Consider the following 456,356-nt stretch of genomic DNA (forward strand, 5'->3'; position numbering starts at 1 on the left):
AACCATGCGGCGGTCTTGTTTTTGCCAGAACAGATAATCTTCCCATGCATCATCGGAAAAAATTAATCTCATTCGGCCAACTCCCGCGCCTGTCCTCGGCCCGCTTCAAGTTGCTCGATCGACTTGAAAAGCCGCTTGGCGTTGGCGGGGCTGCGCAGCAGATACGCAGTTTCTTCCAGCGCCTGGAAATCTTCCAGCGAGAGAATCACAACCGATTGGTCGCCGTTACGTGTGATGATCACCGGCTCATGATCGTTGCAAACACGATCCATGGTTCCAGCCAGGTTGGCGCGGGCGTGTGTGTAAGTGATAGCGTCCATAACATCCTCCGTACATGTACAGAAAATTGTACAACAAGAGCAACTCGAAGGCGAGGCAAAAAAACGCCCAACCCTTCAATCAAGTCGGGACGGCCAAAAGCAAGCTTTTGGCTCCCCTCGCTGGCGCTCGGCGCCCCTTATTTCAAACGTTAGGCATCACAAAGTACAGCATCGTGACCAACAGCAACGATTCCGTCACACTGCGCCTCATGACTGAGCATGACCTTGCGATGCTCTATGAGTGGCTAAATCGATCTCATATCGTCGAGTGGTGGGGCGGAGAAGAAGCACGCCCGACACTTGCTGACGTACAGGAACAGTACTTGCCAAGCGTTTTAGCGCAAGAGTCCGTCACTCCATACATTGCAATGCTGAATGGAGAGCCGATTGGGTATGCCCAGTCGTACGTTGCTCTTGGAAGCGGGGACGGTTGGTGGGAAGAAGAAACCGATCCAGGAGTACGCGGAATAGACCAGTCACTGGCGAATGCATCACAACTGGGCAAAGGCTTGGGAACCAAGCTGGTTCGAGCTCTGGTTGAGTTGCTGTTCAATGATCCCGAGGTCACCAAGATCCAAACGGACCCGTCGCCGAGCAACTTGCGAGCGATCCGATGCTACGAGAAAGCGGGGTTTGAGAGGCAAGGTACCGTAACCACCCCAGATGGTCCAGCCGTGTACATGGTTCAAACACGCCAGGCATTCGAGCGAACACGCAGTGTTGCCTAACCCTTCCATCGAGGGGGACGTCCAAGGGCTGGCGCCCTTGGCCGCCCCTCATGTCAAACGTTATGCTCTGTGAGCCGGGTTATTGGCGAAGCGAACGTATGACGATTACAGCAATAAACGCAAAGGGTGAAAAAAAATGACATGGAGAACGACCAAAACACTTTTACAGCCTCAAAATCTGGACTTCAATGAGTTTGAGATTCTTACTTCCGTAATTGAGGGCGCCCGAATTGTCGGCATTGGCGAGGGCGCTCATTTTGTCGCGGAGTTTTCACTGGCTAGAGCAAGTCTTATCCGCTATTTGGTCGAAAGGCATGATTTTAATGCGATTGGTTTGGAATGTGGGGCGATTCAGGCATCCCGGTTATCTGAATGGCTCAACTCAACAGCCGGTGCTCATGAACTTGAGCGATTTTCGGATACCCTGACCTTTTCTGTGTATGGCTCAGTGCTGATCTGGCTGAAATCATATCTCCGCGAATCAGGAAGAAAACTGCAGTTAGTCGGAATCGACTTACCCAACACCCTGAACCCAAGGGACGACCTAGCGCAATTGGCCGAAATTATCCAGCTCATCGATCACCTCATGAAACCGCACGTTGATATGCTGACTCACTTGTTGGCGTCCATTGATGGCCAGTCGGCGGTTATTTCATCGGCAAAATGGGGGGAGCTAGAAACGGCTCGGCAGGAGAAAGCTATCTCAGGGGTAACCAGATTGAAGCTCCGCTTGGCGTCGCTTGCCCCTGTCCTGAAAAAACACGTCAACAGCGATTTGTTCCGAAAAGCCTCTGATCGAATAGAGTCGATAGAGTATACGTTGGAAACCTTGCGTATAATGAAAACTTTCTTCGATGGTACCTCTCTTGAGGGAGATACTTCCGTACGTGACTCGTATATGGCGGGCGTAGTAGATGGAATGGTTCGAGCGAATCCGGATGTGAAGATAATTCTGCTGGCGCACAACAATCATTTACAAAAAACCCCAGTCTCCTTTTCAGGCGAGCTTACGGCTGTTCCCATGGGGCAGCACCTCGCAGAGAGGGTGAATTACCGTGCGATTGCATTCACCCATCTTGGACCCACCGTGCCGGAAATGCATTTCCCATCGCCCGACAGTCCTCTTGGATTCTCTGTTGTGACCACGCCTGCCGATGCAATCCGTGAGGATAGTATGGAACAGTATGTCATCGACGCCTGTGGTACGGAGAATTCATGTCTGACATTGACAGATGCCCCCATGGAAGCAAAGCGAATGCGGTCTCAAAGCGCCTCTGTAAAAACGAAATTGAGCGAGGCATTTGATGCCATCGTCTGTGTTCCAAGCGCCGGCAAGGACAGCCTAGTTGCCCTATAGGAAACCGGAAATGAAAATGAGGGAGCATAACCTGCCAATCCACCGGACGGTTTTCAACCGCCGGTGATCAGCGCGATTGGGCGTCAAGGAAAACTTAATGGCAATCCGAATCTTCGCAATACTTTTCTCCACTTTTGTTTTTGGCACGTTCGCGCATGCACAAGAAGGCATGCGCGAACGTTCTGACTGGCGGAAGTTTTTCAGCGAATTTCAAGCCAAAGGCACGATAGTTGTGGCAGACGAACGCCAAACAGATCGTGTCATATTGGTTTTTGATCAGGTGCGGTCAGAGAAACGCTACTCGCCGGCCTCGACATTCAAGATTCCACATACACTTTTTGCACTTGACGCAGGCGCTGCACGTGATGAGTTTCAAGTTTTCCGATGGGACGGCATCAAAAGAAGCTTTGCAGCTCACAACCAAGACCAAGACTTGCGATCAGCAATGCGGAATTCTACTGTCTGGATTTATGAGCTATTTGCAAAAGAGATCGGTGAAGACAAGGCTCGACGCTATTTGAAGCAAATCGACTATGGCAACGCCGATCCTTCGACAAGTAATGGCGATTACTGGATAGATGGCAATCTTGCTATCGCGGCACAAGAACAGATTGCATTTCTCAGGAAGCTCTATCATAACGAGTTGCCCTTTCGGGTAGAACATCAGCGCTTGGTCAAGGACCTCATGATTGTGGAAGCCGGTCGCAACTGGATACTGCGCGCAAAGACGGGCTGGGAAGGCCGCATGGGTTGGTGGGTAGGATGGGTTGAGTGGCCGACTGGCCCCGTATTCTTCGCACTGAATATTGATACGCCAAACAGGATGGATGACCTTTTCAAAAGGGAGGCAATAGTGCGGGCAATCCTTCGCTCTATCGAAGCGTTGCCGCCCAACCCGGCAGTCAACTCGGACGCAGCGCGATAAAGCCGCGCAGCGCCGGTTACTTCTACGTTAACCTCTGAGGAAGAATTGTGAAACTATCACTAATGGTAGCTATATCGAAGAATGGAGTTATCGGGAATGGCCCTGATATTCCATGGAGTGCCAAAGGTGAACAGCTCCTGTTTAAAGCTATTACCTATAACCAATGGCTGTTGGTTGGACGCAAGACTTTTGAATCAATGGGAGCATTACCCAACCGAAAGTATGCGGTCGTAACACGTTCAAGTTTTACATCTGACAATGAGAACGTATTGATCTTTCCATCAATTAAAGATGCTTTAACCAACCTAAAGAAAATAACGGATCATGTCATTGTTTCAGGTGGTGGGGAGATATACAAAAGCCTGATCGATCAAGTAGATACACTACATATATCTACAATAGACATCGAGCCGGAAGGTGATGTTTACTTTCCTGAAATCCCCAGCAATTTTAGGCCAGTTTTTACCCAAGACTTCGCCTCTAACATAAATTATAGTTACCAAATCTGGAAAAAGGGTTAACAAGTGGCAGCAACGGATTCGCAAACCTGTCACGCCTTTTGTACCAAAAGCCGCGCCAGGTTTGCGATCCGCTGTGCCAGGCGTTAGATGCACTAAGCACATAATTGCTCACAGCCAAACTATCAGGTCAAGTCTGCTTTTATTATTTTTAAGCGTGCATAATAAGCCCTACACAAATTGGGAGATATATCATGAAAGGCTGGCTTTTTCTTGTTATCGCAATAGTTGGCGAAGTAATCGCAACATCCGCATTAAAATCTAGCGAGGGCTTTACTAAGCTTGCCCCTTCCGCCGTTGTCATAATCGGTTATGGCATCGCATTTTATTTTCTTTCTCTGGTTCTGAAATCCATCCCTGTCGGTGTTGCTTATGCAGTCTGGTCGGGACTCGGCGTCGTCATAATTACAGCCATTGCCTGGTTGCTTCATGGGCAAAAGCTTGATGCGTGGGGCTTTGTAGGTATGGGGCTCATAATTGCTGCCTTTTTGCTCGCCCGATCCCCATCGTGGAAGTCGCTGCGGAGGCCGACGCCATGGTGACGGTGTTCGGCATTCTGAATCTCACCGAGGACTCCTTCTTCGATGAGAGCCGGCGGCTAGACCCCGCCGGCGCTGTCACCGCGGCGATCGAAATGCTGCGAGTCGGATCAGACGTCGTGGATGTCGGACCGGCCGCCAGCCATCCGGACGCGAGGCCTGTATCGCCGGCCGATGAGATCAGACGTATTGCGCCGCTCTTAGACGCCCTGTCCGATCAGATGCACCGTGTTTCAATCGACAGCTTCCAACCGGAAACCCAGCGCTATGCGCTCAAGCGCGGCGTGGGCTACCTGAACGATATCCAAGGATTTCCTGACCCTGCGCTCTATCCCGATATTGCTGAGGCGGACTGCAGGCTGGTGGTTATGCACTCAGCGCAGCGGGATGGCATCGCCACCCGCACCGGTCACCTTCGACCCGAAGACGCGCTCGACGAGATTGTGCGGTTCTTCGAGGCGCGGGTTTCCGCCTTGCGACGGAGCGGGGTCGCTGCCGACCGGCTCATCCTCGATCCGGGGATGGACCGGCGATTGGTCCATGGCGAGACGGCCGACCTTGCGCCAACCGGCTTCGGGCAACAAGTCCGCGAAGCCATGGACCAGCGCCGCGAGCACCATATCGAACAGGGCGACGCCACCCGCAGCCGGGACAGCCGCGTCTTCTACCGGCGCAACCTTCTCGCCATCCTGCGGGAGCGCGAGGTAGCCGGCGTCGGATCGGATATGGCTTTGAGTAAGGGCCTGCCGTTCCGCGCCGCCACGGACGGCGAGAGCGTCAGCGGCAAGTTTACCGGAACCGTGCATCTATCGAGCGGCAAGTTCGCCGTGGTCGAGAAATCCCATGAGTTCACCCTTGTCCCGTGGCGGCCGATCATCGACCGCCAACTCGGCCGCGAGGTTATGGGCATCGTGCAGGGCGGGTCGGTGTCGTGGCAGTTAGGGCGGCAGAGGGGGCTGGAACGCTGAGTGCGCCCATGCCGCATTGCGAAGCAAAAGATAATCGGATAAAATGTAGCAATTCATATTCGTAAGCGTGGAGTAATCAGATGGGAAATTCCAAGTCAGCAGACAAGTAAGCCGCAACAACCAGTATTGTTGTTGCGGCGCTCTGTAAGGCTAGTCTCATCTGATTGCTGACGAGCAGACGTCGCCCGGTATTCCTTAATCGAGGGTTGATTCGTCATGACCACCACACGCCCCGCGTGGGCCTATACGCTGCCGGCAGCACTGCTGCTGATGGCTCCTTTCGACATCCTCGCTTCACTGGCGATGGATATTTATCTCCCTGTCGTTCCAGCGATGCCCGGCATCCTGAACACGACGCCCGCTATGATCCAACTCACGTTGAGCCTCTATATGGTGATGCTCGGCGTGGGCCAGGTGATTTTTGGTCCGCTCTCAGACAGAATCGGGCGACGGCCAATTCTACTTGCGGGCGCAACGGCTTTCGTCATTGCGTCTCTGGGAGCAGCTTGGTCTTCAACTGCACCGGCCTTTGTCGCTTTCCGTCTACTTCAAGCAGTGGGCGCGTCGGCCATGCTGGTGGCGACGTTCGCGACGGTTCGCGACGTTTATGCCAACCGTCCTGAGGGTGTCGTCATCTACGGCCTTTTCAGTTCGATGCTGGCGTTCGTGCCTGCGCTCGGCCCTATCGCCGGAGCATTGATCGGCGAGTTCTTGGGATGGCAGGCGATATTCATTACTTTGGCTATACTGGCGATGCTCGCACTCCTAAATGCGGGTTTCAGGTGGCACGAAACCCGCCCTCTGGATCAAGTCAAGACGCGCCGATCTGTCTTGCCGATCTTCGCGAGTCCGGCTTTTTGGGTTTACACTGTCGGCTTTAGCGCCGGTATGGGCACCTACTTCGTCTTCTTCTCGACGGCTCCCAGTGTGCTCATAGGCCAAGCGGAATATTCCGAGATCGGATTCAGCTTTGCCTTCGCCACTGTCGCGCTTGTAATGATCGTGACAACCCGTTTCGCGAAGTCCTTTGTCGCCAGATGGGGCATCGCAGGATGCGTGGCGCGTGGGATGGCGTTGCTTGTTTGCGGAGCGGTCCTGTTGGGGATCGGCGAACTTTACGGCTCGCCGTCATTCCTCACCTTCATCCTACCGATGTGGGTTGTCGCGGTCGGCATTGTCTTCACGGTGTCCGTTACCGCCAACGGCGCACTTGCGCAGTTCGACGACATCGCTGGATCAGCGGTTGCGTTCTACTTCTGCATCCAAAGCCTGATAGTCAGTATCGTCGGGACATTGGCGGTGACGCTGTTAAACGGCGATACAGCGTGGCCCGTGATTTGTTACGCCACGGCAATGGCAGTGCTGGTGTCGTTGGGGCTGGCGCTCCTTCGATCCCGTGATGCTGCCACCGAGAAGTCGCCAGTCGTCTAGCCGACGACTGGAAGCAAGCCCGCTCCGATGCGGCGCAATAATCTTCGAAACCTCGTGAATGGCGGTATCCTGTCTGGCAAGATACCGCTCATTTCCCTTGTCCCGTGGCGGCCGGTCATCGACCGCCAGCTCGGGGTCGTTTGCGGGAGGGGGCGGAATCCTACGCTAAGGCTTTGGCCAGCGATATTCTCCGGTGAGATTGATGTGTTCCCATCCGAGCGGCGAAACATGGGCCAAGAGATCGGGCGATAGCAGCTTTCCATCGCGTTTCTGGTTTGCAACGACCTCGCCGAGCTTCATGGTGTTCCAGAAGATGATGATGGCGGCGAGCAGATTCATGCCGGCGATGCGGTAATGCTGGCCTTCGGCGGAACGGTCGCGGATTTCACCGCGGCGGTGGAAGCTGATTGCCCGCTTCAGCGCATGATGAGCTTCGCCTTTGTTGAGCCCGATCTGGGCACGCCGTTGGAGTTCGGCATCCAGAATCCAGTCGATCATGAACAGGGTGCGCTCGACGCGACCGACTTCCCGCAGGGCTGTCGCGAGCTCGTTCTGCCGCGGATAGGAGGCGAGTTTCCGCAGAATCTGGCTTGGCGCGACGGTCCCGGCAGCAATGGTGGCGGCGATGCGCAGGGTGTCGGGCCAATTGCGCTCGATCATGGCTTGGTTGACCTTTCCGCCGATCAACGCTCGCAGGTGCGCCGGGGCGGCCGACGGATTGAACGCGTAGAGCCGTTTGGATGGCAGGTCGCGGATGCGCGGAGCGAACCGGTAGCCGAGAATGGCACATGCGGCAAAGACGTGATCGGTGAAGCCGCCCGTGTCGGTGAACTGCTCGCGGATATGGCGTCCAGCATCGTTCATCAGCAGGCCATCGAGGATGTAAGGCGCTTCGCTTGCCGTTGCAGGAATCACCTGGGTTGCGAACGGCGCATATTGGTCGGAGACGTGGCTATAGGCTTTCAGGCCCGGGGTATTGCCATATTTCGCGTTGACCAGGTTCATGGCCTCACCTTGCTCTGTAGCGACGAAGAACTGTCCGTCGCTCGAAGCCGACGTGCCCATGCCCCAGAACCGGGCCATGGGTAACGCTGCCTGTGCCTCGACCACCATGGCCAGCGCCCGGTCATAGGCTTCGCCCTCGACATGCCACCGTCCAATGCGGATCAATTCCCAGAAGGTGTGGGTGTTTGTCGCATCCGCCATTTTGCGCAAGCCGAGGTTGATCCCTTCCGCCAAGATAACGTTCATTAGCCCGATCCGGTCAGCGCAGGGTGCTCCTGTGCGCAGATGGGTGAACGCTTCGGTGAAGCCGGTCGCCGCATCCACCTCCAGCAGGAGATCGGTGATGCGCGTGGGCGGGATCTGCTTGTAGAGATCGAGCACCAGATCTTCGGCGCCTGTCGGCGCGGCGGCTTCGAGTTTCTCGATATGCAGAACGCCGTTTTCAATCGACCCGCCCGGGATCGTGCCTGCGCGAGCGGCACGGCCAAGCTCGCGCAACCGCATGTCGAGGCGAGTTTGCCGGTCTGCCAGCCATTCCTCCGGCCGCAATGGCACAGCGAGACGACCGCCTTCCGCGATGGCTTGTGCCGGAACGAGTGCGTGTTTCAGATCGCCATAGCGCCGGGACCTAGTAAGCCAGACATCTCCGGAGCGGAACGCATCGCGCAGATGGAACAGCACCGCGATCTCCCATAGGCGAGCGTCGCCAGCCCTCTGGGCCCGAAGGTGGCGATGCCATTTCGAGCTGGGCCGCAAGAAGCTGGTCATCGCGGCATCGTTCAAACCGGTACGAAGGGCCGTCACCGCTTCCAGAAGCGGCAGTGCAACGGGCGCAGCTCGCAGATCGAGCAGGCGCAACATGCGTGGAGCGTATCGGCGGAAGCGGTGATAACCGTCGAGCACATGGTTGAGCGGATCGTCGGCCATGGTGGCGGTGAGCCTGGTTGCCATTGCAACAAGGGTTTTGAAGCCGTCCCACCCTGATCCGCTCGCGATGACGTCGCCCAGCGGCTGGCCATCATCCTGTGCATCGACCAGGGCGCCCCCGATCTCGGCGAAGGATTTCAGGGTGTCACGCACCACCCCCGCTTCGTCTGCGACCTTTGCATGGCAAATACGCTCCGAAGCACGGTAGAGACGGCCGACGATCCGGTCGTGGGTTTCGACCACTGCGTCGGCCAACATCGCCTGCCATTCCGAGACGCAAACAGCCAAGATCGCAAGCCGCCTGTCCTCCGGGAGATCGCGCATGCCGTCGGCATAATACCGTTCACCCTGCCTGCGCAGACGAGTCACCCGATGGGCAGGAACGCCGGCAAGCAGATCCTCGGGGAGATCGACGCGTTGCAGATATTCGAGCCGGTCGAGCAGCCGGTTGGCCGACGAAGAGTTCGAGCCAGGCTCGAACTGGCGCAGCCACACAAAACGGGTCACCCGATCATCAGCCGTCTCCTCGAGCAATGCCAGCAACTGTTCTCGGATCGACATAGGCAGACGAATGGCGATCCTCGTCTCGATGCGTCGCTCGGCATCGACGAGAGCCGCGGCACAAAGCCGCTCGATCGTGGATGTCGCGGGAAGGACAGTGCGGGTGCGTCGGCACTCGGCTACGAAGCGACGGGCGATATCCTCGTTCGACACCGCCATCTCGGCTTCTCGGAACAACCATTCCTTCAGCTCGCTCGCACCACGTCCGGAGAAGGTGCGGAAGCCGTAGAGCCCCCGTAACTCGGCAAGATGCTCGTGCCGTGTTTCCTCGCGGGCAGCATAGTCTACGAGATCGTCGGCACCCAGGCCAAGCTGCGCTCCGATAAATTCGATGACCTCTGCAGGGATCAGTTCGCCTGGAGCCAGCACCCGGCCGGGATAGCGCAGGACACACAATTGCAGGGCGAAGCCGAACCTGTTGTGAGCGCGCCGACGCAGCCTGATATGCCCAAGGTCTTCATCACTCAGCGTATAGTGCTTGAGCAAATCCGTCTGTGAAGTCGGCAAGCGCAACAGCGCGTCTTTCTGCCGATCGGTTAGAGTGACGCGACGCGGCATACATGTTCCTTTTTCAAAATCTGATAGCGTTCAAGACGCTTTGTTTATGAAGCTGGTTGAGATACATTTCCAGAGGTCAATGCAATCGTGGCCGAAGCGCCGCCTCAAACCAACGTTTGTGATACATGCTGATCGGATATGCCCGCGTCTCCAAAGCCGATGGCTCGCAGTCTCTCGACCTGCAGCACGACACCTTGCGCGCCGCAGGTGTCGAACGGGACAATATCTATGATGATCTTGCTTCCGGCGGTCGTGATGATCGCCCTGGCTTGACTGCCTGCCTCAAGTCATTGCGTGACGGCGATGTGCTGGTGGTCTGGAAGCTCGATCGCCTCGGACGATCGCTTGCCCATCTGGTCAACACGGTGAAGGAGCTGTCAGACCGCAAGATCGGCCTGCGGGTTCTGACTGGAAAGGGCGCTCAGATCGACACCACGACTGCGTCCGGTCGCATGGTGTTCGGAATCTTCGCCACCTTGGCCGAGTTCGAGCGGGATCTGATCCGAGAGCGCACCATGGCGGGTCTCGCCTCCGCGAGAGCGCGCGGTCGCAAGGGCGGACGAAAATTCGCGCTCACCAAAGCTCAGGTGCGTCTCGCGCAAGCCGCCATGGCCCAGCGCGATACTTCAGTTTCCGATCTCTGCAAGGAACTCGGCATCGAGCGCGTCACTCTCTACCGATATGTCGGTCCCAAAGGCGAGCTCAGAGACCATGGAAAGCATGTTCTCGGACTTACGTCGCAACTCGTTTCTTTTCGCAAGTTGAGCCACCTCCGCGCTTCATCAGAAAACTGAAGGAACCTCCATTGAATCGAACTAATATTTTTTTTGGTGAATCGCATTCTGACTGGTTGCCTGTCAGAGGCGGAGAATCTGGTGATTTTGTTTTTCGACGTGGTGACGGGCATGCCTTCGCGAAAATCGCACCTGCTTCCCGCCGCGGTGAGCTCGCTGGAGAGCGTGACCGCCTCATTTGGCTCAAAGGTCGAGGTGTGGCTTGCCCCGAGGTCATCAACTGGCAGGAGGAACAGGAGGGTGCATGCTTGGTGATAACGGCAATTCCGGGAGTACCGGCGGCTGATCTGTCTGGAGCGGATTTGCTCAAAGCGTGGCCGTCAATGGGGCAGCAACTTGGCGCTGTTCACAGCCTATCGGTTGATCAATGTCCGTTTGAGCGCAGGCTGTCGCGAATGTTCGGACGCGCCGTTGATGTGGTGTCCCGCAATGCCGTCAATCCCGACTTCTTACCGGACGAGGACAAGAGTACGCCGCAGCTCGATCTTTTGGCTCGTGTCGAACGAGAGCTACCGGTGCGGCTCGACCAAGAGCGCACCGATATGGTTGTTTGCCATGGTGATCCCTGCATGCCGAACTTCATGGTGGACCCTAAAACTCTTCAATGCACGGGTCTGATCGACCTTGGGCGGCTCGGAACAGCAGATCGCTATGCCGATTTGGCACTCATGATTGCTAACGCCGAAGAGAACTGGGCAGCGCCAGATGAAGCAGAGCGCGCCTTCGCTGTCCTATTCAATGTATTGGGGATCGAAGCCCCCGACCGCGAACGCCTTGCCTTCTATCTGCGATTGGACCCTCTGACTTGGGGTTGATGTTCATGCCGCCTGTTTTTCCTGCTCATTGGCACGTTTCGCAACCTGTTCTCATTGCGGACACCTTTTCCAGCCTCGTTTGGAAAGTTTCATTGCCAGACGGGACTCCTGCAATCGTCAAGGGATTGAAACCTATAGAAGACATTGCTGATGAACTGCGCGGGGCCGACTATCTGGTATGGCGCAATGGGAGGGGAGCAGTCCGGTTGCTCGGTCGTGAGAACAATCTGATGTTGCTCGAATATGCCGGGGAGCGAATGCTCTCTCACATCGTTGCCGAGCACGGCGACTACCAGGCGACCGAAATTGCAGCGGAACTAATGGCGAAGCTGTATGCCGCATCTGAGGAACCCCTGCCTTCTGCCCTTCTCCCGATCCGGGATCGCTTTGCAGCTTTGTTTCAGCGGGCGCGCGATGATCAAAACGCAGGTTGTCAAACTGACTACGTCCACGCGGCGATTATAGCCGATCAAATGATGAGCAATGCCTCGGAACTGCGTGGGCTACATGGCGATCTGCATCATGAAAACATCATGTTCTCCAGTCGCGGCTGGCTGGTGATAGATCCCGTCGGTCTGGTCGGTGAAGTGGGCTTTGGCGCCGCCAATATGTTCTACGATCCGGCTGACAGAGACGACCTTTGTCTCGATCCTAGACGCATTGCACAGATGGCGGACGCATTCTCTCGTGCGCTGGACGTCGATCCGCGTCGCCTGCTCGACCAGGCGTACGCTTATGGGTGCCTTTCCGCAGCTTGGAACGCGGATGGAGAAGAGGAGCAACGCGATCTAGCTATCGCGGCCGCGATCAAGCAGGTGCGACAGACGTCATACTAGATATCAAGCGACTTCTCCTATCCCCTGGGAACACATCAATCTCACCGGAGAATATCGCTGGCCAAAGCCTTAGCGTAGGATTCCGCCCCTTCCCGCAAACGACCCCAGCTCGGCCGTGAGGTCATGGGCATCGTGCAAAGCGGATCGGTGTCGTGGCAGTTGGGGCGGCAAAGGGGCATAAGCCTCTAATCTGTTGTAGATGAACGCAGCCGCTCGAAACCAGCGATGAGGCTGTCGAGTCCGAAGTTGAACGCAGCATCCATGCCGTCTGTTTCCAACTCGTGAAACAGATCGTGCAGGAAGGACGACGGTGCTTGCTCGGACACATCTGGCCTGTCCGGAACTCTCTCATCGGCATCAGATGCCTGCTGCTCGAGAACGGAACCGACCACATAGTGACTGACCGCCCGGAGCGCCCAAACGGCGCGCTTCGGACAAAAGCCCTCCGCGCAGAGAAAGCGTATTTGCGTCTCGGCGGTGCCAAAATTCGGTTCTGTCGGTCGAGTGCCGGCATGGATACGCGCGCCGTCCCGATAAGAGAGCAACGCCGTTCTGAAGCTCAGGGCATTCTCTTTCAGGAACACCCGCCAGTCCTCATTCTCTTCGGGTAGCGAGCGGGTATGGCGTTCCGCCAGCATCGCCTCGGCGAGCGCATCAAGCAGCGCTCGCTTGTTCTGGAAATGCCAGTAAAGCGCAGGCTGCTGAACCTTGAGGCGTTCAGCGAGCTTCCGCGTCGTCAGGCTGTCCATGCCAACCTCGTTCAACAGCTCTAGCGCCGCCGCGATCACGGTGCCCTTGTCCAGTTTGGTCATTCACGTTCCTTCGCCAGTGCTTGACAATTTATCACCGATAAGTTATATTTCCATCTCCTTATCGTTGATAAAGTCGCTCCATTGAGCGGCGCTGGAGTTTCAGGTGCGCAGCTCTGCCATCATTGCCCTGCTGATCGTGGGTCTTGACGCCATGGGTCTCGGCCTCATCATGCCCGTCCTTCCGACGCTTCTGCGTGAGCTTGTGCCAGCAGAGCAGGTCGCTGGACACTATGGTGCCTTGCTGTCGCTCTATGCATTGATGCAGGTCGTCTTCGCGCCCATGCTTGGACAGCTTTCGGATTCTTACGGTCGGCGTCCGGTACTTCTGGCTTCTCTTGCAGGAGCCGCAGTCGATTACACGATTATGGCATCAGCGCCGGTCTTATGGGTGCTCTATATCGGCCGACTCGTGTCCGGCGTCACGGGCGCAACCGGAGCTGTAGCAGCCTCAACCATTGCCGATTCGACGGGGGAAGGTTCTCGCGCACGCTGGTTCGGCTACATGGGGGCCTGTTATGGGGCGGGCATGATTGCCGGGCCAGCACTTGGTGGCATGCTCGGTGGTATCTCTGCTCATGCCCCGTTTATCGCCGCCGCCCTTCTCAACGGGTTCGCGTTCCTGCTTGCCTGCATTTTCCTCAAGGAGACTCATCACAGCCATGGCGGGACCGGAAAGCCGGTTCGCATCAAACCATTCGTTCTGTTACGGCTGGATGATGCATTGCGCGGGCTAGGTGCGCTTTTCGCAGTTTTCTTCATTATTCAACTGATCGGCCAAGTGCCTGCAGCCCTATGGGTCATATATGGCGAGGACCGTTTTCAGTGGAACACCGCGACCGTTGGTTTGTCGCTCGCGGCGTTTGGGGCAACACATGCGATCTTCCAAGCGTTTGTTACCGGCCCGCTTTCAAGCCGGCTTGGAGAGCGGCGCACGCTGCTGTTTGGCATGGCTGCGGATGCGACTGGCTTCGTTCTTCTGGCTTTTGCCACGCAGGGATGGATGGTGTTCCCGATTCTGTTGCTGCTTGCCGCCGGGGGTGTTGGCATGCCGGCCTTGCAGGCAATGCTCTCAAACAATGTCAGCAGTAACAAGCAAGGGGCTTTGCAAGGAACGCTAACGAGCCTCACCAATCTAAGCTCTATCGCAGGACCGCTTGGCTTCACAGCACTCTATTCTGCCACCGCTGGGGCATGGAACGGTTGGGTTTGGATTGTCGGCGCGATCCTCTATTTAATATGTCTGCCAATACTACGCAGACCATTCGCAACTTCATTGTGATTTAGTCATGGCGATTTGGCATGCGTAGACTTAGGAGAAATGACGGATTAAATCTGTTGAGCAATCATCTCCTTTCGGGGCGAGTGCCAATGATGACCTTAGTTCACACTCTCGCTGTCGCCGAATATCTCAACTTCCGTCACGCCGCCAACGCGCTCGGCGTTGCACAGTCCAGCGTCAGCGCCCGCGTGAAGGCACTGGAAGAAGACCTCGGCATCCTCTTGTTCGAGCGTCATGCGCGCGGCGTTCGGCTGACCGAGGCCGGACGCCATTTCGTCGAGCGGATAGCCGTAGGTATTGACCAACTCGACCATGCGGTGAAAACCGCCGGCATGGCGGCAGCCGGAGAAAGCGGCCGGCTTCGTATCGGTATCCATGCCCTGATTCCGCATAGCTTCCTCGCAAAGCTGATCGGCCAATACCGCAAGGATTACCCCGATGTTGAAGTCGAGATCGCCGAAGGCCCGGCCCGTGAAGCGGTGGTGCAGCTTCGCGCCGGCAGGTTGGACGTGGCGTTCGTCGCGGGCACGCCCCAACCACCCGACTGCCATTCCCGTCGCACATGGACCGAACCGCTCTTGGCGGTGCTACCGGAACGGCATCCGCTCGCCAAGCGGTCAGCCGTCACATGGCCCGATTTGGCAGGCGAGACGTTCCTTGCGTATAGGAAGTTCAAACGCCCTTTTCGGGCAGTCTGCTGGGTAGGCGGCGGTCGCGCAAGCCCCGTTTTGGGCACGGATCGGACGTCTGTGAGTGGGATTTCGGCATCGCGGGGCCACGCAGCGGCGTTGTCAGCAGCCATGCTTCGCTGATTCCCGACAGCGGGCCGAGCGCCGCCCTGCGGATCGTGGCCGCATCGGCTCGGATTCCGGTTTCGCCGTCGGCTGTGCAGCCGGCAGATCGTCACGCGGCTTGCACTGGCGGCGCGCGCGCTGCGGGCCTGTAGTGCGCTTCTTCCCGCGCGCCGTGCTTCTCGAAGTGGGCGAGGATGGCGCGGATGGCGGTGGGTTCCTCGATGCTGGCGACGATCCGCACGGTGCCACCGCAGTGGACGCAGGCGGTGACGTCGATGGAAAAGACCCGCTTGAGCCGTTGCGCCCAGCTCATCGCACGGCGCTTCTCCTCGGGGCTGCGCGGCGCGTCGTGGGCGCTGACGTCCACTGGCGCCGCATCGCCCGCAGGCCGCTTGCCGCGCCCCGAGGGCGTCAGCTGCGCACGCAGGTTTGCATTCGGGGCGAATACGCCGTGGAAGCGGGTGAGATGCGCGCGAGGTGGCGGGACCAGCGCCGCCAGCTTGGCGATGAAATCCACCGGATCCCATTCCACATGCGTGGTGCCATTGCGCCACGGGGTCTTGAGCTGGTAACGCACCCTGCCCTGGAGCGCTATCGACAGCCGCTTCTCGCTGATCGCCGGGCGCGTGATGTAGCGGCACAGCTTTTCCAGCTTGTGGCTTTCGTGTGCTTCGGCCGCCACGCCGGCATGCAGTGAGAAGCCGCCGACCTTGCCGGCTTCGCCCTCCAGCGAACCGGCGTCACCGGGCAGCGTTTGCAGCGTGACGACCTTGCAGCCAGCGTCGCGGCCGGTGGCGATGCGGTAGGTGATCGAACTCATCCGCAGCCCATCCATGCTGTCGTCGCCTGCAGCGCTGTCTGCCAGGAAGGCCGATTCGCCCTCCCCTTCGAGCCAGCCTTTGCGCGTCAGGTGCCGACACACCCGGTGCGCGATGGTAGCTGCCAGCTGGGTCAACTGCGCGGTGGTGGGCGCACGGGCGCGGTGCAGGCGCAGTTCGCGCCGCGGCAGCTCGGTGGCTTCCACGTACACGCCGTCGAGCCACAGCATGTGGAAGTGGATGTTCAGGTTCAGCGCGCTGCCGAAACGCTGGATCAGCGTCACCGCGCCGCACTGGGCGCTGGCGCGGTCGATGCCGGCTTGATCGGCCAACCAGCCGGCGATCACGCGCTGCACGATGCCCAGCACCGGGCCAATGGCTTCTGGCTTGCTGGCGAACAGGAAACGCAAGGGGTACGGAAAGCTCAGCACCCATTGCCGCACAGGCCGCGGGCCGAACACCTCCTCGACCAGGTGCCGCGCACTCTCGGCCATGCGTCGCGCGCCGCAACTCGGGCAGAACCCGCGCTTCTTGCAGGAGAAGGCCACCAGCCTCTCTGCACGGCAGTGCTCGCACACCACCCGCAGGAAGCCGTGCTCGAGTACGCCGCAACGCAGGTAGGCATCGAACGCCTCGCGGACATACCCGGGCAGCGAGCGGCCCTCCGCTTCGATCCGTGCAATGAAGTCCGGGTAGTGCGCCTCTACCAACGCGTACAGCAGCGTGCGCTCGGGCGCGTGGCGCGCGTACCGCGAACCGGTGTGGGCGGACGGCAGTGGCGCGCATCCCGCGGCTTGCCGCCGGGATGTGGCGAGGCGCGGCACGCAGCGCTCCGGTGCGGGGACGGCTGCTCAGTGTTGCGCCTGTGTTCGCACGTTCGTATCGGTGCGTTCTGATCTTCGCGTCAGACATTGCCGCGGCGCGGGCACAACAAAAAGCCCGGCATCGCTGCCGGGCTCCGGCCCCGTCCTTGGGGCCTTGATGTCGGGTCGTTGCCGGGATCGGACCGCGCTGGCGCGGTCCGGTTCCCTGACGACCGGGCCAACCGGATCAGAAATCCATGCCGCCCATGCCGCCCATACCGCCAGCACCCGGCATGGCCGGCTCTTCCTTCTTCGGCACTTCGGCCACGACCACTTCGGTCGTGATCGCAAGGCCGGCGACGGAAGCGGCGTGCTGCAGGGCCGAGCGGGTCACCTTGGTCGGGTCCAGGATGCCCATGGCGATCATGTCGCCGAACTCGCCGGTGGCGGCGTTGTAGCCGTAGCTGCCTTCGCCGGCCTTGACGTTGGCCACGATCACGCTCGGTTCTTCACCGGCGTTGGCCACGATGGCGCGCAGCGGGGCTTCCAGCGCACGGCGGGTGATGGCGATGCCCAGGTTCTGGTCTTCGTTGATGCCCTGCCAGGGCAGATCCGTGCACAGCACCTTGCCGTAGAAGAACAGCAAGGCCGCCAATGCCTGACGATGCGTGGAGACCGAAACCTTGCGCTCGTTCGCCAGCCAGGACAGAAATGCCTCGACTTCGCTGCTGCCCAAGGTTGCCGGGTGACGCACACCGTGGAAACGGATGAAGGCACGAACCCAGTGGACATAAGCCTGTTCGGTTCGTAAACTGTAATGCAAGTAGCGTATGCGCTCACGCAACTGGTCCAGAACCTTGACCGAACGCAGCGGTGGTAACGGCGCAGTGGCGGTTTTCATGGCTTGTTATGACTGTTTTTTTGTACAGTCTATGCCTCGGGCATCCAAGCAGCAAGCGCGTTACGCCGTGGGTCGATGTTTGATGTTATGGAGCAGCAACGATGTTACGCAGCAGGGTGACGGTGTTCGGCATTCTGAATCTCACCGAGGACTCCTTCTTCGATGAGAGCCGGCGGCTAGACCCCGCCGGCGCTGTCACCGCGGCGATCGAAATGCTGCGAGTCGGATCAGACGTCGTGGATGTCGGACCGGCCGCCAGCCATCCGGACGCGAGGCCTGTATCGCCGGCCGATGAGATCAGACGTATTGCGCCGCTCTTAGACGCCCTGTCCGATCAGATGCACCGTGTTTCAATCGACAGCTTCCAACCGGAAACCCAGCGCTATGCGCTCAAGCGCGGCGTGGGCTACCTGAACGATATCCAAGGATTTCCTGACCCTGCGCTCTATCCCGATATTGCTGAGGCGGACTGCAGGCTGGTGGTTATGCACTCAGCGCAGCGGGATGGCATCGCCACCCGCACCGGTCACCTTCGACCCGAAGACGCGCTCGACGAGATTGTGCGGTTCTTCGAGGCGCGGGTTTCCGCCTTGCGACGGAGCGGGGTCGCTGCCGACCGGCTCATCCTCGATCCGGGGATGGGATTTTTCTTGAGCCCCGCACCGGAAACATCGCTGCACGTGCTGTCGAACCTTCAAAAGCTGAAGTCGGCGTTGGGGCTTCCGCTATTGGTCTCGGTGTCGCGGAAATCCTTCTTGGGCGCCACCGTTGGCCTTCCTGTAAAGGATCTGGGTCCAGCGAGCCTTGCGGCGGAACTTCACGCGATCGGCAATGGCGCTGACTACGTCCGCACCCACGCGCCTGGAGATCTGCGAAGCGCAATCACCATCTCGGAAACCCTCGCGAAATTTCGCAGTCGCGACGCCAGAGACCGAGGGTTAGATCATGCCTAGCATTCACCTTCCGGCCGCCCGCTAGCGGACCCTGGTCAGGTTCCGCGAAGGTGGGCGCAGACATGCTGGGCTCGTCAGGATCAAACTGCACTATGAGGCGGCGGTTCATACCGCGCCAGGGGAGCGAATGGACAGCGAGGAGCCTCCGAACGTTCGGGTCGCCTGCTCGGGTGATATCGACGAGGTTGTGCGGCTGATGCACGACGCTGCGGCGTGGATGTCCGCCAAGGGAACGCCCGCCTGGGACGTCGCGCGGATCGACCGGACATTCGCGGAGACCTTCGTCCTGAGATCCGAGCTCCTAGTCGCGAGTTGCAGCGACGGCATCGTCGGCTGTTGCACCTTGTCGGCCGAGGATCCCGAGTTCTGGCCCGACGCCCTCAAGGGGGAGGCCGCATATCTGCACAAGCTCGCGGTGCGACGGACACATGCGGGCCGGGGTGTCAGCTCCGCGCTGATCGAGGCTTGCCGCCATGCCGCGCGAACGCAGGGGTGCGCCAAGCTGCGGCTCGACTGCCACCCGAACCTGCGTGGCCTATACGAGCGGCTCGGATTCACCCACGTCGACACTTTCAATCCCGGCTGGGATCCAACCTTCATCGCAGAACGCCTAGAACTCGAAATCTAACGTCCGTTCGGGCATCGAGGTCCATGTCGGGGTGGGACGGGCCCGTGGCTTCAAGATCACTTGCAGTCCGACCGCGATGTCTTGGTTGCGCGAGAGGTTGTCGACAATCACCAGCATGCGCACGCCGACCTTGCGCAGCAGTGCCAGAGCCAGTTGCTCCATTTCCGGCAACCGTGGGCGTGGGCGCAGCGGCGCGCCCATCGCGGCGAGCAGCGCGACGTAGAAGCGGATCACGGACGGCTCGGACGGCATCTGCACGACCAACACCGGGATGTGCTCCTGGTCGGCGTCGGAGCTGGCCGGGTGGGTGCGGCGGAACTTCTCGACGATCATCGACTTGCCATTGTTGGTCGGGCCAACCAGCAGCAGGTTGGGCATGCGTTGCTTGTTTGGCCACGCATAAAGGGCTTCCAGCCGGTTCAGCGCCTCGACTGCGCGCGGATAGCCGATCCAGCGGTCGGCGCGAAGGCGCTGGATGCGCTCGTCCGCCGGAAGACGGGCCAAGCCCTGGGCCGCCGGCAGCAGGTGGGACAGGTCGATGATGGGATATTCGTCCACGGCTACCACTCCTCAATCTGGTCGAACGGTTTGGCGGGTGGCAAGTTGTCTGCCTGCGGGTCGGCAATATCCGTATCCGGCGGAACGGGCTTGTCCGGCCGAGCTGATGTCTTGAGGTGCTGGCGGCGATCCGCGTCACGCCGCGCCTTGCGTGTGGCCTTCTGCGCGCTGGTCACAATCTCACGCATCTGGCCGATCATGCGGAACAGCGCCGACTCATCCACCTGTTCGCGCCCTTGCTGCCGCAGTTTCGCCAGCGCCTGCCGTTGTTCCCAGAGGGTGACAGCCGGATGCGACAAGGTACGGTAGGGAATTTCCAGGTAATGCTGTCCCTCCGGTTCCAGGACCCAGATACGGCTGATGTCGCGCGGATCGCGCCGGATCAGAAAGGACGGCCAGCGTTCACGCCGCGCAATCCACGGCTTGAGCGCATCGGCGTAGTAGTGGATGTGGTCGATGACAAAGCCGGTGCGGGTCAGCGTGCGCCGGAGGATCGGCAGAAAATCGACCAGGAACGAAGTAGCGCGTGTGACGACGGCCGGTACGCCGACACGCGCCACGGCCTCGGCCCAGCGCGCGGCCGGCGGTTGGAGCAGGCCGTTGTGCACCGAACCGTGGTAGGTGCCGACCGCCAATGTGAGCCAGCGCTCTAGCTCGCGCAGCGTCAGGGCGGCCTTGTTTTCGGAATCGTAGTCGCCGCGCTGGTCAGGGTTGGAGAAGGTCGTTCCCGGCAGTTCGTCGTGAATCATCTGCATCGCCGTGCCGATGATCCGTTCCACGATGCCGCCATAGTGCGGCTGTCCCAGCGGGCGATAGTCCAGCCGGATGCCATGCTGCTCGCAACCCCGGCGCAGGGCCTCGCTCTTGAACTCGGCCGCGTTGTCTAGGTAGAGCAGCAAGGGCTTGCCGCTCATCTGCCAATCCATTTCCACGTTCAGTCCTTCCAGTGTTGATTTCCATGCAAACCTGACCCACCATTTCCATCCAATCTTGACCCACTCTGATTCGTGAGTTGTTGGCTCACGATGAGGCTAGAGTTCTGCTGGTCCTCTCCTTCTTCACGGTAGTTGGTGGTTGCTGTGCGGAGCTGTTCTTGAAGCGAAAGCTATCATTGCCAGTCTCCAGAATATGACAGTGATGCGTGAGCCGGTCCAGCAAAGCCGTAGTCATCTTTGCATCTCCGAATACGCTGCCCCATTCACTGAAACTCAAGTTGGTGGTGATCACCACGCTAGTGCGTTCGTAGAGTTTGGACAATAGGTGGAACAGCAATGCCCCACCAGATGCGCTAAAGGGTAGATAGCCCAGCTCGTCCAAGATGACCAAGTCTGTATACGACAACCTGGTTGCAAGGTGCCCAGCCTTGCCCTGAGCCTTCTCTTCCTCCAACACATTCACCAGCTCGACCGTCGAGAAAAAGCGTACCCGCCGATGGTGATGCTCAATGGCCTGAACACCGAGCGCTGTGGCAATGTGGGTCTTGCCTGTTCCTGGTCCTCCGACCAGAACCACATTGTTGGCATCCTCCAGAAATTCGCATCGATGCAACTGACGCACCAGCGCTTCATTTACTTCGCTGTGGCGAAACTCAAAGCCAGCCAGATCCCGATACGCAGGGAATCGGGCTGCTTTGAGTTGATATGCTACTGCGCGTACCACTCTCTCTGCTGTCTCTGCTTTAAGCAATTGGGACAGGATAGGTTGAGCGGCTTCAAACGCAGGAGCGCCTTGTTCGGCTAGCTCACTGACGGCCTGGGCCATGCCGTGCATCTTGAGCTCGCGCAGCATGATCACTATGGAGGCGATGGCTGGGTCATGACGCATGGCGTACCTCTCTGAGTTGGTCATAGCGGCGCACGTTGGCCTGGGGCTCTACCGACAACTGAAGTGCTTGTGGAGATGTGACAGGCGCTGGAGCGGTGGTTCCATCGAGCAACCGGTGCAGCACATTCAGTACATGGAGCTTGCTGGGCACACCCGCTTCCAAGGCCAGCTCCACTGCGGCAAGCACCGCTTGTTCATCGTGGTGTAGAACCAAAGCTAGGATCTCCACCATCTCTCGGTCACCGCCAGGGTGCTTAAGCAAAATAGATTGCAGCCGCTTGAAAGCAGCGGGTAGCTCTACGAACGGAGCTCCATTGCGCAATGCGCCTGGCTTGCGCTGCAGCACAGCCAGATAGTGGTGCCAGTCGTAGATGGTTTGGCCAGAGCCATCGTGGCGGCGATCAATGATGCGCTGGTGCTCACAGACTATCTGACCTTCGGCAGCAACTACTAGACGATCTGCATAGACGCGCAGACTCACAGGCCGATTGGCATACGGCGCAGGAACGCTGTAGCGGTTGCGTTCAAAGTGAATCAGGCAGGTGGGCGAGACGCGCTTGGTGTGCTCCACAAATCCATCGAATGGCCGTGGAGCAGGCATCAATGAAGTTTGCTCTTGGGCCCAAACATCGGCAATGCTGCCTGGTAGTTTGCCGTGCTCAATCTCTCGCCATAGCGCAAGGCAGCGCTCTTGAAGCCACGTGTTGAGTGCAGGTAGATTCGCAAGAGGTGGAACAATCTGCCATAGGCGGTGGCGGGCGTCTCGTACGTTCTTCTCCACCTGGCCCTTCTCCCAGCCCGAAGCAGGATTGCAGAACTCAGCCTCAAACAGGAAGTGGCTGACCATTGCAGCAAAGCGTGCGTTAACGTCCCGCTCCTTACCGCGTCCGACACGATCCACTGCGGTGCGCATGTTGTCGTAGATGCCCCTGCGAGGCACTCCGCCCAGAACAGCGAAGGCATGGTTATGCGCATCGAACAGCATCTCGTGCGTTTGCAGAGGATAGGCTCGCACGTAAAACGCACGGCTGTGGCTGAGCTTAAAGTGCGCCACCTGCAGCTTTGTGCGCACGCCGCCAAGCACAGCCCAGTCCTCACTCCAGTCAAACTGGAAGGCCTCACCAGGCCCGAAGACAAGGGGAACGAAGGTGCCTCTACCTGTAGTTTGCTGCGCCAGAACGTGCTGTTTATGCCAAACGCGAGCAAAAGCAGCCACGCGGTTGTAGGAGCCCTGATAGCCCAAAGACTGCAGGTCCAGATGCATTTGCTTGATCGTGCGGCGCTGCTTGCGAGAGCGTGTCGCCTCAGTCTTGAGCCAAGCAGAGAGCTTGGCCGTGAACGGATCAAGCTTGGAAGAGCTGACCCGCTTGGCATAACTGGGCTCAGCTACGTCTGATCGCAGGTACTTGCGGATGGTATTGCGAGACAGGCCGGTTCGGCGAGAGATCTCGCGGATGGACAACTGCTCACGCAATGCCCAGCGGCGGATGACACTTAGGATTGCCACGTCTATCACTCCTGGTCTCCTGCTGCTCAACATAGCTGCAGGCTAGGGTTAGTGCGTGGGTCAGAATTAGATGGAAATCCTGGGGGTTAGTGGGTCACTTCTGTGTGGAAATCAACACTTCCAGCCAAGGGCGCTTGTCGCAGGCGACATGCACGAGGCACAGGCCAACCGAAACGGCAGACGGCGCTTCCAGCGTGACGACCATGCCGAGCACGCAGCGGGTGAACACGTCGATGGCGAGGGTCAGGTACGGGCGGCCAATAGGTTGCCGGTCGCGGTCATCGACCACGATCAGGTCGATGACCGTATGGTCTATCTGCACCTGCTCCAGCGGCGCGGTCACGGCAGGAGGCTCGCCGCCCACACCTTGTAGGTCACGAGCGGCATCCTGGCCTTCCCGCCGGCGGATGACCTTGCGCGGGTCAAGGCTAGCGATCCGTAAGGCCACGGTATTGCGCGCCGGCACTCGCAGTTTTTGAGCCTTGCACACCTGAGTGACTTCGCGGTGAAAGGCCGCTAGGCTGCGCTTCTGCTTGGTCAGGAACCGCTTTTGCAGTAGCTCGTGGATGACGCGCTCGACCGGTTCCGGCAAGCGCCCCTTACCTTTACCTCCACCGGACTGGCCGGGCACCAGATCCGTCACGAGGCCGCTGCCTTGCCGGGCACGCCGGATCAGAACGTATACCTGGCGCCGAGACAAGCCCAGCGCCTGAGCCGCCATATCGGCCGCTTCGTGCCCGACCGTCTCCGACTGCGCCAACGGACTGATGATCTCCGCACGACGGCGCGCACGCTCCCAAGCCTCATCAGGCAGAGTGGCCACGCCTTGTTCTGGAATCCGTGGGGTGTCCGTCGCCATGCTCACCTCGCTTTGGTGCACACGAGTATTGAGCATAGTCGAGATTGGTGCAGATCACTTCTGATATTGAACTGTCAGGAGCTGGCTGCACAACAGCCATTACGCCCAATCAACTGGTGCAGTCGTCTTCTGAAAATGACACTTGCGCCGGCTTCGATTGAAGGCTGGCCTCTCCCTGCGAAGCGTGAGGACAGTCGGCCCAACAGCATCATCGTCAACTACGACGGCAACGACGTGATCGCGCTTGAGCTGGCGACCGGCGAGTTGTACCGCACCCGAGCACCTGCAACGACCTTACGACTACGGAGGTAGCAGCAGAAAAAGCCGGGCATTGCCCGGCTTTCTTTGTGAGTCGTCCTGAACGCCTCCCTGATCGAGGTCGAGGGGGCATCGCCTTAGAAAAGTTCGTCCAGCAGGAGATGAAATTGCAGCTTGCGCCTATCCGGATCGGCAATGCCATATTGCGCAACAAGCCTCTCCTGAAGCGAAGGTTCGAACTCCTCAAGACAGTTCCATAACACGGCAAGGTCTTGGTATCGATCAGCAATACCAGCCCGCCCAACGTCGATGCAGCCGACTACCTTACCTTCGACGATAAGTAGATTATCGAGTGAAAAATCGCCGTGCGTCACGACTGGGTCCGGCGCGAGCGGTAGGAGGCGATGCATCGCCTCCCAAACCTGTTCGGCCGTCCACCCTTCGCGCTCCTTATCGAAGTCATCGACATCAACAACCCCCGCCTCGATACGCTCCCGCGCTCGGGCAAGCCTGCATGCGTGGTCACTGTTGAAGGAGCATTCGCTCACTGGGATCGCATGCAGTCGGCGCATGAACGCCGCCAATGCGTCAACAACAACGAGACGGGCTCCGAAATCCGATTTCAGCACTTGATATGCCGTTTTTCCATGTATTGCTGTTGTCAGGAGCCATGCCTGATTGGGCGTGCGAACGAAGCTTACAACGGAGGGCACAGAAATGTGCCCCGCCAGCCAACGCAATCTCACCATTTCATCAGTCACGTCGTCGGCAAAAGCATCTTTGCCGTGCTTCAGAAACAAGTCGGAGCCGCCTGACTTGCTATGCAGCCGATAGACCGCGCAGCCGGACTGACCAACCTTATCACGCGCCCATTTGTATCCCATCACGTGAGCCGCCATGCTCTCGGGCACGGCAGCGGCTGCGCAGGGCTCTTCTCGATCAATATCGTTCACTCATCCAATCTCACTGACGGTTAGGCGTGCCTGGTACCGCACGTTCTATTAAGTCGTACAGAAGACCTGGCATATGCGTTGTCGGTTCCAACGACGGATCGTCGGCTCGGAGGTCGAGATAGATGGAGGCAGATGCTTTGATGGCATCCCTGACAGACAACGCATCGTGCAGCGCAATGGTGGTGGCTAGTCTGCGCTCTTCATCCAGTCGAAGGGTTTCCAATCGCCTCACTCCGCGCTGGTCCTTTCCAGCGCGACGGTAGAGCAAAGGTCCTAACACTTGCTCACGGAAGAAACCGAGCATGCCGATCGCTTCGTAAAGCTCGCCACGGGCGAGCTTGGTGGCCGCATAGTGTAGCCAGATCCAGGCACGTGCTTCGAACCACTCGGAGGGACGGTTTGGCCATGCCACCGCTGCCGCCTCAATGCGCTTCTCGATCTCTGCCGGATCACGAGCAAACAGAACCGCCCGCCGCTCGATTTGCTGGTCGAGATCGGAAGCAAGAGAAAACTTCAAATCGATGTGTAGCAGTGGCGGACCATATAGGCAGATCAGAAGGCGCGGTTCTCCTACATGTTCGCCGGTGAACGCGTTGAGGAAGCCGGGCAGTGCCTCGGCAAAATCCTTGCGTGTAGACAAGACATCTGCGTAGCAGTTGTCCTCAACAACGATGTCGAAATCCAAATCGGAGTGCTCATCGAGTCCTCCGTGAACGTAAGAGCCGCCGATCAGAAGAGCGCGGAAGCGAACATCGGAAGCGACCGCATCGCGGATGCGGTTCAAGAAAGTTGCATGAGCTTGTGGAAGTGTGCTGAGCATAAATGATTCTCCTAGCTGTTCTTTGGGTAAGTACGCCATCAGGACGTTGTGAGTGGCGCGATTTTTAGCGGCTGAAATCAGCCCTTGAGCCTGTCGGCAAGTCGCGTCATGAGGTCCATGCGCTCATGCAGGATCGCCACGACCAACGCGGGTTCGCCCGCACGCGGCAGGCAAAAAACGTAGTGGTGTTCGCAGCGGGCCATCCGCAGCGCGGGAAAGAGTTCGCTCATGTCCTTAAACGGGCCTTCGCCGGCGGCAAGCCTGGCTATGCCCTGTTCCAGCTTAGCGATATAGCGGCGCACCTGCGCCGCGCCCCACTCCCGGCGCGTGTAGCGGATGATGCCGCGTAGATCGGCTTCGGCCTCAGCCGTGAGGATGTAGGCCGTCAAGCGCGATCCCCGCTGAGTTCTTCATCAAGAATTTCGCCGACGCTCTTGGTGGACACCTTGCCGGCAAGCCCATCGTTGATGCGGTTCCCCAGCATGGTTTTCAGTTCCTGCCATGCCTGATCGGCATCAGCGTCACCGGGGAACAGACGTTCGAGGGCGTATTGCTTAATGGTCTTGCCCTGCAAGGCGGCCAGGGCTTTCAGGCTCTGGTGCTGCTGGTCCGTCATGTCGATTGTCAGGCGGCTCATTGGATAACCTCCATAAAATACACGTAACCACATTAGCACATATGTGGGCGTGAGGCTACAGCGCGAGGCGCATTAAGGTCGGGAAAATGCGCTAGGCGCATTTAAATTGCGTATTGCTGTAATGCGCCATGCCGGCTAGACTAGGCCCAAATGGGTATACCCAAATTAACCGGAGGTGATGTGTTTGAAGGTACAGATTGGTTTGACTATCTGATTGTCGTTTTCAGAAGACGGCTGCACTGAACGTCAGAAGCCGACTGCACTATAGCAGCGGAGGGGTTGGATCCATCAGGCAACGACGGGCTGCTGCCGGCCATCAGCGGACGCAGGGAGGACTTTCCGCAACCGGCCGTTCGATGCGGCACCGATGGCCTTCGCGCAGGGGTAGTGAATCCGCCAGGATTGACTTGCGCTGCCCTACCTCTCACTAGTGAGGGGCGGCAGCGCATCAAGCGGTGAGCGCACTCCGGCACCGCCAACTTTCAGCACATGCGTGTAAATCATCGTCGTAGAGACGTCGGAATGGCCGAGCAGATCCTGCACGGTTCGAATGTCGTAACCGCTGCGGAGCAAGGCCGTCGCGAACGAGTGGCGGAGGGTGTGCGGTGTGGCGGGCTTCGTGATGCCTGCTTGTTCTACGGCACGTTTGAAGGCGCGCTGAAAGGTCTGGTCATACATGTGATGGCGACGCACGACACCGCTCCGTGGATCGGTCGAATGCGTGTGCTGCGCAAAAACCCAGAACCACGGCCAGGAATGCCCGGCGCGCGGATACTTCCGCTCAAGGGCGTCGGGAAGCGCAACGCCGCTGCGGCCCTCGGCCTGGTCCTTCAGCCACCATGCCCGTGCACGCGACAGCTGCTCGCGCAGGCTGGGTGCCAAGCTCTCGGGTAACATCAAGGCCCGATCCTTGGAGCCCTTGCCCTCCCGCACGATGATCGTGCCGTGATCGAAATCCAGATCCTTGACCCGCAGTTGCAAACCCTCACTGATCCGCATGCCCGTTCCATACAGAAGCTGGGCGAACAAACGATGCTCGCCTTCCAGAAAACCGAGGATGCGAACCACTTCATCCGGGGTCAGCACCACCGGCAAGCGCCGCGACGGCCGAGGTCTTCCGATCTCCTGAAGCCAGGGCAGATCCGTGCACAGCACCTTGCCGTAGAAGAACAGCAAGGCCGCCAATGCCTGACGATGCGTGGAGACCGAAACCTTGCGCTCGTTCGCCAGCCAGGACAGAAATGCCTCGACTTCGCTGCTGCCCAAGGTTGCCGGGTGACGCACACCGTGGAAACGGATGAAGGCACGAACCCAGTGGACATAAGCCTGTTCGGTTCGTAAACTGTAATGCAAGTAGCGTATGCGCTCACGCAACTGGTCCAGAACCTTGACCGAACGCAGCGGTGGTAACGGCGCAGTGGCGGTTTTCATGGCTTGTTATGACTGTTTTTTTGTACAGTCTATGCCTCGGGCATCCAAGCAGCAAGCGCGTTACGCCGTGGGTCGATGTTTGATGTTATGGAGCAGCAACGATGTTACGCAGCAGGGCAGTCGCCCTAAAACAAAGTTAGCCGCTATGGTCCTCCAAAAGACGACATTTGATCGCTTGTTTCCTGCCGCACCGAGCGGCACAGGTCTCCTCACCCAGACCAATTTCGGGTTCGAGTCGAATCGGACACGACATTTCGATGTCACGGTTCCCGGAAGTCCAAGAATCGAGCAAGGTATGACTGTGATCGCACTTCTTGAAAAACCAAATGATTGGAGCTCCGACAGTTTCATGGGCTGGGTCAACTGCGCTGATGGCTCTCTGGTTTGCGACAGCCCCGGCAAACTGTTTGGCATCGCCTTATTGAGCGCCTATTTCGCCATCATGTTTCCGGTCAGAGCCTACGATGTCATTGCTACCCCATCGAATGCAAACCTAATCGCATTCCTTATAGCAGTCCTGTTCGCCGGCTTTGCCTTACGGTTCTTATATCTTTCCGCGAAAGCCTTTCTTGTTAAAAGAACACTTGTGACCGTTCGTGATTTCGTCGAGCCTACCGAAAAATACGCAGCTAACACTTCGGTCGAGAGGGACGCTTCGCCGCAAAGCGGCTCGCGCCCCTCACCTTGAACGTTAACCTCTGAGGAAGAATTGTGAAACTATCACTAATGGTAGCTATATCGAAGAATGGAGTTATCGGGAATGGCCCTGATATTCCATGGAGTGCCAAAGGTGAACAGCTCCTGTTTAAAGCTATTACCTATAACCAATGGCTGTTGGTTGGACGCAAGACTTTTGAATCAATGGGAGCATTACCCAACCGAAAGTATGCGGTCGTAACACGTTCAAGTTTTACATCTGACAATGAGAACGTATTGATCTTTCCATCAATTAAAGATGCTTTAACCAACCTAAAGAAAATAACGGATCATGTCATTGTTTCAGGTGGTGGGGAGATATACAAAAGCCTGATCGATCAAGTAGATACACTACATATATCTACAATAGACATCGAGCCGGAAGGTGATGTTTACTTTCCTGAAATCCCCAGCAATTTTAGGCCAGTTTTTACCCAAGACTTCGCCTCTAACATAAATTATAGTTACCAAATCTGGCAAAAGGGTTAACAAGTGGCAGCAACGGATTCGCAAACCTGTCACGCCTTTTGTACCAAAAGCCGCGCCAGGTTTGCGATCCGCTGTGCCAGGCGTTAAACATCATGAGGGAAGCGGTGATCGCCGAAGTATCGACTCAACTATCAGAGGTAGTTGGCGTCATCGAGCGCCATCTCGAACCGACGTTGCTGGCCGTACATTTGTACGGCTCCGCAGTGGATGGCGGCCTGAAGCCACACAGTGATATTGATTTGCTGGTTACGGTGACCGTAAGGCTTGATGAAACAACGCGGCGAGCTTTGATCAACGACCTTTTGGAAACTTCGGCTTCCCCTGGAGAGAGCGAGATTCTCCGCGCTGTAGAAGTCACCATTGTTGTGCACGACGACATCATTCCGTGGCGTTATCCAGCTAAGCGCGAACTGCAATTTGGAGAATGGCAGCGCAATGACATTCTTGCAGGTATCTTCGAGCCAGCCACGATCGACATTGATCTGGCTATCTTGCTGACAAAAGCAAGAGAACATAGCGTTGCCTTGGTAGGTCCAGCGGCGGAGGAACTCTTTGATCCGGTTCCTGAACAGGATCTATTTGAGGCGCTAAATGAAACCTTAACGCTATGGAACTCGCCGCCCGACTGGGCTGGCGATGAGCGAAATGTAGTGCTTACGTTGTCCCGCATTTGGTACAGCGCAGTAACCGGCAAAATCGCGCCGAAGGATGTCGCTGCCGACTGGGCAATGGAGCGCCTGCCGGCCCAGTATCAGCCCGTCATACTTGAAGCTAGACAGGCTTATCTTGGACAAGAAGAAGATCGCTTGGCCTCCCGCGCAGATCAGTTGGAAGAATTTGTTCACTACGTGAAAGGCGAGATCACCAAGGTAGTCGGCAAATAATGTCTAACAATTCGTTCAAGCCGACGCCGCTTCGCGGCGCGGCTTAACTCAAGCGTTAGATGCACTAAGCACATAATTGCTCACAGCCAAACTATCAGGTCAAGTCTGCTTTTATTATTTTTAAGCGTGCATAATAAGCCCTACACAAATTGGGAGATATATCATGAAAGGCTGGCTTTTTCTTGTTATCGCAATAGTTGGCGAAGTAATCGCAACATCCGCATTAAAATCTAGCGAGGGCTTTACTAAGCTTGCCCCTTCCGCCGTTGTCATAATCGGTTATGGCATCGCATTTTATTTTCTTTCTCTGGTTCTGAAATCCATCCCTGTCGGTGTTGCTTATGCAGTCTGGTCGGGACTCGGCGTCGTCATAATTACAGCCATTGCCTGGTTGCTTCATGGGCAAAAGCTTGATGCGTGGGGCTTTGTAGGTATGGGGCTCATAATTGCTGCCTTTTTGCTCGCCCGATCCCCATCGTGGAAGTCGCTGCGGAGGCCGACGCCATGGTGACGGTGTTCGGCATTCTGAATCTCACCGAGGACTCCTTCTTCGATGAGAGCCGGCGGCTAGACCCCGCCGGCGCTGTCACCGCGGCGATCGAAATGCTGCGAGTCGGATCAGACGTCGTGGATGTCGGACCGGCCGCCAGCCATCCGGACGCGAGGCCTGTATCGCCGGCCGATGAGATCAGACGTATTGCGCCGCTCTTAGACGCCCTGTCCGATCAGATGCACCGTGTTTCAATCGACAGCTTCCAACCGGAAACCCAGCGCTATGCGCTCAAGCGCGGCGTGGGCTACCTGAACGATATCCAAGGATTTCCTGACCCTGCGCTCTATCCCGATATTGCTGAGGCGGACTGCAGGCTGGTGGTTATGCACTCAGCGCAGCGGGATGGCATCGCCACCCGCACCGGTCACCTTCGACCCGAAGACGCGCTCGACGAGATTGTGCGGTTCTTCGAGGCGCGGGTTTCCGCCTTGCGACGGAGCGGGGTCGCTGCCGACCGGCTCATCCTCGATCCGGGGATGGGATTTTTCTTGAGCCCCGCACCGGAAACATCGCTGCACGTGCTGTCGAACCTTCAAAAGCTGAAGTCGGCGTTGGGGCTTCCGCTATTGGTCTCGGTGTCGCGGAAATCCTTCTTGGGCGCCACCGTTGGCCTTCCTGTAAAGGATCTGGGTCCAGCGAGCCTTGCGGCGGAACTTCACGCGATCGGCAATGGCGCTGACTACGTCCGCACCCACGCGCCTGGAGATCTGCGAAGCGCAATCACCATCTCGGAAACCCTCGCGAAATTTCGCAGTCGCGACGCCAGAGACCGAGGGTTAGATCATGCCTAGCATTCACCTTCCGGCCGCCCGCTAGCGGACCCTGGTCAGGTTCCGCGAAGGTGGGCGCAGACATGCTGGGCTCGTCAGGATCAAACTGCACTATGAGGCGGCGGTTCATACCGCGCCAGGGGAGCGAATGGACAGCGAGGAGCCTCCGAACGTTCGGGTCGCCTGCTCGGGTGATATCGACGAGGTTGTGCGGCTGATGCACGACGCTGCGGCGTGGATGTCCGCCAAGGGAACGCCCGCCTGGGACGTCGCGCGGATCGACCGGACATTCGCGGAGACCTTCGTCCTGAGATCCGAGCTCCTAGTCGCGAGTTGCAGCGACGGCATCGTCGGCTGTTGCACCTTGTCGGCCGAGGATCCCGAGTTCTGGCCCGACGCCCTCAAGGGGGAGGCCGCATATCTGCACAAGCTCGCGGTGCGACGGACACATGCGGGCCGGGGTGTCAGCTCCGCGCTGATCGAGGCTTGCCGCCATGCCGCGCGAACGCAGGGGTGCGCCAAGCTGCGGCTCGACTGCCACCCGAACCTGCGTGGCCTATACGAGCGGCTCGGATTCACCCACGTCGACACTTTCAATCCCGGCTGGGATCCAACCTTCATCGCAGAACGCCTAGAACTCGAAATCTAACGTCCGTTCGGGCATCGAGGTCCATGTCGGGGTGGGACGGGCCCGTGGCTTCAAGATCACTTGCAGTCCGACCGCGATGTCTTGGTTGCGCGAGAGGTTGTCGATATCCTCCACTTCCATCATCAACCCTGGATAATGCCGCCGCCGTCATCGCCGCCGACGCCCGTGCCGGGCTTTTCGGGCCTGTCAGGCTTGCTCGGCCTTCAGCCTGCCTGGGCGAGATCTCCGGCGGACGGATTAACGGCGGAGCTTCGCCGCCTTTCGTGCGTGTGAAGGCCGAAGATAGTTCTCTCAAAAACATCCGTTTATGAGAGATACCAAATGTCATTTTCAGAAGACGACTGCACCAGTTGATTGGGCGTAATGGCTGTTGTGCAGCCAGCTCCTGACAGTTCAATATCAGAAGTGATCTGCACCAATCTCGACTATGCTCAATACTCGTGTGGGCTCTGTTGCAAAAATCGTGAAGCTTGAGCATGCTTGGCGGAGATTGGACGGACGGAACGATGACGGATTTCAAGTGGCGCCATTTCCAGGGTGATGTGATCCTGTGGGCGGTGCGCTGGTATTGTCGCTATCCGATCAGCTATCGCGACCTTGAGGAAATGCTGGCGGAACGCGGCATTTCGGTCGACCATACGACGATCTATCGCTGGGTCCAGTGCTACGCCCCGGAGATGGAGAAGCGGCTGCGCTGGTTCTGGCGGCGTGGCTTTGATCCGAGCTGGCGCCTGGATGAAACCTACGTCAAGGTGCGGGGCAAGTGGACCTACCTGTACCGGGCAGTCGACAAGCGGGGCGACACGATCGATTTCTACCTGTCGCCGACCCGCAGCGCCAAGGCAGCGAAGCGGTTCCTGGGCAAGGCCCTGCGAGGCCTGAAGCACTGGGAAAAGCCTGCCACGCTCAATACCGACAAAGCGCCGAGCTATGGTGCAGCGATCACCGAATTGAAGCGCGAAGGAAAGCTGGACCGGGAGACGGCCCACCGGCAGGTGAAGTATCTCAATAACGTGATCGAGGCCGATCACGGAAAGCTCAAGATACTGATCAAGCCGGTGCGCGGTTTCAAATCGATCCCCACGGCCTATGCCACGATCAAGGGATTCGAAGTCATGCGAGCCCTGCGCAAAGGACAGGCTCGCCCCTGGTGCCTGCAGCCCGGCATCAGGGGCGAGGTGCGCCTTGTGGAGAGAGCTTTTGGCATTGGGCCCTCGGCGCTGACGGAGGCCATGGGCATGCTCAACCACCATTTCGCAGCAGCCGCCTGATCGGCGCAGAGCGACAGCCTACCTCTGACTGCCGCCAATCTTTGCAACAGAGCCACACAGCGCGACTTGGGCCGCAATGTGGAACAGGTAGTGCGGTCCCTGCACAAACCGATCCTGACCGTGACCGAAGGCTTCAAAGAGCCGCAGCGCGTGATGATCGCCTTCGACGGTAGTACCGTGACCCGGCGTGGCGTCGAAATGGTCGCAGGCAGCCCGCTGTTCCGTGGCTTGCCAATCACCCTGCTGATGTCGGGAAAGGAAAGCCAGGACGCACCCAAGCAGCTTGATTGGGCCAAGACCACCTTGGAGGCCTCTGGCTTCAATGTGACCGCCTCGCTGATCCCCGGCGATGCGGAAAACATCATCGCCAAGACGGTCAAGGAGCAGTCCATCGACATGCTCATCATGGGCGCATTCGGTCACTCGCCGCTGCGCACTTTGATGTTCGGCAGCAAGACCGCTGACCTGCTGCGTTCCTCGACCGTCCCCACGCTTCTACTGCGATAGCGAAGGAGTCGCCTCAATGGACATGGAACAGTTCCGCGCTCGACTGCTGATCGAGCAAAGGGAAACCGTTGAGGCAATCCAGCAGGCTCAACAGTCCGCCGCGCCGGTCGAGCTGGATCAATCCTGTGTCGGTAGGGTGTCGCGTATCGACGCCCTCCAACAGCAGGCTCTCGCCCAAGGATTGCGGGAGCGGCTGACCATTCGCAAGCGCAAGGTCGAAGCTGCGCTGGCCCGCCTCGACTCTGGCACCTATGGGCTGTGCTGCGCCTGTCACAGTGATTTGGAGCCGGAACTGTTGAACGCCGATCCTGCTGTTGTGTTCTGCCAGGAATGCGCGACAGCGCGTCAATGACAAAGCCGTATTGATGCCCAACGGCGGAGCCGTTTTGCCTTAACGTGCTTTATTTTCCGTTTTCTGAGGCGACCCCAACTTCCTTTTCCCCATTGCTTTACGGGCTGCCAAAGCTATGTGGCTAAGTTGTGCACGATCGCTACCGTTGTTCGTGACCTCATGGGCAACAATGAGGTGGTTCTTGGTGTCTACCGCTGTTTGTACGTTGTAACCCACCATGGCCGTGCCTTTGGCGCTGTAGGTTGTCATGGCTCGTGCATCTGGATCTGTCCGGGAGATCTGCCGATCCGGTACAGCCTCTAACTCTGCCTTGATCATCTGCAAACTTTGCAGGCGTTGACGCATCTTTTGAATCTTGCCATGCAGACGTTCAGTTTTGGCCTGCATCTCCTCAGGCTGAGTTCGGTCTGCCGTCTCCAAAGCATCGAGGTAGCGCTGGATGCTCTCTTCCAACTCCCGCTCACGACGTTCAATTTTTCCGGGCGTGTAATTGCGCTCACGGTTGTTCACCGCCTTGAATTTGCTACCGTCGATGGCAACCACGGACTCGGTAAATAATTTGAGCTCCCTGCACAGCAGAACAAAGCGGCGGCAGACATTGCGGATGCCTTTGCCGTTGTTGCGACGGAAGTCTGCGATGGTCTTGAAGTCTGGTGCAAGGCGGCCAAGCAACCACATCAACTCCACATTCCTCTGGCATTCCCGCTCCAACCTACGGCTGGACTGAATACGGTTGAGGTAGCCATAAAGATACAACTTTAGAAGTATCGACGGGTGATACGAAGGTCTACCGGTTGATGCAGGCAGCAAACCCTGAAACTCCAGAGCCGCCAAATCCAACTCGTTGATGAAGGCATCAACGATTCGAACCGTGTTGTCCTCGGCAATAAAGTCGTCCAAGCACTCAGGCAGCAGCGTGACTTGCTCTCGGGTCTGGCCTTCAATGAATCTCTTCATGCATCACCTCGCTTAAACGCATGGTGAATTTTAATTTTTGAAGTTCACCAATCCAAGCGTTTTCACACAGCCTCCAGCGATTGCTGTCGGTCATGCCTCTAACTCTAAATTCCGGTTTCACCCAGTTACCAGTCGTTCCGAGGATCGCGGCTGCGAATCCACAACGGCAGCTTTGGGGTGAGTAGCAGTCAGCGGATACAGAGTAGTCAAGTTGGTACTGACGGTCTGCTATCACGCGGGGGCTAGTGGTGCTCCCGACCCAAAGCAGATACCCACTAACGACTGAGGTAAGCGGCTGGCCACAGGCCAGTCCGCTTGACCGCCGGGTTAGCGCACTTTACATGAGCGAAAAATGGTGCGGAGAGGGGGAATTGAACCCCCTGCGTTCTCTCTTGGTAAGCACACATATTCATACAGCACTAATCTCTCGTTCGGGTTGGAATTTTTTCTCACCAGAGCTCCGCAGGAACGCAATTCCGCACCATACACATGCAAATACCGAAGTAAAGAAAGCGATTGAGTTTTTCATAAATACCTCCATAACAAAGCCAAAGACAAAGACAGAAGCGAAGATTTCCAACCCAAACGAGATCACGATGCTGACTTCAATGTGTACCCATACCTCCAAGCCTTAAAAATTGCTAACTAGATTTACACGACAGCCAAATGATCCGTCGTTCTAATAACAATGAATGTATTCGGATTATTTAGAGTGAGCAATCGCAAGCAAATTTTTTATGCAAACCTAAAAATTTCGAGATTGCTGCTTGTTGTCAGGAGTCAACGTCCATTGTTTGATGAAAGGCTGCTTCTGGCCGGAAGCACGCGATCGCCATGATTCCCCAAAGCTGTCTATCACTTGCAGTAGCAAACCAGTCAGCGGCTGCTTTCGGGGGCTTGGCCGAAATGGCACTCTCGGCCAGAAGCGGACAACTGACATGCACCTCCGAACGACTGCTTCGGTTTGCATGAGCGGTCTGTCGCCAGATGGCAGACATGATCGGGCCTGTACAAACCAAAGGTATCCATCAGCGGTCCTTCGTGTCGGCCAGCAATCGACCCAAAGCGGGCATCTACCCTTCGATATAACTTGTTTATCAAGAGTGAAAAAGCTACTTTTTAGTGGCTTTTTGTGCCCGTTTTGGCCACTACCTTGGGGCAGTCTTTGACCTGATGCGGGCGCTTTTTGTCCTGGCCACTGTGGTTTCCTTCTTGGTCACGGACGATTACAGCCTCTGGTTGTGGCCGTTTGGGCTTTTGATCGCGATTTAATTTATTAAATAATAGTCAATTCCGAATATTTATCGATAATACTCGGAATTGAAATTAATTGATATTATTGGATTACCATCGAGTGTTTAATACTTGATCCACAAAGTATTCAGACTCTCTGCTCATTTTTTTCAAAAAGACGTCAAACCCAGGAGTTATTTTGCCAATAAAGTTTTTTATTTCTGTTTCCGTTAAGCTTAGTTCCTTTATGTATTCATTACGGACTCGACCTTTTATATTTGATCCGTACAATCTAACGATCATATTCATGATCAATTCTTCAGCACTTTCGTCATCATCTAACTCGTATTTTTCAGCTAGTTGTGATATTAATTTTATCGCTGATACATCTTTGTTGAAAAGAACTCTAATTGATTCATTAACTATTCTTTCAACAATTTGACGATTTACTCCGCGATTCATCATTTCCTCTCGGCAATATTGAATCGCTGCTGCACAAAGTTCAAGAGTGGCGACGTCATTAGATAGCTCTGGTATTTGTTGCTTTTCTATGACTTCATTTCGGAAATTTTTCAGCGTTTTACATACATAACTTTGAAAGTTCTTGACTGTTTCTGTGTGGTGACCATTAGATCCACCAAACAAACTGCTAACAAAGTTGCCAACATTATCTATAGTATTTATTTTTTGTATATATTCATAGATGCCATCTTTGTTAATAAATACTAAAGACCTTGCATCTTCATCTTCATCTTCATCTTCATCTTCACCTGCTTGATTATTTATATATGTATTTAACTCGATATATTTAAGGTCGGAGGAAAAGCTGAAAGGCTGGCCGCCTTGGTCATTAACAACAAATCCTCTAATAATTTTTGTGTATTCCTCATTAAAAACTATCAAATATAGCCATATATTTTCACCATTGAGCCCACCTTCTTCAGACCAATCAATAGATCCAGTAAAAATTCTATTTTTCTCATCGAAACTAGTGTTGATGAATTTTTTTCTTTTAGGCAAACCGTGATTACTTAATTTTTCCCAGTTTATAAAAGCGCTGTTTTCAGACTCAAAATGATAGGAGGCGTACCCTATTTCATAACGCGGCGCTTGGACAAAAATTTTATTCCTCATATTTCCCTCAATTAAACTTATACAAATTTTGTTTTTTATTTGTAAATTGCAGATTTACATTCCAAGAATTTAGAACGATTGATGATTTCTGTTTGTCTAAGGCTAATCCCCCGCGAAACGACGTTGTTTCTCAATACAGCTTGAGGTGATTCTAGTCGTGGCGGTAAATCTATTCAATATAACTGCGCAGGAAATGTTCGCGCACGAAGGTGCAGGACATCACATCGTAGTGTCGGCTTCTGGCCGGCTACGGCACTTTAAAGATAATCATCAGCGAACTCTGCAAGCGATGCTGCTTGCACTGTGTTCATTAACCACGGTGATGACGAAAAGCGCAATGCGCTGGCTCAAGCCATCAGCGACCGAAGCACAGCTAAGCTCCAAGGTGACTGTGGCATTTTGAAGGTTGAGGTGCCATCTGCTACATCTCAATGGTTTGATCTAGACTCCTGCAACTGGGTATCGGACGAACCAGAGAGGGGTGAAGACGATACACGGGCGCTTCTATTGCGCATGCTCTTAGAGCGGCTAACACCACCTATCCACGAAGCGTGCACAGATGATTGCAGCAGCCAGCTTTAGTAAAGCCATGTGTATATCCAAGCGCCGCTCGAATCGGATGCGCAGTTTTCCAAAGCCAGCAAACCAGCCATGAGTTCGCTCCACGACCCAGCGGTGCTTGCCTAATCGTTCACTGCTTTCAATGCCTCGCCTGGCAATGCGACTGACGATTCCACGCTTTTTGAGATGCCGCCTGCAGCGTGGGTAGTCGTACCCTTTATCCGCATGAAGTTTGTAGGGCCGCCTGCGAGGGCGGCCTTGCAGTCCTTTGATTGCAGGAATGGCATCTACACATGGCTCAAACAGCATCGAATCGTGCCTGTTGGCTCCACTGACAAGCACCACCAATGGAATGCCACGAGCATCCACAATGATGTGACGTTTGGAGCCTAATTTGCCTCTGTCAGTGGGATTGGGACCCGTTTCCTGACCCCCCGGGGGCTTGGCACCGATGAGCCATCAATGCTGGCTCGGCTCCAATCAATTTGGTCATGCTCACGAAGGCGCACCAGCATTGCATGGTGTAGTTGTTCCCAAATGCCTGCTGCACTCCAGTCACGCAAGCGTCGCCAGCATGTCATACCACTGCCGTAGCCCAAAGCTTGAGGTAAATCTTCCCAAGGGATGCCGGTTTGAAGCACGTACAGGATGCCATTGAGAGCAGCTTCGTTGCTCACGCCCAATTTGCGCGCACCGCCCTTGGAAGAAGGGGTGAATTGGGGAATCAGAGGTTGTAGCTGTTGCCACAACTCTTTACTAACAGGTTGTCTTGCCATGAAGGCACGAAGCATAAATGCTTCGTGCAGGGCTCAAGACGAGGTGGTGTTAGCGGCTCTTAGGCTTCGACATCCTCATCGGTGCCGGTACGAATGGTTTCGCGGTTGCTCTTGTCGCGCATCTTGGCGATGTCGGTGTCCAAAGCACGGTGCAGTTTTTCCAGCGCTGCGTTGAAGGCTTCGGCGACCTTTTCGGCCTCGGCGTTGACAGCCAGGGGTTGGCGCCCGGTAGCCCGTGTTTCCATCACACAGCGCTTGCCTTTGCCGCCGTTTTTCAGGGCGTCCACATCGGTGAGGTAAACCTCCACCCGGGTCACATATTCGCGGAAGCGCGAAAGCTTGTTTTGTACCTCGGTTTGTGCCCATTGGGAGAGGGATTCTCCGCCTTGAACATTGTCACCAGCGTGCACTTGAACTTGCATGGATGTGCTCCTTTCTCGAACATGCTGGGCGGCAGCCCAGCTATAGCAACCGGATGCAGCGAAGGCCATCGCCTTGCGGCACCTTGTTGATCACATCCTAACTCGCAAAACTGCAACAAAGGCTGCGACATGGTCAATATGCGTAAAAGCCCTGAGAAAGATCAAGCGTCCTACAGCCTGCTGGGTGCGCGCTCGGACGGCGGGGCAGGGCGGCGGTTGGCTTGAAACGCGGCGAGCCATCCCCAGCAGCCGGTCATGGCGGCCGCGCAGTGCAAGGTTTAGGTTGCTGCGAATTTTGCAGCGGACAAGCGATACAGCACATGGGCTCGCAATGGGTGGCCCTCAGGCAAGGCAGGGTGCGCAAAATCGCCTGCCAGGTCGCGCTCCATGCCCAGGCGCTCCATCAGTGCTTGCGATGGCAGGTTGCTGGTGGTCGTGAAGGCCACGATGTCAGCCAGCTTTACATGGTCAAATCCGACGGCCAGTGCCGCCCGCGCGGCCTCAGTGGCCAGGCCCTGGTGCCAGGCATGGCGCGCCAGGCGCCACATGATTTCGACGCAGGGAGAAAAAGGCAGCTCGGCCTGGGGCACATGCAGGCCGACGATGCCGATAAATTGCTGGTCCTCCAGCCGCTCCACCGCCCAGACGCCCCAGCCGCGATCGGCCATCAGCGCCTCGCAGCGGTCTGCCATCGCGTCGCTCTGCGCCCGCGTCAGCGGCGCGGGGAAGTAGCGCATTACCTCGGGGTCCGCCGTCATCGCGGCAAAGGCCTCCCTGTCCTGCGGCTGCCATTGGCGCAGCTGCAGGCGGGCGGTTCGGGGCTCGATCAGGGTGGTCATGGGGTCGCTGCTCCAATGAAAAAGCGGCCTGCACGCTAGGCCTTTGCGTGAGCCGCTGGGGTGATCAACAACGCCAAGAGGGCCGTGCACTGCACCGGCCCGCTACGCGGCAGTATCAATGGTGGTGGCCGTGCGCGCCATGCACATGGCGGTGGGCAATCTCTTCTTCGCTGGCTGCGCGCACATCGACGACCTTGCCGCTAAAGCGCAGCGCCAGGCCGGCGAGCGGGTGGTTGCCATCCAGGTGCACTTCCGGGCCCTTGATCTTCTTGACATAGAAGGCCTGGGGCTCGCCGCGGTCATTGGCGCCGCGCAGCTGGCCGCCCACCTTCACGCCCGGTGGGAACTCGCTCTTGGGGATCACGCGCACGAGGCTCTCGTCGCGCACGCCAAAGGCATCTTCCACTGCCAGATCCACGCTAGTGCTAAAGCCCACAGCCTGGCCCTCAAACGCAGCTTCCACCTTGGGGAAGATGTTTTCATAGCCGCCATGCAGGTAGGCGAGGTTGCCGCTGTCCAGCGGTTTGCCTTGCGCATCGGTCACCTTGTATTGGATGGTGACGGCGCAGTCTTTGGTGATGTTCATGGTCTTGTTCGAAGAGTCTGGCAAAAACGCAAGTGTAGGGGCTGCGGCGGGGTGGGCGCAGCGCCTTGCCGGATGGCAGGGGCAGCGCCAAGGGTTTGGTGATTGTCATGCAAACGGCTTGCTCTCCTACGGCAGCATGCTGCAGCGCAGCGCGAGACTGGCTATTTGTGACCGCTTTTCCGGTCGAAAGGATGAAGAAATGGTTCAGCAACTCGCAGGCAAGGTGGCCTATGTGACGGGCGGCGCCAGTGGCATTGGCAAGGCCATCGCCGATCTGTATGCGCAGCAGGGCGCCAAGGTGGTGATCGCCGATCTGAAGCAGGAAGCAGCCGAGGCGGCGGCCCAGGATATTGCCAGCAAGGGCGGCACCGCCATGGGCCTGGCGGTCGATGTGACGCAGGAAGACCAGGTCGACGCCTCTGTCGAAGCCGCAGTGAAAGCCTATGGCGGCATCGATATCCTGGTGAGCAATGCCGGCATCCAGATCGTCAAGCCGGTGCAGGACTTTACGTTGCAGGAGTGGCAGAAGATGCTGGCCATCCAGCTCGATGGCGCCTTCCTCACCACCCGCGCCTGCATCAAGCACATGTATGCGCAGGGCCGTGGCGGCAGCATCATCTATACCGGCTCAGTGCATTCCAAGGAGGCCTCCAAGCTCAAGGCGCCCTATGTGACGGCCAAGCATGGCCTCGAAGGCCTGGCCAAGGTCGTCGCCAAAGAGGGCGGCCCGCAAGGCGTACGCGCCAATGTGATCTGCCCGGGTTATGTGCGCACGCCGCTTGTGGACAAGCAGATCCCCGAGCAGGCCAAGGAGCTGGGCATCAGCGAGGCCGATGTGATCAAGAACGTGATGCTCAAGGACACCGTCGACGGCGAGTTCACCACCGTGGACGATGTGGCACGCGTGGCACTGTTCTTTGCGGCGTTCCCCACCAATGCGCTGACGGGGCAGTCAATGATCGTGAGCCACGGCTGGTTCATGGAGTGATGCTGGCCTGCCCCGCGCTGGCCTGCGGGGGCGGTATTGCTGGGGTGGCAAGACCTGCAGGCAATATTCTTCTGCAACGTGCCGTTTAATGCTGCCAAAACGCTCGAAATTCGGTCTTGTCCCATTTCTATAGCTTTTGCCCGCCCCCTACATTTGTTACATGGTTTGCAGTCTGCTTTGCACAGCCGACAGGTGGGGAAACCGTGCCTGCCCGACAATGGCGCCTTGGCCAAGGCAGCGGTGCGGACAGCGCGCTGCCGGCCCAGGCTTTGCAGACTTCTTCCATGGCGATCCCCCTTCTCTCCGGTTTGATGAACACCTTGCGCCGCGCAGCGGGCGCCTTGCCCGGGCTGGCCCGGCGCCTGCGCCCTTGGCTGGCCGCACGCAGCAAAAAGCAATGGTTGCTGGCGGTGGCAGCCTTGCCGGTGCTGCTGCTGCTCTATGTGCTGCTGCTGATTCCGCTCACCCCGTCGATCGGCGATATCCAGAAAAACAAGGTCGAGGCCCCCACCCAGCTGTTGTCGGCCGATGGCAAGGTGCTGGCCCAGTACAAGCGCGCCAACCGCGAATGGGTGGCGCTGAAGGACATTTCACCGAACGTCATCAATGCGCTGATCGCCACCGAAGACCACCGTTTTTATGAGCATGGCGCGCTCGATTGGCGCCGCACCTTTGGCTCGGTGCTGCACACGGCGATGGGCCGGCCCCAGGGCGGCTCCACCATCACCCAGCAGTTGGCGCGCAATATGTTCCCCGAGGAAATCGGCCGCGCCCGCTCGCTCAACCGCAAGCTCAAGGAGGCCGTGACCGCCTACAAGATCGAATCGGCCTACACCAAGGACGAGATCCTGGAGACCTACCTCAACACCGTGCCCTTTCTCTACAACGCCTTTGGCATCGAGATGGCCGCACGCACCTATTTTGACAAGCCCGCCCAGAAGCTGAGCGTGCTCGAAGCGGCGACCCTGGTGGGCATGCTCAAGGGCACCAGCTACTACAACCCCGTGCAAAACCCGGAGCGGGCCCAGCAGCGCCGCAACACCGTGCTGGCGCAGATGAACAAGCACGGCAAGCTCAGCGACCAGGATTTTGAGACCCTCAAAAAACGCGGCATCAAGCTGGATTTTGAGCGCCAGGACGAGGCCGTGGGCATGGCACCGCATTTTGCGCAGGCGCTGCGCAAGTGGCTGATCGAATGGGCCGACGCCAACGACTACAACATCTATGCCGATGGCCTGGTGGTGCAGACCACCATCGACTCGCGCGTGCAGCAATGGGCCAACCAGGCCGTGGTGCGCCAGGGCCGGCAGTTGCAGGTGACCGCCAATGGCCTGTGGAGCAACCGCAACCAGTGGACCGCCAAGAACCCGCTGGTGCAAAGCTTTGTGCGCGAAAGCGCCGTCTACCGCCAGGCGGTGGCCGATGGCCAGGACAAGGACGAAGCGCTGCAGCGCCTGCTGGCTGATGCCGACTTTATGGCCAACCTGCGCCAGGACAAGGTGCGCGTGCAGGTGGGCTTTATGGCCATGGACCCACGCAACGCCCATGTGCTGGCCTGGGTGGGCAGCCGCGACTTTGCCATCGACCCCTTTGACCATGTCTCGCAAGCGCGCCGCCAGCCCGGCTCCACCTTCAAGCCCTTTGTCTATGGCGCAGCGCTGCAGGATGGCGCGTTGCCCACCGACCAGCTGATGGATGAGGCCGTGCGCATTCCGCTGGGCGGCGGGCAGTTCTGGCGCCCCACCGATGGCGGCCCGCCTTCTGACCAACCGATGACCCTGGCCGACGGCCTGGCCTACTCCAAGAACACCATCACCGCCCAGGTGATGGCCAAGGTGGGGCCCGCCAAGGTGGCCAAGCTGGCGCGGGCGCTGGGTGTGCGCGACAGCAAGCTTGAAGATGTGCTGTCGCTGGCGCTGGGTACCAGCCCGGTCACCTTGCAGGAGATGGTGACCGCCTATTCCACCCTGGCCAACGGCGGCGGCTACCGCGCGCCCGTCATGGTCACCCGCATTACTGACCGCGAGGGCAAGGTGCTGGCCGAGTTTGAGCCACCCGCGCCGGAGGTGGCACTGGACAGCGGCGTGACCTACGCCTTGATCGACATGATGCGCGGCGTCATCACCAAGGGCACGGGCCGGGGTGTGGCGCGCTATGGCGTCAGCGGGGACTGGGTGGGCAAGACCGGCACCACGCAAGACAATGCCGATGGCTGGTTCATGCTGGCGCACCCGGACTGGGTGGGCGGCGCCTGGGTCGGCTTCAACGACAGCCGTGTGCAGCTGAACGACTACTGGGGCCAGGGCGCCCACAGTGCACTGCCTGTGGTGGCCGAGGTGGCCGCCGCATCGCAGCGCGCCAAGCTGGTGCAGGCACAGGCCCGCTTTGAGATGCCGGCCGAGAACAACACCTTTGTGCAGCGCCTGCGCAGCTGGATGCTGGGCTTTGGTGACAACAAGCAACCGGTCGATCCGTTTGAGCAGCCCCCTGCGATGCAGGAGCTGCCCGATCGCGGCAACCCTGGTGATGCGCCCATCATCGACGACCCCGAGGCCCGGCCGATAGGCCAGGGCGGCGCGGGCCCGCGCGGCCCCAGCGGCGAGGGCGACTACCCCGTGTTCCAGAACAACCCATCTCCAGCGCAGCAGCCGCAGATGCCTGCGCAGCGCCTGGCCGATCCGAGCCAGCCGCAACCCGGTGTCGTGGTGCCTGGCGCGTCGTCCAACCCTGCGCCTTCCAACCCGGCACCGGCCAGCGCCTCTCCTGCCCCGGCCTTCCCCGGCAGCGCCAGTGCGCCCCAGGGCCAGCCCGCGGGCAACCCACCGCCGATTGAGCGCGGTGTGGTCGTCTCGCCGGTGTCGTCCGGTACCGTGGGCCAACCCGTACCCACGGCCGATGGCGGCATGGTCTGGCGCCGCGCCACCCCGTCTGGCACGGCGGCGCCGCAGTCCGGCAATGCAGGAATTGCGGCCAGCGAGGTCAATTGATCCCGCTGCCCATTTTTTAAGCACTCATCAGGAGGATGTTCATGGTCTTCAACCACCGCCGCCAGCCCCGCTGGCTATGGATGCGCGCCGCTTGCCTGGGCGCTGCCATATTGGTATCAACAGCCGCGATGGCCGTGGACAACCCCGATGCCCCTGACCGCCTAGCCGCGTTTGAGCAGCGCATACAGCCGCTGGAGGCGGCCATCGGCAACCAGAACACGACGGCAGACATGCTGCGCGCCAGCAGCGCCTATGCCAAGCAACTCGATGTGGAGCTGAACCAGACCTACCGTGCGCTGATGGCCAAGGTGGGCGCCACCGGCGCGCAAAAGCTGCGCGCCGCGCAGCGCAACTGGCTGAGCTTTATGACCACCGAGGCCGCCTTTATCGACGGCACCTGGAACGCCCAGGACTTTGGCAGCTCCTCAGCGCTGTCGCGCAGCGAGTACCGCAACAGCCTGACCAAGGCGCGCATCGTCCAACTGCTGGGCTATCTGCGCGCCTATCCTGAATAATGGATGTGTGCGGTCACTCTTCAATGACTTCATGCACGCCGGAGCTGCCACGCTTCCAGTAGGCCGCTGCCTTGGTCCATTTGGGGTGGGCGCCATGCTCGGCAATCAGCGCTGCACGCAGCGCCTTGGCGGCCGTCGATTCCAGCGCTACCCAGTTGTAGTAATCGCCGGCTGGCGCATCGATCTGGCGCAAAGCCGCTAGCAGCCGCTGCGCATCGCCAGCTGGCTGGCCCTGGCGGTGCACCCAGTGCACCTGCAGGTCGGCAGCACTGTCCAGCTTTTGCTCGTCGGCTGCGTCATTCACCTCCACCACCACCACCGCCTGGGTGCCGGCAGGCAGCTCGCGCAGGCGGCGCGTGATCGCTGGCAGCGCCGCATCATCACCAATCAGCAGGTGCCCATCAAACGCCGTGGGCACGATGAAGGAGCCACGCGGCCCCGCAATACCCAGTGCATGCCCAGCGGCCGCCTGCAGCGCCCAGGCAGTGGCAGGGCCGGCCTCATGCACCGCAAAGTCAATCGCCAAGGTCTGCGCCTGCGCATCGTAAGAGTGGGGCGTGTAGTCCCGCATCGCCTCGCGCATCGCGGGCGGCAGGCCTTCGCTGCCGGGTGGCGGCAGCTGCAGCTCGCCATTGGAATCCGGAAACAGCAGCTTCACATGGTCATCAAAGCCCAGGCTGCTGAAACCCGCCAGGTCGGCACCCTGCAAACGGATGCGCAGCATATGCGGCGTCAGCTGCTCCACCGACTCCACCGTAGTGCGGCGCAGCTTGATCTCATGGCGCGCCCGCTCAGGCGCACGCGCAGCCAGCAGCTCGGGGGAAGGGGAGGTGGGAAGGCTCAGTTGCAAGGGCATGGTGTGTTCAATCCGTGTGTAAGATATATCTTTTATCTTAAATGAGAACCATTTCTGTGACTAGGGCGGGGTGGCAATCCCTGGTTGGGGTGTGGCTTTGGCGGGGGTGGGGTTGTCAAATGGAGGAGGGTGTGCGCAATGCTGGCTGTCTTTCATCCTTGATTGATGAAGAGGTCTCTCACCGCTGCTGCACGGCGCGGAACAGCGTGTCCTGATGGCAGCGCTTCTTACGTTCTCCGCTTGGTCTGTGTTGCATTCCACTGACTCGTCAGCGCAGCGTAAGCATTGCTGAATCAAATGCATAAAGTTATTGATATTAATTTTTTGATAGTTTTTTCTTGTGTGTTTTGTTAGGTTGGCGCTACTTCCATGATTGCGCCGAACCACTGCAAAGCCAAAAACAGGGGCAAGAGGGATCTACATATGCCTAGCGCAAAGCACTGCGGCCTAAGAACGCTACAACCACCAAGGTCGTCCATCACCTGGGCTACCAGCCCATCCATGCGAGGGAGTCTGTTTGCCTACCTGCTGTCGAGCGCATTTTGGGCCTCCGCTCAAGGCATCTCAGGCATAGGCGCTTTCGCACCCAATACCGAGCTGGGCTTTACCCCGGTCGCCAAAGCCGGCGAGCCGCGCATCAACTGGATCAATGGCGAATACCAAGAGAGCAACACCGACCTGAGCGTCAAAGTGCTGGGCGGCAGCTTGGACATCGCCCGCTCCTGGAGCCAGGGGCGCTGGTGGCTCAACCCCGCCTGGGCACCGCTCAGCTTTGAGCTCGATCCGCTGGGCAGCGACGCCAAAGTGATAGAGCGGGTGGGAGTGCTCTACGAACGCAGCGGCCAAAGCGATCTGTACATGGCCAAGAGCAAAGGCAACGCCCCCGTCTATATCAAAAGGCTCAAGGATGCAGCTGGCCAGCACACCGGCTGGCAGTGGTACGACCGCTTTGGCAACACCATCCACTACAGCGCAGACGGCGTCATCCAAAGCTATGCCAACGCCAGCGGCGTCAAAGTCAGCTTCGCCTACGACAGCGCCACCAGCGCCCGCATCCTGGACCACGGGGGCAAAACCATCTACACCGTCACCATGGCAGGGGGCCTGATCACAAGAATAGAAGACCTGGCTGGGCGCAGCGTCAGCTACCAATGGGCAGGCCAGCGCCTGGCCCAGGTCACCGACGTCATGGGCAACGCCTGGAAGTACGGGTACGACGCCAACGGCCAGATCACTAGCCGCACCGACCCGCTGGGTCTCAAGATCAGCGCCCAGTACATCCAAAGCATCCCCGCACCCGAGCCCATGCTGAGCCTGGGCAAGAAGGGCGTCACCATCGACCCCACAGGTACCAGCGGCACCACGCAAAAGCTCGCCAACCTCTGGGGCGGCGGACGCGTAGGCCAGTTTGACGGGCAAAGTGGCTGCGCATCAACGGGCGCCAACAACTACCTGCGCGAGCGCCGGGTGTTTGAAGTCACCTACACCGACTGCCGGGGCAACGCCACCGTCACCCAGTACGACCTGCAAGGCAATGAGCTCAGTCGCACCTTCAACGGTAAAAAGACCGCCTCCAACCAATGGGATGGCGCTTACAGCCAGAAATACACCAATGCCCGGGGCTACAGCACCACCACGACCTACGACAGCAACTACCAACCGCTGCAAATCACCCATCCCGATGGCAGCGTGGAGAAGTACACGTATGAGCCCGTGTTTGGACGGCAGAGCAGCTACACCAACCAGTTGGGGGTTGTGAGTACCTGGCGCTATGACAGCAAAGGCAATGTCATCGAATGGGTGGAGGCCAAAGGCCTACCTGAGCAGCGCACCACCCTCTACACCTACGACCCCTACAGCCAGCTCACCAGCAGCACAAAGGGCGCGGGCGATGCGACCAAGGCGGATGCGATTACCCAAAGCTGGCAGTACGACAGTGCGGGCAACGTGACCGCCCAAACCGATGGGGAGGGGCACACGAGAACGATGGCGTATGACTTGCGCGGGGCCCCCACCAGCAAGACCGATGCACTGAACCGCACAACCAGCCTGGAGGTGGATGCCGCTGGCAATGTGACCAAGGCCTCCAATCCATTGGGCCACGCTACCCAAATCCGCTATGACGCGAGAGGCAGGCGCACCCATGTCATCAGCCCCATGGGCAACACCCAGGTCACCCGCTACGACCAGCGGGGCCGAGTGATTGAAATCCTGGCACCAGGCGAGACCGAAGGCGCGGGCCGCAGAACCGCCTATGACAGCAATGGCTGGCCTATCCAGTCGATCAGCCCAAGCGGCCTGGTCACAGAAACCACCTATGACGCGAGAGGCCGCATTCAGGCCACCAAGGACCCTGCAGGCAACACCACCAGCTACGAATACGGGGCAGATGATACCGAGCAGGCAGGGCTGCTGATAGCCACCCAGTACCCCACCTACAAAGAGACCTACCGGTATGACCAACAGGGTAGGCTAACGGCGACCACCCAGCACCTGGGTGGCGGAGAGAGTCGCACACAAAGCCAAACCTATGATGTGCTGGGCCAGCGTGTAGCGAGCACCGATCCTGCAGGCAAGACCACGCTGGTTGAGTACGATGCACTGGGCAGAAAGATCAAGGGCACGGACCCCGCAGGGCAAGCCACTAAACAAAGCTGGGATGCCTTTGACCAGCTGACCAGCCTCAGGGATGCCAATGGCAACACCCACCGGTTCGAGTACGACAAATCAGGACAGCAGACCAAAGAAATTCGCCCCATGGGCGAAGCCATTGCCTACCGCTACGACGCTGCCCATCAACTGATCTTGCGCACCGATGCAGGAGGCAATACCCGCAGCTACAGCTACGACGCGGCCGGCCGCATGACGCAAGCGCAACACCAGCTTGGCGGCACCACGCTCGATGAGAAAACCAGCTACCGGTACGACAACGATGGGCGCCTTGCTGCCTACGAACAGCAAGATGGCAACGGCCAACTTATCAGCAGCGCCAGCTACAGCCACGATGCCCAAGGGCGTACGGCACAAAGCCAAACAACGTATGGCAAGGTAGAAGGATCAGGGAGCTTCAGCTTCACCACAGGCCAAAGCTTTAACAGCGACGGCCAACTGGCTAGCCACACCTACCCCGACGGCAGCACGCAAACCTATAGCTACACCAAGGGGCAGCTCGCCAACATCACGCTACCCAACAGCAGCGAGATCCGCTACCAAAATTACCAGTGGAATATGCCCACGGTCATTCAAACCCCAGGAGCAACCAAATCCTTGGCGCTGGATGCCCTGCAACGCCCCACCCGCATCCAGGTCAAAAACAGCAGCAACCAGGTACTGGCCAGCAAGGCCTATCAATACGACAAGGCTGGCAATATCACCCAGATCGACAGCGACCTGGGCACCACCCAATATGGCTATGACAACCTGGACCGCCTCACCCAGGCAATCCCAGACCAAAGCCTGCAAGGCCTGGGCCTGCCCAGCGAACACTATGGCTATGACGCCGTAGGCAATCGCACCAGCAGCGCGCACCAGCCGGGCGCCTGGAGCTACAACGCCGACAACCAAATGGTCCGTTACCCCAGCAAAACACCGTTTAGCCCAAGCCCTGCGGTAGACACCCAGGTGAGCTACACCCCGCAGGGCCATACCCAGCAGGAAACGAGTGGGCAGGACAGCAAGACCTACCGCTATAACGCGGCCGAGCGACTGATCACCTACGAGAGCAGTGATGGCACCCTAGCCCATTACCGCTATGACCCGTTCGGCCGCAGAATCAGCAAGAGCGTGACCAAAGACGCGGCCACGCAAGTGACCTACTTTGTCTACAGCGAGCAGGCGCTGATGGGAGAGCTGGATAAGGATGGCAAGCTGCAGCGAGCCTATGGGTTCAATCCGGTTGCGGGTCAAAAAGGGCTGTGGAGCACGGATCCGGTTTGGCAGGCGGAGGCGGTAAATAGTGGGCTAGCGACTTCTCAAACGGGCTATCACTATCTGCATACGGACCATCTGGGTACGCCTGATGTAGCGACAGATAAGGCCGGCACGATTACATGGAAAAAGATCAGTGAAGCGTTTGGAATCACTCAAGCTGTGGAAAGTGTTGCGCAAGTCAATCTCCGATTCCCCGGGCAATATTTTGATGAAGAGAATAAAAGTGTCTACAATTTTAATAGAAATTATCGACAAAATGCGGGCAGATATTTGCAGGGGGATCCTATAAGATTAAAAGGTGGTATTAATTTTTACAAATATAGCAATGCCAATCCTTTAATATATTTTGATGATAAAGGGCTAACAGCCGGGGGGTGGGGGTTGATGCCAGTTCCGCCTGCAGGGGATGTTAATACAATATACTGCAAAGATGGTCGACTGGAATTGTATATTATTCCTGGCGAAAATTATAGCAAATGTCCCGCAATTGAAAAATGTTTAAGAGTTCATGAGGATACTCACAGACGGGATGCAATTAGCTTTGATCCTAAAATATGTGATGGTGTAAATGGCAATGCTGTTGGATACTATGGAGAGGATGGGAAATCATACAAAATAGCTGAATACACTAAAAATGCAGAGATTCGTGCTCTTGACAATCAAATTGCATGTTTAAAAGCATCCGTTTCCGAAGGGTGCGATGCATATTGCCAAGGCTGGATTAGAGATGAAATCATCAGGAACGAAAATTTAAAAATCAAAGTGCGATAAGGAACGTATTGGGGGTAATTATGAAGATAATTTTATTCTTTGCGATAGCTTGTTATGCTGGAGCATCCATGGCAAAAAGCGATTGCCCAGTCGAATTTTTCTTAATTGAAGAAAACAATGGAAGGGTCGAGTTGGGTCTCAGGAATAATATGAGTGAACCCCATAATATTCAATATGATCGGTTGCCTTGGGTGCTTTCGTCTGGCGGTGTGGAATTCCATGTATCTGTTGACGGCAAAAGAATTCAACAGGTGCATGGAGTCGGACGAAATACATTGATTTTAAAATTGGGTCCTAAATCTTCAATATCTAGTGAGGTTGATATAGGTTATTTATCCTCGCTTTACTCTGGAATTTCTATTGATAGAGTTTCAATTGCATGGGAATACGGTATTCCAAATAGTGAGATTTTTGAAAAGCATTGCCGTCGTTTCGAGGGGGTGCTCAAATCTCCTCCCACATAAAACTATCAAATCATAAGTGGGATTTTTAATGCTGCAAATGTGAGAGCTAATGATAAAGGCGATTGATATTAATTTTTATGGGCGCTGGATAGCTTAAGCGCATCGGTTCAGCCGTGCCCTGTGCATGTTAGCGTTGAGTCAAAAAATAACGATGTGTTAGTCGTCTCGATCGATAGCATCTCGTCCCGAGACTTGGACATTCTCTACGATTTTCTTTCTTAGTCCATATTCGTTTTCGGAATAAACTATTCTGCGAAATACAGAGAGGCGAAAACAGAGATTAGACCTATATATGCCTTTGGACACCGCTCGGAGATTTTTGTGCTTAAGGCAAATACTTCTATGCAGCAAGAAGTATCTTTATACAAGCGCTTTAATGATCTGAAATCAGATGCTGGAGTTGTTGATGTAGCTTGGGTCTACAGATTTCCGGAGCCGGGAAAAGGGACAGAGGGCTGCGCTCAGTTCAAAGGCCAATTTTCTATTTTTGACACACCCACCAAACGGACTTCAGAATGAAGTCGTTCGACTAGTAGCATTTGGAGGTGGTGTGTTCACTGCTTTCTGGGATGCGGCGAGAGGCATGTGCAGATGGGATGCCAGCAGCCGTTTTTCCTGCTTCTCTCAGCGCCTGCGCCAACCCGAACCCGAACTTGGCGCAGATTCCCAAGCACCCGTCACCCTTCCCCCACCCCCGCTATACACCCCCCGCGTAAACGCCTCCTCAAACACCGAATACCCCGACCAATCACTGTGCGCAAAATGCAGAGGCCCGGTGCTTGGGGTGGGCAGGGCCTGGAGGCGTTCGCCGTTGATCAGCGCTGGGCGCTTGGCGCTGTTGGTGGGTTGGCCGATGCGGCTCGGCACGGTCTGGGGGCCGGGGCGGGGGATGTCCATCGCGTGGCCTTAGCGCCTGGCCTCGACGTTGCTGGTTTTTTGGTAAATGTCGGCGTGTGCGCGGGTCAAGGGTGGCCGGGGTTTGGTTGCGCGCAGCTTCCCAGCCTTGGGCAAGCATTTGTTGGTGGGCGGTGCTGGCGCCGGGCTGGTTGGCGCCAAGCGGGCTAATCGCAGGTGAGAACGGTGGGAAGGATGGCGATTTCTGGTCGGCGCATGGCTAAGCCGGGGCGTTGCTAAAGGCTGGGGACCGCGAGGAGCAGGGGCGCGGTCAGTGAAGCAACGATTCACAGAGAGGCATGGGCGTGTGACCTGGATGTGCCCATGGAGTCGCCTGGCAAAGCTTGTGTTGCCTGCACTAAAACCTGGTGGCAAGTTGCAATTGGTAGAAATCGTGGAAGACGTCTACCGGTGCGGAAGTGGCCAGTGGTAGTAGCGGAAAGCATTGTGCGGGATTGTCTGCGCTGGCTTGACTGTCGACCCGCTGAAGGAACGCTGCCGCAGCGCTCTTTCGGACGCCGCCGTGGCGGTTCAAAAACTGGCCCCACAGTGGCATGTTGCGAAATCGGTTGCTGGCCACCATTGCGTGCGCGGTGTAAGGCGGAGGAAACAGCCGCTTGTAGGCTGGCAAGTGGTAGAGCCAGGAGACACCCGCTATCTGCCTGGCTGATGGTTGCTCGGCGCGAACATGGGCCACGAGTGCAGCGAGCTCCGATAAGCGCAACCCCATGCGTTCGTCGCTCAAGGGTCCCTGCAAACTGTGGTCGTCGTTGTGGAAGTGAAGCCGGATCTGACCCGGCTCCCCCAAAGCATACGAAAAACAGCCGAATGTTGCGATTACCGAGTCGGGACGGTCAAGGTGCGGACGCTGGGTGTAGACATGGTAGGTCCATGCACCAAGGTCCGGATGGTCTTTCAGTCCCGCAATGTAGGCCGCCCACATGGGATGGTTGGGGTTGAAATCTCGACGGCCCACCAATCTGACATAGAAATTCGTGTAGTCGAGCAGGGCCGTCTCCAGCTTCAGGTTCGCCAGTACCGCGATCTTTCTGGCGAAGTAGATCTGGAGATCAAAAAATTCCTTGGCGTAAGCCATCGCAGTAGCACTCCATGAGATTGCCGTTACGTTCGGATTTTGGGGCCTTGAACCGGGAATCGAGCCAGCCATATCGATGAACCGTTTGCTAGGCCCTCCGTCCTGGCGATGATTCAGACAAATGGAGTCCCACACACTGCGTGCGATCAGCCGTCCACCGGCTCGGTAGCCGCCACGGATGGGCGCTGTTGCATCTTCGCAAACCATGCCGCCAGCTGCGGTGCCTGTTCGCGCCATCCCAGCGTCTCGAAACGGTAATCGATGTAGCCCAGCGCGCAGACGAGGGTCAGATGGCCGATGCCAAAGGCGCGCGCCTCCAGCGCCGGGACCTCGCCCTCTAGCAGATCCAGGCTGGCGCGGGTCTTGTGCTCGAACGCGGCCAATAGGGCCGCCAGCGGCACGGCGCGCTCGCGCTCGTTGCGCCACAGAATCAGCGCATCGAGCAGGCCGTCACCCAGCGCATGCCAGCGCAGCGCCGCCCAGCGGGCGTCGCCTTCCCGAGGGAACAGCGAGCCGCTGGCCAGATCGTCCAGGTATTCGCAGATGACGACCGAGTCAAACAGCGTCCGGCCGTCGTCCAGGATCAGTGTCGGGATCTTGGACAGCGGATTGTCCTGCATCAGGGCTGCATTGGGCTTGAGCATCGCGGCCACGGAGCGGACCAGCTGGAGCTGCTGCGTCAGCTGCAGCTCATGGGCGCAGATCATGACTTTTCGGACATACGGCGATTTGGGGGACCAGTGCAGTTGCATAGAAAACCTGGAAGTGAAGACAGAAGAGCGCACCGGCGCTGGCGCGCATGGCATTGGCCGGTTCAGAGGCTACACCACACCACTGGCCAGCAGCTGGTCGATGCGCTCGGCCGAATAGCCCAGCTCCTCCAGCACCTGGCGCGAATGCTGCCCCAGCAGCGGTGGGGCCATTTGCTCCTGCAATGGTGTCTCGGAGAAGCGCATCGGGCTTACCACCTGCGGCACCTGCACGCCGCTGGGATGCGGCACATAGTGGAGCATGCCGCGGGCTTTGACCTGCGGGTCTTCGAACACGTCGGGCACCGAGTTGATGGCGCCGCAGGGCACGCCCGCGCCGTCGAGCGCCGCTATCAGCTCGGCGCGCGGGCGCTGGGCCAATTCATGGCGCAGCATCGCCGACAGGGCGGTGATGTTGCGCACGCGCTGTGCGTTGGTGGCAAAGCGTTCGTCCTGGGCCCACTCGGCGTGGCCCAGCACATCGCACAACTTGGCAAACTGCCCGTCGTTGCCGACCACCAGGATGGCATCGCCATCAGCGCAGGCGTAGACATCCTGCGGCTGTATATTGGGATGCGCATTGCCGTTGCGCTGAGGCGTCTTGCCTGACACCAGGTAGTTCATGGCCTGGTTGGCCAGCATCGCCACCTGTACATCGAGCATGGCGATGTCGATCGATTCGCCAACGCCGCTTTCATCGCGACGCGCCACGGCCGCGAGCACTGCCACTGCGGTATACATGCCGGTCATCAGGTCGACGATGGGCACACCGACCTTCTGCGGGCCGCCGCCCGGTTGGCCGTCGCGCTCCCCGGTAACGCTCATCAGGCCACCCATGGCCTGGATCAGGAAGTCATAGGCGGGCTGGTCGCGGCGCGGACCGGTCTGTCCAAATCCAGTGACCGAGCAATAGATGAGCCGTGGATTGATCTTGCGCAGGCTGGCTTCGTCCAGACCATAGCGCGCGAGCGTGCCGGCCTTGTAGTTCTCCAGCACGATGTCCGACTGCAGGGCCAGGTCGCGCACGATCTGTTGTCCTTCTGCGGTGTCCAGGCTCACGGTGATTGAGCGCTTGCCGCGGTTCACCGCCAGGTAGTAGCCGGCCTCCTTGGTGTCCTTGCCCTCGGCATCCTTGAGAAAGGGTGGGCCCCAGGAGCGCGTGTCGTCGCCGGCGCCCGGGCGCTCCACCTTGGTGACCGTAGCTCCCAGATCGGCCAGGATCTGCCCAGCCCAGGGCGCCGCAAGAATACGGCTCAGGTCGAGCACCCGCAGGTGCGACAACGGGCCAGAAGCCACTTTGGCATTGGTCATCAGAAAGACTCCAGTCAGCTATGCAATGCCTGGACTTTAGGGCGGCATTGGCAGTGCGCCTAGCCGGTGCGCGCGCAAGGCTGAGATGCTTCAAGGCACATAGCAGGCTTGCGATGCAAGGGTCTTACTTGGGCGCAAGGCTCTGCATAGACTGGTGCAAAAGGAGACAACGACCATGCATAGACGTACTTTTGCCAGCCTCTTGGCGGCTATCGGCCCCTTGCTCGCAAGCGGCCACGCGTGGGCCGACAACTGGCCCACCAAGCCGCTCAAGCTCATCGTTCCCTATGCGGCTGGCGGCCCGACCGACGCCATCGCGCGCATGATCGGAACCAAGATGGCAGCTTCCCTGGGGCAGCCGGTGGTAGTTGATAACCGGGCGGGCGCGGGCGGCACCATTGGCGTCGATGCCACCGCCAAGTCGCCAGCGGACGGCCACCAATTTGCGCTGGTCGCGCCGGGCCCGCTGGCCGGCATGCCCAACCTGACGAAAGTACCTTACTCGCTCGACGACCTGGAGTTTCTCACGCTGGCGGCGCGCATACCCAGCGTGATCGTGGTGAACCGCAAGTCCGGTATCACCTCGCTGGAGCAGTTGATTGCCAAGGCCAAGGCCGCGCCCAATACCCTGAACTACAGCTCCGCAGGTGCGGGCACCACGCCGCATATCGGCTTTGAGCTGTTCAAGCAGGAGACGGGCGCAGCCATCGTGCATGTGCCCTACAAGGGCGCGGCGCCTGCCATCAGCGCGGTACTGTCGGGCGAGGTGCAGATGACCATGGTGGATCTGCTGCCTATCTTGCCTTTTGCCGCCAATGGTAACCTGGTGGTGCTGGCGGTCGCGGGCAAGACGCGCGCACCGCAGCTGCCCGATGTTCCCACCACGGTGGAGCTGGGGCTGCCGAATGTGCTGATGGAGACCACCTATGGTCTGATTGCGCCCAAGGGCCTTCCTGCCGGCGTGCAGACCAAGCTGCGCGAAGCAGCCGTAGCGGCCATCAACTCGCCGGAGATGAAGGAGCGGTTTCTCAAGCAAGGCGCGATCGCTGCCACCTCGACGCCAGCGGAGTACCGCAGCCTGATGCAGGCCGAGTCTGATAAATGGCGCGGTGTGATCACCAGTGCGAAGATCACGCTGGACTGAACGCGATGAAGATTACCCACGCTTTGGTCAAGCCCTGCATCCAGGGGCTGGCTGATCCGCAATGGAAGTTTGCACGCGCGCAGGTGCCGCGCCTTGAAGGGGCGGTGCTGCAGCTGCAGGACGAGGACGGTCACATCGGCCTGGGCTATGTGCATGCGATACCCGCGATCTCCACACATGGCGCCGGCGCGCTGGCGGCGCTGGAGTTCCTCGCGCCACGGCTGATCGGTCGGCGTGCCGACGACATCGCCTCCATCATGGAAGAGGTGGATGCCACACTGGCCTTCAACCCCACCGTGAAGGCCGGCATCGATATGGCCCTGCATGACCTGCTGGCACGCCGCCTGGGCGTGCCGGTGCATGTGCTGCTGGGTGGCAAGATGCGCGATGGCGTCGCGCTGTCGCGCATTCTTCCAATCAAGTCGCCTGACGAAATGGCGGCCATCGCGGCAAGGCTGGCGGGCGAAGGCTATGCCCAGCTCAAGCTCAAGCTGGCGGGCGATACGGTGACCGACATCCAGCGCATTGCCGCCGTGCGCGCGGCAGTGGGGCCGCATGTGGCGCTGACGCTCGACCCCAACCAGTCGTACCACGCCAAGCAGCTGATCAGCGCGTTCTCCAAAATGGAGCGTTATGACATCGCGCTGATCGAGCAGCCCGTGCCTGCGGCCGATATCGCCGGGTTGGCCCTGCTGACGCGGACGCTGCCGGTGGCCATCGAGGCTGACGAGAGCGCGCAGAGCGTGCGCGATGTGTTCAGGCTGGTATCCGAACGCGTGGTGGATGTGATCAACCTCAAGGTCACCAACCTTGGCGGGCTGCGCCACTTCCTCGAAGCCGTGCGTATCTGCGAGGGCGGCCAGGTGGCCTGCCGCATCGGTGCGGCGTTCGGGCCGGCGCTGATGCAGGCCATGGCACTGCAGGCGGCATGCATTCCAAAGGCGCTGCCCTATGCCTGCGAGCTGTCGGAGCATCTGCATCTGCAAGACGACCCGTTCACGCCGCTGCCAGTGCAAGACGGCATCCTGACACTGCCCAAGGGGCAGGGCTGCGGCGTGGGCTGGCGTAGCTGAGACTGCGCGAAAGACCACCCCAGACGGTAGAACCCAGATTGCCCGGTGGCAGGGTTTCAATAACGAGGAGACAGCCGGCATGACATTTCCGCAAAACTTGGCTGCGCCTGCGAGCGCTGCCGCAAGCATAGGCCGACGCCCGTTGCTGCTGGCGCTGGCGGCAGCAGCGCTGTACGCCGCTGTGCCGTCCCTGGCAAGGGCTGAAGGCTTTCCCGACAAGCCACTGCGGCTGGTGGTGCCCTTCCCCGCCGGTGGCGCCGCTGACATGATGGCGCGCGGCATGGCGCAGCGCTTGGGATCCGAGCTGGGACAGCAGGTGGTCGTTGAAAACCGTGGAGGCGCTGGCGGCGTGACTGCTGCGGAGCTGGTAGCTCGTGCGCCTGCCGATGGCTATACGCTGTTTTTTGCCACCATGGGCACACAGGCCATCAACCCGGCGCTGTATGCCAAGCTGCGCTATGACCCGGTCAAGGACTTCGCGCCGGTGGCGTTGACGCACACCACCCCGCGGGTGCTGGTGGTGGGCGCGGCGGTGCCGGCGCGCACGGTCAAGGAGCTGATTGCGCTGGCAAAAAGCAAGCCTGGCGTGCTGACCTACGGCTCGGCAGGCAACGGCAGCTCCAGCCATCTGTCGGGTGCGCTGTTCGATGAGCTTGCTGGGGTGAAGATGGTGCATGTGCCGTACAAGGGCAGTGCGCCGCTGCTCACCGATGTGCTGGCTGGCCGGGTCGACATGACCTTTGACTCCTACACCGTTTACGAAGAGCAGATCCGCAGCGGACGGGCCCGCGCGCTGGCCGTGACATCACGTACCCGGCTCAGTTCGCTGCCGGACATTCCCACGCTGGCCGAGTCGGGGCTGGCCGGTTACGACGTCTCGAACTGGCTGGGCGTCATGGCGCCAGCCGGCACACCCAAAGGCGTGATCGACAGACTGAATGCCGCGTTGGTGCGTGCCATGGCCACGCCCGAGCTGCGCAAACAGCTCACCCAACTGGGTATTGAGCCGACCTCCAGCAGCCCCGAAGAGTTTGCCCAGCTGGTGCGCAGCGAGATTCCCAAGTGGCGCAGCATTGTCAAGCAGTCCGGCGCGACGGTGGATTGATGCCATGAACGCGACGATCCCCCCAGCGGTGCTGCACTGCCGTGAGATGGTCTGCACCGGTGATGGCGAGATCGATGTAGTGATCGATGCTCCGCAGAACGGCGTGGGCCCGGCCATCGTGCTGCTACCGTCGTCGCAGCGCGATTCGCTGGATTTCGACCCCCTGGCGCGGCAGCTGGCGCTGCTCGGTCACCGCGTGCTGCGGCCCCAGCCACGCGGCATGGGGCGCACCACGCTGCCCGTCAGGCAGCTCACACTTCACGCGCTAGCGCAGGACGTGATCGACACCGTGGAGGCGCTGGGCGGCGGCAGCGCAGTACTGGTCGGCCATGCGTTTGGCCATTTCATCGCGCGCGTGGCCGATATGGACCACCCGCAATGCGTGCGCGGCGTGGTCGTAGCGGGGGCCGCAGCGCGGGTGTTTCCGGCAGGCATGGCGGAATCGCTGGACATCGCCTCCGACCCCAGCCAGCCCGATGCCCTGCGCATCGCCCATCTGCAGCGCGCCTTCTTTGCCACAGGCAACGACCCCAGGGCCTGGCTTGAAGGCTGGCACCCCGATTTGCGGGCGATCTACCGCGCGGCCGGCACGGTGCCGGCCAAGGACCGCTGGTGGACGGTGGCCAATGCGCCGCTGCTGGACCTGCAAGGCGCTCAGGATCCCTGGCGCCCGCTTGAAAGCCGCGGCGAGCTGCAGAACCTGCTGGGCGCGCAGCGGGTGACGGTGCAGGTGATCGACCAGGCCAGCCATGCGCTGGTGGTGGAGCAACCCGTCGCGGTGGCTGGCGCAATCGCGCGCTGGATGGCCCTGCTGCCGGAGGGGGGCGCAAGCAGCGCGGGCGCAGCACATGGGGTTTAATCAGCCATTGTCCTGATGCCTCTTTCCGATTCCATGTGCAGCGCTAAAGCCACCACACTCCAGCTCGACATCGCCTCCAACCTGCAAAAATGGCGCACGTTTTTGGCCATTGCCGAGCTTGGCAGCTTGACGCGGGCCGCGCTTTTTCTCGACAGCAATCAATCCCTGCTGAGCCGCCAACTGAATGCGCTGGAGCGCGACTGCGGCGCGCGGCTGTTCAACCGCACCGGGCGCGGCGTGACACTGTCCGATGTGGGCGAGCGCATCTTTCCCCATGTGAAGAACCTGCTGGCGGATGCCGAGCAGCTCGAAGTCGAGATCCGCGGCGAGGCGCGCGAGCCCGCCGGGCGTGTCACGGTGGGCTCCCTGCCCTCCATCTCCGGACCTATCGTCGGGCGGCTGTTCCAGCAGATCAGGGCGCAGTTTCCTGGCATCCACCTGAAGATCCTCGAAGGCTCGAGCGGCCAGGTCGAGGAATGGCTGGCCGATGCGCGCGTGGACATCGCCATTCTCTATCGATACAGCCATGCGGTGCCGGAGCAGGAGCAGGCGCTGGCCAGCGTGGAGAGCTTTCTGATCGGTCCGGCAGGCGATGCGCTGACTTCGGCACCAGAGGTGAACTTTTCTGCGCTGCACGATCTGCCCTTCATCTTGCCCGGTGCTCCCAATGGCCTGCGTACGACCTTGGATGCGCTGGCGCGCCAGGAGCACATGAATCTGGTCCCTGTCATCGAAGCCGATTCGCTGCCGCTGATGCGCTCTCTGGTCGCCCAGGAGGGGCTCTACACCGTGCTACCGATCCATGCCGTCTGGAGCGAGGTGCAAGACGGCAGCCTCAGCGCCGCGCGCATCGTCAATCCTCCCCTGCAGCGCATCGTCTCCATGGTCTTTGCCCGCAACAAGGGCCCGGGCCGCGCGGCGTCAGCCGTGGCGCGGCAGATCGCGCAGATCGTCGATGAACAGGCGCACGCCGGCATGTGGCGATCCACGCTGCAGGCATAACAGCTTTGCCGGCTGCAGGGGGGTGAGACGGCCGGGATGCATGGTGAAATCCATGACCTGCATACGAAGGAGACCCATGCCCCGCATTTCCCTACCCGCCCCAGAGAGCATGTCACCCGCTCAGCGCCAGGTCTACGACAAGGTCGTGTCCGGCCCGCGCGGCAAGATCGAGGGCCCGCTGCGCGCGGCGCTGCACAACGCCGAGTTGGCCGACTGCTGGCAAGCCCTCGGTGCGCTGCTGCGCTACCGCACCAGCCTGACGCAGCGGCAGTCGGAGATCGCCATCTTGGTGACGGGTCGCGCCTGCCAGTCTCCCTTCGAGTGGTATGCGCACCGGCGCGAATCGGAGAAGATCGGCATCGAGGTCGATATCCTCGAAGCCTTGCTGGCCCAGACGCCGCCGCCCTTTCGCGCGCCGGAGGAGCAGCTGGTGTACCAGTTCGCGCTGGAGCTCAACCAGCAGCGCTCGGTTTCGGATGCCACCTACGCGGCGACGCTGGAGGTGTTTGGCGAGCGCGCTGTGGTGGAGCTGACGGCGCTGGTCGGCTACTACACCATGGTGGCGATGACGCTCAATGCCCACGAGATTCCGTTGCCCGAAGGCCAGCAGCCGGCATTCCCCTTGCCCCAACACCAAGGAAATAGGCCATGAGCGATGCGATCACCCGGGGCTGGGACTGCCACGCCCACTTGTTCGGCCCCTACGCGCGCTATCCGCTGAACGAGGACCGCAGCTATACGCCACCCGAAGCCCTGCAGGCCGACTATCTGGCGCTGCTGGGGCGCCTGGACCTGACCCACGGCGTGCTCGTGCAGCCCAGCGCCTATGGGGAAGACCACCGCTTGCTGCTGGACACGCTCGCCGCCTTGCCGCAGCTGCGCGGCGTTGCCGTGCTGCGCCCCCATGCCGCGGAGCGCCTGCGCGGGCTGCGCGCGCGTGGCGTGCGTGCGGCGCGCTTCAGCCAACGCAGCGCCAGCGGCAACTTCGCCGGTAGTGCGTCGTTGCAGGATCTGGAAGACATGGCTGCTACCTTGGCCAGCGAAGGACTGCATGCCGAGCTGTGGACCGACTGCCAAGTGCTGCCCGATATCGCGCCCCGCCTGCGCCAGCTGCCGGTGCCGGTGGTCATCGATCACATGGGCGGTTTCGATGCCACCGCGGGCGTGGATGCGCCCGGCTTTCGCCAACTGCTGTCTTTGCTGGAGGAGGGCACGGTGTGGGTCAAGTTGTGCGCCTACCGCAACGTCTTAGGCGATGCCGACCTGGAGCGTGCCCGGCCGTTTCACGACCTGCTGCTGGAGGCCAACCCCGAGCAGCTGGTATGGGGCAGCGATTGGCCGCACCTGCGTGTGACGCCTGAGCCCGATGCCGGGCAGCTGCTGGAAACCTTCAAGCAATGGTCCGGGAGCGACACAGCGGTGCGCCAGGTGCTCCAGGACAACCCGACGCGACTCTACGACTGACGAGGTGGGGCGCGCCATGCGCTCCGCCTGCGCTCAACGCCCGGTGAAAACCGGGGCGCGCTTTTCCTTGAACGCGAGCTGCGCTTCCTTGGCATCGTCGGTCTTGGCAATCTGCGCTGTCATGTCCTGTTCATAGCGGTAGCCATCGCGCAGGCTCATGTCCTCGACCACATTCATGGTGTGCTTGCCCATGCGTGTCGACACCGGGCTTTTGGAGGCGACGACGGCCGCCAGCTTCATCGCGGTGGGCATCAGCTCTTCGGGAGTGGTGCAGGCCAGAACGATGCCAAGGCGGTACAGCTCGGCGCCGGGCATACGGTAGCCCGTGAGCATCATGTGGCGTAGCTGGGTATGGTTGAACAGCCGCATCGCATGGCGGCTGCCGCCGAGCAAACCCACATCCACCTCGGGCAGCCCCAGCGATGCCTTGTCCGAGCACAGCAGCAGGTCGGACGATGCAGCCATCGCCAGGCCTGAGCCAAGCGCCACGCCATTGATCGCACAGATCACCGGCTTGGCGCATTCGCGGATCGCATGGAAGCACTCGCGCGTGCGCCGCGAGTGCGCCAGCAGGTCCCCGGGGCCTTTGATGACATCGGCCCGGCCCTTGAGATCCGCGCCGGCGCAGAACACTTTGCCAGCCCCCGTGAGCACCACGACGCGGACCTCGTCCATTTCCGAGACCCGATCCAACGCCCAGGTCAGCTCGTCATTGAGCGTGCGCGTCAGGGCGTTCACCGGGGGGCTGTCGAGCGTCATCACGGCAATATGGTCGCTGACCTCCACGCTCAACTGCGTCAATTCTTTCCAGTCGCTCATGTCTCTTCTCTTGGTGATGGCAAAGGATCAGTCTATCCAATGCCCCCCTGTGCCAGCCAGCTCTGCAGCATCACTTCTGCTATGCGCATTGGAGCGATGCAGGCACCGCCGCTATGTCTCGGGATGCATGCCAGCCTTGCCGCAGCTTGGCTGGTATTGGGCTGTGCTGTGCCTACACTCGGAGCAGTGCTGGTCCGCCGTGGCAATACAGCGCATAAGAAATGGAGAGACATCAAATGCAATGCAAGAAATTCATCGCCGGATTCGCTTTGGCCGCTTTGGCCGCTGTGGCAGTGACTGGAGTGCAGGCGGATGAGGGCCCGGGTGGCTACCCGAATAAGCCCATCCGCCTCGTTGTGCCTTTCCTGGCAGGCGGCGCCACCGACCAGATGGCGCGCGGTATGGCGCAGAAGCTGGCAGAGGCGCTGGGGCAGCCGGTGATCGTGGATAACAAGGCTGGCGCAGGCGGGAGTATCGGTGCCGAGGCTGTTGCCAATGCCCCCAAGGATGGCTACACGCTGCTGTACTCGACGATGGGGGTGTTGACCATCAATCCCAGCCTCTATCCCAACCTCAAATACGATCCGGCCACCAGCTTTGCGCCGGTGGGCCTGACGCATGTCACTGCCAACCTGCTGGTGGTGAATCCGCAGGTGCCCGCAAAATCGGTGGCCGAGCTGGTGGCGCTGGCGCGCAAGAAGCCGGGTGGGCTGAGTTTCAGCTCTGCGGGCAACGGCACCAGCAGCCACCTGTCGGGCGAGCTGTTCAAATCGATCGCCGGGGTGGACATGCAGCATGTTCCCTACAAGGGCAGCTCAGCCGGGCTTCCCGACCTGATTGCTGGGCGCATCGACATGACTTTCGATACCGCGTCGCTCTTTGGCGAGTACACCAGGAGCGGCAAGCTGCGCCCGCTGGCGGTGACGTCACGTGAGCGCATGCCGGCCATGCCGGAGGTGCCGCCCATGGCTGAGACTGCAGGCTTCAAAGACTATGACGTCTCGCTGTGGCTGGGCGTTTTGGCGCCGGCCGGGACCTCTCCGGAGATCGTGTCCTACCTCAACCGTCAGTTGGTGAAGGTGATGCGCGAGCCGTCGATGGAAAATTCACTCAAACCCTACGGCATCCAGCCGCTGTACAGCAGCCCGCAGGAGTTTGCCAAGACCATCGCCCAAGACCGCAAGAAATGGGAGGCGGTGGTCAAGTCGGCAAAAGTCCAGGCAGATTGATCGGGACGCCTCGCGTCCGGTAGAAGAACCCCTGCTTTTTTTGTGAGCAAAGGAGCTTACCAGCGCCTGCTGCATCTCAGCCATGCGCTTCACTTGCCGGCGTGAGGCATGGCTCCCAATGTGCATGCGCAGCTGCCTCCATCACCCCCGTACCGCTGCCGCCCCCGCATACAACCCCCGCGTAAACGCCTCCTCAAACACCGAATACCCCGACCAGTCGCTGTGCGCAAAATGCAGGCGGCCGGTGCTCGGGGTGGGCAGGGCTTGGAGGCGTTCGCCGTTGATCCGCGCTGGGCGCTTGGCGCTGGTGGCGGGCTGGCCGATGCGGCTCAGCACGGTCTGGGTGCCGGGGCGGGGGATGGCCATCGCGTGGCCATAGCGCATGACCTCGACGTGGGTGGTTTTTTCGTAGATGTCGGCGTGTGCGCGGGCGAGCGTCGCCAGGGTTTGGTCGCGGGCGGCTTCCCAAGTTTGGGCCAGCAGTTGCTGGCGGGCGCTGCGGGCGCTGGCGCCAGGCGCGTTGCCGCCCAAGGCGCGGTAGCAGGTCAGCACCGTGGGCAGCTGCTGCATGGCATTGAGGCGCTGGTGGCCGGCGTTGACGTAGCCCAGGCCGCCGTGGGCCACATCGTCGTACAGCACATTGTCCCAGGCCAGTTCGGCGCCGGGGCGGTCGCGCAGTGGGGCGCGGATATGCACATTGGTCACCTGCCAGGGTGCCCAATCCAATGCCTGCACGGCGGCGCGCAGAAAGTCGGGCGGGTCCTGCACCACATGGGCCGCGATAAAGGTCGGCAGCGCCACGATGCAGTGCGCAGCCTGCCAGCGCTCCATGCTTTGGCTCGCGTGGTTGAAGCTGTCGATCTCCACGCCCTGGCGCGTCTCGGCGATCCGCATCACCGTGTGGCCGCTGTGCAGCCAGCCGGCGGCCTGCACCGGGGCGCTCAGCTGCTCGCTGAGCCAGCCATTGCCCTGCGGCCAGGTCAGCACGCTGTCATGCGCGTCGTCTGGCATGCCCGGGGCCTGAAAGCCGTGGCGGCTGGCAAAGTAGTGCAGGCCCGCCCAGGCCGATACCTGGGCGCAGCCGGCGCCAAAGTCGTCCTGGCAGGCATAGTCCAGATACCAGCGCAGGAGCGGGTCGTCCAGCTGGTGCTGGGCCAGCCAGGTGTCAAAAGGGATGGCATCCAGCGCCTGGTGGGCCGGGGCCAGGCCGCCTTGGGCCTGCCAGCTGCGCATCACCGGCATGCTGAAGGGCTGCGCGCGCATGGCGTCATCCACCAGCTGGGCAAAGCGCTGGTACTGGGCGATGGTGCTGGCGGCCACGTCCTGCGTGGGCAGCAGGCCTTCCTGCCATTCGCCATGGATAAAAAGGCGCTCCTGCGGGCTAAAGCACAGGTACTCGTCCTTGTACTGCCAGCGGCCGGCCAGGCGCTGGCGCACACCCAGTTCTTCCAGCAGATCCTGCACCTCGGGCGCGCTGTCGCCAGGTACCGGCAGGTAGTGGGCGCCCAAGGGGCAGCGCAGGCCCTGCACCGTGCCGCCACGGCTGTTGCCGCCGGCCTGGTCTTCCAGCTCCAGCAGGGCCACATCGCTGGCGCCAGCCAGCCGCAAGGCGCGGGCGGCCGATAGCGCGGCAATGCCGCCGCCGGTAATCAGCACCTGCACGCGGTGGGTTCGGCTGGGCGCGGGCAGCGGCAGGCCTTGCGCCAGGCGGTCGCGCATCGCATGGCCGCGCTCCCAGGCCTGGCCTACAAAGCCGCCCTGGATATGGGCGGCGCTGGTGCTGGGCGGTGCAGGCTTGCAGCTGGCCAGCGCGCTGCTACTGGCCAGCGCCGCGGCGCCCTTCAAGACGGAACGGCGTTGCATGGCTGTGCGGTCCGCAGTGGGCTGGGGTGGTAGGCCGTCATGTCAGTGCGCCACCTTGCCCCATTCGCGCTCATAGGTGTGTACCAGCACCTGGTTGGACAGGCGGTTCACCTCGGTCGGTACCCGTGCCATGTCGGGCGGGAAGTCAAACAACAGCGGCAGGCTGGGCAGGCTCAAAAAGCGCATGCCTTCGGGCAAGGTGGTCGGCAGGCTCCAAGGGCGGCGGCTGGCAATCACAAAGCCCCATTCGCCAAAGCTGGGCACATGGGCGTGGTAGGGCGTGGCCTGCATGCCCACCGATTCGACGGTGGTCACCACGGTCCAGAAACTCTGGCGCGCAATCAGTGGCGACGTGGTCTGGATCACTGCAAAGCCGCTGGCCGCCAAATGCTGGCTCAGCATTGCGTAGAAGCTGTTGGTGAACAGCTTGCCCACCGCAAAATTGGTCGGATCGGGGAAGTCCACGATGATCACATCGAACACCTCGTCGGCCTTTTGCAGCCACTGGAAGGCATCGGCATTGATGATGTGCACCTTGGGGTCGTTCAAGGCATTGCTGTTGAGCGCCTGCATGCTCGGCACATTCTTGAACAGGTCGGTCATCTGCGGGTCCAGCTCGACCAGGGTCACCGATTCGACCGAGGGGTACTTGAGCACCTCGCGCACGGCCATGCCGTCGCCACCGCCAAACACCGCCACCTTGCGCGGCGCGCCAAAGCGGCTCATCACTGGGTGCACCAGGGCCTCGTGGTAGCGGTATTCATCGCTCTGGGCAAACTGCAGGTTGCCGTTCAGGTACAGGCGCGCGCCGCGCTTGCCCTGGGTCACCACAATGCGCTGGTAGGGCGTCGTGCGGGTCAGCACAATGGGCTCCTGGTAGAAGTGGTCCTCGGTCAGCGACGTCAGCCGCTCGGCGCCCACCAGGCCGCCCAGCAAGGCGACAATCACCAGGCCGCAGGCCAGCACATGGCTGCCAAAGCGGCGCAGCTCTTCTTTGAAGAGAAACAGCGCCCATACTGCTACCAGCGCATTGAGCAGGCCAAACACCAGTCCGGTGCGGATGAGGCCCAGGTGCGGCACCAGCAGAAGCGGGAAGGCCAGCGACACCGCCAGCGCGCCCAGGTAGTCAAAGGTCAGCACTTTCGATACCAGATCGCGCAGCACCACATTGCGCTTGAGGATGCGCATGACCAGCGGTATCTCCAGCCCCACCAGGGTGCCCACCACCAGCACCGTGCCATACAGCATCCAGTGGAAGGCGCTGGGCACATAGGCGTTGATGATGGACAGCACGGCAGGCAAGGCCCCGCCCACCAGCGCCACCATCAGCTCGATGCGCAGAAAATGCGCCGGCAGCTCGCGCACCAGGTAGCGCGACAGCCAGGAGCCGATGCCCATCGCAAACAGATAGGTGCCGATGATGGTGGAGAACTGCAGCACCGAATCACCCAGCAGGTAGGACGCGAGCGCCGCTGCGGCCAGCTCGTACAAGAGGCCACAGGCCGCCACCACAAAGACGCTGAACAGCATCGCCACTTCCAGCGGGCTGGCGCGCCGCACGCCGCTTTCCGGCAGGGCGGCGTGGCCAAACTCCAGCGCGTGATCGCTGCCTAAAGCGCCATCGGGGCGCGGGCTGGGCGATGCTGGGGGGGAAGCGTTGGCAGAGGGGTTGTCAGGGCTGGAGGTCGACACGGGCGAACAGTGCAGGGACGGTGCCAGGCGCGCGGGCACCAGCAGCGTGGGCTAACAGGAAAAAAGGGCCAATCGCCCGCGCAGATGCCAGGCGCTGCAGCAGCGGCCATCCGTGGCCAACAGCGATCATCAACGGGCGACGGCGGTAGTGGCCATGCCAGCCGCAGCAGCTGGCGTGGCACGAACAGGCGCTAGCCGATGGCCGCTGCCACGATGATGCTGATGCCCAGGCTCATCGCCGCCACCACCACGCCCAGCGCGAGGTTCTGCTTTTCCACAATCTCGGCCCACATGTCCACGGGGGTGATCTTGTCGATGATCAGAAAGCACAGCCAGAAGACCACCACGCCCACCATGGCGAACAGGATGGAGCCAAAAAACGCCGCAGGGCGGAACCATTCCAAATCCATCACAACTCTCTCCTTCGTCAAATGCGCGCCCGGGTTGGGCTCTGCGCAGTGCTGTTGCCAGCCATTGTTTATTTGTGGCTGCCGCCGGAGCTGTAGCCACCCCAGGAACCGCTCGACGACCGGCCGCTGCCCGTGCTGGTGCTGCACTTGCTCACATAGGTCGGGTCGGCGGCCAGTTTGCGCCGCTCCAGCGCAGTATCGCAGCCCTTGGGCCACAACCAGATCAGCAAAAAGAACAGCAGGAACAGCCCAATGATGATGGGCATGCAGCCCAGCTTGGGCACCGTAAAGCTGCTGGTCTCGGGCTTGAACAGCGCCAGCTGGTCGCTCATGCCAAAGGCGGCTGCGACCGACTCGGGCGTCATCTTGCGGCCCAGCGACCAGCTCAGCTCGCGCGCGCTTTGCTCCAGGTTCAGCAGCTGCGCGCCATCCTTGCCACGGGCAAAGTCCACATTGTCGGTCTTGTCGCCCCGGGCCACCGGCCAGTAGAACTCGCCCAGCACATAGGTGGTCTCGGCGCGGTAGCGCGATTGCAGCTGGTAGGTCTGCTGCTTCCAGGTCGCCGTGCTGCGCCCTGCGCGGTAGTCGGGCGCGCCGGTCAGCGTCTTGACCAGGCTCCAGCCTTCGCTGCTGTTGACCAGAAACTGGAAGCCCTGCTGGCTGTGGTAGAGCAGGTACTCATCCCAGCCAAAGTACTCGTCGTCATCGGGTTCGATCCCCATGCGGTGCTGAAAGCCCACCAACTGCCATTTGCTGCCGGCCAGCGTCGCTATCTTGCCCAGCGGCACCAGGGGCTTGACCGGGTCTTTCTGCATCGCCGCGCGCAGCTCGCCGCCAATGCCTTGCGAGACATCGATGAGCGAGCCGCAGCTCGGGCAGGTGAGGGCCTGGGTCGTGTCCAGCTTGATGTCGACACGCGCCGCGCAGCGCGGGCAGTTGAAGTGCCGGCCCTGGTCCTTTTTGGTGGACGTGGGCCGCAGCCCTGCAATCTTGAGCGAGCCCAGCAGCACCGGCGCGCCCAGGTAGACGGCAGGGGGCTGCTCGCTGTAGTCGATGGACAGCACCTTGTCGTCTTCGGTGCGCAGCTCCACCACGGTAAAGGGCTTGCCCAGCTCGGGCTGGTGCGGCATCTCGCCCTCGGCCGCCATCAGCTGGGCCAGCACCACGCTGGTCACGCTGTACTGCACGCCGCTGATCGCAATGCGCTGGCCCGGCTGCCAGCGGTCGGCGGGGGGCAGGTTCTTGGTGGGGGCCTGGCTCGCGCGGCTCAGCACAAACTGGCCGTTGTCCTCGCTGATGACGGCGGTCTCGCCGCTGTCGCCCAGTGCCAGCCATTCGTTCCAGCTGCCGGTCTCCCCCTTGTACTGCAGCCGGCCCACCAGGCGAAAGCCCTCCGGCTTGCCCTGGCTGCCCTTGGCAAACTGGCCGGTCTGGTTCAGCTTGAGCGGGCTGTAGTCGTTGAAGACCTCGGCCATCTTGCCGATGCGCTTCAAGATATCGCCATTGCGCACGATGGAGCTGTGGCAATACGGGCAGACGGCGAAGGCGGACTGGGCGCTGGCAAATTCCACAGGCGCACCGCAACCCGGGCAGGGTGCCGTATAGCTGCGTTGCTGGTCCGTCGTCATAGGTCGTCTGGCTTGTTATGGAGGTGTTATTACGTCGCCCGGTCGGCAACCGCACCGCATCATAGCGCAGGCCTTGGCGCGCGGGCCGCCTGCCCGTGACGGCAGGCATTGCGCTGACCTATGCTGTTTTTAGCGAGGATTCATTGGCCTTTGCCATTGCTAATAAATATCATTTACAGCACTGTCATTGATTTAGGGCCGCTAACACGACCCAGCAAACCAAAGGTTTGCGGTTGAGACTAGGCGCCAAGCCGCAGACAGTACAGTAGTACGGCAAGGCTTGGCGCGGCCGGCCAGGCAACGACGTATCAAGGGTTGTGTTAGTGGCCCTCATTGCAAGAAAGAGCCCGCCATGTCCTCCCTCCGCCGCAGCCTGCAGAACAACCGCCAAACCCTCAAAAAGACCGCCAGCTACTACCTGATCCACATCACGGTGGCCGCGATGGTGGCCTATGCTGTCACCGGCAACCTGATTGCCTCGCTCACGTTGAGCTTGCTCGAGCCCACGGTGCAGGCCTTTGCCTTTTTCTTCCATGAAAAGGCCTGGCAGCGCTGGAATGCGCGCTCGGCTGCCGTGCCTGCCGAAGCGCAAGCAGCCTGGCGCACCACCTCCTGACAGGACCGACGGGATGTGAGACAGTAGCGCATTGCCGCTACCTACAGGATGCCTCCATGACCCCCTCCATCTTGCGCAAGTCTTTGCCCCTGGCCGCCTGGCCCGCCCTGTGCGTGGCCGTGCTGGCCTTGCAGGGCTGCGATGTGGTGGCGCCCATTGGCAGCAATGCGGTGCTGTCGGACCAGGTGATCGCCGAGAAAACCGCCAACTACTTCAGCAGCACCGAGGCCCATGTGCAGGTCTTTGGCTTTGACCGCCAGCGCGAATCGACGCGCTACCAGGCGAGCTTTCAGGGCAACAAGTACAACTGCTCGATCTATATGAACCAGGTGCGCTGCGACCCAGCCGCACAGTAATTAGCTGCGCAGCGCCTCATCATCGGCGCGCAGCAGCGGCGCCGGGTTGGGGAAGATGTCTTGCCAGACCGGCGCAAAGGCCTGCTCGCCGACACCGGGCGCGTCGCTGAAGTCGGGCAGGCGCAACAGGCACAGCTGCAAGTGCAGATGGGGCAGCCACCAGCCGTTCTCTGCAAAGTCGCCCAGGCGGGCAAACTCGGTACCTGCGGCAATCTGATCGCCCGGCTGCCAGCGCCGGGCCGATGCATGGCTCAGATGTCCCCAGATGCTGAAAAACTGAGGGTGTGCAGGGCCCTGGTGGCACAGCACCAGCATGCCGCCATAGTCCAGCCGGATATCACGCACCTCCGCAACCACCACCTCTGCGGCCAGCGGCAGCCGCAGCGCGGTGCCTGCGGGCGCAAACAGGTCCAAGCCCAGGTGGCAGTCGCGCATCGCGCCCGCCAGGCGGGTGGATGCGTAGTTGCTGCTTTGGTAGACGCAGCGCTGCTCCATCCAGTGGCCCACACCCATCTCAAACCCCTGGCGCTGCTGCAGGTCCTCATAGGCGCGGATGGCGCTCTCGCGGTCCATGCTGGCGCTGGCGGCGGCCACGGCCGAATCCGGGCTGCGGAAATCGATATGGCCCATGCGCGCCTGTGCCAGGCCGGGCAGCAGCCCACTCCAGCTGCCGCGCTGCTGCGCCACCCAGGCATGGAAGGCGGCGGCCTCCGGCACGGCGCTGAGGCCGCTGTGGTGGCGCGCAATGGCATCGGCGATGGGGTCGGTCTGTTTGTCTGGGGTGGTCATGGTTGTTGGAGTTGGCAGTGCTGCTCTATGGTATCGGCCAGCGCATGCTGGTTCTGCTCGCGCAGGCGCTCGACGGCGCCGCGCATGTCGGCCGGGCGTTCGTCCTGGCCGAGCTTGAACTTGGCTTCACAGCGCACCACCGGCATCTCATAGCCCACAATGCCGGGCAGGCGCCGCTCCATGCCGCCGGGGCCCAGCTCGCTGCTGTCCCAGGGGCAGCGGCGGCCACGCTCCATATGGCCTACCAGGTCCTGCAGGTGGGCGACGAGTTCATCTTCTTCGAGCATGCGCGGCGTGCCATGCAGGTGCACTACCTGAAAGCCCCAGGTCGGCGCGCTGTCGCGCTGCGGGTAGTTGGGGTACCAGGACGGCGAGATATAGCCGCCCGGGTCCATCAGGATGGCGATGCTCGGCAGCCCTTGGCGCAGAAAGCGCACATGGTCGCTGGCCGATGCCACGTGCGAGACCACGGTGCCCAGTGCGCCACGCGTGGTGTCGAGCCGGAACACCGGGTGGGACAGCGCCACGCCTTCGCTGTGCGGCGTGACCAGGGTGCCCAGCACCACGCGGTCGACCAGCTCCTTGATCTGCGCGGGCTGCTGGGGTTGGTAATAGGGTTTGGTGTAGAGCATAGGGGTCTGGAATCAAGCGTGGACGGGGGGCAGGCGCGGGTCCCAGGGCAGGGCCTGCTCCAGCTGCGCGGCCAACTGCAGCAGCCGGCTTTCTGCGCCATAGGGCGCGATGAACTGCATGCCCATGGGCAGGCCGCTGGCGCTTTGCCACAGCGGCACGCTCATCGCGGGCACGCCGGCCGCATTGGCCGGGCGGGTGAACACGGTCGCATCCATGAACTCCTGCATGAAGTGCTGCGCATCGGGCTGGCGCACATCGAGCGCCTGCAGGCCCTGGGGCAGGGTCGGCATTACCGGGCAGAGCAGCAGGTCATAGCGGCCAAACATCTCGCCCAGGCGCCGGGCGATGCTGTTGCAGGTATTGCGCGCGGCCAACAGCTCGACAGCGCCCAGACGCCGCCCTTGCTCGGCCAGGCCCAGGTTCACCGGTTCAAAGAACTCCGCCGTCGCTGGCCTGCCGGTGCTGCGCACCAGGTCATCCACTTCCAGCGCGGTGTAGGCGGCAATGATGCGGCTAAAAGCAGCGGCCAGATCACTGTGCGAGAAGTTCCAGTGCGCCTCTTCGGTCGCATGGCCCAGCTCCTGCAGCAGGCGGCGCGTGTCCTGCAGGCGCTGCAGGATGTCGCCATCCAGCGCCTGGGCCGGGTCCGCATCCTGCAGCACGCCAATGCGCAGCCGCCCGGGCGGGCGCAGCAGCGCCTGGCTAAAGGCTTCGGCCTTGGCGGGCGCGGCATAGAGCGAGCCGGGCTCCAGCGCATCAGTAAGGTCCAGCATCAGGGCCGAGTCGCGCACGCTGCGCGTCAGCACATGGTGGCTCACCAGACCGCCCCAGTTCTCGCTGGAGACGGGGCCGCAGGCCACACGGCCGCGCGAGGGGCGCAGGCCAAACAGCCCCGTGCAGGCTGCCGGAATGCGGATCGAGCCCGCGCCGTCATTGCCATAGGCCAGCGGCACCATGCGCGCGGCCACCGCGGCGGCCGAGCCCCCCGAGGAGCCGCCCACATTGTGTGCCGCGCTCCAGGGGTTCAGGGTGCGGCCATGCAGGCTGGGCGCGGTGGCCACATTGGCCGAGAACTCGGGCAGATTGGTCTTGCCGACGATGACCATGCCCGCCTGCTGGTAGCGCCTTACCAGGGTGTGGTCGGTGGTCGAGACATGGCCCAGCGCCGCGCGCGAGCCATAGGACATCGCCGCGCCGGCATAGCTGGGGCAGTCGTCCTTGAGCAGCACCGGCACGCCGCGCAGCGGCGCGTCGGCCGGCAGCTGGCGCAGTTGCTCCTCGGCCTGCGCGCGCATCGTCAGGATCACGGCATTGAGCTGGGGGTTGCAGCGCTCGATGGCGGCAAAGGCATGGTCCACGGCTGCCTGGGGTGTGAGCGCACCAGCGCGGATGGCCTGGGCCAGTGCCGTGGCGTCGGCCAGGCGGTAGTCGGTTGCAGAAAAAGACATACAGGGTGTGAAACGCAGAGAGCGGAATGCGGGGAAAGAGGCGGGCGCGTGGCAGAACCAGGCAGTTCTGGCCACGCGCAGAGGCGGCTTTAGGGCGCGGCGCGGGTCACGCCCCAGAAGCGATGCGTGCCGGCGGGCCAGCCCTTGTAGCCCTTGATGCTGGGCGCCATCGCGGTGACGACGGGCAGGTTGTACAGGCCGATGATCGGCACCTCCTTGGCCATCAGCGCATGGAGCTGGTTGAACAGGTCCTTGCGGCGGGCCGGGTCGCGCTCCATCGCCACCTGCTTGAGCAAGGCCGAGGCCTGCGCATCGTCCCACTGGCGGGTGGGTTCGGCCTTTTTGTCGCCGATCAGCGATTCATACATCAGCAAGGGATCGAGCCGCGCCGAGTAGGCAAAGATGGCCAGCTCGTACTGGCCCTTGCCGTACAGATCGAGCTGCGAGGCCCAGTCACGCACCTTGATGTCGATGTTGATGCCGGCTGAGCCCAGCAGCGCCTGCAAGATGGTGGCCAGCTGCACGCGCTCCTGGCGGTTGGCCACCAGCAGCGTGATGGGCTGGCCCTTGTAGCCCGCCTGCTTGGCCAGTGCGCTGGCGCCCACCGGGTCATAGCCGGGCCAGGCCTTGCTGCGCTGGTCGTAGTAGGGGCTGAGCGGCGATATCACCGAGGGGTTGGGCGTGAACAGGCCCTTGCCAGCGGCTTCGGCCACATCGGGCAGGCTCAGCGCCTTGGCAATCGCCTGGCGCATGCGCACATCCTTGAGCGCCGGCGCCTCGGTCTGCAGCTGCAGCACCACCCAGCTCGGGGTGGGTTGCACCTCCACCTGCACGCCCTTGTCCTTGAGCACCTTGATGGTGTCGGGGTCCACATCGTCGATGACATCGAGGTCGCGCGAGAGCACGCCGTTGGAGCGGGTGCTGGCGTCCGGCACGGTGACAAAGCGCAAGGTAGCAATGCTGGCCTGCTTGTTGCCGGCATAGCCATCGCGCGCGCCGGGCAGCGCGCTGTAGTCGGCAAAGCGCTTGAGCTCGGTGTAGCGGCCGGTCTGCTTCTCGGCAAAGCTATAGGGGCCGGTGCCGATCACCTGGCTGACGCTGCCGTTGGGAGCTACCGAGTCAGGATGGATGATCCAGGGCGTGCACTGTATGGTGGCCAGGGTCATCAAGAAGTTGGGCGCAGGCGCCGAGAAGCTGAAGCGCACGGTCTGCGCGTCGACCGCCTTCACCTCCTGCAGCGCCGGCCCGATCTTGCCGTTGTAGCGGTTGATGCACTGGAAGTTGGTCTTGGGATCGAGGTAGCGCTTGAAGTTCCACACCACATCGGCGGCCGACAAGGTCTTGCCATTGTGAAAACGCACATTCGGGCGCAGCTTGAAGTCGTAGCTGGTGCTGTCGTCATTGGCCTTCCAGCTGCTGGCCAGCATGGGCTTGATGGTCAGGTCCTCGCCATAGGCCACCAGGCCCTCGACCACATGGGCCATCACCATGTCGGAGTTGGCGTCGCGGTTGACACCGGGGTTGACGCTGGCGATATCGGCATGCAGCGCCACGCGCAGCATATCGGGGGCGCCGGCGGCCTGGCTGTGGGCACTGAGCGCGCAGGCTGCGGCAAGCAGCGCGGGCGACCAAAGAGAGCGGCTGGTGGGCATGGTCTTCCTTGTGGTGGTGGGGACGGTGGCGTGGGGGCTTGGAACAGGTTCTTACACCGAGGCAGCTTGCGGCGTGCGCAGGCACTGCTGCAAGAAGGCCTCGACCGGCTCGATGACCTTGAAGGGCTCGTGCGCAATGCCGGGCATGGTGTCGCGCTGCACGCGGATGCCATGCGCGGCAAAGCTGTCGGCCAGCGCGGTGATGCGCTCGATGCGGTTGTCGCCCTGCAGCTGGGCGCCATCCATCCACAGCGCGCTGTCGCGCGGAATGGTGATCTCCCAGGTGGCGGTGTCGGCCGTGCCGATGATGGTCTGCACGGCTACCTCGCGCATCGCGGCCAGGTTGAGCGTGCGGCCAAAGCGCTGCTCGATATCGCGCACGCCCACCCACCAGTCGTAGTCTGTGTTGAGCAGGGTGACCACGCCCGGCGCGCCAATCGAGACGGCCTGCAGGCGCTCGGGGTGCAGCAGAAAAAAGCGCTGGCAGAACTGGCCGCCGCCCGAGAAGCCATACATCAAAAAGCGCTGGCTGCGCACGCGGTACTTGGCCGCCACCTCATCGACCATGGACAGCAGCACCTGGTCATAGCGGATGCCATGGAAAAGAATGCGCTTGTAGTTGGCCAGATCGCCCGCCACGCCAATGCCGGCGGGGAAAAGCGGCGCCAGCACGATGCAGTCATTGCGGTCGGCAAAGTCGGCAAAGCGGTCGCGGTACTGGCTGGCGGTGCGGCCCGTGCCGTGCACGATCACCGCCAGGTCATAGAGCTTGTCCTCGCTTTCGCTGTAGTTCTTGGGCACGTAGAGGCAGTAGCTGAAGCGCTGGTCGAACTGGCTGGCAAAAAAGGTGGTGGCGCCAAAGTCGTAAAAGCTCAGTTGGATGCCGTGGCCCTGGCGGGCGGGAAGGGATGACATAAAGGACTCCAGGTAAATTGCTGAATTTTTAGGCAGGGTAGGCGGCGCTGTCTGCAGCGGTGGCGGCCCGGCTCTGGGCATTGCGCCAGCGCAGGTGCACGCCGCCATCGGGCGTCGCCTGCAGCATCGGGATGGCATCGAGCAGCTGGCGTGTATAGGGGTTCTGCGGCTCGTCAAACACGGCGTCGCGCGTGCCCTGCTCGGCAATCACCCCGCCTTGCACGACGATGACCCGGTCGGCAATCTGCTCGACCACGCCCAGGTCGTGGCTGATGAACAGGCACGAGAAGCCATAGCGCTGCTGCAGCTCGGCCAGCAGGTCCAGCACCTGGGCGCGCACCGTCACATCGAGCGCAGAGACCGCCTCGTCGGCAATCATCAGCGCGGGGCGCCGCACCAGCACCCGGGCAATGGCCACGCGCTGGCGTTGGCCGCCCGAGAGCTCATGCGGGTAGCGTGTCGCAAAATCGCCGCCCAGCCCCACATCGGCCAGCGCCTGCTGGACGCGCTCGCGCTTGTCGCTGGCGCTCAGGCCCTCGGCCATGCGCAGCGCCTCGGCCACCAGGGCCTGCACCGTCATGCGCGGGTCGAGCGATGAGTAGGGGTCCTGGAAGACCATCTGGCAGTTGTAGCGGTAGTCCTTGAAGCCCGGGCTGCCCGGCAGCAAGGGCTGGCCCTTGTAGCGCAGGCTGCCGCTGGTGGGCTGCAGCAGGCCCGACAGGATCATGCCCAGCGTCGTCTTGCCCGAGCCCGATTCGCCGACCACGGCCACCACCTCGCCGGGGAAGATATCCAGGCTGATGCCCTTGAGCACGCGCGCCGGTGCCCCCTTGCGGAACCAGCGCTGGCGGCCGCCAAACTCCAGCACCAGGTCGCGGGCCGACATCAGCGGGGCCGTGCGGTCGATCTGGCGCGGTGCGCGGCGCTGGGGCAGGGTGCGCAGCAGCTGGCGCGTGTAGTCATGCGCAGGGGCGGCCAGCACCTGGGCGGTGGGGCCGGTCTCCACAATGTCGCCCTGCTTCATCACCACCATGCGGTCCGCGTAGCGGGCCACCATCGGCAGGTCATGGCTGATCAGCAGCACGGCGGTGCCGTTCTCGCGCGTCAGCTCCAGCATCATCTCCATCACCTCGCGCTGCACCACGGCGTCGAGCGCGGTGGTGGGCTCGTCGGCAATCAGCAGCGCCGGGCGCAGCAGCATGGCCGAGGCGATCATGATGCGCTGGCGCATGCCGCCCGAGAACTCATGCGGAAACGCGCTCAGGATGCGCTGGGTATCGCGCAGGCCCACGCGCTCGAGCATCGCGTGGATGCGCGGCATGTGCTCTTCGCGCGCCTGGGGCAGGTGCATGCGCAGGCCTTCGAGCAGCTGCTCGCCAATGCTCAGGGTGGGCGTGAGCGAGGTCATCGGCTCCTGGAACACCATGGCCACGCGCGGGCCGCGCACAGCGCGCAGCTGGCGCTCGTTCATCGCATAGAGCGACTGGCCGTCCAGCAGGATGTCGCCCGCGCTGCGGCTGATGGCATGGGGCGTGAGCCGCATCACGGCGCGGCTGAGCATGGTCTTGCCCGAGCCCGATTCACCGACAATGCCGACAATCTCGCCAGCGGCCAGCTGCAAGGATGCATTGCGCACCACCAGTTTGCCGGCGCCGGCCGAGAGGCTCAGATTCTGGATCTGCAGCAGGGTAGGGGATGGGGTCATACGCGCCTCCGCATGCGTGGGTCGAGCCGGTCGCGCAGGGCGTCGCCGAGCAGGTTGATGCCCAGCAGTGCCAGCGAGATCGCCAGCCCTGGGAAAATCGCCAGCCAGGCCGCCTGGCTGACATAGGAGCGGCTGCCCGCCAGCATGTTGCCCCAGGTGGGTGCCGGTGGCGCCACGCCCAGGCCCAGAAAGCTCAGCGAGCTCTCGGCCAGGATGATCCAGCCGCACATCGAGGTGGCCATGACGATCACCGGTGCAATGCAGTTGGGTAGCACATGGCGCAGCAAGGTGTAGGTCTCGGAGTTGCCCATGACGCGCGAGGCACGCACAAAATCACGCTCGCGCAGGCCCAGCACCGTGCCGCGCACCACCCGCACCACCGATGACGCATAGGCCAGTGCCAGCGCGATGATGATGCCGCTGGTGCTGGCGCCAAACACCGCCAGCAGGCCCAGCGCCATCAACAGGCCGGGGAAGGCCAGCAGCGCATCGTTGATGGCCATCAGGATGCGGTCGGGCCAGCCGCGCAGGTAGCCGCTGAGCGCGCCAATCAGCACACCAAAGAAGGTGGCCAGAAACACGGTGCTGAGGCTGATGCGGATGCTGGTGGCCGTGCCGCGCATCAGGCGGCTGAGCACATCGCGGCCCAGCTCGTCGGTGCCCATCCAGTGCTGCCAGCCGGGCGCTGCCAGGCGGGTCTTGAAGTTGAGCTTGAGCGGGTCATACGGCGTCCAGAACGTGGCCAGCAAGGCCACGACGACCACCACGGAGACCAGGCCAGCGCCCAGCCAGAAGGAGAGGGAGCGGCGGTTCATGATGCGGCCACCCTGGGGTCAAAGATGGGGTAGAGCAGGTCCACAAAGAGATTCACCAGGACATAGATGCTGGCGATGAAGAGCAGGCAGCCCTGGATCAGCGGGTAGTCGCGGGCAAAAATCGCATCGACCAGCAGACGGCCCAGACCGGGAATGGTGAACACGGTCTCGATCACCGCCACCCCGGCGAGCAGGTTGCCCAGAATCAGGCCCAGCAGGGTCCAGGTCGGGCCAAAGGCGCTTTTGAAGGCATGGCGCAGCATCACCGTCATCTCGCTCAGGCCCTTGGCGCGGGCATGGGTGATGTAGTCCAGGTGCAGCACCTCCAGCGTGGAAGCGCGGGTCATGCGCAGGATCACACCGATCTCATGGAGCAGCAAGGTGGTGATGGGCAGCACCAGGTAGAGCAGCGCCTGCTGCGGGTTCTCGCCAAAGGCGACAAAGCCGACCACCGGAAACCAGCCCAGCTTGAGCGCGAAGAACATCAAGAGCAGCAGCCCCATCCAAAAGGCTGGCAGCGACAGCAGCAAGGTGGCGGTGGCGACCAGCGCCAGGTCGGTGAGGCGGCCCTGGCGCCAGGCGGCCAGCATGCCCAGCGGCACGGCGACCAGCGTAGCCAGCAGCACGGCAGGCAGCACGATCTGGGCGCTGACGGCAAAGCGCTCCCAGATCAGCGCGGCAACCGGTTGGCGGTTGGAGATGGACTGGCCCAGGTCGCCCTGCAGCACATGGCCGGACCAGACCAGGAACTGCGTGGGCAGGCTGGCGTTGAGGCCCAGCTGCTCGCGCAGCGCCGCCAGCGATGCGGCATCGGCCGAGTCACCCAGCATCAGCGCTGCCGGGTCACCGGGGATCAGGCGCACCAGAATGAAGACGGCCAGTGCCACGATCACCAAGGTCGGAATCGCCATGCCGATGCGGGTGGCAGCGAATTTCCACATGGCGCTCAGTGCTCCAGCGCCGCAGCGGCGGCGGCAGAAGGTTCAGCCGCGCCATCGCCATGCAGGCGGTAGGTGGTGAACTGGCGGTTGATGGCCGGCAGCGGCGCGATCTCCATGATGCCCAGCGCCGGCTCCATGACGATCATCGCGACGGTGGCGGTCAGGTTGCCCCCATCGGCGGGGCGCGGTGGGCGGCATACCGCATACGGCGAGAGGAAGTCGTCAAACAGCGCCTTCTTCAGCGATTCGCGCGTCAGCAGGCGGCCTTGCTCCTGCAGGATCTTGCGCACCCGCCAGTCGCGGTAAAAGCTCTCGGGCACATGGGGGATGCCGGTGTCCCGCAGCTTGGCCAGCGCCACCGGGCTGACCCAGTGGTTGGCGTGCACGATCATGCCGTCCTCGGGGTAGAGCGGGAAGGCCTCGTCGGGCGCGCATTCAAAGTCAATGCCAAAGCCCGCGGCCGATGCCACCATGATGTTGTTGGAGCAGGACTTGGGCGTGGTGGCCACCGCCTTGGCGGCCAGCGCAAAGTGTTCCTGCTCCAGCACCTTGCGGCGGATCAGGCCCAGCGGAATGCCCAGCTTGGTGTAGTCGCGCTCGCATTCGAGGTAGTTGGCGGTGATCGAGATGCCTGCGGCGTTGAGGCCGCTGCGGGCCAGGCCGCCGGCTTCGACAAAGGTCAGGTAGTCGGGGCCATGGTCCTGGCGCACGCGCAGCACCACGCCGGTCTCGGCGCATTCGGCGCGCCAGTCCCAGTTCTGGCCATGGATCAGGTTGCCCGAGGCGCTGCGCTCGGGCAGCAGCATGGCGCCGGTGCAGCCGTCGTCCAGCTCGTCATCGACGGGCTTGGTGGACTGGGCGCGCGCCAGGGCCACCACCTCGGTGCGGGCATTGATCATCACGATGTCGTCGAGCGCAACGCCCGATCCTTCGGCAATGCCGCGCATTTCTTCGAGGTAGTTCTCGTCAAAGGCGGCGATCTTCTGGGCGTACTCGGCGATCAGCGCGGCCTTGTGTGCGGCACTGATGCCGTACTTCTCCAGCGCGCCGCCGTAGAGGGCTGCGCTGCGGGCAATGCGGTCTTTGAGCGCCGCGCCATACTGGCGCCCACGGGCTTGCGGGGCGCCAGACAGCGTGACGAGTGGAAACGGCGACATCTTTTTCCTTTTGTGTTTTGTGAACTTTTAATACATTAATTTCGTGGTCATTGACTGTCAATTTGTTTTTTATAGAATCAAACAAAACTTAGGGAAACTACGATGAAGGATGCTGCCAAGACGGGAAGCCTGGCGCGTATGCTCGGGGCTGGCCGGCAAAAACAAGATGCTGCGCGCCACCGCCACCGCCACTGCCGCCGCGTTGCGCAGGCGCGGGCCGCAGCAGCACAACCCAGGGGAGAATCGGTTTGAAGCAATCGCTGAGTTCTTTGCAGATCGACGTCGCGCGCCAGCTGACGGCGCTGATGCATGGCGGCCGCTGGCGCGTGGGCGACCGCATCTCCGACCTGCACCTGGCCGATGAGCTCAAGGTCTCGCGCACGCCGGTGCGCCAGGCGCTGATGCTGCTGACGGCCCAGGGCCTGGTGGCCTACCACCCGGGCCGGGGTTTTCGGGTCGAACGCGTTCCCGATGGCGACGATGCGCTGGAACAGCTGGTGCCCCCTTCTGAGGCCGAGGCGCTGTACAGCCAGATCATGAACCACCGCGCCAGCGGCCAGCTGGCCGGCGAAGTCTCCGAGGCGCAGCTGGTGGAGCTGTTTGGCGTGACCCGGGGCGCCGTGCGCCGCGTGCTGATGCGCTTTGCCGCCGAGGGCCTGACCGAGCGCCTGCCCGGCCATGGCTGGCGTTTTACCGAGAGCCTGGACAACCCCCAGGCCGTGCATGAGAGCTATGATTTTCGGCTCATCGTCGAGTGCGGCGCACTCAAGATGGCGGACTTTGCGCCCGATCCCGAGCAGCTGCAGCAGCTGTTCCGCGAGCAGTCAGATATCTTGCAGATGCCCGTTGAGCAGCTGCGCCAGGATGTGTGGTTCAAGGCCAATGCGAATTTCCACGAAACCCTGGTGTCCTGGTCGCGCAACCGCTTTTTGATCGAGTCGGTGCGCCGGCAGAACTCGCTGCGCAAGATCTCGGAGTTTGCGCATTTCAGCCATTTGAGCGAGCAGCACATCCGCCAGGCCTGCACCGACCACCTGGGCATTCTCAAGGCGCTCAAGGAAGGCGATGCCGACTATGCCGCGGCGCTGCTGCGCCGGCATATTTCGCGCTCGGCGGAGATCTAAAAACAGGGTCTAGGTTTTTTCCAGGTCCGCCTTGGGCGCGCGCAGCTCGTTCTCGCTCATACCCCGGCGCCAGTAGGCCACGATCAGCTGCTCCTGCTTGCCCAGCCCCAGGCTGTCCACTGCCCAGGCGCGCAGCGCCTGCGCGGTGGCAAACTCGGCGCCTACCCATAAAAAGCGGCTGGCGCCTTCAATGGCTTGTGCGGCGCTCCAATCCAGTGCTTGCACCGCCCGCTGCAGCTGCTCGCCGGTGCCTGCAGCTGCGCCTGCGCGGTACAGCCAATGCCACTGCATGCCGGGTGGCAGGCGTATGTCGATCGCGTCCTGCGGGTCGGCTATCTCGCAAACCACATGGCCGCGCGTGCTGGCAGGCAGCCGCTCTGCGATGCGGGCCAGTGCGGGCAGCGCGCTGTCGTCACCAGCGAGCACCATCCAGTCGGCAATGCGGGCCGTGCGGCCACCGGGTTTGAGGATCTCGACACAGTCGCCGACCTGCGCCTGCTGGGCCCTGCAGGCGCCCGGGCCGGCATCGGCATGCAGCAAGAAATCGATCTCCAGCCATTGCGCATCGGCATCGAAGGCGCGGACGGTGTAGACGCGTGTGCTGCTGGCGCCGTCGCGTTGCGGCGATGGAAACACCAGGCGGCAGTGGATGTTGTCGTGCTGGCAAAAAGGCGCCAGCTGCGCGCCGGCAAAGCGGATGCGGCGGTAGCCGGCAGAGGGGGAGGCGAGGGAGAGAACCTGGAGAGTCGAAGGCATGCCGCAGTCAGGAGACAAGACGAGAAAGTGGGTGGCCGCTGGCGCCGTGCTGGACACCAGAATGCCGAGCGGCCATTATGCGGGCGCTCCTGCGCTTGGCCCGTCTCCCTCAGCTCAGGCCTGGCTCAGATCAAACCCGCCTGCAGGCTTCTCACCCGCCAGCACCTGCAGTAGGTTGCTGGTCGCCATCTCGGCCATCGCGTGGCGCGTCTCGTGCGTGGCCGATCCGATATGCGGCAGCGCCACCACCTTGGCATGGGTGCGCAGGGGCGATTCGACCGGCAGCGGTTCGGTGGCAAACACATCCAGGCCGGCTGCGCGGATCTGGTCGGTATCGAGCGCATGCAGCAAGGCGGCCTCATCGACGATCGCGCCGCGCGAGCCGTTGATGACGATGGCGCTGGGCTTCATCATCGCAAAGGCGTCAGCCCCCAGCAGGTGCTTGGTCTCGGGGGTCGATGGCACCACGGAGACGACAAAATCTGCCTCGCGCAGCAGCGCATCGCGCGCCACATAATGCACCTGGCCGGCCAGCGTGCCCAATTCGCTCTCGGGCACCACGCTGCGGTTGTTGTAGAGCACGCGCATGCCAAAGCCCAGCGCCGCGCGCCGGGCGAGCGCCATGCCGATGCGGCCCATGCCCAGAATGCCCAGCGTCTTGCCATGCACATCCCAGCCAAACAGCTCTTCGCCAATATTGCGCTGCCATTGGCCCGAGCGCACATACATCGCCAGCTCCGGAATGCGGCGGCTGGTGGCCATCAGCAGCGCAAAGATGGTGTCGGCCGTCGTCTCCGTCAGCACGCCAGGCGTGTGGCACAGCGCAATGCCGCGCTCGCGCAGCGATGCCAGCGGGTAGTTGTCCACCCCCACCGAGATGCTGGAGATCACCCGCAGCTGCGGTGCTTCATCGAGCAGCGCATCGGTGATCGGGTAGCTCGAGCCGATCAGTGCCTGGGCCTGGGGCAGCGCTGCAAAAAACGCATCGCGCTGCGCTGCGATGCGCGGGTTGGCCACGGTCACGTCATGCGCGGCTTGCAGGCGGGCCAGTTGGTCCTCGGGCAGTTCACGAAAAACCAAAATCTGGTGGCGGTTGCTGCTCATTGCTGCTCCTGGATGCGTTGAAATCAATAGCCGGCGGCGGTCAAAGCTTCGCGGGTCGGCAAGCCTTCGGAGTCGCCCAGCACCTGCACCTGCAGCGCGCCAATCCAGCAGCCGCGCTTGACGGCATCGGCCACCGAGCGGCCGTCGAGCAGGCCGCTGATAACGCCCACCGCAAACGCGTCGCCGGCGCCCACGGTGTCCACCACCTTCTCGACCGGGCAGCCGGCCACATAGCCGGTACCGGCCTGGGCGTCATCGTAGTAGGCACCTGCTTCGCCCAGCTTGACGACGACCAGGCTTGCGCCCTGGTCGCGGTAGAACCGGGCCACCGCTTCAGGCGTTTTGTGGCCGGTCAGCAGCTCGCCTTCGGCCAGGCCGGGGAAGACCCAGTCCGCGCCGGCAGCCAGCGCATTGATCTCGCGGCGCATCGTGGCCTCGTCCTGCCACAGGGTGGGGCGCAGGTTGGGGTCAAAGGAGATGGTGCTGCCCGCTGCGCGGGCGATTTGCAGCGTGCGCTGGGCAGTGGCCAGGCTGGTCTGCGAGATCGCGGCAAACACGCCGGTGGCGTGCAGGTGGCGGGCCGAGGCCAACCAGGGCTCATCGATGTCGGCCGGGGTCATCAGGCTGGCGGCCGAGCCCTTGCGGTGGTATTCCACCTGTGGGTCGCTGCCGTCATCGCTGCGGCCCTTGATCTGGAAGCCGGTCTTTTGCGCCGGGTCCAGCACCACATGCTCGCAGTGCACGCCTTCGCTCTTCATCTGGTTGATGAGGTAGCGCGCCATCGAATCGGCACCCAGGCGGCTGGCCCAGTGGGTGTTGAAGCCCAGGCGTGCCATGCCGGTGGCCACATTGATCTCGGCGCCTGCAATGCGCTTGGTAAAGAACTCAGCGTTCTCCAGCGGGCCGGCGCGGTCGGCAATCAGCAGCATCATCGCTTCGCCAAAGGTGGCGACATCAAAGGTCTTGGTGGTCATGGCCGTGTCTCTCTTGGGTGCTGGTAGCTGTTGGTTTGTTGGGAGCTGATCAGGAGGCCTTGGCCTGCAGTGCCGTGGCGTCGCGCAGCACGGCCAGCTCCTGCTGGGTGACGGCGACCAGGTCGTCGCCGATCAGCGGGTACTCGATGGCGCGGGGTGCATCGCTGGGCAGCGCGCGCAAAATGGCGCGCCAGGCCGCTGCCGATTCGGCCAGCGGCACGGCCACCCATTTGGCGGGCAGGCGTTGCACGCCCTTGGCATGCACATAGGCCACGCGGCTGCCAAACAGCTGGGCCGCTTGCAGTGCGCATTCGCCCAGGTAGTGCCAGTTGCCCATGTCAAAGGTCATCGGCAAGCTCAGGCCAGCGGCATCGGCAGCGGCAAAGAAGCGCTGCAGTGCCTGCACGGTGCCGGCGGCCGTGGTCTGGTCGTTCTCGATCAGCAAGGTGAGGCCCGCGCCATCGATGGCGATCTTGAGCGCCGCAAAGCCCTGGGCCGAATGTGCGACCGATTGGCTGGCAAAGCCGCCGATCGACATCTTGAGCCAGGTGGCGCCCAAGGTATGGCTGGCGGCTATCGCGTGTTGCACGGCGGCGGTGTTCAGGCTGCCGTCCATCGCAAACAGCGGCTGGGGGCAGGAGTAGACCAGGTCCAGCTGGTGCGCGCGGCCATAGGCGGCCAGCGCGGGCAGTTCCTGGGCGGCATTCAGCAGCAGCTCTTCGCGCACTTCATAGCCGTTGGCGCCTGCGCGGTGCGAGAGCCGGGCAAAGTAGAGCTGGCCGTGGCGGCGCACTTCGGCATTGCCAAAGGAGGTGAGGGAGATCAGCGCGGGCGAGCCCGCGTTTTGCAAAGACAAGGCCATGGTTGTTATCTGTAGTGGCCGTTGGCGCCCGCCGGCCGGCGGGGCGCTAGCAGCGATCAAGGAAGTCGTGGTGCACAGTGTTCGGTTGCGGCATGGGCGTTGTACGGGCCCAGGGGCGTGGCGCTGGCGCGCCCCCCGCGCCGCCACACCATCAATGGTTGCTGAGAATCTGGCCCAGGAACTGCTGGGTCTTGGGGTGCTGCGGGTTGTCAAAGAACGCGGCCGGTGGGCCTTGCTCGATGATCTTGCCGTCGGCCATGAAGATCACGCGGTCGGCCACGCTGCGGGCAAAGCCCATTTCATGGGTCACGCAGAGCATGGTCATGCCGTCTTCAGCCAGGCCGATCATGGTGTCCAGCACTTCCTTGACCATCTCGGGGTCAAGCGCCGAGGTGGGCTCGTCAAACAGCATGATCTTGGGGGCCATGCACAGCGCGCGGGCAATCGCTACGCGCTGCTGCTGGCCGCCCGACAGCTGGCTGGGGTACTTGTCCGCCTGGTCCGGAATGCGCACCCGCGTCAGGTAGTGCATCGCGCGCTCCTGCGCCTCGGCCTTGCTCAGGCCGCGCGAGCGCATTGGCGCCAGCATGCAGTTCTCGACAATCGTCAGGTGCGGGAACAGGTTGAACTGCTGGAACACCATGCCCACTTCCTTGCGGATGGTGTCGATCGCCTTGCTGTCACCCGTCAGGTCCGTGCCGTCCACGGTGATCTGGCCCTTTTGGATGGCTTCGAGCCGGTTGATGCAGCGGATCATCGTCGACTTGCCCGAGCCCGAAGGCCCGCAGATGACGATACGCTCGCCGGCACGCACGTCGAGGTTGATATCGGTCAGCACCTGGAAGTTGCCATACCATTTCTCGACGCCTTGGAGGCGAATGATGGGTGCTTGCGAAGGGGTCGTCATAAAGCAGTCTTGTCGTGTGTGATGAGCGTTTGCACGAGGCGGGTTGGATGCGCGGGACGGCCAGCTAGGGCCGCCCCGACGCAAAGGCCGTCGTCCCCCTCTTAGGGCGGCTCTGCAAAACTCCCTGCCTTGGTCTGAACGCGGGCTCGGGCGATTCGCTGTGTTGTCTTCCTTGTCAATAGCTCGCTATTGACTGCAAAAGACGCCTTGCGTCTCATCCCGATCCGCGTCCATCCCATGGGGCGAGGGTCTTGCAGAGCCTCCCTGGGGGAAGGCGCGCAGCGCCTCAGGGGGTAGCCCGTTCTAGGGTTAGTCCAGTTTTGGCAGGTCAGCGCCCAACCACTTTTGGTACAGCTTGTTGAGCTCACCATTGGCGGTGTTCTTGGCGATAAAGGCGTTCACGGCTTCGGCCACTTCGTCCTGGCCTGGGCGCAGGGCCACGGCCATGTTCTGCTGCAGCAGCTGGAACTTGTTCTCGAACTGGCCAGCAGGTGCGCGCTTGGCGATCTGGGCAGCCACGGTCACCGAGCAGCCGATGGCATCGACCTGGCCCGACAGCAGCGCTTGCATGGCCGATGCGTCGTCGTCAAAGCGGCGGATCTGCGTGCCTTCTGGCGCAGCCTTGGTGACGGCCACGTCCTGGGTGGAGGCACGTGCCACGCCCACGCGCAGGCCCTTGAGGTTTTCCGGGCCCTTGATGGCGGTCTTGGTCGCGCCAAACAGCACGATCGATGCGGCCGAGTAAGGCTTGGAGAACAGCACCTGCTTGGCGCGCTCAGGCGTGATGGCCAGCGAGGCGATCAGCATGTCGACCTTGTTGGTCAGCAGGAAGGGGATGCGGTTGGGGCCGGTCACGGGCACGATCTCGGCGGTCACGCCCCATTCCTTGGCCAGCAGCTTGGCCACATCGGCGTCGTAGCCGTCAGGCTGGTTGCTGCCGTTCAGGATGCCGTAGGGCGGGAAGTCCACCAGCATGCCGATCGTAATCTTGCCCTTTTTCTTCAGATCGGCCAGCGACTGGGCCGATGCGGTCAGGGGCAACAGGGCGCTGGCAGCCAGGGCGGCAGCAGCGGAGGTGAAAGTGCGGCGGGAAATCTGCATGCTCATGTCTCCTAAGGGTTTAATAACGCAGCAAGAAGGGAAAAGGAATGAATACAGGCCTATCGTCAGAAGCACCCGCGTTGTTGCAGCAGGGCCCATCGGCGGGACGCCGAGCAAGGGCCGCCCCGCAGCAAGGGCGTCGTCCCCCCTGGGGGGAAGGCGCGTAAGCGACTCAGCGGGGTGTTCATCTGGCTTGGCGCTTCTCAAGGCGGCCCGCCCAGAGGGACAGCGGCCAGCACAGGATGAAGTAAACGGCACCGACGACACCGAACACCAGCATCGGCTGGAAGGTGGCGTTGTTGATGATCTGGCCGGCACGCGTGATCTCGGTAAAGCCGATGATGGCCGCCAGCGACGTGCCCTTGATGATCTGCACCAGGTAGCCCACGGTGGGGGCCACGGCAATCTTCATCGCCTGGGGCAGCACGACGGCGCGCATGCGCCAGAAGTAGGACAGCGACAAGGCCTCGGCCGCTTCCCACTGGCCGCGTGGCACCGCCTGGATACAGCCGCGCCAGATTTCGCCCAGGAACGCGCCGCTGTTGAGAATCAGCGCCGCAGCGGCTGCCACCCAGGGGTTGATCTCAAAGCCCAGAATGGGCGCGCCAAAGAACACCAGGAACAGCTGCAGCAGCAGTGGCGTGCCCTGAAAAATCTGGGTAAAGGCGGTGGCAATGCCGCGCGCCAGGCCGTTCTCGGAGGTGCGCGACAGCGCAATCACCAGGCCCACCAGGGCGCCGCCAATAAAGGCGATCAGGGACAGGGCCACGGTCCACTTGGCCGCTTCCACGATGAACCACAACTCGGGCCAACCAAAAGTACGCATATTTCTCTCCGAGGGGGCTTATCGGCGGTCTGGGTAGTTCAAGGCCATCTGGTAGATGAGCTTGAACAGCAGGTTGAAGGCCAGCGACAGCAGCAGGTAGATGGCGGCCACGACGATGTAGACCTCAAAGCTGCGGAAGGTCTCGGACTGGATGTTGGCGGCCACCGAGGTCAGGTCGTCGGCCGAGATCACAGACACCACGGCCGAGCTGAGCATCAGCAGGATGAACTGGCTGGTCAGCGCCGGGTAGATGGTCTTGAGCGCGGGCTTGAGGATCACAAAGCGGAAGATCTCCCAGCGCTTCAGATCCAGTGCCAGGCCCGCTTCTATCTGGCCCTTGGGGATGGACTCGATGCCGGCGCGGATGATCTCGGTCGCATAGGCGCCCAGGTTGACCACCATGGCCACCAGCGCGGCGGTTTGCGGCGACCAGCGCAGGCCGATGGCCGGCAGCGCAAAGAAGAAGAAAAACAACTGCACCAAAAAGGGCGTGTTGCGGATCAGCTCGATATAGGCATTGATGACAAAGCGCAGCGGCGCCGGGCCGGAGGTCTTGCCCCAGGCGCAGACGATAGCGACGGCCAGGCCGATGACCATGGCGAGAAAAGACAGCTGGATGGTCACCCAGGTGCCCTGCAATAGCTGCGGCCAGGCTGCCAGGACCTGGTCGAATTGGAACGTGTAGTTCATGGCGATGCGGCGCTTTTGAAACCGGTTTCAGTAGCGCCTCAGTTTAGCGCAAGGTTACGGAACGATTACTAGGGTTTGCCCTAGTTTGGTGCGTAACGCTGTTTTTAGTGGTTTTGAATCAATGGTTTGGAGATTTTGTCGAGCCGCGCACAATGATGGTGCCTGGTAACTCCACGGTGCGGGCGGGGCTTTGCAGACCCTGGATGCGCTCGATGAGGCAGGTGGCTGCCGCCTGGCCCAGTGCATCGGTGGGCTGGGCCACGGTGCTCAGGCCCGGGCCCACCAGCGCGGCCCAGTCGGTCTCGTCCACGCCGATGATGCCCAGCTCGCGCCCGGGCACCCAGCCCAGCGCGTGCACGGCGGTGGCCACGCGCAGGCTGGCCACGGCATTGCCGGCCAGCACGGCGGGGTGGCGGCCCGTTTGCAGCGCCTGCTGTTGCCACTGCTGCAGGTGCTGCTGCAAGGCGCTGGCGTTGTGCGGTGTGCTCTCCCACACATTGCCCTGCATGGCGGCGGGCTGGCCGCGCCGCGTGCCGGCCTGGCCTTGCAGGTCTTGCAGGTAGCGGGCAAAGGCCTGCTGGCGCGCGGTGCGCGAGCTCACATCGGCAATCGGCTCGGTCACCAGCAGCACTTCGTCAAAGCCTTGCTGCTGCAGGTGGTCCATCGCGATCTGGATCACACCGGGGTTGTCCACGGTCACAAAATCGGCGTCCATCCCTTCCTGGAAGCGATCCACCAGCACGATGGGCTTGCCGTGCAGTTGCGCGTCCTGCCAGAGCTGGGCGCTGGTGTCCACACGGTTGAGGATCATGCCGTCGAGCTGGTAGGCCGACAGCGCATGCATGGCATCGCGCTCGCGCCCGGCCTCATTGCCCAGGTTGAACAGCACCAGCAGGTAGCCAGCGGCCTGGCAGGCCTTTTCTGCGCCCTGCAGCACCGCCACCGAGAAGGGGTTGGTCACATCAGCCACCGCTAGGCCGATGAGGCGCGTGCGGCCATGCTTGAGCGCCTGCGCCATCGGGCTGGGCCGGTACTGCAGGCTGGCAATGGCCTCCTGCACGCGCTTGGCCATGTCGGGGGTGAGGATGTCGGTGCGGCCATTGAGGTAGCGCGACACCGTGGCCTTGGATACCTGGGCCGCCAGCGCCACATCGGCAATCGTGGCCCGGGCCTTGGGGGCGGCAGGCTTGGCTGCGCCCGGTGGGCTGGGGCGCTGGGGAGTGGCAGGGGGCGCAGGCTTGGGCACGGGGCAGTCCAGGGTGGTCGTTACGGTAGCGATGGTAGCGCCGAACCGCACGCCTGCCGCATTGGCCGGCCTGCGGGCGGAGGGAGGCAGTCGCGCAGGTGCGACCCCGGGGGCCCGGTTGGCACCAGGCGTTTGCTGCAGTGCAAAAGCGGCAGTTATCCGATTCTCACCCTGTGGATAATTTTGTGCAATGTTCCCGTTGTTGCGTGAGAAACTCCCTGCAATCTCCCTCTAGAGAAGAAATGCACACCGGGAAGCCGGTTTCTGTGGATAAGTTAATTTCATAGCAACTTAGTCAAGTGCTGTGTGGGCGTTGAGGAGGCAGTCGATGAAGGCTTGCGCCACACGGCTCGGCGCAGGCGATAAGCGCCACATGGCCACGAATTGGCAGCGGTATTGGAAGCGTTCTGGCCGCACAGCCCGCATCAAACCTTGGTTTTCAAAACTGGCGGCATAGTGGTCCGGCAGAAAGCCCAAAAAACACCCGGACAAAATCAAGGTGGCAATCGACTCCTGGTCAAACCCGGTGGCCGCACGCGGCAGGCGCACGCTGTGGCTCAGCTCCATATTGGGCGAGTGGTAACCCAGGCCGGCAAACGGGTAGCTGCGCAGCTGCTCCCAGTCCAGGTCTTCATGCGTCTGCTCCCACAGGTCATGGCCGGCGGCGCAGTACAGCTGCATGTTCTCGGCAAACAGATCGCGGTAGACCAGGCTGGCCGAGCTGCGGTGCGCCGGGATGATGCCCACATGAAAGCGCCCATCCATCAGGCCGCGCTCAATGGCGTTGATCGAGCTGACATGCAGCTGCAGGTTCACATCCGGCGCCTGGCCGTGGAACTGCGCAATCGCGCGGTGGATCTGGGCCTGCGGGTTGCTCACCGTCTTGTCGAAGATGGCGATCTCCAGATTGCCGCCCATGCGGGCGTGGATATCGTCAATGCGGCTGCGGAACAGATCGACGCCGCCCAGCAGTTGCAAGGTGGCCTCGTAGACCTGGTGGCCCTCCGGCGTCAGCGCAAAGCCCGCGCGCCCGCGCCGGCAAAGCACCATGCCCAGGCGGGTCTCCAGGTCCTTCATATGGCGGCTCAGCGTCGACGTGCCGATGTTGAGCTCCAGCTCGGCGGCCGACATGCCCCCGCACTCCACCACGCTCTTGAAGACCTGCAGCAGCCGCAAATCCATATCGCTGAGCTGGCCCAGCACCGCGCGGGCGCGGCGGGCTGCAGCTGGGGGGTGGGGCGGGGAGGCAAACACGGGAGGGCGGGCAGGCATCCGCATAGCTTAGCGGCTTTGGGTGCTGCCTCCCTTAGTGTTTACAGAACGTGTTTAGCGCACGCCTACCGCTGCGCCACGGAAGAGCTTGCTGAACTCACGCGGCTGGCTGCGCCAGTACTGGCGTGGCGCATCCACCTGCGCGCCCAGGCTGGCGGCCGCATGCCAGGGCCAGCGCGGGTCGTACAAGGCCGCGCGGCCAATGGCGACAGCATCGGCCTGGCCCGAGGCCACAATGTGCTCGGCCTGCGCAGGCTCGGTCACCAAACCGACGGCAATCGTGGTCAGGCCCGTGGCCTGCTTGATCGCCTCGGCAAAGCCCACCTGGTAGCCCGGCTGCACAGGGATCTGCTGGGCGGTCGACAGCCCGCCCGAGGACACATGGATGGCGCTGCAACCCAGTGCCTTCAACCCCTGCGCCAGCGCGATCGAACCATCGATATCCCAACCGCCCGGCGCCCAATCCGATGCCGAGATGCGCACCCACACCGGCTTGGCCGCAGGCACTGCCGCGCGCACGGCGGCAAACACCTCCAGCGGGTAGCGCAGGCGGTTCTCCAGGCTGCCGCCATAGGCGTCGCTGCGGGTGTTGGAAAGGGGCGAGAGGAACTCATGCAGCAAATAGCCATGGGCCATGTGGATCTCGATGCCATCAATGCCCAGCGCATCGGCCGCCTTGGCCGCTGCCACAAACGCGTCCTTCACTTCTGCCAGCTCGGCAGGCGTCATCTCGGCCGGCGGCACCTCGCCCGACGCATGGGCAATCGCCGAAGGCGCCTGCGCCACCCAACCCCGGGGCGCATCAGGCGCAATTTGCGCTGCCCCTTCCCAAGGCAGGTGGCTCGATGCCTTGCGGCCCGCATGGGCCAGCTGGATAGCGACAGGAATGGCCGAGAGCTTGCGCAGCGACCCCATCAGCCGCCCCAGCGCCTGCTGGTTGTCGTCCGAGTAAATGCCCAGATCCGCATCGGTAATGCGCCCCACCGCCGACACCGCCGTGGCCTCCAGCACCAGCATGCCCGCGCCCGATACCGCCAGGCTGCCGTAGTGCATCAAATGCCAGTCATTGGCATTGCCGTCCTGCGCCGAGTACTGGCACATCGGGGCGATGACGATGCGGTTGGGGAGCTGGAGTTGGGACAGGGTGAGGGGCTGGAACAGCTGCGAAGGGGTGGCGGTGCTGGTGGGGGTGAGGGACGGGTCTGTGGTTCTTTGCATGGGTGGGTGTCCGGTTGGTTTGCGCTGTTGAGGGTGATGGTCCCGGCGGCAGGCGAGCCGCAGGGTGGCTCCATCGGCAGCTTGCTGGAACGGGGTACAGCGTATTCCTATATTCCGACCTGGGTGCTGTGGGGGATAGCTAAGGGTTGACCCGTTGGGGACATGGGCGCCGGCAAGCCGCGCGACTCCAGCCTGGTCCCCACCGCGCTGGGCAGCAAACGCCGCATGCGCCGCGCCGCTACCAGCTACCTGGGCAAATACCCCGCTCCCCGCGTACTGGGCGACCTGGCGCAGCACCAGTGCATCACCACCACCGAGCTGCGACCCTGGACCTTCCAGACCGGCCAGCAGGAGCGCACTCTGCGCGTAGCCGGCCGCCTCATCTTCAACAGCTTCGAAGGCTCCCACGACGCCTGCATGGCCGGCATCGGCATTGCGCTGCTGTCGAGCTGGTACACGGCGGAATACCTGCAATCAAACCACCTGGTCGCCATCGCGCTGGAGGATGTGCAGCCCAAGGAGCTGGCGGTGAGGGCGGTGTACCCGACGAGGCGGCAGGTGCTGCCTAAGGTGAGAGTGTTTGTGGAGGCTATGCGAGGGGGGTTGGGGTGAGGGGGAGGAGAAGGGCTAATGGGGCTAGGAGTGGCTATGTGGCTGAATGGCTGAAGGTATGGCTGCATTGCAGCGACTGCTGCCCTTCGGTCGCAGCGGTTGGCCGTATCTTGTTGGCCTCCATCCGGTCATTGCACCATCCGCTCAACGACCAGACGAACGCCCGGTCCGAGAGGTGCAGCAGTCATTCGTGGCAACGTGACGCTCTCCGAGGACGGAGCCCACAGATGACCGCTGCCGACAATGGTGGGCTCACGCTACGACCCGTTGTTGTCGTTCGTGTCGACCAGCAAACGACCCTCAGCCGATATTTACGCCGTCAATTAGGCCTCGAGGAAGCAGACATTTGACCCGTCGGTGTTCGGACGACCGCAAACGGTCCAGGGGAATAAACCGATCCGCGGCAACGCATACTCACAACGCAGCAATTTGGCCTAGGGCTAGAGCGTTGATTTCGTCCGACGGATCGGTAGGCCAAACAGGCTTAGACGCTTCGATCGCAAGGACCCCACTGGCGCAAAACCAGTCGGAATCAACCAGGGCGCCGTAACAAGCAGCCTGCCAGCTATTGAGGTAAGCCGCTTGGCGCGAGCCCTGCATATCTCGGCAATGTGCTTTCACCGCGGCTGCCCCACCTGCGAGGTGAAGGTCCTGGAGAGACTGGCGATTGTTAATGAGCTCTTCTGCCGCGTGCGAGGCGTAAAGCGTCGGCAGCTTGAGGGTATCTAAATGAGCTCTGACGCGAGAAGCCCAAAGCGTTGGCCACTCCGAAGGCGGGTCAGCAAAGTACTCGAAAACTGGTTTACAGTCGACATCCAAAACACGGGCCTTTAGCCAGATGTCTTTCGGGACATCATCGTAGTAGGGGTGCAAGATCAGGTCTTTCGCCTCGATCGGCTGGAAATCAAGCTTGATCTTGTTGCACGCGCTGCATGCGGGAACTAGGTTGATCGGAGTGACCGCTACTGGTAACGGTCGCACAGCACAATTAACGCCTTACGCGTCGAGTAGTCAGAAGGCGCTACTATCCATGGAAGAAGCCTCAAATCAAGAGAGTACTGTGTGGAACACGTCCACGAGGTGCTGAAGGGCTGTTTTTTTTGGGTACGCCTGTCTGCGCCAGAATCGGTTTTTGCCTTGGAGGCGGAGTATCTAAAGGTGAAGAACGACAGGTCCACGCGAGACAACCAGAAAGACCTGACTCGATTCTAAAAGGGCAATCACTGGATGAATTCGCAACCGGCTCAGGGAATGACTGCAACAAGCACTGTAACGCAACGAGGTGCGCCTCCTGGACTAACAGGCGGTGAGGGCTTCAGCTATGAAGACACGGTTGCAGCGGTGTACGCGGTCGCCCTCTTGGGTGAGGCGCCAGCGCTCGGGCTCACGGCACGCTCGGTCATCCATGTGGCCGTGCAGCAGGGCCCGCTAGGCCAACCCTTGGATGACCTGGTTGTTCGAGCGCGGGGCGTCGACCAAGCAGTAGCCACCTTCAGCGCACAGGTCAAGGAGAGCCTCCGGATTAGCGCGGCGGACACGAACACGGATTTTCGCGAGACCATTGAGCGAGCGCATCTCACCGTGTCCGCACTTGCATTTCAGGTCGGGCAGGACAGAGTAGGTGTGGTTACCGGCCAGATTGCAGATGCTAGCCGACGGACGTTCGAAACTCTGTGCGAGTGGGCGCGGGATGAGAGCTCCACGGAAATACTTGTGCGCAAGCTCCGTACGCCGGGCGTGGCTGGGGACAAAGCCACACACTTCGATGTGGTTAGGGAGATTCTGACCAACCACGTGGCTTCGGAGCAGCTTGATGCAGCTGTCCACAAGCTCCTCGCGCACTTCGTTCTTATTCGCATGGAGCTCCTGGCCGAAGGCTCAGTGACGGAAAACAACTCGGTCGCTAACCTGGCCAACATGCTCGCACCCGCTGACCGAGGCCGTGCCGACGACCTCTGGCGCAGGCTCCTGTCGCTGGTGCGCCGTGCGGAGGGGCGTGCCGCAGGCTTTGACCGCAAGACGCTGGTCGCAAGGCTGAGTGGCGCGTTTCGCTTAGCTGGCGCGCCGAGCCTTTCAGGCGCGCTGCAGTCTATCGAGCAGGAGACGCGGCTGGCTCTGGGCGAGATTGCGAACGACATCCACGGGCTGAATATCCCGCGTGAGAGCAGCGTCACCCAGGTGGTCCAGGCGATCAGCGCCCCAGGACTGCTTCAACTCACTGGTCTGCCCGGCGTAGGCAAGTCGGTCGTCCTGCGCTTGGCTGTAGAAAGGCTGCTGCAGTCAGGCCCGGTGCTGCTCCTGAAGGCTGACCGCCTCCAAGGCAGTACGTGGGCGCAGTACGCGGCTGCTTCCGGACTACCCAACGTTGACCTTGAGGAGCTTCTGGTCGAACTGGGCGCAACGGGACCAAGGGTTCTTTTCATCGACGGCCTCGACCGAATTGAGGTGGCGCGGCGTGGCGTGCTCAAGGACGTGCTGCTCTCCGTCCTCAACTCCCCGCTGCTCTCAGACTGGCTGGTGGTCGCTACCGTCCGGGACACGGGCGCTGAACCCCTCAGAACCTGGCTGCCTGCAAAGCTGTTCAGCAGTGTGCGGACAGTGGAGGTAAGAGCACTCGATGATGCTGAAGCCACTCTGTTGGCTGACGCGGTTCCTTCTCTTGCCCCACTCCTATTTGGGAGCGAAGCCGTACGCAGCGTCGTGCGCCGGCCGTTCTTTGCAGCAGTTCTCGCCAAGAGCGTAGGCGCAGGCCAAGTCACCGCGAGTTCGGAAGTCGACCTTGCGCAGCTTTGGTGGGGTGGTGGAGGCTACTCGGCCGACGCGGCCCGGGTGCAATATAGGCGTGCTGCACTCGTTGGCTTGGCCAGGGAAGGCGCTGCTCGCTTGGGCAGGCGGATTCCTGTTTGTGGCATCGACCCGCAGGCACTTGTGGAGCTGGAGGCTGACGGAATCATCCGGTCTCAGCGGCTTGGTCACTCGGTGCAGTTTACACACGACATCTTCTTCGAATGGGCGTTCCTGCAGCTCTTAGTCGGGGAGGAGGAGCGATGGCCCGACTTCATGCGACAGGTAGGGGAGCCTCCGGCGCTTGGGCGTGTGGTCGAACTGCTGTCGCAGGCGGAGCTGCTCCTTGGGGAGAGCTGGGTCAGCTACCTACAACTGCTGGAGAGCAGCACCCAACTTCGGTCCCAGTGGCTGCGCGCTTGGCTCGCGGGCCCCTTCGGTCTCGAAACGTTCGAAGAGCACGCTGACGCGTACACGGAGGCGCTGTTCGAGGGTGACGCCAAGCGGGTGCGTCAGCTTGTCGTCTGGTACCAAGCAGCCAAGTCTCAGCCCGACTCCTCCGTGCTGACGAATGCAAACGCCACAGACTTGGACCTGGCGCAGCGAATGCTGTATGCCGACATGCTGAGCTACCCGGCTGACTTGCCGGCTTGGGTGAGGTTTTGCACCTGGCTCTTGGAGCACTCAGTCCGTGTTCCCGTTACGGCCATTCCTGACGTCGTCGCCGCCTTTGAGGTCTGGCAGAACCGGTTTCGGCGCCGCTCCAACCGGATTTCGGACTCCATCGTGCGTACTTGTCTGGCGTGGCTGTATCACATCCAGCATGTTCGCTACCGGGAAGACGGGGAACGAGACTATGAGGTGTGGCGGCAGCTGAGCGAAACGGGCTACAGCGACGAAGAGGTGAAGGAGCTCGAGAAGTCGCTGCGCTCCCTGGTCCTGAGTTCGACCTTCGGGCAACCCGGGCTGGTGGCGCAGTACATCCGCGATTTGCAGCATCTACGGCGCATACCGCCTGGCGTTATGACTGCGGTGTTCAATCACGCGCCACTACTGTCGCAGGTCTGCCCTACGGAACTCATAGAGTTGACACTGAAGTTCTTGTGTCGGCAATTGCCTGTCGATATAGAACGGCAGATGCGAGACCAGGAGCATTACAGTATCTCGAGCGGATTCTCAAGCCTGCACGGGAATGCACCGGGCATCAGAGATGAGGGGATGTTCTCGCCGTCTGCGCCAACGCGGCAGCCATTTGCCGCGCTGTTCGAGCATGCGCCAGACGAGGCGCGGCGGCTCGTTCGAGAATTGTCGAATTACTCCATCCGGGCCTGGCGCCAATATCATCGACTCTCGCGCGATGAGGCGACCCCGATTCCTCTCGTCCTTGAGTTCCCGTGGGGACGGCAGGTCTTCTGGGGGGACTACCAGCGTTACATGGGCGCGCGTGGCAATTGGGCGCCTACTGCGGTGAACTCTGGCCTCATGGCGCTTGAAGTCTGGGCTTTCGCGCAGTTGAAGGCCGATGTCGCAGCAGACGATGTGGTTCGCGAAGTCCTGGAAGGGCAGACCTCTGTCGGGGCATTGGCTGTGGCGGTTGCAGTCAGCCTGCAGGCACAACAATGCTCCGCCACCACCCTTCCGATTGCGACCAGTCAGAGGCTCTGGCACCTAGACGTCAGGCGCAGTGTGGAGGACTTAAGTCAAAGCAACCTGATTGGATTCTTCAGACCGCATGACATGCAGCACGCTCGTGCTGTGAAGGCCGGCAACGACCTCGCGATTCGGCAAACGGACCTGCGCTCGCTTGCGAGTCTCATGCTCGTGCGCGGCGGGGAGCTTGGGGACCGAGCGGCCACGGCCATCCAACAGTTCCCGAATGACCTCCCCTTCGAATTCGTTGAGGAGCGTGCCAGCGACGCGCACAGGAATGACCTGCACCGCACCGCCGAAATCTGGGCGGAGAACGGCAAGCCTGAGAACTACCACGCCAAGTTGGTCGAAGACGATTCGAGGATTGCCATCGTCATAGACAACCCGCAGTCGCGAAGTGCAGACGTCCAAGAGATTGAGACCAAGCATGCTGAGATGGGAAGGCAATTTCAGCTGTTGACATGGGCCGATTTTTACTTTGACAATGGGTCGCTCAAGCCGTCACTGACCATCGATGAAGCTGTGGCAGCGGCCAAGCAACTATACGTCGGGGACTTGTTCAATGAAGGACACCCGAGCGGTGACACGCTGCATCAACTTCAAGCCGCTGTGGCGGGCGTAGCGGCCGTCGTTGTCTCTGAAGGAGCGTCGGAGCACTTTGAGTGGGCGGCCCAAACCTGCGTATACGCATCGAAGACGCCTCACGCGCACGGCAATCTCTTCGTTCGTGGAGCGCATCTCATGTTCCATCCTGTGCTCTACGTGGCTAAAGGATTCGGCGCGCTGCTCAAGACATTGGAAGGTGAAGACATCCCCGCTGTGCAGCAGTTGCTCATTCAGCTCGTCAGCCATCCGTACGAGGAAATCCAGGTCATGGCGCTACAGGGCATGCTCCAGGCGTGGGAAGAACATCCGAACATTGCCTGGGAGGCGCTGCGCGTCGCCACTGAGCTCGCCTTCGTTGAAGTGCGGTATGGCCATGCAGCCGAGGACGCCCGCCAGGAATACCTTGAGGAAGTTTTGACGGGTTCGATGAACAGGGTGATAGACGGCGCTGCTCCGCAAGACGTGTTGCCCTCGCTTCCCGAGCCGTGGGTCCCAATTCCTGCGGAAGACACGCCGAAGGAGGAAACCAGCCGATACGGTCGACAACGGAATGAGCCTTGGAGAACGAATCCTTTGCAGGTGGACACAACCTTCCTAGCGAAGGTGCTCGAGACCATACCGTTAAATAAAGCTGTTGGGGACCGGAGGCACGCAGGCGAATTTCTCGCTTGGTGCGAGCGACTGGCAGCATGGACCATTGAACGCATCGCGCCATTCTGGACAACGAACAGGCGAGGCTTGGAGGAGAACGCGTCATACCTGTACGAATGGAAGCGGAGCCTCTTTCAGTTCCTCGCCAAAGTATCCCTTCTCCTGCCTACTGAGGAAGCCGACCGTCGCTTCCTGCAAAAGGCCGCAGCCGCCGACGACGAAACGTACTGCGAACTGGCGGAGGGATACGTCTGGGAGTTGGCGGCCGCTGTTGCCGACAGTGCAGCCATTCCGGAGAACGCATTGCAACTTTTGGCCGTGGCCCGTGACCGCGCGCTTCAGTCATGGGAAGGGGCTTGGCGCGTCGAGCGGGAACTGGCAGACATCGTAAGGGAGCTTTTTTTCTCCGTGAATCTTAGCGCGAAGACACCTGTGCGCTTCGCGAACAACAACTGGAGCGATGTTGGAGTAGTCATCCTTCTGGTTGACCCAGTACTGCGTGCGCGAGGCAGCTCGCGACTTGTGGCGGAGTACTGGATGCAGCTTTGCGAAAGGAGCCTAGAGCACTATCCTGTCTACCACTTCGTGAGCAGCTTACAGCACGTTCTACCCGACGCGAACCGACGAGCCGAGTGGCGCAGCTCGGAGTTGCCAGCTAGGCTAGCAGGGCTGATTCAAAGGTTCAGCGAGAAGGTCCCCTCGATGCCGCACGCCATGGCACAAACCATCTTGCGAGCGCTCGACCAACTCGTGGACATGGGCGACCGTCGAGCCGCGGCTGTGCAGCAGAGCGAGATTTTTCGTTCGGTACGATTCGAAACAGCGGCGCCATAAAGCATCGTTCTGTCCAATCGAACACTTTCTGGACCGTTCGGAGGCTGTCTCAACCACACTGTAGGTGACAGTAAAAAGTGAGAAAAGTGGCGAATATGCCGAGGTGCTGTTGCGGATAAAACCAAAGGTCGCCTGAGTGATGAACTCGAGGCGACTTCTTTTTTTAATGCACTAGGCCTACACCTTGCGGCATAGCGTGTCCTTGTCCAAGGTCCGCTATCGGCCAAGTGCAGTCATTCGGAGCATGCGCGCCTATGGCCCCCGAAAGCCGACATCCAGATGCATCGAACGATTTAAGAACAGATAGGAATCTGTCATGAAAGAATGTCGGCCACACGTATCAACCAAAGAAGTCACTCCATGCAAGAAAAAATGAGCAAAAGAACTCCCTTTGCGCCGAGCGATCATGGCTACGAGATTCGCGGTGGAACTTTCGAGGGAAAGATATTGACACTGGGCGCTACAAACGTGAGCGACGTAATTGTCGGAGGGGCTACTTTCACAAACTGTGAGTTCCGAATGAAGGGGATCGCAAAGACGGACTTTAACTTTGACGCAGCCTGCCTGAACTGCGACTTCCGCCTTCCTAAACGCGTTTCCAACCGGTATATGGACAGGCCTATTTTGAATGGATGCAGGTTCCATGGCCATTACGTGGGCTTCGACTTTGGACCAAAATTTCGGAAAGATTTCACAGGCAGCCCTAGCGCTGGAAGCTTGAGCAACTGCGATTTTTCGACTGCACGACTCCATCTCTGCGCGTTCTATGAGACTTCACTTTCAGACCACAAGTGGCCTGGTTGGCCACATGTCTTTCTCGACTACACAAACGGTGCAAGCTGGGCGCATGCACTTGCAAGCGCCTCTCTCCCACAGCGATTCAAAACCATTCTTAAGCTCCAGTCCGAATTCACTCCCGAGGACTCTGCAGTGAATTCAAGATGCATTGTTTCAGTCTATTTACCAGAGATTGGAGAAGACCCTGAAGCACTTTGGCCGCTGATACAAGACATCCCTCAGATATGGTTTCCAGAGAAGGAAGGAAAGCCGAGAGTCAATCCTCAAACTGTTCAATCGGCTCTGGAGAAAAATGAAGAGGCAGCGGAGATCTTTGAATGGAAGCAAAACCGACTTACCCCCTTCAACTTGCTAACTCGTTGCTGGTTGACTGAAATTCGGTCGAATTCCGAGAGGAAATCAATTGAGTTGGTATTTAACTCTACATATCTTCAGTCTCGTGTACCCGATGCGCCACCTGAGGTAAGGCTAGTACTTGAGCAAGCACAAGCGTCTTTACGTCTGCCAAACGAGACTAGAAGCTTGACCGGCATGGTTGAGAAATACATGCCAATGAGTGCATTTCTTGAAGAGGATGCCGTTGTTCTGAAACCGCATAGAAAGGAGCGTGGTCAAGTGATTCTTAACTTCGATAGCTGTACGGCCTTCGAAGCAACGGGTGCATCATTGAGCATCACAAAGCTCCGAGACTTTGTGAATCGCTATTGGCATCAGTAGCCTTTCCATTCTTCGGTGAATAGTTATCCAGATTGGCTACGCGGCGAACAGTTGGGTACACACGGAATGATCGGTTCCGAACACCCCGGAAGACGGCTTCGGCCACTAAATCGAAGCGCTCCTCGAATGTCTGCGTTGGCGAGGACTCCACTTCCGCTTCGGGTCGAGCAGCGACAGCCGCCAATCGGCCACAGCTGGACTTTCGATAGCACACCAGGTTCCGTACAGATGGACGTTGTTGGCGCGGTGCTCACTTAGTCCGAAGACGTCAACATGAACATGGAGAAGGTATGCGACTAGAGAAGGATGTTCCCATTGAAGCTCGGTACTTGAGGCTCTACACGCGCGTCTCAAACCGGCGCTTCGGTATTGAACGCGCAAACGCGCTTCGGTGGTGTTCAGAACACCCTGAACGTCTTAAGCAGACTGATAGCGCTGCCCTTGAAGAGTTGAGCGCTCTCGACTCACTTCCGAGCAGCTCCGCCGCTTTCATTCAGCACTCTGCCTACGCGGACATCGCTCCAAATCGGATCTATAGCGCTGCGTTTGATCTGGCCACTCCAAACATTGGAAGCGCATGCACCGCAAGGTTGCGGCTCGCCATCTTTTGGAGAAAGTTTCCCCTGCAGGGGCTAGGGGATGGACATCACCACTTGGTCGTCTTTGATTTTCCGGAAGGTCTACCAGCAGTTCTCGACAGTTTACGCGTCGACGTTTTTGACGGGGGAGTCAGTCGGTGCAGAGCAGCGCTAGCCGACATAGAGACATGGATGGCGTATCGGGCTGCTTTTGCTACTCCGCAGCCCGATGCCAGTAGCTCCCAATCAGCCATATGCAGAGATTGAATAGGATGTTGGAAAAACTTCCACTTAACGAATTGCAAGAGCGTGCCAAAGTGGCAACTTACATCGCCTGGAGTCTCGGCCAAGACTCCCGCCAACGGTGCCAATTACGCTCGGAACAATGTGGGAGGACACCTGTGTAGTTTTCGAGCTTTACGTTGCGCGAGAGCGTCCGCAGGACGCAATTGTTCTCACACGCGCCCGAGTCAACGTCTTTGACGGAAGGATCGAAGCGATGAGTGTGTTCGACGAGGCGATAGGCAAAGTCCTCGCGGAAGCTTCAAAGTAAAGACCGCAATGGGTCGGTCTGCGACAGTCGCGGATCGGCCATTAGCGGTCATTGCTTGATGTAAGCTGCCAAATATGAAAACAGAGGCCTACACCGCCGAAGCCATATGTGTAAGTTTGGGCATACCTTCATTTATAGGTGACCCGGCTTGTCTTCGCGCCAAGTGTGCGCTGCGGCTATTGCTCAAGCCATCTTTCCATCCCGAGATATGCCTGACCTTCGCGGATGAAAAAGTGTTGGTGGTATGCGCTCGCGGAATGGTTTGGCGACAGCTAGAGCCCGCGCCAATGCTCACAGACCGTGCTGAAGGTGTTGTGTCGGCTGAAGCTCGCAGAAGCCTTATAGAGCGAGCTGCTGCCGTTGCGAATTTGGAGAGATTCCCAAGCATGTTCGTCGATGGTATGCCGTCAGAGTTTTTGTTATTTCATGATGGCTCACTCACCCTACGGGGCGAAGGGAATGCTGGTAGGGTAGGTGATTTCTCGAGAATGGTGGAACTCGCAATAGTTAGCGCTTGGAATTGCATTTCCAATGTTCATAGTCGCAATGCTCTAGCAGATGCCTCCGAATATGTCGGGAAGAAGCTCGCTCGCGAATCTGCGCCTGCGCGAAAGCCTGTGATGGAGACCATGATTCTGGGGGTAGAAGAGGACCGCGCGCAGTTAATCGAGGCACTTCGGACTGTCGAAGCGGGCAGGAAGTAGAACCCTTCAAACGTCTGGCGTGGGGTGATTTAATGGACCGCTTTGGGGCGAGCAGCAACAGTCATGCGCAGCCACTTGAAGCTGCTAGTACGATGGCTCAATTCGGCCACGAGCAGCCTGTGGCAGCGCCGGGTCGATCCGGTCAGTACGATTGCATCGAGGACTGGTAACAATCCTGCCTCGATTGTCTGCTCGGGCGCTCTCGAATGCCTCCACCCTTTATGTCACACCATATCCAAAATGAACTTGAGACAAGACTCGTCGCGCTGGTTCGATCTTCCAGCGAGTTGATGGCTGCCCTGGGGGCTGTTCGCGCTCTCGGCTTGTCTTCCTGGTGCATTGGTGCGGGCGCAGTGCGATCGCTCGTGTGGGATTCGCTCCACGGCTATAAGCGACCCTCGGATCTTGCGGACGTTGATGTCGTCTACTTCGACGATTCAGCTAGCGCTAAAGGGCAAGACGCAGAGCTTGAATTGCGACTGGCGAGCATTATTCCTTCAGTGCGCTGGGAAGTGACCAATCAAGCGACTGTTCATCACTGGTTCGCCGAGCAACTGGGAATAAAAGTGCCGGCGATTCGCTCGCTTGAAGAGGGCATATCGACGTGGCCGGAGTTCGCGACATGCGTGGGCGTCAATCTGGACGAAGAGGACGCCATCGGCATCGTTGCACCCCACGGCCTGTATGATCTTTTTGGCCTTGTTGTACGACATAATCCGCTGAGAGTAAGCGTTGCCACCTATCAGCAAAGAATCCAATCCAAGCGATTCGGCGAACGATGGCCACTGCTTTCAATCGAGGGATGCTGACGAGCCTACGCTTTGCACATGTTGCACCTTGTGCTGCGGGCAAACGTACCAAGGATCTGATCCTCTGACGACCGCTTTCGGAGAGTCTGGAAGTCGGCTATGGCTCGGTTTGCGACAATCGTGGATCGGCCAAATACAGTCGGGAACCGGCAATTAGCAATCATCTAGATTTGCCCCAAACCGCAGCGCGAATCAAATTGAGGAGGACGTTGTCCCTCTTGGAACGCACACAAATTTGTCCCAATTAAACCGGAAAAAACCAATATGGATAGCCCTTCCATTGTTTGGAAGAATGTAGTTTTCGTCTCCTCCTGGCGCATGAGCAATTTCCAGGTGATGCCATTGAAGAGTAACTAACGTTCCCCAGCCGTACTTCACGACCTTGACTGCTTGGCTGTTCCTTGCAACGTCCTTGTTGGAGACTTCAGAGATGGCCGTAGTTGCGGCGTAGGTCACCAACTCTGGCACTGAAAAAATAGGGGGATTCATCTCAAAACATAGACTCGACTCCAAATAATTGGCCCAACGAGTCCTGCCCGTAATTAGCACGGAATCCTGTTGCTGGATAAGTTCTACTTGCTGTGGAGCATCGACCCAGTTTTCGCACATCCAGTCCCAGTCAGAACCATCCGCAGGGACAGATATCAATGCATGGTCAAATTCAATCCGGTAGGTTGGCAAGTAGATAGTCGGCATGTGATTTGTAAACTCAACAGCGTATTGATCACTATGACACGTTATGCCTAAGATCCGAAACTGGCTGTTAAATGTCCGCTCAGGGTCGATATGAGTCTGTCGGTGCGCGCAAAAGCCGTCACTCGAGGCGGTGTGCAGAGAACCGAACTGCCGAATGGCCAGTTCCGTACATGAAGCGGACACTCAGAACTGGCGGAGCTCAACGACAGATGTGGGCGATTGCTGCCGTTGAGGCCCTGGATCGTGAATGACTCAGATCAGCCTGAAGCAGGCTATCGAACACTCACTTCGGCTCTGCAGCGGTTGCTGCCGCTCGCATGCGAGGCTCGAGCGGAAGCTATGAGGCTGGCAGCAGACAGCTGGCCTGGCACCTTTGCGCCATATATATGTTTCTACGTGTGTATAAAATGTTAAAAGCAGGGGTACAAGTATCCCCAAGTGTCACGGTCTACTTGAGGGGACAATGTTGAGTACAAAGCTTTCAACGTTCGCGACAGGCGCTTATTTAACCGCAGTGTCTATGGCGTTTAGTCATGCGGCTGTAGCTGCCTGGGTACCAAGCGCCCCCATGTTGACCGAGCGTGCGCAGCATGCAGGCGCGTTGCTCGATGATGGCACCTTTGCGGTGTTCGGAGGAGTTAACCGCACCGGATTCGTTACTACAGCAGAGCGGCTGACAGGCAATACGTGGAGCGCAATCGGCTCCATTGGCATTACTGGCAACGTAATGGAGGCAGTGACACTGGGTACTGGCCAAGTGCTTGTGCGCGCAGACGGTAGCCGGCAGGCTCGTCTGTACTACCCAGAGTCCAATTCTTGGTCAGATGCGGGAGTTCAGAGTGTTACGCGCAGCATGCCCTCCATGACACTGCTGGCCAATGGCAAAGTTCTTTTGGCCGGTGGGGTGAGCAGTGGTGGTGTAAGAGAGACTTCGGCGGAAATATATGATCCTCGAACTCGCACGTGGACAATGACTGGCAGTATGGCAATGGGAAGAAACGCCCACGCCGCCGTGTTGATGTCTGACGGCCGTGTATTGGTGGCGTCGGGTTTCGGAGGAGCTGGAGAAGTCCTGGGTGCAGAAATCTACGATCCTGTTGCAGGCACGTGGTCACTGGCCGCACCGCCCCTGGTGCCGCGCCACTATGCAAGCATGAATCTACTGCCTGACGGGCGCCTGCTACTGGCGGGGGGATTCACATCCGCTGGTGTGACCAATCATGCAGAACTCTATGACCCGGTCGCCAACACTTGGACAGCCACTGGTTCTTTAATTTATCCGCGCAACGGCACGATGGGCTCTCCAATGGCGCATGCAACCGTACTGCCGTCCCGCAAGGTATTGATTGCTGGCGGCTCAGACGGGGCACGCAATGCCCAGGCAGTGGCGGAAGTTTATGACCCTGCAACTGGCACTTGGTCCAACTCAGATGCAGTCACTCAAGCGCGGGAAAATGGAACAGCGAATCTTTTGCCAAGTGGCGAGGTGCTGATTACGGGTGGTTTCAGCTCGAATCCCAGCTTGACTTTTTTTGCGAACACAGATCGCTATCAGCCTCCTGTGCCGGTCAGTACTCCAGCCGTGCTGGATCCCCTGCCGCTTTTGCAACGGCGAGGGGGCGTACTGACTCTTACAGGTACTGGGTTCAAGGGCGCTGGAGGTACCGACGTACCGAGACTTGAGCTACAACGTGTAGAGAATGGATTCATCTACCAGATAGGTTTTACTTCTCATTCAACGACACAGTTCGTGTCGACGCCGTTGCCCGATCTGCCTGCAGGGCTGTATATGGCGCGCCTGATTGTGGCTGGCGAACCCTCTACGGTCGCCCAGTTAGTTCGATTCACCGATCCAGCAGGTGCGCCAACAGGCACTGCGGGTGAACTGCAGATCGCCGTAAGCTGGACTGCACCAGCCGATGATCGAGGCAATCCTCCGGTCGGCTATGAAGTGACTTCCAATCCAGCGAGTGCAGGCTGTACCGCAGTCGCGCCAGAGACACAATGCACCGTTAGCGGGTTGACCGCTGGTACGGACTACACGTTCACCGTGCGTGCCAAGCACGCCAATGGCCTGGGGCCAGAGTCCACATCTTCTCCACCTGTGACGCCCCTTGCGGCACCTGGTCCTCAAACCATCAACTTTGCGCCACCAGCGCCGCATCAATTTGGTACGACCTATCAGCCGCAAGCTACAGCCACTTCGGGGTTGAGCGTGAGCTTTGTGGTCGATTCCGGGCCTTGTGTAGCCCAGCAGCCATCAGGCCCCATCACATTCGCTGGTGTTGGAAGCTGCACGATTCGTGCAACGCAACCAGGCAACGCCGCTTATCAAGCAGCGCCCGACGTGTCGCATGTCTTGGTTGTGGAGCAAGCGATGCAGACGCTTCGCTTTAACCCGCTTCCGCCCTCGACTGTGCAAGTGGGGGCGCGCTACACACCCGTTGTAGAGGGGGGCGCGTCAGCAAATCCTGTTATCGTTACGGCAAGCGGTGTGACCAATCAGCAGCGCCTGATGCAAAAGGCCGCAGGCGACGTGTGCACGCTTGACGCAGGCACGGTGACCTTTGGTGCAGAAGGCACCTGCACGATTACCGCCACACAAAATGGAAACGCCAACTATGCACCCGCACAAGCTCAGTCTTACGACATCACGGTAACGCCCGCTGCGGTTGTGACACAGCCAACACCGGTCCCGTCGCTGAGCCAGTTAGCGCTGATGCTGCTTTCCGCTGCAATGGCGGGACTAGCTGCCATTGGCTTTCGTCGCAAACGGCTAAATTGATGGCTATGTCCCCGTTGAGTGTGGAAAAACGCCAATAGCCGTGAGCTGCAGTGACTGGCGGGATCCTCAGATGCTGTGTATCCACTGGGGCCATTTATAGAGAGCTAAACGTTAGCTTCTTGTTTTGAAAATTTGCACTGAATTTCTTAGTTTGTGAGGCGCGAGCATGGGAGTGCGAGCTGCACAAAAGAGCTTGGCGATGTTATGTATCGGTTCTGACCGGCGAAGACTCCTTCGCAGCGGTTGCTGCCGCCCATGGTCTCATCGCGCGGGTTCGCTCACCACCGCATAGCGGTCATCCGCGCGCGAATGTTCAAGCCGAAGCTGTGACGGCTTTCACGATAGCAGCAGACGCTGGTCATCAGGGCCATCCAAGTGACTGCTAGATGTCCGCTATCGCTGTGCATGAATAGACGCTATCGACCCAGAGCAGTCTTCCGGCTTTGCCCAAAGCTGACTTTGGCATCTACTGAAAGCTGCTCGCCAGCCGAGGATTTCGGGGCAAGCTCAGTCTATAGACCACCACATTTCCAATGCGAAGTAGCGGTTGTCGAAATTGCGGGCCATGTAGATATTGCCGGTCATTTCGGTCCCTCCATCTTCAAAAGCCCACAAAAAATCATCGACCTGAAGGTCATCCTTCAGTGCCCGCAGAAGCTCATTGGCGATGCTGGTTGAGACTGCCGCGACCAGCTCTTGAGGGTTGCTCGCGCCTCCAAGAGCCCCTTGAACCCAAGCCCCGAGTTGCTTCACATCCATTGCACCGGCTTGCGGTTTTCGACGCGAGTCCTTGAATCGAAAATGAGCTTGGTTCGCAGCCTCGACAAAGGTCCAAAGGATGCCACCCTCAGAGTATTGGTCTTTCGACTTTGCGCAAAGCTCATCGAGCAGTTTTAGGGTGTATGTAGATAGCATTTAAGGAATGAGCGAGAGTCTGCTCCTGGCCGAAAGCACCATGTTAGCTCCACCAGCCAGTCATCGGATCATCCTAGGTGGTGGAATTTCTCCAGGTTCAGATCTCCGTCTGTTCAGAGATCTCAAGGGCATCGTCCACTTCGATACCAAGGTATCTGACAGTTGACTCCAGCTTCGAGTGTCCCAGCAGAAGCTGAACAGCTCGTAGGTTTTTCGTACGCCTGTATATCAAGGTCGCCTTTGTGCGTCGAATTGAATGAGTCCCATAGTCCGCTCGGTCCAGCCCCAATTCGTCAACCCAATGACCTAGGATTCGCGCGTACTGCCTCGTCCCGAGATGAGGTGATTCGTGCAATCGACTGGGGAAGAGGTAGTCATCTTGCCTTAGCTTTGCTTGTTTGATCCAAGCCTGCAACGCATCCCTGGCTGGCTGCGTGATTTCGAACTGCACCGGTCGCTGCGTTTTGTGCTGCATGACGATGGCTCGTGTTGCCATCTGGTCTCCGTGGCATACATCTCTTACTCTCAGCGCGACCAGGTCACATCCGCGCAGCTTGCTGTCCACACCTAGATTAAAAAGGGCTAGTTCTCGGACTCTTCCATCCATCTGAAGCCGAATTCTTAGAGTCCAGATGTCTTTGAGCTTAAATGGTGCTTTCTGCCCGACTATCTTGCCCTTGTTCCATGGTTCGCGTCGAGTGACATGACTTACGGCTTCCATGATGGTCTCCCATCGAGTTGAGGGGCATATAGCATGCGCTTAAGTAGTCTCCACGTTGGGATGATGTAATTGACCTGTTCTGAAGAGCGGGCTGCGGAAGCAATCCGGACATGCGCTATTGGGCAGAAGCGGTTTTTTACCAACAACACTCAATCACATGACGACACTGATAATCCGCCCCGAAGTTCCAGAGGATGTTGCGGCCATTGAGACCGTCACAGCCGCAGCATTTCTCTATGCTCCGCACACGGACCACAACGAACAGTTCATCCTCGCTGGGTTGCGCGATGCGGGAGCGCTTACCGTCTCATTGGTTGCCGAAATGGATGGGTCCATCGTTGGAAATGTCGCGATGTCACCTGTTTCCATATCCGACGGCACAGAGGGATGGTTTGGGGTTGGCCCTGTTTCCGTCATTCCGAAGTTGCAGGGGCACGGGATCGGGTCTCAACTGATGCGCGCGGCGCTACAGAGGCTTTCCGAACAAGGTGCGTCTGGTTGCGTTGTCTTGGGTGACCCGTCGTATTACCAGCGATTCGGTTTTACGAACGAAGCGAGTCTTGTGCTGCCAGACGTACCCCCCGAGTACTTCATGGCATTGTCCTTCACACAACAGCGACCAATCGGTACGGTTGCCTATCATCAGGCGTTCAGCTTGACACAGTGACTGACCGCTTTGGATCGAGCAGCAACAGTCATGCGCCGCCACTTGGAGCTGCTGGTACGATGCCGCAATTCGGCCAGCAGCGGTCAGTCAACAAGATAGCCTCATTCAGTCAAAGATTCCATGCTCGATCTATATGTCCCAAAGCCCATTTCACTGCATGCCCGATACATTCTTTTTGACAGTACCCAGCGAGCTACCTGGGCTGGTTGTCAAGATGCTAGAAACCCCTTTCGGTATATCAGATGAGCCATTGGTTTTCTTTAAAGGCACGTTGATCGGGGCCATTCACTCGCAAATTACACCGGGCAGATTGGATATCTCTCTGCTCCCGCGACTTGATTCCCGCCGCATCTATCCATGGCCTACCGAACAAGAGTTCAGGTCTGCCCTGCACTCTTTACTCGAAACCTCATTAGATTTGACGCTACGATGTGAAGCAGATTCGGATCAAAGGATAGTCCAGGAGGTGCATGACATATCGTCGCTCCTGACCAAAGTTGGTGAAGTTCTCGCCTACAGTACAGGTTCGATCTGCTGCTGTCCGTCTTTTAGCTATCGGCCACAACCAGACATTCGGGTACACGCAATGAATAGCCCTTTGGATGCCACCGTGCTCTGCGCTTCGTTGGACGCCCTCGCGGAGGACAATAGATCCCGGGTCCCCCTGATGATTCAACTCTTGGGCCTTGATGGCCACGAGCGTCATGAAGACATCGTTTTTGACCTTGGGATTTTCGGGGACCCTGCTGCTATTCCCGCGATTGCGAAAGCCGCCGAGACAACTTTTCCGTACATGGTTCGATGGCAGAACCTTCATGAGTTCCAGCGCAAGTGCGCGTACGCCCTTGCTCGAATTGGGACGCCGGAATCTCGGGAGGTACTGGAGTACCTAGCCCAGCATTCGGACTCGCATTTGCGCGAATACGGAAGAGAAGGCTTGGACAACTGGCCGATGCCTTTCATACGGCCCTGAGCGTCCGCTACTGCGTGCGGCCAACGACTGCTTGGGGTCGCAATCTGCCATCGAGCAACTTCCGTCCGCAGATCACTCTTGGCTTGGTCTGTAGGATCTTTGCAAGAGTGTGATGTTGATTTCCATGCAAACCTGACCCACCATTTCCATCCAATCTTGACCCACTCTGATTCGTGAGTTGTTGGCTCACGATGAGGCTAGAGTTCTGCTGGTCCTCTCCTTCTTCACGGTAGTTGGTGGTTGCTGTGCGGAGCTGTTCTTGAAGCGAAAGCTATCATTGCCAGTCTCCAGAATATGACAGTGATGCGTGAGCCGGTCCAGCAAAGCCGTAGTCATCTTTGCATCTCCGAATACGCTGCCCCATTCACTGAAACTCAAGTTGGTGGTGATCACCACGCTAGTGCGTTCGTAGAGTTTGGACAATAGGTGGAACAGCAATGCCCCACCAGATGCGCTAAAGGGTAGATAGCCCAGCTCGTCCAAGATGACCAAGTCTGTATACGACAACCTGGTTGCAAGGTGCCCAGCCTTGCCCTGAGCCTTCTCTTCCTCCAACACATTCACCAGCTCGACCGTCGAGAAAAAGCGTACCCGCCGATGGTGATGCTCAATGGCCTGAACACCGAGCGCTGTGGCAATGTGGGTCTTGCCTGTTCCTGGTCCTCCGACCAGAACCACATTGTTGGCATCCTCCAGAAATTCGCATCGATGCAACTGACGCACCAGCGCTTCATTTACTTCGCTGTGGCGAAACTCAAAGCCAGCCAGATCCCGATACGCAGGGAATCGGGCTGCTTTGAGTTGATATGCTACTGCGCGTACCACTCTCTCTGCTGTCTCTGCTTTAAGCAATTGGGACAGGATAGGTTGAGCGGCTTCAAACGCAGGAGCGCCTTGTTCGGCTAGCTCACTGACGGCCTGGGCCATGCCGTGCATCTTGAGCTCGCGCAGCATGATCACTATGGAGGCGATGGCTGGGTCATGACGCATGGCGTACCTCTCTGAGTTGGTCATAGCGGCGCACGTTGGCCTGGGGCTCTACCGACAACTGAAGTGCTTGTGGAGATGTGACAGGCGCTGGAGCGGTGGTTCCATCGAGCAACCGGTGCAGCACATTCAGTACATGGAGCTTGCTGGGCACACCCGCTTCCAAGGCCAGCTCCACTGCGGCAAGCACCGCTTGTTCATCGTGGTGTAGAACCAAAGCTAGGATCTCCACCATCTCTCGGTCACCGCCAGGGTGCTTAAGCAAAATAGATTGCAGCCGCTTGAAAGCAGCGGGTAGCTCTACGAACGGAGCTCCATTGCGCAATGCGCCTGGCTTGCGCTGCAGCACAGCCAGATAGTGGTGCCAGTCGTAGATGGTTTGGCCAGAGCCATCGTGGCGGCGATCAATGATGCGCTGGTGCTCACAGACTATCTGACCTTCGGCAGCAACTACTAGACGATCTGCATAGACGCGCAGACTCACAGGCCGATTGGCATACGGCGCAGGAACGCTGTAGCGGTTGCGTTCAAAGTGAATCAGGCAGGTGGGCGAGACGCGCTTGGTGTGCTCCACAAATCCATCGAATGGCCGTGGAGCAGGCATCAATGAAGTTTGCTCTTGGGCCCAAACATCGGCAATGCTGCCTGGTAGTTTGCCGTGCTCAATCTCTCGCCATAGCGCAAGGCAGCGCTCTTGAAGCCACGTGTTGAGTGCAGGTAGATTCGCAAGAGGTGGAACAATCTGCCATAGGCGGTGGCGGGCGTCTCGTACGTTCTTCTCCACCTGGCCCTTCTCCCAGCCCGAAGCAGGATTGCAGAACTCAGCCTCAAACAGGAAGTGGCTGACCATTGCAGCAAAGCGTGCGTTAACGTCCCGCTCCTTACCGCGTCCGACACGATCCACTGCGGTGCGCATGTTGTCGTAGATGCCCCTGCGAGGCACTCCGCCCAGAACAGCGAAGGCATGGTTATGCGCATCGAACAGCATCTCGTGCGTTTGCAGAGGATAGGCTCGCACGTAAAACGCACGGCTGTGGCTGAGCTTAAAGTGCGCCACCTGCAGCTTTGTGCGCACGCCGCCAAGCACAGCCCAGTCCTCACTCCAGTCAAACTGGAAGGCCTCACCAGGCCCGAAGACAAGGGGAACGAAGGTGCCTCTACCTGTAGTTTGCTGCGCCAGAACGTGCTGTTTATGCCAAACGCGAGCAAAAGCAGCCACGCGGTTGTAGGAGCCCTGATAGCCCAAAGACTGCAGGTCCAGATGCATTTGCTTGATCGTGCGGCGCTGCTTGCGAGAGCGTGTCGCCTCAGTCTTGAGCCAAGCAGAGAGCTTGGCCGTGAACGGATCAAGCTTGGAAGAGCTGACCCGCTTGGCATAACTGGGCTCAGCTACGTCTGATCGCAGGTACTTGCGGATGGTATTGCGAGACAGGCCGGTTCGGCGAGAGATCTCGCGGATGGACAACTGCTCACGCAATGCCCAGCGGCGGATGACACTTAGGATTGCCACGTCTATCACTCCTGGTCTCCTGCTGCTCAACATAGCTGCAGGCTAGGGTTAGTGCGTGGGTCAGAATTAGATGGAAATCCTGGGGGTTAGTGGGTCACTTCTGTGTGGAAATCAACAAGTGTGAGACTGGCTGGATCAACCGTTCTCACTGATTCTGCAAATTTTCTCACTACATGCAAATTGAGAACCGACGCACACACTGTCTACGCGTGTGTGCTTGCCGGTCGACCTGTGCGGGCAACTGGCCGGCTTAGTCGCGTACGAAATTCATTGCGCAAATTTCTGCTTGCATCATATTCTTGGCGTAACCGAGCGTTTTGGAAAGATCAATGAAATCCTAGACCTATCGACTGCAATGTTAGGTATTTACGTCTCCTTTGTTGCCCAGAAGCTGTGCAGAAATCGTATCTGCCTCACCTTCTTCTAGTATCCAGATTCGTTTCACCAATTGCTCGACGAGCAGTTCATGCGTAATTGGCCTGTCGTTCAAGTGGTGCCAAAGGCAGATGAGGACAATGGTACTTATTGCATCGGCATCACCCACCAGAGAAAGCGCAGCCTGACCAAAGATGGAATCCTTTGGATAAATAAATGAATTTCGAATATACAAGCCCAGTGAAAAATGAAATCCTGGGACTTGTTCTTCAGTCAAATTGCGGATGCTTTCAAGATTTTGTGCATCTAGCTTCGACAAAATTTCATCTAGCAATGAACGAATATCTGGTGTCATGGAACAAGCCTAACGTAGTGTAGACCGCACCAAACCGTAGGCCATATCGGGTGTTTGCGATCTATATTGGTACAAATAGATCGCGGAACGGGGCTTGTAATCTGCCTTGAATTCAAGTTTTCTGTATGAAAATACAGTGATAAATTCAGCCATTAAACCCACCTCTCCTCCTGTGTTACGCGGCACACGGTTGCTGGACCAGGCCCGTGAGCGAATCCGTTACAAACAGTGTAGCCTATGTTTAATGGGTGGGCACGTTCGTGAAATGGCTCGGCTTGGGGCATCTTCGAGACGCGGTGCAATTGGAACACGAGCGCTTTCTGGTATGTTTCCCTGGCACTAGTTCCCCGGCTGAATGACGGCTATTGAGCGTTCACCTGTAGGGCTGCTCAGGGTCGATAGCGCCACTTCAGATTCTGACAAAGAGGTCCTTTGGTCCGGATCCAGTTCAGAAGACCGCTTCCGGTTGTAGAGCAGACATTCAAAGCAGATTAACTGCGAAGACAGCTTTGGGTGGCTTAAGTCATTGAGTCTGGTAGTTTGACCGACTGCAGTCAGCCTTTTACGGACCTAGGTATCAAGCACCAAACAAAAGCTGAGCCAACCTGAGTAATGCACGCCCATATCCAACCATAGAATCCTGCACATCCTCCAGCAACAGCACCCCCCATGCCCGCCCTCCTCCTAATAGACATCCAACAATCCCTCTGCACCGGCCCCAACGCCGCATGGGATTGCACCACCCTGATCGCCCACATCAACCAGGTCACCGCCGCCGCACGCCAAGCCAGCACCCCCATCATCTGGGTGCGCCACGCCGAGCCTGGCCTGGAGGCCGGCACCCCAGGATGGCAGCTGGCCGATGGACTGCGGGTGGCCAGCGCCGACCTGACCCTGGACAAAACCACCGGCGATGCGTTCTGGAAAACCGACCTGCTGCCCATGCTGCAAAACCTGGGCGTGCAGGAGCTGGTGATTGGCGGGATGCACACGGAATACTGCGTGGATGTGACCACGCGCGCGGCGCTGCGCCATGGCTACCCGGTGGTGCTGCTGGAGGATGCGCACACCACTTGCGGCAATGCCGCCGTCACGCCGCAGCAGGTGATTGCGCACCACAACATCACCCTCAGCAGCACCAGCAGCTTTGGGCCGCGTGCGCGGCTGCAGACGGCGCAGCAGTGGGCGGACTCGGTCAGCCAGGCTTGAGAAACCCGGCTTGGCTGGGGTTAGCCCAAGGCGCTAGGAAGGCGTTCTAGCTCCCAAAGTCGAAGCAGCCCAGCGCAGTGCACGCTAGCGCTGCACCCTTTTCGTTCATGCCTGGCCCCTGTCAAGCGCGCAGATCACATATGCATCTGCGCATTCCTCAGTTGGAGTAGCTGCTTGCAACCTGCACAGTGCAAGCAGGCCCTGCCGTGATGGCAGCCTTTTCTCCCATGACCTGAAGGACGACACAGCATGACTATCCGCACAGCAGCGCCTTGGCGCGTTTTGATTGCCGGCACCATCGCGGCAACCGTTTGGGGCGCGAGCCCTGCTTTTGCCAACACGCCGCAGGCGGTGCCTGAGGGCGCGCTGGTCAGCACCGAATGGCTGGCGGCCAACCTGCAGCGGCCCGATGTGCGGGTGATCGAGGTCAGCGTGAACCCGGGGCTGTATGAGCGGGCGCATATTCCGGGGGCGGTCAACTTCTCCTGGCACAACGACCTCAATGACAAGGTGCGCCGCGACATTGTCAGCAAGGAGGCGTTTGAGCAATTGCTGTCCAAGGGGGGGGGTGAGCGACAACACCACCGTGGTGCTCTACGGCGACACCAACAACTGGTTTGCGGCCTGGGGCGCCTGGGTGTTTGATGTGTATGGCGTCAAGAACGTGAAGCTGCTCGATGGCGGCCGCAAGAAGTGGGAGGCGGAGAACCGTACGCTGAACAACCGCGCACCGGACTACGCCGCCACCACCTACCGCGTGGGCCAGGTCAACACCGATTTGCGGGCCCGCCTGGGCGATGCGCTGGCGGCGGTGGAGGGCAAGGGCGCTACGCAGCTGGTGGATATCCGCTCGGCCGACGAATACCAGGGCAAGGTGTTTGCACCGGCCGGAGTGCCCGAGCTGGCCGTGCGTGCCGGCCATATCCCTGGCGCGGTGAATGTGCCCTGGGGCAAGGCGGTCAATGAAGACGGCACCTTCAAATCGCGGGCCGATCTGCAAAAGCTCTATGCCGATGCCGGCATCGACGGCAGCAAGCCCATCATCACCTACTGCCGCATTGGCGAGCGCAGCAGCCATACCTGGTTTGCGCTCAGCAAGATCCTGGGCTACCAGGTGAAGAACTATGACGGCTCCTGGACCGAATACGGCAACAGCGTCGGTGTGCCGATCAACAACCCGGCCGGCACGATCTGGGCTGCCAAGTAAGCCGATTCTTTGGTGTATTGAATGTCTCCGCATGGGCTCGGTCCTGTGTTCACTGCCCGCCTAGCGCGGGCATTTTTTTGGATGGAATGCGATGACTGATTCCAGTGGGGGTTTGGGAGGTGCGGGCACTGCTGCCGGGCAGCGCGCGGCCGGGGGCATCAGTGCTTATTGGCAGCCGGTGACGGCGGCGGTATTGCTGCTGGCGCTGTGGCCCTTGCAGCAGGTCTTGCTGCAGCGCGATGGCGGGCGCACCCTGGTGTTTGCGCTGGCCATTGGACTGGCGCTGGGGGTGGTGCTGCAGCGCTCGCGCTTTTGCTTTTACTGCCATGCGCGCGATTGGCTGCAGCGCGATGACCCGCGCGGGATTTTGGCGATCATTCTGGCGCTGGCCGTGGGCGTCGTGGGCATGACCGTGGTGCAAAGCAGCTGGGTGCCCAACCCGCAGGCGGGGCAGCTGCCGCCCGATATGCACATTGGCCCGGTGAGCTGGGTGCTGGTGCTGGCCGGCCTGGCCTTTGGTGCGGGCATGCTGGTGTCGGGCTCCTGCATCAGCGCGCATTGGTACCGGCTGGCAGAGGGGTCGGCCGCATCGCCATTTGCACTGCTGGGCACGGCGCTGGGTTTTGCGCTGGGCTTTCAGACCTGGAACCCGCTCTACAGCCTGGCGGTGGCCGATGCGCCCGTCGTCTGGCTGCCGCAGCACCTGGGCTATGGCGGCGCGCTGCTATTGCAGCTGGGGGTGCTGGCGGCTTGGGCCGCCTGTGTGTGGCAGCGCCATGTGCAGCAGCGCCAGCGCAGTTTGCCGCTGCCTGCAGTACCCGCAACGGCTGCGCCGCGCAGCGTGACTGCGCTGTGGCGCAGCCTGTGGCAAGGGCGCTGGAACTATGCCCTGGGCGGCCTGCTGGTCGGCCTGATCGCTACCGCCGCCATTGTGCGCATGCGGCCTTTAGGCGTGACGGCCTTGTTGGGCAGCCAGGTGCGCGGCGCGCTGCAAGGCCAGGGCTGGGTGCCTGAGCGGCTCAATGGCTTGGATGGCTTTGCCGGCTGCGCCACCTTGCCGGCAGCCACCTGGGCCACGCCCAATGCGCTGGTGCTGCTGGGCCTGCTGGCCGGCGCGTTTATCGCCGCCTTTGCCAGCGGCCAGTTCCGCCCGCGCCTGCCTACCGGGCGTGATGCGGGCCGGGGATTGCTCGGCGGTGTGCTGCTGGGCTGGGGTGCTATGACGGGTATTGGCTGCACCGTGGGCACCTTGTTGTCCGGCGGCATGGCGGGTGCGCTGAGCGGCTGGGTGTTTGGCGTGGCCATGCTGCTGGTGCTGTGGCTGGGGTTCCGGTGGCAGACCTGGTGGGCGAGCCGGGCTTGATGGGGTAGGGTGCTCATGCCGGGTTAAAGCCGGTTGCTTGGCTGTGATCTGGTGGCTTGATGCTAGGGATTTGATAGTGCATTGAGCCCCTGCGCCAGTCGGCTGTCACACCCGAGCTGTGGTTTTGGCGCTATATTTCCACTCGCTTGCCACACCCACGGGATTGACCATGCTTTTAGGCCTTGCCGCCAACCGTTTGCACCACCAGAACGAAGATGCTGCGCTGTTCAGCTTTTTGCGCGCCTGCGAGCAGGGGATCCGGGAGCTGAACATCGGATTCCATGCGGTGGGCCGCACCTATGACGCGATTGCAGCGGCAGAAATGCTCAAAGGCCACAAGGGTATGGTGCGCTACCCCTATGGCCGCGAAGGCGGCCTGATGAAGCTGGTGGCCGAGGTCGTGGGCATGCCCGGTGACAACCGCGTGCTCGATGGCGCCATCTACCTGATCGATCCGGTGGACCCCTCGTCGATCTTCCCCGAGGCGCTGGCCTTGAAGCGCCAGTGCGTGATCCATGGCAAACCCTTTATCTCAACAGCAGCCAGTGCACGCGACTGGGTGGAGATGGAACGCATCCACGCCGGGCTGGCGCCCGACCGCCATGCCGACCGCCTGCACGACTATGGCAACCAAACCCTGGCGCTGATTGCGCATGATGCGATGAAGCCGGCGATGCTGGAGTTTTGCGAGCGCAATTTTGCGCTGCTCTCGCGCTACCGCCGCCGCGTGGGCACCGGCACCACCGGCCAAAAGCTCAACGAGCTGGCCTGGAGCAAGGGCTGGCCGGCTGACAAGCCCTGGGTGGACCGCTTCAACAGCGGCCCGCTGGGGGGTGACGCACAAATTGCCGACCTGGTGCTGGAGCGCCGCTGCCAGCGCGCGATCTTCTTTGAAGACCCGCATGTGGCCCGCCAGCATGAGGCCGATATCCAGCTGCTGGAGCGCGCGGTGACGACCGTCACCCAGGAGGTGGTGTGCATGACCTCGCCAGCGGTGGCTCAGCGCTGGTGCGATGCGGCCGTTAAGCGGGCGTAGGCACTCGCCTATCGGCGGTTAGTCTGCTTTTACCGTGTCAGTCACCTCGTTCGCGACCTCGATCAGGTTCTCATCGGGGTCGTAGAAATACAGCGATTGCAGCGTGGCCTGCGCACCCGTCGCGCGCACCGGCCCCTGCACGATGGCGACCTGCTCGCGCTGCAGGTGGGCGATGACATCGGCCAAGGGCATGCGGGTCAGAAAGCAGACATCGGCAGAGCCAGGGGTTGCATGCTTCACGTTCGGGTCGACGACATTACCGACCTCGTGCAGGTTGATTTTTTGCCGGCCAAAGTGCAGTGCATAACGGCCGGGCTTGAACTCCTGGGCCTCCATGCCCAGCACCCGCTCGTAAAAGGCAATGCTGCGCGGGATGCTGTGCACGGTGAGCACCAGGTGGTCCAGGGCATCGACCAGAGAGGTGGTGGTAGGCATAGGGCTTGCTCCAAAGGTGGATTCCAGGGGGCAGTATGCGCCCAAGCTGGGCGGTGCTCTGTGCTGCGCGTTGCAAGCGGTGCCCATGTCAAAAAGCCGCAGCGCCCCATGGCGTCTGCGGCTGGCCGTTATGGCGCGCGGCCCGTGGCTCAGGCCTGCTGGGGCGCCAGCGTCTTGGTGTAGAGCGCGGCGCCGTTGAGGTCCTTGAGCACCACGGTCAGCGCGCGGCTTTGGTGGTCGATATCGAGCTGGCCAAAGAACTGGTAGCCCTCGCTGGGGGCGGAGTTGGCCTTGGGTGGCGCCTTGTGAAAGACGACATCAAGGCCAAAGGTCTGGTCGGCCTCATTGGGGCCAAAGCCGCCGGCATTGAGGGGGCCGGAGACAAATTCCCAGAACGGTGCGAAATCCTTGAACTGCGCGCGCTCGGGGCTGTAGTGGTGGGCGGCGGTGTAGTGCACATCGGCGGTGAGCCACACCACGTTGTGGATGCCCGCGTCCTTGATGCCCGTCAACAGGCGCGCCATCTCCAGCTCGCGCCCCTTGGGCACGCCGTGCTCGCCATTGGCAATGGCCTCCCACTGGTCGCGGCCTTGGGCGTCCTTGCCGTCGGGCACAAACAGGCCGATGGGCATGTCGGCGGCAATCAGCTTCCAGGTGGCGGTGCTGGCCTTGAGGCCCGCCAGCAGCCAGTCGAGCTGGGGGCGGCCGAGGAAGTCGGTCTCGGCGCTTTCGGCGGCCTGCAGGTTGTGGCTGTTGGGGCCACGGTAGCTGCGCATATCCAGCACAAAGATATCGGCCAGCGGGCCTTGGGGCAGGTGGCGGTAGACGCGCTGCTGCTCGGCCGCGCCAAAGGGGCGCATGGGCGCGTATTCCATAAAGGCGCGGCGGCCCCGGGCCGTGAGCAGCTGCACATTCTTTTCGGTATAGCGCTTGTCGTTGGCCACGCTCTTGCTGTCCGAGTAGTTGTTGGTCACCTCATGGTCGTCCCACTGCCAGATCTGTGCGACTTCGCTGCCCAGCGCGCGCACGTTGCGGTCCATCAGGTTGTAGCGGTAGCGGCCCCGGTACTCGTCCAGCGTCTCGGCCACCTTGGCGACCTGGGGCGTGACCAGGTTCTTCCAGGTGCTGCCATCGGGCAGCGCGACGGTCTTGGCGATGGGGCCATCGGCATAGATGGTGTCGCCGCTGTGCAAAAACACATCGGGGTTGGCTTTGCGCATCTCGTCATAGATGCGCATGCCGCCGATGTCCTCGTTGATGCCAAAGCCCTGGCCGACGGTGTCGCCGCTCCACACCAGGCGAAAAGGGCGGGTGGCAGGGCCCTGGCTGGCCAGCGGGGTGCGAAAGTGCCCCAGCACCGCCGGGCTGCGGGTGTTGCTGCTGGCCAGGTCATCGAGCAGCACGCGGTAGAAGATGTCCTGCCCGGCGGGCAGGCCCTGCAGATCGACGCGGCCGGTGCCATCGGTATCGGGCAGCAGATCGGGCCCGCGCACCAGCGTGCTTTGGGCAAAGTGGCTGGTGGTGGACCATTCCACGCGCATGCGCGCCTCGCGGCTGGCCCGCGCCCAGACGATGGCGCTGTGGGCCAGCACATCACCGCTTTGCAGGCCCGACAGCAGCATCGGCCGCGCGGCATCCTGGGTGATGGCGGCGGGGGCCGTTTGCGCGCGCAGGATGCCGGGCAGCAGGCCCGTGCCGGCAATGGCGCTGGAAGAGAGCAGAAAGCGGCGGCGGGCGGAAGGGTCGTGGGAAGTCATGGTGGCGGTACCGGTGGCAGCAAAAAACGCCACGATAGCCAGGGCCTGTGACACCGGGATGAAGCATGAAACAGCGTGTTAACGCTTTCTTCTTCAACGATGAAAGCTATAGTATTAGTAGCATTTTCTATGCTGGACAGCAGCAGATGGAGCAACGGCTGGCTGCGTTTTGCGGGCTTGTGTGGACGGTATTACTTGCACAATTCAGCAAGTGAGCTTTGATATCTCATTCTTTGAATAAGCATCCGCGCACTCCACAATGGCGTATCAACACCGGTAGCCGCTAGGCGGATTCAAGGAGCAGACATGAGCTTTGTGCAGATTGACGATACGACGGGCAGCACGCAGCTGCGCACCGATGCGGCCTGGCTGGACGCACACTGGATGCCCTTTACCGGCAACCGCAACTTCAAGGCCAAGCCGCGCATGATCGTCAGCGGCCAGGGCGCCTACTACACCGATGCCGATGGCCGCAAGATTTTTGACGGCCTCTCGGGCCTGTGGTGCTCGGGCATTGGCCATGGCCGCAAGGAAGTGGCCGAGGCGATTGGCAAGGCGGCGCTGCAGCTCGATTACGCACCGGCTTTCCAGTTTGGCCACCCCGCCTCGTTTGCGCTGGCCAACAAGATCAAGGAACACACTCCAGCAGGCCTGGACCATGTGTTCTTCACCGGCTCGGGCTCGGAAGCGGCCGACACTTCGCTCAAGATGGTGCGCGCCTACTGGCGCTTGAAGGGCCAGGCCGGCAAGACGGTGCTGGTGGGCCGCGAGAAGGGCTACCACGGCGTGAACTACGGCGGCATCTCGGTGGGCGGCATTGCCGGCAACCGCAAGATGTTTGGCCAGGGCATTGTGGCCGACCACCTGCCCCACACCCAGCCACCGGCCGGCACCTTCCAGAAGGGCATGTCCGATGAAGGCGGCCGCGCGCTGGCCGACAAGCTGCTCGATGTGATCGCGCTGCATGACGCCAGCAATATCGCGGCGGTGATCGTCGAGCCGTTCTCGGGCTCGGCCGGCGTGGTGATCCCGCCCAAGGGCTACCTGGAGCGCATCCGCGAGATCTGCACGCAAAACGGCATTCTGCTGATTTTTGATGAGGTCATCACCGGCTTTGGCCGCTGCGGTGCCTGGACCGGTGCCGAAGCCTTTGGCGTGGTGCCCGACATCATGAACTTTGCCAAGCAGGTGACCAATGGCGCCCAGCCGCTGGGCGGCTGCGTGGTGACCAAGGAAATCTACGACACCTTCATGGCCGCAGGCGGCCCCGAGTACATGCTGGAGTTTGCCCACGGCTACACCTACTCGGCCCACCCGGTGGCCTGCGCGGCCGGTGTGGCTGTTATGGACATACTGGAAAAAGAAGACATGCCCGGCCGCGTCAAGGCGCTGGCGCCGTACTTTGAAAACGCTGTGCACAGCTTGAAGGGCGCCAAGCACATCGCCGACATCCGCAACTATGGCCTGGCTGCTGGCTTTACGATTGCCGCGCTGCCCGGCGAGCCGGCCAAGCGCCCCTATGAGATCGCAATGAAGTGCTGGGAAAAAGGCTTCTACGTGCGCTATGGTGGCGACACCATCCAGCTGGCGCCGCCCTTCATCAGCGAAAAGGCCGAGATCGACCGCCTGATCAACGCGCTGGGCGACGCGCTGGCTGAAACCAACTGATGGCGCGCCCCTGGCTGCTGGCGACGGTGACGCACCGGCCAGCAGCATTTTGCGTTCAGACCCGCGTTATTTCGCCCCCCATTTCGAGACATTTCCAAGAGAGACTTTGATGAACCACGACAAGAATGTGACGGCCACGGTAGGCCATTTGATCGACGGCAAGATCGTGCACGATGGCGGCCGCACGCAGCCGGTGTTCAACCCGGCGACGGGCCAATCGACGGTGAGCGTGGAGCTGGCCAGCAAGGCCACGGTGGAGGCAGCGATTGCCTCTGGCGAAAAGGCCTTCCCCGCCTGGCGCAATACGCCGCCGCTCAAGCGCGCGCGCATCATGGGCCAGCTCAAGGTGCTGCTGGAGCAGAACGCCGACAAGATCGCAGCGATGATCACCGCCGAGCACGGGAAGGTGCTGGCCGATGCGCATGGCGAGCTGCAACGCGGTATCGAGAACGTCGAGTTCGCCAGCTACGCGCCCGAGCTGCTCAAGGGCGAGCACAGCCGCAATGTGGGCCCCAATATCGACAGCTGGAGCGAGTTCCAGGCGCTGGGTGTGACGGCAGGCATCACGCCCTTCAACTTCCCCGCGATGGTGCCTTTGTGGATGTGGCCCATGGCCGTGGCCTGCGGCAATACCTTTGTGCTCAAGCCCTCCGAGCGCGATCCGACCAGCGCACTCTTCATTGCCCAGCTGGCGCAGGAGGCCGGCCTGCCACCGGGCGTGCTCAACGTCGTCAATGGTGACAAGGAAGCGGTCGACACCCTGCTGCATGACCCGCGCGTCAAGGCGGTGAGCTTTGTCGGATCGACCCCGATTGCCGAGTACATCTATGGCGAAGGCTGCAAGAGCGGCAAGCGCGTGCAGGCGCTGGGCGGTGCCAAGAACCATGCGGTGGTGATGCCCGATGCCGACATCAGCAACGCCGTGACCGCGATGATGGGCGCCGCCTACGGCAGCTGCGGCGAGCGCTGCATGGCCGTGCCGCTGGTGGTGGCCGTGGGCGACGAGGTGGCCGAGCAGATGATTGCCGGCCTGAGCGCCGAGATCGCCAAGATGAAGGTGGGCCCGGGCACCGACAACGGCAATGACATGGGTCCGCTGATCACCAAGCCGCATTTCGAGAAGGTCAAGGCCTATGTGGACAGCGGTGTGCAAGAGGGCGCCAAGCTGCTGATCGACGGGCGCAGCCTGCAGGTGGCAGGTCACGAGGAAGGCTACTTCCTGGGCCCCTGCCTGTTCGACAACGTGCGCCCCGGCATGAAGATCTACCAGGAAGAGATCTTTGGCCCGGTGCTGGGCATTGTGCGGGTCAAGACCTTGCAGGAGGCGATGGACCTGATCAACGCGCACGAGTACGGCAACGGCACCTGCATCTTCACCCGCGATGGGGAAGCGGCCCGCTACTTCAGCGACCACATTCTGGTGGGCATGGTCGGCATCAATGTGCCGCTGCCGGTACCTGTGGCCTACCACTCGTTTGGCGGCTGGAAGCGCAGCCTGTTTGGTGACCTGCACGCCTACGGGCCTGACGCCGTGCGCTTCTACACCAAGCGCAAGACCATCACCCAGCGCTGGCCCAGCGCCGGTGTGCGCGACGGCGCGGTGTTCAGCTTCCCCAGCAGCCGCTAATACCTGGATGCAGCCGCCCCGCGAAGGGCCAGGCTGCAAGTTGGTGCGTTTCTTGCGAAGGCTGAGGCATTGCCCCCAGCCTTTGCACCATGCGCACCAGCACCGCCCACCGCCGATCGTCGGACACCGCCGCTTCAGCCGAAGCCGCAGCCCGCAGCACCTCCCCCAGCACGCCACCGGCACACCCATCGGTGGCGGCTTTGTCTGAGCCCGCCTCCGACAGCCTGTTCAACCTCTCGCTGGCCAAGGGCCTGCAGGTGCTGTGTGCCTTCAATGCCGCGCACCGCAGCATGACCCTGGCCGAGATTGCGCAGGCTGCCGGCATGACCAAGGCCTCAGCCCAGCGCTCGGTGCATACCTTGCAGGCGCTGGGCTATATCGGCAAGCACCCGAGCACGCGGCGCTTTGTGCTGCTGCCGCGGGTGGTGGAGCTGGGCTTCAACTACCTGGAGGCGCACCCGATGATCAGCGCCGCCCACACCTATCTGGCGCAGCTGGCGCGGCAAAGCGGCGAGACGGCGACCCTGTCGGAGCCGGCGGGCACGCACATGGTCTACCTGGCCCAGGTGCTGACGACGCAGCACATCCCCGTGCTGACACCGGTGGGCACCCAGGTGCCGCTGTATGCCAGCAGCTGCGGGCGCGCCTACCTGAGCCAGCTGCCTGCGCCAGAGGCGCGCGCACTGCTGCAGCAGGCCCCGATGCCCGCGCGCACCCGCGCCACCTTGACGACGGTGGATGCCGTCATGGAGCGCCTGGCGCTGTGCCAGCAAACGGGCTATGCCACCAACTGCGAAGAGCTGTTTCTGGGCGACATGGGCATTGCCGCGCCGGTCTTCAATGCACGCGGCGTGGTCGTGGGTGCCATCCACCTGGCGCCGCCCACCAGCCGCTGGAACATGGCCGATGCCCAGCAGGCGCTGGCGCCGCTGGTGATTGAATGCGCGCGGGCAGTGTCGCAGCTATTGCCGGCTGACTAAAAAACGCGGAGCCCGAGCGCTCCACGTTCTTCTACCGCTTTGATGGCCTTTCAGCGCCGTATCAGGCTACACCGGCATGCGCCAGCATCGCATGCAGCAGCACATTGCAGCCAGCGGCCAGGTGCTCGGATTTGGCGTCCTCGATCTCGTTGTGGCTAATGCCATCCTTGCAGGGCACAAAGATCATCGCGGTGGGCGCCACGCTGTGTACATAGACGGCGTCATGGCCGGCGCCGCTGACGACCTCCATGTGGTCATAGCCCAAGGTGTCGGCCGCGCCACGCACGCTGGCCACGCAGTCGGGGTGGAAGATGCAGGGCGCAAAGCGCACCACCTGGTCGATGGCCACCTCGCACTGGCACTGGGCAGCGAGGCGCGCAAACTCGGTGCGCATGGCGGCGTCCATCCCATCCAGCCCTGCTTGCGAGAGGTTGCGAAAGTCGACGCTGAACTTGACCTGGCCGGGGATCACATTGCGGGAGTTGGGCAGCACCTGCAGATGGCCGACGGTGCCGCGCCCGTGCGGCGCCTGGTCCAGTGCAATGCGGTTGACGGCATCGACCATGCGGGCGGCGGCGAGCATCGCGTCATGGCGCAGGTTCATTGGCGTGGGGCCGGCATGGGCGTCCATGCCAGTGACGGTCACGTCATACCACTGCTGGCCCAGCGCGCCGCTGACGATGCCAATCGGCTTGTCATAGGCTTCCAGCACCGGGCCTTGCTCGATATGCGCCTCAAAGTAAGCGGCAAACGCGCCACCGGGCACATCACCGCAGGCCACATCGCCCAGGTAGCCGATGCGGGCCAGCTCAGCGCCCACGGTGAGGCCTGCACCATCTTGTTGCGAGCGGATGTGGTCTGCACCAAAAATTCCCGCAAATGCACCAGAGCCCATCATCACCGGCGTGAAGCGCGTGCCCTCCTCGTTCATCCAGAAGGCCACTTCCAGCGGCGCAACGGTCTGGATGCCATGGCTGTTGAGCGTGCGCATCACCTCCAGCCCGGCGAGCACGCCGTAGTTGCCATCGAACTTGCCTCCGGTGGGCTGGGTGTCGATATGGCTGCCGGTGGCCACGGCGCGTGCCTGCGGATCGGTGCCGGGGCGGCGGCCAAACACATTGCCCACTTCGTCCACACGCACCTGCAGGCCTGCGTCGCGGAACCACTGCACCACCTGGTCGCGGCCGGCCTTGTCCTCGTCGGTCAAGGCGATGCGGCAGACACCGCCCTTGGGCGTGGCCCCTATCTGGGCGAGGTCCATCAGCGATTGCCAGAGGCGGTTTTCATCAATGCGCAGGTGGTCTATTGGGGTCATGCGGGTACTCCTGGGTTGAGGCGAACAATGCGCAGAGCGTTCGCATAAAGCATGCCAAAAATATCGATGAATCAAACACTTGTATCGATTATCGATATGTGTGATGTGGCACGCAGCTTGCTTTGGACTTGTCATCCCCCCACTCCTTGGAAAGGTCCTGTGATGCAAGCGTCTTCCGGTTTCTCCGTCTCCCGTCCCGCGCTCAAAAGCCTGGCTCTGGCTGTCACCCTGGCGCTGGGCGCGGGTGCTGCCATGGCCCAGGAAAAGGTGCTGCGCATTGCGATGACTGCGGGCGATATCCCGCGCACCTCGGGCCAGCCCGACCAGGGTTTTGAGGGCAACCGTTTTACCGGCATTCCGATGTATGACGCGCTGACCCAGTGGGACCTGAGCAAGGCCGACAAGCCCAGCGAGCTGGTGCCGGGCCTGGCGCTGTCCTGGGAGGTGGATGCCAAGGACAAGACCAAGTGGCTGTTCAAGCTGCGCCCCGGCGTCAAGTTCCACGATGGCAGCGCCTTCACGGCCGATGCCGTGGTCTGGAACGTGAACAAGGTGCTGGACAAGGAGGCCGAGCAGTTTGACCCGGCCCAGGTGGGCGTGACTGCCTCGCGCATGCCCACGCTCAAGTCCGCCAAGAAGATCGATGACCTGACCGTCGAGCTGACCACCACCGAGCCCGATTCCTTCTTGCCGATCAACCTGAGCAATCTGTTCATGGCCTCGCCCGCGCACTGGGCCAAGAAGCTGGCTGCAGTGCCGGCCTCCGTCAGCGGCAAGGCCGAGCGCAGCAAGGCCGCCTGGACGGCGTTTGCCGCCGACCCCTCGGGCACCGGCCCCTTCAAGGGCGCACGCCTGGTGCCGCGCGAGCGCTTCGAGATGGTCAAGAACAGCAGCTACTGGGACCCCAAGCGTACGCCGACCATCGACAAGGTGGTGCTGCTGCCGCTGCCCGAGGCCAACTCGCGCACTGCCGCGCTGATGAGCGGCCAGGTGGACTGGATCGAGGCGCCGGCGCCCGATGCGCTCGATGCCATCAAGGCACGCGGCTTCAAGGTCTACGCCAACCTGCAACCCCACATCTGGCCTTGGCAGTTTTCGTTTGTCGAGGGCTCGCCCTGGTTGGATAAGCGCGTGCGCCATGCCGCCAACCTCTGCGTGGACCGCGCCAGCATGAAGCAGCTCTTGAATGGCCAGATGGAGCCGGCTACCGGCATCTTTGAGCCCGGCCACCCCTGGCGCGGCAGCCCCAGCTTCCAGATCAAGTACGACGTGAAGGCCGCGCAGGCGCTGATGACGCAGGCCGGTTTCAGCGCCAGCAAGCCGATCAAGGTGAAGATCCAGACCTCCGCGTCGGGCTCGGGCCAGATGCAGCCGCTGCCGATGAACGAGTTCATCCAGCAGAACCTCAAGGAATGCTTCTTTGATGTGGAGTTCGACGTGGTGGAGTGGAACACGCTGTTCTCCGGCTGGCGCCTGGGCGCCAAGGACCCGGGCGCCAACAAGGCCAGTGCGACCAATGTGACGGCCGCCACCATGGACCCCTTCTTTGCGATGGTGCGCTTTGTCAGCACCAAGTCCTTCCCGCCGCTGTCCAACAACTGGGGCTTCTACAGCAACAAGCAGGTCGATGCGGTGGTGGACAAGGCCCGCACCACCTTTGATGCCAAGGAGCGCGACAAGGCCCTGGCCGAGCTGCACACCCTGGTGGTCGATGAGTCGCCCTTCCTGTTTGTGGCCCACGATGTGGGCCCACGCGCCATGTCGGCCAAGGTTGGCCATGTGGTGCAGCCGCAAAGCTGGTTCATCGATATCGCAACGATGACGATGAAGTAAGCCGGGCGTCCCCGGGCATGCAGACCGGTGCTGAGACATCGCTGCATGCCGGGCGCAGGCCGATGGCCCAACCCGCCAGTGCGACCCCGCATGGTCCGCTTCTCCCCCACGAACCTCTGATCCGCCATGCTTGCCTACCTGTTCAGACGCATTGTCTACACCCTGCCCATCATGCTGGGCGTGGCCCTGCTGTGCTTTGCCCTGGTGCATATCGCGCCCGGCGACCCTCTGGTGTCGGTCTTGCCCGCCGATGCATCGGCCGAGCTGCAGGCCCAGATGCGCGAGCTCTATGGCTTTAACCGGCCGCTGCCCGAGCAGTTTCTGCGCTGGGTCTGGCGCGCGCTGCAGGGCGATCTGGGCCAGTCGATTGCCACCAGCCGGCCGGTGACCACCGAGGTGATGGCCGCCGTGGTCAACACCTTGCGCCTGGCCGTGGTGGCGACCTTGATCGGCTTTGTGCTGGGCAGCCTGTTTGGCTTTGTGGCGGGCTATTTCCGCAACTCCTGGGTGGACCGCAGCTGCTCGATGCTGTCGATGCTGGGCGTCAGCGTGCCGCACTACTGGCTGGGCATGGTGATGGTGATCGTCTTCTCATCGCAGCTGATGTGGCTGCCCGCGACGGGCGCGGGGCCGGGTGGCTCGGGCGACTGGGCCTGGGACTGGGCGCATGTGCAGTTCATGATCCTGCCGGCCATCACCATGTCGGTGATCCCCATGGGCATCATTGCGCGCACGGTGCGGGCGCTGGTGGCTGAGCTGCTGGACCAGGAGTTCATCCTCGGCCTCAAGGCCAAGGGCCTGGGCCATCTGGGCATCTTCCGCCATGTGCTCAAAGATGCAGCGCCCACGGCGCTGGCGGTGATGGGCCTGCAGCTGGGCTACCTGCTGGGCGGCTCCATCCTGATCGAGACCGTGTTCTCCTGGCCGGGCACCGGCTTTTTGCTCAACCAGGCCATCTTCCAGCGCGATCTGCCGCTGCTGCAGGGCTCCATCCTGGTGCTGGCCGTTTTCTTTGTGCTGCTCAACCTCATCATCGACGTGGTGCAGACCTTGCTCGATCCCCGCATCGCCCGCTGAGCGCAGATTTCTGGAGGTTCCGTCCCCATGACCAGTCTTTCCCTTCCCGATGCAGCAGCGGCCCAGGTGCAGCCGCTGCCGGCCCAGCGCTCACGCGGCTATTGGTCCTCGGTGCTGCAGCGCCTGCTGCGCGACCCGGTGGCCATGGGCGCGGCCGCCGTCATTGTGCTGCTGATTGTGGTGGCGGCGCTGGCGCCCTGGATCACGCCGTCCGACCCCTACCTGGCCTCCATGCTCAAGCGGCTCAAGCCCATCGGCACCGCGGGCCTGCCACTGGGCAGCGATGAGCTGGGCCGCGACATGCTCTCGCGCCTGATGATGGGCGCACGCCTGTCGCTGTTCATGGGCATCACCCCGGTGCTGTTGGCCTTTGTGATTGGCACGGGTATCGGCATTGTGGCCGGCTACGCGGGGGGGCGCACCAACACGGTGATCATGCGCACCATCGATGTGTTCTATGCCTTCCCCTCGGTGCTGCTGGCCATTGCGCTGTCGGGTGCGCTGGGCGCGGGCATCTTCAACTCGCTGGTGTCGCTGACGATTGTCTTTATCCCGCAGATCGCCCGCGTGGCCGAGAGCGTGACGGCCCAGGCCCGCAACCGCGACTATGTGGAGGCCGCGCGCGCCACCGGGGCCAGCGCCTTCACCATCGTGCGCGTGCATGTGCTGGGCAATGTGCTGGGCCCCATCTTTGTCTACGCCACCAGCCTGATTGCGGTGTCGATGATCCTGGCCTCGGGCCTGTCGTTTCTGGGCCTGGGTGTGAAGCCGCCCGAGCCCGAATGGGGCCTGATGCTCAACACCTTGCGCACGGCGATCTACACCCAGCCCTGGGTGGCGGCCTTGCCGGGGCTGATGATCTTCATCACCTCCATCTCCTTCAATCTGCTCTCCGATGGCCTGCGCACGGCCATGGACAACAAGGGGTAAGCCATGCTCCAGCCTTCTTCTCTGAACCCGGCTGCCACCCTGGCCGCCGATGTGGGTGGCCCGGCCCAGCCGCTGCTGACGGTGCGCGGGTTGACCAAGCATTTCCCGCTCAAGCAAGGCAAGCTGGTGCGCGCGGTCGATGGTGTCGATTTCGAGGTGCTCAAGGGCGAGACCCTGGGCGTGGTGGGCGAGTCCGGTTGCGGCAAGTCGACCACGGCGCGCCTGTTGATGCACCTGATGGACCCGACCGCCGGCGAGCTGGTGTTCGATGGCCGCACGGTGGGCTCGCGGGATTTGAGCCTCAAGGAGTTTCGCCGCCAGGTGCAGATGGTTTTCCAGGACAGCTATGCCTCGCTCAACCCGCGCCTGACCATCGAGGACTCGATCGCCTTTGGCCCGCAGGTGCATGGCGTCTCGCGCAAGGAGGCGGTCGCCCGCGCGCACCATTTGATGGACCGGGTGGGCCTGGCGCCGGCCCGCTTTGCGGAGCGCTACCCGCATGAGCTCTCGGGCGGCCAGCGCCAGCGCATCAACATTGCGCGCGCGCTGGCCTTGCAGCCGCGCATGGTGATCCTGGATGAAGCCGTCTCGGCGCTCGACAAATCGGTCGAGGCCCAGGTGCTGAACCTGCTGGCCGATCTGAAGCGTGAGTTTGGCCTGACCTATGTCTTCATCAGCCATGACCTGGGCGTCGTGCACTACATCAGCGACCGGGTGATGGTGATGTACCTCGGCCAGGTGGCCGAGATCGGCCCGTCGGATGCGCTATTTGCCGCGCCGGCCCACCCCTACACCAAGGCCTTGCTGTCGTCGGTGCCGTCGATGGACCCGAGCCACCGCACCCTGGTGGCCCCGCTGGCGGGTGACCCGCCCAACCCCATCAACCCGCCCACGGGTTGCCGCTTTCACCCGCGCTGCCCCCTGGCGGCGCCGGTCTGCGCCCAGGCCGCGCCGGCCGTCACCCCGGTGCAGCTGCACCATGCCGCGCGCTGCCTGGTGCATGAGCCCGGCAGTGGCCACCCCCTGGCCGCCGCTGCTGCGCTGGCCGCCTGAACCCGGAGCACCACGATGAACACAGCCTCTCCTCCCCTGGTCCAGATCCAGGACCTGAATGTGCAGTTTGCCAGCGGCAAGAAAGTGGTCCAGGCCGTCAGCGGCGTGAGCCTGTCGGTCGCCAAGGGCGAAGCGGTGGCGCTGATTGGCGAATCGGGATCGGGCAAGAGCGTGACCCTGCGCAGCCTGCTGCGCCTCCACCCCGAGCGCAAGACCACGATGAAGGGCCAGATCCGGGTCGCAGGCCAGGATGTGCTGGCGCTGCGCGGCGGCGCGCTCAACGACTTTCGCGGCAAGACCTGCGCGATGATTTTTCAGGATCCCTTGCTGGCGCTGGACCCGGTCTACCCGGTGGGCGCGCAGATTGTCGAAGCGATACGCCGGCACGAGCGCGTGAGCCAGAGCGAGGCGCAGCAGCGCGCGCTGGCGCTGTTCGAGCGGGTGCGCATTCCCAGCCCCGAGCAGCGCCTCAAGGCCTATCCGCATGAGATGTCGGGCGGCATGCGCCAGCGGGCGATGATTGCGCTGGCCCTGGCCTGCAACCCGCAGGTGCTGCTGGCCGACGAGCCCACCACCGCCCTCGATGCCACCGTGCAGATCCAGATCCTGTTGCTGCTGCGCGAGCTGCAGCGTGAGCTGGGCCTGGGCATTGTGTTTGTGACCCACGACATTGGCGCGGCGGTGGAAGTGGCCGACCGCATTGCGGTGATGTACGCGGGCCGCATCGTCGAAGAGGGCACAGCCGAGCAGCTGATCCGCAGCCCGCGCCACCCCTACACCATGGCCTTGCTGCAAAGCCGATCCCATGGCGCGATGGAGCGCGGCCAGCCGCTGCAGACCATTGCTGGCGCGCCGCCCGATCTGACCGCCATCCCGCCGGGCTGCGCCTTTGCACCGCGCTGCAAGCTGGCCACGGCCGCCTGCCTGCAAGCGGTGCCGGAGCCGGTCACGCTGGCGCCTGGCCATATGGTGCGCTGCGTGCACACTGCAACGGCGGCAGCCTTTGCGCCCAACGTGCTGGCCGCTGCTTAGGCCCCTGCATTTCTATTTTTTTGCCCAGGACTGACCCCACCATGCCCTTGCACGACCCTGCCCATGCCTTTGTTCCCTACCCCGATGTGCCGGTGCGCCATGCCGCCACCGGCCCGCTCAGCGGCCTGTACTTTGGGGTGAAGGACCTGTTCGACATTGCCGGCTATCCCACGGGGGGCGGCAACCCGCTGCTGCTGGCCCTGTCCGGCATCAAGACGCAGACGGCGCCCACGGTGCAAAAGCTGCTCGATGCCGGCGCGGCGTTGGCGGGCAAGACGGTGACCGATGAGCTGGCGTTCTCGATGAATGGCAACAACGCCCACTTTGGCGCGCCGATCAATGGCAACGCGCCCGCGCGCATCACCGGCGGTTCGTCATCGGGCTCAGCCTCGGCGGTATCGAGCCGGCTGTGCGACTTTGCGCTGGGCACGGACACGGGCGGCTCGGTGCGTGCGCCGGCCAGCCACTGCGGCCTGTACGGCATACGGCCCACGCATGGCCGGGTGAGCCTGGAGTCAGCCCTGGCGCTGTGCCACAGCCTGGATACCTGCGGCTGGTTGGCCCGCGATGCCCACACCTTTGCCCGCGTGGCCGATGTGCTGCTGGCGCCCGACACGACGCCACTGCCGGCCCGCCCACGCCTGCTGATGCCCAGCGACGTCTGGGGCCTGGTGGACAGCGCCGTGCGCCCGGCCTGGGATGGCGCGCTGCAGCAGATCACACAGCTGCTGGGCAGCGCGCAGGATTGCAATGCGGTGCTCGATTCTTTCGACGCGATGTACTGGAGCTTTCGCTATATCCAGGGGCGCGAAGCCTGGATGACCGATGGCGCCTTTATCAGCCGCTATGCGCCGGTGCTGGGCCCGGGCGTGAAGGAGCGCTTTGACTGGTCGAGCAAGGTGAGCGATGCCCAGGTGCAGGAGGCCGAGCAGTTCCGTGCGCGCTTCCGCCAGCATCTGGCCGATCTGCTGGGTAGCGATGGCCTTCTGGTGATGCCGACCATGCCCGATATTGCGCCACTGCGCAGCGCCGATGAGGTATCGCTGGAGGCCTACCGCAACCAGGCGGTGCAGATGCTGTGCCTGGCGGGCTTGGCGGGTTTTCCGCAGATCTCGCTGCCGCTGGCCAGCCGCGACGGCGCGCCCTTGGGGATCTCGCTGCTGGGCCCTGCAGGCACGGACCGCAGCTTGATCGCGATTGCGCAGCAGCTGGCGGCTGCGGTGTAAGTGATTAAGCGAGATCGGCGGGCAGGCGGACCTGCAGCGGCGCGCTGATCGCTTCGCAGCGGCAGTCCAGCGCATCGGCGCGCCGCTCGATGACGGCGAAATCACCGCCCTCGACGGCGAGCAAGGCATGGTGCCAGGTGCCGGGTGCCAGCACGATGCCCTGACGGCCATCGGTGACAAAGGCCTGCATGTCGTCAGCCTTGGGGGCGGGGCCGGCAGCGGCCACCACCACGACAAAGCGCTGGGTGCCCAGTGGCACAAAGCTCTGGCTGCCCAGTGCATGGCATTCGACCTCGGTCACCGCCAGCGGAAACTGCCGCGCCTGCGCGCGAAACAGCGCCAGCATCGGCCAGCCGCCTTGCGCCGTCAGCTGCAGATCGGGCAGCAGGTCATAGCGCAGCGCATTGCCCTGGTTGATGGACTGGCTGGGCAGGCTGGGGTCGGCCAGGCCAATCACGGTGCCAAAGGCCGAGAAGTTGTGCGCGGTCAGAGGCCGCGCCTCCAGAACCAGCGCAGCGGGGTGGGTGTTGGAGGTCGTCATGGCCAGCTAGCTAGCAAGGACGGTGCCTGATTGGCGATGCGGCACCCGCGCCGCAGACCGGTCAAGGCTTGCCATCGGCTTCGTGCTGCGCGCCCTTGCTGTCAGTGATGACGGCGCCCATGCCGGCCGAGGGGTTCACGCTGCCGCCTTCTGCCGTGGTGCCGCCGTTGGAGGTCTTGGGGTCATCGGCAGAAGCCAGTGGCACCGCAGGGGGGAGCGGATCGTGTTTGTCGGCCTTGGCGGGGGGCAGCACCGAGTGGCTGTCGGTGATGGGCGCGTTGAACAGCGGCTTGTCGGGCAGGGGCTGGCGCGAAGCCGCTACCGTGCCGGAGATAGGCTGCATGGGCCCGGGGCGTTCGTCACAGGCGCTCAGCAGGCTGGCAGTGGCAACGACGGCTGCCAGGGCGGCAAGTCGGGTTGGAATGGCTGGCATGGGCTTTTCCCTGTAGTGGTACTGGTAACACCGACATTGTCGCCGCAGGCCGGGCGCCCAGGTGTCAGCCAATCACGGCAATCAGCGCTCGCCCAGCAGCGCCAGATAGGCATTGCGCGTCTCGGGCGAGACGCTCTGGATAACCTGCTCATAGGTGGTCTGGTTGCGCAGCTGCATGCGCGCCGAGGCCACGGCCTTGGATTTACAGTACCAGTGGCAGGTGTGCTGCATCAGATACATCTCGGCCAGCAGCGTAAAGGCGCGGTCCTTGGGGCTGCGGCCGGCGGTGTTGGCCACTACGCGTGCAATGCCATCGGCATGCAGGCGGATGGCGGTGCGCAGGTCAAAGGACCTGCTGCCGCCCTGGAGCTTGTCGATCAGCTGCGAGAAGGGGAAGTAAAAGCTTTGGGTGCTGATCTTGAACGTGGCACCATTGGCCGGCTCGGGCGCCTTGGCCAAGGTGTCGGCAAAGCTGCTGAACTGGCTGGCCAGGCTGTTTTCCACCGATGCCTGCAGCTCCCAGATTTGCTGCTGGCGGTTGCTGTCTTTCTCGTCCAGCGCCCGCATGTAGCTGCTGACCAGGCGCTCCATCAGCTTTTCGATGTCGTAATTACGCAAATATTGGGCCAGCAAGGCGATGCGCTGCTTTTGGGCCTTGGCGCGCAGCACATAGCTCACGCCCAGGATGAGAACGACCAGCAGCATTAAATCCATGACAAATGAGGCCTTGCAGGGCCTATATAGCGCAAACGTGAGCCATTGTAGACCTTGGCTTCCGCCGAGATGGGCGGGCTTTACGCAATGTATGCTTAAACTGGAAAAAGCTATACATCTTTTTCATAGTTCTAGTCGGCGACTGGAATACTTGATTTTTAGCCTGCGCCTAGAATGGTGAGTGCCTTGTATACGATCCACAGCATTTGGCCGTGGGAAAATCGTTCTGGGCCCTTGGACATACTGTTGAGACATGCATGCAGATGGCAGCATGTTCCAGCTGTTTTTCGTAGTGAATGCTGCGTGATGCCGGAGACCGCCATGACTGAGAAGAATTCAACCCCCACTGCGGTGGACAAGCGTGCGCTGCTGCGCCAGTCCGCACTGGAGTACCACCAGTTTCCCCGCCCCGGCAAGGTGGCGATTGCCGCGACCAAGCCCATGGCCAACCAGCATGACCTGGCGCTGGCCTATTCGCCCGGCGTGGCTGCACCTTGCGAAGAAATCGTCAAGGATCCGGCAGCTGCCTTCAAGTACACCAGCCGTGGCAACCTGGTGGCCGTGATCTCCAACGGCACGGCTGTGCTGGGTCTGGGCGACATCGGCGCGCTGGCCTCCAAGCCGGTGATGGAAGGCAAGGGTGTTCTGTTCAAGAAATTTGCAGGTGTCGATGTTTTTGACATCGAAATCAACGAAAAAGACCCCCAGAAGCTGGTGGAAGTGATCGCCGCGCTGGAGCCCACCTTTGGCGCCGTAAATCTGGAAGACATCAAGGCGCCCGAGTGCTTCTATGTGGAGCGTGAACTGCGCAAGCGCATGAAGATCCCGGTCTTCCACGACGACCAGCACGGCACCGCGATCACTGTGGCAGCGGCCATGGTCAATGCGCTCAAGGTCGCAGGCAAGAAGATTGAAGAAGTGAAGCTGGTGGCCTCGGGGGCGGGCGCTGCAGCGCTTGCCTGCCTGAACCTGCTGCTGGAGATCGGCCTCAAGCGCGAAAACGTGATTGTCACCGACATCGTTGGCGTGGTCTACAAAGGCCGTACCGAGCTGATGGACGAAGATAAGGAGCTTTTCGCGCAAGAAACCGACAAGCGCACGTTGTCGCAGGTGATTGACGGCGCCGATGTGTTCCTGGGCCTGTCGGCGGGCGGCGTGCTCAAGCCCGACATGGTGCAGCGCATGGCTGCGCGCCCCATCATTTTTGCGCTGGCCAACCCCAATCCCGAGATCTCGCCCGAAGACGCCAAGGCGGTGCGCGACGACATCATCATGGCGACCGGCCGTTCGGACTACCCGAACCAGGTCAACAACGTGCTGTGCTTCCCCTATATCTTCCGGGGCGCGCTCGATTGCGGCGCGACGACGATCACCACCGAGATGGAAATCGCCACGGTGCACGCGATTGCCGACCTGGCCCAGGCCGAGCAGACCGAAGAGGTCGCCAATGCCTATGCCGGCCAGGACCTGTCCTTTGGCCCCGAGTACCTGATCCCCAAGCCGTTTGACCCGCGCCTGATGATGAAGATTGCGCCCGCTGTGGCGCAGGCGGCAGCGGAATGCGGCGTGGCCGAGCGTCCGATCCAGGACATGGATGCTTACCGCGAGCACCTGCAGACTTTTGTCTACGCCTCCGGCACCGCGATGAAGCCCATCTTCATGGCGGCCAAGCGCGCTGCGAAAAAGCGCATTGCCTACGCCGAAGGCGAGGAAGAGCGTATCCTGCGTGCGGCCCAGATCGTCGTGGACGAGCGTGTGGCGCGCCCCACCTTGATCGGCCGCCCGGCGATCATTGCCCAGCGCATCGAGAAGTTCGGCCTGCGCCTCAAGGAAGGCACGGACTACGATGTGGTCAACGTCGAGCATGACGACCGCTACCGCGATTTCTGGCAGTCCTACCACCGCATGGCCGAGCGCAAGGGCGTGACGGTGCCGATCGCCAAGATCGAAATGCGCCGCCGCCTGACCCTGATTGGCTGCATGCTGCTGCACAAGGGCGAGGTCGATGGCCTGATCTGCGGCACCTGGAACAACACCGCCATCCACCTGCACTACATCGACCAGGTGATTGGCAAGCGCGCCGGCACGGCGACCTACGCCTGCATGAACGGCCTGCTGCTGCCCGAGCGCCAGGTCTTCCTGGTCGACACCCATGTGAACTACGACCCGACGGCCGAGCAGCTCGCCGAGATCACGATCATGGCGGCCGAGGAGATGATGCGCTTTGGTATCAAGCCCAAGGCCGCGCTGCTGTCGCACTCGAACTTTGGCTCCAGCAACCAGCCCAGCGCCATCAAGATGCGCCAGACGCTGGAGCTGCTGCGCATCCAGGCGCCCTGGCTGGAAGTGGATGGCGAGATGCACGGCGATGTGGCGCTGGACCAGAAGCAACGCGCCAGCATCATGCCCGAGAGCCCGCTGGTAGGTAACGCCAATCTGCTGGTGCTGCCCAACATTGATGCGGCCAATATCAGCTACAACCTGCTCAAAACGGCCGCTGGCGGCAATATCGCCATTGGCCCGATTCTGCTGGGCGCCGCGCAACCGGTGCATATTTTGACCCCCAGCGCCACGGTGCGCCGCATTGTCAACATGACGGCTGTTGCGGTAGCGGACGCGAATTTTGCGCGCTGATAAAGATATTTACAGCGCATTTGGCTTGAGTCTGCCACGCTTGCAGCTGTAAAATACTGAGAAGCCTGCTCAAATTTTGGGCAGGCTTCTTGCATTTTGGGGGGCAATCCGTCACACTGACCGGCTGAACTTTCGGTGCGCCCGCAGTTCTGAAAGGTGTTGTCGATGCTCAAAGCATGGGGTTTTCTGGCCCGCTCGTCTGTGAAGGCTGGTGTGCTCGCTGCGGTCATGGCTGCGCTGCCGCCTGGGGTTCAGGCCCGAGGCAGCGGGCTTTCCGCATTCGATGGGCCGGTCGTGGCTGTGGCCGAATTGCCGCCACAAGGCCGCAAAACCTATGCATTGATCTTCGAGGGCGGCCCTTTTCCTTATGACAAGGACGGCTCGGTATTTGGTAACCGTGAACGCAACCTGCCCAGGCACCCGCGTGGTTACTACCGGGAATACACCGTCAAGACACCCGGCTCCCGTGATCGGGGGGCGCGTCGCATTATTTGTGGCGGTCAGGTCGCCACAATGCCCGATACTTGCTACTACACCCAGGATCACTACAGCAGCTTTCGGCGTATTGTGAATTAGCCAGTCAGATTCCTCCTATGTCGCTTTTCCGCAAGAGATGTCTTGCGCAGAGTGATGTGCTAAGTCAACAATGCCCAATGAGCCCCAGGGATGGGGTGTGGTTTTTAAAAAATGCTAATGGAAAGAGCAACGGAGATGGACACTCCACTTCGTCAGGTACAAGATACATCGCTGCGTTTTGTGCGTCCCAACATCGTGCAGGCCATTCGTGCCTACCGGTTGGAAGACCTGCGCGACGCAGCCCAGAACCTGGGGCAGCACTTTTTGTACGCCAATCTGGCGCACGCCCTGTCCAAGGCCGATGTGCTCGAGTTGATTGGCATGCAGTTTTATTTTCCGTCGCACTACGGCAAGAACTTCGACGCGCTGTTCGACTGCCTGACCGACCCTTTGCACAAGAGTGGCCCCCAGCCCGGCTTTGTCGTGGTGCTGGACCAGATCCCGACTGCGATGAAGTTTGACCGCGAAGCGCGCGAGCAACTGCTCGATGTGTTTCGCGATGCGGCCGAGTACTGGGCCGAGCGCAAGGTGCCTTTTCGCTGCTTTTACTCTTTCCTCTGATCGGCTTGCTGATGACCCAGAAAAAACGCCCGGCTTGCGCCGGGCGTTTTGCTTATGGGCGGGGCCCCAACGCTCAGGCCACCTTGGAAGCTGCTGAGAGGCTGGCAGCGGCCTGTTCGTATTCGGCCACCGGCACCTCTTCGGCGCGGCGCTGCAGGTCGAAGTTGCCGCTGTAGCCCTTTTCCTCCAGCCATTTGCCCAAGGTGTTGCGCAAGATCTTGCGGCGCTGGCTGAAGGCCACGCGCACCAGGTCTTCGAGCAGCTTGGCATCGAGCTGGGCGGGCTCGGCGCGCGGGACCATGCGCACGACGGCGCTGTCCACCTTGGGGGGCGGGTCAAAGCTCTCGGGCGGCACAAAGAGCACGTTCTCCATCGCATAGCGCCACTGCAGCATGACCGTCAGGCGCCCGTAGTCGGAGGTGGCGGGTGCAGCCACCATGCGGTCGATCACCTCTTTTTGCAGCATGAAGTGCTGGTCTTCGACCACATCGACCTGGTCGAGCAGGTGAAACAGGATGGGGCTGGAGATGTTGTAGGGCAGGTTGCCGGCCACGCGCAGCTTGTCCACGCCCAGGCGCTGGGCGAGGGCGCGGAAATCGACCTTCAGCACATCGGACTCGACCACATCGAGCTGCGGGTGCGTGCGCAGGCGCACGGCCAGATCGCGGTCGAGCTCAATGACGCTGAGCTTGCCCAGGCGCTCGACCAGCGGCTGGGTCAGCGCCATCAGGCCCGGGCCGATCTCCACCACCGTCTGGCCGGGCAGCGGGTGGATGGCGTCGACAATCGCGTCGATGACGGCGCGATCGGTCAGAAAGTTCTGGCCAAAGCGCTTGCGGGGAATGTGTTTCATGCAATGACAAAGCGGTGCGAAAGCACCGCTCTTGGAGTGGGCAGACCTGGGCCGATGATGACACCGCCGCAGCGCCACAGCGCCGGGCAGGGTCATCGCGCCCCAGGCCGCTGGATGGGTTACTGGGGCGGCTCGCGGTATTCCACGTAGGCCCGCGCACGGGCTTCCTGCGCCCAGGTGCTGAAGGCCTGCTCGAGCTTGTTCTCGCGCACGATGGAGCGCACCATGTCGCGCTGCTCGCGCTGGTTGAGCTTGGCTTCGCGGCGCTCGAGCAGCTGGATCAGGTGGATACCAAAGCGGCTGGCAATGGGCTGGCTGATCTCGCCGGGCTGCAGTGCGTTGAGCGCTTCTTCGAACTCCGGCACGAACTTGCGTGGGCTGGCCCAGCCCAGGTCGCCGCCTTCCTTGGCGCTGCCGTCTTCCGAGTAGCGCTTGGCCAGGTCTTCGAACGTGTCCTGCTTGGCCAGTACACGGCGGCGGTAGTCTTCGAGGCGCTCCACGGCCTGGGCTTCGCTCAGCTGGGGGCCGGGGCGCAGCAGGATGTGGCGGGCATGGCTTTGGGTGACGATGGCGGGCACCTCACCGCTGGTCTTCTCCAGCACCTTCAGGATGTGGAAGCCCGCAGGCGAGCGCACCGGGCCGGCAATGGCGCCCAGCGGGGTGGACTGTGTGGCCTTGACGAACAGCTCGGGGTAGCGGTCGGCCGGGCGCAGGCCCATGGCGCCGCCGCCCTTGCCGTCGGGCACATCGGAGAACTCGGCCACGGCGGCACCAAAGTCTTCGCCAGCGCGGATCTTGTCGGCCGCCTGCTGGGCCTTGGCCTGCAGCTGCTTGACCTGGTCGTCGCTGGCGTTTTCTGGCACGGTGATCAGGATGTGGCCCAGGTTGAGCTGGGTGGCGGCACTGGCCATGCCGGCCTTGGCCTTTTGCTCACGCAGGTACTGGTCGATGTCGAGGTCGCTCACGCGCACCTTGGAGTCCACCTCGGCCTCGCGCAGCTTCTGGATCACCAGCTGCTTTTTCAGATCGGCGCGGAACTGCGCTTCCGGAATGCCTTCGCTGGCCAGGCGGCGGCGCAGCTCGGGCATGGTCATGCTGTTTTGGCGCGCGACGGACTCTTCGGCCTGTTGCACGGCGAAGTTGTCCACCGTGATGTTGCGCTCGGCAGCCATCTGCAGCTGGATCTTCTGGCCGATCAGCATCTCCAGCGCCTGGCGGCGAGCGGTCTCGGCGGGCATGTTGTTGGCCTCGGCCTGGGCGCGCAGGCGTTCGTACTGCTGCTGCACTTCGACGTTGGTGACCGGCTCGGAATTGACGACCGCGACGATGAAGTCCGCAGAGCGCGGGGCATTGCTGCTGCGCTGGGCAACAGCGGCCGCCGGGATGGCCACCGAAGGAACGGCCGTCGGCGTGGCCAGGCCTGCGCCAGGGGCCCGCATGCGAGCCGATGCGCTGTCGCCGCTGGCCTTCATGCCTTGCGCTGCGCTGGCACCGGCCAGCAAAGCCAGGCTGCAGGCCACGCTCAAAGAGAGAATGCGTTGTTTCATGGTCAGGGAATGCTTCAATCGTAATTGCTGAAACGGCTGGGTACTGCAGCGCCGTTGCCGCTGGGCAGAGACTGGTAGCCGGGCACGTTTTCGCGCATGCTGGCCAGCGGGTCAGCGCCCAGGGTGAGTTTGGTCAGGCCGGTAAATTCCATCTGGAACAGCAGCTTGGTGTTGGACTGCACCAGCGAGTTCTGCAAGCGCTGCAGCACAATGCGGCTGCTCCAGCAGCATCCGGCGTATTCCACACCGACCACAGAGTCCACCAGTTTCTTGTCGCGCATGCTGTAGTTCAGGCGGCCCACAGTGTACCAGCGGCCTTCGCCCTTGGCTTTTTTGCCCCCGGAGCCAAAGATTTCATTGACTGGCCATTGCCAGCCCAGGTCCATCTGCTCGCTGTTCTGCGCCTGGTAGCGGTAGGCCAGTGCCAGCGTCTTGTAGTCGCCGGGCTTGTAGCGCGCCTGCATGGTCGAGCGCACCGAGCGGCCGCTGTCCGGGTTGAACTGCACCGTGGTGTCAAAGCCCCACTTGGGTGTCCAGTTGATGCCCGCGCCCAGCATGATGTCCGACCAGCGCTCTTCGACCGAGCTGGCATTGGGCATGACCACGCGCTGGTCCGAGAAGCGCAGGCGCTGGGCGATGCCAAAGCGCGCGGCCTCGGCGCCGGTCTCGGCATCGAGAAAGCGCGTGGTGGCGCCCACGGTCAGCATATTGTTGTCGGCAATGCGGTCATAGCCGCTGAACGAGTTCGAGCTGAAGATGGTCGCAAAGCTGAAGTCGTACGGCGCCGTGTCGTAGACCGGGATCATGCTCTGGTCGCGGTAGGGCGTGTAGGTGTAGAAGGCGCGCGGCTCCAGCGTCTGGATCAGGTTGCGGCCAAACAGGCGTGTGCTGCGCTCAAAGGTCAGGCCGCTGTCGAGGCTGACGGTGGGCACGGTGATGCTGGCGCTGCTGACGGTGGCCAGGCCCGAGTTGTCAAAGTTGTAGTGCCGGGTGTTGAGCATCAGCTTGGGCGTGATGTAGCCCTGCGGCGCAATGAAGGGGCGGCTCAGCTCGGCCTGGATATAGCCCCGGTCGGCATTGGGCTGGTTGAGCAGGCTGGTGTCGGCACGGAAGCGCGTGGCATCGGCCTCGATCGAGCCTTCCAGGCCCAGCGGCAGGTTCTGCGGCGTGTAGCGGTACTGCAGCTGGGGCATGCGGTCATACGGCGGCACGATCGGCGAGAGCGAGTCCTGCAGGGTCTGCCACTTCTGCGCGCGCAGCAGCAGGCTGTGGTCATCGCGCGACCAGCTGGCCGAGGCTTCGCTGTTGAGCAGGCGCTCGTTGAGCTTGTAGCTGTTGCCCTGGAAGTCGCGCCAGTAGTCCGAGTCGCTCACGCGCTTGGCGTTGATGTTTAGCCCCAGGCCGCCAATGGGCGTATCCAGGCTGCCATTGTGCATCCACAGCCAGGACCAGCGGTCGCGGTCGCGCAGGCGGTCGCCGGGCATGTAGAGGCCCGCCAGGGTGCCGCTGTAGGTCGGCTCCAGGTAGCGGAACTCGCCGCCCAGCGCCAGGCCGCGCTTGACCATGGCCGTCGGCGTGATCGTCGCATCGCGGTTGGGCGCAATGTTCCAGTAATAGGGCTGGGCGTAGGTGAAGCCGCTGTCACTGTCGAGCGACATCGTGGGCGGCAGCAGGCCCGATTTGCGCTTTTCCGACAGCGGAAAGCTCATCTTGGGGATGGGGATGATCGGCACGCCCTTGAATTCGAGCACGCCATTCTCGGCCACACCGACCTCTTCGAGGTTGTCGATGCTGATTTTTTCAGCACGGATGATCCAGTCGGGCTGCCAGCTGGCCTCGTCGTCGCGCTGGCAGGTGGTGTAGGTGCCATCATGCACGACCGAGCGCTCGCGGTCGATGAAATCCACGCGCGAGGCCACGCCATAGCCGTTGTTGGGCAGCAGGCGGTAGTTGGCGTCCTTGAAGAATCCCTCGTTCGAATCGAGCTGCATCTGCAGCTCGGTGCCGTCAAACACGCTGCCGGCGCGGTTGATGTGCACATTGCCATCGGCATAGGCGGTGTTGCTGGGCTCGTAAAAGCGCAGGCGGTCGGCGCGGATCATCGTGTCGGCGCGGCGCAGGCTGGCATTGCCGGTGACGGTGGTCATGTCCGCCGTCTGGCCGGTGAGCTCGTCGCCCTCGAGGTAGACCGGCATCTTGCCGCGCTGCTCGGAGCTCAGGCTCTCTTGCAGGCGGGGGCTGGCGCGCAGCACCAGGCCGGCGTCATCGCTGCCAGCGGGCGCCTGGGCCAGTACCAGCGCGGGCGATGCCCAGAGCATGGCCATGCACAGCCGGGCGATGGTGGTGGGGGAGAAGCTAAGGGGGGTGCGGGACAAGGTGCGGGGCGATGTGTTGGTGTTTGCGCGCGCGCGCAGCCCTGCGGCGGCGCCTGCAGGGCGGGGCGAGGCTGGCGCCACATCGGTTAAAGCGTGAATATCCATGGGAAATAGCCACTGGCCTGTGCATCTGCGGTGCATACATGCACACGGATCTGGATCTGGGGCCCAGCCGGGCGGCAGGGCTTTGTAGAATCTGCATTATCCATGAGCCAATCTATTTCCCCCATGTCTGACCCTATTGCTGCATCTTCTGTAGCACCCCAGCCTGACAGCGCCAAGCAATCTTTACAGGGCGTTACCCCAGTTGTGTGGGCAGATGCCACTCGCGCCGCGCAGTTTGCCCCCTGGCTGGCAGCGGTAGCGGCCCGCCATGGTCTGCGGCCCGAGAGCGTTCGCCTGGCGTCTGCCGATGCGAGCTTTCGCCGCTATTTGCGGGTGGACGACCTGCAGGGCGGCACGCGTATCATCATGGATGCGCCGCCGGACAAGGAAAACAGCGAACCCTTTGTGAAGGTGCAAGCGCTGCTGGCCGAGGCTGGCCTGAATGCCCCCCAGGTGCTGGACTGGGATGCCGCTCACGGCTTCATGCTGCTGTCCGATCTGGGCACGCAGACGGTGATCGAAAAGCTCCAGCCGCCCGATTCCCAGGCCGCCTACCAGTGGTACATGCAGGCGGTCGATATCTTGGTGGACTGGCAAAAGGCATCGCGCGAAGGCGTGCTGCCCGTTTATGACGAGGCCGTGCTGCGCCGCGAGCTGCAGCTGTTCCCTGACTGGTACATCGCCCAGCACCGCCAGGTGCAACTGAGCGACAAACAGCAGGCCGTGCTGCAAAACGCCTTTGACGCCATCGTGGCGCAGAACCTGTCGGTGCCACGCGTGTTTGTGCACCGTGACTTCATGATGCGCAACCTGATGGTGCCCCCCAGCGCCGGTGCGCCGCTGGGCGTGCTGGATTTCCAGGATGCGCTCTACGGCCCGATCACCTATGACATTGCCAGCCTGATGCGCGATGCCTTCATCAGCTGGGAAGAAGACTTTGTCGTGGACATCACCATCCGCTACTGGGAGAAGGCGCGCAAGGCTGGCCTGCTGGGCGCTGACAGCCCCTCGGGCTTTGGTGCCGATTTTGGTGACTTCTACCGCGCAGTCGAATGGATGGGCATCCAGCGCCACCTGAAAGTGGCTGGCATCTTTGCCCGCCTGACCTTGCGCGACGGCAAGCCGCGCTACCTGGCCGATGCACCGCGCTTTTTGCACTACATCCGCGCAACGGCCTCGCGCTACCGCGAGCTGGTACCGCTGATGCGCCTGATCCATGAGGTCGAGGGCATCGAGGAGCAAGGCGGCTGGATGATGGGCCGGGGCTGAACCTCGTTGCTTCAATCTCTGCCCTTTCCTGCCATCCACTTTGACCCAGCACCATGCCCCGTTTTTACTGCCCCGTTGAGTTGCGCGTAGGCGCTGCACTGGATCTGCCGCCCGAGGCTGCACGCCATGTGCAGGTGTTTCGCATGCAGCCGGGCGAACACATCACCTTGTTCAATGGCGTAGCCGGCAGCCCCGCAGGTGAATACGACGCCACCATCGTGCAGATGGGCCGCAGCCATGTGACCGTGCAGATCGAGGGCCACACGGCGATCGAGCGCGAAGCGGCCCGCGCCGTGCACCTGCTGGCCGGCATTACCGCTGGCGAGCGCATGGAATGGCTGGTGGAGAAGGCGACCGAGCTGGGCGTCGCCAGCATCACCCCGCTGGAGGCCGAGCGCTCGGTCACCCGCCTCAAGGGCGACCGCGCCACCAAGCGCCAGGAGCGCTGGCAAGCGATTGCCGCGAGCGCCTGCGAGCAGTGCGGCCGCAACCAGGTGCCACGCATCCATGCGCCGGTGGACCTGGCGCAATGGGTCAAGGCCGGCGGCCTGGCCGATGCACAGCGCTTGGTGCTGTCGCTGGCAGACGGCACGCAGCCGCTGGCCCAGGTGGTACAGCAGGCGGGCGCCCAGCCCCTGGTTTTCCTCTCTGGCCCCGAAGGCGGCCTGTCGCCCGCCGAAGAAGCGCTGGCGCGCGGCAACGGCTTTGCACCGGTGACCTTGGGCCCGCGTGTTTTGCGCGCCGAGACGGCGCCGCTCGCGGCTTTGGGCTATCTGGCAGCACTTTGACCGCAGCCTGTGCGCTGACGAAGCGTTGACTCAACGCTGATGGAGCGGCGCCCCCACCACGGGCCCGCCCAAACACTCCCCTCTCTCTCTCCCGTCCACCCCGCCCTGCACGGGTGCGGCGGCGCTGGCCTGCGCGCCAAGCGCCGCACCACGCCGGTGTTTTTTACATTTCAAATTCCCAATAAGTGGGAATTGAATGGGCCATTCAATTCCGACCTAGGGTTTGCGCTAGGGTGCAATACAGAGAGCAAATCGACAATTCTGGCATTGATCTTGCAAGATCCTTGTTGTCATTAGTCCCGAAGAATGGGAATTGCGAATGGATGCTACAGAGTTGTTGGTCAGCGAGCGCACGGCAGCGGATACCCCGGGTTCCGAGGTGTCGGCGGCCGACCGGGTGCTGCAGGTGCTGGCGGTATTGGCCTGCGCCGGGCGGCCGCTGTCGGCCAGCGAGCTGATGCAGGGCACCGGCTTGCCCCGCAGCAGCCTGTACCGGCAGCTCGCGCGCCTCAAGCGCTTTGGCTTTGTGGCCGACAGTGGCGCGCTGTATGCGCCCGGGCCGCTGGGCCTGCAGCTGGCGCGTGGCTTTGACGATGGCTCCCATTTGGTGCATGTGGCCCGCCCTGTGCTGGTGCAGCTGTCACAGCAGACCCAGGAGAGCGCAGGCCTCTTGGTAGCGGCCAATGGCCAGGCCGTCTGCCTGGACATGGTGGAAAGCCCGCTGTCGCTGCGCTGCTCGTTCGACAAGGGCAGCAGCGTGCCGCTGAAGGTGGGGGCTTCTGCCAAGTGCGTGCTGGCCTACCTGCCCGCCGTGCAACGCGAAGCGCTGCTCAACCAGCACTACGGCGAAGGCACCCCCGCCCGCGCCGAGGCCGCTGCCGAGCTGCAGGAGCTGCGCACACAGGGCTACATCACCACGGTGGGCCAGGTCGACGCCGGTGTCTGGGGTTGCAGCGTGCCGGTGTTTGCCAGCGGCCGCCGCGCGGTCGCTGCGCTCAGCCTGATGGCCCCGCAGCAGCGCGTGCAGCACCAGCAAGCCCAGCTGGTGCAGGCGACCTTGGCAGCAGCGGCCCGCATCTCCCGCAGTCTGGCTGGATGACATTGCGATTTTGCTTGGTACTTGAATTGAAAAAGGACTCTCCCATGAACTTCCGTCGCCTGGTCTTGAAGACCTCTTTGATCGCCCTGGCCTGTGGTGCAGGCGCTGCCTTTGCCCAGAACAATGTGCTGCGCGTGGCCACCGATGCCACTTTCCCGCCGATGGAATTTGTCGAAAACGGCAAGAAGACCGGTTTTGACGTCGAACTCGTCGAGGCCGTCGCGGCCAAGATGGGCAAGAAGGTCGAATGGGTCGATATCGACTTCAAGGGCCTAGTGCCGGGTCTGATCGCCAAGCGCTACGACATGGCCGTCTCTGCCATCTACATCACCGATGAGCGCAAGAAGGTGGTGGACTTCACCCAGCCTTACTACGCCGGTGGCCTGGTGGCCATGGTCAAGGAAGGCAGCCCCATCACCAAGCTGAGCGATCTGGACGGCAAGAAGGTCTCGGTGCAGGTGGGCACCAAGTCGGTGGGTTACCTCACCGAGCACTTCCCCAAGGTGCAGCGCGTTGAGGTCGAAAAGAACCAGGAAATGTTCAACCTGGTCGATATCGGCCGCGCCGATGCCGCCGTGACCGGCAAGCCTGCCGCGTTCCAGTACAACCGCACGCGCGGCGGCATGAAGGTGCTGGCCGAGCAGATCACCACCGAGGAATACGGCATGGCCATCCGCAAGGACACGCCTGAGTTGACCACCGCCGTGAACAAGGCGCTCGAGCAGCTCAAGGCCGACGGTGGCTACAAGGCCATCGTGGACAAGTGGTTCCCCAGCAGCAAGTAATTGGCAAGGGTGCCGCAGCGCGCTGCCCAGGCAGTGCGCTGATCTGAGACGACAGGATTGACTATGGATTTGGATTTTTCGCCCGTCTGGGCAGGGTGGCCCGATCTGCTGCGCGGTGCAGCGGTGACGGTGGAGATCACGGCCGCTGCGCTGGTGCTGGGCTGCGTGATGGGTCTGCTGATCGGCATTGGCCGGCTCAACCCCAAGAACAGGATCATCTACGGCATCTGCACGGCCTATGTGGCCGCCATCCGGGGCACGCCGCTTCTGGTGCAGCTGTTCATTCTGTTCTTCGGGCTGCCGCAGTTTGGCATCATGCTGCCGGCCTTTGCCTGCGGCGTGCTGGGCCTGGGCATCTACTCGGGCGCCTATGTGTCCGAAGTGGTGCGCGGCGCCATCCAGTCCATCGACCGCGGCCAGATGGAGGCGGCGCGCTCCATCGGCATGTCGTCGGGCCAGGCCATGCTCTCGGTGATCCTGCCCCAGGCCATCGTGCGCATGATTCCGCCACTGGGCAATGAGTTCATCGCGCTGATCAAGAACTCGGCGCTGGTCTCGCTGCTGACCATCCATGATGTGATGCACCAGGGCCAGAAGATCATCAGCGTCTCCTACCGCTCGCTGGAAGTGTATTTGGCGATTGCCGTGATTTATTTTGTATTGACCGGCGTGACCACCCTGGCCCTGCGCCATTTTGAAAAGCGCCTGCGCGCTGGAGGCATGGTGCAATGACCGCAGCTCCCCAACTTTCCGAATCCATGATCCGCATCCGTGGCCTGCGCAAGGCCTTTGGCACGCATGTGGTGCTCGATGGCATCGACTTCGATGTGCAGCCCCAGCAGGTGGTGGTCGTCATCGGCCCCAGCGGCTCGGGCAAGAGCACGTTCCTGCGCTGCTGCAATGGGCTCGAAGCCCCGCAGGGCGGCCGCATCGACATCTGTGGCCGCACCCTGGTGCAGGACGGCCAGATGCTGCCCGAAAAAGCCCTCAATGCGCTGCGCGAAGAGGTGGGCATGGTGTTCCAGTCCTTCAACCTGTTTCCGCACCTGTCGGTGCTGGACAACGTGACGCTGGGCCCGCGCAAGCTCCACGGCCTGAGCCGCAAGGATGCCGATGCGCTGGCGCATGACCTGCTGAAAAAAGTGGGCCTGGGCCACAAGGCCGATGCGATGCCCGGCAGCCTCTCGGGCGGGCAGAAGCAGCGCGTGGCGATTGCGCGCGCGCTGGCCATGCGGCCCAAGGTGATGCTGTTTGACGAGCCGACCTCGGCGCTCGACCCCGAGCTGGTGGGCGAGGTGCTGCAGGTGATGAAGATGCTGGCCGCCGAAGGCATGACCATGATGGTGGTCACCCATGAAATGGGCTTTGCCAAGGAAGTGGCCGATGTGGTCGTCGTCATGGATGGCGGCGGCATCATCGAAGCCGGTGACCCGCAGACAATCTTCAGCAACCCGACCAAGGAGCGCACACGCAGCTTTTTGCAGGCCGTGTTGACAAAGCAATAAACGGGCAGGGATGAGCATGCAATTTTTCAGCAGCAGCGCGCTGCCCGCCGCGCCATGGAAGAACGGCGGCGGCACGACGCAAGAGGTGCTGTGCTGGCCGCCTGGCGCCAGCATCGACAGTTTTGCCTGGCGCATCAGCATTGCGCAGATCGCCAGCAGTGGGCCGTTCTCGGCCTTTGCCGGGGTGGACCGCATCATCACCTTGCTGGGTGGTGATGGCGTGCATTTGCAGGCTGCCGATGGCAGCGTGGACCATTTGTTGCAGCACTGCCTGCAGCCCTTTGCGTTCTCGGGCGATGTGGCGCTGGACTGCCAGCTGCTGGGCGGCGCCTCGCAGGATTTGAATGTGATGACCCGGCGCGGCCGCGTGCAGGCGCAGGTGACGATCCACCGGGGTGGCAGCCTGCAGCTGGGCAGTGCCCAGGGCCTGCTGCTGGCGCGGGCTGGCAGCTGGCGCCTGCCTGCGCAAGCCGCTGCGCTGGTGGCCGGTGGCGAAGATGGCCTGTACTGGACCGCTGCGCCCGGCCAGCCGCTGCAGCTGGAAGCGAGCAGCGACGACGCCCTGTTGATCGCTGTCGCGCTGCAGGAGGTAGCAGCCGGTGTCTGATGCGATGAATACCCATAACCAACTGTTTGCCGCCCAGGCCTTGCTGCCCACGGGCTGGGCGCAGAACGTGCTGCTGCGCTGGGATGCGCAAGGCCTCTTCAGCTCCATCGAAACGGGAGTGGATGCGGCCCGCTGCGCGGGTGTGGCGCAGGCCGGCGGACCGGTGCTGCCGGGCATGCCCAACCTGCATTCGCATGCGTTCCAGCGCGGCTTTGCCGGGCTCTCGGAGTTCCGCGGCCAGGCGCAGGACAGCTTTTGGAGCTGGCGCAACCTGATGTACCGCTTTGCCGCGCGCCTGGGGCCCCAGCACCTGGAGGCGATTGCCACCTGGCTCTACATCGAGATGCTCGAAGCGGGCTACACCAGCGTCTGCGAGTTCCACTACCTGCACCACCAGCCCGATGGCCAGGCCTACGCCCCCGATGGCGAGCTGAGCCTGGCGCTGCTGCGTGCCGCGCAGACAGCGGGCATCGGCATCACCTTGCTGCCGGTGCTCTACCAGAACAGCGGCTTTGGCGGCCAGGCACCCCATGACGGGCAAAAGCGTTTTATCCGCAGCACCGACAACATGCTGCGCCTGCTGGAGACCTTGGCCCCCGCCTGCGCCGCCCAGGGCGCGGCGCTGGGCCTGGCGCCGCACTCGCTGCGCGCGGTGGCGCCCGAGGCCTTGCAAGAGGCCCTGCAGGGCCTGCATGCGCTGAGCGCCCAGGCGCCCGTACACATCCACATTGCCGAGCAGATGGCTGAGGTCAACGCCTGCGTCGCCTGGAGCGGCCAGCGCCCGGTGGCCTGGCTGCTGGACCATATGCCGGTGGACGCGCGCTGGTGCCTGGTGCATGCCACGCACATGGATGAGGCCGAATACGCAGCCGCAGCCGCCTCGCAGGCGGTGGCGGGCCTTTGCCCGCTGACGGAAGCCAACCTGGGCGACGGCATCTTTGACCTGCCGCGCTGGCAGGCCGGTGCCGGCCGCTGGGGCATTGGCTCGGACAGCCACATCGGCGTGAACGCCGCCGAAGAGCTGATGATGCTGGAGTACAGCCAGCGCCTGCAATCGCAGCAGCGCAATGTGGCGGCCAGTGCCCAGCAGCCCCATGTGGGCAGCCATATGCTGTTGGCAGCGGTGCAGGGCGGCGCGCAGGCCAGTGGCCGCGCAGTGGCCGGCCTGGCCGTGGGCCAGCAGGCCGATTTTGTGGTGCTCGATGGCCAGCACCTGGCGCTGGCCGGGCTGCCCGCTGCCGAGCAGCTCGATGCCCATGTGTTTGCCAGCAGCCGCAGCAGTGCGGTGGCCAGTGTCTGGGTGGGCGGCCAGTGCCGCGTGGCCGACGGCCGCCACCGGCTGCACCACAGCGCGCAGCGCGGCTTTGTCGCCGCGCGCAGCGAACTTCTTCAGGAGACGTGATCCATGCATTTTGAAACCGACCGCGCAGCGTTTGAATTCCGCCAAGGCACGGCGCCGCTGCTGATCTCCTTCCCCCATGTGGGCACCTATGTGCCGCCCGCGCTGGCCGAGCGCTTTACGCCCGAGGCGCGCGAGGTGCACGACACCGACTGGCACCTGCCGCTGCTCTACGCCTTTGCGCAGGAGATCGGGGCCTCGACCCTGGTGGCCACGCATTCGCGCCTGGTGGTGGACATGAACCGCCCCCCCGATGGCGCCAGCCTCTACCCCGGCCAGAGCGTGACGGGCCTGTGCCCGGTCGACACCTTTGCCGACACCCCCGTCTACCAAAGCGCCGCGCTGCAGCCCGATGACGCCGAGATTGCCCAGCGCCGCGACCAGGTCTGGAAGCCCTACCACGACCAGCTGGCCGCCGAGCTGGCCCGCATCAAGGCCCAGCATGGCGCAGCAGGCCTGTGGGATGCGCATTCGATCCAGTCGGTGCTACCGCGCTTTTTTGACGGCAAGCTGCCCGATCTGAACCTGGGCACCAACAAGGGCGCCAGCTGCGGCGAAGGCCTGGGCGAGGCGCTGCTGGCCGAGGCCCGCAAAGGTGAGGCTGACGGTTTTACCAGCGTGCTCAATGGCCGCTTCCAGGGCGGCTACATCACGCGCCACTATGGCCAGCCGGCGCTGAACGTGCATGCCATCCAGCTGGAGATGACGCAGAGCAGCTATATGCAGGAGCACATGCCCTTTGACTACCTGCCGGCCGTGGCCGCCAAGGTGCAGCCCCATGTGCGCCGCATGGTGGAGACCTTGCTGGCTTACGTGCAGCAATCGGCACGCTGATTCCGACGCCTCCGCAAACGGTATCCAGGGCTTGCACGGCAGGCCTGGGATGCCGTTTTTTGCTGTAGTGGCCCAGCAGGTTTTGCTGCTGGCGGGCCGCGCCTGTCAGGCAAACCGCCCGACAATAGCGGTCTATGACTACCTCTCGCACCGACAACGCGGCAGCCGCTCCTGCGGCGGCTTTCTGGACCGATCTTGAGCAAGCGCTGGGCCCCAACGGCTTTTCGCGCGGCGCGGGCGCCATCCCCGAGAAGTACTGGACCGACTGGAGCGGAACCCCGCCGGTGCCGCCGCGGGCGCTGCTGCGCCCGCGCAGCACCGAAGAGGTCAGCGCCTTGCTGCGCATCTGCCATGCCCACCGGGTGCCCGTGGTGCCCCAGGGCGGGCTGACCGGCCTGGCCGGCGCGGCCGTGCCAGTGGCCCAGGGCGTGGCGGTGGCTTTGGACCGCATGCAGCAGATCGAGGACGTGAATGCACGCACCGGCCTGATGACGGTGCAGGCCGGCGTCACCCTGCAGGCGGTGCAGGAAGCGGCCGTGGCGGCGGGCTGGGTGTTTGGCGTGGACCTGGGCGCGCGCGGCAGCTGCCAGATTGGCGGCAATGTCTCGACCAATGCGGGCGGCAACGGCGTGCTGCAAAACGGCATGATGCGCGAGCAGGTGCTGGGGCTGGAGGTGGTGCTGGCAGATGGCACGGTGCTGCCGATGCTGCGCCCCATGCTGAAGAACAACACCGGCTACGACCTCAAGCAGTTCTTTATCGGTGCCGAAGGCACCTTGGGCATCATCACCCGCGTGCTGCTGCGCCTGCTGCCCGCCCCGCAGGCCAAGGCCACCTGCATGGTGGCGCTGCCGGGCTTTGACGAAGCGCTGGCGGTGCTGGCGCGCATGCAGGCCCGCTTTGGCAACAGCGTGGCCGCGTTCGAGCTGATGTGGAGCGACTTTGTGCAGACCTCCATCCAGTGGCAAAAGCTGCAGCCGGCCTTTGACCAGCAGCACCCGCTGCAGGCGCTGATCGATGTGGATGGCAAGGACGAGGCTGCGCTGCGCGCTGCGGTGGAAGAGGCCTTGGGCGAGGCCATGGAAGCTGGCGAGGTGGTGGATGCAGTGATTGCGCAGTCGAGCGAGCAGGCCAAAAGCCTGTGGAAGCTGCGCGAGGCGCCCGCCGAGATGACGGCGCACATGCACCCGCCGGTGAACTTTGACGTCAGCCTGCCCCAGGTGGATATTGGCCGCTTTGCTGCGGCCTGCCGCGCCGCCTTTGATGCGCGCTGGCCTGGCCACCACAGCCTGTTCTTTGGCCATGTGGGCGACGGCAACCTGCATGTGACCACCGACAGCCAAACCATTGGCGGCGAGGACGAGGCGCTGGAGGCCGTGCTGTACGGCCTGGTGCAGCAGTTCCAGGGCAGCGTCTCGGCCGAGCATGGCATTGGCCTGCACAAGATGCCCTACCTGGGCTTTAGCCGCACGCCGCAGGAGCTGGCCGCCATGCGGGCGATCAAGCAGGCGCTCGATCCGCTGGGGCTGATGAACCCGGGCAAGGTACTGGCGGCGGACTGAATTCCGTTGTAGTCCCCTCAGACAGAACCGGCGCCTGCAGCGATGCATGCGCCGGTTTTCCGTTGGTGGCTGCTCCAAGGCCCATGGCACCGATGTGGTGCGATCGGGCATAGGCCGGCGGCCTGGCCACCCCTGCGCATGCCCGCAGACCGCGTATCCAGGCGCTTTCCCGCTCCATGGCATAGAAACTGCTACCTTTTGAAACAAACCCGCAATGGATGACAACGTAAAAAGGGGATGGCATGCAAATGGTGCAGATGGCTGCGATTGACAAGGCCGATACGGCCTGGCTCTTGGTCTCTACGGTGCTGGTGTTGCTGATGACACTGCCGGGCATTGCGCTCTTCTATGCCGGGTTGGTGCGGCGCAAGAACGTGGTCAACACGGTGGTGGCCGTGTTTGCGGTGGCGGCGGTGGTGTCACTCACCTGGTTTGCGCTGGGCTACTCGCTGGCCTTCAGCAAGTCCACGGCCTGGCTGGGCGGGCTGGACCGGGCCTGGTTCTCATCGATGCGCCTGGATGCGGCAGCGGGCACCGTGTCGGTCAGCCACCTGGCGCCCCATCTGCCCGAGTCGCTCTATGCGCTGTTCCAGATGGCCTTTGCCGTCATCACCACCACCTTGATCATTGGCGCCGTGGTCGAGCGCATGCGCTTTTCGGCGCTGCTGCTGTTCTCGGCGCTGTGGAGCGTGCTGGTCTATGCGCCGGTCGCCCACTGGGTCTGGGAGAGCGATGGCTGGCTCAACAAGCTGGGCGCGCTGGACTTTGCCGGTGGCGCGGTGGTGCACGTCAATGCGGGCGTCTCGGCCCTCGTCTGCGCGGCCATGCTGGGCCGGCGCCAGGGCTATGGCCGCCAGGCCTTTGAGCCGCACAGCCTGGGCTGGACGGCGATGGGTGCCGCGCTGCTGCTGATTGGCTGGTTTGGCTTTAACGCGGGCTCTGCCCTGTCGGCCGATGGCCGTGCGGCGCTGGCGATGCTGGTGACCATGGTGGCCGCTGCTGCCGGCGCGCTGTCCTGGATGCTGGTCGAGTGGTGGGTGCGCGGCGCGCCCACCTTGCTGGGCGTGCTCTCGGGCCTGATTGGCGGTCTGGTGGCCATCACACCGGCGGCCGGTTTTGTACAGGTGGGCGGCGCAGTCGCCATCGGCCTGATGGCTGGCGTAGCCTGCTTTTGGGGCGCCACCTGGCTCAAGCGCCGCCTGGGTGTGGACGACTCGCTCGATGTGTTTGGCGTGCACGGCGTGGGCGGCATTGCCGGCTCGCTGCTCACCGCCTTGTTTGCCGACCGCGCCATTGCCGGCGTGGATGCCACGGTTCTCAACCAGCTGGTGGCCGTGGCGGCCGTGGCTATTTTCAGCGCGGCGGGCACTGCCATTTTGCTGACCGTTATCCGCGTGGTTCTGCCTTTGCGGGTGACGGCGCAGCAGGAGATCGATGGGCTGGATATCAGCCTGCACCAGGAAAGCCAAAACTAGCGTGATAGGCCCGGCGCCACCGGGTGCCGCCGGGCCACCAGGCTGCAGCGCTCTGTGCCTGCCGCCTGCCCCTCAGGTTCTGCCATGGAGGAGCTTGTATGAACGACAGTGAACGCCTGGCCATCGCCGCGCATTTGCATGTGGCGCTGCGCCGCAAGACGGGCCGGGTGACCGATACCGAGTGGATGGCCAGCGATACCGCCTACGGCCAGGCGATGGCGCGCTTTGCGCTGAGCCATGCGCTGGCCAACCAGGATGCGGAGCTGGAGCGCCTGGCGCAGCGCTTTGCGGCCAGCCTGCCGGGCGCACCCGCCCCAGCGGCGCCGGCCCCTGCCAGCGATCCGGCTGCACCGCAGGGGCTGGTGGCCTCGGCCAAGCGCTATGTAGGCGGCTTGCGTTGAACGGATAGCGACAGGGAGGGAAGGGGAAGCCTGGGAACAGAAATAGGTGGAAATGGAGCAAATGATCCATTAATCTATTGAAAAATTACAAATGATCCTTATACTGTGCGTATCGCTGCCGGCGCAGGGCTGGTGACGCATTGTCAAGGAGTGCTCGCATGAGCCATGTCATCCATCGTTCTCTGGCCCAGGTTCCTCTTGTTGCGGTCGGCGGCAAAGGCGTGGAATTGTTTGACCAGGCCGGTAAGGCCTACCTGGATGCCAGTGGCGGGGCAGCCGTGTCGTGCCTGGGCCATGCCCACCCGGATGTGCTGGCAGCGATGCACCGCCAGCTCGACCAGCTGGCCTATGCCCACACCAGCTTTTTCACCACCGAGGTGCAAGAGGCGCTGGCCGACCACCTGGTCGCGCATGCGCCCGCGGGCATGACCGATGTCTACTTTGTCTCCGGCGGCTCCGAGGCGGTGGAGGCAGCGCTGAAAATGGCGCGCCAGTATTTTGTCGAGATCGGCCAGCCCGAGCGCACGCACTTTGTCGCGCGCCGCCAAAGCTACCACGGCAACACCTTGGGTGCCTTGGCCGTGGGCGGCAATGAATGGCGCCGCAAGCAGTTTGCCCCCATCCTGATGGACGTGGGGCGCGTGGCCCCCGCCTATGAATACCGCGACCGCCTGGACGGCGAGAGCCAGCCCGCCTATGTGGCGCGTTTGCTGGCCGAGATCGATGCCAAGTTCCAAGAGCTGGGCCCGGACAAGGTGATCGCCTTTGTCGCCGAGCCCGTGGTGGGCGCGACCCTGGGCGCGGTGGCCGCCCCTGCCGGCTACTGGCAGGGCCTGCGTGCGCTGTGCGACCGCTATGGCATCTTGCTGATTGCCGACGAGGTGATGTGCGGCATGGGCCGCACTGGCAGCTTGCATGCGGTGGAGCAAGAGGGCATCAGCCCCGATCTGATGACCATTGCCAAGGGCCTGGGCGGCGGCTACCAGCCGATTGGCGCGGTGCTGGCGCAGCGCAAGATTGTGGAGGCGATGCGGCGCGGCAGCGGCCTGTTCCAGCATGGCCATACCTACATCGGCCATGCGATGGCGGCGGCCGCCGCGCTGGCGGTGCAGCAGGTGATACAGCGCGACCAGTTGCTGCCCCAGGTACTGGCACGCGGCGCCTATCTGCAAAAGCAGCTGCATGCGCGTTTTGACGAGCACCCGCATGTCGGCGATATCCGGGGCCGGGGCCTGTTCTGGGGCGTGGAGCTGGTGCAGGACCGCAGCAGCAAGGCGACGTTTGACCCGGCGTTCAAGCTGCATGCCAAGGTCAAGGCGCAGGCCATGGCCCATGGCTTGCTGTGCTACCCGATGGGTGGCACGATCGACGGCCTGCATGGCGACCATGTGCTGCTGGCGCCGCCCTTTATCAGCGGCGAGGCCGAGCTGGACCAGGTGGTCGAGCGCCTGGGCGATGCCATCGACAAAGTGCTGGCCCAGCAACCGGTAGCCGCCTGAACACGCCCCCGAAACGATCTGAAAGAACCTGCCCGATGACGCCCTTCCAGGACCGCATGCCGCCCCTGCCCCCCGAGACCTGGAGCGAAGAGCAGCGCCGCTATGCCCAGCCCATCATCGATGGCCCGCGCGGCGCGCTGATATCGCCCTTTGTGCCTTTGCTGCGCAGCCCCGAGCTGATGGACCACACCCAGCGCCTGGGCGAGTACCTGCGCTACCGCAGCGCCATCGGCCTGCGCCTGACCGAGCTAGCCATCCTGGTCACGGCCCGCCAGTGGACGCAGCAGGTGGAATGGGCCATCCATGCGCCCATTGCGCTGCGCGAAGGCCTGAGCCAGGCCACTGTGGACGCCGTGGCCCAAGGCCGCCGCCCCGATGCGATGCCTGAGGATGAGGCCGTTGTGCATGACTTCTGCATCGAGCTGCACCAGCAGCGCCAGGTGAGCGATGCCACCTGGACCCGGGCCCAGCAGCTGTTGGGCGACCAGGGCGTGATGGACCTGATCGGCATCAATGGCTATTACAGCCTGCTGTCGATGGTGATGAACGCGGCGTGCACGGCGGTGCCAGCATCGACCGCCCAGCCACTGGCGCCCTTGGCCTGATGTGATGGCTGCCGCATCGCCGACAATGGGCCGATGCGTTTTCATTCCAACGACCAGCCCCTTTGGTCCCTTGAACCCCTGACCGCGCAGCACCTCGATGGCCTGATGCAGGTGCAGCTGGCCTGCTATGGCGCGGACTTTATGGAGAGTGCCGCGCTGTATGCAGCGCGGCTGGCCAGCCCTGTGCAGTGCTCGCTGGTGGCCGTGCAGCAAGGCCAGGTGCTGGCCTATCTGGCGGCCTACCGCTCCGTGTTGGGCAAGGTAACACCGCTGCATGGCGGCTTTGCCTGTGCATCGGCAGCCGACACGCTGTACCTGCATGACATGGCCGTCGCGCCCGAGCGGGCCGGCGAGGGCCTGGCCTCCGCGCTGCTGCAGGCGATGCTGCAACAAGCGCAGGCCGATGGGCTGCGTTACTCCGCGCTGGTGTCGGTGATGGGCTCGCAGCCGTATTGGCAGCGCAAAGGCTATGCAGCGCTGCTGCCCTGGTCGGCACAGGAGCGTGAGGCCTTGCTGAGCTATGGCGAGGATGCGCAGTACATGGCGCAAGCTTTGGTCTGAGTCCAAACCCCGGACGCAAAAAAGGCCAGCATGGGGCTGGCCTTGGTATCTTGCTTTTAAAGCCGCTTACTGGTGGATATTGCCTTCAACGGCGTTGACGCGCACTTCCACCTCGGTATTGGCCGCGTTGAGGATCTTGACGTCATAGGTCAGCACGCCCAGGTGGTCGTCCAGGTCCACGTCAATGGCCTTGCCGGGGGTGTGCTTCAAGGCGGTGGCAATGGCGTCGTTGATGCCGATCTTGGCGGCAGCCAGGCGGTCGGTGTCCTTTTTCTCGACGGCGCCATCGTCCTTGTTTTCCATGACCTTGGCGGCGTCCAGCGCGCTGAACTTGAGCTTGATCTCACGGCCCTGGGCGTTGATGCCGCTGACTTCGTAGATGGGCTGCTTTTTCTTGGTATCGATCTCGGCCTTGAGCACCTTGAGGCCATGCTGGCTCTGCGCGCTCTGGATGGCTTGGGCCAGGTCGAAGCGGGCCGCTTGCACGGCAGCGATCTTGTCGGCGGTGCTGGCCAGGGCGCTGCCACTCAGCGATGCCAGGGCGAGCGTCAAGGCCAGAGCGGTGGTGGAGAGGGTGCGTTGCATGGTCAATCCTTTCAAGCGGTAGCTGACAAACGATAGTCGGTATAAATAATATTAATAGAATTTTATTGGCGATAGCTTGCGTATTGTCAGTGTTTGCCCAAGCCCTTGGGGTAGGCGGTGGCCCTGCGCCGCCGTAGGCCAAGACTGCCATGCCGGACGCGTGAGACGGCAGCCCGCTAAAATGCGGCCTTTGTCGCTTTTTTCTTCCTCCACTCCCATGGTCAACAATCAGAATATGGCGAATGCGATCCGCGCACTCGCAATGGATGCCGTTCAACAAGCCAATTCCGGCCACCCCGGTGCGCCAATGGGCATGGCCGATATGGCAGTGGCCTTGTGGAGCAAGCACCTCAAGCACAACCCGCTCAATCCCCAGTGGATCAACCGCGACCGTTTCATCCTGTCGAACGGCCACGGCTCGATGCTGATTTACGCGCTGCTGCACCTGACCGGCTACGACCTGCCGGTCAGCGAGCTGAAGAACTTCCGCCAGCTGCACAGCAAGACCCCGGGCCACCCCGAAGTGGACATCACCCCCGGTGTGGAGACGACCACCGGCCCGCTGGGCCAGGGCGTGACCAATGCCGTGGGCTTTGCGCTGGCAGAAAAGCTGCTGGCCGCTGAGTTCAACCGCCCCGGCCACGATGTGGTGGACCACCACACCTATGTGTTCCTGGGCGATGGCTGCCTGATGGAAGGCATCAGCCACGAAGCCTGCGCGCTGGCTGGCGCCTGGAAGCTCAACAAGCTGATCGCGCTGTACGACGACAACGGCATCTCCATCGACGGCAAGGTGCAGCCCTGGTTTGTGGACAACAGCGCCCAGCGTTTTGAAGCCTACGGCTGGAACGTGATCGGCCCGATCGACGGCCACGACCCCAAGGCCGTGAGCGACGCGATTGCCAAGGCCAAGAAGGTGGCAGACAAGCCCACGTTCATCATCTGCAAGACCTCCATCGGCAAGGGCAGCCCCAACCGCCAGGACACCAGCAAGGCCCACGGCGAGCCATTGGGCGCTGAAGAAATCGGCCTGACCCGCGCCGCGCTGGGCTGGACCTCGGCCCCGTTCGAGATCCCGGCCGATGTCTACGAAGCCTGGGACCACAAGACCTTTGGCGCCAAGGCCGAATCCACCTGGGATGCGCAGTTTGCCGAATATGCCAAGGCCTTCCCTGAGCTGGCCGCAGAACTGAAGCGCCGCATGGCCGGCGACCTGCCCAAGCAGTTTGCCCAAGTGGCCGTGGAAGCCGTGGCCCAGGCCCACACCCAGGGCGAGACCGTGGCCAGCCGCAAGGCCAGCCAGCTGGCGCTGGAAGCCTTTACCGCTGCCATGCCTGAGCTGCTGGGCGGCTCGGCCGACCTGACCGGCTCCAACCTGACCAACACCAAGTCGACCCCCGCTTTCCGCGTGGACGACAGCGGCGCCGTGGTCAAGACCGAAGACGGCAAGATCGGCCGCCACATCAACTACGGTGTGCGCGAGTTCGGCATGGCCGCCATCATGAATGGCGTGGCGCTGCATGGCGGCTTCATCCCCTACGGTGGCACCTTCCTGACCTTCAGCGACTACAGCCGCAATGCCATCCGCATGGCAGCGCTGATGAAGCGCCGCGTGGTGCATGTGTTCACCCACGACTCCATCGGTCTGGGCGAAGACGGCCCCACCCACCAGTCGATCGAGCACGCCGCCAGCCTGCGCCTGATCCCCAACCTGGATGTGTGGCGCCCGGCTGATACGGCAGAGACCACCGTGGCCTGGAGCGTGGCACTGACCAACCGCAACAAACCCACCGCGCTGCTGCTGTCGCGCCAGAACCTGCCTTATGCGCCCAAGAATGGCGACGCGATCGGCAACATCAGCCGCGGCGCCTATGTGCTGTCCGAGCCCTCGGATATCGGCCTGAACAAGAAGGCGCAAGCCGTGATCATCGCCACCGGCTCGGAAGTGCAGCTGGCCTTGAAGGCCCAGCGCCTGCTGGCCGAGCGCAAGATTGCTGTGCGCGTGGTCTCGATGCCCAGCACGACCACCTTCGACCGCGAAGACGTGGCCTACAAGCGCAGCGTGTTGCCCGCTGGCCTGCCACGCGTGGCCGTCGAGATGGGTGTGACCGACTTCTGGTGGAAGTACGGCTGCGCGGCCGTAGTGGGTATTGACTCCTATGGCGAATCGGCCCCCGCTGGCGTGCTGTTCGAGCACTTTGGCTTTACCGCCGACAACGTGGCCAACACGGTGCAAGTGGCGCTGCAAAAGCGTTAAACGCGCACCGCCTCAGCAACCAATAACGCAGGGATGCGGGCCGCAGGGCCTGCACCCTGCGTTTTTTATGCCTGTTGCTGGGTGATCGCCGTGGCAGGCAGGGCAGTGCTTATCGGCCCAGGCCTTCGCCGTCGTGGCGGTGCGATTGCGTGGGCTCGGACGCCACATCGAACGCGATAAAGGCCAGCACCAGTTGCACGCCCAGGATGATGGGCAGCGCGCTGACCATGACGGTGCCCGCGGTGGTGGCGACATTGGAGACGATGGACTGGACCCAGTGGAACAGGCCAAACACGGTGCCCCAGGTGATGAGCAGCAGGCCCAGCGGCAGCTCCAGCGAAGCCACGGACATGCCGCGCAGGTAGTAGTTGTAGAAAATGCGCTTGCAGAAGTTGCGCAGATGGCCGCTCATGAACTCGGTCAGCACCTTGTGGATCTTGAGGTTGCTGACCTCGTCCTCGTAGCGCGAATCGATGGGGATGTCCAGAACCACCGCGCGCACCGTGTTCAGCCGGAACAGCATGTCGGTCTCGAAAAAATAGCGCTGGCTGATCTTGTGCAGCGGCAGCTGCGCGGCCGTACTGGCGGCAATGGCGGTAAAGCCATTGGTGGGGTCAAAGCTGCTCCAGTAGCCCGACGAGAACTTGGTCATGAACGACAGCACCGCATTGCCAAAGATGCGGATGCGCGGCATGCGGGCGATCTTCTCCAGGTTGAAAAACCGGTTGCCCTTGGTGTAATCGGCGCGGCCGCTGGCAATGGGGGCTACAAAGCGGGGCACCAGGGTCGGGTCCATCTGCCCGTCGCCATCGATCTTGACCAGCACGCCATAGCCGTCTGCAATCGCTGCGCGGTAGCCCGCCATCACGGCGCCGCCCACGCCCAGGTTGAGCTCGTTGAACAGCACCCGCACGCGCGCGTCGGGGCAGTGTTCCTGCACAAAGCGGCCACTGCCATCGGGGCAGCAGTCGTCGACGATGTAGATGCCATCGACCTCGGGGCCGATCTCGGCAATCACCGCCAGGATATGGCGCGTCACCTTGTAGCAGGGAATGACGACTGCCGTGCGCAGGCTGGAAGGCGAAGAGGGGAGCGACAGACTCATGGCGTTTGTGAGGCGGCCCACCATCTGGGGCAGTGTTGCTGCAGGCTGTTGAAAGGATGCCGGGAGGGCCCCCGTGCTGGCAAGGATTGTTGCACAGCCTGGGGGCCAGGGCCGCCAACGGCCGTTGCGTGCCGGTAGTCACGCCGGCGATAGCTGGCTGGGGGCTGGCAATGGCCCACTATTCCAGGGCCCAGCCAGTGTTCTCTACAATACGCGGCAAAATCAGACCGCCCCTCCTCGCACCTTCCCGGCCCGCTCTCTGTAGCGTGCCCATGGCTGCGGTTTGGCAGGTCTGGCCTATCCGGCAAGTGGCGCCAGCGGCAGCGAGCGTGGCCCAGGCCGGCGGGCATGCGGCATTTCATTACTTGGAGATCACTATGGCAATCAAGGTAGGCATCAACGGCTTTGGCCGTATCGGCCGCAATGTGCTGCGCTCTGCAGTGCAGAATTTTTCCGATATCGAAATCGTTGCGATCAACGACCTGCTCGAGCCTGACTACCTGGCCTACATGCTGCAGTACGACAGCGTGCACGGCCGTTTCCAGGGCACGATTGCCGTCGAAGGCAACACCCTGATCGTCAACGGCAAGAAGATCCGCCTGACGCAAGAGCGCGACCCTGCCAACCTGAAGTGGGACGAAGTCGGCGCCGATGTGGTGATCGAATCGACCGGCCTGTTCCTGACCAAGGAAACGGCACAAAAGCACATCGATGCGGGCGCCAAGAAGGTGATTCTGTCGGCCCCCTCGAAGGACGACACCCCCATGTTCGTGTTTGGCGTGAACTGCAAGACCTATGCCGGTCAAGCCATCATCTCCAACGCATCGTGCACCACCAACTGCCTGGCCCCTGTGGCCAAGGTGCTCAACGACAAGTGGGGCATCAAGCGCGGCCTGATGACCACCGTGCACGCAGCCACTGCCACGCAAAAGACCGTGGACGGCCCCTCGAACAAGGACTGGCGCGGCGGCCGTGGCATTCTGGAAAACATCATCCCATCGAGCACGGGCGCTGCCAAGGCCGTGGGCGTGGTGATTCCTGAGCTGAACAAGAAGCTGACCGGCATGTCCTTCCGCGTGCCTACGTCGGACGTGTCCGTGGTCGACCTGACCGTGGAGCTGAACAGCGAAGCGACCTACGAAGAGATCTGCGCCGAGATGAAGGCCCAGTCGCAAGGCGCGCTCAAGGGCGTGCTGGGCTACACCGAAGACAAGGTCGTGGCCACTGACTTCCGTGGCGAGACCTGCACCTCGGTGTTCGATGCCGAAGCCGGTATTGCCCTGGACAAGACCTTTGTGAAGGTCGTCTCCTGGTACGACAACGAGTGGGGTTACTCGAACAAGTGCCTGGAGATGGTGCGCGTCGTCACCGCCAAGTAAGCGCGGTGGGCGGCCCGGGCGCAGGCCCGGCGCACGGCACACCCTACCCAGAAAACCAGCACCGGCAACCGTGCTGGTTTTTTTGTGCCCGTTTGCAAGCGCCGTCTGGCAGAAACACCTATATTGCCTGATCAATTTGAGGAGATCTACTGATATGGCGCAGCAGGCACAAGCCCAGGCACAGAGCACGACCAGCAACTACCGCGTGGATTTGCACAACCCCCAAGGCCATGCATGGCATGGCGATGAGCCCCAGGCCGTGGGCGGTGGCGATACGGCCCCCAGCCCCATGCAGCTGCTGCTGTCGGCCCTGGGTGCCTGTACGACGATTACGGTGCAGATGTATGCACAGCGCAAGGCCTGGCCACTGACGGGGGTGAAGGTGGATCTGGCGCTGAACCCCGATGGCGGCGCCGCAGCGGGCAACGACATCGTGCGCCGCATTCAGCTCGAAGGCGATCTGAGCGACGAGCAGCGCAGCCGCCTCCAGCAGATTGCAGAAGCCTGCCCGGTGCACAAGTTGTTGGTGGGGGAGGTGCGGGTGGTCACGGCGCTGGCTTGAGAGACGCTAGTACAGCCCTTGATACGTCGTTGCCTGGCCGGCCGCGCCAAGCCTTGTCGTACGTCTGTACTGCCTGCGGCTTGACGCCTAGTCGGGGACGCCTAGTCGGGGACGCCTAGTCTCAACCGCAAACCTTCGGTTTGTTGGGCTGTATTAACGCCTCATGAAGGCTGGCCGGACACCCGGAGAGTCAAAGCAGGCCCTGAAGGCTTGCTTTGGAGCGCGATTGACGGCGCGTTATTGCACAACGATATTGTTGTGGTCGATATGGTAGTCAAAGTCGGGCTTGGCCAGCGACACGGTCACGGGTTGGCCTTCGATGGTCCAGGACAGCACAAAGCTGGCGATGGCCGTTGATACATCGACTTCCATGGGGCTTGGGATGGTTTCGAGCTGACCGTCCCCGATGCGGTGCTGAACAATGCCTACCACGCGAGCCTTGAAGTTCTCGGGGTAGTTGTGGGAGTGTTGAGTCGTCATTGGTTGTCTCCTTTCAATGAGGGGGCACCGAATTCCAGCCTGGCATCATGCGTTGCCAAGCCGGAGTCATGGAAGCCGCCAGCACGACCTGGCAAATCTGAGAGTTGCACCGGCTGCCAGAGCGAATCCCTGGGAGCCTGTCGTCGCGCCAGCTGCTGCCGGGCGCTAACACGTTGGAATATGTGGCAGTGACGCCCTCTCTGGTCATCACTTCCGCACCACTTGTTTGTACCATACCTGCAAGGCAGTGATGTGTAGGTCTGTTTCGGCGGAATGTGCGCGCCTTCGCGCAAGCGCACCCGCCCCCGATGAAGGAGATGGAATATGAGTAACGATAACAAGGCCTTGCGGCATTACCCCGGGCGGGTTGCGGATGTGGGCGGTGTGCCGGTGCTGCGCGCGCTGCCCCAGCGCGGACGGCGCATGGTGGGCGCCTGGTGTTTTCTGGACCATGCGGGTCCTTCGCACTTTGAGAGCGGGCCCGGCATGCAGGTGGGCCCACACCCCCACACCTGTTTGCAGACCTTCACCTGGATGATCGAGGGCGAGATCCTGCACCGCGACAGCCTGGGCAGCGAGCAGCCGATCCGCCCCGGCCAGGTCAACCTGATGACCGCTGGCAAGGGCATTGCGCATTCGGAAGAGAGCCTGGGTAAGCCGGACTTTCATGCGGTGCAGCTGTGGATTGCGCTGCCCAAGGACCAGCGCTTTATGCCCCCGCGTTTTCAGCACTACCCGCAGCTGCCCCGGCTGCAGGATCAGGGCATCCAGATGACGGTGCTGGCGGGAGACTGGCTGGGCCAGCAGGCACCCACCGAGGTGCACAGCCCGCTGGTAGCAGTCGATATGGAAGCGGCGCAGGCCAGCAGCGCCAGCCTCGCGTTGCGGCCCGATTTTGAATACGCGGTGCTCTGCCTCTACGGCGAAGTGCAGGTCAATGGCGAGGCGGCCCCCAGCAATGAACTGGTCTACCTGCCCGATGGCCAAACCAGCCTGGATCTGCAATGCGGCGCCGGCAGCCGCTGCATCTTGCTGGGCGGCACGCCCTATGAAGGCGGCGTGATGATCTGGTGGAACTTTGTTGGCCAGAGCCAGCAAGAGATCGAGGGCTTTTTGCGCGACTGGCAAAACGGTGAAGGCTTTGGGGCGCCGGTGGCCTCGCCGCTGCCGCCGCTGGTGGCTCCTTCGCTCGAAGGCGTGCACCTGCGCAGTCCGGGCGAGGCGCCCACCAAGGACTAAGAGTCGGTAACACAACCCTTGATACGTCGTTACCGAGCCTTGTCGTACTACTGTACTGCCTGCAGCTCGGCGCCTAGTCGGGGACGCCTAGTCTCAACCGCAAACCTTCGGTTTGCTGGGTCGTTTTAGCGACTCTAAGCAGCGCTGGCCGTGCGGCGCTGCAGCGTAAAAGGCGGCAAGCTGGCCAGCAGCCGCTGGCCATAGCCGGTGCGCACCAGGCGCTTGTCGTAGCAGTAGACATGGGCCTGGTCCACCTCGGTGCGGATCGCGCGCCCGACCCACTGGGCCAGGCGAATGGCGGTGGCGGGCACCACAATCTCGCTGAAAGGGTCGCGGCCCGAGTTCTTCAGCCATTCGGCGCGGGCCTCGTCGACCGGGTCATCGGGCGGCGCAAAGGGCAGCTTGGTGATGAACAGCGATTCGCACAGCGCGCCGGGCAGGTCCAGCCCTTCGCCAAAGCTTTGCATGCCAAAGATGATGCTGGGCAGGCCAGCGGCCACGCGCTCGCGGTGCTGGTGCAGCAGCTGGCTGCGTGGCAAGGTGTTTTGCACCAGCACATGCTGGCGCATCGCGGTGGGCAGTGCGTCAACGGCCAGGCGCATCTGCTCGCGCGAGGTGAACAGCACCAGGCCGCCCGATTGCACCTGGGCCAGGTCTTCGAGCAGCGCATCGACCATCTCGTTGGCAAACTGCTGGGGCGTGCGCGGGTCAGCCTGGGTCTCGGTGACGATCAGACTGCCTTGCTCGGCATAGTTGAAGGGGCTGGCGACCTCCAAGGTCGAGACGGCCGCATCGTTGTACAGGCCCGATTCGCGCAAGAAGAAATCGAACTGCCCACCGCTGGTGAGCGTGGCCGAGGTGAGCACTGCGCCGCGCACCTGGCTCCAGAGGTGGTGGCGCAAGGTGGAGCCCGGAATCACCGGGCTCGCATAGGCTTTTATCGCAACAAAATCGCCCACGACATCCAGAGTGAACCACTTGGCGGCCGGCACGCTGCCCTGGGGCGCATCCTGCAGCAGCAGCTGGGTGGTGTCATGCACGGCCTCCAGGCGCGGGGCCAGGCTGCCCACCTGGGCATACAAGGTGGACAGGCGCTTGGCTTCGTCGGGCCGGTCGCGCATCTGCGAGCGCAGGGCCTTGGAGATCGCTTGCAGCACATCCAGAAATGCGCTGGCATGGTGCGCGGCCTGGGCCAGCGGCTCGACCAGCGCGGGCGGCAGCTCGCCCCGGGGCAGGCGCACGCGGGCCGGGCCCCGGCCGCCCGACTGCAGCTGCTGGCGCATGCCCTCGCCGTATTCATCCATCAACAGCCTTGCGCAATCTTGCAGATGCTGGCGCAACTGGCCCGAGTGGCGCGGGATGTCGGCAATCTCGCTGACCTCCACCAAGGCGCCCACGCGCTGGGCGCGGCTGGCGAGCTTGTCGATCCAGGTGAGCTGGCTCAGGTTCATCTCGCAGGCGAACTGCGACAGCGCAGTGGCGGGCAGGTGGTGGGCCTCGTCCAGGATCAGCAGGCAGTTGTCCAGCTCGGGCAGCAGGCGTGCGCCCAGGGTGGACAGCAGCAGATCATGGTTGGCCACCAGCACCTGGGCCTGGACCAGGTCCTTGCGCTTTTCGTAATAGCTGCAGCTGCCAAACACCGGGCAGTGCTTGCCGGTGCAGGAGCTGCCTTCGGCCGCGACCGGGCTCCAGACCTCAGGCTCGGGCGGGGTGTCCAGGCTGTCGCGGTCGCCATCCCAGCCCCGGGTGGTCAGCGCGTCGGCCATGCTGGTGTAGAACTGCAGGCGCGCCGCATTCTCCTGCGGGCTGCGTTGCGATTGGCGCGCCTGCGCGGCTTCTTCGGGAAAGAAATCGTCGTCGATGGGCTCGCCGCCGTCCGCGCCATCGCCCTGGGCCACGCTGGCCAGGCGCTCGAGCTTGAGCTTGCAGACATAGCGGCCCCGGCCCTTGGCCAGCGCGTATTTGAAAGGCTGGTCCATCTGCTGGGCCAGCGCCGGTAAATCCTTGTTCACCAGCTGCTCCTGCAGCGCCACGGTCGCCGTCGAAATCAGCACCCGGGTGCCCCGCTGCAGTGCCATCGCAATTGCCGGCACTGCATAGGCGAGCGACTTGCCCACCCCCGTGCCGGCCTGGATCACCGCGATGGCGCGCTGCGGCTCCTCGTCCTCTTCGAGCTTGCCCAGCTGGGCAGCTGCAAAAGTCTCTGCCACTTTCTCCGCCATCAGCCGCTGGCCGGGGCGCGAGCGAAAGCCACCCTCGACATTGACCATGCGATCGAAGGCGGAAACAGCGCTGCGGGCCCATTCGGAACTAGACATAGGCGGGGAGTGTGGCATGGATTGGCCGCTATCGCGGGTACTGGGGTTTTATGCGGTAGTTGGCCGTGGTCGGCAGTTCAGGAGCAGCGCAACCAGGGCATTCAGAGGACGAACTCCCGCCAGGCAGTGACATTTGGCTGCAATCCCTGGCGTTCCTGCACAGTAGAATCATGCGGCTGTTCAAATAAGCGATTTGAGCAGGGTAAAAGAATTTTCTGTGTCAGGCAGTAAAGACGCCACCATGGGACACGCGCCGCTTGCGCCTCATCCGGGCCGTCGGTATGTCCCTGTGCATCAAGGTTGGAATGGCCAATTATCAAATTACGACCACCGTTCTGGGTGTGCTTTTTGCGGCGGTGATTTTGTTTCTGATCCGCGGCGACCGGCTGTATTTGCGGCTGGGCCTGTTCTGGATGGCTGTTGCCCTGCTGGCCGTATTGCTGGGCGTGTGGCCGCGCCTGCTGGACCACTTTGCCGACGGGCTGGGGATTCGTTACTCCCCCACCTTGCTGCTGGTCTGTGCAGTCGGCGTGCTGTTTATCAAGGCCCTGCATGCGGATATGGTCAATACCCGTATTGAGCGGCAGGTACGGCGCCTGAACCAAAGCCTGGCACTGCTGCAGCTCAAAAACCAGCAAGCGGCCAACGACAAGCGCTAGGACGCCCATCCACTGAGATTATTTGAATGTCAAATCTTACGCCTGTCATCCTCTGCGGTGGCAGTGGAACCCGCCTGTGGCCACTCTCGCGTGAACACCATCCCAAGCAGTTTCTAAGCCTGGGCGGTGATGGCCAGTCCATGTTGCAGAACACAGCTAGGCGTTTGCAAGGCGTCCACTCTGAGATCGTTCAAACCAGCCCGGTGCTGGTGTGCAATGCCGACCACCGCTTTTTGGCTGCACAGCAACTGCAGGAGCAAGGTATTTCCGACGCCAAGCTGGTGCTGGAGCCCACGGGAAAAAATACTGCACCTGCGCTGACATTGGCAGCTTTGGTGTCAGAGGCAGATGCGGTACTTTTGGCCATGCCCGCAGACCATGTGATGACCCGACCAGAGGAGTTGCACCGCGCTGTGGAAGCGGCCTGGCCGCTGGCCAGCGAAGGCGCGATGGTCACCTTTGGCATTGTGGCTGACCGGCCTGAGACGGGCTATGGCTATATCCAAAAAGGCGCTGCCGCTGGCCATGGCGCCTTTGGTATTCAGAGCTTTGCTGAAAAACCATCGTTGGAAGTAGCTGAACAGTACCTGCGAAATGGTCAGTACCTGTGGAACAGCGGGCTGTTCATGGTACGTGCCGACCAGTGGCTCAAGGCCATGGCCGCGCTGCAGCCATCCATGCTGCAAGCCTGTGAGCAGGCCATGGCGCAGAGCAGTCGCGACTTGGACTTTATACGCCCGGATGCCGACATCTTTGCCTCTTGTCCATCGGATTCCATCGACTACGCAGTGATGGAAAAGCTGCCGGTTCGCCCGGGGTTGGGCGTGCCCGCGTGCGTCGTGCCGCTCGATGCAGGTTGGTCCGATTTGGGGGCTTGGGATGCGTTGTGGGATGTTTTGCCGCGCGATGCACAAGGTAATGCTGGGAGCGGTGAAACCTTGGCCATCGACACCCGCAACAGCCTGCTTTTTTCGGAAAGCCGCCTGATCGCTGCAGTGGGCCTGGACAATGTCGTAGTGGTGGAGACCGCCGATGCCGTGCTGGTGGCCGACAAATCGCGTACCCAGGATGTGAAGAAAGTGGTGGCCGCCCTCAAGGCCCAGAACCGCAGCATGGCCTCGGCCCACCGCAAGGTGCACCGCCCCTGGGGCTGGTACGACAGCATCGACAGCGGCAGCCGTTTTCAGGTCAAACGCATCGTCGTCAATCCGGGTGCCCAACTGAGCCTGCAGATGCACCACCACCGTGCCGAGCATTGGATTGTGGTGAAAGGTACTGCACAAGTGACCAAGGGCGAGGAGACATTCCTGCTTGGGGAGAATGAGTCGACATTTATCCCTCTGGGTCATATTCACCGCCTGGCCAATCCAGGGATGCTGCCTCTAGAAATCATTGAGGTGCAGTCGGGCAGTTACTTGGGTGAGGACGATATTGTTCGGTTCGAGGACCCCTATGGACGGGCTTCCCTGGCCCCCGCCTCAGAGCTTCAGAAAAAACGCCCCTGAAACCTGGCCCCGCCACACCGGTGAGGTTGAGTCTTTTTCACGGCGTCGTACCAGCTTCAAAAACAATGACGAAAAATTTTCTATGAACATGCGCCATGACCGAAATTCAATGTCCCCCCTGGCCGTTGGGTGCTCGATCAAGGCCAATGCGGGCCTGATCATCGAGCTGATCAAGCGGGATATTATCGGTCGCTACCGCGGTTCCTTCATGGGCTTGCTGTGGTCGTTCTTTAACCCGGTGTTGATGCTGTTGGTGTACACCTTTGTGTTTGGCATCATCTTTAAATCTCGCTGGCCAGGCGGCACAGGGTCGACTTCGGAGTATGCACTGGTATTGTTTTCTGGTTTGATTATTTTTAATTTTTTCTCCGAATGCATTGCCAAGGCGCCAGGCTTGATTACCGGTAATACGGGTTATGTCAAGAAAATAATTTTCCCTCTGGAAATTTTACCAGTGGTTGCAATCGGTGCTGCATTCTTTCATTTTTGTATCAGTTTTGCCGTTTGGTTGTTGTTTTATATGGTGTTTTTTGGGTGGCCGCCGATGACCTTGCTTTGGTTGCCGATCGTCATTCTGCCATTGCTTTTCATTATTTTGGGCTTGAGCTGGTTTCTTTCATCGCTAGGGGTGTATCTGCGTGATGTGAGCCATGTCATGGGAATTGTTCTGATGGTCATGATGTTTATGACGCCTATTTTTTATTCACTTTCTGCATTACCTGAAAAATACCGCACCATTCTTAAGATAAACCCATTGGCTACCTTGGTGGAGCAGGCGCAGAACGTCATGATTTGGGGTCGTGGTATTGACTGGTCCGCTTGGGGCTTGGTGACGGTGATTTCTGTAGTGATCGCGTATCTGGGATTTGCTTGGTTCCAAAAAACAAGAAGTGGATTTAGTGATGTCCTCTGAAATTGCTATATCTGTCGATGGCGTCTCCAAACGCTACGAGATGTATTCAAAGCCCAGGGACCGTCTGCTGCAGTTCTTTTCCCGTGGCAGCAAGCAGTACTACAAGGAGTTTTGGGCACTGCAAAAAATCTCATTTGATGTCAGAAAAGGTGAGACCCTTGGAATTCTGGGACGCAATGGCAGTGGCAAAAGTACCTTGCTGCAGATCATTGCAGGGACGCTTACGCCAACGACGGGCAGCGTCCAGACCAGCGGTGTGCTGGCTGCATTGCTGGAGCTGGGATCAGGCTTCAATCCCGAGTTCACCGGCAGAGAGAATATCTACCTCAACGGCGTGATTCTTGGGTTCTCCAGGCAAGAAATGGATCTGCGCCTTGAGGAGATCATCAGCTTTGCCGATATAGGCGATCATCTGGATCAGCCGATCAAGACCTATTCCAGTGGCATGACGGTTCGCCTAGCTTTTGCAGTCCAAGCCTGTGTCTCGCCCCAGGTGTTGATCGTGGACGAAGCGTTGTCGGTTGGGGACGAGAAATTCCAACGCAAGTGTTTCGAATACATCGAGAAGCTGCGTAAAGGCGGCTGCTCCATTTTGCTCGTGACGCATTCGACGGCAACGGTAGAGAAATTCTGCCAGCGCGGAGTCTTGTTGCACAAAGGTGAAGTGCAGGGCATTGGGGCCGCGAAAGAAATCGTCGACCAGTACTATGCGCTGCTGTATTCGGATGAGAAGGCCTACCAGCGTTACCAAACGAGCAAAAGCGGATCCGCAGATGTGCCAGTGCCGGAGCTGGCGGACCGCCCGAGCGCCGATGCAGGCACTGTTGCCGCCAAGCCCCACCATGCCGCTACATCAGGGCTGCGTGCCGTTATTGCGGGCTGGGATGTTGTGGATGCGCAAGGGCTTCCCTGTGACAAGTACCACACGGGTGAGACCTTCATCGTCCGCTTCCTGGTCGATATTCGGCAGCCGGTCCAGGAGATTCAGGCGGGGCTGCTGATTCGAACGGTGGAAGGGGTGAGTGCATTTGGAACGAGCACGCTGTACCACGAGAAAAACATGCTGCATCCGAGCGAGGGCAGCCGGTATGCCGTGGAGTTCGAGGTCAAGGCGAGCCTTTGTGCTGGCACGTATTTCATCACCTTGGCCATTGCGGAGGCCATCTCTCACAGCGATATGCGTTACCTGGACCGGAAAACGGACGTCATCGTCATCACCGTGAGCCAACCGCACACACTGGCCAGTGGCATTGCCATGCTCGATGCGAAGGTCAAGGTCAGCGAGATCAAGGGCGGAACATGAAATCTATTCTGATCGTTACCCAACAATTCACGGTGGGCGGTTTGGAGACCCATATTCGTGGCGAGATTGAGCAACTGTCTGCCATGGGGATCGATGTGCATCTGGCGACCGGCTCCCTGCTGGACCCCAGCCTGCTGCCGCCCGTACTGAAGTCACTCACACCGGGCCTTGCGCTGGAGCCTTCGGCTTCGGCACAACAGGCTTTGGCAGCCATCGAGCAGATAAGGCAGCTGATCCGTGCGCACGGCATTGACCGTGTGCATATCCATCCCTTTGTGTCGATCATTGCCGCAGCTGCTGCGGCAGAGTTGGAACAGGTACCTTATGCAGTGACCCTGCATGGGCCCGACTCCCTGGGCAGCCACTACGGCCCCACCTTCGATGTGCTGTTCAAAGATGTAGTTTTGCCCAACTGTGGTGCCGTGATTGCGGTATCTCCCGAGGTGCGAGGGTTGGCCGCAGCCTATGTCCACGATGCTGACCTTCATTACATCCCCAATGCCGTGTCTTTCCAGCATCTGTCGCTAGACGATGCAACACCCAGGGACGGGCATTGGCTGGTTGTCTCTCGGCTGGATGAGGCCAAGGTGCCAGGGATCTTTGACTTCTGCGTCAAAGCCAAAGACAGTGGCGTACCGCAGGTACGCATCGTGGGAGACGGTCCTGCACGCCCCGCGTTGGCGTCCTGGCTGCAGCAACGGGGTCTGAGCGACTTTGTCAGCTTTGTGGGAAACAGTGCGGAGGTGCGCCATCTCATGGCGGATGCGGCAGGTATTGCCGGCATGGGCCGGGTTCTGCTCGAAGGCATCGCAGCGCGCAAGCCGGTGGTTCTGGTGGGGTATGACGGCGTCAAAGGTGTACTCGATCAAGCACTTTTCGACAGCGCATCACATGCTAATTTCTCGGGAAGAGGCCTTGCCACCATTGATACTGAAACATTCCAGGAGCAATTTGCCCGTATGTTGTCTTGCGGCGAAGTAGAAAAGCTGCATTTCTGGGCTCGGAGGGGTTTTGAAGAAAGCGCTGTCTGGACCGCTTTTGCGGAGCGCATTGCTGCTACAAATCCGCCTCAGCGCTCGCTATTAACTGATTTGCATCTGTGCTTACAGGATACACCTGCACATGAGCATGCTCCCTATCTCGATACATTCGGTTTTTTGAGGGAGTTAGAGAATGTGAGACGCCAAAAACAATGCCAGCAGCCAGTAAGTACTATATCGTTACTTGAGCTGCACTTGCAGCAAGCCATGCACAAGCAGTTGGTGGCAGAGCGCGACAATCACATCGTGGAACTCCAACAGCGTCTTTCTGAATTGCAACTGAACATCAATGACGGAGAAATGCAGATCAGCCAACTACAACGGCTGGTCTCAACTTATCAGCGAGAGATACAAAATCTGCACCATTCTGCCTCCTGGCGTCTAACCCATCCGCTCCGTCTTAGCTATGCGGCTGTAAGCCGTTGGGGTACGCCCATATTTATGCGTTTGCCTATGCGCTGGCGCCAAATGGTCCTGAACAAGATCAACCCCTCTGCTCATCCTGTGGCTTCGAGCACGTCATCGCCTTCCAACAATGACCTTTCGTGGAAAACGTTTTCGCAGCTAGTGCTCTCGCAGCGCGATCAATACAAAGGCATATTCGTTCAAGAGCCGGCAATAGGCTGGAATGTGCCTCTTTATCAACGACCGCAGCATATGGCTGCAGCCATGGCACGGCAAGGTTATCTGGTCATCTATCGGATTACGGATGAGATGGAAGATGGTATCCGTGGTTTCCGCGAAGTTGAAAAGAATGTCTGGGTCACCAATAGCGATGAAGTAGACACTATAGACAATGTGATTCGTTCTTTATATTCCACAGCACAGCTCATTTCGGTGAAGGATATTGCAAAGAACGGCGTCCGCGGAAAAATTGTTTATGAGTATATTGACCATATTGATCCAGAGATTTCTGGGGATGACAGCATCCAGGGTTTGATGGCGCTGAAGAACTTTGCTTTCACGGGTGGAGCCGACTATGTGGTCGCCTCTGCACAGAAGCTGTATGACGAAGCTATTGCCGCTGTTGGCGCTGATAAAACCATCATGGTTCAGAACGGTGTAGATGTAGGCCATTACCGTGACCCTCGGCACAAGACGCAGGTGCTTCCTGCCTCATTGACCAACTTCAAGAAGCGATTCAAGCATACTGTGGGCTATTTTGGCGCTTTGGCGCCCTGGCTCTGGTATGAAACCATTGCCCAACTGATCAGCCAGAGAAGCGATATCGGTTTTGTCTTTATTGGTCCAGACTATTATGGCGGGATCGATAAACTGCCCCAAGCCGACAACCTTGTTTATCTCGGGGCGGTGGATTATAAAACGCTGCCTGCCTACGGCATGAGTTTTGATGTGTGCTTCATTCCATTCAAGCCCGGCGATATTGCAAAGACCACGTCTCCATTGAAGCTGTTTGAGTACTTTGCACTGGAGAAACCTGTGGTGGTGACATCCGATATGGCCGAGTGCGTGCGTTATCCGGAAGTTTTTCACGGTGCTTCTGCGCAGGAATTGTCTCTCGCGATCGACAATGCCATCGCCACCAAAGACGACCCAGCATTCAAACAGCGCCTGGCCGACCTGGCCGACCAGAACAGCTGGGACATGCGTGCAGCGAGCTTGATCGCAGGTCTGCAAAATTAAGGTGTAAGTGTGAAAAATATTCTCTGCGTCGTCGGCACGCGTCCCGAAGCCATCAAGATGGCTCCTGTGATCCTCGAGTTGCGCAAGCAGCCGTGGGCTAACGTGCGCGTGTTGGCTACCGCCCAGCATCGTCAGATGCTGGACCAAGTGCTGTCTTTTTTCGATATTCAGCCTGACATCGATCTGAACATCATGCGCCCCAACCAGGCGCTGACTGAACTCACTGCGCGCCTTTTGCTGGAGCTGGACGCGGTACTCAAGGCAGAGAAGCCAGATGTGGTCTTGGTTCAAGGCGACACCACGACGGTCATGACCGTAGCGTTGGCGTGCTTCTATCACCGTATTCCAATCGGGCATGTGGAGGCCGGCCTGCGCACCTGGGATATGCAGAATCCGTTCCCCGAAGAGGCCAATCGCGTTATCGCGGGCAAGTTAGCAAGGTGGCACTTTGCCCCCACAGAGGGCTCGCGCCAGAATTTGCTGAAAGATGGAATCGCTGATTCAGAAATCATCGTCACGGGCAACACCGTGGTGGATGCCTTGCTGGCCACCGCGCAGCGAGATCTGGATCTGGGCATCACATTGCCGGCAGACAAGCGCATGGTGCTGGTGACCTCTCACCGACGAGAGAACTTTGGCTCGCCGTTCCGCAACATCTGCCGCGCATTGCAGACGCTGGCGCAAAACAATCCGGATGTACAGTTTCTCTATCCGGTTCACCCCAATCCGAATGTGAAGGATGTGGCGTATGAGTATCTGGCTCAGATTTCGAACGTCACCTTGTGCGACCCGCTGGACTATGCGCCTTTTGTCGCGGCGATGAAGCGCGCCTATCTGATACTGACTGATTCAGGCGGGGTTCAGGAAGAAGCGCCCGCGCTGGGTAAGCCTGTATTGGTGTTGCGTGAAGAAACGGAACGCCCAGAAGCGGTTCAAGAAGGTGTCGTCAAACTGGTGGGTTCCGACTACGACAGGATCGTCGCCGAGGCCCAACGCTTGCTTGACGATGAAGCAGCCTACAAAGCAATGGCGCGAGGTGTATCACCCTACGGTGATGGCCACGCTTCTGAGCGCATCGCTCGTCTACTTCAAGAGCAGCTTCTGTGAAAGTTCTGCTGATCGCCTATGAGTTTCCTCCAATCTTGGCGGCGCAGTCTTTGCGCTGGCTCCATTTAGCGAACGAATTGGTCGCACAGGGGGTTCAGATAGAGGTGATCTGCCCGGACATTGCGCCCAACCTGGCCTTTCCGTTAGCACTGGATCCGCGCATCGTCACCCACAGAGTCTGGCCCGGTCCCTTCATCGGCTTGGGTGAGTACGCCGCCAAGCGTGCTGCCGCGCAAAGTGCGCCGGCTGGCGATCCACTGCCGACAGCGGCTGCGGCCCCGCTGTCGCTGCTGTCGCGTGGCTATGGCATTGCACGAGATCTGCTCAACCGTGTTGTCTACCCGGATATCCGCAGCGAGTGGTATTTTGGCGCACGCAAAAAGCTCAAGCAGTTGCTGGCCACGAACCACTACGACATCGTGCTCAGCTCCCACGAGCCGGCGGTCGATATCTTTCTGGGCTTCTATGCCAAGAAAGTGAAGCTCCCGTGGGTTGTGGACATGGGCGATCCTTTGCTGACTCCATACTCTCCGCGTTGGCGCCGCACCATCGATCTGCGCGTCGAGCGGCACATCATGCGCCATGCGGATCACCTGGTGGTAACTGATGACAAAGTCAGCGAACTCCTGGTCGAACGGCATGGCACTGCTGTGGGTGCCAAGCTTTCAACGGTCTCTCAAGGTTTTCCTGCCGCTGCATACCCCACACTCAAGCGCGCGAATACGCGGTTCAGCATCTGCTTTACCGGTAACTTCTACAGCGACTTCAGAAATCCCGCGCAGCTGGCGCAAGCGTTACGGGCGCTGCAGGGTATCGATTTTTCGTTTCAAATCATTGGCAACAACGGCCGCTTCAAGCCTGTCTTTGACGGAATTCGTGGTGTTGAATTTTTGGGCCAGAGAAGTCATAGCGACTGCCTGGCGTTGCAGCGTCGTGCGGATCTGTTGATCAACATTGGCAATGTCCAGAATTACCAAATTCCCGGAAAAATCTATGAGTACCTGGGGTCGGGAACCCCGGTCTTGCACATCCAGACTAGCGCATCAACAGACCCAGGTGCTGTGCTCATTAACCAGACCAGAGCCGGTGTGGTCGTCAAGAACGATGCCCAGGACATCGCCAAAGCGCTGGGCAGCCTCCATGCACAATGGATGCATGATCCCCGTGCATTGGTGCTAGGCCGAGATGAAGCACTGGTGCAGAGCCACACCTGGACCAACAAAGCGGCGTTGTACCAGGCCTTGCTCTCCCGGTTGATGAGATAGCTAGCAATTCATACCAATTATTATCTCGGCTGCATACTGATGTGAACTATGCCGGAAATCTCATTTATCCATTTTATGCAAAGCAGCCATGTTTAAGTTTTCAGGTCAAAAAATAATAAAATCATCATTTGGCATGATTAATCATGCTGTGGCCGCAAGCATGACCGTATTTATTGGGGTGTTTTGCTGTCTGCTAACTGTGTTTTGTATTTCCATCTATGGAAATTCAATCATCAACGATATGGCATTGAATGGTATCGATGTCAAATCCTATGCCATATCTGGACTGATCGTTGCAGTGTTCTTGGGTACTTTGTATATTTTTACCAAGAGAAAAAGGCATATAAACCCAAGGCTATTTATTGCTGCATCGGTTTTATTGTCTTTCGGTATTCAGTGCATCTATTACAAGCTGGTACATGCAAGCTGGGTCAGCGATTTCCAACATATGTGGAATCTCTCTGGGGTATTGGCGGCAGAAGGCCGTTTTATTCCCAATGATATCTACGAGCAACGTATACTTCCTATCTTGTTGCCCCTGGTATATATTTTTGGCAACCATCCCATGGTGGTGCCGATCTCTAATGCATTGTTTCTGATCTGCATCATGCTGATGGGTTACAGCATTCTGCAGAAAACACATGGCCATTATTCGGCGCAGATCTTCACAATTTTGTGGCTGGCTTGTGCCGAGCCACTTTTCTCGCTCAAAATACCGACCCATGATTTGTGGGGGTTGTTTATATTTGTATGCATCTCCTTGTGCATTGTTGTGTTCTTCCAGAGAAAGAAAAAGTCCATCACGTTTCTCTTGGGTATGGCTCTGGTCTCTGGGGTGCTGTGCATCATTCTTGATATTCAGCGAGAGTTAGGTGGCATGGTGATCGTAGCTTGGGCGGTGTCACTGTCTATTTATACGGTCAGAAATCAATTAGACCAGCCCCGTTCTGGAGATAACAAATACCTATGGGGCATGTTCGCCGTTGCGGGTGTTGTGTTTCTGGTGGGAGGTTTGGTTCTCAAAAGCAGCCATGTGATCGTCAGTTCTGACGGACTGAATTATTTAAAATATCTGCGCCTGGCATCTTTGTCTCCTGGCTTTTCACCAGGAAGCTACGCTTATGCCAATGAGTTTGGTACCTATCTTCTCAAGGATTTGTCACCTGATGCCCAAAAAGACACCGCGCAGTCCCTCGTGCTTTCTGATTCCATCGTGCAGCCAGAGTTCAGGGTATCCGGAATCATATATAAAACGGCGCAATTGGCGTATCTGGGTGGTCAGCATTATTTCTACCAAAATGGTATGGAGCTAGAGTCACCAATTTTGTTAAAAAATATTGCCAATTACAATAAAATAATATCAATAATAATTTGCGTTTTACTGATGGTAAAATTAAAATCAGCGTTGGATAGAGATCGGGAAATTTCAACCATTTTCTCTTTGTCCGTGCTATGCATCTTGATCGGGGCCTTGACAACTGTTGGGGAAATCCAGCCGAGGTATCTCTTCCCATTTTGGTTTTTCAGCGCTGTGGTGATCGCATCGCAGTTCCGGCTGGCACCGCTGCCGACTCCTGCCGCATTCAGCTGGGGGGCTACAGTGCAAGTGGGATGCGCCATCATATTGGTGGGTGCTGCAACGCTTTGGTTGGGGTTATCTCGGTGGTACACGCCGGAGCATGGCCGGGTGTTATCTCCATTTTCCATCAAGAGGGGTAATGATATTCTTCCTTCTTATTCTCCGCCTTTGCAGTTGGATAAAAATGCCTACAGCGGTCGAAACAATGGGATAGGAAAGCTGGGTTTTACCATGGTGGTCGCCCCATCGGCGGGCAGGCCAACGGATGTAACTGCTTCTAGAGACCTGTGTCTCAAGGATAAGACCTCTCTTCGTTTTGGATATGTGATGCCCCAGATGAAGCCGTCTATGGCAGATGCATTTCAGCTGCGTCTTTATTTCTCTGGCCATGAGGTTTGGAGGCAAAAGCTTCCCGATGATGGCAAGTTGAAGAATGTCTTGGTAGAAAACATTGCGCCAGCCAATACATGTGGCACCCTTGAATTTAAACTGGTGGGCGGAGAGAGAATTTCTGAAGCTTCAGAGGCACAAGCTTCTCGAACAGAAATATATTTTCCCCGTTTGACTAAAAATTAATCACCCTGAGTAGGAGATTCGTATGCTGCAAATAAACAATTTGGCTGAACGTATAAATAAATATAAGCCTGAAATTTCGGATGCGGTTGCACGCGTTATCAACAGTGGCTGGCTGGTTTTAGGCCCTGAAGTCAAACGGTTTGAAAAAGAATTTGCGCAATACAATGGCGCGCGTCATTGCATCTCACTGGCCAACGGCACGGATGCCATCGAGCTTGCCTTGAAGGCCATGGGGGTCGCCGCGGGCGATACGGTGGCAACGGTTGCCAATGCGGGTATGTACACCACCACGGCGTTGCTGGCGATCGGTGCACGTCCATACTTCATGGATGTGGACAGCCGTACGCACAACGTGACATTGCAAGAAGTGGAGAAAGCACTTGCGTCTGGCGTGAAAGCGGTGGTGGCAACCCATCTGTATGGATGGGCCGTAGAAGAGATCGAACGCATTGCTGCACGCTGCAGTGAACAGGGTGTACCACTGCTGGAGGATTGTGCGCAGGCACACGGCGCCCGCGTCAATGGCCGCCGGGTCGGCACCTTTGGTAAAGCGGCGAGCTTTAGCTTCTACCCCACCAAAAATCTTGGTGCGCTGGGGGATGGCGGGGCAGTGATTACCAATGACGATGCCCTTGCGCAGCAGGTCATGGGGTTGCGGCAATATGGCTGGTCTTCCAAATACCAGGTGGAGTTGGCCCATGCGCGCAACAGCCGCCTGGACGAAATGCAGGCCGCCGTCCTGCTTGAATTTTTGCCAAGCCTGGATGCGTGCAACGGCCTGAGAAGAAATATCGCATGCGTCTATGGAGAAAAAATAGACAATCCACATCTGGTAGCGACACAGGTGAACGATGAAAGCTATGTCGCGCATTTGTATGTGGTGCGTGTTGGCCACCGAGATTCCCTGCGTGCGTATCTCAAGAATGCAGGTATTGCTAGCGATGTCCACTATCCGATTCCTGACTATAAGCAGCCGGTCTTCAAGGATGCCTACCAGTCGCTTCATCTGGAGAACACCGAGCTGCTGAGCCAGGAGGTCTTGACCTTGCCTTGTTATCCAGAGATGACCGATGCACAGGTCAACCAAGTCGTGAATGCAGTTAACGCGTGGAAGCCATGATGTTCTCTATTGTGATTCCTGTGTACAAGAACGAGGCATCGTTGCCCCGGCTTATTGCAGCACTTACCGCGCTGAAGGGATCCATACAAAGCGGGTTGGAAGTCGTTTTTGTCGTGGACGGCAGTCCAGACAATTCTTTCGGGTTGTTGAAGGAATCACTTGCATCCCTGCCATTTCCAACCCAGTTGCTGCTGCATTCCAGAAATTTTGGGTCTTTTGCCGCCATTCGTACCGGTTTGAAAGCAGCCCGTGGCGACGGCTTTGGGGTGATGGCGGCAGATCTGCAAGAGCCTCCTGAACTGATGATCTCATTTGCGGAGGCCCTTCAGAAGGGTGAGTGCGATGTGGTGGTGGGAACCAGAAGGGGCCGGGACGACCCCTTCTTCAGCCGCATTGCATCGCAGGCATTTTGGTCTCTTTATCGTAAATATGTTGTCAAAGATATGCCATCAGGTGGCGTAGATGTCTTTGGATGCAATCGGCAATTCCGTGATCAATTGCTGCAATTGCAGGAGTCGCGATCGTCCTTGGTGGCGCTGATTTTCTGGCTCGGCTTTCGTCGCAAGCTGATTGCCTATTCCCGACAGGCGCGCCAGGAAGGGAGTTCTGGTTGGACATTTCGCAAGAAATTGGACTATATGCTGGACAGCATTTTTGCTTTTTCTGACGCCCCTATCCGAGCCCTGCTGCGCCTGGGATTTATGGGCTGCTTCATCTCCATATTGCTAATGGGTATGGTGTTTGTAGCAAAAATGGTTGGTGATATCCAGGTGCCAGGTTACACAGCCACGCTGCTGGTCGTGCTTTTCTTTGGTGCACTCAACATGTTTAGTTTGGGCATTGTGGGAACCTATGCTTGGCGTACCTATGAGAATAGCAAACAGCGACCCCTTGCTGTGACCTCTCTGATATTTAATAACTTTGAAAAACACGATGACTGACACTCCTAAGATTCATGCAACCGCAGAAGTGGCCAGCGCGCACATTGGTTCAGGCACCAGTATCTGGCAGAACGTGGTTGTGTTGGCAGGGGCACAGATAGGTCGCAATTGCAATATCAATGCCCAGTGCTTTTTGGAAAATGATGTCCTCCTCGGGGACCGCGTCACTGTCAAATCAGGGGTTTATTTGTGGGATGGTGTCCATCTGCAAGACGATGTCTTTGTAGGTCCAAACGTCACATTTACCAATGATAAATTTCCCCGCTCCAAGCAATACCCGGAAACGTTTGCAAAGACCGTGGTATGCGAAGGTGCTTCCATCGGTGGAGGTGCGGTCATTCTTCCCGGCATCCGCATAGAGCGTGGCGCCATGGTGGGCGCTGGCGCTGTTGTCACTAAAAGTGTGCCCCCCTTCGCCATTGTGGTCGGCAATCCTGCCCAGATTGTGGGATACGTGTCTGGACCCGTGGTTTCCGCCGCTGCCACAGTAGCCCCAGCACCCTTGCCCCAATTGGGTAGTCCTGTCAGCGTTGGTGTAGGCAACGTCAAATTGCATGCACTCAAGGTGGTTGGAGACATGCGTGGCGATCTTTCTGTCGGTGAGATGCCCGCAGAAATCCCTTTTGATGTCAAACGTTATTTCCTGGTTTTCAATGTTCCGAGTACAAAAACGCGTGGGGAGCATGCGCATTACCAGTGCCACCAGTTTTTAATTTGCGTGAAAGGTAGCTGCTCGGTCGTGGTGGACGATGGCGCGCATCGGGCCGAAGTGGTGTTGGACACGCCTGGTAAAGGCCTGCATCTGCCTCCGCTGACCTGGGGTATTCAGTACAAGTATTCCAAAGACGCAGTGCTATTGGTTTTCGCCTCGCACACCTATGATGCAAAAGACTATATTCGGGATTATTCTGAATTTACCAACGTGGTAAAAAACGCTTCATAGCATGCGTGTTGTGAAAATCACGCCACAAGTTCAACGCTGGCTGCGCTTTGTGGCAGGTGGCGGAATCAACACCGGATTCTCTTACCTGCTGTACTTGTTGCTGGGCTTGGTGCTCAACTACCAGTTCGCCTTTTTTGTTGCTTATATTGCGGGTATATTTTTTTCCTACTGGTTCAATGCCCGATTTGTCTTTCATGTGCCATTGTCATGGAAGGGCCTGCTTTCTTACCCGTTGGTCTATGTGGTTCAATATGTGATCTCCGCACTGCTTTTGGGCAGTGCCGTTGAATGGTTGGGTATAGACAAGCGTATCGCGCCATTGGCCATCACCTCGATCACGCTTCCCATCACCTACCTGATGAGCAAATTTCTGCTGGCTTCGCGCAAGCCTGCATCACCAGACCATTTGCAATGAGGTGGTCTTCTCCAACGACAGCATGAAGCTAGACCTTATTTTGGGCGCGGACGCACTTCGCCCGCCGCTGACGGGCATCGGCCGCTACACCTACGAACTGGCAAAGCGGCTGGACCACCATGAAGCCATGGTGCGGGTGCGCTATTTTTCGATGGGGCAATGGGTCGAGGATCCGCTGGCGGCATTGGCGGTGCCCGCCGAGGCGGGAGCTTCCGCCGCTATCCCAGAGGTGAAGACCCTGCGTGACCGCCTCTCATCCAACCGAGCTGCGGTGCGCGTATTTGCGCTGCTGACCCCTGCGCTTTTTGGTTGGCGGCTGCGTGGCAACCACGCTGCGATTTACCATTCGCCCAACTACATCGTCCCTCCGTTTTCGGGCAAGACGGTCAGCACGGTTCACGACTTGTCCCACCTGCTGCACCCTGAGTTCCACCCCCAGGCCCGTGTGGACTATTTGCGCCTGGCGCTGGATGCCAGTCTGGCCCGTACGGACCAGGTCATCACCGTTTCGGAAACGGTGCGGCAAGAAATGCTGGCCCATGGGCTCATGTCTGCGGATCGCATCCAGGCCATCCATTTGGCAGCCGACAGTGCTTATCGCCCTCACACCCAGGAAATGCTGGCACCTGCGATGCAGGCGCTGGGCCTGCAGGCCCAGCAGTACAGCTTGTTTGTCGGCACCGTAGAGCCGCGTAAAAATGTGGCTCGCCTGATCCAGGCGTACCGGCAGCTTTCACCAGCCCTGCGCCAGGCCTATCCGTTGGTGGTCGCGGGCGGCAAGGGATGGAACTCCGAAGCCATCCATGAGGAGTTGGCCAGTGCCGAGGCAGAGGGTTGGTTGCGCTATCTCTCGTTTATCGACCAGCGCTGGCTGCCTGCGCTATACGCCGGTGCACGGCTGATGGCCTACCCATCGCTCTACGAAGGCTTTGGCCTGCCCATCGTTGAGGCGATGGCCAGTGGTACACCTGTGCTCACCTCCAATACCTCCTGCATGCCCGAAGTCGCTGGCGGTGCAGCCTATTTGGTTAACCCACGCGATGTGGATGACATCCGCCACGGTCTGGAGCACTGCTTGAGCGACGAGGCATGGCAGGCCGATGCGCGGGCCAAAGGGCTCGCACGAGCGGCACAGCTGTCATGGGACCGCTGTGCCAGTGAAACCATCGCGGTATATCAGAAACTGGTGTGAGGGCGCCCACCTAGGTGCCCTTTGGTGGGCTTGAAGCCGACGGAATCTGCAGCGCTTGCAACGGCAGGGGCAAAGGCAGAGGCGCTGCCGGCCCCTCAAGGCCAATCCACAAACGAATGCCGCCACCCCTTCCACACCGCAGGCCCCTGCGCCATCTCCGCATCGGTCAGCAGGCAACTGTCCAGCTGTGCACGCAAGGCGGGCTCATTCATATCGATACCGATCAGCACCAGCTCCTGGCGCGCATCGCCGACGCGCTCGTCCCAGGCTTTGCGGATCAGGGCTAGCGCCTCTGCGTCCTGTGGCCAGCGCTCTTGCGGCACGGCGGCCCACCAGTAGCCGGCCGCGCTGTGGCGGGCAACGGCACCGGCCTGTGACCACTGGCCTGCCAACGTGGGGTGGCTGGCCAGCCAGAAAAAGCCTTTGGAGCGCACGACCCCCGGCCATTCCTGGTTGATCAGCGCAAAAAAGCGCTCGGGATGGAAGGGGCGGCGTGCGCGGTAGACAAAGCTGCCAATGCCATAGGCCTCCGTCTCGGGCTGGTGGCTGCCGCGCAGCTCCTGCAGCCAGCCGGGGGCCTGGGAGGCCTGCTCAAAATCGAACAGACCCGTTTGCAGCACCTTGTGCAGGGGCACCTGGCCAAACGCGGCCAGCTCGATGCGGGCACGGCGGTTCAGGCCACGCAAGATGCCCATCAGCTGCTCGCGCTCGGCGTCAGACACCAGGTCGGCCTTGTTGAGCACGATCACATCGCAGAACTCGATCTGCTCAACCAGCAGGTCCACCACGGTGCGCTGGTCCTCATCGCCCAGCGATTGGCCGCGTGCCCGTAGCTGGTCGCGTGAGCTGTAGTCGCGCAGAAAGTTGAAGGCATCGACTACGGTGACCATGGTGTCCAGCTGCGCCACATCGCCCAGGCTGCGGCCGTCCTCGCCGGCAAAGGTAAAGGTCTCTGCTACGGGCAAGGGTTCGGAGATGCCGGTGGACTCAATCACCAGCTGGTCAAAGCGGCCTTCGCTGGCCAGGCGGCTGACTTCCAGCAGCAAATCCTCGCGCAGGGTGCAGCAGATGCAGCCACTGCTCATCTCCACCAGCTTCTCATCGGTGCGTGAGAGTTCGGCCCCGCCCTGGCGCACCAGGGCTGCGTCGATATTGACCTCGGACATGTCATTGACGATGACCGCCACGCGCCTGCCTTCGCGGTTGTTCAGGATGTAGTTCAGCAGGGTGGTTTTGCCGGCGCCCAGGAATCCGGAGAGCACAGTAACGGGGAGCTTGGCGGGGCGTGTCGTGGCCAGTGGATAGGAGAGGGCGGTGGAAGTCATCGTGGAATGTGGGGTTGGCGCTGGCTGGGGTGGCTTGCTGCATGCCCAGGCCAGCGTTGGGTGGTGTCTGTGTTAGCGATTAGATATGTTATAACATAACAAAATCAAGCTGGCTTTTCTCAAGCGTTCATGGGGAACCGGGGTGGGCAGCTGTTGAGATGTGGAAAGAACACCGATGATTCCCAGAACCTACGCGCAGTGGCGGCACTGCATCACGGTCGAATGCGGCATCCCCTTGAGCGCCGACTTCATCGCGCAACGCCTGGCGGTGTGGCGCAATCCGCAGTTGGAAGAGACGCAGCGCTTCAGGCGCCTCTATGGCGATGCGCATTGGCAGGCGGTGCAGCGCTGGTTGGTGCAGGCGGTGCAGGAGCAAAAGCAGGAGGGCGCTGCTGCGGTGCCCCCGCTGGCGGCGCCCGCACAGCAGACCGGCTAAACTCGGGCCTCTGTCTTTGTTGTCACCATGTCCACAGCCGCCAAAACGCCCCAGCCCGAGTTGACCAAGCACCAAGCCCTGGTGCTGCAAGCGCTTGCGCGTGAGGCCAATCCGGCCAGTGCCTATGCGCTGCTCGACCAGCTGCGTGACGAAGGCCTGCGCGCGCCCCAGCAGGTGTACCGCGCGCTGGACAAGCTGATCGAATACGGTCTGGTGCACCGGGTGGAGAGCCTTAACTCCTTTGTGGTCTGCGCCCATACCCATGCTGAAGGGCATGACCATGGCCTGGTGGTGTTCGCCATCTGCGATACCTGCGGCCAGGTTGATGAGTTTCTGGAGCCTGCGGTAGAGCGGCGCCTCAAGACCTGGTCCAAGGCCAACGGCTTCCGGCCCAGCAGCACCCATGTCGAGATGCATGGCATCTGCAGCCGCTGCGCTGCGGCACCGGCGGCCTAAGAACCTGTTCAAAGTCTCTACGCAGCCGCGTTGGAGTGCAATCGGGATGAGTTCGAAGGGATGGAACGCAGCTTGCACCGGGGTGCAAGCCAGGGCCAGCGCGCAGAAATCGCCCGATTTCACTCCAACCCGTAGGGACAGTGGCTTTGCGCTGCCCGGGAAGGGGCGCCCGGCTAGGGCCGCCCGGGCAGGGGCGGTCTGCGTTGTTGCAAATCCTCGCAATAGCTGGGCTATTGCTGCGGTGTTGCGCGGCTGGGCGCCCCCTAGCATCCCATCCCGCAAAGACACTGTCGCGGCGCGAGGAGACTTTGAACAGGTTCTAAGCGCCTGGGCCAGCTCCCTTCTCTCCTCACAACACACGATTCTTCTGCTTTAGTGCATGGCAGCCAGCGCCAAGCTGGGCTGCGCTTTTTGCGTTGGTATTTTCATTTGATGTTATAACATCACATTTTGAAAATGCTGCAGGTGCATCGCCGATGCTGCCAGTTTGACTGGTCGGCAGGGCGCCTGCGAATGGGCGAGCTATGGGATCAATACAAACAACCAGGCGCCGCAGTGCCTTGCAGGCGTCTGCGCTTTCGCGCTGCCTGCTGGCGCTGGGCCTGAGCGTGCTGCTCTGGGGCGTGGTGCTATGGGCGGTGCAGCAGCCATGATGCAGTCCGTTTCCGGCCTGGCAGCGGCGGCCGTGCATGGCATCGATTTCGAACTCTCCAACCTGTGCCTGGGCTATGGCGGCAAACTGGCGTTGCGCGGGGTCAGTGGGCAGTTTGCGGCCGGCTCGATGACGGCCATCGTCGGCCCCAATGGAGGCGGCAAATCCACCTTGCTCAAGGGCCTGCTGGGGCAGCTTGCGCCGATGCAGGGGTCGCTGCGCTGCCGCTATCCGCGCGCTGCGCTGGGCTACCTGGCGCAGGCCTGCGAGGTAGAGCGCGACTTTCCCATCAGCGTGGAGGACTTTGTCAGCATGGGCCTGTGGGCGCAGACGGGTGCGCTGGGGGCCGTCAGCGATGCGCAACGCGCGCAGATCAGCATGGCATTGGCGACAGTGGGCCTGCAGGGCTGGCAGCCGCGCTGGATTGCCGAACTCTCGGGCGGGCAGTTCCAGCGCATGCGCTTTGCCCGGCTGTGGGTGCAGAACCCGCCGGTGATCCTGCTGGACGAGCCCTTCACTGGCGTCGACGAGCCCTCCATCGATGTGCTGCTGCAGCTGTTGCAGCAGTGGCATACGCGGGGCCGCACCGTGCTGGCCGTGCTGCATGACCGCGAGATGGTGGAGGCATTTTTTCCGCAGGCCTTGGCGCTGGCGGGCACGCAGCTGGCCTGGGGGGCAAGCGCCGATGTGCTGCCGAGCCTGGCTGCGCGCGCGGGTGCCAGGAGGCGCGCATGATCGCCGAGCTGTTGTGGCAGCCCTTTGTGGACTACGGCTTTATGCGCCGCGCGTTTGCGGGTTGCCTGGCTTTGAGCGCTGGCGCCGCGCCCTTGGGCACCATCTTGCTGCTGCGCCGCATGAGCCTGGTGGGGGATGCGATGTCGCATGCCATCTTGCCAGGGGCCGCCCTGGGCTATTTGCTGTTTGGCCTGTCCTTGCCGGCGATGACGATCGGCGGGCTGGCGGCCGGCCTGATCGTGGCCATGCTCTCGGGCGTGGTGACCCGCTACACCGCCTTGCGCGAGGACGCGAGCTTTGCCGGCCTCTACCTGATCTCGCTCGCGCTGGGCGTGCTGCTGATCTCGCTGCGCGGCTCCAATGTGGATCTGCTGCATGTGCTGTTTGGCTCGGTGCTGGCGCTGGATGACCCCACCTTGTACCTGACCGCCACCATCGCCAGCCTGTCGATGCTGGGCCTGGCGCTGGTGTACCGGCCCTTGTTGATGGAATGCCTGGACCCCGGCTTTTTGCGCCTGCAGGGGCCCATGGGCAGCATCAGCCATGCACTGTTCATGCTGCTGCTTGTGCTCAACCTGGTGGGGGGCTTCCATTCGCTGGGCACTTTGATGGCAGTCGCCCTGGTGGTGCTGCCCGCCGCCAGTGCGCGCTTTTGGCTGCGCGGCGTGGGCTTGCAGATGGCGCTGTCCACCGCTATCGCGATGGCCGGCAGCCTGCTGGGCCTGCTGCTGTCCTACCACGCGGGCATTGCGGCGTCGGCCGCCATCACCTTGAGCCTCGGCTGCCTGTACCTGCTGTCGCTCTGCCTGGGGCGGCTGGGCAGCGTGCGGGCGCAACGCCAGCGGCCGGCCAACGATTCTGTGTCTGAACCAATGGGAGTATCCGAATGAGCAATTTCTACTTGAACCGCCGTGCGCTGCTGGGGCTGGCACTGACCAGCGCTTTGCCTGTCGGCTCCGTCTGGGCTGCGGGCCAGCCGCTGTCCGTGGTGGCCAGCTTTTCGATCTTGCAGGACTTGACGCGCCAGGTCGGCGGTGATCGGGTCAGCGTCTCTGCGCTGGTCGGTCCCGACGGCGACGCCCATGTGTTTGAGCCCACCCCGCAGCAGGCGCGCCAGCTGCAGCAGGCCAAGGTGCTGGTGGCCAATGGCCTGGATTTTGAGGGCTGGTTGCCGCGCCTGAAGAAGGCTGCGGGCTTTCAAGGCCAGGAGATCGTCGCATCGCAGGGCATTGCGGTACGCAGCTTGCCCAAAGGCCAAGGCCATGACCACGGGCACGACCACGGCGCTGGCAAGGAAGGGCATGACCACGACCATGACCATGACCATGGGCACGGCCACCACCATGGCCCCAACGACCCCCATGCCTGGCAGGATGTGAAAAACGCCATCGTCTATGTGCGCAATATCGCCAAAGGCCTGGCCAAAGCAGACCCGGCCAACGCGGCGCAGTACGACAAGCAGGCCACGCAGTACATCGCCCGCCTGACGGCGCTGGATGCCAGCCTGCGCCAGCGCTTTGCCGCGCTGCCGGCCGAACGGCGCAGTGTCGTCAGCACCCATGATGCCTTTGGCTATTTTGCCCAGGCCTACGGTCTGCGCTTTGTGCCGGTGCGGGGCCTGTCGACCGAGTCCGAGCCTTCGGCCCGTGATCTGGCGGCCCTCGTCAAACAGGTCCGCGCGGAGCGCATTGGCGCCATCTTCCTGGAGAACATCTCCGACCCGCGCTTGCTGGAGCAACTCGCTCGCGAGACCGGCGCTGCCATAGGTGGGCGCCTCTACTCCGATGCGCTGTCGCCCGACGGCGGCCCTGCCAGCACCTACGTCGACATGGTCGAGACCAACGCGGCTACCTTGCTCAAGGCCTTGCAGGCGCGCTGAACCAGGCCTGTTTTGGCCCATAGCACTGCCTGGCGCTGCGCCATGGCAGATCGCAATGGGTACGGCGGCCTGTGTATGGGGGTGGTCTGGTCATAGCGGCTTAGCCACCATTGCTTGCTGTCGCCTCGATGGCCAGTGCGACGGCGCCTTCGTGGCTTGGCGGCCAATGGCCTGGCCTTGCAGCTGCAAGCTTGATATGCATCAAGCTGCACATTTGCAACAGCATGGGCTGTGTAAACCGATGCCCGGCCATCGGTTGCGCCTGCGCGCTTGCGGGTTGCCAAACGCACGCCGCTCTTTACCGTCACCTGTGGCTCTCCAGCCTTTCAGCCCCCGATAACCAACGTTGTTGCTATCTAGGGTGCTATCAAAATATTTCTATTACGGCGTTGCGGACCGCTCCACGTCCTCTGCGCAGCGCGCATTCACTCGCTCAAAATCTAGGGAGTTATAGATTTATAAAATAACTATTGATGTAAGTTATTGGAAAGTAATTTACTAACAGACACGTATGATGCCCTCCTGATGAAGTTCGTATGAATTTCTAAATTTCAATAAATGAAATCGATGGATGGAAGCCTTCCGACTCCCTGGTGGAGTCTGCGGGGAGGAATCCACCAGGCGGTTTTCTGGAGCATTGCCGCCTCTGGTGCAGCGGCGGTGAGGGGGTGTCGTTATGAAGGTTTCTCAAGCGGTCCGCATACCGCTGACGCGAGTCCACACGGGCTGCAGCGGCCCTGTACGGCGCTGGATGCAGCGCGGCTTTACGTTGATCGAGGTGATGATCGTCGTGGCCATTGTGGCCATCCTGGCGGCGATTGCCTTGCCTAGCTATGACGAGTACGTCAAGCGTGGGCAGATCGTGGCGGGCATCACGCCATTGGCCGATATGGGGGCCAAGATGGAGCAGTTTTACCAGGATCACAGGACCTATGTGGGCGCCTGCCAAAGCAGGATAGCTGCGGAGCCAGCGGAAACTGCCCGCTTCAAATACATCTGTGACGGGCACAAATCTTATTACACGGTGAAGGCGGAGGGCAAAGGATCCATGTCCGGTTTTGTTTTCGTCTTGACCCACGAAGGCGCGCGTAACACCGCAAGCACACCTTCGGGTTGGACCAAGGGCAGCGGCTGCTGGTCTATCCGCAAGGACGGAAGCTGCTGATGCTCAGGCTCCATACCAACCAGGGGTTTACCTTGATCGAGCTGATGGTGGGCTTGGCGCTCACCGTCTTTTTGCTGCTGATGGCCATGCCATCGGCCAGTGTCTATATCTTGGATTCCAAGATCCGCACGGTTGCCCAGGCCTACTATGACGGAGCCCAGCTCGCAAGGGCTGAAGCGCTGCGCCGCAACACCAATGTAGTGCTTGGGCTGACGGACAGCGGCCTGGGCTGGAGGCTGATGGTGGGTGACACACCGATCGCCAGCAAGCCAGCAGAGAGTGCAACGGCCGTGACGGTGGAAACCGAGCAAGAGACGGTCACCTTTGACAGCCTGGGCCGCACATCCGAGGCCATCGCCGTGAACTTCAAATCCAGCAACGCTGCCTGCCTGGAAGACAGTGGTAGCCAGCGCTGTCTGCGCGTGGTCATCTCGCCGGGCGGCCAGGTCCGGCTGTGCGATCCGTCCATCACCGATGAGGGAGACAACCGCCAATGCTGATATCTCGCATGGCCTTGCCCGCCCATTCCCATGCAACTGCAGCAGGTCAGAGGGGCATGATGCTGATCGAATCGCTGGTCGCCATCATGATCATTGTGTTTGGCATTCTGGGCATCGCCGGGCTCACGGCACGATCTGTCAACTGGTCGGGCCAGGCGCATTACCGCACGGAGGCGGGCATGTATGCCTCCCAAATCGTGCAGGCCATCTCACTCAAGGTCGATCGCAGCTCGCCACAGGCGCTTGCTGCGTCACTGCAAAAAATGCAGCACAGGGTGAGTGGCAGTGTTGAGCGATGTAGTTTCAGCGGGGCTGAGGCCGACAACAACGATGTCATTAACCTGCTTTCTGCCGCGCGCGGTGGCCCGCAGCATGTGTTGGGTTTACCCGGTGCGGTACCCACAGGGCAACAGATTTTGGTCGACACCACAGACGGCCTCAATAAAGTGACGGTGACCCTGTGCTGGCAAGCCCCGCACGACGCCGGCTTGCGCAACTACCAGATCCAGGCCTATGTCCATTAGGCCCCCCCGCATGAAAACGACGTCCATGCCCCGTCTGCAGCGCAGCAGGCACACGGGCTGCGGCCAGGTGCAGCGCCGCTCGCAAGCGGGATTTTCGATCATCGAAATCCTCGTTGGCGTGGCCATTGGCATGGCCAGCATGCTGGTGATCTACCAGCTCTATGGCGTGTCTGAAAAGCAGCGCCGCACGGTCTCTGCGGTGACCGACGCCCAAACGGCGGGTGCATTGGCCTTGTTCAGCATTGAGCGCGACATCCGCTCGGCGGGCCTGGGCTTTGCCGCGATGGAGGCGCGGCATTTGGGCTGTTCGGTGCAAGCCAATAACAATGGCCGTGCCTTCACGTTTCCGCTGGTCCCCGTGCGCATTGCCGCCTCCGAAGGTCGTACGCAGCTCTGGGTGCTCAGCGGCTCTACGGCCAATATGGTGAGCGGATCGCGCTACGAGGCCAGTGCCAATGGCGTCCTCAGCATGGAGAAATCCAATGCGGGCCTGCATGCGGGCGATGTGGCGGTGGGCACCTCGGACAGCGATAGCCGAGACTGCCTGATGATGGAAATCACCGCAGGCGCAGGCTCTACGGTGGCGACGGACACGGGCAGCGCATCCTATCCCAGCAACCGGGTGAGCCAGGGCACCGGCAGCTACATCAACTTCTATACCGGCAGTGAAGTGGCGCCTCGCTTCAACCATGGCGGCCGCCGCAACATGCTCGATGGCGGCACCACCAGCCTGGGCGAGGGCGCGCTCTACAACCTGGGGCCCGATCCGCAATTGCATGTCTGGAGCCTCGAAGGCCAGGAGCTGGTCTATTACAACCACCTGAACGAGACCAGCACGGGCAGCGTGGCGGTGGCACACGATGTGCTCAGCTTTCAGGCCGAATATGGCTATGACCTGAACGGTGACGGCCAGATTGACGGCAATGACCAGTGGACGGCGACCTTGAGCAGCGGCTCGACCTGGGACAGGGTGCTAGCGGTGCGCCTGGCGGTGCTGGTGCGCAGCTCCCAGTACGAGCGCGATGAAGTCACGCAGGACCCTCCGCGCTGGGCCAATGGCAGCAAGCAATTTGATATGACTGGCGATGGCTGGAAGCACTACCGCTACCGGGTCTACGAAAGCGTGATCCCGCTGCGCAACACCTTGTGGGGGCAACAAGCACCATGAAACGCCAAAACTGTACACCGCTGTCCGCAACCCGCCCTCAGGCCGCGCGCGGCGTGGTGCTGCTCGTAGCACTCATCGTGCTGCTGGTGATGACGCTCACCAGCCTTGCGCTGGTGCGCACCACCACCACGGGCTCGTCCATTGCCGGCAGCCTGGCTTTCAAGCAGACCGCGACCACCGGGGCCGATCTGGGCCTGGAGCATGGTCTGGCACAGCTCGAACAGCTATCGCAAAACGGCACCGCGCTGGATCGAGATAACCCCAGCGAAGGCTATTACGCGCAGGTCGTTCCCAGCGTCCCCGCCAAGGACCTGCCATGGAACGCCGGTGCCAAACAAGCCAGCGCCGATGACGGCCTGGGCAACGAGGTGCACTACATGATCCACCGCCTGTGCAGCCATGCCGGCGCCTGGAATGCGGATGGCCAGTCCTGTGTCACGCCGCCGAGCACGGGCTGCCCGGGCTCGTCGGACGACGCAGGCAGCGTGCTGCCCTGCAACGACCGGCCGATGTACCGCATCAGCGCCCGGGCCCTGGGCCCGCGCGCGACGGTGAGCTATGTGCAGATGACGGTGTATTGAAGGCGAAGGCGCTCGGTAGAGGGCGGCCCCCGCAAAGGGCCGGGACTGAAAAAACGCAAACAGGGCGGCAGTGCCCGGCGCGCAGACGCCCGCAGCAGCCGCAGGCCCGCAGGGGCCGACCAGCCACGAGGACGAAGGAGAGGGAAATGCTTCAGAAATTAAAACCACCGCTGCGCGGGCGCCGGGCCGCAGGCCTGGGGGCCATGCTCGCTGCCGCCGCCGTGGCAGCGGGCTTGTTTGCCAGCAGTGCGGCAGCCGATTCCGCATCGTCGGATGCGGTGGACATTGCCGATATTCCGCTGGGCATTCTGGCCGACCAGGCCAAGCCCAATGTGATGCTGCTGCTCGACACCTCGGACTCCATGAAATGGAGCCATATGCCCGATGACTGGGAGAAGAACGCCAACTTTTTCCCGGTGGGCTACAAAAGCGCGCTGTGCAATACGCTCTACTACAACCCCGATACCAGCTATCCGCTGCCCAAGCAGGCCGATGGCATCACCGACATGCCGGTGCCCAGTTTCTCGGCGGCCTGGAAGGATGGCTATGACCAGGCGCGCGGCGCCGTCAACCTTGCCAACGCCTTTCGCGCCTATGACGGCGACACACGCCGGCAGAGCCTGAACGACGACCCGCCCCAGCGGGCCTATTATTTCCAATGGCAGCCCAGCAGCGCCACCTACCCCACGATGCCCAGCTGGGAGCGGGAGGCCAGCTGTACCTGGCCCGATGTCCCCAGCCTCCATGTCGATGACGGCAGCGTGCAGGACAGCGGCACCGTGGCCCAGCCGATCGAGGGGGTGCCAGGCGGCCAGATGCGCGGCCGCTGGATCCGCGTCAAGCTGGCCAACGCTGCTGCGCAAGAGCGCAACTTTGCCATCTGGTACAGCTACTACCGCACGCGCATCAACATGGCCAAGTCCTCTGTCAGCCTGGCCTTTGGCGCGCTCAATGACAACTTCCGGGTCGGCTTTTTGACGGTGGCCAAGCCAGGCACGGGCGCGCACAGCCATTTTCTGCCGGTGCAAGATTTTGCCGGCAGCGACAAGCAGGCCTGGTTTCAGGCCATCCAGGGCACCCAAACCGGAGGCACCTCGCCCACGCGTGAGGCGCTGGCGCGGGTCGGCCGCTATTACGCGGGCAAAAGCGACAGCATCAATGACAGCATGCGGCCCTTTGTCGATCCCGTCGTCTCCGCCTGCCAGCGGCACTATGCCATCGTCACCACCGATGGCTACTGGAACGTGGGGCAGGAGACCCAGGGCAAAGGCCCGGTGCAAATCGATGGCACCACCCTGGTCGGCCAGCAGGATGGCCCGCCGCTGTCGCTGACCGGGCCCGATGGCTTGCGTCCCCGCCCGGTCTACGATGGCTCGGTCAGTGGCTACAAGCTGGAGCGGGATGCATCGGTGACCTACGGCTTGGCCGCCTGCACCGTGGGCTGGAAGGTGACCGTGCCCGGTGGCGGCACCAAGACCGAGACGGTCTACAAAAAGATCATCAAAAAGGATGTGCTGCGCCAAAGCTGGCATAACGGCGATCTGTCGTGGATCAAAAGGTACTTCAACCAAACATTGCGGGTGTCCCACAAAGCCCCTGGTCCATGGGACGGCAATTTGTCGGCGATGCAAAGCGAGTACTGGTATGCCCAAGGCACGCATACCGTCACCAAAAACCAGTACCAGCAGCAAATCAACTGGAACTACATCAACAAAAAGCAGTACAAAAACAAGCTTGTTACCACCTGGAGCACGGAAACCCAAACGCCATGGGCCCGGGCGGTAGCCAGCCAGACGCGTGAGAAGCGCTATTTTTACTGGTACAAAAACCCGGCACTGGGCGAGGTGGAGCTCAAGACCACCGACAAGTCCGTGTGCGAGGCCTTTGCCAGCGGCTGCAAGGTCGAACCGCCCGGGGGCGACAGCTGGAAGGTGGTGCAGTCTTGTACACCCGGCAGGGCAGGGGACTACCAGGTGGAGTGCGACGGCCCCACCGAGCGCGATGTCAGTGCCTCGGCCTATTGCAGCCGCAATGGCCAGTATGTGCCCGGCGTGGGCACCATTGCCTGCGAAGGCGTAGCCGTGCCGGCCTACAGCGGCCCCGTGCTGGCCTGCAACAGCCTGCACCCCCAGTTGGCGGCCGATATTGCCGCTGCAGGCGGCAGCACCGCGCTGGTGGAATACAGCAACTGCGACAGCAGCCACCGTGAGGAGCGCTATGTGCCCCAGGACCAGTGTGTTCCGCAGGCGGCCAGCCAGGCCAATGGTTTTCGGCATACCAGCTGCACCCGTGAGGCCGTCAATGGCGACGAAGGCGAAACCGACAACAGCTGCCCGGTCACCAGCGCACCGGTATGGGATGCGGCCAGCAGCACCTATACCGAGTGCCGCCAGCGCGGCGCCTCAGAAAAAGTGGCCGCCTGCGTGCCCGGCGACTTGCCCAACCAACCCGGCCGCATCAATATGCAGTGTGAGGCACGAGGCGCCCCAGTAAGCAGCACGGTGGCGCCCAGCGCTTGCAAGGCCGGGATCGAGGGCAACTACACGGTGGAATGCAACAATACCCAAAGCACCTGGAGCGGCCCGGTGCAGCAAGACTCCGCGAGCTGCCGTACCCTTTTCTCGTCAAACATCGATTTGACATGCGCGCAGCAGCGCAACCCTTGGCGGGCGGTGCCATCGTGCACGCCACGGGCCCCCTCGGCCGACAACGGCTGGGTGGGCATCGAATGCCAGGACAGGCAGGAATGGACGCCCCAACCGGGCCAGTGCACACCCGCTCCGGGTATGGAGGGCGTGCAGCTGCCCCCTCCAACGCCAACCAATCCGGCTACCTGCACCCCCCAAAATGCCACACCAGCCAATGGCTGTATTTACAGCTCGTGCGTGCCGGGGGTCCAGCGCACGGAGAATGTGCAGCATTGCGTGATTGAGGAATCCGGCCCTCCGGATTGGACGCGAACCAGCTGTGAACGGATGCAAGAAAATGGCGTGCGTGTTGCCAGCTGCCAAGGCCTGGTCGATGGTTACAAAGCCATCGGGAACTGCAGAGCACGCAGCAGTGACATTGACTTGGCCTATGGAACCTGTGAAGCGCTGGTCGCGCAGGCGGTGGGCGCAGGGCGACCCATTCAGGAAAATGGCTGGACCACCAGCACCTGCGAGAGTGTCGACGAGAGCACCCCTGAAGGCTTGGTCTACCTGCAATCGGCTGAAGCCTTTGCCGCCTGCGAGGCGGGCACCAATCCCATCAGTGGCGTCGAGACCCAGTGCGTGCAAGAAGGCCCCACCACCATCAACGTGCCCCAAGGCGAGCTGTGCGTGCCCGGCTACAACCCGGCGACCCATGTGGTGACCGACTGCAGCGGTGTGGGCCTGGGCTCGACCACGATTGTGCCCACCAAGCCGGATGACTGCCCGGCAGCCACCTGCCAAGAGTACAAGGGCCAAAAGAAGGTCTACCACGGTGAGTACATGACCTACAACGTGAGCCTGGTGGGCTCCGCAGAAACAGGCCGTACGTTGGTCAGCCCACCGGGCATTGTCCTCTTCAGCGGCGATCTGGAATCCCCCGCGGTCTGCTATCCGCTCGACGCAGCGCCGACGGTGGTCCAGCCTCCCGACCCTCCCAATGGCAAACCCCAGCCTGGCACGGCCCCCTGGTCTGCGCTGCCAGCGGCCCATACCCGCTGCGGCAAGCTGCCCTGCGACGAAGAGCACCTGGGCCCGGCTACGGGCGGCAGCAGCAACTCGCTGGCCGATGTGGCGCAGTACTATTACGCCACCGATCTGCGCCCGGGCAGCAGCAGCGATACGCCGCGCGGCTGGGACAACAAGGTGCGGCCCGTGGGGACGGGCGCCGAAGATGACAAGGCCACCTGGCAGCACATGAGCACCTATGTGATCGGCATGGGCGTCTCGGGTGCCCTGCGCTATGACAAGAACTACAAGAACGGCGCGGGCGATTTTGCCCATTTGCGCAGCGGCCTCAAGACCTGGCCCATCTGGCCCAAGGACGACACCCGCGACTACGAGCGCCCCGAGTCCATCGATGACTTCTGGCACACCGCCGTCAATGGCCGTGGGCTGTACTTCAGCGCCAACGACCCGGTCGCCATCCAGGCTGGCTTGGCGGAGGTGTTTGCCGATATCCGTGCGGCTCTGGGCTCTGGCGCCAGTGTCGGCGTGTCCTCGCCCATCACCGAGGCGGGCAACAACTTTGCCTATGCCGCCACTTACCGCACCGGCCGCTGGTCGGGCGATCTGCAGGCCTTTGAAATCGGGCTGAACTCGGGCCGGCGCACGCCCATCGTCGGCTGGTCGGCCAAAGAGGCGCTGGACAAGCGCGACCTGGCCACCGACAACCGCCGCATTCTGTTTATGAATGCCGGTGCGCTGGCCGAATTCAGCTATGCCAACCTGGGCAGCTTGCGCAGCCATTTCGATGCCCCGGCCATCAGCACCCGCCTGGCCCAGTACGCGCAGATGAGCGATACGCAACAGCAGGCCGCTGCCGGCGCCAACCTGGTGAACTTTCTGCGCGGTGACCGCAGCCTGGAAGGCTTTGCACTGGGCGATGCCCAGCGCCTCTACCGCCCGCGCGAGAGCCGGCTGGGCGACATCATCGGCTCGCAGCCGCTCTTTGTGGGCAAGCCCACCCGCCGCTACCGGGATGAGGGCTACGCCGCCTACCGCCTGAGCCAGCAAAACCGCAAGCCCATGGTGTATGTGGGCGGCAACGACGGCATGCTGCATGCCTTTGATGCCGAGACCGACCTGCGCAAGACCGAAACCGTTGGTGGCCGGGACGTGCCCCAGGCAGCGCGCGAGCGCTGGGCCTTTGTCCCCACCGCCGTGATGCCCGAGATGGCCCGGCTGGCGAGCGTCGACTACGACGGCGGCCACCGCTACTTTGTCGATGGCGCGCCCGTCGTGGCCGATATCCGCGACGCCAACGGCTGGAAAACCATCCTGGTGGGCGGCTTCAACAAGGGTGGCAAAGGCTACTACGCGCTCGACATCAGCGACCCCAGGAACCCCAAGCCCCTGTGGGAAGCGAGCTTGCCGAACATGGGCCTGAGCTTTGGCCGGCCCCTGGTCTCCAAGCACCCCAATGGCACCTGGGCCGTGTTCCTGACCTCGGGCTACAACAATGCCGATGGGCGCAACCATGTGTTTGTGCTCAATGCCAGCACCGGGCAAGTCATGGAACAAATGACCACCCCCACCGGCAGCGGCCTGCGCGAGCTCAACAACTACCTGCGCGACCCTGCTGGCGACAACACCACCCGCTTGCTCTACGGCGGCGATCTGGACGGCAATGTCTGGCGCTTTCAGTGGAATGTGGCGACCAGCCGCTTCGAGGTGAACAAGGTGGTGCAACTGGTCCATGGCGGCAAACCCCAGCCCATCACCACCCGGGTGGAGCTGGTGCAGGGCAGCACCCAGCTGCCGCGCATTCTGGTCGCCACCGGACGGCTGTTTGGGCCTGCGGATTTGGGCAATGAGGACCCGCAGTCCATCTATGGCTTTGATGACAGGGCAGAGGGCTACACGGCCACTGGCCCTTCCTTCCGCGCAGATCTCAAGGAGTCTGTATTGACAGCAACCACCGCGGCCGATGGCACGAAGACGCGCCGCATCAGCTGCGCAAGCAACGAGGCGGCCTGCAAAGACCGCAAAAAAGGCTGGTATGTGGACCTGCCCGATAGGCGTGAGCGGGTGAACGTCAATCTGCGCCTGGCCGGCACGACCTTGGTCGTTGCCAGCAATGTGCCTACGGATGAGCCCTGCGAGGCAGGCGGTTATGGCTGGCTCAACTACCTCAACGTGGAAACCGGGCAGGCGGTGGTCGATGGCCCTGATGGCGGACAGGCGGGCGTGCAGGTGCCCGATACCCTTATCGTTGGCAATGCGCTGACCGCTGACAAAGATGGCACGGTCACCAGCCACGTTCAAACCGGTGTGGTGGGCGATCCGATCGATATCCGTATCCCCGTGGCAGCGCCCAAGCCCCAGGGCAAGCGCATCAGCTGGCGCGAGGCAGTCAAGCACTAAGCGCTGATCTTTGTTGCGGATAAAGACTCAAGGCCACCACAGGCAGCTGTCTGTGGTGGCCTTTTTTGGATGGTGAGCCAGTGGCCTTCTTTACCGCGAGCGGCAGCAAAGCCCGTCACCTCACCCCCTCCCGTTGTCTGTAGCAAGGCAGACCGCGCTCAACGCGCAGCGGCCCCCGGCGCAGCCGCAGGCAAGCCCGCCCCCAGCTGCAGCACCGCCGTCACCATCGTGCCGGCCGGGCTCGATTGCACGCTGAAGCTGGCGCCCAGGCGTTCGGCGCGGGCGGCCATGCTGCGCATGCCCACCGATTGGCCGGCACGCTGCACGGCCTGCACATCAAAGCCCACGCCATCGTCCTCAACCCGCACCAGCAGCTGGTTGGGCCGGGGCTGCGAGTACTCCACCCGCACCTTGCTCGCATGGCTGTGCTTGATGACGTTGGACAGCGCCTCCTCCACCAGCCGGGTCAGCAGCAGGCATTGCAGCGCATTGGGGCGCTTGCCTTCTTCGACGCTGCCCTGCCACTGCGCGGCAATGCTCCAGTGCGTTTGCACACCAATCTCATCCAAGATGCGGGTGATGCGGTGGCGCAGGGGCGCGGCCCATTGCACGGGGGTGTCGGGCACCGATGCGCCGGCGCTGGAACCGTAGTCGATCAGCTGGTTGAGGTCATCGCGCATGCTTTTGAGCAAGGACAGCACGCGCGCGCTGCTGATGGTCTCGTCCGCCTGCTCGACCAGCGCCATGCTGCGTACCAGGGCACCGCCCAGGCCGTCGTGCAGGTCATGGGCCAGGGCCATGCGCTCTTGCAGCTTGGCGTTCTCCAGCGCCTGCACATGCTCGCGCTGCAGCGCCTGGGCCAGCTCGCTGCGGGCCGATTCCACCCCGACCTTGAGCTCGCGGTTAAAGCGCCGTACCTCATGCATCTGCCGCACCAGCTGGCCGCCCAAGAGCAGCATCAGCAGGCCAATCACCAGCACGCCGCTGAGCGCTGCCCAGTCGCGCGCCACCTGCCAGCGGTCCAGCACCGAGTAGAGGTTGTTCAGCGCCACCAGAGTCAACAGCAGCCAGATGCAGGCAAGCAGGATATGTGCCAGATTGCGCGGCCGTTTGCGCGGAAACCAGGCATGGACTTGGAACTGCAGCCCATTGACCAGGAACACCGCCGTCGCGCCCTGCCACACCAGGCTAAAGCCCTGGCGCGCATGCTCGGCCGGCACCAGGCAGGTGACCGCTGCACCGACAAAGGCCAGCAGCCACAAAAAGCGCTCTACCCAGGGCAGCTTTTGCGCGCCAAAGCGGAAGGTGAAGATGCATACGCTCAGCACATAGCCCAGCAGCGCCACCAGGCTGAAGCGGGCGCGGGTGAGTGAATCGGGCCAGGGCCACTGGCTGCCCGCGAGGTAGGTGCTCAAATACAGCATCCAGCACAAGGCCATCAGTGCAAACCAGCCATAGGTGCGGGCTTTGCGCTGCAGCAACCAGATGCTGAAGAACAGCACCCCAGCCATCGCACACAGCACGGCATTGACAAAGTAGACCGTGCGCTGGCGCCATTGTTTGCCCGCCTGCACCTGGGCCACCTCTTGCGGCGATCCCAGGCGCAGCTGGCCCAGGCCCGGGCTCAAGGCGCGGTGGCCTACCGCATATACCCAGATGGTGTTGACCCCGGGCTGCAGCAGCGATTCGGGCAGCAGCCACCAGCGCGGCACATTCCAGCTGCGCGACAGCGGCTCGACCAGGGAAGCATCGCTCCAGAGCAGGTCATGGTTCACATACACCGCGCCGGCCACACTGATGCCATCAATGCCCAGTGCGATGGGCTCGGGGGGCGCTGTGGACTCGGTATCGAGCCCCGGCTGTGGGCTGGCGCAGCTGCGCTGCCAGGCAATGCGGTACCAGACCGCGCCATCGTGCGCAGGCCAGCGCTGGGTCCAGAGATCGGGCAGCGTGACCGGCTCCCAGCCCTCGCTAGGGGCGGGCAGCTGCGGGTTGAGCGCGCTGGCGCGTGCCGCATCCACGTGCAGGATCTGCGCCTTGCAGCTACCAGCCTGGAGAGTGCTGGCTGGCGCGGTTTGGGCCATCGCAGGTCCAGCCAGCAGCACAAACAGCAGTACCAGCAGCAGCGCCAGCAGGTACGCCCCGGCTTGCAACAGGCGGGGCAGGGGGTGAGCGCGCGGGCTCACTCAATCATTCCCCGGGCACGCGCCTCGCGCACCGCCATCATGCGCGAGGAGACGGCCAGCTTGCGGTAAATGCGCTTGACATGGCTCTCCACCGTATGGCGGGACAGATGCACTTCGTTGGCAATCTCACGGTTGCTCATGCCATCGGCCACCAGGCGCAAGATCTCGGCCTCCCGGGGCGTCAGGCCCACATCGGGCTCACCGCCGCTGGCAGCGGGCGCTGCGTGGCCGGCCGGCTTGGGCGCGCGCAGTGGCAGCAGCTGCAAAATGCGCCGGGCAATAAAAGGGTCGATGGGCGCGCCCCCGCGCAGCACGCTGCGGATGGACAGCATCACCTCGAAATCGTCGCGCTGCTTGAGTACATAGCCGGTGGCCCCGGCGCGCAACGCGCTCAGGATCAAGTCTTCGGAACTCCAGGCCGACACCACCAGAATGCCCAGCCCCGGATCCTCGGCCCGCAGCTCTTCGATCAGCGACTGGCCATTGCCATCGGGCAGGCGCAAATCCACCAAGGCCAGGCCCACCGGCCCCTCGGCGAACACGGCCCGCGCCTCTGCCAGCGTGCCGGCAAAGATCAGCGCCTCGTCCTCATAGCCAAGCTGGTGCAGCACCTGGCGCAAGCGTTGCTGCAGAAGCGGCTCGTCCTCCACGACCAGGACGGGGACAGGCAAAAGAGCATCTTCAACAAGCAACGAAGGTTCAAGCATGGATAACCAAAAAACGCGCGGGCGGACCCCGCGATGGTATGCGAGTGGGCGAAAAATGCTATCCCTGAAAGTGGGGAATTTGCGCGGAATCGCTCCGGCTGGAGCCAGGCCTGCGCAGCGAATGGCAGGGGAAGAAGCAGTTAATGCGGGTTTTAAATCTGACGTTTGCGAAAAATACAGCATGCCTGAAAATGGAGTTTTATATTTATAGGCTCGGCCAATAAATTGACAGAAGTCACGTCGTAAGGAATCTCTAAGTTTAGAAACTATGAGTAAATACAGTTCTTTTAAAAAAACAGTGATAGAGAGAAACAAAGGTTTCAAGAGAGAATGGCGCCCATTTCTATAATTGAATGACGGGCGGGGTATGACAGGTCAGAAGGTATCGCAGCCGCAAAGACAAGAGCTGCAACAAAAGATAGTTTGGGTAAGCATATTTTTGATGACTTTATGGCTGTGGTCCGCATCTGCTGCCGCACAGACTGCCAATATGACTTTGGAGCGGGTAAGTCTTTTCTTCAGCGATGGCGTTTCAGCTGAGGAAATACGACAAGTCCCTGCGCAAGCCCAAGCACCGCTTAAAAACGGCTTGACGCTTATCAATGCCGAGAAATCCAGCTTTGGTGCAAGTGGCGTGCAGTGGAAGTGGTTACTTCGCAATAGCACCTTATCGCCGCTTGACGATGTGCGCATCACCGGCTTTGTGGATATTGACCAGGATGCTGCCGATAACACCTTTTTCAACGAGTCGATGTTGGCCCCGACGCTGACCGCACCTGCTGGCCATATTGCTGCGGATCGATGGGAAGCGGGAGAGATGGGCTATTGGACCGGCTCCTTGCTGTCACGCGCTGCGGTCGGTGATCTGCTCAATAGCACCCAGGCACCGGCTGCTGGCGAGGATATGGCGATCGCCCTGTCCGCCATACCCGGGCAATTGGCTCCCGGGCAGGAGCTCAGCGTCTGGTTGGTCGTGGGTGACCAGGACAATGCCGGGGCTACGCAAAATGACCTGGCATCGCTGCGCAAGCATTTTGCGCAGTTCTATCTATTCAAAGGCGCGGCACCGGATAACCGTGCGCAAGTGGATTACGCCGTCACGCAGACGGTCGCCAGTACCCAATACAAGGTGGGTGAGTTGGTGCAATACCGCCTGGTGGTCAGCAATGCCGGCTCGGCTGCAGGCTCGGGCGTGACCTTGAGCAGTATGGTGTCTGCCTCGCTGGCCGATGTGCAGTGGGTGTGCACTGCCCAGGGCCTGGCTGCCTGCGATGCCAGCCCAGGCATGGGCCACCAGCTGCGGGTGGATGCCCAGGTGCCCGCTGGCGCTGGCAACCAGGTAATGGTGACGGTGACCGGTAAAGCGACTGCAGATGGCGTGCTGACGCACCGAGCCTCGGTGGCGCCAACGAACGCCGATACCGTGGATACGAATGCAGCCAACAATGACAGCTTGGTGCAGGTCAGTGTCAGCACTGCAGGGGCTGCGCAGGCCGATTTGGCGGTGTTCAAAACCACCAGCACACCCAAAGTGCTGCCCGGCGGCAAGCTGGCCTTCCAGCTGGTGGCTGTCAACCATGGCCCGGCAGCGGTCAGCGCAGCGCGGCTGCAAGATTTGATGCCCTCGGGCGTGGAGGACATGCGCTGGACCTGCAGTGCGCGCGGTGGTGCCGTATGCGGCACAGCGTCAGGGCAAGGCGGCGATATCCAAGTGCTGGCGGAGATGCCGGTGGGCGCGTCCATCACCATCGATGTGGCGGGCGTCATGGCGCAGGCCGGTGGCCACTTGGTGAATACCGCTTCAGTCGCGTCCGAGCTGCCCGATCCCGTGTTGTCCAACAACAGCGCATCCGCCTCCGTCAATGCACCTGCGGGCGCCCTCAAATCCATTCCCACCATGGGCTGGCTGGCGCTGAGTTTGCTGTCGGGCTGCACCTTGTTGCTGGGCGCACGGTGGCTGCAGCGCAAAGGAGGGCTGGGCAGCCGGCGCAGCTGGATGCTGGCCTTGCTGCTGGTGCTGGGCCTGGGCGCGGGGGGTGATTCGCACGCCATCTTTGTCAATGGCGATTTTGAAAGCCAAACGGTGACGGGCTGGACCAAGCGCTTTGGCCTGAACCCGGGCTTGACCGGCGCGCCGCCTTTTCAAGTTGGCGATGTGCGCTTCAATGGCAGCGGCTTGGAGAAGGTCAGCGTGGTGGATGGCCGCTTTGACCCGCGCGCACCGCAGCTGGTGCTGCCGCGCCAGGGCAATTTCTCGGCCAAGGTCAACGACGACGACAACGGCGCACACATCAACGAGATCAGCCAAAAGGGTGTGATTGCCGAAACCGACCGCGACCCGGGTGACGGCAAGCTGCATGTGCGCTTCAGCTATGCCGCCGTGCTGGAGGACCCCAGCCACAATCCCACAAACCAGCCTTACTTCTTTGTCGAGATCAAGGATTTGACCAAGGGCGAGACGCTGTACTACGACTTTGCCTTTGCCAACCAGCCCGGCCGCGTGTTCTACACCACGGTCTACAAGGGCAGCAAATGGCTATCCACCCCTTTTATCGATGTGGACCTGGAGGTGCCCGACAGCAGCCTGGGCAACGAGTTGCAGATCCGCGTAGTGGGTGCCGATTGCTCCCAAGGCGGCCATGGCGGCTATGTCTATGTCGATGCCTTTGGCTCGGTCAGCATTCCGCCGCAGGGCGCCTGCGTCAATGACCTGCAACTGCGCGCCAAACCTGGCAATGTGCAGCTGACCTGGGCCGATACCGGCGCCGCCAGCTATGCGGTCTACCGCGCAGACAAGCTGGAAGGTCCTTTTGTGCGTTTGGGCACCACGCAGTCGCGCCACTCTACCTGGCTGGACCGCACGGTGCAGGCGCAAAAAACCTACTACTACAGCATCCGGGCGCTGGATGTGGATGGCCATGCGCTGTGCAGCTCTGGCGAGGTAGCGACCTATGTGCCTGCGCACTGGAGTGTGGGCGACCCGGTGAACCGCCCGCCGATCTTTACCAGCCAGCCGGCGCTTGCTGGGGATGTGCGCCAACTGTATGAGTACCAGGCCACGGCCATCGATGCCGATGGCGACCCGCTCAGCTACCAGCTGATGTATGCCCCCGTGGGCATGACCGTGGATGCCGCCACCGGCAAGATCAGCTGGCAGCCAGGCTTGATGGGGGATTTCCGCGTGAACCTGCAGGTGAGCGACGGCAAGGGGCTGCTGGCCAGCCAGGCCTTCTCCATCCATGTGGTGGATGGCAACCTGCCGCCGCAGATCACCAGCCAGTTCCCTGCCAAGGTACCTGCGGGTGTGAGTTTCTCCCACCAGGTCACCGCCACAGATCCCGAGAGAGGGCCGTTGCAGTACACCTTGGGCAGCCAGGCGGCGGGGATCAGCATCAATGCCTCTGGAGGCATTTACTGGACCAACCCCGAGCCCGGCACCTATCCGCTGGTGATCCAGGTCACCGACCAGTTTGGTGCCCGTGATGTGCAGCGCGTGGTGGTGTCCGTGCAGGCGTTCCCGGCATTCACCAGCCTGCCGGTGTTGACGGCCACCGTGGCCCAGCCCTATACCTACCAGGCGCTGGCCAGCGACCGCGATGGTGACGCTATTGTCTACAGCGTGCTCAGTGGCCCTGCAGGCCTGGTGATCAACGCCAGCAGCGGCGCCGTGACCTGGCCATCGCCTGTGGCGGGGACGGCCGCGGTCGTCCTGGCAGCCACTGATCCGGATGGCAACCAGGGCAAGCAAAGCTTCAGCATTCGCACCACGGCAACGCCCAACCGGGCACCGGTGTTTATCGCCACACCGGTCACCTATGTGGCCTACCCCGCCACTTACGGCTACACGGCCTCGGCCAGCGATGCCGATGGTGACAACCTGGTCTGGAAGCTGCTGCAGGCACCTGCTGGCATGACGATCAGTGAGCGCACGGGCGCCATCGCCTGGAAGTTTGCCAGCAACGCCGCTGGCAAGTTTGCTGTGCGCGTGCAGGTGGACGACCAGCGTGGTGGCCAGACCGAGCAGGCGTTTGAAATCCAGCTGCCGGTGTATGGCAATGGCGCCCCCGCCATCACCAGCCGCCCGCCTAGCCAGGTGCGCGCTGGCGCCATCTATAGCTACTCGGTCAGTGCTACTGACCCTGAGGGCGAGACGCTCAGCTACCGCCTCGCCTCCGGGCCTGCCGCAGCCGCTTGGGCTGGCAATCAGCTGAGCTGGGCCACCAGCGTGGCCGATGTGGGCGTGCATGCGCTGCTGATCGAGGTGGCCGATACCGCCGGCAATGTCGCGCAGCAGAACTGGCAGCTCGAAGTGCTGCCCGCCAGCGGCAACCAGCCGCCGGTGATCAGCTCCACCCCCAAGGTGACGGCCGTTGCCGGTGGGGTGTATGAATACCAGGTGGTTGCCACCGACCGCGATGGTGACCCGCTCAGCTACCAGCTGCTGACCGGCCCGGCAGGCATGACGATCTCTGCCACCGGCAAGCTGGAGTGGCCCGTGCCCGCTGGCTTTGCCGGCAGCGAGACGGTGGAGATTAAAGTGTCCGATGGCCGGGATGGCGAAGTGACCCAGGCCTATGCGATAGGCGTGGGCGTTACCGCCAACCGGACGCCGCTGATCAATTCGACCCCGGTCGCCACCGGCACGGCCGGCGCGGCCTATCTGTACCAGATTCTGGCCAGCGATCCCGATGCGGATGTGCTGACCTACAGCGTCTCCACCAGCGAGCCCGGTATCACCGTGGACGCGCAGACGGGCCGGGTCTCCTGGGCCGTGCCGGCAGGCACGAGCGGACAGGCGCAGCTGACCGTGCAGGTGACCGACGGCAAGGGCGGCACCGCATCGCAGACCTATGCCATTGGCGTGGGCCAGCCCGGCAACCGCCCACCCCGGGTGACCACGCAGCCTGGCACCAGCGCTGTCTCGGGCGCCAGCTATACCTATGCGCTCAAGGCCGTGGATGCCGATGGTGATACCTTGGTCTATGCATTGACGGAGTTCCCGCAGGGCATGCTGATTGACAGCAGCACCGGTGCCATCCAGTGGAGCGTTCCTGCCAATGTGGCTGGGCTGGCACCTGTGATGGTGGAGGTGACGGACGGCAAGGGTGGCATCGCCACCCAGGGCTACGCCATCTCGGTCTCGGGCGCCTCCAACCGCGCACCCGCATTCAGCTCCACACCGGTGACTTCGGCCACCGCAGGTTCGGCCTACGCCTACACGGCGCGGGCGACCGATCCGGATGGCGATGCCATCAGCTATACGCTGGTCTCAGCCCCCGCCGGCATGGCGATCCATGCCACATCGGGCGCCATCAGCTGGACGCCCACCTTGGCGCAAGGCGGCACCCATGCAGTAGCCGTGCGCGCCACCGATGCCAAGGGGGCCTATGCCACGCAAAGCTTTGGCGTTTACGTGCAGCTGCCAACCAACAACCCACCCCAGATCAGCAGCAAGCCCGCGCTGCGCTGGGCCCCGGGCGTGCCTTATCAATACCAGGTTACGGCGACCGACCCGGAGAACGACCCGCTGACATATGCGCTGGACAAGGCCCCTGCGGGCATGGCCATATCGGCCAGCGGCCTGCTGACCTGGAACAGCCCGGTGCTGGGCAGCCATGCGGTAGAGATCAAGGTGCAGGACAGCCGTGGCGCCTATGTGGTGCAAAGCTATACCTTGCAGATTGCGGCCAACCGCGAGCCGGTCATCACCAGCGCGCCCGTGCCCACTGCGGCCATTGCTGCGCCTTATGCCTACCAGGTGGTGGCCACAGACTCGGATGGTGACTTCCTCACCTACCGGATGAGCGGCGCACCGGCCAGCTTGACCATGTCGGCCACAGGCCTGATCTCGGGCACGCCGACTTCGCAAGGCACGCATGCGATCATCGTGACGGTGTCGGACGGCCAGGCCTCCGTCACCCAGAGCTGGACCTTGCGCGTGACCGAGCCCGCAGCGGGCGGACCGCTGGAGGCGGGCGTGACGCCATCGCCCAAATACCTGAACCTGGGTGAATCGACCACCCTGCAGGTGTTTGCGCAGGGCGGAACAGCGCCCTACACCGTCAGCAGTCTGACCGTGAACGGCCGTGCCGTGACGGTAAACGCCGCTTACCAGGCCATCTTCACGCCCACGGCGATGGGCAAGCACAACCTGCGCCTCACCTTGCGCGATGCCAAGGGCAGCAGCGTGACCGTGGACGACTGGTTCGGCGTCAAGGACTCCAGCGATGTGCTGGCGCCGTTGGCGGCCATCACCGCGCCGGGCAGCTCGGACGACATCACGGTGACGGACGTGTTCGAGCCCACGGCCATCATGGGCACGGCCTCCGATGCCAACCTGGCTGAGTACCTGCTGATGATCTCGCCAGCGGGCCAGAACCAGTGGAGCAAGATTGGCGGCGGCAGCGCCAGCGTGACGGCCGCCAAGTTGGGCGACCTCAACCCCCAGACCCTGGCCAACGGCTTGTACGACCTGGGCCTGGTCGTGCGCGATATCTCGGGCAATGAGACCAGCGCCAAGGTGACGGTGGCTATCAGCGGAGAGCAAAAGACGGCGCCCCTGCAGCTGACCTTTACCGATATGGCTTTTGAGATCGAAGGCCTGCCGCTCACTGTGCGGCGCAGTTATGACTCGCTCAAACGCGCGCAGCGCATGGACTTTGGCTACGGCTGGTCGGTGGACTACCAGGACGTCTGGTTGCAGACCAATGGCGTACTGGGCCGCTCCTGGGTGATGCAGGAGACGGGCTCGGGCTTCAACCGCAAGATCTGCGTGCGGCCCCAAGGCTCCCGCGTGGCATCGGTGCGTATGCCCGACGGCAGGCTTGAGCAGTTCGACCTGCGGGCCAGTCCGGAGTGCGTGAGCGTGCTGCAGTGGGCGTCCAACCCCAGCGTCAGCCTCGCATTCAGCGCCAAGGCCAGCAACAAGAGCGGCAGCAAGCTCGAAGCGCTGGGCTACAGCGATCTGCGTCTGGCCGGTGGTGATCTGTTCGACATGGGCACGACCGAGACCTTCAACCCCAGCCAGTACAAGCTCACCACTCTGGATGGCATCGAATACATCCTGAACAAGGACTTCGGCATTCAGCAGATCAAGGACCGCAATGGCAACAGCCTGCAGTTCACGCGCAGCGGTATCAGCCACTCTGGCGGCTGGGCGCTGGCCTTTACCCGCGATGCGCAGGGAAAGATTAGCAAGATCAGCGGCCCCGGCGGCCAGGTGTTGAACTATGGCTACGATGCGGCCGACAACCTGATCTCGGTGGTCGACCAGAGCAATGCGGCGTCCGACTTCCGTTACGAGAACCCCAAGGTGGCGCATGGCCTGACCAGCTATACCGATCCACTGGGCCGGCTGGCGCTGAAGACCACGTACGATGACGCCGGGCGCGTGCTGAGCCAGACCGATGCCGCCGGCAAGGCCGTGACGGTGAGCACCGACAACACGGCAAACAAGCAGACCATCAAGGACCGCAACGGCAACACCACCGTGTATGACTTTGATGACCGGGGCAACATCACCCGCGTGCTGGATGCCGCAGGCGGCACCACCCAGTACGCCTATGACGCCAATGACAACGAGATCGAGGTGATCGACGCGTTGGGCCGCAAGACCACGCGCAGCTACGACGCCTTCGGCAATGTCACCAGCGAAACCGATCCCGCCGGCCGTGTGACCAAGACGGCTTTCAATGCGCAAGGCAATGTCACCACCATCACCGATGCGGCAGGCAACGTCACCACCAATGGCTACAACGCCAGCGGTGATCTAACAGCCATCACCGATGCTGCTGGCAAGGCCTTTGGCATGGGCTACAGCCCGACGGGTAGCCTGAGCAGCATGACCGACAAGGTCGGCAATGCCACCCGCTACACCTATGCCAAGATTAATGGCGCCACGCTCAAGCAGACCGAGACGGCTCCGGACGGTACGGTGACCACCTACGCTTACGACAGCGCAGGCAACGTCATCTCCACTACGCGCGCCATCGTCACCCAGCCGGGCCAACCTGCCACCACGGTGGTAGAAAAGAGCAGCTACGACACCAAGGGCAATGTCACCAGCCGCACCAATGCGGTGGGCGACACCAGCACCTACCTCTACGATGCGGCGGACCAGCTGGTGCAAGAGACCGACAGCCAGGGCCGCAAGACAGCGCATGAGTACAGCCTGCGTGGTGAGAAGTCCAAGACCACCTACCCGGATGGCAGGGTAGAGAGCTGGGCCTATGACAACAACGGCAACGAAACCCAGAGCTGCATCGGTAGCCTGTGCACGCGCACAGCCTACGATGCGCTGGACCGCGCCACCAAGGTCACCGACCCAATGGGCTTTGTCGTCGAGAGCGTGTACGACGCAGCAGGCCAGCTCAGCTCCAGCAAGGATGCGCGCGGCAACAGCACGGCGTTTGAATACGACCTGGCTGGCCGTGAAACCAAGCAGACCAATGCCGCTGGCATTGCGGTGACGCGCGAGTACGACCTGGCGGGCAACCTCGTCAAGACCACCGACGGCTTGGGCCGGGCGACAGTCCACGTCTACAACAACACCCAAAAGCGTACCAGCACCACCTTGGCCAATGGCGCGGTGACGCAGTTTGCGTATGACGCCAATGGCGTGCTGCTGAGCGAGACCAACCCGCTGGGCCATGCCTACCAGTTTGGCCACGATCCGCTGGGCGGTCTCAAGACTGTGACCGACCCACTGGGCAAGGCGACCGGCTACACCTGGAATGGCAGCAACCAGCTGCTGACCCAGACCGATGCCAACGGCCACACCACCCGCTATGGCTACGACAGCGCTGGCCGTCGCGTGGCACGCACGCTGCCGGGCGGCAAGAGCGAAGGCCTGGTCTACGACAGCGAAGGCCGCCTGGTGACCCGTACTGACTTTGACGGCAGCCAGACCATCTACAGCTATGACGTGGGCGGCAAGCTCAGCAAAGTCACGCGCAGCGATGGCCGCAGCCTGAGCCAAGGCTATGACAGCTTTGGCCGCATGAACAGCCAGACCGATACCGCCTATGGCAACCTGGGCCTGACCCTGGACGGCAACGACCGCGTCACCCGCGAGGTCTGGAGCCACAGCAGCCTGGGCACCAGCTTCAGTGCGACCTTGGACTACGCCTGGGACGCCAACAGCAACCGCACCCAGGTCAGCACCTCGGGCCAGGCCATCAAGGCCGGCTACAACACGCTCAACCAGCTGGAGACCCTGACCCACCCCGATGGCAGCACCACCCGTTTTGCCTACGACAACGCAGGCAACCGAGTACAGGTGACGCGGGCCGATGGCAGCACCACCGACTACCAGTACAACCTGGCCAACCAGCTGACAGCCGTGCTGCACAAAAAGGCAGACGGTGCAGACATTGCCAGCTTTGTCTACACCCTCAATGCCGCAGGCCAGCGCACCCAGGTGGCCGAGCGCATGGTGGGGGTAGGCAGCCCGGCAGAGACGGTGGAGCGCACCGTGCGCTACCAGTACGACGCCGCCGGCAAGCTGCTGCAGGAGCGCGTGGCACAAACCGCGCCTGCGGTGTTTGACTCGACCATCGACTACGTCTACGACGACGTAGGCAACCGCAGCCGTCGCAGCGTCAGCCACAACGGCCAGGTCACCACCTACCAGTACGACAGCCATGACCGCCTCACGCAAAGTGTGGATAGCCTGAGCGGCACCACCACTTACCAGTGGGACGAGCGCGGCAACCTGGTGCAGAAGGCATCACCCGCCGATACCACCACCTATGCCTGGACGGTGGACAACCGCCTGGCCAAGGTCAGCACCGGCGCTAAAACGGTTGAGTACGGTTATGACAGTAGCGGCCGCCGCATCAAGCGCCTGGTCAAAGAGGGCGCCACCACCACGGAGACCCACTACAAGGTCGACCACCAGCGAAGCTACAGCGAGATCCTGGTCGAGAGCACCAAGGTCAACAGCGGCGCCTGGGTCGATACCGTGCATGTGCACACCCCCGATGGCTTAGGTGAGCTGATCGCCAGCACCTCGGCTGGCGCGCAAACCCAGCTGTTCAGCGATGGCCTGGGCAGCGTGCGTGTGGCCCAAACCGCTGCCACCAGCCATGTCTTCAGCTACGACGCATTCGGCATTGCGCTGGGCGCCACTGAAGGCATGCCCGCCAATGCGGCCGATGCCGCTGCCACCAGCCACCGCTACACCGGCGAATATGCCGACAGCCAGACGGGTCTGCTGCATCTCCGTGCGCGTGATTACGATCCGCAAGTTGGTCGCTTTATCTCGATGGATGAGCACCCCGGCGCGAGTCGCATTCCGCTGACTTTGAACAAGTACCTGTATGGCAATGCGGACCCGGTGAATACGGTGGATCCGAGTGGGAACATTTTTATATCCATGGCGATGCCCAATTTTGGACATTTGATGCGCGTAACTTCCGCAGGTACCAGAGCGCTCGGGATTTTGGACAAGCTAGACCATGCGCTGACCTTGCTGCAGTTGGTACATGCATACCAACAGGTATGGAGTGTTTTTCAAGGCCCAGAGTGGCAAAATTCCATGAAGGATGCAAAAAATCAAAAGGGTTTTGTGAATGCCATGGAAAATTTTGATGTAGCGGTTGCAGAGTTGGCAGGGAAGTCTGCTGGAATATTTGCAAAAAAGGGAGTCGCTAAAGCTATGGGGGAGTTCATTACAGGGACTAAGACTGCATTGCTAATTTACGGGCCCACTCCCAAGGTAGCCAGTGGTATCCAAATTTCACATAAGCAGATAAAAGTGGGCACCTTGTCGCTGAGTAAATCTCATCGCAATATATATCTAGAAGTTGGTGTGAGGAAAAACGAAGGAGGTCGTATGCTTGGTGTTGGTCACCGGTGGAGCGGCACCGGGAACAAACAATGGTTTCGTCAGGACTGGCATGATCCTACAGGCCATAATGCACAAGATTTATGCTTCCCTGTGGGAAGCGGTTCATATCACTATCATTGTACGAAATAAGTCTGTTATGAATAAAAATGCACTTCTTTTTGATCGCTTGACAACAGATGAGATGAATATTTTGTTGTCAGAGCTAAATGGCAAATTTCCTAATCTAGGTGTCGTCACGAAACATCAAAATGATTGGAACGCCTCCTTTCAAGAGGCTATGGAATACCTTGATTCAATCGACGAGGGGTATGATCCTTCTGGTTATTTAAGAAGAAATTGGCCGTCAAGCCCAGCGGATGGTGAACAGATAGATTTCTTTGGGAGAAATAATAATTATTTTGACGTTACCGTGAATTTTAATTCATCATTTTTATGGTTGATTTCATTTTGGTACGAGTGGTCCATTGACTTCATGGCATTCTCAGACATCAACTGCGTCGAGGATGTTGTTGAGAAATTGCATAAATTAGCAGTGGATGTATTAGATGATTCATATGAATTAAAGCGCCCATATGCAAGTAATTCGCTATTTGGCCCTTTTGATGATATGGATGCTATTAGTCGCGAGCTTGATTTTTACTTGGTTGGAAATATGGGTGGCGACGAGCCATTTCATCCTATATTTTTCTGCAAACAGGGTGAATTTGTGGAGCATCTCAAGAGTCATCCCGCATTCGTAGGGAGATGCGACTATTTCAACCTTGAAGAATATATAAAAGATCCGGTTTTGAACCCGCTGCGTCTGCAGTTACCGCCTGGAATGTGATAAATGCTTTCTTTAAGTGACGAGGGATTTTACCAATACGAAGTTTATTGTTTAATGAACTTTGTTTTGATTAAGCCTGAATCACAGCTGGCGCATTTCTACGTTAAGAGGATTATGCCTGTTTGTGCAGAGTCGCACTTTCAAGCCATCGATCTGGATCATGATTTCAATTCGAACATTATAAACCCTTTGTATCAGCTGTTTATATCTTGTTTTCTGAATTCGCTAAAGATAATGCCGCTATTGGAGGGCCTGTTTGGTGGTGGTGATATATATCGCGAGATAAAAAATGAACGAGAAAATCTGTTTGATGATGAGGTGTCAAATAGATTTTTTGAAAATCTTGAATTTAATACATCTTTGAATGGGTTTGAGAATGGAGAACGTTGGCAAGAGCTGAGAGAGAAATCTAGATTATTTTTGACGAAATATAGTCTGTTGGATAATTTTGATTTTCCAAATCCTATGAAATTCTCTGAATTTTTATATCCAGATGATTTTGAAAAGTATGATCCGGCCCCTCGTTGGTCTTGGTGTGGACAGTCCATTTCGTTGGAGGATTGGGCGCAAATGAAAAATATCACGATGGCTGCCTATAAAGACGCGGTAATTTAGTCTCTTGAGAATTGATACGCCAAGGCAGTGACGTATGCAGAAGCTGATGAACGTGCTGCACGGGGCTGATCAGCTCAGCCCCATGTTGAAAACCGGAGAAGCGCAACGCTTCTTCGATGCGGCATGCCAGTTGGAAAGCCGCAGGCCCGCATGCTTACGGTTCCCTCGGCATGCTTTCCTCTGAACACGCCATGCGCCAGTAACCAAGACAAGTTCTTGCTGCCAGCGACGCCAACCCCATCCACATCCAGTCAACCTCAAAACCGCAGGATCCGCGGCGTCTGGACATGCACATGGGCAGGCCATGCCTGATGCAACCCGGACGTGTTCCATGCAAAGCCATTGCGCTTTGATTGCTTCATATTGGTATGACCAATATGGAAAATGGCACACTAGATTGTCAAATTAAGGGTTTACCCTGGCAATAAATTTGCATGATTCCCCAATAATCGCCCAACTTTGCCGCAGATTGGCGATTTCATGGTTTATTGGTAATACCAATTTAGACCAAAGGTCCAACCAACGGCATAGCGAACAAGCCATTCACCAGGCAAGGCCAAGAACAGGGCAGCCCTAGCAGCCCGTCAGCGCCAAGCCTCCAGTGAACAGCCCAAGAACAAGGCGCGCCATGCGCCCGTCCAATAACTTCGAGACATCGCCATGCAAACTCTCTGGCAGCAAAACTACGACCCGGCTGGCAACATCTGGGTGTCGGCCCTGGTGGCATTGATTCCGATCCTGTTTTTCTTTTTGGCATTAACCAAGTTGCGGCTCAAGGGCTACCAGGCGGGCACCGTCACGGTGGTGCTGGCGCTGGCGGTGGCGTTGCTGTTCTACCGCATGCCCGTCAGCGCGGCGCTGGCCTCGGCCGTCTATGGCTTCTTTTATGGTTTGTGGCCCATTGCCTGGATCATTGTGGCTGCGGTGTTTCTGTACAAGATCTCCGTCAAGACGGGGCAGTTCGATGTGATCCGCTCGTCGATCCTGTCGGTCACACCGGACCAGCGCCTGCAGCTCATCCTGGTGGGCTTTTGCTTTGGCGCGTTTCTGGAAGGGGCGGCAGGTTTTGGCGCGCCGGTCGCGATCACGGCGGCCTTGCTGGTGGGCCTGGGCTTCAAGCCGCTGTATGCCGCTGGTCTGTGCCTGATTGCCAATACTGCGCCGGTGGCGTTTGGTGCGATGGGTATTCCGATCATCGTCGCCGGCCAGGTCTCAGGCGTCGATGCCTTTGCGATTGGCCAGATGGCCGGCCGCCAGCTGCCTTTCATGACTGTGCTGGTGCTGTTCTGGCTGATGGCCATCATGGATGGCTGGCGCGGTGTGAAGGAGACCTGGCCTGCGGTGCTGGTCGGTGGCGGCTCGTTTGCGATCGTGCAGTTTCTCACCGCCAACTACATTGGCCCGGAGCTGCCCGATATCACCTCGGCTATCGTGTCCTTGATTGCGCTGACCCTGTTCCTCAAAGTCTGGCAGCCCAAGCGCATCTTCCGCTTCACACCTGAGGCGGGTGAGCCGGCTGCAACGGCCGTGCCCGCAGCGCCTGTGTCGTCGGGCGCGCCGCTGACGGCTGTTGCCGTCATCAAGGCCTGGTCGCCGTTCATCATCCTGACGGCCATGGTCACGGTCTGGAGCATCAAGCCCTTCAAGGCGCTGTTTGCCGCGGGTGGCCCGCTGGCGTCCACCGTCATCAATATTCCGGTGCCGTTTCTGCACAACCTGGTCGAGAAGACACCGCCCGTCGTGGCCGCTGCCGCCCCTTACGGCGCCGTCTACACCTTCAACTGGCTGCTGGCCACCGGTACCGCCATCCTGATTGCGGCGCTGATCACCATTGCCTTCACCCGCCTGTCGCCGTCCAAGGCAGTGGCAACCTTGGCCGAGACCTTCAAGGAACTGGCCGTGCCGATCTACTCCATCGGTATGGTGCTGGCCTTTGCCTTTGTCGCCAACTACTCGGGCCTGTCGGCCACCCTGGCGCTGGCACTGGCGCACACCGGCCAGGCCTTTACCTTCTTCTCGCCCTTCCTGGGCTGGATAGGGGTGTTCCTGACGGGCTCGGACACCTCTGCCAATGCACTGTTTGCCGCGCTGCAGGCCACTACTGCGCAGCAGCTGGGCCTGCCCCAGGTGCTGACCGTGGCCGCCAACACCACCGGCGGTGTGACGGGCAAGATGATCTCGCCCCAGTCCATCGCCATTGCCTGCGCGGCCGTGGGTCTGGCGGGGCGCGAATCGGATCTGTTCCGCTTTACGGTAAAGCACAGCCTGATCTTTGCGGTCATCATCGGTTTGATGACTACGCTGCAGGCCTATGTGTTTCCGTGGATGATTCCGGGTCATTGAGCGTCGCTGCGCCATCGCCCTTGATGGAGCCCGCGACGGCAACACATACCACCTGAAAGCTCTCCCATGCGCCTCGCTGACCATGTTGTCGAAAAACTGCTTGCCCTGGTGCAGGCCCGTGGCTTGCAGCCGGGCCAGCGCCTGCCGGCGGAGCGGCAACTGGCGCTGGAGCTGGGGGTGTCGCGCACATCGGTGCGCGAGGCGCTGCAAAAGCTCATCAGCCAGGGGGTGCTGTCGGCCCGGCGCGGCGATGGCACCTATGTGCAAACGGTGCCATCGGCCGATTGGCTGCAAGAGGCCATGGGGCCGTTGGCCGGACTGATTGAATCGGACCCCAACTACCGCTATGACGTGCTGGAGACCCGCCATGCGCTGGAGAGCAGCACCGCCTGGCTGGCCGCGCAGCGTGCCACCGCGCAAGACAAGGAACGCATCCAGCGCTGCTTTGACGTGATGATCGAGCACCAGCAAAGCGGCCATGCCGAGCTGGCCGCACGCGCCGATGCGCAGTTCCACCTGGCGATTGCCGAGGCATCGCACAACCTGGTGCTGGTGCAGGTGATGCAAAGCCTGTTCACCGTGGTGCTCTCTACCGTGGAGCGCAACCGCCATGACATGTTCCGCTTGAGCGCCCCCGTCACGCTGCAGCAGCTCACCGTGCAGCACCAAAGCCTGATGCAGGCGATTTTGGAGGGCGACCCGCAGCGCGCCCGCGCCTGCATTGGCGAGCACCTGGAGCATGTGCGCCACACCATCTTGCAGATGGACGAAGAGCGCGCGCGGCGCGAGCGATCGATGCGCCTGCCGGCCGAGCTGATGCCCAGCCCGCCCGGGGCGCCCTGATCTGCGCGGACCCTGACAACCAACATACCGAGACAAACCTCCCAGCCCTGAGAGCGCCACCATGATCATCTCTTCCGCATCCGACTACCGCGCCGCCGCGCAAAAGCGCCTGCCGCCCTTTCTGTTCCACTACATCGATGGCGGCGCGTACGCCGAGCAAACGCTCAAGCGCAATGTGGCTGATTACGCCGATGTGGCCCTGCGCCAGCGCGTGCTCAAGGACATGAGCCAGCTCGACACCAGCATCGAGCTGTTTGGCGAGAAGCTCTCTATCCCCGCCATCCTCGCGCCCGTGGGCCTGCTGGGCATGTTTGCACGCCGGGGCGAGGTGCAGGCCTCACGCGCCGCCGCTGCCCATGGCATTCCCTTCACCCTGTCCACCGTTTCGGTCTGCCCGATTGAAGAGGTGGCACCCGGCCTGGGCCGGCCCATGTGGTTCCAGCTCTATGTGCTCAAGGACCGGGGCTTTATGAAGAACGCGCTCGAGCGCGCGCGGGCCGCCGGCTGCTCCACCCTGGTGTTCACCGTTGATATGCCCGTGCCCGGCGCCCGCTACCGCGATGCGCATTCGGGCATGAGCGGCCCCAACGCCGCGATGCGCCGCTACTGGCAGTCCGTCACCCACCCGGCCTGGTCCTGGGATGTGGGCTTGAACGGCCGACCGCACGACCTGGGCAATATCTCCGCCTACCGGGGCAGCCCCACCGGCTTGGCCGACTACATCGGCTGGCTGGGCAGCAATTTTGATCCATCGATCTCCTGGAAGGACCTGGAATGGATCCGCGACTTCTGGAAGGGCCCGATGGTCATCAAGGGCATCCTGGACCCGGAAGACGCCAAGGATGCCGTGCGCTTTGGCGCCGATGGCATTGTGGTCAGCAACCATGGGGGCCGCCAGTTGGATGGCGTGCTGTCCTCGGCCCGCGCGTTGCCGGCCATTGCCGATGCGGTCAAGGGCCAGATCAAGATTCTGGCGGACTCGGGCATCCGCAATGGGCTCGACATTGTGCGCGCCATCGCCTTGGGGGCGGACGCCACCTTGCTCGGCCGCGCCTTTATCTATGCGCTGGCCACCTCCGGCCAGGCCGGCGTCAAGCACCTGCTGGAGCTGATGGAAAAGGAAATGCGCGTGGCGATGACCTTGACCAGCGTGGCCAAGGTCGCCGATATCAACGGCGATCTGCTGGTGCGCCAGTAAACGACGCACCCTACCAAGACCTGCCATGACCGCTGCCACCACCACCTCCGTATCGCGCGAAGCGCTGCTGGCCCAACTGCGCGCCGCCGTCGGCCCCGCCCATGTGCTGACGGGCGACCAGGCCACGCGCCGTTTTCGCAAAGGCCACCGGACTGGCGAAGGCCCGGTGCTGGCGGTGGTGCGCCCGGCCAGCCTATGGGAGCAGTGGCAGGTGCTGGAGGCCGCTGTGGCCGCAGGCCGCATTGTCATCATGCAGGCGGCCAACACCGGGCTCACCGGCGGATCGACGCCCGATGGCAGCGGCTATGACCGCGAGATCGTGCTGATCAACACCTTGCGCATCACCGGAGTGCAGGTGATCGGCGGTGGCGCCCAGGTCATCTGCCTGCCCGGGGCCACGTTGGACAAGTTGGAGCAGGTGCTGGCACCCTTGGGGCGCGAGCCGCATTCGGTCATCGGCTCGTCCTGCATCGGCGCCTCGGTGCTCGGCGGCATCTGCAACAATTCCGGCGGCTCGCTGGTGCGGCGCGGACCGGCCTATACCGAGCTGGCGCTCTACGCCCAGGTGCGGGCCGATGGCTCGCTGGCGCTGGTCAACCACCTGGGCATTGCGCTGGGGGATAGCCCGCAAGAGATTTTGACCCGCCTGCACAACGGCGACTACCGCGAGGCCGACATCACGCACGATGCGCAGCGCGCCGCCTCCGACCCGCGCTACGCCGCCGCCGTGCGCGATGTGGACCAGGATTCGCCCGCGCGCTTCAATGCCGATCCCTCGCGCTTGTTTGAGGCCTCGGGCTCGGCCGGCAAGCTCTGCCTGTTTGCAGTGCGGCTCGATACTTTTCCGAAAGTGCCCAGCACCGTCTTCTATATCGGCAGCAATGCGGCCGACGACCTGACCACCGTGCGCCGCCATCTGCTCACTGCGTTGCCCGAGCTGCCGATTGCCGGTGAGTACATCCACCGCACCGCCTACGACATTGGCGAGCAATACGGCAAGGACACCTTCTTGCTGATTGACCGCTTTGGCACTGCCCGCGTGCCTGCAGCCTTTGCGCTCAAAAGCCGGGTCGATGGTTTCTTTGAGCGCCTGGGCCTGCGCGGCGTCAGCGACCGCATCATCCAGGCGGTCACCAACCTCTTGCCCAGCCATTTGCCGCCGCGCATGCGCCAGTGGCGCGAGCGCTATGAGCTCCACCTGCTGCTGCGCGTATCGAACGACACGGCGGACGCCACACGCGCGTTTCTGAGCACGCATTTTGCTGGCAGCGCCAGTGGCGGCTGGTTTGAGTGTGATGCCGATGAAGGGCGCAAGGCCTTTTTGCACCGCTTTGCGATTGCCGGCGCCGCCATCCGCTACCGCGAAGTGCACCGCGCCCAGGTCGAAGATATCGTCGCGCTCGATGTCGCCCTGCGCCGCAATGACCGCGACTGGGTGGAGCAGTTGCCCGCCGAGGTTGAGGCCGACATGGTGCACAAGCTCTACTATGGCCACTTTTTCTGCCATGTCTTCCACCAGGACTACATCGTGAAAAAGGGCGTCGATCCACTGGCGATGGAGCACCGCATGTGGGCGCTGCTCGATGCGCGCCGGGCCGAGTACCCGGCAGAACATAACGTAGGCCACCTCTATGTGGCCAAGCCTGCATTGGCCGATTTTTACCGCCAGCTGGACCCCAGTAACAGCTTGAACCCCGGCATTGGCCATACGGCGCGGGGCAAGAACTGGGAGGCTTGTTGTGAGCGGCCAAGTGCCTGGCCCAAAGGGTATTCAGACTAGCGCAGGGCGGGGCTGTGGCGCTGGCGATAACGCACTGGCGCCGGGGAAGGAAGGGCAAGCAATGGCATGCCTGCAGCCAATAGGCGGTGGTCTGGACGGGCTCACAGCGTCTCGCACAGCATGTCCCAGAAGGCTTGCACCAGCAACGGGGTGTCGGCCTGCTTGCCGTGCTTCATCAGACAGATTTTTCTGGCCAGCTGTGGCCGGGCGATCGGCAGGTAGCACAGCTGCGGGTCAGTGTGCGCCTGCTTGCTCAGGCTGGATATCAGTCCGACTTTCAGATCACTGTGCACCAGCGCGTACAGCGATTCGATCGACGACAGGTTGTGCGGCACATTGACATGCACGCCCTGCTCGCGCAGCACGGTGGTGATCATGTCATAGGTATTGCCCCGCCGCAGCACCGCCAGCGGCTGGTCTTTGAGATCGTGCCAGTGCAGCTTGGCCTGCTGGGCCAGCGGATGGCGCGGGGAGACCACGACCACGATCTCATCGCTGGTGATCAGGCGCGAATCAATGTGCGCAGGCATATCGAAATGCAGCCCGACCGCAATATCCGCATCCCCTTGCGTGATCGACTCGATCAGCGTGTCGCTGTGCATGTCGTCGAGCACGAAATGCACCTCCGGGTGGCGCTGCTGGAACTGGGCCATGTACGGCGCAATCCACTGCGATGCCGATGGGATGCAGTGGATGCGGATAGAGCGGCTCTGGTGCTGCAGCCGCTGGAGCATCTCCTCCATGCCCTGGTCAAAGGTGGCAATCATCCAGCTGACCTGGGCGCGCACCGATTCGCCCGCTGGTGTCAGCCGCACGCGCCGCATGCTGCGGTCAAACAAGGTGACGCCCAGCGTGATTTCGAGTTCGCGGATGGCGGAGGAAAAGGCCGGCTGGCTCATCGCCAGCGACTGGGCAGCCTGGGTGAAGGTGGGGTGCTCAGCGGCCTGCTTGAAGCAGCTGAGCTGCCGCAATGTGGGGATGGATGCCGATCTCTGCGGCTGGTAAACGTGGGTCATGATGAATTCATTTTTTCAAATCAAAATAATTACTCCAATTGTAAATTGCTATGTAATTAAATTTTTTACAGATGCGTAAAAAAATGGGTGGTAACGGGCGCCGATGGCAACTGGATAGCACCAGGCAGAAGCGTAAAAGTTCCGGAGATTTTTACGAAATTGCCTCTGTTTCATCGGTGTTTTCACCGATGAATGGCGAAGTGATGGCGCCGCGATGGGTAGCGACTGTGCCACACATGGGGTAGATCGTAGGCATACCTAACATTTGTTGAATTTATCGCTATTTATTAACGATAGATATAGTATATTATTTAAGTTGGTTTTTTCGCACAGATCGGCCCGAGGCTGGCGTGCCGCCCACAGGGCGGTTTTGACCGGTGGCGTTCAGCGCCTCCCTGGCCCTGGGCCAGCGCACTGCCTGCCGCAGCCGGCTGCCCATGCTGCCGATGCGCTGTGCATGCCCGCAGCAGCCTGCCCCTTTGCCCGGATGCCATGTCTTGACCGGGCCGGCGCTGCCGCTGCGCAATGGCATCCCCTGGTGCATTTCCGAAACTCCGCTGCTGGTGCGGCAGACCGGGCCCATCGACGGGCCGGACAGCCGGCGCGGGAATGTCTTTTATTTTTTTACAAGCTCAACTATGAATTTTTCAAGCATCGATTGGAGCCAGGCGCCAGAGGATGCGCGCTGGTGGGCCATGGATGGTGATGGCCATGCCTATTGGTACTGCAGGCCGCAGATTGCCGCGGCCACCACCTTCTGGTTTGCTGCGCGCCACCCGGCGCCCAGCTTTGGCTATGCGCGCGATTTCCGGCAGTCCCTGCAGGCGCGGCCGGCACCGGCCGAGGAGAGTGCGCCTGCGCGCGCTGCAGCGAGCCGTCTGCTGCGCCGCTAGCACGGTGCGCCAGCCCTGCCCCGGGGCAGGGCTGGCGCCGTGCCGGTCAGATAATGCCCAGCATCCAGGTCAGCACCAGCAGTGACAGCGACAAGCCCCAGATCCAGAAGAACGAGTAGCGGATATGCTGGCCCATCGACAGCTTGGCCAGGCCCAGGCCCATCCACAGCGCTGGCGAGAACGGCGAGACAAAGGTGCCCACAATGCTGCCGATGATCATCGCGTAGGCTGCCGAGGTCGACGGCACCCCCGCCTGCGAGGTGATCTGCTCGACGACCGGGAACAGCGCGAAGTAGTAGGCATCGGTGCTCAGCACCAGCTCCAGCGGAATGCCGATGGCGCCAATGACCAGGTGCACATAGGGCAGCAGCACGGCCGGCAGCACATCGACCAAGGCCCGCGCAATGCTGTTGAGCATGCCCGACTCCTTGAGGATGCCCAGGAACGTACCGGCCGCCAAGATGATGCTGGCCATCATGATGGCGCCGCCCGCGTGGGCATTGATGCGCTCGATCTGCACCTTGGGTTGGGGGTAGTTGATGACCAGGGCCACGCACAGCGCAATCATGAAGGTATAGCCGGGCGGGAACACGCCCATCACCAGCACCGCCAGGGTGAGCAAAAACACCAGCGCATTGACCCAGCGCAGCCGGGGGCGCAACAGCTGCGCGCGCGCCTCATCGGCGGCCTTGGCTGCAGCCGCCTGCATGGCCAGTTTGGTGGCGGCATGGGGCTGCAGTGCCGCGGCCAGCTCGTCGACATGGCTGGGATGGGCGGATGCGGGCGCCGATGTCGCCACCGACGCAGACGCAGCTGCAGACGCAGAGCCGGACACCGCAGCAGGCATGGCTTGCGCCAGCTCGGCCTTGAGCGCCTGGCGGCGAATGCGGCGCTGCTCACGCAGGCCCAAAAACACCGCCAGCACCAGCAGCAAGGCCAGGCCCAGGCCTTGCACCACTACCAGTTCGCGCCACAGCGCCACGGCATCCATCTCCAGCACCGTGGCTACGCGGCCCACCGGCCCACCCCAGGGCAGCATGTTGACCACGCCGGCGCTGGCAGCCAGCAGCAAAAACAGCAGGTAGGGGCTCATCTTCAGGCGCTGGTACAGCGGCAGCAGCGGCGGCACCACCAGCAAGAAGGTGGAGGCGCCTGCGCCATCGAGTTGTGCGATGGCCGATATCAGCACCGTGCCCACGGCCACGGCAATCACATTGCCGCGCGTGATGCGCACCATGGCGCGAATCAGCGGGTCAAACAAGCCCACATCGTTCATCACGCCAAAAAACAAAATGGCAAAGATGAACATGGTCACCACCTGCACCACGGAGCTGATGCCGTGGCGGTAGAAACCGGTGATCTCGCTGGTACTGAAGCCAGCGATCAGGGCGCCGGCAAGGGGCACCAACACCATGCTGATCACGGGCGAGACCTTCTCGCTCAGCAGCAGGGCGACGATGACAACAACAATGGCTAAGCCAATCAAGGTGAGCATAACTACTTCTTCTAGTGTGTGGGGGAAATGGCGCATACCTTGCGCGGTATGCAGCCGGCGCTAAGTGGCCCACACATGCCCGGTGGCCAGGCCCGGCAGTGCTTGTGGCACCGCCAGCGGCTCGCCTCTCGTCTCCAGGGCAAACACGGGGTGGGTTTGCCGGGGCGGTGTGGGCCGCTCTTATCTGTCGCGGGACCGGGTCGCGTTGAATCTGAAAAGGTCCTTGTCTTTCACATAGCGGGCCGATTGCTTGCGGGCGCGCCGCGCCCGGCTGCGCCGGCGTGTGTAGCCGGACCAGTCGGCCCACAGCTTCCACAGCAGGGCCAGCAACGAGGGCGCCAGCACATGGGGCCATGGCCAGCTATCTATTGGTGGAATTTCATAGATTTTCAGCATCAACAGGCTGACAGCAATGATCAAGAGGTACATGGCAGAAAGAAGGGGCGTGTTGTGCTGCCTGCGAGGGGCGGATTGGTACGACCGCAGGCAGCGGTAGCGCAAGGCGGGCGGTGACCTCACCACCCGGGATGAAACGGGGAATCAGGCCGGCAATGGCTGGGCGGTACCCCACCCTGTGCCTGCAGACCTGAAGAAAGCGTGTCTGGGCCGCCATCTGTAGAGACTGGGCGGCATACAGCGACACATGCGCATAAATTATAGCTTTATGCTAATAAATCAATGAATCAAATCATTAACAGCTATGTTGAATGCGCATTCTGTGCTGGCGCTGCTGCTGGGTGTGGGGGCGGAAAAAGGCCGTCGATACCATGCCTGCAGGTAGCCAAACCCTTGGAGCTACAGGGTTTGATGGCGGGGGCGCGGTTTTTTTACAGCCCATTGGGCGCGTTCAGGTGCAGTGACCTGGCAAGCGTCAAATGCGATTTTTGCTGTGAATTTCTAGGGTTTTAGAGCCCTGTGGTGCCAGTCAGGTACAGCGCTGGGTTGTCAGAAGTTAACAAATCAAAAGTGTATAGATAGAGTCATTGATTGAATAACTAGCCAGTCATAACTGACACTTTAATGATCAGAACTTATGAAAATCGGCAGATGCCTAGAGCATTGCTAATACAGCAAATTTTTCGAGAAGTGGTAGTTTTTGTGCGCGTGCTGATAAACGGTAAATGCTGTGGGTTGGATGCATAAAAAACGAAAGGTTACGAAATAAACCAAAGAGAGCGTTATGCCATTTTGGCGACGAATTGTTAACCGAATGCCTTGGCGGATGGGTTTGCAGCGATGTCGCATGTCAGAGGTAGAACCCTTATCCCATAGGCGTTTGCGAGGTTTTGGTGGCGACAAAATAGGCACCGAACAGCCGACCCGGAGCGCCCGCGTAAACCCTAGGTTGTGGCATATGTAACGTATGAATGTTAATTTTTTCAAACCAAGACGAAAACAGTGGTTTTTGTGCCAGCCCTTGTCCGCGGTGCTAATTTAGGTAACGAGGCCATTAAAATTTGTACATATTAATATTTCCAATGAATGGAGTTGATGTGATAAAAAATTATCTGCATCGCATGCGCTGGGAGGCGCAAGGGCCTGCGACCCGGCCCAACGGAGGCGCCCTGCGTGGCGCGGTGATTGGCAGGGCCCTGTTGGCCCTGGCGGGCCTGTGCGCCTTGGCCAGCCCGGCGCAAGCGGCCATCACCATCACCAGCGCGGTGGTCAGTGCCGACGGCAGCGGCCCATTCGACGCCGACAACAACCCCGGCAATGACAGCGGGCCTGCCAATGGCGTCGTGCGCAGCCAGGACACCGTCCTCTACACCATCGGCTACAACGCTTCGGACACCAGCAACAGCGTGATCACCGCGACCTTGCCTGCGGGCATGCGCTGGGATCCCACTGCCACTGCTGCCTCCGTGTGTAATGGCCCTGGCGGCGGCAGCTTGAATGCTGCCCGAACCGTGCTGACCTGTAACCGCCAGCCCGCCAGTGCGGGCGTAGAGTCGTTCCAGGTGCTCAGCTGGGTGGGCAATGTCGGCAATGGCGCATCGGTGGCATTGACCGCCGCGTCCAGCGGCTCGTCGGTCACATCGGCGCCGGTTACCGTATCCGCCACCCCAAAAACCGATACCCGGGTGCGGGTAGAGGCTGCAAATATCGTGCGTGCGGAAACCACGCCAGGCTCCGGCGTTTGGGAGCGCCGCATGCCGGTGGCCATCAGCCTGGGGGCTTTGCTGCCCGCCAGTGGCAACTTCAAGGGCTATGAGGCGCTACAAAACCCGGTGTCCGTCACCATCAAGGTGCAAACGGGTGCGGTGGTTCGTACCTGCCCCGCTGGCGCTACCTGTAGCCAGCCTGGCGGACCCGGCACCGATATCACCGTACAGATCGCCAACCCCACCACGCATTTCCTCGATGCCGCTGCGGTGGGTGGGCTCGATGCTGCATGGCGAAGCACGGCTTTACTGACGGTGCTGATTGGTGTGCCCGAGATCCCGAACTTCCCGGCAGGCCAGAACAGCCCCATCACGGCGCAGCTGGTCAACTTTGCACCACTGGGCCTGGGCGGCCAGTCCAATGCGGTGCCAGCGCCGGGCTACCAGCCCGGCTATGTCTGCCCGGCTGGCGCGAACGGCACGCAAACCTGTGTCTTTGCAACGGTCAGCCGTACCCAAACCCTGCAGCTGGCCATCAGCGGCGGCGCGGTGTATGACAACGTCAACCTGATCTACGGCGATGGCCATGGCTACACCCAGAACTTTGAGAAGGTGGTGCCCGGCCAGGCCTTTAATGCGCTGATGGGCGTGGGCAACCGCCCGACCTCCGAAGACCCGGCCACCGATGCGCAATCCTGTGTGGCCTGGAACCCGGCCTTGCTGGAGTTGCGCGCGCCCGCCAGCCTGAAGCTGAGCAACCTGGCGGTCTTCTACCAGCCAACCAATCTGCTGTCGCCCGATGTAGCGCCCGCCAATATGGTGATGGAGTATTCGGCCCAGCCCTATGCCGATGATGCGGCGCGCCGCGCGGCCAACTGCGGGGTCGCCGGTGATGGCAATCCGCTGTGGACCAGCAACTACGCATCGCTGCCGCCCAATACCATCACCAGCGTGCGCTATGCCTACAGCCCCAATCTGACACCTGGCCAAACGCTGGGCCTGGTGCTGCCGCTGCAGCGCAGCAGCAGCGCGGCATCGCTGGCGCTGGCCGATGATGCACCGCTGCCCTGGTTCTCCCAGTACTTCACGGCAGCCAGCGGACGCGTGTACTCGACCTTTGACGGCAACAGCAGCACCGTTGGCGCCAACGGTGGCGGCTATGTGCAGGCGGCGTCTGCGCTGGTGCGGCACAGCATTGCGCTGCCCGGCAGCGTCTCGCCTGGCGATATTTTCCCGATCAGCGTCACGCCCACCACCATTGGCGCGACCACGCCCGGGGTCAATGGCGTCTCACGCAATGTGCAGATCACCCTTGACTTTCCCAACACCTATATCCAGCCGCTGGAGAGCTCGATTGCACCGGCCTTGCCGCCCGGGGCAACCTATGTGCTCACGCCCGCCAATCTGGGCCCGGACGGCTTGCCCGGTACGGCTGACGATGGCGCTCCCGCCAAGCTGGTGCTGAACCTGGGCGACCTGGCAGCACCCGGTGGCGCGGTGGGCCCGGCCCCGTACCAGGGCCATGCCACGGCCCACCCGGCCATCACCTTCCAGGCTCAGGCAGCCTATATCTCTCCGGTGGGCACCTACCCGCTGGTGGGCCTGGTGGCAGCCAACAATGACCTGAGCTTTGCCGACTACACCGGTGTGCCCAATATCGTGCCGGCCGCCTTGCTGCAAGACCGCAATGAGCGGGTCAGCACCACGGTGTCGGGCGTTGCCGGCTTCCAGATGAGCAAGGCGCTGGTCAGTGGCGGCACGGTCGACAACAGCGACCCGGCCAATCCGGTCACCCGCATCACCGCCGGACAGCCCTTTACCTATGCGATCTCGTTTGGCAATGCCACCAGCACGGCCAAGGGCCAGTTGCGCATGGTCGATGTGCTGCCCTTTGATGGCGACGACCGCGGCACCACGGGCCTGGGCCCGCTGCAAATGGTCAGCGCCACCGCCGCCATGGGTGGCTCCGGCCAGGGCACGATCGGCATTGAGTACACCACCACGGCAGCGGCCACGGTGCGCGCTGCCGTCCAAACCCCGGGCAATGAAGATGCAGCCACCGGCGTGGCCTGGACGGCCTACGCCGGCGGTGCCTTCCCCGCCGGTGTGACGGCGCTGCGCTTTACCACCAGCTCGACGCTGCAACCGGGCTACAGCGGTATTGCCAACCTGACGATGCGCAGCGCTTCCCCGCTGGCGCCCACCACCGAGCTGTACAACGACGTGTTTGGCCGCGAGCTGAGCCCCGGGGGCCTGGTGCTGACGGCAAGCGGACAGGTGGAGCTGCGTGGCCAGGCGGCTGCCAGCCTGACGGGCCTGGTGTTCAACGACCTGAACATGAACAACACGCTGGACGCTGGTGAAGCGGGAGTAGCGGGCATCACGGCCACGCTGACCTGCGATGCCGGCCCTGCCTGCACGGCAGGCGAAACGCATAGCGCAGTGACCGACGCCTCGGGCGTGTACAGCTTTGCGCCGGGCGCCACGGTCGATGGCCAGGCCAATTTCCCAGGTCTTGCCAGCGGCTCCTGGACCTTGAGCATTGCCCCCGGTGCGCAGTGGCTGGCCGTTGGTGCCACCCCCGGCACCGTCAATGGCGCAGCGTCTGGCACGGCGGTGGACCGCAGCATCAGCGGCATCGTGGTACCCACGGGCGGAACGGCGGTGGACTACCTGTTTGCCGAGCGCCAGCAGGGCAGCCTGACCATCAACAAGGCGCTCGTGCTGCCCGCGGGTGTGACCGGTCCTTTTGATTTTGCGTTTACCGCAACCTGTGACCTGCCCACCGCTGGCTTCACCTACCCTGCGACCCTGACCGGCTACCCGGCCAATACCTCGGTGACGATTGACGAGGTGCCCGCCACTGCCAACTGCACGGTGACCGAAGACACCCCTTTGCCCGCGGCCCCTGCCTCGTACGAATGGGCGGCCCCCTCGGCGCCTGCGCCCGTGGTGATCGCTGCCAACGGCAACGCGGCGGTGACGGTGACCAATACGCTCAATGCGCTGTATGGCAGCATCACGATCACCAAGGATCTGGTGTTGCCAGGTGACGCCCCTGGTCCGTTCACCTTCAGCTACACGGCGACCTGCGATCTGCCAACGGCCGGTTCGGTGTTCCCCGCCAGCCTGACGTACCCGACCGCGACGTCGACCACCATTGCCAATGTGCCCGCTGGTGCGCAGTGCGTCGTGGCGGAAGGCCCCTTGCCTGCAGCCCCTGCGAACTACACCTGGGGCCCTGCGGCAGCGAACGCCAATGTGACGGTGCCGCTGAATGCCTCAGCCCCGGTGACGATGGCCAGCAGCCTGGTGCGCTTGACCGCCGGTATTGAAGTGACCAAGACCCTGGCGCTGCCCAGCGGTGTGACCGGCCCCTTCAGCTTTGGCTTTACCGCCACCTGCAACCTGCCCAGCGCGGGCTCGACCTTCACTGCGACCTTGGCCAACTACCCGACCAACACCCGGGTGACGATCCCTGGCATCCCCTCGGGCGCCAGCTGCGCGGTGACGGAAAACACCCCGCTGCCAACCGCACCGGATGGCTACGAATGGGCAGCGCCTAGCGTGCCTGCTCCGGTCACGGTGCCCAGCAGTGGCGTGGCTTCGGTGGCGGTGACCAATGCGCTGAACCAGCAGTTTGGCAGCATCACCATCAACAAGACGCTGACCCTGCCCAATGGCGTGACCGGTCCGTTCAACTTCACGTACACGGCCACTTGCGACCTGCCCAGTGCCGGCACGGTGTTCCCTGCGAGCTTGAGCTACCCGACCGCGACGTCGGCCACCATCGCCAATGTGCCCGCTGGCGCCCAGTGCGTAGTGGCTGAAGGCCCCCTGCCCACGCCACCTGCCAACTTCAGCTGGGGCCCTGCGGCGGCCAATGTCAACGTCACGGTGCCTGCCAACAGCGCCATTGCCGCCACGATGGCCAGCACCCTGGTGCGCCAGCAAGCGGGCATTGAAGTGACCAAGACCCTGGCACTGCCCAGCGGCGTGACCGGCCCCTTCAGCTTTGGCTTTACCGCCACCTGCGACCTGCCTAGCGCTGGCTCGGTCTACACCGCCACGTTGGCCGACTACCCGACCAACACCAAGGTGACGATCGCCAATGTGCCAGCCGGTGCCAACTGCACGGTGGTGGAAGACCAGCCGCTGCCAACGGCGCCTGCCAACTACGTGTGGGCGGCTCCGTCGGTGCCCGCACCCGTGGTGGTGCCCAGCACCGGTGCGGTGGCAGTCGGTGTGACCAATGCGCTGACCGGGCAGACCGGTGACATCCTGGTGAACCTGAACACCACCCTGCCCGATGGCGTGGCCGGTCCCTTCAGCTTTGTCGTGACTGCCACTTGCAACCTGCCCACAGCGGGAACCACCCACAGCGTGACCATCGTGTCGCCACCAGCGAGCGCGACCGGCACCATCACCGGTGCCCAGGCCGGCGCTGAGTGCACGATTGCGCAAACCTTGCCTGCCGCACCGGCTGGCTACCAGTGGGATGCGCCAACGCTGGAAGGCAGCCCGGTGACCATCGCGGCCAACACCAATGTGCCAGTGACGGTGAGCAACAGCCTGGTCAAGGCACAAGCGGGCACGCCAACGCCCGTGCCAGTGGACAGCCGCGTAGCACTGCTGCTGCTGGCACTGCTGCTGGCTGCCGGCGCCAGCCTGCAACTGCGCAAGCGCTAAATCAGCCATCCAGCAGGGCGGGCCACTCCGCACTGCTGGCTGGGTGAGCACAACCAGCAAAACCGGGGCTTGAGGCCCCGGTTTTTTTATGCCTGTTGGTTGGATGCCCGTGTGCGCAAAGGCAGGCTCATTGCGCGCTGCGAGCGCCTCAACTGCTCTGAAGACGGCAGGCGCTAGTTCAGCAGTCCTGGCAAAAAATCACTGGCCCGGCGAAACCGGAAACGCGCATAGGCACGCAGCCGGTAGGTATGCACTGTCGCCGTGCTGATGGACAGCGCGGTGCCAATGTCCTGGGCGCTGTCCCCCAGCAAGGAGCGCGCAATGACCAGGCGCTCGCGCGCGGTGAGGGACGGAAAGCTGCGCTGCAGGCGCGCCAGCAATAGACCTTGGGCATCGGCATCGGCATCGGCATCGGCTTGCGGCCGGGTGGGGGCGGCTGATTCCCGGACCCGGGCATGCAAGGCCACCATCGCCAACTGCCCCAAGGCGGCCAATTGCGGACTGGGGCTGGCGGACTGCACATGCAGACCCCGGTAAAAGCTCAGAATCAGCAAGCGCTGCGAAGCATCGACCCAGCTGAAGCTGAGCTTGTCGACAAAGCCCGGTTGCTCAAAACACAGTTCGCGGTACTCCCCCGAGGGCAGATGGCAGGCCCGCACCTGCTGCGAAAAACCCCCGCTGCGCTTGCCCCGCAAGGCCTGCGCCTGCAGCACCGGGTCCATCGCATGGAAGCGCCGGGCGTAGGCGCCTGTCCGCTCGGCAATCCCCCGGCGCTCGCCGGCAGCCAGGACCTCGTGCACGCCGCCCGCTGCATCGACCTGGTAGGCGAAGATCTCTTCGACCTGGTCGAGGCCGCGCGAGGCGCCCAGCAGCGTCTGCGCAAAATCGGGCGACAGCGCCGCGTCGAGCAGCGACTGCCCCATCGAGGGATCAAACATCAACGCTTGCATGGTGGCGACTCCTTGCTGCGGCCTGGGCAGCCATTAGGGGCTCTGTGGGTGGCATCGTGGAACGACGCGGGCCATCGCAGTGCGCTGACCCGCTTGTGCACCCGCTACTGCTGCAGATCGACCCCCATGCGCTCGCGCGTGGTGCTGACGGCGACCAGCGACACCAGGGCCAGCCCCATGATATAGATGCCGATATAGAAGGACTGGCCATAGCTGGTGATGAGCCACTGCGCAATGGAGGCGGCAAAGGCCCCGCCCAGGATGGTTCCCAGCGCATAGCCCACGGACACGCCCGAGTAGCGCACATGGGCCGGAAACATCTCTGCATAGAGCGCCGCCTGCGGGCCATAGGTGAGACCCAGCGGAATGCTCAGCAGCGCCAGCGCGACAAAGAACAGAGCCAGGCTGCCCGAATCCACCAGCCACCACATCGGCACCGCCCACAGGGCCAGCAGCACATAGCCGATCTGGAAGGTGCGCACCCGTCCAAAGCGGTCTCCCATCATGCCCCCCACCAGCGTGAACACCATCCAGCTGAGCGAGGCGGCCATGGTCACCACCAGCAGCGGCGTGGCCGACAGGCCCAGCTTGTTGCGGCCATAGGCCACAAAGAACGCAATGAGCAAGTAGCCGGCGGCGTTGTTGCCGACAAAGATCAGCGCCGTGCGCAGCACGGTGCCGCCGTGGTGGCGGAACAGGCTGCGCAGCGGGGCGGATGACGCCGCCTTGCGGGCATGCATCTGCTCAAAGATCGGCGACTCGCCAACGCTGCGGCGAATCAAGGTGCCGACCCCGATCAGCACGATCGACAGCAGGAACGGAATGCGCCAGCCCCAGGCCATGAACTGCTCGCTGGACATCGACGAGGTCAGGATGCTGAGCACCAAGGTGGCCAGCAGCAGGCCAATGGGCACCCCGATCTGCGGAAAGGAGCCGAAAAAGCTGCGCCGGTGGCGCGGGGCGTGTTCCACCGCCATCAGGGCCGCGCCGCCCCATTCACCGCCGGCCGAAAAGCCCTGCACCACGCGCAGCACGACCAGCAAAATGGGCGCCCATACCCCAATCTGGGCATAGGTGGGCAGCAGGCCGATGAGCATCGTTGCGCCCCCCATCAGCACCAGGGTCATCACCAGCACGGCCTTGCGGCCCAGCCGGTCACCCAGCGAGCCGCAGACGACCGCGCCCAGCGGCCGGAACAAGAACGAAATGCCGATGGTGGCGAAGGCAATGATCTGTGCCAGGGCCGGGTTGTGCTGGGCCAAAGGCCCAAAGAACAAGGTGCCCAGCACCAGGCCGGCCATCTGCGCGTAGATGAAGTAGTCATACCATTCGATGGCCGTGCCGACCAAGGTGGCAGTGAGCACCCGGCGTTCATCCGGGGTGGTGGTGCCTGCCGGCGACGCGGGCAGGCTGCTGATCGATGAATTCCCCATGTATTTGTCTCCTTTTATAAAGTGGGTCTATGCCCTATTTGCTGGCTGGCGCTGGCGCTGGCGTTGCGGCTTGCGAACAGGCCACCGAGCCCAGGGGCCAGGGGTCCCCGGGGCGCGGTCAGTCCGCCGCTTTGCCCGCAGCCGATGTGGCCAGTGCGATGGCGCTGAGCACCACGCTGCTGTCGCCAATATGGTTGGCCAGCAGCAAGATCAGCCTGGCACTGGCCTGCAGGCTTTGGGCCTCGTCCAGGCCCTCGTGCATGTGCAACAGTTGCTGGTAAATATCATCGACGCGCTCCAGGTTGGGGTGGCGGATCAGGCAGGTCATGGCCGTGCTCCTGTGGCAGTGGTGAATCGGGTGGGCAACGGGGCGGCACCGGTGCTGGCGCTGTCACAGGCGCAAGCGGTATCCAGTGCTGCTTGCAAGACGCTGGCCGCGACCGGCGCCTGAAAGCGCGCGGCCACATACTGGTCCGGGCGGATCAGGTAGCCGCAGCCCGGCGCCAGCGCATAGCGCGCCTGGAGCAGGGCCGTATCGCCCAGCGCGGCAATATCGAGCAGCTCCACGCCTGCGGGCAGGGCCTCATGCCACTGGTGGGCCAGCAGCACAAAGCGCCCCCCCAGGCGTGGCAGCAGCCAATGCCCGGCCAGTGGTGCGTCCACCGCTGGCGCGCCGGGGCACAGGCCGCCCTCCCATGGCTGGTCATCGGCGGTGTTGAGCGCGCTGTGCGGGCAGGGGATGGCGGTGGACAGCCGCCCTGAGTTGACAAAGGGCCGGGCCCAGGCTTCGCGCGCTGCCAGCTCCAGCACCGCATCGCGCAGGGCCCTGCTGGCAGCGCTCTTGGGCGTGAGGAAGTCGGTGGAGCGGCTCGAATGCAGGATGTTCTCATCGGCCATCGCAATGGCCTCGTCGTTGTAGCTCTCCAGCAGCGCCTGCCCCGATTCCCCGCGCAGCACCCGGTCGAGCTTCCAGCCCAGGTTGTCGGTATCGGCCAGGCCGCCATTGCAGCCGCGCGCGCCAAAGGGCGATACCAGGTGGGCGCTGTCGCCTGCAAACAGCACGCGGCCATGGACAAAGCGGTCCATGCGGCGGCATTGGAAGGTGTAGATACTGTGCCACTCCGTGGTAAACGACACCCCGGGCCCCAGCATTGCGCGCACATAGCGCTCCACGTTCTCGGGCTGGGCGCAGGCCTCGCGGTCAATGCCCCAGCCAAGCTGAAAATCGAGCCGCCACAGCCCATCGGGCTGGCGGTGCATCAGCGCCGACTGGCCGGGGTTGAACGGCGGATCAAACCAGAACCAGCGCTCGGCAGGGCGTTCCTGGGGCATGCGGATGTCGGCGATGAGGAAGTTCTCCTCAAACACCCGGCCGTTGAAATCGAGCCCCATCAGACCGCGCAGCGTCGATTTGCTGCCGTCGCAGGCGATGAGCCAGTCGGCCTCCTGCGTGTAATGCTGCGCGCCCGCCTGCACGCCCAGCCGCACATGGTCCGCCAAGACCTGCAGAGACTCGATGTTCTGGCCCAGGCGCAATTGCACGTTGGGTAGGGCGCGCAGCGCATCGAGCAAGGCCTCTTCGACGTAGTACTGCTGGATATTGATAAAGCCCGGGTACTGCTGGTCCTTGATGGGCAGCATGTCGAACTGGTAAATGGGCTCGGCGCGCGCGCCCCAAAAGACCTTGCCCACGTTCCAGGTCACGCCCTTGTCCAGCAGGGTCTGGCCCACGCCCAGGCGCTCGAAGATATCGAGCGAGCGCTTGGAAAAGCAGATCGCCTTGGAGCCTCCCGGCACAAAGTCCAGCCGGCTGATGACCACGACCGCATGGCCGCGCCGCGCCAGGTCCAGCGCCATGGCCAGCCCCACCGGCCCGGCCCCGGCGATGACCACGCTGGCGCGCGGCTCCTGGCGGCTGGCTGCCGGCGTGGCCCCGATATGGCGCCACACCGGAATGCCCCGGTGCTGCAAGGTGGCGGGCGGCGCGGTGGCACTGCGCGCCTGCGCCAGGGGATGCATCGTGCTCGCTGCCATGGCGCTCACCCTTGCAGCTGGGCCCAGACGTCCCGGTCGCGCTCGGCCGTCCAGATGCGCGGCCAGCTGATGCCATCGAACTCGTCCCACAGGCGCTGCACATTGAACGGCAGGCAGTGCTCAAAAATGGGCCAGCGGCCAAACTGGGGCGCCAACGCCTGGTGGGTGGCCTCAAAAGCCTCCTTGAGCGTGCCGCCGCGCCGGTAGACCGGCCCCACCTGGTCGATCATGCCCTGGAGGAACGCGCGCGTCTGCTCGATGGCCGCGTCGCATGCCGCCTCGCCCCGGGCCACCGCGCCCCGGCCGCCGACCAGGTTCTGCGCGCGGTACTGCTTGAGCTGGTCCAGCGTTGCGCCGGCCCATTCAAAGTGGTGGGCATCGCCCGTGTACAAGGCCGCTTCGGCCTCCACCAGATCGCCCGCAAACAGAGTTTTGCTCTTGTCGTGCCAGACGACGATGTCGCCCGCCGTATGCCCCCGGCCGTTGAACTGCAGCTCCAGCTTGCCCCGCTCGCCTCCCAGCGCGATCTCGTGGCGGGTGGCAAAGGTCTGGGTCGGCCGGGTCAGGCCCGGAATGCCTTCGAACTCCTTGAACAGGCGCGGCATGCGGCCGTACTCGCTGGCCCAGTCCTGCTCGCCGCGCTCCTCGATCAGCTGGCGGGTCACGTCGCTGCTGATGATGTGCTCGGCCTCAAAGGCCGATGCGCCCAGCACGCGCACGGCATGGTAGTGCGTGAGCACCAGGTATTTGATGGGTTTTTGCGTGTGAGCCCGCAGCGTGCGCAGCCAGTCACGCGCTGCCGCTGGTGTGGCGCGCGCCTCGATCGCCACAATAAAGTCCTCGCCCTCGATCGCGCCCACATTGGGGTCGCCTTGCGCGGTCAGCGCATAGACGCCATCGCCCAGGATCTCCAGCGTCTCGGTTTTGGCCGTCATGTCGGCCGATGATGCAAACGGTTTTGCCATCGCTTTGGTGCTCCTTGGTAGTCCATCCATGGTGTTCATCCACACAAACGCGGCTGCCTGCCAAGCCAAGCCCGGCCCTTGCCACAGCGTCTGCGCCCATGCCAACCAGTCTGCTGTGGCTATCCAGCGCTGTCTGTCCATAGGTTGATGGACAAGCAGCACGGATCGGGCAATACGGTGTTGATTCGCCTCAGATTTTTTGCGAGCACACGGGTATATCCCTAGCTTTGTTCACCCCGCCATGGGCACAGCTGCTGCGCTGTGCACTGGCTGCTCTGGACCGTCCGTGCTGCGGCGCCCACGCCGGCCACCCCTGATCGCCCGCCGACTTCCAATGATGCTTTTAATCAATTAACAACACAATTGCAATAGATTGCATTTGATCGTTTGGTAAATTTTCCTAATAGCTTTTGAATATGTATGATCACCTCTCACACGATGTCTCTGCAACGCAAGCCCGCCACCTTCCTGCTTGGTGCGCCACCGGGCTATGCAACCGCAGGCGCTTGCAAGAGCCAGCTGCAACAGCCGCTCGGGAGACGCTCCATCGGTTTGCGTTGCAGATCTGTTTTTTAGATGGACAAGTTCAGAGAGGACGAAATGAAGAATTTCCCCCATTTTTTCAGGCTATGCCTGGCGGCTTTGTTGCTAAGCGCGGGTGCGCAGCCGGCCTGGGCACAAAAGGTGCTGCTGCTGACGACCAATATCACAGGCGCTAATTCGGAGGACGCTTATGTCCGCACGGCCTACGACAACCTGCAAGGTGAATTTGCCTCGCAACTGGCCGATCCCAGTGATCTGACGCGCCTGTCGGTGTTGAGCACTCCTGGATCGATCTCGCAACGCACCTTTAGCGATGCCCCCGGGCCTTATGACATCGTCATTGTTGCCAGTGGATATGCCTCTATTGATACATCGAATTGGGCGGTATTGCAGGACGCCTTGGCCAACCGCTGGGCCAATTCCATCGTGTTCTTTGTCGATGGCTGTTGCGAGGCAGGGAACGGCGGCAATGCGCGCCGCATGGTCGATACGTTGAATGCAGCCACCGGGTCGGCTTTTGCATTGGGACGAAGTGCTGATGACTTAAGGTTCCCGCTCAATACCAATTCTCCATTTGCAGCGAACTTCGCAGGCTTGAACCCGTTTACGGGAGGTGTCATCTCCTATATCAATAACGTGCCGGCCGATAACGCACTTTATTTGGCACATGGAACGCCTTCCTCCAGCTTTCCTGCTCCAGGCACCACGCCCGTCAACGATGTGTATGGCTTGCTGATTCCGACCTTCCAATCCAATAACAGCCGCGGTGCCTGCGTGTTTGCCGTGGTGGATGTTTCCCCCTTTCTGAACATTTTGCATTACCAGTCATGGACAGCTAACCGGGGAAAAGTGGGGCCTGCCTTTATCCATGCCGCGACCTCAGAGACTGGCGCCTGCGGCCTGCCCAAGGTCAGCAAAAGCTTTGACAAAAGCGATATCTACCTGGGCGGTAGCGACAACAGCACCGTGCTGACGATCGATCTGTCCAATGGCACGCGCGACCCTATCATCCATGTCGATATGACCGACAACCTGCCAGCGCCTTTGGTGGTGGGGGCAGGCACCGTCGGCAATACCTGCACGGGCGGCAGCCTCAGTGCCGTCGCTGGCGCCAATGTCATCCGCAGCAGCGGTGTGACCATTCCGCCCGGCGGCTGCAGCATCACGGTGCCGGTGGTCTGGCCCAACACCGATGCTGGCCGCCAGGCTTGCGTGAACACCCCGTTGCTGACCAACACCATCACGCCGGGCACAGACTTTGTCTCGCCGATTGGGCAGGTCAACACGCCAGCGACGGCCACGCTGGCCTGCCAGCCCGCGCAACTCTCCATCGCCAAGCAAGTGGTCTGGCCGGTGAACATCACGCCGGTGGATCTGACCGGCAGCAGCTTCCCCGTCTCGGTAGTCTGCACCGGCAGCGATGGGCAGGCCTTGCCCGCGATCGACACCTCGATCACGCTGGATACGCCCAAGACCGGCAGTGTCACCGTCACGCCGGTGATCGCCAGCGGCAGCTGCGTGGTGACCGAGGGCACACGCCCCGCGCCCCCCGCCAACCATATCTGGGTGGAAAACCCGGCGCCCAGCGTCTCGGTCGCGATGGCCGCGCCGCCAGCGGCCAACCATGCGCTGCTGGTCAACACCTTGGCACGTGCCAATACCGACATCACCATCAGCACCACCGTGACCGGTGGCCCGGCAGCGGGCATCAGCGGCAGCTTTGGCTATACCGCCAACTGCGGCGCCGATGGCAGCTTTAGCGCCACCGTGAACCTGAGCGGCAGCAGCGCTGGAGCCATTGCCATCACCAATGTGCCTGTGGGTGCCAACTGCGCGGTAGAACAAACGCCCACCATGCCAGCGGCCCCCGCAGACTATGTCTGGAGCGAGACGCTGCCGGTATCGGTGGGTCTGGTGACTGGCGCCAGCGGCAACACGGCATCCTTTGTCTACACCCTTGTGCGCACGGTGCCCGCCGTGCCCGCTGCCGTGCCTACGCTGCAGCAATGGGCGCTGGTGGCGCTGTCGCTGATGCTGCTGGGCGCTGCCACGCTGCGCCGGCGCCAGGGCTGAATGCACTAAGCCTCTGCGCGGCAGCAGGGGCTAGGTGGCCCATTCCACCGGGGCCGCTGAGCGCCGATACGCCAAACCGCCGGGGCAGCTGCCCCGGCTTTTTTGTGCCCGCGCCAGGGCGCCGTAGCGGCGACGGCGCTCTGGGCACCAGCGATAAAAATGCCCCGGGCGCAGGCCACGGGGCATTGACTATGACGGAGCAGGGTGGCCGTGCAGCGCACCCTGGGGTCTTGCTAGGCCGCGACGCGCCGCAGACTCAGACCAGTTTTCGGCGGGCAAGGCCGACCAGCAGCAAACCCAGGCCCGCCAGCGCCAGGGGGTGGCCGACCGGCACCGCCTTGGGCACGACCACTACGGGGGCAGTCACCTCCAAGGTGACGGTGGCCGTATCGCATTGCGTGGCCTGCACGGTGCTGCAGATCTGGTAGCTCACCGTGTAGGCGCCCGGCGTGGCGGTCGCGCCAATCAGCACATTGCCATCGGGCGTGACGGTGATGCCGGTGGGCCAGGTGCCCACGGGCGTCAGGGCCACATTGCTGGTGGTGGCGGGTGCCGCATCGACCGTGTCATTGGCCAGCACATTGACAGCGGTGACCGTGCCGCTGGTGGGGCGGGTGATGGCGGGGGCGGCGTCATTGACGGCATCGACACCAATCAGCTGCACACCGCCAATGCCCTTGAAGGCAAAGATAAAGGTGTTGGGCGTGCCATCGGTGTTCGGGGTGCCGGGAGGGTTCTCACTGGGCTTGCCCAGCGAATAGGCCTCGGCGCCAAAGCTGCCCAATGCGGCCAGCGCATCGACCTGGTTGCCCGCAACGCCGTAGCCGATGGTGAATTCGACCTTGGCGCCGGGCGCAATGGTGCCAAAGTTGAAGCGAAAGTGCGCGCCGTGGTCGGTCGGTCCACTGTCCACCACATCCTGGTCGACAAACAGGATGCCTGAATCGCTCTCGAGCGGGTCGGCGGTATGGAAGCCGTTGTCGCTGGAGAAGACCAGCGCCGTGCTGCTGCCGCGCTGGATGGTGGTGTATTCGTTGAACTGGGTGGGGAAAACATCCCAGTCCATCGCGCGGCCATACAGCGCCTCGACCGGTGCGGACGAGATGTTTTCGATTGTGACCTTGACTTCGTAAATATTGCTGGTGGCCGTAGAAGGCGCGAAAGCATGGGTCACGCGGAAGGTGCCAAAGGCATTGGCCACGGCGGTAGCGGTCGTGGCCGTAGAGGTGAACGACTCTGACGTAATCCCTTGGATGCCCACGCTGGCGCCGGTAAATCCCGACGTATTGCTCAGGGCATCGGCAATGCCCCAGGCCTCGCAATAGCACCCTGGTGTCAGACCATCGGCGCCGTTGGCCAAATAGGTGATGCCCGTCAGTGGCGATATTTCTTCGGGCATCAACGAGCCATCGTTGCGCACCCCCACCCGCAAGGTGCCGTTGTCGATATTGGCCTGGGCCAAAACGATGGCTGGCACGCTGACCAGCATTCCCGCCAACAGTTGTCCTAGTTTCATGCTCTCACCTCATTTAGTATTTAAATTTATGATGAGGTTTTTTATCATAGTTATAAGAGATGAGAAAATTACTATACAAAACGCATAGAGCCATCAATAGTCCATAAAAACAAGTACTTATGCATATTTCTAAATTCAATTTTCTAAAAGAATGTGATTATTCACTTTGTTAAAGATTGTCAAAATCTTGCTATCAAATATTCTTGATATAGGTCATGAAAATGGGATTGCAACGCATTGCAATGCCTGCGCATTTGATGCGCAAGGCGAGAGGAGAAGTCGTCGTTTTTGACCTGGAGAGGGGGCGCAATGCTGGCTGCAGCACATTCCGCCCATTGATGGGCGGTATTTATCTGGGTGGCTGGCTGCATATGGCTGCATATGGCTGCATATGGCTGTTGATGGCCGCCTGAGCGCAGCGCTGGCATAGGCCCCTGGGGTGTTGCACCCGCACGCGCCACTTGGGGCGATGGCCGCAAGTGTCAACGGCTGAACCGACTGGCCAGATGGCCGAGGTAGCGTGCGCCTTCAATCGCCATGCTGCCCAGCGCATCGACCAGCGCCTGGTTGGCCTGGCGCGCCTCGGTGCTAAAGCGCGGCACGATGTTGCGAAAATCATCCGGGCTGAAGGCGGTGTCTGCCTGGATCGCTCCGGTCAAAAAGCCCTTGCCCAGCGGGCTGAAGGGTACGAAGCCGATGCCCAGCTCTTCGAGCAGCGGCAAGGTGGCCTGCTCGGGCTCGCGCCACCACAGCGAATATTCGCTTTGCAGCGCTGCCACTGGCTGCACCGCATGGGCGCGGCGGATCGAATCGACGCCGGCTTCGGACAGGCCAAAGTAGCGCACCTTGCCCTCGGCAATCAGGTCTTTGACGGCACCGGCTACCTCTTCCATCGGCACGACAGGATCGACGCGGTGCTGGTAGAGCAGATCGATAGGGTCCGTGCGCAGGCGCTGCAGCGAGGCATGGACCACCGCGCGGATACACTCGGGCCGGCTGTCGAGCCCGGCCTTAGAACCTGTTCAAAGTCTCTACGCAGCCGCGTTGGAGTGCAATCGGGATGAGTTCGAAGGGCTGATCCGCCGCTTGCACCGGGGTGCAAGCAAGGGCCAGCGCGCAGAAATCGCCCGATTTCACTCCAACCCGCAGGGACAGTGGCTTTGCGCTGCCCGGGAAGGGGCGCCCGGCTAGGGCCGCCCGGGCAGGGGCGGTCTGCGTCGTTGCAAATCCTCGCAATAGCTGGGCTATTGCTGCGGTATTGCGCGGCTGGGCGCCCCCCTCGCATCCCATCCCGCAAAGACACTGTCGCGGCGCGAGGAGACTTTGAACAGGTTCTTAGAGTCACCATCCTTGAAGCCAAACTTGGTGGCAATCACCACCTGGTTGCGCACCGGCGCCAGTGCTTCGCCAACCATCTCTTCGTTCAAGGCGCCATAGGCCTCGGCCGTGTCAAAAAAGGTGATGCCCTGCGCGGCGGCATCGCGGATCAGCTGCACGCCTGCGCTGCGGCTAACCCCGGGGCCATAGCCAAAGCTCAAGCCCATGCAGCCCAGGCCGAGGGCGGAGACCTGCAGGCCGCTGCGACTGAGTGGGCGGGCGGGGATGGGGGTGTGGGTAGCAGAGTTCATGCCTATCAATGTAGGTATGTAGCCCCGTGATGACTAGACGGCTGGCATGGCCCGCCATCATGAGCGGGGCTCATCAATGGCGGGCGCCATGCCGGCGGCATCAAGTGGCCGCGCTGGCCACCACGCAAATCTCGATCAGCTTGGCCGGGCTGGCCAGGCGCGCTTCCACCGTCGCGCGGGCCGGTGCATGGCCAGCGGCGACCCACTGGTCCCAGACCACATTCATCTCGGCGAAGTGGCGCATATCGGCCAGGTAGATCTGGCAGCTCAGGATGCGCTCCTTGTGGCTGCCATGCTCGGCCAGCAGGCGGTCAATCTTGGCAAGCACCTCTTGGGTCTGGCCGCTGATGCCGGCATCGACCTGGTCGGCCACCTGGCCGGCCAGGTACAAGGTGTGGTCGTGGCGCACGACCTGGGACATGCGGTGGTTGCCGCCGATGCGGGTGATGGTGTTGGTGGTCATGGGGTGTTCTCCTGAATGGTGGCAAAAGGCGGGTGCTTTATCAGCGCTCAATGCCGGCCTTGTATTTCTGGTACTGGATGGTGCTGACCACGGCGATGCGGCGCAGCGGCTCGGGTGGCAGCCAGCTGGGGCGCTCAAAGCCCAGCGCATCGGCCAGTTGGGGCGACTGCTGGCCGCAGGCCATCTCGCCGAGCAGCTTGCCGAACATGCTGCCCTTGAGCATGCCCGCGCCATTGCAGCCGATGGAAATGTAGAGGCCATCGCCCACCTGGCCAAAGTAGAGCGCGCCGTTGCGGGTGAGGGCGGTGACGCCGCCCCAGACCAGCGGCAGCGCATGCGAGCGCATCTGCGGGTAGCGCATCTGGTAGCAGCCCTGCAGCGCTTGGCGCACTTCGGCGAGCGGCTCTTCGCTGTCGTACGAGTACGAGCTGCGCACCATGAAGCGCCCGCCCGCGACCTTGCGCAACGTGGTGCCCAGGCGGTTGGCGGGGATCACGCCCCATTCCGGCGCGGGGCCCAGTTTTTTCAGCTCGTCCTCGTCCAGCGGCTCGGTCAGGCCCGCGTAGGTGTAGATGGTGAACACGCGGTCACGCGCAAAGCCGAGCTTGCGGGCAAAGCCGTTGTTGGCGATGACGATGCGCGGGGCGCTCAGCTCGGCCGTGGCGGTGCGCACGCGGTGGGGCTTGCCCTCGTGCAGCGACAGCACGGGCTCGCCCTCCCAGAGCTGCACATTGGCGGGCAGGCTGTCGGCCAGGCCGCGCACCAGGGCGGCGGGCTGCACAAAGACGTTGTTGTCCGAGTGGTAGCCGTAGTGGTAGTGCGTGGTGCCCAGCTGCTGCTGCAAGGCATCGCGCTCCAGCTCGGTATAGGCGACGCCCCAGTCCTGGTACTGCTGGAGCGTGCTTTTGAGGCGGGCGGCACCATCGGGCGTGGCGGCTGCGTGGTACTTGCCCACAGGGTTCCAGCCGCAGCCGATCTGGTGCTGGTCGATCAGCGATTTGAGCCAGGCCAGACCGGTGTTGTAGAGCGCCATCTGCTTGCGCGCCACCTCGATGGGGCTGCCGTGGCCGGACATGCCGGTGTTGTGCGGCAGGTTGATCAAAAAGCCCGAGTTGCGGCCCGAGGAGCCGTCGCCCACGGTGCTGGCATCGACCAGCAGCACGCGTGCCTGGGGCTCGAGCTCAGCAATGCGACGGGCAGCGGCCAGGCCGGTGACGCCGGCGCCAATGACGATGGCATCAAAGTGCCGCTCCGTGGGCGCCTGCGTGTGGGCCTGCCTTTTGGGGAGCAAGGTATTCCAGCCCGAGCCCGCTTGGTAGCTCGGGAAAGTAGGTTGCTTGGACATGGGGTGGTGGTGGTTAGTGGCGGGTGGCCTGCAGGCTGCGCATGACCTCGGACTGCACGGTGTCCCAGATCTGGCCCTTGAGTTCGTTGTAGCGCGGCGAGAGCTGCACCTGCGCATTGCGCGGCATGGGCAGGTCGTTACGGATGTCGGTGACCACGCGGCCAGGCCGCGCGCTCATGATCAGCATGCGGGTGGACAGCAGCAGCGCCTCGTCGATGGAGTGGGTGATGAAGATGATGGTCTTCTTGCTCTTTTCGTAGATCTGCAGCAACTCGTCCTGCAGCACTTGGCGCGTCATCGCATCGAGCGCGGCAAAGGGCTCGTCGAGCAGGATCACGTCCGGGTCATTGGCGAGCACCCGGGCGATGGACACGCGCTGGCGCATGCCGCCCGACAATGCATTGGGGTACTTGTCCTCAAAGCCCTGCAGGCCCACCATGTCGATAAAGCGGCGCGCCACCTGCAGGCGCTCGGCCTTGGCAATGCCCTTCATCTTGAGGCCAAAGGCGACGTTGTCGAGCACCGTGAGCCAGGGAAAGAGCGCGTACTGCTGGAACACCATGCCGCAGTGCGGATCGACCTTGTTGACCTCGCGGCCGTTGACGACGATGCGCCCGGCCGTGGGCTTGTCAAAACCGGTGACCAGGTTGAGCAAGGTGGATTTGCCGCAGCCCGAGGCGCCCAGCAGCACGACGAACTCGCCCTTTTCAATCTCCAGATCGACGCGCTCGAGCGCCTTGAAATCCCCGTAGTGCTTGGCGATCCCCTGGATGGAGATCATCGGGCCTTTGTGTTGCGCGTTCATTGTTTCCACCTCAGTACCCAGTTTTCAATCAGTCGGAAGAAAAAGTCGGTGATCAGCACCGTGGTGCTGATGAGCACCATGCCCAGCACGACCACCTCGGTCTGGAAGAACTCCTTGCCATTCATGATGAGAAAGCCCAGGCCTTCGCGCGCGGCGACCAGCTCAGCGGCGATCACGCAGGTCCAGGCCAGGCCCAGGATCACCTTGAAGCCGCTCAGGATCTGCGACAGGCTGCCCGGCAGGATCACCTCCTTCATCACCTGCCAGCGGTTGGCGCCCAGGTTTTGCGCGGCGCGCACCAGGAGCGGATCGACATTGCGCGTGGCCTCTATCACATAGACCATCGCTGGCGCAAAGCAGCCCATGAAGACGATGCTGTACTTCTGCGTCTCGGTGATGCCGAACCACAAGAGGGACAGCGGAATCCAGCTCATCGACGGCAGCGGGCGCAGAAACGACAGGATGGGGTCAAAGGCCGCCCGGGCGTACGACGAGGTGCCCAGAAAAATGCCCAGCGGAATGGCGACGGCGGTGGCCGCCAAAAAGCCGATCATCACCCGGCGCGCAGACGCCAGGATGTGGGGCCAGAAGGTGCCATCGCCCAGCATGGCGGCGGCCTTGCCCAGCGCGGCGCTGGGCGGGGGCAGAAAGATGGGGTCGACCAGGCCTGCGCGGCACACGGCCTCCCAGACGGCGATGAACAGCAGCACGGAGGCTGCACTGGTGGCGGCCAGCGCCATGGAAGAAGGGGGTTTGGCGATCACGGGGTGTGCTCCGGCCTTCAGACAAAGGAGGCATCAATCCAGTCTTTGACGACCGGGGCCTTGTCAATCTGCTTGTGCTTGACCAGCATCTCGGCGAGCTTTTGCAGGCCTTGCACAAACTCGCCCGTCAGCAGCTCCTTTTGCTGGGCCTGTGGGTACCAGTCCGAGCCGGTGACGGCCGACATCTGCTCCTTCATGGTGAGGCCGGTGAACTTGAGCAGCGCCTGCGAGGCCTTCTCGGGCTGCTCGCGCAGCAGATCGCTGGCCTTGAAGTAGGCCGACAGGTAGCGCTTGACCAGCTCACTGTTCTTGGCGGCAAACTCGCGGCGCACCAGCAGTACATCGGGGCCGGGCGTGACCTTGAAGGACTTGTAGAGGCTGAACTGCGAGTCATCGGCCAAGAGTTTGACGCCGGGCTCGCGCAGGATGTTGTCAAAGTGCGGGGTCCAGGCAGCGGCCGCATCGATCTGGCCGGTCTTGATCGCGCCATGCAGCTCCGGGCCGGGGATGTTGAGCACATCGGCCCCGCCCGGTTTGATGCCCGCCTGCTCCAGCACATCGAGCACCAGCAGGTGGGTGCTGGATGCAAAGGTCACGCCGATCTTCTTGCCTTTGAGATCGGCCACGGAGTCGATGCCTTTGCGGGCGACCAGGCCTTCGACGCGGCCAAAGTTTTCCGGAATCGCAATGATCGCGAACTGCTTGGCGCCGCGCGACATCAGCGCCAATGCCGAGACAATGCCGGCGCAGCCGATATCGACGCCGCCGGACATGAAGGCGCTCATGCGGGCCGACGAGGTGGCAAAGGACTGCCAGTCCTGCGTGATGCCCACCTCCTTCAAATAGCCCTCGGCCATCGCCAGGTGGGCGGGGTAGTGGCCCAGCCAGGGTGAGCCCCCGTATTTGACGGTCGCATCGGCCGCCCAGCTGGGCAGCGACAGCGCACTGGCCAATGAGGCGGCGGCGCTTTGTTGGATAAAAGAACGGCGGTTGAGGGTCATATGTGTCTCCTTGGATTTCCTGTTTTTTAAAGAGCTGGCCAATCGCTGGACAAGACACTCCCCTGGCGCGGATGCGGCGGCATCCCAGCCATGGACAGCGGCTTGTGCAAGGGCGGGCTAGCTCAGCGCGATCCCGCTTCTGAGCCAGGGGATCAGTTGGCGTACATCGGGAAAGATGTCGTTTTCCATGACGCTTCTGCTCACTTGGAAGCAGTTCTCGGCCATGTCCACATACTCCCCCTCCCGGGAGAGCTGGTAGATGGTGCGGTGCAGGCTGGCGCCGGGCAGCGGAATGGCAGTGATCTGCCCGCTGTAGGTGCGGCCCTGCAGCAGGCAGATGGGGGTGGTGATGGTCCAGCCCAGGTCGGCGGCGACCATGGCCATCACCACGTCGGAGGTGTCGATCTCCAGATAGGGGCGGGGCGTGAAGCCCTGGCGGCGCAGGTGGCGCTCGATCAGCGCGCCAAAGTGGGAGCGGGCGCTGAAGCGGATCAGCGGCATCTTCTCGATCAAGGTGGTGAGGTCGGCGTTCTTGAACTCTTTCTCGCGCACCTTGGGGATCACCGCGATAAAGGGCTCGGAGAAGATCGAGCGGCGCACGATGTGGTCAATGTCATCGAGCGTGTCGGTGGTGACGATGAGGTCGAGCTGGCGCTTCATCAGCGCCGTCGCATGGCTGTTGGCCAGACCCGACCAGAGCAGCAACTGGCTGGCCGATTCGGTGACCTTCTTGACGATGGCCGGCCCTGCCGTGGCGGCAAAGGAGTCGATCATGCCCACACGCATTGCTGGGCGGCTGGCCAGGTCGGCATCGCGCACATGCACCACCAGCCGCTCCATGTCTTCGACAATCTGCCCGGCCCGGCGGCTGAGCGCAATGCCTGCCGGCGTGAGCTTGAACGGCCGCTGCGAGCGGTCAAACACCTGCGTCTGCAAGATCGCCTCGATCTGCGTGATCGTCTGTGAGACCGCCGATTGCGTGACCCCCAGCGCCGCCGCCCCCTTGGACAGGCTGCCCGAAGACGCCACGGCCTCGAAAATCTTCAAGGCGCGCACATCGAGACCCGAGGTTGTCTTCATGTCGTCTCCGTTGTGGATCCACTGCAGCAGCTGAGGCGTTTTGCGGTGGATTTTTAAGGATCCTCTGCAAAACCCTCGCCAAGCGGGATGGACGCGGATCGGGATGAGGCGCAAGGCGTCTTTTGCAGTCAATAGCGCGCTATTGACAACAAAGACAACACAGCGGATCGCCCGAGCCCGCGATCAGACCACGGCAGGGAGTTTTACAGAGGGTCGTTAAGTATTAGTATTTCTACAAATACTAGCCATTAAGCGGAGATTTTGATAACAACTTAATTAAAACTAATACTTAGGATCAGTTTCGCTTGGGTGGGGCATCTTCAGTCGTCCACAAAAAGCCTCCAAGGCCGCAACATGCTGGCGGCGATGGAGGCTGTGGCCGGGGTGGAGCCGGAGCTTTTAGGCTTGCTGGCGCGTTGCGGCCAGCACGATTTCGCGAATGCAGACGCCGGCCGGCTGCGCATAGGCGTAGTGGATGGCGTTGGCCACATCCTGGGCCGCCAGCACCTTGCCGCCCATGGCAGTTTTCCAGTCCTCATAGCCGGACTTGATGGCCGCATCCGTGGTGTGGCCGAGCAGCTCGGTCTCCACCGCGCCGGGGGCGATGGTGGTCACGCGCACATGGTGGGCAGCGAGTTCTTCGCGCAGGTTCTCCGTCAGGCCATGCACGGCAAACTTGGTGCCGACATAGGCCACATGGTTGGGGAAGGTCTTGCGGCCCGCAACCGAGCTCACATTGATGATACTGCCGCGCTGGCGCTGCACCATGCCGGCGGCAACGGCATGCACGCCGTTGAGCACGCCTTTGACATTCACGTCGAGCATGCGGTCCCACTGGTCCGGGTCCTGGCGCGTGATCTCGCCCAGCAGCATGACGCCGGCGTTGTTGACGATGGCATCGGCCGGGCCAAAGCGCGCTTCGCCTTGCTGCACGGCGGCGGCCAGTGCGGCGCGGTCGGTCACGTCGACGGAGAGCGCCAGCGTGCCAGGCAGGTTCAGCGCCTGCATGGGCTCGAGCCGGCGCGCCAGCAGCAGCAGCGGGTGGCCGAGCGACGAAAACAGCTGCGCGGTGGCCAGGCCAATGCCCGAGCTGGCACCGGTGATAACGATCAGGGGTTGGCGGTTTTGCATGGTGGTGTGGCTTTCTAAAGAAATAGATTTTTCTGATGAATCAGTAGAGAATCTAGTGTAGAGCGAGCGTATGGCGTTTGAAAAATGGTTTATTCTTCTTTCACTCATACGTTTTACTTATGGCTTGAGATGGACTACCGCCAATTCCGCGCCTTTGTGGCCGTCTTTGAAGAGCGCAATATCACCGCCGCCGCACAGCGCCTGCACCTGAGCCAGCCGGCGCTGTCGGGCAGCATCCGCCTGCTGGAAGAGGCCCTGGGCACGGCGCTGTTTGTGCGCAAGGCGCGGGGGGTGGAGGTGACGGACGACGCCCGCGCGCTCTACCCCCAGCTGCGCCGCATGGTGGCCGAGGCCGACGACCTGGCCCAGCGCTTTCGCCAGCGCGGCGCGCGTGCGCGCCTGACCATTGGCGTCGAAGAAGATGTGGCCCGCAGCACCGTGCAGCACTTGGCCGCCACCGCCCGGGCTTGCGTGCCCGGCCTGCAGCTGCACCTGCTGGCGCAATGCGAGGGCGATGCGCGCCTGGCCAGCGAAGAGCTGCGCTGCGAGGACGAGCTGTTTTTACCGCTGCTTAGCGAGCGCTATGTGCTGGCCCTGCCCGCCCAAGCGCTGCCGCCAGACAACGCAGCAGCCACGCCGCAGGACACCGCCACCGACTGGATCGTCTGCCCCAGCCACGCCAGCCACCAGCGCCTGGTGCCCCTCTACGGCAGCCGCGCCGACACCCCCGCCGCGCTGGCCGGCAACTTCTCGCTGGCGCTGGACCTGGTCGCCGCCGGCGTGGGCCGGGCGATCGTGCCCGAATCCCTGGCGCAAGCAATACCGGGCGTGCAGACCCAGCCGCTGGAGGTGGAGCTCAAACGCCGCATTGGGCTGTGCTACAACGTGCAGGCGCTGGGCAATGGCGCGTTGGCGCAGTTGCGGCATGGGGTGTTGGGGGCTTGAGTCGGGCGGTGCCGTCATGGCTATCGCCGCAGCTGAGGATGACGCATGGGCGCCGCGCCATCCGCATGTCTTATGGTGCCATGGCCCCGCATTGCTTACAGAAATATTCCTTGCCGGGCGGGAACGGTGTTGACCACAGCCAGAGCATCAAAAATGTGGCCAATGCGGCGCTCAGAGGGGTTTTGCGCCGGAACTCCGTGCCGTCACAGCGCTTGCATACCCGCACGTCACTGGGATAGTCATGCTCCAAGGCTTGCTCCAGCGTACCGTTGTCGCGCTCGGCCAGCAAAGACTGCGCCTGGTGGAGCAGGTGCGCAGGCACTACAACGCGCACGCCACCAAGTACCCGCGACATGGGCCATTGCAGACCAATGTGGTGTTCGCTGCGCAAATAGGCAGGAATGTTTTCTGATTCCAGCAATGCACGGCATACATGGGCTTGCCAGGCACTGTCGTGGATTTCCACCGTGATAAATCGAACTTCCTGATCCATGCCCCTCCTAGGCCTGAAGTTGCGGCCAATGGAGCGAATCAATGCGCGTTGCGCTTGCAAATGGGGCCTGCCAGCGATGCTACAGGCCCTTGTTCGGCATCGTTGACGGTGAATGCATAAATGCGACACCCGCTTGGTTTGCATTGGTAACGATGGTGCACTGCATTGCCTGGCTGGCGCGATGCAGCGTGTGGCCGCGTATCAGGACAGCACGTCGCGCAGCGACGCATCCTTGGCGAACTGGGCCTTGGCAAAGGGGCACAGTGGCAGCACCTTGGTGTGGGTCTCACGGGCCCAAGCTACCAAGGCATTGAGCAGCTGGCGGCCTGCGCCTTCGCCGCGCAGTGAATCATCCACTTCCGTGTGGTCGATGATGATCATCGTGGCATTGGTGCGGCTGTAGGTCATCTCGGCCACGCGTGTGGCATCGCGGTTGATAAAGAACGCGCCTTTGGAATCGGCTTCTTCGTGTTGGACGGTGTAGGGCATGCGGGCCTTGGGTTGAACAAAACCCCAAGAATAAGGGATGGCGGCAGCCCTGGCGGTGGAGGTGGCTTGGAGCAGGGCGCTGATGCCTGGGGCTTCAATCCGTGCTGTCTGCGTCTTCGTCGTCGTCCTCAGGCGGGTTTTCAAACCGCTCCCAGGTGCCGCCCACTTCCTGGCGCCAGGCGCTCCAACCCAGTGGCAGGTCTGCGATTTGTTCCAGGCTCTGGTCGCGCTCATACATGCAAGCCATGCGGACCAGGAGGGCCTCGCCGGGCTCGTCGGTGCTGGCATCCAGAAACTGCCAAGCCCCATCGGCATCATGCGAGACCATCAACACTGGCAGATGCTCGCGTACCACCTTGGTCGTAGAAAAGCTGGCGGTGTTGTGCGCATCGGCAAAGGGCCAATGGTCAAACTGGTGGCTGTGCATGGCGATGCTCCTCGTTGTCTCAGGCTTCGGTGGCAAACAGCTCGATGGTGTCGTCCGTCCAGTCATGGCCGCTCCAGCCGGAATCTGCATCAGGCGGCGGAAAGGCGGTGCGGCAGTAGCCATGCTTGGCCGCAAAATCAAACACGGCATGCGGGTTGCCATTGATCAGCAGCACGACCTTGCTGCCGTCGGTGGACCAGCCAATCGTCACCTCGGACGGCAGGTGCTTGTCGGAGACATCGGCTACGTTGTAGATGTGCAGCGCGTTCTGGATGGGTTGCTCGGCGTTCGCAAAATCCAGCGCATAGAAGTAGGCGGTGTCGCCATCGTCTTCAAACACGGCCGCATAGCTGCCTTCGGGCGCATTGCCTTGAAGAGGCTCGGCAGCGCCGATCTGGATGGTGCTCTGGGCGGTAACGACGATGGGCATGAACAGTCCTTGTCATGAATGAGAGGGAAGCCGTGGCGGCCAGCAAAGGACCAGCATAAACTGGCTTTATGGCAGCGCTGGGTAGGCCAAGGTAGCCAGCGCTATGGCCCTTGTTATCGCGTGCCCCGGATATGGGCGATCACTTCGCGCAAGGTGGTGGCCTCTGGCACCCACCAGTCTGCCAGCGCACCCAGCGCCACGGCGCAGACCAGGGCGCCGAGCAGCGGCTTCCAGGTCAGTCGCACGGCCGAGGCCAGCCAGCCTGCGCGCTCGACCCGCACCAGGGCGCGGGCGGTCATCATCGAAAAGGCCAGCTCCACCGCGACGGTCAGGAGCACATCCACGCCAAAGTACAGCCACAGCAGCGCGCCAAAGCCAAAGAAGGCCAGCAGCAGGGCGGCAAACACCGCCAGGATGGGCACGATGATGATGCCCTCATCGCTGCCGCCGATATCGGCCACATCTACCGCACCGGTCCAGGAGCTGGAAGCACCTGATGCAGTCGACGACAGGTCCACATCCGCCCAATCCCCCGACGCGCCGCCACCACCAAAATTGCCGCCCCCGCCTGACTGCCAATCGGGCGCGCCTTTGCCTACGTGCAGATCGGGCACCGGGTCGATGCCATCGGCCCAGGAGTCTTCGCGCCTGCGCGCATAGGCATTGCGCACCAGGTAGGCCGCCCACAGCCGCAGCACCAGCAGGTACACGGCATAGCCCACGCCCAGGCTGATGGCATAGCGCAGCGCCATCGATGCCACCCCGGAATGGAGCAGCGCTGCCGTGACCGCCCACATCACCAGCAAGACCAGCAGCCCCATGCACAGGCCATGCAGACGCAGCCAGTGTTTTTTCTGCAGGGTGGATGCCATGTGCTGGGGCATGCGCAGCGATGACCAGCTGGACTTGCGCTTGCGTTGGGCGGCGCGGTTGTGGGGTGCTTGGGCCAAGGCGAAAGGGCGGGGAGTGAGGTCGGGAGCAGTGTAGCTCCAGATTGGACGTCGTCTGCTTGCTGATACCAACGATGCCGGAGAGACCATCCAGCCGAATACTGGAGGCTTTGCGCATGGCTCGGACGGCATGGCCAAGGTCTGACGAAGACTTGATTTCGAGCTTCATAGTTCCTGGTTGACTAGGAATTATGGAAAGGCATTGATAACGTTTGTAAAAATGCCTAGCAAAATAGGATTTATGGCTGGATAGTAGTTCGGGTTTGATGGAAATCCCAGTCTGTCAGTCGCAGGCAGATTGCGAGAGCAGGCATGAATCGCGAGCGCACCAGCACACGCAAAAACAGCCGCTTTCGCGGCTGTTTTATGGAGGTTTCTGACTAGTCCGAAGTATCCGTCAAAAGAGGGAGGCTCTAAAACAGCGCCGCCACCTTTGACCGCTGACACCCATCACACATCAATATTCCCCGCCCGCAATGCATTGGTCTCGATAAAGTCGCGGCGGGGCTCGACCTCGTCGCCCATCAGCATCGTGAAGACGCGGTCGGCTTCGATGGCGTCGCCGACTTTGACCTGCAGCAGGCTGCGGACTTGGGGGTCCATCGTGGTTTCCCACAGCTGCTCGGGGTTCATTTCGCCCAGGCCCTTGTAGCGCTGGCGGGCGGTGGTGCGTTCGGCTTCGCTGATGAGCCACTGCATGGCCTGGCGGAAGTCGGTCACTTTTTCCATCTTGGCTTTTTCGCCTTCGCCACGGGTGACCTTGGCGCCTTCGGCGAGCAGACCGTGGAAGTTCTGGGCTTCGGCGGCCAGCGCCGCGTAGTCCTGGCCTTCGACAAACTCCTGCGTCAGGATGGAGCTCTTGATGTTGCCGTGGTGGTGGCGGCTGATGCGCAGGATCGGCTTTTCGGTGTGCGGGTCCAGCTCGCCCGTGACTTCGGCGGGCACGCCGGTGGTGGTCAGCTCGCGCAGCTTGGCTTCGAGCACCGGGGCGCAGACCATGGCGTCGTCCAACGTGTCGAGACGGATCTGCACGCCGTCGGCGATGGCGCGCAGCGCTTCGGCGTCCAGGTAGGATGAGAGGCGGTCGATGACGGTTTCGGCGGCCAGGTGCATGCCGGCCAGGCGGCCCAGCTCTTCACCATCGATGGTGCGCGGGTTGGCGCCGCCGGTGCTGACGCTGGCGCCTTGCAGGGCCACGCGCAGCAGGAACTGGTTGAGGGCAGGGCCGTCCTTGAGGTACAGCTCTTCCTTGCCGTTCTTGACCTTGTACAGTGGCGGCTGCGCAATGTAGATGTGGCCGGCTTCGACCAGATCGGGCATCTGGCGGTAGAAGAAGGTCAGCAGCAAGGTGCGGATGTGGGCGCCGTCGACGTCCGCATCGGTCATGATGATGATGCGGTGGTAGCGCAGCTTGGCGAGGCTGTAGTCGTCGGTGCTGCTCTTGCCCGAGTCTTCGCTCACCTTGCCGATGCCGGTGCCCAGCGCGGTGATCAAGGTCACGATTTCGCTGCTGGAGAGCAGCTTTTCGTAGCGGGCTTTTTCCACGTTCAGGATCTTGCCGCGCAGCGGCAGGATGGCCTGGAACTTGCGGTCACGCCCTTGCTTGGCCGAGCCGCCTGCGGAGTCACCCTCGACGATGTAGATTTCAGACAGCGCTGGGTCTTTTTCCTGGCAGTCGGCCAGCTTGCCGGGCAGGCCCATGCCGTCGAGCACGCCTTTGCGGCGCGTCATTTCACGGGCCTTGCGGGCCGCTTCACGGGCGCGGGCCGCTTCAACGATCTTGTTGCAGATGATCTTGGCGTCGTTGGGCTTTTCTTCGAGGTACTCGGTCAGCAGCTTGCCGACGATGTCCTCGACGGGCGCGCGCACTTCGCTGGAGACCAGCTTGTCCTTGGTCTGGCTGCTGAACTTGGGCTCGGGCACCTTGACGCTGAGCACCGCGCACAGGCCTTCGCGCATGTCGTCGCCGGTGACTTCGACCTTGGCCTTCTTGGCCAGGTCATGGTCAGCGATGTACTTGCCGATGACGCGGGTCATCGCCGCGCGCAGGCCGGTCAAATGGGTGCCGCCGTCACGCTGGGGGATGTTGTTGGTAAAGCACAGCACCTGCTCGTTGTAGCCGTCGTTCCACTGCATGGCCACTTCGACACCGATCTCGGTGCCGGGGATGCCGCCATAGGTCTCGGCCGGGCGGCTGCCTTCGGCGTGGAACACGGTGGGGTGCAGCACTTTCTTGGTGCCGTTGATGAACTCGACAAAGCCCTGCACGCCGCCGGCGCCGGAGAAGTCGTCCTCCTTGCCATCGCGCTCGTCCTTGAGGCGGATGCGCACGCCGTTGTTCAGGAAGGACAGCTCGCGCAGGCGCTTGGCCAGGATCTCGTAGCGGAACTCGTAGTTTTCCTTGAAGATTTCCTGGTCGGGCAGGAAGTGCACTTCGGTGCCGCGCTTCTCGGTGGCGCCCACAATGCGCATCGGCGAGACTTCCACGCCGTCGACCACTTCGACCAGGCGGTTTTGCACAAAGCCGCGCGAGAAATCGATCTGGTGCACCTGGCCTTCGCGGCGCACGATGAGCTTGAGCTTGATGGACAGCGCGTTCACGCAGGACACGCCCACGCCGTGCAGACCGCCCGAGACCTTGTAGCTGTTCTGGTTGAACTTGCCGCCGGCGTGCAGCTCGGTCAGCGCGATTTCAGCGGCCGAGCGCTTGGGCTCGTGCTTGTCATCCATCTTCACGCCGGTGGGAATGCCCCGGCCGTTGTCCACCACCGACAGCGAGCCGTCGGCGTGGATGGTCACCAGGATGTCGTCGCAATAGCCGGCCAGGGCCTCGTCAATGGAGTTGTCCACCACTTCAAACACCAGGTGGTGCAGGCCGGTGCCGTCCGAGGTATCGCCGATGTACATGCCCGGGCGTTTGCGCACCGCCTCCAGCCCTTCCAGGATCTGGATGGCGCCTTCGCCATAGCCGCTGGCATCGGGGCCTGGCGTGCTGGGGGATTGTTCCGGCTGGTTTTCTGCGGTCATGAAGCTGCCTTGGTACTGCACTGGCGGGCGCGGCGCCCTGCCATGTCTTTGAATCAAATAAATCTCGGTGCTGCGCCGGCCTGCTGCTGCAAACCGGCGCGCGGGTCGCCTGCGTGGCTTACATGCGCATCGGCATGACCACGTACTTGAAGGTGTCGTTTTCCGGGTTGGTGATCAGCGCCGAGTTGTTGTTGTCGGCAAAGTCGATGCGCACCATGTCCTGGCCCATGTTGGAGAGCACATCGATCAGGTAGGTGACGTTGAAGCCGACTTCAACGGCCGGGCCGCCGTAGTCGATATCGAGCTCATCCACCGCCTCTTCCTGCTCGGCGTTGTTGGCTGCAATGCGCAGGGTGCCGGGCTCGATGGTCAGGCGCACGCCCTTGAACTTGTCGCTGGTCATGATGGCCGTGCGCTGCATGCTGGCCAGCAGTGGCGCGCGGCCCAGCGTGATGCTGTTGGGGTGGTTGCGCGGGATGACGCGGTTGTAGTCGGGGAACTTGCCCTCGACCAGCTTGGTGACGAACTCCATGCCGGCAAAGGTAAAGCGCGCCTGGTTGCTGGCGAACTGCATCTCGATGACGGGCTGGTTGTCGCCGCTGGCGTCCGACAGCAGGCGCTGGAGCTCCAGCACGGTCTTGCGCGGCAGAATCACTTCCTGCTTGGGCACTTCCACATCCAGGGTGGCGCTGGCAAAGGCCAGGCGGTGGCCGTCGGTGGCCACCAGGCTCAGCGTGTTGCCCTCGGCCACGAACAGGATGCCGTTCAGGTAGTAACGGATATCCTGCACAGCCATCGCGAACGAGACCTGGCCCATCAGGTCCTTGAGCACCTTTTGCGGCACGCTGAACACGGGGCCGAACGAGGGTGCTTCCTGCACCAGCGGGAAGTCTTCTGCCGGCAGGGTCTGCAAGGTGAAGCGGCTCTTGCCGCCCTTGAGGATCATCTTGGACTGCTGCGTCTCCAGGCTCACGGTCTGGTCGCTGGGCATGGTCTTCAGGATGTCGATCAGCTTGCGCGCGCCCACGGTGGTGGTGAAGTCACCCATGTCACCGCCCAGCTCGGCCGTGGTGCGGATCTGGATTTCCAGGTCGCTGGTGGTCAGCTGCAGCGCATTGCCGGTCTTGCGGATCAGCACGTTGGCCAGAATCGGCAAAGTGTGGCGCCGCTCGACAATACCGGCGACCGACTGCAGTACTGCGATGACTTTGTCTTGTGTGGCCTTCAGAACAATCATTTCAACCTCTTGTCAAATTGCGGTGTTGTTGTGGACGGCAGTTGTGCACGGAGCCCCCTCTGCACCTGTCCCATTTGCCATTGTGCCTGCGGCGCGCAGGCAATTGGCGAAATCAAAAAATTCCATCGGCTAGCCCTTGAGGGTCTGCTCCAGCACGTGCAATTGCTGGTTCAGCTCGGTCAATTGCTGGCGCTCGCCACCGATCTTGCGCACCGCGTGCAGCACGGTGGTGTGGTCGCGGCCGCCAAAAAGCTCGCCGATTTCCGGCAGGCTTTTCTGGGTCAGCTCCTTGGCCAGGTACATGGCAATCTGGCGCGGACGGGCAATGCTGGCCGGGCGCTTTTTGCTGTACATGTCGGCGACCTTGATCTTGTAGTAGTCCGCCACGGTCTTTTGGATGTTTTCCACGCTGATCTGGCGGTTCTGGATCGAGAGCAGATCGCGCAGCGCCTCGCGCGCCAGCTGGATGGAGATTTCCTTCTGGTTGAAGCGCGAGTAGGCGAGGATCTTGCGCAGCGCGCCTTCGAGCTCGCGCACATTGGAGCGCACGTTCTTGGCCACGAAGAAGGCCACTTCCTCGGGCATCTCGGTGCCTTCGACGCGCGACTTGTTGATCAGAATGGCAACGCGCATCTCCAGCTCGGGCGGCTCGATAGCCACCGTCAGGCCCGAGTCAAAGCGCGAGACCAGGCGCTCGTGGATGTTGGCCAGACCCTTGGGATAGGTGTCAGACGTCATCACGATGTGGCTCTTCTTGGCCAGCAGCGCTTCAAAGGCGTTGAAGAACTCTTCCTGCGTGCGGTCCTTGTTGGCGAAAAACTGCACATCGTCGATCAGCAGCAGATCGAGCGAGTGGTAGCGCTCCTTGAACTCGTCAAAGGTGCGGCGCTGGTAGGACTTGACCACATCCGAAACGAACTGCTCGGCATGGATGTAGAGAACTTTGGCGTCCGGGTTGTCGGCCAGCAGCTTGTTGCCCACGGCATGCACCAGGTGGGTCTTACCCAGACCAACGCCGCCGTAGATGAACAAGGGGTTGTACAGATGTCCGGGAGACGCCGCCACATGCATGGCCGCCGAGCGCGCCATGCGGTTGGCAGTACCTTCGACCAGCGTGTCAAACGTGAGCACCGGGTTCAGGCGGTTGCGGAAGTTGCCACTGGCATTGCCGGTATCACCCTCGGCGCTGCTGGCCTGGCCCGTATGGGGCGCGGGGCTGGCGTCGCTGATCTGGATGCTGTTGCGGTACTGCTCGGCCGCGTTGGCGGCAGCCTGGCCGGGGTTGCGGCTAGCTGGCCCGTAGGACGGCCCCAGGCCCATGCCTGACGAGGTGCCACTGCCCTGAGCCGACGCTGCAAGCGCACCACCGCTGCGCACCGGTGGGCGCACAACGGTGCGCACGGCCGCATCTCGCTGGGCAATGGCCAACTCGATGGCCACCGGTTGTCCGTAGGTTTCCTCCAGCATGGCGGCCAGGCGGCCGGTGTATTGGGCGCGAATCCAGTCGAGCTTGAAACGGTTGGCCACATAGAGCGTGACCTTGGACAAGTCGTCCGACACGACAGCGGTCAGCGGCTTGATCCAGGTGTTGAACTGTTGCTCGGGCATTTCTTGGGCGAGTTGCTCTACAACTGCACGCCACAAACCTTGGCCCAGGCTGGCTTCATCCATTGTTATCCCACGGAAAGATTCATCCCCCACGCTGTTGTTGTTGTGGATAAGGGGGAAGGTTGATCGGCTGCCTATTGTAGCTTGTGCAAAAGTTATCCACACAACGGACTGGTCTGCACAAACCCCATGCTCGGGTTTCCTCGATGGGCTGGCCGCAGACTCGGCAAAAGTCTGCGCATATTACAGAAAAAACCGAGGACAAAGCCAAGTAATTGCCAAGGACAGTAAACACTGCGATAATTTGCGGTTTCCCTGCATGTCAGGGCGAATTTTACGCGCGTGTCCCCTCGCGCTGGCAACAGACCTTGTGTCCTTGCCATGGGGGTGGACCGCACTATTTCACCGGTGTTGCGCTTGAGCAGGGCTTGAGCTTGGTTGCTTTTGTGTTCATTTTTGGATGCAAGCGGCCAACAAACCGGAACCAAGCCTCTCTAGGAATTGCATCATGAAACGTACTTACCAACCTTCCAAAGTTCGCCGCGCCCGTACCCACGGTTTCCTCGTCCGTATGAAGACCAAGGGTGGCCGCGCTGTTATCAACGCACGCCGCGCCAAGGGCCGCAAGCGTCTGGGCCTGTAAGGCTGACAGGGTGACGGGCACCTCTCGGGTGCCAGGTAGTGCACCAGTGGGTGACACTTATGCATCGCCTTAAGACTCGCCCTCAATTCCAAGCCGCCATGGCAGGCGGCACCATCGCCCGTACAGCGCACTTTGCGCTGCACAGGCTGGTGTTGTCTGCCGACGCCTCGGGCAGCGCTGCTGCCCCATCAGGGCCTGGTGATCCAGCTGTCAAGGCTGGGTCGCAGGCTCTTTTTGCGTTGGAGGCGACCTGGCTGGGTGCCATGGTGCCCAAGCGCTGGGCGCGCCGCGCGGTCACCCGCAACGCCATCAAGCGGCAGATCTATGCCGTCGCTGCCTTGCATGAGGCGCAGCTGCCAGCCGCCGCCCACGTGGTGCGCTTGCGCAGCACGTTCGACCGCAAGCAGTTCATCAGCCCCAGCTCCGACGTGCTCAAGCAGGCGGTGCGGGCCGAGCTGATGCAGCTGTTTGCCCGGGCGCACAAGAACAGCCAGCCGGCCAAAGCCGAGCGCAGCGAAGGCGCCAAGGTGCTTAGCGTATGATGCAACGCTTGCTCATGGGTTTGGTGCGCGGCTACAGGCTGCTGCTGAGCCCTTGGCTAGGTTCTGCCTGCCGGTTCGAGCCCACGTGCTCTGCCTATTCATTGCAGGCGCTGGAACAGCACGGTGCTGCCATGGGCAGCTATTTGACGGTGCGCCGCCTGGTGCGCTGCCATCCCTGGTGCGAGGGCGGCCACGATCCGGTCCCCGCGCATCCGCGCTGGTTCAGTCGTCTGGTGACTCCCGCCGATTCATCCTCTTCCCCCTCTGAGAAGTCTTCATGAACGATATTCGCCGCACCATCTTGTGGGTGATATTTGGTTTCTCCCTGGTCCTGCTCTGGGACAAGTGGCAAATCCACAATGGTCGCAAACCCACATTCTTCCCCACACCTGAGGTGACGGCCCAGGCGCCTGCAGATGCAGTCAGCACCGACAACGGTCTGCCCGCTGCCAGCGCCAGCCCTGCGGCGCCTGCGAACGCCAGCAACGTGCCCGGCACGGCTGCTGCGGATGCGGCAGCCCCTGCTGCTGCACGCGAGAAGCTGACCGTGGCGTCCGACCTGCTGCGCCTGACCTTTGACAGCGAAGGCGCATCCTTGGTGGGTGCCGAGTTGCTCAAGTACGCCGACCAGGACGACAAGACCAAGCCCGTGAAGCTGCTCGACGAGAGCGCCAACCGCGTCTACGTGGCCCAGACGGGTCTGATCGGTGGCAACTTCCCGACCCACAAGACCGCGATGACCCTCAAGCCCGGCCCGCGCGAGCTGGCCGAGGGCCAGAACGAGTTGAACGTGGTGTTCGAGTCGCCTGACCTGGGCGGCGTCAAGCTGGTCAAGACCTGGACGCTCAAGCGCGGCGACTACGCCATTGGCTTGAAGCAGGAAGTCGTCAACACCGGCTCGGCCGCGGTCAACCCCCAGTTGTACCTGCAGCTGACGCGCGACGGCAACAAGCCCGCTGGCGAATCCTCGTTCTACTCGACCTTTACCGGCCCGGCCGTCTACACCGAGGCCAAGAAGTACCACAAGGTCGACTTCAAGGACATCGAAAACGGCAAGACCGACAGCGTGGACAAGGCAGCGGACAACGGCTATGTGGCCATGGTGCAGCACTACTTTGCCAGCGCCTGGCTGCTGCCCCAGGGCACGCAGCGCGACATCTATGTGCGCAAGGCCGGCACCAACCTGTACTCGGTCGGCGAGATCACCCACCTGGGCGAGATCGCTCCCGGCCAGAGCAAGGCCATCGATGCGCGCCTCTTTGTGGGCCCGCAGATCGAAAAGACGCTCGAAGCCATCGCCCCTGGCCTGGAACTGGTCAAGGACTACGGCTGGGTGACGATTCTGGCCAAGCCGCTGTACTGGCTGCTCGACAAGCTGCACGGCTTCATCGGCAACTGGGGCTGGTCGATTGTGGCGCTGGTGCTGCTGCTCAAGATTGCGTTCTACTGGCTCAATGCCAAGGCTTACGCGTCGATGGCCAAGATGAAGGCGATCAACCCCCGCATCATGGAGATGCGTGAGCGCCTCAAGGACAAGCCCCAGCAGATGCAGCAGGAGATGATGCGCATCTACCGTGAAGAGAAGGTCAACCCCATGGGCGGTTGCTTCCCGATCGTGATCCAGATTCCCGTGTTCATCGCGCTGTACTGGGTGCTGCTGTCGTCGGTGGAAATCCGCAATGCGCCCTGGATCGGCTGGATCCATGACCTGTCGGTGCCCGATCCGTTCTTCATCCTGCCCGTGCTGATGACCCTGTCGTCGCTGCTGCAGACGGCGCTGAACCCCGCACCACCGGATCCGATGCAAGCCAAGATGATGTGGATCATGCCGCTGATGTTCAGCGTGATGTTCTTCTTCTTCCCGGCCGGTCTGGTGCTGTACTGGCTGACCAACAACGTGCTGTCGATTGCCCAGCAGTGGATCATCAATACCCGCATGGGTGTGCCACCGCAGTTCAATCTGCCAAAGTTCAAGTAGCCAGCATTTGTCAATGCAGGGATTGCCTAGGCGGGCATTCCCGGATACACCTCCCAAACGGTCGCATTAGCGACCGTTTTTTCGTTAGCATGAGTTGTTTGAAAATGTGTTCAACAAAATAGGGGTTCAGGTATGGCGAAAGTATCGGTTTTTCGACCTAGCGCGCTGGCGCTGGCGGTGTTGCTCTGTGCGGGCGCGGCCCAGGCAGCCACCTTGCGCTGGGCAGGTGCCAATGACATCCTGACCCTGGACCCCCACGCACAGAACCACCAGACCACCCATGCTTTCCTGCAGCAGGTCTATGAGCCGCTGGTGCGCTACGGCAAGGATTTCCAGCTGGAGCCCGCACTGGCGACCAAGTGGACCGAGGTGAGCCCCACCCAGTGGCGCTTTGAGCTGCGCAAGGGCGTCAAATTCCACGACGGCGCGCCCTTCACCGCCGATGACGTGGTGTTCTCGCTGACCCGCATCATGACCCCGCCATCGAACATGATGAGCGCCACCCAGAGCATCAAGGAAGTCAAGAAGGTCGATGACTTCACCGTCGATCTGATCCTCAAGGGCCCCAACCCCATCTTGCTGCGCGAGCTGACCGAGGCGCGCATCATGAACAAGGCCTGGGCCGAGAAGAACAACGCCGTCAAGACCCAGGACTACGCCGGCAAGGAAGAAAGCTACTCCAGCCGCAACACCAATGGCACCGGCTCCTTTGTGGCCGTCAGCTGGCAGCCCGATGTCAAGCTGACCCTGAAGAAGAACGCCGCCTGGTGGGACAAGCCCACCGGCAACGTCGACGAGATCGTCTTCACCCCCATCAAGTCGGCCGCCACCCGCACCGCTGCACTGATCTCCAACCAGGTCGACTTCATGGTCGACCCGCCGCCCCAGGACCAGGAGCGCATCAAGAAGACCGCTGAGTTGAAGCTGCTCGAGGGCACCGAGAACCGCACCATCTACCTGGGCCTGGACGTGTTCCGCGACGAGCTGCCAGGCGCTGGCACGCCGGGCAAGAACCCGATGAAGGATGTGCGCGTGCGCAAGGCCATGTACATGGCCATCGACACCGACGGCCTGCACAAGCGCACCATGCGCGGCATGTCGATCACCGCCGGCACGATGGTGGCGCCGATGGTGCATGGCTGGAGCAAGGAGCTCGAAGAGCGTGCTGCCAAGTACGACGTCGAAGGCGCCAAGAAGCTGCTGGCCGAAGCGGGTTACCCCAATGGCTTCAACCTCAAGCTCGAATGCCCGAACGACCGCTATGTGAACGACGAGGCGATCTGCCAGGCCGTCACCGCAATGTGGACCCGCATCGGCATCAAGACCAGCCTGCAGGCGACGCCGATGGCGCAGTTCGTGACCCGCGTAATGAACTCCGACCCGAACGCCTACCTGTTCGGCTGGGGCGTGGCGACCTTTGATGCGCTTTACTCGCTTGACGCGCTGATCCACAGCAAGGGCGCCGCGGGTGGCGGCGTCTACAACGGCGGCCGCATTGCCGACAAGGAGCTGGACGCCAAGATCGACGCGATGAAGACCGAGACCGACACGGCCAAGCGCGACGCCTTGATCAACGATGCCTTGAAGATGACCAAGGACAACTTCTACACGATCCCCGTGCACCACCAGATCTTCCCCTGGGCGATGCGCAAGGGCATCGAGACCGTCTACCGCGCCGATGCGCGCCCCATCCCCGCCTGGACTACGGTCAAGTAAGCGTCTCGCTGCACACTCCAACCACCCCAAAAGCCTGCGCCAGCAGGCTTTTTTCATGGGGCGGGGCTAAGTGCGGTGAACGAGGTCAATAGCCTGGAGTACATGGCGCCGGCCCGGTCGCCACGATAATGTGGGGCTTGCCCCACTCGCGCCAAAGACCTGCCCATGCTTGCCCGCCACCACGATCCGATTGTTGCCATTGCCACTGCCCCCGGGCGCGGAGCGGTGGGCATTGTGCGCGTATCGGGCAAGGCGATTGCGCCGCTGGTTGAGCGCCTCTGCGGCAAGGCTTTGAAGCCGCGCGAAGCCACCTACCTGCCCTTTAAAGCAGCAGATGGCCAGGCCATCGACCAGGGGCTGGCGCTGTACTTTCCCGCGCCGCACAGCTACACCGGTGAGGACGTGCTGGAGCTGCAGGCCCACGGCGGCCCGGTGGTGCTGCAGCTGCTGCTGGCGCGCTGCCTGGAAGCCGCGCAGGCGGAGGCTGACAGCGGCCGGCCGCTGCTGCCGGGCCTGCGTCTGGCCGAGCCGGGGGAGTTCACCGAGCGCGCGTTTCTGAACGACAAGATCGACCTGGCCCAGGCCGAGGCGATTGCCGATTTGATCGACGCCAGCACCGAGGCGGCCGCGCGCAGTGCCAGCCGCTCGCTGACCGGCGCCTTCTCGCAAGAGGTGCACCGCCTGCGCGATGCGCTGGTGCACCTGCGCATGCTGGTCGAGGCCACCCTGGATTTCCCCGAGGAGGAGATCGATTTTTTACAAAAAGCCGATGCCTATGGCCAGCTGGACCAGCTGCGCGCCACCGTGCAGGCTGTCATGCAGCGCACCCGCCAGGGCGCCTTGCTGCGCGAGGGCATCCAAGTGGTGATTGCCGGCCAGCCCAATGCCGGCAAAAGCTCCTTGCTCAATGCGCTCGCTGGCGCCGAGCTGGCCATCGTCACCCCCATTGCCGGCACTACGCGCGACAAGGTCACGCAAACCATCCAGATCGAAGGCGTGCCCCTGCATGTGATCGACACCGCCGGCCTGCGCGAGAGCAGTGACGAGGTCGAGCGCATCGGCATTGCCCGCGCATGGGAAGAAATCGCCGCCGCCGACGCGGTACTCTTCTTGCACGACCTGACCCGCATGGCCCAGGCCGACTATGCCCAGGCCGACCGCGAGATTGCCGCCACCTTGCAGCAGCAACTGCCTGCCACGGTGCCCGTGCTGCAGGTCTGGAACAAGGCCGACGCACTGACCCCCGATGAGGCGCACCGCCAAAGCGCCGAGGCCGCCGCCCAGTTCAGCACCCTGGCTGCTGCTGCCGCTGCAGGCGACCAGGCCCCGCTGGTGCTGTCGGCCAAAACCGGCGCGGGCCTGGACACCCTGCGCCAGCAGCTGCTGGCCATGGCCGGCTGGCAGCCCGCCGCCGAAGGCACCTACATCGCCCGCGCCCGCCATGTGCAGGCGCTGCAGCAGGTCGAAGAGCACCTGGACATCGCCCATGCCCAGCTGCATGTCGACAGCCCCGCCCTCGACCTGCTGGCCGAAGAGCTGCGCCTGGCCCAGCAATCACTCAATGCGATCACCGGCGAGTTCACATCGGATGATTTGCTGGGGGTGATTTTTTCGAGTTTTTGTATTGGCAAATAAGCCTTGCCGCGCGTTTAGCTTGCAGCGCTAGCGGCGCTGTCTGCCGCCACCCGAGGCAGCACCAGCACCGCCTCCAACCCACCCCCATCCGCGTCGCGCAGCAACAGCTCACCCCCATGGGCCTGCGCCACCGTCTGCGCGATCGACAGCCCCAGCCCCACGCCGCCGGATGCGGCATTGCGGGAGTGCTCCATGCGGTAGTAGGGCTCCAGCACCCGTTCGCGCTGTGCGGCAAGCTGGTGGTTGTCGACTCAGCGGACCAGCCTGCCGCCCAGGCTTAGCTGGGCATGCGGTAGGCCAGCACCTTGAGCGCCCGGTCGGGCGAGACATCGGCAAAGATGGCTGGGTTGGCCACCTGCTCGATGAACTCCAGCTCCGGCACCAGCGCGGCCATCTGGTCTTGCAAAAAGGCCAGCGGCAGCTCGGGGGCGTTGAGGCAGAGCAGCGCAAAGCCGCCCGGCGCCAGCAGGTCGGGCAGGCGCTTGATCAGGCGCGCGTAATCCTTGGTGGCGACAAAGCTGCCCTTTTGGTAGCTGGGCGGGTCCATGATCACCAGCTGGTAAGGGCCGGTGCGGGTGATCTTGCCCCAGCTGCTGAAAATGTCATGGCCCCAGAACTGGCCACCGGCGAGCTGGTTGAGGCGGTGGTTCTGCTGGCCGCTGGCCAAGGCCGCCTTGCTCATGTCGATATTGACCACCTGGCCGGCGCCGGCCTGCAGCGCCGCCACCGAAAAGGCGCAGGTGTAGGCAAACAGGTTGAGCACGGTGCAGCGCTCGGGATCGGGCTGGCGCGCGATGAACTGGCGCACCCAGCGCCGGCCTTCGGCCATGTCCAGAAACAGGCCATGGTTTTGGCCGCGCAGCACATGCACCAGGTAGCGGGCATCGTCTTCCTGCACCGTATGGGGCTCGGGCAGGCTACCCTGGACCAGGCGGGTTTCGGCCGCGCCCAGCGCCCGGCATTGGTAGACCCAGGTCAGCGGCTCGCCCGGGTAGAGCTGCTGCCAGCGCTGCTGCAGCGCATCGCCCACGCTTTGCAGCGCCTCGTCGGCCAGCGGTGCAAAGCTGGTCAGCACCGCCGCCGGTGGGTACAGGTCCAGCGACAGGTGTTCGCAACCGGGAAACAGGCCGCCTCGCCCGTGGAAGAGGCGTTGGGCCTGCTGGCTCGCGGGCAGGGTGGCGATGGCCTCTAGTAATGCATGCATGGAATCTGAAAAACGTCTAGGAGAGAAGGTGGGAGGCGGCGTGCTTGGTCAGGAATTGTGGACTGGACGATACTTCTTACAAATTTTTGCCCAGCCGCCCAGCCATTGTGCAGCCACTCGGTTAGATTTATTGGATTAGGAATTTCGATAAATCACTGGTGGGCCCACCGCCAGGATTGCGGAGGAGGATTTCATGTTCAGTAGCGCCAATGACATCAAGCCCCTGGTGGCGGCCATCAACAACTGCCAGGACGAGGAAAGCATGATCAACCCGCTGACGGCTGCGCAGTGGGAGATTCTCGCGCCGTACCTGACGCAGACCCAGCTGGCCGCATCGCAGGTGCTGTTTCAGCAAGGCACGCAGGAGCGCACCTTGTTTTTCGTCGAAAGCGGCAGCCTCAGCGTGCATTTCGAGGACGAAAAGCAGCGCATTCGCCTGGCGATCGTCGGCGCGGGCTCCATTGTCGGCGAAGGCGCGTTCTTCTCGCACCAACCGCGCAATGCCACCGTGCAGGCCGTGGCTGGCTGCCGCCTCTGGGGGCTGTCTAGCATCCGCTTTACCGAGCTGTGCAACCGCCAGCCCACGGTGGCCGTCGCGCTGGCCATGGCGGCCGGATCGGTGCTGGCCAAGCGCCTGGGCAACCGCAAACGCCGCGTAGCCGCAACATAAAAGCTTGGCATTGGTCAAATCGCACGCGCTTTTCTGACAAGTGTATGCAATACTCCTTCCTACAATTACAAACGCCTGTTGCGCGATGAAACGGGTGACCATGTGAGCGTCGCGGACACCGCCCAGCACACCGCAGGTATACGGTGGGCACCAAGTCTGGCCGTCAAGGCTTGATGCTGACGGCGGAGCAACCACGTTGCAAGGCTTGTGTCTGGGGCACAAATTCTGATCAGGGTAGGGAGTGGCATGTCTATATTTGCCAAATGGTTCAGTCGACCAGAAAAAAAATCGGCCTTTGCGCCCCTGGGGCCGCAAACCATGTTTGCCGAGCCAATGGGTATGGGCCAGCACGATATGCTGGCCGCCCAGAGCCCCTTGGTGGCCGCCAGGCCCATGGCTGCGGCACCGCAGCACGACAGCGCCGCGCCGCGTCCCGGTGAGCGTTCGGCCCGCCGGGAGATGGTGTATTCGGCCGTGCGCGAATCGATGGTGCGCTCGGGCATTCTGTCGGCAGGTTACAAATTCAAGGTGCTGGCGCTGGACAAGCGCGCCACGCAGTTCATCGTGATGGTGGATCTGGCCCAGCAGTACTGCGCCTCGCCCGACAAGCTCACCCAGATCGAGGCCTTGATCGCCTACTCGGCCAAAACCCGTTTCGAGATTGTGATCACCTCGGTTTACTGGCGTCTCAATGCCCAGCTGGGTGTCGCCAGCACCAAGGCCCCCAGTGCGGTCACCGCGCCCCAGCCGGCCGTGGTGCCGGTGCCGCTGGGCATGGACCCGGTCGATGAAGCGGAGATTGCCGCCTTCAAGAAAGCCTTGCTCGAGGCGGCGCTGAACCCGGTGCCTGCGCTCGACGGCGCATCGCCCGCAAGCCGCGCTGCCACCAGTGCGGCGCCCCGGCCCGCGCCGATTGTTCCGCCCGCGCGCAGCGCCGCGCACAATGCCCAGATCGCTCGGGAGGCCGCGCAACGCGGCGGTGCGCCTGCGCCCACGGCAGACACCAGCTTTGGCGGCCTGAGCAATACCCAGTACGGCGACCTGCACTGAGCGCCTGCACCGCAGCGGCGGTGACTGGGGCTCAGTGCCCTGCGAAATCCACCAGCGTGAACAGCGGCAGACCCGCATCGGTCAGCCGCTTGGAGCCGCCCAGCTCCGGCAGGTCGACAATCGCAGCGCCCTCCATCACCTGGGCGCCCAGCTTCTCCAGCAGCTTCTTGCCGGCCATCATCGTGCCGCCAGTGGCAATCAGGTCATCGACCAGCAGCACCTTGTCGCCGGGCTTGACCGCATCGGCATGCAACTCGACCGTGGCACTGCCGTATTCGAGCTCATAGGTTTCCTCCACCGTGGTGAAGGGCAGCTTGCCCTTTTTGCGGATGGGCACAAAGCCCACCTTGAGCTGGTAGGCGATGACGGCACCGAGGATAAAGCCGCGCGCATCGAGACCGGCCACCACATCGGGGCGCATGTCGCGCGACATGTAGCGGTGCACAAAGGCATCGATCAGCACATGGAAGACCTGCGGGTTCTGCAGCAGCGGGGTGATGTCCCGGAACTGCACGCCCGGCGCTGGCCAATCGGGAACGGTGCGGATGTGGTGACGCAAAAAGGCGTTGACGTCGGGAGCGTGCATGGTGGGCGGGCAGAAAAGGGGAGGAGCCGCCATGGTAGTCCAACTGCGGCAGCTGCAACCGGCACCCGCCGCAGGTTAAGCATGTTTGGCAATGACCCGCACCGGCCGGGGCGCGGGCGCTCCGATAAAATCAGCCTCCATGAGCACCCTACAGCCCAAGCGCCCCGTGGAAGCGGCGCAGATTCTGCGCCTGGCGGCGTCTACCTTTGCGATCGAGGCCGAGGCCATTGCGGCACTGACGCAGCGCCTGGACGACAACTTTGTCCAGGTCGTGCAGCGCATGCTGGACATTCCCGGGCGTGTGGTGGTCACTGGCATGGGCAAGAGCGGCCATGTGGGGCGCAAGATTGCGGCCACCCTGGCATCGACCGGCACGCCGGCATTCTTTGTGCACCCGGGCGAGGCCAGCCATGGCGATCTGGGCATGGTCACGGGCCAGGATCTGGTGCTGGCCATCTCCAACAGCGGCGAGAGTGGCGAGATTTCCGTGCTGCTGCCGGTGCTCAAGCGCCTGGGCGTGCCCGTGGTGGCGATGACGGGCAACCTGCAGTCCTCGATGGCGCGCCATGCCGACTGGGTGCTCAACACCCAGGTCGACAAGGAGGCCTGCCCGCTGAACCTGGCCCCCACGGCCAGCACCACCGCGCAAATGGCGATGGGCGATGCGCTGGCCGTGGCGCTGCTGGATGCGCGCGGCTTCAAGGCCGAGGATTTTGCCCGCTCCCACCCCGGTGGCGCGCTGGGCCGCCGCCTGCTCACCCATGTGTCTGATGTGATGCGCAGCGGCGATGCGCTGCCCACGGTGCTGCCCAGCGCCAGCTTCAGCGACCTGATGCGTGAGATGAGTGCCAAGGGCATGGGCGCGGCTGCCATCGTCGATGCGCATGGCCTGCTGCAGGGCGTGTTTACCGATGGCGATCTGCGCCGCCGTATTGAGGCTGGTGCCGACTTGCGCGGCCTGACCGCTGCCGAGGTGATGCATGCCACGCCGCGCCAGATCTCGGCCGACGCATTGGCGGCCGACGCCGCTGCGTTGATGGAGGCCCACCGCATCACCAGCGTGCTGGTGACCGATGCGGACCAGCGCCTGGTGGGCATCGTGCATGTGGGTGATCTGATGCGGGCCAAGGTGATCTGATGGCCAGCACATTAACCTTGCCCGCCATCACCCCCGCCCAGCAGTGGCCCGCTGAGCTGCTGCTGCGCGCCCAGGGTATCAAGATTGTGTTCTTCGATGTGGATGGCGTGCTCACCGACGGGGGCCTGTACATCAGCGAGCAGGGCGAGACGCTCAAGCGTTTCCACACGCTCGACGGCCATGGTCTCAAGATGCTGCGCGAGGCCGGCATTGTGCCGGCCGTCATCACCGGGCGCGATTCGGCACCGCTGCGCCACCGCCTGGCGGCGCTGGGCATCGAGCAGGTTCGCTACGGCACCGAGGACAAGCTGCCTGCCGCCCAGGCCATGCTCGAGGCGCTGGGCCTGGACTGGCACCAGGCCGCAGCCATTGGCGATGACTGGCCGGATCTGCCGGTGCTGCGCCGCTGCCAGCTGGCCTGCGCGCCCGCCAATGCCCACCCTGAAGTGCTGGGCGTGGCACACTGGGTAACCACCCGCCACGGCGGCGCAGGTGCTGCGCGCGAGCTGTGCGACGCGGTGCTGGCCGCCTGCGGTGCCTATGTCAACCTGCTCGATCGGTACGGACAATGAAATCTCGCCTGCGACGCCTCATGGACCTGTCGTCCATCTACCTGCCGGTGATCCTGATGGGCCTGCTGGCGCTGGGCACCTGGTGGCTGGTGCGCAATGCCCCCAAGCCCCAGAGCGTGCGCGAACAAGCGGTGGCCGGCCACGAAGTGGATTACTACATGAACGATTTTTCGGTGCGCAGCTTTGACGGCACCGGCGTGCTGACCAGCGAGATCCAGGGCAACAAGATGCGCCACTACATGGACACCGACACGCTGGAGATCGACACGGCCACGATGCGTTCCATCCGCCAGGATGGCTCGACGACAGTGGCCACCGCCAACCGCGCCTTGTCCAATGCCGATGGCTCCGAAGTGCAGCTGTTTGGCAATGCCAAGGTGGTGCGCAGCAGCAACAAGCCGGGCGCGCCGCAGATGGAGTTCCGGGGCGAGTTTCTGCACGCCTTTGTCAACGAAGAGCGGGTGAGCTCGAACAAGCCCGTCGAGATCATCCGGGGCCAGGACCGGTTCACGGCCGACTCGATGGTCTTCAACAACATCACCCAGGTCGCAGAGCTCAAGGGCCGGGTCAAGGGCGTGCTGCAACCCGCACGCTGAGCGCCGCATGTCCACCCCCCTGAGCGATGCACCGCTGGTGCTGATCACCGGCGCCTCCAGCGGCATCGGCCAGGCGCTGGCCTGGCGCTACTACCAGGCCGGCTACCGCCTCGCGCTGGTGGCCCGCCGTACCGCGCTGATTGCGGACTGGGCCCAGGCGCAGGCGATGGATGCCAGCCGCTACGCGGTCTATGGCGCCGACGTGGCTGACCAGGACCAGACCATTGCTGCCTGCACGCAATGCCTGCAGCAGCAGGGCCTGCCCGATGTGGTGGTGGCCAATGCCGGGGTGAGCTACGGCATCGACACGGCCGAGCGCGAGGACCTGGAGGTCATGGCCCAGACCTATGCGACCAATGTGATCGGCATGGCCGCGACCTTCCATGCCTTTGTGCGCCCCATGCAGGCGCGCGGCAGCGGCAAGCTGGTGGGCATTGCCAGCGTGGCCGGCATACGCGGCCTGCCCGGCCACGGCGCCTACTGCGCCAGCAAGGCCGCCGTCATCAGCTACTGCGAGAGCCTGCGGGTGGAGCTTAAGCGTAGCGGCGTGCAGGTGGTCACCATCTGCCCGGGCTTTGTGGCCACGCCGCTCACCCGCCACAACCGCTACGGCATGCCCTTCTTGATGCAGCCAGAGGCCTTTGCCGACAAGGCCTTTGCAGTGATTGCCAAGGCGCGCAGCTATGCCGTGATCCCCTGGCAGATGGGCTGGGTGGCGCGGCTGTTGCGCTGCCTGCCCAATGCCCTCTATGACCGCGCGCTGGCCAACCGCCCGCGCAAGCACCGCCACCGCGAGCGGGTGCAAGAGGCGCCACCGGGTCAAGACTGAAAGCAGGTCCTAAGCCAGGCATGAAAAAAGCCCCTGGCGGGGCTTTGTCGTTGCGGTGCGGCACAGCGCTGGGCGGTGCCTGCAGGCATCAATAATCGTCGTTGTTGTCGTAGCCTTGGTTGCCGCCGCGGTTGCGCGAACCATTGCCGTAGGGGCTGCGGAAGCCGCCATCGCGCTCACCGCCACGATCGCCACCACCAAAGCCGCGGTCATTGCCGCCACGGCCGCCATCGCGACCACCGCGGTCGCCATAGCCACCGCCGCCGCCACCACCGTAGCCGCCACGGTCTCCGCCGCCGCCGTATCCACCACCACCACCGCCGCCGTAGCCGCCGCCACCACCGCCGCCGTAGCCACCACCACCGCCGCCGCCAAAGCCGCCACGGTTACCGCCTCCGCCGCCAAAGCCACCACCACGGGGGCCGCCAAAACCACCACCGCCGCTGCGGGGAGGACGGGGCTCCATGGGACGTGCTTCGTTCACGACCAGATTGCGACCGCCCAGGGGCTGACCGTTCAGACCGTTGACCGCAGCTTGGGCTTCTTCATCGCTGCCCATTTCTACAAAACCAAAACCTTTGGAGCGACCGGTGTCGCGTTCCATCATCACCTTGGCGCTGGTTACGCTGCCAAACTGACCAAAGGCCTGTTCCAGATCGTTGTCGCGAACCTGGTATGGCAAATTACCGACGTAAAGCTTGTTGCCCATTTGAGGGACTCCTGATAACTCTTAAATAATGCGATCGCGCCCTGTAGAACACCGGTCATCTATCGCAGTAGCCCAATGGAGGAATGCTCCATCCTTTATTTTCTGGCATAAAAACCGGGAATGGGATAGTTGTGCCCCTCTGTTGTGGCGCAGAAGCTGCAACCAGATGCAAAAAAGGCCTCAAAGAGGCCTTTTTTCCGGGAAAACCCGTCATCTCACTGTCAAAACCTCTAAGAGGTTTTGGATGTGATGTGCTTAGTAGCTGCCGCCACCGTAGCCGCCACGGCCACCGCCGCCGAAGCCACCGCGATCGCCGCCGCCGAAGCCGCCACGGTCACCACCGCCGAAACCACGGCCACCACCACCACCGCCGCCGAAGCCGCCGCTGCGTGGAGGACGGGCTTCCATTGGACGTGCTTCGTTCACGACCAGGTTACGACCGCCAAAGCCTTGGCCGTTCACGCCTTCGATAGCAGCTTGTGCTTCAGCGTCCGAACCCATTTCCACAAAGCCGAAGCCCTTGGAACGGCCGGTGTCACGTTCCATCATGACCTTGGCGCTGGAGACGGTACCGAATTGGCTGAAAGTGCTTTCCAGATCGCTGTCACGGAAAGAGTAAGGCAGGTTGCCCACGTAAAGTTTGTTGCCCATTTGAGGACTCCGAAAAAAGTAAAAAAAGCGATGGAGCCTGATGCAATCAACAAACCTGTGACAACTTCCAAGACGGATCACCGCGCGCTCTAGTGTACCCGGGGGCACATTGAGCTTCACCATTATGGGTGAATCGCCTTACGCTGTGTTGACAGTTGCTGCAACCAGCCCTTGGTATTTTCCCTGGAGGGCGTGGGTGTTGCGGCGCAACATCGCTTTTGGGCGTATGATGCGCCAGTCTTTGGGGAGTAGCCTGCTGGGCGCGCAATGCGCCGCAGAGTGTGCGTCAACAAACTTGGGCCTTCGCGGCCTATGGCGTACACGGCATCTGGTGATGAGGATGCTGGGCGAGACCATTGACCACGTTGCGATCCCATGCCGGAGTCGCGATGCGGTCAATGCTGTCTTGCGATATCCGGCTGCAATAACGATCCCCACTCCATGGAAGCCTTTCTCCTCTCGACCGCCGTCGTCGCCCTTGCCGAAATGGGCGACAAGACGCAGTTGCTGTCCCTCGTCCTCGCTGCCAAATACCGCAAACCCTGGCCCATTGCGCTGGGCATCTTCGTCTCGACCCTGGTCAACCATGCGCTGGCCGGTGCCGTTGGCGCCTGGATCACCACGATGCTGGGCCCCGATGTGCTGCGCTGGATTCTGGGCGTGTCCTTTATCCTGATGGCCGGCTGGATGCTGATCCCCGACAAGATCGACGAGGACGAAGCGGGCAAGAGCAGCGGCCGCTGGGGTGTGTTCGGCACCACCGTGCTGCTGTTCTTCCTGGCCGAGATGGGCGACAAGACCCAGCTGGCCACCGTGGGCCTGGCCGCCAAGTACCCCGCTTCTTATTACTGGGTGGTCGCAGGCACCACGATCGGCATGATGCTGGCCAATGCGCCGGTGGTCTGGTTTGGCGACAAGATCACCAAGAGGCTGCCGATCCGCTGGATCCACCGCGTCTGCGCGGTGATCTTCCTGGTGCTGGGTGTGGCCGCGCTGTTCACGACGATGGACTGATAGCGCTGGCTGCGCTAGCAACACTAGCAACGCACCAACTCAAAGGGCTGGGATCTTGCGATCTCCAGCCCTTTTTCCATGGGGCGGCGCCCCGAGCCTCAGCGTTAGTCCAAGGTCATCAGGCTGGCATTGCCGCCAGCCGCAGCCGTGTTGATGCTGATGGCATGCTCGGCCAGCAGGCGGAACAGCGGCACGCTGCCGTCGGCAGCCTGGGCGGTGATCGGCACGATGGCGCCGGCGCGGCCCGCCAAGGTGCTGGCCGTGGGCAGCCAGCCGCTGGCGGCATCAACGATCAGCGCATCAAAGGCCTCGGACTGCACAAAGGCCTGCTCGCTGTGCGCAGACAGCTGCACCGAGGCACGCACCGAGGCGGGCAGCTTGGCCAGCAGGCTGGCTTGGCTGCTGCCCGCGGGCCACACGGCGGTGGAGCCCGCGGCGAGCACGGCGGCGAGCTGGGCCAGCAGCAGGCTGCTGGTGCTGGCCACGCAGGCCACGCGCTCGCGGCCACTCAGCACATACAGATTGCGCTCACCGGTAGGGCCGGGCAGCTCGGCCGCAAAGCCGTTGCCGGTATGGGCGGCATAGCGCTGGCACAGCGCTGCCAGATCGCCCTGGCCTTGCTGGCTGGCCCAGCTTTGCAGCGCCTCCAGCCCAGCGGCGGGGGCGGCATCGGCCTGTTCCAGGCCATGGGCATTACCGCGCTGGCCGGTGCTGGCGGCCGGGGCCTCGCTACCGGCCATGCGCGGTAGGTGGGCGAGCGCATCCACGGTGGCCGTGGCCGGCATGCGGCTGAGCAGGCGCAGCATGTACAGCGGGCCGCCGGCCTTGGGGCCCGTGCCCGACAGGCCTTCGCCGCCAAAGGGCTGCACACCGACGACGGCGCCGACGATATTGCGGTTCACATAGATATTGCCGGCATGCGCAGCGTTGACCACCTGGGCAATGGTCTCGTCAATGCGGGTGTGCAGGCCCAGGGTGAGCGCATAGCCGGTGGCATTGATGTCGGCCAGCAGCTGGGGCAGGTTCTCGCGGCGGTAGCGCAGCACATGCAGCACCGGGCCGAAGACTTCGCGCTTGAGCTCGGAGAGCTGGCCGATGGCGATCACCGTGGGCGGCACAAAGGTGCCTTGCGCGCTGGCGCCACTGTTTTGCCAGACCTGGTGGCCAGCGGCCTGCATGCGGGCAATGTGCTGGTCGATGACGCCCTTGGCCTCGGCGTCGATGACGGGGCCGACATCGGTCTTGAGCTGGCAGGGGTTGCCCAGCTGGAGCTCCTGCATCGCGCCGCGCAGCATGTGCAGCAGGCGGTCGGCCGCTTCTTCCTGTACGCACAGCACGCGCAGCGCCGAGCAGCGCTGGCCGGCCGAGTCAAAGGCCGAGGACAGCACATCGACCACGACCTGCTCGGCCAGCGCGGACGAGTCCACGATCATCGCGTTCTGGCCGCCGGTCTCGGCCACCAGGGTGACGGGCTGGCCTTGGGCGTCGAGGCGCTGGGCCAGCGTCTTTTGCAGAATGCGCGCCACTTCGGTCGAGCCGGTGAACATGACGGCCTGCACGCGGTGGTCGCCCACCAGGCGGGCGCCCACGGTCTCGCCGGTGCCCGGCAGCAGCTGCAGCACATCGCGCGGCACGCCGGCCTGCCACATCGCCTGCACGGCGGCAGCCGCGATCAGCGGGGTCTGCTCGGCCGGCTTGGCCAGCACGGTGTTGCCGGCAGCCAGCGCGGCGGCAATCTGGCCGCTGAAGATGGCCAGCGGGAAGTTCCAGGGGCTGATGCAGACCACCGGGCCCAGCGCCTGGTAATCCGCCTGGCCCCAGCTGCGCACCTGGGCGGCGTAAAAGCGCAGAAAGTCCACGGCCTCACGCACTTCGGCAATCGCGTTGGAGCAGGTCTTGCCGGCCTCGCGCACCAGCACGCCCATCAAGGTGGGCATATGCGCTTCGAGCAGGTCACCGGCCTGGGCCAGGCAGTCGGCGCGCTGGGCGGGCGGGGTGGCCTTCCAGCGGGCAGCGGCGGCCTGGGCGGCGGCCAGCGCAAATTCCACCTGCTCGGTCGACGCCTGCGTGACGCTGCCGACCTGGTCGCCGTGGTCAGCCGGGTTCAGCACCGGCTCGCTGGCCTGGGTGGATGCGGGCGCGCCATCGGCCAGCATCGGCTGGGCATGCCAGGCCATCTGGGCGCTGGCCTGCAGCTCGTTCTGCAGCGCGCGCAGGCGGTCGTCGTTGGACAGGTCGAGCCCTGCCGAATTGCTGCGGCTTGCGCCATACAGCGCGCGCGGCTGGGCAATGTGCGGGTTGGGCAGGCCCAGCTGGCCTTCGCTCTGCGCCCACTGCTGGGCGGTGGTCACGGGGTTTTCCACCAGCTTGGCCAGGGGGATGTCCTGGTCGGCGATGCGGTTCACAAAGCTGGTGTTGGCGCCGTTCTCCAGCAGGCGGCGCACCAGGTAGGCCAGCAGGGTTTCATGCGTGCCCACGGGTGCATAGATGCGGCAGGGGCGGCCCAGGTTCTCGCTGGCGTTGCGGCCCACGACCTGCTCGTACAGCGGCTCGCCCATGCCGTGCAGGCACTGGAACTCGTACTGCCCGGGCTGGTAGCGGGCCGGGTCGGCCAGGTGGTAGATGGTGGCCAAGGTGTGGGCGTTGTGCGTGGCGAACTGGGGGTAGACCGCATCGGGTGCGGCCAGCAGCTGGCGCGCGCAGGCCAGGTAGGACACATCGGTATAGGCCTTGCGGGTGTAGACCGGGTAGCCTTCCAGGCCGTCGATCTGGGCGCGCTTGATCTCGCTGTCCCAGTAGGCGCCCTTGACCAGGCGCACCATCAGCCGGTGCTGGCTGCGGCGGGCCAGGTCGATGATGAAGTCCAGCACATAGGGGCAGCGCTTTTGGTAGGCCTGCACGACAAAGCCGATGCCGGCAAAGCCGGCCAGCTCGGGCGCAAAGCAGAGCTTTTCCAGCAGGTCCAGCGACAGCTCCAGGCGGTCGGCTTCTTCGGCATCGATATTGAGGCCGATGTTGTAGCCCTTGGCCAGCACGGCCAGCTGCAGCACCACCGGGTAGAGCTCGGTCATCACGCGGTCGTACTGGGCGCGGCTGTAGCGCGGGTGCAGCGCCGACAGCTTGATCGAGATGCCCGGGCCTTCGTAGACGCCCCGGCCATGGCTGGCCTTGCCGATCGCATGGATGGCGTTTTCATAGTCGCGCAGGTAGCGCTTGGCGTCATCGCTGGTCATCGCCGCTTCGCCCAGCATGTCGTAGGAGTAGCGGAAGCCCTTGGCCTCCAGGCGCTCGGCGTTCTTCAGCGCCTCGCCAATCGTCTCGCCGGTGACGAACTGCTCGCCCATCATGCGCATGGCCATGTCCACGCCCTTGCGGATCAGCGGCTCGCCGCCCCGGCCAATGAGGCGGGTGAGCGATTGGCCCAGCGAGCCTTCGCTGTGCGTGGCGACCAGCTTGCCGGTCAGCACCAGGCCCCAGGCGGCGGCGTTGACGAACATCGACGGGCTCTTGCCCACATGGGCCTTCCACTGGCCGTGGGCGATCTTGTCGCGGATCAGCACATCGCGGGTGGCCGTGTCCGGGATGCGCAGCAGCGCCTCGGCCAGGCACATCAGCGCAATGCCTTCTTGCGACGACAGCGCAAACTCCTGCAGCAGGCCTTGCACCAGGCCGGAGCGGCCGCTGTCGGCCTTGCGCTCGCGCAGGCTGCGGGCCAGCTGCAGCGCCAGCGCGTCGCCCGCCTGGGCGATGGCGGCGGGCGGTGTGGCCTGGGGCAGCAGCGCTTGCAGGGCCTCGGGCTCGGGCTTGCGGTAGGCGGCGGTGATGGCCGCGCGCAGCGCCGAGGCGGGCTGCAGTGCCGACACCAGCTCATTAAAAACAGGAGCGCTTGCGCCAGATGGGCTGCTGTCTGCGGCCGAAAGGGACGAGGTGGTGGTGGGCTGGTTGTCAACAACGGCGTTGGCAGTCATGGCGGGCTCGGTTAGCAAGTAGATAGTGAATGCCGCCAGTGTGATCGTTTATGGTTTGAATTTCTCTCCATAATGTGGCCCATTCTTAGTGAAAAATTCAGCCCATGACCGCCATCATCGACCCACCGGAGGACCTGGACCGCATCGATCTGCGTATTCTGGCTGTGCTGCAGCGCGACGGCCGCATCTCCAACCTGAAGCTGGCCGAGGCGGTGTCGCTGTCGGCCACGGCGGTGCTGGCCCGCGTGCAGCGCCTGACCAAGGAAGGCTATATCACCGGCTACGAGGCGCGCTTGAACCCGCAAAAGCTGGGCGCGGCGATGCTGGTCTTCATCGAGGTGCTGCTCGACCGCACGACCCCCAATGTGTTTGACGAGTTCAAGGCGGCGGTGCAGGTGCGGCCCGAGATCATGGAGTGCCATATGGTGGCTGGCGGCTTTGACTACCTGGTCAAGATCCGCGTGGCCGACATGAACCACTACCGCCACTTTGCCGGCGAGGTTTTGTGGCAGCTGCCCGGCGTGCGCGAGACCCGCACCTACGCGGTGATGGAAGAGGTCAAAAGCTCCAACCGGCTCTACCTGGGCGGCAGTTGATGCAGCCCATGCGCGGCCGATTTGCAGTACACTGAGATTTCACGGCGCCGATTTGCTTCAGCTTGCGGGCGCTTTATAAATCCAGCTAAAGACTCGGTAGGCGACTGCATTCCATCGACCCGGCCTCGTTTTTAGCGTTGCCGGGTTTTTTATGTCATTCGTTGCGACACCCCAATCAATGCATTTCCCGGAGGCGCTCCCGCTCCAAAGTGGCGCCTCCATCCGCGACTACCACCTGGCCTACGAGACCTACGGCCAGCTCAATGCCGACCGCTCCAACGCCATCCTGGTGTGCCATGCGCTCAACGCCTCGCACCATGTGGCCGGCTACTACGAGGGCCAGCCCAAGAGCGAGGGCTGGTGGGACAACATGATCGGCCCGGGCAAGCCGGTCGATACCAACCAGTTCTTTGTCATCGGCGTCAACAACCTGGGCTCCTGCTTTGGCTCCACTGGGCCCATGCACCGCAATCCGGATGCAGACAAGGACATGGACCAGGTCTATGGCGCCGATTTCCCGGTGGTGACGGTGGAGGACTGGGTCAATGCCCAGGCGCTGCTTCTCGACCGCCTGGGCATAACGCAACTGGCCGCCGTGCTGGGCGGCAGCCTGGGCGGCATGCAGGCACTGTCCTGGACCTTGCAGTACCCCGACCGCATGCGCCATGCGGTGGTGGTGGCCAGCGCGCCCTGTCTGTCGGCCGAGAACATTGCGTTCAACGAGGTGGCCCGCCGCGCCATCGTGACCGACCCGGACTTCCACGGCGGCCACTTCTACCGCCACGGCGTGATCCCCAAGCGCGGCCTGCGCATTGCCCGCATGATCGGCCACATCACCTACCTGAGTGACGATGTGATGAACCAGAAGTTCGGCCGCCAGCTGCGCGAAGGCATGGATCTCAAATACAGCACCCAGGATGTGGAGTTCCAGATCGAGAGCTATCTGCGCTACCAGGGCGACAAGTTCAGCGACTACTTCGACGCCAATACCTATTTGCTGATCACCCGTGCGCTCGACTACTTTGACCCGGCCAAGCCTTTTGGCGGCGACCTGACCCAGGCGCTGGCCGGCGCCAAGGCCCGCTTCATGCTGGTGAGCTTCAGCACCGATTGGCGCTTTTCGCCGGCGCGCAGCCGCGAGATCGTCAAGGCCTTGCTCGACAACCGCCGCACCGTCAGCTACGCCGAGATTGACGCGCCCCATGGGCATGACGCCTTTTTGCTGGATGACGCGCGCTACATGGGCGTGATGCGCTCCTATTTCGAGAACATGGCCCGCGAACTGAGCGCCGGCCAGCCCAGCGCCCAGGAGGCCGCATGACCGAAGCTTCTTCCACCTTTCAAGCCATTGCCAACCTAGTGCCGCTGGGCGCACGCGTGCTGGACCTGGGCTGCGGCGATGGCAGCTTGCTGGCCTACCTGCAGCGCGAGCGCCAGTGCAGCGGCTATGGCATCGAGTTTGACGACGCCAATGTGCTCGCCTGCGTGCGCCGGGGCGTGAATGTGCTGCAGCTGAACCTGGAAGACGGCCTGGCTATCTTCGAGGACAACAGCTTTGATATGGTGCTGCAAATCGACACCTTGCAGCATCTGCGCAATGCAGAGGTGATGCTGCGCGAGACCGCGCGCATCGGCAAGCAGGGCGTCGTCGCCTTTCCCAACTTTGCGCACTGGCCCAATCGCTTGTCCATCCTGCAAGGCCGCATGCCGGTGACCAAGCGCCTGCCTTACCAGTGGTACGACACGCCCAATATCCGCGTGGGCACCTTCAAGGATTTCGAGGTGCTGGCGCTCAAGAACAAGCTGCGTATTCTTGATAGCTTTGGCCTGCAAAATGGTGAGGTGCGGCGCTGGCTGCCCAATGCCCGCGCGGGCACGGCGGTGTTCCACTTCGAGCACGCCTGAGCTGCACTGCGGGCCTTGCCCGGCCGGGCCCTGCGCTGGATGACGGCAGCAGGGCTTTGCCCGAGGCGATAGCCGAGCGGCGCTGGCGCTGGTACGCTTATGCCTGCGGCTGCCCTTGTCGTGGCAGCACCTCCAGGAGATTCACCCATGAACGCCCGCCTAGACGCCGCCCATCTGCAAGCCGATGCGGCCTTGAGCCACATCAGCCAGCAGTGGGACCGCGATATCCTTCGCCAGCTGACCGACTACATCGCCATCCCCGCCAAGTCGCCGGGCTTTGATGGCAACTGGGAGCAGCATGGTTTCATCGACACGGTGGTGCGCAATGCCGCCACCTGGATCGAGGCGCAGAAGGTCGAGGGGCTGACGCTGGAAGTGGTGCGCGTGCCGGGCCGCACGCCGGTGCTGTTCTTTGAAGTGCCTGCCACCCAGGCCCAGAGCACGCAGACCGTGCTGATGTATGGCCACCTGGACAAGCAGCCCGAGTTCTCCGGCTGGCGCAATGACCTGGGCCCCTGGACCCCCAAATACGAAGACGGCAAGCTCTATGGCCGGGGCGGCGCCGATGACGGCTATGCCACCTACGCCAGCGTGGCCGCCATCCAGGAGCTCAAGCGCCAGAATGTGCCGCACCCGCGCATTGTCGGCCTGATCGAGACCTGCGAGGAAAGTGGCTCGGGCGACCTGCCGGTCTATATCGACATGCTCAAGCCCCGCCTGGGCGATGTGGGCCTGGTCATCTGCCTCGATAGCGGCGCGGGCAACTACGACCAGCTGTGGCTGACCACCAGCCTGCGCGGCATGGTGGCGGGCACCTTGAAGGTGGAGATCCTCACCGAAGGCGTGCACTCGGGCGATGCCTCGGGCGTTGTGCCCTCGTCTTTCCGCATCATGCGCCAGGTGCTCGACCGCCTCGAAGACAGCAAGACCGGCCGCCTGCTGCCCGAGAGCTTTCACTGCGCGGTACCGGCTGAGCGCCTGGCCCAGGCGCAGGCCACGGCCGGCATTCTGGGTGACGAGCTGTACAAGCGTTTCCCCTGGGCGCATTTTGACTGCAATGGCTCGAGCCTGTTTGCGCTGCCCACCACCACCGACCCCACGCAGGCGCTGCTCAAGCGCACCTGGGAGCCGACCTTGTCCGTTACCGGCGCCGAAGGGCTGCCTGCGCTGCAGGATGCCGGCAATGTGCTGCGCCCCTATACCGCGTTCAAGCTGAGCCTGCGCCTGCCCCCGCTGGTCGATGCCACGCAGTGCATGCAAGAGCTCAAGACCTTGCTCGAAGACAATGCACCCTACCAAGCCAAGGTCACCTGGGAAGGGGCCAGCGGTGCCAATGGCTGGAATGCGCCCAACACCAGCGACTGGTTCCTGAACGCGCTCAACCAATCGAGCCGCGCGCACTTTGGCGCCGACTGCGGCTTTATCGGTCAGGGCGGCTCGATCCCGCTGATGGGTATGCTCAGCGCCGGCTTCCCCAAGGCGCAGATGATGGTCTGCGGCGTGCTGGGCCCCAAGAGCAATGCACACGGGCCCAATGAGTTCCTGCATGTGCCTTATGCCAAGAAGCTGACCGCCGCCGTGGCCCAGGTGATTGCCTGCATGCCCACCACGGCTGCCAGCGCATAAATACAGCCAGCCCCCGGGCAGCCGCCGCGTGCCGATGTGCATGGGGCGGCTGCCTTTTGTTTTTGACCATAAAGACTACGCGCCCGCCATGACCGAGCCCACCGCCCCCACGCCCACGATCTTGTTTGACGGCACCGAACCCCTGGGTGCCAGCGCCGACCTGCAGGACAACGGCAAGCCCTTTTTCTTTCAGCTGCCCAACGGCCAGAAGGCCTTTGTGATCCGCTGGCAGGGCCAGCTGCACGGCTGGATCAACGAGTGCCAGCACGCCAGCGTGCCCATGGACTTTGATGGCGACATTCTGGAGAGCGGCCGCCAGTTCATCCTCTGCCCCTACCACGGCGCCATCTACCAGCCCGATACCGGCAAATGCGTGGGCGGCCCCTGCCGGGGCGCCAGCCTGGATGCGGTGGCGGTCGAAGAGCGCGATGGCGCGGTGTGGCTCAAGCACGGTTGAACCTCTGCCCGGCTCGCCAAGCCCCAGTGCGCTCCCACGGCATCCTTTTGGCGCGATACTGGCGCCCTTCAAAATAAGCGGCCACTCCTGTCAGGCCGCTTGCGCAGCGCCCCGCCATGAAATCCCCGATCCGAATTGTTGATGTTGACCGCCTGGAGACCTGGACCAAGTACAAGGCCGGTCTCTGCGACAGCTGCGCGGCCAACTGCTGCACGATGCCGCTGGAGGTGCAACTGCCCGATCTGGTGCGCCTGGGCCTGGTGGACGCCTTTGAAGTGGACAACATCGCGCACAAGCTGATCGCCAAGCGCCTGCTCAAGGCCCGGCTGATCGACCACTACAACCCCAAGCACAATATCTTCACGATGGCGCGCCGCGCCAGTGGCGACTGCCAGTTTCTCGACCCGGTGGCGCGGCGCTGCACCGTGTATGACAAGCGGCCCGAAACCTGCCGCCTGCACCCCAAAAAAGGCCCCAAGCCAGGGTTTTGTGCCTATGGGCACAAAGATTTGCAATAAATCCTGGGCCGATTATCGGGGGCCGCTCCGGCCGACCTGTTGGCTCAGCGCCCCGAGCGCTTTATACAGAGGGTAAATAGTCCTCTAGAATGGCTCGCGCACCTGCTGCAGGTGTTGCGCAGGCCCTGCCAACGCAGGGCGAAGGCATTTTCTCAAGCCAACTAGCCAATGCAAAAATCAAAAATTTTCTGGTCGTTGGGCGTGCTGGCGCTCCTGGCCGCCGTCCTCACGATTTATGGCCTGGGCCTGCACAACGGCCTGGTGTTCGACGATGGCCGGCTGTCGGACGGCACCATTTTTGGCCGTTATGGCAGCGTGCTCGAGCCCAAGGTGCGCATGCTGTCCTATGGCAGCTTTGTCTGGGTGCAGTCGCTCTTTGGCGAGAGTATGGCCGTGCAGCGGGTCGTCAATATCGTGCTGCACCTGGCCACTTGCTATGCAATATGGCTGCTGGTGTCAGCACTGTTCAAACACACCCAGTTTTCGGACGAGGCGCGGGCAGAGCCGGGTTTTGACACCAATATCCGGATGGCGATATTTGCCGCAGTGGCGCTGTTTGCCGTGCACCCGGTGGGCGTATATGCCGTCGGTTATCTGATCCAGCGCAGCATGGTGATGATGACCCTGTTTTCCGCGCTGGCCTGCTGGGCGTATATCCGCGCCTTGGCGGGGGCGGGGCTGCAATGGGCGGCGCTGGCCGTGGTTTTCCTGCTCTGCGCGTTGATGAGCAAAGAGCATGCGGTGGTGCTGCCGGCACTCGCCTTGCCGCTCTATGTGTTTGTCAAACGGCCGTCGTGGAAGAAGCTGCTGGCGATCGCCGTGGCGATTGCCGTGCTGATCGGCCTGTTCACCGCGCTGCTGTGGACGCAGCTGGGCGCCTTTGTCGGCGCTGTCGCCACCGATGACACCTCCTGGGCCTATGTGCGCCAGCTCGAGCAACTGCAGCCAGGCATCACCTCGTCGATCTACCCGCTCAGCCTGCTCAACCAGGGCAAGCTGTTTTTCCAGTACGGCCTGCTGTGGCTGCTGCCCAATGTGCAGTGGATGGCGCTGGACCTGCGCCCGGTCTTCCCGCTGAGCTTTGGCAGCCTGCCCCATCTGCTGGGTGGCCTGGGCTATGTGGCACTGGTGATTGGCAGCGCGGTCCTGCTGCTGCGCAAACGTGATGCCTGGAGCCTGGTGGGCCTGGTGCTGCTGTGCACGGCGCTGCTGTTCAGCACCGAGTTTGTCACCAGCTGGTTGCAAGACCCCTTTGTGCTCTACCGCAGCTATATCTGGGCGATGCTGCTGCCGGCCTTGCTGGCGCTGGTGCTGCTGCTGTTTCCGCGCAAGCTGATGGTGGCGATCGCCTGCGCCGCTGGCCTGGTGCTGACGGCCCTGGCCACGGAGCGCAGCCTGAGCCTCAAGTCTGAGTACAGCGCTTGGAGCGATGCCGCCCAGAAGGTGGACGAGCAGGCCCCCTTCAACGCCTTTGGCCGCTGGCGCCCCTTTATCAACCGGGGTGCGTCGCTGCTGGAAAACCTGATCTACGAGCAGGCGCTGCAGGACTTTGACAAAGCGGTTGCGCTGCAAGAACCCCTGGGCTCGGCACAGTTCAACCGTGGCATGACCCTGGAGCTGCTCAAGCGCTACCCCGAGGCGCTGGCCGCGTTTGACAGCGCCCAAAAGCAAGGCTTTGACAATGCGGCGCTGGCCTACCACCAGGCCACGGCCTACAAGATGACGCAGCAGATGGAACCGGCGTTCCAAAGCTATGCCAAGGCCCTGGCGATGAAGCCCGAAGACGTCCTGCTGCCCAAGATCTTGCTGGAGCAGGCCGAGGTTGCCATCCCCTCGGGCCACTACGACGTGGCCATTGCGAACTACCAGCGCCTGCTGCAGATGTCGCCGGGCAACACCCGCCTGGAGGTGGGCCTGGGCATTGCGTTCATTGGCAAGCGCGATTTTGCGCAGGCCTTGCAGATCTTTGATGCGTCGCTCTCGCGCCAGCCCAACCCCCCCGCCTACTACGGCAAGGCCCTGGCCTACCGCGAGCAGGGCGACCGGGCCCAGGCCATTGCCAACCTGCAACGCGCCAGCGCCATGGACCCGGCCAACCCGGTCTACCAGCGCCTGCTGCAGCAATTGCAGGGCGGCCAATAACATGCTGCGCCATTGGCTGGGCCGGCCCCAGGCTGCGCCCTTGCATGCACAGGCGGGCGATGCGCCGCAGCGCGTGCTGCATGTGGGCAAGTTCTACCCGCCGTACCGGGGCGGCATGGAATCGTTTCTGGCCGATCTGATCGAGCAGCAGCGCGCCAACGGCATCGACGCCCGCGCGGTCGTGCATGGCGATCCGCTACCCGAGGACCCGCCCTGGCTCATCCGCGTGCCGGTGCAGATCACCCTGGTGTTCGCGCCGATTGCGCTGGGCTTTCCGCTGGCGCTGCACCGGGCCATTCGCGGCTTCCAACCCGATGTGCTGCATCTGCACATGCCCAACAATGCGGCGTTCTGGGCGCTCATCATGCCCGCCGCGCGCCGGGTGGCCTGGGTCACGCACTGGCACTCGGATGTGCTGATCTCCAAATGGGATAGCCTGCTGCAGCTGTGCTACCAGGTCTACCGGCCCTTCGAGACCAAGCTGCTGCGGCAAAGCGCGGCCATCCTCGCCACCTCGCCGCCTTACATGGCCGCCAGCGTTCCGCTGCAGCGCTGGCTGTTCAAGACCTTGGCGATCCCGCTGGGCCTGAAGCCGCTGGGCCAGGGGGTGCTGGAGCAGGCGCAGGCCGAGGCCCCACACCTGCAGCTCTGGGGCGATGCCCGGCTGCGCGTGCTGTCGGTCGGCCGGCTGACCTACTACAAGGGCTTTGACACCCTCATCTCGGCCGTGGCCGGCTTTGCCGATGTGCAGCTGATCATTGCCGGTGAAGGTGAGCAGCGCAAGGAACTCGAAGCGCTGATTGCGCGCGAGCGCGCCCAGCAAGGCTGCGCCAACGTCCAGCTGCTCGGCCAGGTCAGTGAGGCGCAAAAGCATGCGCTGTTCAACAGCTGCGATATCTTTGCGCTGGCCTCGCGTGAGCGCACCGAGGCCTTTGGCCTGGTACTGATCGAAGCCATGCAGCATGGCAAGCCCTGCATTGCCTCCGACTTGGATGGCTCGGGCATGTCCTGGGTGGTGGGGCAGTCGGGCAGCGGCCAGTGCTATGCCCCCGACCAGGTGCAGGCCTGGAAAGAGGCCATGCGCCAGGCGCTAGCCGCCAAGGCACAGCTGGCCGGGCGTGGTCTGGCGGCGCAGCAGGCGGCTGACGCCTATTTCACCATTGGCCAGTGCGAGCGGCGAATTGCTGAGGTCTACGACAGCATTCTGCCCGCCAGTGAGCGGGCACCTGCCCAGCCCCAGGCGGCCGCAGCGGCCAGGCCCTTACAGGTTGCGGTGGTGCAGCAGGCCGCGCAATGGCCGCTGCTGCAGCAGTGGCAGGCCGCCCACCCCGAGAGCCTGCTGCTCTGCGTCGATGCCAGCGGCCAGCGCAGTCCCGATCTGCAGGCTCTGGGCGGCTTGGCGCAGGTGTCGCTGGCCGACCTGGGCTGGTCCGAGGTGATCGCGCTGGTCCAGCGGCTCGCCGCTGAGCAGGCGCTTAGCGCCCTGTCCATCCGCTCTGCCGCCGATCTGCTGAGCGAGACGGGTGCCGAGCCACTGCCAGCGCCGCCTGCGGGCTGGTGGCAGCGCTGGCTGGCGCGGCGTGGTGTCCGCCACCTGCAGCTGGGCCGCCATGCCTTGCTCTTGCGCGGCGATGAGATGGCTGCCTGGGCCGGTGCACGCCACGCCCTGGTAGGGGGGCATTTGTTCATGCGTAGCGCCTAGCCAGCATTTGGCCAGCGCTTGTCTAGCGCATAGGTTCTTGCCAGGGCGGCTGGCTCAGCAGCCCAGCAGCATGGGCGGGCGCACCACTGCCAGCACACTGGCGGCCATGCCCGCGCCCAGCAGCAAGCCCCGGCGCCAGCGCGGCCAGTGGCGGGTGACATGCTCCATGCCCAGTGCCGCAGGTGCGGCGGCAAAGAAGATGCCGTAGTTCAGCACGCGCAGCATCCAGTTGGTGTCCAGCAGCCACCACGACGCGGCAACGGCCAGCAGGCCCAGCAGCGCAACGCCCCCCAGCACACAGACCAGAAAACGGGCCATGCCCGGATCGATCCGCTGGTGGTGAAAGCCCCCCAGCCAGCGCCCGGCACCGACCAGCAAAAAACCCGCGAGCAGCAGGTTGCCGGACTGGAACACGACAAACCGGATCCAGGAGCCGCCATAGGGCGCCCATGCCGCCGGTGGCAGCAGATAGGCCTGCATCGTGAGCACCAGCAGCGCTGCGATGCACAGCGACCATCCGGCAGCACGCTGGTGGCGCAGCAAGCCGGCCAGGGCTGCAGCGGGCCAGCGGATGTCGCCATGCCACCAGCGGCGGCTGGCCCAGGCCATGGCGGCCACGGCCACCAGCAGGGCCAAGGAGGCTGGCAGGCTCAGCGGCCAGTGCTGGAAATGGGCCTGGCGCAGGTCGCGCAGCATATCGGTGTAAGGCCCGCCGGGCCAGGCATAGACCGCAAAGCTGGCGATGCACAGCAGCGCAATGGCCAGGTGGCGCAGGCTCCAGCGGCGCTGGGCAATGCCATGGGTGGCCACCAGCACCAGGCACAGAAAGACCAGCACCGCGTGACTCAGGATATGGGTAAAGGCGACGGCAGGCAGCGCGACAAAAAAGGCCAGGCCGCCCCGGTGCTGTAGCCAGCGCCAGGCCGAGATGGTGCCCAGAAATACCGCCAGCTGCCCCCATTGCTGCGGGCGAGCCTCAAGCAAGGGCGCCCAGAAATAGCTCGACAGCGCCAGCGTTGCAAACACCGGCACCAAGGTCTTGAGCCCCAGGCGGTAGTAGCCCCAGCTCAGACCCCCAACAACGATAAACACGCCGCAGACCCCCATCCAGGGCATCACCTCGGCGTGGCTGGAGCCGGTCACCCAGGCCGCCTGGCGCAGCGTGTTGACAAAGGCAGGCCCCGAGACCGGCCAGGCCACGCCCTGGTCGAGCTGCTGGGCGATGCCGATCCAGTTCTTCTCGTCGTTGACGCACAGGGGGTAGTTCAGCAGCATGCGCATGGCGCAGGCCAGCAGCGCAAACAGCGCAGCCCATGCCAACAGCGACACGACCCGCGTGCGCAGCGCCAGGTAGGGCAGCGGCATCGCGGGTGCAGGCGGTGCGAACGGGGGCATCGTAGGCAAGGACATCAGCGCTGGAGTGTAGAGGGCCTCAAGCAATATGGGAGAAATCTGGGCGTTTTTGTTGCATTAATTGGTACAGCGCCTGGGCCGCCACCGACAGCTGCGGCTCGCGCCTGCGCACCAGGTAGATCTGGCGGTCCATGCCGGGCAGATGCAGCGGCCGGGTGACCAGGCCAGGCTGCGCAAAGTGAAACAAGGCCAGGGCCGGCACCACGCTGATGCCCAGACCGGCCTTGACCAGGCCCATCACGGTGGCCAGCTGCTCGACCTCCACCAGGGTCTGCATGGTCTGCGGGAAAAAGGCGGCATCGAGGTACTGGCGCACGCTGCTGTGCCGGGCCAGGTGCACAAAGGGCCAGGCCGTCAGATCGGGCAGCTGCACCTCGTCCAGCGCGGCCAGCGGGTGGTTGGCCGGGCAGACCAGGTGAAAGCGGTCGCTGCAAAAGGGCTCGGCGCGCAGATCGGGCGTGTCGGCGCGGATGGCGGCCAGTGCGAAGTCGGCATCGCCATTGGCCACCGCGGCAATACAGGGCTCGGACAGCACATCGAAGACCTGCAGCTGCACACCGGGGTGCTGGCCGGAAAAGCTGCGCAGCACCGGCGGCAGCCAGCCAGCGGCCAGCGACGGGAGCAGCGCGACGGCGACCCGGCCCTGGACAAGCTGGGCGGTAGCGCGCATCGCTTTTTCACAGGCGGCAAATTCGGCTGCAATGCGCTGGGCCGATAACAGAAACTGCTCGCCCTCGGGCGTCAGCAGCACATGCCGCGTGCTGCGCTCGAACAGGCGCAGGCCCACGGTGGTCTCCAGCGCGCGGATGAGGGCGCTGAAAGCCGGCTGGGACAGGTGGCACAGGCTGGCGGCTCGGGTGAAGTTCTTCTGGCTGGCCAGCGCCAAAAAGGCCTGGATGTCGCGCTGGGATAGATTCATTTGTATTACAGATTAATCGATCTCAATTATCGATTTCACAACATAGAGCCTCTTTTCTATAGTGGGCTGCAGGAGATGCTATGCAGACAGACAAGACACCGCCCGCAGCCATGCTGATTGGCTGCGCGGCTGGCTTTTCAGGCGACCGGGTGGATGCGGCAGCGCCGGTGGTGCAGGCGCTGGTGGCCTTGCAGCAGCCCGCGTTTCTGATTTTTGAAACGCTGGCCGAGCGCACCCTGGCGCTGGCCCAGCTGGCCCGGCGCGACGACCCCGAGGCCGGCTACGAGCCCTTGCTGGTGGAGCTGCTGCGCCCGGTGCTGGCTGATTGCCTGGCGCACCGCATCCGCATCGTCAGCAATTTTGGCGCGGCCAACCCGCAAGGCGCCGGCCGCGCCATTGCCGCGCTGGCGCGCAGCCTGGGCCTGCGCGCGCCCCGTATCGCCGTGGTGCAGGGCGATGACCTGAGCGGCCCGGCCCACCGGCCCATGCTGGCCCAGGCGCTGGGTGCGCAGATGCCCGAGCAGCCGCTGGTCAGCGCCAATGCCTATATCGGCGCGCGGCCGATTGCCGAGGCGCTGCAGGCGGGCGCCGATATCGTGGTCTGCGGCCGGGTGGCTGATCCATCATTGGTGCTGGGCCCGGCGATGGCGCATTTTGGCTGGGCCTGGGATGACTGGGACCGCCTTGCCCGCGCGACGATGGCCGGCCACCTGCTCGAATGCGGCACCCAGGTGAGCGGCGGCTATTTTGCCGACCCGGGCTACAAAGAGGTGCCAGGCATGGACCGGCTGGGCTACCCGATCGCGGAGATCGACGACAGCGGCAACTGCAGCATCTTCAAACCCGAGGGCACGGGCGGCTGCATCACGACCGCCACCGTCAAGGAACAGTTGCTCTACGAGATCCACGACCCCTGCTGCTACCTGACCCCCGATGTGGTGGCCGACATCAGCCAGGCCCAGGTGCGGGCCGAGGGCGAGAACCGCGTGCGCCTGGAGGGCGTCATCGGCCACCCGCGCCCCGAGGCGCTCAAGGTCAACACCTGCTATGCCTCGGGCTGGTTTGCCGAGGCCGAGATTTCCTATGCCGGCCCCCGTGCGGCCGAGCGTGCGCGCTTGGCGGCGCAGACCGTTGCCCAGCGCCTTGAGGGCATTGCGCCACTGCGCAGCGACCTGATCGGTGTCACCAGCGTCTGGGGCAACGATGCCAGCGATTGGCTGGCCGGTGCCGACCTGTCAGCCGCATCGCAGGATGTGCGCCTGCGCATGGCCTGGCAGCATGCCGACAAGGCCACTGCAGCGCGCCTGCCGCGCGAGATCAATGCGCTGTACTGCTGCGGGCCCGCCGGTGGCGGTGGCGTGCGCAGCCATATGCGCCAGCGCCTGGGCATGGTGTCCTGCCTGGTGCCCCAGGCACTGATTACCACGGGCTTTACCTGGGCTGCGCAAGAGGAGGCCGCCGCATGACCGACAGCATCACCACCCCGCTGTACCGCCTGGCCCATGGGCGCACCGGCGACAAGGGCAACCGCTCCAATATCAGCGTGATTGCCTGGCATCCCGCGCTGTGGGAGGTTATCTGTGAGCAGGTCAGCGAAGCGGCCGTGGCCGCGCTGTTTGCCGACCGCCAGCCCAGCCGTGTGCAGCGCTACCTGCTGCCCCAGCTGCAGGCGATGAACCTGGTGCTGGACGAGGTGCTGGACGGCGGCGTCAACGACGCGCTGAACCTCGACAGCCATGGCAAGACCCTGTGCTTTCGCGTGCTGCAGATGCCGATCGCGCTGCCGCTGCATTTGCAGGCCCATCTGGTGGGCCCGGCCGATGCGGAACCCCCATCCACCCCTGAATAAAAAACCAACCGGAGACAAGAGATGACATTTTCCACCCGCCGCCACCTGCTGGCCTGTGCCACGGCGCTGGCCATCAGCCCCCTGGCCTTTGCGCAGGGCGACTACCCGTCCAAGCCCATCACCTTTGTCGTGCCCTTTGCCGCAGGCAGTGCCACCGACCAGCTGGCGCGTGCGCTGGGCCAGGCGGTGACCGAGCAGACGCGCCAGCCGGTGATCGTCGAGAACAAGGCCGGTGCCAGCGGCATGATCGCCGCGCAGGCGGTGGCCAAGGCCCCGGCCGATGGCTACACGGTGCTGATCACTACCAACACCACGCATGCGGCCAATATCCACCTCTACCGCAAGCTGTCCTATGACCCGGTCAAGGACTTCACGCCGATCACCGGTCTGGGCAAGGGCGGCCAGGTGCTGGTGGTGCCGGCCAATGCGCCCCACCAGTCGGTGGGCGATCTGCTCGCCTATGCCAAGGCCAACCCGGGCAAGCTCAGCTTTGGCAGCGGCAGCTCGTCGAGCCGCGTTGCCGGCGAGATGCTCAAGCAGCTGGCCCATGTGGACATCCTGCACGTGCCCTACAAGAGCAACCCCTTGGCCATCACCGACCTGCTGGGCGGCCAGATCAACCTGATGATCACCGACGTCTCCACCGGCGTGCCGCAAATCAAGGCGGGCAAGCTGCGCGCACTGGGCTATTCCACACAAAAGCGCAGCGCCCAGCTGCCCGATGTGCCCACCATTGCCGAGGCCGGTGTGAAGGGCTATGACATGGGCTATTGGTTTGCCGCCTATGCTCCAGCGAATGTGCCCGCTGCCGTCAGCGCCAAGCTCAACCAGCTGCTGGGCCAGGCCGTGGGCAGTGCGGCTGCCAAGTCCTTCTTCGAGATGTCGGGATCCGAGCCCTGGACGACGAGCCAGGCCGAGCTGGCGCAGTTCCAGGCGGCCGAGACCACCAAATGGGGGCAGGTGATCAAGGCAGCGGGCATTACGCCGGAGTGAAGCGCCGCTTTGAACAGGTTCTTATAGGATCCAGCGTTTGGGCAGCATGCGCTTGATCTCTGCCTTAGCCAGGTCGATGAAGGGCTTGAGCACCAGGGTGGAGGCATGGCGGTTGGAGACCACCATCGAGTACTCGCAAGGGACGGCGGGCTCGAACAGCACAAACTTCACATCCGGGCCGTGGTAGCTGCAGGCCGTCAGCGGGTCGATGATCGCCAGGCCGGCGCCGGCCTCGACCAGCTTGATGGCGGCGTACGAGATCTGGGTCTCGATGTTCACGCGGCGCTGCACCCGGTTGACGAGGAACAGGCTGTCGAGCTTGGTGCGGGTCTCCATCATCGTGGGCAGCGACACCAAGGGCTCGTCGACAAAGTCGACCGGTGACAGGCTGGTCTTGCGCGCCAGCTTGTGGCCGGCAGGCACGGCGACGACCAATTTGCCGATCACCAAGGTCTCCAGCCCCTTGAAGCGGGTGTGGTCGGGCGAGAGCATCACAAAACCGATATCGCAGCGCTCGGCCTGCACCATGTCCAGCGCGGCCGGCGAAGCCTGCATGTGCAAGGTGACCAGGGTCTCGGGGAACTGGGCGCTGAACTTGGCAATGGCGCTGGGCAGGAACGAGGTCGCCATCGCCGGCGCGGCCGTCACCTCCAGCCGCTGCAGGCGCCGAAAGCGTACGTTCTCCGAGATGTTGCGGATGCGCTCGATGCCCATCAGCGCCTGGTGCACGTCTTCGAGCAGCAAGGTCGCGGCCGAGGTCGGCTGCAGCCGGCTTTTGACGCGCTCGAACAGCGGCATGCCGATGCGCGCCTCGAATTCAGCGATCAGCCGTGTCACCACGGGCTGGGTCACCTCCAGCGACTGGGCCGCTGCGGTGACCGAGCGGCGCAGCATCAGCGCCCGAAAGGCCTCCAGATGCCGCAGTGTGATTTTCTTATCCATGTTGTAAAGACATGAGTTAATGGCCTAATGCAATCGAATAGTCTACAAAATTACTAATTTTGTAAGTATTTCAATGGCTTATTGATTAAGAAATTTCCATCTCATAAAGGCATTGAAGCAGGAATCCACCGATTCAATTTTGCCTGCAGATGCCTATCATTGGTGACCAGACAGATTGAATTCCACTTGGTTCCACGCTACTTTCTGGAGGTAATTTCGATGACCGCATCCCGTCTGGCTCTCTCCCTGGCTGCTGCCTTTGCTGCCACCACTGGCATCGCCCATGCTGAAGACATCTATGTCGGTGGCTATGGCGGCTCGACCGAGACCGCCTTCAAGCAAAAGATCATTCCCGCCTATGAGAAGCTGACCGGCAACAAGGTCATCTATGTGCCTGGCAACTCCACCGACACCCTGGCCAAGCTGCAGGCCGAAAAGAACAACCCCCAATACGACGTGGCGCTGATGGATGACGGCCCGATGGAGCAGGCGGTGCAGTTCGGTTTCTGCGGCGACATCGAAGCCGCACCGGTCTACAACGACCTCTACCCGATGGCCAAGACCGCGGGCAACAAGTCGCTGAACCTGGGCGTCATCGCCACCGGCCTGTTCTACAACGAAGAGGCCTTCAAGAAGGCCGGCTGGGCCGCACCCACGTCGTGGAACGACCTCAAGGACAAGAAGTTCAAGAGCAAGACCGTGATCCCGCCGATCAACAATGGCTACGGTCTGCAGACCTTGCTGATGTTTGCCGAAATGAACGGCGGCGGCGCGAGCAATATCGACCCTGGCTTCCAGGCGCTGATCAAGGAAGTGGGCCCGAACGTGCTGGCCTGGGAGCCGTCGCCGGGCAAGATGACCGAGCTGTTCCAGAACGGCGATGCCGTCATCGGCGTCTGGGGCAGCGGCCGCGTCAAGGCGCTGGCCGATACCGGCTTTCCCGTGAAGTTCGTCTACCCCAAGGAAGGCGCGTTTGCGCTGTTCACCTCCGTCTGCCCCGTTGCCAAGAAGCAGCCCAAGGCCGGTGCGCAGAAGTTCGTGCAGTTCCTCTACACGCCTGAATCGCAAACGGCGCTCGCCGAGACCCAGGCCTGGGGCCCCATGAACAGCAAGGTCAAGTTGGACGACAAGGTCGCCAAGCAAGTGCCTTATGGCCCCGAGCAGATCGCCCAGCTGAAGACCGTGGACTACAAGATCGTCAACGTCAAGCGTTCCGAATGGACCAATCGCTGGAACCGCACTGTCGAACGCTAAGGGTGCCTCGACATCTTCGCTATGGATAGGTGCTAAGCCGCCAGCCGCCCTACACAGGCCTGCCGCGCCGCCCCACGCGGGCCGCAGGCCACGGAGTTTCACATGAGTTTTCTACGTATCGAGGGCCTTGCCAAGAGGTTCGGGGATTTTGTTGCCGTCAAGGACTTCCACCTGGACGTCGAGCGCGGTGAGTTTGTGTCGCTGCTGGGCCCTTCGGGCTGCGGCAAGACAACCACCTTGCAGATGATCGCCGGCTTTCTGGACCCCAGCCAGGGCCGCATTGTGCTGGACGGCAAGGACATCACCCAGCTGCGACCCGAGCAGCGCGGCATGGGGGTGGTGTTCCAGAGCTATGCGCTCTTTCCCCACATGACGGTCGAGCAGAACATCTCCTTTGGCCTGGAGATGCGCAAGCTCAGCCGCGATGTCGTGCAGCAGCGGATTCAGGATGCGCTGGCGCTGGTGCGCCTGCATGGGCTCGGTGCCCGTTACCCGCGTGAACTCTCCGGTGGCCAGCGCCAGCGCGTGGCCATTGCCCGCGCCTTGGCGATCCAGCCCGAGGTGCTGTTGCTCGATGAACCTATGTCCAACCTGGACGCCAAGCTGCGCCAGGAAATGCACGTCGAGATGCGCGCCATCCAGCGCCAGCTGGGCATCACCACCATCTTGGTGACGCACGACCAGGTCGAGGCGATGACGATGAGCGACCGCATCGCGGTGATGCACAACGGCCAGATCGCCCAGGTCGATTCGCCCCAGCAGATCTATGACAAGCCCAGCTGTGACTTTGCCTCGGTGTTCCTGGGCAAGACCAACCGCTTCGAAGGCCAGGCCCACAGCCGCGAGACCGTGAAGATTGGCGACATGGTGCTGGGCGCGCCCAGCCCGGTGGACAGTGGCCCGGTCGTGGTCTACCTGCGGCCCGAGCGCATCGAGGTGGCCCCGGCCGGCCAGGGCGGCCTGCCCGGCACCATCAAGACCTTGCTGTTTTTGGGCAGCCAGTGGGTGGTCAATGTCGGCACCGCGCTGGGCGACATCCATATCAGCCTGCCCAATGCGCGGCGTGCCGCGCTGCATGAGGGCGACGAGGTCACGCTGAACTGGGCCCCCGACGATGTGCGCGTGCTGACCCAGCAGGAGGCCAGCCGTGGATAGCAAGAACCGCTGGAAACCCTGGGCCATGTCCGGCCCCGGCCTGCTGGTCTTTGTGACCATGCTGTTGGCGCCGCTGGCCTTGACCGCCATCCTGTCGCTCAATGTCTTCAATGGCATGGAAGGCATCCAGAGCGTCTACTCGCTCAAGAACTACCTGGAGATCTTCAGCGACAGCTACTACCTGGAGATCTTTGGCCGCACTGCGCTGATGTCGGCCATCGTTACCGTGCTGTGCGTGGTGCTGGGCGTGCCCGAGACCCTCATCATCTCGCGCATGCGGGGCCGCTGGCGTGGTGTGTTTCTGCTGATCATCCTCGCGCCCCTGCTGATCTCGGTGGTGGTGCGCACCCTGGGCTGGTCCATCCTGATGGGCAACAACGGCCTGATCAACAAGGGCCTGATGCTGTTCAACATCATCGACGAACCACTGCGCCTGGCCTTCACGATGACGGGCGTGACGATTGCCATGGTGCATGTGATGGTGCCGTTCATGGTGATCTCCGTCTGGGCCTCGCTGCAAAAGCTCGACCCCCAGGTCGAGAACGCCGGCCTGTCACTGGGTGCCAGCCAGCGCACCGTGTTCCGCCGTGTCGTGCTGCCCCAGCTGCTGCCCGGCATCCTCTCGGGCAGCATCATCGTCTTCGCGCTGTCGGCATCGGCCTTTGCCACACCTGCACTGCTGGGCGGGCGGCGCCTGAAGGTGGTGGCCACGGCCGCCTATGACGAGTTCCTCAACACCCTGAACTGGCCGCTGGGCGCTGCCATTGCCGTGGTACTGCTGGTCGCCAACATCATCATCATCGTGGGCTGCAATCGCTGGATCGAGCGCCGCTTCAAAGCTGTTTTCGAGGGTTGAGCCATGCAAAAAAACAGTCCTCTGGCGCTGGTCTACCACGCGCTTTTCATCACCTTCATCCTGGCGCCGCTGGCCGTGGTGGTGGCGGTGGCCTTTACCGACAAGGGCTTCATCTCCTTCCCCACCGATGGCCTGTCGCTGCGCTGGTTCCGCGCCATCCTCGATGCCACCGAGATCATGTCGGCCTTCTGGTTCTCGGCCAAGCTGGGCCTGGCTGCCGCCTCAATCGCGATCGCGCTGGCGGTACCGGCGGCGCTGGCCATCACCCGCTACCGCTTTGCCGGCCGCGAGGTGCTGATGGCCTTTTTCATGTCGCCGCTGATGATTCCCCACGTCGTGCTGGGCGCGGCCTTCCTGCGCTTTTTCAACATCGCGGGGCTCTCGGGTTCGTTCTTCTGGCTCATGTTTACCCACGTGATCTGCATCATGCCCTATGCGCTGCGCATGGTGCTGTCGGCTGCCACCGGCATGAACCGCGAGATCGAGCATGCCGGCCTGTCGCTGGGCGCATCGCGCAGCACCGTCTTTCTGCGCATCACCGTGCCGATGCTGATGGCCGGTATCGCCGGCGGCTGGATGCTGTCCTTCATCCAGAGCTTTGACGAGCTGACGATGACGGTGTTCGTGGCCACGCCCGGCACGATGACCCTTCCCGTGGCCATGTACAACCACATCGCCCAGACCATTGATCCGCTGGTGACCTCGGTCTCCACTGTGCTGATCGTCGGCACGCTGGTGCTGATGGTCATCCTGGACAAGCTCGTCGGCCTGGAGAAGGTACTGATTGGCAAAGGTTGAGAGAGCAAAAAATGAACAACAACACACATAGCAGCGATGTCATTGTGATTGGAGGAGGCTTGGTTGGCAGTTCCGTGGCTTACGGGTTGCTGCGCCAGGGCCTGTCGGTCACGATCCTCGATGGTGCGGACGACACGATTCGTCCCTCACGCGGCAACTTCGGCCTGGTCTGGGTGCAGGGCAAGGGCTTCGGCATGGCCGACTACGCCCGCTGGAGCTTTGGCTCGGCCCGCCAGTGGCCTGCGCTGCGCGATGAACTGCAGGCGCAGACCGGCATCGACGTCGAGCTGATGCAGCCCGGAGGCCTGCACATCTGCCTGAGCGAGGAAGAGATGGCCCAGCGCGTGGACAAACTGCGCTGGCTCGAGTCTGAGGTGGGCGACCCCGCCTACCGCAGCACGGTGCTCAGCCGCGACGAGGCGGCCGAGCACCTGCCGGGGCTGGGCCCCGAGGTCGCGGGCGCCACCTATTCGGCGATGGACGGCCACTGCAACCCCTTGAAGCTGCTGCGCGCGCTCTACAGCGCCAATATCGCCAAGGGCGCGCGTATCCACAACCGCATGCAGGTCGATGCGATCCGCAAAGACGGTGGCATCTTCCACGTCAGCGCCGGCGAGCGTGCCTGGCAGGCGCCGCGCATCGTGATTGCCGCCGGCCACGCGACGCAACAGCTGTCGGCCATGGTGGGCATGTTTGTGCCGGTGCGGCCCAACAAGGGCCAGGTCTTCATCACCGAACGCGTGCAGCCCTTCTTGACGCACCCCACCAACTATGTGCGCCAGACCGATGAGGGCACGGTGCAGATTGGCGACTCGATGGAGGAGCTGGGCTTTGACGACATGGTGCGCGTGCCGGTGAACGCCAGGATTGCCGCGCGTGCGGTCAAGTGCTTCCCGGTGCTGGCCAACGCCCGCGTGGTGCGCACCTGGGCGGCGCTGCGGGTGATGTCGCCCGATGGCTTTCCGATGTACCAGGAGTCGGACAGCCACCCTGGCGCCTTTGCGGTGACCTGCCACAGCGGCGTCACGCTGGCGGCCCAGCACGTCTTTTGCATCGCCCCCTGGGTGGCCACGGGCCTGCGGCCGGCCGCCATCGAGGCATTCCCCGCGACACGATTTACGCCGGAAACGGAAGTGAAACCCTATGGCATCTAAAGCCCTTTTCAAATACCTCCCTGGCCACCAGGCCGGGGCCGCTGGCACGGTGTCGGTGCTGGTCAACGGCGCGGTGGTACGCATGTCGCCCGCCAGCAGCCTGGCCGCTGGCCTGCTGGCAGCCGGCATCACCGCGGTGCGCGTCTCGCCCGTGGGCCAGGGCGCCCGCGCGCCTTACTGCATGATGGGCGTGTGCTTTGAGTGCATGGTCGACGTCAACGGCCGGCCCAACCAGCAGGCCTGCCTGATCACCCCCGAAGACGGCATGGAGGTGACCACCATGCAGGCGGCGCCCAGCGTGCTGGATGCGCAGGAGGCCAAGCATGTCTAATCCCGCTATCCCTTTGAACGACGCGCCCAGCCAGGTCCGCGACCTGGTCGTGATTGGCGCCGGCCCGGCCGGCATGGCAGCGGCCCTGGCGGCCCAGCGGCGCGGCCTGGATGTGCTGCTGCTGGACGAACAACCCCAGGTGGGCGGCCAGATCTACCGCAGCATCACCCAGACCGATGCCCAGCGCGAGCGCATCCTCGGCGCGGACTATGTCTACGGCAAATCGCTGGCCGATCAGGTCCGCGCCAGTGGCCTGACCCACTGGGCCGGCGCTTCGGTCTGGCAGATCGACCCTGACAAGACCGTGCATGTGCTGCGCAATGACCGCACCACACGCATCGAGACCAAGTCGCTGGTGATCGCCACTGGCGCGATGGAGCGGCCCTTCCCCGTGCCGGGCTGGACCCTGCCCGGGGTGATGACCGCCGGTGCCGGCCAGATTTTGCTCAAGAACGCCGCCGTCGTGCCCCAGGTACCGGTGGTGCTGGCCGGCTGCGGCCCCTTGCTCTACCTGCTGGCGGCGCAGTACCTGCGCGCGGGCGTCGAGATCCGTGCGGTGCTCGATACGTCTGCGGGCACCGACTGGCGCCTGGCGATCCGCCATGCCTCGTCGCTGCTGGCCGGCTGGGGCTATGTGCGCAAGGGCCTGGGGCTGCTGCGCGAGATCAAGTCGGCCGGCATTCCGTTCTTCAAGGATGTGGGCGGCTTGCGCATCGAGGGCGAAGACGCGGTGCGCCAGGTGCGCTTTACCAGCGCGGGCCACTCCCAGCAGATCGACTGCGAGCTGGTGCTGCTGCACCAGGGCGTGGTGCCCAACACCCAGGTGTCCTGGTCCTTGCGCGCCGAGCACCATTGGGACGATGAGCAGCTGTGCTGGCTGCCGGTGCTCGACAGCTGGGGCCAGACCAGCCTGCCGGGCATCTATATCGCCGGTGACGGCGCCGGCATTGGCGGCGCGCTGGTGGCCGAGATGCAGGGCGCGCTCGCCGGTATCGGCGTGGCCAACAGCCTGGGCTTTGGCACCAGCGAAGACGGTGCCCAGCAGCGCGCCCAGATCGCCCAGCACCTGCGCATCCGCCCCTTCCTGAACCAGCAGTACCGGCCCAAGGACGAGTTCCGCATTCCGGCTGACGAGGTCGTGGTCTGCCGCTGCGAAGAGGTGACCGCAGGCGCGATCCGCGAGCAGGTGCAGCTGGGCTGCGTGGGCCCGAACCAGACCAAGTCCTTCAGCCGCTGTGGCATGGGCCCCTGCCAGGGCCGCCAATGCGGTTTGACGGTGACCGAGATCATCGCCAAGGAAGCCAATTTGCCGCCGCAGGAGGTGGGCTACTACCGCATCCGTCCGCCACTCAAATCGCTGTCGCTGGCCCAGCTGGCCGCAGGCGTGTGACATGGTTGCCCTGGTAAACCCGGCATCGGGCAGCAGCGATGTGCTGGTGATCGGGGGCGGCCTGCAGGGCCTGTCCAGCGCCTTCCAGTTGGCCAAGGCAGGCCTGCGTGTGCGCCTGATCGAGGCCGAGTACTGCGGCCGCCATGCCTCGGGCGTCAATGCCGGCGGCGTGCGCACCTTGGGCCGCCATGTGGCCGAGATCCCGCTGGCGCTGGCGGCACGCGAGCAGCTCTGGCATCGCCTGGCCGACATCATCGGCAGCGATGGCGGCTTTGTGCCCTCGGGCCAGCTGCAGGTCGCCGAGAACGAGGCCGACGAGATCAAGGCCAAGGCGCGCGTGGCCATGCTCAACGGCCTGGGCTTTTTCCATGAGCAATGGGTGGACCAGCAGCAGGTGCGCGAGTTGGTGCCCAGCATCTCGCCCCATGTGGTGGGCGGCATCTGGGCCGACCGCGATGGCTATGCGCTGCCCTACAAGGTGGCGACGGCCTACCGCCTGGCGGCAGAGAAGCTGGGCGTGCAGATCGTCGAGCAGGCCCCAGTGTTGCGGGTGGACCACCAGGCCGGAATGTGGCAGGCCAGCACCGCGCAGGGCGCGTTCCATGCGCCCTGGCTGGTCAACACCGCGGGTGCCTGGGCGGCAGATTTTGCCGCGCAGGTGGGCGACCCGGTGCCCATGGTGGCGGGCGGTCTGATGCTGATGGTGACCCAGCGCGTGGCGCCCTTTGTCAAACCGGTGCTGGGCGCCATGGGCCGGCCGCTGTCGTTCAAGCAGTTCGACAATGGCACGGTGTTGATTGGCGGCGGCCTGCGCTGCGAGGCCGATGCCAGCCAACGCCATGCGATGGTCGACCTCAACCGCATGCCCAAGAGCGCGCAGACGGTCATCGACCTGTTCCCGCATCTGCGCGATGTGAGCATTGCACGGGCCTGGACCGGTATCGAGGGCTTTATGCCCGACGAGATTCCGGTCATCAGCCCCAGTGCCAGTGCTGATAACCTGGTGCATGCCTTTGGCTTCTCTGCCCATGGCTTTGAGCTCAGTCCGATGACCGGCTGCATTGTGGCCGAGCTGGTGACTAAGGGCACCAGCAGCTTGCCGATTTCGGCGTTTCGTGTGGACCGTTTTGCCGCTGCCTAGCAGCGCGGCGGTCGTATTTTTATCTCAGGGAGTAAATGATGAGCAACGACATCCAACGTATCGACAGCAATGAACGCCTCAGCCGCATCGTTGTACACGGCGGCGTGGTCTATGTGGCCGGCGTCACCGCTGGCGACATCTCGGGCGACATTGGCGCCCAGACCCGCGACGTGCTGGCCAAGATCGACGGCTACTTGAAAACAGCCGGCACCAGCAAGTCGCGCCTGCTCACCGTGCAGATCTGGCTCAAGGACATCGACAAGGATTTTGCCGGCATGAACCAGGTCTGGGGCGAATGGGCCGACAAGGCCAATATGCCCACCCGCGCGACCTGCGAAGCCAAGCTGGCGCGCCCAGAGTTGCTGGTCGAAATCATCGTCAGCGCCGCCCTCTAAGCATCGGCCACCCAGCAAAATGCCAGCCCTCGGGCTGGCATTTTTTGCTTAAAGATTCAGCCGATCAGGGGATCAGCAAACCGCGCTGCACGGCCGGGCGCTGCAGCCAGTGGCTGAGCACGCGGCTGACTTCGGGGTACTGGCCCCAGCCGATCAGGGCCTCGGCGTTGTAGCGCACGATCATGTTTCGAATCCAGGGGAAGATGGCGATATCGGCAATCGTGTAGGTGTCACCGGCCACCCATTCCTTGCCGGCCAGGTGCTTGTTCAGCACGGTCAGCAGGCGCTTGGATTCGTCCACATAGCGGGTCAGGGGGCGCTTGTCCTCAAAATCCTTGCCGGCAAAGATGTTGAAGAAACCGACCTGGCCAAACATCGGGCCGATGCCGCCCATCTGGAACATCAGCCACTGCAGGGTCTCGTAGCGCTTGACGGGGTCCTGCGGCAGGAACATGCCAGTCTTCTCGGCCAGGTAGACCATGATGGCGCCGGACTCGAACAGTGCAATCGCCTGGCCGCCGGGACCATTGGGGTCGATGATGGCCGGGATCTTGTTGTTCGGGAAGGTGCCGACAAATTCGGGCGAGGTCTGGTCGTTGCTCTCGAAGCTGATCTTGTGCACTTCATAGGGCATGCCCAGCTCTTCGAGCAGGATGGAGACCTTGACGCCATTGGGCGTGGGCAGCGAATACAGCTGCAGCAGATCAGGCCGGGTGGCCGGCCATTTGCGGGTAATACTGAAATCGGCGAGGGTGCTCATGGGAATCTCCAGACGATATGCAGGCGGCTTGCAGGTATGCGCCTTGCCAGCAGCATAAAGCAGATTGGGCGCGGGCCTGTCGGCCTACTTCGCGTCCTGGGGCTTCACAAATTCGATGCGCAGGCCCTCGGCCGTCACCTGGAAGGTGGCAGGCAGCTCGGCGGCCTTGTCCAGGCGCTCCAGGTCCTCCTGGCGCAAGGTGTGCACCACCACATCCTCCATCGCATGCTCGGCCGCGCGCGGCGCGTAGGCCTGCAGCATCACCTCCATCGCCTCGGGCAGGCCGGTCATCTGCAGCGACTGCACCTGCACCTGGGTGGCACGCAGGCTGTGGTCGGCCGGCGAGTAGCGCAGTGCAAAGTCCAGCACCATGGTGCCGTCCAGGCGGTGGGGCAGCACCTTGCCCGACATCTCGGCGCGCATCGTCGCCTGGATGCGGTTGGTCTCGGGCAGCAGCTGCAGGCTGGGCGCCTGCACATCGAGCTGCAAGAGGCCGAGCAGCGGATAGGAGCGGGGGAAGGACTTGGCCACGATGGTCTGCAGCTCAGCGGCAGACAGGGTGTAGCTGGGTGGGGCAAGCAAGGAGCAGGCGGCCAGCAGGCTGGCGGCAAACAGGCTGGAGGCCAAAAAAAGGCGGCGGCGCATAGGGGTTGGAAAGCGTATTGGCAGGGGGCGGGTGGATGCGCATCGTACCGATCAGAGGGCAGTGCGCGTGCTGGATTTTCCCACCCGCAGGGATCGCATTGTTGCGCAGCTTGCATAACATTGTGTGCTGCACGAACAATGTCAGCAAAAGATCGCCCATCTCCTTGTTTTATTGGGGTAAATGCCCACTTTTCACGGGCTGCGTGAGCGTGAGCAGATGTCATTTCGTGTGAGAATTCGCAGGCTTTCCGGCTGCGGACGATGGCGCGCGCTGGTGCGCGATGGTCTTGCTTCCCGGTTCGAAAGCGCTGCCTGCTGGCAGCGCTAGCCAAGATCCCAAGGACAGACATGAATTTCGCATTGAACAAGCGCGCCCTGGCGCTGGTGGGTGCCTCGCTCATTGGCGCAGCCCACGCCCAACACCTGACCATTGCGCTGGCCTCCGAGCCCACAGCGGCCGATCCCCACTACCACAAGATGACGACGAACGACTCGTTCTCGGCGCATGTCTATGACTCGCTGGTGGGCCGTACCGCCAGCATGGAGCTGGTGCCCTCGCTGGCCACCTCGTGGAAGAACCTGGACGACCTGACCTGGGAGTTCAAGCTGCGCAAGGATGTGAAGTTCTCCAACGGTGCGCCCTTCACCTCGCAGGACGTGCTGTTCACCATCTGCCGCACGTTGAACAACGAGACCAATGTCTCGCAGTCGTACATGGATACGACCAAGCTGATCACCGATGTGCAGACCCCCGATGACCTGACCGTGATCGTCAAGACCGCCGAGCCCGTGCCACTGATTCCGGCCGAGTTTGCGCGCAACCTGCCCATCATCTCCAGCAGCATCATCAAGCACGACAAGCTCAAGTTCGCCCCCAAGGAAGGCTGCGGCTACAAAGGCCCATGGCCCACGGTGGCCGACTTCAACAGCGGCAAGATGGCGATTGGCACGGGCCCCTTCAAGCTCAAGTCCTATGTGAAGGGCAATGCCATCACCTTGGAGCGCAATGACGGCTACTGGGGTCCCAAGCCTGCCTGGCAGACCGTCAAGATGGTGGCCGTGCCCAACGCCGGCCCGCGCCTGACCGGCCTGATGTCCGGTGACTACGACCTGATCGAGAACCCGGCCGCCCGCGACCTGGCCCGCATCAAGGAAGACAAGAAGCTGGCCTTTGTGGCCACGCCGTCCACCCGCCTGGTGTTCTTCCAGCCCGATATCGGCCGCGACAAGTCGCCGTTCGTGACCGCCCCCGACGGCAAGAATCCGCTGCAGGACCTGCGCGTGCGCAAGGCCATCAACATGGCGATCGACCGCAAGGCCATCGTGCAGCGCTTGATGGACGGCATGGCCACCCCCGCCTACCAGTACATGCCCGATGGCATGTTTGGCGGCCTGGCCAAGGCCCCCGAGATCAAGTTCGACCCCGAAGGCGCCAAGAAGCTGCTGGCCGAAGCCGGCTACCCCAACGGCTTCGAGATGACCTTGTCGTCGACGAACGACCGCTACATGAACGATGCGCAGATCTCGCAGGCCGTCGCGCAGTACCTGACCCGCATCGGCATCAAGACCAAGGTCGATGCGATGACCGCCTCGATCTACTTCCCCAAGCGCGCCAAGCGTGAGTTCAGCTTCCCGATGGGTGGCTGGCCGTCGGAAAACGGCGAAGCCTCGGGCCTGTTCCAGCTGTGGGTGACCAGCACCGATTCGCCCAAGGGCCTGGGCACCAGCAACTACGGCGCTTTCAGCAACACCGATTTCGACAAGGTCTACATCCCGGCTGCGAAGACGGTGGACCCGGTCAAGCGCAAGGCCATGCTGGAGCAGGCCACGCAGATCGCGCTGGACAACGTGCCGCTGATCCCGCTGCACTTCGAGAGCAGCATCTGGGCCTTCAAGAAAGAGCTGAGCTACGAAGGCCGCCGCGACCAGTACACGCTGGCCACATCGGTCAAGCCCGCCAAGTAAGCAAAGTGCTTGCGGCAGCCGGGGTCCAGCACCCCGGCGTGGGCGATGAGAAATACGTAGTGGCACGGCACTTGCATTGCCCTACGAGGCTTTTAACCAAGGAGGAACGACCTGTGTCTACCAAGAAGATCTCGCGCCGCACACCCTTGTCGCTGGCCAGTCTGGCTGCGCTCGCTCTGCCTGCGGGCATGGCGGCCGCCCAGTCGCTGACCATCGGCCTCGCCTCCGAGCCCACCGCCGCTGACCCGCATTACCACAAGGTCACCACCAACGACGCGTTCTCGGCCCATATCTTCGAGTCGCTGATCAACCGCAATGCGCAGATGGAGCTGATCCCGGGCCTGGCCCAGTCCTGGCGCGCCGTCGATGACAACACCTGGGAGCTCAAACTGCGCCAGGGCGTGAAGTTCTCCAATGGCGAGCCCTTCACCTCCAAGGACGTGCTGTTCACCCTGTGCCGCGTGCTGAACAACGAGACCAATGTCTCGCGCTCCTACATGGAGCCGGCCCAGAGCTTCAGCGATGTGCAGACGCCCGATGACTACACCGTCATCATCAAGAGCGAGCGGCCCATCCCGACGATGCCCAATGAGCTGGCGCGTTCGCTGCCCATCATCTGGAGCGGCATCGCCAAGTTCGACAAGCTGCGCTTTGCCCCCAAGGAGGGCTGCGGCGTCACTTCGCCCTGGCCCACGGTGGCCGATTTCAACACCGGCAAGCTGTCCATCGGCACGGGCCCGTACAAGCTCAAGTCCTATGTCAAGGGAACCGGTATCGAGATGGAGCGCAACGAAGCCTACTGGGGCAGCAAGCCGCACTGGAAGAGCGTCAAGATGGTGCCGGTGCCCAATGCCGGCCCGCGCCTGACCGGGCTGATGTCCGGGGACTACGATGTCATCGAAAGCCCGGCTGCGCGCGACCTGCCACGCATCAAGGACAACAGCAAGCTCGACTTTGTCGCGACGCCGTCCACCCGTCTGATCTTCTTCCAGCCGGACGCCGGCCGCGCACAAAGCCCGTTTGCCAAGGCCGCCGATGGCAAGAACCCGCTGCAGGATTTGCGCGTGCGCCAGGCCATCAACATGGCCATTGACCGCAAGGCCATCGTGCAGCGGCTGATGGATGGCATGGCCACCGTGGCCAACCAGTACATGCCAACGGGCATGTTCGGCAGCCTCGACAAGCCCGCCGAGATCAAGTTCGATCCCGAAGGCGCCAAGAAGCTGCTGGCCGAGGCCGGTTACCCGCAAGGCTTTGAGCTGACCTTGACCACCACCAACGACCGCTACATCAACGACGGCCAGATCGCGCAGGCGGTGGCCCAGTACCTGACGCGCATTGGCATCAAGACCACGGTGGATGCGCAAGCCGCTGCCATCTATTTCCCCAAGCGGGCCAAGCGCGAGTTCAGCTTTGCGATGGGCGGCTGGCCGTCGGAGAACGGCGAGGCCTCGGGCCTGTTCCAGTACTGGGTGGCCACCACCGACAAGGACAAGGGCCTGGGCACCAGCAACTACGGCGGCTTTAGCCTGCCCGCGTTTGACCAGGTGTTTGTGCCCGCAATGGCGCAGATGGATGCGAGCGCGCGCAAGGCCGCCTACCAGCAGGCCACGCAGATTGCGCTGGCCAACGTACCGCTGATTCCGCTGCACTTCGAGAGCAGCATCTGGGCATTCAAGAAAGGGTTGAGCTACGAAGGCCGACGCGACCAGTACACGCTGGCGATGTCGGTCAAACCGAAATAGACAGCTGGTGCCACACCGGGCGCCAAACAGGCCCGGTCCCTGGCAGGGCCCGCATCCAGCTCCAGTGGTGGGGCCATGCGGGCTTTGTGATTTTGTACGCCCCACGATGAAAAGACTCCACAGAGGGCGGCAACCATGCAGGTGACAGCGCATGGCATTCTAATTTTGAGGACGTAATGTGATCGTCTATATCCTGCGCCGCATGGTGCAAAGTTTTCTGGTGCTGCTGGCGGTCTCGCTGGTGGTGTTCATGGCGGTCTACGCGGTGGGCGACCCCATCGAGCTGCTGGTGAGCGCCGAGGCCAGCGATGCAGACCGCCAGGCGATGATCAAGCGCCTGGGGCTGGACCTGCCGGTCTGGCTGCAGTACTGGAGTTTTCTGACCCGCGCCTTCCAGGGTGACCTGGGCACCTCCTTTGTGCATGGCATCCCCGCGATCGAGCTGATCGTGCAGCGCTTTCCGGCCACCTTCGAGCTGGTCGTGGTCGCCATCGGCCTGACCTGCCTGCTCGGCATTCCGCTGGGCCTGATTGCCGGCCTGTTCAACGACAGGCCGCTGGGCCGGGGCCTGATGGGCGGCTCGGTGCTGGGCTTTTCGCTGCCCAACTTCTGGCAGGGCATGATGCTGATACTGATGTTCGCCGTCTGGCTGCAGTGGCTGCCCTCTTCGGGCCGGGGTGACACGGTCAATGTGCTGGGCGTGCCGCTGTCGCTGTTCACCGCCGATGGCTGGAGCCATGTGATGCTGCCGGCCATCAACCTGGCGCTGGGCAATATCGCGCTGGTGCTGCGGCTCACCGCCACCGGCGTGATGGAGGCCAAGACCCAGGAGTATGTGAAGTTCGCGCGCGCCAAGGGCATCAGCGAGCGCCGCATCCTGACCCGCCACATCCTGCGCAATATCCTGATCCCCGTGGTCACCGTGATCGGCATGGAGTTCGGCACCCTGATCGCCTACTCGACCATCACCGAGACCGTGTTCGCCTGGCCCGGCATGGGCAAGCTTTTGATTGACAGCATCTACAAGCTCGACCGCCCGGTGGTGGTGGCCTATGTGATGCTGGTCACCTTCATCTTCGTGATGATCAACCTCTTGGTGGACCTGGCCTATGCGGTGCTCGATCCGCGCGTACAGCTGCAGGAGGCCCAATGATGCAGCCCGACAAACCCTTGATGACCATCGACCCCAGCAAGCGGGCCCAGCCCCTGCAAGACACGCCCCAGCGGCGTGCCATTTTGAAGAAACTGCGCAGCAAACCGTCCGTCAAAGGGGCTGTGATCGCCCTCGTGCTGCTGCTGGCCGTGGTGCTGCTGGCGCCGTTTCTGTCGCCACAAAACCCCTATGACCTGGGCGCGCTCGACCTCATGGACGGCCGCCTCAAGCCGATGTCCGAAGCTGCTTCGGGCATGACCTACTGGCTGGGCACCGACGACCAGGGCCGTGACATGCTCTCGGCCATCCTGCACGGCCTGCGCATCAGCCTGATGGTGGGCCTGAGCGCCGTGGTGCTCGCCACCATCATCGGCAGTCTCGTCGGCCTGGTCGCGGCCTATTTTGGCGGCTGGGTCGATACCGTGCTGATGCGCATCGTCGACTTCATCCTCGGCTTTCCCACCATCCTGGTGGCGCTGGTGCTGCTAGCCATTCTGGGCCGGGGCGTGGACAAGGTGGTGATCGCCATCGTGATGGTGCAGTGGGCGCATTACGCCCGCATCATGCGCGGCCGTGCCTTGCAGGAGCGCAAGAAGGAATACATCGAGGCGGCCAAGAACCTGGGCTTCCCCGGCTGGCGCATCATGACGCGCCACCTGCTACCCAACTGCATGGGCCCGGTGATGGTGTTCGCCACCATCCAGATTGCCAATGCCATCGTGCTCGAAGCCACCCTGTCCTTCCTGGGAGTGGGGGTGCCGATCACCGAACCCTCGCTGGGCCTGCTGATTGCCAACGGCTTTCAGTACCTGATGTCGGGTGACTACTGGATCAGCATGTTCCCCGGCCTGGCGCTGCTGGCCCTGATCCTGTCGATCAACCTGATCGGCGACCGCCTGCGTGAAGCTCTGGACCCGAGGAAGTAATGACTATCCCTTTGCTTGAAGTACAAGATCTGCAGACGGTGTTCCACACCGAAGAGGGCGCCTGGCCCGCTGTCAGCGACATCGACATCCGCCTGGAGGCGGGTGAAATTCTGGGCCTGGTCGGTGAATCCGGCTCGGGCAAGTCGGTCACCGGTTTCTCCATATTTGGCATGATCGATGCCCCCGGTGAAGTCACCCAAGGCCGGGTGCTGTTCAAGGGTCAGGACCTGCGCGAGTTGTCAGCCGAGTCCATGCGCAAGCTGCGCGGTGACCGCATCGCGATGATCTTCCAGGATCCGCTGATGACGCTCAACCCGGTGCTGCGCATCGAAGAACAGATGCTCGAAGCCATCGACGCGCACCAGAAGTTGCCCAAGGCGCAGGCCTTGCAGCGCTGCGTGGAGGCGCTGGCAATGGTCGGCATCCCCGCGCCCGAGAAGCGCCTGCGCAGCTACCCGCATGAGTTCTCCGGCGGCATGCGCCAGCGCGTGGCGATTGCGATTGCGATGCTCAACCGCCCTGACCTGATCATCTGCGATGAGCCGACGACGGCGCTCGATGTCACCATCCAGGGCCAGATCCTCTACCGCATGCAGCAGATCTGCCAGGCCCAGGGCACGGCGCTGATCTGGATCACGCACGACCTGGGCGTGATCGCCGAGCTGGCCGACCGCGTGGCCGTGATGTATGGCGGCCGCATTGTCGAGACCGGCACCGTCGCCGAGGTGCTCGATGCACCGCGCCACCCCTACACCCAGGGCCTGCTCAATTCGCTGCCTGCCCAGGCCACGCCGGGCGAGCGCCTCACGCAGATCAATGGCATGGCGCCCAGCCTCTCGGGCCGCGTGCCCGGCTGCGCCTTTGCGCCGCGCTGCGGCCGCGCCACCCCGCGCTGCGTCGATGAGCAGCCCCCCGTCACTACCATTCCCGGCCGCGCATTCCGCTGCTTTGTACCGCTGGAGGCACCTGCCGCATGACCGCGATGACTACCCCTGTGATTGAACTGCGCGATGTGCACAAGCGCTTTGTCAGCGCGCCCGATCTGCTGCAGAAAATCGTTGGCGCCGTCGCCCGGCAGCCCGCGCAGACGCGCATTGTGCATGCCGTCAACGGCGTCAACCTACAGATCGCCAAAGGCGAGGTGCTGGGCCTGGTGGGTGAATCGGGTTGCGGCAAATCCACGCTGGGCCGCGTGGTGGCCGGCCTGCACCCCGCCACCGAAGGCCAGCTGCTCTACAAGGGCCAGGATGTGAGCGGCCTGGGCGGCCAGGACAAGCTCGCCTACACCCTGGGCGTGCAAATGGTGTTCCAGGACCCGCAGGCCTCGCTCAACCCGCGCCAGAAGCTGCACCAGATCCTGGGCGAAGCGCTGCATGTGCACAAGCTAGCCCCTGCGGCCGAGGTGCCCGGCCGCGTCGATGCCGCGCTGGCCGAGGTGGGCCTGGCCAGCGAGTACCGCGCGCGCCTGCCGCACCAGATCTCGGGCGGCCAGCGCCAGCGCATCGGCATTGCCCGTGCGCTGATGGTGACGCCGGAGTTCCTGGTCTGCGATGAGCCGGTGGCCGCGCTCGATGTGTCCATCCAGGCCCAGGTAATCAACCTGTTCATGGACCTGCGCGCGCAGCGCGGCCTGACCTACCTCTTCATCAGCCATGACCTGGGCGTGGTGCGCCACATCTCCGACAAGGTGGCCATCATGTACCTGGGCAAGATTGTGGAGATGGCGCCCACGGCCGAGATCTTTGGCCAGGCCCAGCACCCCTACACCCAGGCGCTGCTGGCCGAGGTGCCCGATGTGGGCCGGCGCAAGCGCGTTTTCACGCCGATCAAGGGCGAGATCCCCTCACCGCTGAACCCGCCACCGGGCTGCACCTTTCACCCGCGCTGCCCGCATGCAATGGAGCGCTGCAAGCAGGAGGTGCCCCGCCTGCGCGAGACGGCAGCCGGCCATGTGACCGCCTGCCATTTGTTGGACTGACCCGTTGGACGCGCACAGAGGAAACCACCGCATGGACTGGCAACGCTTTACCCAGCAGCACGGCCGTTTTGCCATCGACTGGCAAGCCGGCGACGGCGCGCTCTACCTGCCGATCACACTGAACTGCTACCGCCCCGAGGGCCTGGCCGCCGATGCACCGGTGGTGCTGGTGCAGCACGGCGTGCTGCGCAATGGCGACGACTACCGCGACTTCTGGATGCCTGCGGCCGACCGCTACGGCCTGCAGATCATTGCGCCGACCTTTGGCAACGAGCACTGGCCCGGCGTGGAGAGCTACAACAACGGCAGCGTCTGGAGCGAAGCGGGCGACCTGCAGCCGCGCGCCTACTGGGCCTACCAGGCGGTGGCGAACCTGGCCCAGCAGCTGCGTGATGCCGGCGTGCTGCGCGGCCAGCCGCTCTACCTGTTTGGCCATTCGGCCGGCGGCCAGTTTGTGCACCGCCTGGTCAGCACCCTGGGCGCGGCCGGCTTTGCCGGCGTGGCAGCGGGCAACCCGGGCTGGTACACCTTGCCCGATGTCCAGCAGGACTTTCCACAAGGCCTGGCCGGCATTGGCCTGGCCGATGGGGCGCTGGCCCAGCTGCTGCGCACCCCACTGGTCATTTTGGCGGGCGACCGCGACACCGATACCCAGGACCCGAACCTGCCGGCCGAGCCCGCCGCGCTGCGCCAGGGCCCGCACCGCTTTGCCCGCGCCCACCACTACTACGCAGCGGGCCAGCAGGCGGCAGACCGGCTGGGGCTGCCGCTGGCCTGGCAACTGCATGAGGTCGCCGGCATCGGCCATGACGGCGAGGCCATGAGCCATGTCTGCGCCCACCTATGGTTTGAAGGGCGCATGCCCGATGCGGACTGGCTGGCCCCCTGGGCCGGCCGGGTCACCGCCTGATCTCCTATCACTTTTCGACAAGACCCAAGGAACAACGATGCAAGCAACAACGCAACAACTGGTGGATGGCATCTCGGAATGGATGCGCTGCGAATCGCCATCGAACAACCCCGCCTCGATCGCCCGCATGGTCGAGATGATGCGTGCCCAGGCCGCCGCCGCTGGCCTGCGCGCCACGGTGATCGAGACCCAGGCCGAAGGCAAGCAAGGGCTGGGCCCGGTGCTGCCCGTGCTGCACATCACCAACCGCGCCGAGGGCGACACCCGTGAAGGCCTGCTGATCCTGGGCCACTCGGACACCGTGCACCCCATCGGCATGCTGGCCGACAACCCGATCCGCATCGAAGGCGACCGCCTCTATGGCCCCGGCGGCTACGACATGAAGGCTGGCATCTACCTGGCACTGACCGCGATGAGCGCCGTGGCCACGCCGGGCAGCACGCCGCTGCCGGTGGACCTGCTGGTCGTGCCCGACGAGGAAACCGGCAGCCACGCATCGCGCAAGCACATCGAGGCCTTTGCCCGCCATGCCCGCTACTGCCTGGTGGCCGAACCTGCCCGCGCCAACGGTGGCCGCTGCGTCACCGCCCGCAAGGGCACCGGCATGCTGCGCCTGGGCGTCAAGGGCCTGGCATCGCATGCGGGTGTGGCCCATGACAAGGGCCGCAGCGCGATCCGCGAGATGGCGCACCAGATCCTGGCGCTCGAAGCGATGACCGACTACCAGAGGGGTGTGACCGTGAGCGTGGGCACCATCGAAGGCGGCACCACCACCAACACCGTGCCGGCCTTCTGCAAGTGCGTGGTCGATTTCCGCCTGCCCGATCTGCAGGCCGCCGATGAGCTGGTGGGCAAGATGCGTGCGCTGCGCCCCGTGGGCGAGGGCCTGACGCTCGATATCGATGTCGAAGTGAACCGCCCTCCGATGGTCAAGGACGCCCGCGCCGAAGCGCTGCTGGCCAAGGCCCAGCAATCAGCCCGCGAAGCCGGCTTTGCGCTGGAAGAAGCGCCCCCTACCGGCGGCGGCAGCGATGCCAACTTCACCTCGGCGATGGGCGTGCCATCACTCGATGGCCTGGGAGCCGATGGCGACGGCGCCCATACGGTGTATGAGCACATTCTGGTGTCCACCCTGGAGATGCGGGCGCGCTTCTGGTTGCATCTGCTGACCCACCTGGACTAAGACCAGGGGCTGGCCCCAGATGCGGGTCAGCCTTGCTCGCGAGGTGATCCCTTGAACTGCACGGGCTGGGTGCGCCCACCCTTGCGGCGCACCACCACGGTGCCGGCGATCTTGTCGTGCCAGCCCTGCTTGCGCGGGTCAAAGGCCACCCAGATGAGGCCGAGGCACAGCGGCACGATGGACACAAAATAGCCGAGGTAGCGGACCACCGATTGGCCCAGGCCCATCGCCTCTCCCGTCTCGGCATCCACTATCTCGGCCCCTATCAGCATCTTGCCCGGCGTGGCCCGCAGCTTGTGCCACAGCCAGATGCAGGCCACTGCGGGCAGCACCCAGCTGATCAGCACATCGGCGGGGCCCTGCACCAGGCCTTCGGCCATGAAGTAGTCCCAGCCGTATATCGCCACCAGGGCCGGTGTGATGATGACGAGCAACACCACCGTGTCGATCAAAGCTGCCCCGACGCGCGCCCAAAAGCCTACATATTCCAGATCGCTGTTATCCATTTTTTGCTCCACTGAGTGGCGCCATCTTAGGCCTGTCCGGTAAAGCCGAGGTGACAAGACCTGGGCGCGCCATGGCAAGATGCAGGCTATCTTCACTGCCCGAGAGCGCACCATGGCACCACCGAATCCCGAGCTCCGCATGGCCCCCGATATGTGGGCCTTTGAAGCGCTGTACGCCCAGCCCGCGATGCTGGATGGCGAAACCCTGCGCGCCGCGCTGGCCGAGCGCCTGGGGGCGGTGGACCTGGTCGCAGATGGCGACACCATCTTGCTGGCGCTGCGCGACTACTGTGTGGACTACAGCGACAAAAAGGGTGTGCCCAGCGAGGTCGCAATCATCCGCGCAGGCGAGCCGATGGCCCCCACCAACTACGCCAGCGCGCTGGAGCAGACCTGGGACTGGCCCGAAAAGGAAAGCGCGCTGGCCCAGTGCCAGCACTGCGTGCTGGTGAGCGAATTCATGGGCCGGGGCCTGTCAGTGCCCGAGCGGCTGGAGATCCTGCAAGCGGTCATGCATGTGCTGATCGAGAACGGGGGCGTCACTGCCATCAGCCAGACCAATGCCGGCTGCCTGCTGAACCCGCAGCGCTACCTGCAGGCCCATGCCGAAGGCTTTGTCTACTACGGCGTCGTCAATGTGCGCTTTTTCAACATCAGCAACCGCCCCGGCGAAATGCTGATGGACAGCCTGGGCGGCGCCACCTTTGGCGTGCCCGATGTGCAGCTGCTGTTCTCCGAGATGGACCCTGCCGAAGTCTCACGCTTTGTGTTCAATACCAGCGTCTACCTGGTCGAGCACGGCAATGTGATTGCCGACGGCCACACGGTGGCCGGCATCGATGGCCACAGCAAATGGGCCTGCAAGCACCTCGATGCGCTGATCGAGCCGGAGCGGCTGGTGGTAGATATCGATCCACGGGCTGCAGAGGGGGCTAAGGCTTAGGGCTGCATTTACACCGGCGCGTAGCTGCCGGTGCCATTCGGCCAGGTCGTCAGCACCTCATGGCCATCGGGCGTCACCGCCACCGTGTGCTCCCACTGCGCCGACAGCGAATGGTCCTGGGTCACGACGGTCCAGCCATCGGCCAAGGTCTTGACCTGGCGCTTGCCGGCATTGAGCATCGGCTCGATCGTGAACAGCATGCCCGCCTCTAGCATCAGCCCCTCGCCCGGGTTGCCGTAGTGCAGCACATTGGGGGCATCGTGGTAGGTTTGGCCTATCCCATGGCCGCAGAACTCGCGCACCACGCCAAAGCCTGCCCCTTTGGCCACCGTCTCGATCGCATGGCCGATATCGCCCAAGGTGGCGCCCGGCCGCACCTGGGCAATCCCCGCGCGTAATGCCTCGTAAGTGGTCTCGACCAGTCGTTTGGCCAGAATGCTGGGCGTGCCGACAAAGTACATGCGGCTGGTGTCGCCAAACCAGCCATCCTGGATGACGGCCACATCGATATTGACGATGTCGCCCTTTTTCAGAATCCGGTCCTCGGACGGAATGCCGTGGCAGACGACATGGTTCACCGAGGTGAGGATGGTCTTGGGATAGCCCTGGTAGCCCAGATTGGCCGGCACCGCCTTTTGCACGTTCACGATGTAGTCGTGGCAAATGGCATCCAGCGCCGCGGTGCTGACCCCCGGCACCACATGGGGCGCAATCATCTCCAGCACCTCGGCCGCCAGCTGCGCCGCCTGACGCGCACGGGCCAGCTCGCTCGCCGTATGCACCGGCGTGATGCTTTGCGTCATGCCGCCATCCTTGCCTTGGCAACCAGCGCATGGATATCTAGGCCGCCGTCCAGCTCCGCCTGCACCAGCACCTGGCAGATCGCGCGGTGGTCCAGATCAGGGTACATCTCGGCAAGCATGCCCACCCGCATCCAGTGCTCGGCCTGCGCATTGATGGAACGGGAGAGCGCCGCGCCCGCGACCCGCAGATTCTCATGCATAGGGTCGGAAATTTTGACGATGCCCATGACTATCCTCTATAAAACATACGCAGATTGTATATGTTTTATACATTATTCGTTTATGCGCGGTGTGTGTGGCGATGTCGGTATCGGCAATAAAGATATATCTTTACAAAAAACCGGCTTGAAATCTTCCATTGAAAGATATATCTTAGATGCATCTTAGTAAAGGAACACAGATGCCACATCCCCATCACCACTTTCAGCACCACCCCCACCTCTGCAGCCCCCGTGGCCGCCATATGGGCGAAGAGGGCGGCCCTGGCCGGGGCCCACGCCACCATGGCAATGGCCCGGGCCACGGCCCGCACGACCATGGCCATGGCCATGGCCACGGGCCAGATGCTGCGCGCCACCTGGCGCACAAGCGTGAGCGCATGTTCGAGGCTGGCGGCCTCAAGCTGCTGGCGCTGCATTTGATTGGCCAGCAACCCAGCCATGGCTACGACGTGATCCGCGCCGTGGGCGAGCTGGTGGGCGGCGACTACCAGCCCAGCCCCGGCACGATCTACCCGACCTTGAGCTACCTGGTGGACATGGGCCATGCAACCGCCAGCGAATCCGAAGGCGGGCGCAAGCGCTACACCATCACCGCCGAAGGCGAGCAGGCCCTCGCCGAGCAGGCCGATGCGCTGCAGCTGCTGCTGACGCGCCTGGCCCGTGGCAAGGACCGCGATGCCCGCCAGCGCCCGCCGCAGCTGGTGCGCGCGATCGAGAACTTCAAGATGGCCCTGCGCCTGAAGATGGCCGGCGACGGCGAGACGGCGCTGTCGGCCGAGCAGATCGACAAGATGGCCGCGCTGCTGGACGAGGCCGCTCTGAAGATCGAAAAGGCCTGAGCGCGTTCCGGGCCTGTTGCCCGGCCGCCGCAAAGCTTGCGCCATATCGTGTCGCCAGGCCCTGGGCCGGGGTATGCTCGGTAGCTATCCATCCTCCGGGATGACAACCTCTACCGAGCAAGACCATGCAACGACGCCACTTTGTAGCCGCCACCCTGGTCATGGGCAGCGGCTCTGTTTTTGGCCTGGCCGGATGCGCATCCCGCCAGTCTGCCCACCCCCGTGCCGACCGTGCGCTGCACAAGGCGCTGACCCTGATTGAAGCCCAGAGCGGTGGCCGCCTGGGCGTTTATGCGTTGGATGCCGAGACCGGCGGCGAGGCCGGCTACCGCAGCGATGAGCGCTTTGCGATGTGCAGCACCTTCAAGACCTTGCTGGCCGCCCATGTGCTGTACCTGGGGCAGACGGGGGCGCTGGACCTGGGCCAGCAGGTGCGGGTGACCTCGGCCGACATGGTGCCCTATGCGCCGGTGACGGAAAAGTACCAGGACCAGCCCGGCGGCATCAGCCTGCTGGAGCTCTGCGAAGCGATCGTGGTGGTCAGCGACAACGTCGCGGCCAACCTGCTGCTGCGCGCCAGCGGCGGGCCCGAAGCCTTGACGGCCTGGCTGCGCACCCTGGGCGACAAGGCCACGCGCCTGGACCGCATCGAGCCCCTGCTCAACACGGCAGAGCCCGGCGACCCGCGCGACACCACCACGCCGCGTGCGATGCAGGCGACCTTGCAGGCGCTGCTGCTGGGCGATGTGCTCAAGGGCTATGGCCGCGCGATGCTGCAGCAGTGGCTGACAGACAGCCGCACCGGCGACAAGCGCGTGCGCGCGGGCCTGCCGTCCGAGTGGCGCGTGGGCGGCAAGACTGGTGCCGGTGCCCACAGCACCGCCAATGACTGTCTGATCGCCTGGCCCAATGCCGCCTCTGAAGGCTTGATCATCACGGCCTTCCTGACTGGCGGCGAGCGCACAACGGCGCAAAGCGATGCGGTGATGGCCAAGGTGGGCGCAGCGATTGCGCAATGGCACGCTGCGCTGTAAGCGACGCTACTCCTACGATTTGGCAGCTTGCTGGCGCGGCCCCGCCAGCAAGCCCTTGCACAGCTGCAGCAGCGCCCAGACCAGTACCAGCGGTATCACCAGCGTCTGCAGCGCAAACACCACCATCAAGGTCACGAGCCGCTCGACCTGCTGATCAAGCTGCTGCTGCAGTTCGCTGAGCTTGTCGCGCAGCGCATCGCCCGGGTTGCGCACAAGATCCTGCACCCCCGATGCCGCCTGGCTGGCCGATTGCTGGGCCTGCTGCCCCCATTGCTTGAAGCGTTCCCAGAGGCCGGATGACGCCGTCACGGCGGGGTTGGCCGGTGGGGTCGGCGTTGCTGCGTCCGCACTTGGCGCCTTGGCCGGGGCGCGCACATCAAACTGCTGCAGCTGGCCGACGGGGCCTTCGGTGGCGATTTGGTTTTCCTGGTAGGTGCCAGCCATAAAGTGCTGGAACAGCGCCTCGCTGCCGATGATGGTGACCGGCATTACCAGCCGGGTAAACAGCAGCACCACCAGCAAGCGGCTGAGCCAGGTGGGCACCGCCTGCTGGCGCCAGCGCAGCAGCAGCCAGGCCAGCGCGATGGCGGTAAGCACGCCGGTCACGCCATAGCTGCCACCCATCGATAGCAGCAGCTTTTGCAGGCCAAAGGCAATGCTGGCCCAGAGCATCCAGTCGGCAAACTGCGCCACCAGGTCGCTGATGGGGGCCAGCACCTGACCCAGCGTCAAGGTCAGGCCCACGCCCATCGGCTGCACGGCCAGCTCGGTGCCCTGCAGCACCGAGACGACGCTGTGCAGCGCGCGGGCGGTGGCAAAGCTGAGCAAGGAGCGTTGCAGGCCGTCATCCACATAGCGGTCGGCCATGGCCTGGAAAGCCGGCAGCCAGCACAGCACAACGGCCAGCACCAGCAGGCTGGCCAGTGCGATCTGGCAGGGCGTCCAACGGGATGCGCCCAGAGGGCTCGGAGAGGGGAGCGGTTGGTTCATCGGCGGGCGGCCAGCGGGGTGGCCGTGGGTCGAAGGAACAACCGATTATTCCAGATACATCTGCGCGAGCTTTTGCTGCGCCTTTGCATCCACGCCCAGCACCTTTTCCACATAGTTGGGGATGCTGCCGTAGTCCTGCAGCACAGGCTCGATGGCGGCGGTCAGGAACGGCTCCTGCACCCGCCACAGCACCTGCAGCACTTCCTCGGGGATGTGGGCGGCAGCGGCCACAGCTTCGGCTGGGCGGTGGTAGTAGTCGTTGGTCAGCAGGTAGTCCTGCAACACGACATCCTGAGGCACGCCCAGGGTGGTCAGCAGCAAGGTGGCGGCCCAGCCGGTGCGGTCCTTGCCGGCGGTGCAGTGGAAGACGATGGGCGCATCACTGTCGAGCAGCATCTCGAAGAACTGTGCAAACGGCGCGGCATTGTCGTGGATAAAGCTGCGGTAGGTGTCCTGCATCAGCACGACGGTGTGGTCGGGCGTCAGGCGCTGGCCTTGCTGCATCAGGCTGAAGGCGCGCTGCACAAGCGTTGGCTCAATGGCCAGCGAATGGTGCTGCAGGCCATCGATCGCATAGTGGTCCACGGTTTGCTCGCGCTGGCCGCGAAAATCGGCCGAGCGGGCCACGCCCAGCTCGCGCAGCAGCTGCAGCTGGGACTCAGGGCTGAGCAAGGCCAGGTGGTCAGAGCGGAACAGCTTGCGCCAGCGCACCGTGCGGCCGTCCAGGCCCTGGTAGCCGCCCAGATCGCGGAAATTGGTGGTGCCCGCCAGTGGCAGGTGGCGGCTATGGGCCTGGGGGGTGGCCTCGGAGGTGATGGGTGCAGATTCGGCTTGGATGGGCATGCTTTGTTTATAGCCCATCTGCAAGTCCGGGGTACGACACCAGGGTGTCATCCCTTTGCAGCGCTTTTGAGTGCCGCAGTGCCGGGCGGGCGACTCTGTCTCAACCGTGACGGCCTGGCACGCCGGGCATGGCACCATTTGCCCATGGGTCCTCGCCTGGGGGCCCGCCACCGCTACCGAAGACCGCACCATGGATTTTTCCCTGTCCCCCCAACTGCTGGCACTGCGCGACAAGACCCGCGCGTTTATTGCCGAGCAGGTGATTCCGCTGGAAAACGATGCCCGGCAAAGCCGCCATGGCCCGGATGAGGCGCTGCGCCGCGAGCTGGTCGAGCGCGCCCGCGCGGCCGGCCTGCTTACGCCCCATGCCTCGCGCGAGTTGGGTGGGTTGGGGCTCACGCATGTCGAAAAGGCGGTGGTGTTTGAGGAGGCCGGCTACTCCTGGCTGGGCCCGACGGCACTCAACATCCATGCGCCCGATGAAGGCAATATCCACCTGATGGAGGCGGTGGCCACCCCGGCCCAGCAGGCGCGCTGGCTGCGCCCGCAGGTAGCGGGCCAGCTGCGCTCCTGCTTTGCGATGACCGAGCCGGCGCCCGGTGCCGGATCCGACCCGGCCGCGCTCGCCACCGTGGCGGTGCGCGATGGCGATGACTACCTGATCAGCGGGCAGAAATGGTTCATCACCGGCGCCGAAGGGGCGGACTACGCCATCATCATGGCCCGCACCGAAGACGGCGGCGCCACGATGTTCCTGAGCGATATGGACCAGCCCGGAATCACGCTGGAGCGATCCATGGATGCGATGGATGCCTGCTTTACCGGCGGCCACGGCGTGCTGCGCTTTGACCAGCTGCGTGTGCCCGCCAGTGCCATCCTGGGCGAGGTCGGCAAGGGATTTCGCTATGCCCAGGTGCGCCTGGCGCCCGCGCGGCTGACGCACTGCATGCGTTGGCTGGGCCAGGCCCGGCGCGCGCAGGATGTGGCGCTGGCCTATGCCCGCCGCCGCACCGCCTTTGGCAAGCCGCTGTCCTCGCACGAGGGCGTGGGCTTTATGCTGGCCGACAACGACATGGACCTGCACACCGCGCGCCTGCACATCTGGCACACCGCCTGGCTGCTGGACCAGGGCGAGCAGGGCAGCTACGAGTCGAGCCGGGCCAAGGTCGTCTGCTCCGAGGCCGAATGGCGCGTGGTGGACCGCTGCGTACAGATTTTGGGCGGGCAGGGCGTGACCATGGAAACCCCGGTGATGCGCATCTTCATGGACATGCGCGCCTTTCGCATCTACGACGGCCCCAGCGAGGTGCACCGCTTCAGCATGGCGCGCAAGCTGGTGCAGGCGGCCGAGAAGGATGCGCAGGCCGAGCGCGGTGTGCCGGCGATCATCCAGGCGGTGCCCGCAGCGCCGCGCCCGCTGTGAACGCCGCCTCCAGCCCGCAGGCGCTGGCGCAGCGGCTGCAGCCTTATTTGCAGGACCTGGGTCTGTCGGGTGGCGAGGCGGTCACGGTGAGCGTGCTGGCGGGCGGCCAGTCCAACCCCACCTACAAGCTGCAGCTGGGCGACCGGCAGATGGTGCTGCGCAAGCAACCCGCTGGCAGCCTGGTGGCCGGCGCGCATGCGATTGACCGTGAGCACCAGGTGATGCAGGCCCTGGCCGGCACGGCGGTGCCCGTGCCGCGCATGCTGGCCTATTGCGACGATGCCGAGCTGCTGGGCACGCCGTTCTACCTGATGGATTTTTTGGACGGCCGGGTGCTGGTGGACCCGGCCTTGCCCGGCATGCAGCCGGCCGAGCGCGGCGCGCTGTATGCCGAGATGAACCGCGTGATCGCCGCGCTGCACCAGCTGGACCCGGCCGCGCTGGGCCTGGGCAGCTATGGCCGCGCCGGCGGCTATGTGGCGCGGCAAACCAAGCGCTGGAGCCAGCAGACCCAGCAGTTGCGGGTGCCCGTAGACCCTGCGATGCAGCAGCTGATGGACTGGCTGCCCCAGCATCTGCCCCAGGCCGAAGAGACCACCCTGGTGCATGGCGACTACCGGCTGGACAACCTCGTTTGGCACCGCAGCGAGCCGCAGATCATTGGCGTGCTGGACTGGGAGCTGTCCACCTTGGGCGATCCGCTCGCCGACCTGGCCTACCACGGCATGGCCTGGCGTGTGCCGCCTGCGCTGTGGCGCGGCATGGGTGGTTGTGATCTGGCGGCCTTGGGCATCCCCGACGAGCGCGCCTACCTGGCAATGTATGCCGAGCGCGCGGGCCGCGACCCGGGCCCGTTGTGGGAGTACTACCTCGCCTTCAACCTGTTTCGCATGGCCGCCATCCTCTACGGTATTGCGCAGCGCGCTGCTGATGGCACCGCCGCTGCTGCCGATGCAGTGGCCACAGGCGCCAAGGCCGGCCCGCTGGCAGCGCTGGGCTGGCAATGCGCGCAGGCTTTTGAGCGCGGTTGATCAGCACGCAGAAAAACCGCCACCCGCTGCGGCAGCGGGGCTGGAGCAGTCCCAAAAAGTCGCAAAAAACCCAGGCTGCCGCTGGGCAGACTGGGTGCTGGGATTCAACGATCAGGCATGGCCCTGGGCGGGGTGGTTCACCGACAGGAAATGCTGGACCACCGGGGGCTCGCTGCCTTGGTGGTACTGCGCCACTTCGCTTTGCACATCGGCATCGCTATGGGTGACCCGCTTGTGCTGGCGCAGGTGCTCGGCCCAGGATTCCACCTGGAACCACTCCATGAAGTGGTCCTCGGAGGCGGTGTCCTGCACGATGCCCCAGGCATAGGCGCCATCGCGGCGGCGGGCGGCAGACAGGCGGGCGAGGGCCTTGAGGAAGGGCGCATGGTTGTCCTTGGCCACGTGGTAGCGGATCTGGATCATCACCGGGCCCCGGTCCTTGTCGACGGCGTGGGCGGTCAGTGGCTCGGGCCAGTGGTTGGATGGGACCAGGTCGGCCTCGCCTTCGGGCAGCTTGATGCGGTGGGCGATCAGGCCCATCACGACCAGGCCGGCAGCGCCCACCAGCAAGGTGCTGGGTACACCCAGCGCCTTGGCGGTAAAGCCCCAGCTCAGGCTGCCGAAGGTCATCGCGCCGTTGAACACGGTGAGGTAGACGGCCAGCGCACGGCCCCGCACCCAGTTGGGCAAGATGGCCTGGGCGACACCGTTGAGCGTGGTGAGCGCGGTGATCCAGGACTGGCCCAGCAGCAGCAGTGCTAGCACGGCAGCCCATTGGGGCGGCGACATCGCCAGGAAGGCCATCACGGCAGCCGACACCAGGGCCGACATCAGCAGCAGGCCATCGGAAGACAGGCGGGCACGCAGCTTGGGCAGCAGGAAGGCACCGCCAATGGCGCCGACACCAACGGCGCCCAGCAGCACACCGTAAAAGCCTGCCCCACCGCCCAGCAGCTGGCGGGCCACCAGGGGCAGCAGCGCCCAGACCGAGCTGGCCAGTGCAAAGAACAGGAAGGCACGCAGCAGCACCACATGCAGCTCGCGGCTGGAGCGGGCATAGCGCAGGCCGGCACGGAAGGCGCCGGCAAAGCGCTCGCTCAGGTCGTCCTGCTCGGCCTTGGGGCGCGGCCACCACAACAGCGCAGCAATCACAAAGGCGTAGCTGATCACATCCACCCCATAGGTGACCGAGGCACCCAGGCCCGCCAGCACCACACCACCCAAAGCCGGGCCAATGGCGCGGGCAATATTGATGCCCAGCGAGTTGAGCGCGACGGCCGACTTGAGATCCCGCTTGGCGACCAGCTCGGGCACTATGGCCTGCCAGGTCGGGCCCATCAGTGCGGCGCCAATGCCACCCAGAAAGGTCAGTGCCACGAGCGAGCCCACCGTCTGCATGCCCATCGCCGACAGGGTCATCAAGGTAATGCTGACGCAGGCGAGCAGCACCTGGATGGCGATCAGAAACTTGCGGCGGTCCAGGATGTCGGACAGCACGCCCGCCGGTATCGCCAGCAAAAAGGCCGGGGCCGAGGCTGCCGCCTGCACCAGGGCGACTGCGGTGGGCGAGGACGAGAGGTCGGTCATCAGCCAGGCGCTGGCCACATCGCGCACAAAGCTGCCGGTGTTGCCGACGACGGTGGCGATCCACAGCACGGCAAACAGTTTTTGCTGCAAGGGGGCAAAGCTGCCGCCGGCGGGCTGGGCCGGGGCCGCGGGCGGCGCCGGGGGATGGTCGGGATGGGGGTGGTTCATGGCAGGTCTCGGATCAGCAGAATTTGAAAAGGGGGGCAGGCTCGCTCAGGACATCCAGCAGGAGCAGCCCAGTGCACCAAAGAAGCCTTGCATGTCGGAGGCCGGTACTTGGGACACCCAGGCATTGGCATGCTGGTGACCGTGCATGCCGCATTGGCTGCCGCAGCCGCAGCCAGCAGCCAGGCTGCGGTAGCGCGCGGGGTTCAGCGAGTTTTTGCCAGCGCCTTCGGGCTCGCCCCAGGCGCCATAGCCACCAAAGCGGCGCACGGGCGACCAGTCGGGCATCGCAGGGGGCAGGGGGTTGTCGTCATGGCGGGCAAAGCTGCCTGCGCCATACACCACCCGGCCACCTACGACGGTCAGGTCGGAGGTGAGGAAGGAGATCTCATCCTCAGGCACCTGGAAATAGTCCTTGCTCGGCACGATCAGGTCGGCAAACTGGCCCACCTGGATGCGGCCACGCGCACCTTCCTCGTTGGAGAACCAGGCCACGTTCTCGGTCCACATGCGCAGGGCGGTTTCGCGGTCCAGCAGGTTGCGCTCGGGGTACATCTGCATGCCGCCGACGGTCTTACCGGTCACCATCCAGGACAGCGACACCCATGGGTTGTACGAGGCCACGCGGGTGGCATCGGTGCCCGCAGAGACCTTGACGCCTTTTTCCAGGATTTTCTTGACCGGCGGCGTGGCTTCCATCGCCTTGTGGCCATAGCGCTCGGCAAAGTACTCGCCCTGGTAGGCCATGCGGTGCTGCACGGCAATGCCGCCGCCCAGCGCAGCGATGCGGTCGATCGAGCGGTCGGAGATGGTTTCGGCGTGGTCAAAGAACCAGTTCAGGCCGTCGATGGGTGTTTCCTGGTGCACCTTTTCGAACACATCGAGCGCGCGGCTGATGGTCTCGTCATAGGTGGCATGCAGGCGCCAGGGCCATTGGTTCTGGACCAGCACGCGCACCACATCTTCCAGCTCGGTCTCCATCTGCGGCGGCATGTCGGGGCGGGGCTGGCGAAAGTCTTCAAAGTCAGCGGCCGAGTACACCAGCATTTCGCCCGCGCCGTTGTGGCGGAAGTAGTCGTTGCCCTGCTTGTACTTGACCGACTGCGTCCACTGCAGAAAGTCGTCCTTCTCTTCCTTGGGCTTTTGCGTGAACAGGTTGTAGGCCAGGCGCACGGTGATCTGGCCTTGCTGGTTCAGTTCTTCGATGACCTGGTAGTCATCGGGGTAGTTCTGCGATCCACCACCGGCGTCGATGACACCGGTCACGCCCAGGCGGTTGAGCTCGCGCATGAAGTGGCGCGTGGAGTTGACCTGGTACTCGAAGGGCAGCTTGGGGCCCTTGGCCAGGGTGGAATAGAGGACGGTGGCATTGGGCTTGGCCAGCAGCAGGCCCTGCGGGTTGCCCTGGCTGTCGCGCACAATCTCGCCGCCCGGTGGCTGGGGCGTGTCGCGGTGGTAGCCCACGGCGCGCAGCGCAGCGGCGTTGAGCAGGGCGCGGTCATACAGGTGCAGCAGGAACACGGGCGTGTCCGGCGCAATCGCATTGATCTCGGCCAGGGTCGGCAGGCGCTTTTCGACAAACTGGTGCTCGCTAAAGCCGCCCACCACGCGCACCCATTGCGGCGCCGGCGTGATCGCCACCTGCTGGCGCAGCATCTCCAGCGCATCGGCGAGCGACCGCACCCCATCCCAGCGCAGCTCCATGTTGAAGTTCAGACCGCCGCGAATCACATGGGTGTGGTTGTCGAACAGGCCGGGCAGCGCGCTGCGGCCTTGCAGGTCGATCTTGCGGGTGCCGCTGGCAGCCAGCGCCAGCACCTCTGCATCACTGCCCACCGCGACAAACTTGCCATCGCGGATGGCCACAGCGCTGGCCGTGGGCTGGGCCTTGTTCAAGGTGGTAAAGCGGCCGTTGTGAAAAATGGTGTCGGGGCTGGAGGTGGTCATGGCAGTGGCGTGCGGGGTGGGTGGTGCGGGGAGGCCAGCGGGGGTGGGGGGCTACCCCACCACAAACAAGGCAATTAAACAGCGGGCTTGGGGCCGATGGTGTTGCCGTGCTGCGCACGCTCTGGGGATTTGTGCACCATCGTGTACGCATAGTCCACGCCCATGCCATAGGCACCGGAGTGTTCGCGCACGATGTCCATCACCGCGTCATAGGTCTCGCGCTTGGCCCAGTCACGTTGCCATTCCAGCAGCACCTGCTGCCAGGTGACGGGCACCACACCAGCCTGCACCATGCGCTGCATCGCCTGGTTGTGCGCTTCGAGCGAGGTGCCGCCCGAGGCATCAGCCACCATGTAGATCTCGTAGCCGGCGTCATGCATGGCGCTAAGTGCAAAGGTGGTGTTGCAGACCTCGGTCCACAGGCCCGAGACGATGATCTTCTTGTGGCCCTTGGCAACGTTGGCGGCCAGCGCATCACGCACATTCTGGTCGTCCCAGGAGTTCATCGACGTGCGCTCCAGGATGGGGTTGCTGGGGAATACGTTCAGCAGCTCTGGGTAGGTGTGGCCCGAGAAGCTGTGGGTCTCGACCGTCGTGATCGTCGTCGGCACGCCAAACACCTGGGCCGCCTTGGCCAGGCCCACCACGTTGTTCTTCAGCGTCTGGCGGTCGATGGACTGCACGCCAAAGGCCATCTGGGGCTGCTGGTCGATGAAGATCATCTGGCTGTTGGCGGGGGTCAGGACTTCGAGGAAAGATTTGTTGGTCATGGTGCGTGCTCTTGAAAGGTTAAAAAACGGGAAGGAAGCTGTCTACAAAGGATCTACAGGTGCTCAGTTCAGGGCCGGTGCATCCACCAGCACGATTTCGGTGTCTTCCGTGGCGGTGATGCGGATCGTGGTCTCGCCATGGATGGCAGCACCATCGCGGCTGGACAGCGCCACACCATTGACCGAGGCACTGCCCTTGGCAAGGACGAGGTAGCCATAGCGGTCGGCATGGTCAAAACCGTAGTCCAGGCTTTCACCGGCCTTGATCGTGGCACCCAGCACCCGGGCATTGGCACGGATGGGCAGCGCGTCGCCATCACCGTCCATGCCGCTGGCCAAGGTCACGAACTTGCCGCTGCGGTCGCCCTTGGGGAAGGGCTTGGCGCCCCAGCTGGGCTTGTCGCCTTGGCGGTCGGGCAGGATCCAGATCTGGAAGATGCGGGTCGTCGTGGACTCGAGGTTGTATTCCGAGTGGCGCACGCCGCTGCCGGCGCTCATCACCTGCACATCACCGGCTTCGGTGCGGCCTCGGTTGCCCAGGCTGTCTTCATGGGTGATCGCACCTTCTCGGACATAGGTGATGATTTCCATGTCGGCATGGCCGTGCGGTGGGAAGCCGGTTTGCGGCGCGATGGTGTCATCGTTCCAGACCCGCAGAGCGCCCCAGTTCACGCGCTGGGCGTCACGGTAGTCGGCAAAAGAGAAGTGGTGCTTGGCATCGAGCCAACCGTGGTTGGCACCGCCCAGGCTGTCAAAGCTGCGTCGTTCAATCATGTCTTTCTCCAGGTGTTTTGTCGTCGATGAAGAAAGTGTAGGTCGCCTTGAATATGATTAAAATAGAAAATATAGAAAAGCATTCATTCCATATTTGATGTGATTGAGAAAGCGATGAAGCCATGAGCAAGCTGCCTGACCTGGAGGCCTGGGCCATTTTTGCCAAGGTCGCCGAGACCGGATCGTTCGCGCGCACCGCTGCCGAGCTGGCGCTGTCGCAGGCAACGGTATCGAAGGCCATCACGCGGCTGGAGGGCCGCATGAAGACCAGCCTGTTCCACCGCACCTCACGCCGCATGGCGCTGACCGATGCCGGCAGCAGCGCGCTGGAGCGGGCCACGCGCATCCTGCAGGAGGGCGAGGCGGTGGAGGCCGACATCACCGACCGCTCCACCAGCCTGCGCGGCCAGATCCGCATTGCCGCGCCGATGTCCTTTGGCATTGCGCGGCTGTCGCCGATCCTGCCCAAGTTCATGGAGATGCACCCGGATGTGGAGCTGAACCTGCACTTTGCTGACGAGCAGGTGGACCTGATCCGCGACCGCTTTGACCTGGCGCTGCGCATTGCCAACCTGAGCGATTCGAGCCTGATTGCGCGCACCCTGTGCAAGGTGCGCATCTTGCTGGTCGGCTCTCCTGCTTATTTCGAGCGCTATGGCCACCCGGTGCACCCGCGCGATCTGGCCCAGCACAAGGGCCTGCAGTACAGCCTGGCGCGCTATGGCACCAGCTGGCGCTTTCGCCATGCGCGCCATGGCGAGTACACGCAGGTGATGCCGATACAGATGCAGGTCAACAATGCCGAGGCGCTGCAGCCCGCACTGCTGGCCGGCATGGGGCTGGCGCTGCAGCCGTCATTTCTGGTGTGGCAGGAGCTGCGCGATGGCAGCCTGCAGACCGCCATGCCGGGCTGGGAGGCCGATGTGCTGTCGCTGAACATCGTCACCCCGCCGGGCCGTACGCGGCCAGCGCGCGTGCAGGCCTTTATGGACTATGCGGCCCAGCAGTTCATGAACGAGCCCTGGGCGGAGCTGCCGCCGCAGCTGGCCGAGAACCCGCTGGCGGTTTAGCGCGCTGCCGCTGCAGCCACCGCAGCACGCGGTGTGCGCCGGCCCCAGTTCATCACCGCGTTGCCCGCTAGCGCCATCGCGCCCCCGGCGAGCATGGGTGCATCGATCTGCTCGCCCAGCCACAGGGCCGAGCAGGCCACGCCAATCACCGGCACCAGGGTGATATAGCCCGATGCCGCACCAGCGCCCAGTGCCTTGACGCCATCAAAGTACCATGCGTAAGCCAGTGCGGTAGAGCCCCAGGCCAGAAACAGCAGCGCGCCCCAGGCGGGCAGGCCCGCATCGAAGGCCTGGGCCATGCCCTGCGGCCCTTCGACCACCAGGCTGGCGGCCAGCAGCATCACGGCGCCGATGGTCGCGGTGACGGCCGTGGTGGACAGCGCATCGACCCCGGCCAGAATCGCCCGGCCCAGCAAGGTGTAGCTGACCCAGCAGGCCACGCAGCCCAGGATCAGCAGTTCGCCCCGGCCCAGGCCACCGGCCAGCAGCTGGGCTGGATCCCCATGCGAGATGACCAGCACCGCACCCAGCGCCGCCAGCGCCATGCCCAAGGCAATCGTGCGGTTGATGCGTTCCCGAAAGATCCAGGCAGCCAGCAGCAAGGTGAGCACCGGGTTGAGCGTGATGACCAGCGCCGCCTTGCTGGCGGGCAGGTACTGCAGGCCACTCAAAAAACAGGCCGCGTAACCAAATACGCCTGTAGCTGCAGCGGCGGCCATGCCCAACCAGCGCTTGGGCGACCAGTGCCTGAGCCCGGCCATGCCGCCTGCCGCATACAGCCAGACCAGCAGCACCACGGCGGCCAGTACAAAACGCAGGCCCGACGCTGCCAGTGGCGGCATGTGCTGGGCCACCATGCGGCCACTGGGCCAGGACGCGCCCCAAAGCAAGGCCATGCCCATCAAACGCAGGTGTGAGGCGGCCTGTGGGCCGAGGATATTTTGTAAATTCATGTGTGGATGGTGCCTGCACCCGGCGCGCGCAACGCACGCCAGCAGGCTCGGGGCGACTATAGCGGCTGTGCGTGTTCGGTGATTGGCAGGCAGGCGACAGGTGACCAGAACCAGGGGCTAAGGACTGGCACTTGCACGGCCAGGCACTGTTGTGTGCTGGCTGCAAACCGGCCCGCGCGATGGTGGATACTGCGCGACAAGCGCCCGTTTTCAGCCGCCCGCCAGCGCCGCTATAGTGGCAGCTGCCCGATCTTTCCCCAACGTCTTACCCATCTGCAAGGAGACACCCATGTTCAGCCACATCATGCTCGGCACCAGCGATCTGGAGAAATCACGCCAGTTCTACGACGCCTTCCTCGCCGAGTTGGGCGTGCCCCCGGGTGCCGCCAACAAGAACCGCTATTTCTGGCGCGCCAATGGCGGCACCTTCAGCGTCAGCACCCCCATCAATGGCGAGGCAGCCACTATCGGCAATGGCAGCACGACTGGCTTTGCCGCCAGCAGCACCGAGCAGGTCGACCAGGCCCATGCGGTGGGCCTGGCCCATGGCGGCGTGGCCTGTGAAGACCCACCGGGCTGGCGCGGCGAAGGCCCTGCGGCCCTGTACCTGGCCTACCTGCGCGACCCGGATGGCAACAAGCTCTGCCTGGCCTACCGCCAGCCCAAGGTTTAAACCTCCAAAAGCAAAAACGCCCCGCAAGCTGCGGGGCGTTGTCGTTAGAGGTCGTTGGCAGGCATCAGACCCGGGCGCCGCGCCGGCCGCCCAAGGTGATCCAGGTCAGCAGCACGCCGCACAGCGCGCCGGTGGCCATGCCCACCACCATCGGCAGCGGTTTGCCGCTGGAGAACAGGCCCACGATCTGCATGGCGACCGCGCCGGTCAGCATCTGCAAGGTGCCCAGCAAGGCCGAGGCTGTGCCGGCAATCTGGCCATGCGCCTCCAGCGCCAGCACCGAAGTCGTGGGGATCACCAGGCCCATCAAGCCGCTGGCGACAAAGTACAGGCCAATCAACACGGCGAGCTGGTCGCCACCCACCAGGTAGTAGGCCAGCAGGCAGCACATCACCACACCGCTGGCGGTAGCGGCCAGCTTGACAACGGGCACCAGGCCAAAGCGCTTGCCCAGCATGCCGGTAAACTGCGCCGCGCCAATAAAGGCAATCGCATTGAATGCAAAGGCCATGCTGTACTGCGTGGTGCTGAGGCCGTAGTGGTTGATCAGCACAAAGGGCGAGCCGGCCAGGTAGACAAAGAAACCGGCCATCGCGCAGGCGCCGATAAACACCAGGCCCAGGTAGTGCCAGTCGCGCAGCAGCAGGCCATAGGCCTGGAGCACACCGCCCAGGCTGCTGTCCACGCCGTTGTTGGATGCGCGCGTCTCGGGCAGGCCGCGCGCCATGGCCACCATGCCGATCAGCGCGGCCACTGCCACCACCCAGAACACCATGCGCCAGCCGCCGATTGCAATCACCCCGCTGCCGGCCAGCGGCGCGAGGATGGGCGAGACGCTGAAGACCAGCATCAGCAGCGACATCATGCGCGCGGCCTCGTGGCCGGTGTGCAGATCACGCACCACCGCGCGCGGAATGGCCATGCCCGCTGCGGCACCCAGGCCCTGGATAAAGCGCAGCACCACCAGCGTGTGGATGTCCTGCGCCAGCGCGCAGCCGACACTGGCCAGCACAAAAATCGCCAGGCCCAGGTAGAGCGGCTTCTTGCGGCCCCACATATCGGCCAGGGTGCCAAACAGCGGCTGGCCCACGCCCAGCGCCAGGAAGAAGGCCGTCAGGCTGGCCTGCACGGCCCCGACGGGCGCTTGCAGGCTGGCGCCAATCTGCGGCAGGGCCGGCAGGTACATGTCGATGGCAAAGGGGCCAATGGCGGATAGCAGGCCCAGGATAAACACCAGGCGCAGAGAAATGGATGAAGGCATACAGGTTGCAGACACGCAGGCGGGTGGCCTGCGCGTCTTCAGGAGGAGGGTCGGTGGCGAGAAGGTGCTGTGGCACGGGCCCTGGGGCTCAGGCGCCGAGGCTGGGGGTCCCAGCCGGAGCGTCTCGATAGCTTTCCATTATCGCACCGTCCGTCCATCGCTGCAGCGCAGGGCTTTCAGCCAGCGGCTGGCTGGCTGAGCCGCGCCAGATGCTGGGCGGCAAAGGCCTCGAACCAGGGCAGGCAGCCGGGGTTGGCCATGGTCTGCGGGTTCAGCACCTTGTCCGCAGGCTGGCCCAGCAGCAGCTTTTTGATCGGCAGCTCCAGCTTTTTGCCGGTCAAGGTGCGCGGCACCTCGGCCACCTGCGCGATGGTGTCGGGGATAAAGCGGGGCGACAGCGCAGTGCGTATCGCCTGCTCGATGCGGCCCTGGATGGCGGCGTCCAGCACCAGGCCCTCGCGCAGCACGACAAACAGCGGCATATAGCTGTTGCGGCCCAGGTACTCCAGGTCGATGACCATCGAATCCTGCACCTCGGGCAACGCCTCGATGGCGTTGTAGATCTCGCTGGTGCCCATGCGCAGGCCCTGGCGGTTGATGGTGGCGTCGCTGCGGCCATAGATCACGCAGCTGCCGTCACTGTTGATCTGGATCCAGTCGCCATGGCGCCAGATGCCGGGCCAGTGGTCGAAATAACTGTCCAGGTAGCGCTGCTTGCCCGGGTCGTTCCAGAAGTACAGCGGCATCGAAGGGATAGGCCGGGTGCAGACCAGCTCGCCGACCTCGTCGCGCACGGCCTGGCCTTGTTCGTTCCATGCCTCCACCGCATGGCCCAGCCAGCGGCATTGCATGCGGCCGGGCGCCTGGGGCAGGCTGCGGTTGCCGCCGATGAAGGCGCCACAAAAATCGGTACCGCCGGAGATATTGCACCAGAACACCTCACCGGCACCGGCTGCCTGCAGCTGGGCGCTGCCCCAGCGCTGCACCTCGGGTGCCAGCGGCGAGCCGGTGCTGCCCAAGGTGCGCACCTGCTGCAGGCCAGCGATGGCACCCACGTCGAGGCCGGCCTTCATGCAGTTGCTGAAATAAGCGGCCCCCGCGCCAAAGATGGTGGTGTGGTGGCGCGCGGCAAAGCGCCACAGCACGCCCCAGTCGGGCTGGCTGCTGCTGCCGGCCGGGTGGCCGTCGAAGATGGTGATCGTGGTGCCAAACAGCAGGCCGCTGACCTGGATGTTCCACATCACCCAGCCGGTGGAGCTGTACCAGAGAAAGCGCTCGCCCGCATGGCTGTCGCTGTAGCTGGCGCCCAGGTCGTTGTGCAACCCCGCCACATGCAAGGCCAGCAGGATGCCGCCAGTGCCATGCACGATGGGCTTGGGCAGGCCGGTGGTGCCGCTGGAGTAGACGATCCAGATCGGGTGGTCAAACGGCAGCCATTCGGGCTCGAACGCCGCGACGGCCTGCGCGTCCTGGCCGGTGGTGGCCCAAGCCCAGCTGTGGCTGCCTACCGGCGCGGCGGCATAGGGGCTTTGCACAATGAGGCAGTGCTGCACGGTGGGCAGCTCGGCCAGCAGTGCCTGCACCACGGCACTGCGGTCCAGCGGCTTGCCGCCGTAGTAGACGCCATCGACGGCGATCAAGGCCTTGGGCTCGATCTGCTTGAAGCGGTCCACCACGGCAGCCACGCCCATGTCGGGGGCGCAGACGCTCCAGACCGCGCCGAGGCTGACGCAGGCCAGCATCGCGACCACCGTCTCGGGGATATTGGGCATATAGGCGGCCACGCGGTCGCCCCGGCCAATGCCCAGGCTGCGCAGCGCCACCGCAACCGAGGCCACCTGGCGCTGCAGCTCGGGCCAGGCCATCTCGCGCACCTGGCCGAGTTCGTTGTCGCTGACGATCGCTGGCACCCCGGCCTGCTGGGCCGCTGCCGTGTGGCGCAGCAGCTGGCGCGCCAGGCTGACCTGGGCGCCGCTGAACCAGCGCGCATCGGGCATGGCATCGTCGCTCAGCACCTCGGTGATCGGCGTAGGAGATTCAAGCTGGTAGTAGTCCCAGATGCTGAGCCAGAAATCGGCCAGATGCGCCACCGACCAGGCATGCATGGCCTCGTAGTCGTCAAAGTGCAGGCCATGCTGCTGGCTGAGCCATTGCGCGTAGTGCTCGATCTGGGGCAGGGGGGAGGGGGCAGAGGTGGTCATGGCAAAAGAAAAAGCGTAGCCCGAGCGTACGCAAAGCGGCGCGCGCTTGCATGGGGGTTAGCACGCAAGCTGTCACCCTGGCAGCAGGTGCGCTGTTTCTGGTCCCAGGGCCTCCGGCATCCTGATTTGCAATGTTATTTTTTGTCAGTTGCATCCCGCTTTTTACGACAGCAGGGCATCGCTAGCTGGCACAATTCGCGCCCGGGTGCTGACGGGTGCCTTTCGTTTTTTCCTACACAGCGCTTGCGGGCCCGCAGGCGATCATCGCCATGCAGGCTTGGCACAGCGTGCGAAGCAGGCAGGGGCCCCGGGCGCAGACCCAGCGGGCCAGGCAAGGCAGAGGGGATGGACGGCGAGGAGCGGGCGTGCTGGGCCACCAGGCGCAGCGCTGCAAGGTGACTGCAAGATGGACGCATTTGCGGTGCATTGGTCACAAAATAAAGCATCCACGCCGGAACTAAATCGATAGGCTCGGGTTCTCAATCGTCGCGCTCTGGCGCATGGTTGGTATTCCCTGCATGCCCTGGAGACCAGCGGCCATGCGGGGACCACAAAGCCCGATGGGTCAGCTTTCGTGCCACTTGGCGCGTTAAGCACTGATGTTTAATTCCCAGCAAGCGCTGGTTGGCCAGCCTCCGGGCCTGCACCAAAACAGCGCAACAAATGACACCAAGTCTGGGAGCGCAACAACGGCTGAGGCCTTGTTGCGGTTAGATGGAGATCTTTGGTTTTGTCTGGATTCCGTATGAAATACAACCCTGCGCTCGATGGTATGCGCGCAGTGGCAATCGTCCTGGTGTTCCTGTCACACGCCCATGCGCCGATGTTTGATGGCGCGTTTTTTGGCGTGGACCTGTTCTTTGTGCTCAGCGGGTTTTTGATCACGTCGCTGCTGCTGAAAGAACACCAGCAATCGGGCCGGCTTGACTTCTGGCGCTTTTACAAGCGCCGCTTTTTGCGCCTGGGCCCGGCCTTGCTGCTGTTTCTGGCCGCCTACTGGCTGTTTGCGCCGCTGATCTGGCCCGGTCTCGATGATGTGAACCAGGACGTGGTGGTCTCTGCGCTGTACCTGGCCGACTACGGCATCGCCTTTTTTGACAGCCCGGACACCTTGCTGCACATGTGGTCGCTGTCGGTGGAAGAGCACTTCTACCTGGTCTGGCCGCCGCTCTTGGTGCTGCTGCTGGCGCATACCGCGCGCAAGCAGCTGTGGCGCCCGGTGCTGCTGCTGGTGGCGCTGATGTTTGTCTGGCGCGCCTACTGGGTGGTCCAGGGCCAGCACTTCTACGAAATCTTCTTCCGCTTTGACACCCGCGCCACCGGCATGCTGCTGGGCAGCGCGCTGGCCGCTGTGGCCGTGCACCGCCCCGAGTGGATGGATGCGCTGCATGCACGCCAAAAATACCTGCTGTGGCTGCTGCCGGTGCTGCCCTTTGCCGTGATTGGCTACGGGTGGGACGACGCCGGTGCGCTGCTCTGGGGCTTTGCGCTGGTGGAACTGGTGGCCGCTGCCATCATCGTTGCCGTGAGCAAGCAAAAGGGTGTGCTGTTCGACATGCTGAGCCTGCCGGCCCTGGTCTGGGTGGGCAAGATGTCCTACGGCATCTACCTCTGGCACTACCCTGTTGTGCGCCTGCTGCGCGCCCACACCGACTGGCAGTGGGTGGTGATCCTGGGCCTGCCGATCTCGGCCGCGTTTGCCGCGCTGTCCTTCTACACCATCGAGCGCTGGGCGCTGGGTCTGCGTGACCGCTCCAGCAGCAAGCCAGTGCAGCAGCCTGCCGGCTCGCGCACCGCATAAGCGGCGGTCACCCAGAACAAAGCCGGGCCTTGCCCGGCTTTGTTGTTTCTGCAGGCTGCTGCTGCATGGTAAAAAACGGTCTTTGATTGATACAGGCTTCGCCATGACCTCAGCTTCCGCACCCGCACCCGCACCCATCGCCTCTGCCGACGAGGTACTGCAATTCTGGTTGGGTAGCGCTCGCCCCAGCAACAGCGAGGCCTTGCAGCACAAGCAGCAATGGTTCAGCAAGTCCGATGCATTCGATGCGCGCATCCGTACGCATTTTGGCGTGACGGTGCAGGCGGCGCTCAAGGGTGATTTGCCTGGCTGGACAGAGGGCGTCTGGGATACGCTGGCCCGCATCATCGTGCTCGACCAGTTCACACGCAATATCTACCGGGGCACGCCCGAATCCTTTGCTGGCGACCCGCTGGCATTGCAGCTGGCGCTCGGCCTGTGCGACAGCGGCCAGGACCAGGCGCTGCCGGCAGTGGTGCGGGTATTTGTCTATCTGCCGCTGGAGCATGCCGAGGATGCGGCCTTGCAGCAGCGCAGTGTGGACCTGTTTGCCCAGCTGCGTGACAGCCACCCCGAGCCCGCCGAGCTGCAGACCTATCTGCAAGGCACCTGGGATTACGCGCTGCGCCACCAGGCCGTCATCACCCGCTTTGGGCGTTTTCCGCACCGCAATGCGATCTTGGGCCGCCGCAGCACCGCCGAAGAGCTGCACTATCTGGCCCAGCCCGGGGCGGGATTCTGAACTTTTAGCGCAAGCACAGTAGCCCTTGTCTCACAGACGCGGGGCTGCGGCGGGTTTACCTTGGAGGGGTACTGTTTACAAAACAACCTCCCACAAAAAAGGAAGCCACGATGCCAGATAAATCCCGCACCCCGCTGGCGCTTGATACCAAGCGTCTCGACGCCGCCAAGAAGAGCCTGGAAGAAGGCGCTGTGCTGCCCGATGACTCTCCATACCGTGAGGACATCATCCGTCTGCTCAACGATTCGCTGGCCACCGAGCTGGTCTGCATCCTGCGCTACAAGCGCCACCATTTCACCGCGACGGGCCTGGAATCGCCGGCCATTGCAGAAGAGTTCTTGGTACATGCGCAAGAAGAGCAGGCCCATGCCGACCGTATTGCGACCCGCATCGTGCAGCTGGGCGGCGAGCCCGACTTCAACCCCGACAGTCTGACGGCCCGCAGCCATGCCGACTACAACGACGACATGGACCTGCACTCGATGATCCGCTCCAACCTGGTGGCCGAGCGCGTCGCCATCGAGGCCTATACGCAGATGGTTGATCTGATCGGTGACAAGGACCACACCACGCGCCGCCTGATCGAGCAGATTCTGGAGCAGGAGCAAGAGCACGCCGATGAGCTGTCCGATTGGATGAAAAAGGCCCAATAAGGGCCACCACACCCGAACCGCAACCGAGTTGCGGTTTTTTTATGCCGATGGAGGAAAAGACGGATGACCGATACAGAAGCAACACGCAAGAATGCCAAGCACCTGCTCTACCTGATGGTCAACGAGGAGCTGCTGCGCGCGGGCGATGGTTTGGATGCGGAATCTTTGAGCCATGTGCTGGAGCGCCATGGCGTCAGCGCCGCAGAGCAGCAACCTGCCATGGACTATGCCTGCGAGCAAGGCTGGTTGCAGAAGGGCGAGAACGGCCAGCTGCAGATCACCGAAACCGGTTTTGCATTGGATTAAGAGCTGTGAGCACAGCCCAGCAAACCGGAGGTTTGCGGTTGAAGCTAGGCGTCCCCGACTAGGCGTCCCCGACTAGGCGTCTCCGACTAGGCGTCCCCGACTAGGCGCCGAGCCGCAGACAGTACGGTAGTACGACAAGGTGAGGAGCAGCCGGCCAGGCAACGACGTATCAAGGGTTGTGGTCGCGGCGCGAGGCGTAAAAAGACCACTGCCGGCGAACCGGCAGTGGCTACCAAGAGCACGGCCCAGACGCAATGGGACAAGGTCTGGCCGGGCTACGCACTAGATGCGTTTTTTTTGTGTGGCGGGCATATCCGCTGTAATTTCTCTCCAGACCCGCCCAATGGCGAAGGCCTGAAATCTGACCGCTCTGCCAGCGTCTGCCTTGCAGAGCGGTTTTCTTCGCTTATTCGCCGAAGGATTCGCCTTCAGGCAGGGTGCCGGCGACTAAGGCTTCATGGGCCTGCTGCTGCACTTGGGCGCGGCTGAGGCTGGAGGTGCTGCTTTCAGCACCGAAGGTGTTGATGCGGTCACCGATCACGGCCATGGCGCCATTGCGCTGGGCTTCGCTCACCTGGGCCTGCACGTCGGCGCGGGTCAGGGTGCTGTGTGCTGCTGGGTAGGCAGGGTAGTCCGAGCCATTGCCCACGGGGGCGGTGGTGGCTGCGCTGGCAGCACCGGCAAACACCAGGCCAGCGGCCATCATCAAAGCGGACATATTGCGTGCAAACATGGTTTCTCTCCACGGACCCGCGCTGCTGGCAAATCGCTGATTTGCGCTGTGAGAGCGGCGGCGTCCAAAAATAGGTTGATTCGAAATTTGGGGGCTGCGAGAGCGGACTGTTGCCCACTCTCAGCGTTCATGCCTGGGCTTATTCGCCGAAGCTTTCGCCTTCAGGCAAGGTGCCGGCAACGCGGGCGTCGTGGGCGGCTTTCACCACATCGGCGCGGGAGAGGTTGCTGCTGCCCTTTTCAAAGGCATTGGCTTGCAGCTGATCGCCCTTGAACAACAGGGTGCCGTTCTTCTGGGCTTCGACAAATTGCGCTTGCACCTCAGCGCGGCTCACGGCGCTGGTGGCAGCCACTGGGGGAGCAATCGACTGGTCGCCTTCAAAGGGATGGGCCTGGGCAACACCGGCACCCAACATCAGAGCAGCTACACCGGCGATCGAGAAAATACGTGCGTTCATTTTTAACTCCTGGAGAACTCCAGCGACTCACCATGAGGGGCTGGTTCGCTCAACGGGTGGTGCAGTGCACCTTGTGTGGTTCTCGTTGATCGATGTAGTTAGTGTATGCAGTGGCGCGCCTCCGATAAATAGCCTAAATCGGAATAGATTGTTCTGAAAAACGATCTAATGTTTTGGCGAATGCGCAATCGTCCCAGAAGGGCTTGCTACACGGTGCTTTCGTTGGAGAAGCCCGTGCGTAGGAGAATTCTGGCAAATCTGGCGTTGTGGTGTGCCCAAGGGTTTCTTGGTAAACCCTGTCAGGGTTGACGCGGGGTAGTGGCTGCCATAGCAACCAGATTAGCTATGTAGACACGACAGTGACAGCGCTGTCACAGAGGGTTTTGCAGCCGCTGGAGCTGCTGGTGCGCGGCGCTGTGCCATTCGGGCGGCAGCTGGTGCTTGGCCTGCAGGTAGTGGTGGGTGTAGATGTCCAGGTAGGTTTCCAGGGTCTGCGCGGCGCGCAGGTCGCCGGCGAGATCGAGGCAGAGGGCAGCGACCTCGGCAGTGCAGAAATGGTCATCGCGGCGCGAGCGCCGCAGCTGGTAGCGCGAGATCTGCTCGGGGTGCAGGCTGAGCACCGGAAATCGGTCCAGGTAAGGGCTCTTGCGGAACATCTTGCGCGCCTCGGGCCAGGTGGCATCGAGCAGGATAAACAGCGGCCTGCGAGCTGCACCGAGTGATGGTGGCGGCAGCTGCTGCACGGCGCGGCCGGGCTCATGCACAAACTCCTGGGGAAAGACCACATAGGGCTGCCATTGGGGATCGGCTAGCAGCGCCTCCAAGCCCGCATCCATCTCCGTGCGCGACCAGCCAAAGGCCCAGGTCTCGGCCACCACATCGGCGATTAGCCAGCCGGTGTTGCTGGGCTTGAGCGGCTCGGCATCGTGCATCAGCAGGCATATGCCCGCCGTGGTGGGCTGCGTGGGGCGCAGCGCGCAAAGGCAGTGGCTGGGGCGCAGCCGGCATCCCTCGCAGCGCTCCCCCTTGGGGCCGCCTCGGGCCAGAAAAGGGCGGGTGCTGCGCTGCAGCCGCTCGGCGCGCAGGCGCGAGACGGCATGGGGGACAAGGGCACCAGCGGTGGTGGACGCGCTCGTCGTGGCGGCCTCGCTGGCAAGGGGGGAAGAGGGCAGGGATGACACGGGCGCTATTGTCCTCGCCCCGCCCAACCGAGCAGCGCAGCGGGTTTAGCGCTGCCCTTGGCGCCGCTCAGTTCTGCAACGCTTCGAGCGCAAACAGCGGCACATCGGCGCGCCGGCTCAGCCACACACCACCGCCCAGCTCGGTAAAACCCTGGGCCAGGCCACGGCGGTAGAGCTCGGCGCGGTGGCGGTAGAGGCGCGGGTCGGTCAGCTCGTCGTCGATGATGTCGCGCTCATAGTCTTCGCGCGCAACGGCTTCGACATAGAGCGCACCTTTGCTCAGCCGGCCCAGATTGGCCAGCGCCAGCTTCAGATCGGCCGGGCTCAGGTAGGGCAGCACGCCTTGGCAGATCACCAGGTCAAACGGCTGGCCATCGGCCGGCGCATAGTCCACGACCGAGCCTTGCTCCCAGCCGTAGCGCTGGCACAGGTACTCGCTGTACTCGACCCCGTGGTAGCTGGCCTGCGGAAAGTGCTGCGCAATCGCATCGCGCCACAGGCCGATGCCGCAGCCCACATCCAGCACACGCTGGACCGGCACGCGCACGTATTGCAGGTAGCTGCAGACAAAGGCACCCAGGCGCGCGGCATGCGCGGTGTCCACCACGCTGGTTTTCTTGTCGAAATAAAAGCGCTGGTAGTACGCCTCGTCAAACCATTGCCTGTCCGCTGATTGCACGCCTGTCCTTGATCGATGCCATGCAGCTCCGGTGTGCATGGCGCAGGCAGTATCGCGCAGATGGTGGCTGTGGGTAGCGCACTGCGGTATTGGCAAGGGGTGCTCAGCGCGCAATGACAGACAGGTTTTCCGGCACGATCTGCTCGAGGCTGCCTGCCGGGCAGGGGCCATCGGTGTAGATGGTCTGGCCGTTCAACTGGCATTTGCGCGGCACGGCAGCGGGCCGCGCCGGGCCGGTGCCCGCCGCAGGATCGGCGCGCCGTGCCTGGCTGCGCTGCTGCTCCTCGGCGCTGGGCGGAGGCGGTGATGAGGCTTTGCGCCACAGCGTGGCGGCGGCCTGCTCGGCATCGCCGCTGAGCGCCGGGCCACGCCATGCATACACGGCGGCAGCGCAGGCCACCACCAGGGCCAGCCAGATCAGCCGGCGGTAGGCAGGGCGCAGGTACATGGTGAGGGGCACAGGCATGGGGACATGGCTGGCACTGTATCAGCCCCCTTGGTAAACGCGCAAATCGAGGTACAGCAGCAAAAACGCCAGCAGGCTGATACCCCCATTAATCCGGCGGGCCAGTGGCAGGTAGGCCGCGCTGAAATACCAGGGCCGGTGCGCGGGCAGGTGGCGCAGGATGTAGAGCAGCCCCATCTCCTGCATATTGCTGAAATGCGGCTGGCTGTCCTTCTTGAGCTTCTGGATGATGGCGGCATCGCTGAGCATCACCACCGACAGCACGGTGGCGATGATGACGGCGCCCAGCAGCCACTGCTGCCAGCGCGGCGTATGCGGTCCGTTCAAGCCCAGGCTGAACCAATGGCTCAGCATCAGCACCGCCAATACCGCAAACAAGCGGTAGAAGATGGCCTGCCAGTGCGCCCGGCTGGGCTCGGTCAGCTGGCCTCGGCGCCGCGCCTCGCGGTCAATGATGCGCGCGAGCAGCCAGGCCATGCCATGAAAGCTGGCCTCCAGCAGCAGATAGATCCCTGCAGCCAGGGCCAGCAGCTGCAGCGGCTCACCCTTGGCCATGCTCAGCGCTGCGGGCAGGCACGGTGGGCTGCGCGGTGGTGCTGCATCCCTGCGCTCAGCTCACATGCTTGCCAACAATGCCGGCGATCTCGAACATGCTGATCTGGTCCTTGCCAAACAGCGGCTGCAGTTTGGCGTCGGCATTGATCGCGCGTTTGTCCTTGGCGTCCTGCAGGCCGTTGGCCTTGATGTAGTCCCAGAGCTTTTTGATGACTTCGGGGCGCGAGGTGGCCTCGCTGCCAATCACGGCGGCGAGCGCCGGGCTCGGGGTCAGCGTGGCGGCAACCTTGCGCGGCGTTTTGGCGGCGGATTTGGTGGCCGTCTTGGAGGCGGTCTTGGTAGCGGTCTTGGTGGCGGTTTTGGCCGCCGTCTTGGTCGCTTTGGCAGCGGTCTTGCTGGCCGTCTTGGTTGCGGTCTTGGCGGCTGCGCCCTTGCGCGGCGGGAACTTGCTGTCGCGCGGCTCGAACTCGAAGTTCACCTTGCCGGCTTCCTTGTCCCAGGCCAGGAAGGCCTTGAAGCTGCGTCGCGTGCGGTTGGAGACGAACTTGTCGAGCAGGTCGGTCTTGCCGGTGGCCAGCAGCTTGGCCATCTGGTCGCGCTCGATGGGCTGCTGCAAGATGATCTGGCCGCTCTTGAAGTCGCAGCTGGGCGTGGGTTGCTGGGCCGTGGGTACGGCCTTGCTGCAGACATAGTTGGCGCCATGCTCGAACACGGGCGCGCCGCACTTGGGGCAGGCGCCCAGGGTGTTCTGGCTGCCAAAGTCCACCAGCTCGCCCGATTCCTCGTCTGACTTGTTGTCCTCGAACAGGAACTCGAACTTGTAGTTGTTGTTGTCCTCGTCGCGCACGATGGCCACTTCGGCGGCAAAGGGCCAGCCGGCCTTGGAGCGGAAGCCATCGAGTGGGCCGATCTTGCGATCGCGCAGCAGCTGGTCGGCCTCGGCGGTCTCGAAGGTGCGGCCGGCAGGCGATTTGGTGAACGAGAAGCCGCAGCCTTCGCCGTTGCCTCCCACGCCCGTGCAGGCATAGCGGCGGTAGTTTTCCTTGACCACGCCACCACAGTTGGGGCAGGGCGCGGACAGGGTGGCGTAGTCGCCGGGGATGGTGTCGCGGTCGTATTCCTTGGCCTTTTTCACCAGGCGCTCGGTCATGGCCTGGATCTCGGCCATGAAGGCTTCGCGCGAGAGCTGGCCTTTTTCCATTTGGGCCAGCTTGTACTCCCACTCACCGGTCAGGTCGGCGCGCGAGAGCTCTTCGACCTGCAGCCCGCGCAGCAAGGTCATCAGCTGGAAGGCCTTGGCCGTGGGGATCAGCTCGCGGCCTTCGCGCAGCATGTATTTTTCGGTCAGCAGGCCTTCGATGATGGCTGCGCGCGTCGCAGGCGTGCCCAGGCCTTTTTCCTGCATGGCTTCGCGCAGCTCGTCGTCGTCGATCTGCTTGCCGGCGCTCTCCATCGCGCCCAGCAGGGTCGCTTCCGAGTAGCGGGCAGGTGGCTTGGTCTTGAGGCCCTTGGGCTCGACCGGGTCGGCCGTGGGCTTCTCGCCGGGCTGCACCGGCACCAGGTTTTGGCCCTTGTCGCCTTCCTTGGCGTCTTCCACTTCGTGGGCCGCTTCCTTGCCGTAGATGGCCAGCCAACCGGGCTTGACCAGCACCTTGCCTTCGGTCTTGAAGTGGTGGTCGTCAATTTGACTGACGCGCGTGGTGACCTGGTGCTCGGCGCTGGGGAAGAACACTGCCATGAAGCGGCGCACCACCAGTGTGTAGAGCTTGTGCTCGGCCTCGCTCAAGGCGCCAGGCGCCTGCGTGGTCGGGATGATGGCAAAGTGGTCCGAGACCTTGCTGTTGTCAAAAATGCGCTTGTTGGCGCGGATGTAGTTGGCGCCAATGGCCTGCTGCGCAAACGGCGCGAGCTGCTGCATATTGCTGTGGGCCAGCATCTCGAAGGTCTGGCGCGCGACGGGCAGGTAGTCCTCGGGCAGCGCGCGCGAATCGGTACGCGGGTAGGTCAGTGCCTTGTGGCGTTCGTACAGCGCCTGGGCCAGCGCCAAGGTGGTCTTGGCCGAGAAGCCGAACTTGCTGTTGGCCTCGCGCTGCAGGCTGGTCAGGTCAAACAGCAGCGGTGAGGCCTGGGTGGTGGGCTTGGACTCTTCGGTCACGGTGGCGGGCTTGCCGCGCACGGCCTCGGCAATCGCCTGCGCCTCCTGCTGGCTCCAGACGCGGTCGGCGCGCGCCTCGGCGTCGTCGCTCTTCTTCCAGGCCGGGTTGAACCACTTGCCCGGGTAGGCGCCCGCCTGGGCGTTGAACTCACCGTGGATTTCCCAGTAGTTGCGGCTGACGAACTTGCGGATCTTTTCCTCGCGCTCGACGACCAGCGACAGGGTGGGGGTCTGCACACGGCCCACGGTGGTCAGGAAGAAACCGCCATCGCGCGAGTTGAACGCGGTCATCGCCCGCGTGCCGTTGATGCCCACCAGCCAGTCGGCTTCGGAGCGGCTGCGGGCGGCATCGGCCAGGCCCAGCATCTGGTTATCGGAGCGCAGCTTGTTAAAGCCGTCACGGATGGCTTGGGGCGTCATCGACTGCAGCCACAGGCGCTGGATCGGCTTGCCCAGGCCGCCCTTGGCGCCACCGGCGTATTGCTCGATCAGGCGGAAGATCAGCTCACCTTCGCGGCCCGCGTCACAGGCGTTGATCAGCGCGGTGACATCCTTGCGCTTGGCCAGCTTGACGACGGCGTTCAGGCGCGTCTTGGTCTTGTCGACCGGCTTCAATTCAAAGTAGGGCGGGATCACCGGCAGATGGGCAAAGCTCCACTTACCGCGTTTGACATCGAATTCTTCGGGGGCCTGGATCTCCACAAGGTGACCCACCGCGCTCGTCACGATGAAGGTCTCGGCTTCAAAGTAGTCGTCGTGTTTGGCAAATTGGCCTGCCACCGGCGTCAGTGCACGAACAATGTCTTGTGCAACGGACGGCTTTTCTGCAATGACCAGGGTCTTGGACATGGGTTCACTCTCATCAAACTGGGGTCTGCCAACACTGTGGGTTGCTGGCTCTCTGAGCACGCTCTTACAATGCACGCTTTACGCGCATGTGCGCGGGCGCCTGCATGTGTACGTGTGCGCACATGCGCATGTGCTTATTTTTAAAGTAGCAGAAAAAATCCCATGCCGAACCATGTTCCCCATTTTTCAACAGGTCGTCGTATCCAGGTACGGCGTTCGGGCGTGCACGGCAGGGGCGTTTTTGCGTTGCAGGATATCGCAGAAGGCGAAGTCATTGTCGAATATGCGGGCAAGGTCATCAGCTACGAAGAAAGCCAGCGCCGCCACCCGCATGACCCCGACCACCCCAACCACACCTTCTTTTTCCAGATCGATGGCGACCGCGTCATCGACGGAGGCGATGGCGGCAACTCGGCTCGCTGGATCAACCACAGCTGCGAGCCCAACTGCTTTGCCGAAGAGGCCGATGACCGCATCTTCATCAGCGCGCTGCGCAACATCAGCGCTGGCGAGGAGCTGGGTTATGACTACGGCCTGATCATCGAAGAGCGCTACACCGCCAAGCTCAAGGCCGACTATGCCTGCCACTGTGGCGCGGCCGAATGCCGGGGCACGATGCTGGCGCCCAAGCGCGGCTGGAAGCCCAAGGTGCCCGCCTCGGATTTGCCCGAGCCGGTGCTGCCCAAGAAGCGCAAGGCCAAGGCAGCATCTGCCGATGCGGCGAAGCTCGCCAAGCCTGCCAAAGTGGAAAAGCACAAGGCCTTGAGCAAGGAAAAGGACAAGGCCAAGGACAAGAAAAAGAGCGACAAGAAGGCCAAGGCTGATAAAAAGACCCAGGGCGCCAAGGCCGCCAAGGCGGGCGCATGAGCGAGGCGCAGAACACGCCGATCCGCTGGCCCGCTGAAGCGATCTGGGAGGCGGTGGAGCCGCAGTTGCCGGGCTTCACGATCGAGGTGCTGCCCAGCATTGACTCGACCAATACCGAGCTGATGCGCCGCGCCCGCGCGGGCCGGCAGGAACCCATCTTGCTGGTGGCCGAGCAGCAGACGGCAGGGCGCGGGCGCATGGGCAAGCCCTGGCGCAGCGAGGCCGGTGATTCGCTGCTGATGTCGCTGGGCCTGCCGCTGGCGCCAGCCGACTGGTCGGGCCTGTCGCTGGCCGTCGGCGTGTCGGTGGCGCAAAGCCTGCAGCCCCAGCTGCCCGAGGCCGGCTCCAGCACCCCCACCATTGGCCTCAAATGGCCCAATGACCTGTGGCTGACCGGCGACCACAAGCTCGCCGGCATTCTGGTCGAGACCGCCAGCTTTGTCTCGGCCCGCACGCATGCGGGTGATGGCCAGCAGCAGACCGAGCGCTATGTGGTGATCGGCATCGGCATCAATGTGCGGGCCCCGCTGGCCGAGGGCCTGTCGACGATTCCCGGCAGCCTGCAGATGCTGGACGGCCGCTGGGATGCACCCCAGGCGCTGCAGGCCGTGGTGCCGCCGCTGGTGGCCGCCATCCAGGCCTTTGCGCAGCAGGGCTTTGCGCCGCTGCAGGCGGCCTATGCGGCGCGCGATGCGCTCGCCGGCCGCGAGGTCGGTCTGAGCGATGGCACCGCTGGCCTGGCGCTGGGCGTGGCCGCCGATGGCGCCTTGCGCGTGCAGACCGCCGCTGGCGTGGTCGATGTGACCAGCTCGGAAGTCAGCGTGCGGCCCCAGGCGGGCGCGGCCTGAGCGCGCCGCAGGATCAGAGAACTATCAGACAGGAGCGGAGATGATTCGTTTTGCCATCGTGCTGCTGCTACTGGCCAATGCCGGCTACTACGCCTTCTCGCAAGGCATGCTGCGCAGCCTGGGCTGGGGCCCGGAAGACCCCTCCGAGCCCGAGCGGGTGCAGCAGCAGGTCAAGCCCGAAGCGCTGCGCATTCTGACGCCGCAGGAAGCCAAGCAGGCCCAGGAGCAGCCCCGCACGGCGCCGGCAGAGACCGCCCCGGCGCCAGCCCCGGTGGCCGCACCCGCACCTGCTTCCGCATCCGATCCCGCTGCCTTTGCGGTGGCTGAGCCGGCCACCGACACCGCAGACAAAACGGCTGCAGAAGCCGACAAGCTCGCAGCCAAGACAACGGACAAGCCCGCCGACAAGCCGGCAGAGAAACCGGAGAAGCCCGAGAAAAAAGAATGCCTGGTGGCCGGCAGCTTTGACGCCAAGCAGGTCGACGCGCTGCGCCTGCAGCTGGCCAAGCTGCCAGAAGGCAGCTGGCGCCTGGACAGCAGCACCAGCGCCGGCCGCTGGATGGTCTATGTCGGCAAGTTCAGCAGCCAGGAGGCGCTGGACACGCGCCGCGACGAGCTGCGCGCGCTCGACATCAGCACCGACCGCGCCCGCATCGCCAGCCTGGAGCCGGGCATCTCGCTGGGGCGCTTCTCCAGCGAAGAGGCGGCCGAGCGCCATCTGGCGTCCATGGGCAAAAAAGGCGTGAGCGGCGCCAAGGTGGTGGTCGAGCGCCCCGAGGCCGTGAGCTACACCGTGCGCTGGCCCAAGATGGATGCGGCCACCAAGAAGCGCGTGCAGAGCTGGCATGTGATGGACGGCAAGGAGCTGCGCAGCTGCTCCTGATGGCAGGGCCGTTCAGCTGGACGGCTGCGGCGCCAGCGTGGTTGGAAAGCACACGCTGAACACCACGCCGCGCTGGGCCTGGCGCGGGTGCGCGTCTTCCAGGCCCACGGTGGCGCCATGCTGGCGGGCGATTTCCTGCACGATGGGCAGGCCCAGACCCGAGCCATCGACCTCGCTGCCCAGCACGCGGTAGAAGGGCTGAAAAATACGCTCGCGCTCTTCTTCGGGAATGCCGGGGCCGGAGTTTTCCACCTGCAGCACGATCACATGGCCAAAGGGGTCGGCCATCAGGCGAACATTGATGACGCCCGGCGCGCTGGCGCTGGAGGGTGTGTAGTTGATCGCGTTGTCCAGCAGGTTGCGCACCAGCTCGCCCAGCAAGGTGGCATTGCCGTTGACCCAGACTTCGCGGTCCTCGACCTGCATGCCGTCATAGCCCATGTCGATATGCTTGGCCAGGGCCCGGTCAATGCCGTCATGCATGGCGTCGAGCACAATCTCGGCCAGGTTGCAGGGCGTGCGCTGCAGCAGCGCGCTGGGCCCTTCGGCGCGCGCCAGCGACAGCAACTGGTTGACGGTGTGCGTGGCGCGAATGCTCGAGCGCCCGATCTGCTGCAAGGACAGCTTGAGGTCGTCTTCCTTGGCATCGGCGCGCTGGGCCATCTCGGCCTGCATGCGCAGGCCCGCCAGCGGGGTTTTGAGCTGGTGCGCAGCATCGGCGAGGAAGCGCTTCTGCGTGGCCAGTGAATCGTTGAGGCGCTCTAGCAAGCCATTGACCGAGTCGACCAGTGGCACCACTTCGAGCGGCACATCCTTGTGCTGGATCGGCGAGAGGTCTTCGGACTTGCGCGCGCGGATGCGCTCTTCGAGCAGGTGCAGGGGCTTGATGCCGCGCGCCAGCGCCAACCAGACCAGCAGCACCGCCAGCGGCAGGATGACGAACTGCGGCAGCATGACGCCCTTGATGATTTCGGTGGCCAGCACGCTGCGCTTCTCGCGCGTCTCGGCAACCTGGATCAGCGCCAGGTTGGGCTCGGGCAGCGACAGCTGCACCCAGATCCAGGCGATGCGCACATCCACGCCGCGCAGCTCGCCATCGCGCAGCTGGACCATGCCGACGCTGCGCTCCAGGTCCTTGGCGGGCATGGGCAGGGCCGATTCGCCCGCGAGAAACATGCCCGACGGGGTGGTCACCTGGTAGTACACCTTGTCGGCATCGTCGGCGCGCAGGATCTCGCTGGCCGGCAGCGGCAGGTTGAAATAGGTTTTGCCGCCTTGCACCCCCACCAGCTGCGCCAGCGCATGGGCGTTGTATTCGAGCGCGCGGTCAAAGGGCTTGTTGGCCAGGTCCTGGGCCACCAGCCAGGTCAATGCCAGCGATACGGGCCACAAAAGCAGCAGCGGCGTGAGCATCCAGTCAAGGATCTCTCCGAACAAAGATCGCTGCTCGCTGCGAAACAGGGCCAAGGCTGTCCTTGCGTGAATGGGGCCGGGGGCGGCCATCGCCCCGCTGTGGCCGGAGGGTGGAGGTCAGTGCGGGGCCGGTGGCTGGATCTTCTCCAGGCAATAACCCAGGCCACGCACGGTGGCAATGCGGATGGGGCCCTTTTCTATCTTCTTGCGCAGGCGGTGGATATAGACCTCGATCGCATTGGTGCTGACCTCCTCGCCCCATTCGCACAGGCGCTCGACCAGCTGGTCCTTGCTGACCAGCCGCCCCGAGCGCTGCAGCAGCACCTCCAGCAGGCCCAGCTCTCGGGCCGAGAGCTCGAGCATGCGGCCGTCGAACGTGGCCACACGCCCGGCCTGGTCGTAGGCCAGCGGCCCATGCTGGATCAGGCTGGTGCTCATGCCCACGCCCCGGCGCGTGAGCGCCCGCACACGGGCTTCGAGCTCGGACAGCGCAAAGGGTTTGGCCATGTAGTCATCGGCGCCCAGGTCAAGGCCTTGGACCCGGTCGTCCACGCTCTCGGCGGCGGTGAGAATCAGCACCGGAATGGCCGAGCCCCGGGCGCGCAGCTTTTTGAGCACTTCGAGCCCATGCATGCGCGGCAGGCCCAGGTCCAGAATCAGCAGATCAAAAGCATTGTTGGCCATCAGGGCGGCATCAGCCTCGGTGCCATTGGAGACATGGTCGACCACGGCGCCGGAGTTGCGGAGACTGCGCAGCAGGCCATCGGCCAGCACCTGGTCGTCTTCGGCAATCAGTATTCGCATGCAGTCTCCTATCGGTGTTGTCGTCGTGATGTGGATGGTGCCAATGATTCTAGGCGAGTCCATGGCCTGGCTGGCTACCTAAGCATAGATCAAAGCGGGTGAGCCGCGAGGCCGTGGTGCGCCGCGCTGGCCTCCTGCTTTTTTGTTGCAAAGACGTAAATCCGGCCGGGCCGTCATCAAACCGGGGCAGGCCTCACGTAGGATAGCGCCTCGTCTTGACCAGAACACGCGGGCACCCGGCCTGTGGCTGGTGGGGGGAGATTGCAGCAGGTGGTGATGAAACCAGGGTCCAAGGTACAGGTCAGATGGCAGGCGTCGCAGCGGCAGCGCCGCTTGGTCGCGGTGACGGCCCTGCTGGTGCTGACCGCCCTGTACCTGCAGTGGCACCACGTCATTGCCATGCCGGGGCAGACCGATGCGCTGCAGTCTGCACCGCGCTCGGCACCGCCTGCCAACCTGCCGCACTACCGGGCCAGCATCGATGCCAAGGTGGTCAGCGGCATTGCCGACAACCTCTCAGGCCTGGCCTTCAACCCCGAGACCCAGACCTTGTTTGCGGTGACCAACCGCCCGCCCCAGATTGCCGAGCTGAGCACCGATGGCCGCTTGCTGCGGCTGGCGCCGCTGCATGGCGCCAGAGATACCGAAGGCATCGCCCATATCCAGGGCGACTGGTTTGCGATTGCCGACGAGCGCAGCAACCGCATCTACTGGGTGCAGTTTGGCAAGGGGGTGACCGAGGTATCGCTCGACCACAGTCCCTATGTGCAGCTCAATGACATCGCCATCAAGAATTTTGCGCTTGAAGGCCTGGGCTGGGATGCCAAGCGCCAGCAGCTGCTGGCCGTGACCGAGAAATGGCCGATGCAGGTGCTGGTGATGGATGCGCCGCTGTCCAAGCTCAAGCCGGGCCTGGTCGATATGAAAGTCTCGACCTGGGAGGTGCCGGCGGTGGACGACATGCCCAGCACCGATCTGGCCGCCATCGAGGTCGATCCGCGCAGCGGCAACCTGCTGCTGCTGGGGGAGGAATCGTCGGTGCTGTACGAATACAGCCGAGCCGGTGACCTGCTCAGCGTGATGCCGCTGTGGGCCGATATGGCGGGGCTGGCCGAGCGGGTGCCGCAGCCCGAAGGCCTGGCGATGGACCACAGCGGCAACATCTACATCGTCTCCGAGCCCAACCTGTTCTACAAATTCGAGCGCAAGCGCCGCTGAACGCGGCAAAGCGCAACCGCTCAGCTGTCGGCCCCATAGACCTCCAGCCCCAGCTGTACCACGGTGGCGACCTGCTCGCCGACCTCGGCGCGGAACTCCGCCTCCGCCTGGGTGACGGCCCGCTCAAACGCCTGCAGCCACAGCAGGCCGGTCTCGGTAAAACGCACGATGCGGGCGCGGGCATCGCGCGGGTCGCGCTCGCGGGTCACCAGGTTCCAGGCTTCGCACTGGTCCACCAGCTGGGCCATGGCCTGCTTGCTCATGCCCGCGCGCGCCGCCAGGTCCACCAGGCGGTCGCCGGCCAGCGACAGGTGGCGGGTGATGTGGACATGGGCGGCGCTCACCTGGTCGCGCTCGGCCAGGTGCGACAGCGCCAGCGGCACGGCCTCGTCCTGGGCCATCAACTGCAGCACACGGGCATCAAAACGGCGCATCGCGTGGCCCAGCAGGCGGCCCATATGGGTCAGGCGCCAGCTGTCATCGGGCAAATGGGGCAGAAGAATGGGCATGGCGAGCAGCCTAAAAAGGCTGAAAAAGGGCGAAGTCGCTATTGTGCATATAGTCAACTAAACTGACTAAAAAAATGCTTCTATAAAATATACCCATCCCATAAACTACTGTTCAAGCATCCAGGCTGTATATGCAAACAGCTGGATCTCCAGATCGACGACATGACCATCAAACGCAAGGAGAAATCCATGAACGCACCCGCCACCAAACCCGAAGCCAACAGCGAAAAAGCCAAGGCCCTGGCCGCCGCCCTGGCCCAGATCGAAAAGCAGTTCGGCAAGGGCACCATCATGAAGCTGGGCGAAGGCGAAGCGGTGTCGGACATCCAGGTGGTGTCGACCGGCTCGCTGGGTCTGGACATTGCGCTGGGCGTTGGCGGCCTGCCACGCGGCCGGGTCATCGAGATCTACGGCCCTGAATCCTCGGGCAAGACCACCTTGACCCTGCAGGTGATTGCCGAGATGCAAAAGCTGGGCGGCACCTGCGCCTTCATCGATGCCGAGCATGCGCTGGACACCAGCTATGCCCAAAAGCTGGGCGTGAACCTGGGCGATATCCTGATCAGCCAGCCCGACACCGGTGAGCAGGCGCTGGAGATTGTGGACAGCCTGGTGCGCTCCGGCGCGGTGGACCTGATCGTTGTCGACTCGGTCGCGGCCCTGACCCCCAAGGCGGAAATCGAAGGCGAAATGGGTGACCAGCTGCCCGGTCTGCAGGCCCGCCTGATGAGCCAGGCACTGCGCAAGCTCACCGCCACGATCAAGAAGACCAACTGCATGGTCATCTTCATCAACCAGATCCGCATGAAGATCGGCGTGATGTTCGGCAGCCCCGAGACCACCACCGGCGGTAATGCACTGAAGTTCTACGCCTCGGTGCGCCTCGATATCCGCCGCACCGGCACCATCAAGCGTGGTGACGAGGCCATCGGCAACGAAACCAAGGTCAAGGTGGTCAAGAACAAGGTATCGCCCCCGTTCAAGACGGCCGAGTTCGACATTCTGTTTGGCGAAGGCATCTCGCGCGAAGGCGAAATTCTGGACATGGGCGTCAATGCCCGCATTATCGAGAAAAGCGGTGCCTGGTACGCCTACAACGGCGAGAAGATCGGCCAGGGCCGTGACAACTCGCGCGAGTTCTTGCGTGAGAACTCCGACCTCGCCATCGAGATCGAGAACAAGGTGCGCGAGAGCCTGAACATCAGCCTGCGCCCCGCCGAAGACGGCGTGGTGGACGGCCCGGTAGCGACCGGCACCGAAGGCTGATAGCCGCCTAGCCACAGCGCTGAGAATAGCTGCTTGTGCACAGAACCTGTGCGCAAGCAGCTATTTGTTTTATAGCAATTTGAACCGATGTCTTTCAGCAAACTCTCCCTCAAGGGCCGGGCGCTGCGCTATCTGGCGCAGCGCGAGCATTCGCGTGCCGAGCTGCTGGCCAAGCTCGGCCCCCATGTGCAAGAGGGCGAGGACCTGGCAGCCATCCTCGACGAGCTCGAAGCCAAGGGCTTCATCAGCGCCCAGCGCGTGGTCGACAGCGTGATCCACACCAAGGCCGCCCGCTATGGCGCCAGCCGCGTGCTGCAGGAGCTGCGCCACAAAGGCGTGGATGCCCTGCTGATCGCCGATGCCCGCGAGCGCCTGCGCAGCACCGAGCTGCAGCGCGCCCGCGAGGTCTGGCAACGCCGTTTTGGCGCGCCGCCCGAGAGCCCGCAGGAGCGGGCCAAGCAGATGCGCTTTCTGGCCAGCCGGGGGTTTGGTGGGGATGTGGTGCGCCAGGTGCTGCGCGGCGGAGATGACGATTAGCGGCTGAAGAGTGCCCCGCCGGGCTGCGCAGATGTGCGGCCCGCAAAGCCCCAGCCACGCGGCCCGTGCCCCGGCTGGGCGACAATGGCGGCCATGAGCACCGCCGAACAGCCCAACAACCCCCTCCATGGCCTGACCCTGGAGCACATCCTGAACGAGCTGGTCGCGTACTTTGGCTGGGAAGAGCTGGGTGAGCGCATCCCGGTGCGTTGTTTTTGCCTGGACCCGAGCATCAACTCCAGCCTGCGCTTTTTGCGCAAGACGCCCTGGGCGCGCGAGAAAGTCGAGGGTCTGTACCTGTTCATGCTGCGCGAGAAAAGGCGCAGCGGCGCCTGAGGCCTCGTCGCCCGCAGTGCGGCGGCGTCCTTGCTGTGCAGCGCTGTCCTACTTGCAGGCGGGCTGCGAGCCGCTAGGCTAGTCGTCTGTGCAAACAGGAGACCGACGATGACCGCAAAAAATACCGTATGCCTCTGGTACCAGGGGGATGCGCTCGATGCCGCGCAGTTCTATGCCCGGACTTTTCCGGACAGCTCTGTGGGCGCCGTGCACCGCGCGCCGGGGGACTACCCCGATGGCCGGCAGGGCGATGTACTGGTGGTGGAGTTCAACGTGGCGGGCATTGCCTGCATTGGGCTCAACGGCGGGCCGCATTTTCAGCACAATGAGTCCTTTTCCTTCCAGATCGCCACGGACGACCAGGCCGAGACCGACCGCCTGTGGAACGCCATCGTTGGCCATGGCGGGCAGGAAAGTGCCTGTGGCTGGTGCAAGGACCACTGGGGCATCTCCTGGCAAATCACGCCCCGCATGCTGACTGCGGCCATGTCCGACCCCGACCGCGCTGCGGCCAAGCGCGTGTTCGAGGCGATGATGGGCATGACCAAGATTGACATTGCCGCGCTGGAAGCGGCGCGCAAAGGCTGAGCAGTCAGCCCTGTGCTGCTTATGTGCTGCGGGTACACCACCAGCAGATCAGCGAGCCGGCGGTCACCAGCATCACCCCCTGCCAAAAGCTCCACGACGGCTGCACCTGCAGCCAGACGGTGCCTACCAGCGCCGACAGCACGGGCGTGAAGTACGAGCCCACGGCCATCACCGTGAGGTTGCCCGCGCGCAGGCCATGGTCCCAGCAGCTGTAGCCCAGCGCGGTGAGGCCGCTGAGCATGCACAGCTGCACGATGGCCGGCAGCGACAGGTGCAGCGCCGGCTCATCGCTGAGCGCGTACTTGACCCAGAGCACCGCGCCCACGCCCCAGAGAAAGGTGGGCAGCGCATTGGCGCCATGCGCATAGCGCTTGGCGATGACCGAGTAGCAGGGCCAGAGCCAGGCGGCCGAGAACGCCAGGCCATAGGCGAGCGGGTTGCTTTGCACATTGGCCCAGAGGCTGGCGATGGACAGCGCGCTGTCGCCCTTGAGCACCAGCACGATGCCGGCCATGGCCAGCAAGACCCCGGGCACCAGGCCTGCGCGAAAGCGCTGCAGCCCAAAAACGGTGGCCAGCACAATGGTCAGGCTCGGCCACAGGTAGTTGATCATGCCCAGCTCCAGCGTCTGGCCCCGGTTGCTGGCAAAGCCCAGCGACAGCGACAGCGCGATCTCGTAGAGCACAAACAGCAGGCCGCAGCCCCAGAGGTAGACCGGGTGCATGGCGCGCAGCTGCGCCAGGCGCGGGCGGCCAAAACGCAGCGTGACTAGCAAGGCCCCCAAGGTAAACACCGCTGCCGCCCCGCCAATGGGCCCCAGGTGCTCGGCCACGCTGCGAAACAGGCCCACTGACGTGGACCAGCACAGCACGGCCGACAGGCCAATCAAGGTGGCGCGTTGCGAAGCGGCCTGGGAAGAGGGCGTCGGGGAGGAAGACATGGGAGCGCGGCTGGGTGCAGGGACAGCTGTGAAAAGCAGCCTTGCATCCTAGCCGGAAAAGCACAGCTCTGCAGGCCTGGTAGCCAGCATCGAGCTGCTACCTGGCTGCCATTCAGTGGCGCCCGGCAGGTTGTCGCAGTGTGGCTTGGGACGATTAGCGCTTAGGCGATATGGCTGCCAAAGACCAGTGCGGCAGCAATGGTGGCCACCACGGTGAGCACGGCAAATGCGATCAGGCCACGCAGCTCCAGGCGCTTGTCGGCCTCTTGCTCGGCGGCAGTGGGGATATGGTTGGGGCGGGAGTAGTCCATGGGCAGCTCGGAAAAAACGCGGGCAACCCGCCCACTATAGTGCGCCGGGCGCGTTTGGCCAGCGGGCGACGACTAGGTGTTTGTATGTGTATACCAAACCGGCATGCATGCGGCAGCCACCCCTTTATCCGGCCAGCTTTTTTCCATCGGCCAAGGTGGGGCTGCGGGTGTACCACCAGCAGACCAACGATCCCAGCGTCACCAGCAGCACCCCTTGCCAAAAGCTCCAGGACGGCTGCACCTGCAGCCAGACGGTACCGACCAGGGCCGACAGCACGGGGGTGAAGTAAGAGCCCACGGCCATCACCGTGAGGTTGCCCGCGCGCAGGCCATGGTCCCAGCAGCTGTAGCCCAGGGCGGTCAAGCCGCTGAGCAGGCCCAGCTGCAGCAGCGCGGGCAGGGTAAAGCGCAGCGGTGGTTCGGGGCTGAGTGCGTACTTGATCCACAGCACGGCGGCCACGGCCCAGAGAAAGGCCGGCAGCGCATTGGCGCCCTGGGTGTAGCGCTTGGACACCACCGAATAGCAGGGCCAGAGGCAGGCCGCGCACAGCGCCAACGCATAGGCCAGCGGGTTGCTTTGCACATTGGCCCAGAGGCTGGCCAGCGACAGCGCGTTGTCGCCCTTGACCACCAGCACAATGCCGGCCATCGACAGCAGCACCCCCGGCACCAGGCCGGCGCGAAAGCGCTGCAGCCCCAGCACCGTGGCCATCACCAAGGTCAGGCTGGGCCAGAGGTAGTTGATCATGCCCAGCTCCAGCGTCTGGCCCCGGTGGCTGGCCCAGCCCAGGGACAGCGAGAAGGCAATTTCATTGAGCACAAACAGCAGGCCGCAGCCCAGCACATAGGCCGGGTGCATGGCCTTGAGCTGCGCGGCGCGCGGTAGGCCAAAGCGCCAGGTCACCAAGAAGGCGCTGAGCGAGAACACGCAGGCGGCCCCGCCTATCGCCCCCAGGTGTTCGGCAACGCTGCGGAACAGGCTCACCAGTGCAGACCAGCAGAGCACGGCAGAAAGCCCAATCAGCGTCGCGCGCTGGCTGGGCACAGGGGAAGGGGTGGACATGGAGAGGAGGGGATGCAGACGAGGGCGGCTCGCATCCTAGCGGCTATTGGGCGGCCCTGATGGGGCCAAGGGCTTGGCATCGCAAAACACTCGGATATGGCGCCAGTAGCGGCCTGGCAGCAGCCCGGCTTTCAGCTGCCTGGCCGGCCCCATTTACCCGGGTTGATCAGTAGCCGCGCACCCGGTCAAAGCAGTTGTCCAGCGCCTGCCCGGCCTGCCACTGCGCCATCGACAAGGCCACCTGGCGCGCCTTGGCGCGGCGGCTGGCGCTGGCGGCGATGTGGGGCGTGAGGATGACGCGCGGGTGCGTCCACAGCGGCGAGTCGGCCGGCAAGGGCTCCGGCTCGGTCACATCCAGCAGCGCACCGCCCAACTGGCCGCTGTCGAGCGCGGCCACCAGGTCGGCGCTGTGGAGCTGCGTGCCCCGGCCGGCATTGACCAGCTGGGCGCCAGCGGGAAGCTGGGCAAACAGCTGGGCATTGAGAATGCCCCGGGTTGCAGGCGTATCGGGCAGCAGGCAGATGAGCACCTGGCTGCTGCGCAAAAAGGCGGCCAGCTCGTCCTGGCCGCAGTAGCTGGTCACGCCCTCGATCTGCTTGCGCGTTTGCGACCAGCCCTGCACCGGGTAGCCCACGGCGCGCAGCATCTGCGCGGCAGCAGCCCCCAAGGTGCCCAGGCCCAGGATGCCCACGCGCAGCTCGCTGGCCACATGGGGCGGGTTGAATTCGATCCACTGCTGCTGGCGGTGCTGGGCCAGCGCGCGCGGCATGTTCTTTTGCAGCATCAAGGTGGCCATCAGGCAGAACTCGGCCATGCGCTGCTGCGACTCGCCCGTGACCATGCGCACGATGGGCAGCGCTGGCGGCAGTTCGCTATCGGCCAGGATATGGTCCACGCCAGCGGCCGAGCTGAAGATGGCCTTGAGCTGCGGATAGCGGGCCAGCGCGCCGGTCTCTGGCTCCCAGACCATCGCAAAATCCACCAGGCTGCGGTCAGCCGGCGGCCTGTTCCAGTCATGCACGACCACATGGGGTGCAAATTCGGCAAACAGGGCCGTCCATTCCGGGATCGCAGCGCTGCCGCCGCTTTTGATGATGAGGTGCAAAGGGGTGCTGGAGGCCATGGCGGGGGTCAGTAGCGCTGAAAGGGTGAGAGGGCGGGAGAAAAGGGGGTAGAGGCTGGCGCCGCTTACATCGAGCGGGTGCGGTCCCCGGTGGAGATCGCATGCATCGGGTGGCGCAAGGTCGGGTCAAAGGGGTTGATCTGGGCGCTCAGCGTTTTGGCTTCGCGCAGCAGCATGTCGCGCACGATGGGCAGGCGCTCGTCGCTCAGGCGCGCGGTGTGGGTGCCGATCGACAGGGCGGCGACCACCTGGCCACCCCGGTCAAACACCGGCACGGCCAGGCCGGCCATGCCTTCGAGCAGGCCGGAGTTCTTGGCGGTATAGCCCTGGCGGTGCGCCTTGTCGATCTCGGTGCGCATGTAGACCTCGTCATAGACGTTGTAGTGCTGCATGCGCGGCAGGTTGAAGCGCAGCACCTCCTCGCGCTCGGCCTCGGGCAGGTTGGCCAGGATGACCAGCGAGCCCTGGCCCACACCCAGCGCCACGCGCCCGCCGATATCGCCGGTGAAGGTGCGGATCGGGAACTGGCCTTCGATGCGGTCCAGGCAGACCGCGTCAAAGCCCGAGCGCACCATCAGGATCACCGTGTCATTGAGGCTGGCGCACAGGCGCAGCAGCACCGGGCGCGCCAGGCTGCGCAGGTCGCTCACCGCGCCGGCCTGGGCGGCCAGCGAGAACAAATCCAGGCTCAGCCGGTAGAGCTTGTGCACCTGGTCCTGCTCCACCATGCCCTCCTGGATCAGGCCCTGCAGCAGCCGGTGCGTGGTGGCCTGGGTCAGGCCGATTTCCTTGGCCAGATGGGTCACGCGCACGCCTTCGGTCTGGTGCGCGGCCAGCGCGCGCATCACCAAAAAGCTGCGGTGCAGGGTGCCGCGCTGGTGGCTGTTGTCCTCAGAGGTGTCGGTGCTCATGGTTTTCCGGAATAAAAATTCGGTGGATCTGATTTTTATTCCATTTATCGGAATAAATCAAATTTATCTTCCATTATCAGTGTTTACACCGTGTATGGATTCAAACCACATTCCGAAAATAGATAAATAGTTGCAAATGTCGTTCATCCGTGCGACATGGCTGACGGGCCCCGCAACCACGTGCCACCGAGGTGATTTCCATGAGTTTTCTGCGTCTCCACAACGTCTCCAAACAGTACGGCCCCAACTGGGTGGTCAGCCAGTTCAACCTGGATGTGCAAAAGGGCGAGTTCGTCTCCTTGCTCGGCCCCTCGGGCTGCGGCAAGACCACGAGCTTGCAGATGATTGCCGGCTTTGTGGATGTGACCGAAGGCCGTATTGAGCTCGACGGCAAGGACATCACGCGCGCCAAGGCCAATGAGCGCGGCCTGGGCATCGTGTTCCAGACCTATGCGCTGTTCCCGCACATGACCGTGCGTGAGAACGTCGAGTTTGGCCTGGAGATGCGCAAGGTGGCGCAGCCCGAGCGCAGCGAGCGCGCCAGCGAAGCGCTGGCCCTGGTGCACCTGGGGCCCTATGCCGACCGCTACCCGCGTGAACTCTCGGGCGGCCAGCGCCAGCGCGTGGCCCTGGCCCGGGCGCTCGTCATCAAGCCACCGGTGCTGCTGCTCGATGAGCCGCTGTCCAACCTCGATGCCAAGTTGCGCGAGGAGATGCAGTTCGAGCTGCGCGAGATTCAGCGCAAGGTGGGCACGACCACCATCATGGTCACGCATGACCAAAGCGAGGCGATGTCGATCAGTGACCGCGTCGTGGTGATGGAGGCCGGCCGCATCACCCAGGTGGACACGCCGCACACGGTGTACGAGCACCCGCACAACGCCTTTATCTCCACCTTTGTCGGCAAGGCCAACCTGCTGCAGGCCACCGTGCATGCCCAGGGCGGCCAGTGGCTGGCGCATGTGGGCGATGTGCAGATGGCGGTGCAGGATGTGCCCGCCGCTGCGGCCAGCCACGGCACGCGTTTGTTGCTGGGCCTGCGCCCCGAGAAAATCCAGCTGTCGGCCTCGTTGCCCGGCCGCACCCAGGGTACCGTGCGCGAGCGCTTCTTCCTGGGCAACCTGTGGCTCTACACCGTGGAATGCCCGCTGGGCAGCATCACCGTGACGGCAGCCAACGATGGCGACGCGCCCCACCAGGTGGGCAGCCAGGTGGGTATCGACTGGTCCGATCGCAATGTGCGCCTGATCGCTGGTGACGGGGTGGCCGCATGAGCGAGCGCCGCACCTGGGCCCCCTGGGCCATGAGCGCTCCGGCGCTGCTGCTGTTTGCGGTGATGCTGGCCGTGCCGCTGCTGCTGACCACCATCCTGTCCTTCAATGCCTACCACGTGGACACCGGCCCGGTCGCGGGCAGCTTCACGTTTGAGCACTATGTGCACATCGTCACCGACAGCTACTACTACGAGATCTTCTGGCGTACCTTGTGGATCTCGGGCCTGGTCACCCTGATCTGCATCGCCATCGGCGCGCCCGAGGCCTACATCCTGAGCAAGATGCGCGCGCCCTGGCGCTCCATCTTCTTGCTGATCATCCTGGCGCCGCTGCTGATTTCGGTGGTGGTGCGGGCCTTTGGCTGGAGCATGCTGCTGGGCCCAGAAGGGCTGATCAATGACATCTTCCGCCTGGTGGGCATCGGCCCGGTCAAGCTGCTCTACAACGAGACGGCCATCGTCATTGCACTGGTGCATGTGATGCTGCCCTTCATGGTGATCCCCGTCTGGACCTCGCTGCAAAAGCTCGATCCTTCGGTCGAGAGCGCCTCGCTGTCGCTGGGTGCCTCGCACTTCACCACCTTGCGCCGCGTGGTGTTTCCGCAGGTGCTGCCCGGCATTCTCTCGGGCAGCCTGATCGTGTTTGGCCTGGCTGCCAGCTCGTTTGCGATTCCGGGCCTGCTGGGCGGGCGCCGGGTCAAGATGGTGGCCACTCTGATCTATGACGAGTACCTGCACGAGCTGAACTGGCCGCTGGGCGCAGCCATCGCCTTTGTGCTGCTGGCCGCCAACCTGGTGATCATGCTGGGCTGGAACCGCATGGTTGAAGGCCGCTACAAGAAGACCCTGGGCTGAGAGGCGAGGTAACTGACATGCAAAAAAACGGACCCATTGCCCTTATCTTCAACGCGCTGGTCATCATCTTCATGCTGGCGCCGCTGGTGATCGTCTGCCTGGTGGCCTTCACCCCGGCCGAGACCCTGACCTTGCCGACCACCAGCTTCTCGCTGCGCTGGTTTGAGCAGGTGCTGCACCATGCCGACTTTGTCCAGTCGTTCTGGAACAGCCTGGGCCTGGCGGTGGCGGCTGCCTCCATCTCGACGGCGCTGGCCGTGCCCGCTGCCATTGCGCTGGTGCGCTATGAGATCCCCGGCCGTGGCGCGCTGCAGGCGCTGTTCCTGTCGCCGCTGATCATTCCTCACCTGGTGCTGGGTGTGGCGATGCTGCGCATGTTCTCGCTGGTGGGTGGCCAGGGCAGCTTTGGCTGGCTGATCTTTGCCCATGCGCTGGTGGTGATGCCCTACACCATGCGCCTGGTGATGGCCGCGCTGATTGGCTTTGACCGCAGCGCCGAGCAGGCCGCCTACTCGCTGGGCGCGAGCAATGCCAAGGTGTTCCAGCGCATCACCTTGCCGATGATTCTGCCCGGCATCACCGGCGGCTGGCTGCTGGCCTTCATCAACAGCTTTGACGAGCTGACCATGTCGATCTTTGTGGTCTCGCCCAGCACGGTGACCTTGCCGGTGCGCATGTACATGTATGCCACCGAGTCGCTGGACCCGATGATGGCAGCAGTGTCGGCGCTGATCGTTTTCATCACGCTGGGGCTGATGCTCTTGCTCGACAAGGTCTATGGCCTGGACCGCATCCTGATCGGCAAGCACTGATGGCACACGCTACTCCCCTTTTGCCGGCCGGCCAGCTGGTGCGCCTCAAGGAGCAGGGCCGCGCGCCGCTGCACTTCGTGCTCAACGGCCAGCCGGCCCGGGCGCTGCAGGGCGACACGGTGCTGACTGCCGTGCTGACCCAGTCGGCCCAGCTGCGCAGCCATGAGTTTGCCCACACCCCGCGCGCGGGCTTTTGCATGATGGGCGCCTGCCAGGACTGCTGGGTCACGCTGGGTGGTGAGCAGGCTGGCCGCAAGCTGCGCGCCTGCTCGACCTTGCTGCAGGCGGGCATGCAGATCTGTACCACGACAGAGGCCGTGGCCCAGGCTACCGCCACGAATGCCAGCCAGGTGCAACCATGATCGGCAGCGATTTCTACCTGGACGATCCCCGGCCCGCCGACGGCCCGCCCGTCATCGTGGGTGCCGGGCCCGCCGGCATCCGCGCCGCGCAAACCCTGCTGGCCCATGGCCTGCGCCCGGTGGTCATTGACGAGGCACCCCAGGCCGGAGGCCAGATCTACCGCCGCCAGCCCGATGGCTTTGGCCGCACGCCCAAGGATCTGTATGGCTTTGAGGCCGGCCGCGCCAGCGACCTGCACCAGACCTTTGACCGCCTGCGCCCGCAGCTGGACTACCGGCCTGACACGCTCGTCTGGAACGCCCAGGGCCACAGCCTGGACCTGCTGCACACGGCGCAGCGCACTGCCAATACCCTGCGCTGGCGCGATCTGATCGTCGCCACCGGCGCCACCGACCGGGTGCTGCCTTTGCCCGGCTGGACCCTGCCGGGTGTCTACACCTTGGGCGGCGCCCAGGTGGCCTTGAAGTACCAGGGCTGTGCGATTGGTGACGCGGTGGTGTTTGCCGGCACCGGCCCCTTGCTGTATCTGGTGGCCTACCAGTACGCCAAGGCCGGTGGTCGGGTGCTGGCAGTGCTGGATACGGCCCCGGCGGTGCAGCGCTACAAGGCGGCACCCGCCATGCTGGCCCAGCCGGCGGTGGCGGCCAAGGGCGTGTATTTTTTGAGCTGGCTGATGTTCCACGATGTGCCGGTGCACCATGGCGTGCAGCTGCTGCGCGCCGAAGGCGCAGACCGCGTGCAGGCCCTCGTGTGGAAGGATGCACAGGGCGCCGAACAGCACACCGCCTGCAGCGCCATCGGCCTGGGCTATGCGCTGCGGCCCGAGACGCAGCTGGCCGATCTGCTGGGCTGCGAGTTCGCCTTTGCCCCCTTGCACCGCTGTTATGTGCCGCAGATCGATGCCGACCGGCGCAGCAGCGTGCCCGGCGTCTATTTGGCGGGCGATGGCGCCGGCATCATGGGGGCTGACGCGGCCGAGATGTCGGGCGAGCTGGCCGCACTGGCTTTGCTGCAGGACCGGGGCATTGCAACCGATGCAGCGCGCCAGGCCAAGCTGCGCCAGCAGCTGGACAAGACGCAGCAGTTCCGCCAGGCGCTGGAGGTGGCGTTTCCCTTTCCCGACGACTGGGCGGCGCGTGCGCCCGATGCGCTGGTGGTCTGCCGCTGCGAAAACATCACGGCGGCTGAGCTGCGCGCTACCGCTGCCACCCAGCCGCAGGGCGATATCAACCGCATCAAGGCGCTGTGCCGGGTTGGCATGGGCCGCTGCCAGGGCCGCATGTGCGGTGTGGCCGCGACCGAGATCCTGGCCGACACCTTGAAGGTGCCGGTGGCGCAGATAGGCCGCATCCGGGGCCAGGCGCCGATCAAGCCCCTGCCGCTGGACATGACCGTGGTCAGCACGGACCAGGAGGCCAGCCATGGTTAAGCAACTGGCCACCGAGGTGGTGGTGATTGGTGGCGGCATCATGGGCGCGAGCACGGCGCTGTTTTTGCGCAAACGCGGCATCCAGGTGGTGGTGGTCGAGCGCGATCTCTGCGGCTCGCGCTCCAGCGGCGTCAACTTTGGTGGTGTGCGCCGCCAGGGGCGGTCGCTGGCGATGCTGCCGCTGTCGCAACGCTCTCATCAGCACTGGGGGCGCCTGACCGAGTTGATTGGCACCGAGGCCGAGTACGAGCGCTCGGGCCACTTCAAGATTGCCCGCTCGCAGGCGGATATGGAATCGTTAGTGCGCTATGCCGAGAAGACGCGCGACTGTGGGCTGGACCTGCAGCTGCTCGATGGCGCGGAGCTGCACAAGCGCTTTCCGGTAGGCGGCGCCAAGGTGGTGGGTGGTTCCTTCTGCCCAGACGATGGCCAGGCCAATCCGCGCCTGCTGTCGCCGGCCTTTGCCACGGCGGCCGCGCGGGCCGGCGCCCAGGTGTTCGAGCACAGCCCCGTGCTGGATGTGGCGCACAATGGCCAGCGCTTTGTGGTGCGCACGCCCGAGATGGAGATCCGCGCGAATGTGGTGGTCAACGCCGCAGGCGCCTGGGCCGGGCAGTTTGCCGAGCAGTGCGGCGAGCCGGTGCCCATGCGCATCCGGCCGCCGGCCATGGGCGTGACCGAGCCCTTGCCCTTCTTTTTGCACTGGAGCCTGGGCGTGGAGGGCGGCAGCATCTACTGCCGCCAGGTGCGCCGGGGCAATGTGGTGTTTGGCGGCGGGCCCGGCCTGGTGCTGGACGACACCCGTGCGCGCAACCGCCACACCACCGTCTGGGCGCAGCTGCCGCAGCTGGTGGAGCTGCTTCCCCAGTTGAAGAACGCCCAGCTGATCCGCACCTGGAGCGGCAACGAAGGCGCCTTGCCCGACCACGAGCCCATCATCAGCGCCAGCAGCCGCCAGGCCGGTCTCTACCATGCCTTTGGCTTTGCCGGCGGGGGCTTCCAGCTCGGACCGGGCGTGGGCGATGTGATGGCCGAGCTGATTGCCCAGGGCCGCAGCAGCACGCCGATCGATGCTTTCCGTATAGACCGATTTACCGACCCCGCATGTTCAACCTGAAAGGAATCCACATGTCTTCTTGGACGACGACCCTCAAAACTCCTGTGCGCGCCATCGCCCTGATGGCCTCTGTGGTGGCTGCGGCCAGCGCGGTGCAGGCACAGACCAAAACCATCTACATCGGCATGAATGGCGGCAACATGGAGCGCACCTACTCGCAGTTCGTGTTCCCCGCGTTCGAGAAGGCCAACAACGTCAAGGTGGTGGTGGTGCCGGGCACCTCGACCGATATCCTGGCCAAGGCCCAGGCCTCCAAGGACAAGGCCCAGATGCAGGTCATGACCCTGGATGACGGCGTGATGTACCGCGCCATCAGCATGGGCCTGTGCGAAAAGCTCAAGCCCGCTGCCGGCTACAGCGAGATCCCGGACATCGCCAAGATCAAGGACAGCGCGATCGGCCTGTCGATGGGCCTGACCGGCCTGGCCTACAACACCAAGATGTTTGCCGAAAAGGGTTGGGCAGCACCCACTTCCTGGAACGACCTGGCCGACCCCAAGCTCAAGGGCAAGGTGGTGGTGCAGTCGATGCCGGCATCGTCGTTTGGCCTGCATGCCTTCCTGATGTTCAACCGCCTCAAGGGCGGCAACGAAAAGAACGTGGACCCGGCCTTCAAGGCCTGGCCGACGACCATTGGCCCGAATGTGGTGGAGTACATCCCCAACTCGTCCAAGGTGGTGGAGATGATGCAGGCCGGTGATGCCGCCATCTTCCCCTACACCCTGACGCAGGCCGAGCTGATGAAGTCCAAGGGCATCCCGATGGAATATGTGGCGCCCAAGGAAGGCGCGGTCGTGCTGATGACCGCCATGTGCGTGCTTAACAACAACCCCGAGTCCGAGCTGGCGCAAAAGCTGGTGGAGTACCTGGTGAGCCCGGAAGCCCAGGCGCTGGCGATGGAAAACGGCAGCTACAACCCCGTGAACCCCAAGACCAAGCTGCAAGGCAAGCCAGCCGAAGAGCAGAACAAGATGAACGCCATCTTGAAGAACGCCGTGGCCGTGGACTGGGATGTGGTCAACGCCGACCGCCCCGAGTGGAACAAGCGCTGGAACCGCACGGTGGAGCGCTGATCACCGGCAGGTGCCTGGTGGCATAGCTCCCGGCACCTGATTGGACCGATAGCAAAGCTGCCAACGCATGCCCTCTACAGGGGCGGCATTGGCAGTTTTTTTATGGGGTGCCCCGGCCCAGTTGCTGGCTGTTGACGGTCTGGCCGTAGAGCGAGAACTCGCTGTCGTGGAAGCGCTTTCGCGTATCTGCAATATTGCCGGTAAAGCGCGGGTCCTGCGGGCGCTCGTGGCTGTTGATGTAGGTCGCCACATCCCAGGCGTCCTGGTCGCTGAGCGTATTGCCTTTGCCCAGCGGCATATTGGCTTTGATAAAGCCGGTGGCCTTGTCCACCTCATGCATGCCGGCGCCCCAGTTGTACGAATGCTTGCCCCAGAGGGGAGGGAAGACCTGCACATCGCCGCTGCGCTGGCCCTGGCCGTCATCGCCATGGCACAGCGCGCACTGGGCGTTGAACACCTTCTGGCCGCGCGCATAGTCGGGCACCTGGGCGGGTTTGGCCACCTTGGGGTAGCCGGCGCCGGGCAGCTTCTCCCCCACTGGCGCGCCCTTGGACATCCAGTAGGCATAGGCCTCCAGTGCTACCAACACCTCATCGCCATGGGGCGGGGCCTTGCCGTTCATGCTGTACATGAAGCAGCCGCGCAGGCGTTCGGAGAAGGTGTCCACGCTCTTGGTCTTGCTGCGGTAGGCCGGGTATTGCGTGTAGGCGCCCCACAGCGGCGCGGAGTGGGCGGCGCGCCCTGCATCCAGGTGGCAGTTGACGCAGTTGAGCGTATTGCCGACAAAGGCCTTGGCCTGTGTGCTGGTGTGCAGAAATATCTGCTCGCCCCGGCGGACCACATCGCCCATCGGGCCTTCGGGAATCGCATCGGCGGCGGGCGGGGCAAAGGCGGTAGTGCTGGCAGCAGCTGGCGCTTTGGCTGCGCTGGCGGTGGCAGCTGCTGGGGCTGGTTGGGCTGCATCCGATGCGGCGGTAGCGGGTGCGGGGCTGGGGGTGGCGGGTGCTGCTGTTTTTTGCGCGGTCTGGGCGGGCGCTGCGGCGGGCCGCTCATGGGCCAGCTCGCCCATGCTCTGGCTCACCTGCACGCCAAAGCTGATGGCGGCCACGAGCACGATGGCGACGACAACCACCACAAAGATCTTGAGGTACTGCCACTCGCTGTGCTGGACGCGGGCCTGCTCCTCAGGCGTTTCCACATGGTTGGGGCGCTGGTAATCCATGGGATTCTCCGCTCAAGGCTTGGCGGCGCCCGAGGCGCCGGCGTAGTACTGGGCGATGGCGTTGACATCATCGCTGCTGAGCTTTTTGGCAATGCCTTCCATCAGGCCCAGCGGCCCGGGCGGGCGGCTGCCTTTTTTCCAGGCATCAATCTGCTCTTGCATATAGCTGGCGCTGAGCTTGGCAATGGCGGGGAAATGCGCACCCACGCCAGCGCCACCAGGCCCATGGCAGCTGCTGCAGGCAGGTATGCCATCTTGCATGCGGCCACGCTCTACCAGCCAGGCGCCCTTGTCTTTGGCATCGGCCTGGCCCGGCGTGGCGGCAATGCCCGATGGCAGACTGGCAAAGTAAGCGGCAACATCGGCGCGCTGTTGCGGCGTCAAACCCTTGGCGATGGGCGCCATGATGGGGTTGCCACGCGCGCCATCGGCAAAGGCATCCAACTGCGAGCGCAGATAGCTGGCGCCCTGGCCGGCCAGTGGCGGGAAGGCAGCCATGCCCTGGCCTTTGGACCCATGGCAGCTGGCGCAGGAGGCCACGCTGGGCGGCAGGCCGTTGTTGGCGATCTGCTCGCCTTGTTGGGGGTTGGCGTTTTGGGCCTGGGCGGCTGCACAAAGCAGCAGCGCCCAAGGCCAGACAGCGCCAAGCTGGCGCAGCGGGCGTGTGGGGCGTTGTCTCATCGTGTTATGGCTGTAGTTTGGACCCATGTTAGGCAGAGAATGCCTGGGGCGGTGTCGGCCAATGTCGATGGTGTTGCACACCCCGCGCGCATGAAAAAAGCCGCTGGCGAGCGGCTTTTCTGGCGGAGGGTGAGGGCTGAATTTACAGGTTCAGCATCAGCTTGAGGTTTTGCACCGCAGCGCCGCTGGCGCCCTTGCCCAGGTTGTCCAGGCGGGCGATGACCACGGCCTGGCGCAGCTGCTCGTTGCCGAACACGCGGATCTCCAGCTTGTTGGTGCCTGCCAAGGTATCGGCGGCCAGCTTGTTGTCGTTGGTGGGCGGCAGCACCTGCACCCATTGTTCGTCTTGGTTGGTCTTGGCGTAGTGGGCGGCCAGGGCGCCATGCAGATCGCTCAAGAGCGGCTTGCCGGGCAACTCATCGAGGTGCAGCGGCAGCTGCACCAGCATGCCCTGGGCAAAGTTGCCGACCGCAGGGATGAACACCGGGCGGCGGGTCAGGCCGGTGTATTTCAGGATTTCGGGGATGTGCTTGTGCGTCAGGCCCAGCGCGTAGGCCTCATACGGTGCGGCACCGCCGGCCTCATAGGCTTCCATCATCTGGCGGCCGCCGCCCGAGTAGCCGGAGACCGAGGGCAGTGCCAGCGCGGCATCGGCAGGGACCAGGCCAGCATCGATCAGCGGGCGCAGGATGGCGATGGCGCCAGTGGCATAGCAGCCGGGGTTGGAGACGCGCTTGGCCGCTTGCACGGCGCTTTTCTGGCCCGCGCTCAGCTCGGGGAAGCCATAGACCCACTGGTCGTTGACGCGGTGGGCGGTGGAGGCATCGATGATGCGGATGCTGCGGCCGGTTTCCTGCTCGATGGCATCGACCATGGCCGTGGTGTCCTTGGCGGCATCGTCGTGCAGGCAGAGGATGACCAGGTCCACGCCAGCGATCAGCGCGCGTTTGGCCTCTGGGTCCTTGCGCAGCTCGGGCGCAATGCTTACCAACTCCACGCCGGGCATATCCACCAGGCGTTCGCGAATCTGCAAACCGGTGGTGCCAGCTTCGCCGTCGATAAACACTTTTGCCATTGCCATCACTCCTGCTGCGGGTTGGCGCCTGCGAGGCTGCGGGCGCTTGGGGTTCGGGAAAGTGCTTATTGTCATACAAAGCGGCGCAACGCGTGCAGGAGGACGGCAAATTTGCAGTCCGGTCTGACCAGGGCTTGTGCGATGCGCCGGACATGCTGTTTTGGTGCCTGTGATGGCCCGGTGCTGGCCCAAAGCGCAGTGCGCACTAGCGCAAAATTGTGTCAGCCCCGGGCGGCTGTGCCAAAAATCCTGCACCGCTCGGGTATTTATCGACAACTTTTGCGCAGGCCTCCGACAGGCATTGACTGCCTTGGCTGACAGACCTGGTGCACGGAGACGACTGCCCAACATGGCTGGTTAGCTATACAAATAATAGCTATATGCATTCCGGCGGCCGACAAACCCCGGAAGCGCATTGGGGCTCCTGCAGGCGCTGCCCCCCATGGCGCAGTGCAGCATGGTAAATTCGCGGACTGCCAGGCCTTCTGCCTTGTTTGCGAATTCTTTGTTCTGCGCGCTCGGCCGCCGGGTTTTTTCCCATTTTGTTTTACTGAGAGACATCATGAAAATTCATGAATACCAAGGCAAGGAAATCTTGCGTCAGTTCGGCGTGCCCGTTCCGCGCGGTATCCCCGCCTTCACTGTGCAAGAAGCAGTGGAAGCAGCACAGAAGCTGGGCGGCCCCGTGTGGGTGGTGAAGGCCCAGATTCACGCAGGTGGCCGCGGTAAGGGCGGTGGCGTGAAGGTTGCCAAGACCATCGACGACGTGAAGGCGCTGTCCGAGCAAATCCTCGGCATGCAGCTGGTGACCCACCAGACCGGCCCTGAAGGCCAGAAGGTGCGTCGCCTGTACATCGAAGACGGTGCCGACATCCAGCAGGAATACTACCTGTCTGCCGTGACCGACCGTGGCACGCAGAAGGTGGCCTTCATCGCTTCGAGCGAAGGCGGCATGGACATCGAGGAAGTGGCGCACAGCACTCCTGAGAAGATCATCACCGTGCTGGTCGACCCCATTGCCGGCTTCACGCAAGCCAATGGTGAAGAGCTGGCCAAGGGCATCGGCATGCCTGCTGATTCGGTGGCCCAGTTCATCGACATCTGCCAAAAGCTGTACAAGTGCTACATGGACACGGACGCATCGCTGGTTGAAATCAACCCGCTCAACCGTGACTCCAAGGGCAACGTGATTGCACTGGACTCCAAGTTCAACTTCGACCCCAACGCGCTGTTCCGTCACCCAGAACTGGTGGCCCTGCGCGATCTGGACGAAGAGGATCCTGCTGAAGTGGAAGCTTCGAAGTTCGACCTGGCCTACATCAGCCTGGACGGCAACATCGGCTGCCTGGTGAACGGCGCTGGCCTGGCCATGGCCACGATGGACACCATCAAGCTGTTTGGCGGCGAGCCTGCCAACTTCCTGGACGTGGGCGGCGGTGCCACCCCCGAGAAGGTCACCGAAGCCTTCAAGATCATGCTCAAGAACCCCAAGGTCAAGGGTATTCTGGTCAACATCTTCGGCGGCATCATGAAGTGCGACACCATCGCGACCGGCGTGATCACCGCTTGCAAGGCGGTGAACCTGAGCGTGCCACTGGTGGTGCGCATGAAGGGTACCAACGAAGAGCTGGGCAAGAAGATGCTGGCCGAATCGGGCCTGCCCATCATCTCGGCCGACACCATGGCCGAAGCCGCCACCAAGATCGTTGCCGCAGTGAAGTAAGCCCTGGAGAACACACATGTCTATCTATATCAATAAAGACACCAAAGTCATTACCCAAGGCATCACGGGCAAGACCGGCCAGTTCCACACTGAAAAGTGCCAGGAATACGCGAACGGCAAGAACTGCTTCGTCGCTGGCGTGAACCCCAAGAAGGCTGGCGAAAAGATTTTCGACATCCCTATCTACGGTTCGGTCAAGGACGCTGCCAAGGACACCGGTGCTACCGTGTCCGTGATCTATGTGCCACCCGCTGGCGCTGCTGCTGCCATCTGGGAAGCGGTGGAAGCCGACCTGGACCTGGCCATCTGCATCACCGAAGGCATCCCCGTGCGCGACATGCTGGAAGTGCGCAACAAGATGAAGGCCAAGGAAGCGGCTGGCGGCAAGAAGACCTTGCTGCTGGGCCCTAACTGCCCAGGCCTGATCACCCCCGGTGAAATCAAGATCGGCATCATGCCCGGTCACATCCACAAGCCAGGCCGCATCGGCGTGGTGAGCCGTTCGGGCACGCTGACCTATGAAGCCGTGGCACAGCTGACCGAGCTGGGCATTGGCCAGTCTTCGGCTGTCGGTATCGGTGGTGACCCCATCAATGGTCTCAAGCACATCGACGTGATGAAGGCGTTCAACGACGACCCGAACACCGACGCTGTGATTATGATCGGCGAAATCGGCGGTCCAGACGAAGCGGAAGCCGCTCTCTGGTGCAAGGCCAACATGAAGAAGCCTGTGGTGGGCTTCATCGCTGGTGTGACCGCCCCTCCCGGCAAGCGCATGGGCCACGCTGGCGCGCTGATCTCCGGCGGCGCCGACACGGCAGATGCCAAGCTGGCCATCATGGAAGAGTGCGGTTTCACCATCACCCGCAACCCATCCGAAATGGGCCGCCTGCTGCAAGGCCTGCTGAAGTAAGCAAAATTACGCATGCCAGGGGCTGCGTGCCCCGCTAAACTGCGTACTCCATAAAAAGAAGACGCCAGATCGTTCAGGTCTGGCGTCTTTATTCATAACTACGGAGCGCAACATGGATTACGTCAATCATCCCGACTTCTGGATCGGGCTGGTCAAGATCATCTGGATCAACATCATTCTCTCGGGCGACAACGCCGTTGTCATCGCGCTCGCAGCGCGCTCCCTGCCCCCTGAACAACAAAGAAAAGCCATCATGTTTGGCTCCGGCGCCGCCGTGGTGCTGCGTATTCTGCTGACCGTAGTTGCGGCCAAGCTGCTGGAGCTGTCCTTCCTGCAGATCGTTGGCGGCTGCCTGCTGCTGTGGATTGGCCTGCAACTGCTGACCAGCCACGACGAAGAAGAGGGCGCGGGCAAGGGCACCGGCACAATGATGGCGGCCATTCGCACCATCCTGATCGCCGACCTGGTGATGAGCCTGGACAACGTGATTGCCGTGGCGGCAGCTGCCGGCGGAAATATGCTGCTGCTGATCCTGGGCTTAGCGATTTCGATCCCGCTGGTGATCTTCGGCTCCACCTTGATGATCAAGCTGATGGAGCGCTTCCCGGTCATCGTGATTCTGGGCGCCGGCCTGATCGGCTGGGTCGGTGGTGAGACCATCATGAACGACAAGCTGCTGCACGGCTTTGTCGAGGCTAACCCTGCGCTGCACTACCTGGCAGCTGCCGCTGGCGCCGCGCTGGTGGTGGGCCTGGGTCTGTGGCTGCAAAAGCGCAATACCGCGCCCGCACACTGAGCGGCTGATCCCCTCACCCCAACACAAAGCGCCTTCGGGCGCTTTTTGCATTTCTACGCCGGGCTGCAGCGATTGTGCATCGTCAAGGGGAAAGAGCGCCTGCAGCAGCCAACGCTTTGATCAGTATCAGCCATCGAGAGGAATCAAGGGTAAACCCGTAACCAAAATCCGGTAGTACCCAACACATCGTGATCCTTTGTCAACCGCGTATCGAAAAAGTCATTTGTATAGCTTATGTGCATATAATCGTGACGAGGTTTATCAATATGCCAAGACTCATAGTTTCATTAGATGGAGTGGTGATCCAGGACTACATGCTGACGGAGTCCAGGGCCACCCTGGGGCGCCGTTCCACCAACGACATCGTGCTGACCGACATGGCGGTCAGCGGCGAGCATGTGGCGTTCACCTATGAGAAGAAGATCGGCATCGTCGTCGTCGAAGACCTGGGCAGCACCAACGGCACCAAGGTCAACGGCTTGAAGGTACGCCGCCAGGTGCTGCAAAGCGGCGACCTGCTGGACATCGGCAAATGCCGTATCCGCTTTTTGATGAACTCGCTCGTGCCCGAAAGCCACTACCTGCATGCCAGCGAAGCCGGCAGCCTGACCGCCAAGCCCGCCCATGCCGACCATGGCGAAGACAGCCCCACGGTCCCCGCAGATTTCCCCCCTGCCGAAGAGCAGCCCTACACCCCCAGCCCCTACCTGCGCGCCGTCAGCGGCGCCAGCGAAGACATCATCCTGTCCAAGGTTGTCACAACGGTGGGCCGCCCTGGGATTGCCGTCGCTGCGCTGACCAAACGTGGCAAGGGCTATATCGCCACCAAGGTCGATGGCTCGGCCGATGTGGTGCTCAATGGCCAGGCGCTCAATGGCGTGGGGCTGTCGATGCACAAGGGGGATCGGATTGAGCTGGCGGGGATGGCTTATGAGTTTTGGGCCTAAGACTCTGAACCTTGGGCTTGTATAGCCAGGGCCTCAACAGACGCAGCGGCACCTTCGGGTGCCGTTTCTGTTTCTGCTGCCCATGCGCATAGCTTGCACAGTCGTTCAGTAGGTGACAAAAATGGCAGAAATCTTGGGCCGCTGACATTTATGAAAGTCTTGCACAATAAGTTAACAAAGCGCCGCATTTTTGTCAGTCGAAGCCGCGAGATAAGTAGACGCTAAAAGTTGGCACAGCAATTGCAATAAGTGATGCACGCCAAGTCGTTCGACGAGGCTACCTAATCACTGGTTACATAGAGAGGATTCAACATGCTGCGTACTATGCAAAAGGGTTTCACCCTGATCGAACTGATGATCGTTGTGGCGATTATCGGTATTTTGGCTGCGGTGGCACTGCCTGCTTATCAGGACTATACGATTCGTGCCAAGGTCGCAGAAGGTTTGACATTGTCTGGTGCACTGAAGACTGCTATTTCGGAGACGCACCAAAGCAAAGGTCCTTCTGATATGAGCTGTACTAATGCAGCTACCTGCGATGCTATTGGCGCATCCGTGATGGATGCTACGGCTTTGGCTGGTAATGCAAATGTAACTTCTGTTACAAGCGATGAGACTGGCATCATTACGATTGCTTACAAGCCTGCAGTGGTTCCTGCTGCCCAAAATACTTTGTTGATCACGCCAGTAAATGCTGCAGGTACCACTGCTGTTGACTTGCAAACCGCAGCTACGGCAGGAACGCAAATTAATTGGAAGTGCGGTTTGAACGGCACCGGTGCTGATGGCGGCACACTGCTCGCTAAGTATCGTCCTGCATCTTGCCGTTAATGCGAATGCCATATGGGAAAATTTAGCTAGTTTGCCTGGTTGGATTAGTTCCAAAAAAGGGGAGTCGATAGGCTCCCCTTTTTTCTGGAGTTTAATTGTGATAAAAATCATAAATAGTGGCTTCACCTTGGTAGAACTGATGATTGTTGTTGCAATCATCGGCATATTAGCTGCGGTTGCACTACCAGCTTATCAAAATTACACGGTTCGTGCCAAAGTGTCTGACGGTCTGGTGCTTGCGCAATCACTTAAAACGGCCCTTACTGAAGCATATGCAACAACAGGGCCGCGTGATATGACTTGTATCAATGCTGCCACTTGTGAGGCATTGGGGGCTACTCCCATGAACCTCACATCAGTAGCATTGGCTGGAAATGCGAATGTGATCGATATTGTCAGCAATGCACCGGGTGTTATTACAGTGGCTTATAAGCCAAGTGTTGTTCCTGCTGGTGTGAATATTATTCTAATAGAGCCAGTAGACAATAGCAGTCCTCCCAATGTCATTGACCTTCAGGCTTGGGTATTCGGTTCCGTTTTTTCTTGGAGATGTTCTGCTGGGACATTGGCGGCACAGTTTCGGCCTGCAAGCTGCCGTTGATTTTCGTATTCTGTAATTTATGCTTTGGCAAAGTGATTGTGTGATTTCGTTTTCGGAACGTATTCGTTTTGCTATGCGCTATGCATTGCGCCATTTAGGTATTTCGGTTGTTGTCGGGTTTGTTTTTGCTTTTTTTGTATTTTGGTTAATTTATCCTGCGCCATATAGATCAATGCTTGGCGTAGATTCCATATTTTTTATTATTCTTCTTGTCGATGTGGCTTGTGGCCCACTCCTAACTTTAATTCTGGTAAGTCCAGCAAAGACACCACGTGAGCGTTGGCTAGACTTTGGCCTTGTCGGCCTGATTCAGATAGCAGCCTTATGCTATGGCATGAGTAGTTTGTGGATGGCACGTCCCGTTGCGCTGATCTTTGAGGTTGACAGGCTTGTAGTTGTTACGGCAAATGAAATTGATACAGCGGAATTAGCTGTGGCACCGGCAAAGATGAATAAGCTGCCACTTTGGGGGGTAATGAAGGGTGGAACGAGAAGTCCTAAGGACTCCGATGAACTCTTTGCAAGTTTGAATAATGAAATCGCGGGTATCTCTCCCGCAATGCGTCCGAGTTGGTGGGTCGCATGGGATCAGCAGATGACGGAAATTCTCGCGCGTGCGAAACCTCTGAGTGAGTTAATCAGTAGACGGCCGGAGCAAGTCGAATTGTTGCTGAACGTAGTAAAAACCTCTGGGTTGGCCGTGAATCAATTATTCTATCTTCCATTGACATCTAGTAAACAAAAAGATTGGGTTGTATTGTTCGATATAAGCCTGAGATTTGTTGGGTATGCACCAGTGGATGGTTTTAATTGACGCAAATAATCAAGGCTTTTGGATTTTTAATCTTTGTGTAGCAGTTTCATGGTTTCTCGGTCGAACTTGCAGTTAATGAAATAGATCAGTTTTTTCATTTTTGAACACGAACTATTAAGTTGTTCTCTCGCCGTTGGCAATAAAACATCCGGATTTTCCGCCATGCTTCTCCAGTAAACTAATCCGCTCCATCACCATCCGCTTATCCACCGCCTTGCACATGTCATAAACAGTCAGCAGTGCGACCTGCACAGCTGTCAAGGCTTCCATCTCCACACCGGTGGGGCCGACGGTTTCTGTCCTTACTTCGCAACGTACAGCGTTCTTTTCGGGTAACAGCTCAAAATCCACCGCCACCTTCGTCAACGCAATCGGGTGGCACAGCGGTATCAGCTCACTGGTCTTCTTCGCCGCCATGATGCCGGCAATACGCGCAATACCCAGCACATCGCCTTTTTTCGCGGTGCCCGCGGCAATGATGTCCAAAGTGGCTGGCTGCATGGTGATAAAGCCCTCCGCGATCGCGATGCGGTGGGTGTTAGGCTTGGCGCCTACATCGACCATATGGGCCTGGCCCTGGGCGTCGAAATGGGTGAGTTCAGTCATGGTGCTTTCCGTGTTCAATACGTCACAAGCGGCAATACAGGATGCAACTTGTGCATTGGTGCTTCATCATACGTGTTGGGCTGAAGGCTTGATGGCAACGAGCCCGCTCTGGCCACCCTCTGGCTTGATTCAGATTCAGCATCTGCTGCCGCACGGAATTTTGAATGAATACATGGTTTTTTAAACGCACAGCATGCGCCCTGTTGGCCGCCCAAATGGCTGCGGTGGCGGCGCTGACCCCCATGCAGGCCCGCGCCGACACCAGCTTGCCGGCGATGGGCGAGGGCGCCGAGATGACCACCAGCGAGGAGCGGCGCCTGGGCGATGACATTGCGCGCGAGATCTACCGCGATCCGCAGTTTCTCGATGACGCGATTCTGTATGAGTACGTCAACGCCATCTGGCAGGAGCTGATGCTGGCGGCGCGCCAGCGCGGCACCTTGACGTCTGAACTGCAGGAGCGCTTTGCCTGGCAAGTGATGCTGATCCAGGATGCCACCGTGAACGCCTTTGCACTGCCAGGCGGCTTTATGGGCGTGCAGACCGGCCTGGTGGGCGTGGTCGGCAGCCGCGATGAGCTGGCCTCGGTGCTGGCCCACGAGATGAGCCACATCACCCAGCGCCATATTGCACGCATGCTGGCCCGCCAGTCGCGCATGACGCCGGTGATGATTGCCGGCATGATTCTGGGCGCGTTGGCTGCGAGCAAGAACCCGGCTGCGGCCCAGGCGCTGATGGTGGGCAGTTCGGCCGCTGCCATCCAGTCGCAGCTGAACTTCTCACGCGATATGGAGCGCGAGGCGGACCGCACCGGCATGAGCCTGATGCCGCCTGCCGGCTACTCGCAGGCGGGTTTTGTCAGCATGTTCGAGAAGCTGCAACAAGCCAACCGCATGAACGACAACGGCAGCTGGCCGTATTTGCGTACCCACCCGCTGACGACCGAGCGCATTGCCGACATGCAGTCGCGCTTGCCCGCTGGCGCTGCACGCAAACCGCAGGACACGGGCATGGTGGCGCAGATGATGTCGGCCCGGGCGCGCATGCTGTCCAAGCCTGAGCCCCAGGTGCTGCACCAATGGGTGCAGCTGACCACGGCGGCCGAATTTGCCAACCGCTCTTTGGACCAGCGGGCAGGTGTCTGGTATCTGGCTGCCATGTCGCACAACCAATTGGGGCGCCATGCGGAGGCCCTGGCTGCGTTGGACCAGCTGGATGCCACCGTGCAGGCCCACCCGGATGCGATGCGCCAGGCACAGTTGCTGCGCGCCGATCTGGCATTGCGCAACCGTCAGCCGCAGGATGCGCTGGCGGCGCTGGCCAAGATCCAACCGCTCAAGCCCCCGCCCAACAAAGTGGGCAGCACCTCGGTGACGGTCAGCAATGCGATGACTGGTCTGGTCAACGAAGCGGTGATTACACAGGGCTCGGACAAGTCGCTGAGCATCCAGGACAGCAGCCGCGATGTGCTGCTGCCGGAGGTCAAGGCGGTGGTGGGGGAAGACGCAGGCCAGGGCAGTGACCGGTCCGAGCTGGTGCTGGCTGCGCAAGCCCTGGCGCAGCTGCCCGCCACGGGTTTGACGGCCTATGAAGGGGTATTGCGCCAGACCAGCAGCCGCCTGCAGACCCTGGTCGTGCAGTGGCCCAAGGATGCGGGGGCCTGGCTTGCGCTGTCGTGGGTGCTGCGCCAGCAGAACCAGCCGCTGCGCTCCATCCGCGCCGAGGCCGAGAGCCGGGCTGCGCAGTATGACTACGCCGCTGCGGTAGACCGCCTGCGCGCCGGGCAGGACATGGCGCGCAACAGCCCGAACCGCAATGACTACTACGAGGCCTCGATTATCGATACCCGCTTGCGCGAGATGCAATCACTTGCCAAGGAGCAGGCGGCCCGTAAGTGATTCGATGACCAGGCTGATGATGGAGTAAAGCACCGAGCCGATCAGCGCAGCCCAAAAGCCATGCACCACAAAGCCGCTGCCTGCAATGCCGGACGCGGCCCAGAACATCAGCGCGTTGATGACAAAGATGAACAGGCCCAAGGTGAGGATGGTGACGGGCAGGGTCAGCACGATCAGCACAGGGCGCACTATCGCATTGCACAGCCCTATCAGCAGCGCTGCAATCAGCGCCGCGCCAAAGCTGCGGATTTCCACACCACTGTAGAGGTAGGCGACACAGAGCAGGGCGACTGCGGAGAGCAGCCATTTGAGGATGAGTTTCATGGCGCCAGCATAGCGGATGGCGGGCGTGCTGTGTATAGGCCGGCATCCAATGATGGAAGGTTTGTTTACCGAGCCCAGCCATGAAAAAAGCGCCCGAAGGCGCTTTGTGTTGGGTGATGAGGCTGATGGCTTACACGCCGTCCAGCACCAAGCTGAAGCAGATACCCAGAATCCCCAGCAGCGAGCCTGCCAGCTTGGCAGGACGTGGCACAAAGTCGGCCGATGGTGGCTCGGAGATGGCCTTGGGGCGGCGCCAGTCCAGCACTTCGGCCTCGGGGTACTCGGCGTGGAGCTGGGCGGTCATTTGCTGCACGCTCACTTCCGAGATATGGGTCGAGACGCGGGCGCGCTGCAGCTGGGTGCTTTGCGGGATCAGGCCTTCAAACAGGTTTTTGGCCCACTTGTTGCGCCACTTTTCGAGGGTGCTGCGATTGCCCCAGCGGCTGGCCCTGCGGGTGATCTTGGGGGCGCAAGCCACCAGCACCCAGTGCTCGTCGTTGATGGTTGCGCACTCGTTCAAGCGCTGCAGGGCAAAGGCGGCATCATCTACAAAGACTATTTTTACGTTCATCCAAGTGGCCTAAGTGGGGCTGGCAGCGTGGGGCTGCCAGCGGTGGTGGTAGAGGGCGGTTATAGGCTTAGTGTACGTTGGCCGCCGGGAGTTCCTTGGCTTTTTTGCTGGCCAGCCATTTGCCCAGCACCAGCACGACCAGTGCGCCCGCCGCAGCAGCTGCATAGTGCAGGGTCTTGCTCTGGTCGATCTTGAACATCCAGGTCCACTTGTCGGGGTTGGCAAACACGGGGTCAGAGACCAGCATGCCGCCCGCAATCCAGCCCAGCAGCATGCCGCCAGCGGTGATGACCATCGGGAAGCGCTCCATCAGCTTGATGACCAACTGGCTGCCCCAGACGATGATCGGGATCGAGATCAGCAGGCCCAGAACGATCAGCAGCATGTGGTGCTCGTCGCCGGCGTTCTGTGCGGCGCCAGCAATGGCGATCACGTTGTCCACGCTCATCACCAGGTCGGCAACGATGATGGTCTTGATGGCGGCAAACAGGCGGTCGCTGCCTTGGATGTTGCCATGGTCTTCGTCTTCAGGCACCAGCAGCTTGACGCCGATCCAGAACAGCAAGATGGCGCCGACAAACTTCAGGAACGGCAGGGCCAGCAGGAACATCGCGAACGCGATCAGGATGACGCGCAAGATGATCGCGCCAGCGGTACCGAAGATGATGCCTTTGCGGCGCAGGTCAGGGGGCAGCTTGCGGCATGCCAGGGCAATCACCACCGCGTTGTCGCCGCCCAGCAGGATGTCGATGATGATGATTTGGCCCAGTGCAATCCAGAAGGGCGCGTGCGTCAGAAAATCCAAGTCCATGTAAGCACCTAATTTTTGAAAAAGCGGCCCATGCACCATGCACAGACCAGCCAGTGGGGTGTCGTTACAAGTCAGGGAGGCGACGTGGTTCAGCGTTGGCGCCGTGATGGCCAACCGCCGGGCAGTAGCTTCGAAGACCTGTGGTGCGGCACCATGGTTTTCAAAGGTCTTGCTCAGATCATGTGGGCCATGAACCTAACGCGCCGGAAGCCGTGAGGCTTCGTACTGACGACGCATTACATGTCTCTGCACTTGCCGCTGGCAAGGCATCAACGGGAGCTACTCCCCTTCGTCAGCGCGTATTGGAACACAAACCAAGCACTTTGGGGTGACAAAGACCGGGCCACTGCACAGAGTATTCCCGCATGTGTGTGTTTGCCCACACCTGTGGATAACAAGCTGTGAACAAGTGGGGGCGCATCGCCGCTTGGCGGTTCGGCCACTTCAGGGCTATCATCGATGGCAGCTATGGAACTCATCCACCTGACCGATCTGGAAGCAGCCATCAACCATTGGCGTCAGCGTGCGCCCAGTGGCCCTGGCGCATCCTTGGCGCCGCAGGTGGCTGCGCTGGCCGAGGTCTACGCGCGGCTGGTCTACCAGCGCCGCGATGGGGTGGATGTGCGCGAGATGGGCGATGCGGCCATGCAGGCCTGGCTGGCCTGGTGGGAGACCACACCGGATACGCCCTGCATCGCCATCTGCTCGACCAGCCAGGGCGATGCGGTCTGCAAGGGCTGCGGCCGCAGCTTTGACGAGGTGCAGCACTGGCTGGCCTACAGCCCCGTGCAAAAGCGGGCGGTGTGGCGGCGCATCAGCCTGCAGGGCACGGCCTGGCGCTTCAACCGCTATGCGGAACGTGCGCGTTCCGCAGGCGGCATCACTTCCAGCGAATAGGTTCTACAAAGACCGTGCCCTTGTCGCTGGACAGGGTCAGCTGGCCTTCCTGGATGGTGGCCTGCAGCTGCATGCTGCGCTCGGCCAGATCGGCCAGCGATTGGGACACCTCGGTCGGCAGGCGGAACACCTCGAGCTTTTCCTGGCGCGCGAGCTTGCCTTCCAGGCCCTTCCACCAGATCTCGGCTGCATGGTTGAAGCAGTACACCAGCATGTGGTCCGACTTGTTGCAGGCCTTGGTGATCGGCTTTTCTTCGGGCTGGCCCACTTCGATCCAGATGCGCTTGGCGCCGGTGAAGTCGGTCAGGTGCACATCAGGGTTGTCCGGGTCGGACAGGCCGGCGCCAAAGCCCAAGGTGCCGTCGCCATTGCACAGGTCCTGCAGCTGGTGGGCGTTCAGGGCCAGCGCCACCAGGCGCACCATCATGCGCTCGTCGGTTTCGCTGGGGTGGCGCGCCAGGGTCAGGTTGTGGTCGGCGTAGTAGTTGTGGTCGATATCGGCAATCGACAGATTGGCCTTGTAGATCGTGGATTTGATAGCCATGGGGCAGGGTCTGGTGACGAAGCCTGGGCTTCGGGGGTGAATCCGGCGCGCCAGGCTGGCGCATTGCGCTTGGCCGGGCGGTGAGAGAAAAAAGGCAAGAGGCCAGGGAGCGCCTGGCCTCCTGGGGAGAGCGTACTTAAACGCGCTGGGCCAGCTCGGTGGCCTTGCCGATGTAGCTGGCCGGGGTCATGGCCAGCAGGCGCTCCTTGTCAGCCTGCGGGATCTCCAGGCTGCGGATCAGCTGGTGCAGGTCTTCGGCGCGCACCGTCTTGCCACGGGTGACTTCCTTGAGCTTTTCATAGGCGCCTTGCACGCCATAGCGGCGCATGACGGTCTGGATCGGCTCGGCCAGCACTTCCCAGGCATTGTCCAGGTCTTCGGCCAGGCGCTCTTCGTTCAGCTCCAGCTTGTTCAGGCCGGTCATCAGCGAGGTGTAGGCCAGTGCGGCATAGCCGGTGGCCACGCCGATGTTGCGCAGCACGGTCGAGTCGGTCAGGTCACGCTGCCAGCGGCTGATCGGCAGCTTCTCCGACAGGTGGCGCAGCAGTGCATTGGCCAGGCCCAGGTTGCCTTCGGCGTTTTCGAAGTCGATCGGGTTGACCTTGTGCGGCATCGTCGACGAGCCGATCTCGCCGGCTTTGAGGCGCTGCTTGAAGTAGCCCACCGAGACATAGCCCCAGATGTCACGCGAGAGGTCGATCAGGATGGTGTTGGCGCGGGCGATGCCGTCGAACAGTTCAGCCATGTAGTCATGCGGCTCGATCTGGATCGAGTAGGGCTGGAAAGTGAGGCCCAGGCCCTGGGGCTCGTGCTTTTCCACGACGTTCTTGCTGAAGCTTTCCCAGTCGAACTCGGGCCAGGCCGACAGGTGGGCGTTGTAGTTGCCCACGGCGCCGTTCATCTTGGCCAGCAGCTTGACATTGGCAATGCCGTCCATCGCCGCTTGCAGGCGCACCACCACGTTGGCCAGTTCCTTGCCCACGGTCGTGGGGCTGGCGGTCTGGCCGTGCGTGCGGCTGAGCATGGGCACAGCCGCATACTGGTGCGCCATCTCGCGCAGCTTGAGCACCACGCGGTCCAGGCCCGGCAGGATCACCTGGTCGCGGCCAGCGCGGATTTGCAGCGCATGGCTGGTGTTGTTGATGTCTTCGCTGGTGCAGGCAAAGTGCACAAACTCGGCCGCCTTGAGCAGCTCTGGGCGTGCCTCGAACTTGCTCTTGATCCAGTACTCCACCGCCTTCACGTCGTGGTTGGTGGTCTTCTCGATGTCCTTGATCGCCTGGGCATCGGCTTCGCTGAAGTTATTGACCAGGCCGTGCAGGTAGCTGCGCGCACCCTCGGACAGCGGCGAGAACTCGGCAAAACCGGCATCGGACAGCGCGATGAACCAGGTGATCTCCACCTGGACACGGCGATGCATGTAGCCAAATTCGCTCATGATCGGGCGCAGGGTGGACAGTTTGGAGGCGTAACGGCCATCCAGCGGAGAAAGGGCGGTAAGGGAAGACAGGCTCATGGGCCGCTATTGTAGAAGCGGGCCGTTTGCCGCGGCTGCAGTCTGGATTTGCCTAATTACAATCGAGAGGTGCAAATGTCCCGTGCGGACCCCCATGCCCATGGCAGCTTGGAGGGCCCTGCGGACCGGATCGACGCCACCTGCCTGAGCCTGAAGCTATGAAATTGCTAGGAAGCCTGACCAGTCCCTATGTGCGCAAGGTGCGCGTGGTGCTGGCCGAGAAAAAACTCGATTACCGCCTGGAGACCCTGGATGTCTGGGGCGACGGGGCTACGATCGCCTCGGTCAACCCCTTGGGCAAGGTGCCTTGCCTGGTGCTGGACGATGGTTCGGTGCTGGTGGACTCGCGGGTGATCGTCGAGTACCTGGACACCTTGTCGCCGGTGGGCCGGCTGATCCCCAGCCTGGGCCGCGAGCGCGCCGAAGTGCGCAGCTGGGAGGCGATGGCCGATGGTGTGCTCGATGCCGCCGTGCTGGCGCGCATGGAATATGCCTTTGCCGGCCGCTCGGCCGAGCAGCGCAGCCCCGCCTGGGTGGAGCGCCAGCTGGGCAAGGTCTGGGCAGGGCTGGAGGCCATGGGCAACGGCCTGGGCCAGAAAACCTATTTTGCCGGCGCGGGTGTGCACATCAGCCTGGCCGATATCGCCGTGGGCTGCGCGCTGGCCTGGCTGCGCTTTCGCTTTCCCGAGCTGGATTGGGCGTCGCGCCACCCCAATCTGGCGCAGCTGCTGGAGCGCCTGGAAGCCCGGCCCAGCTTTGCGGCGACGCAGCCCCAGGGCTGAGGCGCTCCCGAACTGCAGCCCGAAGGCTGAGGCGCTCCCGACCTGCTGGCTCAGGGCTGAGAGGCTCCCGAGCCTACAGCCACGGGCAGGCTGCGCGCGGGCAAAAAAAGGCCCAGTCGTCTGGACTGGGCCTGGGTATAAAAAAAGTTGCGAAGCGTCCCGAAGTGAATGATAGAGAGGGAGGGAGGAGAAGCACTTCAGGTTTGCAGTCATGCCGGATTGGGCCTGAAAGACTTCGCAACATTAAAAAGGGTCGGTAAAAACTGCTTCTGTCGCCTTTACATGGTTCACAGAGTGGAAGGTCGGTTTTAAGTTTCCGCCTGCCACCATAAATGTATTGTAAACAAATAAATAATTTGTTTCATTACGTTATCATTCGTCGAATTAATCAGTGAGCGTTAGGCGATAGTACATCGTTTTGAATGCCGTTGCGCGTAAGTGAATGCTAGCGACGGGTGATGACGCAGTATAAACCCTTATGAATTCCCGAGTTCCATCGGTCTTTCTGCAGGTTTTATGCGGTCTGTAACACCGTTGCCCACAGCGTTCGCACCGTCTGCTGCTCTTCGAGCAAAGCCGTCTCAGGCACCTGGGTGGGCGCCTCGTTCAGCCTGGCCAAATGTTGCACACGGCGCAATGCGCGGTAGGCATTCGCACTCGCCTCGCCCATGCCTTCGGGCAGCAAACCGGCACTTTCGGCACGGCGCAGCAAGGTGATGTTGCCCAGGTTGGGACGCAATTGGGGATTGCAAGCCGAATGCAGCAAAACCAGGTACTGCACGGCAAACTCCACATCCATCATGCCGCCCACGCTGTGCTTGACATCGAACAAGCCAGCGGGCACCGCATGGGCGCTGCGCACGCGCTCGCGCATGGTGGCGATCTCGCTGCGCAGCGCTGGCGCGTCGCGTGGGGCAGTGATCACCGCTTCGCGCACCGCATCAAAGCGGGCCGCCAGCGCAGGGCTCCCCAGCACAAAGCGGGCGCGCGTCATCGCCTGGTGCTCCCAGGTCCAGGCGGTGTTGCTGCCGCGCTGCTGCTGGTAGTTGGCGTAGGAGTCAAAGCTGGTGACCAGCAGGCCGGAGTTGCCGTTGGGGCGCAGCGCCGTGTCGATCTCGAACAGGTCGCCTTCGCCGGTCTTGACGGTGAGCCAGCTGATGAGCTTGCGCACAAAGGCCGAATAGACCTCGGGTGCGCGCTCGTCGTCGTCGTCGAAGACAAAGACGATGTCCAGGTCGCTGCCATAGCCCAGTTCCTTGCCGCCGAGCTTGCCGTAGCCGATGATGCCGAACTGCGGCTCGGCGCGGTGCGCGCTCTTGAGCCGGCCCCAGCACCAGCGCGTGGTCACGCGCAGCACGGCATCGGCCAGTGCCGAGAGGTCATCGGCCACCTGCTCGACCGTGATCTGCTGCTCGATGTCGCGCGCCAAGGTGCGGAAGGTCTCGGCATGGTGGGCGCGGCGCAGCAGGTTCAGCAGGTTCTCGTCATCGTCTTCGGCGGTGGATTGCAGCGCGGCACGGCGCCGCTCCAGATCCGCCTCAAACTCCTGCGGGTTGAAGCGCTCATGCATCAGTGCATCGCTGGCCAGCTCGTCGATGACGCCGGGGTGCTGCAGCATGTAGCGGGCCGGCCATTTGGCCGCGCCCAGCATGTGCATCAGTTTTTCATGCACGGCCGGGCGCTCCTGCAGCATGGCCAGGTAGCTTTCGCGGCGCAGCAGCGATTCCATCCAGTCGGCCAGCCGCACCGCGGCGATCTCGCTGACCTGGCCCTGGCTGAGCCACTGGGCCGTGCGCTGCAGCAGCAAAACCAGGCGCCCCAGGCCCGCATCGCTCAGGTAGCTGTAGCGGGGATTGCGCTGCCACTGCAGCACGCGCTCGCGCACCGCCTCGGGCAGCTTGGGCAGCACGGTCTCCAGTTCGGGCGCGCTGGCAGCGGCCCCCTTGGCGCCGCCGCATTGGCCGCTCTTGCAGGCTTCGTTGCCGCCCAGCAGTTTGTCAAACTCCTGTGCGACCAGCTCGCGGTGCGCATCGAGCTGGTGCAAGAAGCGGCACTCGTCGTCATAGCCCAGCGTCTGGGCCATCCACCGCAGGTCGTCATCGCGCGTGGGCAGCACATGGGTCTGCTGGTCGTCCAGGTACTGGATGCGGTGCTCCACCTTGCGCAGAAAGATATAGGCCTCGGCCAGGGCCTGTGCGGTTTCGGGCGCCATCAGGTTGGCGCGCTCCAGGCGGGGCAGGGCCTCCAAGGTGGCGCGGCAGCGCAGCTCGGGGAACTGGCCGCCTCGCACCACCTGCAGCAGCTGCACGATGAACTCGATCTCGCGGATGCCGCCGCGCGAGAGCTTGACGTCATTGGCGCGCTCGGGGTGGCCCGCGCTGCGCTTGGCCGCATGCTCGCGGATCTGGCGGTGCAGGCTGCGCAGCGAATCGAAGACCGCGTAGTCGAGGTAGCGGCGGAACACAAAGGGCAGCACCGCGCCGCGCAGCGCCTGCACATTGGGGCTGCGGATATCGGCCAGTGGCGCCACGATGCGGCTCTTGAGCCAGGCAAAGCGCTCCCACTCGCGGCCATGGGTCTGCAGGTAGTCTTCCAGCGCCGCGACCGAGATGGCGGCCGGGCCGGAGTTGCCATTGGGCCGCAGCATCAAGTCCACGCGGAACACAAAGCCGTGCTCGGTGGTCTCGCCGATCAGCTGGTAGATCAGCTTGATCGCGCGGATGAAGTACTCATGGTTGCTGAGCTTGCCCCGGCCATCGGGCTGGCCCTGGGTCTCGCCCTCTTGCTCGTAGATATAGATCAGGTCGATGTCGCTGGAGACATTGAGCTCGCGCGCGCCCAGCTTGCCCATGCCGATCACCCACAGCTGCACCGGGTTGCCATCGGCATCACGCGGGGCGCCATGGCGGCTGTCCAGCTCAGCCCGGGCGGCGGTGCAGGCCGCGTCCAAGGCCAGCTCGGCCAGCTCGGTCACGCCCTGGGTGATGGTCTGCAGATCGGCCTGCTCGTCGCAGTCCAGGTGCACCAGGCGCTCCATCACCAGCTGGCGAAGAATGCGCAGCGCAGCGCCCAGTGCATAGCCCTGGGCCTGCAGCGCAGCCAGGGTCGGTGCCATCGTGGCATGCGTGGGGGGGCCGCTGGGCAGCAGGTCGAGCAAACCCTCGTAGCGGCGGTGCAGGCGCTGGACGAAGCGCGAATGCTCAGACAGAGGCAGGCTGGCCTGCGGGGGCGTGATATCCGTGTGTGCCATAGCGCTTTATCGACAATGTCCTGCGGCAGACCTGTTCAAATGCTCACATATGCAACGCGAGCGAGGGACTTGCCGCGGGTCATAATTTCGCTTTCCCCTTACTGATTGGACTCGATTGACTGTGCGCGCGCCCCGATTGCTCAAGCTCGCTGCCAAGCTGGTGCAATGGTCGCTGGGCTTATTGCTGGGCTTGGTGCTGCTGATGGCCATGGCCGTGGCGGCGCTGCATTGGTGGATTGTGCCCCGTATCAATGACTTTCGCCCGCAAGTGGAATCTAGGCTATCGCAGGCGCTGGGGGTGCCGGTGCGCATCGACCGCCTGCAGGCCGATGGCAACAACAGTCTGGTGCCTGCGATTGCGGTGCAGGGCCTGCGCATCGCGCAGCCCGATGGCTCTGCCGGGTTTACCCTGGATACGATCCAGGTCGCCTTGTCGGTGCCGTCACTGTTGCGACTGCGGGCCGAGCAGATCGTCATCAACGCGCCGCAGTTGACGGTGCAGCGCGCCGCTGACGGCAGTGTGCGCGTGGCCGGTGTGCTGGTGGAAACATCGCAGAACCAGGACAGCGGCAGTGCCGCCGACTGGCTGTTTCGCCAGCGCGAAGTCCTGGTCCAGGGCGGCAGCATCACCTGGGATGACCAGCTGCGCGGTCTGCCGCCTGTCACCTTCAGCGACGTGCATCTGCTGCTGCGCAACCCCGGCCTGCGCCATGAATGGCAACTGCGTGTGCGCCCGCCCGAGGACTGGGGCGACGCGCTGGAGCTGCGCGGCCGCATGCACCAGCCCATCTGGGCGCTGCACGATGGCCGCTGGAAGCACTGGAGTGGCCAGCTCTACCTAGAGGCGCTCCAGCTCAATGCCGCAGCGATGGCGCCCTACCTGCCGCCGGCGATGGGCCTGCAGCAAGGCCAGGGCTCGGCGCGCCTCTGGCTCGATGTGACGCGCGGCAAGCTCAGCAACGGCACGGCCGATGTGGCCTTGCGCGATGTGGGCGTGCGCCGCCAAGCTGCGGCGGCCAGCGATGACAAAGCGGCGCAGGGCACGGTGCTGCTGCTGCGCTCGGTGCAGGGACGCATCGGCGGCGCCGCCGATGACAGCGGCTTTCGCGTGCTGACGGAGAACCTGGCGGTGGAGTCGGCCAACGGCGAGCAATGGCCCGGTGGCAGCGCCCGCATCAACCATGTCTATGCCCAGGGCAAGCAGCCCAGCGAGACGGAAGCCAGTGCCAAGTCGCTCGATATTGCCTCGCTGGCTCAGCTGGCGCGGCTGCTGCCCATCCCCGACAACGCCCGCCAGTGGTTGCAGAGCAACCGGCCCGCCGGCCTGATCCGCAGCGCATCGGCCCATTGGCGTGGCGACATGGATACCTTGCAGGACTGGCAGGTCAAGGCCGATGTGGGCCAGCTGGCCTTTGGCATGCCGGCTGCCGCGCCACGCGCCAATGCGGCGCGCGACAGCCATGGCGGCCTGGTGCTGGCGGGCGGGCAGCCGCATGTGGGCCTGCGCGGGCTGGATCTGACGATTGATGCGCGGGCCGGTGGCGGCCAGGCCAAGATGGCCTTTGCCGATGGCGCGCTCTACCTGCCGTCGGTGTTTGAAGACCCGCAGGTCCCCATCACCTCGGCCAGCACCCAGCTGCAGTGGACGGTGCAGGGCGAGCATATCCAGATGCAGTCCGAGCGGCTGGAGTTTGCCAATGCGCATGCGGCCGGCCATGCGCGCTGGTCCTGGCAGACGGCCGACCCGCAGAAGACGGGGTCCCACTCGCGCTTTCCTGGCATCCTGCAGCTCAAGGGCATGCTCGAGCGGGCCGATGGCACCCAGGTGCACCGCTATTTGCCGCTGCACATTCCACCCGATGCACGCCACTATGTGCGCGATGCCGTTCTGGCCGGCCAGGCCAGCAATGTGCAGTTCGAGATCAACGGCGATCTGTGGGAAGTGCCTTTCCCCGATTCGCGCCACGGCCTGTTCCGCATCGTGGCACCCGTGCGCGATGTGCGCTATGCCTATGTGCCCAACTCGCACCTGCACCCCGGCGAAAAGCCCTGGCCGGAGCTCAACCGCCTCTCGGGCGAGCTGGTGTTTGAGGGCAATGGCATGCAGGTCAACAAGGCCAAGGGCATTCTGGACAGCAACCAGCGCATCGTGGTCGACCAGACCAGTGCCCAGATTCCCGACTTCCATGCCACGCGCGTGCTTGTCAATGCACAGGCCAATGGGCCCTTGGCCGATATGCTGGCCACCGTGCGCGGCAGCGCGATTGATGCGCTGACCCAGCAGGCACTGGCGCAGACCCAGGCCGATGGTGATGCCCAACTGCAGCTCAAGCTCGACCTGCCGGTGCATGACATGGCCCAGGCCAAGGTCGATGGCAAGGTGCTGCTGCCGGGCAACCGTATCCAGTTCCATGATGACTCGCCGGTGGTCGACAAGGTTACCGGCGCGGTGCAGTTCTCCGAGCATGGTTTTGCGCTGCAGGAGCTGCAGGGCCAGGCGCTGGGCGGTGCGGTCAAGTTCTCCGGTGGCATGGATGTCAGCGGCCTGCCCGCTGGCGCGGACCATGGCCCCCGCCTTAAGGTGCGCGCCAATGGCGTGGCCACGGCCGACGGCCTGCTGCGCGCCAAGGAACTGGGCCCGGTGGTGCAGCTGGCGCAACTGGCCCAAGGCCAGGCCGCCTACCAGTTGGACATCAGCATGGCCCAGGGCGTGCCGCTGGTGGAGGTGCGCAGCGATCTGGCCGGTATGGCCCTGGCGCTGCCGGTGCCGCTGAAAAAGGCGGCCGATGAGGTCTGGCCGACGCACTTTGCCAGCACCGTGCCGGAGGCGGCGCCGTCAGCGCTGGTGCGGCAGAACATGCAGCTCGATGTGGGTGGGCGCCTGCAGCTGCGCTATGTGCGCGATATCAGCAGCGATGACAAGGTGCCCGACAAGGTGGTCAGTGGCGTGCTGCGCCTGGGCGCCGGCGCGCTGACCTTGCCGGCCAAGGGCGTGATTGCCGAGGTGCAGTTGCCGCAGGTCGATGTGCAGGAGTGGCAGGCGCTGGCCCAGCGCCTCAAGGCCATGGCGCCGGCACAGAAGACGACTGTGGCAGAGGGCGCAGCGGCCGCAGGGGCGGCCCCCCCTGCGTCGCCCGCCGATGGCGACGCCTATGCCGCCTTTTTGCCCGACCACTGGGATATCCGCCTCGATACCGTGCAGGTGCGCGGCATGGATATCCACAACCTGCACCTGAGCGGCTCGCGCACGGGGCCGCGCTGGCGCAGCCAGGTCAGCTCCAGCCTGCTCGACGGCCAGCTGGAGTACGAGCAGGAGGCCAAGGGCCCGGGCACCATCCGCGCGCGGCTGAGCCAGCTGCGTGTGGGCCAGGAGGGCGCCGACAGCAAGGCCGCCGCCAGCCAAGATGACGCGCTGGGCCAGGAGCCCGGGCAGCTGCCGGCGCTCGATGTGGTGGTGGAGGACCTGCGCTGGCGCCAGCATTCGGTGGGCCGGCTGGAGGTTCAGGCCGTCAACCAGCGCCAAGCGGACAAATCCTGGTGGCAGCTGAAAAACATGGTGCTCTCGAACGATGCCGCCAGCCTGCACGCCAGTGGCGACTGGGGTGCCCAGCGCAGCAGCAGCGGCGGGCGCCGTACCGAGCTGGAAATGCGCCTGGACCTGAAGGACACCGGCGCGCTGCTGGGCCGCCTGGGCATGGCCGGTGTGGTGCGCCAGGGCAAGGGCTCGGTGCAGGGGCGCATCGGCTGGACGGGCAGCCCCGTGAGCCCGGACTACACCAGCATGGACGGCAAGCTGCATATCGATGTCGGCCAGGGCCAGTTTCTGAAGGTGGAGCCCGGTGCGGCCAAGCTGCTGGGCGTGCTCAACCTGCAGGCCTTGCCGCGCCGGCTGACCCTGGATTTCAAGGACGTGTTCAGCGCAGGCTTTGGCTTTGACTTTGTGCGTGGCGATGTGCTGGTGAGCGATGGCGTGGCCTCGACCACGAACATGCAGATGAAGGGCGTGACCGCTGCCGTGCTGCTCGAAGGCAGCGCCAACCTGCGCGATGAAACGCAGGACCTGCATGTGGTTGTCATCCCCGAGCTGAACACCACGACGATGGCGCTGGTGACCACCGCCATCAACCCGGTCATCGGCATTGGCACCTTCCTGGCCCAGGCCTTGTTCAAGGGGCCGCTGACGCAGGCGGTGACCCAGGAGTTCGAGGTCAGCGGCTCCTGGTCGGAGCCCGAGGTCAAGCGCGTGGGCCGCAGGCAGGAAGCGGACAGCAACGCGGTGGGCACCCCGCATTGAGCGCCCGGCCGCTGCGCTGAGTCACCTTCGATATCCGCAGGCACCGCGCCCGGTCAGCGGTTACGGATAATAGCTGCCAGTTTCTCTTGCAGGATGCATCGATGAAAGTAACCGCACTCCAAATGGTGACCAGCACAGACTGGGAGCACAACCGCGCGCAGGCCTGGCAGCTGTTGCAGCAGGCGGCAGCCGCTGGTGCGGAGCTGGCGGTGCTGCCCGAGTACTTCTGCCTGATGGGCGAGCGCGATACCGACAAGCTGGCGCTGGCCGAGCCGTTTGGCGAAGGCCCCATGCAGCGGTTCCTGGCCGACAGCGCCCGCAGCCTGGGGCTGTGGATCGTTGGCGGCACCGTGCCGCTGCAGGGGCCGGACGCCGCGCATGTCTACAACAGCAGCTGCGTCTACAACCCGCAGGGCGACTGCGTGGTGCGCTACGACAAGATGCATTTGTTTTGCTATGCCAACGAGCGCGAGTCCTATGACGAACACCGCGTCATCGCGCCTGGCCATGCGCCGGTGCACTTTGACCTGCCCAGCCACGATGGCCACCGCTGGCGCATCGGCCTGAGCATCTGCTACGACCTGCGCTTTCCCGAGCTCTACCGCCTGCATGCGCAGGCGGGCGCCCAGCTGATGCTGGTGCCCAGCGCCTTTACCTACACCACAGGCCAGGCGCACTGGGAGCTGCTGCTGCGCGCGCGTGCCGTCGAGAACCTGGCCTATGTGCTGGCCGCAGCCCAAGGCGGCCAGCATGAAAACGGCCGCCGCACCTGGGGCCACAGCATGGCCATCAACCCCTGGGGCGAGGTGATGGCGCTGCAGGCGAGCGAGCCCGGCATGGTGCTGGCCGACCTGGACTGGGCGCAACTGCAGCGCTGGCGCCAGCAGCTGCCTGCCTTGCAGCACCGCGTATGCTGATGGCGCATTGGGCGCAGTCGCTGGCGCAGCGCTGGCACCAGAGCTGGCGGCGTTGGTCGCTGTGGTCGGCGCTGGTGCTGCTGGTGGCGGGCACCTTGGTTACCCAGGTCTGGCTGGCCGGGCGCTATGAGATCTCTGAAGTGCAGCAGCGCCTGGACCGTGAGGCCCAAGATGCCGTCAGCGATATCCGCAGCCGGTTCAACGACAACGTCAACCGCCTGCGCAGCATGCCGCGCTATGACAGCGATGTGATGGCCTGGCAGTCGGCCGCGGCCACCATCTTGCGCAACCAGCGTGACCTGGCGCATATCGAGTGGCGCAACCCGCAGCTGCAGATCGAGGCCAGCGAGGAGTCGCCTTATTTGAACCTGCAGTGGTCGGCCATTGACCGCACCGGCATGAACACCGAGAGCCATACCGCCTGCCTGCGTGCCCGCAACACGGGAGCAGCCTCGTACGCGGGCAGCTATTTCCTGTCGCAGGGCAATGGCACCGGGCTGGAGCTGCTCGAACTGTGCGTGCCGGTGATTACTGGTGACCAGCTGCACGGCTTTGCGGTGGCCACCTACATCCTGCAGAACGTGCTGTCGGACCTGGTCAACGAGAGCCTGCGCCGCAACCATGAGCTGTCCTTCACCGAGACCGATGGCACGCGGCTGGCGATTGTCAGCACGCCCCGGCGCGGCACGCGCGTGTTCACCTCCAACCAGCTGCTCGATCTGCCCGGCGTGGCGCTGATGCTGCGGGTGGACAGCTGGCATGCGGCGCCCAATGTCTTTCCCAATGTGCTCACCGCCCTGGTCACCGGCATGTCGATCGCGCTGATCACCGTGCTGGTGGTGCTGGTGCGCGACAACCGCCGCCGCCTGAAAGCCGAGCGCGATCTGGGTGATGCGCTGGCCTTTCGCAAGGCGATGGAAGACTCGCTGGTGACAGGGCTGCGCGCGCGCGACCTGCATGGCAAGGTCACCTATGTGAACCCGGCGTTTTGCGAGATGGTGGGCTTTTCGGCCGAGGAGATTCTGGACCCGAGCAAGGCCACGCCTTACTGGCCGCCGGAGATGGCGCCCGAATACGCGCGCCGCCAGCAGATCCGCCTGTCAGGCCATTTGCCGCCGCCGCGCGAGGGCTATGAATCGACCTTCATGCACAAAGAAGGCCGGCGCTTTCCGGTGCTGATTTTCGAGGCCCCGCTGATCAATGCCGCCGGGCTGCATACCGGATGGATGAGCGCCTTTGTCGACATGAGCGAGCAGCGCCGGGTCGAGGAGCTCTCGCGCGCCTCGCAGGAGCGCCTGCAGGCCACCGCGCGCCTGGCGACGGTGGGCGAGATGGCCTCGCTGCTGAGCCACGAACTCAACCAGCCGCTGGCCGCGATCTCCAGCTATGCGACGGGCATCATGAACCTGCTGCCCGATGGCGCCTCGCCCGATGAGGTGCAGGAGCACCTGCCCGATGTGCGCATGGCCGTGCAGCGCATGGCCTTCCAGGCCGAGCGGGCGGGCAAGGTCATCAAGAGCGTGCATGGCTTTGTGCGCCGGCGCGACCAGTCGCGCGAGTTTTTGCAGGCCTCCGAGCTGATGGACGCGGTATTGCCGCTGGTGCGGCTGCAGGCGCGTAAACTCTATGTCGATGTGGCCACCGAGGTCGCGCCGGGCTTGCCCGCCGTTTTCTGTGACCGGACCATGGTCGAGCAGGTGCTGCTCAACCTCAGCCGCAATGGCATGCAGGCCATGGACTATGGCGGCACGCACCCCCGGGTGCTGCAGATGCTGGTGCGGCTGGCGCCCAGCGACGATGGCCGGTCCTGGGTGGAGTTTGTCGTGGCCGATGTGGGCGAGGGCATCACCGAGGAGGTGGCCGCACGCCTCTACACCCCCTTCTTCACCACCAAGGAGGAAGGCATGGGCCTGGGCCTGAGCCTGTGCCGCACTGTGGTCGAGCAGCATGGCAGCCACTTGCGCTATCTGCCCAACCAGCCCCGCGGGACCATCTTCAGTTTTACCCTGCCAACCTGGCGCAACGATTGAAAGTTCAGAGATGCAGCCGCTTGTGAATGCGACCGTGTATATCGTCGATGATGATGCCGAGGTGCGCGATGCCCTGGCCTGGATGCTGCGCTCGCGCCGCTTGCTCAGCGAGAGTTTTGCCTCGGCCGAGGCCTTTGAGGCCATGCTGCGCAGCCGCCCGCCCCAGGTGGACCCGGCCTGTGCGCTCCTGGATGTGCGCATGCCCGGCATGAGTGGCCTGGCGCTGTTTGACCGCTTGGTCGAGATGGATGTGATTGCCGCCTTGCCAGTGATTTTTTTGACCGGCCACGCCGATGTACCCACGGCGGTGGCCACCGTCAAGCGCGGTGCCTTTGATTTTTGCGAAAAGCCGTTTTCCGACAACGTGCTGGTCGACCGTATCGAGCATGCGCTGCAGGCATCGAGCGACTATCTGGAGACGCTGCGCTCGCAGCAAGGCGTGCGCGAGCGCGTGGCCGAGCTGACGGACCGCGAGCAGGCCGTCATGCGCCTGGTGATCGATGGCCTGCCCAACAAGCTGATTGCCGATGAGCTGACCATCAGCGTGCGCACGGTCGAAGTGCACCGGGCCCGGGTGTTTGACAAGATGCAGGTCAAATCAGCGGTGGAGCTGGCCAACCTGCTGCGCGATCTTTCCTGAGTCTGCCGTTAGCGCGGGCCCACAAAAAAGGGCGCCAGTCCTTGAACTGATGCCCTTTGTGTATTCCGCACAGGCAGGTGTTAACGGCCTGGCTGCACTTCACCGACATAAATCTCGACGCGGCGGTTGTGCGCGCGGCCAGCCGGGGTGTCATTGCTGGCCACGGGCTGGCGCGAGCCCATGCCCTGCACCTGGATGCGCGCGCCGTTCACGCCGCGCTGCGTCAGGTAGTTGCGGGCGCTCTCGGCACGGGCGAGCGACAGCGGGTCGTTGATGCCGTCGTTGCCGGTGCTGTCGGTGTGGCCGATGATGCGTACCTGGGCATTGGGGTTGTTGCGCAGGCCTTCGGCAAAGCGGTCCAGGATGGGGGCGAAGTTGCCCTGGATGTCCGAGCGGTTGGTCTGGAACGAGATGTCGCTGGGGATATCGAGCTTGAGCTGGTTGTCCGGCGTCTGCGTCACCACCACGCCGGTGCCCTGGGTGGCCTGCTCCATCTCCTGCTTTTGCTTTTGCATGTGCTGCGACCAGATATAGGTGCCCAGCGCGCCGATACCCGCGCCGATCACCGCGCCCGAGCCTGCATGGCCGCCAGCGATCGCACCCACGGCAGCGCCGCCCAGTGCGCCCACGCCGGCGCCGGTGGCGGTTTGGCGTTGGGTGTCAGACATGTTGGCGCAACCGCTCAGGATGGCCAGACTGGCAACGGCAGAGACTAGAATTTGTTTACGCATGCTTGAACTCCTCTGATGCAAGGGCCGATCCGGAAATGGAGCAGGCCGTGGATGCAAATTGTGGGCAGTAGAACTGCCAAATGCCAGAGACAAAGTTCAAAAATGGTAAAAATGACGGCAATGAGCGGCCATGTCCTACGATTTGCGCAAGCTAGTCGCGAGGAGGCTGCTCATCTTTGCTTACGATTTCCCCTTTTTTGCGACCGGCAAACATCGTCCACCAGACGATCGCCACCAGTATGACCAACGCCAATAGCGCTTCCAGCAATATCAGTCCCATCGGTACCCGCTCCTTACGTACGCTGTCGATGGCTGCGATTGTAGGAATTCTGGCCGCCTGCTCCAGCCAAGTCCCTTTGGACCAGCCGTCTTCGCCGACCACCCGCCCGCCGGTATCGGGCAGCATCGAGGTGCTGCCACCCGATGCCAATGAGCCGCTGCCCCCGGCGATCCAGCAGGCCAAGAGCCGCTGGGTGCCGGTGCACTGGTCGTCGGTGCCCGGCCTGGAGCAGGACAACCTGGCCGATGCCTGGAACGCCTGGATCAAAAGCTGCAGCCGCCCGCCCGCGCCGTTTGCGCAGTTTTGCTCCGAGGTGCGGCGCATGAGCCTGGCCTCGACCGAAGAGCAGCGCGCCTGGATGGTGTCGCGCTTTCAGCCCTACCGCGTCGAATCGCTCGATGGCAACCCCGATGGCATGCTGACAAGCTATTTCGAGCCCATGCTCGATGGCACGCGCCAGCCGGGCAATGGCTATTCGATCCCGCTGTACCGGTCGCCAGCCACGCTGGGTACGCGCAAGCCCTGGTTCAGCCGCCAGCAGATCGAGACCCTGCCGCAGGTGCAGGCCGAGCTGCAGGACAAGGTGATTGCCTGGGTCAACGACCCGGTCGATGCGATGGTGCTGCACATCCAGGGCTCGGGCCGGGTGCGCATCCAGGAGGCCGATGGCTCGGTGCGCCTGATCCGTGTGGCCTATGCCGCCACCAATGACCATCCCTACAAGAGCATTGGCAAATGGCTGCTCGACCAGGGCCTGGTGCGCGATGCGACCTGGCCGGGCATCAAGGCCTGGATTGCCGCGAACCCGACCCGCGTCAACGAGCTGCTCTGGAGCAACCCGCGCTATGTGTTCTTCAAGGAAGAGCCGCTGTCGCCGCTCGATGCCGAGTTTGGCCCCAACGGTGCGCAGGGCGTTCCGCTGACCCCTGGCCGCTCGATTGCGGTGGACCGGGGCAGCATTCCCTACGGCACCCCTGTGTGGCTGTCGTCCACCGGCCCTACCGTGCAGCTCAACCGCCTGGTGATGGCGCAGGACACGGGCAGTGCCATCCTGGGCGCCGTGCGCGCCGACTACTTTGCCGGCTGGGGCCATGAGGCGGGTGATTTCGCCGGCCGGGTCAAGCAGCCGCTGCGCCTGTGGGTGCTGTGGCCCCGGGGCGTGGCCAAGCGCTGAGGCGCAGGGTTGGAGCCACCAAGGCCAGCTGCGAGGCTGGCCTTTTGCATGGCGCTGTTGCGGTGCCCGCTGCGGTCAACGCGAAGGCGCGCCCTTGGGGTTGGCCGTCATCGGCAGCGGCAAGGCGCTGCTGGATTTGACCTCGCCGAGCGAAAAGGTGGTGTGCACATCTTTCACATTGGGCAGGTGCAGCAGCACATTGCGGATAAAGCTGGAAAAACTCTCCAGGTCCTTGGCGACCACCTGCAGCTCAAACGTACCCGCGCCACTGATGTAGTGGCACGACGTGACCTCGGGCAGCAGGCGGATCGATTCCTCCATGCGCAAGGTGATATCGGCGGTGTTCTGCGCGGCATCGACGCGCACAAAGGCCAGCACGCCCAGGCCGAGCTTGTGGCGGTCCAAGGTCGCGTGGTAGCCGGTGATGTAGCCGGCCTCTTCGAGCGCACGCACCCGGCGCCAGCAGGGCGCGGCCGACAGGCCCACGCGCTGGGCCAGTTCGGCATTCGTCAAACGGGCGTTTTTTTGCAGCTCGTAGAGGATGGCCCAGTCGAATTTGTCAATTTGGTTCATTTATTGCCATTATTGAGCAAGATTCTTTCAAATACTAGGTAAACCCCGGCAAGGAAAAGAATACTTTATTCTTGCTGCCCGTCATACACTGCAGCGATGAAGGGCCTGGTGTTTTGCCGTGCCCGCTGGCCCCCGGATGCATTGCTGGTATCTGCGGGTGCCAGATTCTTATAACGCCCCACAATCCCGGACCTGCCACAAGCGGCCACCGGGTGCTCTCCCCAGGAGACAAGACGATGAATGCCTCACTCCCCGAGTCCGTCCGCAAAGCGCTGGAGACGGTCACGCTTGATGACAACCTGCAGTGCAGGTTGCAACACAAATATGCAGCGGGCGGCGCAGCCGCACGTGGCGTATTTGGCGTCGAGCCTGCTTGCCAAGGAGGTGTGTGATGAACGCTTCACTGCCCGAGTCCGTTCGCAAGGCGCTGGAAACCGTCACGCTCGACGACAAATACGCATTGGCCCATGGCCGTGCCTTCATGAGCGGGGTGCAAGCCCTCGTTCGCCTGCCGATGCTGCAGCGCCAGCGCGATGCCTTGCAGGGCCTCAATACCGCAGGCTTTATCAGCGGCTACCGGGGTTCGCCCCTGGGCGGCTACGACCAGGCGCTGTGGGCGGCCAAAAAGCACCTCAAGGAAAACCACATCGAGTTCCAGCCCGGCGTCAACGAAGAGCTGGGTGCCACGGCCGTCTGGGGCACGCAGCAGCTCGACCTGTACCCGCAGAGCAAGAAGTTCGACGGTGTCTTTGGCATCTGGTACGGCAAGGGCCCGGGCGTGGACCGCAGCGTGGACGTGTTCAAGCACGCCAACATGGCCGGCACGGCCAAGCACGGCGGCGTGATTGCGCTGGCGGGCGATGACCACATCAGCAAATCCTCGACGGCGGCGCACCAGAGCGACCACATCTTCAAGGCGGTGGGCTCGCCGGTGTTCTTTCCCTCCAGCGTGCAGGACATCCTGGACATGGGCCTGCACGCGTTTGCGCTGAGCCGTTTCTCCGGCGTCTGGTCGGGCATGAAGACGATCCAGGAGATCGTGGAGTCGTCGGCCAGCGTCTCGGTGGACCCGGACCGCGTCAACATCATCACCCCCGATGACTTTGTGATGCCGCCCGGCGGCCTGCACATCCGCTGGCCCGATGCGCCGCTGGAGCAGGAAGCGCGCCTGATGGACTACAAGTGGTATGCGGCGCTGGCCTATATCCGCGCCAACAAGCTCAACTACAACGTCATCTCCACCCCCAACGATCGCTTTGGCATCATCGCCAGCGGCAAGGCCTTCAATGACACGCGCCAGGCGCTGATCGACCTGGGTCTCGACGACGACACCTGCCGCCAGCTGGGCATCCGCCTGCACAAGGTCAACGTGGTCTGGCCGCTCGAGGCCTCGATCACACGCGACTTTGCGATGGGCCTGCAGGAGATTTTGGTGGTCGAGGAAAAGCGCCAGATGATCGAGTACCAGCTCAAGGAAGAGCTGTACAACTGGCGCTCGGATGTGCGCCCCCACGTGCTGGGCAAGTTTGATGAGACCGATGGCGACCACTCGGGCGGCGAGTGGTCGGTGCCCAACCCCAGCGAGCACTGGCTGCTGCGCCCCAAGGCCGACCTGACCCCGGCGCTGATTGCGCAGGCGCTGGCCAAGCGCCTGAAAAAGCTGGGCGTGCCCGATGACATCGTGCGCCGCATGGATGCGCGGCTGCAGGTGATTGCCGCGCGCGAGCAGGGCCTGAAGGACAGCGGGCAAGAGTCGGTCGACCGCCTGCCCTGGTTTTGCAGCGGCTGCCCGCACAACACCAGCACCCGCGTGCCCGAAGGCAGCCGCGCCGTAGCCGGCATTGGCTGCCATTACATGGTCAACTGGATGCCCGACCGCAACACCAGCACCTTCACGCAGATGGGCGGCGAAGGTGTGACCTGGGTCGGCCAGGCGCCGTTCACCACCGACCAGCATATCTTCTCGAACCTGGGTGACGGCACCTACTTCCACAGCGGACTGCTGGCCATCCGCCAGAGCATTGCCTCGGGTGTGAACATCACCTACAAGGTGCTCTACAACGATGCCGTGGCGATGACCGGTGGCCAGCGCGTGGGCGAACGGCCCGAGGGCCACTCGGTGCTGCAGATCATGACCAGCCTGTTGTCCGAAGGGGTCAAGAAGCTGGTCATCGTGACCGACGAGCCGGAAAAATACCAAGGCGTGCAGCTGGGTGCTGGCGTGACCGTGCACCACCGCGACGAGCTCGACCGCATCCAGCGCGAGTTCCGCGAGCTCAAGGGCACGACGGCCATCATCTATGACCAGACCTGCGCAACCGAAAAGCGCCGCCGCCGCAAACGCGGCACGCTGGCCACGCCGGCCAAGACCGTCATCATCAACGAGGCGGTGTGTGAGGGCTGCGGTGACTGCTCGGTGCAGTCCAACTGCCTGTCGGTCGAACCGGTCGAGACCGATTTTGGCCGCAAGCGCAAGATTAACCAAAGCACCTGCAACAAGGATTTCTCCTGCGTCAAAGGCTTTTGCCCGAGCTTTGTCACCATCGAAGGCGGCCAGCTCAAAAAAGCCAAGAAGGAGAAAAAGGGCGATATGGCCAAGCTGCCCGCCTTGCCCGATCCGGTGCTGCCTGTGGCCACGCAGGCCTGGGGCATTGTGGTGGCCGGTGTCGGCGGCACCGGCGTGATCACGATCGGCTCGCTGCTGGGCATGGCTGCGCACCTGGAAGGCAAGGGCGTGGTCACGCAGGATGCGGCAGGTCTGGCGCAAAAGGGCGGCTCGACCTGGAGCCATATCCAGATCGCCAATTCACCCGATGCCATCTACACCACCAAGGTGGACACGGCCAAGGCCGACCTCATCATTGGCTGCGACCCCATTGTCGCGGCCAACAAGACCACCTTGGCGGCTATGCAGCAGGGCCGCACCTTTGTGGCGCTCAACACCCATGGCGCGCCCACGGCAGCCTTTGTGCACAACCCCAACTGGCAGTTCCCCGAGGCCGGTTGCGAATCGGCGATCCTGGCCGCAGTCGGCCAAGAGGGTGTGGGCATGTTCGATGCCGAGCACATTGCCACCCAGGCGCTGGGCGACAGCATCTACACCAACCCACTGATCCTGGGTTACGCCTGGCAAAAGGGCCGGGTGCCGCTGTCCCATGCGGCACTGATGCGGGCGATGGAACTGAACGGTGTGCAGGTGGACAACAACAAGGCCGCGTTTGAGTGGGGCCGCCAATGCGCCGCCAACCTGACCCAGGTGCAGGCCATGTTTGCCGCCCAGCAGGTCATCCAGCTGGTGAAAAAGCCCTCCTTGCAAGAGCTGGTGGCCAAGCGCGTGGCCTTCCTCACCGACTACCAGGACAGCGCCTACGCGGCCGACTACCAGGCCTTTGTGAACCAGGTGCATGCGGCCGAGGCGACATTGGGCAGCAGCACGCGCCTGTCGCAGGCGGTGGCGCGCTATCTGTTCAAACTGATGGCCTACAAGGACGAGTACGAGGTGGCGCGTCTGCACACCACGGCTGAGTTCAGCGAGAAGATTGCCAGCATGTTCGAGGGTGATTACAAGATCGTGCACCACCTGGCGCCGCCCACCACGGCCAAGCGCAACGACAAGGGCGAGCTGGTCAAGAAGGCCTATGGCGGCTGGATGCGCAAGGCTTTTGGCGTGCTGGCAGGGCTCAAGGGCCTGCGCGGTGGCGCACTCGACATCTTTGGCCGCACCGAAGAGCGCCGCACCGAGCGCGCGCTGATCCAGGAGTACCGTGCCTGCATCGAGGAGCTGCTGCAGGGACTGAGCGCCGAGCGCCTGGCGCTGGCCGTCGAGATCGCCAGCATTCCTGAAGACATCCGTGGTTATGGCCATGTCAAGGAACGCCACCTGGCTGCGGCCCGTGCCAAATGGCAGCAGCTGATGGCGCGCTGGCGTGCCCCAGCGGATGCTGGCAATGCGCCGGTGGCCGCCAAGCCAGAACCGGCTCGGGTGTAAAGCTATTGGCCATCAGCCTCTGCATGCCATGCCGACCAAGCCGCCAGGACTCCGTGCCTGGCGGCTTTTTTGTCAGCCTGCCGGGATGGGTAGCGTGACAAATTTGTCATATCGGGCGGAGCTCCCACAGGGTGGGCCAGGCATTTGGGCGCTTAAATACCATCGGATCTGCTGTGTTAACCATAGTGACTTCTACCAATGCGCTGGCATGAAAGCTGCTTAATTCCATGAAAACAACCGGAAAAACCAGAGGCATCCAAGGTATTGCCTGGGTGTTCGCAGAGGGGCACGCATACAATGCTTCTCTTTGGGCCTTGGTTTTGGTCATCCAGGCAAGGCCTGCATCCACGTTGGGAGCTTCATTTGTTTATCTCTTCTGCTTTTGCCCAGACCGCACCGGCTGCTGCTGCCTCCGGCGGCATGACCTCCACCCTCACCAGCATGCTGCCTTTGGTGCTGATGTTTGTGGTGCTGTATTTCCTGATGATCCGTCCTCAGATGAAGCGCCAAAAGGAAGCCCGTGCGATGATCGACGCGCTGGTCAAGGGCGACGAAGTGGCGACCAACGGTGGCCTGGTGGGCCGCGTGGTGGGCCTGGACGAACAGTTCCTGCAAGTAGAGTTGGCCCAGGGCGTCGTCGTGCAACTGCAGCGTGGTGCTGTGGTGCAGGTGCTGCCCAAGGGTACGCTGAAGTAATCCACTGTTGAAACAGCAATTGGCGCAGCATGGCTGCGCCTTCTATTTTGCGTAAGGTAAGAGCGCGATCATGAACCGTTATCCGGTCTGGAAGTACGCGATCATTGTGATCGCGCTTCTGGTAGGGGTTGTTTACACCCTGCCCAACTTTTTTGGTGAGGCGCCTGCTGTCCAGGTCGCCTCGGTCAAGGCGACTGTCACGGTCGATTCTGCATTGCAGCAGCGCGTGGAGACGGCGCTGGCCGATGCCGACGTCAAGCCGCTGAGCATCGCGCTGGAAAACGGCTCGATCCGCGCCCGCTTCGACAAGGAAGACGAGCAGCTCAAGGCCAAGGGCGTGCTCGAGCGCGTGCTGATCCCCGACACCAGCGACCCCTCCTATGTGGTGGCGCTGAATCTGATCTCCCGCTCGCCCGCCTGGCTCACCGCCTTGCATGCCAAGCCCATGTACCTGGGTCTGGACTTGCGCGGTGGTGTGCACTTCACCTTGCAGGTGGACATGCAGGCGGCGCTGACCAAGCGCACCGAAGCGCTGACCAGCGATGTGCGTCTGGCGCTGCGCGACAAGAAGATTCGCCACGGCGGTGTGAACCGCGAAGGCCAGTCGCTCGAAGTGCGCCTGCAAGACGAGGCCACCGCCACGACGGTGCGCAACCTGATTGTGGACACCATGCCCGACCTGCAGGCCAACGTGGTCAGCACGGGCGGCGCCTATGTGGTGCGCGCCAACATCAAGCCTGAATCGCTGCGCAGCGTGCAAGAGCAAGCGCTCAAGCAGAACATCACGACCTTGCACAACCGGATCAATGAGCTGGGCGTGGCCGAGCCGGTGATCCAGCAGCAAGGCTCCGACCGCATCGTCGTGCAGTTGCCTGGTGTGCAGGATCCCGCACAGGCCAAGGACATCCTGGGCCGTACTGCGACCCTGGAAGTGCGCATGGTCGACGACAGCTCGGACGCACGCGCTGCCGAAATGGGCACCGGCCCCGTGCCTTTTGGCTCTGAAAAGTACAGCGACCCGCATGGCCAGTCGATTGTCGTGAAAAAGCAGGTCATCCTGACCGGCGAGAACCTGAACGACGCCCAGCCCGGCTTTGACAGCCAGACCCATGAAGCGACCGTGAACCTGACGCTGGACGGCAAGGGCGCGAACATCTTCAAGGACGTCACGCGCGAGAACATTGGCAAGCGCATGGCCATCTTGCTGTTTGAAAAGGGCAAGGGCCAAGTGGTGACTGCCCCTGTGATCCGCTCCGAAATCGGTGGCGGCCGCGTGCAGATCTCGGGCAGCATGAGCACCAAGGAAGCCAGCGATACCTCGCTGCTGCTGCGCGCCGGCTCGCTGGCCGCGCCGATGGAAATCATCGAGGAATACACGATCGGCCCCAGCATGGGCAAAGAGAACGTGGAAGCCGGTATCAAGAGCATTGTGGGCGGCTTCATCGCGATCGCCGTTTTCATGTGCATCTACTACATGATCTTTGGCGTGGTCTCGACCATTGCGCTGGGCGTGAACGTCTTGCTGCTGCTGGCCATCCTGTCGATGCTGCAGGCCACCCTGACCCTGCCGGGCATTGCCGCCATGGCGCTGGCCATTGGTGTGGCCATTGATTCGAACGTGCTGATCAACGAGCGGGTGCGCGAGGAATTGCGCGCCGGAGCGTCGCCGCAGGCGGCGATCCATGCCGGTTATGAACATGCCTGGCACACCATCTTGGACTCCAACGTCACCACCTTGATCGTGGGCCTGGCGCTGCTGGCCTTTGGCTCGGGCCCGGTGCGCGGTTTTGCCGTGGTGCACTGCATCGGCATTCTGACCAGCATGTTCTCGGCCGTGTTCTTCTCGCGTGGCCTGGTCAACCTCTGGTATGGCCGCCGCAAGAAACTCAAGAGCGTGTCGATCGGTCAGGTCTGGAAGCCCGAGGGCGAAGACCACCGCTCCGTGGCATCTGCTAAACGTTAAGGAGGAAGACCATGGAATTCTTCCGTATCAAAAAAGACATCCCTTTCATGAAATACGCGTTGGTGCTCAACGCGATTTCGGTGATCACCTTTGTGCTGGCGGTGTTCTTCCTGACCACCCGTGGCCTGCACCTGTCGGTGGAGTTCACCGGCGGTACTGTCATGCAGGTGGCCTACGAGCAGCCTGCCGACGTGGGCAAGATCCGCGAACAGGTCGCCTCGCTCGGCTACCAGGATATCCTGGTGCAGAACGTGGGCAGCGCCGACCGCGTGATGATCCGCCTGCCGATCGAGAAAGGCGTGACCACCGCCCAGCAAGGCGAGAAGGTCATGGGCGCGCTCAAGGCCGCAGACCCAGGGGTGACCTTGCTGCGCAGCGAGTTCGTCGGCCCCTCGGTCGGTGAGGAGCTGGTGCACGGCGGCCTGATGGCGCTGGGCGCCGTGGTGCTGGGTATCGTGATCTACCTGGCGATGCGCTTTGAGTGGAAGTTCGGTGTGGCCGCAGCCATCGCCAACTTGCATGACGTGGTGATCATCCTGGGCTTTTTCGCTTTCTTCCAGTGGGAGTTCTCACTGGCCGTGCTCGCCGGTGTGCTGGCGGTGCTGGGCTACTCGGTCAATGAGTCGGTGGTGATCTTTGACCGGATCCGCGAGGCATTCCGCAAGTTCCGCAAGCTCAGCACGCCCGAAGTGATCGACCACGCCATCACCTCGACGATGAGCCGGACCATCATCACCCACGCTTCCACCGAAGCGATGGTGCTGTCGATGTTTCTTTTTGGCGGTGCCAGCTTGCATTACTTTGCGTTGGCGCTGACCATTGGTATTCTTTTTGGTATCTACTCGTCGGTGTTCGTTGCTGCGGCCATCGCCATGTGGCTGGGCGTCAAGCGCGAAGACCTGGTCAAGGTCAGCCAAAAGGACCTGGACCCGAACGACCCCAATGCCGGGGCTACGGTATAAAGCAGACCGATAAGGGATGGGATTTCTGTGGCTGTTGCACCCTCGCACCATCGCACCTGGCAAAAAAAGCTCGCCCGTGAAGCGCGGCTGAGATTTGTCGGGGGCTTGTGCGCGGGTCTGCCCGGGGTGGCAGCGCGCCTGCGCGCCGAGCTGCTCCAGATCATGGCGCGGCCCAGTACCGATCCCGCCCGCTCGCATGTCGCGCTGTCGGCCGCCATTGCCGAGTTTGACAGCCGCCAGCAAGCCTGGCTGGACAGCGCCAACAAGCTGCTGCGCCAAAGCCTGCTGGCGGGCGAGCCGGCCCCCGAGCCGGTGGCAGCGCCTCCCACCATCACCAGCTTCGAGCTGGTCAGCAACGAGGCCATCGAAGGCCGCATCATCGCATCGCGCCTGGCAGCCCAGCTGCTGGAGCTGGTCGCAATGGAGCTGGACAGCGTGCGCCGCGTGACCCAGTTTCTGGAAGACCAGGAGCTGGGCCCGGCCGATGCGCTGCGCCCCGAGACCTGGTGCCTGCGGCTGATCGAAGCCTGGGAAGCGGCTGGCCTCAGCCGCAAGACGCTGGACCTGCTCTGGACGCCGATGCTCGAAGCGCTGGCGCCGCTGGGCATCAGCGGCTACACGGCCGTGCGGCGCTTTTTTGACGAGCAAGGCGCGGCCACCGAAGATGAACTGCGCAGCTACCGCATCAAACGCACTGAAAGCGAGCGCCATGCGCCGGCCGCCACCGCCTCTGCAGCAGCCGCTGCTGTGGCTGCTGCCACCCACCAGGCGGGCGGCATGGCCGCAGCGCAAGGGACCGCAGGCGCGGCCAGCATGCCTTCGGGCCTGATGCCTGCTGGCGGCGCCGCTGCCCCCGGATGGGTGGCGATGGGCGCAGCCCGCCAGAAGAGCCAGGGTGTGCTGGCGCAGCTGCGGGGCTTTTTGCACAACGTCGCCGGTGGCCGCTCCAATGGCGGGCCGACCTCGGTGCGCGCCTCGCTGGGAGACGCGGGCGGCTATGTGATCTCGCCGGCGCTGCAGCATGCGCTGGTCTCGCCGCCCACGGCGATCCAGTCGGCCTGGTTCCATACCGCGCCGGCTGATGACGATTTTGACCCCGGACAGGTGGTGGCGCCGGTGGCGCTGGCGGTGCGCCAGCAATCCTCGGCGCTCAAGAGCGTGGCCTCGTCCGACGAGGAAAAGGCGATCATCGAGATCATCGCCTTGATGTTCCAGAGCATCCTGAACGAAGACCGCATTCCGGCCGGTATCCGCATCTGGTTTGCGCGGCTGCAGGTGCCGGTGCTGCGCGTGGCGCTGGCCGAGCCGGCCTTCTTCAATGACACCGAGCACCCCGCGCGCCAGCTGATCGACCGCATGGGGGCCTGCGTGCTGGGCTTTGAGGCCGCTGCGCTCAATGGCACCAGCTTGGAAGCCGAGGTCAAGCGGGTGGTGCAGGTCATTGAGCAGTACCCCGACACCGGCAGCCGCGTGTTCCAGCTGGTGCTCAAGGAATTCCAGAAATTCCTCGAAAAGAACCTGACCGGCCAGACCGCCACCGCGCGCGAGCTGGTGAGCCTGGCCCAGCAGATCGAGCAAAAGGAAACGCTGGCCATCCAGTACACGATCCAGCTGCGCGACATGCTGCTGGAGATGCCGGTGGACAGCGATGTGCGCGAGTTCCTGTTCAAGCAGTGGTCCGATGTGCTGGCCATGTCGGCCATCCGCTTCGGCGCCGAGCACGAGAACACGCAAAAATTCAAGAAGGCCGCGCTGGACCTGGTCTGGTCGGCGTCAGCCAAGCCCAGCAAGGAAGAGCGTGCCAAGGTGATCCGCCAGCTGCCGCTGTTGCAAACCGTGCTGCGCCAGGGTTTGACGCTGTCCAATATCGTTGGCGAGCGCCAGGACGAGATGATCAAGAGCCTGATGGACATCGTGGCCGAGGCCTTTCTGGCCAAGACCAATGAGATCCCGCAGGAGCGCATCATTGCGCTGGCAGAGCGCCTGGCGCATCTGGAAGATGCCCTCGACGAGGTGGTGACCGAGGAGTACCCGCTCAGCGCCGAGAGCATCGAGCTGATGCTGGGCATCGACACCAGCAGCATCCAGGTGATTGCCGATGATGGTGCGCTGGTGCAGCCCGAGGTGCTGGAGTGGGCGAAGAACCTGTCGCTGGGCAACTGGTTCCTGCTGGACCACAATGCCAGCCCGCTGCAGGTGCAGTATGTTTGGCATAGCCAGCACAAGCAGCTGCATCTATTTGCGGCGCTGAGTGGCTCGTGCTTTCTCTTTCAGATGCGGCGCATGGGCCACTACCTGCAGGCGGGCCTGCTGCTGCCGCGCGATGCCGAAGGCATCACGGCGCGCGCCGCGCGCGATGCGCTGGCCAAGATTGAGGCCAACCCCGAGCGGCTGCTGCAGTAAGGCTGCTGGATCTAGCCTGCCGCCAGGCGCTGGAACAAGCCGCCGGGCAGGCGCGCCACCTGGCCTTGGAGTTCGAGCTCCAGCAGCTGGATCTGCAGGCTGGCGATGTCGATGCCGGTGCGGCTGCACAGACTGTCCAGATCGACCGGGTCAAAGCCCAGCGCCTGCAGCAAACCCTGGTCTTCATGCTGATCGTTGCTGGCCGCTGCGCCAGGCGCAGCCGCTGGAGCGGGCTCTGCAGCTGGCGCCCGCGCGGCTGCACCGCCCAGCGCCGGCAGCTCTTCCAGAATATCTTCCACCGATTCCACCAGCTTGGCGCCCTGGCGGATCAGCGCATGGCAGCCTTTGCTTTGCGGCGCATGGATGGAGCCGGGGATGGCGAAGACCTCGCGCCCCTGCTCGCTGGCCAGCCGGGCGGTGACCAGGGAGCCGGAGGCGGTCGCCGCCTCGACCACCAAGGTGCCACTGGCCAGGCCGGCGATCAGCCGGTTGCGTTTGGGAAAGTTCTGCGCCAGCGGGGGCGTGCCCAGGTGGTATTCGCTGACGATCCAGCCCTGCTCGGCAATCTGCGCGGCCAATTGGTGGTTGGCCCGGGGGTAGACCCGGTCGATGCCGGTGCCGATCACGGCGATGGTGGCGGGCTGCGTATCTGTTGCGGCCTCCAGCGCGCCGGCATGGGCGGCGGCATCGATGCCCAGCGCCAGGCCGGAGACGACGGTCACGCCCTGGCGCGCGAGGGTCTGCGCAAAAGCGCGGGCATGGAGCGCACCCTGGGGCGTGGGATTGCGGCTGCCGACCACGGCCAGCGCCCGGTGCGGCCAGGCCAGGCCTTGGGCGCCAAACCAGCGGGCATGGCCGGTGATGTAGAGCAGCACTGGCGGGTCTGCGGTTTCGAGCAAGGACGCCGGGTAATCGGCGTCGCCCAGGGTCAGTACATGGCGCTGCAAAGGGGCGGGCGCGCTGGTCAGCCAGGCCCAGGTGGCCGCCTGCAGCGCTTGCAGCTCGGGGCTGGGGTGGTGCAGCGCCCAGGCTTGCGCGGGCGTGATGCAACTCTCCAACGCGGCGCTGGTCTGGGCCAGCACGTCAGCGGGCAGCCCAAAGCGCGCCAGCAGCCGCCGGATGGTGGTATTGCCCAGGCCGGGCGTGGCGCTCAAGCGCAACCAGTCATGCAGCTCTTGTTCGGTCATGGGCAAGAGCCACTTTCCCCGTTTCCCGTATCAGGGGCGGTAGTCGGGCGAGATCAGCGAGTCGCCTACCTTCACGCCTTCCTTCGCTTCCAGAATCAGCGCGTAGGACACCTTGTCGAACGTGCGGAACACCATGGCCAGGCCATTGGCCTCGTTGGGCAGCTTGATGACGGTCTGGTCGCTGTCGGTCTTGTCCTTGATGCGCGCGCCGCGCGTCATCAGGCGGAAGACATGGCCGAGCTCGACACCGTCGGCCTGGCCCCGGTTGATGGCGATCACGTTGTTGCGCGATGCATAGGCCACGCTGTTGCTGCCGTAGATGGACACGACGCTGCCTTGCAGGTGCTCATCGGGCGCATGCGGCACATAGCTGGTGACGGTGGCGCGCGGCATCGGCAGCAGCTTGTCGCCGATGCGGATTTCTTCCTTCACCGACGTGATGTCCAGCGATGCTGGCACCGGATCGGTGTGGGCATGGCCCTTGGCATCGAGCGTCGTCTCCTTGCGCTCACCGGCCATCACCTGCACCTTGCCCAGGTACTGGGCTTCGTAGCCCAGCACGGCGTTGGTTTCGGGGTCGACCATCGGCACGGCATTGCGGAACACACGGTAGTACTGGCGCTCCTGGCCTGTTTCCAGCGACTGGTCGGCCGAGCGGCCATAGACGCGGTCGCCGGGCGACAGCAGGGCGCGCTCTTGTGCGGCACCGACCAGGCGCGGGGCTTTTTCGCTCTCGCCAGCGGCCAGCACTTCGGGCTCGACCAGGAAAGCCTCGATGAGGCGCTGGTTGACGGCGGGCAGTGCGGTGCCCGAGAGGCTCTCGCTGCGCACGCGCGGCGAGATGCGGATGACCTCGTCCTCACCCGAGCGCGAGGTGACCAGGCGCGCCATGCCATTGCGGCGCTCCAGGTACAGGGTCTGGCCGGGGTAGATCAGGTGCGGGTTGGCGATGGACTGCAGGTTCATGCCCCACAGCGCCGGCCAGCGCCAGGGCTGCTGCAGGTAGATGCGCGAGATATCCCAGAGCGTATCGCCCCGCTTGACCACGTAGCTCTCGGGTGCATTGGCGACCAGGTCGGCCTCGGGGATGCCCTGCGCCGCCACTTGCTGGGCGGTGCTGCGTTGCTGCGCGGTCACCGGCAACTGCGCGGCCGGGGTGGCGGCCCAGGCACTCATGCCGGCGCAGGCCATGCAGGCGACTGCAACGGCGCTGCTGCGCAGCTGGTGGAACAGGGGCGTGGTGGATGCTCGCATGGCCGGGTGACTCCCTCTCAGTCGCTGGCAGGCCACAGTGGGCCTGCTGTCAATGTTTGTAATTGCCTCTGATTCTCGGGCCAAGCCCTTGATCGATCAATGATTATTGCAAGCCATCTGGGCATTGAAGCGCAAAAGTGGCGAAAATAACGACATTCAAGAGCGAAAACTATGTCTATCCTCCCGATTCTCTGCTACCCCGATCCCCGTCTGCACAAGGTCGCCAAGCCCGTGGCCGTGGTCGATGACCGCATCCGTACCTTGGTCCAGGACATGCTGGCCACCATGTACGACGCCAGCGGTATCGGCCTGGCAGCCACGCAGATCGACGTGCACGAGCGCGTGGTGGTGATCGACGTCTCTGAAGAGCGCAATGAGCCCATGGCCATCATCAACCCGGAAATCCTCTGGGCCAGCGATGAAAAGCAGGTGGGTGACGAAGGCTGCCTGTCTGTGCCCGGCATTTACGACGGTGTCGAGCGCTCGGTGGCGGTCAAGATCCGGGCACTCGACGAGAACGGCAACAGCCGCGAGATCGACGCCGAAGGCCTGCTGGCCATCTGCATCCAGCATGAGATGGACCACCTGCTGGGCAAGGTGTTTGTCGAGTACCTCTCGCCCCTCAAGCGCAACCGCATCAAGTCCAAGCTGGTCAAGCAGCAAAAGCGCGAACTGGCCGACGCCAAGGGCTGATATGGGCACGGCGCGATCTTCACGGAGCTGGCTGCCTGGCAGCGCGTGGGGCGCGATGGCGCTGCTCATCCTGTGCGCCGCCCTGGCGGGCTGCGCCTATCCCACCCAGTTCAAGCCCGGCACCCCGCAGCAGGAAGTGCTGAGCAAGCTCGGCCCTGCTACGACCGTCAAAAAGCTCGAGGGCGGAGCGGAGCGCTGGCTCTACACCACCCAGCCGATGGGGCGCGAGGCCTACCAGCTGCGCTTTGGCGCCGATGGCCAATTGCAGACCACCACCCAGGTGCTGACGGCCGAGAACTTCGGCGCCATCCCGCTGGGTCAGTTCAGCGAGCAGCAGCTGATGCAGGATTTTGGCCCGCCGATGGAAATCACCCGGGTCTGGAGCTTCAAGGGACAGGTCTGGACCTACCGATTCTGGGACAATGGCATCAAGCGATTCGCGCATGTGCACATCGATCCGCAAGGTGTGGTGCAAAAGCTGATGTTCATGGATGAGCCTTTGCCCGAGCCCCGCCAGCGCGATTGACGGCCGGTCTGCGTGGCCCGATCGCAACTGGCCTCTTACCTAAAAAAAGACATGAAAGTAGTTTTTGCCGGCACGCCGGAATTTGCCCGTGTGGCTCTCGAGCAGTTGCTGGCCGCCGGTCACGAAGTGCCGCTGGTGCTGACCCAGCCGGACCGGCCCGCCGGCCGGGGCATGAAGCTGCAGGCCTCTCCGGTCAAGCAATGCGCGCTGGCGCACGGCATTGCAGTCAGCCAGCCGCTCAGCCTTCGGCTCGATGGCAAATACCCGCAAGAAGCGGCTGCCGCACGCGCGGCGCTGCTGGCGGCCCAGCCCGATGTGATGGTCGTCGCCGCCTACGGTTTGATCCTGCCGCAATGGGTGCTGGACTTGCCTGCCAAGGGCTGCCTCAACATCCACGCCAGCCTGCTGCCGCGCTGGCGCGGCGCCGCGCCCATCCACCGCGCGATCGAGGCGGGCGATGCCCAGACCGGCGTGACCATCATGCAGATGGACGCGGGCCTCGATACCGGTGATATGTGCCTGGTCGAAGCGCTGGACATTGCCGCCGATGACACCACCGCCAGCCTGCACGACAAGCTGGCCGAGATGGGCGGGCGCATGCTGGTGCAGGCGCTGGCCTTGAGCGCCGAGGGCCGTTTGCAGCGCGCGCCGCAGCCGGCAGAAGGCATCACCTACGCGCACAAGATCGAGAAGGCCGAAAGCACCATCGACTGGGCGCAGAGCGCTGTGCAGATCGATCGGCGCGTGCGCGCCTTCAATCCCTTCCCGGCCGCCTCGACCCGCATGGGCGAGGAGGTGGTCAAGATTTGGGCAGCGCAGCCCGAGCGGCATTCGCCCGCCGGTGCCGTTCCCGGCCAGGTGCTGGCGGCCGACGGCCAGGGCATTGTGGTGGCCTGCGGCGAGGGTGCCTTGCGCATCAGCGCGCTGCAGCGGCCCGGTGGCAAGCGGCTGCAGGCGGCCGATTTTCTGCGCGGCCATGCGCTGCAGCCCGGCCAGGTGCTGGGTGACGACAGGCTCTCCGTGGCGGCTCCATGAGCCTGCACCACCGGCGCCGCGCCATCGACCACCCCAGTTTCCGTGCCGGCGTGGTCGACATGTCGGGCACGGCCGTGGGCATTGCCGCCTGGGCGCTGGTCACCGGTGTGGCCATGGTCAAGGCGGGAATCTCCGCCCCCATGGCCATCTTCATGTCGCTGGTGGTCTATGCCGGCAGCGCCCAACTGGCGGTGCTGCCGCTGATGGCGATGGGCTCGCCGATGTGGGTGGTCTGGTTCACCGCCGCCTGCGTGAACCTGCGCTTTGTCATTCTGTCGAGCATGTGGCGCAGCTATTTTGCGCACCTGCCGCTGTGGCACCGGCTCTGCATTGGTTACTTCAGCGGTGATGTGATCTTTGTGGCCTTCATGCGCCGCTACACCGCGCCGGTGGCCAAGCCCCAGCAGGTCTACTACTTCTGGGGCGCCTCGTCGCTGAACTTTGTGACCTGGCAGGGCTTCTCGATTGCCGGCATCTTGCTGGCCAACGTGGTACCGCTGGAATGGGGCCTGGGCTTTGCCGGCGTGCTGGCGCTGCTGGGTGTGCTCTATTCGATGCTGATCGACCGCGCCACCAAGGTCGCGGCGCTGGTGGCGGCCACGGCGGCGATTGCGGCTTATGGCATTCCGCTCAAGCTCAATATCCTGGTGGCGATTGCCTGCGCGGTCACCATCGGCCTCCTGGTCGAGGCGGTGGACCAGCGCGGGCGCAAGCCCAAGATCGTGGTGGTGGCCAAGAACAAACCGCTGCCATCGCCCGGGCCCGAGCAGCCCGACGATGGCACCACGGCGGTGCCCGTGCGTGAGGAGCATGTGCGATGAGCCAGGACGACTGGGATCTGCTCTACCAGCTCACCGCCATCGTGGGCCTGACCGTCATCACCGTGGTCACCCGCGCGTTCTTCATGATCCCGAAGAACGAACTGCCCTTGCCCGACTGGCTCAAGCGCGGCCTCAAATACGCGCCGCTGGCCGCGTTGATGGCCGTCATTGCCCCCGAGCTGTTGATGGTCAAGGGCGAGCTGACCGACACCTTGCTCGATGCCCGCATTCCGGCGGTGATCTGCGCGACCATCTATTACTTCAAAAAGCGCGGCATCCTGGGCACGATTGTGGTGGGCATGGCGGTCTACCTGCCGCTGCATATCGCCCTGGGCTGGTAAGCCGGGGCGGAGAGACGCGAGCGCGACCCGCTGCTTGGGGCGGGCTGGGCAGGCCTCTACAATGGCGGCCATGCGCAGGCCCTTGCATGGCGCGCGCCCCAGTTTCTAGACTCTTTGGTAGCCATTCCCATGAACATCCTTCGTTTCTCCGACCTGTGTGCCCAAGGCAAGGTGCAAGGCCAACGCGTTTTTATCCGCTCCGATCTGAATGTGCCGCTCAACGATGCCGGCGAGATCACCGAAGACACGCGCGTGCGTGCGTCGGTGCCTGCGATCGAGATGGCGCTCAAGGCTGGCGCCGCCGTGATGGTGACCAGCCACCTGGGCCGCCCCACCGAGGGCGCGTTCCAGCCCGAGGACTCGCTCGCCCCGGTGGCGCAACGTCTGGCGCAGCTGCTGGGCCGCGAGGTGCCGCTGATCGCGGACTGGGTTGACGGTGTCACCGTGGCCCCCGGCCAGGTCGTGATGCTGGAGAACTGCCGCAGCAATGTCGGCGAGAAGAAGAACCTGCCGGCGCTGGCGCAAAAGCTCGCCCAGCTGTGCGACATCTATGTGAACGACGCCTTTGGCACGGCCCACCGCGCCGAATGCACGACCTACGGCATTGCCGAGTACGCCAAGATCGCCTGCGCCGGCCCGCTGCTGTCGGCCGAGATCGATGCCATCACCAAGGCACTGGCCGCGCCGGCGCGTCCGCTGGTCGCCATCGTCGCGGGCTCCAAGGTCTCGACCAAGCTGACCATCCTGCAGGCGCTGTCCAGCAAGGTAGACCAGCTGATCGTCGGCGGCGGCATTGCCAACACCTTCATGCTGGCGGCAGGCCTGAACATCGGCAAGTCGCTGGCCGAGGCCGACCTGGTGGGTGACGCCAAGGCCGTGATCGATGCCATGGCCGCACGCGGCGCCGATGTGCCGATTCCGACCGATGTGGTGGTGGCCAAGACCTTTGCGGCCGACGCAGAGGCGACCATCAAGCGCGCCACCGACGTGGCCGATGACGACCTGATCCTCGATATCGGCCCCGAGACGGCCGCCCGCCTGGCCGAGCAGCTCAAGAAGGCCGGCACCATCGTCTGGAACGGCCCGGTGGGCGTGTTCGAGTTCGATGCGTTTGCGCATGGCACCGAAACCCTGGCCCAGGCCATTGCCCAGTCGCCCGCCTTCAGCATTGCCGGTGGCGGTGATACCTTGGCCGCCATTGCCAAGTACGGCATCGAGGACAAGATTGGTTATATCTCCACTGGCGGCGGTGCCTTTTTGGAAGTATTGGAAGGCAAGACCTTGCCAGCTTTCGAGATTCTGCAAAAACGCGCGGCAGGCTGAGCTTATTCAGTGGACAAATGGCGTTTCTAAAGTGTGAGCAAAAACAACAAAATGCGTGGCTCTGCTCGCACTTTGGATCGTTTCACTTGTCTTGGTAGCACCACATCTACAACAATGGATGCAAGCCTGGGCGGGTGTTGGCCCGTCGGCTATCTAATTCCGAGGAGGGAAACATGGCTTTGAAAAAGACCATCGGAGCGGCGGCGCTGGCAAGCGCCGTGCTTGCGTTGACGGGTTGCGCGGTAGAGGCGCCCGTTCCATACGGCGCCAACTATGCGCAACCAACCCAGATGAAGGTCCGCGCAGCGGGCCACTGGGACCTGATGGCCAGCGAAGTGGTGGCCGACACGCTGGCGACGCTGGAGCGCAATGGTCTGAACGCCAAGACGCCTTTGTATGTGGCCCTGCCACAGAACGCCAGCGCCTTTGACAGCGTGTTCCACGACCTGGTCGTGACCAAGCTGGTGCAGCATGGCGCATCGGTCTACACCACCCCCGGCCAGCAGCTCGAAGTGAGCTACGACGCCAAGGTCGTGCACCACAACCTGCAGCAAGCGGGCAACTGGGCCTATGAAGGCGACAACGGCCAGGTCGTCGCTGGCGTGAGCCCGACCATCGGCACCGACTACCAGGCCGCCACCATCGCAGGCGCCCCGGCATACTCCGAAGTGCTGCTGACCACCACGGTGCTGCGCCAGGGCCAGTATGTCGCGCGCAAGTCCAATGTCTACTATGTTGACAATGCCACCGTCGGCCAGTTCGCCAAGACCGAAGCCTACCGCGCCGTCAACATGAAGGTGGTGAACAAATGATGCGGCGTCTGACCACCCTGGCCGCTGTGGCCTCTGCCGCTGTGCTGGCCGGTTGCGCCAGCTGGAGCGATCCTGCCCAGCCCGTGAGCACGGTGCGCAGCGAGCCGACCTACCAGGCTGCGGACGCCAGCGTCTTCCTGGCCAACAGCCAGGATGCGATCAACAAGCTGACCGCCTCGGTCGCGCCCCAGTCGACCGGTACCGGCCCCGTGCTGGTGGCCACCGTGGTCAATGTGAACAACATGGGCGCCTCGTCGCCACTGGGCCGCACCTTGTCCGAGATCTACGCCAACCAGATGGCCGCCCGTGGCTTCCACGTCAAGGAAGTCAAGCTGCGCACCGATCTGTATGTGCGCGAAGGCACCGGCGAGCTGCTGCTGTCGCGCGAGATGCGCGACATTGCCCGCAGCCAGAACGCCTCGATGGTGCTGGTCGGCACCTTCTCGCCCGCTGCCAACTTCACCTACGTCAGCCTCAAGCTGGTGCGTACCGAAGACAGCCGCATCCTGTCGGGCTATGACTATGCCTTGCCCAATGACCGCGATGTGACCCGTTTGCTGAACGCGCCTCGCTGATCCACCACCGGGCCGCCGCCCGGTTGGAACAAAGAACGCACTCCCCTTGGGGCAGTGCGTTTTTTTATGGCCGGATCGGCCAGCGTTGACAGCCTCCACAGCGGGCTGGCAGAATCCAGCCTCCCTCCTGGCGCGACATTCGATCCGGTTGGCCTGCGTGTTTCCCAGACCCGCTGCCGGCTTCAGGTTTTCCAGTCCCGATCTGCGCGCCTGCGTGCTTTTTGCACACCTCCCCGCCAACTCCGCGTTGGCACACTTTTGATGGATCAGGTGCCGAGCCTTGCTGTTCGGCGCCACGGCATCCGTCTGCCCTTTCCTATCCCTCTCTCACACTCTCACGTCTGGAGCTTCGAATGATGATTCGTCTGTCCAAGTCCGCCCTGGTGCTGGCCATGGCTTTCTTCGCCACCTTGGTGGCTTTTGGCAATATCACCGACTACGCCACCAACTTTGCCTTTGTGCACCATGTGTTCCTGATGGACACCACCTTCCCCGGTAACAGCATCCTCTACCGCGCCATCGATGCGGAATGGATCCACCACCTGGGCTATGCCGGCATCATTGCGCTGGAGACACTGACAGCGCTGCTGTGCTGGGTTGGCGGCAGCCAGCTCTTGCGCGCCCGCCATGCCGATGCGGCCGGTTTTCGCGCTGCCAAAAAATGGGCGATTGCCGGGCTGACCCTGGGCTTTCTCACCTGGCAGGTGGGCTTTATGTCGGTGGGCGGTGAGTGGTTTGGCATGTGGATGTCCAAAGAGTGGAATGGCGTGCCCGATGCCTTCCGCTTCTTTATCACCTTGCTGCTGGTGCTGGTCTACCTGACGATGGACAACGACAGCCTGGCCCCGCCTGCGCAGTCCGCAGGCCGCTGATTCAGCGACGTAGGATCGCTTTGTGCTGGCTCAGCGGCGCGCCCGGCTGGGCCAGAGCACCGAGGCGATGGCCAGCACCATCAAGGCCACCGCCGTCCAGTCCTGCCAGTGCAGGATCTCGCCCAGCCACCAGGCGCCGCTGAAGACGCCCAGCACGGGGATCAGCATCACACTCAAAGTGGACGCCAGCGGCGGCAGGGTGCGCACCAGAAAGAACCAGGCCACCTGGGCAAAGCCGATCACCAGCACCGCATTGAACAGGATGGTGCCCCAGGCGATGGGGTCAGGCGCATGCCAGCGCGGGCGCTCCAGCAGCGTGGCCAGCAGGCACAGGCAGCCGGTGGTCATCACGGTCATCCAGAAGGCCAGGGTCAAGGTGGGCGCGGGGATGCGGGTGCGGCGCAGCAGCTGGGTGCCCAACGCCCAGCTGGCCGCTGCCAGCAGCATCAGCGCCACGCCCGTGGGCTTGCCGCCCAGCTTGTCCATCTCGTTCCACAGCAGCAGCAACACGCCGCCGGCGGCAGCGGCTACGCCCAGCCAGGCGCGCGGCGGCAGCCGGTCACTGAAGAACAGTGCGCCCAGCGCTGCTGAAAAAATAGGCATGGTGTAGCCCAGGATCGCCGCCCGGCCGCTGGGCAGCAGCGGAATCGCCACAATGATCAGCGTGTGCCACATCACCATGTTGAAAAAGCCCAGCACCACGAGCGGCCCCCAGTAGCGCCGCTCCAGCCGGAAGGGCACCTTGAGCACCAGCAGGCCCAACGCCAGCAGCGGCAGGCCGATCAGCATTGACAGCGCGCGAAAGCTCAGTGGCGGGAAGTGCTGCACCCCCGTCTTCATCACCGGCCAATTCAGCCCCCAGACCAGGGTCAGCAGGCACAGGATCACCAGTTGTTGTCGCGACAGGGTAGGCATGGGGCGCGATTGTGCCTGCAATCCCCGTGCGACGCAGTCAGCTCTGCGAAGGCCCTGGCACGGCCAGCTTTTACAATAGCGCCCATGCCTTTTATCGACCAGCTGCGCGCCGCAGCCACCCAAAACAACTCCATGCTGTGCGTGGGCCTGGATCCGGAGCCCAGCCGTTTTCCCGCCGCGATGCGCGGCGATGCCAGCAAGATCTATGATTTTTGCGCAGCCATCGTCGATGCCACCCATGACCTGGTCAACAGCTTCAAGCCGCAGATCGCCTACTTTGCAGCGCACCGCGCCGAGGACCAGCTGGAAAAGCTGATGGCCCATATGCGCCGCGTGGCTCCCCAGGTGCCGGTGATTCTCGATGCCAAGCGCGGCGACATCGGCTCGACCGCCGAGCAGTACGCCAAGGAAGCCTTTGAGCGCTATGGGGCGGACGCGGTGACCTTGTCGCCCTTCATGGGCTTTGACTCCATCACGCCCTACCTGAAGTACGAGGGCAAGGGCGCCTTCTTGCTGTGCCGCACCTCCAACCCCGGTGGGGACGACCTGCAGGCCCAGACCCTGGCCGATGTGCCCGGCCAGCCGCAGATGTTCGAGCATGTGGCGCGCCTGGCCCAGGGCCCCTGGAACACCAATGGCCAGCTCGGCCTGGTCGTCGGTGCCACCCGCCCGCAAGAGATCGAGCGTGTGCGCGCCGTCGCCCCCCACCTGCCGCTGCTGATTCCCGGCGTCGGTGCGCAGGGTGGTGATGCGGTGGCCACCGTCAAGGCGGCCCGCATTGGCGGCGGCCCGATCATCATCAACTCTTCGCGCGCCATTTTGTATGCGAGCAGCGGCGACGACTTTGCCAGCGCGGCGCGCGCCGCTGCGATCCAGACCCGCGACCTGCTCAACGCGGTCGATTGAGCGGCTCCAGCGCCAGAACGACAGGGTCCGTGCTGCACGCTGGCACGGGCCCTGCTTCTTTTTCCGGAATAGTGTGGAGGCTTCTTGGGCCAAGACACAATGCGCCTGCCGCTTTTCTTCTGACGCCTTTTCCACCGCCACAAGGACTTCCGATGCTCCCTATGCTTTTTTCTCGCCCGCGCCGAAAGGCCTGCCTGGGTCTGCTGGCGCTGGCGGCCAGCATGGCGGCAGGCGCACAGGCGGCTGCGCACTACCCCACCAAGGCCATCTCCTTGGTGATTGCCTACCCGCCTGGCGGCAGCACCGATGCGGTGGGCCGCATGGTCGGCACCGAACTGGCGCAGCGGCTCAAGCAGCCGGTGGTCATCGAGAACCTGGGCGGTGCCGGTGGCGCCATCGGTGCGCAAAAGGTGGCCCGGGCGCCGGCCGATGGATATACCTTGCTGCTGTCGGCCAACAACGAGATGGCGATTGCGCCGCTGATCAACAAGGCCATCAAGTACCGGGTGTTCAAGGATTTCACGCCGATCAGCCTGGTGGCGACCCAGCCCATGGTGCTGGTTGCCTCGCAGTCCAGCGGCGTCAAGAACACGCAGGAGTTCCTCAGCCTGCTGCGCCAGAACCCCGGCAAGTACAGCTATGGCAGCTCGGGCGTGGGCACGGCGCTGCACATTGCTGGCGAGATGGTGCAGCAGGCCGGCAATGTGGCGATGACCCATGTGCCCTACAAGGGCGTGGCACCGCTGACCAATGACCTGCTGGGCGGCAGCCTGGATTTTGGCGTGTTTGTGCTGTCCTCGGGCCTGCCGCATATCCGCGCCGGCAAGGTGGTGGCGCTGGGCACGACCGAGGCCAAGCGCTCCAGCGTCACACCCGATATCCCGGCCTTGGCCGAGACCTCGGCGTTTGCGAGGGTCGATATCAACAGCTGGTTTGCGCTGATGGGCCCAGCCAAGTTGCCCCCGCAGGTGCAAAAGGCCTTGCGTGCGGCCATTGATGACATGCTGCAGTCCCCCAGCTTTCGCGCCAAGCTCGAAGCCAGTGGCAATGTGGTGGCTGCGCCCGGCCAGGACATGGGCGCCTTCTTGAAGGCCCAGGTGTCCAAGTACCAGCAGATCGTCGAGACCGCGAAGATCGAAGACCGCTGAGCGCGGTCTCCTTCGGCGCAGCTTAGCGCCGCGCCGCCTGCAGCCAGCGGCCGCCCCAGACCACGACCACCAGCGCCAGCACGACAAACACCGCGCCAGCCCATTGCCAGGCCGTCACCGTCTCGCCCAGCACCAGCATGCCGGTGGTCAGGCCAATGACCGGCACGCAGAGGCTGAAGGGCGCCACCCGGTTGGCCGAGTAGCGCTGGATCAGCTTGGTCCACAGCCCGTAGCCGACGATGGTGGCCACCCAGCCCAGGTAGGCGATCGACATCCAGGCCAGCCCGGGAATCTGCTGCCAGGTCTCTGCCTGCAGCCACTTGCCCACGCTGCCCTCGTCCAGTGCGGCGCTCAGCCCGATAAAGGGCAGAATCGGCATCAGGCTGCTCCAGGCGATAAAGCCCACCGGGTCGTAGCGGGCGTTTTCCTTTTGCGCCAGGCGCACCACCACGTTGGAGCAGGCCCAGGATGTGGCCGCGCACAGCACCAGCAGCAGGCCTGCCAAGGTGGTGCCACCAGCGCCATTGCTGCGCAGCTCATTGATCAGCAGGCAGGCCAGGCCGAGCGCGGCAATGCCCATGCCGGCCACCAGTGGGCGGCCGGGGCGCTCGCGCAGCAGCACCCAGGTCCACACGGCGGTGAGAAACACCTGGGTCTGCAGCACCACGCTGGCGAGCGACGCCGTCATGCCCACCTTGAGCGCGGTGAACAAGAAGCCAAACTGGCCCACGCCCTGCAGCAGGCCAAACAGCACCACCCAGCGCCAGTGCACGCGCGGCGGCTTGATGAACAGCACCAGCGGAAAGGCCGCGCAGAGGTAGCGCAGGGCGCCCAGCTCGAACGGGGTCAGGCTCTGCAGGCCCCATTTCATGATGACAAAGTTGATGCCCCAGACCACCACCACGACCAGCGCCAAGGCGAGGTCCGTAGGGCGAAAGGGGACAGGGGAGCTGGAAGCGGACATGGCTGGAGGCACTGGTGTGCGCAGCGCCGGATGTTATTCAAGGTTTTCCAGCAGTGTGCCAGCAAGCGCAGCTGCGTGCTGGCGCTGCGCTATTCAGCGCCGCTAGCACGGCCCAGCAAACCGCAGGTTTGCGGTTGAGACGAGGCACCCTGCCGCAGGCAGTACAACGTACGACAAGGCAGGGTGCGTCCGGCCAGGTAACGACGTATCAAGGGTTGTGTTGGTGGCTCTCAGCGCAAATGGCGCGTGGGCGACAGAGCCTCAGGCTGCACACCCTGGCTCACCAGCGCCGGGTCCAGCGGCTCCTGCAAGGCCAGGTTGCGCGCCAGCAGGCCGTAGCCATAGGCGCTCTGGATGCCATACCCGCCCTGCGCGGCCACCCACAGAAACTGCGGCACCTGGCCATCCCAGCCAATCACCATCTCGCCATCGGCGACAAAGGAGCGCAGGCCTGCCCAGCTGTGGCTGGGGCGGCGAATGTCGAAATGGCTGGCCTGCATGATGCGGTCAATGCCCTCGGCAATGTCCATCATCTCGGGCTGCACATCATGCGGGTGGGTGGCATCGGCGTTGGCGGGCGAGCCCAGCAGCTGGCCGGCATCGGGCTTGAAGTACCACTGCTCGCCGATATCGATGACGGCCGGCCAGTGCTGGCCGTCCATGCCGGCGGGCATCGCAAAGGTAAAGGCACTGCGGCGCTTGGGCGTGAGGCCAATGGCAGCCGCTCCAGCCATCTGGCCCAGCTCATCGGCCCAGGCGCCGGCGGCGTTGACGACATGGCGGGCCTGCAGCTGGCGGCCATCGGCCAGGCTGATCTGCCAGTGGCCGGCGCTGGCATCCCAGTGTAGGCTGTGCACCCGGGCATCGTTCCACAGCTGGCCGCCGCGCCGGCGCATGCCCTTCAAAAAGCCCTGGTGCAGCGCATGCACATCGATATCGCGGGCGCCATCGTCGCTAAAGCCGGCTTCCAGCACCTCGGTGTTGAGCGCCGGCAAAAAGGCTTTCAGCGCGGCCTTGTCCAGCCAGCGCGCGCCGGGCGAATGCTGGCGTGCCTCGTCGTAGGCGGCTTGCAGCGCGGGCAACTGCGCGGGCGTTGCCACATACAGCACGCCGCGGGGGCTGACCAGCGCATGCTCGGCAAAGTCGGCCGGCGGCTGCTCGTAAAACTGGCGGCTGGCTCGGGTGAGCGCTTGCACCTGGGGTGGGCCATAGTGCTCTTCAAACAGCGCGGCCGAGCGGCCGGTGGTGTGGTAGCCGGGCTGGGATTCCTGCTCCAGCACCAGCACCTGGGCGCTGGTAGCCAGGTGCCAGGCGGTGGCGCTGCCGGCCATGCCGGCGCCGATGACGACAAAATCCCAGACTGCCGGGCTGGCGGTGGCAGAAGCGGATGCGCTAGGGGAGGCCGAAGGGGAACTGTTGGGGGTTTCCATGGTCAGCATGGTAAGGTCAGAGGCACTTCGCAAAGGGCAAACATGAGACAGAAACAAGCACGCAAGGGTTTTTATTCATGGGCGCTGGGCGCCAGCGGGCTGCTGGCCATCTGCGCCGCCAGCACTGTGCAAGCGCAGACGGCGGCACCCGCGCTGCCTAAGCCCACGGTTGTGGGCAGCGGCTACCTCAACCCCTGGGCCATTGCGCCCTTGCCGGACAAACGCTTTTTGCTGACCGAGCGCGGCGGCAAGCTCTGGCTGCTCGATGCCGATGGGCGTAAACAGTCCGAGCTGCAAGGCGTGCCCAAGGTGGTCGATGCCGGCCAGGGCGGCCTGCTCGATGTCGTGGCCGACAGCCAGTTCGCCAGCAACCGGCGCATCTATTTTTGCTTCAGCGAAGCGGGCCCCCAGGCGGGCACCAACAGCACGGCATTGGCTTCGGCGCGCATTGCGGCCAATGAGCGCCAGCTCGAAGACGTCAAGCTGCTGTTCAGCCAGCGCCCCAAGGCCAGGAGCAATGCCCATTTTGGCTGCCGCATTGCCGAAACGCCCGATGGCAACCTGTTCCTCAGCCTGGGTGACCGCTACTCGCAGCGCGACGATGCGCAGACCCTGAACAACCACCACGGCAAGCTGGTGCGCATTGCCAAGGATGGCAGCGTGCCCAAGGACAACCCTTATGCGGGCCGCCAGGATGCGCTGCCGGAGATCTACAGCTACGGCCACCGCAACAGCCAGGGCTTGGCCGTCGCCGCCGATGGCAGCCTGTGGCAGCACGAGCATGGCCCGCAGGGCGGCGACGAGATCAACCGGCCCCAGCCTGGCAAGAACTATGGCTGGCCGGTGATCACCTATGGCGAGGAATACGGCGGCGGCAAGATCGGCGAAGGCACGCAAAAGGCCGGCATGGAGCAGCCCTTGCACTACTGGGTGCCCAGCATTGCGCCCTCGGGCATGGCCTTTGTCACGAGTGACCGCTATGGGCCAGCCTGGAAGGGCAGCCTGTTGGTGGGCGGCCTCAAGTCGCGCAGCGTCGCCCAGCTGACGGTCAAGGACGGCAAGGTGACCGGCGAGAAGCGCCTCTATGAATCGCTGGGCGAGCGCATCCGTGACGTGCGCCAGGGCGCCGATGGCCTGGTCTACCTGCTGACCGATGGGCCCGATGGCAAGCTGATTCGGCTGGTGCCCTCGGGCAGTTAAAGCTTGCGCTTGAAACCCAGATGGCTGGACACAAAGCCCAGCTTTTCGTAAAAGCGGTGGGCATCGGCCCGGCTTTTGTCGGTGGTCAGCTGCACCACCGTGCAGCCCCGCTCCCGACACTGCGCCACCGCCCATTCCAGCATCTGCTGGCCCGCGCCGGCGCCGCGCAGCTGCGCTGCAATGCGCACCGATTCGATCTGGCCGCGCCAGGCCCCCGTGTGTGACAGGCCGGGCACAAAGGACAGCTGCAGCGTGCCCACCACCTGCCCGTCCAGCTCGGCCACCACCAGGCGCTGGTTGGCATCGGCGCAGATCGCGTCAAAGGCCGCGATATAGCGCGCATCGGGCGGGTCGGCCAGCACCTCGCGCTCACGGCCCAGCGCATCATCGGCGAGCAGCGCGATGATCGCGGGCAGGTCGGCCAGGGTTGCGGTGCGGAAAATCAGGTTTGCTGGCATAGGCGCAGTGGGATGGACTGGTTCGTTGACGCGCGGCAAGCTGCCTCAGCGCTTGAGGTAAGGCGCCAAGTAGCGCCCGGTATGGCTGGCCGGGTTGGCCGCGACCTGCTCGGGCGTGCCCTGGGCCACCAGCTGCCCGCCGCCGGCGCCGCCTTCGGGGCCCATGTCGATGACCCAGTCGGCCGTCTTGATGACGTCCAGGTTGTGCTCGATGACGACAATCGTGTTGCCCGCATCGCGCAGCTGGTGCAGCACCTTGAGCAGCAGGTCGATATCGGCAAAGTGCAGGCCGGTGGTCGGCTCATCGAGGATGTAGAGCGTGCGGCCCGTGTCGCGCTTGGACAGCTCCTGCGCCAGCTTGACGCGCTGGGCCTCGCCGCCCGATAGGGTGGTGGCGCTCTGGCCCAGGCGGATATAGCTCAGGCCCACATCCAGCAGCGTTTGCAGCTTGCGGGCAATGGTGGGCACATCGCGGAAGAAGTCGTGCGCGTCTTCCACCGTCATCTCCAGGATCTGCGCAATATTGCGGCCCTTCCACTGCACCTGCAGGGTTTCGCGGTTGTAGCGCTGGCCCTGGCAGATGTCGCAGGGTACATAGACGTCAGGCAGAAAATGCATCTCCACCTTGACCATGCCATCGCCCTGGCAGGCTTCGCAGCGGCCGCCGGCCACATTGAAGCTGAAACGGCCCGGGCCATAGCCGCGCTCCTTGGCGGTGTTGGTCTCGGCCATCAGCTCGCGAATGGGCGTGAACAGGCCGGTGTAGGTGGCCGGGTTGCTACGCGGCGTGCGGCCAATCGGGCTTTGGTCCACATTGATGACCTTGTCGAAATAGTCCAGGCCTTCGATCTCCTGGTAGGGCGCAACATCGCCCTGGGCGCGGTTGATCTTGTGGGCCGCGGCCGCATACAAGGTGTCGTTGACCAGGGTCGATTTGCCCGAGCCCGAGACGCCGGTCACGCAGGTGAACAGGCCGACCGGGAAATCCACCGTCACATCGCGCAGGTTGTGGCCGCTGGCGCCGATGAGACGCAGGCTTTGCACCGCATGCGGGTCCACTGCGGCGGAGGCGGCCGCTTCCTGCACGCTGCGGCCCTTGGTACTGCTGGTGCTGCTGGTACTGCTGGGCTTTTTCTCCAGCGAGGTGCGCACGGTAGGGAACTGCGAGCCGCTCTTGTCCGCGGCGGCCTTGCCCACCGGCGCGCCCACGGTGCTGGCCAGCACCGGCAGCCAGGGCGTGCGGCGCGCGGGCACGGCAATCGATTTCTGGCCGCTCAGGTACTGGCCGGTGAGCGACTGCGGGTGGGCGCAGATGTCGGCGTAGCGGCCCTGGGCCATGATCTGGCCGCCGTGCACACCGGCGCCCGGGCCCATGTCGATGATCTGGTCGGCCGCGCGCATCATGTCCTCGTCATGCTCGACGACGATCACGCTGTTGCCGATGTCACGCAGGTGCTGCAAGGTGGCGATCAGGCGGTCGTTGTCGCGCTGGTGCAGCCCGATCGAGGGCTCGTCGAGCACATACATCACGCCCGTCAGGCCCGAGCCGATCTGCGAGGCCAGGCGAATGCGCTGCGCCTCACCGCCCGAGAGCGTCTCGGCGCTGCGCGCCAGGCTCAGGTAGGTCAGGCCCACATCGTTGAGGAACTGCAGCCGCGTGCTGATTTCCTGGATCACCCGCGCGGCAATATCGGCCTTGGCGCCCGTCAGCTGCACGGTGCTGAACCAGGCGTGGGCCTCGCTCAGGGTGACCTGGCTGATGTCCTGGATCGCACGGGCCTGGTCACCATCGCCCACGCGCACAAAGCGCGCCTCGCGGCGCAGGCGCGCGCCGTGGCAGTCGGGGCAGGGCTGCACGCTTTGGTAGCGGGCCAGCTCATCGCGCACGATGCTCGAATCGGTCTCGCGGTAGCGCCGCGTCATGTTCGGCAGGATGCCTTCGAAGGGGTGCTTCTTGGTGACCATCTTGCCGGCGTTCTCGCCGCTGGCCAGCTCGTACTTGAAGGCGATCTCTTCGTCGCCCGAGCCATACAGCACCACCTGGCGCACGGCTTCGGGCAGGCTCTCGAAAGGCTGCTCGATATCGAACTTGTAGTGGCGGCCCAGGCTCTCGAGCATCGCAAAGTAGTAGCCATTGCGCCGGTCCCAGCCCTTGATGGCGCCACTGGCCAGGCTGAGCGTGGGGAAAGCCACCACGCGCTCGACGTCGAACACCTCGTGCAGGCCCAGGCCATCGCAGGACGGGCAGGCGCCCTGGGGCGAGTTGAAGGAGAACAGGCGCGGCTCCAGCTCGGCCAGCGCATAGCTGCAGACCGGGCAGGAGAACTTGCTGCTGAACAGATGCTCTTCGCCGGTGTCCATCTCCAGCGCCAGCACGCGGCCATTGCCTTCGTTGCCGCCCACGCGCAGTGCCGCCTCAATGCTTTCGGCCAGGCGCTGCTGCAGCCCGGCGCGTACCTTGACCCGGTCGATGACCACATCGACATCGTGCTTCTCGTTCTTGGCCAGCGCGGGCAGGGTCTCGTGCTCGTACATCTGGCCATCGACCCGAAAGCGCACATAGCCCAGCGCCTGCATCTGCGCAAACAGCTCGACGAACTCGCCCTTCTTGCCGCGCGCCACCGGCGCCAGGATCATCAGCTTGGTGTCCTCGGGCAGGGCCAGCACGGCGTCCACCATCTGGCTGACGGTCTGGGCCGCCAGTGGCAGGTTGTGGTCGGGGCAGAACGGCGTGCCTGCGCGGGCATACAACAGGCGCAGGTAGTCATGGATTTCGGTGACCGTGCCCACGGTCGAGCGCGGGTTGTGGCTGGTCGCCTTCTGCTCGATCGAGATGGCCGGTGACAGGCCCTCGATCAGGTCGACATCGGGTTTGTCGAGACGGCCCAGAAACTGGCGCGCATAGGCCGAGAGGCTCTCGACATAACGGCGCTGGCCTTCGGCATACAAGGTGTCAAAGGCCAGGCTGGATTTGCCCGAGCCCGACAGGCCGGTGATCACCACCAGCTGGTGGCGCGGAATGTCCAGATCGATGTTCTTGAGGTTGTGCGTGCGCGCGCCACGGATGGCGATGCGACTGTGTGCCAGCCGCGCGCCCAGGTAGCGGCTGTCGTCCTGCTGCGCCTCGGACAGGCCGAGTTCATGGTGCAAGTCGATGGCAGCGGAAGGGTCGGTGGGGGTGCGTGGTGGCATGTGGGCTTCAAGATCCAAAACCCCTCATGATAGCCAGCCTGCCCGTTCGTTGTGCAATCTGCCGGGTATCGCTGCACATGCGTTGCGGATAAACCCAGGGGCGTGGCCCGCTGTCTGGCGCCAAAACCGAGGTGAGGGCTTGCGGCAGCTTTGCGCCTAGCTATTGTTTCTGATGCGCTGCTGGGCGCAGAGATTCCGTCTGCCAGCAGGGCTTGCGGCTGCGCTCTACACTTGCCGCTGGCGATCGTCGCCATCCGTCCCTTGTTTGCCTGCGTATCGCCCTTGTCTCTCACCTCTGTTTCTTCTTCCACGGCCATGCTGCCGGCCGAGCGGCGCGCCAGTTTCAGCCTGGCGCTGATCTTTGCATTGCGCATGCTGGGCCTGTTTCTGGTGCTGCCGGTGTTTGCGCTGGAAGCCCACAAATACCCCGGCGGTGATGACCCGGCGCTGGTCGGGCTGGCCATGGGCGTCTATGGCCTGACACAGGCCGTCTGCCAGCTGCCGCTGGGCATGGCGTCGGACCGCTTCGGGCGCAAAAAGGTCATTGTGCTGGGCCTCTTGGTGTTTGCCGCCGGCAGCCTGATCGCCGGCATGGCGGGCAACCTGCATACCCTGCTGCTGGGTCGGGCGCTGCAAGGCGCAGGCGCGGTGTCCGCCGCCGTCACGGCGCTCTTGGCCGACCAGACCCGCGACGAAGTGCGCACCAAGGCCATGGCCCTGGTGGGCGCCAGCATCGGCCTGATGTTTGCGCTGGCGCTGGTGCTCAGCCCGCTGCTGGTGGTGCACATCGGCCTGAGCGGCCTGTTTTTGATGACCTGCGGCCTGGCGCTGGGCGGTATTGCGGTAGTGCTGTGGGTCGTGCCGCCTGAGCCGCTGGAGCACCGGGGCGGCGCACGCGGCGGCCTGCGCGAGGTGTTCCGCCATGCCGACCTGGTGCGCCTCAACGCCGGTGTGTTTGTGCTGCACACGGTGCAGATGTCGATGTGGGTAGCCGTGCCCGCGATGCTGGTGGCCGCAGGCCTGCCCAAGGCCGAGCACTGGCAGGTCTACCTGCCGGCCGTGCTGCTGTCCTTTGTGCTGATGGGCGGGCTGTTTGCGCTGGAGCGGCGCGGTTACCTGCGCGGCGCTTTGCTGGGCTCGATCGCGCTGGTGGCCCTGGTGCAGATGGCCCTGGGCCTGGTGGCGACCTCGGGCCATGCGCCTGCGCTGTGGCTGATGGGCGTGCTGCTGTTCGTGTTTTTCTGCGGCTTCAACGCGTTGGAGGCCACGCAGCCCAGCCTGGTCTCGCGCATGGCGCCGGCATCGCTGCGCGGCGCGGCGCTGGGCAGTTACAACACCTTGCAATCTCTGGGCCTGTTTGCCGGCGGTGCGCTGGGTGGGGCGCTGACCCGCTGGGGCAGCGTGACGGATCTGTTCATTGCCACCAGCGCGCTGGCGCTGCTGTGGCTGGTGCTGACCTGGCCGCTGCAGCCGCTGGGCCGCGCCGTGGCTGGTGCTGGCGCTGCACAAAAGTAAGCACTGGCTGGGAATGGGGCAGGCCTGGCAGGCCCTGTTGCAGGATCTGCGGCCACCCGCAGAGAAGGACCGGCCGCTTTGGGGTAGGATACGCCCCTGAATCTCAGTGATGGGCGCTTTGAAGGCTGCAATGCCTGCAACACTGCCAACGCATAGTAGGCGCCCATTTTTCAAAGGAACTACCTCTACCATGGCATCCGTCAACAAAGTCATCATCGTCGGCAACCTCGGCCGCGACCCTGAAATCCGCACCTTCCCCTCGGGCGACCAGGTGGCCAACGTCACTATCGCCACCACCGACCGCTGGCGCGACAAGAACAGCGGTGAGAACAAGGAAGCCACCGAGTGGCACCGTGTGGTGTTCAATGGCCGTCTGGCTGAAATCGTCGGCCAGTACCTGCGCAAGGGCAGCCAAGTCTATGTGGAAGGCAGCCTGCGCACCCGCAAGTGGACCGACCAAGCCACCGGCCAGGAGCGCTATGCGACGGAAATCCGCGCTGACTCGATGCAGATGCTGGGCAGCCGCCAAGGCCAGGGCAGCCCAGGCGGCCAAGGCGGTGGCGATGACTACGGCTATGGCGACAGCGGCTACGGCGACCAGGGCGGTGGCGGCGGCGCCCCCGCTGGCAACTACCAGCGCCGTGCACCGGCACCGGCAATGGCTCCGGCCGCTGCGCCCCGCCAGGCGCCGCCTCCCCGTCCAGCACCGGCACCTATGCCTGCGCCAGCCCCACGCGCCGCTTCGGGCTTTGACGATATGGACGACGATATTCCGTTCTAATTCGCCATCAACGCATTTTTTGTATTGCGAAAGCCCCTGGCTCCCGAGAGCCAGGGGCTTTTTTTAATGGCCGCGCAAGGCTGGCACGGCTGGCGGCGCACCGCCTTTGAACCGGTTCCTAGAACCTGTTCAAAGTCTCTACGCAGCCGCGTTGGAGTGCAATCGGGATGAGTTCGAAGGGATGGAGCGCAGCTTGCACCGGGGTGCAAGCCAGGGCCAGCGCGCAGAAATCGCCCGATTTCACTCCAACCCGTAGGGACAGTGGCTTTGCGCTGCCCGGGAAGGGGCGCCCGGCTAGGGCCGCCCGGGCAGGGGCGGTCTGCGTTGTTGCAAATCCTCGCAATAGATGGGCTATTGCTGCGGTGTTGCGCGGCTGGGCGCCCCCCTCGCGTCCCATCCCGCAAAGACACTGTCGCGGCGCGAGGAGACATTGAACAGGTTCTCAGCGGACCGTCGCCATCGGTGCAGCGCTGCCGTTTGCGCTCGCTTCTGGCGTGTTCAGCTGGCGCCGCAGATCGAACTTGAGCAGCACAACGCCGGCGCCAATCAGCAGCACGTCCTTGACGATGAAACCGTCCAGCGTGGACAGCTGGGGCAGCAGGCTCAAGGTGGTGATGCCGGTGACGATGACGATCAGGGCGCCCACGACACCCAAAGCAGGTTTTTTGAAGCCGACCACCAGTGCCAGAAACGCCAAGGTCTCCACCACGCCCAGAAAGTAGCTGCCCCCGTGCACACCGAAGAGCGTGTAGAGAAAGCTGAGCCAGGTGCTCGAGATCAGGGGCTCCAACTCGGCGACCTCAAAATCAAACCATTTGAAGGTGCCGAACAGCGCAAAAATAAAGATCACCGAGACGCGCAGCACAGCGATATCGGTATCGGAGTGAATAAAGCGATGGATGGTATTTTTCATGGGGGTCTCCTGGTTAAAAAAATGGCTGGGATGCGGATGTCATGGGGCGGTGCTCAGCCAGTCGACAATGGCTTTGGCGGCACGGTCATAGGCCCCATGGGGCGGGATGCGGTTGAGCAGTAGCGCGCCCTTGATCGCAGAGCTCACCACCATGGCCAGCTCTGCCGGGGGCTGTGCAAAATGCAGGGCTGCCTGGTGCTGGCCCGCGACCAGAATGTCTTGCAGCAGCTGTTGCTCGGTCTGTGCCAGCTGGTAGACCGCCGTTTGCAGTGCGGGCGAAAACAGGTGGCTGTCCGACAGCATCGCGTAGACACCGCACATTTGCCCCTGCGCCGCGCAATCTGCAAAGGCATTCAGATAGGCCTGGAGTTGCGGCACACCGGCGGGCAGCTTTTGCAGCGCTGCCTCCAGGGCTTTGAAATCGGCCCGTTTGTAGTCACAGTAGGCAATGCCCAGGTCTGTTTTGCTAGGGAAATGATGGTGAATACTGGCTTTGCGAATGCCAATACCCGCCTCCAGATCGGCATAGCTGAAGCCCTGGAAGCCACGCTGCTGGATCAAGTGGTTGCTGAGAAGGATGATTTTTTCGCGGGTAGACATCGTCAATGATTCTGTATTGGGTGATGGTTTTTGACTATACCTACTAGAAGGTAGGTTGCCAAGTTGCCATATGATTCAAAGCGTAAATCCAGCAGCCGGCATGACCCGCGGCATGCGTGCCGGGTGCGCTGCAGGATCGGCGGGGCCAGCGGTTTTGGCGCAAAAGGCCAGTGCCCACTGCGGCTTTGCCGCCGGTAGAGAATGCGGCATGGGCGCAGAACGCGCCGCGCACAATGCCGGCCCGGCAGACCTGTGATGGTTCCCGTGCCGCCCTGGATAAGGGCGCAGCTGACGGCATGCCCTTTGTACCACCTTGCATGAAAGCGGCCATGACTCCGAGCACCGATACTGCCAATACCTTGGATAGCTCCAAGATCGCATCCCTCATCGCGCCCAGCGGCCGCCTGCGTGCCGCCATCAATGTCGGCAACCCGGTGCTGGCGCACAAAAGGGCCGATGGCTCGGCCGCAGGCGTCTCCGTCGATCTGGCAGCGCGCATGGCGGCCCAACTGGGTCTGCCGCTGGACCTGCAGCTGTTTGAGGCGGCCGCCCATTCGGTCGATGCTGTCACCCAGGGCCAGGCCGATGTCGGCTTTTTCGCCGTGGACCCGGTGCGGGGCGCGGGCATCGGTTTTTCCGCCCCCTATGTGCTGATCGAAGGCGCCTACATGGTGCGCAGCGATTCGGCGCTGAGCGACAACGCGCAGGTGGATGTGGCCGAGCACGAAGTGGTGGTGGGCCAGGGCAGCGCCTATGACCTCTACCTGAGCCGGGCGCTGAAACACGCGCGCATCCTGCGGGCGCCCACCTCGCCGGCGGTCATCGATGTCTATCTGCAACCCCAGGGAGACGTGGCCGCAGGCGTCAAGGTGCAGCTGGAGGCGGCGGTGGCCAGCCATGCCGGTCTGCGCCTGCTGCCCGGGCATTTCATGCTGATCCAGCAGGCCATGGGCCTGCCCAAGAGCCGGGGCGAGGCCGCTATCCAGTGGCTGGCCGCCTTTGTGGAAGACGCCAAGGCCAGCGGTTTTGTGGCCCAGGCGCTGGCGCAGCACCAGGTGCCAGGCGCGGTGGTCGCGCCCGGAGTGCAGCCATGAGCGTGTTTGACCATCTGCAGCAGCTGCTGGACGGCGAGGGTGCCCGCTTTCGGGTGCTGGAGCACCCGGCCGAGGGTAAATCCGACGAGGTGGCGCGCATCCGGGGCACGACGCCGGGCCAGGGTGCCAAGGCCATGCTGTGCAAGACCCGCAATGCCGGGCACTGGGTGCTGGCCGTGCTGCCGGGTGATCAGAAGCTGGACTTTCGCCTGCTGGCTACCGCGCTCGGCCTGCCCAAGATGACGATGGCCAGCGCGGAAGAGGCGACGGAGCGGACCGGTTGCGTGATTGGCGCCATTCCACCCTTCAGCCCGGGCCCGCAGGTGGCCTTGGTGGTGGACCCGGACCTGGTGGAGCGCCATGCCGAGATTGCCTTCAATGCCGGGCGGCTGGACCGCTCGATGGTGCTCAACGCGCAGGACTATGTGCGTATTGCCCAACCGGCGCTGCACCGCATCTGCGCCCCTGCTGGCTAAGGCAAAAATCCAACACCGCGCAGGCATGGCGACTGCACAATAGTCGCCATGTTTATCGCCATCCCTCTGGAAAACAAGCCCTCCTGGCAGTCACCGCCGTGGATGACGGTGCTGCTGATCGCGATCAATTGCCTGGTGTTCTGGGTCTGGCAAGGGGGTGAGGAGCGGGCGGCAGAGCGCGCATCCAAAACCTATGCGCATACGGCACTACCGGCGATTGAGGTGCCGGCCTTTGTGAAGTACCTCGACGCACAAAGCCGCAAGCCGGACAGCCGCATCCAGCCCCAGATGGTGCGCATGGTGCAGGGCCTGCAAAAAAACCAGGACTACGGCCAAATCTATATGCTGATGCAGCAGGAGGGGCGTTTTCGCCGCCAGCTGCTGGCCGGTGAGGTGATCACGGCGGCCGATCCGCTGTATGCCGACTGGCAGGCCGCCCGCGCCCGCTTTGCGCCGCTGGAGCCCAAGCCTTTTACGTCGCGCTGGGCGATGAGCTATGAGGCCGGCGCCGGGCTGCAGCCGCTGCAGGCGCTGACCTCCACCTTCTTGCACGGCAGCACCGGCCACCTGCTGGGCAATATGGTGTTCCTGTTTCTCTTCGGGTTCACGCTGGAGATGGCGCTGGGCGCCGGGCTCTACCTGTGCTTTTATCTCGTCGCCGGTGTCAGCGCCTCGCTGTTTGCGGGCCTGTTCTATGCGGGCTCGGGCAGCTATGGGCTGGGCGCGTCGGGCGCGATTGCCGGGCTGATGGCCATGTATGTGGTGCTCTACCGCATGCGGCGCATCCGCTTTTTCTACATGCTGGCCTTCTACTTCAACTATGCCACCTGGCCGGCGCTGGTGGTGCTGCCGGTGTGGATGGGTTTTGAACTGGCACAGCACTTTTTAGGGCAGCAGGGCGTGGCCTATATGGCGCACTTTGGCGGCTTGCTGGCCGGCGGCCTGCTGATGGCTCTCTACCTGCAGCTGCGGCGCAAGGAGTCGGTGGTGGAGGTGGCGGCCCGAGACAAGCAGCAGGCCCAGGCCCAGAGCGCCGCGCTGGCCGCCGCCGTGCAGCGCGCGCAAAAGCACACCGATGCGCTGGCCTTTGAGCTGGCCGCACCCGCTTGGCGCCAGGCCGCCAAGCTGGCACCGACCGATGCCGCCATCTTGCGCGCCTGGTTCGAGAGTGCCCGCCATGCGCCGGCGAGTGAGGATTTCCACCGCGCCGCTCGCGCCATCTTCAAGCTGCCGGCCAACACAGAAGCGCTGCGCCAACTGCAGCACCACAGCTGGCAAACCTATATGGACCGCGCCCGGCCCGCCCCGCGCATCAGCGACAACAGCCTGCACGCACTGGCGCGCAGCTTTGTGCGGCTGGGTGCATGGGACGACGCCCAAACCATCTGCCAGCAGCTGGAAAGCGCTGCCGACCACCCGCACTGGCCTGCCACCTTGGCGCTGGTGGCCAATGGTCTGGCCAAGGCCGGCCGGCTGGACGAGGCCCGGCGCTGGCTGCCGGCGCTGCAGCGCGCCGCACCGCAAGAGCCGGTCACGCGCTGGCTGAGCCAGGCCAGCACCTGAACGCGGGTCGAGTGCCTGGGCGGCAGTGGCCAACACCCTGGCGCGTCAGCTCCATGTAAAGTTTTCGTGAAGCCATGCCTTATGATCGCTGCCAAGCTGCGCCAGTGAGGGCGGCAGACAGAAAGGCTGGCCATGGGCCCACTGCGTTCACCACAGCAAGACGACGTTGACAGAGCCCAATGGGTGATCGAGCCTTTCTGGCGCAAGCTCAACAGCTTTTTCCTGTTTCCGCTGCAGCGCAAGCCGCTGCTGTATGCGCTGGTGCTGTCGCTGTGCGCCTATATGCTGATGTGGGGCCTATTGATCGGTCTGGTCGTTGCGGTGGGCCTGCTGCTGGCGATCAGCCGGCATGCGTTCAAGATAGCGGCCTATGCCTCGCACGGCGTGCTCGACAGCAATGACTACGATGACTACCCTTGCGATGCCGACCTCAAGGTGCTGCCCTGGAAGTTCTTTGGCGTGCTGCTGGTGCATGGCTTTCTGATCGGCATGCTCGCCCGGGTCAGCCCGGGACTGGCGGCGCTGGGCGATCTGCTCTCGTCCTTTCTGATCCCCGCCACCTTGATGGTGCTGATCACCAGCGGCAGCCTGCGCGCTGCCATCAACCCCTTCATGCTGCTGGGCACCATGGGTGCCATCGGTCTGCCCTATGGCCTGCTGTGCCTGTTTCTGTTTTTGCTGATGCAGGGGGTGCCGATGGCCTTTGCGCTCCTGGTCACGGTGATGCCCCAGGCGCTGCTCGCGCCTTTGCTGGCCTTTGTCGTGATCTATTTCAACGGCGTGATCGCCGCGATGATCGGCTATGTGATGTACCAGAACCATGCGGCGCTGGGCATCACGCCGGACAAGGCGCCGCAGGCCGAAGCGGGCGCGCCCGTGGTTGACCCGCAGACCGCGCTGGCCCAGCGCCGCGATGCCCAGGTGGCCCAGCTGGTGCAGAACGGCGACATGAACGCCGCCCTGGCCGAAGCGCGCGAGTGGCAGCGCAGCGAGCCCGATAGCCTGGCCGACCAGCGCCGCTACCACCGCGTGCTCAAGCTCAGCGACAAGGCGGGTGAGCTGGCGCGCCATGCGCAAAGCTATATCGCACTGCTGCTGCAAAAGCAGCGCAGCAGCGATGCGCTGGAGGTCTGGGGCAGTTGCTACAAGCGCGACAAGGGCTTTCGGCTGAAGGAGGCCCGCCACACGCTGGCGCTGGCGCAGACGGCCTGGAAGCGCATGCAGCTGCCCCATACGCTGGCCCTGCTCCATGGTTTTGAGAAAGCCTATGCCGGCAGCGATCTGGTGCCCCAGGCGCTGGAGCTGACGGTGCGCGTGCTCAAGCAAGGCGCCAACAAGCCGGACCAGGCGGTGCGCGTGTTCATGCGCATGAAGATCCGCTACCCCGCGCATGCCTGCACGCAGGAGGCGGCCTGGATCTTGCGCGATGAGTTGCCGGGGGCAGCGCAGGCGCCTGGCGCACCTGCTTGACTATTTAAGCGGCCGCCGAGGGCGCCACTCTGGCGATGATGCCGCCGCCCAGGCAGACCTCGCCGTCATACAGCACGGCCGATTGGCCTGGCGTCACCGCCCATTGCGCCTCGGGAAAATCGAGGTGGAAATGCGCGGGCGTCGCATCGGCGCCGATGATCGCGGGCGAGTCGGGCTGGCGGTAGCGGGTTTTGGAGCCATAGGTGCCAGCAGCGGGCGGGTGGCCAGCCACCCAGCTCGTGTTGTCGGCGTCCAGCGCCTGCGACAGCAGCCAGGGGTGGTCATGGCCTTGCACCACGCGCAGGATGTTCTTGTCCAGCTCCTTGCGCGCCACAAACCACGGCGCATGCTCGCCGGCGCCCCGCGCTGCGCCTTTTTCCTTCACGCCGCCAATGCCCAGGCCCGAGCGCTGGCCCAAGGTGTAGAACGACAGGCCCACATGCTTGCCCAGCTTGCGGTTGCGGTCGTCCAGGATCAGGCCCGGTTCCTTGCTGATGTAGCGGTTGAGAAAATCGCGGAAAGGGCGCTCGCCGATAAAGCAGATACCGGTCGAGTCCTTTTTCTTGGCATTGGGCAGGCCGATCTCTTCGGCAATGCGGCGCACCTCGGTCTTTTTCAGCTCACCGACCGGGAACAGCGCCTTGGACAGCTGCGCCTGGTTCAGACGGTGCAGAAAATAGCTCTGGTCCTTGGCCGGGTCCAGGCCCTTGAGCAGCTCGAACAGCTGGGTATCGGGGTTCTGGCGCACGCGGGCGTAGTGGCCGGTGGCGATCTTTTCGGCACCCAGGCGCATGGCATGGTCCAAAAAGGCCTTGAACTTGATCTCGGCATTGCACAGCACATCGGGGTTGGGCGTGCGGCCGGCCTGGTATTCGCGCAGAAACTCGGCAAACACCCGGTCCTTGTAGTCGGCGGCAAAGTTGACGTGTTCGATCTCGATGCCCACCACGTCGGCCACGGCTGCGGCATCGACAAAGTCGATGTTCGACGAGCAATACTCGCTGTCGTCGTCATCTTCCCAGTTCTTCATGAAGATGCCGACGACCTCGTGCCCCTGTTTTTTGAGCAAATACGCGGTGACGGCCGAATCCACGCCGCCACTCAGCCCCACTACGATGCGCTGTTTAACCATGGGCGCAATTATCCGCCTGGCGGCAGGCGCCTGCTTCGCTAGGGCTATGTGGCGTTTTGTCGCCCAACGGCGACCAACAGCGCCGATAAGCGCCCAAGGTCCCCAGCAGGCGCTGCCCGCCGGGCTTATTGAGGCGTCAGCGCAATGCGCTCGCGGGTGGCTTTCTCCACCGCGCTGCGCGAGTAGGTCAGCGGAAAGTACTGGCCTGCCGCCCAGGTGTTGGCCAGGTCGCGGTAGTGGGGGCTGGCCGGGTTGCCCGATTGGCCGGGCGTGTTGACCACGCGCGAGGCATCCCAGTTGCCCACATCGACCACCATGCGGAAGGACGCGCCCGAGGTCAGCTGGTAGGTGTCCACGTTGTAGCTGGTGGCCATGGGCGTGGCCCAGGAGCCGCCGATGCCGCCCACGCCGACATTGAGCTTTTGCTTGGTCGCGCTGTCCACCACACCGGCGAGCGGGTGCACAAAGATCGCCTGGTGCAGGCTGCCCCAGGTCCAGCTCTTGGCATCGGCCCCCAGCTTGGCCTGCAGCCATTGCATCGCCGGGGCGATGGACGAGAGCAGCACCTGGTCGCGCTCGGTCTCGCTCATCCAGCCTTGGGGCTGCTCCAGCACCGCGATCATGCGGGTGGCACTGGTCTCCTTGGCAAAGCTGCGCTCGTTGGCGGCCAGCACCTGGTCGGTCAGCGCTTTTTTCAAGCTGGCATTGCTCCACACCTCATAGAGCGCAGCGGCGGCGCTGTCCTTGGCCATGGTGCCGTCCCAGCCCTGCAGCAGTGCCAGTCCCTGGGCGGTCTGGGCATCGTTGCTTTGCAGCGGTGCCAGCAGCTTGAGCAGGCGCTGGGCCGGTACGGCCACGATGTCGGTCTGCCAGGCTTCGGAGTCGGCGACGCTGAGCTTCTTGCCGTCCTTGGCAGCCTTTTGAAACAGGCCATGCAGGCGCTGCGCGCGGGCCGAGTCGGACCATTCGTAGCCAATGCCTTTTTGGTAGAGCGGGTGCGTGGGTGGCACATTGTTTTCGTTGGCGGTCACCACATAGCCGCGCTGGGGGTTGAACTCCCAGGGCAGCTCGTCGCCATTGCGGTAGCCGGTCCATTCAAAGCGGCCATCGCCGGGCACCGGCATCAGCCCGTCCCAGTTGGGGCGGATGGGGGTGAGCCCGCCCGGGATCCAGCCGATATTGCCGCTGCTGTCGGCATAGACCTGGTTCTCGCCCGGTGCACCCCAGCGGTTCATCGCTGCGCGGAACTGGTCAAAGTCCTGCGCGCGCATGTAGTCCATCGAGCCGAAATAGGGCGCCATGCCCAGGTCCAGCCAGGCGGCGCGCAGCGCATAGGCCTTGTTGCCTTCGGCGGCCAGCACCGGGCCGTGGCGGGTGTACCAGTTCTCGACGATGACCGGCTGGGCCGCGCCCTTGACGGCAATGCTCTCCGTGACGCGGGTCATCGGCTCCCAGCGGCCCTGGTACTTGTACTCCTTGCTGTTTTGCGGGTTGGTTTCGTACACATACAGGTCTTCCTGGTCCATGTAAAAGCGCGTCAGGCCAAAGGCGATGCGGCCGTTGTGGCCGATGGAGATGCCGGGCAGAAACGGCTCACCGGCGCCGATCACATCCATGCCAGGGGCCGAGATGTGCGAGATATAGCGCAGGCTGGGCGCGCCATGGGCGCGGTGCGGGTCATTGGCCAGAATCGGCCGGCCGGTGGTGGTCATGCCCGGCGCAATCGTCCAGTTGTTGCTGCCGTAGCTGGCCAAGGTGTTGGCATCGGGCTGGTTCAGTGTCGATTCGGACAGCGCCAGCAGCTGCTCGGGTGCCATGTCCTGCACCGACACCTTGACGTTCTCCTTGGTAAAGCGTGGGCTGGCGGTGGCCAGCGCATAGGCGCGCTTGAGCTCCTTGCCAGGTAGGCCACAGACCTCCAGCCCTGGCGGGACCTGCGGCTTCACATCGGGCACCAGCTCGCGGCGCAGCCAGTCCACGCGGGCGCCGTTGTGCTTGCCTTCGCAAAAGGCCTGGGCGCGGTCCACCTCGCCAGTAAAGTTCAGGGTCAGGCCATGGTGGCGGATGCGCACCGTGTCTTCTGCGGCCCACTGCGCGGGCTGGTAGCCCAGCAGCTTGAACTCTTCGGGCAGCAGGCCGGGGTCGGCCTTCGTCTGGGCAACAAAGGCATTCACCCCGGCCACAAAGGCCTCGGCCACGCGCTTGGAGTCCGAGCCATAAGCCAGCCATTCGCGGTACATGTCGCCACGAAACAGCACCGCGCGCGCCGCCTTGTCGCTCTCGACCCAGGCCGGGCCAAAGTCCTGGGCCATCTGGCCCAGGCCGCGCTTGCGCCACAGGTCCATCTGCCAGAGCCGGTCGCGTGCGGCCATATAGCCTTGCACCACAAAGGCGTCATAGGTGGTGCCCGCGTAGATATGCGGCACGCCCCACTGGTCGACCAGCACCTCGGCGGGCTTTTCCAGCCCGGCAATCCTGGCGCTGTGCTGGCGGGTGGGCGGCGTGCCCAGCGAGCTGCAGCCGGCTGCAAGCAGCGCAGCGGCCAGCGGCAAGGCCAGACGGTTGGCAAAACGACAGGCGTCGCGGTGTGGCATGGTGTGTCTCCTCGTTATGGTGTGGATGCACATTGCCATGCTTGCCCGCTGCGCGCAATCGCGTTAGCGCCAAGCGGTGCCCAGGGAGACTGCGCGCCGCCCAAAAACAAAGCCCATGGTGGTGAGCCATGGGCTTGTCGTGGATGCGCGCCTATTCGAGCGGTCTCACACCGTCTGGCTGCACCAGCACGGAAACATCGGTGTAGATCAGGTTCAGCGCAAAGCGCTGGCCGGCCAGGTAGTCGTCCAGCGACTGCAGCACCAGCGGGCTGCGCATCTGGTGGGCCTCGGCGCGCATTTCTTCGGCGGTCATCCAGACGGTGCGGCGTATGCCTTCGTCGAGCGGCTGGTTTTCGTAGAACGCGCCGACGGTGCCGGTAAAGGCAAAACGCATATAGGTGGTGTCCGCGCCGCTTTTGCTGCGCACAAAGCGGTTCATGTAGATGCCCAGCAGGGCCGAGGGCTTGAAGTCAAAGGCCGTCTCTTCGAGCACTTCGCGCACACAGGCCTGGATGGGGGATTCGCCAGGGTCCAGATGGCCCGCCGGGTTGTTCAGGCGGATGCCGTCCGAGGTGTCTTCCTCTACCAGCAAAAATCGGCCATCGCGCTCAATGACGGCGGCCACGGTGACGTTGGGTTTCCAGCGGTGGGGCATGCGGCATTATGTGCCAAGTCGCTGAAATCATAAAAAGAGCGTCAAGGGCTTGTCATGCTGTTGCAATCACCACCACAGGCAAAGCTCTGCAGTACGATAGCAGCATGCAAGCACCCGCCCCCACCCCAGCCATTCCCGCACAGTCCGTCTATGCCGAGCGCCGCGCCCAGGTCGCGCGCCAGCTGGGCGAGGGCGGGATCGCCATCATCCCCACCGCGCCCGAGCGCGCGCGCAACCGCGACAGTGACTTTCTGTACCGCCACGACAGCTATTTCTACTACCTGACCGGTTTCAGCGAGCCCAACGCCAGCCTGGTGATCACCGCTGATGGCAAGACCACCTTGTTTTGCGCACCCAAGGACCTGGCGCGCGAGATCTGGGACGGCTACCGGCTGGGGCCCGAGGCCGCAGTCGCGGCGCTGGGCGTGAGCGAGGCCTATTCGGTGGCCGAGCAGGCGGCCCGCATGCCCAAGATGCTGGAAAACCGCAGCGTGGTCTGGTACCCGTTTGCGATCCACCAGGGGCTCGAGAGCACGGTGGCCCAATGGCTCAACGGCGTGCGCGCCCGCACCCGCTATGGCGCGCTGGTGCCCGAGCAGCAGCGCGACCTGTGCACCGTGCTCGATGAGATGCGTTTGTTCAAGGATGCGCACGAGGTGCCGATTCTGCGCCGCGCAGGAGACATCAGCGCCCGCGCCCATATCCTGGCGATGCAGCGCTCAGCGCGCATGGTTCGCGCCGGGCAGGACGTGCGCGAATACCACCTCGATGCCGAGCTGCTGCAGGCCTTCCGCGAATACGGCTCGCAGTGCCCGGCCTATGGCTCGATCGTGGCCGCCGGCGCCAATGCCTGTGTGCTGCACTACCGCGCCGATGCCGCGCCCATCCGCAGCGGCGAGCTGGTGCTGATCGATGCCGGTTGCGAGCTCGATGGCTATGCCAGCGACATCACCCGCACCTTCCCGGCCAACGGCCAGTTCACCGGCCCGCAGCGCGATCTGTACGACCTGGTGCTCGCCAGCCAGGATGCCGCCATTGCGCTGGCCCGGCCCGGCAAGCGCTTCAACGACATGCATGACGCCACCGTCGCCGTGCTGGCCCAGGGCATGCTCGATCTGGGCCTGCTCGACAAGAACAAGGTCGGCAGCGTGCAGGATGTCATCGACAACCGCAGCTACTTCCAGTTCTACATGCACCGCACCGGCCACTGGATGGGCATGGACGTGCATGACTGCGGCAGCTACATCGAGCCCAGCGAGCTCGGCCACACCAGTGAGCGGCGCGATCCGCTCTCGGGCGAGCTGATCCTCAACCGCCCCAGCCGCATCCTGCGCCCCGGCATGCTGACCACGATCGAGCCGGGCATCTATGTGCGCCCGGCCGACGGCGTTCCCGAAGCCTTCCACAACATCGGCATCCGCATCGAAGACGACGCGCTGATCACCGACGACGGCTGCGAGCTGCTCACGCGCGGTGTGCCGGTGAAGGCCGACGAGATCGAGGCGCTGATGCGCGAGGGCGCGCCCCGGCCCGCTGATCTGGCCTGATCCGACCTGTGCTCATCCAACACCTGCCCGGCCAAGCGCCTTGCAGGTGTTTTTTATGGGCCGCGCGATTGTGCAAGCGCACATCGAATGAAACCGCGATGTAACTCCCTGTGCACGTTTCTCATGTCAGAATGGAACTGAATTACATCGGGTCGGCATCTGGTGACGGAGCCGGCCCCACTTTTGAGACAAAGACACAGGGGACCTGCCCATGATTTCGCCCAAGATCCGCCGCGCCACCAAGATTGTTGCCACGCTGGGGCCAGCCTCCAGCGAGCCGGCCCTGCTCGAAGAGATGATCCGCGCGGGGGTCAACGTGGTGCGGCTGAACTTCAGCCATGGCAAGGCGCAGGACCATGTGGACCGCGCCCGCATGGTGCGTGAGGCCGCGCAGCGCGCCGGCCGCGAGGTGGCGATCATGGCCGACCTGCAAGGCCCCAAGATCCGCGTTGGCAAGTTTGCCGAAGGCAAGGTGATGCTCGAGCCCGGTGCCCGGTTTGTGCTTGATGCCTCGCGCCAGGAGCCCGGTGACCTGCAGGGCGTGGGCCTGGACTACAAGGAGCTGCCGCGCGATGTGAAGCCCGGCGATGTGCTGCTGCTCAACGACGGCCTGATCGTGCTGACGGTGGACGCGGTTCGGGGCGATGCCGTGCACACCACCGTCAAGCTGGGCGGCGAGCTGTCCAACAACAAGGGCATCAACAAAAAGGGCGGCGGCCTCACCGCGCCGGCGCTGACGGCCAAGGATATGGATGACATCAAGACCGCGATGAGCTTCCAGGCCGACTATGTGGCCGTCAGCTTTCCCAAGACCGCCACCGACATGGAAATGGCGCGCCAGCTGTGCATGGTGGCGGCGGCCGAGTACCGCCACCGCCCCGGCCTGATTGCCAAGATCGAGCGCGCCGAAGCCATTCCGCACCTCGAAGACATCCTGCGCGTGTCTGACGGCATCATGGTCGCGCGTGGCGACCTGGCCGTCGAAGTGGGCCATGCGGCCGTGCCGGCACTGCAAAAGAAGATGATCCGCATGGCGCGCGAGATGGACAAGGTCGTCATTACTGCCACGCAGATGATGGAGAGCATGATCACCAACCCGGTGCCCACCCGCGCCGAGGTGAGCGACGTGGCCAATGCGGTGCTCGACGGCACCGATGCGGTGATGCTGAGCGCCGAGACCGCCGCTGGCAAGTTCCCGCTCGAGACCGTGCTGGAGATGGTCGACATCTGCGCGCAGGCCGAGGCTTCGGCCGACTGGGATGTGGACACCGACTTTGTCGGCAAGACCTTCCAGCGCATCGACCAGAGCATTGCGCTGGGCGCGCTGTTCACCGCCACCCACCTGGGCGCCAAGGCCCTGGTGGCGATGACGGACAGCGGCTCGACGGCGCTGTGGATGAGCCGCCACCGCACCCAGATCCCCATCTACGCGCTGACGCCCAAGGTGGCCACGCAGCGCAAGATGGCGCTGTACCGCAATGTGCGCCCCTTGCTGATGGACACCAGCGCCGACCGCGACACCGCGCTGGCCCAGGCTGAGGTGCACCTGAAGGCGCGCGACATTGTGCAAAGCGGCGATATCTATGCGATCACCTGCGGCGAGCCGATGGGCTCGCCCGGCGGCACCAATATGATGAAGATCAGCCGCGTGGTGTAACGCACAACGCTCTTGCACCGACACACCAGGGGCGCTCGCGAGCGCCCCTTTTTTGCAGCTGTAGATCCGTCCAATTTTGTGCGGATTTTAGACTGCAGCGATACTATGGCGCTCAGCGAGCCTGCCTGCACGTCCGTGCGGATCAAAGGACTGCGCTGAATCCATTCGAAGCCAGGCGGTTTTGCTCCCGAGACAGGGGCATACCGGCATTTACAATCCTGGCCTTCGATCACCTAGCCAAGCTGCTGCGATAAGAATTCACAACACGCACGCACCGAGCAGCCCAGCCAAGCCCTTGTTGTTGAGCAGCACAGCGCCGCTGTGCCTGCCTGTTTTTTTGGAAGAGGGAATCTATGTCGCAACGACTAGTACGCCGTTCGGTGTTGGGGATGGCCTTGGGCCTGGGTTTGGGCGCAGTCGCGGGTGTGGCTGCACCGGCATTTGCACAGACGGCGGCCGCCAAGGCCAGCAAGCTGGACGCCCGTGCGGTGGCGGTGGGCTACAGCGAATTGGTCTACGCCAACTACAGCGACAGCCTCGCATCGGCACGCGACATGCAAAAGGCCATCGCCGCCTTGCTCGCGGCCCCCTCCAAGGAGACGCTGGAAGCCGCGCGCAAAAGCTGGCTCGACGCGCGTGAGTTCTACGGCCAGACGGAAGCCTTCCGCTTCTACGGCGGCCCGATCGACGACGAGAACGGCCCCGAAGGCCAGATCAATGCCTGGCCGATGGACGAGTCCTATGTGGACTATGTCGAGGGCAAGTCCAATTCCGGCTTTATCAACGACCCCAAGTTCAAGATCACCAAGGCCAACCTGGCCAAGCAAAACGAGCGCGGTGGCGAGGAAAACATTGCCACTGGCTGGCATGCGATCGAGTTCCTGCTCTGGGGCCAGGACCTGTCCGACACCGGCCCTGGCGAGCGCTCGTTTGAAGACTATGTGGATGGCAAGCGCGCCAACGCCGACCGCCGCCGGCTCTACCTGAAGGTCGTGACCGAGCTGCTGATCGACGACCTGGCAGGCGTCACCAAGGCCTGGGCACCGGGCCAGAAGAACTACCGCGCCCAGTTCGACAAGGGTGGTGTGGAATCGGTGCGCAAGATCATCATCGGCCTGGGTTCGCTCTCGCGCGGCGAGCTGGCCGGCGAGCGCATGGAAGTGCCGCTGAACTCGCAGGACCAGGAAGACGAGCATTCCTGCTTCTCCGACAACACCCACCGCGACATGGTCGCCAATGCCACTGGCATCCAGAACGTCTGGCTGGGCCAGTACAAGCGCCGCGATGGCACGACCTTGAAGGTGGCCTCGCTGGCCGAGCTGGTGGCGGCCAAGAACGCTGAGCTCTCGGGCAAGACCAGTGCGCAGATTGCCAGCACGGTCAAGGCGACCGAAGGCATCCAGGCACCGTTTGACCGCGAAATCATTGGCGGCGCCGACGCCCCTGGCCGCAAGCGCATCCAGGCGGCGGTGGACAGCGCCACCGAGCAGTCCAAGCTGCTGGTGCAGGCGGCCAATGCCATCGGCATTACCAAGCTGACCCTGGTCCAGCCCTGACGAAGGACCGTTGCTGCACTATGTCTGTGAAGATGAATGACAAGAAGCCCGGTGGCCGCGTGCAGCGGCTGGCATGGGCAGCAGCGGGTCTGTGCGCGGCCACCGCCTTGGCGGTGGCCCTGCGGCCGGAGGCCAGCGCGGCGCAGACCAGCGCGGCTGCAAAGCCCGCCGCAGCGGCGCCCGCGCAAGACCCCAGTGAGATGACCGGCGGCGACACCACGGTGTTTGCCACCGGCAAGAACGCGTTCTCGTTTCCTTTTGCCTCTCTCGCCGATGAAGAGCGCACGCGCTTTGTCATCGGCAATTCCTTTTTCAAGCGCAACTGGGTGGAGGCACCGGCCTCGACCCGGCTGCGCGATGGCCTGGGCCCGCATTTCATTGCACGCAGCTGCGGTGGTTGCCACATCATGGACGGGCGCGGTGAGCCGCCAGAGTTCCACCGCACCTTGGGCCCCGATCCCGATCCCACGGTGGCGCTGCTGATCCGCCTGTCGGTGCCCGGCAAGGCCGATCCGCATGCCGGCGTGGTGCCCGAGCCGACCTATGGTGACTAGTTCAACAATGCGGCGGTGCAGGGCGTCAAGCCCGAGGGCATCGTGCGCATCCATGGCACGCCCATCCAGGGCCGCTTTGCCGATGGCACGCCCTACGAATTGATCCAACCCCGCTACGAGCTGACCGACCTGGGCTATGGGCCCATGGCCAAGGATGTGATGATCGGCCCGCGCATTGCGCCCCAGGTGGTGGGTGTGGGCCTGATTGAGGCGATTGCCGAGGCCGACATCCTCGCCAATGTGCGGGAGCAGGCGGCGCTGGCCGGCCCCATCAAGGGCCAGGCCAACCGCGTCTGGGATGCCTATGGCCAGCGCGAGGCGATTGGCCGCTTTGGCTGGAAGGCCAACTCGCCCAGCGTGGCGCACCAGACGGCCAACGCATTCTCGGGCGACATGGGCATCACCTCGCGCATCTTCCCGAACGAGAACTGCACCCCGGCGCAAAAAGACTGCCTGGCCGCGCCGCATGGCGGCGGTCTGGACAAGTCCACCGCCGGCCGCACGGCGGCCCAGGCGCGCGCCGATGCGCCCGAGATCGATGACAAGACGCTCGACGACGTGATCTTCTACCAGGCCACCTTGGCGCCTGCGGCCCGCCGCAATATCAATGATTCGGCCGTCAAGCTGGGCCAGCGCCTGTTTGCCCAGGCGCAGTGCGCCGTCTGCCACAAGCCCAGCTATGTGACCGGCCCCGGCCCCTTCCCACGGCTGACGGCCAAGAACATTGCCGGCCAGAAGATCTGGCCCTATACCGATCTGCTGCTGCATGACATGGGCCCGGCGCTGGCCGATGGCCGGCCAGACTTTCTGGCCAGTGGCCAGCAGTGGCGCACACCGCCGCTGTGGGGCATTGGCCTGATTCAGGATGTGAACGGCCACCAGCGCCTGCTGCACGACGGCCGTGCGCGCGGCGTGCTCGAAGCGATCCTCTGGCATGGCGGCGAGGCCGAGCAGGCCAAGCAGCAGGTGCTGAACATGGATGCCGCCGAGCGTGAAGCCCTGGTCAAGTTTGTGGAGTCGCTATGACGCAAGTTGGTTTGAAAACGGGGCCCGTCCAGGCCGCACAATCCTGGGGCAGGGCTTGCGCTCTGGTTGCCCTGGCCGCCATGGGCAGTTCTGCCCCGTTGGCGCAGGCGGCCGACACCCCCATGCCGTACTACACGGCTGCCCAGGCGCTGCAAAGCCTGTATGGCCAGCACCTGCCTGCCCGTGCGGCGGCGTTTACCCAGGCCGCCAATGCGCAGGACCAGGCGCTCGCCAGCTTCTGCGCCGGGCCGGCGGCGGCTGCCAAAACCGCAGCGGCGGAGTTGCGCGGCCAGTGGCAGCGCAGCCATACCGCCTGGCTGCAGTTGTCCACGCCCAGCGTGGGGCCCCTGGTGGAGCGCCGCTCGCTGCGGCAGATTGATTTCACGCCGATCCGCACGGCGCTGATCACCCGCGCCGTCAAAAAAGGCCCGCAAAGCGCTGCCGACATGGAGCTGGTGGGCACGCCCGCCAAGGGCTTTGGTGCGCTGGACTGGCTGCTGAGCCAGGGCCTGCAGCCAGCCAGCCCGGAATGCGCCTTTGCGCTGCAGGTGGCCAAAGCGATCAGCGCCGAGGCCCAAAGCCTGCAGGCCGCGTTCGAGCCCCTGCGCAGCAAGACCTGGAGCGTCGAAGGCTCGGAGAGCGAGCCCGACGATGCAGCCAGCCCCGGGGCCAAGGAGACGGGCGCGGCGATCGAGGAATGGGTCAACCAGTGGCTGGGCGGGCTGGAGCGCCTGCGCTGGGCGCAGATGGAAAAGCCGGTCAAGGTGGTCGAGGGCAGCAACAAGGCGCCCGCCTTTGCCCGCATCGCGATGGCCGACAACTGGCGCGAGTGGCAGACCCAGTGGCAGGCGCTGCATGCCCAGGCCTTGCTCACCCCCGCGCAGCGCCAGCAGCCCCCGGTGCCCGGCAAGGATCTGATCTCCATCGAAGCGCTGCTGCTCAGCAAGGGCCATATCGCCCTGGCCCAGCGCTGGCGCGACGCGATTGGCGTGGTCGATGCTGCGATGCCGGCCCCTGGCAAGACGCCTGCCAAGGAAGGGCCACAGGCCAACACCGAGATCCTCGCGCTCGCCACCAAGCTCAAGGGCATCACGGCGCTCTACCAGGCCGAGGTGGCGCCGGCGCTCGATATTCCGCTGGGCTTTAGCGACAGCGATGGCGACTGAGCGACCAGCCATGACCGACGCTGCGCTGTTGTCCACATCCCTGCCCCGGCGAGCGCTGCTGCGCGGGCTGGGTGCCTCGGCGATGGGCGCGCTGGGCCTGGCCGAACTGTCTTTTGCCAAAGACGCGGGCAGCACGCCGGGCGTCACCCGGCTGGCGGCAGTCTGGCGCGATGGCGCCAGTGCGATGGCGCAGGACTGGGCCGGTGTGCTCGAAGTGCTGCCGCAAAGCGGCGGCGGCCATGCCTGGCGCATTGCTGCGCGCACCGAGCTGCCCACCCGTGGCCATGGCGTGCAAACACTGCCCGGTGGTCAGCTGGTCTTTGCCGCCCGCCGGCCCGGGGATTGGCTGCTGCGCTGGCAGCCCAAAACAGGAGCGCTGCAATGGGCCTGGATGCAGGAGGACCGCTGCTTTAACGGCCATGTGGCACTGGCGGGCCCCGCGACGGCGCAGGCCTGGCAGGCCCAAGCGGGCGCCGGCGGTAGCGGGATGCTGTTCACCACCGAAACCGATCTGGAAGACAGCCAGGGCTGCATAGGCCTGCGCGATGCCACGAGCCTGGAGAAGCTGGCCGAATGGCGCAGCCATGGCATGGACCCGCATGAGCTGCTGGTGCTGCCCGCCGCGCTGGGCAAGCTGCCGGCCGGGACCCTGGTCGTTGCCAATGGCGGCATCCCCACGCAAAGCGAGACGGGCCGCAGCAAGAAATGGCTGGACAGCATGGACCCGTCGCTGGTCGCGCTGCACCCCTTTGACGGCCGCCTGCTGGGCCAGTGGAAGCTGCCCGACCCGCGCCTGTCGATCCGCCACCTGGCCTGGGATGCCGCGCGCCAGCGTCTGGGCATTGCGCTGCAGGCCGAGCATGAGGATGCACGGCGCCAAAGCGCCCCCATCTTCGCCGTCTGGGATGGCCAGCGCCTGCAGCTGGCGCAAGACCAGCCGCCGCTGGCCGGCTACGGCGGCAGCGTGGAATGCGCGCCGCTGGCGCAAGGCGGCTTTGTGGTGAGCTGCCCCAAGTCCGATTGCATGGCCTGGTTTGATGCCCAGGCGCGCTACCTGGGCAGCAGCCCTCAGGGCGATGTCTGCCCTGTGGCACTCGATGGCGCGCGGCTATGGGCCGGCGGCGGCCATGGGGTGACCGAGCGCAGCAGCCGCAGCCGCGAGCAAGCGGTGGCTGCGCTGGATACGGTGACCGGACTGATGTTTGACAACCACTGGCGCTTGGTGGGCTAAGGGACTGAGCCCAGCTGCGGTTTAGGCGCTGCGCTGCCGGCGCGCCATGCCCATGTCGATGGCCAGGCCGGCCGTCCAGCACAGCCAGGCGGTCCACAAGGTGTGGCTCATATAGTGGGCGCCGCGCATCTGCTGGCCCAGGCCCAGCAGCAGGCCCATCACCAGCGCCACCGCCAGCCACCAGCGCGCGGCGCGCGGTGTGTCGCGCGCCAGCGCAAAATAGCCGCCGACAAAGGAAAAACCGGCCGCCGCATGGCCGGCCGGAAAGCAGCGACCAGCGCCGCCATCATGTACCCCCCAGCGCCAGTGCGACACATACTCGGCCACGCCGCCAAAGACCGACAGGTCCCAGGGGCAGCTGGTGGCGCTGCTGCGCTTGAGGATGGCCACTACCGCAAGAGCCGCCAGAATGCTGACGAGCAGCTGCACCCGCCTGGCGGTAGGCAGCTTGCGCAGCAGGCCAAAGGGCATCCAGACGCCCAGGCTCAAGGCCAGCACGACCACCCAGCCCAGGTTGCGCATGCCCTGGTGCATATAGGTGACCAGAAAATGGTCGTCGCGCAGCGCAAAGCCCTGGGCCGTGCCCCAGAGGTGGGCCAGCGCCAGGTCCTGGCCTCCGGCATCCCACAGGGCGATCAGCACAAAACTGAGTACCGTGGCCAGCAGCCAGCGGCGGTTGTACAAGGGGGCGCGTGTATCGGCTAACGAGGCAGGGAGGCAGGAAGGCATCTGGCGATGCTGCGGCGGCTGGCTTAAGGGCTTCTTAATGTCCCGGGTGCAGGGCGCAGGCCATAGGCGCAACGACCCAAGTCATGCACAATGCCAGCCATGCGCATACTGATGGTGGAAGACGATGCCGGCATTGCAGAGGGCCTCAAAGCCAATCTGCAGCAGCGCGGCCATGCGGTGGACTGGTGCCCCAGCCTGGCCGAGGCCTGGCGCGCGCTGACGGCCGAGGGCTTTGATGTGGTGCTGCTGGACCTGGGCCTGCCCGATGGCGATGGCTCGCGCTTGTTGCAGCAGCTGCGCAATGCCCCGCCCCCCACCGGCCTGCGCAAGACCCTGCCCGATCCGGCCACGCCGGTCATCGTGCTGACCGCCCGCGACGGCGTGCATGACCGCATTGAAAACCTGGACCTGGGCGCCGACGACTACCTCTCCAAGCCCTTTGATGCCGAAGAGCTGCAGGCCCGGCTGCGTGCGCTGCTGCGCCGCGCGGCGGGCCGCGCCAATCCGCTGATCCACTACCGCGACCTGGTGCTGGACCCGGCCTTGCACCAGGTGCGCCTGGGGGGCGAAGGGGTCGAGCTCTCACCCCGGGCCTACACCATCTTGCTGATCCTGCTGCAGGCCCATGGCCGGGTGCTGTCGCGTCAGCAGTTGGAGGAAAAGCTCTACAGCTTTGATGCCTCGGTCGAGAGCAATGCGGTGGAGGTGCATATCCACCACCTGCGCAAAAAGCTCGGCGCCGACTACATCCTGACCATGCGCGGCGTGGGCTACTTCATGCCCCAGGACCAGGCATCGTGAACCTGGCGGCCAAGCCCCAGCGCCTGCCCCAGCTGCGCACCCGGCTGCTGGTCTGGATTCTGGCGGCGCTGGTCGTCGTCTGGGCCAGTTTTGTCTACTGGGCCTACCAGACCGGTATTGAAGAGGCCGATGAGCTGACCGACGGGCACCTGGCCGGCGTTGCTGCGCTGGTGCTCAATATCCCCTCCAACGCGCAGACCCCGCCGGGCCTGCCGACCGAGCGCGTGCCGCTGCCGGGGCTGCATGCGCATGACTACCAGCAGTCGATGAGCCTGCAGGTCTGGAGCGCCGAGGGCGACCTGGTGCTCAATGTCGGCAGTGCGCCGCACCTGCATTTTGCCGATGGGCGCAGTGGCTTTTTTGATGCGCAGCTAGGCCCCAAACACGAGGTCTGGCGCACCTTCACGCAGTGGAACACCGAGCACACGCGCAAGGTCGCTGTGCTGGTCAACCTGCAAGAGCGCGATGACCTGGCCGATGACATTGCCGGGCAGATGATTCTGCCCGGGCTGTGGCTGCTGCCGGTGGTCACCCTGGTGCTGGGGCTGACGATCCGCGCCGGCCTCAAACCCCTGACCCAGCTCTCGCGCGATGTCGAGCAGCTCGAGCCCGAGCAGGGCCAGCGCCTGTCTACCGGCCACAACTGGCAGGAGTTCCGGGCGGTGACCCTGGCGTTCAACCGCCTGCTGGACCGCAATGATGAGGCGATGGAGCGCGAGCGCACCTTGGCCAACCAGGTGGCGCATGAGCTGCGCACGCCGCTGGCCTCGATCAGCTTGCATGCGCAGTCGCTGCAAGGCGGGCTCGACCCCGCCCAGCAGGCCCAGGCGGTGCAGCGCCTGCATGCCGACGCGCTGCGCGCTGGCCATGTGCTCAACCAGATTCTGGCCTTGGCCCGCAGCAGCCGTGTGGCGCTGACCCAGCAGGCCGCGCCGGTGGACCTGGCGCAGCTGGCGCGCACGGTGGGGGCCGAATACGCCCAGGCGGCCTGGCGGCGCGGGGGCAGTGTGGCGGTGGAGCTGCCCGAGCAACTGTGGGTGAAAGGCCACGCCGTGCTGCTGGAGGTGGCCGTGCGCAATTTGGTCGAGAACGCGCTGCGCCACACCCCCGAGGGCACGCAGATCGAGGTGCAGGGCGGCAGCGATGGTGGGCAGTGCTGGCTGCAGGTCTGTGATGATGGCGGCCGCCTGCAGGAGAAGGCCGTGCCCGAGCCAGTGGACAGCCTGCAGCTGGGCCACCAGATTGTGCAGCGCATCATGGCTTTGCACGGGGGCACTTTCGAGCAGCTAGAGGCGCTGGCACCCTATACCACTTGCTACCGCCTCAGTATGCCTCTCGCCCAGATGGCCTGAGCTTGCTAAAATAGGCAGTTACCAAGCGGTTACCATGCCGCAGACATGAATCCAGGGTGTTGCAGCAGCGGTTGCAGCACTCTTTCTTTGCATTAGAACGGACCCGACCACCATGCCTTTGATCTCGATGCGCGAAATGCTCGACCATGCTGCCGAAAATGGCTACGGCATCCCTGCCTTTAACGTCAACAACCTGGAACAAGTCCAGGCCGTGATGTCGGCGGCAGACGAAGTCGGCGCGCCCGTGATCCTGCAGGCCAGCGCCGGCGCGCGCAAGTACGCCGGTGAGCCCTTCATCAAGCACCTGATCCAGGCCGCCGCCGAGATGTACCCGCACATCCCGCTGGTGATGCACCAGGACCACGGCACCACGCCCGAGATCTGCCAGGGCGCGCTGAACCTGGGCTTTGGCTCGGTGATGATGGACGGCTCGCTGATGAGCGACGGCAAGACCCCCTCGTCCTTTGACTACAACGTCGATGTGACCCAGAAGGTCGTTGCGATGGCCCACCAGATCGGTGCCACCGTCGAAGGCGAACTGGGCTGCCTGGGCAACCTGGAAACCGGTGAAGCTGGAGAAGAAGACGGCATTGGCGCCGAAGGCAAGCTGGACCACAGTCAGATGCTGACCGACCCCGAAGAAGCAGCCCTGTTCGTCAAGGCCACGCAACTGGACGCGCTGGCGATCGCCATCGGCACCAGCCATGGCGCCTACAAGTTCAGCCGCAAGCCCACGGGCGACATCCTGGCGATCTCTCGTGTCAAGGAAATCCATGCCCGCATCCCCAACACCCACCTGGTGATGCATGGCTCCTCGTCCGTGCCCCAGGAACTGCTGGCCATCATCAACCAGTACGGCGGCAAGATGAAGGAAACCTACGGCGTGCCCGTCGAAGAGATCCAGGAAGCCATCAAGTACGGCGTGCGCAAGATCAATATCGACACCGACATCCGCCTGGCGATGACCGGCGCGGTGCGCAAGTTCCTAGCCGAGAACCCCGACAAGTTCGACGCCCGCGAATGGCTCAAGCCCGCCCGTGAAGCCGCCAAGCAAGTGTGCAAGGCCCGCTACATCGAGTTTGGCTGCGAAGGCCAGGGCGGCAAGATCAAGGGCTACAGCCTGGAGCAAATGGCCAAGAAGTACAGCGCTGGCGACCTGGCCCAACTGGTCAAGTAAATCTGCCTGCCCTGCCAGTGCCTTGGGCGCTGGATGGCCCCAAAGCCTGCAATCGCTTGCGCGTTGCAGGCTTTTGCTTTTTGCCTAAGCGATGCGGCGATAACCGCACACGCGCACTGCGCCCGGTGTTTTTTGCACAATGCTTTGCATAGCAAACAAAGGAGCGCAAAGCATGCAGACAAGCCATTCCTGGGATCTGGATCTGGTGGTGATTGGCGGCGGATCGGGGGGGGTGCGGGCAGCCCGCATGGCGGCAGCACGGGGCGCCAAGGTGGCGGTGGTGGAGTCCAAGGCCATGGGTGGCACTTGCGTCAACGTCGGCTGCATCCCCAAAAAACTCTACAGCTATGCCGCTGGCTATGCCGAGGCCTTTGCAGAGGCGCGCGGTTACGGCTGGCAAATGCCCCAGGCGATTGCGCTGGACTGGCAGGCGCTCAAAGCAGCGCGCGCGCAGGAGATCTCCCGGCTCAATGGCATCTACGAGGGCCTGATGCGCAACGCGAATGTGGAGCGCATTGCCGGCCAGGGGCGGCTCGCCGATGCCCACACCGTGGTGGTCTCTGCCGATGGCGCCGATGTGCGCACCTTGACCGCGGCCCATATCCTGATCGCCACCGGCGGCACGCCGGTGCGCCCCGATCTGCCGGGCAGCGCGCATGTGATCGTCTCGGACGAGATGTTTGACCTGGCCGAGCTGCCGCGCCGGCTGGTGGTCGTGGGCGGCGGCTATATCGGCTGCGAGATGGCCAGCATCTTCCATGGCCTGGGCGTGCAGGTGAGCCTGCTGCACCGGGGTGACCAGATCCTGCGCGGCTTTGACGACGAGGTGCGCAGCTTTGTCGCCGAAGAGCTTCGCAAGAGCGGCGTGGACCTGCGCCTGAAGACCGAAGTGAAAGAGATCACCTGCGATGCAGCCAGCGGCGAGCGCACATTGACCCTGGCCGATGGGTCGGAGCTGAAGGCCGATCAGGTGCTGTATGCCACGGGCCGCAAGGCCAACGTCAGCGGCCTGGGGCTGGAGGCGCTGGGCATTGCGCTGGACAAAAGCGGCGCCATCGTCGTCGATGCGCAGCTGGCCACTGCCCAGCCCAGCGTGCATGCGCTGGGCGATGTAGTGGGGCGCATGGAGCTGACGCCAGTGGCCCTGGCCGAAGCGATGGCCTGGGTAGACCACCTCTGGGGCCCCGAGGCCGGCAAGGCCGCGCGCGTGATGGACTACGACAACATCCCCACGGCGGTGTTCACCCATCCACAGATCGGCACCGTGGGCCTGACCGAGGCCCAGGCCCGTGAGCGCCATGGGGCGGTGCGCATCTACCGCAGTGATTTCAAACCGCTGCGCCACACCTTGTCGGGCCGCAGCGAGCGCTGCCTGGTCAAGCTGGTCGTGGATGACGCCAGCGACAAGGTGCTGGGCCTGCATGTCGTGGGCGCCGATGCGGCCGAGATCACCCAGGGCTTTGCGGTGGCGATCAAAGCTGGTGCCACCAAGGCGCTGTTTGACCAGACGATTGGCATCCATCCGACGATGGCCGAAGAGCTGGTCACCTTGCGCGAAGTAAGCCGCATGTAAGCATCAGAACGCGGTAGTTGCTGCTTTGCAACATCTTATAAATTCTCTCTATAAAGGCCGCGTGTCTCGGGCATGATACGCGCTCTTTACAGAGGAGATACATATGAAGGAGTGGGTGTATCCGCGGGAGCGGACCCTGGGCGCCATCACGCTGGTTTTGGGCTTGCTGGCATGGTTGGCCATCTTGCTGATGACCGTGGGCACGGTACTGATCTACCTGCTCATCGCTTTCATTTTTTATCTCTTTGCCCAGTCTGCCTTGATTGCCTGGCTGCGCGGCACTGCCGTGCGGCTGTCGGACGAGCAGTTTCCCGAGCTCTACCTGCAGTACCTGCAGTGCTGCAAAAAGCTCGAGCTGGTCGACCCGCCCGAGGCCTATCTGCTGCAAGGCGACGGCCTGATGAATGCCTTTGCCACCCGCTTTCTGGGCCGCAACTTTGTCATTGTGCTGAGCGACACGGTGGATGCGATGCGTGCGCTGCCCGATGGCATCAACTTCTACTTTGGCCATGAGCTGGGCCATATCAAGCAAGGCCATTTGACCGGCCATTTCTGGCGCATGCCGGTGCTGTGGCTGCCGCTGATTGGTGCGGCCTATGCGCGCGCTCAGGAGTACACCTGCGACCTGCATGGCCGCGCCTGCTGCGAAGGCTCGGAATCGGCCGGCCGCGCGCTGTCGGTGCTGGCCGCTGGCGCGCAGAAGTGGAAGACCATCAACCTGGTGCAGTATGCGCGTCAGACCATGACGAACCGGGGCTTCTTCCCCGATCTGCATGAGCTGCTGGGCGGCTACCCCTGGCTGACCAAGCGCGTGGCGCGCATGATCAGCCCCGGCATCAAGATGCCGGGCCGCAATCCCTTCTCTTACCTGTTTGCGCTGTTTGTGCCCTATGGCGGCCGGGCAGGCGGCGGGGCCGTGGGCTTGTTGATGGTGATCGCGATCATCGGTATCGCGGCCGCCGTCGCGATCCCGGCGCTCAAGGGTGGAGCCGGGGGCGGTGCCTTCAGCCAGATGCTGATGCAAGGCATGCAGTCGCAAAAGGGTAAGGAAGCCTTCGAGAAGGAATGGAGCCAGGCCGAGCCGGTACGCCAGGCGCTGTCGCGCTACTACCAGACCTATGAAGAAGTGCCGGATTCGCTGGCCGATGCAGGTGTGTCGCCGCAGCAGGAAGGCCGGCTGATGTATGACAGCGACGATATGTCGCTGACTGCGCTGACCCTCCATGGCCAGTTGCAGATGCAGCCCATGCAGGGCGAGGGCGGCAAGGTGATCTGGCATTGCAGCGCCGATGGTGCGGCGCAACAGTATCTGCCGGCCAGTTGCCAGAGCAAGTGATGCATTTGGATACATTCACTACCAAAGTCTCCTGATTCAGCCCGGCGGCCTCAGACAGAATCCGCAACGGCCTTGCTATGATGCAGGGCTTGGCGGTGTGGCACAGGCCACGCACTGTCTGTTGGCCGCCGCTACTGTTTTCAGGATCCGTCTATGTCTTTTTCCGCTGCCCGTTCTCTGTCCTGGCTGGGGTGCGCTGCCGCAGCCGTGGTGCTGAGCGCCTGCGCGCCGCTGCCGTCGAGTGTGGAGCCGGTGGGCCGCACCTTGGTGTCCATGGACCAAAACACCGACCTGCGATGGACGTACTGGGGCACGGACAGCGAGGTGCTCGATGTACTGCCCGAAGACCTGGCCAAGGACAAGCCCCTACAGGCTAGGCTCTGGCAGATGCGCACCAAGCTGGGCGAGCTGGTGGGCGTGATGTCGCTGCGCTCCAGCGTCGATGACCTGAACAACCAAAACACCGTCTGGACCCAGGACTGCCCCAAGCAAAAGGGCGTGCTGGTCGAGCGCACCCAGGGCCTGAACATTGGCCGGGTGGACTGCCTGCGCATCAAGCGCACCGCCAACAGCAGCGACTGGCTGGCCCAGAACGATGCGGCCATGGCGGGCCGGCTGGAGGCGGCCGGTGTCTACTTTGCGCGCCCGGTGGCCTATGTGTCCTACCAGTTCACCACCAGCAATGGCGGCTATGTCGAAGCGCAGGTGCTAGTGGACCAGCGCCTGGTGCGCCCGCCGATCCGCAGCAGTGTCGACTTTCTGGCCGCCGGCCGTTCGCTGGACCACTGGGCCCAGGACCTGGCGCGTTCCATGCGTGAGAGCACCGGCTACTTCAACGGCGTGCTGACCGTGCCACCGTTCCCCTACGAGATCGACCAGCAGCCGTACTACGAGACCAAGCAGGACGACTCCGATGTGCTGTTTGGCAAGGAAAAGCCCAACCCCCAGGCCGCCGAAGAGAAAGCAGCTTCGGTGGTCGCTCCGGCAGGGGCAGCACCTGCAGGGGCCGCAGCCCTCAAGCGCTGATCGCGTCCCTCACTCAGCAACCGCCATGACCCCGGTCATGGTTTTTTTTTTGCTTTTTTACGGGTATATCCAGACTTGGAATGGACGCAGAATTTGCACAATAGGGCGAGATCGAACAACATGGCTCAGCAGCGGGCCGTGCGCACAGGGCGCCGGCACCCCGCTGTATGACCGACAGGAGACTTGTGCATGACCGAACGCCCATGGCTGGCCGCTTACCCACCCGAGATCCCCGAGGACATTGACCCTGAGCGCATTCCGACCTTGGTGCAGCTGCTCAACCAGGCCTTTATCCAGTATGCCGACCGCACGGCGCTGCACTTCATGGGCGCGCGCTTCAGCTACCGCCAGCTCGACGACTACAGCGTGGCGCTGGCCGCCTACCTGCAGACCTTGCCGCTCACCAAGGGCGACCGTGTGGCGCTGATGATGCCCAATGTGCCGCAATACGCGGTGGCCGTCGCAGCCGTGCTGCGCGCCGGGCTGGTCGTGGTCAACGTCAACCCGCTCTACACCGCCTCCGAGCTGGACCACCAGCTCAAGGACAGCGGCGCCAAGGTGATGATCGTGCTGGAGAACTTTGGTGCCACCGTGCAGAACTGCGCAGCGCACCGCCAGCTCGACCAGATCATCGTCTGCAGCATGGGCGATTGCCTGGGCCTGATCAAGGGCAGCATCGTCAACTATGTGGTGCGCCACAGCAAGAAGCTGGTCGCGCCGTTCACCCTGGAGCGCAGCATCCGCTACCCCGATGCGATCAGCCAGGGCGAGCGCCACACGTTCTCGCCGGTGGACATTGGGCCTGACGACATGGCCGCGCTGCAGTACACCGGCGGTACCACCGGCGTGGCCAAGGGCGCCGTGCTGCTGCACCGCAACCTAGGCGCCAATGTGATGCAGGTGCAGGCCTGGTATGGGCCGGCGCTCAAGACCATTCCGCAAGGCGAGCAGCCGCTGTGCGTCTGCGCGCTGCCGCTCTACCATATCTTCGCGTTCACGGTCTGTTTTCTGCTGTCCATGCGCCTGGGCCACCAGGTGCTGCTGATCCCCAACCCGCGCGACATGAAGGCGGTGCTGGGCGAGCTGGGCAAGTACGAGTTCCACACCTTGCCAGCGGTCAACACCTTGTTCAACGGCCTGATGAGCCACCCCGATTTCGACAAGGTGAACTGGAAGAACCTGCGCGTGGTGGTGGGCGGCGGCGCGGCCGTGCAGTCCTCGGTGGCTGAGCGCTGGCTGCAGCGCACCGGCCAGCCCATCGTCGAGGGCTATGGCCTGTCCGAG

391 protein-coding genes, 15 pseudogenes and 1 riboswitch (2 of these 407 cut by a window edge) are annotated in these 456,356 nt (G+C 62.9%); of the genes and pseudogenes, 241 read left to right on the forward strand and 165 right to left on the reverse strand.

The window, feature by feature from the left end; genetic code table 11:
* Positions 1 to 72: the 5' portion of a Txe/YoeB family addiction module toxin gene (locus tag F0Q04_RS02645; protein WP_032492620.1), read on the reverse strand. It extends 183 nt beyond the left edge of the window; the window shows 72 of its 255 coding nt (coding positions 1-72); it begins with the start codon at positions 70 to 72; the stop codon falls past the left edge of the window.
* Positions 69 to 320, reverse strand: a complete 252-nt coding sequence (locus F0Q04_RS02650) for a type II toxin-antitoxin system Phd/YefM family antitoxin (protein ID WP_032492621.1) — start codon at positions 318 to 320, stop codon at positions 69 to 71. The genes F0Q04_RS02645 and F0Q04_RS02650 overlap by 4 nt, the downstream gene beginning before the upstream one ends.
* Before the next feature lie 173 nt (positions 321 to 493).
* On the opposite strand from F0Q04_RS02650, the gene F0Q04_RS02655 reads away from it, so the two are divergent.
* The 7 genes and pseudogenes from F0Q04_RS02655 (at position 494) to floR (ending at position 6,786) form a co-directional block, all read left to right on the forward strand.
* Positions 494 to 1,048, forward strand: coding sequence for an aminoglycoside N-acetyltransferase AAC(6')-Ib' (locus F0Q04_RS02655; RefSeq protein ID WP_014454105.1), 555 nt, complete (start codon positions 494 to 496; stop codon positions 1,046 to 1,048).
* A gap of 104 nt (positions 1,049 to 1,152) precedes the next feature.
* Positions 1,153 to 2,405 (forward strand): annotated as a pseudogene (gene ere(A) / locus F0Q04_RS02660) (EreA family erythromycin esterase).
* A 97-nt stretch (positions 2,406 to 2,502) separates the two neighbouring features.
* Complete coding sequence (locus F0Q04_RS02665; protein ID WP_014386432.1) at positions 2,503 to 3,330, forward strand: OXA-2 family oxacillin-hydrolyzing class D beta-lactamase OXA-21; 828 nt, start codon at positions 2,503 to 2,505, stop codon at positions 3,328 to 3,330.
* 47 nt (positions 3,331 to 3,377) lie between these two features.
* A complete protein-coding gene (dfrA1, locus tag F0Q04_RS02670) occupies positions 3,378 to 3,851 on the forward strand; it encodes a trimethoprim-resistant dihydrofolate reductase DfrA1 (RefSeq protein ID WP_071846295.1) in 474 nt (157 codons plus the stop codon).
* A 191-nt stretch (positions 3,852 to 4,042) separates the two neighbouring features.
* The gene (locus F0Q04_RS02675) at positions 4,043 to 4,390 is read left to right on the forward strand and encodes a quaternary ammonium compound efflux SMR transporter QacE delta 1 (RefSeq protein ID WP_000679427.1); all 348 of its coding nucleotides are present in this window, start codon (positions 4,043 to 4,045) and stop codon (positions 4,388 to 4,390) included.
* A complete protein-coding gene (folP, locus tag F0Q04_RS02680; protein WP_054065446.1) occupies positions 4,384 to 5,355 on the forward strand; it encodes a dihydropteroate synthase in 972 nt (323 codons plus the stop codon). The genes F0Q04_RS02675 and folP overlap by 7 nt, the downstream gene beginning before the upstream one ends.
* Positions 5,356 to 5,571: 216 nt before the next feature.
* Positions 5,572 to 6,786, forward strand: coding sequence for a chloramphenicol/florfenicol efflux MFS transporter FloR (gene floR / locus F0Q04_RS02685; RefSeq protein ID WP_182344330.1), 1,215 nt, complete (start codon positions 5,572 to 5,574; stop codon positions 6,784 to 6,786).
* Positions 6,787 to 6,951: 165 nt separating this feature from the next.
* Here floR and F0Q04_RS02690 read toward each other — a convergent pair whose 3' ends face one another.
* Positions 6,952 to 9,837 carry a Tn3 family transposase gene (locus F0Q04_RS02690; protein WP_182344332.1) on the reverse strand — a complete coding sequence of 962 codons (2,886 nt, stop codon included), beginning with the start codon at positions 9,835 to 9,837 and terminating at the stop codon, positions 6,952 to 6,954.
* Between the two features lie 125 nt (positions 9,838 to 9,962).
* Here F0Q04_RS02690 and F0Q04_RS02695 point away from each other — a divergent pair, with 125 nt between their 5' ends.
* The 4 genes and pseudogenes from F0Q04_RS02695 to F0Q04_RS24290 form a co-directional block, all read left to right on the forward strand.
* On the forward strand, positions 9,963 to 10,631 hold the full coding sequence (locus F0Q04_RS02695) for a recombinase family protein (protein ID WP_023434504.1): 669 nt from the start codon (positions 9,963 to 9,965) through the stop codon (positions 10,629 to 10,631).
* Between the two features lie 11 nt (positions 10,632 to 10,642).
* On the forward strand, positions 10,643 to 11,446 hold the full coding sequence (gene aph(3'')-Ib / locus F0Q04_RS02700; RefSeq protein ID WP_001082319.1) for an aminoglycoside O-phosphotransferase APH(3'')-Ib: 804 nt from the start codon (positions 10,643 to 10,645) through the stop codon (positions 11,444 to 11,446).
* The gene (locus tag F0Q04_RS02705) at positions 11,446 to 12,282 is read left to right on the forward strand and encodes an aminoglycoside O-phosphotransferase APH(6)-Id (RefSeq protein WP_000480968.1); all 837 of its coding nucleotides are present in this window, start codon (positions 11,446 to 11,448) and stop codon (positions 12,280 to 12,282) included. The genes aph(3'')-Ib and F0Q04_RS02705 overlap by 1 nt, the downstream gene beginning before the upstream one ends.
* 105 nt (positions 12,283 to 12,387) lie before the next feature.
* Positions 12,388 to 12,471 (forward strand): annotated as a pseudogene (locus tag F0Q04_RS24290) (DUF3363 domain-containing protein); the annotation flags it as partial.
* Here F0Q04_RS24290 and tetR(G) read toward each other — a convergent pair.
* Positions 12,468 to 13,094 carry a tetracycline resistance transcriptional repressor TetR(G) gene (gene tetR(G), locus F0Q04_RS02715; protein ID WP_000163574.1) on the reverse strand — a complete coding sequence of 209 codons (627 nt, stop codon included), beginning with the start codon at positions 13,092 to 13,094 and terminating at the stop codon, positions 12,468 to 12,470. The pseudogene F0Q04_RS24290 and the gene tetR(G) sit on opposite strands and share 4 nt — an antisense overlap.
* A gap of 103 nt (positions 13,095 to 13,197) precedes the next feature.
* Between tetR(G) and tet(G) the strand changes: the two genes are divergently transcribed.
* Positions 13,198 to 14,373, forward strand: coding sequence for a tetracycline efflux MFS transporter Tet(G) (gene tet(G), locus F0Q04_RS02720; protein WP_001257840.1), 1,176 nt, complete (start codon positions 13,198 to 13,200; stop codon positions 14,371 to 14,373).
* A gap of 92 nt (positions 14,374 to 14,465) precedes the next feature.
* Positions 14,466 to 15,185 carry a LysR family transcriptional regulator gene (locus F0Q04_RS02725; RefSeq protein WP_023139374.1) on the forward strand — a complete coding sequence of 240 codons (720 nt, stop codon included), beginning with the start codon at positions 14,466 to 14,468 and terminating at the stop codon, positions 15,183 to 15,185.
* A gap of 91 nt (positions 15,186 to 15,276) precedes the next feature.
* Here F0Q04_RS02725 and F0Q04_RS02730 read toward each other — a convergent pair whose 3' ends face one another.
* From F0Q04_RS02730 to intI1 (F0Q04_RS23920), 3 genes and pseudogenes are all read right to left on the reverse strand, one after another.
* Positions 15,277 to 16,761 carry an IS91 family transposase gene (locus tag F0Q04_RS02730; protein WP_022742855.1) on the reverse strand — a complete coding sequence of 495 codons (1,485 nt, stop codon included), beginning with the start codon at positions 16,759 to 16,761 and terminating at the stop codon, positions 15,277 to 15,279.
* Between the two features lie 274 nt (positions 16,762 to 17,035).
* Positions 17,036 to 17,386 (reverse strand): annotated as a pseudogene (locus F0Q04_RS02735) (TCP-1/cpn60 chaperonin family protein); the annotation flags it as partial.
* 3 nt (positions 17,387 to 17,389) lie between these two features.
* Positions 17,390 to 17,689 (reverse strand): annotated as a pseudogene (gene intI1, locus F0Q04_RS23920) (class 1 integron integrase IntI1); the annotation flags it as partial.
* A gap of 101 nt (positions 17,690 to 17,790) precedes the next feature.
* On the opposite strand from intI1 (F0Q04_RS23920), the gene sul1 (F0Q04_RS02745) reads away from it, so the two are divergent.
* Both sul1 (F0Q04_RS02745) and F0Q04_RS02750 read left to right on the forward strand, forming a co-directional pair.
* Positions 17,791 to 18,642, forward strand: a complete 852-nt coding sequence (gene sul1 / locus F0Q04_RS02745) for a sulfonamide-resistant dihydropteroate synthase Sul1 (protein ID WP_031966051.1) — start codon at positions 17,791 to 17,793, stop codon at positions 18,640 to 18,642.
* A gap of 127 nt (positions 18,643 to 18,769) precedes the next feature.
* Positions 18,770 to 19,270 carry a GNAT family N-acetyltransferase gene (locus tag F0Q04_RS02750; RefSeq protein ID WP_000376623.1) on the forward strand — a complete coding sequence of 167 codons (501 nt, stop codon included), beginning with the start codon at positions 18,770 to 18,772 and terminating at the stop codon, positions 19,268 to 19,270.
* A gap of 105 nt (positions 19,271 to 19,375) precedes the next feature.
* On the opposite strand, the pseudogene F0Q04_RS02755 reads toward F0Q04_RS02750, so the two are convergent.
* The 5 genes and pseudogenes from F0Q04_RS02755 to F0Q04_RS02775 form a co-directional block, all read right to left on the reverse strand.
* Positions 19,376 to 19,828 (reverse strand): annotated as a pseudogene (locus F0Q04_RS02755) (TniB family NTP-binding protein); the annotation flags it as partial.
* 2 nt (positions 19,829 to 19,830) lie between these two features.
* Positions 19,831 to 20,775 (reverse strand): annotated as a pseudogene (locus F0Q04_RS02760) (Mu transposase C-terminal domain-containing protein); the annotation flags it as partial.
* Positions 20,776 to 20,848: 73 nt separating this feature from the next.
* Positions 20,849 to 21,652 carry an IS21-like element helper ATPase IstB gene (gene istB, locus F0Q04_RS02765; protein ID WP_182343973.1) on the reverse strand — a complete coding sequence of 268 codons (804 nt, stop codon included), beginning with the start codon at positions 21,650 to 21,652 and terminating at the stop codon, positions 20,849 to 20,851.
* On the reverse strand, positions 21,642 to 23,168 hold the full coding sequence (istA, locus tag F0Q04_RS02770) for an IS21 family transposase (protein WP_182343975.1): 1,527 nt from the start codon (positions 23,166 to 23,168) through the stop codon (positions 21,642 to 21,644). The genes istB (F0Q04_RS02765) and istA (F0Q04_RS02770) overlap by 11 nt, the downstream gene beginning before the upstream one ends.
* 103 nt (positions 23,169 to 23,271) lie before the next feature.
* Positions 23,272 to 24,018, reverse strand: a pseudogene (locus tag F0Q04_RS02775) (DNA-binding domain-containing protein); the annotation flags it as partial.
* A gap of 135 nt (positions 24,019 to 24,153) precedes the next feature.
* Here F0Q04_RS02775 and F0Q04_RS24295 point away from each other — a divergent pair.
* On the forward strand, positions 24,154 to 24,330 hold the full coding sequence (locus F0Q04_RS24295; protein WP_182344334.1) for a DUF5440 family protein: 177 nt from the start codon (positions 24,154 to 24,156) through the stop codon (positions 24,328 to 24,330).
* Positions 24,331 to 24,413: 83 nt separating this feature from the next.
* Here F0Q04_RS24295 and F0Q04_RS02790 read toward each other — a convergent pair whose 3' ends face one another.
* From F0Q04_RS02790 to intI1 (F0Q04_RS02810), 5 genes are all read right to left on the reverse strand, one after another.
* Positions 24,414 to 25,229 (reverse strand): aminoglycoside O-phosphotransferase APH(3')-Ib, encoded by an 816-nt coding sequence (locus tag F0Q04_RS02790; protein WP_011205810.1) that lies wholly within the window; start codon positions 25,227 to 25,229, stop codon positions 24,414 to 24,416.
* A gap of 10 nt (positions 25,230 to 25,239) precedes the next feature.
* Positions 25,240 to 26,049: a hypothetical protein gene (locus F0Q04_RS02795; RefSeq protein ID WP_011205809.1), complete on the reverse strand. Its 810-nt coding sequence runs from the start codon at positions 26,047 to 26,049 to the stop codon at positions 25,240 to 25,242.
* Positions 26,050 to 26,126: 77 nt separating this feature from the next.
* On the reverse strand, positions 26,127 to 26,438 hold the full coding sequence (locus tag F0Q04_RS02800; RefSeq protein WP_011205808.1) for a type II toxin-antitoxin system RelE/ParE family toxin: 312 nt from the start codon (positions 26,436 to 26,438) through the stop codon (positions 26,127 to 26,129).
* Positions 26,435 to 26,686, reverse strand: a complete 252-nt coding sequence (locus F0Q04_RS02805) for an antitoxin ParD (RefSeq protein WP_011205807.1) — start codon at positions 26,684 to 26,686, stop codon at positions 26,435 to 26,437. Before F0Q04_RS02805 ends, F0Q04_RS02800 begins: the two co-directional genes overlap by 4 nt.
* A gap of 417 nt (positions 26,687 to 27,103) precedes the next feature.
* Positions 27,104 to 28,117 carry a class 1 integron integrase IntI1 gene (gene intI1, locus F0Q04_RS02810; protein WP_000845048.1) on the reverse strand — a complete coding sequence of 338 codons (1,014 nt, stop codon included), beginning with the start codon at positions 28,115 to 28,117 and terminating at the stop codon, positions 27,104 to 27,106.
* Positions 28,118 to 28,412: 295 nt separating this feature from the next.
* On the opposite strand from intI1 (F0Q04_RS02810), the gene F0Q04_RS02815 reads away from it, so the two are divergent.
* The 9 genes and pseudogenes from F0Q04_RS02815 (at position 28,413) to F0Q04_RS02860 (ending at position 34,288) form a co-directional block, all read left to right on the forward strand.
* A complete protein-coding gene (locus F0Q04_RS02815) occupies positions 28,413 to 28,805 on the forward strand; it encodes a hypothetical protein (RefSeq protein ID WP_182344336.1) in 393 nt (130 codons plus the stop codon).
* A gap of 23 nt (positions 28,806 to 28,828) precedes the next feature.
* Positions 28,829 to 29,302 carry a trimethoprim-resistant dihydrofolate reductase DfrA1 gene (dfrA1, locus tag F0Q04_RS02820; protein ID WP_000777554.1) on the forward strand — a complete coding sequence of 158 codons (474 nt, stop codon included), beginning with the start codon at positions 28,829 to 28,831 and terminating at the stop codon, positions 29,300 to 29,302.
* Between the two features lie 92 nt (positions 29,303 to 29,394).
* Positions 29,395 to 30,233: pseudogene (aadA1, locus tag F0Q04_RS02825) on the forward strand (ANT(3'')-Ia family aminoglycoside nucleotidyltransferase AadA1).
* 116 nt (positions 30,234 to 30,349) lie between these two features.
* On the forward strand, positions 30,350 to 30,697 hold the full coding sequence (locus F0Q04_RS02830; protein ID WP_000679427.1) for a quaternary ammonium compound efflux SMR transporter QacE delta 1: 348 nt from the start codon (positions 30,350 to 30,352) through the stop codon (positions 30,695 to 30,697).
* Positions 30,691 to 31,530 carry a sulfonamide-resistant dihydropteroate synthase Sul1 gene (sul1, locus tag F0Q04_RS02835; RefSeq protein WP_000259032.1) on the forward strand — a complete coding sequence of 280 codons (840 nt, stop codon included), beginning with the start codon at positions 30,691 to 30,693 and terminating at the stop codon, positions 31,528 to 31,530. Before F0Q04_RS02830 ends, sul1 (F0Q04_RS02835) begins: the two co-directional genes overlap by 7 nt.
* A 127-nt stretch (positions 31,531 to 31,657) precedes the next feature.
* Entirely contained in the window at positions 31,658 to 32,158 is a 501-nt protein-coding gene (locus tag F0Q04_RS02840) for a GNAT family N-acetyltransferase (RefSeq protein WP_000376623.1), read from the forward strand.
* A gap of 506 nt (positions 32,159 to 32,664) precedes the next feature.
* Positions 32,665 to 33,429, forward strand: coding sequence for an IS6-like element IS6100 family transposase (locus tag F0Q04_RS02850; RefSeq protein ID WP_001389365.1), 765 nt, complete (start codon positions 32,665 to 32,667; stop codon positions 33,427 to 33,429).
* 120 nt (positions 33,430 to 33,549) lie between these two features.
* Positions 33,550 to 33,936 (forward strand): universal stress protein, encoded by a 387-nt coding sequence (locus F0Q04_RS02855; protein WP_232539488.1) that lies wholly within the window; start codon positions 33,550 to 33,552, stop codon positions 33,934 to 33,936.
* Positions 33,937 to 33,952: 16 nt separating this feature from the next.
* Entirely contained in the window at positions 33,953 to 34,288 is a 336-nt protein-coding gene (locus F0Q04_RS02860; protein ID WP_011518936.1) for a TraR/DksA family transcriptional regulator, read from the forward strand.
* Between the two features lie 75 nt (positions 34,289 to 34,363).
* On the opposite strand, the pseudogene F0Q04_RS02865 reads toward F0Q04_RS02860, so the two are convergent.
* The 6 genes and pseudogenes from F0Q04_RS02865 to F0Q04_RS02890 form a co-directional block, all read right to left on the reverse strand.
* Positions 34,364 to 35,245 (reverse strand): annotated as a pseudogene (locus tag F0Q04_RS02865) (IS1182 family transposase); the annotation flags it as partial.
* 1,344 nt (positions 35,246 to 36,589) lie between these two features.
* On the reverse strand, positions 36,590 to 37,612 hold the full coding sequence (locus F0Q04_RS02870; protein WP_182344338.1) for a hypothetical protein: 1,023 nt from the start codon (positions 37,610 to 37,612) through the stop codon (positions 36,590 to 36,592).
* A gap of 528 nt (positions 37,613 to 38,140) precedes the next feature.
* A protein-coding gene (locus F0Q04_RS02875; RefSeq protein ID WP_182345530.1) for an IS5 family transposase occupies positions 38,141 to 38,949 on the reverse strand; the annotation gives its coding sequence in 2 pieces (ribosomal slippage) (positions 38,141 to 38,622 and positions 38,622 to 38,949; 810 coding nt in all).
* A gap of 59 nt (positions 38,950 to 39,008) precedes the next feature.
* Entirely contained in the window at positions 39,009 to 39,371 is a 363-nt protein-coding gene (locus F0Q04_RS02880) for an HPF/RaiA family ribosome-associated protein (RefSeq protein WP_021027174.1), read from the reverse strand.
* A 278-nt stretch (positions 39,372 to 39,649) separates the two neighbouring features.
* Positions 39,650 to 40,210: a GNAT family N-acetyltransferase gene (locus F0Q04_RS02885; RefSeq protein WP_182344340.1), complete on the reverse strand. Its 561-nt coding sequence runs from the start codon at positions 40,208 to 40,210 to the stop codon at positions 39,650 to 39,652.
* A 115-nt stretch (positions 40,211 to 40,325) separates the two neighbouring features.
* Positions 40,326 to 40,796 carry an FKBP-type peptidyl-prolyl cis-trans isomerase gene (locus F0Q04_RS02890; RefSeq protein ID WP_021027176.1) on the reverse strand — a complete coding sequence of 157 codons (471 nt, stop codon included), beginning with the start codon at positions 40,794 to 40,796 and terminating at the stop codon, positions 40,326 to 40,328.
* Between the two features lie 199 nt (positions 40,797 to 40,995).
* Here F0Q04_RS02890 and F0Q04_RS02895 point away from each other — a divergent pair, with 199 nt between their 5' ends.
* The 3 genes from F0Q04_RS02895 (at position 40,996) to F0Q04_RS02905 (ending at position 45,286) form a co-directional block, all read left to right on the forward strand.
* Complete coding sequence (locus F0Q04_RS02895) at positions 40,996 to 41,784, forward strand: 3-hydroxybutyrate dehydrogenase (protein WP_182344342.1); 789 nt, start codon at positions 40,996 to 40,998, stop codon at positions 41,782 to 41,784.
* Between the two features lie 284 nt (positions 41,785 to 42,068).
* A complete protein-coding gene (locus tag F0Q04_RS02900) occupies positions 42,069 to 44,771 on the forward strand; it encodes a penicillin-binding protein 1A (protein ID WP_232539489.1) in 2,703 nt (900 codons plus the stop codon).
* Between the two features lie 41 nt (positions 44,772 to 44,812).
* The gene (locus F0Q04_RS02905; RefSeq protein WP_182344344.1) at positions 44,813 to 45,286 is read left to right on the forward strand and encodes a lysozyme inhibitor LprI family protein; all 474 of its coding nucleotides are present in this window, start codon (positions 44,813 to 44,815) and stop codon (positions 45,284 to 45,286) included.
* A gap of 13 nt (positions 45,287 to 45,299) precedes the next feature.
* Here F0Q04_RS02905 and F0Q04_RS02910 read toward each other — a convergent pair whose 3' ends face one another.
* A complete protein-coding gene (locus F0Q04_RS02910) occupies positions 45,300 to 46,142 on the reverse strand; it encodes a siderophore-interacting protein (protein ID WP_182344346.1) in 843 nt (280 codons plus the stop codon).
* Between the two features lie 501 nt (positions 46,143 to 46,643).
* On the opposite strand from F0Q04_RS02910, the gene F0Q04_RS02915 reads away from it, so the two are divergent.
* The 3 genes from F0Q04_RS02915 (at position 46,644) to F0Q04_RS02925 (ending at position 51,826) form a co-directional block, all read left to right on the forward strand.
* Entirely contained in the window at positions 46,644 to 50,843 is a 4,200-nt protein-coding gene (locus F0Q04_RS02915) for an RHS repeat domain-containing protein (protein ID WP_182344348.1), read from the forward strand.
* 68 nt (positions 50,844 to 50,911) lie between these two features.
* Positions 50,912 to 51,307 carry a hypothetical protein gene (locus F0Q04_RS02920; protein ID WP_182344350.1) on the forward strand — a complete coding sequence of 132 codons (396 nt, stop codon included), beginning with the start codon at positions 50,912 to 50,914 and terminating at the stop codon, positions 51,305 to 51,307.
* 342 nt (positions 51,308 to 51,649) lie between these two features.
* Positions 51,650 to 51,826 carry a hypothetical protein gene (locus F0Q04_RS02925; protein ID WP_182344352.1) on the forward strand — a complete coding sequence of 59 codons (177 nt, stop codon included), beginning with the start codon at positions 51,650 to 51,652 and terminating at the stop codon, positions 51,824 to 51,826.
* A gap of 733 nt (positions 51,827 to 52,559) precedes the next feature.
* On the opposite strand, the gene F0Q04_RS02930 is transcribed toward F0Q04_RS02925, so the two are convergent.
* The 3 genes from F0Q04_RS02930 to F0Q04_RS02940 all read right to left on the reverse strand — a co-directional run bounded on the left by F0Q04_RS02930 (position 52,560) and on the right by F0Q04_RS02940 (position 55,357).
* On the reverse strand, positions 52,560 to 53,297 hold the full coding sequence (locus F0Q04_RS02930) for a hypothetical protein (RefSeq protein WP_182344354.1): 738 nt from the start codon (positions 53,295 to 53,297) through the stop codon (positions 52,560 to 52,562).
* Positions 53,298 to 53,443: 146 nt separating this feature from the next.
* A complete protein-coding gene (locus F0Q04_RS02935) occupies positions 53,444 to 54,049 on the reverse strand; it encodes a glutathione S-transferase family protein (protein WP_182344356.1) in 606 nt (201 codons plus the stop codon).
* A gap of 69 nt (positions 54,050 to 54,118) precedes the next feature.
* Positions 54,119 to 55,357: a CaiB/BaiF CoA transferase family protein gene (locus tag F0Q04_RS02940; RefSeq protein ID WP_116925351.1), complete on the reverse strand. Its 1,239-nt coding sequence runs from the start codon at positions 55,355 to 55,357 to the stop codon at positions 54,119 to 54,121.
* A 175-nt stretch (positions 55,358 to 55,532) separates the two neighbouring features.
* Here F0Q04_RS02940 and F0Q04_RS02945 point away from each other — a divergent pair, with 175 nt between their 5' ends.
* The 7 genes from F0Q04_RS02945 to F0Q04_RS02975 all read left to right on the forward strand — a co-directional run bounded on the left by F0Q04_RS02945 (position 55,533) and on the right by F0Q04_RS02975 (position 62,004).
* On the forward strand, positions 55,533 to 56,501 hold the full coding sequence (locus F0Q04_RS02945) for a Bug family tripartite tricarboxylate transporter substrate binding protein (RefSeq protein ID WP_116925352.1): 969 nt from the start codon (positions 55,533 to 55,535) through the stop codon (positions 56,499 to 56,501).
* Positions 56,502 to 56,506: 5 nt separating this feature from the next.
* A complete protein-coding gene (locus tag F0Q04_RS02950) occupies positions 56,507 to 57,574 on the forward strand; it encodes a mandelate racemase/muconate lactonizing enzyme family protein (protein ID WP_182344358.1) in 1,068 nt (355 codons plus the stop codon).
* A 79-nt stretch (positions 57,575 to 57,653) separates the two neighbouring features.
* Positions 57,654 to 58,679, forward strand: a complete 1,026-nt coding sequence (locus F0Q04_RS02955) for a Bug family tripartite tricarboxylate transporter substrate binding protein (RefSeq protein WP_182344360.1) — start codon at positions 57,654 to 57,656, stop codon at positions 58,677 to 58,679.
* A 4-nt stretch (positions 58,680 to 58,683) separates the two neighbouring features.
* On the forward strand, positions 58,684 to 59,538 hold the full coding sequence (locus F0Q04_RS02960; RefSeq protein ID WP_198424342.1) for an alpha/beta fold hydrolase: 855 nt from the start codon (positions 58,684 to 58,686) through the stop codon (positions 59,536 to 59,538).
* A gap of 33 nt (positions 59,539 to 59,571) precedes the next feature.
* Positions 59,572 to 60,540, forward strand: coding sequence for a LysR family transcriptional regulator (locus tag F0Q04_RS02965; protein ID WP_116925355.1), 969 nt, complete (start codon positions 59,572 to 59,574; stop codon positions 60,538 to 60,540).
* Positions 60,541 to 60,616: 76 nt separating this feature from the next.
* Complete coding sequence (locus tag F0Q04_RS02970; protein WP_182344362.1) at positions 60,617 to 61,192, forward strand: carboxymuconolactone decarboxylase family protein; 576 nt, start codon at positions 60,617 to 60,619, stop codon at positions 61,190 to 61,192.
* Positions 61,189 to 62,004 carry an amidohydrolase family protein gene (locus tag F0Q04_RS02975; RefSeq protein ID WP_116925357.1) on the forward strand — a complete coding sequence of 272 codons (816 nt, stop codon included), beginning with the start codon at positions 61,189 to 61,191 and terminating at the stop codon, positions 62,002 to 62,004. The genes F0Q04_RS02970 and F0Q04_RS02975 overlap by 4 nt, the downstream gene beginning before the upstream one ends.
* Before the next feature lie 33 nt (positions 62,005 to 62,037).
* Here the strand turns inward: F0Q04_RS02975 and F0Q04_RS02980 are convergent, their stop codons facing one another.
* Entirely contained in the window at positions 62,038 to 62,823 is a 786-nt protein-coding gene (locus F0Q04_RS02980; protein WP_116925358.1) for an enoyl-CoA hydratase/isomerase family protein, read from the reverse strand.
* A 236-nt stretch (positions 62,824 to 63,059) separates the two neighbouring features.
* Here F0Q04_RS02980 and F0Q04_RS02985 point away from each other — a divergent pair, with 236 nt between their 5' ends.
* The gene (locus tag F0Q04_RS02985; protein WP_116925359.1) at positions 63,060 to 64,052 is read left to right on the forward strand and encodes a Bug family tripartite tricarboxylate transporter substrate binding protein; all 993 of its coding nucleotides are present in this window, start codon (positions 63,060 to 63,062) and stop codon (positions 64,050 to 64,052) included.
* Between the two features lie 141 nt (positions 64,053 to 64,193).
* Here the strand turns inward: F0Q04_RS02985 and F0Q04_RS02990 are convergent, their stop codons facing one another.
* The 4 genes from F0Q04_RS02990 to F0Q04_RS03005 all read right to left on the reverse strand — a co-directional run bounded on the left by F0Q04_RS02990 (position 64,194) and on the right by F0Q04_RS03005 (position 69,645).
* Complete coding sequence (locus tag F0Q04_RS02990; protein WP_182344364.1) at positions 64,194 to 65,915, reverse strand: FAD-dependent oxidoreductase; 1,722 nt, start codon at positions 65,913 to 65,915, stop codon at positions 64,194 to 64,196.
* A gap of 42 nt (positions 65,916 to 65,957) precedes the next feature.
* Positions 65,958 to 67,445 carry a polyamine aminopropyltransferase gene (locus tag F0Q04_RS02995; RefSeq protein ID WP_182345533.1) on the reverse strand — a complete coding sequence of 496 codons (1,488 nt, stop codon included), beginning with the start codon at positions 67,443 to 67,445 and terminating at the stop codon, positions 65,958 to 65,960.
* Positions 67,446 to 67,798: 353 nt separating this feature from the next.
* Entirely contained in the window at positions 67,799 to 68,017 is a 219-nt protein-coding gene (locus tag F0Q04_RS03000) for a DUF350 domain-containing protein (RefSeq protein WP_021027983.1), read from the reverse strand.
* 68 nt (positions 68,018 to 68,085) lie between these two features.
* On the reverse strand, positions 68,086 to 69,645 hold the full coding sequence (locus tag F0Q04_RS03005) for a DUF4178 domain-containing protein (RefSeq protein WP_182344366.1): 1,560 nt from the start codon (positions 69,643 to 69,645) through the stop codon (positions 68,086 to 68,088).
* A 352-nt stretch (positions 69,646 to 69,997) separates the two neighbouring features.
* On the opposite strand from F0Q04_RS03005, the gene F0Q04_RS03010 reads away from it, so the two are divergent.
* Both F0Q04_RS03010 and F0Q04_RS03015 read left to right on the forward strand, forming a co-directional pair.
* Positions 69,998 to 70,261 (forward strand): DUF2061 domain-containing protein, encoded by a 264-nt coding sequence (locus tag F0Q04_RS03010; protein WP_182344368.1) that lies wholly within the window; start codon positions 69,998 to 70,000, stop codon positions 70,259 to 70,261.
* Between the two features lie 56 nt (positions 70,262 to 70,317).
* Positions 70,318 to 70,617: a hypothetical protein gene (locus F0Q04_RS03015; RefSeq protein ID WP_116925363.1), complete on the forward strand. Its 300-nt coding sequence runs from the start codon at positions 70,318 to 70,320 to the stop codon at positions 70,615 to 70,617.
* Here the strand turns inward: F0Q04_RS03015 and F0Q04_RS03020 are convergent, their stop codons facing one another.
* From F0Q04_RS03020 to F0Q04_RS03060, 9 genes are all read right to left on the reverse strand, one after another.
* Positions 70,618 to 71,406, reverse strand: coding sequence for a peptidoglycan DD-metalloendopeptidase family protein (locus F0Q04_RS03020; RefSeq protein WP_182344370.1), 789 nt, complete (start codon positions 71,404 to 71,406; stop codon positions 70,618 to 70,620).
* Positions 71,403 to 72,038: an FMN-binding negative transcriptional regulator gene (locus F0Q04_RS03025; RefSeq protein WP_116925365.1), complete on the reverse strand. Its 636-nt coding sequence runs from the start codon at positions 72,036 to 72,038 to the stop codon at positions 71,403 to 71,405. The genes F0Q04_RS03020 and F0Q04_RS03025 overlap by 4 nt, the downstream gene beginning before the upstream one ends.
* A 12-nt stretch (positions 72,039 to 72,050) precedes the next feature.
* Positions 72,051 to 73,487 (reverse strand): amidase, encoded by a 1,437-nt coding sequence (locus F0Q04_RS03030; RefSeq protein WP_182344372.1) that lies wholly within the window; start codon positions 73,485 to 73,487, stop codon positions 72,051 to 72,053.
* A gap of 89 nt (positions 73,488 to 73,576) precedes the next feature.
* Entirely contained in the window at positions 73,577 to 75,139 is a 1,563-nt protein-coding gene (locus F0Q04_RS03035) for an ABC transporter substrate-binding protein (RefSeq protein WP_182344375.1), read from the reverse strand.
* Between the two features lie 51 nt (positions 75,140 to 75,190).
* Positions 75,191 to 76,054 (reverse strand): alpha/beta hydrolase, encoded by an 864-nt coding sequence (locus tag F0Q04_RS03040; RefSeq protein ID WP_182344377.1) that lies wholly within the window; start codon positions 76,052 to 76,054, stop codon positions 75,191 to 75,193.
* 28 nt (positions 76,055 to 76,082) lie between these two features.
* Entirely contained in the window at positions 76,083 to 77,759 is a 1,677-nt protein-coding gene (locus F0Q04_RS03045; protein WP_182344379.1) for a dipeptide ABC transporter ATP-binding protein, read from the reverse strand.
* Complete coding sequence (locus F0Q04_RS03050; RefSeq protein ID WP_182344381.1) at positions 77,756 to 78,574, reverse strand: ABC transporter permease; 819 nt, start codon at positions 78,572 to 78,574, stop codon at positions 77,756 to 77,758. The genes F0Q04_RS03045 and F0Q04_RS03050 overlap by 4 nt, the downstream gene beginning before the upstream one ends.
* A complete protein-coding gene (locus tag F0Q04_RS03055) occupies positions 78,571 to 79,515 on the reverse strand; it encodes an ABC transporter permease (RefSeq protein WP_116925371.1) in 945 nt (314 codons plus the stop codon). The genes F0Q04_RS03050 and F0Q04_RS03055 overlap by 4 nt, the downstream gene beginning before the upstream one ends.
* Before the next feature lie 5 nt (positions 79,516 to 79,520).
* Entirely contained in the window at positions 79,521 to 80,672 is a 1,152-nt protein-coding gene (locus F0Q04_RS03060; protein WP_116925372.1) for a C45 family autoproteolytic acyltransferase/hydolase, read from the reverse strand.
* Positions 80,673 to 80,920: 248 nt separating this feature from the next.
* Between F0Q04_RS03060 and F0Q04_RS03065 the strand changes: the two genes are divergently transcribed.
* The gene (locus tag F0Q04_RS03065) at positions 80,921 to 81,796 is read left to right on the forward strand and encodes a GntR family transcriptional regulator (RefSeq protein WP_232539490.1); all 876 of its coding nucleotides are present in this window, start codon (positions 80,921 to 80,923) and stop codon (positions 81,794 to 81,796) included.
* A 9-nt stretch (positions 81,797 to 81,805) separates the two neighbouring features.
* Here F0Q04_RS03065 and F0Q04_RS03070 read toward each other — a convergent pair whose 3' ends face one another.
* From F0Q04_RS03070 to F0Q04_RS03120, 11 genes are all read right to left on the reverse strand, one after another.
* Positions 81,806 to 82,552 (reverse strand): siderophore-interacting protein, encoded by a 747-nt coding sequence (locus F0Q04_RS03070; RefSeq protein ID WP_182344383.1) that lies wholly within the window; start codon positions 82,550 to 82,552, stop codon positions 81,806 to 81,808.
* Positions 82,553 to 82,666: 114 nt separating this feature from the next.
* Positions 82,667 to 83,656, reverse strand: a complete 990-nt coding sequence (locus F0Q04_RS03075) for a 2-hydroxyacid dehydrogenase (protein WP_182344385.1) — start codon at positions 83,654 to 83,656, stop codon at positions 82,667 to 82,669.
* A gap of 23 nt (positions 83,657 to 83,679) precedes the next feature.
* Positions 83,680 to 84,630, reverse strand: a complete 951-nt coding sequence (locus tag F0Q04_RS03080) for a sugar kinase (protein WP_182344387.1) — start codon at positions 84,628 to 84,630, stop codon at positions 83,680 to 83,682.
* Positions 84,631 to 84,679: 49 nt separating this feature from the next.
* A complete protein-coding gene (locus F0Q04_RS03085; RefSeq protein WP_182344389.1) occupies positions 84,680 to 85,492 on the reverse strand; it encodes a sugar phosphate isomerase/epimerase family protein in 813 nt (270 codons plus the stop codon).
* Positions 85,493 to 85,643: 151 nt separating this feature from the next.
* Positions 85,644 to 86,399 (reverse strand): amino acid ABC transporter ATP-binding protein, encoded by a 756-nt coding sequence (locus tag F0Q04_RS03090; protein WP_021027999.1) that lies wholly within the window; start codon positions 86,397 to 86,399, stop codon positions 85,644 to 85,646.
* A 309-nt stretch (positions 86,400 to 86,708) separates the two neighbouring features.
* A complete protein-coding gene (locus F0Q04_RS03095) occupies positions 86,709 to 87,500 on the reverse strand; it encodes a transporter substrate-binding domain-containing protein (RefSeq protein WP_409935120.1) in 792 nt (263 codons plus the stop codon).
* A gap of 184 nt (positions 87,501 to 87,684) precedes the next feature.
* The gene (locus F0Q04_RS03100) at positions 87,685 to 88,326 is read right to left on the reverse strand and encodes an amino acid ABC transporter permease (protein ID WP_116925378.1); all 642 of its coding nucleotides are present in this window, start codon (positions 88,324 to 88,326) and stop codon (positions 87,685 to 87,687) included.
* A gap of 18 nt (positions 88,327 to 88,344) precedes the next feature.
* On the reverse strand, positions 88,345 to 89,016 hold the full coding sequence (locus F0Q04_RS03105) for an amino acid ABC transporter permease (RefSeq protein ID WP_116925379.1): 672 nt from the start codon (positions 89,014 to 89,016) through the stop codon (positions 88,345 to 88,347).
* Between the two features lie 118 nt (positions 89,017 to 89,134).
* Entirely contained in the window at positions 89,135 to 90,262 is a 1,128-nt protein-coding gene (locus F0Q04_RS03110; protein WP_182344391.1) for a LacI family DNA-binding transcriptional regulator, read from the reverse strand.
* Between the two features lie 291 nt (positions 90,263 to 90,553).
* Positions 90,554 to 91,540 carry a LysR family transcriptional regulator gene (locus tag F0Q04_RS03115; protein ID WP_182344393.1) on the reverse strand — a complete coding sequence of 329 codons (987 nt, stop codon included), beginning with the start codon at positions 91,538 to 91,540 and terminating at the stop codon, positions 90,554 to 90,556.
* Between the two features lie 48 nt (positions 91,541 to 91,588).
* A complete protein-coding gene (locus F0Q04_RS03120) occupies positions 91,589 to 92,752 on the reverse strand; it encodes an NADH:flavin oxidoreductase/NADH oxidase (protein WP_182344395.1) in 1,164 nt (387 codons plus the stop codon).
* Between the two features lie 162 nt (positions 92,753 to 92,914).
* On the opposite strand from F0Q04_RS03120, the gene F0Q04_RS03125 reads away from it, so the two are divergent.
* Entirely contained in the window at positions 92,915 to 93,364 is a 450-nt protein-coding gene (locus tag F0Q04_RS03125; RefSeq protein ID WP_182344397.1) for a substrate binding domain-containing protein, read from the forward strand.
* 414 nt (positions 93,365 to 93,778) lie between these two features.
* Here F0Q04_RS03125 and F0Q04_RS03130 read toward each other — a convergent pair whose 3' ends face one another.
* The gene (locus tag F0Q04_RS03130; protein ID WP_182344399.1) at positions 93,779 to 94,345 is read right to left on the reverse strand and encodes a hypothetical protein; all 567 of its coding nucleotides are present in this window, start codon (positions 94,343 to 94,345) and stop codon (positions 93,779 to 93,781) included.
* A gap of 270 nt (positions 94,346 to 94,615) precedes the next feature.
* Between F0Q04_RS03130 and F0Q04_RS03135 the strand changes: the two genes are divergently transcribed.
* The 3 genes from F0Q04_RS03135 (at position 94,616) to F0Q04_RS03145 (ending at position 104,048) form a co-directional block, all read left to right on the forward strand.
* Complete coding sequence (locus F0Q04_RS03135) at positions 94,616 to 99,889, forward strand: ATP-binding protein (RefSeq protein ID WP_182344401.1); 5,274 nt, start codon at positions 94,616 to 94,618, stop codon at positions 99,887 to 99,889.
* 360 nt (positions 99,890 to 100,249) lie between these two features.
* On the forward strand, positions 100,250 to 101,404 hold the full coding sequence (locus F0Q04_RS03140) for a pentapeptide repeat-containing protein (protein WP_182344403.1): 1,155 nt from the start codon (positions 100,250 to 100,252) through the stop codon (positions 101,402 to 101,404).
* A gap of 2,056 nt (positions 101,405 to 103,460) precedes the next feature.
* Complete coding sequence (locus tag F0Q04_RS03145; RefSeq protein WP_182344405.1) at positions 103,461 to 104,048, forward strand: nucleotidyltransferase family protein; 588 nt, start codon at positions 103,461 to 103,463, stop codon at positions 104,046 to 104,048.
* Between the two features lie 192 nt (positions 104,049 to 104,240).
* Here F0Q04_RS03145 and F0Q04_RS03150 read toward each other — a convergent pair whose 3' ends face one another.
* Positions 104,241 to 104,744 carry a hypothetical protein gene (locus F0Q04_RS03150; RefSeq protein ID WP_182344407.1) on the reverse strand — a complete coding sequence of 168 codons (504 nt, stop codon included), beginning with the start codon at positions 104,742 to 104,744 and terminating at the stop codon, positions 104,241 to 104,243.
* 568 nt (positions 104,745 to 105,312) lie between these two features.
* Here F0Q04_RS03150 and F0Q04_RS03155 point away from each other — a divergent pair.
* Complete coding sequence (locus F0Q04_RS03155; RefSeq protein WP_232539491.1) at positions 105,313 to 107,529, forward strand: IPTL-CTERM sorting domain-containing protein; 2,217 nt, start codon at positions 105,313 to 105,315, stop codon at positions 107,527 to 107,529.
* 507 nt (positions 107,530 to 108,036) lie between these two features.
* On the opposite strand, the gene F0Q04_RS03160 is transcribed toward F0Q04_RS03155, so the two are convergent.
* Together F0Q04_RS03160 and F0Q04_RS03165 are read right to left on the reverse strand one after the other, a co-directional pair.
* Entirely contained in the window at positions 108,037 to 108,288 is a 252-nt protein-coding gene (locus F0Q04_RS03160) for a hypothetical protein (protein WP_182344410.1), read from the reverse strand.
* A 253-nt stretch (positions 108,289 to 108,541) separates the two neighbouring features.
* The gene (locus F0Q04_RS03165) at positions 108,542 to 109,165 is read right to left on the reverse strand and encodes a tyrosine-type recombinase/integrase (protein ID WP_182344412.1); all 624 of its coding nucleotides are present in this window, start codon (positions 109,163 to 109,165) and stop codon (positions 108,542 to 108,544) included.
* 157 nt (positions 109,166 to 109,322) lie between these two features.
* Here F0Q04_RS03165 and F0Q04_RS03170 point away from each other — a divergent pair, with 157 nt between their 5' ends.
* Positions 109,323 to 109,832 (forward strand): GNAT family N-acetyltransferase, encoded by a 510-nt coding sequence (locus F0Q04_RS03170; protein ID WP_182344414.1) that lies wholly within the window; start codon positions 109,323 to 109,325, stop codon positions 109,830 to 109,832.
* A gap of 1,159 nt (positions 109,833 to 110,991) precedes the next feature.
* On the opposite strand, the gene istB (F0Q04_RS03175) is transcribed toward F0Q04_RS03170, so the two are convergent.
* The 3 genes from istB (F0Q04_RS03175) to F0Q04_RS03185 form a co-directional block, all read right to left on the reverse strand.
* Positions 110,992 to 111,795: an IS21-like element helper ATPase IstB gene (istB, locus tag F0Q04_RS03175; protein ID WP_182343973.1), complete on the reverse strand. Its 804-nt coding sequence runs from the start codon at positions 111,793 to 111,795 to the stop codon at positions 110,992 to 110,994.
* Positions 111,785 to 113,311, reverse strand: coding sequence for an IS21 family transposase (istA, locus tag F0Q04_RS03180; RefSeq protein ID WP_182343975.1), 1,527 nt, complete (start codon positions 113,309 to 113,311; stop codon positions 111,785 to 111,787). The genes istB (F0Q04_RS03175) and istA (F0Q04_RS03180) overlap by 11 nt, the downstream gene beginning before the upstream one ends.
* 349 nt (positions 113,312 to 113,660) lie before the next feature.
* Complete coding sequence (locus F0Q04_RS03185) at positions 113,661 to 114,032, reverse strand: DUF6794 domain-containing protein (protein ID WP_182344416.1); 372 nt, start codon at positions 114,030 to 114,032, stop codon at positions 113,661 to 113,663.
* Positions 114,033 to 114,701: 669 nt separating this feature from the next.
* Between F0Q04_RS03185 and F0Q04_RS03190 the strand changes: the two genes are divergently transcribed.
* From F0Q04_RS03190 to F0Q04_RS03205, 4 genes and pseudogenes are all read left to right on the forward strand, one after another.
* Positions 114,702 to 115,241 carry a cysteine hydrolase family protein gene (locus F0Q04_RS03190; protein ID WP_182344418.1) on the forward strand — a complete coding sequence of 180 codons (540 nt, stop codon included), beginning with the start codon at positions 114,702 to 114,704 and terminating at the stop codon, positions 115,239 to 115,241.
* A gap of 249 nt (positions 115,242 to 115,490) precedes the next feature.
* Positions 115,491 to 116,448: pseudogene (locus tag F0Q04_RS03195) on the forward strand (sulfurtransferase).
* 91 nt (positions 116,449 to 116,539) lie between these two features.
* Positions 116,540 to 117,811 carry a YeeE/YedE family protein gene (locus F0Q04_RS03200; protein WP_182344420.1) on the forward strand — a complete coding sequence of 424 codons (1,272 nt, stop codon included), beginning with the start codon at positions 116,540 to 116,542 and terminating at the stop codon, positions 117,809 to 117,811.
* A 169-nt stretch (positions 117,812 to 117,980) separates the two neighbouring features.
* Complete coding sequence (locus F0Q04_RS03205) at positions 117,981 to 118,847, forward strand: methylglyoxal synthase (protein ID WP_116925388.1); 867 nt, start codon at positions 117,981 to 117,983, stop codon at positions 118,845 to 118,847.
* A gap of 18 nt (positions 118,848 to 118,865) precedes the next feature.
* On the opposite strand, the gene F0Q04_RS03210 is transcribed toward F0Q04_RS03205, so the two are convergent.
* Both F0Q04_RS03210 and F0Q04_RS03215 read right to left on the reverse strand, forming a co-directional pair.
* Positions 118,866 to 119,282 carry a VOC family protein gene (locus F0Q04_RS03210; RefSeq protein ID WP_116925389.1) on the reverse strand — a complete coding sequence of 139 codons (417 nt, stop codon included), beginning with the start codon at positions 119,280 to 119,282 and terminating at the stop codon, positions 118,866 to 118,868.
* A 149-nt stretch (positions 119,283 to 119,431) separates the two neighbouring features.
* Positions 119,432 to 121,039: an alkaline phosphatase D family protein gene (locus F0Q04_RS03215; RefSeq protein ID WP_182344422.1), complete on the reverse strand. Its 1,608-nt coding sequence runs from the start codon at positions 121,037 to 121,039 to the stop codon at positions 119,432 to 119,434.
* Positions 121,040 to 121,104: 65 nt separating this feature from the next.
* Between F0Q04_RS03215 and F0Q04_RS03220 the strand changes: the two genes are divergently transcribed.
* The 4 genes from F0Q04_RS03220 to F0Q04_RS03235 all read left to right on the forward strand — a co-directional run bounded on the left by F0Q04_RS03220 (position 121,105) and on the right by F0Q04_RS03235 (position 125,314).
* A complete protein-coding gene (locus F0Q04_RS03220; protein ID WP_182344423.1) occupies positions 121,105 to 121,254 on the forward strand; it encodes a hypothetical protein in 150 nt (49 codons plus the stop codon).
* 91 nt (positions 121,255 to 121,345) lie between these two features.
* Positions 121,346 to 122,707: an aspartate aminotransferase family protein gene (locus tag F0Q04_RS03225; protein ID WP_021024905.1), complete on the forward strand. Its 1,362-nt coding sequence runs from the start codon at positions 121,346 to 121,348 to the stop codon at positions 122,705 to 122,707.
* Between the two features lie 109 nt (positions 122,708 to 122,816).
* Positions 122,817 to 124,334, forward strand: a complete 1,518-nt coding sequence (locus tag F0Q04_RS03230) for a CoA-acylating methylmalonate-semialdehyde dehydrogenase (RefSeq protein WP_021024904.1) — start codon at positions 122,817 to 122,819, stop codon at positions 124,332 to 124,334.
* Positions 124,335 to 124,423: 89 nt separating this feature from the next.
* Positions 124,424 to 125,314, forward strand: coding sequence for an IclR family transcriptional regulator (locus F0Q04_RS03235; protein WP_182344425.1), 891 nt, complete (start codon positions 124,424 to 124,426; stop codon positions 125,312 to 125,314).
* Between the two features lie 61 nt (positions 125,315 to 125,375).
* Here the strand turns inward: F0Q04_RS03235 and F0Q04_RS03240 are convergent, their stop codons facing one another.
* Positions 125,376 to 126,629: a Zn-dependent hydrolase gene (locus F0Q04_RS03240; RefSeq protein ID WP_182344426.1), complete on the reverse strand. Its 1,254-nt coding sequence runs from the start codon at positions 126,627 to 126,629 to the stop codon at positions 125,376 to 125,378.
* 162 nt (positions 126,630 to 126,791) lie between these two features.
* On the opposite strand from F0Q04_RS03240, the gene F0Q04_RS03245 reads away from it, so the two are divergent.
* The 6 genes from F0Q04_RS03245 to F0Q04_RS03270 all read left to right on the forward strand — a co-directional run bounded on the left by F0Q04_RS03245 (position 126,792) and on the right by F0Q04_RS03270 (position 133,780).
* Positions 126,792 to 128,462: an ABC transporter substrate-binding protein gene (locus F0Q04_RS03245; protein ID WP_182344428.1), complete on the forward strand. Its 1,671-nt coding sequence runs from the start codon at positions 126,792 to 126,794 to the stop codon at positions 128,460 to 128,462.
* Between the two features lie 126 nt (positions 128,463 to 128,588).
* Positions 128,589 to 129,539, forward strand: coding sequence for an ABC transporter permease (locus F0Q04_RS03250; protein ID WP_182344430.1), 951 nt, complete (start codon positions 128,589 to 128,591; stop codon positions 129,537 to 129,539).
* A gap of 27 nt (positions 129,540 to 129,566) precedes the next feature.
* Positions 129,567 to 130,469, forward strand: coding sequence for an ABC transporter permease (locus F0Q04_RS03255; RefSeq protein WP_116925396.1), 903 nt, complete (start codon positions 129,567 to 129,569; stop codon positions 130,467 to 130,469).
* Between the two features lie 3 nt (positions 130,470 to 130,472).
* On the forward strand, positions 130,473 to 131,522 hold the full coding sequence (locus F0Q04_RS03260; protein WP_116925397.1) for an ABC transporter ATP-binding protein: 1,050 nt from the start codon (positions 130,473 to 130,475) through the stop codon (positions 131,520 to 131,522).
* A 15-nt stretch (positions 131,523 to 131,537) separates the two neighbouring features.
* Positions 131,538 to 132,554 carry an ABC transporter ATP-binding protein gene (locus F0Q04_RS03265; protein WP_182344432.1) on the forward strand — a complete coding sequence of 339 codons (1,017 nt, stop codon included), beginning with the start codon at positions 131,538 to 131,540 and terminating at the stop codon, positions 132,552 to 132,554.
* A gap of 41 nt (positions 132,555 to 132,595) precedes the next feature.
* Positions 132,596 to 133,780, forward strand: a complete 1,185-nt coding sequence (locus F0Q04_RS03270) for an amidase (protein WP_182344434.1) — start codon at positions 132,596 to 132,598, stop codon at positions 133,778 to 133,780.
* A gap of 4 nt (positions 133,781 to 133,784) precedes the next feature.
* On the opposite strand, the gene F0Q04_RS03275 is transcribed toward F0Q04_RS03270, so the two are convergent.
* The 3 genes from F0Q04_RS03275 to F0Q04_RS03285 form a co-directional block, all read right to left on the reverse strand.
* Positions 133,785 to 134,321 carry an ureidoglycolate lyase gene (locus tag F0Q04_RS03275; RefSeq protein WP_116925400.1) on the reverse strand — a complete coding sequence of 179 codons (537 nt, stop codon included), beginning with the start codon at positions 134,319 to 134,321 and terminating at the stop codon, positions 133,785 to 133,787.
* Between the two features lie 61 nt (positions 134,322 to 134,382).
* Positions 134,383 to 134,754, reverse strand: coding sequence for a hypothetical protein (locus tag F0Q04_RS03280; RefSeq protein WP_116925401.1), 372 nt, complete (start codon positions 134,752 to 134,754; stop codon positions 134,383 to 134,385).
* An 81-nt stretch (positions 134,755 to 134,835) separates the two neighbouring features.
* Complete coding sequence (locus F0Q04_RS03285; protein WP_116925402.1) at positions 134,836 to 135,468, reverse strand: hypothetical protein; 633 nt, start codon at positions 135,466 to 135,468, stop codon at positions 134,836 to 134,838.
* A 321-nt stretch (positions 135,469 to 135,789) separates the two neighbouring features.
* Between F0Q04_RS03285 and F0Q04_RS03290 the strand changes: the two genes are divergently transcribed.
* The 3 genes from F0Q04_RS03290 (at position 135,790) to F0Q04_RS03300 (ending at position 139,239) form a co-directional block, all read left to right on the forward strand.
* Positions 135,790 to 138,102: an NADP-dependent malic enzyme gene (locus tag F0Q04_RS03290; RefSeq protein ID WP_116925520.1), complete on the forward strand. Its 2,313-nt coding sequence runs from the start codon at positions 135,790 to 135,792 to the stop codon at positions 138,100 to 138,102.
* A 165-nt stretch (positions 138,103 to 138,267) separates the two neighbouring features.
* Positions 138,268 to 138,678, forward strand: coding sequence for a ribonuclease domain-containing protein (locus tag F0Q04_RS03295; RefSeq protein WP_182344436.1), 411 nt, complete (start codon positions 138,268 to 138,270; stop codon positions 138,676 to 138,678).
* 135 nt (positions 138,679 to 138,813) lie between these two features.
* Entirely contained in the window at positions 138,814 to 139,239 is a 426-nt protein-coding gene (locus tag F0Q04_RS03300; RefSeq protein ID WP_027010748.1) for a barstar family protein, read from the forward strand.
* 73 nt (positions 139,240 to 139,312) lie between these two features.
* Here the strand turns inward: F0Q04_RS03300 and rsmA are convergent, their stop codons facing one another.
* The 3 genes from rsmA to F0Q04_RS03315 form a co-directional block, all read right to left on the reverse strand.
* Positions 139,313 to 140,092, reverse strand: coding sequence for a 16S rRNA (adenine(1518)-N(6)/adenine(1519)-N(6))-dimethyltransferase RsmA (rsmA, locus tag F0Q04_RS03305; protein WP_116925404.1), 780 nt, complete (start codon positions 140,090 to 140,092; stop codon positions 139,313 to 139,315).
* Positions 140,093 to 140,211: 119 nt separating this feature from the next.
* Positions 140,212 to 141,639, reverse strand: coding sequence for a peptidylprolyl isomerase (locus tag F0Q04_RS03310; RefSeq protein WP_182344438.1), 1,428 nt, complete (start codon positions 141,637 to 141,639; stop codon positions 140,212 to 140,214).
* 14 nt (positions 141,640 to 141,653) lie between these two features.
* Positions 141,654 to 144,119 (reverse strand): LPS-assembly protein LptD, encoded by a 2,466-nt coding sequence (locus F0Q04_RS03315; protein WP_420093972.1) that lies wholly within the window; start codon positions 144,117 to 144,119, stop codon positions 141,654 to 141,656.
* Between the two features lie 123 nt (positions 144,120 to 144,242).
* On the opposite strand from F0Q04_RS03315, the gene F0Q04_RS03320 reads away from it, so the two are divergent.
* The 15 genes from F0Q04_RS03320 to F0Q04_RS03390 all read left to right on the forward strand — a co-directional run bounded on the left by F0Q04_RS03320 (position 144,243) and on the right by F0Q04_RS03390 (position 158,508).
* Positions 144,243 to 145,388 carry an aminoglycoside phosphotransferase family protein gene (locus F0Q04_RS03320; RefSeq protein ID WP_116925406.1) on the forward strand — a complete coding sequence of 382 codons (1,146 nt, stop codon included), beginning with the start codon at positions 144,243 to 144,245 and terminating at the stop codon, positions 145,386 to 145,388.
* Positions 145,389 to 145,441: 53 nt separating this feature from the next.
* Entirely contained in the window at positions 145,442 to 146,176 is a 735-nt protein-coding gene (locus F0Q04_RS03325) for a 16S rRNA (uracil(1498)-N(3))-methyltransferase (RefSeq protein WP_182344440.1), read from the forward strand.
* A 319-nt stretch (positions 146,177 to 146,495) separates the two neighbouring features.
* A complete protein-coding gene (locus F0Q04_RS03330; RefSeq protein ID WP_116925408.1) occupies positions 146,496 to 147,275 on the forward strand; it encodes an IclR family transcriptional regulator in 780 nt (259 codons plus the stop codon).
* Between the two features lie 44 nt (positions 147,276 to 147,319).
* Positions 147,320 to 148,060, forward strand: a complete 741-nt coding sequence (locus tag F0Q04_RS03335) for a transporter substrate-binding domain-containing protein (RefSeq protein WP_116925409.1) — start codon at positions 147,320 to 147,322, stop codon at positions 148,058 to 148,060.
* 63 nt (positions 148,061 to 148,123) lie between these two features.
* Positions 148,124 to 148,792, forward strand: a complete 669-nt coding sequence (locus F0Q04_RS03340; RefSeq protein WP_116925410.1) for an amino acid ABC transporter permease — start codon at positions 148,124 to 148,126, stop codon at positions 148,790 to 148,792.
* Positions 148,789 to 149,565, forward strand: a complete 777-nt coding sequence (locus F0Q04_RS03345) for an amino acid ABC transporter ATP-binding protein (RefSeq protein WP_269780255.1) — start codon at positions 148,789 to 148,791, stop codon at positions 149,563 to 149,565. Before F0Q04_RS03340 ends, F0Q04_RS03345 begins: the two co-directional genes overlap by 4 nt.
* Positions 149,566 to 149,581: 16 nt before the next feature.
* Positions 149,582 to 150,172, forward strand: a complete 591-nt coding sequence (locus F0Q04_RS03350) for a HutD family protein (protein WP_116925522.1) — start codon at positions 149,582 to 149,584, stop codon at positions 150,170 to 150,172.
* A gap of 4 nt (positions 150,173 to 150,176) precedes the next feature.
* Positions 150,177 to 151,574 carry a formimidoylglutamate deiminase gene (locus tag F0Q04_RS03355; RefSeq protein ID WP_182344442.1) on the forward strand — a complete coding sequence of 466 codons (1,398 nt, stop codon included), beginning with the start codon at positions 150,177 to 150,179 and terminating at the stop codon, positions 151,572 to 151,574.
* A gap of 3 nt (positions 151,575 to 151,577) precedes the next feature.
* Positions 151,578 to 152,405 (forward strand): N-formylglutamate deformylase, encoded by an 828-nt coding sequence (hutG, locus tag F0Q04_RS03360; RefSeq protein ID WP_116925413.1) that lies wholly within the window; start codon positions 151,578 to 151,580, stop codon positions 152,403 to 152,405.
* A gap of 134 nt (positions 152,406 to 152,539) precedes the next feature.
* Positions 152,540 to 153,967 carry an FAD-binding oxidoreductase gene (locus tag F0Q04_RS03365; protein WP_182344444.1) on the forward strand — a complete coding sequence of 476 codons (1,428 nt, stop codon included), beginning with the start codon at positions 152,540 to 152,542 and terminating at the stop codon, positions 153,965 to 153,967.
* A 242-nt stretch (positions 153,968 to 154,209) separates the two neighbouring features.
* Complete coding sequence (locus F0Q04_RS03370; RefSeq protein WP_182344446.1) at positions 154,210 to 155,442, forward strand: ammonium transporter; 1,233 nt, start codon at positions 154,210 to 154,212, stop codon at positions 155,440 to 155,442.
* 98 nt (positions 155,443 to 155,540) lie between these two features.
* Positions 155,541 to 155,843 (forward strand): hypothetical protein, encoded by a 303-nt coding sequence (locus tag F0Q04_RS03375; protein WP_116925416.1) that lies wholly within the window; start codon positions 155,541 to 155,543, stop codon positions 155,841 to 155,843.
* Positions 155,844 to 156,001: 158 nt separating this feature from the next.
* Positions 156,002 to 157,342, forward strand: a complete 1,341-nt coding sequence (locus F0Q04_RS03380) for an aspartate aminotransferase family protein (protein WP_182344448.1) — start codon at positions 156,002 to 156,004, stop codon at positions 157,340 to 157,342.
* A gap of 35 nt (positions 157,343 to 157,377) precedes the next feature.
* The gene (locus F0Q04_RS03385; protein ID WP_116925418.1) at positions 157,378 to 157,947 is read left to right on the forward strand and encodes a carboxymuconolactone decarboxylase family protein; all 570 of its coding nucleotides are present in this window, start codon (positions 157,378 to 157,380) and stop codon (positions 157,945 to 157,947) included.
* A 33-nt stretch (positions 157,948 to 157,980) separates the two neighbouring features.
* Positions 157,981 to 158,508 (forward strand): GNAT family N-acetyltransferase, encoded by a 528-nt coding sequence (locus F0Q04_RS03390; RefSeq protein ID WP_116925419.1) that lies wholly within the window; start codon positions 157,981 to 157,983, stop codon positions 158,506 to 158,508.
* A 66-nt stretch (positions 158,509 to 158,574) separates the two neighbouring features.
* On the opposite strand, the gene F0Q04_RS03395 is transcribed toward F0Q04_RS03390, so the two are convergent.
* Positions 158,575 to 159,093, reverse strand: a complete 519-nt coding sequence (locus F0Q04_RS03395; protein WP_182344450.1) for a PepSY domain-containing protein — start codon at positions 159,091 to 159,093, stop codon at positions 158,575 to 158,577.
* A gap of 217 nt (positions 159,094 to 159,310) precedes the next feature.
* On the opposite strand from F0Q04_RS03395, the gene tkt reads away from it, so the two are divergent.
* The gene (tkt, locus tag F0Q04_RS03400; RefSeq protein ID WP_182344451.1) at positions 159,311 to 161,350 is read left to right on the forward strand and encodes a transketolase; all 2,040 of its coding nucleotides are present in this window, start codon (positions 159,311 to 159,313) and stop codon (positions 161,348 to 161,350) included.
* A 109-nt stretch (positions 161,351 to 161,459) separates the two neighbouring features.
* Here the strand turns inward: tkt and F0Q04_RS03405 are convergent, their stop codons facing one another.
* On the reverse strand, positions 161,460 to 162,455 hold the full coding sequence (locus F0Q04_RS03405; protein WP_116925523.1) for a glycosyltransferase family 2 protein: 996 nt from the start codon (positions 162,453 to 162,455) through the stop codon (positions 161,460 to 161,462).
* A gap of 377 nt (positions 162,456 to 162,832) precedes the next feature.
* Between F0Q04_RS03405 and gap the strand changes: the two genes are divergently transcribed.
* Together gap and F0Q04_RS03415 are read left to right on the forward strand one after the other, a co-directional pair.
* Positions 162,833 to 163,834, forward strand: a complete 1,002-nt coding sequence (gene gap, locus F0Q04_RS03410) for a type I glyceraldehyde-3-phosphate dehydrogenase (protein WP_021026203.1) — start codon at positions 162,833 to 162,835, stop codon at positions 163,832 to 163,834.
* A 154-nt stretch (positions 163,835 to 163,988) separates the two neighbouring features.
* A complete protein-coding gene (locus F0Q04_RS03415) occupies positions 163,989 to 164,396 on the forward strand; it encodes an OsmC family protein (RefSeq protein ID WP_116925422.1) in 408 nt (135 codons plus the stop codon).
* Positions 164,397 to 164,633: 237 nt separating this feature from the next.
* On the opposite strand, the gene F0Q04_RS03420 is transcribed toward F0Q04_RS03415, so the two are convergent.
* Positions 164,634 to 164,876 carry a hypothetical protein gene (locus F0Q04_RS03420; RefSeq protein WP_021026201.1) on the reverse strand — a complete coding sequence of 81 codons (243 nt, stop codon included), beginning with the start codon at positions 164,874 to 164,876 and terminating at the stop codon, positions 164,634 to 164,636.
* A 324-nt stretch (positions 164,877 to 165,200) separates the two neighbouring features.
* On the opposite strand from F0Q04_RS03420, the gene F0Q04_RS03425 reads away from it, so the two are divergent.
* A complete protein-coding gene (locus tag F0Q04_RS03425) occupies positions 165,201 to 166,115 on the forward strand; it encodes a pirin family protein (RefSeq protein ID WP_116925423.1) in 915 nt (304 codons plus the stop codon).
* A 134-nt stretch (positions 166,116 to 166,249) separates the two neighbouring features.
* On the opposite strand, the gene dinG is transcribed toward F0Q04_RS03425, so the two are convergent.
* A complete protein-coding gene (dinG, locus tag F0Q04_RS03430) occupies positions 166,250 to 168,433 on the reverse strand; it encodes an ATP-dependent DNA helicase DinG (protein WP_182344452.1) in 2,184 nt (727 codons plus the stop codon).
* 305 nt (positions 168,434 to 168,738) lie between these two features.
* Here dinG and F0Q04_RS03435 point away from each other — a divergent pair, with 305 nt between their 5' ends.
* From F0Q04_RS03435 to F0Q04_RS03495, 15 genes and pseudogenes are all read left to right on the forward strand, one after another.
* Complete coding sequence (locus F0Q04_RS03435) at positions 168,739 to 169,092, forward strand: DUF2304 domain-containing protein (protein WP_182344453.1); 354 nt, start codon at positions 168,739 to 168,741, stop codon at positions 169,090 to 169,092.
* Between the two features lie 26 nt (positions 169,093 to 169,118).
* On the forward strand, positions 169,119 to 170,597 hold the full coding sequence (locus F0Q04_RS03440; RefSeq protein ID WP_182344454.1) for a mannose-1-phosphate guanylyltransferase/mannose-6-phosphate isomerase: 1,479 nt from the start codon (positions 169,119 to 169,121) through the stop codon (positions 170,595 to 170,597).
* On the forward strand, positions 170,545 to 171,510 hold the full coding sequence (locus tag F0Q04_RS03445; RefSeq protein ID WP_232539492.1) for an ABC transporter permease: 966 nt from the start codon (positions 170,545 to 170,547) through the stop codon (positions 171,508 to 171,510). Before F0Q04_RS03440 ends, F0Q04_RS03445 begins: the two co-directional genes overlap by 53 nt.
* Complete coding sequence (locus F0Q04_RS03450) at positions 171,500 to 172,813, forward strand: ABC transporter ATP-binding protein (protein WP_182344455.1); 1,314 nt, start codon at positions 171,500 to 171,502, stop codon at positions 172,811 to 172,813. The genes F0Q04_RS03445 and F0Q04_RS03450 overlap by 11 nt, the downstream gene beginning before the upstream one ends.
* A complete protein-coding gene (locus tag F0Q04_RS03455) occupies positions 172,810 to 175,497 on the forward strand; it encodes a glycosyltransferase family 4 protein (protein WP_182344456.1) in 2,688 nt (895 codons plus the stop codon). The genes F0Q04_RS03450 and F0Q04_RS03455 overlap by 4 nt, the downstream gene beginning before the upstream one ends.
* 9 nt (positions 175,498 to 175,506) lie before the next feature.
* Complete coding sequence (wecB, locus tag F0Q04_RS03460; RefSeq protein ID WP_182344458.1) at positions 175,507 to 176,604, forward strand: non-hydrolyzing UDP-N-acetylglucosamine 2-epimerase; 1,098 nt, start codon at positions 175,507 to 175,509, stop codon at positions 176,602 to 176,604.
* Positions 176,601 to 177,869: a glycosyltransferase gene (locus F0Q04_RS03465; protein WP_182344460.1), complete on the forward strand. Its 1,269-nt coding sequence runs from the start codon at positions 176,601 to 176,603 to the stop codon at positions 177,867 to 177,869. Before wecB ends, F0Q04_RS03465 begins: the two co-directional genes overlap by 4 nt.
* Before the next feature lie 88 nt (positions 177,870 to 177,957).
* Positions 177,958 to 180,024, forward strand: a complete 2,067-nt coding sequence (locus F0Q04_RS03470; RefSeq protein WP_182344462.1) for a hypothetical protein — start codon at positions 177,958 to 177,960, stop codon at positions 180,022 to 180,024.
* Between the two features lie 22 nt (positions 180,025 to 180,046).
* Positions 180,047 to 181,144, forward strand: a complete 1,098-nt coding sequence (locus F0Q04_RS03475; RefSeq protein ID WP_182344464.1) for a DegT/DnrJ/EryC1/StrS family aminotransferase — start codon at positions 180,047 to 180,049, stop codon at positions 181,142 to 181,144.
* A complete protein-coding gene (locus F0Q04_RS03480; RefSeq protein ID WP_182345538.1) occupies positions 181,141 to 182,085 on the forward strand; it encodes a glycosyltransferase family 2 protein in 945 nt (314 codons plus the stop codon). Before F0Q04_RS03475 ends, F0Q04_RS03480 begins: the two co-directional genes overlap by 4 nt.
* Positions 182,078 to 182,176 (forward strand): annotated as a pseudogene (locus F0Q04_RS24300) (hypothetical protein); the annotation flags it as partial. The gene F0Q04_RS03480 and the pseudogene F0Q04_RS24300, both read left to right, overlap by 8 nt.
* A gap of 207 nt (positions 182,177 to 182,383) precedes the next feature.
* Positions 182,384 to 182,539, forward strand: a pseudogene (locus tag F0Q04_RS24305) (isomerase); the annotation flags it as partial.
* A gap of 99 nt (positions 182,540 to 182,638) precedes the next feature.
* Positions 182,639 to 183,028 (forward strand): annotated as a pseudogene (locus F0Q04_RS24310) (sugar 3,4-ketoisomerase); the annotation flags it as partial.
* A gap of 10 nt (positions 183,029 to 183,038) precedes the next feature.
* Entirely contained in the window at positions 183,039 to 183,443 is a 405-nt protein-coding gene (locus F0Q04_RS03490) for a GtrA family protein (protein ID WP_232539493.1), read from the forward strand.
* A gap of 22 nt (positions 183,444 to 183,465) precedes the next feature.
* Positions 183,466 to 184,635: a glycosyltransferase family 4 protein gene (locus F0Q04_RS03495; protein ID WP_182344470.1), complete on the forward strand. Its 1,170-nt coding sequence runs from the start codon at positions 183,466 to 183,468 to the stop codon at positions 184,633 to 184,635.
* Positions 184,636 to 184,730: 95 nt separating this feature from the next.
* Here F0Q04_RS03495 and zigA read toward each other — a convergent pair whose 3' ends face one another.
* Positions 184,731 to 185,960: a zinc metallochaperone GTPase ZigA gene (gene zigA, locus F0Q04_RS03500; RefSeq protein ID WP_182344472.1), complete on the reverse strand. Its 1,230-nt coding sequence runs from the start codon at positions 185,958 to 185,960 to the stop codon at positions 184,731 to 184,733.
* A 175-nt stretch (positions 185,961 to 186,135) separates the two neighbouring features.
* Between zigA and F0Q04_RS03505 the strand changes: the two genes are divergently transcribed.
* The 11 genes from F0Q04_RS03505 to F0Q04_RS03555 all read left to right on the forward strand — a co-directional run bounded on the left by F0Q04_RS03505 (position 186,136) and on the right by F0Q04_RS03555 (position 200,112).
* On the forward strand, positions 186,136 to 186,396 hold the full coding sequence (locus tag F0Q04_RS03505; protein ID WP_182345897.1) for a hypothetical protein: 261 nt from the start codon (positions 186,136 to 186,138) through the stop codon (positions 186,394 to 186,396).
* Positions 186,397 to 186,423: 27 nt separating this feature from the next.
* A complete protein-coding gene (locus F0Q04_RS03510) occupies positions 186,424 to 186,852 on the forward strand; it encodes a Fur family transcriptional regulator (protein ID WP_021026186.1) in 429 nt (142 codons plus the stop codon).
* 652 nt (positions 186,853 to 187,504) lie between these two features.
* Positions 187,505 to 188,239, forward strand: a complete 735-nt coding sequence (locus tag F0Q04_RS03515) for a metal ABC transporter ATP-binding protein (RefSeq protein WP_182344474.1) — start codon at positions 187,505 to 187,507, stop codon at positions 188,237 to 188,239.
* The gene (locus F0Q04_RS03520; RefSeq protein WP_182344476.1) at positions 188,236 to 189,129 is read left to right on the forward strand and encodes a metal ABC transporter permease; all 894 of its coding nucleotides are present in this window, start codon (positions 188,236 to 188,238) and stop codon (positions 189,127 to 189,129) included. Before F0Q04_RS03515 ends, F0Q04_RS03520 begins: the two co-directional genes overlap by 4 nt.
* Positions 189,126 to 190,118, forward strand: coding sequence for a metal ABC transporter substrate-binding protein (locus F0Q04_RS03525; RefSeq protein ID WP_182344478.1), 993 nt, complete (start codon positions 189,126 to 189,128; stop codon positions 190,116 to 190,118). Before F0Q04_RS03520 ends, F0Q04_RS03525 begins: the two co-directional genes overlap by 4 nt.
* 751 nt (positions 190,119 to 190,869) lie before the next feature.
* A complete protein-coding gene (locus tag F0Q04_RS24140; RefSeq protein ID WP_409935209.1) occupies positions 190,870 to 191,283 on the forward strand; it encodes a type IV pilin protein in 414 nt (137 codons plus the stop codon).
* The gene (locus F0Q04_RS03535; protein WP_182344480.1) at positions 191,283 to 191,783 is read left to right on the forward strand and encodes a GspH/FimT family pseudopilin; all 501 of its coding nucleotides are present in this window, start codon (positions 191,283 to 191,285) and stop codon (positions 191,781 to 191,783) included. The genes F0Q04_RS24140 and F0Q04_RS03535 overlap by 1 nt, the downstream gene beginning before the upstream one ends.
* A gap of 56 nt (positions 191,784 to 191,839) precedes the next feature.
* Positions 191,840 to 192,307, forward strand: a complete 468-nt coding sequence (locus F0Q04_RS03540) for a hypothetical protein (protein ID WP_182344482.1) — start codon at positions 191,840 to 191,842, stop codon at positions 192,305 to 192,307.
* Positions 192,308 to 192,317: 10 nt separating this feature from the next.
* Entirely contained in the window at positions 192,318 to 193,475 is a 1,158-nt protein-coding gene (locus F0Q04_RS03545) for a PilW family protein (RefSeq protein ID WP_182344485.1), read from the forward strand.
* Positions 193,472 to 194,056, forward strand: a complete 585-nt coding sequence (locus F0Q04_RS03550) for a pilus assembly PilX family protein (RefSeq protein WP_182344487.1) — start codon at positions 193,472 to 193,474, stop codon at positions 194,054 to 194,056. The genes F0Q04_RS03545 and F0Q04_RS03550 overlap by 4 nt, the downstream gene beginning before the upstream one ends.
* 146 nt (positions 194,057 to 194,202) lie before the next feature.
* The gene (locus tag F0Q04_RS03555; protein WP_182344489.1) at positions 194,203 to 200,112 is read left to right on the forward strand and encodes a pilus assembly protein; all 5,910 of its coding nucleotides are present in this window, start codon (positions 194,203 to 194,205) and stop codon (positions 200,110 to 200,112) included.
* Positions 200,113 to 200,270: 158 nt separating this feature from the next.
* Here F0Q04_RS03555 and F0Q04_RS03560 read toward each other — a convergent pair whose 3' ends face one another.
* Complete coding sequence (locus F0Q04_RS03560; RefSeq protein ID WP_232539494.1) at positions 200,271 to 202,298, reverse strand: sensor histidine kinase; 2,028 nt, start codon at positions 202,296 to 202,298, stop codon at positions 200,271 to 200,273.
* Complete coding sequence (locus F0Q04_RS03565) at positions 202,295 to 203,005, reverse strand: response regulator (protein WP_116925438.1); 711 nt, start codon at positions 203,003 to 203,005, stop codon at positions 202,295 to 202,297. The genes F0Q04_RS03560 and F0Q04_RS03565 overlap by 4 nt, the downstream gene beginning before the upstream one ends.
* Before the next feature lie 589 nt (positions 203,006 to 203,594).
* Between F0Q04_RS03565 and F0Q04_RS03570 the strand changes: the two genes are divergently transcribed.
* From F0Q04_RS03570 to dld, 7 genes are all read left to right on the forward strand, one after another.
* The gene (locus F0Q04_RS03570) at positions 203,595 to 213,983 is read left to right on the forward strand and encodes a putative Ig domain-containing protein (protein WP_182344491.1); all 10,389 of its coding nucleotides are present in this window, start codon (positions 203,595 to 203,597) and stop codon (positions 213,981 to 213,983) included.
* Between the two features lie 7 nt (positions 213,984 to 213,990).
* A complete protein-coding gene (locus F0Q04_RS03575; RefSeq protein WP_182344493.1) occupies positions 213,991 to 214,680 on the forward strand; it encodes a hypothetical protein in 690 nt (229 codons plus the stop codon).
* 3 nt (positions 214,681 to 214,683) lie between these two features.
* Complete coding sequence (locus tag F0Q04_RS03580) at positions 214,684 to 215,295, forward strand: hypothetical protein (protein ID WP_182344495.1); 612 nt, start codon at positions 214,684 to 214,686, stop codon at positions 215,293 to 215,295.
* 660 nt (positions 215,296 to 215,955) lie between these two features.
* Entirely contained in the window at positions 215,956 to 217,638 is a 1,683-nt protein-coding gene (gene lldP / locus F0Q04_RS03585; protein WP_182344497.1) for an L-lactate permease, read from the forward strand.
* A gap of 66 nt (positions 217,639 to 217,704) precedes the next feature.
* Complete coding sequence (gene lldR / locus F0Q04_RS03590; RefSeq protein WP_116925443.1) at positions 217,705 to 218,481, forward strand: transcriptional regulator LldR; 777 nt, start codon at positions 217,705 to 217,707, stop codon at positions 218,479 to 218,481.
* A 61-nt stretch (positions 218,482 to 218,542) separates the two neighbouring features.
* Positions 218,543 to 219,679 (forward strand): FMN-dependent L-lactate dehydrogenase LldD, encoded by a 1,137-nt coding sequence (lldD, locus tag F0Q04_RS03595; protein ID WP_116925444.1) that lies wholly within the window; start codon positions 218,543 to 218,545, stop codon positions 219,677 to 219,679.
* A 25-nt stretch (positions 219,680 to 219,704) separates the two neighbouring features.
* A complete protein-coding gene (gene dld / locus F0Q04_RS03600; RefSeq protein WP_182344499.1) occupies positions 219,705 to 221,459 on the forward strand; it encodes a D-lactate dehydrogenase in 1,755 nt (584 codons plus the stop codon).
* Positions 221,460 to 221,560: 101 nt separating this feature from the next.
* On the opposite strand, the gene F0Q04_RS03605 is transcribed toward dld, so the two are convergent.
* Entirely contained in the window at positions 221,561 to 222,475 is a 915-nt protein-coding gene (locus F0Q04_RS03605) for a LysR family transcriptional regulator (RefSeq protein ID WP_182344501.1), read from the reverse strand.
* Positions 222,476 to 223,113: 638 nt separating this feature from the next.
* On the opposite strand from F0Q04_RS03605, the gene F0Q04_RS03610 reads away from it, so the two are divergent.
* A complete protein-coding gene (locus F0Q04_RS03610; RefSeq protein WP_021026177.1) occupies positions 223,114 to 223,368 on the forward strand; it encodes a hypothetical protein in 255 nt (84 codons plus the stop codon).
* 46 nt (positions 223,369 to 223,414) lie between these two features.
* On the opposite strand, the gene F0Q04_RS03615 is transcribed toward F0Q04_RS03610, so the two are convergent.
* Positions 223,415 to 224,863, reverse strand: a complete 1,449-nt coding sequence (locus F0Q04_RS03615; protein ID WP_182344503.1) for a CitMHS family transporter — start codon at positions 224,861 to 224,863, stop codon at positions 223,415 to 223,417.
* 180 nt (positions 224,864 to 225,043) lie between these two features.
* Positions 225,044 to 225,292 (reverse strand): TIGR04438 family Trp-rich protein, encoded by a 249-nt coding sequence (locus F0Q04_RS03620; protein WP_116925448.1) that lies wholly within the window; start codon positions 225,290 to 225,292, stop codon positions 225,044 to 225,046.
* Between the two features lie 1,064 nt (positions 225,293 to 226,356).
* Between F0Q04_RS03620 and F0Q04_RS03625 the strand changes: the two genes are divergently transcribed.
* Positions 226,357 to 231,654, forward strand: coding sequence for a DUF5979 domain-containing protein (locus F0Q04_RS03625; RefSeq protein WP_182344505.1), 5,298 nt, complete (start codon positions 226,357 to 226,359; stop codon positions 231,652 to 231,654).
* A gap of 173 nt (positions 231,655 to 231,827) precedes the next feature.
* Here F0Q04_RS03625 and F0Q04_RS03630 read toward each other — a convergent pair whose 3' ends face one another.
* The 5 genes from F0Q04_RS03630 to F0Q04_RS03650 all read right to left on the reverse strand — a co-directional run bounded on the left by F0Q04_RS03630 (position 231,828) and on the right by F0Q04_RS03650 (position 237,036).
* On the reverse strand, positions 231,828 to 232,604 hold the full coding sequence (locus F0Q04_RS03630; protein WP_182344507.1) for a helix-turn-helix transcriptional regulator: 777 nt from the start codon (positions 232,602 to 232,604) through the stop codon (positions 231,828 to 231,830).
* 104 nt (positions 232,605 to 232,708) lie between these two features.
* Entirely contained in the window at positions 232,709 to 234,037 is a 1,329-nt protein-coding gene (locus tag F0Q04_RS03635; protein WP_182344509.1) for an MFS transporter, read from the reverse strand.
* A 118-nt stretch (positions 234,038 to 234,155) separates the two neighbouring features.
* Positions 234,156 to 234,365, reverse strand: coding sequence for a DUF2783 domain-containing protein (locus F0Q04_RS03640; protein WP_165841158.1), 210 nt, complete (start codon positions 234,363 to 234,365; stop codon positions 234,156 to 234,158).
* Positions 234,362 to 236,071 carry an FAD-dependent oxidoreductase gene (locus tag F0Q04_RS03645; protein ID WP_198424344.1) on the reverse strand — a complete coding sequence of 570 codons (1,710 nt, stop codon included), beginning with the start codon at positions 236,069 to 236,071 and terminating at the stop codon, positions 234,362 to 234,364. The genes F0Q04_RS03640 and F0Q04_RS03645 overlap by 4 nt, the downstream gene beginning before the upstream one ends.
* A 5-nt stretch (positions 236,072 to 236,076) precedes the next feature.
* A complete protein-coding gene (locus F0Q04_RS03650; RefSeq protein WP_182344511.1) occupies positions 236,077 to 237,036 on the reverse strand; it encodes an MBL fold metallo-hydrolase in 960 nt (319 codons plus the stop codon).
* A 600-nt stretch (positions 237,037 to 237,636) separates the two neighbouring features.
* Here F0Q04_RS03650 and F0Q04_RS03655 point away from each other — a divergent pair.
* Positions 237,637 to 239,652 (forward strand): IPTL-CTERM sorting domain-containing protein, encoded by a 2,016-nt coding sequence (locus F0Q04_RS03655; RefSeq protein WP_182344513.1) that lies wholly within the window; start codon positions 237,637 to 237,639, stop codon positions 239,650 to 239,652.
* Between the two features lie 256 nt (positions 239,653 to 239,908).
* Here F0Q04_RS03655 and F0Q04_RS03660 read toward each other — a convergent pair whose 3' ends face one another.
* Complete coding sequence (locus F0Q04_RS03660) at positions 239,909 to 241,168, reverse strand: Ig-like domain-containing protein (RefSeq protein WP_182344515.1); 1,260 nt, start codon at positions 241,166 to 241,168, stop codon at positions 239,909 to 239,911.
* Positions 241,169 to 241,383: 215 nt separating this feature from the next.
* Between F0Q04_RS03660 and F0Q04_RS03665 the strand changes: the two genes are divergently transcribed.
* The gene (locus F0Q04_RS03665; RefSeq protein ID WP_182344517.1) at positions 241,384 to 241,581 is read left to right on the forward strand and encodes a hypothetical protein; all 198 of its coding nucleotides are present in this window, start codon (positions 241,384 to 241,386) and stop codon (positions 241,579 to 241,581) included.
* 69 nt (positions 241,582 to 241,650) lie between these two features.
* Here F0Q04_RS03665 and F0Q04_RS03670 read toward each other — a convergent pair.
* The 9 genes and pseudogenes from F0Q04_RS03670 to F0Q04_RS03710 all read right to left on the reverse strand — a co-directional run.
* Positions 241,651 to 242,175: pseudogene (locus F0Q04_RS03670) on the reverse strand (aldo/keto reductase); the annotation flags it as partial.
* 237 nt (positions 242,176 to 242,412) lie between these two features.
* Complete coding sequence (locus F0Q04_RS03675) at positions 242,413 to 242,796, reverse strand: aldo/keto reductase (protein ID WP_420093973.1); 384 nt, start codon at positions 242,794 to 242,796, stop codon at positions 242,413 to 242,415.
* Between the two features lie 100 nt (positions 242,797 to 242,896).
* Positions 242,897 to 243,259, reverse strand: a complete 363-nt coding sequence (locus tag F0Q04_RS03680) for a RidA family protein (RefSeq protein WP_182344519.1) — start codon at positions 243,257 to 243,259, stop codon at positions 242,897 to 242,899.
* Positions 243,260 to 243,299: 40 nt separating this feature from the next.
* Complete coding sequence (locus F0Q04_RS03685) at positions 243,300 to 244,604, reverse strand: NAD(P)/FAD-dependent oxidoreductase (RefSeq protein WP_182344521.1); 1,305 nt, start codon at positions 244,602 to 244,604, stop codon at positions 243,300 to 243,302.
* A gap of 13 nt (positions 244,605 to 244,617) precedes the next feature.
* Positions 244,618 to 245,385, reverse strand: a complete 768-nt coding sequence (locus tag F0Q04_RS03690) for an ABC transporter ATP-binding protein (RefSeq protein WP_116925529.1) — start codon at positions 245,383 to 245,385, stop codon at positions 244,618 to 244,620.
* A 20-nt stretch (positions 245,386 to 245,405) separates the two neighbouring features.
* On the reverse strand, positions 245,406 to 246,149 hold the full coding sequence (locus tag F0Q04_RS03695) for an ABC transporter permease (protein WP_021028878.1): 744 nt from the start codon (positions 246,147 to 246,149) through the stop codon (positions 245,406 to 245,408).
* Between the two features lie 41 nt (positions 246,150 to 246,190).
* Positions 246,191 to 247,174, reverse strand: a complete 984-nt coding sequence (locus F0Q04_RS03700) for an ABC transporter substrate-binding protein (protein WP_116925458.1) — start codon at positions 247,172 to 247,174, stop codon at positions 246,191 to 246,193.
* 117 nt (positions 247,175 to 247,291) lie between these two features.
* Entirely contained in the window at positions 247,292 to 248,254 is a 963-nt protein-coding gene (locus tag F0Q04_RS03705) for a LysR family transcriptional regulator (protein ID WP_116925459.1), read from the reverse strand.
* Between the two features lie 399 nt (positions 248,255 to 248,653).
* Positions 248,654 to 249,385 (reverse strand): SDR family oxidoreductase, encoded by a 732-nt coding sequence (locus F0Q04_RS03710; protein ID WP_182344523.1) that lies wholly within the window; start codon positions 249,383 to 249,385, stop codon positions 248,654 to 248,656.
* 129 nt (positions 249,386 to 249,514) lie between these two features.
* Here F0Q04_RS03710 and F0Q04_RS03715 point away from each other — a divergent pair, with 129 nt between their 5' ends.
* Positions 249,515 to 250,330, forward strand: a complete 816-nt coding sequence (locus tag F0Q04_RS03715; RefSeq protein WP_182344525.1) for a LysR family transcriptional regulator — start codon at positions 249,515 to 249,517, stop codon at positions 250,328 to 250,330.
* A gap of 70 nt (positions 250,331 to 250,400) precedes the next feature.
* Here F0Q04_RS03715 and F0Q04_RS03720 read toward each other — a convergent pair whose 3' ends face one another.
* The 8 genes from F0Q04_RS03720 to dnaA all read right to left on the reverse strand — a co-directional run bounded on the left by F0Q04_RS03720 (position 250,401) and on the right by dnaA (position 259,054).
* Positions 250,401 to 250,823 (reverse strand): putative signal transducing protein, encoded by a 423-nt coding sequence (locus F0Q04_RS03720; RefSeq protein WP_165841159.1) that lies wholly within the window; start codon positions 250,821 to 250,823, stop codon positions 250,401 to 250,403.
* A gap of 201 nt (positions 250,824 to 251,024) precedes the next feature.
* A complete protein-coding gene (locus F0Q04_RS03725) occupies positions 251,025 to 251,312 on the reverse strand; it encodes a GNAT family N-acetyltransferase (protein WP_116925463.1) in 288 nt (95 codons plus the stop codon).
* Positions 251,313 to 251,406: 94 nt separating this feature from the next.
* Entirely contained in the window at positions 251,407 to 251,739 is a 333-nt protein-coding gene (locus tag F0Q04_RS03730; protein WP_182344527.1) for a hypothetical protein, read from the reverse strand.
* A 19-nt stretch (positions 251,740 to 251,758) separates the two neighbouring features.
* A complete protein-coding gene (locus F0Q04_RS03735) occupies positions 251,759 to 252,169 on the reverse strand; it encodes a DUF2251 domain-containing protein (protein WP_116925465.1) in 411 nt (136 codons plus the stop codon).
* A 113-nt stretch (positions 252,170 to 252,282) separates the two neighbouring features.
* Positions 252,283 to 253,119: a hypothetical protein gene (locus tag F0Q04_RS03740; RefSeq protein WP_198424345.1), complete on the reverse strand. Its 837-nt coding sequence runs from the start codon at positions 253,117 to 253,119 to the stop codon at positions 252,283 to 252,285.
* A 450-nt stretch (positions 253,120 to 253,569) separates the two neighbouring features.
* A complete protein-coding gene (gene gyrB, locus F0Q04_RS03745; RefSeq protein ID WP_182344529.1) occupies positions 253,570 to 256,146 on the reverse strand; it encodes a DNA topoisomerase (ATP-hydrolyzing) subunit B in 2,577 nt (858 codons plus the stop codon).
* Positions 256,147 to 256,264: 118 nt separating this feature from the next.
* The gene (dnaN, locus tag F0Q04_RS03750) at positions 256,265 to 257,383 is read right to left on the reverse strand and encodes a DNA polymerase III subunit beta (protein ID WP_116925466.1); all 1,119 of its coding nucleotides are present in this window, start codon (positions 257,381 to 257,383) and stop codon (positions 256,265 to 256,267) included.
* Between the two features lie 129 nt (positions 257,384 to 257,512).
* Positions 257,513 to 259,054, reverse strand: coding sequence for a chromosomal replication initiator protein DnaA (gene dnaA, locus F0Q04_RS03755; protein WP_116925467.1), 1,542 nt, complete (start codon positions 259,052 to 259,054; stop codon positions 257,513 to 257,515).
* Between the two features lie 445 nt (positions 259,055 to 259,499).
* On the opposite strand from dnaA, the gene rpmH reads away from it, so the two are divergent.
* From rpmH to mnmE, 6 genes are all read left to right on the forward strand, one after another.
* Entirely contained in the window at positions 259,500 to 259,634 is a 135-nt protein-coding gene (gene rpmH / locus F0Q04_RS03760) for a 50S ribosomal protein L34 (RefSeq protein WP_084635723.1), read from the forward strand.
* 59 nt (positions 259,635 to 259,693) lie between these two features.
* On the forward strand, positions 259,694 to 260,176 hold the full coding sequence (locus F0Q04_RS03765; RefSeq protein ID WP_116925468.1) for a ribonuclease P protein component: 483 nt from the start codon (positions 259,694 to 259,696) through the stop codon (positions 260,174 to 260,176).
* Positions 260,173 to 260,457 (forward strand): membrane protein insertion efficiency factor YidD, encoded by a 285-nt coding sequence (yidD, locus tag F0Q04_RS03770; protein WP_084635722.1) that lies wholly within the window; start codon positions 260,173 to 260,175, stop codon positions 260,455 to 260,457. The genes F0Q04_RS03765 and yidD overlap by 4 nt, the downstream gene beginning before the upstream one ends.
* Positions 260,454 to 262,154 carry a membrane protein insertase YidC gene (gene yidC / locus F0Q04_RS03775; protein WP_116925469.1) on the forward strand — a complete coding sequence of 567 codons (1,701 nt, stop codon included), beginning with the start codon at positions 260,454 to 260,456 and terminating at the stop codon, positions 262,152 to 262,154. Before yidD ends, yidC begins: the two co-directional genes overlap by 4 nt.
* Before the next feature lie 132 nt (positions 262,155 to 262,286).
* Positions 262,287 to 263,870 carry an ABC transporter substrate-binding protein gene (locus tag F0Q04_RS03780; RefSeq protein WP_116925470.1) on the forward strand — a complete coding sequence of 528 codons (1,584 nt, stop codon included), beginning with the start codon at positions 262,287 to 262,289 and terminating at the stop codon, positions 263,868 to 263,870.
* Positions 263,871 to 264,035: 165 nt separating this feature from the next.
* On the forward strand, positions 264,036 to 265,505 hold the full coding sequence (gene mnmE / locus F0Q04_RS03785; RefSeq protein ID WP_182344531.1) for a tRNA uridine-5-carboxymethylaminomethyl(34) synthesis GTPase MnmE: 1,470 nt from the start codon (positions 264,036 to 264,038) through the stop codon (positions 265,503 to 265,505).
* 14 nt (positions 265,506 to 265,519) lie between these two features.
* Here the strand turns inward: mnmE and F0Q04_RS03790 are convergent, their stop codons facing one another.
* A complete protein-coding gene (locus F0Q04_RS03790) occupies positions 265,520 to 265,720 on the reverse strand; it encodes an ATP-binding protein (protein WP_332839220.1) in 201 nt (66 codons plus the stop codon).
* Between the two features lie 62 nt (positions 265,721 to 265,782).
* A complete protein-coding gene (locus tag F0Q04_RS03795) occupies positions 265,783 to 266,709 on the reverse strand; it encodes a class I SAM-dependent methyltransferase (RefSeq protein ID WP_182344536.1) in 927 nt (308 codons plus the stop codon).
* A gap of 193 nt (positions 266,710 to 266,902) precedes the next feature.
* Between F0Q04_RS03795 and F0Q04_RS03800 the strand changes: the two genes are divergently transcribed.
* The gene (locus tag F0Q04_RS03800; RefSeq protein ID WP_116925473.1) at positions 266,903 to 267,379 is read left to right on the forward strand and encodes a Crp/Fnr family transcriptional regulator; all 477 of its coding nucleotides are present in this window, start codon (positions 266,903 to 266,905) and stop codon (positions 267,377 to 267,379) included.
* 318 nt (positions 267,380 to 267,697) lie between these two features.
* A complete protein-coding gene (locus F0Q04_RS03805; RefSeq protein ID WP_182344538.1) occupies positions 267,698 to 268,429 on the forward strand; it encodes a hypothetical protein in 732 nt (243 codons plus the stop codon).
* A 31-nt stretch (positions 268,430 to 268,460) separates the two neighbouring features.
* Here the strand turns inward: F0Q04_RS03805 and F0Q04_RS03810 are convergent, their stop codons facing one another.
* A complete protein-coding gene (locus F0Q04_RS03810) occupies positions 268,461 to 269,015 on the reverse strand; it encodes an adenine phosphoribosyltransferase (RefSeq protein ID WP_021025692.1) in 555 nt (184 codons plus the stop codon).
* Between the two features lie 139 nt (positions 269,016 to 269,154).
* Here F0Q04_RS03810 and F0Q04_RS03815 point away from each other — a divergent pair, with 139 nt between their 5' ends.
* From F0Q04_RS03815 to F0Q04_RS03830, 4 genes are read left to right on the forward strand one after another with little or no spacing between them, the layout of a single operon-like run.
* Entirely contained in the window at positions 269,155 to 270,153 is a 999-nt protein-coding gene (locus F0Q04_RS03815; protein ID WP_116925475.1) for a KpsF/GutQ family sugar-phosphate isomerase, read from the forward strand.
* Positions 270,153 to 270,725, forward strand: a complete 573-nt coding sequence (locus F0Q04_RS03820; RefSeq protein ID WP_116925476.1) for a KdsC family phosphatase — start codon at positions 270,153 to 270,155, stop codon at positions 270,723 to 270,725. Before F0Q04_RS03815 ends, F0Q04_RS03820 begins: the two co-directional genes overlap by 1 nt.
* The gene (gene lptC / locus F0Q04_RS03825; protein WP_116925477.1) at positions 270,722 to 271,321 is read left to right on the forward strand and encodes an LPS export ABC transporter periplasmic protein LptC; all 600 of its coding nucleotides are present in this window, start codon (positions 270,722 to 270,724) and stop codon (positions 271,319 to 271,321) included. The genes F0Q04_RS03820 and lptC overlap by 4 nt, the downstream gene beginning before the upstream one ends.
* Positions 271,322 to 271,328: 7 nt before the next feature.
* On the forward strand, positions 271,329 to 272,150 hold the full coding sequence (locus tag F0Q04_RS03830; RefSeq protein WP_165841160.1) for an SDR family oxidoreductase: 822 nt from the start codon (positions 271,329 to 271,331) through the stop codon (positions 272,148 to 272,150).
* 88 nt (positions 272,151 to 272,238) lie between these two features.
* Here F0Q04_RS03830 and F0Q04_RS03835 read toward each other — a convergent pair whose 3' ends face one another.
* A complete protein-coding gene (locus tag F0Q04_RS03835; RefSeq protein WP_182344540.1) occupies positions 272,239 to 272,859 on the reverse strand; it encodes an RNA recognition motif domain-containing protein in 621 nt (206 codons plus the stop codon).
* 255 nt (positions 272,860 to 273,114) lie between these two features.
* Positions 273,115 to 273,510, reverse strand: coding sequence for an RNA recognition motif domain-containing protein (locus F0Q04_RS24145; protein WP_116925479.1), 396 nt, complete (start codon positions 273,508 to 273,510; stop codon positions 273,115 to 273,117).
* Between the two features lie 231 nt (positions 273,511 to 273,741).
* A riboswitch (yybP-ykoY riboswitch) is annotated at positions 273,742 to 273,855 on the forward strand.
* A gap of 96 nt (positions 273,856 to 273,951) precedes the next feature.
* Here F0Q04_RS24145 and F0Q04_RS03845 point away from each other — a divergent pair.
* On the forward strand, positions 273,952 to 274,524 hold the full coding sequence (locus tag F0Q04_RS03845) for a TMEM165/GDT1 family protein (RefSeq protein ID WP_116925480.1): 573 nt from the start codon (positions 273,952 to 273,954) through the stop codon (positions 274,522 to 274,524).
* 104 nt (positions 274,525 to 274,628) lie between these two features.
* Here the strand turns inward: F0Q04_RS03845 and putA are convergent, their stop codons facing one another.
* Positions 274,629 to 278,492 (reverse strand): trifunctional transcriptional regulator/proline dehydrogenase/L-glutamate gamma-semialdehyde dehydrogenase, encoded by a 3,864-nt coding sequence (putA, locus tag F0Q04_RS03850; RefSeq protein WP_182344542.1) that lies wholly within the window; start codon positions 278,490 to 278,492, stop codon positions 274,629 to 274,631.
* A gap of 104 nt (positions 278,493 to 278,596) precedes the next feature.
* Here putA and F0Q04_RS03855 point away from each other — a divergent pair, with 104 nt between their 5' ends.
* From F0Q04_RS03855 to F0Q04_RS03890, 8 genes are all read left to right on the forward strand, one after another.
* Positions 278,597 to 279,088: an Lrp/AsnC ligand binding domain-containing protein gene (locus F0Q04_RS03855; protein ID WP_021025653.1), complete on the forward strand. Its 492-nt coding sequence runs from the start codon at positions 278,597 to 278,599 to the stop codon at positions 279,086 to 279,088.
* A 151-nt stretch (positions 279,089 to 279,239) separates the two neighbouring features.
* The gene (metX, locus tag F0Q04_RS03860; protein ID WP_182344544.1) at positions 279,240 to 280,409 is read left to right on the forward strand and encodes a homoserine O-succinyltransferase MetX; all 1,170 of its coding nucleotides are present in this window, start codon (positions 279,240 to 279,242) and stop codon (positions 280,407 to 280,409) included.
* Positions 280,406 to 280,993 (forward strand): methionine biosynthesis protein MetW, encoded by a 588-nt coding sequence (metW, locus tag F0Q04_RS03865; RefSeq protein WP_021025655.1) that lies wholly within the window; start codon positions 280,406 to 280,408, stop codon positions 280,991 to 280,993. Before metX ends, metW begins: the two co-directional genes overlap by 4 nt.
* A 147-nt stretch (positions 280,994 to 281,140) precedes the next feature.
* Entirely contained in the window at positions 281,141 to 282,619 is a 1,479-nt protein-coding gene (locus tag F0Q04_RS03870) for a M20 family metallopeptidase (RefSeq protein WP_182344546.1), read from the forward strand.
* Positions 282,620 to 282,707: 88 nt separating this feature from the next.
* On the forward strand, positions 282,708 to 283,076 hold the full coding sequence (locus F0Q04_RS03875; protein WP_116925484.1) for a Rieske (2Fe-2S) protein: 369 nt from the start codon (positions 282,708 to 282,710) through the stop codon (positions 283,074 to 283,076).
* 116 nt (positions 283,077 to 283,192) lie between these two features.
* Positions 283,193 to 283,594, forward strand: coding sequence for a YkgJ family cysteine cluster protein (locus tag F0Q04_RS03880; protein ID WP_116925485.1), 402 nt, complete (start codon positions 283,193 to 283,195; stop codon positions 283,592 to 283,594).
* 168 nt (positions 283,595 to 283,762) lie between these two features.
* The gene (locus F0Q04_RS03885) at positions 283,763 to 285,736 is read left to right on the forward strand and encodes a tetratricopeptide repeat protein (RefSeq protein WP_182344548.1); all 1,974 of its coding nucleotides are present in this window, start codon (positions 283,763 to 283,765) and stop codon (positions 285,734 to 285,736) included.
* Position 285,737: 1 nt separating this feature from the next.
* Positions 285,738 to 287,438 carry a glycosyltransferase gene (locus F0Q04_RS03890; RefSeq protein WP_182344550.1) on the forward strand — a complete coding sequence of 567 codons (1,701 nt, stop codon included), beginning with the start codon at positions 285,738 to 285,740 and terminating at the stop codon, positions 287,436 to 287,438.
* A gap of 54 nt (positions 287,439 to 287,492) precedes the next feature.
* Here F0Q04_RS03890 and F0Q04_RS03895 read toward each other — a convergent pair whose 3' ends face one another.
* Complete coding sequence (locus tag F0Q04_RS03895; RefSeq protein WP_182344552.1) at positions 287,493 to 288,833, reverse strand: hypothetical protein; 1,341 nt, start codon at positions 288,831 to 288,833, stop codon at positions 287,493 to 287,495.
* Between the two features lie 37 nt (positions 288,834 to 288,870).
* Entirely contained in the window at positions 288,871 to 289,770 is a 900-nt protein-coding gene (locus F0Q04_RS03900) for a LysR family transcriptional regulator (protein ID WP_182344554.1), read from the reverse strand.
* 80 nt (positions 289,771 to 289,850) lie between these two features.
* On the opposite strand from F0Q04_RS03900, the gene F0Q04_RS03905 reads away from it, so the two are divergent.
* The 3 genes from F0Q04_RS03905 to F0Q04_RS03915 are packed head-to-tail and all read left to right on the forward strand — an operon-like array spanning position 289,851 to position 292,612.
* On the forward strand, positions 289,851 to 291,236 hold the full coding sequence (locus F0Q04_RS03905) for an acyclic terpene utilization AtuA family protein (protein ID WP_232539495.1): 1,386 nt from the start codon (positions 289,851 to 289,853) through the stop codon (positions 291,234 to 291,236).
* Entirely contained in the window at positions 291,233 to 291,619 is a 387-nt protein-coding gene (locus F0Q04_RS03910; RefSeq protein WP_116925491.1) for a hypothetical protein, read from the forward strand. The genes F0Q04_RS03905 and F0Q04_RS03910 overlap by 4 nt, the downstream gene beginning before the upstream one ends.
* A 21-nt stretch (positions 291,620 to 291,640) precedes the next feature.
* Positions 291,641 to 292,612, forward strand: coding sequence for a Bug family tripartite tricarboxylate transporter substrate binding protein (locus F0Q04_RS03915; protein WP_116925492.1), 972 nt, complete (start codon positions 291,641 to 291,643; stop codon positions 292,610 to 292,612).
* 21 nt (positions 292,613 to 292,633) lie between these two features.
* On the opposite strand, the gene F0Q04_RS03920 is transcribed toward F0Q04_RS03915, so the two are convergent.
* Positions 292,634 to 293,554 (reverse strand): LysR substrate-binding domain-containing protein, encoded by a 921-nt coding sequence (locus F0Q04_RS03920; protein WP_182344556.1) that lies wholly within the window; start codon positions 293,552 to 293,554, stop codon positions 292,634 to 292,636.
* Between the two features lie 219 nt (positions 293,555 to 293,773).
* Between F0Q04_RS03920 and F0Q04_RS03925 the strand changes: the two genes are divergently transcribed.
* From F0Q04_RS03925 to F0Q04_RS03965, 9 genes are all read left to right on the forward strand, one after another.
* Entirely contained in the window at positions 293,774 to 294,808 is a 1,035-nt protein-coding gene (locus F0Q04_RS03925; protein WP_182344558.1) for an ABC transporter substrate-binding protein, read from the forward strand.
* Positions 294,809 to 294,910: 102 nt separating this feature from the next.
* On the forward strand, positions 294,911 to 295,963 hold the full coding sequence (locus F0Q04_RS03930) for an ABC transporter ATP-binding protein (RefSeq protein ID WP_182344560.1): 1,053 nt from the start codon (positions 294,911 to 294,913) through the stop codon (positions 295,961 to 295,963).
* A gap of 25 nt (positions 295,964 to 295,988) precedes the next feature.
* Positions 295,989 to 296,819 (forward strand): ABC transporter permease, encoded by an 831-nt coding sequence (locus F0Q04_RS03935; RefSeq protein ID WP_116925533.1) that lies wholly within the window; start codon positions 295,989 to 295,991, stop codon positions 296,817 to 296,819.
* 3 nt (positions 296,820 to 296,822) lie between these two features.
* On the forward strand, positions 296,823 to 297,617 hold the full coding sequence (locus F0Q04_RS03940; RefSeq protein WP_182344562.1) for an ABC transporter permease: 795 nt from the start codon (positions 296,823 to 296,825) through the stop codon (positions 297,615 to 297,617).
* 11 nt (positions 297,618 to 297,628) lie between these two features.
* Positions 297,629 to 298,771, forward strand: coding sequence for an NAD(P)/FAD-dependent oxidoreductase (locus F0Q04_RS03945; protein ID WP_116925497.1), 1,143 nt, complete (start codon positions 297,629 to 297,631; stop codon positions 298,769 to 298,771).
* Entirely contained in the window at positions 298,761 to 299,102 is a 342-nt protein-coding gene (locus tag F0Q04_RS03950) for a (2Fe-2S)-binding protein (protein WP_116925498.1), read from the forward strand. The genes F0Q04_RS03945 and F0Q04_RS03950 overlap by 11 nt, the downstream gene beginning before the upstream one ends.
* Complete coding sequence (locus F0Q04_RS03955; RefSeq protein WP_182344564.1) at positions 299,095 to 300,492, forward strand: NAD(P)/FAD-dependent oxidoreductase; 1,398 nt, start codon at positions 299,095 to 299,097, stop codon at positions 300,490 to 300,492. Before F0Q04_RS03950 ends, F0Q04_RS03955 begins: the two co-directional genes overlap by 8 nt.
* A gap of 1 nt (position 300,493) precedes the next feature.
* Positions 300,494 to 301,633, forward strand: a complete 1,140-nt coding sequence (locus F0Q04_RS03960; RefSeq protein WP_182344566.1) for an NAD(P)/FAD-dependent oxidoreductase — start codon at positions 300,494 to 300,496, stop codon at positions 301,631 to 301,633.
* Positions 301,634 to 301,671: 38 nt separating this feature from the next.
* Positions 301,672 to 302,028 carry a RidA family protein gene (locus F0Q04_RS03965; protein WP_116925534.1) on the forward strand — a complete coding sequence of 119 codons (357 nt, stop codon included), beginning with the start codon at positions 301,672 to 301,674 and terminating at the stop codon, positions 302,026 to 302,028.
* Between the two features lie 64 nt (positions 302,029 to 302,092).
* Here F0Q04_RS03965 and F0Q04_RS03970 read toward each other — a convergent pair whose 3' ends face one another.
* Positions 302,093 to 302,788 carry a glutathione binding-like protein gene (locus tag F0Q04_RS03970; protein ID WP_116925501.1) on the reverse strand — a complete coding sequence of 232 codons (696 nt, stop codon included), beginning with the start codon at positions 302,786 to 302,788 and terminating at the stop codon, positions 302,093 to 302,095.
* Positions 302,789 to 302,872: 84 nt separating this feature from the next.
* Entirely contained in the window at positions 302,873 to 303,433 is a 561-nt protein-coding gene (locus F0Q04_RS03975) for a DUF1439 domain-containing protein (protein ID WP_182344569.1), read from the reverse strand.
* 348 nt (positions 303,434 to 303,781) lie between these two features.
* Here F0Q04_RS03975 and F0Q04_RS03980 point away from each other — a divergent pair, with 348 nt between their 5' ends.
* The 8 genes from F0Q04_RS03980 (at position 303,782) to F0Q04_RS04015 (ending at position 313,293) form a co-directional block, all read left to right on the forward strand.
* Positions 303,782 to 305,398 carry an ABC transporter substrate-binding protein gene (locus F0Q04_RS03980; RefSeq protein ID WP_116925503.1) on the forward strand — a complete coding sequence of 539 codons (1,617 nt, stop codon included), beginning with the start codon at positions 303,782 to 303,784 and terminating at the stop codon, positions 305,396 to 305,398.
* Between the two features lie 128 nt (positions 305,399 to 305,526).
* A complete protein-coding gene (locus tag F0Q04_RS03985; protein WP_116925535.1) occupies positions 305,527 to 307,143 on the forward strand; it encodes an ABC transporter substrate-binding protein in 1,617 nt (538 codons plus the stop codon).
* Positions 307,144 to 307,321: 178 nt separating this feature from the next.
* Positions 307,322 to 308,296, forward strand: coding sequence for an ABC transporter permease (locus tag F0Q04_RS03990; protein ID WP_182344571.1), 975 nt, complete (start codon positions 307,322 to 307,324; stop codon positions 308,294 to 308,296).
* Positions 308,296 to 309,222 (forward strand): ABC transporter permease, encoded by a 927-nt coding sequence (locus F0Q04_RS03995; protein WP_232539496.1) that lies wholly within the window; start codon positions 308,296 to 308,298, stop codon positions 309,220 to 309,222. Before F0Q04_RS03990 ends, F0Q04_RS03995 begins: the two co-directional genes overlap by 1 nt.
* Positions 309,222 to 310,199, forward strand: coding sequence for an ABC transporter ATP-binding protein (locus F0Q04_RS04000; protein ID WP_021028176.1), 978 nt, complete (start codon positions 309,222 to 309,224; stop codon positions 310,197 to 310,199). The genes F0Q04_RS03995 and F0Q04_RS04000 overlap by 1 nt, the downstream gene beginning before the upstream one ends.
* Positions 310,196 to 311,200 carry an ABC transporter ATP-binding protein gene (locus tag F0Q04_RS04005; RefSeq protein ID WP_182344573.1) on the forward strand — a complete coding sequence of 335 codons (1,005 nt, stop codon included), beginning with the start codon at positions 310,196 to 310,198 and terminating at the stop codon, positions 311,198 to 311,200. The genes F0Q04_RS04000 and F0Q04_RS04005 overlap by 4 nt, the downstream gene beginning before the upstream one ends.
* A 31-nt stretch (positions 311,201 to 311,231) precedes the next feature.
* Positions 311,232 to 312,110: an alpha/beta hydrolase gene (locus F0Q04_RS04010; protein WP_182344575.1), complete on the forward strand. Its 879-nt coding sequence runs from the start codon at positions 311,232 to 311,234 to the stop codon at positions 312,108 to 312,110.
* Positions 312,111 to 312,147: 37 nt separating this feature from the next.
* Positions 312,148 to 313,293, forward strand: a complete 1,146-nt coding sequence (locus tag F0Q04_RS04015) for a M20 family metallopeptidase (protein ID WP_182344577.1) — start codon at positions 312,148 to 312,150, stop codon at positions 313,291 to 313,293.
* A 26-nt stretch (positions 313,294 to 313,319) separates the two neighbouring features.
* Here the strand turns inward: F0Q04_RS04015 and F0Q04_RS04020 are convergent, their stop codons facing one another.
* Positions 313,320 to 313,799, reverse strand: a complete 480-nt coding sequence (locus tag F0Q04_RS04020; protein ID WP_116925537.1) for an RDD family protein — start codon at positions 313,797 to 313,799, stop codon at positions 313,320 to 313,322.
* Between the two features lie 112 nt (positions 313,800 to 313,911).
* On the opposite strand from F0Q04_RS04020, the gene F0Q04_RS04025 reads away from it, so the two are divergent.
* The gene (locus F0Q04_RS04025) at positions 313,912 to 314,742 is read left to right on the forward strand and encodes a DUF4261 domain-containing protein (protein WP_182344579.1); all 831 of its coding nucleotides are present in this window, start codon (positions 313,912 to 313,914) and stop codon (positions 314,740 to 314,742) included.
* An 8-nt stretch (positions 314,743 to 314,750) separates the two neighbouring features.
* Here the strand turns inward: F0Q04_RS04025 and map are convergent, their stop codons facing one another.
* Together map and F0Q04_RS04035 are read right to left on the reverse strand one after the other, a co-directional pair.
* Positions 314,751 to 315,545, reverse strand: a complete 795-nt coding sequence (gene map, locus F0Q04_RS04030; RefSeq protein ID WP_182344581.1) for a type I methionyl aminopeptidase — start codon at positions 315,543 to 315,545, stop codon at positions 314,751 to 314,753.
* Entirely contained in the window at positions 315,542 to 315,772 is a 231-nt protein-coding gene (locus F0Q04_RS04035; RefSeq protein ID WP_116926018.1) for a ParD-like family protein, read from the reverse strand. Before F0Q04_RS04035 ends, map begins: the two co-directional genes overlap by 4 nt.
* A 173-nt stretch (positions 315,773 to 315,945) precedes the next feature.
* Here F0Q04_RS04035 and F0Q04_RS04040 point away from each other — a divergent pair, with 173 nt between their 5' ends.
* Positions 315,946 to 316,605, forward strand: coding sequence for a PadR family transcriptional regulator (locus F0Q04_RS04040; protein ID WP_182344582.1), 660 nt, complete (start codon positions 315,946 to 315,948; stop codon positions 316,603 to 316,605).
* A 125-nt stretch (positions 316,606 to 316,730) separates the two neighbouring features.
* On the forward strand, positions 316,731 to 317,639 hold the full coding sequence (gene bla / locus F0Q04_RS04045; RefSeq protein ID WP_182344584.1) for a class A beta-lactamase: 909 nt from the start codon (positions 316,731 to 316,733) through the stop codon (positions 317,637 to 317,639).
* A 12-nt stretch (positions 317,640 to 317,651) separates the two neighbouring features.
* Here the strand turns inward: bla and F0Q04_RS04050 are convergent, their stop codons facing one another.
* Together F0Q04_RS04050 and F0Q04_RS04055 are read right to left on the reverse strand one after the other, a co-directional pair.
* The gene (locus F0Q04_RS04050) at positions 317,652 to 318,629 is read right to left on the reverse strand and encodes a hypothetical protein (protein ID WP_182344586.1); all 978 of its coding nucleotides are present in this window, start codon (positions 318,627 to 318,629) and stop codon (positions 317,652 to 317,654) included.
* A 45-nt stretch (positions 318,630 to 318,674) separates the two neighbouring features.
* On the reverse strand, positions 318,675 to 319,472 hold the full coding sequence (locus F0Q04_RS04055; RefSeq protein WP_116926193.1) for a tyrosine-protein phosphatase: 798 nt from the start codon (positions 319,470 to 319,472) through the stop codon (positions 318,675 to 318,677).
* 190 nt (positions 319,473 to 319,662) lie between these two features.
* Between F0Q04_RS04055 and F0Q04_RS04060 the strand changes: the two genes are divergently transcribed.
* Positions 319,663 to 320,895 (forward strand): acyl-CoA dehydrogenase family protein, encoded by a 1,233-nt coding sequence (locus tag F0Q04_RS04060; protein WP_116926022.1) that lies wholly within the window; start codon positions 319,663 to 319,665, stop codon positions 320,893 to 320,895.
* Positions 320,892 to 321,926, forward strand: coding sequence for a phosphotransferase family protein (locus F0Q04_RS04065; RefSeq protein WP_116926023.1), 1,035 nt, complete (start codon positions 320,892 to 320,894; stop codon positions 321,924 to 321,926). Before F0Q04_RS04060 ends, F0Q04_RS04065 begins: the two co-directional genes overlap by 4 nt.
* 111 nt (positions 321,927 to 322,037) lie before the next feature.
* Here F0Q04_RS04065 and F0Q04_RS04070 read toward each other — a convergent pair whose 3' ends face one another.
* The 4 genes from F0Q04_RS04070 to F0Q04_RS04085 form a co-directional block, all read right to left on the reverse strand.
* Positions 322,038 to 323,681, reverse strand: coding sequence for an MFS transporter (locus F0Q04_RS04070; protein ID WP_116926024.1), 1,644 nt, complete (start codon positions 323,679 to 323,681; stop codon positions 322,038 to 322,040).
* 45 nt (positions 323,682 to 323,726) lie between these two features.
* Entirely contained in the window at positions 323,727 to 325,625 is a 1,899-nt protein-coding gene (locus F0Q04_RS04075) for an amidohydrolase (RefSeq protein WP_182344588.1), read from the reverse strand.
* Between the two features lie 74 nt (positions 325,626 to 325,699).
* Positions 325,700 to 326,395 (reverse strand): hydrolase, encoded by a 696-nt coding sequence (locus tag F0Q04_RS04080; RefSeq protein ID WP_116926026.1) that lies wholly within the window; start codon positions 326,393 to 326,395, stop codon positions 325,700 to 325,702.
* A gap of 63 nt (positions 326,396 to 326,458) precedes the next feature.
* Positions 326,459 to 327,169, reverse strand: coding sequence for a pirin family protein (locus F0Q04_RS04085; RefSeq protein WP_116926027.1), 711 nt, complete (start codon positions 327,167 to 327,169; stop codon positions 326,459 to 326,461).
* Positions 327,170 to 327,291: 122 nt separating this feature from the next.
* Here F0Q04_RS04085 and F0Q04_RS04090 point away from each other — a divergent pair, with 122 nt between their 5' ends.
* Positions 327,292 to 328,239, forward strand: a complete 948-nt coding sequence (locus F0Q04_RS04090; protein ID WP_182344590.1) for a LysR family transcriptional regulator — start codon at positions 327,292 to 327,294, stop codon at positions 328,237 to 328,239.
* On the opposite strand, the gene F0Q04_RS04095 is transcribed toward F0Q04_RS04090, so the two are convergent.
* The gene (locus F0Q04_RS04095) at positions 328,236 to 329,192 is read right to left on the reverse strand and encodes a DMT family transporter (protein WP_182344593.1); all 957 of its coding nucleotides are present in this window, start codon (positions 329,190 to 329,192) and stop codon (positions 328,236 to 328,238) included. The two genes, F0Q04_RS04090 and F0Q04_RS04095, sit on opposite strands and share 4 nt — an antisense overlap.
* 289 nt (positions 329,193 to 329,481) lie before the next feature.
* Between F0Q04_RS04095 and F0Q04_RS04100 the strand changes: the two genes are divergently transcribed.
* Positions 329,482 to 329,865, forward strand: coding sequence for a VOC family protein (locus tag F0Q04_RS04100; protein ID WP_116926030.1), 384 nt, complete (start codon positions 329,482 to 329,484; stop codon positions 329,863 to 329,865).
* 64 nt (positions 329,866 to 329,929) lie between these two features.
* Here the strand turns inward: F0Q04_RS04100 and F0Q04_RS04105 are convergent, their stop codons facing one another.
* Complete coding sequence (locus F0Q04_RS04105; protein WP_116926031.1) at positions 329,930 to 331,126, reverse strand: multidrug effflux MFS transporter; 1,197 nt, start codon at positions 331,124 to 331,126, stop codon at positions 329,930 to 329,932.
* A gap of 176 nt (positions 331,127 to 331,302) precedes the next feature.
* Positions 331,303 to 333,327 carry an acetoacetate--CoA ligase gene (locus tag F0Q04_RS04110; RefSeq protein ID WP_182344595.1) on the reverse strand — a complete coding sequence of 675 codons (2,025 nt, stop codon included), beginning with the start codon at positions 333,325 to 333,327 and terminating at the stop codon, positions 331,303 to 331,305.
* Positions 333,328 to 334,072: 745 nt separating this feature from the next.
* Here F0Q04_RS04110 and F0Q04_RS04115 point away from each other — a divergent pair.
* From F0Q04_RS04115 to F0Q04_RS04130, 4 genes are all read left to right on the forward strand, one after another.
* The gene (locus F0Q04_RS04115; RefSeq protein ID WP_116926033.1) at positions 334,073 to 335,128 is read left to right on the forward strand and encodes an acyltransferase family protein; all 1,056 of its coding nucleotides are present in this window, start codon (positions 334,073 to 334,075) and stop codon (positions 335,126 to 335,128) included.
* Between the two features lie 103 nt (positions 335,129 to 335,231).
* Positions 335,232 to 335,870 (forward strand): DUF924 family protein, encoded by a 639-nt coding sequence (locus F0Q04_RS04120; protein WP_182344597.1) that lies wholly within the window; start codon positions 335,232 to 335,234, stop codon positions 335,868 to 335,870.
* A 110-nt stretch (positions 335,871 to 335,980) separates the two neighbouring features.
* Positions 335,981 to 336,523: a ferritin-like domain-containing protein gene (locus F0Q04_RS04125; protein ID WP_116926034.1), complete on the forward strand. Its 543-nt coding sequence runs from the start codon at positions 335,981 to 335,983 to the stop codon at positions 336,521 to 336,523.
* A 63-nt stretch (positions 336,524 to 336,586) separates the two neighbouring features.
* Positions 336,587 to 336,829: a hypothetical protein gene (locus tag F0Q04_RS04130; protein ID WP_116926035.1), complete on the forward strand. Its 243-nt coding sequence runs from the start codon at positions 336,587 to 336,589 to the stop codon at positions 336,827 to 336,829.
* Between the two features lie 406 nt (positions 336,830 to 337,235).
* Here F0Q04_RS04130 and F0Q04_RS04135 read toward each other — a convergent pair whose 3' ends face one another.
* The 7 genes from F0Q04_RS04135 to F0Q04_RS04165 all read right to left on the reverse strand — a co-directional run bounded on the left by F0Q04_RS04135 (position 337,236) and on the right by F0Q04_RS04165 (position 343,904).
* Positions 337,236 to 337,562: a DUF4148 domain-containing protein gene (locus F0Q04_RS04135; protein ID WP_116926036.1), complete on the reverse strand. Its 327-nt coding sequence runs from the start codon at positions 337,560 to 337,562 to the stop codon at positions 337,236 to 337,238.
* Positions 337,563 to 337,701: 139 nt separating this feature from the next.
* The gene (locus tag F0Q04_RS04140) at positions 337,702 to 338,019 is read right to left on the reverse strand and encodes a DUF4148 domain-containing protein (RefSeq protein WP_116926037.1); all 318 of its coding nucleotides are present in this window, start codon (positions 338,017 to 338,019) and stop codon (positions 337,702 to 337,704) included.
* 371 nt (positions 338,020 to 338,390) lie between these two features.
* A complete protein-coding gene (locus tag F0Q04_RS04145) occupies positions 338,391 to 339,191 on the reverse strand; it encodes a tRNA-uridine aminocarboxypropyltransferase (protein ID WP_409935210.1) in 801 nt (266 codons plus the stop codon).
* Positions 339,192 to 339,267: 76 nt separating this feature from the next.
* The gene (locus F0Q04_RS04150; protein WP_182344599.1) at positions 339,268 to 339,879 is read right to left on the reverse strand and encodes a class I SAM-dependent methyltransferase; all 612 of its coding nucleotides are present in this window, start codon (positions 339,877 to 339,879) and stop codon (positions 339,268 to 339,270) included.
* A 103-nt stretch (positions 339,880 to 339,982) separates the two neighbouring features.
* The gene (locus F0Q04_RS04155; protein WP_182344602.1) at positions 339,983 to 340,345 is read right to left on the reverse strand and encodes a DUF4124 domain-containing protein; all 363 of its coding nucleotides are present in this window, start codon (positions 340,343 to 340,345) and stop codon (positions 339,983 to 339,985) included.
* 21 nt (positions 340,346 to 340,366) lie between these two features.
* Positions 340,367 to 340,900, reverse strand: a complete 534-nt coding sequence (locus F0Q04_RS04160; RefSeq protein WP_182344604.1) for a hypothetical protein — start codon at positions 340,898 to 340,900, stop codon at positions 340,367 to 340,369.
* Between the two features lie 55 nt (positions 340,901 to 340,955).
* Entirely contained in the window at positions 340,956 to 343,904 is a 2,949-nt protein-coding gene (locus tag F0Q04_RS04165) for a DNA topoisomerase III (RefSeq protein WP_182344606.1), read from the reverse strand.
* A 162-nt stretch (positions 343,905 to 344,066) separates the two neighbouring features.
* Between F0Q04_RS04165 and F0Q04_RS04170 the strand changes: the two genes are divergently transcribed.
* Genes F0Q04_RS04170 through F0Q04_RS04180 form a run of 3 tightly spaced genes read left to right on the forward strand, consistent with a single transcriptional unit; the run spans position 344,067 to position 346,502 of the window.
* The gene (locus F0Q04_RS04170; protein ID WP_182344608.1) at positions 344,067 to 344,771 is read left to right on the forward strand and encodes an SET domain-containing protein; all 705 of its coding nucleotides are present in this window, start codon (positions 344,067 to 344,069) and stop codon (positions 344,769 to 344,771) included.
* The gene (locus F0Q04_RS04175; RefSeq protein WP_116926044.1) at positions 344,768 to 345,619 is read left to right on the forward strand and encodes a biotin--[acetyl-CoA-carboxylase] ligase; all 852 of its coding nucleotides are present in this window, start codon (positions 344,768 to 344,770) and stop codon (positions 345,617 to 345,619) included. Before F0Q04_RS04170 ends, F0Q04_RS04175 begins: the two co-directional genes overlap by 4 nt.
* Positions 345,620 to 345,659: 40 nt before the next feature.
* A complete protein-coding gene (locus F0Q04_RS04180) occupies positions 345,660 to 346,502 on the forward strand; it encodes an SPOR domain-containing protein (protein WP_182344610.1) in 843 nt (280 codons plus the stop codon).
* Positions 346,503 to 346,514: 12 nt separating this feature from the next.
* On the opposite strand, the gene F0Q04_RS04185 is transcribed toward F0Q04_RS04180, so the two are convergent.
* Positions 346,515 to 347,969: a sensor histidine kinase gene (locus F0Q04_RS04185; protein ID WP_182344612.1), complete on the reverse strand. Its 1,455-nt coding sequence runs from the start codon at positions 347,967 to 347,969 to the stop codon at positions 346,515 to 346,517.
* Between the two features lie 63 nt (positions 347,970 to 348,032).
* Positions 348,033 to 348,719, reverse strand: a complete 687-nt coding sequence (locus tag F0Q04_RS04190) for a response regulator transcription factor (RefSeq protein WP_021026639.1) — start codon at positions 348,717 to 348,719, stop codon at positions 348,033 to 348,035.
* 276 nt (positions 348,720 to 348,995) lie between these two features.
* Between F0Q04_RS04190 and F0Q04_RS04195 the strand changes: the two genes are divergently transcribed.
* Complete coding sequence (locus tag F0Q04_RS04195; RefSeq protein ID WP_182344614.1) at positions 348,996 to 349,937, forward strand: SdiA-regulated domain-containing protein; 942 nt, start codon at positions 348,996 to 348,998, stop codon at positions 349,935 to 349,937.
* Between the two features lie 20 nt (positions 349,938 to 349,957).
* Here F0Q04_RS04195 and F0Q04_RS04200 read toward each other — a convergent pair whose 3' ends face one another.
* Positions 349,958 to 350,446 (reverse strand): MarR family winged helix-turn-helix transcriptional regulator, encoded by a 489-nt coding sequence (locus tag F0Q04_RS04200; RefSeq protein ID WP_182344617.1) that lies wholly within the window; start codon positions 350,444 to 350,446, stop codon positions 349,958 to 349,960.
* Between the two features lie 189 nt (positions 350,447 to 350,635).
* Here F0Q04_RS04200 and recA point away from each other — a divergent pair, with 189 nt between their 5' ends.
* From recA to F0Q04_RS04220, 4 genes are all read left to right on the forward strand, one after another.
* The gene (recA, locus tag F0Q04_RS04205; RefSeq protein ID WP_116926195.1) at positions 350,636 to 351,712 is read left to right on the forward strand and encodes a recombinase RecA; all 1,077 of its coding nucleotides are present in this window, start codon (positions 350,636 to 350,638) and stop codon (positions 351,710 to 351,712) included.
* 87 nt (positions 351,713 to 351,799) lie between these two features.
* The gene (gene recX / locus F0Q04_RS04210; RefSeq protein ID WP_182344619.1) at positions 351,800 to 352,249 is read left to right on the forward strand and encodes a recombination regulator RecX; all 450 of its coding nucleotides are present in this window, start codon (positions 351,800 to 351,802) and stop codon (positions 352,247 to 352,249) included.
* An 84-nt stretch (positions 352,250 to 352,333) separates the two neighbouring features.
* On the forward strand, positions 352,334 to 352,585 hold the full coding sequence (locus F0Q04_RS04215; RefSeq protein ID WP_116926050.1) for a VF530 family DNA-binding protein: 252 nt from the start codon (positions 352,334 to 352,336) through the stop codon (positions 352,583 to 352,585).
* Positions 352,586 to 352,693: 108 nt separating this feature from the next.
* Positions 352,694 to 353,173, forward strand: coding sequence for a VOC family protein (locus F0Q04_RS04220; RefSeq protein ID WP_116926051.1), 480 nt, complete (start codon positions 352,694 to 352,696; stop codon positions 353,171 to 353,173).
* A 19-nt stretch (positions 353,174 to 353,192) separates the two neighbouring features.
* Here the strand turns inward: F0Q04_RS04220 and yddG (F0Q04_RS04225) are convergent, their stop codons facing one another.
* From yddG (F0Q04_RS04225) to F0Q04_RS04245, 5 genes are all read right to left on the reverse strand, one after another.
* The gene (gene yddG / locus F0Q04_RS04225; RefSeq protein ID WP_182344621.1) at positions 353,193 to 354,113 is read right to left on the reverse strand and encodes an aromatic amino acid DMT transporter YddG; all 921 of its coding nucleotides are present in this window, start codon (positions 354,111 to 354,113) and stop codon (positions 353,193 to 353,195) included.
* A 161-nt stretch (positions 354,114 to 354,274) separates the two neighbouring features.
* Positions 354,275 to 354,424, reverse strand: coding sequence for a hypothetical protein (locus tag F0Q04_RS04230; protein ID WP_182344623.1), 150 nt, complete (start codon positions 354,422 to 354,424; stop codon positions 354,275 to 354,277).
* A 124-nt stretch (positions 354,425 to 354,548) separates the two neighbouring features.
* The gene (gene yddG / locus F0Q04_RS04235; protein ID WP_182344625.1) at positions 354,549 to 355,487 is read right to left on the reverse strand and encodes an aromatic amino acid DMT transporter YddG; all 939 of its coding nucleotides are present in this window, start codon (positions 355,485 to 355,487) and stop codon (positions 354,549 to 354,551) included.
* Positions 355,488 to 355,653: 166 nt separating this feature from the next.
* Positions 355,654 to 356,610, reverse strand: a complete 957-nt coding sequence (locus tag F0Q04_RS04240) for a 2-hydroxyacid dehydrogenase (RefSeq protein WP_182344627.1) — start codon at positions 356,608 to 356,610, stop codon at positions 355,654 to 355,656.
* Between the two features lie 65 nt (positions 356,611 to 356,675).
* Complete coding sequence (locus F0Q04_RS04245) at positions 356,676 to 357,521, reverse strand: IclR family transcriptional regulator (protein ID WP_021026627.1); 846 nt, start codon at positions 357,519 to 357,521, stop codon at positions 356,676 to 356,678.
* 200 nt (positions 357,522 to 357,721) lie between these two features.
* Between F0Q04_RS04245 and F0Q04_RS04250 the strand changes: the two genes are divergently transcribed.
* Genes F0Q04_RS04250 through F0Q04_RS04280 form a run of 7 tightly spaced genes read left to right on the forward strand, consistent with a single transcriptional unit; the run spans position 357,722 to position 364,443 of the window.
* Positions 357,722 to 358,795, forward strand: coding sequence for an ABC transporter ATP-binding protein (locus F0Q04_RS04250; RefSeq protein ID WP_182344629.1), 1,074 nt, complete (start codon positions 357,722 to 357,724; stop codon positions 358,793 to 358,795).
* Positions 358,792 to 359,649, forward strand: a complete 858-nt coding sequence (locus F0Q04_RS04255) for an ABC transporter permease (RefSeq protein WP_116926055.1) — start codon at positions 358,792 to 358,794, stop codon at positions 359,647 to 359,649. The genes F0Q04_RS04250 and F0Q04_RS04255 overlap by 4 nt, the downstream gene beginning before the upstream one ends.
* A gap of 17 nt (positions 359,650 to 359,666) precedes the next feature.
* Positions 359,667 to 360,461 carry an ABC transporter permease gene (locus tag F0Q04_RS04260; RefSeq protein ID WP_116926056.1) on the forward strand — a complete coding sequence of 265 codons (795 nt, stop codon included), beginning with the start codon at positions 359,667 to 359,669 and terminating at the stop codon, positions 360,459 to 360,461.
* Positions 360,461 to 360,823 carry a (2Fe-2S)-binding protein gene (locus F0Q04_RS04265; RefSeq protein WP_182344631.1) on the forward strand — a complete coding sequence of 121 codons (363 nt, stop codon included), beginning with the start codon at positions 360,461 to 360,463 and terminating at the stop codon, positions 360,821 to 360,823. The genes F0Q04_RS04260 and F0Q04_RS04265 overlap by 1 nt, the downstream gene beginning before the upstream one ends.
* Positions 360,820 to 362,253 (forward strand): NAD(P)/FAD-dependent oxidoreductase, encoded by a 1,434-nt coding sequence (locus F0Q04_RS04270; protein WP_116926058.1) that lies wholly within the window; start codon positions 360,820 to 360,822, stop codon positions 362,251 to 362,253. The genes F0Q04_RS04265 and F0Q04_RS04270 overlap by 4 nt, the downstream gene beginning before the upstream one ends.
* Positions 362,246 to 363,370: an NAD(P)/FAD-dependent oxidoreductase gene (locus F0Q04_RS04275; RefSeq protein WP_182344633.1), complete on the forward strand. Its 1,125-nt coding sequence runs from the start codon at positions 362,246 to 362,248 to the stop codon at positions 363,368 to 363,370. The genes F0Q04_RS04270 and F0Q04_RS04275 overlap by 8 nt, the downstream gene beginning before the upstream one ends.
* 11 nt (positions 363,371 to 363,381) lie before the next feature.
* Positions 363,382 to 364,443, forward strand: coding sequence for an ABC transporter substrate-binding protein (locus F0Q04_RS04280; protein ID WP_027010839.1), 1,062 nt, complete (start codon positions 363,382 to 363,384; stop codon positions 364,441 to 364,443).
* A 100-nt stretch (positions 364,444 to 364,543) separates the two neighbouring features.
* Here the strand turns inward: F0Q04_RS04280 and F0Q04_RS04285 are convergent, their stop codons facing one another.
* From F0Q04_RS04285 to argC, 3 genes are all read right to left on the reverse strand, one after another.
* Positions 364,544 to 365,665 carry a c-type cytochrome gene (locus tag F0Q04_RS04285; protein ID WP_232539497.1) on the reverse strand — a complete coding sequence of 374 codons (1,122 nt, stop codon included), beginning with the start codon at positions 365,663 to 365,665 and terminating at the stop codon, positions 364,544 to 364,546.
* Between the two features lie 12 nt (positions 365,666 to 365,677).
* Positions 365,678 to 366,346, reverse strand: a complete 669-nt coding sequence (locus F0Q04_RS04290; RefSeq protein ID WP_232539498.1) for a c-type cytochrome — start codon at positions 366,344 to 366,346, stop codon at positions 365,678 to 365,680.
* Positions 366,347 to 366,488: 142 nt separating this feature from the next.
* Complete coding sequence (argC, locus tag F0Q04_RS04295) at positions 366,489 to 367,421, reverse strand: N-acetyl-gamma-glutamyl-phosphate reductase (RefSeq protein ID WP_182344637.1); 933 nt, start codon at positions 367,419 to 367,421, stop codon at positions 366,489 to 366,491.
* 562 nt (positions 367,422 to 367,983) lie between these two features.
* Here argC and sucC point away from each other — a divergent pair.
* From sucC to F0Q04_RS04330, 7 genes are all read left to right on the forward strand, one after another.
* Complete coding sequence (gene sucC / locus F0Q04_RS04300) at positions 367,984 to 369,144, forward strand: ADP-forming succinate--CoA ligase subunit beta (protein WP_021026617.1); 1,161 nt, start codon at positions 367,984 to 367,986, stop codon at positions 369,142 to 369,144.
* A 16-nt stretch (positions 369,145 to 369,160) separates the two neighbouring features.
* The gene (sucD, locus tag F0Q04_RS04305) at positions 369,161 to 370,057 is read left to right on the forward strand and encodes a succinate--CoA ligase subunit alpha (protein ID WP_021026616.1); all 897 of its coding nucleotides are present in this window, start codon (positions 369,161 to 369,163) and stop codon (positions 370,055 to 370,057) included.
* A gap of 112 nt (positions 370,058 to 370,169) precedes the next feature.
* Positions 370,170 to 370,853, forward strand: a complete 684-nt coding sequence (locus tag F0Q04_RS04310; RefSeq protein WP_116926062.1) for a TerC family protein — start codon at positions 370,170 to 370,172, stop codon at positions 370,851 to 370,853.
* A gap of 266 nt (positions 370,854 to 371,119) precedes the next feature.
* Positions 371,120 to 371,800, forward strand: coding sequence for an FHA domain-containing protein (locus F0Q04_RS04315; protein WP_182344639.1), 681 nt, complete (start codon positions 371,120 to 371,122; stop codon positions 371,798 to 371,800).
* 312 nt (positions 371,801 to 372,112) lie between these two features.
* Entirely contained in the window at positions 372,113 to 372,631 is a 519-nt protein-coding gene (locus tag F0Q04_RS04320; RefSeq protein WP_182344641.1) for a pilin, read from the forward strand.
* Positions 372,585 to 373,232 (forward strand): pilin, encoded by a 648-nt coding sequence (locus tag F0Q04_RS24150; protein WP_182345544.1) that lies wholly within the window; start codon positions 372,585 to 372,587, stop codon positions 373,230 to 373,232. Before F0Q04_RS04320 ends, F0Q04_RS24150 begins: the two co-directional genes overlap by 47 nt.
* Positions 373,233 to 373,251: 19 nt before the next feature.
* Positions 373,252 to 374,046, forward strand: a complete 795-nt coding sequence (locus tag F0Q04_RS04330; RefSeq protein WP_182344643.1) for a fimb protein — start codon at positions 373,252 to 373,254, stop codon at positions 374,044 to 374,046.
* A 114-nt stretch (positions 374,047 to 374,160) separates the two neighbouring features.
* Here the strand turns inward: F0Q04_RS04330 and moaC are convergent, their stop codons facing one another.
* Positions 374,161 to 374,652, reverse strand: a complete 492-nt coding sequence (moaC, locus tag F0Q04_RS04335) for a cyclic pyranopterin monophosphate synthase MoaC (protein ID WP_182344645.1) — start codon at positions 374,650 to 374,652, stop codon at positions 374,161 to 374,163.
* 203 nt (positions 374,653 to 374,855) lie between these two features.
* Here moaC and F0Q04_RS04340 point away from each other — a divergent pair, with 203 nt between their 5' ends.
* Positions 374,856 to 376,550 carry a M48 family metalloprotease gene (locus tag F0Q04_RS04340; RefSeq protein WP_232539499.1) on the forward strand — a complete coding sequence of 565 codons (1,695 nt, stop codon included), beginning with the start codon at positions 374,856 to 374,858 and terminating at the stop codon, positions 376,548 to 376,550.
* Here the strand turns inward: F0Q04_RS04340 and F0Q04_RS04345 are convergent.
* The 3 genes from F0Q04_RS04345 to F0Q04_RS04355 form a co-directional block, all read right to left on the reverse strand.
* On the reverse strand, positions 376,518 to 376,874 hold the full coding sequence (locus F0Q04_RS04345) for a phage holin family protein (protein ID WP_021026611.1): 357 nt from the start codon (positions 376,872 to 376,874) through the stop codon (positions 376,518 to 376,520). The two genes, F0Q04_RS04340 and F0Q04_RS04345, sit on opposite strands and share 33 nt — an antisense overlap.
* A gap of 130 nt (positions 376,875 to 377,004) precedes the next feature.
* Positions 377,005 to 377,445 (reverse strand): hypothetical protein, encoded by a 441-nt coding sequence (locus F0Q04_RS04350; protein WP_182344647.1) that lies wholly within the window; start codon positions 377,443 to 377,445, stop codon positions 377,005 to 377,007.
* Between the two features lie 67 nt (positions 377,446 to 377,512).
* Positions 377,513 to 378,256: a TerC family protein gene (locus F0Q04_RS04355; RefSeq protein WP_021026609.1), complete on the reverse strand. Its 744-nt coding sequence runs from the start codon at positions 378,254 to 378,256 to the stop codon at positions 377,513 to 377,515.
* 468 nt (positions 378,257 to 378,724) lie between these two features.
* On the opposite strand from F0Q04_RS04355, the gene F0Q04_RS04360 reads away from it, so the two are divergent.
* On the forward strand, positions 378,725 to 379,153 hold the full coding sequence (locus tag F0Q04_RS04360) for a DUF3717 domain-containing protein (protein ID WP_182344649.1): 429 nt from the start codon (positions 378,725 to 378,727) through the stop codon (positions 379,151 to 379,153).
* On the opposite strand, the gene F0Q04_RS04365 is transcribed toward F0Q04_RS04360, so the two are convergent.
* Both F0Q04_RS04365 and purB read right to left on the reverse strand, forming a co-directional pair.
* Positions 379,137 to 379,697, reverse strand: a complete 561-nt coding sequence (locus F0Q04_RS04365) for a YaeQ family protein (RefSeq protein WP_021026607.1) — start codon at positions 379,695 to 379,697, stop codon at positions 379,137 to 379,139. The two genes, F0Q04_RS04360 and F0Q04_RS04365, sit on opposite strands and share 17 nt — an antisense overlap.
* 136 nt (positions 379,698 to 379,833) lie before the next feature.
* Positions 379,834 to 381,213, reverse strand: coding sequence for an adenylosuccinate lyase (gene purB / locus F0Q04_RS04370; RefSeq protein ID WP_182344651.1), 1,380 nt, complete (start codon positions 381,211 to 381,213; stop codon positions 379,834 to 379,836).
* Between the two features lie 158 nt (positions 381,214 to 381,371).
* Between purB and F0Q04_RS04375 the strand changes: the two genes are divergently transcribed.
* A complete protein-coding gene (locus F0Q04_RS04375) occupies positions 381,372 to 381,995 on the forward strand; it encodes a glutathione S-transferase family protein (protein WP_182344653.1) in 624 nt (207 codons plus the stop codon).
* Positions 381,996 to 382,509: 514 nt separating this feature from the next.
* On the opposite strand, the gene glnE is transcribed toward F0Q04_RS04375, so the two are convergent.
* Positions 382,510 to 385,245, reverse strand: coding sequence for a bifunctional [glutamate--ammonia ligase]-adenylyl-L-tyrosine phosphorylase/[glutamate--ammonia-ligase] adenylyltransferase (glnE, locus tag F0Q04_RS04380; protein WP_182344655.1), 2,736 nt, complete (start codon positions 385,243 to 385,245; stop codon positions 382,510 to 382,512).
* Between the two features lie 121 nt (positions 385,246 to 385,366).
* Here glnE and F0Q04_RS04385 point away from each other — a divergent pair, with 121 nt between their 5' ends.
* From F0Q04_RS04385 to F0Q04_RS04400, 4 genes are all read left to right on the forward strand, one after another.
* Positions 385,367 to 389,539, forward strand: a complete 4,173-nt coding sequence (locus F0Q04_RS04385; protein ID WP_182344657.1) for a YhdP family protein — start codon at positions 385,367 to 385,369, stop codon at positions 389,537 to 389,539.
* A 101-nt stretch (positions 389,540 to 389,640) separates the two neighbouring features.
* Entirely contained in the window at positions 389,641 to 390,456 is an 816-nt protein-coding gene (locus F0Q04_RS04390) for a carbon-nitrogen hydrolase family protein (protein WP_182344659.1), read from the forward strand.
* Positions 390,456 to 392,486 carry a sensor histidine kinase gene (locus tag F0Q04_RS04395; protein ID WP_116926200.1) on the forward strand — a complete coding sequence of 677 codons (2,031 nt, stop codon included), beginning with the start codon at positions 390,456 to 390,458 and terminating at the stop codon, positions 392,484 to 392,486. Before F0Q04_RS04390 ends, F0Q04_RS04395 begins: the two co-directional genes overlap by 1 nt.
* A 10-nt stretch (positions 392,487 to 392,496) precedes the next feature.
* On the forward strand, positions 392,497 to 393,126 hold the full coding sequence (locus tag F0Q04_RS04400) for a response regulator transcription factor (protein ID WP_116926074.1): 630 nt from the start codon (positions 392,497 to 392,499) through the stop codon (positions 393,124 to 393,126).
* An 80-nt stretch (positions 393,127 to 393,206) separates the two neighbouring features.
* Here F0Q04_RS04400 and F0Q04_RS04405 read toward each other — a convergent pair whose 3' ends face one another.
* Both F0Q04_RS04405 and F0Q04_RS24155 read right to left on the reverse strand, forming a co-directional pair.
* Positions 393,207 to 393,857 (reverse strand): OmpA family protein, encoded by a 651-nt coding sequence (locus F0Q04_RS04405; protein WP_021026474.1) that lies wholly within the window; start codon positions 393,855 to 393,857, stop codon positions 393,207 to 393,209.
* Between the two features lie 151 nt (positions 393,858 to 394,008).
* The gene (locus tag F0Q04_RS24155) at positions 394,009 to 394,137 is read right to left on the reverse strand and encodes a hypothetical protein (protein WP_021026473.1); all 129 of its coding nucleotides are present in this window, start codon (positions 394,135 to 394,137) and stop codon (positions 394,009 to 394,011) included.
* Between F0Q04_RS24155 and F0Q04_RS04410 the strand changes: the two genes are divergently transcribed.
* A complete protein-coding gene (locus F0Q04_RS04410) occupies positions 394,097 to 395,311 on the forward strand; it encodes a murein transglycosylase A (protein ID WP_116926201.1) in 1,215 nt (404 codons plus the stop codon). The two genes, F0Q04_RS24155 and F0Q04_RS04410, sit on opposite strands and share 41 nt — an antisense overlap.
* 75 nt (positions 395,312 to 395,386) lie before the next feature.
* On the opposite strand, the gene F0Q04_RS04415 is transcribed toward F0Q04_RS04410, so the two are convergent.
* Positions 395,387 to 395,884 carry an Lrp/AsnC family transcriptional regulator gene (locus tag F0Q04_RS04415; protein WP_116926075.1) on the reverse strand — a complete coding sequence of 166 codons (498 nt, stop codon included), beginning with the start codon at positions 395,882 to 395,884 and terminating at the stop codon, positions 395,387 to 395,389.
* Positions 395,885 to 396,120: 236 nt separating this feature from the next.
* Between F0Q04_RS04415 and F0Q04_RS04420 the strand changes: the two genes are divergently transcribed.
* The 6 genes from F0Q04_RS04420 to F0Q04_RS04445 all read left to right on the forward strand — a co-directional run bounded on the left by F0Q04_RS04420 (position 396,121) and on the right by F0Q04_RS04445 (position 405,896).
* Positions 396,121 to 396,276, forward strand: a complete 156-nt coding sequence (locus F0Q04_RS04420; RefSeq protein WP_182344661.1) for a hypothetical protein — start codon at positions 396,121 to 396,123, stop codon at positions 396,274 to 396,276.
* Positions 396,276 to 399,872, forward strand: a complete 3,597-nt coding sequence (locus tag F0Q04_RS04425) for an indolepyruvate ferredoxin oxidoreductase family protein (RefSeq protein ID WP_182344663.1) — start codon at positions 396,276 to 396,278, stop codon at positions 399,870 to 399,872. The genes F0Q04_RS04420 and F0Q04_RS04425 overlap by 1 nt, the downstream gene beginning before the upstream one ends.
* A gap of 363 nt (positions 399,873 to 400,235) precedes the next feature.
* Positions 400,236 to 400,568, forward strand: coding sequence for a preprotein translocase subunit YajC (gene yajC / locus F0Q04_RS04430; RefSeq protein WP_021026469.1), 333 nt, complete (start codon positions 400,236 to 400,238; stop codon positions 400,566 to 400,568).
* A gap of 70 nt (positions 400,569 to 400,638) precedes the next feature.
* The gene (gene secD, locus F0Q04_RS04435) at positions 400,639 to 402,531 is read left to right on the forward strand and encodes a protein translocase subunit SecD (protein ID WP_116926077.1); all 1,893 of its coding nucleotides are present in this window, start codon (positions 400,639 to 400,641) and stop codon (positions 402,529 to 402,531) included.
* Between the two features lie 11 nt (positions 402,532 to 402,542).
* The gene (gene secF, locus F0Q04_RS04440) at positions 402,543 to 403,493 is read left to right on the forward strand and encodes a protein translocase subunit SecF (protein ID WP_021026467.1); all 951 of its coding nucleotides are present in this window, start codon (positions 402,543 to 402,545) and stop codon (positions 403,491 to 403,493) included.
* 27 nt (positions 403,494 to 403,520) lie between these two features.
* Entirely contained in the window at positions 403,521 to 405,896 is a 2,376-nt protein-coding gene (locus F0Q04_RS04445; RefSeq protein WP_116926078.1) for a DUF1631 family protein, read from the forward strand.
* Positions 405,897 to 405,907: 11 nt separating this feature from the next.
* Here F0Q04_RS04445 and dprA read toward each other — a convergent pair whose 3' ends face one another.
* Together dprA and F0Q04_RS04455 are read right to left on the reverse strand one after the other, a co-directional pair.
* Complete coding sequence (gene dprA, locus F0Q04_RS04450; protein ID WP_182344666.1) at positions 405,908 to 407,083, reverse strand: DNA-processing protein DprA; 1,176 nt, start codon at positions 407,081 to 407,083, stop codon at positions 405,908 to 405,910.
* Positions 407,084 to 407,113: 30 nt separating this feature from the next.
* Positions 407,114 to 408,337, reverse strand: coding sequence for a LysM peptidoglycan-binding domain-containing protein (locus F0Q04_RS04455; RefSeq protein WP_182344668.1), 1,224 nt, complete (start codon positions 408,335 to 408,337; stop codon positions 407,114 to 407,116).
* 171 nt (positions 408,338 to 408,508) lie between these two features.
* On the opposite strand from F0Q04_RS04455, the gene def reads away from it, so the two are divergent.
* The 9 genes from def (at position 408,509) to F0Q04_RS04500 (ending at position 415,335) form a co-directional block, all read left to right on the forward strand.
* On the forward strand, positions 408,509 to 409,030 hold the full coding sequence (gene def / locus F0Q04_RS04460; RefSeq protein ID WP_116926081.1) for a peptide deformylase: 522 nt from the start codon (positions 408,509 to 408,511) through the stop codon (positions 409,028 to 409,030).
* A 55-nt stretch (positions 409,031 to 409,085) separates the two neighbouring features.
* A complete protein-coding gene (locus tag F0Q04_RS04465; RefSeq protein WP_182344670.1) occupies positions 409,086 to 409,556 on the forward strand; it encodes a hypothetical protein in 471 nt (156 codons plus the stop codon).
* Between the two features lie 51 nt (positions 409,557 to 409,607).
* Positions 409,608 to 410,591 carry a methionyl-tRNA formyltransferase gene (gene fmt, locus F0Q04_RS04470; protein WP_182344672.1) on the forward strand — a complete coding sequence of 328 codons (984 nt, stop codon included), beginning with the start codon at positions 409,608 to 409,610 and terminating at the stop codon, positions 410,589 to 410,591.
* Entirely contained in the window at positions 410,588 to 411,412 is an 825-nt protein-coding gene (locus F0Q04_RS04475; RefSeq protein ID WP_021026997.1) for an AzlC family ABC transporter permease, read from the forward strand. Before fmt ends, F0Q04_RS04475 begins: the two co-directional genes overlap by 4 nt.
* Positions 411,409 to 411,753 (forward strand): AzlD domain-containing protein, encoded by a 345-nt coding sequence (locus tag F0Q04_RS04480; RefSeq protein WP_182344674.1) that lies wholly within the window; start codon positions 411,409 to 411,411, stop codon positions 411,751 to 411,753. The genes F0Q04_RS04475 and F0Q04_RS04480 overlap by 4 nt, the downstream gene beginning before the upstream one ends.
* A 129-nt stretch (positions 411,754 to 411,882) precedes the next feature.
* A complete protein-coding gene (locus F0Q04_RS04485) occupies positions 411,883 to 413,076 on the forward strand; it encodes a phosphoglycerate kinase (protein ID WP_182344676.1) in 1,194 nt (397 codons plus the stop codon).
* Positions 413,077 to 413,249: 173 nt separating this feature from the next.
* Positions 413,250 to 413,888: a hypothetical protein gene (locus F0Q04_RS04490; protein WP_133248143.1), complete on the forward strand. Its 639-nt coding sequence runs from the start codon at positions 413,250 to 413,252 to the stop codon at positions 413,886 to 413,888.
* Positions 413,885 to 414,463 (forward strand): FlgO family outer membrane protein, encoded by a 579-nt coding sequence (locus F0Q04_RS04495; RefSeq protein WP_260718699.1) that lies wholly within the window; start codon positions 413,885 to 413,887, stop codon positions 414,461 to 414,463. Before F0Q04_RS04490 ends, F0Q04_RS04495 begins: the two co-directional genes overlap by 4 nt.
* Before the next feature lie 353 nt (positions 414,464 to 414,816).
* Positions 414,817 to 415,335 carry a DUF2165 family protein gene (locus tag F0Q04_RS04500; RefSeq protein WP_116926088.1) on the forward strand — a complete coding sequence of 173 codons (519 nt, stop codon included), beginning with the start codon at positions 414,817 to 414,819 and terminating at the stop codon, positions 415,333 to 415,335.
* Between the two features lie 30 nt (positions 415,336 to 415,365).
* Here the strand turns inward: F0Q04_RS04500 and F0Q04_RS04505 are convergent, their stop codons facing one another.
* A complete protein-coding gene (locus F0Q04_RS04505; protein WP_182344678.1) occupies positions 415,366 to 416,250 on the reverse strand; it encodes a DMT family transporter in 885 nt (294 codons plus the stop codon).
* An 84-nt stretch (positions 416,251 to 416,334) separates the two neighbouring features.
* On the opposite strand from F0Q04_RS04505, the gene pyrF reads away from it, so the two are divergent.
* Together pyrF and F0Q04_RS04515 are read left to right on the forward strand one after the other, a co-directional pair.
* A complete protein-coding gene (gene pyrF / locus F0Q04_RS04510; protein WP_116926090.1) occupies positions 416,335 to 417,156 on the forward strand; it encodes an orotidine-5'-phosphate decarboxylase in 822 nt (273 codons plus the stop codon).
* A 152-nt stretch (positions 417,157 to 417,308) separates the two neighbouring features.
* Entirely contained in the window at positions 417,309 to 418,304 is a 996-nt protein-coding gene (locus F0Q04_RS04515) for a Bug family tripartite tricarboxylate transporter substrate binding protein (RefSeq protein ID WP_420093974.1), read from the forward strand.
* Positions 418,305 to 418,326: 22 nt separating this feature from the next.
* Here the strand turns inward: F0Q04_RS04515 and F0Q04_RS04520 are convergent, their stop codons facing one another.
* Together F0Q04_RS04520 and F0Q04_RS04525 are read right to left on the reverse strand one after the other, a co-directional pair.
* Positions 418,327 to 419,268 (reverse strand): EamA family transporter, encoded by a 942-nt coding sequence (locus tag F0Q04_RS04520; RefSeq protein WP_116926092.1) that lies wholly within the window; start codon positions 419,266 to 419,268, stop codon positions 418,327 to 418,329.
* A 230-nt stretch (positions 419,269 to 419,498) separates the two neighbouring features.
* Positions 419,499 to 420,698 (reverse strand): NAD(P)/FAD-dependent oxidoreductase, encoded by a 1,200-nt coding sequence (locus F0Q04_RS04525; protein WP_182344682.1) that lies wholly within the window; start codon positions 420,696 to 420,698, stop codon positions 419,499 to 419,501.
* 42 nt (positions 420,699 to 420,740) lie between these two features.
* On the opposite strand from F0Q04_RS04525, the gene F0Q04_RS04530 reads away from it, so the two are divergent.
* Positions 420,741 to 421,898: a PQQ-dependent sugar dehydrogenase gene (locus F0Q04_RS04530; RefSeq protein ID WP_116926093.1), complete on the forward strand. Its 1,158-nt coding sequence runs from the start codon at positions 420,741 to 420,743 to the stop codon at positions 421,896 to 421,898.
* Here the strand turns inward: F0Q04_RS04530 and F0Q04_RS04535 are convergent.
* Together F0Q04_RS04535 and uvrA are read right to left on the reverse strand one after the other, a co-directional pair.
* Positions 421,895 to 422,356 (reverse strand): GNAT family N-acetyltransferase, encoded by a 462-nt coding sequence (locus F0Q04_RS04535; RefSeq protein WP_182344684.1) that lies wholly within the window; start codon positions 422,354 to 422,356, stop codon positions 421,895 to 421,897. The two genes, F0Q04_RS04530 and F0Q04_RS04535, sit on opposite strands and share 4 nt — an antisense overlap.
* A gap of 45 nt (positions 422,357 to 422,401) precedes the next feature.
* On the reverse strand, positions 422,402 to 425,548 hold the full coding sequence (gene uvrA / locus F0Q04_RS04540) for an excinuclease ABC subunit UvrA (RefSeq protein WP_116926095.1): 3,147 nt from the start codon (positions 425,546 to 425,548) through the stop codon (positions 422,402 to 422,404).
* 315 nt (positions 425,549 to 425,863) lie between these two features.
* On the opposite strand from uvrA, the gene F0Q04_RS04545 reads away from it, so the two are divergent.
* Both F0Q04_RS04545 and ssb read left to right on the forward strand, forming a co-directional pair.
* Positions 425,864 to 427,063 (forward strand): MFS transporter, encoded by a 1,200-nt coding sequence (locus F0Q04_RS04545; RefSeq protein ID WP_116926096.1) that lies wholly within the window; start codon positions 425,864 to 425,866, stop codon positions 427,061 to 427,063.
* A 190-nt stretch (positions 427,064 to 427,253) separates the two neighbouring features.
* Positions 427,254 to 427,844, forward strand: a complete 591-nt coding sequence (ssb, locus tag F0Q04_RS04550) for a single-stranded DNA-binding protein (RefSeq protein ID WP_182344686.1) — start codon at positions 427,254 to 427,256, stop codon at positions 427,842 to 427,844.
* A gap of 442 nt (positions 427,845 to 428,286) precedes the next feature.
* On the opposite strand, the gene F0Q04_RS04555 is transcribed toward ssb, so the two are convergent.
* On the reverse strand, positions 428,287 to 428,757 hold the full coding sequence (locus tag F0Q04_RS04555; protein WP_182344688.1) for a DUF417 family protein: 471 nt from the start codon (positions 428,755 to 428,757) through the stop codon (positions 428,287 to 428,289).
* A gap of 39 nt (positions 428,758 to 428,796) precedes the next feature.
* Complete coding sequence (locus tag F0Q04_RS04560) at positions 428,797 to 429,357, reverse strand: TetR/AcrR family transcriptional regulator (RefSeq protein WP_116926099.1); 561 nt, start codon at positions 429,355 to 429,357, stop codon at positions 428,797 to 428,799.
* A 329-nt stretch (positions 429,358 to 429,686) separates the two neighbouring features.
* Here F0Q04_RS04560 and F0Q04_RS04565 point away from each other — a divergent pair, with 329 nt between their 5' ends.
* The 4 genes from F0Q04_RS04565 (at position 429,687) to F0Q04_RS04580 (ending at position 433,960) form a co-directional block, all read left to right on the forward strand.
* The gene (locus F0Q04_RS04565; RefSeq protein ID WP_182344690.1) at positions 429,687 to 430,451 is read left to right on the forward strand and encodes a transporter substrate-binding domain-containing protein; all 765 of its coding nucleotides are present in this window, start codon (positions 429,687 to 429,689) and stop codon (positions 430,449 to 430,451) included.
* A complete protein-coding gene (locus tag F0Q04_RS04570; protein ID WP_182344692.1) occupies positions 430,448 to 430,927 on the forward strand; it encodes a YbaK/prolyl-tRNA synthetase associated domain-containing protein in 480 nt (159 codons plus the stop codon). Before F0Q04_RS04565 ends, F0Q04_RS04570 begins: the two co-directional genes overlap by 4 nt.
* 48 nt (positions 430,928 to 430,975) lie before the next feature.
* Positions 430,976 to 432,490 carry a rhomboid family protein gene (locus F0Q04_RS04575; protein ID WP_182344694.1) on the forward strand — a complete coding sequence of 505 codons (1,515 nt, stop codon included), beginning with the start codon at positions 430,976 to 430,978 and terminating at the stop codon, positions 432,488 to 432,490.
* A 132-nt stretch (positions 432,491 to 432,622) separates the two neighbouring features.
* The gene (locus F0Q04_RS04580) at positions 432,623 to 433,960 is read left to right on the forward strand and encodes a hypothetical protein (protein ID WP_116926101.1); all 1,338 of its coding nucleotides are present in this window, start codon (positions 432,623 to 432,625) and stop codon (positions 433,958 to 433,960) included.
* A gap of 4 nt (positions 433,961 to 433,964) precedes the next feature.
* Here F0Q04_RS04580 and mnmA read toward each other — a convergent pair whose 3' ends face one another.
* From mnmA to F0Q04_RS04595, 3 genes are all read right to left on the reverse strand, one after another.
* Complete coding sequence (gene mnmA, locus F0Q04_RS04585) at positions 433,965 to 435,092, reverse strand: tRNA 2-thiouridine(34) synthase MnmA (RefSeq protein ID WP_182344696.1); 1,128 nt, start codon at positions 435,090 to 435,092, stop codon at positions 433,965 to 433,967.
* A 125-nt stretch (positions 435,093 to 435,217) separates the two neighbouring features.
* A complete protein-coding gene (locus F0Q04_RS04590; protein WP_116926102.1) occupies positions 435,218 to 437,686 on the reverse strand; it encodes a penicillin acylase family protein in 2,469 nt (822 codons plus the stop codon).
* 151 nt (positions 437,687 to 437,837) lie between these two features.
* A complete protein-coding gene (locus F0Q04_RS04595; RefSeq protein WP_116926103.1) occupies positions 437,838 to 438,341 on the reverse strand; it encodes an NUDIX hydrolase in 504 nt (167 codons plus the stop codon).
* Between the two features lie 104 nt (positions 438,342 to 438,445).
* Between F0Q04_RS04595 and F0Q04_RS04600 the strand changes: the two genes are divergently transcribed.
* The 6 genes and pseudogenes from F0Q04_RS04600 (at position 438,446) to F0Q04_RS04625 (ending at position 447,078) form a co-directional block, all read left to right on the forward strand.
* Positions 438,446 to 439,888 carry an aminopeptidase P N-terminal domain-containing protein gene (locus F0Q04_RS04600; RefSeq protein ID WP_182344698.1) on the forward strand — a complete coding sequence of 481 codons (1,443 nt, stop codon included), beginning with the start codon at positions 438,446 to 438,448 and terminating at the stop codon, positions 439,886 to 439,888.
* A gap of 211 nt (positions 439,889 to 440,099) precedes the next feature.
* On the forward strand, positions 440,100 to 441,545 hold the full coding sequence (gene pyk, locus F0Q04_RS04605) for a pyruvate kinase (RefSeq protein ID WP_116926105.1): 1,446 nt from the start codon (positions 440,100 to 440,102) through the stop codon (positions 441,543 to 441,545).
* 353 nt (positions 441,546 to 441,898) lie between these two features.
* Complete coding sequence (locus F0Q04_RS04610; RefSeq protein ID WP_232539500.1) at positions 441,899 to 443,101, forward strand: imelysin family protein; 1,203 nt, start codon at positions 441,899 to 441,901, stop codon at positions 443,099 to 443,101.
* A 32-nt stretch (positions 443,102 to 443,133) separates the two neighbouring features.
* Positions 443,134 to 444,681: pseudogene (locus F0Q04_RS04615) on the forward strand (di-heme oxidoredictase family protein).
* Positions 444,682 to 444,761: 80 nt separating this feature from the next.
* On the forward strand, positions 444,762 to 445,847 hold the full coding sequence (locus F0Q04_RS04620; RefSeq protein ID WP_182344700.1) for an imelysin family protein: 1,086 nt from the start codon (positions 444,762 to 444,764) through the stop codon (positions 445,845 to 445,847).
* Positions 445,848 to 445,857: 10 nt separating this feature from the next.
* Positions 445,858 to 447,078, forward strand: coding sequence for a DUF1513 domain-containing protein (locus F0Q04_RS04625; protein WP_182344703.1), 1,221 nt, complete (start codon positions 445,858 to 445,860; stop codon positions 447,076 to 447,078).
* 21 nt (positions 447,079 to 447,099) lie between these two features.
* Here the strand turns inward: F0Q04_RS04625 and F0Q04_RS04630 are convergent, their stop codons facing one another.
* Positions 447,100 to 447,807, reverse strand: a complete 708-nt coding sequence (locus F0Q04_RS04630) for a phosphatase PAP2 family protein (RefSeq protein ID WP_182344705.1) — start codon at positions 447,805 to 447,807, stop codon at positions 447,100 to 447,102.
* 99 nt (positions 447,808 to 447,906) lie between these two features.
* Here F0Q04_RS04630 and F0Q04_RS04635 point away from each other — a divergent pair, with 99 nt between their 5' ends.
* The 7 genes from F0Q04_RS04635 to F0Q04_RS04665 form a co-directional block, all read left to right on the forward strand.
* Complete coding sequence (locus F0Q04_RS04635) at positions 447,907 to 448,608, forward strand: response regulator transcription factor (protein WP_182344707.1); 702 nt, start codon at positions 447,907 to 447,909, stop codon at positions 448,606 to 448,608.
* A gap of 2 nt (positions 448,609 to 448,610) precedes the next feature.
* Positions 448,611 to 449,960 carry a histidine kinase dimerization/phospho-acceptor domain-containing protein gene (locus F0Q04_RS04640; RefSeq protein WP_182345548.1) on the forward strand — a complete coding sequence of 450 codons (1,350 nt, stop codon included), beginning with the start codon at positions 448,611 to 448,613 and terminating at the stop codon, positions 449,958 to 449,960.
* 112 nt (positions 449,961 to 450,072) lie between these two features.
* The gene (gene fba, locus F0Q04_RS04645) at positions 450,073 to 451,137 is read left to right on the forward strand and encodes a class II fructose-bisphosphate aldolase (protein WP_182344709.1); all 1,065 of its coding nucleotides are present in this window, start codon (positions 450,073 to 450,075) and stop codon (positions 451,135 to 451,137) included.
* 172 nt (positions 451,138 to 451,309) lie between these two features.
* Complete coding sequence (gorA, locus tag F0Q04_RS04650; RefSeq protein ID WP_182344712.1) at positions 451,310 to 452,710, forward strand: glutathione-disulfide reductase; 1,401 nt, start codon at positions 451,310 to 451,312, stop codon at positions 452,708 to 452,710.
* A gap of 103 nt (positions 452,711 to 452,813) precedes the next feature.
* The gene (locus F0Q04_RS04655; protein ID WP_182344714.1) at positions 452,814 to 454,046 is read left to right on the forward strand and encodes a M48 family metallopeptidase; all 1,233 of its coding nucleotides are present in this window, start codon (positions 452,814 to 452,816) and stop codon (positions 454,044 to 454,046) included.
* 153 nt (positions 454,047 to 454,199) lie between these two features.
* On the forward strand, positions 454,200 to 455,072 hold the full coding sequence (locus F0Q04_RS04660) for a hypothetical protein (protein ID WP_182344716.1): 873 nt from the start codon (positions 454,200 to 454,202) through the stop codon (positions 455,070 to 455,072).
* A 189-nt stretch (positions 455,073 to 455,261) separates the two neighbouring features.
* A protein-coding gene (locus F0Q04_RS04665) for an AMP-binding protein (RefSeq protein ID WP_182344718.1) crosses the window boundary here: on the forward strand, positions 455,262 to 456,356 show its 5' portion. It continues 594 nt past the right edge of the window; 1,095 of the gene's 1,689 nt are visible here — the first part of the coding sequence; the start codon lies at positions 455,262 to 455,264; the stop codon falls past the right edge of the window.

The organism is Comamonas koreensis (genome assembly GCF_014076495.1).
Taxonomy (GTDB): Bacteria; Pseudomonadota; Gammaproteobacteria; order Burkholderiales; family Burkholderiaceae_C; genus Comamonas; species Comamonas squillarum.

Excerpts from the sequence above, each read along its gene's own strand:
- F0Q04_RS02650 (WP_032492621.1), bottom strand. The coding sequence starts at position 320 with ATGGACGCTATCACTTACACACACGCCCGCGCCAACCTGGCTGGAACC.
- F0Q04_RS02665 (WP_014386432.1), top strand. The coding sequence starts at position 2,503 with ATGGCAATCCGAATCTTCGCAATACTTTTCTCCACTTTTGTTTTTGGC.
- F0Q04_RS02675 (WP_000679427.1), top strand. The coding sequence starts at position 4,043 with ATGAAAGGCTGGCTTTTTCTTGTTATCGCAATAGTTGGCGAAGTAATC.
- folP (WP_054065446.1), top strand. The coding sequence starts at position 4,384 with ATGGTGACGGTGTTCGGCATTCTGAATCTCACCGAGGACTCCTTCTTC.
- floR (WP_182344330.1), top strand. The coding sequence starts at position 5,572 with ATGACCACCACACGCCCCGCGTGGGCCTATACGCTGCCGGCAGCACTG.
- F0Q04_RS02690 (WP_182344332.1), bottom strand. The coding sequence starts at position 9,837 with ATGCCGCGTCGCGTCACTCTAACCGATCGGCAGAAAGACGCGCTGTTG.
- F0Q04_RS02695 (WP_023434504.1), top strand. The coding sequence starts at position 9,963 with ATGCTGATCGGATATGCCCGCGTCTCCAAAGCCGATGGCTCGCAGTCT.
- F0Q04_RS02705 (WP_000480968.1), top strand. The coding sequence starts at position 11,446 with ATGTTCATGCCGCCTGTTTTTCCTGCTCATTGGCACGTTTCGCAACCT.
- F0Q04_RS02725 (WP_023139374.1), top strand. The coding sequence starts at position 14,466 with ATGACCTTAGTTCACACTCTCGCTGTCGCCGAATATCTCAACTTCCGT.
- sul1 (WP_031966051.1), top strand. The coding sequence starts at position 17,791 with ATGTTACGCAGCAGGGTGACGGTGTTCGGCATTCTGAATCTCACCGAG.
- F0Q04_RS02750 (WP_000376623.1), top strand. The coding sequence starts at position 18,770 with ATGGACAGCGAGGAGCCTCCGAACGTTCGGGTCGCCTGCTCGGGTGAT.
- istB (WP_182343973.1), bottom strand. The coding sequence starts at position 21,652 with ATGCGTCATGACCCAGCCATCGCCTCCATAGTGATCATGCTGCGCGAG.
- F0Q04_RS24295 (WP_182344334.1), top strand. The coding sequence starts at position 24,154 with ATGACACTTGCGCCGGCTTCGATTGAAGGCTGGCCTCTCCCTGCGAAG.
- F0Q04_RS02795 (WP_011205809.1), bottom strand. The coding sequence starts at position 26,049 with ATGCTCAGCACACTTCCACAAGCTCATGCAACTTTCTTGAACCGCATC.
- F0Q04_RS02805 (WP_011205807.1), bottom strand. The coding sequence starts at position 26,686 with ATGAGCCGCCTGACAATCGACATGACGGACCAGCAGCACCAGAGCCTG.
- intI1 (WP_000845048.1), bottom strand. The coding sequence starts at position 28,117 with ATGAAAACCGCCACTGCGCCGTTACCACCGCTGCGTTCGGTCAAGGTT.
- F0Q04_RS02815 (WP_182344336.1), top strand. The coding sequence starts at position 28,413 with ATGACTGTGATCGCACTTCTTGAAAAACCAAATGATTGGAGCTCCGAC.
- F0Q04_RS02830 (WP_000679427.1), top strand. The coding sequence starts at position 30,350 with ATGAAAGGCTGGCTTTTTCTTGTTATCGCAATAGTTGGCGAAGTAATC.
- sul1 (WP_000259032.1), top strand. The coding sequence starts at position 30,691 with ATGGTGACGGTGTTCGGCATTCTGAATCTCACCGAGGACTCCTTCTTC.
- F0Q04_RS02840 (WP_000376623.1), top strand. The coding sequence starts at position 31,658 with ATGGACAGCGAGGAGCCTCCGAACGTTCGGGTCGCCTGCTCGGGTGAT.
- F0Q04_RS02850 (WP_001389365.1), top strand. The coding sequence starts at position 32,665 with ATGACGGATTTCAAGTGGCGCCATTTCCAGGGTGATGTGATCCTGTGG.
- F0Q04_RS02860 (WP_011518936.1), top strand. The coding sequence starts at position 33,953 with ATGGACATGGAACAGTTCCGCGCTCGACTGCTGATCGAGCAAAGGGAA.
- F0Q04_RS02870 (WP_182344338.1), bottom strand. The coding sequence starts at position 37,612 with ATGAGGAATAAAATTTTTGTCCAAGCGCCGCGTTATGAAATAGGGTAC.
- F0Q04_RS02880 (WP_021027174.1), bottom strand. The coding sequence starts at position 39,371 with ATGCAAGTTCAAGTGCACGCTGGTGACAATGTTCAAGGCGGAGAATCC.
- F0Q04_RS02885 (WP_182344340.1), bottom strand. The coding sequence starts at position 40,210 with ATGACCACCCTGATCGAGCCCCGAACCGCCCGCCTGCAGCTGCGCCAA.
- F0Q04_RS02890 (WP_021027176.1), bottom strand. The coding sequence starts at position 40,796 with ATGAACATCACCAAAGACTGCGCCGTCACCATCCAATACAAGGTGACC.
- F0Q04_RS02895 (WP_182344342.1), top strand. The coding sequence starts at position 40,996 with ATGGTTCAGCAACTCGCAGGCAAGGTGGCCTATGTGACGGGCGGCGCC.
- F0Q04_RS02900 (WP_232539489.1), top strand. The coding sequence starts at position 42,069 with ATGGCGATCCCCCTTCTCTCCGGTTTGATGAACACCTTGCGCCGCGCA.
- F0Q04_RS02905 (WP_182344344.1), top strand. The coding sequence starts at position 44,813 with ATGGTCTTCAACCACCGCCGCCAGCCCCGCTGGCTATGGATGCGCGCC.
- F0Q04_RS02910 (WP_182344346.1), bottom strand. The coding sequence starts at position 46,142 with ATGCCCTTGCAACTGAGCCTTCCCACCTCCCCTTCCCCCGAGCTGCTG.
- F0Q04_RS02915 (WP_182344348.1), top strand. The coding sequence starts at position 46,644 with ATGCGAGGGAGTCTGTTTGCCTACCTGCTGTCGAGCGCATTTTGGGCC.
- F0Q04_RS02920 (WP_182344350.1), top strand. The coding sequence starts at position 50,912 with ATGGCAAAAAGCGATTGCCCAGTCGAATTTTTCTTAATTGAAGAAAAC.
- F0Q04_RS02925 (WP_182344352.1), top strand. The coding sequence starts at position 51,650 with ATGCAGCAAGAAGTATCTTTATACAAGCGCTTTAATGATCTGAAATCA.
- F0Q04_RS02930 (WP_182344354.1), bottom strand. The coding sequence starts at position 53,297 with ATGGCTTACGCCAAGGAATTTTTTGATCTCCAGATCTACTTCGCCAGA.
- F0Q04_RS02935 (WP_182344356.1), bottom strand. The coding sequence starts at position 54,049 with ATGCAACTGCACTGGTCCCCCAAATCGCCGTATGTCCGAAAAGTCATG.
- F0Q04_RS02940 (WP_116925351.1), bottom strand. The coding sequence starts at position 55,357 with ATGACCAATGCCAAAGTGGCTTCTGGCCCGTTGTCGCACCTGCGGGTG.
- F0Q04_RS02945 (WP_116925352.1), top strand. The coding sequence starts at position 55,533 with ATGCATAGACGTACTTTTGCCAGCCTCTTGGCGGCTATCGGCCCCTTG.
- F0Q04_RS02950 (WP_182344358.1), top strand. The coding sequence starts at position 56,507 with ATGAAGATTACCCACGCTTTGGTCAAGCCCTGCATCCAGGGGCTGGCT.
- F0Q04_RS02955 (WP_182344360.1), top strand. The coding sequence starts at position 57,654 with ATGACATTTCCGCAAAACTTGGCTGCGCCTGCGAGCGCTGCCGCAAGC.
- F0Q04_RS02960 (WP_198424342.1), top strand. The coding sequence starts at position 58,684 with ATGAACGCGACGATCCCCCCAGCGGTGCTGCACTGCCGTGAGATGGTC.
- F0Q04_RS02965 (WP_116925355.1), top strand. The coding sequence starts at position 59,572 with ATGTGCAGCGCTAAAGCCACCACACTCCAGCTCGACATCGCCTCCAAC.
- F0Q04_RS02970 (WP_182344362.1), top strand. The coding sequence starts at position 60,617 with ATGCCCCGCATTTCCCTACCCGCCCCAGAGAGCATGTCACCCGCTCAG.
- F0Q04_RS02975 (WP_116925357.1), top strand. The coding sequence starts at position 61,189 with ATGAGCGATGCGATCACCCGGGGCTGGGACTGCCACGCCCACTTGTTC.
- F0Q04_RS02980 (WP_116925358.1), bottom strand. The coding sequence starts at position 62,823 with ATGAGCGACTGGAAAGAATTGACGCAGTTGAGCGTGGAGGTCAGCGAC.
- F0Q04_RS02985 (WP_116925359.1), top strand. The coding sequence starts at position 63,060 with ATGCAATGCAAGAAATTCATCGCCGGATTCGCTTTGGCCGCTTTGGCC.
- F0Q04_RS02990 (WP_182344364.1), bottom strand. The coding sequence starts at position 65,915 with ATGCAACGCCGTTCCGTCTTGAAGGGCGCCGCGGCGCTGGCCAGTAGC.
- F0Q04_RS02995 (WP_182345533.1), bottom strand. The coding sequence starts at position 67,445 with ATGCTGTTCAGCGTCTTTGTGGTGGCGGCCTGTGGCCTCTTGTACGAG.
- F0Q04_RS03000 (WP_021027983.1), bottom strand. The coding sequence starts at position 68,017 with ATGGATTTGGAATGGTTCCGCCCTGCGGCGTTTTTTGGCTCCATCCTG.
- F0Q04_RS03005 (WP_182344366.1), bottom strand. The coding sequence starts at position 69,645 with ATGACGACGGACCAGCAACGCAGCTATACGGCACCCTGCCCGGGTTGC.
- F0Q04_RS03010 (WP_182344368.1), top strand. The coding sequence starts at position 69,998 with ATGTCCTCCCTCCGCCGCAGCCTGCAGAACAACCGCCAAACCCTCAAA.
- F0Q04_RS03015 (WP_116925363.1), top strand. The coding sequence starts at position 70,318 with ATGACCCCCTCCATCTTGCGCAAGTCTTTGCCCCTGGCCGCCTGGCCC.
- F0Q04_RS03020 (WP_182344370.1), bottom strand. The coding sequence starts at position 71,406 with ATGACCACCCCAGACAAACAGACCGACCCCATCGCCGATGCCATTGCG.
- F0Q04_RS03025 (WP_116925365.1), bottom strand. The coding sequence starts at position 72,038 with ATGCTCTACACCAAACCCTATTACCAACCCCAGCAGCCCGCGCAGATC.
- F0Q04_RS03030 (WP_182344372.1), bottom strand. The coding sequence starts at position 73,487 with ATGTCTTTTTCTGCAACCGACTACCGCCTGGCCGACGCCACGGCACTG.
- F0Q04_RS03035 (WP_182344375.1), bottom strand. The coding sequence starts at position 75,139 with ATGCCCACCAGCCGCTCTCTTTGGTCGCCCGCGCTGCTTGCCGCAGCC.
- F0Q04_RS03040 (WP_182344377.1), bottom strand. The coding sequence starts at position 76,054 with ATGTCATCCCTTCCCGCCCGCCAGGGCCACGGCATCCAACTGAGCTTT.
- F0Q04_RS03045 (WP_182344379.1), bottom strand. The coding sequence starts at position 77,759 with ATGACCCCATCCCCTACCCTGCTGCAGATCCAGAATCTGAGCCTCTCG.
- F0Q04_RS03050 (WP_182344381.1), bottom strand. The coding sequence starts at position 78,574 with ATGAACCGCCGCTCCCTCTCCTTCTGGCTGGGCGCTGGCCTGGTCTCC.
- F0Q04_RS03055 (WP_116925371.1), bottom strand. The coding sequence starts at position 79,515 with ATGTGGAAATTCGCTGCCACCCGCATCGGCATGGCGATTCCGACCTTG.
- F0Q04_RS03060 (WP_116925372.1), bottom strand. The coding sequence starts at position 80,672 with ATGTCGCCGTTTCCACTCGTCACGCTGTCTGGCGCCCCGCAAGCCCGT.
- F0Q04_RS03070 (WP_182344383.1), bottom strand. The coding sequence starts at position 82,552 with ATGCCTTCGACTCTCCAGGTTCTCTCCCTCGCCTCCCCCTCTGCCGGC.
- F0Q04_RS03075 (WP_182344385.1), bottom strand. The coding sequence starts at position 83,656 with ATGAGCAGCAACCGCCACCAGATTTTGGTTTTTCGTGAACTGCCCGAG.
- F0Q04_RS03080 (WP_182344387.1), bottom strand. The coding sequence starts at position 84,630 with ATGACCACCAAGACCTTTGATGTCGCCACCTTTGGCGAAGCGATGATG.
- F0Q04_RS03085 (WP_182344389.1), bottom strand. The coding sequence starts at position 85,492 with ATGGCCTTGTCTTTGCAAAACGCGGGCTCGCCCGCGCTGATCTCCCTC.
- F0Q04_RS03090 (WP_021027999.1), bottom strand. The coding sequence starts at position 86,399 with ATGACGACCCCTTCGCAAGCACCCATCATTCGCCTCCAAGGCGTCGAG.
- F0Q04_RS03095 (WP_409935120.1), bottom strand. The coding sequence starts at position 87,500 with ATGCAGATTTCCCGCCGCACTTTCACCTCCGCTGCTGCCGCCCTGGCT.
- F0Q04_RS03100 (WP_116925378.1), bottom strand. The coding sequence starts at position 88,326 with ATGCGTACTTTTGGTTGGCCCGAGTTGTGGTTCATCGTGGAAGCGGCC.
- F0Q04_RS03105 (WP_116925379.1), bottom strand. The coding sequence starts at position 89,016 with ATGAACTACACGTTCCAATTCGACCAGGTCCTGGCAGCCTGGCCGCAG.
- F0Q04_RS03115 (WP_182344393.1), bottom strand. The coding sequence starts at position 91,540 with ATGCGGATGCCTGCCCGCCCTCCCGTGTTTGCCTCCCCGCCCCACCCC.
- F0Q04_RS03120 (WP_182344395.1), bottom strand. The coding sequence starts at position 92,752 with ATGCAAAGAACCACAGACCCGTCCCTCACCCCCACCAGCACCGCCACC.
- F0Q04_RS03125 (WP_182344397.1), top strand. The coding sequence starts at position 92,915 with ATGGGCGCCGGCAAGCCGCGCGACTCCAGCCTGGTCCCCACCGCGCTG.
- F0Q04_RS03135 (WP_182344401.1), top strand. The coding sequence starts at position 94,616 with ATGACTGCAACAAGCACTGTAACGCAACGAGGTGCGCCTCCTGGACTA.
- F0Q04_RS03140 (WP_182344403.1), top strand. The coding sequence starts at position 100,250 with ATGCAAGAAAAAATGAGCAAAAGAACTCCCTTTGCGCCGAGCGATCAT.
- F0Q04_RS03145 (WP_182344405.1), top strand. The coding sequence starts at position 103,461 with ATGTCACACCATATCCAAAATGAACTTGAGACAAGACTCGTCGCGCTG.
- F0Q04_RS03150 (WP_182344407.1), bottom strand. The coding sequence starts at position 104,744 with ATGCCGACTATCTACTTGCCAACCTACCGGATTGAATTTGACCATGCA.
- F0Q04_RS03155 (WP_232539491.1), top strand. The coding sequence starts at position 105,313 with ATGTTGACCGAGCGTGCGCAGCATGCAGGCGCGTTGCTCGATGATGGC.
- F0Q04_RS03160 (WP_182344410.1), bottom strand. The coding sequence starts at position 108,288 with ATGGATGTGAAGCAACTCGGGGCTTGGGTTCAAGGGGCTCTTGGAGGC.
- F0Q04_RS03165 (WP_182344412.1), bottom strand. The coding sequence starts at position 109,165 with ATGGAAGCCGTAAGTCATGTCACTCGACGCGAACCATGGAACAAGGGC.
- F0Q04_RS03170 (WP_182344414.1), top strand. The coding sequence starts at position 109,323 with ATGACGACACTGATAATCCGCCCCGAAGTTCCAGAGGATGTTGCGGCC.
- istB (WP_182343973.1), bottom strand. The coding sequence starts at position 111,795 with ATGCGTCATGACCCAGCCATCGCCTCCATAGTGATCATGCTGCGCGAG.
- F0Q04_RS03185 (WP_182344416.1), bottom strand. The coding sequence starts at position 114,032 with ATGACACCAGATATTCGTTCATTGCTAGATGAAATTTTGTCGAAGCTA.
- F0Q04_RS03190 (WP_182344418.1), top strand. The coding sequence starts at position 114,702 with ATGCCCGCCCTCCTCCTAATAGACATCCAACAATCCCTCTGCACCGGC.
- F0Q04_RS03200 (WP_182344420.1), top strand. The coding sequence starts at position 116,540 with ATGACTGATTCCAGTGGGGGTTTGGGAGGTGCGGGCACTGCTGCCGGG.
- F0Q04_RS03205 (WP_116925388.1), top strand. The coding sequence starts at position 117,981 with ATGCTTTTAGGCCTTGCCGCCAACCGTTTGCACCACCAGAACGAAGAT.
- F0Q04_RS03210 (WP_116925389.1), bottom strand. The coding sequence starts at position 119,282 with ATGCCTACCACCACCTCTCTGGTCGATGCCCTGGACCACCTGGTGCTC.
- F0Q04_RS03215 (WP_182344422.1), bottom strand. The coding sequence starts at position 121,039 with ATGACTTCCCACGACCCTTCCGCCCGCCGCCGCTTTCTGCTCTCTTCC.
- F0Q04_RS03220 (WP_182344423.1), top strand. The coding sequence starts at position 121,105 with ATGAAACAGCGTGTTAACGCTTTCTTCTTCAACGATGAAAGCTATAGT.
- F0Q04_RS03225 (WP_021024905.1), top strand. The coding sequence starts at position 121,346 with ATGAGCTTTGTGCAGATTGACGATACGACGGGCAGCACGCAGCTGCGC.
- F0Q04_RS03230 (WP_021024904.1), top strand. The coding sequence starts at position 122,817 with ATGAACCACGACAAGAATGTGACGGCCACGGTAGGCCATTTGATCGAC.
- F0Q04_RS03235 (WP_182344425.1), top strand. The coding sequence starts at position 124,424 with ATGCGCACCAGCACCGCCCACCGCCGATCGTCGGACACCGCCGCTTCA.
- F0Q04_RS03240 (WP_182344426.1), bottom strand. The coding sequence starts at position 126,629 with ATGACCCCAATAGACCACCTGCGCATTGATGAAAACCGCCTCTGGCAA.
- F0Q04_RS03245 (WP_182344428.1), top strand. The coding sequence starts at position 126,792 with ATGCAAGCGTCTTCCGGTTTCTCCGTCTCCCGTCCCGCGCTCAAAAGC.
- F0Q04_RS03250 (WP_182344430.1), top strand. The coding sequence starts at position 128,589 with ATGCTTGCCTACCTGTTCAGACGCATTGTCTACACCCTGCCCATCATG.
- F0Q04_RS03255 (WP_116925396.1), top strand. The coding sequence starts at position 129,567 with ATGACCAGTCTTTCCCTTCCCGATGCAGCAGCGGCCCAGGTGCAGCCG.
- F0Q04_RS03260 (WP_116925397.1), top strand. The coding sequence starts at position 130,473 with ATGCTCCAGCCTTCTTCTCTGAACCCGGCTGCCACCCTGGCCGCCGAT.
- F0Q04_RS03265 (WP_182344432.1), top strand. The coding sequence starts at position 131,538 with ATGAACACAGCCTCTCCTCCCCTGGTCCAGATCCAGGACCTGAATGTG.
- F0Q04_RS03270 (WP_182344434.1), top strand. The coding sequence starts at position 132,596 with ATGCCCTTGCACGACCCTGCCCATGCCTTTGTTCCCTACCCCGATGTG.
- F0Q04_RS03275 (WP_116925400.1), bottom strand. The coding sequence starts at position 134,321 with ATGACGACCTCCAACACCCACCCCGCTGCGCTGGTTCTGGAGGCGCGG.
- F0Q04_RS03280 (WP_116925401.1), bottom strand. The coding sequence starts at position 134,754 with ATGCCAGCCATTCCAACCCGACTTGCCGCCCTGGCAGCCGTCGTTGCC.
- F0Q04_RS03285 (WP_116925402.1), bottom strand. The coding sequence starts at position 135,468 with ATGGATTTAATGCTGCTGGTCGTTCTCATCCTGGGCGTGAGCTATGTG.
- F0Q04_RS03290 (WP_116925520.1), top strand. The coding sequence starts at position 135,790 with ATGACTGAGAAGAATTCAACCCCCACTGCGGTGGACAAGCGTGCGCTG.
- F0Q04_RS03295 (WP_182344436.1), top strand. The coding sequence starts at position 138,268 with ATGCTCAAAGCATGGGGTTTTCTGGCCCGCTCGTCTGTGAAGGCTGGT.
- F0Q04_RS03300 (WP_027010748.1), top strand. The coding sequence starts at position 138,814 with ATGGACACTCCACTTCGTCAGGTACAAGATACATCGCTGCGTTTTGTG.
- rsmA (WP_116925404.1), bottom strand. The coding sequence starts at position 140,092 with ATGAAACACATTCCCCGCAAGCGCTTTGGCCAGAACTTTCTGACCGAT.
- F0Q04_RS03310 (WP_182344438.1), bottom strand. The coding sequence starts at position 141,639 with ATGAAACAACGCATTCTCTCTTTGAGCGTGGCCTGCAGCCTGGCTTTG.
- F0Q04_RS03315 (WP_420093972.1), bottom strand. The coding sequence starts at position 144,119 with ATGGATATTCACGCTTTAACCGATGTGGCGCCAGCCTCGCCCCGCCCT.
- F0Q04_RS03320 (WP_116925406.1), top strand. The coding sequence starts at position 144,243 with ATGTCTGACCCTATTGCTGCATCTTCTGTAGCACCCCAGCCTGACAGC.
- F0Q04_RS03325 (WP_182344440.1), top strand. The coding sequence starts at position 145,442 with ATGCCCCGTTTTTACTGCCCCGTTGAGTTGCGCGTAGGCGCTGCACTG.
- F0Q04_RS03330 (WP_116925408.1), top strand. The coding sequence starts at position 146,496 with ATGGATGCTACAGAGTTGTTGGTCAGCGAGCGCACGGCAGCGGATACC.
- F0Q04_RS03335 (WP_116925409.1), top strand. The coding sequence starts at position 147,320 with ATGAACTTCCGTCGCCTGGTCTTGAAGACCTCTTTGATCGCCCTGGCC.
- F0Q04_RS03340 (WP_116925410.1), top strand. The coding sequence starts at position 148,124 with ATGGATTTGGATTTTTCGCCCGTCTGGGCAGGGTGGCCCGATCTGCTG.
- F0Q04_RS03345 (WP_269780255.1), top strand. The coding sequence starts at position 148,789 with ATGACCGCAGCTCCCCAACTTTCCGAATCCATGATCCGCATCCGTGGC.
- F0Q04_RS03350 (WP_116925522.1), top strand. The coding sequence starts at position 149,582 with ATGCAATTTTTCAGCAGCAGCGCGCTGCCCGCCGCGCCATGGAAGAAC.
- F0Q04_RS03355 (WP_182344442.1), top strand. The coding sequence starts at position 150,177 with ATGAATACCCATAACCAACTGTTTGCCGCCCAGGCCTTGCTGCCCACG.
- hutG (WP_116925413.1), top strand. The coding sequence starts at position 151,578 with ATGCATTTTGAAACCGACCGCGCAGCGTTTGAATTCCGCCAAGGCACG.
- F0Q04_RS03365 (WP_182344444.1), top strand. The coding sequence starts at position 152,540 with ATGACTACCTCTCGCACCGACAACGCGGCAGCCGCTCCTGCGGCGGCT.
- F0Q04_RS03370 (WP_182344446.1), top strand. The coding sequence starts at position 154,210 with ATGCAAATGGTGCAGATGGCTGCGATTGACAAGGCCGATACGGCCTGG.
- F0Q04_RS03375 (WP_116925416.1), top strand. The coding sequence starts at position 155,541 with ATGAACGACAGTGAACGCCTGGCCATCGCCGCGCATTTGCATGTGGCG.
- F0Q04_RS03380 (WP_182344448.1), top strand. The coding sequence starts at position 156,002 with ATGAGCCATGTCATCCATCGTTCTCTGGCCCAGGTTCCTCTTGTTGCG.
- F0Q04_RS03385 (WP_116925418.1), top strand. The coding sequence starts at position 157,378 with ATGACGCCCTTCCAGGACCGCATGCCGCCCCTGCCCCCCGAGACCTGG.
- F0Q04_RS03390 (WP_116925419.1), top strand. The coding sequence starts at position 157,981 with ATGCGTTTTCATTCCAACGACCAGCCCCTTTGGTCCCTTGAACCCCTG.
- F0Q04_RS03395 (WP_182344450.1), bottom strand. The coding sequence starts at position 159,093 with ATGCAACGCACCCTCTCCACCACCGCTCTGGCCTTGACGCTCGCCCTG.
- tkt (WP_182344451.1), top strand. The coding sequence starts at position 159,311 with ATGGTCAACAATCAGAATATGGCGAATGCGATCCGCGCACTCGCAATG.
- F0Q04_RS03405 (WP_116925523.1), bottom strand. The coding sequence starts at position 162,455 with ATGAGTCTGTCGCTCCCCTCTTCGCCTTCCAGCCTGCGCACGGCAGTC.
- gap (WP_021026203.1), top strand. The coding sequence starts at position 162,833 with ATGGCAATCAAGGTAGGCATCAACGGCTTTGGCCGTATCGGCCGCAAT.
- F0Q04_RS03415 (WP_116925422.1), top strand. The coding sequence starts at position 163,989 with ATGGCGCAGCAGGCACAAGCCCAGGCACAGAGCACGACCAGCAACTAC.
- F0Q04_RS03420 (WP_021026201.1), bottom strand. The coding sequence starts at position 164,876 with ATGACGACTCAACACTCCCACAACTACCCCGAGAACTTCAAGGCTCGC.
- F0Q04_RS03425 (WP_116925423.1), top strand. The coding sequence starts at position 165,201 with ATGAGTAACGATAACAAGGCCTTGCGGCATTACCCCGGGCGGGTTGCG.
- dinG (WP_182344452.1), bottom strand. The coding sequence starts at position 168,433 with ATGTCTAGTTCCGAATGGGCCCGCAGCGCTGTTTCCGCCTTCGATCGC.
- F0Q04_RS03435 (WP_182344453.1), top strand. The coding sequence starts at position 168,739 with ATGGCCAATTATCAAATTACGACCACCGTTCTGGGTGTGCTTTTTGCG.
- F0Q04_RS03440 (WP_182344454.1), top strand. The coding sequence starts at position 169,119 with ATGTCAAATCTTACGCCTGTCATCCTCTGCGGTGGCAGTGGAACCCGC.
- F0Q04_RS03445 (WP_232539492.1), top strand. The coding sequence starts at position 170,545 with ATGGACGGGCTTCCCTGGCCCCCGCCTCAGAGCTTCAGAAAAAACGCC.
- F0Q04_RS03450 (WP_182344455.1), top strand. The coding sequence starts at position 171,500 with ATGTCCTCTGAAATTGCTATATCTGTCGATGGCGTCTCCAAACGCTAC.
- F0Q04_RS03455 (WP_182344456.1), top strand. The coding sequence starts at position 172,810 with ATGAAATCTATTCTGATCGTTACCCAACAATTCACGGTGGGCGGTTTG.
- F0Q04_RS03470 (WP_182344462.1), top strand. The coding sequence starts at position 177,958 with ATGTTTAAGTTTTCAGGTCAAAAAATAATAAAATCATCATTTGGCATG.
- F0Q04_RS03475 (WP_182344464.1), top strand. The coding sequence starts at position 180,047 with ATGCTGCAAATAAACAATTTGGCTGAACGTATAAATAAATATAAGCCT.
- F0Q04_RS03480 (WP_182345538.1), top strand. The coding sequence starts at position 181,141 with ATGATGTTCTCTATTGTGATTCCTGTGTACAAGAACGAGGCATCGTTG.
- F0Q04_RS03495 (WP_182344470.1), top strand. The coding sequence starts at position 183,466 with ATGAAGCTAGACCTTATTTTGGGCGCGGACGCACTTCGCCCGCCGCTG.
- zigA (WP_182344472.1), bottom strand. The coding sequence starts at position 185,960 with ATGACTTCCACCGCCCTCTCCTATCCACTGGCCACGACACGCCCCGCC.
- F0Q04_RS03505 (WP_182345897.1), top strand. The coding sequence starts at position 186,136 with ATGATTCCCAGAACCTACGCGCAGTGGCGGCACTGCATCACGGTCGAA.
- F0Q04_RS03510 (WP_021026186.1), top strand. The coding sequence starts at position 186,424 with ATGTCCACAGCCGCCAAAACGCCCCAGCCCGAGTTGACCAAGCACCAA.
- F0Q04_RS03515 (WP_182344474.1), top strand. The coding sequence starts at position 187,505 with ATGCAGTCCGTTTCCGGCCTGGCAGCGGCGGCCGTGCATGGCATCGAT.
- F0Q04_RS03520 (WP_182344476.1), top strand. The coding sequence starts at position 188,236 with ATGATCGCCGAGCTGTTGTGGCAGCCCTTTGTGGACTACGGCTTTATG.
- F0Q04_RS03525 (WP_182344478.1), top strand. The coding sequence starts at position 189,126 with ATGAGCAATTTCTACTTGAACCGCCGTGCGCTGCTGGGGCTGGCACTG.
- F0Q04_RS24140 (WP_409935209.1), top strand. The coding sequence starts at position 190,870 with ATGCAGCGCGGCTTTACGTTGATCGAGGTGATGATCGTCGTGGCCATT.
- F0Q04_RS03535 (WP_182344480.1), top strand. The coding sequence starts at position 191,283 with ATGCTCAGGCTCCATACCAACCAGGGGTTTACCTTGATCGAGCTGATG.
- F0Q04_RS03540 (WP_182344482.1), top strand. The coding sequence starts at position 191,840 with ATGATGCTGATCGAATCGCTGGTCGCCATCATGATCATTGTGTTTGGC.
- F0Q04_RS03545 (WP_182344485.1), top strand. The coding sequence starts at position 192,318 with ATGAAAACGACGTCCATGCCCCGTCTGCAGCGCAGCAGGCACACGGGC.
- F0Q04_RS03550 (WP_182344487.1), top strand. The coding sequence starts at position 193,472 with ATGAAACGCCAAAACTGTACACCGCTGTCCGCAACCCGCCCTCAGGCC.
- F0Q04_RS03555 (WP_182344489.1), top strand. The coding sequence starts at position 194,203 with ATGCTTCAGAAATTAAAACCACCGCTGCGCGGGCGCCGGGCCGCAGGC.
- F0Q04_RS03565 (WP_116925438.1), bottom strand. The coding sequence starts at position 203,005 with ATGCTTGAACCTTCGTTGCTTGTTGAAGATGCTCTTTTGCCTGTCCCC.
- F0Q04_RS03575 (WP_182344493.1), top strand. The coding sequence starts at position 213,991 with ATGAATAAAAATGCACTTCTTTTTGATCGCTTGACAACAGATGAGATG.
- F0Q04_RS03580 (WP_182344495.1), top strand. The coding sequence starts at position 214,684 with ATGCTTTCTTTAAGTGACGAGGGATTTTACCAATACGAAGTTTATTGT.
- lldP (WP_182344497.1), top strand. The coding sequence starts at position 215,956 with ATGCAAACTCTCTGGCAGCAAAACTACGACCCGGCTGGCAACATCTGG.
- lldR (WP_116925443.1), top strand. The coding sequence starts at position 217,705 with ATGCGCCTCGCTGACCATGTTGTCGAAAAACTGCTTGCCCTGGTGCAG.
- lldD (WP_116925444.1), top strand. The coding sequence starts at position 218,543 with ATGATCATCTCTTCCGCATCCGACTACCGCGCCGCCGCGCAAAAGCGC.
- dld (WP_182344499.1), top strand. The coding sequence starts at position 219,705 with ATGACCGCTGCCACCACCACCTCCGTATCGCGCGAAGCGCTGCTGGCC.
- F0Q04_RS03605 (WP_182344501.1), bottom strand. The coding sequence starts at position 222,475 with ATGACCCACGTTTACCAGCCGCAGAGATCGGCATCCATCCCCACATTG.
- F0Q04_RS03610 (WP_021026177.1), top strand. The coding sequence starts at position 223,114 with ATGAATTTTTCAAGCATCGATTGGAGCCAGGCGCCAGAGGATGCGCGC.
- F0Q04_RS03615 (WP_182344503.1), bottom strand. The coding sequence starts at position 224,863 with ATGCTCACCTTGATTGGCTTAGCCATTGTTGTTGTCATCGTCGCCCTG.
- F0Q04_RS03620 (WP_116925448.1), bottom strand. The coding sequence starts at position 225,292 with ATGTACCTCTTGATCATTGCTGTCAGCCTGTTGATGCTGAAAATCTAT.
- F0Q04_RS03630 (WP_182344507.1), bottom strand. The coding sequence starts at position 232,604 with ATGCAAGCGTTGATGTTTGATCCCTCGATGGGGCAGTCGCTGCTCGAC.
- F0Q04_RS03635 (WP_182344509.1), bottom strand. The coding sequence starts at position 234,037 with ATGGGGAATTCATCGATCAGCAGCCTGCCCGCGTCGCCGGCAGGCACC.
- F0Q04_RS03640 (WP_165841158.1), bottom strand. The coding sequence starts at position 234,365 with ATGACCTGCCTGATCCGCCACCCCAACCTGGAGCGCGTCGATGATATT.
- F0Q04_RS03645 (WP_198424344.1), bottom strand. The coding sequence starts at position 236,071 with ATGGCAGCGAGCACGATGCATCCCCTGGCGCAGGCGCGCAGTGCCACC.
- F0Q04_RS03650 (WP_182344511.1), bottom strand. The coding sequence starts at position 237,036 with ATGGCAAAACCGTTTGCATCATCGGCCGACATGACGGCCAAAACCGAG.
- F0Q04_RS03655 (WP_182344513.1), top strand. The coding sequence starts at position 237,637 with ATGAAGAATTTCCCCCATTTTTTCAGGCTATGCCTGGCGGCTTTGTTG.
- F0Q04_RS03660 (WP_182344515.1), bottom strand. The coding sequence starts at position 241,168 with ATGAAACTAGGACAACTGTTGGCGGGAATGCTGGTCAGCGTGCCAGCC.
- F0Q04_RS03665 (WP_182344517.1), top strand. The coding sequence starts at position 241,384 with ATGAAAATGGGATTGCAACGCATTGCAATGCCTGCGCATTTGATGCGC.
- F0Q04_RS03675 (WP_420093973.1), bottom strand. The coding sequence starts at position 242,796 with ATGAACTCTGCTACCCACACCCCCATCCCCGCCCGCCCACTCAGTCGC.
- F0Q04_RS03680 (WP_182344519.1), bottom strand. The coding sequence starts at position 243,259 with ATGACCACCAACACCATCACCCGCATCGGCGGCAACCACCGCATGTCC.
- F0Q04_RS03685 (WP_182344521.1), bottom strand. The coding sequence starts at position 244,604 with ATGTCCAAGCAACCTACTTTCCCGAGCTACCAAGCGGGCTCGGGCTGG.
- F0Q04_RS03690 (WP_116925529.1), bottom strand. The coding sequence starts at position 245,385 with ATGATCTCCATCCAGGGGATCGCCAAGCACTACGGGGATTTCAAGGCG.
- F0Q04_RS03695 (WP_021028878.1), bottom strand. The coding sequence starts at position 246,149 with ATGGCGCTGGCCGCCACCAGTGCAGCCTCCGTGCTGCTGTTCATCGCC.
- F0Q04_RS03700 (WP_116925458.1), bottom strand. The coding sequence starts at position 247,174 with ATGACCCTCAACCGCCGTTCTTTTATCCAACAAAGCGCCGCCGCCTCA.
- F0Q04_RS03705 (WP_116925459.1), bottom strand. The coding sequence starts at position 248,254 with ATGAAGACAACCTCGGGTCTCGATGTGCGCGCCTTGAAGATTTTCGAG.
- F0Q04_RS03710 (WP_182344523.1), bottom strand. The coding sequence starts at position 249,385 with ATGCAAAACCGCCAACCCCTGATCGTTATCACCGGTGCCAGCTCGGGC.
- F0Q04_RS03715 (WP_182344525.1), top strand. The coding sequence starts at position 249,515 with ATGGACTACCGCCAATTCCGCGCCTTTGTGGCCGTCTTTGAAGAGCGC.
- F0Q04_RS03720 (WP_165841159.1), bottom strand. The coding sequence starts at position 250,823 with ATGGATCAGGAAGTTCGATTTATCACGGTGGAAATCCACGACAGTGCC.
- F0Q04_RS03725 (WP_116925463.1), bottom strand. The coding sequence starts at position 251,312 with ATGCCCTACACCGTCCAACACGAAGAAGCCGATTCCAAAGGCGCGTTC.
- F0Q04_RS03730 (WP_182344527.1), bottom strand. The coding sequence starts at position 251,739 with ATGCACAGCCACCAGTTTGACCATTGGCCCTTTGCCGATGCGCACAAC.
- F0Q04_RS03735 (WP_116925465.1), bottom strand. The coding sequence starts at position 252,169 with ATGCCCATCGTCGTTACCGCCCAGAGCACCATCCAGATCGGCGCTGCC.
- gyrB (WP_182344529.1), bottom strand. The coding sequence starts at position 256,146 with ATGACCGCAGAAAACCAGCCGGAACAATCCCCCAGCACGCCAGGCCCC.
- dnaN (WP_116925466.1), bottom strand. The coding sequence starts at position 257,383 with ATGATTGTTCTGAAGGCCACACAAGACAAAGTCATCGCAGTACTGCAG.
- dnaA (WP_116925467.1), bottom strand. The coding sequence starts at position 259,054 with ATGGATGAAGCCAGCCTGGGCCAAGGTTTGTGGCGTGCAGTTGTAGAG.
- rpmH (WP_084635723.1), top strand. The coding sequence starts at position 259,500 with ATGAAACGTACTTACCAACCTTCCAAAGTTCGCCGCGCCCGTACCCAC.
- F0Q04_RS03765 (WP_116925468.1), top strand. The coding sequence starts at position 259,694 with ATGCATCGCCTTAAGACTCGCCCTCAATTCCAAGCCGCCATGGCAGGC.
- yidD (WP_084635722.1), top strand. The coding sequence starts at position 260,173 with ATGATGCAACGCTTGCTCATGGGTTTGGTGCGCGGCTACAGGCTGCTG.
- yidC (WP_116925469.1), top strand. The coding sequence starts at position 260,454 with ATGAACGATATTCGCCGCACCATCTTGTGGGTGATATTTGGTTTCTCC.
- F0Q04_RS03780 (WP_116925470.1), top strand. The coding sequence starts at position 262,287 with ATGGCGAAAGTATCGGTTTTTCGACCTAGCGCGCTGGCGCTGGCGGTG.
- mnmE (WP_182344531.1), top strand. The coding sequence starts at position 264,036 with ATGCTTGCCCGCCACCACGATCCGATTGTTGCCATTGCCACTGCCCCC.
- F0Q04_RS03795 (WP_182344536.1), bottom strand. The coding sequence starts at position 266,709 with ATGCATGCATTACTAGAGGCCATCGCCACCCTGCCCGCGAGCCAGCAG.
- F0Q04_RS03800 (WP_116925473.1), top strand. The coding sequence starts at position 266,903 with ATGTTCAGTAGCGCCAATGACATCAAGCCCCTGGTGGCGGCCATCAAC.
- F0Q04_RS03805 (WP_182344538.1), top strand. The coding sequence starts at position 267,698 with ATGTTTGCCGAGCCAATGGGTATGGGCCAGCACGATATGCTGGCCGCC.
- F0Q04_RS03810 (WP_021025692.1), bottom strand. The coding sequence starts at position 269,015 with ATGCACGCTCCCGACGTCAACGCCTTTTTGCGTCACCACATCCGCACC.
- F0Q04_RS03815 (WP_116925475.1), top strand. The coding sequence starts at position 269,155 with ATGAGCACCCTACAGCCCAAGCGCCCCGTGGAAGCGGCGCAGATTCTG.
- F0Q04_RS03820 (WP_116925476.1), top strand. The coding sequence starts at position 270,153 with ATGGCCAGCACATTAACCTTGCCCGCCATCACCCCCGCCCAGCAGTGG.
- lptC (WP_116925477.1), top strand. The coding sequence starts at position 270,722 with ATGAAATCTCGCCTGCGACGCCTCATGGACCTGTCGTCCATCTACCTG.
- F0Q04_RS03830 (WP_165841160.1), top strand. The coding sequence starts at position 271,329 with ATGTCCACCCCCCTGAGCGATGCACCGCTGGTGCTGATCACCGGCGCC.
- F0Q04_RS03835 (WP_182344540.1), bottom strand. The coding sequence starts at position 272,859 with ATGGGCAACAAGCTTTACGTCGGTAATTTGCCATACCAGGTTCGCGAC.
- F0Q04_RS24145 (WP_116925479.1), bottom strand. The coding sequence starts at position 273,510 with ATGGGCAACAAACTTTACGTGGGCAACCTGCCTTACTCTTTCCGTGAC.
- F0Q04_RS03845 (WP_116925480.1), top strand. The coding sequence starts at position 273,952 with ATGGAAGCCTTTCTCCTCTCGACCGCCGTCGTCGCCCTTGCCGAAATG.
- putA (WP_182344542.1), bottom strand. The coding sequence starts at position 278,492 with ATGACTGCCAACGCCGTTGTTGACAACCAGCCCACCACCACCTCGTCC.
- F0Q04_RS03855 (WP_021025653.1), top strand. The coding sequence starts at position 278,597 with ATGACCGCCATCATCGACCCACCGGAGGACCTGGACCGCATCGATCTG.
- metX (WP_182344544.1), top strand. The coding sequence starts at position 279,240 with ATGTCATTCGTTGCGACACCCCAATCAATGCATTTCCCGGAGGCGCTC.
- metW (WP_021025655.1), top strand. The coding sequence starts at position 280,406 with ATGACCGAAGCTTCTTCCACCTTTCAAGCCATTGCCAACCTAGTGCCG.
- F0Q04_RS03870 (WP_182344546.1), top strand. The coding sequence starts at position 281,141 with ATGAACGCCCGCCTAGACGCCGCCCATCTGCAAGCCGATGCGGCCTTG.
- F0Q04_RS03875 (WP_116925484.1), top strand. The coding sequence starts at position 282,708 with ATGACCGAGCCCACCGCCCCCACGCCCACGATCTTGTTTGACGGCACC.
- F0Q04_RS03880 (WP_116925485.1), top strand. The coding sequence starts at position 283,193 with ATGAAATCCCCGATCCGAATTGTTGATGTTGACCGCCTGGAGACCTGG.
- F0Q04_RS03885 (WP_182344548.1), top strand. The coding sequence starts at position 283,763 with ATGCAAAAATCAAAAATTTTCTGGTCGTTGGGCGTGCTGGCGCTCCTG.
- F0Q04_RS03890 (WP_182344550.1), top strand. The coding sequence starts at position 285,738 with ATGCTGCGCCATTGGCTGGGCCGGCCCCAGGCTGCGCCCTTGCATGCA.
- F0Q04_RS03895 (WP_182344552.1), bottom strand. The coding sequence starts at position 288,833 with ATGCCCCCGTTCGCACCGCCTGCACCCGCGATGCCGCTGCCCTACCTG.
- F0Q04_RS03900 (WP_182344554.1), bottom strand. The coding sequence starts at position 289,770 with ATGAATCTATCCCAGCGCGACATCCAGGCCTTTTTGGCGCTGGCCAGC.
- F0Q04_RS03905 (WP_232539495.1), top strand. The coding sequence starts at position 289,851 with ATGCAGACAGACAAGACACCGCCCGCAGCCATGCTGATTGGCTGCGCG.
- F0Q04_RS03910 (WP_116925491.1), top strand. The coding sequence starts at position 291,233 with ATGACCGACAGCATCACCACCCCGCTGTACCGCCTGGCCCATGGGCGC.
- F0Q04_RS03915 (WP_116925492.1), top strand. The coding sequence starts at position 291,641 with ATGACATTTTCCACCCGCCGCCACCTGCTGGCCTGTGCCACGGCGCTG.
- F0Q04_RS03920 (WP_182344556.1), bottom strand. The coding sequence starts at position 293,554 with ATGGATAAGAAAATCACACTGCGGCATCTGGAGGCCTTTCGGGCGCTG.
- F0Q04_RS03925 (WP_182344558.1), top strand. The coding sequence starts at position 293,774 with ATGACCGCATCCCGTCTGGCTCTCTCCCTGGCTGCTGCCTTTGCTGCC.
- F0Q04_RS03930 (WP_182344560.1), top strand. The coding sequence starts at position 294,911 with ATGAGTTTTCTACGTATCGAGGGCCTTGCCAAGAGGTTCGGGGATTTT.
- F0Q04_RS03935 (WP_116925533.1), top strand. The coding sequence starts at position 295,989 with ATGTCCGGCCCCGGCCTGCTGGTCTTTGTGACCATGCTGTTGGCGCCG.
- F0Q04_RS03940 (WP_182344562.1), top strand. The coding sequence starts at position 296,823 with ATGCAAAAAAACAGTCCTCTGGCGCTGGTCTACCACGCGCTTTTCATC.
- F0Q04_RS03945 (WP_116925497.1), top strand. The coding sequence starts at position 297,629 with ATGAACAACAACACACATAGCAGCGATGTCATTGTGATTGGAGGAGGC.
- F0Q04_RS03950 (WP_116925498.1), top strand. The coding sequence starts at position 298,761 with ATGGCATCTAAAGCCCTTTTCAAATACCTCCCTGGCCACCAGGCCGGG.
- F0Q04_RS03955 (WP_182344564.1), top strand. The coding sequence starts at position 299,095 with ATGTCTAATCCCGCTATCCCTTTGAACGACGCGCCCAGCCAGGTCCGC.
- F0Q04_RS03960 (WP_182344566.1), top strand. The coding sequence starts at position 300,494 with ATGGTTGCCCTGGTAAACCCGGCATCGGGCAGCAGCGATGTGCTGGTG.
- F0Q04_RS03965 (WP_116925534.1), top strand. The coding sequence starts at position 301,672 with ATGAGCAACGACATCCAACGTATCGACAGCAATGAACGCCTCAGCCGC.
- F0Q04_RS03970 (WP_116925501.1), bottom strand. The coding sequence starts at position 302,788 with ATGAGCACCCTCGCCGATTTCAGTATTACCCGCAAATGGCCGGCCACC.
- F0Q04_RS03975 (WP_182344569.1), bottom strand. The coding sequence starts at position 303,433 with ATGCGCCGCCGCCTTTTTTTGGCCTCCAGCCTGTTTGCCGCCAGCCTG.
- F0Q04_RS03980 (WP_116925503.1), top strand. The coding sequence starts at position 303,782 with ATGAATTTCGCATTGAACAAGCGCGCCCTGGCGCTGGTGGGTGCCTCG.
- F0Q04_RS03995 (WP_232539496.1), top strand. The coding sequence starts at position 308,296 with ATGCAGCCCGACAAACCCTTGATGACCATCGACCCCAGCAAGCGGGCC.
- F0Q04_RS04000 (WP_021028176.1), top strand. The coding sequence starts at position 309,222 with ATGACTATCCCTTTGCTTGAAGTACAAGATCTGCAGACGGTGTTCCAC.
- F0Q04_RS04005 (WP_182344573.1), top strand. The coding sequence starts at position 310,196 with ATGACCGCGATGACTACCCCTGTGATTGAACTGCGCGATGTGCACAAG.
- F0Q04_RS04010 (WP_182344575.1), top strand. The coding sequence starts at position 311,232 with ATGGACTGGCAACGCTTTACCCAGCAGCACGGCCGTTTTGCCATCGAC.
- F0Q04_RS04015 (WP_182344577.1), top strand. The coding sequence starts at position 312,148 with ATGCAAGCAACAACGCAACAACTGGTGGATGGCATCTCGGAATGGATG.
- F0Q04_RS04020 (WP_116925537.1), bottom strand. The coding sequence starts at position 313,799 with ATGGATAACAGCGATCTGGAATATGTAGGCTTTTGGGCGCGCGTCGGG.
- F0Q04_RS04025 (WP_182344579.1), top strand. The coding sequence starts at position 313,912 with ATGGCACCACCGAATCCCGAGCTCCGCATGGCCCCCGATATGTGGGCC.
- map (WP_182344581.1), bottom strand. The coding sequence starts at position 315,545 with ATGACGCAAAGCATCACGCCGGTGCATACGGCGAGCGAGCTGGCCCGT.
- F0Q04_RS04035 (WP_116926018.1), bottom strand. The coding sequence starts at position 315,772 with ATGGGCATCGTCAAAATTTCCGACCCTATGCATGAGAATCTGCGGGTC.
- F0Q04_RS04040 (WP_182344582.1), top strand. The coding sequence starts at position 315,946 with ATGCCACATCCCCATCACCACTTTCAGCACCACCCCCACCTCTGCAGC.
- bla (WP_182344584.1), top strand. The coding sequence starts at position 316,731 with ATGCAACGACGCCACTTTGTAGCCGCCACCCTGGTCATGGGCAGCGGC.
- F0Q04_RS04050 (WP_182344586.1), bottom strand. The coding sequence starts at position 318,629 with ATGAACCAACCGCTCCCCTCTCCGAGCCCTCTGGGCGCATCCCGTTGG.
- F0Q04_RS04055 (WP_116926193.1), bottom strand. The coding sequence starts at position 319,472 with ATGCCCATCCAAGCCGAATCTGCACCCATCACCTCCGAGGCCACCCCC.
- F0Q04_RS04060 (WP_116926022.1), top strand. The coding sequence starts at position 319,663 with ATGGATTTTTCCCTGTCCCCCCAACTGCTGGCACTGCGCGACAAGACC.
- F0Q04_RS04070 (WP_116926024.1), bottom strand. The coding sequence starts at position 323,681 with ATGAACCACCCCCATCCCGACCATCCCCCGGCGCCGCCCGCGGCCCCG.
- F0Q04_RS04075 (WP_182344588.1), bottom strand. The coding sequence starts at position 325,625 with ATGACCACCTCCAGCCCCGACACCATTTTTCACAACGGCCGCTTTACC.
- F0Q04_RS04080 (WP_116926026.1), bottom strand. The coding sequence starts at position 326,395 with ATGACCAACAAATCTTTCCTCGAAGTCCTGACCCCCGCCAACAGCCAG.
- F0Q04_RS04085 (WP_116926027.1), bottom strand. The coding sequence starts at position 327,169 with ATGATTGAACGACGCAGCTTTGACAGCCTGGGCGGTGCCAACCACGGT.
- F0Q04_RS04090 (WP_182344590.1), top strand. The coding sequence starts at position 327,292 with ATGAGCAAGCTGCCTGACCTGGAGGCCTGGGCCATTTTTGCCAAGGTC.
- F0Q04_RS04095 (WP_182344593.1), bottom strand. The coding sequence starts at position 329,192 with ATGAATTTACAAAATATCCTCGGCCCACAGGCCGCCTCACACCTGCGT.
- F0Q04_RS04100 (WP_116926030.1), top strand. The coding sequence starts at position 329,482 with ATGTTCAGCCACATCATGCTCGGCACCAGCGATCTGGAGAAATCACGC.
- F0Q04_RS04105 (WP_116926031.1), bottom strand. The coding sequence starts at position 331,126 with ATGCCTTCATCCATTTCTCTGCGCCTGGTGTTTATCCTGGGCCTGCTA.
- F0Q04_RS04110 (WP_182344595.1), bottom strand. The coding sequence starts at position 333,327 with ATGACCACCTCTGCCCCCTCCCCCCTGCCCCAGATCGAGCACTACGCG.
- F0Q04_RS04115 (WP_116926033.1), top strand. The coding sequence starts at position 334,073 with ATGAAATACAACCCTGCGCTCGATGGTATGCGCGCAGTGGCAATCGTC.
- F0Q04_RS04120 (WP_182344597.1), top strand. The coding sequence starts at position 335,232 with ATGACCTCAGCTTCCGCACCCGCACCCGCACCCATCGCCTCTGCCGAC.
- F0Q04_RS04125 (WP_116926034.1), top strand. The coding sequence starts at position 335,981 with ATGCCAGATAAATCCCGCACCCCGCTGGCGCTTGATACCAAGCGTCTC.
- F0Q04_RS04130 (WP_116926035.1), top strand. The coding sequence starts at position 336,587 with ATGACCGATACAGAAGCAACACGCAAGAATGCCAAGCACCTGCTCTAC.
- F0Q04_RS04135 (WP_116926036.1), bottom strand. The coding sequence starts at position 337,562 with ATGTTTGCACGCAATATGTCCGCTTTGATGATGGCCGCTGGCCTGGTG.
- F0Q04_RS04140 (WP_116926037.1), bottom strand. The coding sequence starts at position 338,019 with ATGAACGCACGTATTTTCTCGATCGCCGGTGTAGCTGCTCTGATGTTG.
- F0Q04_RS04155 (WP_182344602.1), bottom strand. The coding sequence starts at position 340,345 with ATGCCTGTGCCCCTCACCATGTACCTGCGCCCTGCCTACCGCCGGCTG.
- F0Q04_RS04160 (WP_182344604.1), bottom strand. The coding sequence starts at position 340,900 with ATGGCCAAGGGTGAGCCGCTGCAGCTGCTGGCCCTGGCTGCAGGGATC.
- F0Q04_RS04165 (WP_182344606.1), bottom strand. The coding sequence starts at position 343,904 with ATGTCCAAGACCCTGGTCATTGCAGAAAAGCCGTCCGTTGCACAAGAC.
- F0Q04_RS04170 (WP_182344608.1), top strand. The coding sequence starts at position 344,067 with ATGCCGAACCATGTTCCCCATTTTTCAACAGGTCGTCGTATCCAGGTA.
- F0Q04_RS04175 (WP_116926044.1), top strand. The coding sequence starts at position 344,768 with ATGAGCGAGGCGCAGAACACGCCGATCCGCTGGCCCGCTGAAGCGATC.
- F0Q04_RS04180 (WP_182344610.1), top strand. The coding sequence starts at position 345,660 with ATGATTCGTTTTGCCATCGTGCTGCTGCTACTGGCCAATGCCGGCTAC.
- F0Q04_RS04190 (WP_021026639.1), bottom strand. The coding sequence starts at position 348,719 with ATGCGAATACTGATTGCCGAAGACGACCAGGTGCTGGCCGATGGCCTG.
- F0Q04_RS04195 (WP_182344614.1), top strand. The coding sequence starts at position 348,996 with ATGAAACCAGGGTCCAAGGTACAGGTCAGATGGCAGGCGTCGCAGCGG.
- F0Q04_RS04200 (WP_182344617.1), bottom strand. The coding sequence starts at position 350,446 with ATGCCCATTCTTCTGCCCCATTTGCCCGATGACAGCTGGCGCCTGACC.
- recA (WP_116926195.1), top strand. The coding sequence starts at position 350,636 with ATGAACGCACCCGCCACCAAACCCGAAGCCAACAGCGAAAAAGCCAAG.
- recX (WP_182344619.1), top strand. The coding sequence starts at position 351,800 with ATGTCTTTCAGCAAACTCTCCCTCAAGGGCCGGGCGCTGCGCTATCTG.
- F0Q04_RS04215 (WP_116926050.1), top strand. The coding sequence starts at position 352,334 with ATGGCGGCCATGAGCACCGCCGAACAGCCCAACAACCCCCTCCATGGC.
- F0Q04_RS04220 (WP_116926051.1), top strand. The coding sequence starts at position 352,694 with ATGACCGCAAAAAATACCGTATGCCTCTGGTACCAGGGGGATGCGCTC.
- yddG (WP_182344621.1), bottom strand. The coding sequence starts at position 354,113 with ATGTCTTCCTCCCCGACGCCCTCTTCCCAGGCCGCTTCGCAACGCGCC.
- F0Q04_RS04230 (WP_182344623.1), bottom strand. The coding sequence starts at position 354,424 with ATGGACTACTCCCGCCCCAACCATATCCCCACTGCCGCCGAGCAAGAG.
- yddG (WP_182344625.1), bottom strand. The coding sequence starts at position 355,487 with ATGTCCACCCCTTCCCCTGTGCCCAGCCAGCGCGCGACGCTGATTGGG.
- F0Q04_RS04240 (WP_182344627.1), bottom strand. The coding sequence starts at position 356,610 with ATGGCCTCCAGCACCCCTTTGCACCTCATCATCAAAAGCGGCGGCAGC.
- F0Q04_RS04245 (WP_021026627.1), bottom strand. The coding sequence starts at position 357,521 with ATGAGCACCGACACCTCTGAGGACAACAGCCACCAGCGCGGCACCCTG.
- F0Q04_RS04250 (WP_182344629.1), top strand. The coding sequence starts at position 357,722 with ATGAGTTTTCTGCGTCTCCACAACGTCTCCAAACAGTACGGCCCCAAC.
- F0Q04_RS04255 (WP_116926055.1), top strand. The coding sequence starts at position 358,792 with ATGAGCGAGCGCCGCACCTGGGCCCCCTGGGCCATGAGCGCTCCGGCG.
- F0Q04_RS04260 (WP_116926056.1), top strand. The coding sequence starts at position 359,667 with ATGCAAAAAAACGGACCCATTGCCCTTATCTTCAACGCGCTGGTCATC.
- F0Q04_RS04265 (WP_182344631.1), top strand. The coding sequence starts at position 360,461 with ATGGCACACGCTACTCCCCTTTTGCCGGCCGGCCAGCTGGTGCGCCTC.
- F0Q04_RS04270 (WP_116926058.1), top strand. The coding sequence starts at position 360,820 with ATGATCGGCAGCGATTTCTACCTGGACGATCCCCGGCCCGCCGACGGC.
- F0Q04_RS04275 (WP_182344633.1), top strand. The coding sequence starts at position 362,246 with ATGGTTAAGCAACTGGCCACCGAGGTGGTGGTGATTGGTGGCGGCATC.
- F0Q04_RS04280 (WP_027010839.1), top strand. The coding sequence starts at position 363,382 with ATGTCTTCTTGGACGACGACCCTCAAAACTCCTGTGCGCGCCATCGCC.
- F0Q04_RS04285 (WP_232539497.1), bottom strand. The coding sequence starts at position 365,665 with ATGGATTACCAGCGCCCCAACCATGTGGAAACGCCTGAGGAGCAGGCC.
- F0Q04_RS04290 (WP_232539498.1), bottom strand. The coding sequence starts at position 366,346 with ATGAGACAACGCCCCACACGCCCGCTGCGCCAGCTTGGCGCTGTCTGG.
- argC (WP_182344637.1), bottom strand. The coding sequence starts at position 367,421 with ATGGCAAAAGTGTTTATCGACGGCGAAGCTGGCACCACCGGTTTGCAG.
- sucC (WP_021026617.1), top strand. The coding sequence starts at position 367,984 with ATGAAAATTCATGAATACCAAGGCAAGGAAATCTTGCGTCAGTTCGGC.
- sucD (WP_021026616.1), top strand. The coding sequence starts at position 369,161 with ATGTCTATCTATATCAATAAAGACACCAAAGTCATTACCCAAGGCATC.
- F0Q04_RS04310 (WP_116926062.1), top strand. The coding sequence starts at position 370,170 with ATGGATTACGTCAATCATCCCGACTTCTGGATCGGGCTGGTCAAGATC.
- F0Q04_RS04315 (WP_182344639.1), top strand. The coding sequence starts at position 371,120 with ATGCCAAGACTCATAGTTTCATTAGATGGAGTGGTGATCCAGGACTAC.
- F0Q04_RS04320 (WP_182344641.1), top strand. The coding sequence starts at position 372,113 with ATGCTGCGTACTATGCAAAAGGGTTTCACCCTGATCGAACTGATGATC.
- F0Q04_RS24150 (WP_182345544.1), top strand. The coding sequence starts at position 372,585 with ATGGCGGCACACTGCTCGCTAAGTATCGTCCTGCATCTTGCCGTTAAT.
- F0Q04_RS04330 (WP_182344643.1), top strand. The coding sequence starts at position 373,252 with ATGCTTTGGCAAAGTGATTGTGTGATTTCGTTTTCGGAACGTATTCGT.
- moaC (WP_182344645.1), bottom strand. The coding sequence starts at position 374,652 with ATGACTGAACTCACCCATTTCGACGCCCAGGGCCAGGCCCATATGGTC.
- F0Q04_RS04345 (WP_021026611.1), bottom strand. The coding sequence starts at position 376,874 with ATGAAACTCATCCTCAAATGGCTGCTCTCCGCAGTCGCCCTGCTCTGT.
- F0Q04_RS04350 (WP_182344647.1), bottom strand. The coding sequence starts at position 377,445 with ATGAACGTAAAAATAGTCTTTGTAGATGATGCCGCCTTTGCCCTGCAG.
- F0Q04_RS04355 (WP_021026609.1), bottom strand. The coding sequence starts at position 378,256 with ATGGACTTGGATTTTCTGACGCACGCGCCCTTCTGGATTGCACTGGGC.
- F0Q04_RS04360 (WP_182344649.1), top strand. The coding sequence starts at position 378,725 with ATGGAACTCATCCACCTGACCGATCTGGAAGCAGCCATCAACCATTGG.
- F0Q04_RS04365 (WP_021026607.1), bottom strand. The coding sequence starts at position 379,697 with ATGGCTATCAAATCCACGATCTACAAGGCCAATCTGTCGATTGCCGAT.
- purB (WP_182344651.1), bottom strand. The coding sequence starts at position 381,213 with ATGAGCCTGTCTTCCCTTACCGCCCTTTCTCCGCTGGATGGCCGTTAC.
- F0Q04_RS04375 (WP_182344653.1), top strand. The coding sequence starts at position 381,372 with ATGAAATTGCTAGGAAGCCTGACCAGTCCCTATGTGCGCAAGGTGCGC.
- glnE (WP_182344655.1), bottom strand. The coding sequence starts at position 385,245 with ATGGCACACACGGATATCACGCCCCCGCAGGCCAGCCTGCCTCTGTCT.
- F0Q04_RS04390 (WP_182344659.1), top strand. The coding sequence starts at position 389,641 with ATGAAAGTAACCGCACTCCAAATGGTGACCAGCACAGACTGGGAGCAC.
- F0Q04_RS04395 (WP_116926200.1), top strand. The coding sequence starts at position 390,456 with ATGGCGCATTGGGCGCAGTCGCTGGCGCAGCGCTGGCACCAGAGCTGG.
- F0Q04_RS04400 (WP_116926074.1), top strand. The coding sequence starts at position 392,497 with ATGCAGCCGCTTGTGAATGCGACCGTGTATATCGTCGATGATGATGCC.
- F0Q04_RS04405 (WP_021026474.1), bottom strand. The coding sequence starts at position 393,857 with ATGCGTAAACAAATTCTAGTCTCTGCCGTTGCCAGTCTGGCCATCCTG.
- F0Q04_RS04410 (WP_116926201.1), top strand. The coding sequence starts at position 394,097 with ATGACCAACGCCAATAGCGCTTCCAGCAATATCAGTCCCATCGGTACC.
- F0Q04_RS24155 (WP_021026473.1), bottom strand. The coding sequence starts at position 394,137 with ATGGGACTGATATTGCTGGAAGCGCTATTGGCGTTGGTCATACTGGTG.
- F0Q04_RS04415 (WP_116926075.1), bottom strand. The coding sequence starts at position 395,884 with ATGAACCAAATTGACAAATTCGACTGGGCCATCCTCTACGAGCTGCAA.
- F0Q04_RS04420 (WP_182344661.1), top strand. The coding sequence starts at position 396,121 with ATGAATGCCTCACTCCCCGAGTCCGTCCGCAAAGCGCTGGAGACGGTC.
- F0Q04_RS04425 (WP_182344663.1), top strand. The coding sequence starts at position 396,276 with ATGAACGCTTCACTGCCCGAGTCCGTTCGCAAGGCGCTGGAAACCGTC.
- secD (WP_116926077.1), top strand. The coding sequence starts at position 400,639 with ATGAACCGTTATCCGGTCTGGAAGTACGCGATCATTGTGATCGCGCTT.
- secF (WP_021026467.1), top strand. The coding sequence starts at position 402,543 with ATGGAATTCTTCCGTATCAAAAAAGACATCCCTTTCATGAAATACGCG.
- dprA (WP_182344666.1), bottom strand. The coding sequence starts at position 407,083 with ATGACCGAACAAGAGCTGCATGACTGGTTGCGCTTGAGCGCCACGCCC.
- F0Q04_RS04455 (WP_182344668.1), bottom strand. The coding sequence starts at position 408,337 with ATGCGAGCATCCACCACGCCCCTGTTCCACCAGCTGCGCAGCAGCGCC.
- def (WP_116926081.1), top strand. The coding sequence starts at position 408,509 with ATGTCTATCCTCCCGATTCTCTGCTACCCCGATCCCCGTCTGCACAAG.
- F0Q04_RS04465 (WP_182344670.1), top strand. The coding sequence starts at position 409,086 with ATGGCGCTGCTCATCCTGTGCGCCGCCCTGGCGGGCTGCGCCTATCCC.
- fmt (WP_182344672.1), top strand. The coding sequence starts at position 409,608 with ATGAAAGTAGTTTTTGCCGGCACGCCGGAATTTGCCCGTGTGGCTCTC.
- F0Q04_RS04475 (WP_021026997.1), top strand. The coding sequence starts at position 410,588 with ATGAGCCTGCACCACCGGCGCCGCGCCATCGACCACCCCAGTTTCCGT.
- F0Q04_RS04480 (WP_182344674.1), top strand. The coding sequence starts at position 411,409 with ATGAGCCAGGACGACTGGGATCTGCTCTACCAGCTCACCGCCATCGTG.
- F0Q04_RS04485 (WP_182344676.1), top strand. The coding sequence starts at position 411,883 with ATGAACATCCTTCGTTTCTCCGACCTGTGTGCCCAAGGCAAGGTGCAA.
- F0Q04_RS04490 (WP_133248143.1), top strand. The coding sequence starts at position 413,250 with ATGGCTTTGAAAAAGACCATCGGAGCGGCGGCGCTGGCAAGCGCCGTG.
- F0Q04_RS04495 (WP_260718699.1), top strand. The coding sequence starts at position 413,885 with ATGATGCGGCGTCTGACCACCCTGGCCGCTGTGGCCTCTGCCGCTGTG.
- F0Q04_RS04500 (WP_116926088.1), top strand. The coding sequence starts at position 414,817 with ATGATGATTCGTCTGTCCAAGTCCGCCCTGGTGCTGGCCATGGCTTTC.
- F0Q04_RS04505 (WP_182344678.1), bottom strand. The coding sequence starts at position 416,250 with ATGCCTACCCTGTCGCGACAACAACTGGTGATCCTGTGCCTGCTGACC.
- pyrF (WP_116926090.1), top strand. The coding sequence starts at position 416,335 with ATGCCTTTTATCGACCAGCTGCGCGCCGCAGCCACCCAAAACAACTCC.
- F0Q04_RS04515 (WP_420093974.1), top strand. The coding sequence starts at position 417,309 with ATGCTCCCTATGCTTTTTTCTCGCCCGCGCCGAAAGGCCTGCCTGGGT.
- F0Q04_RS04520 (WP_116926092.1), bottom strand. The coding sequence starts at position 419,268 with ATGTCCGCTTCCAGCTCCCCTGTCCCCTTTCGCCCTACGGACCTCGCC.
- F0Q04_RS04525 (WP_182344682.1), bottom strand. The coding sequence starts at position 420,698 with ATGGAAACCCCCAACAGTTCCCCTTCGGCCTCCCCTAGCGCATCCGCT.
- F0Q04_RS04530 (WP_116926093.1), top strand. The coding sequence starts at position 420,741 with ATGAGACAGAAACAAGCACGCAAGGGTTTTTATTCATGGGCGCTGGGC.
- F0Q04_RS04535 (WP_182344684.1), bottom strand. The coding sequence starts at position 422,356 with ATGCCAGCAAACCTGATTTTCCGCACCGCAACCCTGGCCGACCTGCCC.
- uvrA (WP_116926095.1), bottom strand. The coding sequence starts at position 425,548 with ATGCCACCACGCACCCCCACCGACCCTTCCGCTGCCATCGACTTGCAC.
- F0Q04_RS04545 (WP_116926096.1), top strand. The coding sequence starts at position 425,864 with ATGCTGCCGGCCGAGCGGCGCGCCAGTTTCAGCCTGGCGCTGATCTTT.
- ssb (WP_182344686.1), top strand. The coding sequence starts at position 427,254 with ATGGCATCCGTCAACAAAGTCATCATCGTCGGCAACCTCGGCCGCGAC.
- F0Q04_RS04555 (WP_182344688.1), bottom strand. The coding sequence starts at position 428,757 with ATGAAAAATACCATCCATCGCTTTATTCACTCCGATACCGATATCGCT.
- F0Q04_RS04560 (WP_116926099.1), bottom strand. The coding sequence starts at position 429,357 with ATGTCTACCCGCGAAAAAATCATCCTTCTCAGCAACCACTTGATCCAG.
- F0Q04_RS04565 (WP_182344690.1), top strand. The coding sequence starts at position 429,687 with ATGACTCCGAGCACCGATACTGCCAATACCTTGGATAGCTCCAAGATC.
- F0Q04_RS04570 (WP_182344692.1), top strand. The coding sequence starts at position 430,448 with ATGAGCGTGTTTGACCATCTGCAGCAGCTGCTGGACGGCGAGGGTGCC.
- F0Q04_RS04575 (WP_182344694.1), top strand. The coding sequence starts at position 430,976 with ATGTTTATCGCCATCCCTCTGGAAAACAAGCCCTCCTGGCAGTCACCG.
- F0Q04_RS04580 (WP_116926101.1), top strand. The coding sequence starts at position 432,623 with ATGGGCCCACTGCGTTCACCACAGCAAGACGACGTTGACAGAGCCCAA.
- mnmA (WP_182344696.1), bottom strand. The coding sequence starts at position 435,092 with ATGGTTAAACAGCGCATCGTAGTGGGGCTGAGTGGCGGCGTGGATTCG.
- F0Q04_RS04590 (WP_116926102.1), bottom strand. The coding sequence starts at position 437,686 with ATGCCACACCGCGACGCCTGTCGTTTTGCCAACCGTCTGGCCTTGCCG.
- F0Q04_RS04595 (WP_116926103.1), bottom strand. The coding sequence starts at position 438,341 with ATGCCCCACCGCTGGAAACCCAACGTCACCGTGGCCGCCGTCATTGAG.
- F0Q04_RS04600 (WP_182344698.1), top strand. The coding sequence starts at position 438,446 with ATGCAAGCACCCGCCCCCACCCCAGCCATTCCCGCACAGTCCGTCTAT.
- pyk (WP_116926105.1), top strand. The coding sequence starts at position 440,100 with ATGATTTCGCCCAAGATCCGCCGCGCCACCAAGATTGTTGCCACGCTG.
- F0Q04_RS04610 (WP_232539500.1), top strand. The coding sequence starts at position 441,899 with ATGTCGCAACGACTAGTACGCCGTTCGGTGTTGGGGATGGCCTTGGGC.
- F0Q04_RS04620 (WP_182344700.1), top strand. The coding sequence starts at position 444,762 with ATGGGCAGTTCTGCCCCGTTGGCGCAGGCGGCCGACACCCCCATGCCG.
- F0Q04_RS04625 (WP_182344703.1), top strand. The coding sequence starts at position 445,858 with ATGACCGACGCTGCGCTGTTGTCCACATCCCTGCCCCGGCGAGCGCTG.
- F0Q04_RS04630 (WP_182344705.1), bottom strand. The coding sequence starts at position 447,807 with ATGCCTTCCTGCCTCCCTGCCTCGTTAGCCGATACACGCGCCCCCTTG.
- F0Q04_RS04635 (WP_182344707.1), top strand. The coding sequence starts at position 447,907 with ATGCGCATACTGATGGTGGAAGACGATGCCGGCATTGCAGAGGGCCTC.
- fba (WP_182344709.1), top strand. The coding sequence starts at position 450,073 with ATGCCTTTGATCTCGATGCGCGAAATGCTCGACCATGCTGCCGAAAAT.
- gorA (WP_182344712.1), top strand. The coding sequence starts at position 451,310 with ATGCAGACAAGCCATTCCTGGGATCTGGATCTGGTGGTGATTGGCGGC.
- F0Q04_RS04655 (WP_182344714.1), top strand. The coding sequence starts at position 452,814 with ATGAAGGAGTGGGTGTATCCGCGGGAGCGGACCCTGGGCGCCATCACG.
- F0Q04_RS04660 (WP_182344716.1), top strand. The coding sequence starts at position 454,200 with ATGTCTTTTTCCGCTGCCCGTTCTCTGTCCTGGCTGGGGTGCGCTGCC.